413 protein-coding genes, 1 tRNA gene, 2 pseudogenes and 1 riboswitch (2 of these 417 only partly in view) are annotated in these 461,373 nt (G+C 36.4%); of the genes and pseudogenes, 176 read left to right on the top strand and 240 right to left on the bottom strand.

Annotated elements, in window-relative coordinates; genetic code table 11:
* The 3 genes in view from LF887_RS11345 to LF887_RS11335 are tightly spaced (at most 18 nt apart) and all read right to left on the bottom strand, a layout consistent with a single transcriptional unit that may run on beyond the window.
* A protein-coding gene (locus LF887_RS11345) for a helix-turn-helix domain-containing protein (protein ID WP_236859297.1) crosses the window boundary here: on the bottom strand, positions 1-16 show its start. The gene continues 788 nt to the left of window position 1, outside the view; the window shows 16 of its 804 coding nt (coding positions 1-16); the start codon lies at positions 14-16; its stop codon lies beyond the left edge, outside the window.
* An 18-nt stretch (positions 17-34) separates the two neighbouring features.
* Complete coding sequence (locus tag LF887_RS11340; protein WP_236859296.1) at positions 35-436, bottom strand: GlcG/HbpS family heme-binding protein; 402 nt, start codon at positions 434-436, stop codon at positions 35-37.
* A 4-nt stretch (positions 437-440) separates the two neighbouring features.
* The gene (locus LF887_RS11335) at positions 441-1,229 is read right to left on the bottom strand and encodes an SDR family oxidoreductase (RefSeq protein WP_236859295.1); all 789 of its coding nucleotides are present in this window, start codon (positions 1,227-1,229) and stop codon (positions 441-443) included.
* A gap of 182 nt (positions 1,230-1,411) precedes the next feature.
* Between LF887_RS11335 and LF887_RS11330 the strand changes: the two genes are divergently transcribed.
* The 6 genes from LF887_RS11330 to pdeM all read left to right on the top strand — a co-directional run bounded on the left by LF887_RS11330 (position 1,412) and on the right by pdeM (position 9,711).
* The gene (locus tag LF887_RS11330; RefSeq protein WP_236859294.1) at positions 1,412-2,860 is read left to right on the top strand and encodes a S41 family peptidase; all 1,449 of its coding nucleotides are present in this window, start codon (positions 1,412-1,414) and stop codon (positions 2,858-2,860) included.
* A 222-nt stretch (positions 2,861-3,082) separates the two neighbouring features.
* Entirely contained in the window at positions 3,083-4,105 is a 1,023-nt protein-coding gene (locus tag LF887_RS11325; RefSeq protein ID WP_236859293.1) for a ligase-associated DNA damage response exonuclease, read from the top strand.
* Positions 4,102-5,682: an ATP-dependent DNA ligase gene (locus tag LF887_RS11320; protein ID WP_236859292.1), complete on the top strand. Its 1,581-nt coding sequence runs from the start codon at positions 4,102-4,104 to the stop codon at positions 5,680-5,682. The genes LF887_RS11325 and LF887_RS11320 overlap by 4 nt, the downstream gene beginning before the upstream one ends.
* A gap of 1 nt (position 5,683) precedes the next feature.
* On the top strand, positions 5,684-8,116 hold the full coding sequence (locus LF887_RS11315) for a ligase-associated DNA damage response DEXH box helicase (protein WP_262912525.1): 2,433 nt from the start codon (positions 5,684-5,686) through the stop codon (positions 8,114-8,116).
* Between the two features lie 264 nt (positions 8,117-8,380).
* Positions 8,381-8,983 (top strand): 2,3-bisphosphoglycerate-dependent phosphoglycerate mutase, encoded by a 603-nt coding sequence (locus LF887_RS11310; RefSeq protein ID WP_236859291.1) that lies wholly within the window; start codon positions 8,381-8,383, stop codon positions 8,981-8,983.
* A gap of 83 nt (positions 8,984-9,066) precedes the next feature.
* Positions 9,067-9,711, top strand: coding sequence for a ligase-associated DNA damage response endonuclease PdeM (pdeM, locus tag LF887_RS11305; RefSeq protein WP_236859290.1), 645 nt, complete (start codon positions 9,067-9,069; stop codon positions 9,709-9,711).
* 154 nt (positions 9,712-9,865) lie between these two features.
* Here the strand turns inward: pdeM and LF887_RS11300 are convergent, their stop codons facing one another.
* The gene (locus tag LF887_RS11300) at positions 9,866-11,086 is read right to left on the bottom strand and encodes an MFS transporter (RefSeq protein ID WP_236859289.1); all 1,221 of its coding nucleotides are present in this window, start codon (positions 11,084-11,086) and stop codon (positions 9,866-9,868) included.
* Between the two features lie 152 nt (positions 11,087-11,238).
* Between LF887_RS11300 and LF887_RS11295 the strand changes: the two genes are divergently transcribed.
* The 4 genes from LF887_RS11295 (at position 11,239) to LF887_RS11280 (ending at position 13,012) form a co-directional block, all read left to right on the top strand.
* Positions 11,239-11,829 (top strand): TetR/AcrR family transcriptional regulator, encoded by a 591-nt coding sequence (locus tag LF887_RS11295; protein ID WP_236859288.1) that lies wholly within the window; start codon positions 11,239-11,241, stop codon positions 11,827-11,829.
* 69 nt (positions 11,830-11,898) lie between these two features.
* Positions 11,899-12,357 (top strand): hypothetical protein, encoded by a 459-nt coding sequence (locus LF887_RS11290; RefSeq protein WP_236859287.1) that lies wholly within the window; start codon positions 11,899-11,901, stop codon positions 12,355-12,357.
* Between the two features lie 2 nt (positions 12,358-12,359).
* Positions 12,360-12,662: a DUF3817 domain-containing protein gene (locus LF887_RS11285; RefSeq protein WP_236859286.1), complete on the top strand. Its 303-nt coding sequence runs from the start codon at positions 12,360-12,362 to the stop codon at positions 12,660-12,662.
* Positions 12,659-13,012: a rhodanese-like domain-containing protein gene (locus LF887_RS11280; RefSeq protein WP_236859285.1), complete on the top strand. Its 354-nt coding sequence runs from the start codon at positions 12,659-12,661 to the stop codon at positions 13,010-13,012. Before LF887_RS11285 ends, LF887_RS11280 begins: the two co-directional genes overlap by 4 nt.
* A 78-nt stretch (positions 13,013-13,090) precedes the next feature.
* Here the strand turns inward: LF887_RS11280 and LF887_RS11275 are convergent, their stop codons facing one another.
* From LF887_RS11275 to LF887_RS11265, 3 genes are read right to left on the bottom strand one after another with little or no spacing between them, the layout of a single operon-like run.
* A complete protein-coding gene (locus LF887_RS11275; RefSeq protein WP_236859284.1) occupies positions 13,091-14,047 on the bottom strand; it encodes a nitrilase family protein in 957 nt (318 codons plus the stop codon).
* Positions 14,048-14,107: 60 nt separating this feature from the next.
* Positions 14,108-14,908: a helix-turn-helix domain-containing protein gene (locus LF887_RS11270; protein WP_236859283.1), complete on the bottom strand. Its 801-nt coding sequence runs from the start codon at positions 14,906-14,908 to the stop codon at positions 14,108-14,110.
* A 2-nt stretch (positions 14,909-14,910) separates the two neighbouring features.
* Positions 14,911-16,149 carry a Na+/H+ antiporter gene (locus LF887_RS11265; protein ID WP_236859282.1) on the bottom strand — a complete coding sequence of 413 codons (1,239 nt, stop codon included), beginning with the start codon at positions 16,147-16,149 and terminating at the stop codon, positions 14,911-14,913.
* A gap of 273 nt (positions 16,150-16,422) precedes the next feature.
* Between LF887_RS11265 and LF887_RS11260 the strand changes: the two genes are divergently transcribed.
* Complete coding sequence (locus LF887_RS11260; RefSeq protein ID WP_236859281.1) at positions 16,423-16,929, top strand: pyridoxamine 5'-phosphate oxidase family protein; 507 nt, start codon at positions 16,423-16,425, stop codon at positions 16,927-16,929.
* Between the two features lie 108 nt (positions 16,930-17,037).
* Here LF887_RS11260 and LF887_RS11255 read toward each other — a convergent pair whose 3' ends face one another.
* From LF887_RS11255 to LF887_RS11245, 3 genes are all read right to left on the bottom strand, one after another.
* Positions 17,038-17,271, bottom strand: a complete 234-nt coding sequence (locus LF887_RS11255; protein ID WP_236859280.1) for a thioredoxin family protein — start codon at positions 17,269-17,271, stop codon at positions 17,038-17,040.
* Between the two features lie 10 nt (positions 17,272-17,281).
* Positions 17,282-18,166 carry a dihydrodipicolinate synthase family protein gene (locus LF887_RS11250; protein WP_236859279.1) on the bottom strand — a complete coding sequence of 295 codons (885 nt, stop codon included), beginning with the start codon at positions 18,164-18,166 and terminating at the stop codon, positions 17,282-17,284.
* A gap of 227 nt (positions 18,167-18,393) precedes the next feature.
* Positions 18,394-18,849: a cupin domain-containing protein gene (locus LF887_RS11245; protein ID WP_236859278.1), complete on the bottom strand. Its 456-nt coding sequence runs from the start codon at positions 18,847-18,849 to the stop codon at positions 18,394-18,396.
* 101 nt (positions 18,850-18,950) lie between these two features.
* Between LF887_RS11245 and LF887_RS11240 the strand changes: the two genes are divergently transcribed.
* A complete protein-coding gene (locus LF887_RS11240; protein ID WP_236859277.1) occupies positions 18,951-20,384 on the top strand; it encodes a PLP-dependent aminotransferase family protein in 1,434 nt (477 codons plus the stop codon).
* Positions 20,385-20,498: 114 nt separating this feature from the next.
* Here the strand turns inward: LF887_RS11240 and LF887_RS11235 are convergent, their stop codons facing one another.
* The 3 genes from LF887_RS11235 to LF887_RS11225 form a co-directional block, all read right to left on the bottom strand.
* Complete coding sequence (locus tag LF887_RS11235) at positions 20,499-21,437, bottom strand: hypothetical protein (protein ID WP_236859276.1); 939 nt, start codon at positions 21,435-21,437, stop codon at positions 20,499-20,501.
* A 276-nt stretch (positions 21,438-21,713) separates the two neighbouring features.
* Positions 21,714-23,591, bottom strand: coding sequence for a hypothetical protein (locus LF887_RS11230; RefSeq protein ID WP_236859275.1), 1,878 nt, complete (start codon positions 23,589-23,591; stop codon positions 21,714-21,716).
* Positions 23,592-24,114: 523 nt separating this feature from the next.
* Positions 24,115-25,257: an Atu1372/SO_1960 family protein gene (locus LF887_RS11225; RefSeq protein WP_236859274.1), complete on the bottom strand. Its 1,143-nt coding sequence runs from the start codon at positions 25,255-25,257 to the stop codon at positions 24,115-24,117.
* Between the two features lie 187 nt (positions 25,258-25,444).
* Here LF887_RS11225 and LF887_RS11220 point away from each other — a divergent pair, with 187 nt between their 5' ends.
* A complete protein-coding gene (locus LF887_RS11220; protein WP_236859273.1) occupies positions 25,445-26,245 on the top strand; it encodes a helix-turn-helix domain-containing protein in 801 nt (266 codons plus the stop codon).
* A 14-nt stretch (positions 26,246-26,259) separates the two neighbouring features.
* Here the strand turns inward: LF887_RS11220 and LF887_RS11215 are convergent, their stop codons facing one another.
* From LF887_RS11215 to LF887_RS11195, 5 genes are all read right to left on the bottom strand, one after another.
* Positions 26,260-26,760 carry a CinA family protein gene (locus LF887_RS11215; protein ID WP_236859272.1) on the bottom strand — a complete coding sequence of 167 codons (501 nt, stop codon included), beginning with the start codon at positions 26,758-26,760 and terminating at the stop codon, positions 26,260-26,262.
* 127 nt (positions 26,761-26,887) lie between these two features.
* Complete coding sequence (locus LF887_RS11210) at positions 26,888-27,271, bottom strand: hypothetical protein (protein WP_236859271.1); 384 nt, start codon at positions 27,269-27,271, stop codon at positions 26,888-26,890.
* Positions 27,272-27,285: 14 nt separating this feature from the next.
* Positions 27,286-27,588 carry a hypothetical protein gene (locus LF887_RS11205; RefSeq protein WP_236859270.1) on the bottom strand — a complete coding sequence of 101 codons (303 nt, stop codon included), beginning with the start codon at positions 27,586-27,588 and terminating at the stop codon, positions 27,286-27,288.
* Positions 27,589-27,776: 188 nt separating this feature from the next.
* The gene (locus LF887_RS11200) at positions 27,777-28,388 is read right to left on the bottom strand and encodes a Crp/Fnr family transcriptional regulator (protein ID WP_236859269.1); all 612 of its coding nucleotides are present in this window, start codon (positions 28,386-28,388) and stop codon (positions 27,777-27,779) included.
* Between the two features lie 320 nt (positions 28,389-28,708).
* The gene (locus LF887_RS11195; protein WP_236859268.1) at positions 28,709-29,593 is read right to left on the bottom strand and encodes a DMT family transporter; all 885 of its coding nucleotides are present in this window, start codon (positions 29,591-29,593) and stop codon (positions 28,709-28,711) included.
* A 95-nt stretch (positions 29,594-29,688) separates the two neighbouring features.
* On the opposite strand from LF887_RS11195, the gene LF887_RS11190 reads away from it, so the two are divergent.
* Positions 29,689-31,101 carry a PLP-dependent aminotransferase family protein gene (locus tag LF887_RS11190; protein ID WP_236859267.1) on the top strand — a complete coding sequence of 471 codons (1,413 nt, stop codon included), beginning with the start codon at positions 29,689-29,691 and terminating at the stop codon, positions 31,099-31,101.
* Between the two features lie 10 nt (positions 31,102-31,111).
* Here the strand turns inward: LF887_RS11190 and LF887_RS11185 are convergent, their stop codons facing one another.
* From LF887_RS11185 to LF887_RS11165, 5 genes are all read right to left on the bottom strand, one after another.
* Positions 31,112-31,708 (bottom strand): Crp/Fnr family transcriptional regulator, encoded by a 597-nt coding sequence (locus LF887_RS11185; RefSeq protein ID WP_236859266.1) that lies wholly within the window; start codon positions 31,706-31,708, stop codon positions 31,112-31,114.
* On the bottom strand, positions 31,705-32,085 hold the full coding sequence (gene ytxJ, locus LF887_RS11180; RefSeq protein ID WP_236859265.1) for a bacillithiol system redox-active protein YtxJ: 381 nt from the start codon (positions 32,083-32,085) through the stop codon (positions 31,705-31,707). Before ytxJ ends, LF887_RS11185 begins: the two co-directional genes overlap by 4 nt.
* Positions 32,082-32,543 (bottom strand): DUF1569 domain-containing protein, encoded by a 462-nt coding sequence (locus tag LF887_RS11175; protein WP_236859264.1) that lies wholly within the window; start codon positions 32,541-32,543, stop codon positions 32,082-32,084. The genes ytxJ and LF887_RS11175 overlap by 4 nt, the downstream gene beginning before the upstream one ends.
* On the bottom strand, positions 32,537-33,073 hold the full coding sequence (locus LF887_RS11170; protein ID WP_236859263.1) for a YfiT family bacillithiol transferase: 537 nt from the start codon (positions 33,071-33,073) through the stop codon (positions 32,537-32,539). Before LF887_RS11170 ends, LF887_RS11175 begins: the two co-directional genes overlap by 7 nt.
* 203 nt (positions 33,074-33,276) lie before the next feature.
* Positions 33,277-34,419 (bottom strand): DEAD/DEAH box helicase, encoded by a 1,143-nt coding sequence (locus LF887_RS11165; RefSeq protein WP_236859262.1) that lies wholly within the window; start codon positions 34,417-34,419, stop codon positions 33,277-33,279.
* Positions 34,420-34,632: 213 nt separating this feature from the next.
* On the opposite strand from LF887_RS11165, the gene pncA reads away from it, so the two are divergent.
* Positions 34,633-35,238 (top strand): bifunctional nicotinamidase/pyrazinamidase, encoded by a 606-nt coding sequence (gene pncA / locus LF887_RS11160; protein ID WP_236859261.1) that lies wholly within the window; start codon positions 34,633-34,635, stop codon positions 35,236-35,238.
* Positions 35,239-35,428: 190 nt separating this feature from the next.
* On the opposite strand, the gene LF887_RS11155 is transcribed toward pncA, so the two are convergent.
* Positions 35,429-36,610: a pseudouridine synthase gene (locus LF887_RS11155; RefSeq protein ID WP_236859260.1), complete on the bottom strand. Its 1,182-nt coding sequence runs from the start codon at positions 36,608-36,610 to the stop codon at positions 35,429-35,431.
* Positions 36,611-36,712: 102 nt separating this feature from the next.
* Here LF887_RS11155 and aroB point away from each other — a divergent pair, with 102 nt between their 5' ends.
* Positions 36,713-37,759, top strand: a complete 1,047-nt coding sequence (aroB, locus tag LF887_RS11150; protein WP_236859259.1) for a 3-dehydroquinate synthase — start codon at positions 36,713-36,715, stop codon at positions 37,757-37,759.
* A 98-nt stretch (positions 37,760-37,857) separates the two neighbouring features.
* Here aroB and LF887_RS11145 read toward each other — a convergent pair whose 3' ends face one another.
* Positions 37,858-39,714: a tail fiber domain-containing protein gene (locus LF887_RS11145; RefSeq protein WP_236859258.1), complete on the bottom strand. Its 1,857-nt coding sequence runs from the start codon at positions 39,712-39,714 to the stop codon at positions 37,858-37,860.
* A 585-nt stretch (positions 39,715-40,299) separates the two neighbouring features.
* On the opposite strand from LF887_RS11145, the gene LF887_RS11140 reads away from it, so the two are divergent.
* The 4 genes from LF887_RS11140 to LF887_RS11125 all read left to right on the top strand — a co-directional run bounded on the left by LF887_RS11140 (position 40,300) and on the right by LF887_RS11125 (position 44,331).
* Positions 40,300-40,941 carry a porin family protein gene (locus LF887_RS11140; protein WP_236859257.1) on the top strand — a complete coding sequence of 214 codons (642 nt, stop codon included), beginning with the start codon at positions 40,300-40,302 and terminating at the stop codon, positions 40,939-40,941.
* Between the two features lie 264 nt (positions 40,942-41,205).
* Entirely contained in the window at positions 41,206-41,802 is a 597-nt protein-coding gene (locus tag LF887_RS11135) for a porin family protein (RefSeq protein WP_236859256.1), read from the top strand.
* Positions 41,803-42,231: 429 nt separating this feature from the next.
* Positions 42,232-42,825 carry a porin family protein gene (locus LF887_RS11130; RefSeq protein WP_236859255.1) on the top strand — a complete coding sequence of 198 codons (594 nt, stop codon included), beginning with the start codon at positions 42,232-42,234 and terminating at the stop codon, positions 42,823-42,825.
* 789 nt (positions 42,826-43,614) lie between these two features.
* Positions 43,615-44,331, top strand: a complete 717-nt coding sequence (locus tag LF887_RS11125; protein WP_236859254.1) for a porin family protein — start codon at positions 43,615-43,617, stop codon at positions 44,329-44,331.
* Between the two features lie 113 nt (positions 44,332-44,444).
* On the opposite strand, the gene LF887_RS11120 is transcribed toward LF887_RS11125, so the two are convergent.
* The 6 genes from LF887_RS11120 to LF887_RS11095 all read right to left on the bottom strand — a co-directional run bounded on the left by LF887_RS11120 (position 44,445) and on the right by LF887_RS11095 (position 51,556).
* On the bottom strand, positions 44,445-45,392 hold the full coding sequence (locus tag LF887_RS11120; RefSeq protein WP_236859253.1) for a glycerophosphodiester phosphodiesterase family protein: 948 nt from the start codon (positions 45,390-45,392) through the stop codon (positions 44,445-44,447).
* Between the two features lie 142 nt (positions 45,393-45,534).
* Complete coding sequence (purF, locus tag LF887_RS11115) at positions 45,535-47,034, bottom strand: amidophosphoribosyltransferase (protein ID WP_236859252.1); 1,500 nt, start codon at positions 47,032-47,034, stop codon at positions 45,535-45,537.
* A gap of 143 nt (positions 47,035-47,177) precedes the next feature.
* Positions 47,178-47,900, bottom strand: a complete 723-nt coding sequence (purC, locus tag LF887_RS11110; RefSeq protein WP_236859251.1) for a phosphoribosylaminoimidazolesuccinocarboxamide synthase — start codon at positions 47,898-47,900, stop codon at positions 47,178-47,180.
* Between the two features lie 36 nt (positions 47,901-47,936).
* Entirely contained in the window at positions 47,937-48,632 is a 696-nt protein-coding gene (locus LF887_RS11105; protein WP_236859250.1) for a DUF3307 domain-containing protein, read from the bottom strand.
* A gap of 2 nt (positions 48,633-48,634) precedes the next feature.
* Positions 48,635-49,240: a SatD family protein gene (locus LF887_RS11100; protein WP_236859249.1), complete on the bottom strand. Its 606-nt coding sequence runs from the start codon at positions 49,238-49,240 to the stop codon at positions 48,635-48,637.
* 402 nt (positions 49,241-49,642) lie between these two features.
* Complete coding sequence (locus tag LF887_RS11095) at positions 49,643-51,556, bottom strand: endonuclease (protein WP_236859248.1); 1,914 nt, start codon at positions 51,554-51,556, stop codon at positions 49,643-49,645.
* A 190-nt stretch (positions 51,557-51,746) separates the two neighbouring features.
* On the opposite strand from LF887_RS11095, the gene LF887_RS11090 reads away from it, so the two are divergent.
* The 11 genes from LF887_RS11090 to LF887_RS11040 all read left to right on the top strand — a co-directional run bounded on the left by LF887_RS11090 (position 51,747) and on the right by LF887_RS11040 (position 60,993).
* Entirely contained in the window at positions 51,747-52,886 is a 1,140-nt protein-coding gene (locus tag LF887_RS11090; RefSeq protein WP_236859247.1) for an acyl-CoA dehydrogenase family protein, read from the top strand.
* 336 nt (positions 52,887-53,222) lie between these two features.
* Positions 53,223-56,156 carry a reprolysin-like metallopeptidase gene (locus LF887_RS11085; RefSeq protein ID WP_236859246.1) on the top strand — a complete coding sequence of 978 codons (2,934 nt, stop codon included), beginning with the start codon at positions 53,223-53,225 and terminating at the stop codon, positions 56,154-56,156.
* Positions 56,157-56,744: 588 nt separating this feature from the next.
* Positions 56,745-57,461, top strand: coding sequence for a glycohydrolase toxin TNT-related protein (locus LF887_RS11080; protein WP_236859245.1), 717 nt, complete (start codon positions 56,745-56,747; stop codon positions 57,459-57,461).
* A 10-nt stretch (positions 57,462-57,471) separates the two neighbouring features.
* Entirely contained in the window at positions 57,472-57,891 is a 420-nt protein-coding gene (locus tag LF887_RS11075; RefSeq protein ID WP_236859244.1) for a hypothetical protein, read from the top strand.
* Positions 57,892-58,221: 330 nt separating this feature from the next.
* Positions 58,222-58,626 (top strand): energy transducer TonB, encoded by a 405-nt coding sequence (locus tag LF887_RS11070; protein WP_236859243.1) that lies wholly within the window; start codon positions 58,222-58,224, stop codon positions 58,624-58,626.
* Positions 58,627-58,727: 101 nt separating this feature from the next.
* A complete protein-coding gene (locus LF887_RS11065) occupies positions 58,728-59,195 on the top strand; it encodes a nucleoside triphosphate pyrophosphohydrolase family protein (protein WP_236859242.1) in 468 nt (155 codons plus the stop codon).
* Positions 59,196-59,198: 3 nt separating this feature from the next.
* On the top strand, positions 59,199-59,762 hold the full coding sequence (locus tag LF887_RS11060) for a TlpA family protein disulfide reductase (protein WP_236859241.1): 564 nt from the start codon (positions 59,199-59,201) through the stop codon (positions 59,760-59,762).
* 2 nt (positions 59,763-59,764) lie between these two features.
* The gene (locus tag LF887_RS11055; RefSeq protein ID WP_236859240.1) at positions 59,765-60,370 is read left to right on the top strand and encodes a DUF4230 domain-containing protein; all 606 of its coding nucleotides are present in this window, start codon (positions 59,765-59,767) and stop codon (positions 60,368-60,370) included.
* 15 nt (positions 60,371-60,385) lie between these two features.
* Positions 60,386-60,526: a hypothetical protein gene (locus tag LF887_RS11050; RefSeq protein ID WP_236859239.1), complete on the top strand. Its 141-nt coding sequence runs from the start codon at positions 60,386-60,388 to the stop codon at positions 60,524-60,526.
* A 57-nt stretch (positions 60,527-60,583) separates the two neighbouring features.
* Complete coding sequence (locus tag LF887_RS11045; RefSeq protein ID WP_236859238.1) at positions 60,584-60,730, top strand: hypothetical protein; 147 nt, start codon at positions 60,584-60,586, stop codon at positions 60,728-60,730.
* Positions 60,731-60,804: 74 nt separating this feature from the next.
* Complete coding sequence (locus LF887_RS11040) at positions 60,805-60,993, top strand: hypothetical protein (RefSeq protein ID WP_236859237.1); 189 nt, start codon at positions 60,805-60,807, stop codon at positions 60,991-60,993.
* Positions 60,994-61,090: 97 nt separating this feature from the next.
* Here the strand turns inward: LF887_RS11040 and leuB are convergent, their stop codons facing one another.
* Genes leuB through LF887_RS11020 form a run of 4 tightly spaced genes read right to left on the bottom strand, consistent with a single transcriptional unit; the run spans position 61,091 to position 65,402 of the window.
* Complete coding sequence (leuB, locus tag LF887_RS11035; RefSeq protein WP_236859236.1) at positions 61,091-62,215, bottom strand: 3-isopropylmalate dehydrogenase; 1,125 nt, start codon at positions 62,213-62,215, stop codon at positions 61,091-61,093.
* On the bottom strand, positions 62,196-62,804 hold the full coding sequence (gene leuD, locus LF887_RS11030) for a 3-isopropylmalate dehydratase small subunit (RefSeq protein WP_236859235.1): 609 nt from the start codon (positions 62,802-62,804) through the stop codon (positions 62,196-62,198). The genes leuB and leuD overlap by 20 nt, the downstream gene beginning before the upstream one ends.
* A 16-nt stretch (positions 62,805-62,820) precedes the next feature.
* Positions 62,821-64,209 carry a 3-isopropylmalate dehydratase large subunit gene (gene leuC, locus LF887_RS11025; RefSeq protein ID WP_236859234.1) on the bottom strand — a complete coding sequence of 463 codons (1,389 nt, stop codon included), beginning with the start codon at positions 64,207-64,209 and terminating at the stop codon, positions 62,821-62,823.
* Positions 64,210-64,238: 29 nt separating this feature from the next.
* Positions 64,239-65,402 (bottom strand): 2-isopropylmalate synthase, encoded by a 1,164-nt coding sequence (locus tag LF887_RS11020; RefSeq protein ID WP_236859233.1) that lies wholly within the window; start codon positions 65,400-65,402, stop codon positions 64,239-64,241.
* A gap of 148 nt (positions 65,403-65,550) precedes the next feature.
* On the opposite strand from LF887_RS11020, the gene LF887_RS11015 reads away from it, so the two are divergent.
* Positions 65,551-67,095 (top strand): hypothetical protein, encoded by a 1,545-nt coding sequence (locus LF887_RS11015; protein ID WP_236859232.1) that lies wholly within the window; start codon positions 65,551-65,553, stop codon positions 67,093-67,095.
* Positions 67,096-67,276: 181 nt separating this feature from the next.
* Here the strand turns inward: LF887_RS11015 and LF887_RS11010 are convergent, their stop codons facing one another.
* Entirely contained in the window at positions 67,277-68,248 is a 972-nt protein-coding gene (locus tag LF887_RS11010) for a dipeptidase (protein ID WP_236859231.1), read from the bottom strand.
* Positions 68,249-68,867: 619 nt separating this feature from the next.
* Here LF887_RS11010 and thrS point away from each other — a divergent pair.
* Positions 68,868-70,787 (top strand): threonine--tRNA ligase, encoded by a 1,920-nt coding sequence (gene thrS / locus LF887_RS11005; RefSeq protein WP_236859230.1) that lies wholly within the window; start codon positions 68,868-68,870, stop codon positions 70,785-70,787.
* Positions 70,788-70,950: 163 nt separating this feature from the next.
* A complete protein-coding gene (gene infC / locus LF887_RS11000) occupies positions 70,951-71,451 on the top strand; it encodes a translation initiation factor IF-3 (protein ID WP_172625635.1) in 501 nt (166 codons plus the stop codon).
* Between the two features lie 410 nt (positions 71,452-71,861).
* Here the strand turns inward: infC and LF887_RS10995 are convergent, their stop codons facing one another.
* The gene (locus tag LF887_RS10995; RefSeq protein WP_236859229.1) at positions 71,862-72,422 is read right to left on the bottom strand and encodes a hypothetical protein; all 561 of its coding nucleotides are present in this window, start codon (positions 72,420-72,422) and stop codon (positions 71,862-71,864) included.
* A gap of 159 nt (positions 72,423-72,581) precedes the next feature.
* On the opposite strand from LF887_RS10995, the gene LF887_RS10990 reads away from it, so the two are divergent.
* On the top strand, positions 72,582-73,658 hold the full coding sequence (locus LF887_RS10990) for a resolvase (protein ID WP_236859228.1): 1,077 nt from the start codon (positions 72,582-72,584) through the stop codon (positions 73,656-73,658).
* 129 nt (positions 73,659-73,787) lie between these two features.
* Positions 73,788-74,354: a hypothetical protein gene (locus LF887_RS10985; protein WP_236859227.1), complete on the top strand. Its 567-nt coding sequence runs from the start codon at positions 73,788-73,790 to the stop codon at positions 74,352-74,354.
* 80 nt (positions 74,355-74,434) lie between these two features.
* Here the strand turns inward: LF887_RS10985 and LF887_RS10980 are convergent, their stop codons facing one another.
* The 6 genes from LF887_RS10980 to LF887_RS24230 all read right to left on the bottom strand — a co-directional run bounded on the left by LF887_RS10980 (position 74,435) and on the right by LF887_RS24230 (position 78,735).
* A complete protein-coding gene (locus LF887_RS10980; protein WP_236859226.1) occupies positions 74,435-75,064 on the bottom strand; it encodes a response regulator transcription factor in 630 nt (209 codons plus the stop codon).
* A 2-nt stretch (positions 75,065-75,066) separates the two neighbouring features.
* Entirely contained in the window at positions 75,067-77,274 is a 2,208-nt protein-coding gene (locus LF887_RS10975; protein ID WP_236859225.1) for an ATP-binding protein, read from the bottom strand.
* A gap of 26 nt (positions 77,275-77,300) precedes the next feature.
* Positions 77,301-77,483: a hypothetical protein gene (locus LF887_RS10970; protein WP_236859224.1), complete on the bottom strand. Its 183-nt coding sequence runs from the start codon at positions 77,481-77,483 to the stop codon at positions 77,301-77,303.
* A complete protein-coding gene (locus tag LF887_RS10965) occupies positions 77,484-77,936 on the bottom strand; it encodes a hypothetical protein (protein WP_236859223.1) in 453 nt (150 codons plus the stop codon).
* 71 nt (positions 77,937-78,007) lie between these two features.
* Positions 78,008-78,535, bottom strand: coding sequence for a hypothetical protein (locus LF887_RS10960; RefSeq protein WP_236859222.1), 528 nt, complete (start codon positions 78,533-78,535; stop codon positions 78,008-78,010).
* 74 nt (positions 78,536-78,609) lie between these two features.
* Positions 78,610-78,735, bottom strand: a complete 126-nt coding sequence (locus tag LF887_RS24230) for a hypothetical protein (protein ID WP_262912523.1) — start codon at positions 78,733-78,735, stop codon at positions 78,610-78,612.
* Between the two features lie 282 nt (positions 78,736-79,017).
* On the opposite strand from LF887_RS24230, the gene LF887_RS10955 reads away from it, so the two are divergent.
* The 7 genes from LF887_RS10955 (at position 79,018) to LF887_RS10925 (ending at position 86,609) form a co-directional block, all read left to right on the top strand.
* A complete protein-coding gene (locus tag LF887_RS10955) occupies positions 79,018-79,839 on the top strand; it encodes an alpha/beta fold hydrolase (RefSeq protein ID WP_236859221.1) in 822 nt (273 codons plus the stop codon).
* 124 nt (positions 79,840-79,963) lie between these two features.
* Positions 79,964-81,733 carry a hypothetical protein gene (locus LF887_RS10950; protein WP_236859220.1) on the top strand — a complete coding sequence of 590 codons (1,770 nt, stop codon included), beginning with the start codon at positions 79,964-79,966 and terminating at the stop codon, positions 81,731-81,733.
* Between the two features lie 94 nt (positions 81,734-81,827).
* The gene (gene rpmI / locus LF887_RS10945; RefSeq protein WP_236859219.1) at positions 81,828-82,025 is read left to right on the top strand and encodes a 50S ribosomal protein L35; all 198 of its coding nucleotides are present in this window, start codon (positions 81,828-81,830) and stop codon (positions 82,023-82,025) included.
* 118 nt (positions 82,026-82,143) lie between these two features.
* The gene (rplT, locus tag LF887_RS10940) at positions 82,144-82,488 is read left to right on the top strand and encodes a 50S ribosomal protein L20 (RefSeq protein WP_100375628.1); all 345 of its coding nucleotides are present in this window, start codon (positions 82,144-82,146) and stop codon (positions 82,486-82,488) included.
* A 339-nt stretch (positions 82,489-82,827) separates the two neighbouring features.
* Entirely contained in the window at positions 82,828-84,003 is a 1,176-nt protein-coding gene (locus LF887_RS10935; protein WP_236859218.1) for a M28 family peptidase, read from the top strand.
* Between the two features lie 68 nt (positions 84,004-84,071).
* Positions 84,072-85,247 (top strand): M28 family peptidase, encoded by a 1,176-nt coding sequence (locus tag LF887_RS10930; RefSeq protein WP_236859217.1) that lies wholly within the window; start codon positions 84,072-84,074, stop codon positions 85,245-85,247.
* 189 nt (positions 85,248-85,436) lie between these two features.
* Positions 85,437-86,609: a M28 family peptidase gene (locus LF887_RS10925; RefSeq protein WP_236859216.1), complete on the top strand. Its 1,173-nt coding sequence runs from the start codon at positions 85,437-85,439 to the stop codon at positions 86,607-86,609.
* A 164-nt stretch (positions 86,610-86,773) separates the two neighbouring features.
* Here LF887_RS10925 and LF887_RS10920 read toward each other — a convergent pair whose 3' ends face one another.
* The 5 genes from LF887_RS10920 to LF887_RS10900 form a co-directional block, all read right to left on the bottom strand.
* Complete coding sequence (locus LF887_RS10920) at positions 86,774-87,805, bottom strand: RNA ligase family protein (protein ID WP_236859215.1); 1,032 nt, start codon at positions 87,803-87,805, stop codon at positions 86,774-86,776.
* A 146-nt stretch (positions 87,806-87,951) separates the two neighbouring features.
* Complete coding sequence (locus tag LF887_RS10915; RefSeq protein ID WP_236859214.1) at positions 87,952-88,203, bottom strand: hypothetical protein; 252 nt, start codon at positions 88,201-88,203, stop codon at positions 87,952-87,954.
* A gap of 50 nt (positions 88,204-88,253) precedes the next feature.
* On the bottom strand, positions 88,254-88,730 hold the full coding sequence (locus LF887_RS10910) for a hypothetical protein (RefSeq protein ID WP_236859213.1): 477 nt from the start codon (positions 88,728-88,730) through the stop codon (positions 88,254-88,256).
* 16 nt (positions 88,731-88,746) lie between these two features.
* Positions 88,747-88,935 (bottom strand): hypothetical protein, encoded by a 189-nt coding sequence (locus LF887_RS10905; protein ID WP_236859212.1) that lies wholly within the window; start codon positions 88,933-88,935, stop codon positions 88,747-88,749.
* Positions 88,936-89,036: 101 nt separating this feature from the next.
* A complete protein-coding gene (locus LF887_RS10900; RefSeq protein WP_236859211.1) occupies positions 89,037-89,507 on the bottom strand; it encodes a hypothetical protein in 471 nt (156 codons plus the stop codon).
* Between the two features lie 419 nt (positions 89,508-89,926).
* On the opposite strand from LF887_RS10900, the gene LF887_RS10895 reads away from it, so the two are divergent.
* Positions 89,927-90,931: a transposase gene (locus tag LF887_RS10895; RefSeq protein WP_236855060.1), complete on the top strand. Its 1,005-nt coding sequence runs from the start codon at positions 89,927-89,929 to the stop codon at positions 90,929-90,931.
* Positions 90,932-91,081: 150 nt separating this feature from the next.
* Here LF887_RS10895 and LF887_RS10890 read toward each other — a convergent pair.
* From LF887_RS10890 to LF887_RS24415, 4 genes and pseudogenes are all read right to left on the bottom strand, one after another.
* Positions 91,082-91,327, bottom strand: a pseudogene (locus tag LF887_RS10890) (hypothetical protein); the annotation flags it as partial.
* 88 nt (positions 91,328-91,415) lie between these two features.
* Positions 91,416-91,877, bottom strand: a complete 462-nt coding sequence (locus LF887_RS10885) for a hypothetical protein (protein ID WP_236859209.1) — start codon at positions 91,875-91,877, stop codon at positions 91,416-91,418.
* Positions 91,878-92,160: 283 nt separating this feature from the next.
* Positions 92,161-92,394 (bottom strand): hypothetical protein, encoded by a 234-nt coding sequence (locus LF887_RS10880; protein WP_236859208.1) that lies wholly within the window; start codon positions 92,392-92,394, stop codon positions 92,161-92,163.
* Positions 92,395-92,524: 130 nt separating this feature from the next.
* Positions 92,525-93,370, bottom strand: a complete 846-nt coding sequence (locus LF887_RS24415) for an RHS repeat-associated core domain-containing protein (protein WP_410681123.1) — start codon at positions 93,368-93,370, stop codon at positions 92,525-92,527.
* Between the two features lie 590 nt (positions 93,371-93,960).
* On the opposite strand from LF887_RS24415, the gene LF887_RS10870 reads away from it, so the two are divergent.
* Complete coding sequence (locus LF887_RS10870) at positions 93,961-94,965, top strand: transposase (protein WP_236855060.1); 1,005 nt, start codon at positions 93,961-93,963, stop codon at positions 94,963-94,965.
* Between the two features lie 85 nt (positions 94,966-95,050).
* Here the strand turns inward: LF887_RS10870 and LF887_RS10865 are convergent, their stop codons facing one another.
* The 7 genes from LF887_RS10865 to LF887_RS10835 all read right to left on the bottom strand — a co-directional run bounded on the left by LF887_RS10865 (position 95,051) and on the right by LF887_RS10835 (position 101,025).
* Positions 95,051-95,827, bottom strand: a complete 777-nt coding sequence (locus LF887_RS10865; RefSeq protein ID WP_236859207.1) for a hypothetical protein — start codon at positions 95,825-95,827, stop codon at positions 95,051-95,053.
* A gap of 12 nt (positions 95,828-95,839) precedes the next feature.
* The gene (locus LF887_RS10860; protein WP_236859206.1) at positions 95,840-96,193 is read right to left on the bottom strand and encodes a hypothetical protein; all 354 of its coding nucleotides are present in this window, start codon (positions 96,191-96,193) and stop codon (positions 95,840-95,842) included.
* Between the two features lie 81 nt (positions 96,194-96,274).
* Positions 96,275-96,595, bottom strand: a complete 321-nt coding sequence (locus LF887_RS10855; protein ID WP_236859205.1) for an RHS repeat-associated core domain-containing protein — start codon at positions 96,593-96,595, stop codon at positions 96,275-96,277.
* A gap of 291 nt (positions 96,596-96,886) precedes the next feature.
* Positions 96,887-97,771 (bottom strand): hypothetical protein, encoded by an 885-nt coding sequence (locus tag LF887_RS10850; RefSeq protein ID WP_236859204.1) that lies wholly within the window; start codon positions 97,769-97,771, stop codon positions 96,887-96,889.
* A gap of 2 nt (positions 97,772-97,773) precedes the next feature.
* A complete protein-coding gene (locus LF887_RS10845) occupies positions 97,774-98,214 on the bottom strand; it encodes a hypothetical protein (RefSeq protein WP_236859203.1) in 441 nt (146 codons plus the stop codon).
* Between the two features lie 15 nt (positions 98,215-98,229).
* Positions 98,230-99,210: an RHS repeat-associated core domain-containing protein gene (locus LF887_RS10840; RefSeq protein WP_236859202.1), complete on the bottom strand. Its 981-nt coding sequence runs from the start codon at positions 99,208-99,210 to the stop codon at positions 98,230-98,232.
* Positions 99,211-99,567: 357 nt separating this feature from the next.
* Positions 99,568-101,025, bottom strand: a complete 1,458-nt coding sequence (locus LF887_RS10835; protein ID WP_236859201.1) for an RHS repeat domain-containing protein — start codon at positions 101,023-101,025, stop codon at positions 99,568-99,570.
* A gap of 193 nt (positions 101,026-101,218) precedes the next feature.
* Here LF887_RS10835 and LF887_RS10830 point away from each other — a divergent pair, with 193 nt between their 5' ends.
* Positions 101,219-101,410 (top strand): hypothetical protein, encoded by a 192-nt coding sequence (locus LF887_RS10830; RefSeq protein WP_077415264.1) that lies wholly within the window; start codon positions 101,219-101,221, stop codon positions 101,408-101,410.
* Between the two features lie 34 nt (positions 101,411-101,444).
* Here the strand turns inward: LF887_RS10830 and LF887_RS10825 are convergent, their stop codons facing one another.
* From LF887_RS10825 to LF887_RS10650, 36 genes are all read right to left on the bottom strand, one after another.
* Entirely contained in the window at positions 101,445-101,882 is a 438-nt protein-coding gene (locus tag LF887_RS10825) for a hypothetical protein (RefSeq protein WP_236859200.1), read from the bottom strand.
* The gene (locus tag LF887_RS24325; RefSeq protein ID WP_317207799.1) at positions 101,882-102,967 is read right to left on the bottom strand and encodes an RHS repeat-associated core domain-containing protein; all 1,086 of its coding nucleotides are present in this window, start codon (positions 102,965-102,967) and stop codon (positions 101,882-101,884) included. Before LF887_RS24325 ends, LF887_RS10825 begins: the two co-directional genes overlap by 1 nt.
* Positions 102,933-103,793, bottom strand: coding sequence for a hypothetical protein (locus LF887_RS10815; RefSeq protein ID WP_236859199.1), 861 nt, complete (start codon positions 103,791-103,793; stop codon positions 102,933-102,935). Before LF887_RS10815 ends, LF887_RS24325 begins: the two co-directional genes overlap by 35 nt.
* A gap of 98 nt (positions 103,794-103,891) precedes the next feature.
* Positions 103,892-104,410 (bottom strand): hypothetical protein, encoded by a 519-nt coding sequence (locus LF887_RS10810; protein ID WP_236859198.1) that lies wholly within the window; start codon positions 104,408-104,410, stop codon positions 103,892-103,894.
* Complete coding sequence (locus LF887_RS10805) at positions 104,407-107,847, bottom strand: DUF6443 domain-containing protein (RefSeq protein WP_236859197.1); 3,441 nt, start codon at positions 107,845-107,847, stop codon at positions 104,407-104,409. The genes LF887_RS10810 and LF887_RS10805 overlap by 4 nt, the downstream gene beginning before the upstream one ends.
* Before the next feature lie 6 nt (positions 107,848-107,853).
* Complete coding sequence (locus LF887_RS10800; protein ID WP_236859196.1) at positions 107,854-111,315, bottom strand: hypothetical protein; 3,462 nt, start codon at positions 111,313-111,315, stop codon at positions 107,854-107,856.
* A gap of 11 nt (positions 111,316-111,326) precedes the next feature.
* Positions 111,327-111,683, bottom strand: coding sequence for a T9SS type A sorting domain-containing protein (locus tag LF887_RS10795; RefSeq protein WP_236859195.1), 357 nt, complete (start codon positions 111,681-111,683; stop codon positions 111,327-111,329).
* Positions 111,684-111,799: 116 nt separating this feature from the next.
* On the bottom strand, positions 111,800-112,927 hold the full coding sequence (locus LF887_RS10790; protein WP_236859194.1) for a hypothetical protein: 1,128 nt from the start codon (positions 112,925-112,927) through the stop codon (positions 111,800-111,802).
* A 1,167-nt stretch (positions 112,928-114,094) separates the two neighbouring features.
* Positions 114,095-114,457 (bottom strand): hypothetical protein, encoded by a 363-nt coding sequence (locus LF887_RS10785; RefSeq protein ID WP_236859193.1) that lies wholly within the window; start codon positions 114,455-114,457, stop codon positions 114,095-114,097.
* A gap of 4 nt (positions 114,458-114,461) precedes the next feature.
* Positions 114,462-115,523, bottom strand: a complete 1,062-nt coding sequence (locus tag LF887_RS10780) for an RHS repeat-associated core domain-containing protein (RefSeq protein ID WP_236859192.1) — start codon at positions 115,521-115,523, stop codon at positions 114,462-114,464.
* Between the two features lie 8 nt (positions 115,524-115,531).
* Positions 115,532-116,020, bottom strand: coding sequence for a hypothetical protein (locus LF887_RS10775; RefSeq protein WP_236859191.1), 489 nt, complete (start codon positions 116,018-116,020; stop codon positions 115,532-115,534).
* Between the two features lie 232 nt (positions 116,021-116,252).
* Complete coding sequence (locus LF887_RS10770) at positions 116,253-116,867, bottom strand: hypothetical protein (protein ID WP_236859190.1); 615 nt, start codon at positions 116,865-116,867, stop codon at positions 116,253-116,255.
* Positions 116,842-117,972, bottom strand: coding sequence for an RHS repeat-associated core domain-containing protein (locus LF887_RS24320; RefSeq protein WP_317207798.1), 1,131 nt, complete (start codon positions 117,970-117,972; stop codon positions 116,842-116,844). The genes LF887_RS10770 and LF887_RS24320 overlap by 26 nt, the downstream gene beginning before the upstream one ends.
* A 64-nt stretch (positions 117,973-118,036) precedes the next feature.
* The gene (locus LF887_RS10760) at positions 118,037-118,591 is read right to left on the bottom strand and encodes a hypothetical protein (protein ID WP_236859189.1); all 555 of its coding nucleotides are present in this window, start codon (positions 118,589-118,591) and stop codon (positions 118,037-118,039) included.
* On the bottom strand, positions 118,554-118,760 hold the full coding sequence (locus tag LF887_RS10755; RefSeq protein ID WP_236859188.1) for a hypothetical protein: 207 nt from the start codon (positions 118,758-118,760) through the stop codon (positions 118,554-118,556). The genes LF887_RS10760 and LF887_RS10755 overlap by 38 nt, the downstream gene beginning before the upstream one ends.
* Positions 118,761-119,171: 411 nt before the next feature.
* Positions 119,172-119,744, bottom strand: a complete 573-nt coding sequence (locus LF887_RS10750; RefSeq protein WP_236859187.1) for a hypothetical protein — start codon at positions 119,742-119,744, stop codon at positions 119,172-119,174.
* Entirely contained in the window at positions 119,734-120,222 is a 489-nt protein-coding gene (locus tag LF887_RS10745; protein ID WP_236859186.1) for a M91 family zinc metallopeptidase, read from the bottom strand. The genes LF887_RS10750 and LF887_RS10745 overlap by 11 nt, the downstream gene beginning before the upstream one ends.
* 119 nt (positions 120,223-120,341) lie before the next feature.
* Positions 120,342-120,767 carry a hypothetical protein gene (locus tag LF887_RS10740; RefSeq protein ID WP_236859185.1) on the bottom strand — a complete coding sequence of 142 codons (426 nt, stop codon included), beginning with the start codon at positions 120,765-120,767 and terminating at the stop codon, positions 120,342-120,344.
* Positions 120,751-124,194: a DUF6443 domain-containing protein gene (locus LF887_RS10735; protein WP_236859184.1), complete on the bottom strand. Its 3,444-nt coding sequence runs from the start codon at positions 124,192-124,194 to the stop codon at positions 120,751-120,753. The genes LF887_RS10740 and LF887_RS10735 overlap by 17 nt, the downstream gene beginning before the upstream one ends.
* 6 nt (positions 124,195-124,200) lie before the next feature.
* The gene (locus LF887_RS10730; RefSeq protein ID WP_236859183.1) at positions 124,201-127,374 is read right to left on the bottom strand and encodes a hypothetical protein; all 3,174 of its coding nucleotides are present in this window, start codon (positions 127,372-127,374) and stop codon (positions 124,201-124,203) included.
* Positions 127,375-127,386: 12 nt separating this feature from the next.
* Complete coding sequence (locus LF887_RS10725; protein WP_236859182.1) at positions 127,387-129,006, bottom strand: T9SS type A sorting domain-containing protein; 1,620 nt, start codon at positions 129,004-129,006, stop codon at positions 127,387-127,389.
* A 475-nt stretch (positions 129,007-129,481) separates the two neighbouring features.
* Positions 129,482-130,069, bottom strand: a complete 588-nt coding sequence (gene hisIE / locus LF887_RS10720; protein ID WP_236859181.1) for a bifunctional phosphoribosyl-AMP cyclohydrolase/phosphoribosyl-ATP diphosphatase HisIE — start codon at positions 130,067-130,069, stop codon at positions 129,482-129,484.
* Positions 130,066-130,818 carry an imidazole glycerol phosphate synthase subunit HisF gene (hisF, locus tag LF887_RS10715; RefSeq protein ID WP_236859180.1) on the bottom strand — a complete coding sequence of 251 codons (753 nt, stop codon included), beginning with the start codon at positions 130,816-130,818 and terminating at the stop codon, positions 130,066-130,068. Before hisF ends, hisIE begins: the two co-directional genes overlap by 4 nt.
* Positions 130,811-131,533, bottom strand: a complete 723-nt coding sequence (gene hisA, locus LF887_RS10710) for a 1-(5-phosphoribosyl)-5-[(5-phosphoribosylamino)methylideneamino]imidazole-4-carboxamide isomerase (protein WP_236859499.1) — start codon at positions 131,531-131,533, stop codon at positions 130,811-130,813. Before hisA ends, hisF begins: the two co-directional genes overlap by 8 nt.
* On the bottom strand, positions 131,533-132,114 hold the full coding sequence (gene hisH / locus LF887_RS10705; protein ID WP_236859179.1) for an imidazole glycerol phosphate synthase subunit HisH: 582 nt from the start codon (positions 132,112-132,114) through the stop codon (positions 131,533-131,535). The genes hisA and hisH overlap by 1 nt, the downstream gene beginning before the upstream one ends.
* A 3-nt stretch (positions 132,115-132,117) precedes the next feature.
* Positions 132,118-133,212, bottom strand: a complete 1,095-nt coding sequence (hisB, locus tag LF887_RS10700) for a bifunctional histidinol-phosphatase/imidazoleglycerol-phosphate dehydratase HisB (protein WP_236859178.1) — start codon at positions 133,210-133,212, stop codon at positions 132,118-132,120.
* Positions 133,209-134,240 (bottom strand): histidinol-phosphate transaminase, encoded by a 1,032-nt coding sequence (gene hisC / locus LF887_RS10695; RefSeq protein WP_236859177.1) that lies wholly within the window; start codon positions 134,238-134,240, stop codon positions 133,209-133,211. Before hisC ends, hisB begins: the two co-directional genes overlap by 4 nt.
* A 231-nt stretch (positions 134,241-134,471) precedes the next feature.
* Entirely contained in the window at positions 134,472-135,749 is a 1,278-nt protein-coding gene (gene hisD, locus LF887_RS10690; RefSeq protein ID WP_236859176.1) for a histidinol dehydrogenase, read from the bottom strand.
* A gap of 10 nt (positions 135,750-135,759) precedes the next feature.
* On the bottom strand, positions 135,760-136,617 hold the full coding sequence (gene hisG / locus LF887_RS10685) for an ATP phosphoribosyltransferase (protein WP_236859175.1): 858 nt from the start codon (positions 136,615-136,617) through the stop codon (positions 135,760-135,762).
* Positions 136,618-136,868: 251 nt separating this feature from the next.
* Positions 136,869-137,966: a glycosyltransferase family 4 protein gene (locus LF887_RS10680; protein ID WP_236859174.1), complete on the bottom strand. Its 1,098-nt coding sequence runs from the start codon at positions 137,964-137,966 to the stop codon at positions 136,869-136,871.
* Positions 137,963-138,739 (bottom strand): polysaccharide deacetylase family protein, encoded by a 777-nt coding sequence (locus LF887_RS10675; RefSeq protein ID WP_236859173.1) that lies wholly within the window; start codon positions 138,737-138,739, stop codon positions 137,963-137,965. Before LF887_RS10675 ends, LF887_RS10680 begins: the two co-directional genes overlap by 4 nt.
* A 1-nt stretch (position 138,740) precedes the next feature.
* Positions 138,741-139,670, bottom strand: coding sequence for a glycosyltransferase family 2 protein (locus LF887_RS10670; protein WP_236859172.1), 930 nt, complete (start codon positions 139,668-139,670; stop codon positions 138,741-138,743).
* Between the two features lie 3 nt (positions 139,671-139,673).
* Positions 139,674-140,843 (bottom strand): glycosyltransferase family 87 protein, encoded by a 1,170-nt coding sequence (locus tag LF887_RS10665; RefSeq protein WP_236859171.1) that lies wholly within the window; start codon positions 140,841-140,843, stop codon positions 139,674-139,676.
* Positions 140,844-140,873: 30 nt separating this feature from the next.
* Positions 140,874-141,686 carry a 2,3,4,5-tetrahydropyridine-2,6-dicarboxylate N-succinyltransferase gene (locus tag LF887_RS10660; RefSeq protein WP_236859170.1) on the bottom strand — a complete coding sequence of 271 codons (813 nt, stop codon included), beginning with the start codon at positions 141,684-141,686 and terminating at the stop codon, positions 140,874-140,876.
* Between the two features lie 83 nt (positions 141,687-141,769).
* Entirely contained in the window at positions 141,770-142,381 is a 612-nt protein-coding gene (locus LF887_RS10655; protein ID WP_236859169.1) for a methyltransferase family protein, read from the bottom strand.
* A 183-nt stretch (positions 142,382-142,564) separates the two neighbouring features.
* The gene (locus tag LF887_RS10650; protein ID WP_236859168.1) at positions 142,565-143,137 is read right to left on the bottom strand and encodes a C40 family peptidase; all 573 of its coding nucleotides are present in this window, start codon (positions 143,135-143,137) and stop codon (positions 142,565-142,567) included.
* Between the two features lie 153 nt (positions 143,138-143,290).
* Here LF887_RS10650 and LF887_RS10645 point away from each other — a divergent pair, with 153 nt between their 5' ends.
* Positions 143,291-143,929 carry a hypothetical protein gene (locus tag LF887_RS10645; protein WP_236859167.1) on the top strand — a complete coding sequence of 213 codons (639 nt, stop codon included), beginning with the start codon at positions 143,291-143,293 and terminating at the stop codon, positions 143,927-143,929.
* A 36-nt stretch (positions 143,930-143,965) separates the two neighbouring features.
* On the opposite strand, the gene LF887_RS10640 is transcribed toward LF887_RS10645, so the two are convergent.
* Positions 143,966-144,334: a hypothetical protein gene (locus tag LF887_RS10640; protein WP_236859166.1), complete on the bottom strand. Its 369-nt coding sequence runs from the start codon at positions 144,332-144,334 to the stop codon at positions 143,966-143,968.
* A 393-nt stretch (positions 144,335-144,727) separates the two neighbouring features.
* On the opposite strand from LF887_RS10640, the gene LF887_RS10635 reads away from it, so the two are divergent.
* Positions 144,728-145,417, top strand: a complete 690-nt coding sequence (locus LF887_RS10635; protein WP_236859165.1) for a hypothetical protein — start codon at positions 144,728-144,730, stop codon at positions 145,415-145,417.
* A 213-nt stretch (positions 145,418-145,630) separates the two neighbouring features.
* On the top strand, positions 145,631-145,810 hold the full coding sequence (locus tag LF887_RS10630) for a YodC family protein (protein ID WP_236859164.1): 180 nt from the start codon (positions 145,631-145,633) through the stop codon (positions 145,808-145,810).
* A 31-nt stretch (positions 145,811-145,841) separates the two neighbouring features.
* On the opposite strand, the gene LF887_RS10625 is transcribed toward LF887_RS10630, so the two are convergent.
* The 3 genes from LF887_RS10625 to LF887_RS10615 all read right to left on the bottom strand — a co-directional run bounded on the left by LF887_RS10625 (position 145,842) and on the right by LF887_RS10615 (position 149,268).
* Positions 145,842-146,279, bottom strand: a complete 438-nt coding sequence (locus tag LF887_RS10625; RefSeq protein WP_236859163.1) for a phosphohydrolase — start codon at positions 146,277-146,279, stop codon at positions 145,842-145,844.
* 147 nt (positions 146,280-146,426) lie between these two features.
* Complete coding sequence (locus LF887_RS10620) at positions 146,427-148,541, bottom strand: catalase (protein WP_236859162.1); 2,115 nt, start codon at positions 148,539-148,541, stop codon at positions 146,427-146,429.
* 262 nt (positions 148,542-148,803) lie between these two features.
* A complete protein-coding gene (locus LF887_RS10615; protein WP_236859161.1) occupies positions 148,804-149,268 on the bottom strand; it encodes a hypothetical protein in 465 nt (154 codons plus the stop codon).
* Here LF887_RS10615 and LF887_RS10610 point away from each other — a divergent pair.
* Positions 149,213-150,568, top strand: a complete 1,356-nt coding sequence (locus LF887_RS10610; RefSeq protein ID WP_236859160.1) for a hypothetical protein — start codon at positions 149,213-149,215, stop codon at positions 150,566-150,568. The genes LF887_RS10615 and LF887_RS10610 overlap by 56 nt on opposite strands.
* Positions 150,569-150,825: 257 nt before the next feature.
* On the opposite strand, the gene LF887_RS10605 is transcribed toward LF887_RS10610, so the two are convergent.
* Positions 150,826-151,800: a 3-oxoacyl-ACP synthase III family protein gene (locus LF887_RS10605; protein ID WP_236859159.1), complete on the bottom strand. Its 975-nt coding sequence runs from the start codon at positions 151,798-151,800 to the stop codon at positions 150,826-150,828.
* Between the two features lie 323 nt (positions 151,801-152,123).
* On the opposite strand from LF887_RS10605, the gene glk reads away from it, so the two are divergent.
* A complete protein-coding gene (glk, locus tag LF887_RS10600; RefSeq protein WP_236859158.1) occupies positions 152,124-153,200 on the top strand; it encodes a glucokinase in 1,077 nt (358 codons plus the stop codon).
* Positions 153,201-153,205: 5 nt separating this feature from the next.
* Here the strand turns inward: glk and pgi are convergent, their stop codons facing one another.
* From pgi to tkt, 8 genes are all read right to left on the bottom strand, one after another.
* Positions 153,206-154,861, bottom strand: a complete 1,656-nt coding sequence (pgi, locus tag LF887_RS10595; RefSeq protein ID WP_236859157.1) for a glucose-6-phosphate isomerase — start codon at positions 154,859-154,861, stop codon at positions 153,206-153,208.
* A gap of 48 nt (positions 154,862-154,909) precedes the next feature.
* The gene (gene pgl, locus LF887_RS10590; protein ID WP_236859156.1) at positions 154,910-155,650 is read right to left on the bottom strand and encodes a 6-phosphogluconolactonase; all 741 of its coding nucleotides are present in this window, start codon (positions 155,648-155,650) and stop codon (positions 154,910-154,912) included.
* 9 nt (positions 155,651-155,659) lie between these two features.
* The gene (gene zwf / locus LF887_RS10585; RefSeq protein ID WP_236859155.1) at positions 155,660-157,174 is read right to left on the bottom strand and encodes a glucose-6-phosphate dehydrogenase; all 1,515 of its coding nucleotides are present in this window, start codon (positions 157,172-157,174) and stop codon (positions 155,660-155,662) included.
* 34 nt (positions 157,175-157,208) lie between these two features.
* Positions 157,209-158,645, bottom strand: a complete 1,437-nt coding sequence (gene gndA, locus LF887_RS10580; RefSeq protein ID WP_236859154.1) for an NADP-dependent phosphogluconate dehydrogenase — start codon at positions 158,643-158,645, stop codon at positions 157,209-157,211.
* Positions 158,646-158,652: 7 nt separating this feature from the next.
* On the bottom strand, positions 158,653-159,273 hold the full coding sequence (locus LF887_RS10575) for an HAD family hydrolase (RefSeq protein ID WP_236859153.1): 621 nt from the start codon (positions 159,271-159,273) through the stop codon (positions 158,653-158,655).
* A 2-nt stretch (positions 159,274-159,275) separates the two neighbouring features.
* Positions 159,276-160,367: a transaldolase gene (gene tal, locus LF887_RS10570; protein ID WP_236859152.1), complete on the bottom strand. Its 1,092-nt coding sequence runs from the start codon at positions 160,365-160,367 to the stop codon at positions 159,276-159,278.
* 40 nt (positions 160,368-160,407) lie between these two features.
* Entirely contained in the window at positions 160,408-160,872 is a 465-nt protein-coding gene (locus LF887_RS10565) for an RpiB/LacA/LacB family sugar-phosphate isomerase (protein WP_236859151.1), read from the bottom strand.
* A gap of 69 nt (positions 160,873-160,941) precedes the next feature.
* Positions 160,942-162,951 (bottom strand): transketolase, encoded by a 2,010-nt coding sequence (tkt, locus tag LF887_RS10560; protein WP_236859150.1) that lies wholly within the window; start codon positions 162,949-162,951, stop codon positions 160,942-160,944.
* Positions 162,952-164,049: 1,098 nt separating this feature from the next.
* Between tkt and LF887_RS10555 the strand changes: the two genes are divergently transcribed.
* Both LF887_RS10555 and LF887_RS10550 read left to right on the top strand, forming a co-directional pair.
* Positions 164,050-164,787, top strand: a complete 738-nt coding sequence (locus LF887_RS10555) for a hypothetical protein (RefSeq protein WP_236859149.1) — start codon at positions 164,050-164,052, stop codon at positions 164,785-164,787.
* A gap of 129 nt (positions 164,788-164,916) precedes the next feature.
* Positions 164,917-165,465 (top strand): GNAT family N-acetyltransferase, encoded by a 549-nt coding sequence (locus LF887_RS10550; RefSeq protein ID WP_236859148.1) that lies wholly within the window; start codon positions 164,917-164,919, stop codon positions 165,463-165,465.
* Positions 165,466-165,652: 187 nt separating this feature from the next.
* Here LF887_RS10550 and LF887_RS10545 read toward each other — a convergent pair whose 3' ends face one another.
* The 10 genes from LF887_RS10545 to LF887_RS10500 form a co-directional block, all read right to left on the bottom strand.
* The gene (locus LF887_RS10545) at positions 165,653-165,844 is read right to left on the bottom strand and encodes a cold-shock protein (RefSeq protein WP_236859147.1); all 192 of its coding nucleotides are present in this window, start codon (positions 165,842-165,844) and stop codon (positions 165,653-165,655) included.
* 401 nt (positions 165,845-166,245) lie between these two features.
* Entirely contained in the window at positions 166,246-168,321 is a 2,076-nt protein-coding gene (locus LF887_RS10540; protein ID WP_236859146.1) for a leucine-rich repeat domain-containing protein, read from the bottom strand.
* 45 nt (positions 168,322-168,366) lie between these two features.
* On the bottom strand, positions 168,367-168,678 hold the full coding sequence (locus LF887_RS10535) for a hypothetical protein (RefSeq protein ID WP_236859145.1): 312 nt from the start codon (positions 168,676-168,678) through the stop codon (positions 168,367-168,369).
* Positions 168,679-168,775: 97 nt separating this feature from the next.
* Entirely contained in the window at positions 168,776-169,237 is a 462-nt protein-coding gene (locus LF887_RS10530; RefSeq protein ID WP_236859144.1) for a hypothetical protein, read from the bottom strand.
* A gap of 214 nt (positions 169,238-169,451) precedes the next feature.
* Positions 169,452-170,021 (bottom strand): 3'-5' exonuclease, encoded by a 570-nt coding sequence (locus LF887_RS10525; RefSeq protein WP_236859143.1) that lies wholly within the window; start codon positions 170,019-170,021, stop codon positions 169,452-169,454.
* 450 nt (positions 170,022-170,471) lie between these two features.
* Positions 170,472-171,662, bottom strand: a complete 1,191-nt coding sequence (locus LF887_RS10520) for a DUF3570 domain-containing protein (protein ID WP_236859142.1) — start codon at positions 171,660-171,662, stop codon at positions 170,472-170,474.
* A 38-nt stretch (positions 171,663-171,700) separates the two neighbouring features.
* Positions 171,701-171,814, bottom strand: coding sequence for a DUF4266 domain-containing protein (locus LF887_RS24410; RefSeq protein WP_410681122.1), 114 nt, complete (start codon positions 171,812-171,814; stop codon positions 171,701-171,703).
* A gap of 112 nt (positions 171,815-171,926) precedes the next feature.
* A complete protein-coding gene (locus LF887_RS10510) occupies positions 171,927-172,853 on the bottom strand; it encodes an FAD:protein FMN transferase (protein WP_236859141.1) in 927 nt (308 codons plus the stop codon).
* A gap of 5 nt (positions 172,854-172,858) precedes the next feature.
* Entirely contained in the window at positions 172,859-173,032 is a 174-nt protein-coding gene (locus LF887_RS10505) for a hypothetical protein (protein ID WP_236859140.1), read from the bottom strand.
* 348 nt (positions 173,033-173,380) lie between these two features.
* On the bottom strand, positions 173,381-173,692 hold the full coding sequence (locus LF887_RS10500) for a hypothetical protein (RefSeq protein ID WP_236859139.1): 312 nt from the start codon (positions 173,690-173,692) through the stop codon (positions 173,381-173,383).
* A gap of 392 nt (positions 173,693-174,084) precedes the next feature.
* On the opposite strand from LF887_RS10500, the gene LF887_RS10495 reads away from it, so the two are divergent.
* The 5 genes from LF887_RS10495 to LF887_RS10475 all read left to right on the top strand — a co-directional run bounded on the left by LF887_RS10495 (position 174,085) and on the right by LF887_RS10475 (position 176,781).
* The gene (locus LF887_RS10495; RefSeq protein WP_236859138.1) at positions 174,085-174,747 is read left to right on the top strand and encodes a BON domain-containing protein; all 663 of its coding nucleotides are present in this window, start codon (positions 174,085-174,087) and stop codon (positions 174,745-174,747) included.
* A gap of 11 nt (positions 174,748-174,758) precedes the next feature.
* Positions 174,759-175,019, top strand: a complete 261-nt coding sequence (locus tag LF887_RS10490) for a hypothetical protein (protein WP_236859137.1) — start codon at positions 174,759-174,761, stop codon at positions 175,017-175,019.
* 313 nt (positions 175,020-175,332) lie between these two features.
* Positions 175,333-175,866, top strand: coding sequence for a hypothetical protein (locus LF887_RS10485; RefSeq protein WP_236859136.1), 534 nt, complete (start codon positions 175,333-175,335; stop codon positions 175,864-175,866).
* 81 nt (positions 175,867-175,947) lie between these two features.
* Positions 175,948-176,505, top strand: coding sequence for a hypothetical protein (locus LF887_RS10480; RefSeq protein ID WP_236859135.1), 558 nt, complete (start codon positions 175,948-175,950; stop codon positions 176,503-176,505).
* A 72-nt stretch (positions 176,506-176,577) separates the two neighbouring features.
* Positions 176,578-176,781 carry a hypothetical protein gene (locus tag LF887_RS10475; protein ID WP_236859134.1) on the top strand — a complete coding sequence of 68 codons (204 nt, stop codon included), beginning with the start codon at positions 176,578-176,580 and terminating at the stop codon, positions 176,779-176,781.
* A gap of 227 nt (positions 176,782-177,008) precedes the next feature.
* Here the strand turns inward: LF887_RS10475 and LF887_RS10470 are convergent, their stop codons facing one another.
* The 3 genes from LF887_RS10470 to dinB are packed head-to-tail and all read right to left on the bottom strand — an operon-like array spanning position 177,009 to position 181,883.
* Positions 177,009-177,605, bottom strand: a complete 597-nt coding sequence (locus tag LF887_RS10470; RefSeq protein WP_236859133.1) for an alpha-ketoglutarate-dependent dioxygenase AlkB family protein — start codon at positions 177,603-177,605, stop codon at positions 177,009-177,011.
* Positions 177,606-177,656: 51 nt separating this feature from the next.
* Entirely contained in the window at positions 177,657-180,710 is a 3,054-nt protein-coding gene (locus tag LF887_RS10465; RefSeq protein WP_236859132.1) for a DNA polymerase III subunit alpha, read from the bottom strand.
* Between the two features lie 24 nt (positions 180,711-180,734).
* Positions 180,735-181,883, bottom strand: a complete 1,149-nt coding sequence (gene dinB, locus LF887_RS10460) for a DNA polymerase IV (RefSeq protein ID WP_236859131.1) — start codon at positions 181,881-181,883, stop codon at positions 180,735-180,737.
* A gap of 60 nt (positions 181,884-181,943) precedes the next feature.
* On the opposite strand from dinB, the gene LF887_RS10455 reads away from it, so the two are divergent.
* Both LF887_RS10455 and LF887_RS10450 read left to right on the top strand, forming a co-directional pair.
* Positions 181,944-182,723: an XRE family transcriptional regulator gene (locus tag LF887_RS10455; RefSeq protein WP_236859130.1), complete on the top strand. Its 780-nt coding sequence runs from the start codon at positions 181,944-181,946 to the stop codon at positions 182,721-182,723.
* Entirely contained in the window at positions 182,713-182,979 is a 267-nt protein-coding gene (locus LF887_RS10450; RefSeq protein ID WP_236859129.1) for a hypothetical protein, read from the top strand. The genes LF887_RS10455 and LF887_RS10450 overlap by 11 nt, the downstream gene beginning before the upstream one ends.
* 666 nt (positions 182,980-183,645) lie before the next feature.
* On the opposite strand, the gene LF887_RS10445 is transcribed toward LF887_RS10450, so the two are convergent.
* Together LF887_RS10445 and LF887_RS10440 are read right to left on the bottom strand one after the other, a co-directional pair.
* The gene (locus tag LF887_RS10445; protein ID WP_236859128.1) at positions 183,646-184,788 is read right to left on the bottom strand and encodes a hypothetical protein; all 1,143 of its coding nucleotides are present in this window, start codon (positions 184,786-184,788) and stop codon (positions 183,646-183,648) included.
* 290 nt (positions 184,789-185,078) lie between these two features.
* Positions 185,079-186,230, bottom strand: a complete 1,152-nt coding sequence (locus LF887_RS10440; RefSeq protein ID WP_236859127.1) for a hypothetical protein — start codon at positions 186,228-186,230, stop codon at positions 185,079-185,081.
* 974 nt (positions 186,231-187,204) lie between these two features.
* On the opposite strand from LF887_RS10440, the gene LF887_RS10435 reads away from it, so the two are divergent.
* Complete coding sequence (locus LF887_RS10435) at positions 187,205-187,648, top strand: transposase (RefSeq protein ID WP_236859126.1); 444 nt, start codon at positions 187,205-187,207, stop codon at positions 187,646-187,648.
* Positions 187,649-187,668: 20 nt separating this feature from the next.
* Positions 187,669-188,025, top strand: a complete 357-nt coding sequence (locus LF887_RS10430) for a helix-turn-helix domain-containing protein (RefSeq protein WP_236859125.1) — start codon at positions 187,669-187,671, stop codon at positions 188,023-188,025.
* Between the two features lie 149 nt (positions 188,026-188,174).
* On the opposite strand, the gene LF887_RS10425 is transcribed toward LF887_RS10430, so the two are convergent.
* From LF887_RS10425 to LF887_RS10385, 9 genes are all read right to left on the bottom strand, one after another.
* Positions 188,175-189,230: a response regulator gene (locus LF887_RS10425; protein ID WP_236859124.1), complete on the bottom strand. Its 1,056-nt coding sequence runs from the start codon at positions 189,228-189,230 to the stop codon at positions 188,175-188,177.
* Positions 189,231-189,235: 5 nt separating this feature from the next.
* Positions 189,236-190,441: a PAS domain-containing sensor histidine kinase gene (locus LF887_RS10420; protein WP_236859123.1), complete on the bottom strand. Its 1,206-nt coding sequence runs from the start codon at positions 190,439-190,441 to the stop codon at positions 189,236-189,238.
* 1,000 nt (positions 190,442-191,441) lie between these two features.
* On the bottom strand, positions 191,442-192,140 hold the full coding sequence (locus tag LF887_RS10415) for a lycopene cyclase domain-containing protein (RefSeq protein WP_236859122.1): 699 nt from the start codon (positions 192,138-192,140) through the stop codon (positions 191,442-191,444).
* Entirely contained in the window at positions 192,137-192,589 is a 453-nt protein-coding gene (locus LF887_RS10410) for a sterol desaturase family protein (RefSeq protein WP_236859121.1), read from the bottom strand. Before LF887_RS10410 ends, LF887_RS10415 begins: the two co-directional genes overlap by 4 nt.
* A gap of 7 nt (positions 192,590-192,596) precedes the next feature.
* Positions 192,597-193,058: an SRPBCC family protein gene (locus LF887_RS10405; protein WP_236859120.1), complete on the bottom strand. Its 462-nt coding sequence runs from the start codon at positions 193,056-193,058 to the stop codon at positions 192,597-192,599.
* Between the two features lie 63 nt (positions 193,059-193,121).
* Positions 193,122-193,958, bottom strand: a complete 837-nt coding sequence (locus LF887_RS10400) for a phytoene/squalene synthase family protein (protein WP_236859119.1) — start codon at positions 193,956-193,958, stop codon at positions 193,122-193,124.
* The gene (locus tag LF887_RS10395) at positions 193,942-195,450 is read right to left on the bottom strand and encodes a phytoene desaturase family protein (RefSeq protein ID WP_236859118.1); all 1,509 of its coding nucleotides are present in this window, start codon (positions 195,448-195,450) and stop codon (positions 193,942-193,944) included. Before LF887_RS10395 ends, LF887_RS10400 begins: the two co-directional genes overlap by 17 nt.
* 56 nt (positions 195,451-195,506) lie before the next feature.
* Positions 195,507-195,845: a hypothetical protein gene (locus tag LF887_RS10390; RefSeq protein ID WP_236859117.1), complete on the bottom strand. Its 339-nt coding sequence runs from the start codon at positions 195,843-195,845 to the stop codon at positions 195,507-195,509.
* Complete coding sequence (locus tag LF887_RS10385; protein ID WP_236859116.1) at positions 195,817-196,170, bottom strand: hypothetical protein; 354 nt, start codon at positions 196,168-196,170, stop codon at positions 195,817-195,819. Before LF887_RS10385 ends, LF887_RS10390 begins: the two co-directional genes overlap by 29 nt.
* 353 nt (positions 196,171-196,523) lie before the next feature.
* Between LF887_RS10385 and LF887_RS10380 the strand changes: the two are divergent.
* Both LF887_RS10380 and LF887_RS10375 read left to right on the top strand, forming a co-directional pair.
* Positions 196,524-196,742: pseudogene (locus LF887_RS10380) on the top strand (transposase); the annotation flags it as partial.
* A gap of 197 nt (positions 196,743-196,939) precedes the next feature.
* Positions 196,940-197,013, top strand: a tRNA-Ala gene (locus tag LF887_RS10375).
* 202 nt (positions 197,014-197,215) lie between these two features.
* Here LF887_RS10375 and LF887_RS10370 read toward each other — a convergent pair.
* The 14 genes from LF887_RS10370 to LF887_RS10305 all read right to left on the bottom strand — a co-directional run bounded on the left by LF887_RS10370 (position 197,216) and on the right by LF887_RS10305 (position 228,854).
* Positions 197,216-197,755 carry a hypothetical protein gene (locus tag LF887_RS10370; RefSeq protein WP_236859115.1) on the bottom strand — a complete coding sequence of 180 codons (540 nt, stop codon included), beginning with the start codon at positions 197,753-197,755 and terminating at the stop codon, positions 197,216-197,218.
* Between the two features lie 66 nt (positions 197,756-197,821).
* Positions 197,822-199,975: a Hint domain-containing protein gene (locus tag LF887_RS10365; protein WP_236859114.1), complete on the bottom strand. Its 2,154-nt coding sequence runs from the start codon at positions 199,973-199,975 to the stop codon at positions 197,822-197,824.
* Positions 199,976-200,016: 41 nt separating this feature from the next.
* A complete protein-coding gene (locus LF887_RS10360) occupies positions 200,017-208,182 on the bottom strand; it encodes a neuraminidase-like domain-containing protein (protein ID WP_236859113.1) in 8,166 nt (2,721 codons plus the stop codon).
* Between the two features lie 30 nt (positions 208,183-208,212).
* The gene (locus LF887_RS10355) at positions 208,213-215,697 is read right to left on the bottom strand and encodes a SpvB/TcaC N-terminal domain-containing protein (RefSeq protein ID WP_236859112.1); all 7,485 of its coding nucleotides are present in this window, start codon (positions 215,695-215,697) and stop codon (positions 208,213-208,215) included.
* A gap of 1,103 nt (positions 215,698-216,800) precedes the next feature.
* Complete coding sequence (locus LF887_RS10350) at positions 216,801-218,216, bottom strand: efflux transporter outer membrane subunit (RefSeq protein ID WP_236859111.1); 1,416 nt, start codon at positions 218,214-218,216, stop codon at positions 216,801-216,803.
* A gap of 90 nt (positions 218,217-218,306) precedes the next feature.
* The gene (locus LF887_RS10345; protein ID WP_236859110.1) at positions 218,307-221,453 is read right to left on the bottom strand and encodes an efflux RND transporter permease subunit; all 3,147 of its coding nucleotides are present in this window, start codon (positions 221,451-221,453) and stop codon (positions 218,307-218,309) included.
* Complete coding sequence (locus tag LF887_RS10340) at positions 221,453-222,637, bottom strand: efflux RND transporter periplasmic adaptor subunit (RefSeq protein ID WP_236859109.1); 1,185 nt, start codon at positions 222,635-222,637, stop codon at positions 221,453-221,455. Before LF887_RS10340 ends, LF887_RS10345 begins: the two co-directional genes overlap by 1 nt.
* Before the next feature lies 1 nt (position 222,638).
* Positions 222,639-223,094: a transcriptional regulator gene (locus LF887_RS10335; protein WP_236859108.1), complete on the bottom strand. Its 456-nt coding sequence runs from the start codon at positions 223,092-223,094 to the stop codon at positions 222,639-222,641.
* A gap of 116 nt (positions 223,095-223,210) precedes the next feature.
* Entirely contained in the window at positions 223,211-223,723 is a 513-nt protein-coding gene (locus LF887_RS10330; protein WP_236859107.1) for a GNAT family N-acetyltransferase, read from the bottom strand.
* 233 nt (positions 223,724-223,956) lie between these two features.
* The gene (locus tag LF887_RS10325; protein WP_065394573.1) at positions 223,957-224,184 is read right to left on the bottom strand and encodes a DUF2007 domain-containing protein; all 228 of its coding nucleotides are present in this window, start codon (positions 224,182-224,184) and stop codon (positions 223,957-223,959) included.
* 62 nt (positions 224,185-224,246) lie between these two features.
* Positions 224,247-225,572 carry an L-lysine 6-transaminase gene (gene lat / locus LF887_RS10320; RefSeq protein ID WP_236859106.1) on the bottom strand — a complete coding sequence of 442 codons (1,326 nt, stop codon included), beginning with the start codon at positions 225,570-225,572 and terminating at the stop codon, positions 224,247-224,249.
* 116 nt (positions 225,573-225,688) lie between these two features.
* Positions 225,689-227,239, bottom strand: coding sequence for an aldehyde dehydrogenase family protein (locus LF887_RS10315; protein WP_236859105.1), 1,551 nt, complete (start codon positions 227,237-227,239; stop codon positions 225,689-225,691).
* Positions 227,240-227,710: 471 nt separating this feature from the next.
* Positions 227,711-227,902 carry an Arc family DNA binding domain-containing protein gene (locus tag LF887_RS10310; RefSeq protein WP_236859104.1) on the bottom strand — a complete coding sequence of 64 codons (192 nt, stop codon included), beginning with the start codon at positions 227,900-227,902 and terminating at the stop codon, positions 227,711-227,713.
* Between the two features lie 85 nt (positions 227,903-227,987).
* Positions 227,988-228,854: an SPFH domain-containing protein gene (locus LF887_RS10305; RefSeq protein ID WP_236859103.1), complete on the bottom strand. Its 867-nt coding sequence runs from the start codon at positions 228,852-228,854 to the stop codon at positions 227,988-227,990.
* Between the two features lie 263 nt (positions 228,855-229,117).
* On the opposite strand from LF887_RS10305, the gene LF887_RS10300 reads away from it, so the two are divergent.
* Entirely contained in the window at positions 229,118-229,891 is a 774-nt protein-coding gene (locus LF887_RS10300) for a T9SS type A sorting domain-containing protein (protein ID WP_236859102.1), read from the top strand.
* A gap of 79 nt (positions 229,892-229,970) precedes the next feature.
* Here LF887_RS10300 and ccsA read toward each other — a convergent pair whose 3' ends face one another.
* From ccsA to LF887_RS10275, 5 genes are all read right to left on the bottom strand, one after another.
* Complete coding sequence (gene ccsA, locus LF887_RS10295; RefSeq protein WP_236859101.1) at positions 229,971-233,231, bottom strand: cytochrome c biogenesis protein CcsA; 3,261 nt, start codon at positions 233,229-233,231, stop codon at positions 229,971-229,973.
* A 240-nt stretch (positions 233,232-233,471) separates the two neighbouring features.
* Positions 233,472-234,044 carry a Crp/Fnr family transcriptional regulator gene (locus tag LF887_RS10290; protein ID WP_236859100.1) on the bottom strand — a complete coding sequence of 191 codons (573 nt, stop codon included), beginning with the start codon at positions 234,042-234,044 and terminating at the stop codon, positions 233,472-233,474.
* A gap of 68 nt (positions 234,045-234,112) precedes the next feature.
* On the bottom strand, positions 234,113-234,757 hold the full coding sequence (locus LF887_RS10285; protein WP_236859099.1) for a cysteine hydrolase family protein: 645 nt from the start codon (positions 234,755-234,757) through the stop codon (positions 234,113-234,115).
* A 115-nt stretch (positions 234,758-234,872) separates the two neighbouring features.
* A complete protein-coding gene (locus LF887_RS10280) occupies positions 234,873-235,373 on the bottom strand; it encodes a hypothetical protein (protein WP_236859098.1) in 501 nt (166 codons plus the stop codon).
* An 11-nt stretch (positions 235,374-235,384) separates the two neighbouring features.
* Positions 235,385-237,073 (bottom strand): hypothetical protein, encoded by a 1,689-nt coding sequence (locus tag LF887_RS10275; RefSeq protein ID WP_236859097.1) that lies wholly within the window; start codon positions 237,071-237,073, stop codon positions 235,385-235,387.
* Positions 237,074-237,677: 604 nt separating this feature from the next.
* On the opposite strand from LF887_RS10275, the gene LF887_RS10270 reads away from it, so the two are divergent.
* From LF887_RS10270 to LF887_RS10255, 4 genes are all read left to right on the top strand, one after another.
* Positions 237,678-240,260 (top strand): FtsK/SpoIIIE family DNA translocase, encoded by a 2,583-nt coding sequence (locus tag LF887_RS10270; RefSeq protein WP_236859096.1) that lies wholly within the window; start codon positions 237,678-237,680, stop codon positions 240,258-240,260.
* A gap of 63 nt (positions 240,261-240,323) precedes the next feature.
* Positions 240,324-240,971: a LolA family protein gene (locus tag LF887_RS10265; protein ID WP_236859095.1), complete on the top strand. Its 648-nt coding sequence runs from the start codon at positions 240,324-240,326 to the stop codon at positions 240,969-240,971.
* Positions 240,972-241,080: 109 nt separating this feature from the next.
* The gene (locus LF887_RS10260) at positions 241,081-242,538 is read left to right on the top strand and encodes an LptF/LptG family permease (RefSeq protein ID WP_236859094.1); all 1,458 of its coding nucleotides are present in this window, start codon (positions 241,081-241,083) and stop codon (positions 242,536-242,538) included.
* A gap of 253 nt (positions 242,539-242,791) precedes the next feature.
* Positions 242,792-243,577 (top strand): hypothetical protein, encoded by a 786-nt coding sequence (locus LF887_RS10255; protein WP_236859093.1) that lies wholly within the window; start codon positions 242,792-242,794, stop codon positions 243,575-243,577.
* 65 nt (positions 243,578-243,642) lie between these two features.
* Here LF887_RS10255 and frr read toward each other — a convergent pair whose 3' ends face one another.
* Together frr and pyrH are read right to left on the bottom strand one after the other, a co-directional pair.
* Positions 243,643-244,197 (bottom strand): ribosome recycling factor, encoded by a 555-nt coding sequence (gene frr, locus LF887_RS10250; protein ID WP_236859092.1) that lies wholly within the window; start codon positions 244,195-244,197, stop codon positions 243,643-243,645.
* 471 nt (positions 244,198-244,668) lie between these two features.
* On the bottom strand, positions 244,669-245,376 hold the full coding sequence (gene pyrH / locus LF887_RS10245) for a UMP kinase (RefSeq protein WP_089734180.1): 708 nt from the start codon (positions 245,374-245,376) through the stop codon (positions 244,669-244,671).
* A 331-nt stretch (positions 245,377-245,707) separates the two neighbouring features.
* On the opposite strand from pyrH, the gene porQ reads away from it, so the two are divergent.
* The 5 genes from porQ to LF887_RS10220 all read left to right on the top strand — a co-directional run bounded on the left by porQ (position 245,708) and on the right by LF887_RS10220 (position 248,794).
* Entirely contained in the window at positions 245,708-246,700 is a 993-nt protein-coding gene (gene porQ, locus LF887_RS10240; RefSeq protein WP_236859091.1) for a type IX secretion system protein PorQ, read from the top strand.
* A gap of 82 nt (positions 246,701-246,782) precedes the next feature.
* A complete protein-coding gene (cmk, locus tag LF887_RS10235; protein WP_236859090.1) occupies positions 246,783-247,457 on the top strand; it encodes a (d)CMP kinase in 675 nt (224 codons plus the stop codon).
* 96 nt (positions 247,458-247,553) lie between these two features.
* On the top strand, positions 247,554-247,904 hold the full coding sequence (locus LF887_RS10230; protein ID WP_236859089.1) for a YtxH domain-containing protein: 351 nt from the start codon (positions 247,554-247,556) through the stop codon (positions 247,902-247,904).
* Between the two features lie 80 nt (positions 247,905-247,984).
* On the top strand, positions 247,985-248,293 hold the full coding sequence (locus tag LF887_RS10225) for a phage holin family protein (RefSeq protein WP_236859088.1): 309 nt from the start codon (positions 247,985-247,987) through the stop codon (positions 248,291-248,293).
* Positions 248,294-248,296: 3 nt separating this feature from the next.
* Positions 248,297-248,794, top strand: coding sequence for a phosphoribosyl-ATP pyrophosphatase (locus LF887_RS10220; RefSeq protein ID WP_236859087.1), 498 nt, complete (start codon positions 248,297-248,299; stop codon positions 248,792-248,794).
* Positions 248,795-248,868: 74 nt separating this feature from the next.
* Here LF887_RS10220 and LF887_RS10215 read toward each other — a convergent pair whose 3' ends face one another.
* Positions 248,869-249,594: a TrmH family RNA methyltransferase gene (locus tag LF887_RS10215; protein ID WP_236859086.1), complete on the bottom strand. Its 726-nt coding sequence runs from the start codon at positions 249,592-249,594 to the stop codon at positions 248,869-248,871.
* Here LF887_RS10215 and LF887_RS10210 point away from each other — a divergent pair.
* Complete coding sequence (locus LF887_RS10210; RefSeq protein WP_236859085.1) at positions 249,580-252,180, top strand: BamA/TamA family outer membrane protein; 2,601 nt, start codon at positions 249,580-249,582, stop codon at positions 252,178-252,180. The two genes, LF887_RS10215 and LF887_RS10210, sit on opposite strands and share 15 nt — an antisense overlap.
* On the opposite strand, the gene LF887_RS10205 is transcribed toward LF887_RS10210, so the two are convergent.
* Together LF887_RS10205 and LF887_RS10200 are read right to left on the bottom strand one after the other, a co-directional pair.
* Positions 252,177-252,734: a vancomycin high temperature exclusion protein gene (locus tag LF887_RS10205; RefSeq protein WP_300690058.1), complete on the bottom strand. Its 558-nt coding sequence runs from the start codon at positions 252,732-252,734 to the stop codon at positions 252,177-252,179. The two genes, LF887_RS10210 and LF887_RS10205, sit on opposite strands and share 4 nt — an antisense overlap.
* A gap of 56 nt (positions 252,735-252,790) precedes the next feature.
* Entirely contained in the window at positions 252,791-253,915 is a 1,125-nt protein-coding gene (locus LF887_RS10200; RefSeq protein ID WP_236859083.1) for a ferredoxin--NADP reductase, read from the bottom strand.
* Positions 253,916-253,948: 33 nt separating this feature from the next.
* On the opposite strand from LF887_RS10200, the gene LF887_RS10195 reads away from it, so the two are divergent.
* The 12 genes from LF887_RS10195 (at position 253,949) to LF887_RS10140 (ending at position 265,138) form a co-directional block, all read left to right on the top strand.
* A complete protein-coding gene (locus LF887_RS10195; RefSeq protein WP_236859082.1) occupies positions 253,949-254,518 on the top strand; it encodes a TlpA family protein disulfide reductase in 570 nt (189 codons plus the stop codon).
* A gap of 19 nt (positions 254,519-254,537) precedes the next feature.
* A complete protein-coding gene (locus tag LF887_RS10190) occupies positions 254,538-255,509 on the top strand; it encodes an iron ABC transporter permease (RefSeq protein ID WP_236859081.1) in 972 nt (323 codons plus the stop codon).
* Between the two features lie 190 nt (positions 255,510-255,699).
* The gene (locus tag LF887_RS10185; RefSeq protein WP_236859080.1) at positions 255,700-256,623 is read left to right on the top strand and encodes an ABC transporter ATP-binding protein; all 924 of its coding nucleotides are present in this window, start codon (positions 255,700-255,702) and stop codon (positions 256,621-256,623) included.
* A 165-nt stretch (positions 256,624-256,788) separates the two neighbouring features.
* Complete coding sequence (locus LF887_RS10180) at positions 256,789-257,241, top strand: MarR family winged helix-turn-helix transcriptional regulator (RefSeq protein WP_103233950.1); 453 nt, start codon at positions 256,789-256,791, stop codon at positions 257,239-257,241.
* A 54-nt stretch (positions 257,242-257,295) separates the two neighbouring features.
* Positions 257,296-259,701, top strand: a complete 2,406-nt coding sequence (locus tag LF887_RS10175) for a 3-hydroxyacyl-CoA dehydrogenase/enoyl-CoA hydratase family protein (RefSeq protein WP_236859079.1) — start codon at positions 257,296-257,298, stop codon at positions 259,699-259,701.
* 39 nt (positions 259,702-259,740) lie between these two features.
* A complete protein-coding gene (locus tag LF887_RS10170; RefSeq protein WP_236859078.1) occupies positions 259,741-260,094 on the top strand; it encodes a four helix bundle protein in 354 nt (117 codons plus the stop codon).
* Between the two features lie 76 nt (positions 260,095-260,170).
* Positions 260,171-261,349 carry a thiolase family protein gene (locus tag LF887_RS10165; protein WP_236859077.1) on the top strand — a complete coding sequence of 393 codons (1,179 nt, stop codon included), beginning with the start codon at positions 260,171-260,173 and terminating at the stop codon, positions 261,347-261,349.
* A gap of 117 nt (positions 261,350-261,466) precedes the next feature.
* Positions 261,467-263,242, top strand: coding sequence for an acyl-CoA dehydrogenase family protein (locus LF887_RS10160; RefSeq protein WP_236859076.1), 1,776 nt, complete (start codon positions 261,467-261,469; stop codon positions 263,240-263,242).
* Between the two features lie 78 nt (positions 263,243-263,320).
* Positions 263,321-263,857, top strand: a complete 537-nt coding sequence (locus tag LF887_RS10155; protein WP_236859075.1) for a hypothetical protein — start codon at positions 263,321-263,323, stop codon at positions 263,855-263,857.
* A gap of 78 nt (positions 263,858-263,935) precedes the next feature.
* On the top strand, positions 263,936-264,247 hold the full coding sequence (locus LF887_RS10150) for a hypothetical protein (protein WP_236859074.1): 312 nt from the start codon (positions 263,936-263,938) through the stop codon (positions 264,245-264,247).
* A gap of 28 nt (positions 264,248-264,275) precedes the next feature.
* Complete coding sequence (locus LF887_RS10145) at positions 264,276-264,611, top strand: YegP family protein (protein WP_236859073.1); 336 nt, start codon at positions 264,276-264,278, stop codon at positions 264,609-264,611.
* A gap of 80 nt (positions 264,612-264,691) precedes the next feature.
* Positions 264,692-265,138 carry a phosphohydrolase gene (locus LF887_RS10140; RefSeq protein WP_236859497.1) on the top strand — a complete coding sequence of 149 codons (447 nt, stop codon included), beginning with the start codon at positions 264,692-264,694 and terminating at the stop codon, positions 265,136-265,138.
* Here LF887_RS10140 and LF887_RS10135 read toward each other — a convergent pair.
* Complete coding sequence (locus LF887_RS10135) at positions 265,135-265,851, bottom strand: DUF2490 domain-containing protein (RefSeq protein WP_236859072.1); 717 nt, start codon at positions 265,849-265,851, stop codon at positions 265,135-265,137. The two genes, LF887_RS10140 and LF887_RS10135, sit on opposite strands and share 4 nt — an antisense overlap.
* Positions 265,852-265,923: 72 nt before the next feature.
* Complete coding sequence (locus tag LF887_RS10130) at positions 265,924-267,735, bottom strand: TonB-dependent receptor plug domain-containing protein (protein ID WP_236859071.1); 1,812 nt, start codon at positions 267,733-267,735, stop codon at positions 265,924-265,926.
* Between the two features lie 647 nt (positions 267,736-268,382).
* On the opposite strand from LF887_RS10130, the gene uvrA reads away from it, so the two are divergent.
* The 3 genes from uvrA (at position 268,383) to LF887_RS10115 (ending at position 272,941) form a co-directional block, all read left to right on the top strand.
* Positions 268,383-271,172, top strand: a complete 2,790-nt coding sequence (gene uvrA, locus LF887_RS10125; RefSeq protein WP_236859496.1) for an excinuclease ABC subunit UvrA — start codon at positions 268,383-268,385, stop codon at positions 271,170-271,172.
* A gap of 93 nt (positions 271,173-271,265) precedes the next feature.
* Positions 271,266-272,033: a methyltransferase domain-containing protein gene (locus LF887_RS10120; protein ID WP_236859070.1), complete on the top strand. Its 768-nt coding sequence runs from the start codon at positions 271,266-271,268 to the stop codon at positions 272,031-272,033.
* A gap of 134 nt (positions 272,034-272,167) precedes the next feature.
* Positions 272,168-272,941: an alpha/beta hydrolase gene (locus tag LF887_RS10115; RefSeq protein WP_236859069.1), complete on the top strand. Its 774-nt coding sequence runs from the start codon at positions 272,168-272,170 to the stop codon at positions 272,939-272,941.
* Between the two features lie 476 nt (positions 272,942-273,417).
* On the opposite strand, the gene LF887_RS10110 is transcribed toward LF887_RS10115, so the two are convergent.
* A complete protein-coding gene (locus LF887_RS10110; RefSeq protein ID WP_236859068.1) occupies positions 273,418-273,837 on the bottom strand; it encodes a low affinity iron permease family protein in 420 nt (139 codons plus the stop codon).
* A 204-nt stretch (positions 273,838-274,041) separates the two neighbouring features.
* Here LF887_RS10110 and LF887_RS10105 point away from each other — a divergent pair, with 204 nt between their 5' ends.
* Positions 274,042-274,614, top strand: coding sequence for a ferritin-like domain-containing protein (locus tag LF887_RS10105; RefSeq protein ID WP_236859067.1), 573 nt, complete (start codon positions 274,042-274,044; stop codon positions 274,612-274,614).
* Positions 274,615-274,877: 263 nt separating this feature from the next.
* Here the strand turns inward: LF887_RS10105 and ccoN are convergent, their stop codons facing one another.
* Both ccoN and LF887_RS10090 read right to left on the bottom strand, forming a co-directional pair.
* Positions 274,878-277,142 carry a cytochrome-c oxidase, cbb3-type subunit I gene (gene ccoN, locus LF887_RS10095; RefSeq protein WP_236859065.1) on the bottom strand — a complete coding sequence of 755 codons (2,265 nt, stop codon included), beginning with the start codon at positions 277,140-277,142 and terminating at the stop codon, positions 274,878-274,880.
* Positions 277,143-277,536: 394 nt separating this feature from the next.
* On the bottom strand, positions 277,537-278,418 hold the full coding sequence (locus LF887_RS10090) for an AraC family transcriptional regulator (protein ID WP_236859064.1): 882 nt from the start codon (positions 278,416-278,418) through the stop codon (positions 277,537-277,539).
* Between the two features lie 531 nt (positions 278,419-278,949).
* Between LF887_RS10090 and LF887_RS10085 the strand changes: the two genes are divergently transcribed.
* From LF887_RS10085 to LF887_RS10065, 5 genes are all read left to right on the top strand, one after another.
* A complete protein-coding gene (locus tag LF887_RS10085) occupies positions 278,950-279,408 on the top strand; it encodes a hypothetical protein (protein WP_236859063.1) in 459 nt (152 codons plus the stop codon).
* A 103-nt stretch (positions 279,409-279,511) separates the two neighbouring features.
* Positions 279,512-280,597: an efflux RND transporter periplasmic adaptor subunit gene (locus tag LF887_RS10080; protein ID WP_236859062.1), complete on the top strand. Its 1,086-nt coding sequence runs from the start codon at positions 279,512-279,514 to the stop codon at positions 280,595-280,597.
* Between the two features lie 15 nt (positions 280,598-280,612).
* On the top strand, positions 280,613-283,774 hold the full coding sequence (locus LF887_RS10075; protein WP_236859061.1) for an efflux RND transporter permease subunit: 3,162 nt from the start codon (positions 280,613-280,615) through the stop codon (positions 283,772-283,774).
* Complete coding sequence (locus LF887_RS10070) at positions 283,767-285,236, top strand: TolC family protein (RefSeq protein ID WP_236859060.1); 1,470 nt, start codon at positions 283,767-283,769, stop codon at positions 285,234-285,236. The genes LF887_RS10075 and LF887_RS10070 overlap by 8 nt, the downstream gene beginning before the upstream one ends.
* A gap of 233 nt (positions 285,237-285,469) precedes the next feature.
* The gene (locus LF887_RS10065) at positions 285,470-285,703 is read left to right on the top strand and encodes a hypothetical protein (RefSeq protein ID WP_236859059.1); all 234 of its coding nucleotides are present in this window, start codon (positions 285,470-285,472) and stop codon (positions 285,701-285,703) included.
* Positions 285,704-285,862: 159 nt separating this feature from the next.
* Here the strand turns inward: LF887_RS10065 and LF887_RS10060 are convergent, their stop codons facing one another.
* Positions 285,863-286,711, bottom strand: coding sequence for an AraC family transcriptional regulator (locus LF887_RS10060; protein WP_236859058.1), 849 nt, complete (start codon positions 286,709-286,711; stop codon positions 285,863-285,865).
* Between the two features lie 74 nt (positions 286,712-286,785).
* On the opposite strand from LF887_RS10060, the gene LF887_RS10055 reads away from it, so the two are divergent.
* Together LF887_RS10055 and LF887_RS10050 are read left to right on the top strand one after the other, a co-directional pair.
* Positions 286,786-288,168, top strand: a complete 1,383-nt coding sequence (locus LF887_RS10055) for an MFS transporter (RefSeq protein ID WP_236859057.1) — start codon at positions 286,786-286,788, stop codon at positions 288,166-288,168.
* Between the two features lie 53 nt (positions 288,169-288,221).
* The gene (locus tag LF887_RS10050; RefSeq protein ID WP_236859056.1) at positions 288,222-288,617 is read left to right on the top strand and encodes a hypothetical protein; all 396 of its coding nucleotides are present in this window, start codon (positions 288,222-288,224) and stop codon (positions 288,615-288,617) included.
* A gap of 117 nt (positions 288,618-288,734) precedes the next feature.
* Here LF887_RS10050 and LF887_RS10045 read toward each other — a convergent pair whose 3' ends face one another.
* From LF887_RS10045 to LF887_RS10035, 3 genes are all read right to left on the bottom strand, one after another.
* Entirely contained in the window at positions 288,735-289,385 is a 651-nt protein-coding gene (locus tag LF887_RS10045; RefSeq protein ID WP_236859055.1) for an HD domain-containing protein, read from the bottom strand.
* A gap of 85 nt (positions 289,386-289,470) precedes the next feature.
* On the bottom strand, positions 289,471-290,334 hold the full coding sequence (locus LF887_RS10040; protein WP_236859054.1) for a helix-turn-helix domain-containing protein: 864 nt from the start codon (positions 290,332-290,334) through the stop codon (positions 289,471-289,473).
* 124 nt (positions 290,335-290,458) lie between these two features.
* Complete coding sequence (locus LF887_RS10035) at positions 290,459-291,619, bottom strand: MFS transporter (protein WP_236859053.1); 1,161 nt, start codon at positions 291,617-291,619, stop codon at positions 290,459-290,461.
* Positions 291,620-291,812: 193 nt separating this feature from the next.
* Here LF887_RS10035 and LF887_RS10030 point away from each other — a divergent pair, with 193 nt between their 5' ends.
* The gene (locus LF887_RS10030; protein ID WP_236859052.1) at positions 291,813-292,658 is read left to right on the top strand and encodes a helix-turn-helix domain-containing protein; all 846 of its coding nucleotides are present in this window, start codon (positions 291,813-291,815) and stop codon (positions 292,656-292,658) included.
* A gap of 155 nt (positions 292,659-292,813) precedes the next feature.
* A complete protein-coding gene (locus tag LF887_RS10025) occupies positions 292,814-293,407 on the top strand; it encodes a hypothetical protein (protein WP_236859051.1) in 594 nt (197 codons plus the stop codon).
* A 133-nt stretch (positions 293,408-293,540) separates the two neighbouring features.
* Here LF887_RS10025 and LF887_RS10020 read toward each other — a convergent pair whose 3' ends face one another.
* The 3 genes from LF887_RS10020 to LF887_RS10010 form a co-directional block, all read right to left on the bottom strand.
* Positions 293,541-294,455 (bottom strand): helix-turn-helix domain-containing protein, encoded by a 915-nt coding sequence (locus LF887_RS10020; protein WP_236859050.1) that lies wholly within the window; start codon positions 294,453-294,455, stop codon positions 293,541-293,543.
* 146 nt (positions 294,456-294,601) lie between these two features.
* Positions 294,602-295,399 (bottom strand): SDR family oxidoreductase, encoded by a 798-nt coding sequence (locus tag LF887_RS10015; protein WP_236859049.1) that lies wholly within the window; start codon positions 295,397-295,399, stop codon positions 294,602-294,604.
* 287 nt (positions 295,400-295,686) lie between these two features.
* Positions 295,687-297,174, bottom strand: a complete 1,488-nt coding sequence (locus tag LF887_RS10010; protein ID WP_236859048.1) for a catalase — start codon at positions 297,172-297,174, stop codon at positions 295,687-295,689.
* A 140-nt stretch (positions 297,175-297,314) separates the two neighbouring features.
* On the opposite strand from LF887_RS10010, the gene LF887_RS10005 reads away from it, so the two are divergent.
* On the top strand, positions 297,315-300,662 hold the full coding sequence (locus tag LF887_RS10005; protein ID WP_236859047.1) for a DEAD/DEAH box helicase: 3,348 nt from the start codon (positions 297,315-297,317) through the stop codon (positions 300,660-300,662).
* Between the two features lie 72 nt (positions 300,663-300,734).
* Here LF887_RS10005 and LF887_RS10000 read toward each other — a convergent pair whose 3' ends face one another.
* The 7 genes from LF887_RS10000 to LF887_RS09970 all read right to left on the bottom strand — a co-directional run bounded on the left by LF887_RS10000 (position 300,735) and on the right by LF887_RS09970 (position 307,824).
* Positions 300,735-301,553, bottom strand: coding sequence for a GLPGLI family protein (locus LF887_RS10000; protein ID WP_236859046.1), 819 nt, complete (start codon positions 301,551-301,553; stop codon positions 300,735-300,737).
* Positions 301,554-301,881: 328 nt separating this feature from the next.
* Positions 301,882-303,192 (bottom strand): GEVED domain-containing protein, encoded by a 1,311-nt coding sequence (locus LF887_RS09995; RefSeq protein WP_236859045.1) that lies wholly within the window; start codon positions 303,190-303,192, stop codon positions 301,882-301,884.
* A 229-nt stretch (positions 303,193-303,421) separates the two neighbouring features.
* Positions 303,422-304,315: a leucine-rich repeat domain-containing protein gene (locus LF887_RS09990; protein WP_236859044.1), complete on the bottom strand. Its 894-nt coding sequence runs from the start codon at positions 304,313-304,315 to the stop codon at positions 303,422-303,424.
* 103 nt (positions 304,316-304,418) lie between these two features.
* On the bottom strand, positions 304,419-305,594 hold the full coding sequence (locus LF887_RS09985) for an acetyl-CoA C-acyltransferase (protein WP_236859043.1): 1,176 nt from the start codon (positions 305,592-305,594) through the stop codon (positions 304,419-304,421).
* Positions 305,595-305,748: 154 nt separating this feature from the next.
* Complete coding sequence (locus LF887_RS09980; RefSeq protein WP_236859042.1) at positions 305,749-306,249, bottom strand: endonuclease V; 501 nt, start codon at positions 306,247-306,249, stop codon at positions 305,749-305,751.
* The gene (locus tag LF887_RS09975; protein ID WP_236859041.1) at positions 306,246-306,620 is read right to left on the bottom strand and encodes a glyoxalase; all 375 of its coding nucleotides are present in this window, start codon (positions 306,618-306,620) and stop codon (positions 306,246-306,248) included. The genes LF887_RS09980 and LF887_RS09975 overlap by 4 nt, the downstream gene beginning before the upstream one ends.
* Positions 306,621-306,783: 163 nt before the next feature.
* Positions 306,784-307,824 carry a M28 family metallopeptidase gene (locus tag LF887_RS09970; RefSeq protein WP_236859040.1) on the bottom strand — a complete coding sequence of 347 codons (1,041 nt, stop codon included), beginning with the start codon at positions 307,822-307,824 and terminating at the stop codon, positions 306,784-306,786.
* Positions 307,825-307,985: 161 nt separating this feature from the next.
* Here LF887_RS09970 and LF887_RS09965 point away from each other — a divergent pair, with 161 nt between their 5' ends.
* Positions 307,986-309,125, top strand: coding sequence for an aminotransferase class I/II-fold pyridoxal phosphate-dependent enzyme (locus LF887_RS09965; RefSeq protein ID WP_236859039.1), 1,140 nt, complete (start codon positions 307,986-307,988; stop codon positions 309,123-309,125).
* A 72-nt stretch (positions 309,126-309,197) separates the two neighbouring features.
* On the opposite strand, the gene LF887_RS09960 is transcribed toward LF887_RS09965, so the two are convergent.
* Positions 309,198-311,933 (bottom strand): sodium-translocating pyrophosphatase, encoded by a 2,736-nt coding sequence (locus LF887_RS09960; protein WP_236859038.1) that lies wholly within the window; start codon positions 311,931-311,933, stop codon positions 309,198-309,200.
* 135 nt (positions 311,934-312,068) lie between these two features.
* Between LF887_RS09960 and LF887_RS09955 the strand changes: the two genes are divergently transcribed.
* Entirely contained in the window at positions 312,069-313,790 is a 1,722-nt protein-coding gene (locus LF887_RS09955; RefSeq protein WP_236859037.1) for an amidohydrolase, read from the top strand.
* Between the two features lie 26 nt (positions 313,791-313,816).
* The gene (locus LF887_RS09950) at positions 313,817-314,776 is read left to right on the top strand and encodes a transporter (RefSeq protein WP_236859036.1); all 960 of its coding nucleotides are present in this window, start codon (positions 313,817-313,819) and stop codon (positions 314,774-314,776) included.
* 92 nt (positions 314,777-314,868) lie between these two features.
* On the opposite strand, the gene LF887_RS09945 is transcribed toward LF887_RS09950, so the two are convergent.
* The 8 genes from LF887_RS09945 to LF887_RS09910 all read right to left on the bottom strand — a co-directional run bounded on the left by LF887_RS09945 (position 314,869) and on the right by LF887_RS09910 (position 321,181).
* Positions 314,869-315,480, bottom strand: coding sequence for an inorganic pyrophosphatase (locus tag LF887_RS09945; RefSeq protein ID WP_236859035.1), 612 nt, complete (start codon positions 315,478-315,480; stop codon positions 314,869-314,871).
* A gap of 17 nt (positions 315,481-315,497) precedes the next feature.
* Positions 315,498-316,010 carry a hypothetical protein gene (locus LF887_RS09940; RefSeq protein ID WP_236859034.1) on the bottom strand — a complete coding sequence of 171 codons (513 nt, stop codon included), beginning with the start codon at positions 316,008-316,010 and terminating at the stop codon, positions 315,498-315,500.
* Between the two features lie 24 nt (positions 316,011-316,034).
* Positions 316,035-317,210 carry a hypothetical protein gene (locus tag LF887_RS09935; RefSeq protein ID WP_236859033.1) on the bottom strand — a complete coding sequence of 392 codons (1,176 nt, stop codon included), beginning with the start codon at positions 317,208-317,210 and terminating at the stop codon, positions 316,035-316,037.
* Positions 317,211-317,299: 89 nt separating this feature from the next.
* The gene (locus LF887_RS09930; protein WP_236859032.1) at positions 317,300-318,196 is read right to left on the bottom strand and encodes a phytanoyl-CoA dioxygenase family protein; all 897 of its coding nucleotides are present in this window, start codon (positions 318,194-318,196) and stop codon (positions 317,300-317,302) included.
* A 109-nt stretch (positions 318,197-318,305) separates the two neighbouring features.
* A complete protein-coding gene (locus LF887_RS09925) occupies positions 318,306-319,220 on the bottom strand; it encodes a hypothetical protein (RefSeq protein WP_236859031.1) in 915 nt (304 codons plus the stop codon).
* Positions 319,217-319,894: a RadC family protein gene (radC, locus tag LF887_RS09920; protein ID WP_236859030.1), complete on the bottom strand. Its 678-nt coding sequence runs from the start codon at positions 319,892-319,894 to the stop codon at positions 319,217-319,219. The genes LF887_RS09925 and radC overlap by 4 nt, the downstream gene beginning before the upstream one ends.
* Positions 319,895-319,913: 19 nt before the next feature.
* Positions 319,914-320,492 (bottom strand): murein L,D-transpeptidase catalytic domain-containing protein, encoded by a 579-nt coding sequence (locus tag LF887_RS09915; protein ID WP_236859029.1) that lies wholly within the window; start codon positions 320,490-320,492, stop codon positions 319,914-319,916.
* Between the two features lie 20 nt (positions 320,493-320,512).
* The gene (locus tag LF887_RS09910) at positions 320,513-321,181 is read right to left on the bottom strand and encodes an ABC transporter ATP-binding protein (protein WP_236859028.1); all 669 of its coding nucleotides are present in this window, start codon (positions 321,179-321,181) and stop codon (positions 320,513-320,515) included.
* 457 nt (positions 321,182-321,638) lie between these two features.
* Between LF887_RS09910 and LF887_RS09905 the strand changes: the two genes are divergently transcribed.
* A complete protein-coding gene (locus tag LF887_RS09905; protein ID WP_236859027.1) occupies positions 321,639-321,785 on the top strand; it encodes a hypothetical protein in 147 nt (48 codons plus the stop codon).
* A 133-nt stretch (positions 321,786-321,918) separates the two neighbouring features.
* On the opposite strand, the gene LF887_RS09900 is transcribed toward LF887_RS09905, so the two are convergent.
* Complete coding sequence (locus LF887_RS09900; RefSeq protein ID WP_236859026.1) at positions 321,919-323,520, bottom strand: pyruvate dehydrogenase complex dihydrolipoamide acetyltransferase; 1,602 nt, start codon at positions 323,518-323,520, stop codon at positions 321,919-321,921.
* An 83-nt stretch (positions 323,521-323,603) separates the two neighbouring features.
* Positions 323,604-324,608, bottom strand: a complete 1,005-nt coding sequence (pdhA, locus tag LF887_RS09895; RefSeq protein WP_236859025.1) for a pyruvate dehydrogenase (acetyl-transferring) E1 component subunit alpha — start codon at positions 324,606-324,608, stop codon at positions 323,604-323,606.
* Positions 324,609-325,247: 639 nt separating this feature from the next.
* On the opposite strand from pdhA, the gene LF887_RS09890 reads away from it, so the two are divergent.
* Positions 325,248-325,850, top strand: a complete 603-nt coding sequence (locus LF887_RS09890) for a phosphatase PAP2 family protein (RefSeq protein ID WP_236859024.1) — start codon at positions 325,248-325,250, stop codon at positions 325,848-325,850.
* Between the two features lie 8 nt (positions 325,851-325,858).
* Positions 325,859-326,353: a BlaI/MecI/CopY family transcriptional regulator gene (locus LF887_RS09885; RefSeq protein ID WP_236859023.1), complete on the top strand. Its 495-nt coding sequence runs from the start codon at positions 325,859-325,861 to the stop codon at positions 326,351-326,353.
* Between the two features lie 127 nt (positions 326,354-326,480).
* Here LF887_RS09885 and LF887_RS09880 read toward each other — a convergent pair whose 3' ends face one another.
* Together LF887_RS09880 and LF887_RS09875 are read right to left on the bottom strand one after the other, a co-directional pair.
* Complete coding sequence (locus LF887_RS09880; protein ID WP_236859022.1) at positions 326,481-327,224, bottom strand: hypothetical protein; 744 nt, start codon at positions 327,222-327,224, stop codon at positions 326,481-326,483.
* Between the two features lie 140 nt (positions 327,225-327,364).
* Complete coding sequence (locus LF887_RS09875; protein WP_076355637.1) at positions 327,365-327,727, bottom strand: RNA recognition motif domain-containing protein; 363 nt, start codon at positions 327,725-327,727, stop codon at positions 327,365-327,367.
* 586 nt (positions 327,728-328,313) lie between these two features.
* Between LF887_RS09875 and LF887_RS09870 the strand changes: the two genes are divergently transcribed.
* From LF887_RS09870 to LF887_RS09825, 10 genes are all read left to right on the top strand, one after another.
* Positions 328,314-328,541 (top strand): DUF6157 family protein, encoded by a 228-nt coding sequence (locus LF887_RS09870; protein WP_317207806.1) that lies wholly within the window; start codon positions 328,314-328,316, stop codon positions 328,539-328,541.
* Positions 328,542-328,637: 96 nt separating this feature from the next.
* On the top strand, positions 328,638-329,033 hold the full coding sequence (locus LF887_RS09865; protein WP_236859021.1) for an acyl-CoA thioesterase: 396 nt from the start codon (positions 328,638-328,640) through the stop codon (positions 329,031-329,033).
* Positions 329,030-329,590, top strand: coding sequence for a helix-turn-helix domain-containing protein (locus LF887_RS09860; RefSeq protein WP_236859020.1), 561 nt, complete (start codon positions 329,030-329,032; stop codon positions 329,588-329,590). The genes LF887_RS09865 and LF887_RS09860 overlap by 4 nt, the downstream gene beginning before the upstream one ends.
* 224 nt (positions 329,591-329,814) lie before the next feature.
* Complete coding sequence (locus tag LF887_RS09855; RefSeq protein ID WP_236859019.1) at positions 329,815-332,661, top strand: heavy metal translocating P-type ATPase; 2,847 nt, start codon at positions 329,815-329,817, stop codon at positions 332,659-332,661.
* Between the two features lie 4 nt (positions 332,662-332,665).
* Complete coding sequence (locus LF887_RS09850; RefSeq protein ID WP_236859018.1) at positions 332,666-333,394, top strand: DUF72 domain-containing protein; 729 nt, start codon at positions 332,666-332,668, stop codon at positions 333,392-333,394.
* Positions 333,395-333,700: 306 nt separating this feature from the next.
* Entirely contained in the window at positions 333,701-334,561 is an 861-nt protein-coding gene (locus LF887_RS09845) for a polysaccharide deacetylase family protein (protein WP_236859017.1), read from the top strand.
* A gap of 63 nt (positions 334,562-334,624) precedes the next feature.
* Complete coding sequence (locus LF887_RS09840) at positions 334,625-335,293, top strand: YggS family pyridoxal phosphate-dependent enzyme (RefSeq protein ID WP_236859016.1); 669 nt, start codon at positions 334,625-334,627, stop codon at positions 335,291-335,293.
* 47 nt (positions 335,294-335,340) lie between these two features.
* Positions 335,341-336,525 carry a sigma-54-dependent transcriptional regulator gene (locus LF887_RS09835; RefSeq protein ID WP_236859015.1) on the top strand — a complete coding sequence of 395 codons (1,185 nt, stop codon included), beginning with the start codon at positions 335,341-335,343 and terminating at the stop codon, positions 336,523-336,525.
* A 98-nt stretch (positions 336,526-336,623) separates the two neighbouring features.
* Positions 336,624-337,985, top strand: a complete 1,362-nt coding sequence (locus tag LF887_RS09830; protein WP_236859014.1) for an MATE family efflux transporter — start codon at positions 336,624-336,626, stop codon at positions 337,983-337,985.
* 79 nt (positions 337,986-338,064) lie between these two features.
* Positions 338,065-338,889: a GLPGLI family protein gene (locus LF887_RS09825; protein ID WP_236859013.1), complete on the top strand. Its 825-nt coding sequence runs from the start codon at positions 338,065-338,067 to the stop codon at positions 338,887-338,889.
* 85 nt (positions 338,890-338,974) lie between these two features.
* Here LF887_RS09825 and LF887_RS09820 read toward each other — a convergent pair whose 3' ends face one another.
* Both LF887_RS09820 and LF887_RS09815 read right to left on the bottom strand, forming a co-directional pair.
* A complete protein-coding gene (locus LF887_RS09820) occupies positions 338,975-339,478 on the bottom strand; it encodes a GNAT family N-acetyltransferase (protein ID WP_236859012.1) in 504 nt (167 codons plus the stop codon).
* A 327-nt stretch (positions 339,479-339,805) separates the two neighbouring features.
* Positions 339,806-340,369 (bottom strand): Crp/Fnr family transcriptional regulator, encoded by a 564-nt coding sequence (locus LF887_RS09815; protein WP_236859011.1) that lies wholly within the window; start codon positions 340,367-340,369, stop codon positions 339,806-339,808.
* A 77-nt stretch (positions 340,370-340,446) separates the two neighbouring features.
* On the opposite strand from LF887_RS09815, the gene LF887_RS09810 reads away from it, so the two are divergent.
* Complete coding sequence (locus LF887_RS09810; RefSeq protein ID WP_236859010.1) at positions 340,447-341,136, top strand: HAD family hydrolase; 690 nt, start codon at positions 340,447-340,449, stop codon at positions 341,134-341,136.
* A 94-nt stretch (positions 341,137-341,230) separates the two neighbouring features.
* Here LF887_RS09810 and LF887_RS09805 read toward each other — a convergent pair whose 3' ends face one another.
* Complete coding sequence (locus LF887_RS09805; RefSeq protein ID WP_236859009.1) at positions 341,231-343,633, bottom strand: alpha/beta hydrolase family protein; 2,403 nt, start codon at positions 343,631-343,633, stop codon at positions 341,231-341,233.
* Positions 343,634-343,755: 122 nt separating this feature from the next.
* Between LF887_RS09805 and LF887_RS09800 the strand changes: the two genes are divergently transcribed.
* Complete coding sequence (locus LF887_RS09800) at positions 343,756-343,917, top strand: bacteriocin-like protein (protein ID WP_236859008.1); 162 nt, start codon at positions 343,756-343,758, stop codon at positions 343,915-343,917.
* A gap of 73 nt (positions 343,918-343,990) precedes the next feature.
* Here the strand turns inward: LF887_RS09800 and LF887_RS09795 are convergent, their stop codons facing one another.
* Positions 343,991-344,419 carry a DoxX family protein gene (locus LF887_RS09795; protein ID WP_236859007.1) on the bottom strand — a complete coding sequence of 143 codons (429 nt, stop codon included), beginning with the start codon at positions 344,417-344,419 and terminating at the stop codon, positions 343,991-343,993.
* 66 nt (positions 344,420-344,485) lie between these two features.
* The gene (era, locus tag LF887_RS09790) at positions 344,486-345,361 is read right to left on the bottom strand and encodes a GTPase Era (protein ID WP_236859006.1); all 876 of its coding nucleotides are present in this window, start codon (positions 345,359-345,361) and stop codon (positions 344,486-344,488) included.
* 330 nt (positions 345,362-345,691) lie between these two features.
* Between era and LF887_RS09785 the strand changes: the two genes are divergently transcribed.
* A complete protein-coding gene (locus tag LF887_RS09785) occupies positions 345,692-346,255 on the top strand; it encodes a Crp/Fnr family transcriptional regulator (protein ID WP_236859005.1) in 564 nt (187 codons plus the stop codon).
* A gap of 224 nt (positions 346,256-346,479) precedes the next feature.
* Positions 346,480-346,809, top strand: a complete 330-nt coding sequence (locus tag LF887_RS09780; protein WP_236859004.1) for a DMT family transporter — start codon at positions 346,480-346,482, stop codon at positions 346,807-346,809.
* Between the two features lie 66 nt (positions 346,810-346,875).
* Here the strand turns inward: LF887_RS09780 and LF887_RS09775 are convergent, their stop codons facing one another.
* From LF887_RS09775 to gpmI, 5 genes are all read right to left on the bottom strand, one after another.
* The gene (locus LF887_RS09775) at positions 346,876-347,643 is read right to left on the bottom strand and encodes a class I SAM-dependent methyltransferase (protein WP_236859003.1); all 768 of its coding nucleotides are present in this window, start codon (positions 347,641-347,643) and stop codon (positions 346,876-346,878) included.
* A complete protein-coding gene (gene map / locus LF887_RS09770) occupies positions 347,643-348,452 on the bottom strand; it encodes a type I methionyl aminopeptidase (protein ID WP_236859002.1) in 810 nt (269 codons plus the stop codon). The genes LF887_RS09775 and map overlap by 1 nt, the downstream gene beginning before the upstream one ends.
* 164 nt (positions 348,453-348,616) lie before the next feature.
* Positions 348,617-349,048 (bottom strand): BT0820 family HAD-type phosphatase, encoded by a 432-nt coding sequence (locus LF887_RS09765; protein WP_236859001.1) that lies wholly within the window; start codon positions 349,046-349,048, stop codon positions 348,617-348,619.
* Between the two features lie 98 nt (positions 349,049-349,146).
* A complete protein-coding gene (locus LF887_RS09760; protein ID WP_236859000.1) occupies positions 349,147-350,124 on the bottom strand; it encodes an acyl-ACP desaturase in 978 nt (325 codons plus the stop codon).
* 148 nt (positions 350,125-350,272) lie between these two features.
* Entirely contained in the window at positions 350,273-351,814 is a 1,542-nt protein-coding gene (gene gpmI / locus LF887_RS09755; RefSeq protein ID WP_236858999.1) for a 2,3-bisphosphoglycerate-independent phosphoglycerate mutase, read from the bottom strand.
* Positions 351,815-352,143: 329 nt separating this feature from the next.
* Between gpmI and LF887_RS09750 the strand changes: the two genes are divergently transcribed.
* On the top strand, positions 352,144-352,467 hold the full coding sequence (locus LF887_RS09750; RefSeq protein WP_236858998.1) for a translation initiation factor: 324 nt from the start codon (positions 352,144-352,146) through the stop codon (positions 352,465-352,467).
* 2 nt (positions 352,468-352,469) lie between these two features.
* Here LF887_RS09750 and LF887_RS09745 read toward each other — a convergent pair whose 3' ends face one another.
* Complete coding sequence (locus tag LF887_RS09745) at positions 352,470-353,369, bottom strand: leucine-rich repeat domain-containing protein (RefSeq protein ID WP_236858997.1); 900 nt, start codon at positions 353,367-353,369, stop codon at positions 352,470-352,472.
* 54 nt (positions 353,370-353,423) lie between these two features.
* Positions 353,424-355,577: an alkaline phosphatase PhoX gene (locus LF887_RS09740; protein WP_236858996.1), complete on the bottom strand. Its 2,154-nt coding sequence runs from the start codon at positions 355,575-355,577 to the stop codon at positions 353,424-353,426.
* A 272-nt stretch (positions 355,578-355,849) separates the two neighbouring features.
* On the opposite strand from LF887_RS09740, the gene LF887_RS09735 reads away from it, so the two are divergent.
* Together LF887_RS09735 and LF887_RS09730 are read left to right on the top strand one after the other, a co-directional pair.
* The gene (locus LF887_RS09735) at positions 355,850-356,269 is read left to right on the top strand and encodes a helix-turn-helix transcriptional regulator (RefSeq protein ID WP_236858995.1); all 420 of its coding nucleotides are present in this window, start codon (positions 355,850-355,852) and stop codon (positions 356,267-356,269) included.
* A 42-nt stretch (positions 356,270-356,311) separates the two neighbouring features.
* The gene (locus LF887_RS09730; protein WP_236858994.1) at positions 356,312-356,722 is read left to right on the top strand and encodes an XRE family transcriptional regulator; all 411 of its coding nucleotides are present in this window, start codon (positions 356,312-356,314) and stop codon (positions 356,720-356,722) included.
* 170 nt (positions 356,723-356,892) lie between these two features.
* Here the strand turns inward: LF887_RS09730 and LF887_RS09725 are convergent, their stop codons facing one another.
* On the bottom strand, positions 356,893-358,722 hold the full coding sequence (locus LF887_RS09725) for a cytochrome-c peroxidase (protein WP_236858993.1): 1,830 nt from the start codon (positions 358,720-358,722) through the stop codon (positions 356,893-356,895).
* A 229-nt stretch (positions 358,723-358,951) separates the two neighbouring features.
* On the opposite strand from LF887_RS09725, the gene LF887_RS09720 reads away from it, so the two are divergent.
* Both LF887_RS09720 and LF887_RS09715 read left to right on the top strand, forming a co-directional pair.
* Positions 358,952-359,440 (top strand): hypothetical protein, encoded by a 489-nt coding sequence (locus LF887_RS09720; protein WP_236858992.1) that lies wholly within the window; start codon positions 358,952-358,954, stop codon positions 359,438-359,440.
* Positions 359,441-359,462: 22 nt separating this feature from the next.
* The gene (locus LF887_RS09715; RefSeq protein ID WP_236858991.1) at positions 359,463-360,317 is read left to right on the top strand and encodes a nucleoside phosphorylase; all 855 of its coding nucleotides are present in this window, start codon (positions 359,463-359,465) and stop codon (positions 360,315-360,317) included.
* Between the two features lie 228 nt (positions 360,318-360,545).
* On the opposite strand, the gene LF887_RS09710 is transcribed toward LF887_RS09715, so the two are convergent.
* On the bottom strand, positions 360,546-361,820 hold the full coding sequence (locus LF887_RS09710; RefSeq protein WP_236858990.1) for a hypothetical protein: 1,275 nt from the start codon (positions 361,818-361,820) through the stop codon (positions 360,546-360,548).
* Between the two features lie 945 nt (positions 361,821-362,765).
* Between LF887_RS09710 and LF887_RS09705 the strand changes: the two genes are divergently transcribed.
* Complete coding sequence (locus tag LF887_RS09705; RefSeq protein ID WP_236858989.1) at positions 362,766-363,065, top strand: hypothetical protein; 300 nt, start codon at positions 362,766-362,768, stop codon at positions 363,063-363,065.
* A 119-nt stretch (positions 363,066-363,184) separates the two neighbouring features.
* Positions 363,185-363,994, top strand: a complete 810-nt coding sequence (locus LF887_RS09700) for an enoyl-ACP reductase (protein WP_236858988.1) — start codon at positions 363,185-363,187, stop codon at positions 363,992-363,994.
* Positions 363,995-364,081: 87 nt separating this feature from the next.
* Here the strand turns inward: LF887_RS09700 and LF887_RS09695 are convergent, their stop codons facing one another.
* The 6 genes from LF887_RS09695 to LF887_RS09670 form a co-directional block, all read right to left on the bottom strand.
* Complete coding sequence (locus tag LF887_RS09695) at positions 364,082-365,521, bottom strand: glycoside hydrolase family 30 protein (RefSeq protein WP_236858987.1); 1,440 nt, start codon at positions 365,519-365,521, stop codon at positions 364,082-364,084.
* Between the two features lie 39 nt (positions 365,522-365,560).
* The gene (locus tag LF887_RS09690; RefSeq protein WP_236858986.1) at positions 365,561-366,370 is read right to left on the bottom strand and encodes a family 16 glycosylhydrolase; all 810 of its coding nucleotides are present in this window, start codon (positions 366,368-366,370) and stop codon (positions 365,561-365,563) included.
* 80 nt (positions 366,371-366,450) lie between these two features.
* Positions 366,451-368,673 (bottom strand): glycoside hydrolase family 3 N-terminal domain-containing protein, encoded by a 2,223-nt coding sequence (locus tag LF887_RS09685; protein WP_236858985.1) that lies wholly within the window; start codon positions 368,671-368,673, stop codon positions 366,451-366,453.
* Positions 368,674-368,682: 9 nt separating this feature from the next.
* Complete coding sequence (locus LF887_RS09680) at positions 368,683-370,107, bottom strand: glycoside hydrolase family 30 protein (protein ID WP_236858984.1); 1,425 nt, start codon at positions 370,105-370,107, stop codon at positions 368,683-368,685.
* A 3-nt stretch (positions 370,108-370,110) separates the two neighbouring features.
* Complete coding sequence (locus tag LF887_RS09675) at positions 370,111-371,649, bottom strand: RagB/SusD family nutrient uptake outer membrane protein (protein WP_236858982.1); 1,539 nt, start codon at positions 371,647-371,649, stop codon at positions 370,111-370,113.
* A gap of 11 nt (positions 371,650-371,660) precedes the next feature.
* A complete protein-coding gene (locus LF887_RS09670) occupies positions 371,661-374,573 on the bottom strand; it encodes a SusC/RagA family TonB-linked outer membrane protein (protein WP_236858980.1) in 2,913 nt (970 codons plus the stop codon).
* Between the two features lie 176 nt (positions 374,574-374,749).
* Between LF887_RS09670 and LF887_RS09665 the strand changes: the two genes are divergently transcribed.
* From LF887_RS09665 to LF887_RS09630, 8 genes are all read left to right on the top strand, one after another.
* Positions 374,750-375,934, top strand: coding sequence for an MFS transporter (locus LF887_RS09665; protein WP_262912519.1), 1,185 nt, complete (start codon positions 374,750-374,752; stop codon positions 375,932-375,934).
* Positions 375,935-375,950: 16 nt separating this feature from the next.
* Positions 375,951-376,739 carry an NUDIX hydrolase gene (locus LF887_RS09660; RefSeq protein ID WP_236858976.1) on the top strand — a complete coding sequence of 263 codons (789 nt, stop codon included), beginning with the start codon at positions 375,951-375,953 and terminating at the stop codon, positions 376,737-376,739.
* A 128-nt stretch (positions 376,740-376,867) separates the two neighbouring features.
* Positions 376,868-378,046, top strand: a complete 1,179-nt coding sequence (locus LF887_RS09655) for an acyl-CoA dehydrogenase family protein (RefSeq protein ID WP_236858974.1) — start codon at positions 376,868-376,870, stop codon at positions 378,044-378,046.
* 163 nt (positions 378,047-378,209) lie between these two features.
* On the top strand, positions 378,210-380,162 hold the full coding sequence (locus tag LF887_RS09650) for a T9SS type A sorting domain-containing protein (RefSeq protein ID WP_236858971.1): 1,953 nt from the start codon (positions 378,210-378,212) through the stop codon (positions 380,160-380,162).
* 400 nt (positions 380,163-380,562) lie between these two features.
* A complete protein-coding gene (locus LF887_RS09645; protein WP_236858969.1) occupies positions 380,563-383,355 on the top strand; it encodes a TonB-dependent receptor plug domain-containing protein in 2,793 nt (930 codons plus the stop codon).
* A gap of 22 nt (positions 383,356-383,377) precedes the next feature.
* A complete protein-coding gene (locus tag LF887_RS09640; RefSeq protein ID WP_236858967.1) occupies positions 383,378-384,598 on the top strand; it encodes a DUF4876 domain-containing protein in 1,221 nt (406 codons plus the stop codon).
* A gap of 1 nt (position 384,599) precedes the next feature.
* On the top strand, positions 384,600-386,114 hold the full coding sequence (locus tag LF887_RS09635; protein WP_236858965.1) for a DUF6850 family outer membrane beta-barrel protein: 1,515 nt from the start codon (positions 384,600-384,602) through the stop codon (positions 386,112-386,114).
* Positions 386,115-386,127: 13 nt separating this feature from the next.
* A complete protein-coding gene (locus tag LF887_RS09630; protein WP_236858962.1) occupies positions 386,128-387,264 on the top strand; it encodes a cytochrome-c peroxidase in 1,137 nt (378 codons plus the stop codon).
* Positions 387,265-387,382: 118 nt separating this feature from the next.
* Here the strand turns inward: LF887_RS09630 and LF887_RS09625 are convergent, their stop codons facing one another.
* The 6 genes from LF887_RS09625 to LF887_RS09600 form a co-directional block, all read right to left on the bottom strand.
* The gene (locus LF887_RS09625) at positions 387,383-389,749 is read right to left on the bottom strand and encodes a patatin-like phospholipase family protein (RefSeq protein WP_236858960.1); all 2,367 of its coding nucleotides are present in this window, start codon (positions 389,747-389,749) and stop codon (positions 387,383-387,385) included.
* Positions 389,750-389,933: 184 nt separating this feature from the next.
* Complete coding sequence (locus tag LF887_RS09620; protein ID WP_236858958.1) at positions 389,934-392,621, bottom strand: PD-(D/E)XK nuclease family protein; 2,688 nt, start codon at positions 392,619-392,621, stop codon at positions 389,934-389,936.
* Positions 392,618-393,154, bottom strand: a complete 537-nt coding sequence (locus tag LF887_RS09615) for a DUF922 domain-containing Zn-dependent protease (protein ID WP_236858956.1) — start codon at positions 393,152-393,154, stop codon at positions 392,618-392,620. Before LF887_RS09615 ends, LF887_RS09620 begins: the two co-directional genes overlap by 4 nt.
* Positions 393,154-393,558, bottom strand: coding sequence for a hypothetical protein (locus tag LF887_RS09610; protein ID WP_236858953.1), 405 nt, complete (start codon positions 393,556-393,558; stop codon positions 393,154-393,156). The genes LF887_RS09615 and LF887_RS09610 overlap by 1 nt, the downstream gene beginning before the upstream one ends.
* Before the next feature lie 62 nt (positions 393,559-393,620).
* Positions 393,621-394,256, bottom strand: coding sequence for a 16S rRNA (guanine(527)-N(7))-methyltransferase RsmG (gene rsmG, locus LF887_RS09605; protein WP_236858951.1), 636 nt, complete (start codon positions 394,254-394,256; stop codon positions 393,621-393,623).
* 100 nt (positions 394,257-394,356) lie between these two features.
* Positions 394,357-395,193, bottom strand: a complete 837-nt coding sequence (locus LF887_RS09600; protein ID WP_236858949.1) for a GLPGLI family protein — start codon at positions 395,191-395,193, stop codon at positions 394,357-394,359.
* A 176-nt stretch (positions 395,194-395,369) separates the two neighbouring features.
* Between LF887_RS09600 and LF887_RS09595 the strand changes: the two genes are divergently transcribed.
* The 5 genes from LF887_RS09595 to LF887_RS09575 all read left to right on the top strand — a co-directional run bounded on the left by LF887_RS09595 (position 395,370) and on the right by LF887_RS09575 (position 400,997).
* Positions 395,370-396,563, top strand: a complete 1,194-nt coding sequence (locus LF887_RS09595) for a pyridoxal phosphate-dependent aminotransferase (protein WP_236858947.1) — start codon at positions 395,370-395,372, stop codon at positions 396,561-396,563.
* Positions 396,564-396,597: 34 nt separating this feature from the next.
* A complete protein-coding gene (locus LF887_RS09590) occupies positions 396,598-399,537 on the top strand; it encodes a M16 family metallopeptidase (RefSeq protein ID WP_236858945.1) in 2,940 nt (979 codons plus the stop codon).
* 145 nt (positions 399,538-399,682) lie between these two features.
* On the top strand, positions 399,683-400,315 hold the full coding sequence (locus tag LF887_RS09585; protein WP_047098363.1) for a peroxiredoxin: 633 nt from the start codon (positions 399,683-399,685) through the stop codon (positions 400,313-400,315).
* A 125-nt stretch (positions 400,316-400,440) separates the two neighbouring features.
* The gene (locus tag LF887_RS09580; protein ID WP_236858943.1) at positions 400,441-400,749 is read left to right on the top strand and encodes a thioredoxin family protein; all 309 of its coding nucleotides are present in this window, start codon (positions 400,441-400,443) and stop codon (positions 400,747-400,749) included.
* Positions 400,749-400,997, top strand: a complete 249-nt coding sequence (locus tag LF887_RS09575) for a DUF6952 family protein (RefSeq protein ID WP_027375263.1) — start codon at positions 400,749-400,751, stop codon at positions 400,995-400,997. The genes LF887_RS09580 and LF887_RS09575 overlap by 1 nt, the downstream gene beginning before the upstream one ends.
* 468 nt (positions 400,998-401,465) lie before the next feature.
* Here LF887_RS09575 and LF887_RS09570 read toward each other — a convergent pair whose 3' ends face one another.
* Genes LF887_RS09570 through LF887_RS09560 form a run of 3 tightly spaced genes read right to left on the bottom strand, consistent with a single transcriptional unit; the run spans position 401,466 to position 403,721 of the window.
* The gene (locus tag LF887_RS09570; RefSeq protein WP_236858940.1) at positions 401,466-402,155 is read right to left on the bottom strand and encodes a Bax inhibitor-1 family protein; all 690 of its coding nucleotides are present in this window, start codon (positions 402,153-402,155) and stop codon (positions 401,466-401,468) included.
* Between the two features lie 36 nt (positions 402,156-402,191).
* Positions 402,192-402,638 (bottom strand): peptidylprolyl isomerase, encoded by a 447-nt coding sequence (locus tag LF887_RS09565; RefSeq protein WP_236858938.1) that lies wholly within the window; start codon positions 402,636-402,638, stop codon positions 402,192-402,194.
* Between the two features lie 48 nt (positions 402,639-402,686).
* Positions 402,687-403,721 (bottom strand): acyl-CoA reductase, encoded by a 1,035-nt coding sequence (locus LF887_RS09560; protein ID WP_236858936.1) that lies wholly within the window; start codon positions 403,719-403,721, stop codon positions 402,687-402,689.
* A gap of 59 nt (positions 403,722-403,780) precedes the next feature.
* Between LF887_RS09560 and LF887_RS09555 the strand changes: the two genes are divergently transcribed.
* The 6 genes from LF887_RS09555 (at position 403,781) to LF887_RS09530 (ending at position 410,668) form a co-directional block, all read left to right on the top strand.
* Positions 403,781-404,131, top strand: coding sequence for a 4Fe-4S binding protein (locus tag LF887_RS09555; protein WP_167028743.1), 351 nt, complete (start codon positions 403,781-403,783; stop codon positions 404,129-404,131).
* Positions 404,132-404,254: 123 nt separating this feature from the next.
* Complete coding sequence (serC, locus tag LF887_RS09550) at positions 404,255-405,319, top strand: 3-phosphoserine/phosphohydroxythreonine transaminase (protein WP_236858934.1); 1,065 nt, start codon at positions 404,255-404,257, stop codon at positions 405,317-405,319.
* Positions 405,320-405,429: 110 nt separating this feature from the next.
* Positions 405,430-406,395, top strand: coding sequence for a D-2-hydroxyacid dehydrogenase (locus LF887_RS09545; protein ID WP_236858932.1), 966 nt, complete (start codon positions 405,430-405,432; stop codon positions 406,393-406,395).
* A 2-nt stretch (positions 406,396-406,397) separates the two neighbouring features.
* A complete protein-coding gene (locus LF887_RS09540; protein WP_236858930.1) occupies positions 406,398-407,642 on the top strand; it encodes a DUF1015 domain-containing protein in 1,245 nt (414 codons plus the stop codon).
* A gap of 51 nt (positions 407,643-407,693) precedes the next feature.
* Positions 407,694-409,100 carry a M28 family peptidase gene (locus tag LF887_RS09535; protein ID WP_236858928.1) on the top strand — a complete coding sequence of 469 codons (1,407 nt, stop codon included), beginning with the start codon at positions 407,694-407,696 and terminating at the stop codon, positions 409,098-409,100.
* A gap of 209 nt (positions 409,101-409,309) precedes the next feature.
* On the top strand, positions 409,310-410,668 hold the full coding sequence (locus tag LF887_RS09530; RefSeq protein WP_236858926.1) for a M20/M25/M40 family metallo-hydrolase: 1,359 nt from the start codon (positions 409,310-409,312) through the stop codon (positions 410,666-410,668).
* 83 nt (positions 410,669-410,751) lie between these two features.
* Here the strand turns inward: LF887_RS09530 and LF887_RS09525 are convergent, their stop codons facing one another.
* A complete protein-coding gene (locus LF887_RS09525) occupies positions 410,752-411,237 on the bottom strand; it encodes a hypothetical protein (protein WP_236858924.1) in 486 nt (161 codons plus the stop codon).
* Between the two features lie 606 nt (positions 411,238-411,843).
* Here LF887_RS09525 and LF887_RS09520 point away from each other — a divergent pair.
* Entirely contained in the window at positions 411,844-412,089 is a 246-nt protein-coding gene (locus tag LF887_RS09520) for a hypothetical protein (protein ID WP_236858922.1), read from the top strand.
* A 68-nt stretch (positions 412,090-412,157) separates the two neighbouring features.
* On the opposite strand, the gene LF887_RS09515 is transcribed toward LF887_RS09520, so the two are convergent.
* The 5 genes from LF887_RS09515 to LF887_RS09495 all read right to left on the bottom strand — a co-directional run bounded on the left by LF887_RS09515 (position 412,158) and on the right by LF887_RS09495 (position 416,148).
* Complete coding sequence (locus tag LF887_RS09515) at positions 412,158-412,379, bottom strand: hypothetical protein (RefSeq protein WP_236858920.1); 222 nt, start codon at positions 412,377-412,379, stop codon at positions 412,158-412,160.
* Positions 412,380-412,509: 130 nt separating this feature from the next.
* Entirely contained in the window at positions 412,510-413,073 is a 564-nt protein-coding gene (locus tag LF887_RS09510; RefSeq protein WP_236858918.1) for a hypothetical protein, read from the bottom strand.
* Positions 413,074-413,176: 103 nt separating this feature from the next.
* Positions 413,177-414,292: a peptidylprolyl isomerase gene (locus LF887_RS09505; RefSeq protein ID WP_410681121.1), complete on the bottom strand. Its 1,116-nt coding sequence runs from the start codon at positions 414,290-414,292 to the stop codon at positions 413,177-413,179.
* A gap of 3 nt (positions 414,293-414,295) precedes the next feature.
* Positions 414,296-414,808: an FKBP-type peptidyl-prolyl cis-trans isomerase gene (locus LF887_RS09500; RefSeq protein WP_236858916.1), complete on the bottom strand. Its 513-nt coding sequence runs from the start codon at positions 414,806-414,808 to the stop codon at positions 414,296-414,298.
* Positions 414,809-415,077: 269 nt separating this feature from the next.
* Positions 415,078-416,148 (bottom strand): branched-chain amino acid aminotransferase, encoded by a 1,071-nt coding sequence (locus LF887_RS09495; RefSeq protein ID WP_236858914.1) that lies wholly within the window; start codon positions 416,146-416,148, stop codon positions 415,078-415,080.
* Between the two features lie 85 nt (positions 416,149-416,233).
* On the opposite strand from LF887_RS09495, the gene mnmD reads away from it, so the two are divergent.
* The 13 genes from mnmD (at position 416,234) to LF887_RS09430 (ending at position 427,442) form a co-directional block, all read left to right on the top strand.
* Entirely contained in the window at positions 416,234-416,908 is a 675-nt protein-coding gene (gene mnmD / locus LF887_RS09490) for a tRNA (5-methylaminomethyl-2-thiouridine)(34)-methyltransferase MnmD (protein ID WP_236858913.1), read from the top strand.
* Between the two features lie 239 nt (positions 416,909-417,147).
* A complete protein-coding gene (locus tag LF887_RS09485) occupies positions 417,148-417,804 on the top strand; it encodes a GAD-like domain-containing protein (RefSeq protein WP_236858911.1) in 657 nt (218 codons plus the stop codon).
* A gap of 598 nt (positions 417,805-418,402) precedes the next feature.
* Positions 418,403-418,666: a hypothetical protein gene (locus LF887_RS09480; RefSeq protein WP_236858909.1), complete on the top strand. Its 264-nt coding sequence runs from the start codon at positions 418,403-418,405 to the stop codon at positions 418,664-418,666.
* 91 nt (positions 418,667-418,757) lie between these two features.
* On the top strand, positions 418,758-419,207 hold the full coding sequence (locus LF887_RS09475) for a hypothetical protein (protein ID WP_236858907.1): 450 nt from the start codon (positions 418,758-418,760) through the stop codon (positions 419,205-419,207).
* Positions 419,208-419,211: 4 nt separating this feature from the next.
* A complete protein-coding gene (locus LF887_RS09470) occupies positions 419,212-420,129 on the top strand; it encodes a hypothetical protein (protein ID WP_236858904.1) in 918 nt (305 codons plus the stop codon).
* A gap of 197 nt (positions 420,130-420,326) precedes the next feature.
* The gene (locus LF887_RS09465; RefSeq protein ID WP_236858902.1) at positions 420,327-420,845 is read left to right on the top strand and encodes a hypothetical protein; all 519 of its coding nucleotides are present in this window, start codon (positions 420,327-420,329) and stop codon (positions 420,843-420,845) included.
* 53 nt (positions 420,846-420,898) lie between these two features.
* On the top strand, positions 420,899-421,900 hold the full coding sequence (locus LF887_RS09460) for a hypothetical protein (protein WP_236858900.1): 1,002 nt from the start codon (positions 420,899-420,901) through the stop codon (positions 421,898-421,900).
* Between the two features lie 307 nt (positions 421,901-422,207).
* Complete coding sequence (locus LF887_RS09455) at positions 422,208-423,701, top strand: hypothetical protein (protein ID WP_236858898.1); 1,494 nt, start codon at positions 422,208-422,210, stop codon at positions 423,699-423,701.
* Between the two features lie 20 nt (positions 423,702-423,721).
* The gene (locus LF887_RS09450) at positions 423,722-424,243 is read left to right on the top strand and encodes a hypothetical protein (RefSeq protein ID WP_236858896.1); all 522 of its coding nucleotides are present in this window, start codon (positions 423,722-423,724) and stop codon (positions 424,241-424,243) included.
* Positions 424,244-424,368: 125 nt separating this feature from the next.
* Positions 424,369-424,773 carry a hypothetical protein gene (locus LF887_RS09445; RefSeq protein WP_236858895.1) on the top strand — a complete coding sequence of 135 codons (405 nt, stop codon included), beginning with the start codon at positions 424,369-424,371 and terminating at the stop codon, positions 424,771-424,773.
* Positions 424,774-424,953: 180 nt separating this feature from the next.
* Positions 424,954-425,412, top strand: coding sequence for a hypothetical protein (locus LF887_RS09440; protein ID WP_236858893.1), 459 nt, complete (start codon positions 424,954-424,956; stop codon positions 425,410-425,412).
* A gap of 411 nt (positions 425,413-425,823) precedes the next feature.
* Positions 425,824-426,876, top strand: a complete 1,053-nt coding sequence (locus LF887_RS09435; RefSeq protein WP_236858891.1) for a hypothetical protein — start codon at positions 425,824-425,826, stop codon at positions 426,874-426,876.
* A 149-nt stretch (positions 426,877-427,025) separates the two neighbouring features.
* Complete coding sequence (locus LF887_RS09430) at positions 427,026-427,442, top strand: NUDIX domain-containing protein (protein WP_236858889.1); 417 nt, start codon at positions 427,026-427,028, stop codon at positions 427,440-427,442.
* A gap of 23 nt (positions 427,443-427,465) precedes the next feature.
* On the opposite strand, the gene LF887_RS09425 is transcribed toward LF887_RS09430, so the two are convergent.
* Positions 427,466-428,170, bottom strand: coding sequence for a DUF4294 domain-containing protein (locus tag LF887_RS09425; RefSeq protein WP_236858887.1), 705 nt, complete (start codon positions 428,168-428,170; stop codon positions 427,466-427,468).
* Positions 428,171-428,221: 51 nt separating this feature from the next.
* Between LF887_RS09425 and LF887_RS09420 the strand changes: the two genes are divergently transcribed.
* Together LF887_RS09420 and rpe are read left to right on the top strand one after the other, a co-directional pair.
* Entirely contained in the window at positions 428,222-429,295 is a 1,074-nt protein-coding gene (locus LF887_RS09420) for a M28 family peptidase (protein ID WP_236858885.1), read from the top strand.
* A gap of 121 nt (positions 429,296-429,416) precedes the next feature.
* A complete protein-coding gene (rpe, locus tag LF887_RS09415) occupies positions 429,417-430,067 on the top strand; it encodes a ribulose-phosphate 3-epimerase (RefSeq protein ID WP_236858883.1) in 651 nt (216 codons plus the stop codon).
* Positions 430,068-430,279: 212 nt separating this feature from the next.
* Here rpe and LF887_RS09410 read toward each other — a convergent pair whose 3' ends face one another.
* The 3 genes from LF887_RS09410 to LF887_RS09400 are packed head-to-tail and all read right to left on the bottom strand — an operon-like array spanning position 430,280 to position 432,123.
* Positions 430,280-430,765, bottom strand: coding sequence for a DUF1772 domain-containing protein (locus tag LF887_RS09410; RefSeq protein WP_236858881.1), 486 nt, complete (start codon positions 430,763-430,765; stop codon positions 430,280-430,282).
* 36 nt (positions 430,766-430,801) lie between these two features.
* Positions 430,802-431,899, bottom strand: coding sequence for a DUF692 family multinuclear iron-containing protein (locus LF887_RS09405; protein WP_236858879.1), 1,098 nt, complete (start codon positions 431,897-431,899; stop codon positions 430,802-430,804).
* Between the two features lie 2 nt (positions 431,900-431,901).
* Positions 431,902-432,123 carry a hypothetical protein gene (locus tag LF887_RS09400; protein WP_236858878.1) on the bottom strand — a complete coding sequence of 74 codons (222 nt, stop codon included), beginning with the start codon at positions 432,121-432,123 and terminating at the stop codon, positions 431,902-431,904.
* A 361-nt stretch (positions 432,124-432,484) separates the two neighbouring features.
* Here LF887_RS09400 and LF887_RS09395 point away from each other — a divergent pair, with 361 nt between their 5' ends.
* Positions 432,485-434,332: an alpha-L-fucosidase gene (locus tag LF887_RS09395; RefSeq protein ID WP_236858876.1), complete on the top strand. Its 1,848-nt coding sequence runs from the start codon at positions 432,485-432,487 to the stop codon at positions 434,330-434,332.
* Positions 434,333-434,419: 87 nt separating this feature from the next.
* Here the strand turns inward: LF887_RS09395 and LF887_RS09390 are convergent, their stop codons facing one another.
* The 9 genes from LF887_RS09390 to LF887_RS09350 all read right to left on the bottom strand — a co-directional run bounded on the left by LF887_RS09390 (position 434,420) and on the right by LF887_RS09350 (position 443,016).
* Positions 434,420-434,836 (bottom strand): nucleoside-diphosphate kinase, encoded by a 417-nt coding sequence (locus LF887_RS09390; protein WP_034707297.1) that lies wholly within the window; start codon positions 434,834-434,836, stop codon positions 434,420-434,422.
* 692 nt (positions 434,837-435,528) lie between these two features.
* On the bottom strand, positions 435,529-436,455 hold the full coding sequence (gene rsgA, locus LF887_RS09385) for a ribosome small subunit-dependent GTPase A (RefSeq protein ID WP_236858875.1): 927 nt from the start codon (positions 436,453-436,455) through the stop codon (positions 435,529-435,531).
* 174 nt (positions 436,456-436,629) lie between these two features.
* Positions 436,630-437,712 (bottom strand): chorismate mutase, encoded by a 1,083-nt coding sequence (locus LF887_RS09380; protein ID WP_236858873.1) that lies wholly within the window; start codon positions 437,710-437,712, stop codon positions 436,630-436,632.
* Positions 437,713-438,108: 396 nt separating this feature from the next.
* Entirely contained in the window at positions 438,109-438,651 is a 543-nt protein-coding gene (locus LF887_RS09375; protein ID WP_236858871.1) for a hypothetical protein, read from the bottom strand.
* A gap of 68 nt (positions 438,652-438,719) precedes the next feature.
* Positions 438,720-439,805 carry a DNA polymerase III subunit gamma/tau gene (gene dnaX / locus LF887_RS09370; RefSeq protein WP_236858868.1) on the bottom strand — a complete coding sequence of 362 codons (1,086 nt, stop codon included), beginning with the start codon at positions 439,803-439,805 and terminating at the stop codon, positions 438,720-438,722.
* 101 nt (positions 439,806-439,906) lie between these two features.
* The gene (locus LF887_RS09365; RefSeq protein WP_236858866.1) at positions 439,907-440,539 is read right to left on the bottom strand and encodes a TetR/AcrR family transcriptional regulator; all 633 of its coding nucleotides are present in this window, start codon (positions 440,537-440,539) and stop codon (positions 439,907-439,909) included.
* Positions 440,532-441,806, bottom strand: coding sequence for an aminotransferase class I/II-fold pyridoxal phosphate-dependent enzyme (locus tag LF887_RS09360; RefSeq protein WP_236858864.1), 1,275 nt, complete (start codon positions 441,804-441,806; stop codon positions 440,532-440,534). The genes LF887_RS09365 and LF887_RS09360 overlap by 8 nt, the downstream gene beginning before the upstream one ends.
* 427 nt (positions 441,807-442,233) lie before the next feature.
* Complete coding sequence (locus tag LF887_RS09355; protein ID WP_236858862.1) at positions 442,234-442,587, bottom strand: helix-turn-helix domain-containing protein; 354 nt, start codon at positions 442,585-442,587, stop codon at positions 442,234-442,236.
* Positions 442,588-442,806: 219 nt separating this feature from the next.
* Positions 442,807-443,016: a hypothetical protein gene (locus tag LF887_RS09350; RefSeq protein ID WP_236858860.1), complete on the bottom strand. Its 210-nt coding sequence runs from the start codon at positions 443,014-443,016 to the stop codon at positions 442,807-442,809.
* Between the two features lie 10 nt (positions 443,017-443,026).
* Between LF887_RS09350 and LF887_RS09345 the strand changes: the two genes are divergently transcribed.
* The 5 genes from LF887_RS09345 (at position 443,027) to LF887_RS09325 (ending at position 449,472) form a co-directional block, all read left to right on the top strand.
* Complete coding sequence (locus LF887_RS09345) at positions 443,027-443,278, top strand: hypothetical protein (RefSeq protein ID WP_236858859.1); 252 nt, start codon at positions 443,027-443,029, stop codon at positions 443,276-443,278.
* A 560-nt stretch (positions 443,279-443,838) separates the two neighbouring features.
* Positions 443,839-446,832, top strand: coding sequence for an ATP-binding protein (locus tag LF887_RS09340; RefSeq protein ID WP_236858858.1), 2,994 nt, complete (start codon positions 443,839-443,841; stop codon positions 446,830-446,832).
* Positions 446,833-446,839: 7 nt separating this feature from the next.
* Positions 446,840-447,451 (top strand): response regulator transcription factor, encoded by a 612-nt coding sequence (locus LF887_RS09335; RefSeq protein WP_236858857.1) that lies wholly within the window; start codon positions 446,840-446,842, stop codon positions 447,449-447,451.
* A gap of 233 nt (positions 447,452-447,684) precedes the next feature.
* Positions 447,685-448,887 (top strand): MFS transporter, encoded by a 1,203-nt coding sequence (locus tag LF887_RS09330; RefSeq protein ID WP_236858856.1) that lies wholly within the window; start codon positions 447,685-447,687, stop codon positions 448,885-448,887.
* 171 nt (positions 448,888-449,058) lie between these two features.
* Positions 449,059-449,472, top strand: coding sequence for a hypothetical protein (locus LF887_RS09325; protein ID WP_236858855.1), 414 nt, complete (start codon positions 449,059-449,061; stop codon positions 449,470-449,472).
* A 201-nt stretch (positions 449,473-449,673) separates the two neighbouring features.
* Here LF887_RS09325 and LF887_RS09320 read toward each other — a convergent pair whose 3' ends face one another.
* The gene (locus tag LF887_RS09320; RefSeq protein WP_236858854.1) at positions 449,674-450,636 is read right to left on the bottom strand and encodes a helix-turn-helix domain-containing protein; all 963 of its coding nucleotides are present in this window, start codon (positions 450,634-450,636) and stop codon (positions 449,674-449,676) included.
* Between the two features lie 92 nt (positions 450,637-450,728).
* On the opposite strand from LF887_RS09320, the gene LF887_RS09315 reads away from it, so the two are divergent.
* Complete coding sequence (locus LF887_RS09315; RefSeq protein ID WP_236858853.1) at positions 450,729-451,847, top strand: FAD-dependent oxidoreductase; 1,119 nt, start codon at positions 450,729-450,731, stop codon at positions 451,845-451,847.
* An 89-nt stretch (positions 451,848-451,936) separates the two neighbouring features.
* A complete protein-coding gene (locus LF887_RS09310) occupies positions 451,937-452,848 on the top strand; it encodes a PhzF family isomerase (protein WP_236858852.1) in 912 nt (303 codons plus the stop codon).
* Positions 452,849-452,853: 5 nt separating this feature from the next.
* On the opposite strand, the gene LF887_RS09305 is transcribed toward LF887_RS09310, so the two are convergent.
* Entirely contained in the window at positions 452,854-453,771 is a 918-nt protein-coding gene (locus LF887_RS09305; protein WP_236858851.1) for a bestrophin family protein, read from the bottom strand.
* A 540-nt stretch (positions 453,772-454,311) separates the two neighbouring features.
* Here LF887_RS09305 and LF887_RS09300 point away from each other — a divergent pair.
* A complete protein-coding gene (locus LF887_RS09300) occupies positions 454,312-455,238 on the top strand; it encodes a Dyp-type peroxidase (RefSeq protein ID WP_236859493.1) in 927 nt (308 codons plus the stop codon).
* 151 nt (positions 455,239-455,389) lie between these two features.
* Complete coding sequence (locus LF887_RS09295) at positions 455,390-455,548, top strand: hypothetical protein (protein ID WP_236858850.1); 159 nt, start codon at positions 455,390-455,392, stop codon at positions 455,546-455,548.
* A 206-nt stretch (positions 455,549-455,754) separates the two neighbouring features.
* Here LF887_RS09295 and LF887_RS09290 read toward each other — a convergent pair whose 3' ends face one another.
* Entirely contained in the window at positions 455,755-456,021 is a 267-nt protein-coding gene (locus tag LF887_RS09290) for a transposase (RefSeq protein ID WP_236858849.1), read from the bottom strand.
* Positions 456,022-456,587: 566 nt separating this feature from the next.
* Here LF887_RS09290 and LF887_RS09285 point away from each other — a divergent pair.
* A complete protein-coding gene (locus tag LF887_RS09285; protein WP_236858848.1) occupies positions 456,588-457,154 on the top strand; it encodes a S41 family peptidase in 567 nt (188 codons plus the stop codon).
* A gap of 214 nt (positions 457,155-457,368) precedes the next feature.
* Entirely contained in the window at positions 457,369-457,785 is a 417-nt protein-coding gene (locus tag LF887_RS09280; protein ID WP_236858847.1) for an EamA family transporter, read from the top strand.
* A 275-nt stretch (positions 457,786-458,060) separates the two neighbouring features.
* Here LF887_RS09280 and metE read toward each other — a convergent pair whose 3' ends face one another.
* Positions 458,061-460,364, bottom strand: coding sequence for a 5-methyltetrahydropteroyltriglutamate--homocysteine S-methyltransferase (metE, locus tag LF887_RS09275; RefSeq protein WP_236858846.1), 2,304 nt, complete (start codon positions 460,362-460,364; stop codon positions 458,061-458,063).
* Between the two features lie 178 nt (positions 460,365-460,542).
* Positions 460,543-460,729: riboswitch (cobalamin riboswitch) on the bottom strand.
* Between the two features lie 193 nt (positions 460,730-460,922).
* Here metE and LF887_RS09270 point away from each other — a divergent pair.
* Positions 460,923-461,373, top strand: partial view of an Lrp/AsnC family transcriptional regulator gene (locus LF887_RS09270; RefSeq protein ID WP_236858845.1) — the 5' portion only. The gene runs 11 nt beyond the window's last position; the window shows 451 of its 462 coding nt (coding positions 1-451); the start codon lies at positions 460,923-460,925; its stop codon lies beyond the right edge, outside the window.

Below are 461,373 nucleotides of genomic sequence, written 5' to 3'. Positions count from 1 at the left end.
CAGACGTTTTTTCCATTATACAAATATCTGAAATTTAAGCTATAACAGATGCTCCTGTCACAGCAATTTCCTTATCCTGTTCAGGAGTTCCTCCGGATGAACCTATAGCGCCTATTACTTTTCCATTTTTATTCTTTATAACAACACCTCCGGCAATGGTGAGAAGTCCGTTATTCGAATTCAGCATTCCATAGCTTTGAGGGCCAGCACCTGAAATAATATCTCCCATTATCTCACTGTCAATTCCAAACATAACAGCAGTTTTCGCTTTTTTAACAGCAAAATCAACCACACCATAGACGCTATCCAGCCTTGCGAAGCTCATAAGATGTCCTCCCGTATCTACAATCGCAATACTTACAGGAATGTTGAACGCCTTAGCCTTTTCTTGAGCTGCAGAAAGTACTTTTTCAGCAAGTTTATAATTCATTTCCATTCTATTAGCTTTTTACTGTCCAGGCATCAGCCTGAAGCTGTTTTACAAAATCTTCAGTATCTTTGGGATGTACATTTCTGAAATTACTGTCATCATCCAAAGCTACATTCACAATAACCTGTGCCATTGACTGCGGATCCAGCTGATGCGCAAGAGATTCTGCTGCTGCATCAAAAGCTGATTCAGGCGTGAAATTTACCTTCGGATTATACCAACGGAATATGGAATCTACTCCCCTGTCATTGAAACCTGTTCCAAAAACACCCGGATTACAGGTCGCTATTTTGATATTAAATGGAGCGAGTTCTGTTTTTAATCCTTCAGCAATTGATTCCAAAGCGTGTTTTGAAGCGCAATAAGCGGCCACGTAAGGAACAGTCCATAAACCTCCCATTGATGAGGTGAAGACAATTTTACCACTCTTTTTTTCAACAAACTTTTTGATGAACCCCTGAGCAAGTTCCAATGCACCGAAAACATTCACTTCAAACATGGAACGGATAATGTCTACAGGCTGCTCGGCAACAGGGCCGCCTTCCATAATACCTGCATTGCTTATTAAAATATCAATATCATATTTGTTCAGTATATAAGCAATATCCCTTGGATTCATTACGTCAAGTTTATCAACTGTAAGGTCTATATCCAGCTCTTTCGCTTCACGGATCAAATCACTCATCTGAGGAAAAACCTGTGTGGTGGCAATTACTTTATGTCCTTTTTTGGCAAGATCAAATGCGGCAATTTTTCCGAATCCGCTTGCGGCGCCTGTGATCAGAATTGTTTTGTTCATTGTATTTTTTTTAAAATGATGATACAAATTTCAAAGAATTCCGGAGGATCAGTATTGGTAAGAAGTTCATTTTTTATTGCTCAAAAGCTCACTTATCTATCACTTTTTTTCATAGCGAAGATTAAACTTTATTTATTGTTAGATTTGTAACCTTCAAAATATTTATAAGTAAAAACTAAACCATGATTAAAATTAAAACCTTTTTTTTAGTTTTCATAGCGTCTTCTACTTTTGGCTTTGCCCAAAACTGTACATGTGAAAGTAATTTTCAATGGGTAAAACAAACCTTCGAGGAAAATGATGCAGGATTTCAATACGTCATTGATAAAAAAGGTAATTCAGCATACCAGGCGCATAATACCGATTTTCTGAATAGGATAAAAAATGTAAAATCAGATGCTGAATGTACACAGACTATCTATGACTGGATGAAGTTCTTCAGATCCGGACACCTTTCAATATCAAGAATTGACAATAAAACCCCGCAAACCCAACCCTCTCCTAGACAACAGCCTCAAACAGAGCTTGTAAAAATAGATCTTGAAAAGTTTAAAAAAGAAGTTCAGTCTAAAAAGAGTTCTGACATTCAAGGTATATGGGAAGCTAATCCTTATACCATAGGAGTTAAAAAGCTCGGTGATACTTACAAAGGTTTTATTATTAAATCCAGTGCTGACAATTGGAAGCCAGGCGAATTAAAATTCACGATAAATGCTGACAAAACAAAAGGTATTTATTATTTAAGAGACAAATCTGGTCAGAACATAAACCATATTGAATTGATCGGAAAAAATTATCTTGAAGTCGGAGATTTTACCTTAAAAAGAGTTTCCCCGGTATTTGAACGTGAAGAAGGAATTGAAACGTATTATGAAGCTATGCAGGCTCAGGGTCCGTTTTTAAAAGAACTTAATAAAAATACCCTTCTTTTAAGAATACCCTCATTCAATGGTGCCATAAAAAAGCAGATAGACAGTGTAATTACCACAAATAAAGCAAAAATAGAAAGCACAGAAAATCTTATAATAGATATCCGAAATAATGGCGGGGGAAGTGATAACAGTTTTGCCAAAATCATTCCTTATCTCTATACCAATCCTATTAGAAGTATAAGAACACAAATGTATTCTACCAAACTGAATAACCAGAGAATGCTTGATTTATATGAAAACTATGAGAAGTATGGAATTCCAATTGAAGAAAGAGAATATCTAAAAAAGGCTTATGATAAGCTAAATGCCAATCTGGGCAAGTTTATCACAATACAGGGTGACGGCAGTCCGGTAAGTATAAACAAATTAGATAAAGTTCTTCCTTTTCCAAAAAATATAGGAATTATCATCAATAACGGCAACGGAAGTACAGCTGAAGAATTTTTACTTGCAGCAAAGCAAAGTAAAAAAGTGAAACTTTTCGGGACTACTACAGCCGGAGTACTGGATATTTCAAATATGTACTTTGTCAATTCTCCCTGCAACGAATTTAAAATGGGATACAGTCTCTCCAAAAGCTTCCGAATCCCGGATATGGCGATAGACGAAAAAGGTATTCAGCCGGATTACTTTATAGACAAAACAATTCCTGTTTATCAATGGATTGATTTTGTAAGTGATGTACTTAATGAAAAATAATAGAGCAGGTTGTTTCCAGGAGAAGCAGCCTGTTTTTTTATGTCAGATATTTATATTCATGGTATTTGAACTTTCCTGCGCTTTAAACATAGAATAAAGAATGAAAACTTGGTGCTTCTGCCGTTTTTGAACCAAAAAAACACTAATTTTTAGTGAAAATTTCAACTCATTATTCTAATTTGGTTAAGTTTTTGAAGCTTATCCTACAAACCAATCACACCATTGAAATTAATCACATTTACCAAAAAAGGAATTTACTGTCCGCAGGGAAAATTCTATATAGATCCATGGAGGCCCGTTGATATGGCTGTCATTACCCACGGACATGCCGATCACGCGCGCTGGGGAATGAAAAAATACCTTTGTCATCATTTTACAAAACCTATTCTCTACCAAAGAATTGGGGCTGATATAGAATGTCAGAGTATTGGATATGGTGAAGCTTTGATGATCAATGGAGTCAAACTTTCCCTTCATCCTGCTGGGCATATTATTGGTTCAGCACAGGTAAGGCTGGAATATAAAGGGTATGTAACCGTGATTTCGGGGGATTATAAAATTCAGGACGATGGTCTGAGTACTCCTTTCGAGCTTATAAAATGTAATGAATTTGTAACTGAGAGTACCTTTGGGCTGCCTATTTACAATTGGCTGGAAGTTCCTGAACTCAATCAAAAGCTTCAGAACTGGGTACTGAAAAATCAGGAAAATAATAAAACTTCAGTGTTTATCGGATATTCTCTTGGTAAAGCTCAGCGTATTATGAAAGCAGTTGAAGGATTGGGGAAAATATATGTTCATTATTCCATAGGAAAACTAAATGAAGCTTTCGAAACCGTTGGGATCAACCTTCCGGAGTATACGATTGCTGATTTCAGAGAACGCCCTAAAGAAATGGAGCATGAAATTGTAATTGTTCCGCCAGCTCTGTTAGACAGTAACATCATTAAAAAGATTCCAGATCCCGCAACAGCCCTATGCTCCGGCTGGATGCAGGTTCGTGGCGCCAGACGGTGGCGGAGCGCAGATGCTGGATTTGCCATGAGCGACCATGCAGACTGGAAAGGCTTATTACAAACTGTAAAAGCTACTGAGGCAGAGATTGTACATGTTACCCATGGGCAGACGGAAGTATTTTCAAAATACCTTAATGAAATCGGAGTCCGGGCAGATGTTGTGGAAACCCTGTTTGGTGAAGATGACGAAGAGACAGAAAAGGAAACCATTGAAAACAAAGGGCTATGAGACATTTTGCAGACTTAATCAACGCCTTGGAAACCACCAATAAAACCAACGCAAAAATTGAGGCCATTATCGATTATCTGGAACGTGCTCCGGATGAAGATAAAGTATGGTTCATTGCTCTGTTTACAGGAAAAAGGCCCAAAAGAAATGTCAATACCAATTATATGAAAGAGTGGGCACTGGAAATCACCGGTATTCCGTTTTGGCTGTTTCAGGAGAGCTATTCTTCTGTAGGCGATCTTGGAGAAACCCTCTCATTGATTCTTCCGCCACCTCAAGAGAAAATTGAACGTACTTTATCACAATGGATGAATGATATTGTCAATTTAAAAGATAAAACAGAGACTGAAAAAAAAGAATTCGTACTCAATTCATGGAACGGCCTGGATTACACAGAACGATTGATTTTCAATAAATTAATTGGCGGAAGCTTCCGGATTGGTGTTTCCGATAAAACATTAATCAATGCCCTGACAAAATTTTCCGGACAGGAATCCAGCACACTCATGCACAGCCTGATGGGGAAATGGCAGCCGGCTGAAGCTTCTTTTCAGGAACTCATTTCAGCTGAAAATATAAACCCGGACAATTCCAAACCGTATCCTTTCTGCCTTGCCTATCCTCTGGAAAAAAAGACTGAAGAACTTGGAGAACCGGATGAATGGCTGGTAGAATATAAATGGGATGGAATACGCGGTCAGATTATCCGCAGAAATGATGAAGTCTTCATTTGGTCAAGAGGAGAAGAGCTTGTTACAGAACAGTTTCCTGAAATCGCTGACACCATTAAAGCAATGAAAGGGAATTTCGTTTTAGATGGAGAAATACTTGCGGTAAAGGAGGGTAAGGTTTTAAATTTTAACGAATTACAAAAAAGATTAAACAGGAAAACTTTAACTAAGAAAATGCTTTCCGAAATCCCGATCGAAGTATTTGCTTATGATCTGCTGGAACTTGAAAATAATGATCTCAGAGAAAAATCTATTTCAGGAAGAAGGGCCATGCTTGAAGAATTATTATTAAATCAGAACCCTGAGAACATCAGACTTTCCCAAAGTATAGGTTTTGAAAAATGGGAAGAGCTGAACCTCATCAGAGACCATTCAAGGGACGTCAACAGTGAAGGGCTGATGCTTAAACAAAAAAACTCCCCCTACCACTCCGGACGGAAGAAGGGAGACTGGTGGAAATGGAAAATCAATCCATTCACTATTGATGCTGTTTTGATCTATGCACAAAAAGGAAGCGGCCGAAGGAGTGCTTACTATACGGATTATACTTTTGCCGTTAAAAATGGGGATACGCTGGTAACTATTGCCAAAGCATACTCCGGATTAACAGATAAAGAGATTATGGAAGTAAGCAGATTTGTAAACAAAAATGCCATTGAGAAATTCGGGCCTGTGCGAACGGTAAAGGCAGAACTTGTTTTTGAAATAGCCTTTGAAGGAATAGGTTTCAGTAACCGGCATAAAAGTGGTGTAGCACTGCGTTTTCCAAGAATTGTACGATGGCGGAAAGACAAAACCGTGGATGAAATTGACCATTTAGAAGAAATCAAAAAATTAATACAATAATTTGGCAGCCTTTGAACATACCGACGGATTTAAGATCATTCAGCAATGGATGAAGGATAAAGGCATATCCCCTTTTAAATTCCAGATTGATACATGGTGGAAGTTTGGTAACGGCTATAGCGGAATGGTTGTAGCGCCTACGGGATTTGGGAAAACTTATTCTGTTTTTCTGGGTTTGATTTCAGATTTCCTGAACCATCCGGAAAACTATAAAAAGGGGCTGAAAATGATCTGGATCACTCCACTTCGGTCTTTGTCTAAAGATATTGCCAAAGCAATGCAGGAAGCCATTGACGCAATCGGGCTTGATTGGGCTGTGGGGGTAAGAAACGGAGATACTGATCCGAAAGTAAGACAACAGCAGATAAAAAAAATGCCGGAAATTCTTGTCGTCACCCCAGAAAGCCTACACCTTCTTTTGGCTCAGAAGAATAATGAAACTTTTTTCCGTGATATTAAATGTGTCGTTGTTGATGAATGGCACGAACTTTTAGGCTCAAAACGAGGGGTAATGGTAGAACTGGGAATATCACAACTCAGAAAATATATTCCGAAGATTAAAATCTGGGGTATTACCGCAACCATCGGTAATCTGGATGAGGCAATGGAAGTTCTGATTCCGTATGACATTAAAAAAGTAAAAATTACCGCCAAAGAACATAAAAAAATAGATATCATTCCTGTTTTCCCCAATGAAATTGAGATATTACCCTGGGCGGGACATCTGGGAAACAAACTGGCGGATAAAGTTGTTCCGATCATCCTTGATTCCAGATCTACAATTGTCTTCACCAATACCAGAAGCCAGAGTGAGATGTGGTATCAGCTATTACTGGATGCTTATCCTGATTTTGCGGGGCAAATTGCCATCCACCACAGTTCTATTGATGCCCATTTAAGAATCTGGATCGAAGAAAATTTGAGTTCGGGAAAATTAAAAGCCGTCGTCTCAACCTCATCACTGGATTTGGGAATCGATTTCAAACCTGTTGATACTGTTATTCAGATTGGTTCGGCAAAAGGAGTTGCCAGATTCCTTCAGCGGGCAGGACGTAGCGGGCACTCGCCTTTTGAAACATCCAAAATTTATTGTGTACCTACCCATTCCCTCGAACTTATAGAGGTTTCAGCTTTAAAAGAGGCTGTGAAACAAAATGTTGTAGAACCCAGAGAACCTCAGGTTTTATGTTTTGATGTACTGGTTCAGTTTCTGATGACGCTTGCTGTGGGTGATGGTTTCTACCCGGATGAGGTCTATGAGAGGATAAAAAAAGTATATGCTTTTCAGGAGATAATGGATGAAGAGTGGCGGGGAATTCTTGAGTTTCTCACCATCGGCGGAAGCGTTTTAAAAAACTATGAAGAATTCCATAAAATTGTCATTTTGGAAGACGGCTTGTACAAAGTAACCTCACGGAAAATTGCAATGCTCCACCGTATGAATATGGGAGTCATTGTAAGTGATGCAATGCTGAAAGTAAAATTCATTTCCGGTGGTTATGTCGGAATGATTGAAGAATATTTTATCTCAAAACTGAAAAAGGAAGAAAAGTTTATTCTTGCAGGACGCACGCTTGAAGTAGCAATTATCAAGGATATGACAGTTTATGTGAGGGCTGCAAAAGGAAAAGCTCTCGTACCAAGTTATCTCGGTGGCAGACTGCCCCTAAGCTCAAATCTAGGGCATTTTCTAAGAGAAAAACTGTCCCATGCATTAAATCCTAAAGCTTCAGAAAAAGAATTGAAATTCCTTCATCCGCTGTTGATCAATCAGGAAGAAAACTCCCATATTCCAAAAGAAGATGAATTTCTGGTAGAGATGATCAGAAACCGTGAAGGCTATCATTTGTTTATGTATCCTTTTGAAGGCCGTCTGGTGCATGAAGTAATGGCAGCATTGATTGCTTACCGGGTTTCAAAACTTGCTCCCATCTCTTTTTCTATGGCAATGAATGACTATGGATTTGAGCTCTTCAGCGATAAGGAAATTCCACTCAATGAAGACAATCTCCAGCAGATATTAAGCAGAGATAATCTTATGAATGACGTGATAGCAAGTATTAATTCTGCAGAAATGGCAAGAAGAAAATTCAGGGATATAGCTGTTATCTCAGGAATGGTAATCCAAAACTATGCAGGCAAACAAAGATCAAATAAATCTTTACAAAGCTCCGCAGGACTTATTTTTAAAGTGCTGGAAGACTATGATTCCAATCATTTCCTCATCAAGCAGGCCTATACTGAAGTTTTTAATATGCAGCTTCAGGAACAGAGACTCGTGGAAGCCTTTAAAAGAATTGAAAAATCTGAAATTATTTTAAAGCATTCCCGTTCTTTCACTCCGTTAAGCTTTCCTATAAAAGTAGACAGCTTACGTCAAACCCTTTCCAGTGAAGGGCTGGATGCGAGAATTAAAAGAATGCTGAAACTGTAGGTAAAAGGGGAAAATGCGAAGTTGAAGGTTGAAAATGATCTATCTGAAAGAGGTATTGTTTTTAGCTTAAAAATAAATCAGAAGAAGAATAATATTCATTTTAAAATAGCTTTATCCCAAACCTGTCATCAAAATAATAATTACTCATCCGATTGGCGGCAATCGTCTGGAATGTTTCCGTATTTTATAGTTAAAATCCTTTGAAAAGTTTAATAATCATCGTAACTTAGAGTATCTTCTCTGAAGGTTAAATACAATATACAAATGGCAAAATTATTCTTAGTCCGTCACGGACAGTCACTCTGGAATCTGGAAAACCGATTTACAGGATGGCAAGATATAGATATTACGGAAGTTGGGATTGAAGAGGCAAAAAAAGCAGGAATTGCACTGAAAGGAGAAATTATAGATATTGCTTTTACTTCTGCTCTGATCAGGGCACAGCATACTCTCACTATTATTCTTGATGAAATGGGAAAGAGAAACATTCCAATCATCATTGATAAAGCCCTGAATGAGCGCTCTTATGGAGATCTTGAAGGGCTCAACAAAGCTGAAACTGCCCTGAAATATGGTGATGAACAGGTTTATATCTGGCGTAGATCATATGATGTGGTCCCGCCGGGAGGAGAAAGCCTTAAAGACACCTACAACAGGGTTATTCCCTATTATGAAAGTCAAATTTTACCGGTTTTGAAAAAGGGAAAGAATGTATTAATCGTCGCGCACGGAAACAGTCTCCGGGCGCTGATTATGTATTTGGAACATCTTTCTCCGGATGAAATTCTAGAAAGGGAAATCGCTACCGGAGTTCCCCTGACCTATATCTTTGATGAAAAATTTCATTGCAGCAGAAAAGGAAACTGATTTTTTTTGAAAAATATTTAGTTTATTAGCATAAAAAACAAATTTCAATACCATTCATATTTTTTAACTTCATCTTATTATCAGTGTTTATAGCCACCAAAAAAATTACCGTCCAAAAGGAGACTTTCATTCTCACCAATCAGCGGGCTGCATTCCTTGAAAAAGAAAAAGCATTAGTCCTTTCTGATCTTCATATCGGAAAAACAGCGCATTTTCGGAAAAACGGGATCGCACTTGCCAATCACATCATGAAAAGTGATCTGGAAAGGTTGTCGGCATTGATTGAATACTTTCATCCCGACAAATTCATTGTGGTTGGAGATTTGCTGCATGCAGGCGACAATTCTGATGTGGATGAGTTCTGCAGGTGGAGAAATCAATATCCTGAAATAGAATTTTATCTGATAGAAGGAAATCATGACCGCATTTCAAAATCGCTGGAGAAAAAGCTTTGTTTAAATTTGAGAACAGCTTCCCTGGAAATGGATAAGTTTACTTTCATTCATGATTTTGAGAAAACAAAATCTGAGTTTCAGATTACCGGACATATTCATCCTGGAATAGTTTTAAACTCAGCTGTAAGTAAAATAAGACTCCCCTGCTTTGCTCTTACTGATCATCAATTATTATTACCTGCTTTTAGTGAATTTACAGGATTGGATACCAAAAATCTGCCGAAAAAGAGCACATTTTTTGTTTTTACGGATACTGATATCTATGAAATATAGAAGCACTTCCGAAAACAAATACTTAACCGGAGAATAAGATACTCTATCGACGTTTGCCTTAAAATTAAAGAAGTTATCCCCAAAAGTGAGATCACTTCTTTTTCTTTTTGAATTAGTGGCTGAAAGAATAAATCATTGCAAAAAAGAAAGGTCATTATTTCTTTCTGCTTAAACGGATGCTGTACAGCGTTATAAATACGGTAACAACCAGAAATAATGCGCCTATCCATGGTGTACTTTCCAGTCCCAAGGCTGAAGTCACAATAATCCCTCCTGCATAAGATCCGATAGCAATACCAATATTGAATGCGGCAATATTAATTCCTGATGCTACATCTTCGGTTCCCGGAAGTTCTTTCTCAGCGATCTGTACTACCAAAAGCTGCAGCCCCGGAACACTTGCAAAAGATAAAGCTCCCAGAAAGAAAAGAGTAATGATACTTAGTAACGGACTGCTTACCGTAAAATAGAACGCCAGTAATACTAATGCCTGAGCTGCAAACATCCACAAAAGTGCTCTTAATGGATTTTTATTGGCAACTTTACCCCCAATCAGATTTCCCAAAGCAATTGCCACTCCATAGATGAGCAGTATAAAAGTTACTGTAGTCTCCTGAAATCCTGTTATTTCCTGTAAAACAGGTGATAAGTAGGTGAATACCACAAATGTTCCCCCATATCCCATGGCAGTCATTAAGAAGGCGAAAATCAATCGTTTATTAGCCAATACTTTAAACTGGCTTTTTAAAGAAGCTGTTTTGCCATTCTTTAAATTATTTGGAACGAGCAGCAGGCTGGCGGCCAATCCGATTATACCAAGAATAGAAACACCTATGAAGGTTGCTCTCCATCCGAAATGCTGTCCTATAAAAGTTCCCAATGGCACTCCTGTTACAATCGCCAGGGTAAGTCCGGCAAACATAATAGAGATAGCAGTTGCTCTTTTTTCCTCAGGAACCAGTGATGCTGCAATGGTAGAACCTATCGAAAAGTAAACCCCATGTGCAAATCCTGTCAGTATTCTGGCCAGTATCAGGGTTATAAAACCGGGAGCAACAGAGGCAAGTCCATTTCCGATTACAAATAACAGCATGATTGAAACCAAAAGTTGTTTGCGGGGAATTTTACCTGTTAAGGCTGTTAAAATCGGTGCTCCAATCGCTACCCCTATTGCATAGAGACTTACCAATAAGCCTGCTGAAGGGATCGTGATACCCAGGTCTGCTGCAACTGTGGGAAGAAGTCCCACGATCACAAATTCCGTTGTTCCTATGGCAAATGCACTTATAGTAAGTGCCCATAATGCAGCAGGAAGACCTTTATTTTTGAGGCTTTTTGAGGCCGGGCTGATCTGTATTTCTTTTTGGAAATTCATTGTATTGTCATTTTATTGATGTTGACAGTGCAAATTTCCGACGAAATAATATATTATAAAAATTATTTAAATTGTAGCAATATATCATAATAATGATAGTTTGTCATTTTACATAAAAAATCCGTTCCTTTGCAAAAAGCCAAAGAATCCTAATGAAAAAATCAGAAGTAACCCGACTGAACATCCTTCAGAAAGCCTTTGAACTCATCTACGCAAAAGGTTATCAGACCACCAGTATAGATGAGATTATTGCCACTACGCAGGTTACAAAAGGTGCTTTCTATTATCATTTTAAAACCAAGGATGAGATGGGTCTGGCAATCATCAATGAACTTCTGAAAAATAACTTTAAAAGTACTTTTATTGAACCGCTTGAAAACAGTGATCATCCATTGGAAACTATTTACAAGATGGTATATGGTATTTTAATGGAAAATGATCTTTTGAAGGTTGAGTACGGCTGTCCGACTTCCAATTTTACACAGGAAATGGCTCCCTGGCATACAGATTTCACAAAAGCACTGAATGCACTCTCCTCACGCTGGGAAAATGCTATGATCAACTGCATTGAAAATGGTAAAAAAGAAGGTACCGTAAAACAGAATGTGAATGCCAAAGAAATTGCTGTATTTGTAATGTCCGGCTATTGGGGCGTACGTAATTTAGGAAAACTGGAGAATTCAAAATCAGTTTATCTTATTTATTTAAAAGGACTTAAGTCTTATTTTCAATCATTGGAATAATTTTTTGCACAAAAACATACTAATTAGTATGTTTTTTTATATATCTTTGGTGCATTCAAAAAATGAACAATGTACCAGACCCTTACATTTTTGCACTCCACATTCCGGTGGGTGGTTTTGTTAAGCATGATCTACGCTTTATGGAGAGCTTACAGAGGCTGCTTTTATCACAAAACATTTTCAAAAACGGATGATTCTGTGCGTCACTGGACTGCAACAGTTGCTCATATTCAATTGATCTTAGGGATCATTCTCTACATTAAAAGTCCTGTTGTTAAGTATTTTTGGAAGAATTTCAGTGAAGCGAAAGAATCTCCGGACCTACTGTTCTTTGGATTGATTCATATCGTACTTATGATCTCGGCTGTTGTTACACTAACCATTGGTTCCGCTTTGTCCAAAAGAAAAAGCACAGACCCTGAAAAATTCAAAACGATGCTTATCTGGTTCGCAGTCGCGCTGGCTGTTATCTTTATAGCAATTCCATGGCCTTTCTCTCCTTTTGTAAACAGACCTTATTTCAGATAATTATGACACATTTATTAAAAACAAAAATCGGACGCCTGAGAATTCTGGCTATTCTGGAAGGGATCTCTCTTCTTACTCTTGTATTGGTAGCTGTTCCAATGAAATACTGGCTGGGAAACCCTGCCATGGTAAAGATGATGGGCCCGGTTCACGGAACTTTATTTCTGCTTTTCCTGTTTAATACTTTAAGTGTGGGCGTTGAGCAGCAATGGAAATTTAAAGAAACTACCTGGAAAGTGATTTTAGCCTGTTTCATTCCTTTCGGAACATTTTATATTGATAAAAAAATTCTCAGCAGATTATGAAAAACGTATTGATCTTTTGCGGAATAGTTCTCAGCGTTTATGTTATTTACCGCCTATATAAATATCAGACATTAGATGATGGCTTGAACCAGCTTATTGAGAAAGGTGCCATCATTCTTGATGTAAGGACAGAAAAAGAATATAATATGGGCCATATCGAAGGTTCAGTTAATATTTCACTGGGAACTATAAGGGAAAGATATACGGAACTTGATCCTGATAAAACTTATATCACGGTCTGTTCGCACGGGTTACGCAGTGTAAAAGCTGAAAGTATTCTGAAAGACAGAGGTTTTAAACATGTATATAACGGAGGTGCATGGAGTGATCTTCAGGAAATTATAAAATAAGGAAGGCCGGATCTGGGAATTACTGAAAACAATTATCCCTTTTCCAGCCAGTGTCCTTACTCTTTAATGAAAATCAGGCTAAATCGTATTGTCTTTCATCCAGACTACCTTTTGCTCAGAATCATGATCCATACCAATGATATCTCTGTAGAGCTCCGGTCTTCTTGCTTTTACATACCTGCTTCCACCCGACTGAATAAGCTTTTCACCGGAAATAGTAACCGTTTCAAAACTGTCATCGAAAGAACGGCATTCTGCAATGACATCGCCAAACGGATCAATAATCATGGAACATCCGTTTTTCAGCTGATCATCATCCATTCCTACAGGATTTGAGAAAACCACATAAATTCCGTTATCGTAAGCTCTTGCCGGCAGCCACTTCATCAGCCAGTCCCGTCCTTTCATTCCGTTAAATTCCAGACGTAAGGAGGTAGGATCTTTTTCTCTGTTTTGCCAAAGCTCAGGATCTACAAAACCTGCTCCGGGTCTGGTTGAAGGAGTACACATTGTAACATGAGGCATGAAGATAATATCAGCACCAAGAAGTTTTGTAGCTCTTACATTTTCAACGATATTATTATCATAGCAGATAAGGATGCCGCATTTCCAGCCGTGAATATCAAAAACACAATATTGATTTCCTGGAGTCAGATGGGTATTGATAAATGGATGCAGCTTTCGGTACTTGGCTTTCAGACCGCTTTTATCAACACATACATAAGCTTTGAACAGATTATTATTTTCATCTTTTTCAAAAAGACCTGCCAGTATTGTGATATTATTGGTATCAGCAATCTGCTGCAGCTTCTGAATGCTTTTTCCTTCAGGGATAAGTTCAGCAATATCAAGCAGTTGTTCTCTGGAAAGTTTTCTGGCAAAAGTATATCCGGTAATGGAACATTCGTGAAAAGCAATAACCTGTGAACCTTTCGCCGCGGCTTCGGATGCCAGTTTCTCTATCACTGAAAGGTTGTATTCTTTGTCTCCGCTTTTATTTTCAAATTGTGCGGTTGAAATTTTGAGATTGTTCATCTTTTTTTCTGCAAAGCTATCCATCAGTTCTATTCAGAAATTGTATAAAACCGACATCTGCTATGTAAACGGAATCTCTATAAAATTGACAGCCAGCTTATTTTCTGTTTTAAGATACTGCCCCGGAGTGAGTCCGATGGTATTTTTAAATTCCCGGATCAGGTGGGACTGATCAGCATAACCTGCTTCATAGGAAAGACTGGTTATGTTTTTTTGATTTGGATTATTCTTCATCAGGCTTAAAAAATGATGAAGTCTGATGATGGTGCTATATTTCTTAGGAGACAGCCCGATATGGTCTTCAAACTTGCGTTCAATATGCCGTTCAGAATACCCTGTAAAATATTCCAGTTCTTTCAGAGACAAGACACCCCGTTTCAGGAGTATATACTGCTGAACTTTAATAAGCCACAATTCCGGATTGTTTCTGGCCGAAATAAGCTCCATGAAATAATAATTCAATGCCGATATGATGGATTGGGGATCTTCGTTATTATAAAGACCTTCCTGGAATGGAAGAAGCTCATCCTTTACAATATCTGAAGCTGAGATAATTTCATTTTTGATGTCTTTGGCTGCAACACCGAAAAGAAGATTAAAAAAATAAGGCTGAAATACAACTGCCAGTAAAGAAAACCGTCCTTTTGTACTCAGATCTTTATACTGTGTAGGCTGTCCATAGAAAAAAGATAATGGCAGGTTCTTATTCTGTCCGTTATACATACTTATATCCGGTGAAATGATAAGACCTGTATTACCATCAGCAAATAACCGCAGATTTTTGTTTATATCTTCTGGATTTTTTAAAAAGATATAATGTTTTATATAACTTGCCAGTGGCTTGGGAGGAGCGATCTGCATAACTACAATTTAAGCTTTTTTATGATCCACGGCAAAGTAAGTCCTTGCCCTAAAAGTGATATTAATACAACCGCTATCGATAAAAAAATAATTTCGCTTCGCAGAGGAAAAGATTCACCGCTATTTAACGTCACAGGGATCCCCAAAGCAATCGCTAATGAGACAATACCACGCATTCCCGACCAGGTAATAATAAAACTGGTTTTGGAGTCGAATAATGCTTCTTCACTGATTTTTCTTTTACCCTGAAATGCTTTCTGAAGATTAAACTGCTGCAGATACACTCTTGCCATCCTTATCAGTAAAGTGACCAGAACAATTACCAGAGCATATCCTGCATAAGTCCATACCTGAATATGAGGGATTTTTTTCAGGATAATCGGAAATTCAAGACCTATTAACAAAAAGATCAGGCCATTAAGCAGAAAAATAATAATATCCCAAAAATTTCTGGACTGTTCTTTCACATGATCCGGAAACTTATTTCTGCTGAGTCTGGACATTCCCAGCCCCAATACGACAACGGCAATAACTCCTGATACCTCAAAATGTTCTGCGATAAGGTAAGTAACGAAGGGCATTAAAAGAATTAAGCTGTTAACTACCATCGCATCTTTTCGAAAAAAACCGATGGTAAGGGATAAAGCTTTAAAAATAATCCAGCCAATCAAAAAACCACCTCCTAAAACCATAAAAAACTCAAGCGAAGCCTTCCAGGTTACAAAACTGATCCCTGTAACAGCTGCTATGGCAAAGCGATAGGCAACCAAAGCAGAAGCATCATTGATGAGGCTCTCCCCTTCCAGTATAGTTATTGTTCTGTGCGAAAGCCCAAGTCCTTTCGTAACCCCCACTGCGGCTACAGCATCAGTAGCGGAAAGAATAGAGCCAAGAACAAAGGCCAGAGGCCATGTCATCCCCGGAATTAAATAATAGGCAATGACCGCAATACCGGCTGTAGTCAGAAATACAAGTCCTATGGCTAATGTTCCAATGGTATTCAGATTGGTCTTAAACTGCTGAAAAGAAATATTAAAAGCCGCATCATACAGCAGCGGAGGCAGGAACAACAGCATAATAATTTCAGGATTGATTTCTATTTCAGGCATTGCAGGAACAAAACCTATCATAATACCTGCAATTAAAAGAAGCATAGGTACCGGAATTTTTATTTTTCCGGCTAGTCCTGATAATCCGATCATTAAGGCCATGATTACTAATATGACTGCATAGTTTTCCATCAGACTGTATTGAATCTTTTAAAGTTTGTAAACATAAATTCTTATCAGCAAAAGTAATTATTTCTAATGAGCGTCTGCCTTTTTTAAGCTTTAATTATAATTTACCTGCCTTTAAAATCATTTTACCAACAGTAAAAAATGATCTGGAAAAGCTTTATTTATGAATATAAATTGGTTTTTTTTTTTTGGTTAGATTTTTGAACTCTATCCTGTAAGTTGAAATAATTTATTTCTTCATTACTCTAAATTCCAAATCACTTAAAATAATATAATATGTCAACACAAAATCTCACCCATCTGGAAGCGATCAAAAAGATCAAGGAACTCTCTGAAAGTGCAAAAATATGTATGTTTTGTACAGAATTAGAAACAGTGCCTGTCAATTCCCGCCCTATGACCCTACAGGAAACTGATGACAGCGGCAATCTCTGGTTTATCAGCAGCGGAACCAGCAATAAAAATTTTGAAATAAAGGAAGACCGCAGAGTACAGTTGTTTTTTATGAACAATAGTGATGCCCAATATCTTTCAGTTTACGGTAAAGCCTCTGTCTATAAAGATAAAGCAACCATAGAAGAAAAATGGTCTCCTCTTGCAAAAGCATGGTTTGACGGAAAAGATGATCCCAACGTTACAATCATTCGTGTAGAGCCCAAAGAAACGTACTACTGGGATACTAAAGCAGGAAAACTGGTCAGTCTTTTCAACTTTGTAGCCTCTGCTATTGTAGGTCATAAAACAAATAACTCTGACGGCGTAGAAGGAAACGCAATTGTATAAAGCAAAAGATGGATCGGGAAACCCCGATCCATCTTTTTACAACATAAAATATTGGCAATAAAAAATGTAGGATTCAGAATCCTGATCACTGATTAAGTTAGAATCTTTTTATTTCTTCACGTCCGAAATTAACGCTCCGAAATTGATATGCAGAACATTTCCGTTTGGCATTACCAAGGCTGGTACAGATATTACACCGGCTTTTTCCGCATCCTGAATTCTGTTTCTGTCATTTCCCAAATGGACAACCTCTATATTTCCGGCCCCGATAAGGTTGATAATATCGTGTTCTGCACTTACACAGACTGAACATCCTGCGTGATAAAAAATTGGCTTTTTCATAAGATCTACTTTAACTGTTAAGCGTTTTAAGAATTGTTTTAAGTTCTTCTGTTTCCTTTTCAGTAAGAGGTTTTAACGGACTTCTTAAATTTCCGCCCTCTTCTCCTAAGATGTTTAAACCTGCCTTAACAGCTCTTGGCAGACCTTTATTGACAATAAATTTCAAAAGGTCAAACTGTCTGTAGAATACATCTTTTGCTTTCTCCAGATTCCCTTCTTCAATAGCCCTATACAGATCGATATTTAGTTCCGGAATCAAATTGGGAGCGGCTGTACACCATCCTCTTGCCCCTGCAGTAAATGCTGCCAGCGCCAGCGGATTGGAACCATTATAGAAAGCTGTTTCTTCACCCAGTTCTTTTCGTAAATAATGCATTCTCTGGATATCTCCCGTGCTTTCCTTGATCATAGTAACATTTGGAATCTCCAAAAGTCTTTTAAGAAGAGCTGGAGACATATCCACTCCACTGGTTGCCGGATTATTATAAGCCATAATAGGAATAGAAATTTTACCGGCAACAGCATCATAATGGGTAACAATTTCATCATCAGTGAGCTTCCAGTAACTCATAGGAATGATCATAACAGCATCAGCACCGGCTTTTTCAGCAAATTGAGCATGATGAATAGTCTTTTCAGTGGTAAGATTTGATACTCCCACCAGCGTAGGAACCCTTCCGCCCGTCTGTTGTACCGCTGCTTCCGTAATTGCTTCCTTTTCATCATCAGACAGATAAGGCATTACCCCTGTACTTCCCAATGGTGCAATCCCGTGGCTTCCGGAAACAATGAGTCTTTCTACCAATTTTTTAAAGAGAGGAATATCTACCTTTTCATTCCGGTCAAAAGGAGTGATAGGATAAGCGATTATTCCTTTAAATGGAACATTTTTCATGTTTTAAATGTTTTAAAATTAAAGATGTTTATTTCTTATTAATCATTAAGAAAAGTTTAAGCGTAAAGAAAACAATCAGTCTTTTTTAATTTTTTAAAAATCTTCATTATCTGTATTGTGTTTTTTTCAGAAGATTTTCACCATGATTAAATAGTATTTGATTCGCCTTTTATTTAAAATAAGCTTGGTTCTCTTTAATCTGCTTAAACTTTACCTATTCTTAATGATTACAGGTCTCTCCCTTCTTCTTCTCTTAAGGCTACGCCAAGATTCTGCAGCTGGGGTGCGTTTTCACATGCCAGATATTTGGCTGATTCTGTATCGCTGAGGTTTTGGTGCCTGTGCCATGCCCATGAAGGAATATAAACTGCATCACCCGCTTCCCAGTATACTCTTTCATCTTCTACTTCTGTCCATCCTTTTCCTTCAATCACATAAAGTACCGTCTCATACGTATGACGGTGTCTGTTGGTTTGCTGTCCCGGAAGCAATCCGCCAATCGTCATGCTTACATTTTTACTCGGAAGATCCACAAAGAAGACAGGATGCTTTCTTTCTGTAGAAAACTGATTATGCTCCCCTGCATTCTCTACATTCTTATGGATTAAGTGACTTGGCTTTACATACTTTGGTCTTGCAAATGTTTCGTGAAAATCTTTTGAACTGAAATCTTTTTTGTCCATGATGTTTTAAAATTAATTGTTTTGTGCTTTATTGCATGACAAAATTATCTTATATTTGGACTGTTTAAATGACTCAGTTTTTACATAAATAGATAGTCCAGATGCTTCGACCTTGGAAATTAGAATTGGAAATAGATAAAAATCTTGACAAAGCAGTTTATTTGCAGATTGCTGACAGTATTATAACAGATATACGCTCTGGCCGGCTAAAAGCAGGTGATGCACTTCCCGGCAGCCGAAATATGGCAGCAACACTAAAAATCAATAGAAATACGGTTGTGGAAGCATATCAGGTACTGATCAATGAAGAATGGGTGATTTCTAAGGAACGGAAAGGAATTTTTATCTCTGACAAGCTCCATGTTTTAAAGGAAAAAAGGAAAGAAAAACCCCCTGATTTCTCAGACCGGGGAGTCCAGCAACATGGAGCCATAATTAATTTTGATGATGGGCATCCGGACAGTAAAATTGCACCTGTAAACGAACTTGCCAGAGCTTACAGACAGATTTTCAGTATAAAAGCAAAGTGGCAGATGATGGGATATGGAAATGAACATGGAGAAACGGAATTCCGGAAAATGATTTCCAAAATGCTCAACCATCAAAGGGGAATGCAAATTGATGAAAATGAAATTTCTATCACCAGAGGAAGCCAGATGGCTATGTTTCTTACTGCTCAGAGTTTATTAGCCCCTGATGATTACATTATTGTAGAAGATCCCGGCTATAAACCGGCATGGCAGGCTTTCGAATATGCGGGGGCCCAACTTGTGCCTGCACCTGTAGATAAAGAAGGGATTTGTATTGAATCTGTCGAAAAACTTTTGAACCAAAATAAAAATATAAAAGCAATTTATATTACTCCCCACAGACAGTATCCTACAACAGTCACTCTCAGTTTGGCACGAAGACTTAGGCTGGTAGAGCTATCCAATCAGTATAATATCACCATTATTGAAGATGATTATGATAATGAATTTCATTTCGGATATCGTCCCATTCTTCCTCTCTCAAGTTTTCCTGAGCTGAATAATTATGTTTATATTGGGACGTTAAGTAAAGTGGTAGCACCTGCTTTAAGAATTGGCTATCTTGCGACCAAAGATCAAAAATTATTAGAAAAAATAGGAAATCTGAGAAAGATTATTGATGTACATGGGGACGTAATTATGGAGCATGCCGTTCTTCAGCTCATCAAGGAGGGGGCGGTAAAAAAACATATTAAAAAAGCAACCATTCACTACAAAAATAAGAGAGACTTTGTCTATGAGCTTTTAACCCAATATATGAAAGAAGTTGCTGATTTTGTATTACCCGAAGGAGGCCTTGCTTTTTGGATCGTACCAAAAGCAAAACTCGATTGGGATACAGTTACCGCATTATTACTGGAAAAAAATATTAAAATCATTCATCCTAAGCAATATAGCCATCATCCCGTTAATGGTTTCAGATTAAGCTACGGAGCACTTCCGGAAGAGCAGCTGGAACAAAGTATTAAAACTATTTCCATGGTCTTTACAAAGTTATCAAAATAGTTTTTCAGCCACTGAAAACAGATTTACAAAGTCAATCCTTATTACTCTTGTATTGAGACAGTTCTATTGAAAAAACTATGTAAATCTGTAAAAAGCGGGCGAATTATATATATCCTAATACAGCCTTTGTATGGAGAGATAGACCTCCCGCTTCATATTGGCCACGTTAGTATCATCTTTATTATCTACGATGATAAAGAAATAGACTCTATACCATTTTGCTTCCATGATGATATCCAGCACTTCTACTTCCTGAGAAGGGGTTGTAGGATTTATATTGGCTGTAGTTGTTCCTGTAAGAGTCTGGTTGTCGCCATATCCCTGATAAATTCCATTATCCAGATTTACCCAGCCTCCGTTGGCTGTTGTACTTGATAAGGAGCCATCATTTCCCGGTGCTCCACTGGAAGAACCTGCAGGATTTAGAACAATATTACTATAAGCAAACCGGTCAACATTGGACAAGGCAGAAACCCAGATTTTTACTTTTGCATTAGAAATATTCACTAATCTGGGATTGAAGGCAATAGAGGAAGATCCGGATACAGGACTTGAAAAATACCCGTCAAGTCTGATCTTGTCCCCTAAAATTGGAAGATCAAATAAATTGGAACTTAGCCAGTTTGAAGAAATCGTTCCATTGACTCCTCCTCCCCCTAAATTCGCACTTCCCCAGGTTCCGTGATAAAAAATTTGTTCACCTTTATCAATACTTCCATCATTTTCACTACTTCCAAATGCGTATTTCCATACACTGCCATCAAACATATAGTAGCCGGATTTTACAACATTAACCGTTTTAATAGAAGGACTTGTAACCGGAGAGGTGACGTAAACCAATGTTCCAGTCTGTTCAGATCCATATTTTGAATCCCCTAATTTTAACTGATCACCTGTCAGCCTGGGAGCAATTACTCCTTCAGCGCTTGTTCCGTCAACAGCTTTTGCTGTAACATCTAATGTGGCTTTTGGAAGAACATTATTAATCCCTACTTGTGCAAAATTTAGCGAAAAACAAAATAAAAATGCTGTGGTTAATAAACTTGTTTTCATTTAATATTTTTTATGATTGTTAATTTTCAGTAATGAATGGTATATAAATTTAAATCAAAAAAAACATATAACAAAATTATTTCACACAATATCTTATTATAAGTGAATAAAATCATATTGTTAAACATCAATATATAATGAATTGATTTATAAACGAAAAGCAGTAAGCATATCAACCAAAATCTACTATAGTGAAAGTACCATTGTTTGATATGCTGAACTACTCCGCTTAAGAATTTTCAGAATAAGATAATATGTATGTATTTTTTATAATCCTTAATTATTATTCAGTAACTGAATTTCAAAATAACTTCCTACACCCGCCCCTGAAAGTGTAGTAGGGTTAGATATAAGGGTAAGTCCTCCTGTAGCACCGAAATAATAGGTTTTACCAGCAGTTAACTGGCAAATTCCCAGGAAGGTGTTGGCTACGCCTACATTGTTAATCCCTGTTCCAAAATCCCCTTTTATATAAGAAGAAGGAACTGAAAAACACATCACCCAATTGTTACTTGTTCCATCTACAAAGCCAAACATAACATTAGAAATTGAAGATATATTTTGGTTAGGGTCCGTGAACTTAGAGGAAACCGTCATAGAAATCCGGTACATCCCCGTATCCGGTGCTGTAAAATAGCCACTGGCTGTATTGAAATAGCTTCCTAAATTATCAATAGCTGTAAAACCGGTTAATCTATTGATCGAATATAAACCTGGCCCCGTTAATTTGTTTTGAGCCAGATAAGCTCTGGTAATTCCCTGAACATCATTTCTCCTTTTTTTTATGGTACCGTCTGCATCTGCTACCAAAGCAACATCCGAAGTACTGGTACTCAGCGGGATACTTTCAATTTTAGCGCCGCCAGCCACATGAAGTTTTGTATCCGGAGTCGTTGTACCTATCCCTACATTACCGCTGGTATCTATCCCCAGACGTACAGAATTGCCGGTCATAAAATATAAGGAATGGCTGCTGTAATTGCCCAGCCAGGCAGCATCTGTACCTATATATGATCTTAACTTCACCGTTCCGTTACTATGCTGTATTCCGTAAGAATTATTGGAAGTAGTCACATCCAGTTTGGTTTGAGGGTTAGAAGTACCTATCCCTACTCGTTTATTCAAAGCATCTATAGAAAAAGTAGTTCCATCTACAGAAAACATATTGGTTGTGGTTCCGGTAAATGTTAGTGACTTATCTTCCTGGGTTACGGTTCTGTCTTCTTTGATCGTTCCATTTGAATTGTAGATGTTGATATTAGCAGCAGCTGTTGTCCATGAAGGGGCTATTCCGGCACCATTCGATGTAAGGACCTGCCCTGACGTCCCCGCTGTACCTGATACGGTTGCATTCCCTCCCACGTTCAGTTCATTGGTTAATTGCATTGATCCATTGATATGCAGTTTCTTTTGAGGAACAGAAGTTCCTATTCCAACATTTCCAGCGACACCATCAGCAGTTTGCATGATGATATTCCCTTTTCCTTTTGCGTTTAGTGTAAGATCAAGATTAGAAGTTGAACCTACCGTTTGTATCCCTGTAGAACCAATTCCCAAACCTCCCGTAAGATTCGCATTCATAAATGAAGCAATAACCTGATAAAGATTTGTGGTATCTCCGTCTACAACAGTAAGCCGCTGTACCGGATTAATACTGCCTATACCTACCCTGTGATTGGCGGCATCCACTGAAAAAGTATTTCTGTCTATAGAAAACGCATTCTCTGCCGACCCTATAAAAGCAAGTTGATAAGCAAGTTGATTTACCAGTCTGTTCTCTGTAAGAAATCCGTTACTGTTATAAATATTCAAATTGTTAGGGTCTATTAATTTTACCCATGCACTGCCATCATAAAAATAATATCCAGTAGATGTAATATTAGCCGCCTGCCCCACCCCAAAGCCTGTTGTCGCGTTATTGATATAGATTAATGTTGACGCAGGAACTCCAAGCATACTTTCTGCCCTCTGACGGTCGACTCTTGGAATGAGAAGTCCATCAACATTAGAGGTTGTTCCTGTTTCATTTTTAGCTTTGATATCTAAAGTAGCAGCAGAAGACGGAGTATTTATTCCTATTTGGGAATAGACAGATATAGAGAAAAGAATCATACCTGCTGACAGAAATGTTTGCCCGTTTTGTATTAGTTTCATATTGGTGATCTTTTTAAAATTAGTAATGATTATTGGTGATAAATTTTTAACATGATAAATTTTAAAAAACAAAACCGCAGAAGACAGATATCCTTTTTAAACCGTCAGCTAAAATGATTTCAGTTTACTGAGTGATTTGATCTGTAATGCTTATTTGCTTTTCTGCAGTTAACTTAGGATTCTCTAAACCGTTCTGCAATAAGATAGCTGTTAATATTCTGGAATATTAATACCTTACAGATCATTTGAATGAAATAGTAAAAAAGGGTAATCCATTCATATTGAATGGGTTTAAAACTGTTAAAAAGAAAAGCAAAACGTCTATTAATATTCTCGAATATTAACAGAAAAATGTTTTTTTTATCCAAAATTCACTGCTCTATGATTTTTTATTAACGCCAGTTTATACCTAAAAAAAAATAAAAGAGTGAATAACCAGCAAAAAAAACCGGATTTCAAAACCGGATAAAAAAAACCTTGCGCTTACAAGTAAGCGCAAGGTCTCAATATCTGTTTAATTTTTTTATTCGACTTCAAAAACAGCCTGAATTTCCACGGAAGAATTCACAGGAATAGATGAGGCGCCCAAAGTAGCCCGTGCATGTTTCCCTTTCTCTCCAAAAACCTCAACGGTAAGGTCTGAAGCTACATTCATAAGGTCAGCATGTTTTGTATAATCATCTTTTGTATTGAAAATCCCTGTAAGCTGAACACATTGCTTCACTTTGTCCAGGTCTCCCCCAACAGCTTCTTTTAACACTGCAATAACATTAAGCATTGTGGCTTTAGTGGCTTCTTTTACCTGCTGTTCATTAACATCCACACCCAATTTTCCGGGATTTAGAATCTTACCGTCTTTCAAAGCAACCTGATTAATGAACACCAGGTTTCCTGAACGTACAAAAGGTTTATAATTTCCTGCTGGCTGGGGAACCTTGGGTAATGTTATATTCTTCTGTTTTAAAACGGTATTGATACCTTCAGCCTGTACTGCAGGAGAAGCAGTTGTCATTTTTTTACTGAAAGTACCTTTCATTGCCAGGGCTACTTTTGCAAAGTTTTTCCCCTGAAGTTCTGCCAGCTGACGCTCATCTTTTGTAGGTCTTTCTACGTCCTTTAAGGAAGCCATACTGGTGATTCCCAATACTGTATTTCCTTGAGGTATCGATTTATTAAGCTCTTCGGTACCGCGGATTCCGTTCGAAACCAAAACCATTCCGTGGACAGCAAGGCTATTCCAGAATGCCTGAAGTGCCAGTTCTTTTCCTGCGCCGCTTCCCGCAGACATGAAAACTGTAGCCGGAACACCTTCCAATCCATGATTGGTCCAAAGCTGAACGGTTTTTGATAAAAATTCGCTCATCCCAGTACTGATATTTCCGAAATAAACAGGAGAACCAAAAGCAATTCCATCATAGCTGGTAAGTTCATCTACTGTTGCTACAGGCAGGTTTTTAAGAGTAGGATTTTGTGATGTTTTAACCAATTTGATATAAGAGACTGCATTATTTTCACTTTCAATGCCTTTGGCTATTTCTTTAGCCAGTTGGTAGGTTCCTCCATTATCAGAATGGATCAAAACCAATATTTTAGCTTTATTTTGTGCCATGATATGAATGGTGTTTAATAGTAAAATTAAGATAAAAAAAGAACATAGTTTTTTCATTATAAATAAGATATAAGTTTATATTTTTTTGTTTGACTCTCAATGTTATATTTTAATCCCTGAAAAGGCAGGTTATCATCACCCTCTGATTAAAAAAATGATGACTTAAAATATCTATTTCTTTGATGTTACAAAATTACTATTGGCGTTTTTATTAAATTTGCCAAAATATATATCCAAAACGACAATGAAATGCGGCCTGCTAGAGAAAACAGAGAGCCAGTTTGTAGATACCATTGATAAGGAAGCCTATGTATGGTGTGAAAAAAACTGGAAACATGATGATTACGAGCATATTCATCATCGCGCTCAGCTCACTTTTGTAGAAGAGGGTTATCAGTATTTCCATATTGATCACAAGATTTACCTTGTACCTCAGCATCATGTGATCTGGGTACCTTCCGGAAAAGCACACCAAATAACTTCTGAGGCGAAAACGGTCAATCTGATGGTATTTTTATTCAAATCAGTTTTTGAAGAAGAGTTTTATCAGAATATTCATGTCTTTGCCGTTCCCACTGTTCTCAAAGAGATGCTGCTTTATGCTTCAAAATGGAATAAATCTTTAATAGAAAATGATGAGCAGGATATTTTCTTCAAAGCGATTTTGAAAAGTCTGCCTAACTTCTGTAAAGAAAGTAACGGACTGGAAATTCCTGTGCCCACCGATGCGAGGCTGATCCCTGTTTGTAACGAGATTAACGCTAATTTTAAATATAATCTGGACATTGATTCTTTAGCTGAAAAAGCTAAGATGTCTGTAAGATCTCTTCAGAGGATCTTTAAAAATGAAACAGGTATCACTTTACAAAAATACCTTCAGCTTACAAGGATTTTAAAAAGTATAGAACTGATAGATTCCCAACAGTATACTTTAAGCGAGATTGCCTACAAAATAGGTTATCAGAGTCTCTCAGCTTTTACATCCTCTTATTTCACTGTGATGAAAGCAAAGCCGGGAAACAATAAAAATAAAAGAGAACACTGATAAAATGTGTGGTATTATTTTAAAATTAATAATCTGTTGAGCTGACTTTTAAAGCAGCCCAAAATAAATTCTGTATAATATAGCTGAGCGTTCAAAGCCTGCGTTTTAGGATGCAGTTCCAATTTCTTGGTGAAAATGATCTCTCCTTTATAAGAAAATGAAAAATACGCAAATACTTTATAGGATGAATTTTCGCTTGATGTAGAATAACCGGTAGTGGCAATAGACCAGTCAGATTCAAATAACTTTGCAATATGCAGTGCCATTGTTTCAACTATATTTTTTGAAACAGAATCGCAATCCTCTGCTTCTTCTCTGCTTACTTTTAATAACCTCACTTGTTCCGGCAAGGTATAGGCTGTCATTCCACCTTTGTAAAATAAAGAGGCACTGGGCATCTGTGAGAAAGCAAGCTGTAAACATCCGGAAGTAACACTTTCGGCCACTGCAATCGTTTCGTCTATCGACAGTAGAGATTGGCTGATATATTCCAGCAGATTTTTTTGAAAGTCCATAATATACTATTTTAAGGGATTGGTGATCATCTTATTCCGGAAAAAATAAGGAAGAAAAAGTTGCTGAATGGATAGGAACAGCGGCTTTTTAATTCTCTTATATACCAGATTGGGGTGAAGATTATATTTAATCTATTTTCTTGCTATTCTCAAGTATTTCAAGAAACCTGTTCATATACTCCTCCTCTTTTTTTACTTTATAATATGCTGTTTTGGCATATAAAGTAAAAGAATCGGTCTCTACTCTTATTTCATCATTAGCATCCGCTGTTTCCTTTGTGTTTTTACTATGAAACTCACGGATGTGAAGAAAATATTCTTCCACATAACCGTCAATTACTTTTTTAAGCACCTCACATTTCGCGTTGTTTTTAATTTTTTCCAAAGATTTGATGAGAAATGCGGTTACTCCATATGAATTGATAATAAGCGGAAATAAAGATTCATTTTCAATAGCATTATTTTTATCATTCAATCCGGAATGCAGTAAGGTCTCGTTTTCAAATATCATATTTTAAATGGTCATTAGTTGTTGGAAGTTTTTAAATATTGTTCAAAATAATGAAGATCATCCTTGTCTTTAATGTGCAGGTAGAACATGATCTGTTCAGGCTCTTTAATTCCAATACTGCTGAAACAGTCGAAGCAGGCTATCAAGGCTTTTATGTTTTCTATATCTATACCTTTTAAGATAATAAATAACAGAAATATATTCTCTTTTATTTCTTTGGCATAAATAGCAGATCCTTCTTCATACCATTTTCCTATATTGGGTACTTTTACAAAATCTTTATGCTTTAAATTTTTTATTATTTTCTGAGAATCCATACATCATATATTTGAGTTCGTGGTAACCATACATCTTAAGAAGAACCTGTTCCGAAAAATTGTGGGATAAAAGCTAAAAACTTTACTCCACTTTTCCTCTGAGCTTACCAGAATTTTGTTGAAAATTTATATTTGAAATTTACGTCAAAATAACTCACTTCATTATGACTTGGATCATATAAATAATATTAATAAAATATTTTTCTGTTTTCTAATCTTATACTCCCTTCTTTTTCCATTTTTTTTAAAGTACGGATTACGGTTTCTACGCGCAACCCTACCAGATTAGCAAGTTCTTGTCTTGTAAAAGAAACCTGAAAACTCCCACAGCCTTCATCATGAAAACTTTTGAGATAATTAAGAATTCCCTTTAACCGCTGAACCGGATTTTGTGAAGCCAGACTCTGCATCATAATTAGTTTATAGTACACCTGCTGAGAAAAGCAGGCATTCATTTCAAGCGAAAGCTCAGGATTTTCTCTAAGCATTTCCATGAAATTACTTTTGGGAAGTTTTATAATATCTGAGGATTCAATACATACTGCATTCATAGGATAAGGATGATCCAGAAAAAGCAGCGGATCACCAAAGCTTTGATTCTTCCCCAGAATATTATGAATAAACTCTTTTCCATCTTCATTATAGTTATTGAGTTTTACTCTTCCTTTAGCAATCTGAAAATAATAAAGGGTATGATCGCCTTCTTCAAAAATCATTTCTTTGGGCTTGTAAGTTTTATCTTCTGCACCCCATGAATACAGCAAATTCTCATCGATATTCATACAACTTATCGTTTTCATAATTTCGTGTTGGTTTTTATAATTGGTCTTTATATTATACAAATATTAAACCTTACAAATTAATAAAAATGTTAAATATCGTTAAATCAATTATCAAATTTATGATTTATCATCTTTATATAATTCAATTTACCATCAAAAAACGACTATTGGCTATTTATTAAAAATAAACCATTCCAATTCATTCAAAATATCAGATATAAAAAAGCCTGTTTTCATAAAATGAAAACAGGCTTTGACTTATTACTCAATTCGTCTTTTTATCCGGGGAATTATCTTTTGAGAATTCAGAATATCATCTCTTCTATCTATAAATTGTTCTATTTAGCAAACTTCTTAGTTCCTACCACACATAGAATAACCCCTACAGTTACTCCCAACATTCCCATACTGACTTGTTCATGGAGAAGATAAGCTGCCAGCGCCAGCCCAAAGAAAGGCTGCAAAAGCTGGAGCTGCCCTACAGAAGTAATACCACCTTGCGCAAGTCCTTTATACCAGAATATAAAACCAATGAACATACTGAATAGAGAAATATAGCCCAATCCAAACCACCCTTTAAAGCTTACCGTTTCAATATTTTCAGGAAAATAGACAAAAAACAGAGGAAGCATTATTGGCAGGGATATTACCAATGCCCATGAAATAACCTGCCATCCCCCTAATGTTTTTGAAAGCTTTGCTCCTTCGGCATACCCCATTCCACATACAATAACTGCCAGAAGCATCAGAATATCTCCTATTGGAGATACAGAAATACCCTGAGAGAAAGCATAACCAATGACCAGAAGGCTTCCGATAATAGAAAACAGCCAAAATATAGGATGAGGCCTCTCTCCCCCACGGATTACTCCGAAAATGGCAGTGGCCAATGGCAGCATTCCAAGAAATACAATAGAATGTGCTGAAGTAAGGTATTGCAGTGCCAATGCAGAAAGCAACGGAAACCCTATTACACATCCTATTGCTACTAAAACCAAAGAAAACAGCTGGTTTTTGGCAGGACGTTTTTCTTTATAGATCATCAATACTGAGAGAGCAAGAACACCTGCAATCACAGCCCGTGCAATAGTTACAAATATAGGATCCATTTCCATTACTGCAAACTTGGTGGCGGGCATAGACCCACTAAAAAGCAATACTCCTATGAACCCGTTGATCCAGCCGCTTAGAGCCTGGTCTTTTGAGATTGTATTGATCATCATTTCTTTAAGTTTTAATTATTGGGCCAAAATTAGAAAGGAAAAACAAATAAACACAGTATCAGTTTTGTATATTTGCACGAGCACAGTTTAAAATTATGAGCAAAGAATTTTTATATACAGAAATTGCAGACGGTATTGCCAATCAGATCAGAAACGGCGTTTTAAAAGCTGGGGACAAGCTTCCGTCAGTAAGAATGCTGTGCCAGGAGCATCAGGTAAGCATGAATACCGCAAAAAGAGTTTTTCTGGAGCTTGAATCACTATCAATGGTTGAATCCAAGCCTCAATCGGGCTATTTTGTAAGCCAGCTTCTATCTGTGAAACTTCCTCTGCCTGAGGTAAGCCGCCCTTCTTTAATTGCCAATAATGATGAACCTGATGAGCTGATCAGTAAGATCTATGAAAATATGGGCCGGAAAGATCTTACCTTTTTCTCTATTGGAATCCCTTCCGGAGATCTTCTCCCTCAGGCTAAACTGAAAAAGGAGATTGTAAACGCCATCCGTGAGCTTAAAGAAGGCGGAACGGAATATGAAGAACTTCAGGGGAATCTTAAACTCAGAAGAATGATTGCTGTGCGCTCCCTTCAATGGGGAGGCAATCTTAAAGAAGATGATCTGGTTACCACCAATGGAGGAATGAATGCATTGTCTTTCTGTCTGATGGCATTAGGAAAACCCGGTGATACCATTGCTATCGAAAGCCCTTGCTACCCCGGAATTTTGCAGCTCGCCAACGGTATGGGATTAAAAGTTCTGGAACTTCCTACCCATCCTACTACAGGAATAGAAATTGATGCCTTAAAAAAATTAATTCCTAAAATTGATCTGTGCCTGCTGATTCCCAATTTCAACTCACCTCTGGGAAGTTGTATGCCTGATGAAAATAAGAAGGAAATCGTAAAAATACTTTCAGAAAATAATATTCCGCTTATTGAAGATGATGTGTACGGAGACCTTTACTTCGGGTCGTCCCGTCCAAAATGCTGTAAATCTTTCGATAAAGACGGCAGTGTACTCTACTGCAGTTCTATCTCAAAAACACTGGCCCCCGGATATCGCGTAGGCTGGATTGCTCCCGGCAAATACAAAGAGAAAATACTAAAGCTTAAGTTGCTTCATTCTACCTCATCCATTTCAATTGTGAATGAAGCGGTTGCCAATTTTTTAAAATCTGGGAAATATGAAAAACACCTTCAACATCTTCGTAAAACGCTTCAAAGTAATTATCAGAATTATGTACAGACTATTGCAGAATCATTTCCTGAAGGCACCAGAACAAGCCGTCCGCAGGGAGGGCTTTCTCTCTGGGTAGAATTTGATAAAAAGATTCGTACTACTGAACTTTATGATCTTGCGATTAAACAGAATATAAGCATAGCTCCCGGAAGGATGTTTACCTTTCAGGAGCAGTTTGAAAACTGTATGAGGCTTTGTATTGGTCTTCCGTGGTCAGAAGATACCCAGGCAAAGCTCAGACAGATCGGAAATCTTGCAAAAAAGATTTAAAGACTTATCATTATTTGTTATCGGGAACGAAATTTTTCCTTGCCAGCTCTTTTCTCACACGGCTTAAGCTCTCCGGAGTAATTCCCAGATAAGAAGCAATCATCCATTGGGGAACACGAAGCAATAAATCCGGATACATTTTAATAAACTTCATGTATCTTTCTTCTGCAGTCTCCCCTAATAAAGAATTGATCCTGTTCTGAAGGCTTCTGATATGTTTCTGAAGAAGAAAATCACTTCTTTCAATACTGTTCGGAAATTGTTCTACCAGTTTATTGAAAAAATCAGGATGTAAAAATAACACTTCGGAATCTTCAACGGCTTCTATGTAATAATTTGATTTTTCATTAAAATAAAGACTGCTTCGGTCTGAGATCAGCCAGCTTTCCGGAGCAAACTGTATAATGTGCTCTTTCCCGTTTTTATCTATAGAATACATCTTTATCAGCCCTCTTTCTACAAAGAATATATGTCTGCATATTTCACCATACTGAAGAAGAAACTGATTTTTAGGAATCTTTTTTACTTCGTAATGCAGGCTGCAGGTGTTCACACTCTGAAGCGGAACATTCAAAACTTTGGCTAAATAATTATTGATATTCTTCATGATATAATCTGGCTTAAAGAAATACTTTGGTGGGAAGCATTGTTCACAGGTTTTCCATTTTCTATAACGATTAATTGCGGACTTTCATGTCTGATATCAAAGTCTTCAGCAATTTTATTAGAAATAGGTCTGTAAGCTAATAAATCCAGGTAATAGACTTCCACAGGCTGATCTGAGCTTTCAACTTCTTTTTCAAAATTTTTCAATACCGTCCTGCTGATAAAGCAACTTGTAGAATGCTTAAATATCGCTATTTTATGTTGGTAAGATTCCTCAATGGCTTTTGCCAGATCTTCCTCAGATTCTATCTTTTTCCAAAAAGATTTTTGATCAGGGGTTTCATTTTTTCCACCAAATATTTTATCAAAAAAACTCATACATTAAATTGTTTTAAATGATGATCAAGATGCTTATACTCTAAAAATTCCCAGTCTTTTTCAGTCATGTTCCCGAATAATCTGTGGTGGCCGGGAAGGCTTTTATTTTCACAGGCCGCCCGGAATCCCTCCAGTGTTTTCAGTAGATTGGTTTTTGATTCATCAAAATCACACTCAAAATTAACGATAAGTTTTTGAAAAGTGGGCATGTTTCTGGGAATTCCGTTATTGAAAACATACATTTCTATTTTAGTGATCACCCCTATTGTCTCAAAAAGGACGTTGATAGGAGGAAGTTCAATTTTCCCCAGAGCCACCTGCAGTACAAGGTCGCAATGCTTAAACATTTGAGACACATCCATTTTCCCCCATTTCCCAGAGGAGTTTTCAGATAATTTGGAAATTCTGTCCACAATTTCCTTATAATATATGGGGTTACCAAGTCTTTTCTTTACCAACCTTTTTCTTTCTTCAGATTTTCAATATGGGCAAAATGATGATTGCAGTGCCAGACATATAATGCAAGACTTTCCCTGAGATCATAGTTTTTATTGTGCTCAGGATGATGAAATGTTCTCTCAAACTGTTTATTAGTAAGACTTTTAAGTAATGTAACCCATCTCTGATGTGTTCCTTTCAATATTCTCATGGCCGGTTTTACAGGCATATGAAAACTATCCTGAAGTTCTGCCCACTTAGCTTCATCGTAGGGTTTAATGGTTGGGTTATCTTCCGTTAAAGCCAGTTTAAAACGGATAAAACTATTCATGTGGCTGTCTGAAAGATGATTTACCACCTGTCTTACAGTCCATCCCCCGTCGCGGTAAGGCGTATCTAACTGATCTTCTGTAAAATGTTCAATGAGATTTTTCAGCCTGCCCGGAAAATCTTTGATCACTTTGATATAGGTATCTAGTGTTGTGTCACAGATATTTTCAGGAGCTTCAAACGGCCCTATTGGAAATTTTTTATTCTCTAAATCACTCATTGTTCAAGGTTTTAATTTTTTAATATTGCCGATTTGTCCGATCATTCAGTGTTTGGACGTTATGTTTGTAAATTTATCAAAAATTCGAGAAATTCAAATGTAAAAAAAGTGTTAATTGTACTTATGAAAGGAAGATGCATTCACGGAATAAAAAAAGCTTCAATTTTATAGAATTGAAGCTTTTTTGTATTTTAATTGATCGGTTAATAACCATGCAGGTCAATACCCTCTGTTCTTTGTAAAGTTACTTTTTTACCCATTTTCTTTTGAATCACTCTGAAATGCTGCAGTTCATCATCCGTCAGAATACTGATAGCAGTTCCTTTTTCGTTGGCACGGCCTGTTCTACCAATACGGTGAATGTAGTCTAAAGGCGAACGCGGCAATTCATAATTGATCACACAAGGTAAAGACTCAATGTGAATACCACGGCCAATTAAGTCTGTAGCCACCAAAATCTGAGCTCCATTCACTTTGAATTCTTCCAAATTGTTTCTACGTGCCCCTTGTGACTTCTGACTGTGGATAGCCACTGCTTTAATTTTATTCTTTTTAAGTTTTTCAACCAAATTATCTGCAGATCTTGTAGAAGAAACGAAAATCAAAGCTTTTTCAACCTTCTTTTCTTTAATTAAATAACGTAAAAAAGGACCTTTGTTTTCCGGAGAAACATGATAGGCCAGTTGTTCGATATTATCAATTTCAACTTCTTCTTTTTTTATTTCAATAACGGTAGGATTAATGGATAACCGTTCTTTCATTTCAGAAACTTTATCATTTAAAGTCGCTGAGAACAAAGTTGTCTGCTTCACCACAGGCATTAGAGCAAAAAGCCTATTCATTTCTTCACCAAAGCCCAGCTGAAACATTTTATCCGCTTCGTCAATTACCAGATGCTGAATACCGGAAATGCTCAGTGCATTATGATCAATTAAGTCTAATAAACGTCCGGGAGTTGCAATAAGAACCTCTACCCCAAACATCCCTTTCATTTGCGGGTTGATGGATACACCGCCATACACTGCCATTGTACGGATTTCCCTTTTCAGGTTTTCTGTAAAAGCTCTAAAAACCTCATCAATCTGAATGGCTAATTCACGGGTAGGCACCAATATTAAAACCTGAACATTACGGTCTTTTTTAACTTCTGAATTCTGTAATTTTTCTAAAATCGGCATCACAAAACAAGCCGTTTTTCCGGAACCTGTCTGTGCAATTCCCATCAGATCTTTCCCTTGTAAAATAACAGGGACTGCCTGTTCCTGAATTGGAAACGGTTTTAAGTAACCTAACTTGTTAACAGAACGAATAATATTGTGTGATAATCCTAAAGACTCAAATGACATAAAAATACTTATTTTCTGCAAAGATAAGCTATTGATATTTGGTTTACACTTCGAAAGAGAATCGATACAAACAAAGTTTATGTTTTTTTACTTCCCCTGCTTTTTTTATAGTATTTTTTCAAATTATATTGCCGATTTGTCCGATAATTCAGTTTTGGACAAATTTTTGTCTGTTAGTTTTGTAAATTTATCAAAAATTCGAGAAATCAAAATATGAAAAAAGCGTTAATAATAGTCGATGTACAGAACGATTTTTGTGAAGGCGGAGCACTTGCAGTACCGGGAGCTAATGAAATTATTCCGTACATCAATCTTCTGATGGAGGAAAATCAATATGACCAGGTAGTTCTTACCCAGGACTGGCACCCTGCGGGACATAAAAGTTTTGCAAGCAGCAATGGAAGAAAAGTTGGAGAAAGCATTATTTTAAACGGCGTTCCACAATTTATGTGGCCGGATCATTGTGTTCAGGGGACTTTTGGTGCAGAATTTCACAAAGACCTGAATCAGGATAAAGTAACCCACATTATACAAAAAGGAAAAAATATTGAAATTGACAGCTACAGTGGCTTTCAGGATAACAATCACTTTATGAAAACCGGATTGGATGATTTCCTGAAATACCATGATATCCAGTTATTGGAAATCGTAGGATTGGCAATGGATTACTGCGTGAAGTTCACGGCTCAGGATGCAGTAGCTAATGGCTATGTTACCTGCCTTCATTTCAATGGAACGCGTGCGGTAAACGTAAAGCCTGATAACGGCAGAGATGCCATCTATGACATGATAGAGAAAGGAGTAACAGTATTAGGATAGATATTCTATGGTGAATGGTGACTTTACACCTATTAAAATTTCAGCATTCATACTTAATGAGATCATCCCAAAACAAAAGCGCAGAAGTAAATTCTGCGCTTTTTTATTCTTTAAACTTAAAATGATCGTTTTAAAAGAGTTTTGTCAATATGAAATTAAAAAAATCACATCCTCTTCATTTACAATGCTCTTACAACATTTTAAGATTATTCACTTCCAGGTCTGTAAGAATTCTCCAGTGTCCTCTCTTGATGTTCTTCTTCGTCATTCCGGCGAACATTACTCTGTCTAAAGCTTCCACTTCATATCCTAATCTTTGGAATATTCTTCTGATCACACGGTTCCATCCGATATGGATTTCAATTCCTATCTCATTCTTAGGTTTTCCTTCGATGAATGAAATCTGATCAACAACTGCTACTCCCTCATCAAGACGAATTCCTTCAGCAATAAGACGTAAATCTTCTACCGTAAGTTTCTTATCCAGTGTTACATGATAAATCTTTTTAGCATCAAAAGATGGATGCGTTAATTTTTTAGTCATGTGACCGTCATTCGTTAACAGAATAACCCCCGTTGTTGAACGATCCAGTCTTCCCACAGGGAAAAGTCTGTACGGAGAAGCATTAGCCACAAGATCCATTACTGTTTTTCTTGCTTTGTCATCCTTCGTGGTAGAAATGTAACCTTTGGGTTTGTTCAGAAGTACATAAACAGGTTTTTCAGGAGTAATGTTTTGTCCGTCAAAAACTACTCTGTCTGTTTTCTGTACCTGGTACCCCATTTCCTCAACTACTTTCCCGTTCACTTCCACAAGTCCCTGGGTAATCAGTTCATCAGCTTCTCTTCTGCTGCAGATTCCTGAATTGGCAATATACTTATTCAAACGGATCGTGTCTTTGTGGACATCCTTTTCGATTTTGTTAAGCCTTCTTTTCTGTACAAAAGATCTTGCTTTGTCTTCATTTCTGTCGTCCCCGCTAGATGGTCTTCTTCCATATTTCAGGCTGCCTCTTTCATACTTATCTCTAGTATCAAAGCTCTTTCCTCCTCTTTTAGGTTTTCCAAAAGATTTTCTCTCGTAGCTCTCACTTTTATTCGTAATGTAAGCTCTGCTCTCAGTTTTTGAACCGGAATCTTCGCTGGAGCTGTCAGAGCGTTCTGTATTTCTCTTAAAAGGTTTCTTTTCAAATTTTGAGTTGGATCCTTGATGTTCTGGGCCTTTTCTTCCTCCGTCTTTAGAAAAAGGTTTTTTAAAAGATCCTGATCCTGAAGAATTTCCAGATCTGGAAGCACGAGAATCATCAGAACTTTTCTTGGTTGAAATTCTTGGTCTCTTTGGTCTGTCTGAATTATTATTATCTCTGCTCATTCTAAAAATTTCTGCAAAGATAGTAATTTAGTTACGAGTTAAAAATTAAGAATCATAACTTTGCAGGATAGTTTACTTTTTTAACCTTACATATATTTGAAGATGATAACAATATTAAACGATAATTTCTCCCAGTTGAACGAGTTTCTTCATGAAAAAACTTTCAGTAAAATTTTTATTTTAGTGGACGAAAACACTCATGAATACTGCCTTCCTATTCTTTTAGGCAATATGGAAACAGATCTTGGATTTGAAATTCTGGAAATTGAGGCCGGTGAGGAAATGAAAAATATTCAGACCGCAAATCAGCTTTGGGAAATTCTTACAGAAATGCAGGCGGACAGAAAAGCACTGGTCATCAATCTTGGTGGCGGTGTGATCACAGATATGGGAGGGTTTGTTTCTTCTACTTATAAGAGAGGTATACAGTTCATCAACATCCCTACTACCCTTTTATCCATGTGTGACGCTTCTATAGGCGGTAAAACAGGTATTGACCTGATGCATTATAAAAATATGGTAGGCACTTTTGCTTTCCCGGAACAGATTTTTATTTTCCCTAAATTCTTAGAAACATTACCATTCAAAGAGTTGAGAAGCGGATTTGCAGAAATGCTGAAACACGGGCTGATTGCTGACAAAGCACATTGGGAGCAGCTTATTCAGATCCATAAACTGGATGTAGGATCAGTAACACCTCACATCCAGACCTCTATGGATATCAAACAGAATGTAGTGGAAAAAGATTTCCATGAAAAAGACATCAGAAAGACATTAAACTTTGGGCATACTATAGGACATGCCGTTGAAAGTTTATGCCTGCAGCAGGGAAACCCTATTCTTCATGGAGAGGCGGTTGCCATGGGAATGATTTCGGAAACATATCTTGCTTACCTTGAAAATCTTATTTCTGAAGAAGATTCGAAAATAATCATTGAAAATATCCAGAGATATTACCCTTATCTTGATATCAGCGATTTTAAAGATGAAGATATTACCGCATTGCTGATGAATGATAAAAAGAATATTGATAGTAAAATCAATTTTTCTCTGCTTTCCGGAATTGGTGCGTGTACTTATGATCATCAGTGCAGTCCAAAAAACATCCTGGAATCTATTCATTTTTATAGAAAACTTAATGACCTTTAAATCGAATTTTTATTTTTAAACAATATTATTGATTGTAAAAGAAAAAAGCCTGATTTTAAATAGTCAGGCTTTCTTATTAATACCGTTCAAAATTATTTTTATCTTGTAAAGGAAGATTCCAGTTTTTTTAACCTTTCTTCAAAACGGACCTGCTTATGCTGCATTTCTATATTCGATTTTTTTAAGGTTTCATTTTCACTTTCCAATGCTTCTATTTTTTTTACCAACGCCTGAGTTGCAGAGATATTCAGCATAGATAAAGCATCGTAATCTACAGTTCTTATGTCTGACACTTCAGTTCCGTAAACAAATAACTTTCCTTTCAGCTTTTTATCTGCAAGATCAACTGTTATACTGTTAGGTGTACTGCTTTTTATCTCCAAAATAATTTCCCCTGTTTCATCATATATTTTAAGGAATTTATCTGCTTTAGCAATATCAACAGCTTTTTCAAACATAAAAACTGCACCATTTTGTTTTGCCAACTGGTAGATGTTGGGGATAAAAGCCTTCACACCACTTTTACTGACTGCCTGTGGATATACTTTCTCAACCTCCTGAGCGATTACCTTTTTAAATTCCTGCGTGCCATATAAAGCTTTATCTTTCATCTGATAATCGGTAATACTCAGCTTTTTTAAGATGGCTAAGTCTTTTACGTTATCCGATTTACCAATGATATTTTTAATTCTTTGATCAGAAAAAAGAGAGGTCTGTGCTACACTTAGTTTTCCTACCGATATAATATTTCCGTCTGCATAAATAGAAGTGTTGGCATTGAAAGCACCAATATCATTCGTGTAATTGGAGTAAGTAGTTAACATTCCATCAAAAGAGCCTGAATCCGGGCTTATTCCGTAATAGGTAATACTTGATACCGGCAGAGGCCATGCGGAGGTCTTTAACCTGATATCCAGAGGAAATTTGGGAGTATTGGTCCCTATACCAATATTTCCGTTCTGGTCAATATTGATTCTTCTGTTTCCGTCACCATCCGCAATGATAACGTTATTTGAAAGTGAAGCAGGCAGACCGCTCACATTGGCGCCGATAATGGTATTGGATTTTCCGGAAACAAGTCCTGCAGCTGCCCGGAAGCCTATGAAAGTATTATAATTATTTACCGTATTTAAGCTATATCCGGCAGATCCTCCAATAGCCGTATTTCCCCTTCCACCGGGAAGCATTCGGTAAGTATCTCCTCCTACCCCTACATTTTCATCTCCGGAGATAAGCTCTCGAAGTGAACTCGCCCCGATACCAACGTTGCTTATTGTACTTTTAGCAGCATACAGTGAAAAATAGCCGTTGGCTACATTATTATTTCCATCAAGATTCGAATATAAAGCCCGGTACCCATATCCTGTATTCTGTATACCCGATTTGTTGCTGCTCAACACCTCTGATCCTATAGCTGTATTCATACTTCCTGTGGTATTCGAAATCAAATTATTCACTCCTACCGCAGTATTGTTCAATCCTATAGTATTAGCGGTTAAACTATTGACCCCAAAGATCGTATTAGTGGTATTTAATACACCGGAGACAATATTATTTCTTTTAAAAATAACATCTACATTATCTGAAGTTCCTATAAAATTAATTCCGTTTACCATTCCGGAGTTTCCAGTCAGGCTCCATCCTGTCATTATAATGGGGGTAAGATCATCAAGTACTTTTGCCCATCGTCCGGCATTTGTACTCCAATAATAATATCCAGGAACAACACCGTTTGCAGCAGCACTGTTGTAAATCATTAAAGAATTGGCAGGCGACGGAACTGTAGAAGTATCTGAGCTTCCTGTTAGGGCAATTCTGGGGATCAAAAGGCCTTTATTAGAGCCCACAAGGTCTAACACTGAGGACGCATTAGGAGTTGTTGTATTGATTCCCACCTGGGCTTGGAAATTATTTTCAAAAAAAAGAAATAAGAGCAGCAACGTGCATTTTTTCATGGTGTAGAAATTAATGAATTCTTACCAATACAATAAGCGATTTTGTAAGAATATCAGGTTATTATTTTATAAGAAACGCAAAATTAGCAAAGAAAATGAGATAGATAACGTTTAGCAGATGCTTTTGCAGAATTTGGATTAAAGGAATATCTCAAATCCTATATTGTCTGATAGTAATAAGTCATATCAGCCTCAAATATTATATACTAAAAAGCAAAAAAACCGTAAACCATTCAACATAGAGAATGAATTTGGAATAAAAAAATCCTTGAAATTATTGATTCTATAAAAAAATTGAATGATGAATGGAAGAATTATGATCAGCCGTTCAACTTTTTAACCCAATTTTTGACAAAATTGTCAATTTAGATCATTTCTAAACAAATGTTTATTTAAATTCATAAAAACCTGAAAAACAATATGTTAAATGCAATTACCTTCAATAAACAAACCTGTTTTTAGTTAATTTTAATTCTGAAATATATTTTTGGCAAGCAATTTGGAAGATACTCTGCGTTCAACTGAAAATGTTGACAGGTAGTAAAATTTAAAATTAGAAAGAGTAAAATTAAAAAATTAAAAGTTATGAAAAAGTTAATTTTAGGATTAGCATTAACTGCAGGAACCTTAGCATTCGCTCAACAAAAGACATCTACGAACCCTGTAACATTTGGGGTAAAAGGTGGTATGAACGTTTCTTCACTATCTAACGGAGCAGACTTAAGTGACTCTAAATCCAAAATCGGTTTTAACGCTGGTGTATTTGCCAACATTCCAGTAGCAAGTAATTTCAGTGTACAGCCAGAGGTTATTTATAACGACTTAGGTTCAAAAGTAACCAGAGAGTATTCAGCACTTGGTAATACTTACAGAAGTGAATACTCGAGAAACCTTGGATATGTTGCAGTACCTGTAATGTTCCAGTATAATGCAACTCCGGAATTTTTCCTTGAAGCAGGTCCTGAATTCGGATTCCTGGTAAGTGCTAAGGATAAATTCAAAAATTCTACAAACAATGACAGCAGTACCCAAATTGCGACTCTTAACAAAGATGATTTCCAAACATTCAACTTTGGTATAGGGATCGGAGCTGGTTATTACTTCCTTCCTAACTTAGGAATTACCGCCAGATATACAGCAGGTCTTACAGATATTTATAAAAACAATTCTGGTGACTCTGTAAAAAACAACGTATTCCAGGTAGGATTAGCTTATAAATTTAAATAAGCACACCATTCTTTAACAAATTTTTTTATATTCAATAAAAGATCAGATTAGTTTTAATCTGGTTTTTTTTTATAATAGCTTCTGATATCGGAAATGGCTTAAATCTTGATAGTCTAATCTCTGATCCGAAAACATTAATACTGTCTATCAGGTTGTTGATCATATTTGTAAACAAAAAGCATTAAACACAAGACAGAAAAACACTGTTGGTACATTATTTGCAAGTAAGCAGGAGATTAAACAACATTAAAATAAAACTAATCTATGAAAAAGATTCTTTTTGGTCTTGCACTGGTTGCAGGAACTTTCGCTTTTGCTCAAAGCACTGCTACTTCTAAATCAGCTGCCTCTTCATCTCCTATCAGATTTGGACTAAAAGCAGGTCTTAACGTGTCTACTCTTTCAGGGGATAATCTGAAAGCTAAAGCTGGATTTTATGCAGGTGCATTTGCAACAATTCCGGTAGCTCAGGATTTCTCTGTTCAGCCTGAAATACTATATAGCGGTATGGGAGCTAAAGACAAATATGACAGCAGTTCAAAACTTAATTTAGACTACCTGTCTATACCGGTAATGTTTCAATATAATGCACTTCCAAACCTTTATCTTGAAGCCGGGCCTCAATTTAACATTCTGTTAAGTTCTCAATTGAAGGATAACTCTACAAAGATTGATACTAAAGATTTGACAAAAGGATTTGATTTTGGTATTGGTATTGGTGCAGGATATTACTTTACTCAAAACATCGGAGTTAATGTAAGATATGTTGCGGGATTATCTGATATCGCAAAAAATAGAATTGATGGTTCTGATTCTGTGAAAAACGGAGCATTCCAGGTAGGTTTGGCTTACAAATTCTAAGTACTGAATTGTATTTTGACCTCAAATTTTTATAATTAATAAGAAGAAGTTGTTTCATTTTGAAGCAGCTTCTTTCCTTTTTAACCTTAATACACTCATAAGAAATAAGGAAAGTCTAAAGGAAAGACCTAAAAAATCCTCCTATTATTCAAGAATCTACTTATTGAATATTTTTTATCATAAACAATAAATAGGTGATTCAAAGGTTTTGCTTCAAAAAAGTAACGAGTATATAAAATAGGATTTATTCATTTTAAAATGTTAAATAATTATAAAAAAATATTTAGTGATAAAAGTATCATAATAAACAAAAGGCACCACCTCCAACTGATTTTCAATATTTTAAAATATGATTTCCAATTTTGGCATAGCATTTGATCACAGAGAAAGTGTTAAATAAAACTTAAATAATCATTAAATAAAATAGCTATGAAAAAGATTTTATTAGGCCTTGCACTTATGGCAGGTACTTTCACTTTTGCTCAGAAAACTGCTGCAGCTGCAACGTCTTCTTCTCCTGTTAGATTTGGTTTAAAAGCTGGTCTTAATATTTCCAGCCTTTCTAACAGTGATTCTAACTCAAAAGCAGGATTCTATGGCGGGCTGTTTGCAAATGTTCCTGTAGCACAGGACTTCTCTTTCCAACCAGAGGTTTTATACAGCGGAATGGGTGCAAAAGCTAAAGCCGACAGTAATGCAAAAGTAAACTTAGATTACATTTCTGTTCCGTTGATGATTCAATATAACGCACTTCCTAATTTATATTTGGAGGCAGGACCTCAATTTAGCTTTCTGATCAATTCAAAGCTAAAATATAAATCAAGCTCTACAGATGGTAAAGACATTTTCAGGACTTTTGATTTTGGCATTGGTCTTGGTGCGGGATACTATTTCACTCAAAACATTGGGCTTACGGCAAGATATGTTGCAGGTTTAAACGATGTTATAAAAAACCGACCTGACCTCTCCACTGATAAATCTAAAAATGGGGTATTTCAGGTAGGATTGGCCTATAAATTCTAAACATCACGTTTAGCTTTAACAATAAATTTTATATTTGATATAAACCGGCTATTAGATAGTCGGTTTTTTTATATACTTATTTATCAGTACAATATAAGAAAGTTCTTCATTTTTTCACCGTTTTCATCCTTCTTATTCTACTTTTGGCAAGAAATTTGCCTACAAATTTGTGACTGTATCCTATTCCGAAAATATTTCCAACTTATACTTTCTGTTGTAAAAAATGAGATGTATTGATTCTTTTAAAAATCAATCTGCATTTCAAAACGAAATATCTGTACAAAGAATTTTTTAAGTAGAAAACAGTGGAATATGGAATTACATTACTTTAACTATACAATACATTTTGATTTCAATAGAAAAAGTCAGGTTTATTCATTTAAGTCTGACTTTTTCGCTTATAATGAGATTTATCAAAAGGACACAAATGAGACCAAAAAAAGAAAGCCGCCTGTAAAAAAATGGTATCAAGATAAGATTTTTAACCATTGAAATTTTCTCCAATCCCAATTTTTATCTTTTCAGTCATTTGTATTTTTAAAAAATATTCGATTTAATTTATAAATAGTAAATCTTTTCTTGCTTTAAAATATTCTAAGAAAAGTGATATTATAGAAACATTATTTCATAAAAAAGTATTAAAAACATAAAATAAAACCAAATTAAAAAACCTCACAAAAGCCTTTAAAACAAGTGTTTTCATACTTTGGCAAGCAATTTGCAAAATAATTCAAGTGAGATTGATAAATCACATTAAAAAAGCAAATAGTAAAATTAAAAGATAAAATTATGAAGAAGTTATTCTTAGGATTAGCATTAACTGCTGGTACGCTAGCTTTTGCACAGGAAACGCAAAAAGTAGCAACTGCAACTGCATCACCACTAAAAAATGATGTTCAGCCTATCAGATTCGGAATTAAAGCCGGAGGTAACTCAGCTTACATCAGTGAGCAGAAGTTTGGTCTTAATGCTCAAAAAATAGGTTTTCATGCAGGAGTGTTTGTAAATATCCCAATCTCTAAGCAATTCAGCTTTCAACCGGAGGTAATGTACAACCAAATGGGAGCAAGAGATGTTATCTCTTCTACGGACGTTCCTACTTCAACAGGAAGAATTAAAACTGAGGTACAGGATAAATTAACAATGAATTATATCTCCGTTCCATTAATGGTTCAAATGAGACCTTTTGAAAAATTCTATATTGAAGCTGGACCTGAGTTCAGTTATTTCATCAATGGAAAAAACAAAGGTGATATTACAACTACTACCACTTCAGGTAATGTAACAAACACGACACAAGTTTCTCATTCTGAAGACATCAACAAAGATGATATCAACAAATTCAACTTTGGTTTGGGTCTGGGTCTGGGATATGATATTACTTCTAACATTGGTATTAATGCAAGATATGTAAATAGCTTGACTAACATTAATAAGGAAAGAGCTGCTGGTGAGAATTCATACAACAACAGAGTTTTCCAATTAGGTGTAAACTACAAGTTTTAATAAATAAAACCAATTTTTTAACCCCAAATGCAGATTTCTGCATTGATAAAATAGCCGGAAGAATTTCTTCCGGCTATTTACATGCTTTCATTAAAAGGAAAGTAATAGATAGACTATTCAAATATCCGTGGATCATCACTGATTACTCCGTCTATTCCCATATCTTTTAGTTCCTTTAACCTTTCTTTAGTATTTACAGTCCAGGGAATCACTTTCATTCCCAATGCGTGGCATTCCTTTACAAGCTGGGCAGTAACAATATTATGATCAGGACTGTAGATTGTTGGAGTAAAACTCAGGAATTTCATGTCCTCTGCTACTCCATTCATATGATCAGGATACATCTTAAACTTCTCTGAGGAGATATTTTTAAAATAAGCCTGCTGCTGAGCCCTTTTTTTATCATCTACCTTTTCTACCAGCAGTGCAGTCATTATTTTGGGATATTCTTTATGAATAATCTCCAGTGTTCTGGGATCAAAAGATTGAATAATCACCCGCTCCTTGATTCCTTTTTCAACAATAATCTTCATCATCAGATCTACGAATTCCTTTGGCTCTGGATGAAAGATATGATCAGAGAAAGGGCGCGTTTTGGTTTCTATATTATAAAAAGGCAAAGGTCTTTTAAGCTCACGTGAATATGCTTCACAAGCATCTATCACTTCTGAAAAAAGAGGCTTCCGAGCCTTCATTTTCTTTTGATCAGGATAATTATTGAGTTTCTTTAAGCCTACATCGAATGTCTGAATCTTGGCATAAGGCATATCATAAATTTTATAATAGAAACCGGAATCTTTCGGAATATAGGTTCCGTCCGGCTTTGTTACCAGCTCAGGAGAAAGGAAAGCATCATGGGAAAGAATTACTTTTTTATCTTTAGTGATCGCCAAATCCATTTCCAGTGTCGTAATATTCATCTTTAAAGCATTCTTCATTGCCGGGACTGTATTCTCCGGATATAAAGATTTTCCTCCACGATGGGCTTGTTTATCAAAAGTCTGAGAAGAATAAAATTGAGAAAATACAAGAAATATCCCTGTAAAAAAAATGCTTTTCATATCTTGAAATTTTAATCTGATAAAATTAAAACTTAGTTGTGTACTATGTAATACAGGAATATTAAGCTTTTGCTACATTTATAAAAGAAAAAGAGTCAGACCTAAGCCTGACTCTACTTTCTTTATATTCAAAAAAAATATATTAACTGAATAATTCTATTTCCTCTCCTTTTCCTACAGGATATTCTTCAGTGAAGCATCCGAAACAGTGATTGGAAGATCCTAAAATAGTTTTCAAATTGTCTATACTTAAAAACTCTAAGGAATCTACTCCTAAATAATTTTTAAGCTCTTCTGTAGACATATTTGCAGAAATCAAATCATCTTTTGACGGAGTATCAATTCCCAGGTAACATGGAGCAATAATTGGCGGAGAAACACTTCTGAAATGAATTTCCTTTACTCCTGCATCTTTTAGAATCTTAACCAGTCTTTTAGACGTTGTCCCACGAACAATAGAGTCATCAATGATTACAACTCTCTTGTCTTTCATTTCAGAAATAATAGGGTTCAGTTTCAGATTAACTACTCTTTCTCTCATTTCCTGAGTAGGAACGATAAAACTTCTTCCAATATATCTGTTTTTGATCAAAACAGGACGGAAAGGTATTCCTGAAGCTTTCGAGAAACCAATAGCAGCCGGAACCCCGGAATCCGGAACTCCGATTACAAGATCTGCTTCTACAGGAGACTGTTCCCAGATTTTCTCTCCGGATTTTTCTCTGATCTCATAAACATTAATGTTTTCTAAGGTAGAGTCGGGTCTTGCAAAATAGATGTATTCGAAAGAGCAGATTCTTTGTTTTCCTTTTGCCTCATCCATCATATAAGAATGAAGTTTCCCTGGTTCATTTTCACTGGTGTAAATGATCTCACCAGGAAGGATATCACGTACATACTGAGCGCCTACAGCATCTAATGCTACAGACTCAGATGCTACTACATAAGATCTCTCATCAATAGCTCCTAAAACCAAAGGACGGATTCCGTTGAAGTCTCTGAATGCAAAAAACTTGTTTCTTGTCATTCCCACTACAGAATAAGCCCCTTTTATTTTCTCCATGGTTGCTTTAATAGCACCACGAAGTCCTAAGTCAAGATTCTTTTGAATTAATCTTAAAATAACCTCTGAATCAGATGTTGCTCTGAAAACTACGCCCTCAGCTTCCAATTCAGTTTTTAATTCTTTCGCATTGGTAAGGTTACCATTGTGTGCTATAGAAAGTATAATCTGATCATATTCGTTTTTGGCGAAAAATGGCTGGAAATTATATTTCTTTTTATCTCCTGCAGTGGTATAACGGGTATGCCCGATTGCAGAATTTCCCATAAAAGTTTCAGGTTCCTGAATGTCTTTATAAACATCTAAAACCAGTCCTTCATCTTTCATATTGGTGATTCTTCCATCTTTTAAGACGGAAATACCACAAGCTTCCTGACCTCTGTGCTGCAAAGCAAAAAGTCCGAACTGCGAAAGAGAGAATGTATCCAGATCATTGTCCGAATACAATCCGAAAATCCCACATTCTTCGTTGGGAGCATCTAATCTTTCCTCTTCCTGAGTTCTGAAAAGATTCCTTCCGTAAATCTGATCTTCAAACTGTTTTAAATATTCACTTTTATGAATGTCTAAACTTTTCATTTCTATTTTTTCTAATTGTAGATCTTAGAAGTTAGATTTCAGATTTCAGACTAAAAACTAGCTTCAAATTTAACTTTGTCTTTTAACGAACAAATTGTTTTTTACCGTCAATATCTGACAGGTGATGCATGGCATCTGAAGTCTTATTTACCCAATAGGTTTTTAAGACGGTTGTAGATTTCAACATAAGCTTCAGTAACTTCTCCCAAGTCTCTTCTGAATCTGTCTTTATCTAATTTCTTCATGGTATCTTTATCCCAAAGTCTGCATGTATCAGGAGAAATTTCATCAGCTAAGATGATTTCACCATCTGAAGTTTTTCCTAATTCGATTTTGAAATCTACCAGAATAATATTGATTTTATCAAACAGGTCGATAAGGATTTCATTGATATCTGAAGTCAGTTCATACATTTCATCAAGCTCCTCATAAGTGGCAGCACCTAAGAAAACAGCGTGGTGATCATTGATAAGCGGATCTCCCAACTCATCTTTTTTGTAGCAGATATCAAAAATTGTTACCGGAGATTTAATTCCTTCTTCCACTCCTAATCTTTGCGCCATACTTCCTGCAGAATAGTTTCTTACCACCATTTCAAGAGGAATGATAGAAACTTTTTTTACCAACTGCTCCCTTTCATCCAATTGCTTGATAAAGTGAGTTTTGATTCCCTTTTCATTTAAATATTCAAAGATAAGAGTTGTAATAGCGTTATTCATCTCTCCTTTAAGATCAACCTGACCTTTCTTTTGAGCATTAAATGCTGTAGCATCGTCTTTGAAACGTACTACTACTTCATCAGGATTATCGGTAGCAAATACCTGTTTCGCTTTACCCTCGTACAACATTTCTTTCTTTTGACTCATAATTTTACTTTCTAAATTGTAGTTAGATTTATTGATTTATTTAATAATTATTCCTGTTAAGACAGCCAGTCCAAAACTCAGCAGAGTACCCACGAGCACATATTCTGTAAGTTTCCTCTGTTTTGCCTGTACAAGGTCACTGAATCTGAAAACAGATTTGGCAGCCACCATGAAACCTACGCCTTCCCAGTGATTCACCATGATAAATGTAAAAACCAGCAGGCGTTCTAAAATTCCAATATATTTTCCGGCACTTGTTAAAGATTCGGTTTGAATAGTATTTTGAGCATCAGGAACGGGAGTCCATGATGACAGTAGTATTTTAATAAAGACAGAAGCAGGCGTTGTCAGAAACAAAGCAGCCATCAGTATTTTTAAAAACTCCTGGTTATGTAAAAAGCTGCATGTAAATTCTCCGAAATAAAAGGAAACCCCTGCAATCACCATAATATGTAAAAACTGATCAATAAAAAACCAGCTTTTTTTTGTTTTTACATTTTGAAAACTCAGCTTTGCAGCATCTATAATGAAATGGGTAATCCCTACCAAAACGGCAACCCACCATAGTTGTATATCCCAAAGAAAAATAAAACTTAAACCCGTGTGAATCAGAATATGAAAATATAGAAACCTGCTTTTCAGTTTATAGTTTTCCTTATCAGCAACCCATGAATTTGGCTGAAGTATAAAATCTCCGAGTAGATGTGCCAATATGAGTTTGATAAAAATCATGCCTATAGTTCTGAGATTTTCTTTCTGAAATACTGATTGGTTTCCACGATGAGCTCATAGTTGGCTCGTTTCAGTCTCTGGCTGATAGAAGACTGTGAAATAGCAAATCTCTTGGCAAGATCTTCCTGAGTAATATCCTGATTCATGATCATTTCATGAATAATCTCTGCCGTAGCCATAGTCCAGTTGTCAAAATCTTTAGACGACCATTTCAGCAGGATGTTAAGATCCCTGTCTACAGCGTCGCTGGAAGTTTTGATGGCAACCGTATGGCCGTCGTTTTTAATATCGTTCAGCAATCTTCCTGAGTGTACATAGGCTGTACCATTAGATTCAGTGATCTTATCTGAAGAAAAACTTTCTTCCCCAATTCCTATGGCAATCCTTACATCAAGGTTTTCCTGACTTTTAATAAGAGATTTTATGGCTAGAAAATGCCAGAAGACAGAGTCTATACTGCATTTGAACTGGAACTCGTCTCCCCTGTAGATTTCCCATGTGCCGGGAGCGCTTCCCCAGGTGTCGAGAAGATTTTTAAGTCTGGTAATCCAAACTTCCGTGTCTGCATGCTGTGAATTTATAATATCACCAGTAATGACCGCTATCATCCTGCAAATATAAGCATAATTACTTATAAATAAAAAATATAAGCAGAAACACTTATAGATATTGATTATTAGTGAATATGCTTATATCAATTATATGATAAACAGAAGGTTTTTAAGGGTTTAGATAAAATTGAAAATTTACAAAAAGATAAAGATCAGATAAAAACCATGAATATTACAGCCACTTATGTTTCAATTTTTATCATTTTTTATACAAGAAGCCATTCCTGCTATCCGCTCATACTCCTCGCGCCACCCCTTTATCCCTTCTCTTGCTGTGGGGTAACCGCTCCTATCAGGGCTATGAACAATCTGATTTCCTATAAAAAAACCTCACAGATTTTAAAAACCTGTGAGGTCTGTACATTCATTTCATTATCTCCGGATTCGAAGGTCTGTCTTCTATTTCTTTATAAACTGATATACCTTATCATCAAGCTTTAAGATATACAGGCCTACTGAAAGCCCCTGTACAGAAATATTTTTCTTATTTCTGAACGGATCTTTCTCCGTATAAATTACCTTTCCAGAAAGATCTATAACCTGTGCGGTTTTCACTTTCTGAGTCTCTCCGCTCACAAAAAGGTTATCATAAACAGGGTTCGGATATATCCTAAACTCATTATTAGAAGTAATAAGTTCTGCCGTAGATAAAGTTTCTCCTAAATTCTGGCAGTAATTAGATGGATAAGAATCCCACTGACCGCTGGTAAAAGTGCTGGATGGCTGACTGACTGAGCTTTTCCTGTATAAAGATACATTTCCATTTGTATTATTCGTATACTTCACTCCAATAGCGTCCACTGTAACCGTTTTATTATAAGCAAGCTCTACATAATTTTCTCCTGAGAACATCAAAGCATCAGAGGCAGTCACAAATCTTGCCTGATCATTGGTATAGCACGATAAAGTTGCTCTTGGATTCAAAATAACAAAGGTTTCATTGTTTCCTACTTTCCCTTCCAGTTCATACGTATTAGCATTGTAGATAGCTCCGGTACTGTTATTTTTCATCTGAACATTAATTCTGTAATTATTCAAATTAACCTCATGTCCGGTTTTATTAACGATTTCTAACGCATTATTTTTGATCGCAGGAGTATTGGTTCCCGATATATATTTTGTAATAATAAGATCTTTAGCATAATAATCTGAATCTAAAGTAGTAGCCGTAACCGTATTACTGAATGGAGACTCCAGGTAACCTTTGTCAAAAGCCTTCACGGTAAAAGTGTAGGTTGTGGACGGGCTCAGGTGGTCTATACTTATTGAAGATCCTTTCGTAATTGCTACAGGTGTTGCAGAACCATTCATATAAACCCTGTACCCTAAAATGTCTGTATCCGGCGAAGGAACCCAGTTCAGGTTAACAAAATAAGCATTCTGCTGAGACGAAGTAAGTGAACCTGGTGCTGCCGGTGCTACTGCATCCGGAGTTTCAGACCAAATCATATCAATCCATTCCGGGTGGTCAATAAATGGATTCCTGTTTTTCTGTATACTATATATAGCATTATTCCTGTCAATTTCTCTTTGTGAAACAGGATCCAGAGCGTTCCACTGCTTCAGCATTGCTATATAAGGAAGATCAACGGCTCTTTCTTCTGTTCCGTCAAGCGGACATTGATCAGTAGCGGGTGTTATATTAGCTGACGTGCTGTAAGCTGTATTAAAAGAGCCTAATTTACCCTCATATCTTACCGCAAAATACAGTAATGTTCTTGCAATATCTCCTTTAAACTCATTAATAGGTTCGTAAACCCTTCCCGTATACGGATAATTGGGAATAGCTGCATTAGCAATTCTGGAGCCATTGGTAAAATTATAAAAGTTGGTATTCCCTCCCATTCCATAAGGGTAATTGTTTCTTCTCTGATTGATATAGGCATCAGCAGGGATAATGAAGTTCAGATCCGAATACATAGGATAATCACTGATAGATGAGCTTGTACTGAATGTACTTTGCGGCATCATGTGTTCTCTGTTATATCCTAACCCTTCAGAAGCGACACCGCCAACCAACTGATTAACCTTATATTCATAAGCATCTGGTCCGGTAGGTATTTCCGAATAAATATCCAGTAAATACTCAGTATTCGAAGCATTATGATCATAATATTTATCTAGATCTGTCTGACCATAAAACCCCTGAAGGTCGTCATAATGCCAGTTGATCACTTTCTCTGAAATAATGTCGTGAACTTTTGATTTCAGCGCGTAGCCTGTCAATCCTATAGTTCCGTTATAATATCCGGCAGGAGCCTGCGCAGAAATATAAGAGGAAATAAAAATAATAGGAAGTAGAATTTTTTTCATGCCTTAAAATTGGGGGACTAAAATAGTAAAATAAAACAGGTAGAAACCTTAATATTTTATTAACAAAACATTAATTTTTAAAATATAAAAAATTGGAAATTAAAACATTGAACCCTAAAATATTAGGAGTGAAATAATTTTTTTAGCATTCCGTCAATTTGGTTATCTTTGGGAACTAACTATTATCTATATGAATACAGAGACTATTGACAACATCAAAATGATAGCGGAGACAGCTAGAGAATTTGCAGAGAAGAATATCCGACCGAATATTATGGAATGGGATGAAAGCCAGACATTTCCAAAAGACTTATTTCACCAGTTAGGAGAAATGGGCTTTATGGGGGTTGTAGTTCCTGAACAATACGGAGGTTCTGGTCTGGGCTATCATGAGTATGTTACTATTCTGGACGAAATCTCTCAGGTAGACCCATCAATTGGTCTTTCTTTAGCAGCACACAACTCACTTTGCACCAATCATATCTATGAATTTGGAAATGAAGAACAAAGAAACAAATGGCTTCCTCAGCTGGCTTCCGGTAAAGTAATCGGAGCGTGGGGATTGACAGAACACAATACAGGATCTGACTCTGGGGGAATGTCCACTACTGCCGTTAAAGATGGTGATGAGTGGATCATCAACGGAGCAAAGAATTTCATCACTCATGCTATTTCCGGAGATATTGCCGTGGTAATGACAAGAACGGGAGAAAAGGGAGCTAAAAACAACTCTACAGCTTTCGTTTTAGAAAAAGGAATGCCTGGGTTCTCTTCCGGAAAAAAAGAAAATAAACTAGGAATGCGTGCTTCTGAAACTGCAGAATTGATCTTTGACAATGTACGTGTACCGGATTCTCACCGTCTTGGAGAAGTTGGAGAAGGATTCAAACAAGCTATGAAAATTTTGGATGGCGGAAGAATTTCTATTGCAGCTTTAAGTTTAGGAACTGCAAGAGGAGCTTATAAAGCAGCTTTGAAATATGCTAAAGAAAGACATCAGTTTGGAAAATCAATCTCTGAGTTCCAGGCAATCAACTTTATGCTTGCAGATATGGCAACAGAAATTGATGCTTCTGAGCTTCTTATCCAAAGAGCTGCCACGCTAAAAAATGCTAAACAGAAAATGACAAAAGAAGGAGCTATGGCAAAACTATATGCTTCTGAAGCTTGTGTAAGAATTTCAAATAATGCTGTTCAGATCTTCGGAGGTTATGGATATACAAAAGATTTCCCTGCTGAAAAATTCTATAGAGATTCTAAGCTTTGTACCATTGGTGAAGGTACTTCAGAAATCCAAAGACTTGTAATCGGAAGAGATATTACAAAATAATTGATCATTGATCACAGATGATAAGATCTCACTGAACGTTATCTTATTAACATATAAAACGAAGCTGCCTCACCTCTGAGGCAGCTTTTTTTAGCAACTTATCTATTTCAAATTTTCCCTCATTTTATTTACTCGTAATTTTTAACAGGATCAAAAATTATACTTTTTTCTCTTTGAAAAATTTCTGTTTTCGTCTATTTAAAGCTCATTTCAATTATATTCAATGTATCACATAATACATTAGATATATAATCAGAATTTTTCTTAAATATTTTTATTTTCTGTAACATATTTTTTATTAGCTTTGATATTCCACAATCAAAATTAATATTTAATATGAAAAAACAACTAACCCTGATCGGAATGCTGCTTATTAGTGGTATTTCTTTCGCTCAGACTGATCGTCTTTGGTCTGAAGGCTCCAGAAAAACACCATCAGAGATCTTTGAAAACAAAGCAGGCATTACTAATCCCAAGGTATACAGCTTGAATATCGACGGATTAAAGAATGTTCTGGCAAGAGCTCCAAAACGACTGGCAGCCGGCGAAAAATCAGAAATCATCATTTCTTTCCCTAATTCTGAAGGCAGAATGGAAAATTTCAAAGTAAGGGAAAATTCTAACTTCGCCCCGGAATTGGCGGCAAAATATCCGGATATCAAATCTTATGTAGGCCAGGGCCTTGAAGACCCTAATTCTACAGTATACTTCAGCATTTCCCCCCTTGGATTATCTTCCATGGAAATCTACGGAGATAAATCTGCAGTATTCATTGAACCTTATTCCAAAGACCTTTCTACTTACGTTGTATACAGAAAGTCCGACAAAAAGGATGATCTTAACAAATTCGAGTGTACTGTAGTAGATGCCGCAAAAAAAGGAGTTTCAAACTCAGCTCTTGCAGCAAGACCGAATGCTGACGATGCCAAGTTAAGAACATTCAGACTGGCTTTATCCTGTACAGGAGAGTACACCACGTATTTCGGAGGGACAAAAGCCCAGGCATTAGCCGCTATGAACAACACAATGACCCGTGTGAATGGTGTTTTTGAAAAAGATTTCGCCGCAAGAATGGTCCTTATTGCCAATAATGACGCCGTTATCTATACCAATGCATCTACAGACCCTTATGCAGCAGCCTCAGGAATGAGCAGCTGGAATTCTCAGTTACAGAGTACCCTTACTTCTGTAATTGGTGAAGCTAATTATGACATCGGCCACCTGTTCGGAGCAACCGGAGGCGGAGGAAATGCCGGATGTATTGGATGTATTTGTACCAACGGTTCAAAAGGAAGCGGATACACTTCTCCGGCAGATGCAATTCCTGCAGGTGACAATTTTGATATCGATTATGTAGCCCATGAAATGGGTCATCAGTTCGGTGGAAACCATACATTCTCCATGAATAATGAAGGAACCGGTGCTAATATGGAACCTGGATCCGGATCAACAATCATGGGATATGCCGGAATTACCAGCCAGGACGTCCAGCCACATTCTGATGCATTTTTCCATGCTATAAGCATTCAGCAAATCACCAATAACATTAAAGCAAAAACCTGTTCTGTAAATACAAGTACAGGGAATTCAATTCCAACCTCTAATGCAGGCCTGGATTATACGATCCCAAAAGGAACCCCATTTGTACTTACCGGATCCGGAACTGATGCAGACGGAGATTCTCTAACGTATATCTGGGAGCAGATGGACAATGCTTCTTCTTCCCAAACAGGTGCCAGCTCAGCAGCCAGTGCGACAAAAGCTTCAGGACCTAATTTCAGATCATGGGCACCTACCACCCAACCTGTAAGATATTTCCCAAGAATGGCTTCTATATTAACAGGAGCAACTACTACAGCAGGTTCGGAAATCACTGTTGAAGCTCTATCTTCAGTAGCAAGAACATTAAATTTCAGATTTACAGTTCGTGACAACAGAGCCGGAGGTTCCGGAAATAATTCTGACGATGCTGTGATCACAGTGAATGCAACAGCAGGACCATTTACAGTAACTTCTCAAAACTCTACAACTACTTACACCGGAGGCAGTTCACAGAACATCACCTGGGATGTAGCCGGAACGACTGCAAATGGTGTAAATGCTGCCAATGTAGACATCCTTTGGTCAACAGACAGCGGAAATACATGGACCACCCTGCTGGCGGGAACCCCAAATGACGGCTCGCAAGCCGTAACGATTCCTAATGCTACTACCACTACAGGAAGAATCATGGTAAAAGGGTCCAATCACATCTTCTTTGATGTAAACAACGCTAACATTTCCGTAAATGCAGGCTCAGGCTCTTCTGATACAGTTGCTCCTACAGCTCCTACCCTTGCAGCCTCAGGAACCACCGCTACCAGCACAAATCTTTCCTGGTCAGGCGCTACTGACAACGTAGGCGTTACAGGTTATGACGTTTATCAGGGAGCTTCACTAATTGGCTCTACAGCTTCTACTACTTACACGGTAACAGGCTTAACTTCATCAACCAATTATTCTTTCTCTGTTAAAGCTAAAGATGCCGCAGGAAATACTTCAGTTTCAAGCAATACCGTAAGCGTAACGACTCTTTCAGGAGGAGGAACGGTAACGTATTGTACTGCTTCTGCATCCAATACAGCTGATGAAAGAATCGGAAATGTAAAATTCGGAACAATCAACAATACATCAACAGGAACTGCAGGTTATGAAAACTTCACTTCAGTATCTACCAATGTTACTACAGGAAGTGTATATACAATTTCTATAACTCCGTCATGGACTTCTACTGTTTACAGTGAGGCTTATGCAGTTTATATTGATTATAACGGAAACGGAAGCTTTGCAGACAGCGGTGAACTGGTATGGTCTAAAGCTGGCTCTACCACAACTCCTGTTACAGGATCTGTTACAATTCCGTCAACAGCTGTTTTAGGTTCTACAAGAATGAGAGTAATGATGAAATACAGCACCATTCCTACTTCATCATGTGAAGCTTATACATATGGTCAGGTTGAAGATTATACCGTTAATATCGTTTCTTCTGGAAAAGGAGATCTGATCAACACAAAAGATCTGATCACTGACATTAAATTGTATCCTAATCCTGTAAGAGATGTACTGTATATTTCAAATACAACTTCTGAAGATTATAAAATCTTCGATATGGGTGGAAAACTAATCGATTCAGGAAAACTTCAGAGAGGATCTGTAAATGTAGGCAGTCTTATCAAAGGCGCTTATATGCTACAGGTTGGAGAAACAACGAAGAGATTCATTAAGGACTAATACCTTTAAAATTCAAACGATGTGAACGAGGCTGTCTCCAAAGTGAGACAGCCTCGTTTTTTTTTGTTTTATGCATAATTTTCAGCATCTTACTATTATTTTTTTTTAAAGCCTATCAATTTCGATGCACTGATCTGATAAAAACTAATTGGTAAATTATGAAGATATTTTTCTCTTTAGACCACTCACGTACTTTATTATAATTTCATATTCATATTCCATTTATTACTAATAATTCTCACTAATAAATTTTTATTTTAAATAAAAATACTAATATTTAATATTTTTAATTTACTTTTATCACTCAATAGAACCCTTTCTGTTGTACCGTTTACCCAGCTGGTATTAAGAGCACCGAAATCGTTTTTTTACGGTTGAATATTCTGTTTGCTTCTCTTAATTTTCTTTCTTTCGTAGTATCACAAAACCTATGGGTAAGACTTGTAATCAACATCTCTATCAATCCAATTTTGTAAAAATAACCCTGACAAGGTCTCCAAAAAGAAGATAATGTTTCAAAGAGGAGTATTCACAGCATATACCTTTATAATACCTCATTCATTTTCAAATAATTTTAAATTTTTTTATATGAAACATTTATTTAAGTACTTCTTTATTTTAACGATCGCTTCTTTTTCCATAGCCTGTAGCTCAGACAGAGAAGAGGAAATCAGTAATCCACCAGGTGACGTTACAACGGTATTCTACAAAAGCGCTGATGAACTTGCTGTAACCTACGACCCCAACAACAGCGTGAATGCCACGCTCAGAAGCCAGATATACGACCTCTATAAGCAAGGCAAATGGAGCGATCTTGAAACCCTTTTCAAAGCTAATAACTTGAATGGCGGATGGCCACCGGCTAATGGCGGCTATAATATCGTTGATGATGTTGCTTTACAGGCAGGACAAAAATTCGACAGATACAGCGGAGCTGTGGGCAGTTATAACGGAACCGGCACTCCTACACTGGGAGGAAGCTTTACAAGTCCTATCATCAATGGATATGTTTATACATTCACACAGAGAGCTTTAAATCAAACTGAAGATAAATATGATTTCTATTATGAGATTGATGTATTGAATAATGCAATGCAGTTTAAAACTCAGACTGCAGACATCATTCCTTGGTTTAATCAGGCTGGAAAAGGAAAACAAACGATGTGGAAAATCCCGATTGACATTAATACAGGTTTTCAAAAAACATGGAATAAGCTTGCAGAAGAAGGTTATATAAAAGTGACCATCAAGAAAAGTCCAAGCGGAAAATATCCTAACTTAGTAGGCACGGTAATTCAGCCATAAACAAACTCAGATGTATTCAATATCAAAAAAGATAAGCATTAGCAAAAGAGCTCTTATTATCAAAAATCATTTCAGCAATGATGAGATCATTCCTTCTGCAGCAACCCTATTCACCTGCTGTGACTGCGGTTCTGAAAATAGAATAGAAATAACCCCTTATGCATCCGGATTCCCGATTCTTCAAATTTACACTGAAGATAAAGTGCTCTCTAAAAATGAACTATTAAAAAACGGAATGGTTACTGAAACATCCGGCAGAATGCAGCATTTCGGAGAACTAACCGTTAATGAATTGCCAACTTTATATTTTGGAACCCATTGTGTTTCCTGCGATTCAAAATACATCTGTGTGTTCAGCTACGGAGAAAAACAACCCGGATTAACCGTATTGAATATCTCAGGAGTCTGGAAATACCAGGAATTGGAATAATTTATACAGAATAAAAGTTCCTAACTTCTCTAAGTTTTACAATTTTAAAAGTTCACAATTTCCAGATTGTGGACTTTTTATTTTAATAACATTCCTTATAGTGGAGGATCTGCACAAATGTTTTCAGAAATACAGGATTACTTTCTGAAAAGCGGTTCAAAGCCATGTGAAAAAACTGAAATATACTTTATCAATTTAAAGATTGACGAGGACGGAAAACCGGCTTTAATAAAAAAGTAGGGTGATGAAGATATTATAGCAAAAAACAAATGTGCTTTTGATCTTGCTGTAAAATCCCTTGGAAATTTAAAAAAGTGGCAGCCTGCAGAAGTGAAAGGAAAAAAAATTGCCGCTTATTTCAATTTTCCATTTGTACCAAAAGACTTTTTTGAAAATTACAAATCCGACTATGATATCAATAAAGCCTACCAGTCTGCGCCTCTCCCTGGCGGAATGGGAGCCTTCAGAAAAGAAATGAAAAAGAGCTTACAAGATTATCTGGATACGGATTCCTATCAACCAAAAGGAAGATTTCTTGTTTCTTTTGCGGTAGATATAGATGGAACTATCACCGATATAGATATTGAGCCTAAAGTGGAGAATTACGAAACTTTTCTTGAAGGTGTAAAGTTTGCCATGAAAAAGATAAAAGGAAAATGGACTCCCGCAAAAAGAAAAGGAGAACCTGTAAAATCATGGTACAGAATTCCTATTGATTTTAATTCAATCGATTAAATTCCCCTACCGGACGCAAGCTCCCTTTGTCAATACATTTTATCCTGTACATTTCACAATTTACAAATCGTTTTCTATCTTTGTAGTAAATAAAAAATTTCATGGATAAAATTGATAGTCTGAACCAAGTAGCAGAATTCCATACTACTTTCAAAGCCCCTATTTTAGATACCCCACAAATTCCTTCTCCGGAAAGATGCAGCCTTAGAGTAGAACTTCTACAGGAAGAATTAAATGAGCTGAAGCAAGCTATTGCAGATAATGATATTGTAGAAATTGCTGATGCACTTTGTGATTTGCAGTATGTTTTGAGTGGTGCAGTACTTGAATTCGGACTTGGCAGTAAATTTGTAGAGTTATTCAATGAGGTTCAGCGTTCCAATATGTCGAAAGCCTGTGATAATGAAGAACAGGCAAAGGAAACAGTTGAATTCTACAAGGAAAAAGAAGTAGAATCTTTTTATGAAAAGTCTGGTGAAAAATTTAATGTATACAGACAGGCTGATCATAAAGTATTAAAAAACAAATACTATTCTCCTGCTGATTTAAAATCGATTATTGAGAAATAAAATATGAAAAAATTTATTACAAATCTTGTTGCCTTTTCAAGCTTATTTTTGGCTGTTCAGCAGTTCAGCGCCCAGAAAGTAGTCGTTAATCGTGAGGTAGACACTGAGAAAGACGGTAAAATGCTTTTGGGACATCAGCTGAAAGAGCAATTCCTAAAAGCACCTTATGCTGACTGGTATGTAAAGGAACACGATGAATATGCTCTGGACGAGAAAGCTATCAAAGAGCTTAAAAGAGAAAAACTGGGCTCTTACGATGTCATTGTTTTTATGGGCTCATGGTGTGAAGACAGCCACAGAGATATTCCAAGGTTGATGAAGATTCTGGAAGCGGTAAGCTATCCGGACAGCAAATTAACCATTATTGCCGTAAATCGTAAAAAGGAATCTCCTACCGGAGATGAGAGTCTTTATAATATACAAAAAGTTCCGACCATCATATTGAAAAGATATGGAAAAGAGGTTGGAAGAATTGTAGAAATGCCTACTACAGGCTATATTGAAAGGGATTTAGCAGAAATTCTTAAAAAAAATGATTCATCCGTCATCAAAGAAATTTTTAAATAGATTTGAGAAATAATAAAATAATTCTATCGTTTGCCGCAGGTGCAGGAGTTATGATACTTCTGTTTTTCGGTCTGAAGTCATGCCTGAATCTTGGTGGAAAAACTGAGCATTCAGATTATTATATCCTGACCAACCAGATCTCCAGGATGAATAAAATGGTGGTGATGGAGCAAAATACATCCAGCATGCAAAAGACCAAAATGGGCTATGAAGTGTTTGGAAATGAGGTCTCCAGTAACAGTATTATTACCTATACCAAAACCAATGCTCAGGTATCTTATGATCTGAATAAAATGAAGATTGAAGTGGATTCCATCAACAAAAAACTGGTGATCACTGAACTTCCCGATGCAGATATCAGAATCACCCCAAGTGTTGAGATTCAGTCTCTGGACGATTCTTTTTTTAATAGAATTTCAGAAAAGGATATTAAAAATGTAACGGAAAAAGCGAAGGAATCTGCAATTAAATCCATTGATCAGAATCAGCTGAGAAGCGAAGGCCGTAAACAGTTAATGGAAAACCTTAACAATGTTTTCGTTTTAGCTAAGGCTTTAAATTACTCGATAGAGGATAAGACCGGGAAAATTGGTATATTAGGACTCTAAGTTAAATAACATACCATGGATCCTAAAGAAAACAAAAAAGCTACGGAAGAAGCGTTGCAGAACCAAGATTCGGAAACCAGCCCGGCACCGAAAAAAGTGGAAAAAGAAGATATTAAAAAATCTTCCACAAATAAATCAGGAAAGAACGGTGGCTAATGGGTCAGTGGCTGATTAAGAAAGAGAACAGTGATTTCAACTTAAAAACCTAAACCTATGAATCCTAAAGAAAATACAGGGAATAAGTCTGGAGAAATTCAGCAAAATCAGAATCCTGAAAACGATTCTCAACAGAAGTCCGGGTCTGACAAAGAAGAACTTCCAAAATCTTCAACAGCTAAATCTGGAACACGAGGAGGATAATTGCTTACTTTTCCCATTTTGGCAAACACTTTGAATGATACTATCAATATTCTTGACATTAAAAATTCAAAGTTATGGGCTCAAACGAAAACAGCAAAAAGAAAGAGTCTGCAAATACGGCAGAAAACAAAGAACAGAATCAGGATTTCCAGAATATTCCTGCTTCATCTAAAAAGACCAATCCACCTGATATTGATAAAGAAGACATTCAAAAAGCTTCCAAAAATAAATCAGGGAAAACAGACAATACAAAGGAAAAATAATCTCCGGTGTATTGAACCATAAAAAATCGAAAATTGCCATCTCTTACGAGGTGGCAATTTTCTTCTAACTATCTAATTAAGTGGACTTTTTTTACATCTATACGATGGTTGATTTGCCTATTTTCACATTTTCAAAATTGTAATAAGACTTTTCTGAATATTTAATGTGATCCGCAATAAAGCTTCCCACTTCACTGGTGCTGTAATATTGCTTCGTATTAAGGTCAATGGTCACATATGTATTCTCAATAGCATGTTCTACGGATTGTCTTAATTTACTTGCCGCAGGCTGTAAATTAAGATGATCAAGCATCATAGCAACACTCAAAATGGACGCTATAGGATTGGCAATTCCCTTTCCCTTTGCCTGCGGATACGATCCGTGAATAGGCTCAAATAAAGCATTCTCATTTCCTACAGATGCAGAAGGCAGCAATCCGATTGACCCCCCGATAACGCTTGCTTCATCAGAAATAATATCCCCAAACATATTTTCAGTCACAATAACATCAAACTGCTTAGGATTCAGGATCAGCTGCATGGCTGCATTATCTACAAACATATAATCAAGCTGTACTTCAGGATATTCCGGTGCAATTTCCTGGCAGATCTTTCGCCATAACCTTGAAGTATCAAGCACATTAGCCTTATCAATAAGAGTCAGTTTTCTTCTTCTCTTCTGAGCTTCCTTAAAAGCCATATGAACAATGGGAATAATGTCTTCTCTGCTGTAGCTGCATATGTCATACGCATATTCACCTTCCGGATCGGTAAATTTTTCTCCAAAATAAATACCGCTTACCAGCTCTCTGAAAATCTGAATATCAGCGCCTTCAATAATTTCTCTTTTGAGCGGGCTTTTTTCTATCAGAGAGTCATACGTTTTCAAGGGACGGATATTGGCAAACAATCCCAATTCTTTTCTAAGCTTCAACAATCCCTGTTCGGGTCTTACTTTTGCTTCCGGATTATTATCAAAAGCAGGATCACCAATTGCTCCAAAGAGAACCGCATCAGATTCTTTACAGATTTTCAGTGTTTCTTCAGGCAAAGGATTTCCCGTTTTAAAAATAGCTTCAGCACCTATCAGCCCGTATTCAAAATGAAACTTGCATTGGAAAACTTCGGTAATTGCATCCAATATTTTAATGCTTTCTTTAATGATCTCCGGACCAATTCCGTCTCCCGGAAGCACTGCGATTTTAAAATAATTGTCGCTCATTTGTTTTGTGTGTTTTTAGTTCAAATTCTTTGATCGCCTGTTTTTTGCTGATTAAAAAATCAATATCGTCATAGCCGTTTAAAAGGCATATTTTTTTATATGAATCAATCTCAAAGGTTTCGGTTGTATCTTTGAAGCTGATGGACTGTAATTCGACATCCACAGCAATTTCATTATCCGGATTTTCATTAATTCCTTCTAGAATTTCTTTTAAAAATTCTTCAGAAACTTTTACAGGAAGAAGTCCGTTATTCAAGGCATTTCCTTTAAAAATATCAGCAAAATAACTGGAAACGATAACTTTAAAACCGTAGTCTGTCAAAGACCAGGCTGCATGTTCACGACTGCTTCCACAGCCAAAGTTATTTCCGGCTACCAGAATTTCACCTTTGAATTTGAGATTATTGAGTACAAAATCAGGATTTGCCTCTCCTGTATGGATATTAAATCTCCAATCTCTGAACAGGTTTTCACCAAAACCTTCTCTGTTTATACTTTTTAAAAATCTTGCCGGAATAATCTGATCCGTATCTATATTTTCTGCAGGCAGTGGAACTGCAGTCGATTTTATAACAATTAATTTTTGCATGCGCTCTGTAATCTGTTTAGTTCAAGCTTTCAAAAGCTGAGATTCTACCTTCTATTGCTGCTTTTGCCGCGGTTAAAGGACTCGCAAGAATTGTTCTTGCACCCTGCCCCTGTCTTCCTTCAAAGTTTCTGTTGGAAGTTGAAACACAATACTCACCTTCCGGAATTTTATCATCATTCATCGCCAGACAAGCCGAACATCCCGGCTGGCGGATCTGGAAACCTGCTTCATTGAAAATTTTATCCAAACCTTCTTCATAAATCTGTTTTACTACCTGCTGGGAACCCGGTACAATAAGGGCTTTTACCGCTTCAGATTTACTCTTCCCTTTAATATATTGGGCAGCAGAACGAAAATCCTCTATTCTGGCGTTGGTACAACTTCCAATAAAAACATAGTTAACATTGATACTGGAAAGAGCCTGTCCTGCTTTCAATCCCATATACTTCAATGCCTTTTCTTCAGATTCATTTTGTGGAGCGGGAATTGTTTCATGAACAGAAATTCCCATTCCGGGATTCGTTCCGTAAGTGATCATTGGATAAATATCTGATGCTTCAAACGTAAGTTCTTCATCAAAGACAGCTCCTTCATCTGTTTTTAAAGTAGTCCAGTAGGCTATTTTCTCATTCCACTCCTCTCCTTTCGGAGCAAACTGCCTTCCTTTTACATATCTGAAAGTTGTTTCATCCGGAGCAATCATTCCTCCCCTGGCCCCCATTTCGATACTCATATTGCACACAGTCATTCTGCCTTCCATTGACATTTCTTCAAATACATTTCCGGCATATTCACAAAAATATCCTGTCCCGCCATCAGTTCCGATTTTTGAAATGATATACAGAATCACATCTTTAGGCTGAACATTTTCGTTCAATTGCCCATTAACAGTAATTCTCATAGATTTTGGCTTGTTGAGAAGCAAACATTGGCTTGCAAATACCTGAGCAACCTGACTGGTTCCAATTCCGAAAGCAATAGACCCAAAAGCTCCATGGGTAGAAGTATGGCTATCGCCGCACACAATACTCATTCCCGGCTGGGTAATGCCCAACTCAGGAGCAATAATATGAACAATCCCCTGATAATCATGTCCCAGTCCAAACAATTCAATATTATTTTTTGTGCAGTTTTCAGTCAGCTGCTGAACCTGATTTCTGGACAACTCATCACGGATTGGCTGTTCCTGATTCAAAGTGGGAACATTATGATCTGCTGTGGCCACAATCTGCTCAGGCCTGAATATTTCGAGATTTCTGGATTCAAGCTCTGCAAAAGCCTGAGGACTGGTTACTTCATGGATCAGGTGTTTGTCTATATAAATAATTTGAGGTCCATCCGGGATGGTTTCTACAACGTGAGCATCCCAAACTTTATCAAAAAGTGTCTTTTTATTGTTGTTCATTTTTACTTTATCTTGATTTTAAATCAACCCTATCCTATTTTTCTACTAAAACCGTCCATAATAAGACTCAGGTCATCATTTCCGATTTCTTTTTTAAGATCAGCAATTTTTAAAAACTCCTGATACAGATAATCGAGCTCGTTCTTTGTCACTTCGTAACCGATATTCTTAAACCTATAAGCTAATGCCGAACGCCCGCTTCTTGCCGTAAGAATGATAGAAGAGGCATTCACTCCCACTTCTGCAGGATCGATGATTTCATAAGTTTCTCTGTTTTTGATGACACCATCCTGATGAATTCCTGAACTGTGTGCAAAAGCGTTAGCACCTACAATTGCTTTATTGGGCTGTACAGACATCCCCATCAGGTCAGAAACCATCACACTCATTTCATTAAGCATTCTGGAATTAACATCAGTATACAGATTTAAATTTTTATGCTGCTTCAAAATCATTACCACTTCCTCTAAAGCTGTATTTCCTGCTCTTTCACCCAATCCGTTGATCGTGCATTCAATCTGGCGGGCTCCGTTGGCAGCTCCTGCAATAGAATTGGCGGTAGCCAGTCCTAAATCATTGTGGCAATGGCAGGACAGCACTGCTTTTTCAATTCCTTTTACATTTTCCTTCAGGTATTTTATTTTCTGTCCATACTCTTCCGGCAGACAATATCCTGTTGTATCAGGAATATTCAATACCGTGGCTCCTGCTTTAATGACAGCTTCACACACCTGCGCCAGATACTCATTATCCGTTCTTCCGGCATCTTCTGCATAGAATTCTACATCTTCCACATACCTTTTTGCATATCTTACGGCCTCAGCAGCGCGTTCCAAAATATCTTCCCTTGTAGAGTTGAATTTGTATCTGATGTGAGAATCAGAAGTGCCTATTCCTGTATGTATTCTTGGTTTTTTTGCATATTTCAGAGCTTCAGCTGCGGTGTCAATATCTTTTTTATGGGCTCTTGTCAGCCCGCAAACCTTTGCATTTCTTACCAGTTTTGAAATTTCCGAAACAGATTCAAAATCTCCCGGACTGGAAATAGGAAATCCTGCTTCAATGATATCAACTCCCAGTTCATCAAGTCTTTCGGCAATAATCAATTTCTGTCCCGTATTCAGTTTGCATCCCGGAACCTGTTCCCCATCTCTCAGTGTGGTATCAAAAATTTCAATTTTTTCGGAGTTCATAAATGAAGTTTTTTACTTAATTTTGGTTCAAAACTACAGCTTGCAATATTTTTTTGTTTTCGCTTTTCCTGAAAATTACAATATCCAACAGTTGAAGAATTCGATATATCTATTTATTAATCAGTATTTTAATATTTAAAAATTTACAATGGCAGAATTGCAGAAAGATTTTTTGTTTGTATTGGTAAAGTCATTGACTACTTCAGAAAAACGACAGTTTAAATTATATGTTAACCGTCTCGGAATTAACGTAGATGCCAAATTCCTGTTGTTATTTTCGGAAGTAGATAAGATGAAAGAGTATGATGAAAGTATTATTGTAGAGAAAAAAATATCTACAAAACAGCAGCTGTCTAATCTGAAAGCACATCTTTATAAACAAATTCTGGTAAGTCTCCGTATGAACCCGAGCCATCAGAATTATAGAATTCAGCTTCGGGAACAGCTTGATTTCGCCAATATTCTATATCAGAAAGGGCTTTATAAACAGGCTTTAAAAATATTAGACAAAACAAAACAATCTGCTTTGGAACTGGATGAAAAAAGCATTGCCTCAGAAATCATCGATCTCGAGAAAGTAATTGAGTCACAATTCATTACAAGAAGTATTAATGGACGCGCCGAAGAACTTATCCGCGAGTCTCAGGAAATAAGCAGGCAAAACCGTTATACAACCAAATTATCTAATCTTTCGCTGAAATTATACAGTGAAATGCTTACGCACGGATATGTAAAAAATGATACAGACCGTGAAGAAGTTCTTGAGGTTTTCAACTCCCAGATCAAAAATATTAAACTCGACAGGCTGAATTTCACTGAAAAGCTTTGGTATTTTAAAGCTCATGTCTGGAAAAACCAGCTTCTGCAGGACTATAAGTACACCTTGAAATATGCCTATCAATGGGTTGATCTTTTTCATAAAAAGCCGGAAATGATCTTCAGCCACCCTGTCTGGTACATTAAAGGAAATACTTATTTGCTCAAAATTCTTTTTCTGTATGGAAATATTGATATTCTGGAAGAGCATTTTGAAAATTTCAATGCAACTGTACATGCTGAAAGTTTTGCTCAGAATGAAAATCTTCAGTCTCTTATTTTTCTTACTTATTACAATACCCTAATGAATATTCATTTTGTAAAAGGAGAATTTTTCACAGGAACAAAGCTGATTCCGGAGATTGAACTGAAAATGGAAAAACTTAGAGAACGTATTGATGAACATCATTTTATGATTCTCTATCTTAAAATGGCCGCCATGTTTTTCGGAAGCAAGATGTTCGAAAAATCTATTGGATATTCTATGAGAGTCCTGGAGTCAAAAGGGAACGTACAGGAAGATTTACTGTTTCATACGAGAATCCTTATTTTAATGGCAAAATACGAGTCAGGAAATGATGAAGATTATGATGAATTTATTGCTTCTACTTTAAAATTTGCCAGAAAGATGAAAAAGCCGGAAGAGTTTCATTTTGAAAGCATTCAGTTTTTTAAGAATCTGAATAATCAGGTATGGGATCAAAGGCAAAAGGCTTTTGAAAGTTTTGATAAAAAGCTGGAAGAGTTTTCCAAAAATGAATATTACAGAAGATCCTTATTTTATATTGATATACACGGGTGGATAAAATCTAAGGTACAGAATGTAGATGTGATTGAAATTATCAAGCAGAAAGTGAAATATAAAAGGAAAAATTAAACTGTTTATTCCTTTTTAAACTACAAATCTTCGATTTACCCGAATCTCCAAATAAAGAAATCAGAAATTCCTTCATTCGGAGCGGTGGTAAATCGAAGATTTGGGGATGTTAAAGCAATGTTCTGCTGCTTACACACAATCCGTAATGATCTGAAAACAAATACATTAGTCGGTTTAATTTTCAATAAAGGCTTTCTATAAATTTCAAAGCATTTTTATGACTTATCTTTTCTACTAGTTCAGGTGAAAATCTTTCTTCAATTTCTTTATTGATTACCGGATATACAGAGGCATTGGAATGTTCCGGAAAGAAAAACGGATGACGGGATGTATCGGGATGGTCTTTCCAGTAGAAATAGTCTGCACCGTACGCAATACTGTCTTCCCCTCCAAGGTCTAATCCGTATTGAATATGCTCATAAAGCCTTTCCGGATGCTGAAGATCAACATAATCCTTGATAAAATTAAGCCCAATCAGTCCTTTTCTTTTAATGACTTCTTTAGCCAGTTCATCAGGAAGATTCCTGTTGTTTTTATACACTGTTCTGTAGTTCGAGTGGCTTGCCAGAATAGGGATTGAATAATTTCTCTGATCAATATAGCTGAATATATCAAAAGCCAACTGATCACTTGTATGGGCAAGGTCAATGGCAATTTTTTTGTCAGCGATGTAATCAATCAGAACTTTTCCGTCTTCTTTCAATCCTGCTGTGGCACTATTTCCTCCTCCGAAGCGGTTTTCGAGGTGATGGGTAATGCCAATATAAAGAATTTTCTGAGTGTTTTTGATAATGGCTTCAAGATTTTCAAAACCCTTTTCCAGACTTTGATTTTCATCACAAAAAGCGGATGCATTTTCAATGGAAGCAATGACTCCTACCCGATCTTTATATTCTATTTTTTTATAATTTTCATTATTAAAAAGGAAAAAACTCTCATTTTTTATAAGATTTGAAAACAATTTACTCTGTTCCAGTCCATATATTGTACTGTCTGCTCCTGTCCCGGCATATATGGCCATTACCTGAAGCTTTACATCCCCTTCCTGAAGGTAAGGCAGTGAGCATCCTATTTCTTTGTCATCAACAGCTGAGCCTGATCCTAAAAGATAGTACAGCAAATCACAGTGTAAATCAACATTTATCGTATTCATATTAAATTGTAATATTGGAAATTTTATTTTTAAATAGGTTAAGTTCTTTTTTGATACAATCGGCAGAACTTCTTATAAAAACTCTTTGCAACTGAGGATAAAACCTTCAGATGTTTTTATTTTTTTCTAATTAAATTATATTTTTTCAACTTTATTCAAGGTGAAACAGAAAAATCAAAATGATAGTTAAGTGGAATTTTTCAAATTTCCATTCTTATTTCCGATCGTCTGAACTGTATTTTTTTATTAGAAACATCATTAAGTCCATTAGAAAAAACAGTCAATATTTATATTCTCCAGATGATCACCTTATATAAAAAAAAACAATCAACAAGCTGACGAACAAAACATTACAGCACAATCCAATCTTCTACACCTTCATTGTTTTTTATATTCTACTCAAAACGGTCTCACCAAAAGGATAGATTCCCCTATTTTGTTTCCGGTTCCGGAAATCCTATGCATTTTTCTGTAAAAAACTACATACTAAACTCTGTGAGATAAAACGATCAGTATCTTTTTAATTTTTAATATTCATTCTCATTCTAAAAATATACGCTAATATAGTATTTTATCCAAAAAATGCGTATTTTTGCATCTTAAAATTTCTTAGTAAACAATGATAAAAATTACACTTCCAGACAATAGTGTCAAAGAATTCGAAGGAGCAGTTACTCCTCTAGATGTGGCAAAATCGATAAGCGAGGGATTGGCTAGAAATACCATTTCCGCAATTGTTAACGGTACACAAGTAGAGACAACCACGCCTATAACCACGGATTCTACGGTACAGCTTTTGACCTGGAATGATGATCTTGGAAAGAAAGCTTTCTGGCATTCTTCTGCCCACCTTTTGGCGCAGGCTATCCTTGAGTTTTATCCTAATGCTAAGTTGACCATTGGTCCGGCAATTGAAAGTGGATTCTACTATGATGTAGATTTCGGGGATGAAAGCTTATCTGAAAAAGATTTTGAAAAGATTGAAAAGAAGATCCTTGAAAATGCAAAGAAAGGGTCAACATTCTCATTATATCCGGTTTCTAAAGAAGACGCGTTAAAAACATATGCAGATAATCCTTATAAAGTAGAACTGATCTCTAATCTTAATGATGGGGAAATTACTTTTGTAACTCATGATAACTTCACGGATTTATGTCGTGGAGGGCACATTCCAAATACAGGAATTGTAAAGGCTGTTAAAATTTTAAATGCAGCAGGAGCTTATTGGAGAGGAAGTGAAAAGAATCCTCAGCTGACAAGAGTTTATGGTATTTCTTTCCCTAAGCAGAAAGATCTTACTGAATATCTTGAAAGATTAGAAGAAGCTAAAAGAAGAGATCACAGAAAATTAGGCAAAGAACTTGGAATTTTTGCATTCTCTGAAAAAGTAGGTGCCGGTTTACCACTTTGGTTACCAAAAGGTACTGCTTTGAGAAGAAAATTGGAAAATTTCCTTTCGGAGGCTCAGAAAAAAGGAGGTTATGAATTTGTAATGTCTCCCCATATCGGATCAAAAGAGTTATATGTAACATCCGGACACTGGGATAAATATGGAGCAGACAGCTTCCAGCCGATTAAAACTCCAAATGAAGGAGAAGAATTTTTGCTGAAGCCTATGAACTGTCCCCACCACTGTGAAATTTATAAAACTTCACAATGGAGCTATAGAGATTTACCAAAAAGATATGCCGAATTCGGAACTGTTTACAGATATGAGCAAAGCGGAGAGCTTCACGGACTAACAAGAGTCCGTGGATTTACTCAGGATGACGCTCACCTTTTCTGTACTCCGGATCAGCTTTCTGAAGAATTTGAAAAAGTAATTGATTTAACGCTTTATGTTTTCAAATCTTTAGGTTTTGAAGATTTTGTAACTCAGGTATCGTTAAGAGATCCTGAAAACAAAGAAAAATATATAGGTTCTGACGAAAACTGGGAGAAAGCAGAAAGTGCAATCATCAATGCCGCTCAAAAGAAAGGCTTAAAAACAGTTATTGAATACGGTGAAGCTGCATTCTACGGTCCTAAGCTTGACTTCATGGTGAAAGATGCTTTAGGAAGAAAATGGCAGTTGGGAACGATCCAGGTAGATTATAACTTACCGGAAAGATTTGATCTTCATTATATCGGGAATGACAATGAAAAGCACAGACCGGTAATGATCCACAGAGCTCCTTTCGGTTCTATGGAGCGTTTTATCGCGATCTTATTGGAGAATACTGCAGGTGATTTTCCTCTATGGTTAAGCCCTGATCAGTTTATAATTCTACCAATCAGTGAAAAATATGTAGATTATTCAAAAAAAGTTTCACAATTTTTGGAAAATCACGATATTAGCGGTCAGATTGATGACAGAAACGAGAAGACAGGTAAGAAGATCCGTGATGCGGAATTGAATAAAATTCCTTTCATGCTGGTAGTAGGAGAAAATGAAGAGAATGAAGGCACGATTTCTGTAAGAAGACGTGGTGAAGGAGATCTTGGCGTGATGAAACTGGAAGATTTCGTTGCTTACTTCAAAAAAGAAGCAGCAATATAAAAAATTAGAGCATTAAGGTATTGAGAGAGCCGGACATTATTGATTTCCGAATTTCCCGATACTTTAATATAAATAGAAAGTTAACCAATAAAATTATAATACAATAGCACAAAGATTTAACAACAGGGGCCCACAAAGACGTCCGGTACAAGAGGACTTACACTTGATCAACGATAAAATTCGTGTGAGAGAGCTTCGTTTGGTGGGCGATAACGTAGAGCCAGGAATTTATCCAATTGACAAGGCAAGACAAATTGCTGCGGAACAGGAATTGGATTTAGTAGTAATTTCTGACAAGGCTGAACCTTTTATTGCAAGAATATTGGAATATAAAAAATTCTTATATGAGCAAAAGAAAAAGCAGAAGGAACTTAAGGCTAAGCAAGTAAAAGTGGTTGTAAAAGAGATCCGTTTCGGACCTCAGACAGATGACCATGATTATGAATTCAAGAAGAAGCACGCTGAAAAATTCCTTGAAGAAGGTTCTAAGCTAAAGACCTACGTATTTTTTAAAGGACGTTCAATTATCTTTAAGGATCAGGGAGAAATTTTACTTTTAAAACTTGCTCAGGAACTGGAGCACGTAGGTAAAGTAGACCAGCTTCCTAAGCTTGAAGGAAAAAGGATGATCATGATGATGAGTCCTAAAAAGCCAGCAAAATAATTAAGTCATTATTTTACATATTAAACCTCAAAGAAATTTGAGGTTTTTTTATGGTGACATCTTCAGGGTAGAGTTTTATAAAACAGATAAAAAAAGACGATTGGTCCGGATCAATCGTCAAAGTTGGGGAAGCTGGCTCATGCAATTTAAATTTCACGTTATTGGATGCTCTGTTTTCAGAAATGCTTGATTGTTTCTAAGCATATCCATAAATGGTTATACAGCTTACTTACGAATAAAATAATTATATATTATTTTTGTGTTTTTTATACAGGTAAATCATTTTAAATGCAAGTTTTTTTTAAGTAATTAAAGATTCTCCCCCAACTTTTAAGACTGCCCGTTGCCCCATCATATTTTATGGTCCGGATCAACTTTTAATTTTCTAAAATAAGTTTTACAAGATTGTACTATCCTTCAAAGTCGCCGCAATCGTGCTCTTTGAACATAGCTAATGCTTTTTTGGTTGTAAAGTATCTGGATATTCTTTTATTATTTAAATCCAGTTTCTGACCTTCGATAACCAGTTCGTAAACAGGTGCTTTATCTATTTGAGTTAAAATATAAACTCTTTCTGAGGTTTTTAAAATAGTTTTGTTCCCTTCAGCAGAGATTGAGAAATCAACAATTTTAAAAGTATCCTTTTCATCACAGATATTGGTCCATATCATTTTATCCTTTGTGATGGATAGGCTTTCCAAATCACATGAATAACAGTTTCCAGAGAATTCTATACCATATTTTTCATATACATCGGTACTTTTGCTATTCAATATATCAATAGGAACTAATGCTGAAAAATCATCTGGTATATCAACTTTTGATATAGCATTTTTTACCGGCTCAGATCCAGAAATAGTGTCTTTTTTTATCTCTGTAGAAGTTCCTTTATCTACTTTTTTTTCTGTGGAAGGCGAACAGGAAATTAGTAAGGCGAGCGCAGCCGAGCAGCTGATTATTACATTTTTCATTTCTATTAAAATAATTTACAGTACTACGTTTATCTGTTACAAAATTGTTTAAAATTTATCATCCAAAATATCCCTGTTTTCAGCCATTTATTCCCTGTATAATACAGTTTTGTTGGTCACTGCTCGGAATACTGATACCTTTGGTCAAAAATTTAGAAAATGAAAACCTTATCTCAATTGTTTATGCCATCTATAATAGTTGCTTTTGTGGGATGTAATCAGCAAAATAAAGCACCGGAAACGAATAAACCCGAAGCTGCAGTTACACAGAGAAGCATCACGTTTGCTGATTTCAAAAAGATAAAAGGTGTAGACAATGTGCAGGATGTTCCCTTTCAATTATTTACAAAGCTTGATTCTGTAAGGTTCTTTATCGCTCCGGATAAAGATGCGCCCTACCTGAAAACGGCTTATCATAAACTTGATAATTATTATGGATTTGAAGAGTTTGATGACTTCTACTCTATTCATTACAGCATTAACAATAATATTTCGAACAGCATTGAAGCTTTTGTCCTGAAATCAGAATTCACCGCATCATTTGATATGACTTTGCAGGGTCTTGATCTTTACCAGATCAGAAGCAGTACGTTTAAAGGGACTGATGATTTTAAGAATAAATCATTCAAAAAGTTTGGCACAATCACAGAAGTTTCGGAACAGGAATTTAAAACAGTCTCTAAAAAACGAATCGACGAAGTTTTAGTAAAGAATCCACTTATACAATTGAAAGGTGGAAACTGGGTATACAATGAAAATGGAAAAGAGAAGGTAATTGCTCAACATGAGAATGTATCTACAGAAGATGGGCTTTTATCTAATGAATATGTAGGACAGTCACCCTATCTTCAGTTAGAGATTTTTAAAGAAGAATCTGTAGATACGCCGGATGTATACTTCTCTTTTTACAGTGTAAAATCTTCAGCCAATTTTGCCATATTTACGGGTGGTTATCCTCAGATTCTTCCTCATAAAAGTCTGATCTCCTATGCTTCTTCAAATCATGATACCGGAAGTGATTTTACAATCAGTAAATATCTGGAACAAAACCATAATCAGGAATATCTGTTGTATGTCAACTTTACCAACTTCAAAATAGCTGATGAGTCAAAAGCTTTCTGGGCAGAGAATGATACTTTTTATGCTGAAGTATATCCTACCAATTCAGCTCCGTCTAATGGTAAAAAACAGAAGGCCTCTTTCATAAAAATTCAGTTGAAAGCTAATCTGCTTTAGTAAATAGGATCATGCGAAAAAAACAGGAAGAGAAATCTGGGTTTTAAACAGAATAAAAACCCCTGAAATCAGCCAGTGTTTATAGAGGCAAAGTCCAATATCTTTGCTGCAATTATTTAAAAATATACAATGAAAAAAATAAGTTTAGCTGTTCTTTTTTCTTTACTAAGCTTAATGACTTTTGCACAATCGTTAAAAGTAATTATTAAGCAGGACGGAAAAGTAATTGAGCCTGTAAATGATGTTTATGATCTGAAAAGATCTCCTTTCCTATTTGAAATCACGTCTAACAATCTGGAAGGTTTTTTAATTGGAGCAACAACGAATAAGGATATTTATGCAGTAGCTCTGGGGATTTTCAACAGTGAGGCTGCATGGTTTCAGAATACGGGTATGGCGGAGGAGCTGTATAACAAGGATAAGGAATTGTTTTTAATGGATCAGGCTCCGTCCTACTGGTATTATACAGATGCAAAAGATCACAGATTCGATAAAAATCCTAAAGGAAACTCAAAACAATGGACGGCTACGCGTACTGTCACAAGGTTTTATGATATCATGGCAGATCAGCCTGTCAATTTAAAAGATTTTGACGGAAGCGTTTATCTATTAATGTACCAGCCAATATATAACGAGGAATATGATTTAACAGGAAAGAAAAATCTTTTTAAAGCAACATTGAAATTTCAAGATTAAGATTACACACCTGATTATTTGATTATATAAAAAAGGTCTGCTTTTACGATGTGAGCAGACCTTTTTGACTGATGAATGTTCTATTCAATAATCAAACCATATTCTATGGCCAGTTTAATGGCAGAGCTAAGATTAGAAGTTTGAAATTTTTCAATTAGATTTTTCCGGTGGCTTTCCACGGTATGCGGGCTGATAAAAAGCTTTTCAGCCATCTGATTGGTCGTAAGCCCTTTTGCTGCTTCGGCCAAAATTTCCTTTTCTCTTCGTGTTAATTTCGGAACCTGGTGCAACCCATCCGAAATTTTTTTCTCTAAAACAGACTTTGTCTGCGAACATAAAAACTGGTTCCCGGCATATACGGTAGTAATACCTTCCAGGATTTCGGAAACGGAAGCATTTTTCTGAATGTATCCTAAAGCGCCTTCGCACAATGTACTGTTGATCACCGGAAGTTCATTGTGAACGCTGAGCATAATAATATGGAGGCTCCCGTACTTTTTCTTTAAAGGTTTTATAAGTTCAATACTGTTGATATCTGCCAGATTGATGTCCAGCAGTAAGATATCGATCTCTTGTTTTGCCAGGCCTGCATTCATTTCCGAAGCGCTTTTGAAACAATCTACAACATCTATTGTATCGCTATTTCCTAAAATATTTTTCAACCCTTCTACTAGAAGTGGATGATCGTCTGTGATGGCTACTTTTATCATGTCTAATGAATAGGAATTTGAAGTTCTATACTGGTCCCAATATTCAGCTCGGATGTGATATTCATCGTTCCTTTTAAAAATTGGACCCGTGATTCTATATTATGAAAACCTGCTGTTTTTCTTACGTCTAAGGTTTTAGGGTCAAAGCCACTACCGTTATCCTCTACAGTAAGATTTAATACGTTTTTCTCTTCGCTTATCTGAACAATAATTTCGGACGTCTCGGCATGCTTAATAGCATTGTTGACTAATTCCTGGATGATTCTGTATAGAATCAACTGTTTTTCTTCTGATATGGAATTCGTATAACTGATAAATTCTGTGTGGATATCCAATGCAGTATTGGACATGCGGGAAGCAAACTCCTGAATGGCTGCTTCCAAACCGTATTTCATTAATAAATCAGGCATTAAATTATGCGCTACCCGCCTCAATTCTTCTACAGCACCATCAATCTGTGTAATCGATTTTGAAATTTCGGCTTCAATATTTTCGGATTGGTGAGGGTCTAAAGAAGACAACTGAAGTTTAGTGCCTGAAAGCAGTCCTCCTAATCCGTCATGAAGATCACGGGCTAAACGGCCCCGCTCCTGCTCCTGACCTTCCAGCAAAGCCGTAAGGGTAGACAATTCTGAATTCTGTTTCTCTTTTTCCAGAGCAAGGGCATGCAGTTCGTCTCTTTGCTTCATGGATTTTGCACGTTGCTTATAGGCATAAAGCAATAAGATAATCAAAATAATGAAAATGAAGATAAAAACAATGTAATAGGTATTGATCTTTTCCTTGAATGTCAACAGTTTTTTAAAGTTGCTAATATCGTTGTTCTTTTGTTCAGCTTCTAACTTTGCCAGACGAAGCTGCTGTTCTTTTTTCTCTGATTCCAATTCTGAAAATTTCAGACGTTCCCGTTGATTTTCTTCTACCAGCTTCAAGTTGTTGTAGACCTGCTCACGTTGTCCCCGCAATATGTTGATCAGCTTAATTTGTTGTGCTTTCTTATCGCTTTCCAGCTGCAGCTTTATGTACTTTTGCTCCTGTCTTTCTTTGTCAAACTGCGATTCTAATCTTTTGGTAATATCGAGTTTTTCCTGATCGTAAACACTTTTGTATTTATCCACATAACTTTTATAATAAGTCAGTGCCTCCTTGTAATTGCCCTGCTCTTCACTAATCCTGGATAAAGATTCAAGAATAGACAATTCTATATTATGATCTCTAACAGGGCTTTTCCCGATTTCCATAGAGGCTTTCAGAAAGTAAGACTTTGCCAGATCATAATTCTTATCCTGTATAGCCAATTCCGCCAAAATACCAAATGAAGAAGCGATATGAATAGCCTCGCCGGTTTCCAGGCTCACGGCATTGGCCAGCCGAGCATACTGCATGGACTTATCCCTGTCAAAATCAGTATACAAATTGGCCAGATTGATGGCAGCATAAGAAAGATTGGTCTTATTAAGCATAGCCTCCTTATTTTTATTGAAAGTCTTAACAGACTGCAAATAATACTGCTCTGCTTTATTTCTAAAATCTATATTCGAGGGATCCTGTGCATATTTTTGTTCATATACGTAGCCCATTCGCATATATGCATCAAAGATAAGATTAGGATCATTTTGTTTGGATGCCAACACTAAAAACTGCTTACTGTATTTTTCTTCCAGCTGATATTCATTGAGATTGGAATAAATAGTGGATAATTCTTTAACTACGGTAGCAAATCTTCCGTACAGCGTAGAAGTCGTTGGTGAATTTTCATAGTGTTCAATGGCTTTCAGGTAAGCGGCAACGGCATCTGTCGTTTTATTATTACGTATTAAAATCCAGCCCTTTGCGTATTGAAAGTACCCTTTAGCCTCGTTACTGTTGGTTTTTAAACTATACGCCTTTGCCAGATCAAGACTTTTTAAAGCCTCTGTTCCTTTATTATCTAGTCGATAATTCATGGCCTGAACAGCATACAAAATGGTTGCATATTTCCCATCCTTTTGTTTGGCTGCAATGGGAATACTGGCATCTAAAATCTGGTAGGATCTTGATTTTAAGTTATGTAAAAATAGCGCTTTTGCATACTTAGGAGCGAGATCTAACTGTTCTATCGCTTTGTTTGAAGCATTGTCATATTCCTTCTCTAATTTGCTTATAACATCTTGTGCCTGACCAAAAAAAGGACAAATACATAAAATAAATATAAATAACCACCTATACATCAAACCCTTATCTTTATTGAATTTTGTTATTGTAAAGAATGTAAATATAGGTAAAATACCGGCTGATCGGTTTCGGTTTCGAAACCATGTTGTTCACCGAAAGATTGGCCGGAATCTTTTACTGTCAAATGGAGCAATCTTTCTGATCTTCTTTTATCTTCTACCTTCAATCCCAGTCTGTTGAAATTATTATCATATAGTTTTTCCATCTATTTTCTTATGAGTTTTAGCCGTCCTCCTTCTTTTATAAGGTTAAAAGACATGTCTTCTGACGGCTTAAAAATCTTGGTAGGCCCTTCGCAGGTTCCCGACTGATTGATACTATCAACTTTCATATCTATCTGGTGGGTTTCTGTAAAATAATATCTCCCAAATACTTCTGTAAAACAATCATTGCCACATTCCCAGCTATCATAACTTTCAAATTTTTCTTCATCCAAAAAGTTGATTGCATGAAAATTGAAGATCAGTACAGTATCTATTTTTTTAGACAGGCTATAGGTTTTTTCGCCATCTGGGATCACCAGTCCTCCACTATCAACAATCCAGTTGGTATTTTTCAGATAATTCTGAAAATTTGTTTTTTTTCTTTCAGGATCTTTGCAGCTTAAGAGCATTACCAAAATGACGCTCAAAAATGAGAAAACAAAAATATTTTTCATTGTAGCTTAGTGTATAATTATATATTCAATTTTATACAAAGTCTGTATTCTGTGTTATCATTTTCAGACCTTTAAATTCTATCAAAGAAATTAAAGGTTTGTTGAGCGATAAATTTTGGTTTTGTAGCAGATGTATCATTAATCCGGTCTTCGTACAATTCAATATTTATTACTTTAACATCTTTAGGTATTGTATAGGTTTCGTCTTTTGAATAATTATAACCTTTTACATCAGCACTTTCTTTACCTGGGATTTTTTTGATCTCCACAAAATATCTAAGGGTAATGAAATTGCCATTTTGTTCTCCTTTTTCATACCGCATTTTTCTGACCTGACGAATGCTATGCCCACTGGAACTGATATTTCCTTGTAGTCGAAATTTAAGTGTTCCATCATTTTTGGAAAGCATAAAAATGAGGGGATTAAGGCGTTCTGTAACTTCCTGACGAGTTGTATATGTATGTGTTTTACCTGTTTCCGAAACTTCTTTTGCAACCTTTTTGGGTTCTCTAAAAATCGTAAAAACTTTTAATTTTTGAGCATCCGCTTTACAGCTAACCAACGCTAAAAATGAGGTTAAAATCATGAAGTTTTTCACCGCTTTATTTTTAATGAAAGATAATTAAAGGAAACGGATACAAATATCCCTGATAATAGTGGTTTTTAATAGATTTAGTGTATTCCTTTGCTGGCATCTTTCAATAGCTTTTCCGCTTTCAACCTTATTTCTTTAGGCAATAATCTGAAATTCTCATCCTTTACTTCACAATACAGATCTTCATCCTGGAATGGATCCACCGGGTAATTTTTGATTTCAAAATATTTTTTTCACCTAACTTTTATAGAAAAGGAGAATGGAAAAGTCAAACAATCCCAATTATCACCCACATTTTAATTTTACAAGTTCTAAAGTTCTTTAAATCTCCTGTTAAATTAACGTTAATGATATATTTTATTGCTTCGATATTTTAATCAAAACATTACCTTAGATCAATGTTTAGTGAAAATTTTCAATATAAATTTGTGAATATGAAAATCGAAAACAGATTTGTCATGTATTAATCTAACAAAAATAAACCTATGAGTACACTTACATTAAAAGACGGAACTGAAATTTACTACAAAGACTGGGGCAAAGGACCAACCATTTTCTTTCATCATGGATGGCCTTTATCAAGCGATGACTGGGACGCACAGATGTTTTTCTTCTTGGAACAGGGATACAGAGTAATTGCTCATGACAGAAGAGGCCACGGAAGATCTGAGCAGACTCCTTACGGACATGATATGGACACTTACGCTTCTGATGTTGCTGAAATTGTTCAGGCTTTGGATCTGAAAGATGTCATTCATGTGGGACACTCTACCGGAGGAGGTGAAGTGATCAGATATGTTTCAAAACATGGCAAAGGAAGAGTTTCGAAGGCTGTTTTAGTAAGTGCTGTTACTCCGATTATGGTTCAGAATGAGAACAACCCTAACGGAGTTCCGATTTCTGTTTTTGATGATATCCGAAATAATACGGCTCAACACAGACAGCAGTTTTTCATTGATCTTACCTTCCCTTTTTATGGTTATAACAGAGAAGGGGCCAAAGTTTCCGAAGGCATCCAGAGAAACTGGTGGAGACAGGGAATGAGCGGTTCTATAAAAGCTCACTATGACTGTGTTAAGGCATTTTCAGAAACTGATTTCACAGAGGATCTTAAGAGTGTTGATGTTCCTGTTTTGGTGATGCATGGGGAAGATGATCAGATTGTACCATTTGAGACAACAGGGAAAGTAGCTGCTACCCTTCTTAAAAATGGTAAACTGATCTCCTATCCCGGTTTCCCACACGGTATGCCTACTACAGAAGCTGAAACGATCAACAGAGATCTTTTAGCATTCTTTAAATCATAATTGAATTGAATATAAAAAGAGGAAAACTACAGGTATTTTATCTGTAGTTTTTTTATATTTTCGTTATTTTGCAGTCGTTATCCTAAAAAGCTTAGGAAACGTTTAGCATAAACATATAATAATCATGAGATTAGGATATTTATCCTTTTTTTTCATAGCAGTCATTATTTTTTCCCTTGGATGCTTCTATTATTATCCTTTTTTTTCTGATGACAGTTTGATTTCCTTACGGTATGTCCAACGATTTATTGAAGGAAAGGGATTAACATGGAATGATGGACAGCCAGTTGAAGGATACTCGAATCTGCTTTGGATTTTAGGCGTTTCAGTATTTGGAAAACTGGGAATGGATCTTATTCTTGCTGCCAGAGTTTTAGGTATTTTATGCTCATTGGGAACTCTGGGAAGTATCCTTTATTACTTTAAGAATCAGAATATAAAAAAAGAATATGTCTTTCTTGCTGTAATTTTATTGGTTACCACTCCCTGCTTTCCTGTATGGGCTGTTGGAGGTCTCGAACAGCCATTGTATGGGCTTCTTTTAACTTTAATTTTAATTGAGGTTTCAAAGATCATTAATGATAAGAATTTCAACACCATTTACCTTTTGTCATTTTGGTTAGGACTTTTAGCGATTACCAGGCCGGATGGTTTTTTATTCACTATTCTAACGGCCGGATTTTTATTGGCTTGTTATGGAAAGAACAAACATCAGTTCATTAGGATAGGTCTGGCTACAGCAATTATACCCACATTATTCTTATTGGGTCAACTGGCATTCCGTTATCGTTTTTATGGCGAAATAGTGCCCAACACAGCATTGGTTAAAGTAAAGGTTACTATGCATCATGTTTTGCGTGGTGGTTTTTATAATTTTAAAGCCTTTTCGGGCACTCTGCTATTATCCGGATTAGGATTAGCAGCTCTTTATTACCTTTTAAGAAAAAAACGCCTTTTCGGATACTATTTATTATTATTGACAGTTTCCTGGGTGGGTTATGTTACTTTGGTAGGCGGAGATATTTTCCCTGCTTTCAGGCATTATTATGTTGTTCTTATTCTGTTTGTTTTTTCTATTATCTGGGGATTAAATGATATCAGAAAAATCAATCTGGGATCTGGAAAATCAAGTTTTATCTTCATTTTTATATTATTCATTAATGGTTTAGGCCAAATTAAAATATCAGATAATGTACGTGCCATTGATGAAAGATGGGAGTTCAGAGGAATAAAGCTCGGGGAAACGTTAAAGAAGACATTCCCGGATCAGACTTTGGTTGCAGTCACTGCTGCTGGGAGTATTCCTTACTCGTCTGAATTACCCACAGTTGATATGTTAGGACTTAATGATTATTATATCCCCCGACATCCACCTAAAAATTTCGGAACCGGATCTTTAGCCCACGAATTGGGTGATGCTAATTATGTGATGAGCAGAAACCCTGATATTATAATCTTCCATACTGGTGGTGAGCTTAATTTCAATATTGGTGATCAGCTGACTAAGAATAAGGTTTTTAACAACAACTATATTAAAATAAAAGCAAAGGCAGAGGAACCGGAATATATCTTATTCTTTAATAAATATGGTAAGAATACAGGAATTAAGAAGAATAGAGATCAATTGATTATTCCAGGGTATCTGTTCGGTCATTCATCAGATAATGAAAGTGTATTTTCCGGAAATAAACTGGTAAAAAAAATTCATAAAGGAATTTTGTACAAGCTTACTATTGACTCTCTTCAGGCTGGAAATTGGAAAATAGCAGAATCAGAACAGAAAAATGCAGATCTAAATGCCGATATTTATACCAAAAACGGGCAATTAACTATTGAGATGACCCCGAAAAACAATATGTTTTTAGAAAGTCTGGTTCTGGAAAGGAAATATTGAGATTTTTTTTGTACTTTTGCACACTATTATTCCTAATGTCTTTAGGGGTAACCAAAACAGATATTGATAACAAAAACAATAAAAAAGCAAAGCAATGCCAAAATTAAAAACGAAATCAGGTGCTAAGAAACGTTTTAAACTTACCGGAACCGGGAAGATTAAAAGAAAAAATGCTTTCAAAAGCCACATTTTGACAAAAAAGGAAACTAAGCAGAAGAGAAATCTTACGCAAACTTCTTATGTTGCAAAAGTGGATGAAAAAAGCGTTCAACGTCAATTAGCAATTAAGTAGTTTTTATAAATCTATATTCGGTTTATAAGAATTCAAACAAATTCATCATTTTAACCCTGGAACGGTGCAAACAAGAGCAACTCTGTTGCCGCCCTTTTCAAAAAAAACAATTTAAATTATGCCAAGATCAGTAAATGCAGTAGCTTCAAGAGCTCGCAGAAAGAAAATTTTTAAGCAAGCTAAAGGTTTCTTCGGAAGAAGAAAGAACGTTTGGACTGTAGCTAAAAACGCGGTAGAAAAAGCAATGCAATATGCTTACCGTGGTAGAAAAGAGAAGAAGAGAAACTTCAGAGCACTTTGGATCACTCGTATCAACGCGGGAGCTAGAGAGCACGGAATGTCTTACTCTCAATTTATGGGAGCTCTTAAAAAGAACAACATCGAACTTAACAGAAAAGTTTTAGCAGATTTAGCAATGAATCACCCTGAAGCTTTCAAAGCTGTTGTAGATCAAGTAAAATAATGTAGAATAGTATTTTTGTTATCAATATAAGTCCCGGGATTTTCCCGGGATTTTTTTATGCCTTATGTTTATGTTCTCTGATCGTAAAGATCGCGTTCAAAATATTGAAGTTATATTACAGATAAATTCGGCTTTACATTTTTTGTTTAGTATACTAGCAAAAAACAGGTTTTCACGAAATTCTTCCTACGCAATGAGTACCAATCTCTTATAATAATACATTAAAGTACAAAACATCCTATTATTGAAAATTCAATTAAAATAGCTCAGACCGCCTTAATTATTAATCAGAAATAGTGATTTATTATTATATTAGCAATCTCTAAAGAAAGAAACAAAATGAAAAGAATTGCAGCTTTTTTGCTGGCTTCCGTAGCTATACAAAGTATTGGCGCACAAAGTTTTATTCAATCCTATAAAGATCGGGCTGACATTGTTTCCCAGGCTAATATTACTACAAATCTTCAGGAATTTGCGGGTCTTGGAGTAAAAAAAACAGGTACAGTGGCAAATACAAATGCTTCTGACTGGATCAGAAATAAATATCTGTCTTACGGATATACTGCCAGCAGTATTACAGAAGACACATTCCCCTATGGAAGTGCAAGTTCAAAAAATCTAATCATCACAAAAACGGGAACATTATATCCGGATAAATATGTTATTATCTGCGGACATTATGATACGATTGTAGGGCCAGGAGTAAGTGATAACGGCAGCGGAACTTCCATTATTCTGGAAGCTGCAAGAATATTAAAAGATGTTCCTACGGAATACTCTATTAAGTTTATTCATTTTTCCGGTGAAGAACAAGGCCTTGTGGGCAGTACCCATTACGTAAATAATGTAGCTTACGAAGGCAGCACCCGGAAACTGGATATAAAACTGGTCTTAAATATCGACCAGGTAGGCGGACTTATAGGAAATACCAACAATAAGATCACCTGTGAAAGGGATACAGGAGGTGTCTCTTCAAATAATGCAGCATCCAATACAGCTACTCAGGAGCTGATGACCTGCACCAGCCTGTACTCTCCTCTTCAGACCAATCTTTCTTATGCATACAGCTCCGATTATATGCCTTTTGAAGCCAAAGGATATACCATTACCGGATTTTATGAATATGAAAGAAGTGAGAATGAGCATACTGTAAATGATACTTTTGCTAACATTGACCCTGTATATGTTTTCAATGTAGGTAAAGCTGCGGTGGGGGCGTTACAGCATTTTGCCGTTGCATCTACAGTGAATGCCCTGCTGGGAACTAAGGTATCTTCCAAACCTGCAGAAAACATCAGAATTTATCCTAATCCTGCTAAAGATGTACTTAAAGTGGAATTTTCACAAAAAGTAAAACAGTTTAAGGTTGAGATTAGCGATATGGCGGGAAATCTGGTTCTGAATTCAGAGAATCAGGATACAATTAATACTTCAGGTCTTCAAAATGGAGTGTATACCGTTACTATAAAAACAGACAGGGAAAATACAACCAAGAAATTAATCATCGGGAAATAAATAATATCAGGCGAAGAGAATATTTTTGACAATAAACTTCAATAGAAATTCGCCATAAGAGATCATAAATGAAGAAAATCGCTACTTTTTTACTGGCCTCCATCGCTGCTCAGAATATTAGTGCTCAAACTTTTATTCAGGCTTACCAGGACAGGGCCAATATGGTTACCCAAACAAATATCACCACCTATCTTCAGGAATTTGCCGGTTTAGGAATAAAAACTACGGGCTCACAAGCCAACGCCAATGCATTAGCCTGGCTTAAAAGTAAGTATCTTTCCTACGGGTATACTGCAGGCCAGATAGAAGAAGATCCTTTTACCTTTGGGAATAAAAATTCTAAAAATTTAATTATTACTAAAACGGGAACATTATATCCCAATAAGTACGTGATCATCTGTGGGCATTTTGACAGCATCACAGGTCTAGGTGTCAATGATAACGGCAGCGGAACTTCTGTTATTTTAGAGGCAGCAAGGATTCTTAAAGATGTTCCGACAGAATATTCTATAAAATTCATTCATTTTTCCGGTGAGGAACAGGGACTTGTGGGGAGTAATCATTATGTAAATACTGTCGCTTATCAGGGAGGAAACCGTGTTTTAGATATCAAACTGGTTTTCAACCTCGATCAGGTTGGGGGTGTAATGGGTAACAACAATAATACAGTTTACTGTGATCAGGATTTGGGAGGACTTTCTTCAAATAACGCAGCCTCAGCAACAGTAACCCAGGAACTGAGAAACTGCACAGCTCTTTATTCTCCTCTTCAGACAGCCGTAGATCCGGCCGAAGATACAGATTATATTCCTTTTGAACAGAAAGGTGAAGTCATTACCGGTTTTTTTGAAAGGATAAGAAGTTCTTACCCGCACACAACTGATGACACTTTTGCGAATACAGATCCTGTATACATTTACAATATCGGAAAAGCTTCTGTAGGTGCATTACAACATTTTGCCGTTGCCACCGGTACTCTTGGAACCCATGAAACTGTTATAAAAAACTCACTGGAAAGCTTAAAGCTCTACCCTAACCCCATAAAAGATTTCATTACTATTGAACTACCGGATTCAAGTATAAAAAACTTCAGTTTTGAAATTACTGATTTCTCAGGACGCTCTGTTTTAAAGAAGCTTAATGAAAAGAAAATCAATATTTCCGGCTTGGAAAATGGTGCTTATATCGGGATTCTGAAGTCCGGAGATCAAACTGTTGTAAGAAAGGTTCTGATTGAAAAATAAGCGATTATCACTAAGAAAAACATCTTGTTTATAGACAGGATACTGATACAGCCTTTGAATTATTTTCAAAGGTTTTCTTATTAATTATTAATCAACGATATAGCATGAATTACAATATATTTTCAAACTATTAAACACTTAGATGTGATTTATTCACTACATTCGCGTTACCAAAACAAAATAAATAATATGAAAAAACTAACCACATTCTTATGTGCCACACTGATCGTGCCAAGTATCAGCGCCCAAACCTTTATTCAGGCTTATAAAGACAGAGCTGATATGGTGACTCAGTCTAATATTACTACCAATCTTCAGGACTTTGGTAATTTAGGCATAAAAACTACGGGGTCACAGGCAAACGCCAATGCTTTAACCTGGATCAAAAACAAGTACCTTTCTTATGGCTATACGGCCAGCCAGATTGAGGAAAGCCCCTTCAGTTTTGGCACAACCAGTTCTAAGAACCTTATTATCACCAAAACAGGAACGCTATATCCTAATAAATATATTATTATCTGCGGTCATTTTGATACAATCAACGGTCCAGGAGTCAATGACAACGGCAGTGGTACCTCTATTATTTTGGAGGCTGCAAGGATATTAAAGAATGTTCCTACAGAATATTCTATAAAGTTTATCCATTTTTCCGGTGAAGAACAGGGCCTCAGAGGAAGCAGCCACTATGTAAATAACGTTGTATATCAAGGCGGTGTACGTAAACTGGATATAAAACTTGTTTTTAATCTTGATCAGGTAGGCGGAGTAAAGGGAAATAACAACAATACCGTTTACTGTGATGAAGATCAGGGAGGGGTCTCCAGCAATAATGCAGCGTCCACTGCGGTAACACAGCAACTCAGAAACTGTACAGCACTTTACTCTCCTCTTCAGACTGCGGTAGATCCGGCCGAAGACACAGATTATATTCCTTTTGAGCAGAAAGGTGAAGTTATTACCGGTTTCTTTGAAAGGATAAGAAGTTCCTATCCTCATACAAGTAAGGACACTTTTGCCAATGTAGATCCCGTATATGTCTACAATATCGGAAAAGCAACCGTTGGTGCACTGCAGCATTTCGCCGCTGCCTCTACAACTTCCGGAACAGCTAAAACAGCTTTAAACTCTTTGGCAATGATGAAGATTTATCCTAATCCGGCAAGCAGTATTTTAAATATTGAACTACCGGATCCTAAAGCAGCCACCTTCAGTTTTGAAATTACCACTTCTACCGGAAGGTCTATGCTAAAGGTAAACAATGAAACAAAAATTAATGTTTCAGGTCTGGAAAACGGAGTTTATGTTGGAGTCTTAAAAGTCAATGATCAGACTTTTATAAAAAATATTTTGATCGCGAGATAAATCTATCCAAGCTATAAAAATGAAAAACAGAGCGCCTTTGCTCTGTTTTTTTATATATTAAAGTATAATCTATTTAAAACACAATAAAAAACTATATTACAACAATATACATAAATTATATAAAGTTAATTATATTGTATTATTCTATGATTCCAAACAGGTCATTAAGACTTTACTTCAACTGTTATTTTTTGTATTTCAGGTTTAATCCGCTCTATAATCCAGTCTTTATCTTCCTGTATTAAATCGTCTAAAAGATTTCCATTGTTTTCATTGAAGTCACTAATAACGTCCTGTAAAAATTCAACCTGTATTTCTGAAAGACGCTGAAAATTATTAATATCTATTGCTCCGATTTTAGAAATTACACTTTGCAGGCGGTTTTGAGATACATAGGTTCTCATTTCGGAAATAATAAAGGAAAGGTTTTCAGATTTAGAAGCAATATCAGGTATAAAGGACCATTTTTCTGCTTTATGAAACTTTTCTTCTTCTTCAAACTCCGGATTTTTAATTTTAATAATCGGACGTTTGGAGAATAACAGGGACTCCTTTTGGTAAGGCTTTACCACTATCCCTTCTATCAAATTATGCTCCAGCTCAGGAAATCCTAACTCTTTCGGAACCGGAGAATTCATCCTGATATTAAAGTTAACCGCTTCATTAAATTTACCAATAAATAATGGTCGCACATAAGGAACATTGAATTGCTGAGCATAAGATACTACTGTTTCATAATCCAGATAATATTTGGATCCATACTCATCTTCCACGGCTATATCGAATGCATAAAAATGAATATCAGGAGCATAGTAAACCCCTGTCTGTATAGCCCGCAGATTTTCATTTGGAATCTTTACCTCAGAATGAGGATATTCTCCGCCAAACAGCTCTCCATAAAGAATATATTTACTGCCGGCTATTTCACTACTCAGATGCTCAAATAATCTGAGGATTGAGTCTTCCAGTCTGCTTACAACAAGCTGGAAACCAAAAAAATCATCATTCCAGGATAGATATTCTCTTCTTTTGGAGTATCTAAGAAGGCCATCCTCATAAGAAAAACTAAAATTGGCCCCATGTATCTTTTCAGTTGCCACCCATTTTAATTTATCCATGTTTGATAAATCTTTTTCGGTAAGGCCAAGTTTTTTCAAAGAATCGGGCATCTTTTCATATCCTGAGAATTCGCTCATGAGAATGGTTATTTTAGTTATTAGCCAGTAAAGATAAATAATTTCAAAAAAGTAAATCGTAAATAACCGCAAGAAGGCCTATTAAATGCCATTATAAATAGATTATTTAGTACGATTATCTTACTTTTTTAGAGCAAAAGCATTTTTTATTCTGAGGATCTTAATTTTATAATTTCATCAACTAACACAGGAATTACATTTCTTGCCATTGCAATAAAATCCTGATCTTCGGGTTTTATTTTTACAAACTCTATATCATAATCTCTCTCCTCATTACTACCCGTCATTATAAAACCTGAACCTGATGCAAAATCCCGGCCCTCAATGTATGAAACCCATGGTGCTTTTGTAGCTTTATTACATATATCACTAATATTCTTTAACTCTCCCTCTGTCATAATTATAGCTTAAAGTTACAAACTTTCGCAGCGGGTACCCCATCCAAATGTTACATACAGAAGTAACTCGGAAAATTATGGCTATAAGTAATCCCCCGTTTGCTTTTTGCTACATCTCCAATATAAATATAATCATATTTATCACTAATAGGGAAAATAATATTTTCCTTTCCTTCAACTGATATATTTATTTTTTTCAATGATTTTGGAACCTTTTTAAATAAAATACCATAACATCCTGTGTGGTCTGGGTTTAAATCAAATGATAATCGGTCTTTTTTATTAATAATAATTGTTTTTCCTTTAAAAGCGGAACCGCTAAATACTAATAAAACATCTTTATCTGTTTTTTGTTGCTCTTTGGGAACATTATTAAAGTATAGTTCTTCTGCTATCTTTTCATGATCCGTTTTTTCAATTCTATTATCATAATAGAATTCTCTAACTGTACTTTTACAGTTATATAAAATCAGGCAAAGAATCAATAAATTCAACAAAAATAATTTGTGTCTATTTGATGGTTTCATCTATTTTTATTTTTGGTTATACTAATTCAATTGTCTGTTTCATTTGATCAATTTGTTGTGGTAAAAGCTCAGTTCCTGAATTTTTTTTCATATCTGGTATTACGTTATCATCAGAGTTTAGCAAATTATCGATCTTCTGCGGTATATTATTTATTTGTGGATCTTCCCATATATTTTGAATACCCATTTGAATGTGCAAGCTCATTCGCTGTTATTTTTAGTGAGCCATCAGAAGTGATAGTTTAATCTATTACATTATCAGGAATTGCTTCCCCAAGATCATAGACTTTGTATCATGAAAAATGGCTACATACAGAAATAACTTGGTAATATTTTACTATACCCTACCCCCCATTTATCGTTTTTTGCATCTCCAATATCTATATAATCATAAGCTTTGATAAATGGAATTACAATATCTTTCTTTCCATCAACTGATAATCTTATCTTTTTTACTGATTTATCTATCTTTTTATAAGTAACCCCATAACATCCTGATTCTGATATTGACTTAAATTTTATAGAATCTTTATTATTAATAATTACAGTTTTTCCTTTAAAGGCAGCTCCGTTGAACAATAATAAAACATCTTTATCAGTTTTTTGATATTCTTTAGGAATATCTTTAAAATACTCTTCTTCTGCAATTTTTTCATTCTTACTCTTTTCTGTTCGATCATCATAATAATATTCAACAGAAAGGTTTTTACAACTATATAGAAGTCCTAAAATTATAATGTAAAAAAAAAGAACATATTTATTATTGTGTAATTTCATTTTTATTAATTTTTGGTTGCACGAATTCAATTGTTTTTTTCATTTGATCAATTTGTTGTGGTAAAATATTCGTTCCTGTTCCATCTCTCATCGACTTATCGGGAGCTTATATCTTTAGGAAAGTATGCAAAAACAGAACGCTTTTATAACAAGAAACCACCACAATTGCGATGGTTTTTTTATTATTAGCTCAAAGTTACAAACTTTGCCTTTACTTTGAATTCTATAAAAATGACTAAATTTATTCAAAGGAAAGCAGAGGTGAACTTTAGACTTTGCTGGTAAAGAACCATGCTGCGCATTAGTCCTCTGCCTTCTCTTTGAACCCCGTTGAACAGCTTCAAATAGAATGATAGACATTAAGGTCTAATAAAGGCTCTAAAGAAGTTCAACATTTTGTTTATCCTAAATCCAAAGTTATGAAAAATTATTGCTTCCACATTGGGATTGATGTTTCAAAATTGAAATTGGATGTAAATGTATTAAACATTCAAACCCTTGTATCTGAACACTTTGTCTTGAAAAACGACGTAAAGTCCATCAAGCTTTTCATTAAGACTCTCATAAAACGAAAAATTGATATTTGCGATGTCTTATTCTGTTGCGAAAACACAGGTATTTATACTAATCATTTAATTACAATCTCTACAGATTTGAAACTTGATCTATGGGTAGTTCCCGCCATGGAAATTAAGCGGTCCAAAGGAATTTCCAGAGGTAAAAATGATAAGACCGATGCTAGAGATATTTCTTACTATAGTCTTAGAAATATTGATAAATTAGCATTATACACATTAGCGGAACTAGATATTTTAAAGTTGAAAATGCTTTACACTGAAAGAGAAAAGGTCTTAAAATCTTTATTGATAATGCAAACCTCTAAAGAGAATATTGATTTTGTAAATAAAGAAATTCTCACTCAGATTTCAAAGATCAATAGCAGCTTAGTTTGCGCTATCAAAAAATCTATTAAGATGATAGAGTGCAAAATAAAGCAGATTATTCAGTCTAATGAAGAATTACAGAAACAGGACAGACTCATTAAATCAGTACCTGGAATTGGTGATCAAACAAGCCTTTATTTTATAATTGCTACAAAAGGTTTTACAGCCTTCCCAAGTTGGAGGAAGTTTGCCTGCTATTCTGGCGTTGCACCTTTTGAGTATAGTTCCGGCTCAAGTATTAAGGGAAGAACCAAAGTAAATCATCTGGCTGACAAAAAAATGAAATCCCTGTTACAAATGTGCGCTATGACTTCGATGAAATATGATGCCCAGATAAAAGAATACTATTATAAGAAAAAGGCAGAAGGCAAAAATTCCATGCTAATTTTAAATAATATACGATGTAAACTTATAAGCAGGGTTTTTGCAGTGATTAATCGACAAACTCCGTATATAAACACTTACAAATTTGCGTCATAAATTTTAACGGTTTTTATTTGCTTGTTGTCATAGAATGCGCAGAGGGGAATATGATTTTCTTTGACCAAATGGCAATACAAAATTTCCAGATGCATCTAATTCAGTTCTGAGTCATCCATCCCCGGATATTGTATTTATAGTCCATTTGCTGAAGCGGTACGCCAGATTTCCTAATAAAGGAGTATATCCTTCATGTTTCAATCCAAATGGATAATAATTATTTTCTTCAAGAACTTCTATTCCGCTGCCATTATTGAAATAGCTCAATCTTACATTTCCTAAATGATCTGTGTAATTATAAATATACTTATTATTTTCAAAATTAAAACATCCCTCAGAGGCAGGAAAAAACTTTAAACTTCCTTCCGTATATTGAAAACCATCCAGATAATCTGTAAAGGCGGTTGTTTTGTTTTCACATACAAAATAGAACAATAAAACCACCGCTTTCGCAGTGGTTTTTGTGTTATCTTCTCAAAGTCTGTTACTTCGAGTTTATTTTACCAATATTTATAACATTCTTCATACCATCTGAATACTTAGTTTGCAGAATAATATTTAATATATCCTGAGGCAAATCATCTATAGTCAAAGGATTCATAGGACTTGTTACTAAATGATAATCATAGTCAAGAAAATTATTTAAATAAATTTTATCAAACGAATAAAACCCTTTTTTGGTCATAGAAACAAAATCGTATAAATATCTTTCATCAGCACCTGTTCCAAATATTTCGATCAATAAATCATTCAGTTTTGGATTTACTATTACCTCCGATATTTCTTGTAAATTTCTAAAATATGACACTAGCTTTTCATTGTTTTCCGATGATGTAGCTACTGATTCAGGTAATTTACCAGCTCCAGACGCTATAAACCCTATATACTTACCATCTGTAAAAAACCAATCTATATCTAAGGTCTGTTGTTCTATTTCTGTGTACATAAATAATAATATTTTTATTTTCCAAAAGTTGCTTTGCAGTTATCACACATTGGTACAATTTTTCTAGTTGTTGGCCTTATTGCTTCAGTAAAATTAACTTGTGATGCCGTAGCTGATTTTTGTTTATTGTTTTATCCATTCTTCTCCTGGTAAACTTCCCTGTTTTGGTAAACTTCCCTGTTCACACTAGAAAAAGATGACAATTCTATTAAAATAGTGGGTTATGATTTTCATTTAAGCAAATAAAAAAACGAGACTGTCCTTTTGAGACAACTTCGTTTTTTTATTTTAAAAGACCAATTTTTCGAGATTCTTCGAAAAGATTATTCTCTATAATACTATCTTTTCTGAAAATATATTCTATAGAGTCTCCTCTTTTCTTTGATATAGAATCTCCTAATTTATATGGATATTCTAAAATTTTCTCAGAACCATTAGAAAACTTAACATACAGAAAATTATGTTCATGCCTATTATTATAAATATCAATTACTCTTGTATATCTTTCGAGAGACAATAATTTTTGTTCTCTTTCAAAATTTGAATTAATTGTTAAATATATGAAAGTAAATAAAAAAATACATAAGAAAAAAACTAGAAATACTATAATAGTTCTTTTGCTAGATCTGTCAATTTGTATATTATAATTATTTTCCACGTACCCAAGTTTTAGATCCAGTCCACATTACAGGTGAAACCCCAACACTAGGGCCCATACTTGTGCTTATAGTAGAATAGCCATTTTTAACAGTTTGAGTGTTTCTGCCAAAATTTGTGGAATTAAACTGATCAGTAGTTTTGTAACCATCATAAGAACGAGTAAAAGTTCCACCAACAGTTGAAGAAAGAGGTCCCGCTCCACCAGAAATTGCACGACCTTCTCCTACAAAATCACTGTTGACAAATTTATGACTAGGATCAGTAGGTCTTATTAAACCTTTTTCAAATCCAGCATTTGCACTTAATCCTAAATCTCCATTAAGAGAGAAGAACCAATCCGTTTCATTACTACTATCAGTAACCTGTCCAAAAGTAATTCCTGTACCTCCACCAAATGCAAAATTTGCATCAAAACTCCCAAAAGAGCCTGTATTATTTGTGGCATTTACTTGGATATCATCAATATTAGAACTTCCATAAGTACTAATATTATCCGTTGTATTTGTTACGCTTCCATTAGCATTCAAAGTATGAGTTACATCTCCATTCCCATTTTTAATTTCTCCAGTAGCTCCTACACTATTAACATTTTTATAACCCGCATCTTCTGCCTGAGCTACTGTTTTTACATTTGCATCATATGTAATAGTGGTTTGATTAGTTTTGGGATCAATCATCTTTATCCATTCCTCATTTTCTCTACCATCTGGATCAATAAATCTCAAAGGATTATTAAAAGCATAGCTATAAAGGCTATGTCTTGTCATCTTTTCCGCCAACGGATCTACCACACCCCATCTTCCTATATCCGGCATATAGAATCTCGCATACATTCCCGTCTCTTGCAGCTCCTTCCCATTGTACTTATATTGATATACAGGATTTCCAGAATTTCCTCCGGAAGTATGTTAACCCAAATGGATAATAATTATTCTCTTCAATAGTCTGGGCTGTCCCTGATGTATTTTTCATATAACTTAAACGGATATTGCCTAAATGATCAGTATAATGGTAAATATACTTCTTTTCAACGAAATTATAATATCCTTCTACAGCAAGAACAAGGCTAAGTACATCATCTGTATACTGAAAGCCATCCAGATAATCGGTAACCTTGGTAGTAGTTTTTGTATAAAAAACAGAACGCTTTCACAACAAGAAACCACCGCAATTGCGATGGTTTTTTATTATTAGCTCAAAGTTACAACTTTGCCTTTACTTTGAATTCTATAAAAATGACTAAATTTATTCAAAGGAAAGCAGAGGTGAACTTTAGACTTTGCTGGTAAAGAACCATGCTGCGCATTAGTCCTCTGCCTTCTCTTTGAACCCCGTTGAACAGCTTCAAATAGAATGATAGACATTAAGGTCTAATAAAGGCTCTAAAGAAGTTCAACATTTTGTTTATCCTAAATCCAAAGTTATGAAAAATTATTGCTTCCACATTGGGATTGATGTTTCAAAATTGAAATTGGATGTAAATGTATTAAACATTCAAACCCTTGTATCTGAACACTTTGTCTTGAAAAACGACGTAAAGTCCATCAAGCTTTTCATTAAGACTCTCATAAAACGAAAAATTGATATTTGCGATGTCTTATTCTGTTGCGAAAACACAGGTATTTATACTAATCATTTAATTACAATCTCTACAGATTTGAAACTTGATCTATGGGTAGTTCCCGCCATGGAAATTAAGCGGTCCAAAGGAATTTCCAGAGGTAAAAATGATAAGACCGATGCTAGAGATATTTCTTACTATAGTCTTAGAAATATTGATAAATTAGCATTATACACATTAGCGGAACTAGATATTTTAAAGTTGAAAATGCTTTACACTGAAAGAGAAAAGGTCTTAAAATCTTTATTGATAATGCAAACCTCTAAAGAGAATATTGATTTTGTAAATAAAGAAATTCTCACTCAGATTTCAAAGATCAATAGCAGCTTAGTTTGCGCTATCAAAAAATCTATTAAGATGATAGAGTGCAAAATAAAGCAGATTATTCAGTCTAATGAAGAATTACAGAAACAGGACAGACTCATTAAATCAGTACCTGGAATTGGTGATCAAACAAGCCTTTATTTTATAATTGCTACAAAAGGTTTTACAGCCTTCCCAAGTTGGAGGAAGTTTGCCTGCTATTCTGGCGTTGCACCTTTTGAGTATAGTTCCGGCTCAAGTATTAAGGGAAGAACCAAAGTAAATCATCTGGCTGACAAAAAAATGAAATCCCTGTTACAAATGTGCGCTATGACTTCGATGAAATATGATGCCCAGATAAAAGAATACTATTATAAGAAAAAGGCAGAAGGCAAAAATTCCATGCTAATTTTAAATAATATACGATGTAAACTTATAAGCAGGGTTTTTGCAGTGATTAATCGACAAACTCCGTATATAAACACTTACAAATTTGCGTCATAAATTTTAACGGTTTTTATTTGCTTGTTGTCATAGAATGCGCAGCGGGATTCTATTTTTAAATGGAAATATTCTTTAAATTAAAAAATTAATATACAATTTTTCTTTCCTCTACAACATTTTCTTTTCCATTAAACAGTGTGTATAATTGTATGATATTTCCTTTAGCATCAAATTTCTTCAGCTTATTGCCAAAAGGAATATTTATCTCTTCTGTTTCGTCATTCAGAGTCATACTTCCCTTAAAGAAACTACGTTCTCCATATTGATTTAGTGTATAATCTCCAACTACTCTAGATTTAGGAGCATTAAAAGTAAGTTTCTCATAATGATAATTCTTATTATCAATCCAATTGTACCTCTCTATTTCTGTAACAACAATATCGTCAGCAATAGTAAAGAGTTTTATACTTTCATTTATATTATTGTTTTGATCAAGAATAATGAATTCTTTGCCCCAAAAAACACCGTTGCTATTATAATCCTTTATGTCAACTGTATTATTGCTATTGTAAAAATATTTTCTTATCATCGAAACTTGTTTATTTACTGATATATTTTCTTTTTCAGGAGTAAGCATTACTTCAAATACTCTCTCTTCTTCCTGAATATGATAATTCTTATCAAGCTTAATAATTGTCATCAACCATTGTTTTTCTTTCTCAGATATATTTTTAATAATGATTTGATTTTTACTTTGATCGTAACTATAATTTCTTTTAGGAATTAATTTCCCATTTTTATTTTCAAAAACTACCATGGATTTAAAGTTGCTCATAGCAAGAACTTTAAGGGAGTCTTTTACTTGATAATTTTGAGAATATAAAAAAGGGCTTAAAAATATGAAGAAAAATATATTTTTCATGAATTTTCTATTTTATGGTTTAAATGTATTATAAACACCTCCACTATATACTTTAAATGTAGGTATTGGAATATATGGATTTTCTGCTGTTTGCAAGTCATTACCGGAAGGTATAGGATTCCTTCCGTCTCCTGGGTGGGAATGTGAATAAATACTCTTCATATGCTGAATGCCTTTTGTTGTATTAAGAAAATTTTTATAGTAATTAAGTTGTAAAGAAGGCAAAAAACCTCCTATATCTCCTTTGGAATCTATTTTAGTTAAATGTTTAAACTGTAATGTTCTACCCACCATTCCTTTGTCTGTAATACCTTCAGTATATTGAAGTAGATCAAATTCATTTCCAGCTTTTGAATTTTTCTCCAAAAACTAAAAAAACACTCCGCATTCTACTGATTTTCAAACTTATATACTTAAAAAGGTATATCTTTTGAGATTTCTTTAATTTTACAATTCCCAAGTATCTAGGTTCATCCCATTAGGATCAATAAAATAGATAGGATTATTCCCACCGTAATTATAAACAGACATCATTTGATATTTCTCTGCCAATGGATCCACTACACCCCATCTCCCTATATCTGCCATATACATCCTCGCCCCATAATCATACATTCCCGTCTCCTGCAACTCCTTCCCATTGTACTTATAGTTCTTATAATTTCCCAATGAGCTTTTTATACCACCAATATGATTCATCCCAAACGCATAGTAATTATTTGTATCGAGGACCTCAAGATTTCCTCCTTCATCTTTTGCAAAATTCACTCTTGCATTTCCTAAGTGATCTCTATACTGGTAAATATAACAATTTTCTGTAAAGCTGTAAAAACCTTCTGAGTTGGGAATTTAGTCTAATACCAATCTAGAGACCATAGAGTTTGAATAAATAAAAGTGATAGAATACCATTTTCAGACTCGTGGAAAAAATTCTCACCACCAAAAAATTTAAAGACTTCTTTAATAAAAATGTAGCTGCACTATAAAAACACAAAAACCTCGTAAAATTACGAGGTTTTTTATTTATCTCCACACAATACAATCGTGCGGGAGCGAGGGTTACGGCAAATCTTTCGTAACTTTAGAAAGACAAGAGTCTTCCATATAATTTGAAAATAATTGTTCGATATACCAAATAATTTTTTCAGAACATATATTTTTATCTTCTCCAAATAAAATTATTTCTTGAATTGATTTAATGAATGATTCATCTGAATCCATTTTCAAAAACTTAATATCATTTCCATTTAGGATAAAATAACTATTATTAGAAACACTAGAATTTATATTAACATAACTATAAATTCCTTCTTCCAATTTTTCTTTCTCATTAATACCAAAATATATACTTAACTCACCAACTGCAATGTTTTCAATTTTTTCAAGTTGCAAATTTCCTTTTTTTAAATCCTCGTTCTGCGCAATTTCGGTAATAATTTTACTCTTAATTTCATTTAAATAAAATGTACTTGGTATTCTTTTTTCTGGAAATTCACAATTTTTATTAAACAGATCTCTTGGATTTCTATTAAAACTGTAATGTGTTCTAATCAATCTCTTTACATAATCAACAATAATTTCTCTACAATATCTTTGTTCAAATAAATAAATCATTTGTGTTCTCATTGATTCTAAAAAATTCTTGAAAGAATAAATATCTAAAAAAATAATTTTATTTCGCTCGTAAATAAATTTGAATTGAGGACTATGATTTCCTAAATAAAGATCATATATACCATTTCGTAACTTTTTTTCATCAACTTTTCTTTGATAAGTTCCATAAATAGTAAAACTGTTTTTTTGAGAATACGCATTTTGTGATATATAACCTTTTTGAAAAAGTATTTCTCTAATATTATTTTCTAATTGAGAAAACGTGGTAATATTTTGAGATTTACAACAAGTAGCTAAAAAGAGTAAGACAATAATAAAGTATTTATTCATAATTATTTATTTTTAATTTCATTATCTCTCAATTCTTTAAAAATCTGTTTTCCTATAGCTATTGGCATTGTTTCGCTGTTATTTTTAGGGTTAACAATACCAGTTTCTTCTTGTTTCTTAAGTAGTTGGTGATTTTTTTCATTTGCATGGGCAATCTCATGACCAAAAGTTGAAGTTGATATATCAAAAGCACTTAAATTTCCCTTCTTCACATTATCTGCTTCGTCAGAATTTAAAACTTTGTCTGGATTTTTAAAGGCAGCTTCACTAGATCCCTCATATATTATAATCTCAAAACCTACAAGTTTGCCATCTTTCTCAATTGGATGCGTTTCTCCCATTGAAAAAGGGTGGTCTTCTTTACTATATTCTACAGTAGTTGGTAACTTTGAAGTTACTAATTGATCAAATTGTGTGGCACCCGTATTACCTGAATTTTTCAAACCATCTCCATATGCTTAGTCTTTATCAGTAGCAAACTTTGTATAATCTCCTTTTCCATCGTTAGCTTTGCGGTCATAAACTAACTGTCCATTTTTGTTTCGCCAATCATCTGCTTGTCTTCCATCCGGATCAGTAAATCGTATAGGATTATTGAATGTATAATTATATGGACTATGACGACGCATTTTCTCCGCCAGCGGATCCACCACACCCCATCTTCCAATATCCGGCATATACATCCTTGCGCCATAATCATACATACCAGTCTCTTGCAACTCCTTCCCGTTGTACTTGTAATTCATATAACCTCCTAGCAAGCCTTTCACTCCTCCAATATGATTCATTCCAAATGCATAATAATTATTCGTATCCGTTATTTCAGGGGTGCCTGTGCTGTCTTTGGCAAAACTTACTCTGGCATTTCCAAGGTGATCTTTATACTGATAAATATAGCGGTTTTCTATGAAACTGTAAAATCCTTCTGCAGTGGGGACAAAATCAAGCAGCCATATAGGGGATATGATTCCGGGATCAAAAATATTCTTATCTCTGTAAGCTTCTGCTTCATAGGCAACACTGGTTTTGCACCATAAACAAGGACCTGAGGTTTCGATATAATTATATTGAAATCCATCCAGATAGTCTGTCATCTTTGTCGTTTTGTTTTGTCCTTTCCCGCCTCCGGAGGTATAAGTCTTACGTACTTTTGTGCCATCTGCCCTATAAAGATAGCTCAGTCCGAAACTGGTAAGCCCTCCTAAAGGATTATTCTGATTGATGGAGAACAGGTCCGGCAGGTTCAGATGATTATAAGCAATACTCTGTATCCCTTTATCCTTCATGGTGGTCATACTCCCGTTCAGGTCATAATCTATGATATTATTACCTCCTTCATAACCGGTATCGTTCATAGCATTTTCGATCACTTGGGTCAGGCGGTTGCCATTATAGATATAATCAAGATTATCAACCAAAGTAGCTGTGTTTCCTGGCATAGCTCCAGCTGTACGTTTGAGATTGCTGATATTTCCATTCAGGTCATAGGTCAGATATTCATCAAAATTACCGCTGTTCTGTTTTCATTTACAAAACAGAACAATTTTTACAACACAAACCCCACCGCAATGCGATGGGGTTGGCTATTTGTTAAAGAAAATTTTACTTCTTTTCTAAATAATATATTATTAACCCTATTACAATAGCTATAGGTATCAAAAGGAGTCCCACTAAATTGTTCTTTATTCCTTCTTGTGTCGTATCAGAGTTATAAGACTCTGCCATTTTTTTTGAATTGCATTTATAGACGAAAATCCATCTAATAAATGTTCCAACTAAACCAAATAATAGATCTATCATTCTTTATCTTTTTTAGGTCCTAATTGATATATTCCTTTCTTTACAGCAGTTTTAGCAGCTGTATTTACCCCCCAATTACCAACTGCATTCCCTACAGTACCAAGCTTTGTAACTGGATTAAAACCAAAACTGACTCCTGCTGTCATTGCTTCAACACCTGGCTTAGCAAATGCTTCGAACTGCTCAGCTTCAGTCATGGGATCACCATCTTTATAGGTTACTCTTTTAAGACTTCCATTTTTAAACTTAAGAACATTTACATCCATTTTTACATGAAGACCATAAACTTTTTCTTGCTCAATAGCTTGTTGTGGGAAAGCAACGAAGCTACCGTAAAGAATATGTCCAACAACGGAAACTCCTTCCATTGGAGGAGAAATTAAATTATCTGCAACAAAATTCCAAGTTTTTCTAGGCGTAGATGCTTCCTTTGTAATTGTGACTTCTCCAACATCGGTAACCCTACCATCAGCAATTGCTTTTCCTCCTCCTGCAGCTGAATCATCATAAACCACTCCGTTCGCAGCATAATTTAAATCTCCTTGCCGAGCAGTTTCACCCACATAGGTTCCTTTTATTCCTTTATCATTCAAATCCTGTTGGCTTTTAACATCATCTCTAAATTCCATTTGACCCATTGAATTATTAAACCAATCTTTTCCTGATCTGCCATCCGGGTCAATAAATCTGATTGGATTATTAAACGCATAATTATAAGGACTATGACGAGTCATCTTTTCCGCCAGCGGATCTACAACTCCCCATCTTCCAATATCAGGCATATAGAAACGTGCGCCGTAGTCGTACATTCCCGTCTCCTGCAGTTCCTTACCATTGTACTTGTAATTTAAATACCCACCTAAAAGACTTTTTCCCTGGCCTATATGATTTAAACCAAAAGGATAGTAATTGTTGGTGTCAATAATTTCAAGAGCACTTTGGCTGTCCTTAGCAAAACTTACCCTGGCATTTCCAAGGTGGTCTTTGTACTGATAAATATAGCGGTTTTCTTTGAAACTGTAAAATCCTTCTGCGGTAGGTACAAAATCCAGAGTCCATTGGGGAGTAGAAGGAATTACAGGAGCAATTATTTTTCTGTAGGCCTGTTCTTCATAGGCTGTTTCTGTTCTGCACACTAAACATACATTGCCATCACCTCTATAGCTATACTGGAAACCATCGAGGTAATCAGTAAGATGATCTATAGGCAGCCCCATATGAAATGACTGTATATATGTTTTGCGGAGTTTCACCCCATCTGCCCGGTAAAGATGGCTGATATCTGCCGTGTTTACTTTTCCTGCAAAATTAACATTCTGAATATTAACCTGGTAGGGAAGATTTAAATAGTTATACTGAATACTCTGTATTCCTTTATCCTTCATCGTGGTCATACTCCCGTTCAGGTCATAATCTATGATATTATTGCCGCCTTCATAACCGGTATCATTCATAGCATTTTCGATCACCTGAGTCAGGCGGTTGCCGGTGTATTTATATACAAGGTTATCTGTTAGAGCTACTCCGGCAAAATCCAGCTTAGGCTTTATAAGGCTGCATTGAAAAGTAATCTTATAATTAATTTAGGTACGAGCAAGATTCTCGCACCAACGGGGGGAGCGTGAGGAAGTAAAACCATCTATTGAGATGGCCACACAGCTGGCAGAAGCCCTGGAAGTGTCTCTGGATTATCTCGTAGGGTCTACGGATATTCTACTGGATAAAAATATTGTCGCTAAAATTTTAGATATACAAAAACTAAAAGAGAACGATAGACAACATGTCTTCGCTCTCCTGGATGCATTCCTTAAACAAACTAAGCTGCAAAGCATTTTATAACATAACAACCCCGCTCAATGAGCGGGGTTTGTATTTATTTTACTATCTCTCCATCGAGTTTAAATTTTATAAAAAATGTATTCTCCCGAATATTAATAGTCTTTTTAATTACTTCTTCTGTGCCTAACTTCTTTAGTACTGTTTCACCTTTCTCTGCAAATGAAAAGTATTCATCAGAATAAAAATAAAGAGGTATTAGTTTTCCTTGTATAAATACAGATCTATTGCTGTGTTTTACCCAAAAATTTTCCGAAGAATTAGAGAGCCTATTCAAGTATATGGTATAGGTATCTGTATTCTCTTTATCTAAAACTATATAGGTTTCATTATTCGGCCCTCTTTTTTGAAGCTCTTTAATAAGAATCTCATTAACGGAAGAAGGTAAAAAATATATTATATCTGAATTTGATTTTTGCGAGTAACAACTAAACAAGCAAAAATTCAATAATAATATTGATAGAATCTTTTTCATTATGGAGTTTTTTGTTTATCTATAAAATGTTTTAAAGCTGCCTGTCCTATATTGTTAGTATTAGTAGTTCCAATATTATTTGTTTGTGTACCATTTGGCATAACTCTATGTATTGCATTTCCAGTTGATTGAGTTCCCGTATAAGAATCAACTGCATACACAGGAATATTAAAACTCTTAGATGTTGATTTATCTTTAACAGATGTCCCTGGTGTATTTACTAGACTAGGATTTTGCGAAGTATTATGCGTATGCACTTGAGCAACAGGGATTAATTTTGTACCATCAAAAGTTTGTTTTACTGTAGCTCCTGAATTATCCATAAGAGATGCTATAGTTGTTGTTGTTTTTCCATCTATCCCATCTGGCCCTCTAACAGAGGTTACTTGCGCTGTAGGAGTGTCCCCTCTTGTAACCTCCATACCAACCCAAACTTGTCGTTCCTTTGTCTGGTCTTTAATAGTTTCATTATTGGCGTTATTTATATCAGAATTTATTTGAGTATTATTGACTGTAATTACAGAACTGCTTGCTTGTAAAGCTGATGTAGCATCTGCTGATGTAGAACCCCCTTTTTCAGAAGTAATACTATTCCAATCGCTTTTATATATTACCCTGGCATTAGTTGTTGCAGCCCCATCACTTCCCAAATACTTTCCAGTAGAAGCATCTATATAATCATCAGGAGGAATCGCAAATCTTCCATCCGGGTCTATATATCGAATAGGGTTATTATAGGCGTAAGTATAAGGAGACCATCTACGAGAAGTCTCAGCCAACGGATCAACAACTCCCCATCTCCCTATATCCGGCATATAAAATCTTGCCCCATAATCATACATCCCGGTCTCTTGTAATTCCTTTCCGTTGTACTTGTAGCCTTTATATCCTCCTAAACTGGATTTAGTTCCGCCTATGTGGTTTGCTCCAAAAGCGTAGTAGTTATTCGTATCTGTAATTTCAATGTTGCCTTCACTATTTTTAGCATAACTTACCCTGGCATTTCCTAAATGATCTTTATATTGGTAAATATAGCGATTTTCTGTAAAGCTATAAAAACCTTCTGAAGTTGGTACAAAATCCAATAGCCAGCCTAGGGAGCCCAAAATAGGGGGGGGCAAGAAGGATTGGATCCTTAAATGCCTCCTGTTCATAGGCTACACTTGTTCTACACCATAAGCAAGGCTGTACAGTTTCCAAAAAACTATATTGAAAACCGTCTAAATAATCAGTATATGAATATGAGGTAGATTGACCTCTTCCTCCTCCTGATTTATTTGTTTTTCGGAGTTTTGTTCCGTCAGCACGATATAAATAGCTTAAACTGAAATTTACATTTGTACCAAACGGATCTGTCTGGCTAATTGCAAAACCATCAGACAGGTTCAGATGATTATAAGCAATATTCTGAATTCCTTTATCCTTCATCGTGGTCATACTCCCGTTCAGGTCATAATCTATGATATTATTACCTCCTTCATAACCGGTATCATTCATGGCATTTTCGATCACTTGGGTCAGGCGGTTGCCATTATAGATATAATCAAGATTATCGACCAAAGTAGCCGTATTTCCTGGCATAGATGCCGCTGTACGCTTGAGATTACTGATGTTTCCATTCAGGTCATAGGTCAGGTATTCGTCAAAATTACCGCTGACTCCGGTTCCCGGTTCTTTATAAAAAGCATTGGTAAGCCTGTTTAGGGCATCATATTCATAAACATATCTTTTGAGATTGTTTTCAGAACTGTTATTCCAGTCTATTTCTGCGATATTTCCGTTGAATTTCCCAGTTGTCGATGGGTTTTCAGGATTGTTGTATTTGATCTTATATCCAAAAAGTTTCCCGTTTAGAGTAGCAGGCTCATTGATCTGGGTCATCCATCCGCGGATATTGTATTTATAGTCCATCTGCTGAAGCGGGATTTTAAAGCTAAACAAGCCTACTCGTAGAAAATTACTCTATTCTATAAAACACAAAACCCACCGTAATTGCGGTGGGTTTTGTGTTAGTTTAAGTATTCAAAATTTTGAATCAAATTTAAAAATTCATTGATTTTATCTTGCTTTATATTAAGTAATAATATTGAAACCCTGCCATCAGAATAAATTTTTGTAACCCTGTTTTTTTTAATTTCAAAACCAATTTGTTTTTGGTTTTCGGAATCTTTTATTACATTTAAAATATCTTCTTTATTGACATCTTTTATACTCCAATTATTAGAATTACCTATATTTTTATATCCAGAGTTTATGTAAATAGTTTGTCCGTGCTTGTAATTAAAGTAAAACTCATTACCTTTTACTTTCCAAGCCAAAACCCCTTTAGGTAGACGTTCACTAAAATTTGTGGTTATATAAGTTTGATTATCTGCAGAAGCATTTACTTTAGATTTATAAATAAATTCATTATAATCTTTTAAGTAAATAAAATCTAACTTATTAGAGTTAATGTTATTTCCCGTATCTATATGAGTTGCACAAGAATTAAGAATAAACAACATCAATGGTAATATAATCTTTCTCATTTCTCGTTTATTTTCTTAATTGTGGATTGTAATTTTGAAAATTCAACCGTTATAATAGGGTTTGTATTAGTATCATAAAAACCTACTGTCGGCGGATAATTTACTTTAGGCGTTCCATCAATCTGACCAGCACGCAATGACTCAATTTCTTCTTGATATCCAAGCACAGCGTTAGGTTCTGTAAATCCTCTGTTGTTTTTAGCTTCTGTGTCTGTGGGAGACCCTTTTGCTGCTCCATAACTAGTCATATTTCCATCCTTATCATATTCGTTAACGTGTAAATGAACATCAGAAGTAGCAGTGCTGCCTTTATCTTTTAAATCTTTTCTTGCATCTGCCCATTGTTTAGGTCCAACTTCTCCTGCTTTATCTCCTGTGACAACTTTTGATTCTCCTTTATCTCCCCTTATGAAACCTTGTTCTGTTTGGGTTTTGTCACCTTGTCCAAATTTATACATTCCTGCCATCTTATCACTTTCGGAGTTTGAAAATGCAGATACAACGTGTCCTTTGCCAATAGCAGAATTTACATCTTCCTCTTTTTTACTTGTAGTTAATACCATTTTTTTAACATCCGCTCCCTCTTGCTTTTCCCTTTTAACTTCTCGCCCACTTAAATTAAAATAAATTATATCCAAAGGACCACGTCCATCAGGGTCTATGAATCTAAGAGGATTATTGAAGCCATAATTATAAGGAGAATGCCTTCTCATCTTCTCCGCCAAAGGATCTACTACACCCCATCTTCCTATATCTGCCATATACATCCTCGCGCCATAATCATACATACCTGTTTCCTGCAATTCCTTCCCATTGTACTTGTAATTCATATAACCTCCTAGCAAGCCTTTCACTCCTCCAATATGATTCATGCCAAATGCGTAATAATTATTGGCATCCGTTATTTCAGGAGTGCCTGTGCTGTCTTTGGCAAAACTTACCCTGGCATTTCCAAGGTGGTCTTTGTACTGATAAATATAGCGGTTTTCTTTGAAACTGTAAAATCCTTCTGCGGTAGGTACAAAATCCAGAGTCCATTGGGGAGTAGAAGGAATTACAGGATCAATTATTTTTCTGTAGGCCTGTTCTTCATAGGCTGTTTCTGTTCTGCACACTAAACATACATTGCCATCACCTCTATAGCTATACTGAAAACCATCGAGGTAATCAGTAAGATGATCTATGGGCAGCCCCATATGAAATGACTGTATATATGTTTTGCGGAGTTTCACCCCATCTGCCCGGTAAAGATGGCTGATATCTGCCGTGTTTACTTTTCCTGCAAAATTAACATTCTGAATATTAATCTGGTAGGGAAGATTTAAATAGTTATACTGAATACTCTGTATCCCTTTATCCTTCATCGTGGTCATACTCCCATTCAGGTCATAATCTATGATATTATTACCTCCTTCATAACCGGTATCGTTCATGGCATTTTCGATCACTTGGGTCAGGCGGTTCCCATTATAGATATAATCAAGATTATCTACCAAAGTAGCTGTGTTTCCTGGCATAGCTGCCGCTGTACGTTTAAGATTACTGATGTTTCCATTCAGGTCATAGGTCAGGTATTCGTCAAAATTACCGCTGACTCCGGTTCCCGGTTCTTTATAAAAAGCATTGGTAAGCCTGTTTAGGGCATCATATTCATAAACATATCTTTTGAGATTGTTTTCAGAGCCATTATTCCAGTCAACTTCTGCGATATTGCCATTGAATTTCCCAGTTGTCGATGGGTTTTCAGGGGTATTATATTTGATCTTATACCCAAAGAGTTTTCCGTTCAGGGTGGCAGGATCATTGATCTGGGTCATCCATCCCCGGATATTGTATTTATAGTCCATCTGCTGAAGCGGAGATGCGGCAGCAATTCCTCCTACTTTCTTAGATTCCAGCTGGGAAAGTTCATTGTACTTATTCTGGGTAAGATATTCAACAGCATTATTATCTACCTGATGTTTATGTACCAATAGCCTGTTTTGGCTGTCATATTCGAACGTTTCGGTAATTACTCTTTCCTGGTCGGTATCTAAACGCTTATGTCTGGTAACAGTCATTTTAGGTGTGCCTGAAAAATCAAGCTGGCTCTCTGTTCCTGTATATCCTCCCAGATGGTTTACGGAATGAGTCCCTACTGCTCTTCCCCGGAAATCATAATAGAAATACGTTTTAGTCCAATTATCATCCTCTACATTCTTTACGTAAGAAGCCGTAGGCATTCCCTGAGTACTCACACTACTCGCTGCATTGATCACAGGCTGGTCTAAAATAACAGAAGGAGGAAACTTCTTAGTATCCCGAGGATAATTGTCATAATAATTAATGCTCAGAATAGTCTGGGAATCCGATAGAAAATTGTTCGTATAGTATACCATAATCCCAGGCCTGTTAAAACCGGAAGCAGTCTGCTCCTCTACAATATTCTGACTGCCGAGCTGGTTCTGCATCGTTTCACGGTCTCCACCAGATATAATCCCTGTGTAGGCCACGCGTCCAAATTTATCATATTTGGTAAAAAGCCACTGTCCTTTACCTTCCATAACCGTATCACGGGTAAGAATAAGCCGGTCTTGTTTGTCATAAACCATATATTCCCAGCCTTTACCTGGAAGCTTTTTTTGTACAGGCCTTCCTCTCCCATCATAACGGTACTGATAGCATAAACTATTCAGAAGATCATCCGTAATAGATTTATGGATAGCATTTGGGGGGAGAACAAAGGCAAGCTGATCATATTCATTATAAACATAATAGGTATCCACATGTACTGTACTGCTCATCACCTTTCTTACCAAGATAACCTGGCCTTTGGCATTCTTAAACTCCTGGGTTTCATTACCGTCTTCGTCTTTCACTGTATTCTTATACAACTGACCGGGAGGATATGTTTCTCCGGGAGCTAAACTAAGCTCACTCTTTGTGGCTCCGTTGTACCAGGTAGAAGATATAAGATAATGATAAACTTCACTCTGTCCATTAGTGCCATATTCATATTTTATGGGCTTTTGAGACCAGTCTGTACCCACCTGAACCTGCTGCTGAACACGGTTAAGCGGGGAACTTTCCAATCTTTTCTCAGAATAGATCTTCTCACTGCCATAAATCTGAGGATTGCTGGCATTGGAAAGCGGAGAACCATATATCGCTCCATTTTGGGTTCCGGACTGAGGGACAGGGAGATATTCATTCACCTGTCTTCCAAATAAATCGTATTCAAATGAGGTTACAACATCTTTCCCATCCGGAGAAGCCTTGATATTGATATTCTGTTTGGGTCTTGAAAGCCCATCCAAATACTGTACCGTCTCTGTTACTTTAGGAGTGGTATAATCAAGGTAGGTTTTGGTATAGACATAGTTTTCTGTTGGTGAAAGCTGGGCATGAAGAGCTCCTGTACTCAACAGAATTCCTATTGGAATTATAATTTTTTTCATCGGTCTTTAGTTTTTAAAATGGTACTGGTATTCTTTTAATGTCTTATAAGAAATATTTCCGCTTGCATCTCTTTCTTCCTGTTTTACTTCTTTCAGCCTGTTTTCTGTATCGTAAAAATACAGTTCTTTTACTCCTGAAGGCTGTATGATACTTCTTATTCCGATCAGAGGATCATGGGTGTACGTGGTAATTTGGGTATTGGCTGCAGTGGTTTTTCTAAAGGTATCCAGAACAGCCAGCAGCGCCGATTCATCATTGTTTACTCCGGCAGATGCATCGATATTGGACGCATTGACAATGGTTGTTATGGCCGATTGTGGAATATCAATCATCCTCGCTCCTTCTATTTTTGCAATAGGAAGAGTTTTGTTGTACCCCCAGATGATGGTTACAGGAGTTCCTTCTTTTAAGGTATATTGTTCCAGATTACCTTTGCTGTCATATCGGTCATACTGGATCTGGTTTTCCATGGTATTGCTCTGAATGTTAAGACCTATTATCTTATCAGGGAAAAGACTCGCAGTAGACGGGTCATAAATAAGCTCTGTCTTAGCCAAAGTTTTACTCTGACCCGAAGGGCTTGCTTTCTGAGCAACTTCTGTTTCTAAAGGAATACCAAGCATATTGGCAGTAATGAGCTTCTGATTATTCTTCTCAGTGGCATACAGGTAATTGGTAATAGTGGATGTACCGTCAGGAAAAAGCTGGGTAGATAAGGACAAATAGTCTAAAGCGTTATAAACGCTTGTGCTTGTACTGCTCACCGAGCTTTGAATACCATTCTTGTAGAAATAAGACGTTTCTGTTTTAGAGGTAGGTAAAGTGATCCCAAACTTTTCGAAGTTTTTATAAGGGGTCGTCAAACTTACATTTCCTACGTGGCTCAAAAGTTCCTGAAATGAGTTATAGCTAAAATATTCCGCAACCGAAACTCTGTAAAAATTATCAAGTAATTTGATCCCGTCATTTTTTTCAATTTCTATGGAGGAATAATTCGTTTGGGTTTCTGAAAGGATCTGCCCGGTTGAATTATACTTTTTCTCAGAAACCAGCTGTCCTCTCAGATAATCGAGATTAGGAATGGGTCTTACAGGAGGCTGAAGGGCTAAGCTACCCTGATTCGGGTACTCAAGCGGAGATCTGAAGGTATAAACGGTCTTCCCATTATCGGTAATATTATCATTATTATCTCTTACAATTTGTTTTACGGTAACATATTTGTACCCGACATCGGATCCCTGGGTTTTCTGAACAGGAAGGATATTAGAATCTGTTTGTACATCAAACTGAGCACTATACGTAATATCAGCATTGAACAATTTATTTCTGTAGGAATAACTGTCACCATAGGCCATAATAGGTTCTGGAAACACTAGTGACCCGCTACTTTTGCTGGAAGTATTGATATTCCTGTAATCGTATATAAACTCTTTAGCTACCGTTCCTGTAGTAATAGGGGTATCAAAATACTTAATACCATTAATTCTCAATCCTCCACCTTTTCTAATTGCATAATCATTAAATACACGTTCTTTTGTATCCGCAGAAAAAACATAAGAAACAGGTTTGTAGGTTGGTCCATGACTACCGCTTAAGGAAGCATAGTATGTCCCAGGTTCAAGCTCTACGGTTTCATTATTTAATTCATAAATAGGTTCTTGCCCTGTACCAGAACCAGGGCAGAATCCACCACCTACCTGTATGCATAATTGATAGGTTAACCCAGTGGTAAATACGGGCGGGGAAAAAGTATTATTACCCAGCTTTTTGTAGATTTCAAGTTTCCATTCAGAATACATTAAATTTCCTAACAAGAGATACAGTTTAACTTTTTGCGCTGAGTTTATAGTAAAAAACTCAGCTTTTGCTGTAGGGCTAAATGAGTTTAAACCGGTAAGGCCAAAAGAATTATATAGATCAACCCAGCTTCCTGTAATATCTTCCATTCCCATCCCATTATAATAATGGCTATAATCGTTGGTGCCAAATTCAAAGACACTTTTTCCTTTTGTAGGATAGGTAATAGATTTAATGACATCATTCGTTATAGCGTTAGGATCCTCCCCTTTGTAGTATCCCCAACCATCTCTACTTAGCATTTCTGTCGTTTTATTATACTCTAAAGTATATTCCTGATTTTGATTATTAGGCGAAATTTTAGTCACCTTATTCAAAAGCATCTTTCTTAATACTATAGGTGTAATTGTTCCTTGCTGATAATTTGTATCTGCATAGTCATAATCAAAAATATATTTCTCAGTATATTGAGTAGGGCTTTGCCCGGGATAATTAGACTGAATGGATTTTAATTTATAGAGATTAATGGGTTCAATATAATTAGAATCCTGCCTGCCTTTTTCGTAATTTAAATAAATTGTTCCCTTATCTACTATTTCTATACTTGTTAACAAGCTTGTACCTGTACTGTTATTGATTGTTTGGGATTCAATTGCTCCCGGCATATTCCAATCTGGGTTCTGCAACGTTCCCCCAACGGTATTGCTTGTATTGGTATAATTAATATTGCTTGCATATCTAAAAGTACGGGTGGTTGGCTCTTCATATTTCACTAATGAGGAAAGCTCATATTTGAATAATGCTAAAGCTACGTTATTTTGATCCGTAATTTTTGTAAGATGAAATGAAGACCAATAATCATTAATTTCCTCGTTCGCATCAATGTTCGACATTCCTGTTGTAAGCCCTGTTTTTATATTGGTAATGGACTTCTGTGAATTTTCCATCGGGCTGAAAATATATTTAATCCCTTTATCATCTACAATTGTAAAGGAAGTAACTTCTCCAGTAGAATTATTATTAAAAGTAATCCTAAGATTATTTCTATCCAGTTTCTCAGCCTTATAATTTCCGGCAGCATCCTTTACAATATAAAATCTTCCGGATTGTCCCATAAAGTTATATTGAAAGAGGTCATATTCTGTGTCATACCGCCCCTGCCCTGCAAAGAATTTATAGTCATCCATATTTACAGGCTCATCATTCATGACTTTGAAAGTAGGGTTGTAAGTATGATTATAGATACCAAATTTTGTTTTGGGAGGGCTGGAAAAGGCAATTGTTCTGTTCTTTTCATCTGCTCCACCACCTCTTATCGTTCTGGATATGGTTCCTCCTGCGATCAAACTCCAGCCGAGACCTGTTTCTCCTGCTTTATCATCCGGTTTTGCATTGAGAGGATGATATTTCAGCTGAACACTCACCGGTACTTTTGAATTACTGGTCGGAATATTGAACAGAGGAATATTTATATCAGGAATTCCTGTATAGTAACTGACAGGGACTTCTTCAAATTTCATCAGGTTATTCGAAGTAGGAGCTGCGGGAAACATTTGATTTATCTCTCCAACATAGCTTTTAGCAACATCTCCTCCAATAGAGGCCTGTCCCTTAAGCGCATGCCCCAAAAGGGCTGTTAATAAAATAACAGCTATTGTACTTTTTTTCATGATTCTTAGTTTTATTTCTTAATCAGCTTTGCATTGGCTGTTTTATTATTATCCGTTTTTATCGTCACCAGATAAGCGCCCTGAACAAGAGCCTGGGTGTTAATCTTGGTTACTTTATTCTTTGTCTTCAAGCTCTGAAGCTGTCTTCCGCTCATATCATACAGCATAATATCAGCCTCTTTAAAATCAAAGCCAATTTCTATGTAAGCATAATCTGATACCGGATTCGGATAGATCTTGATATCAAATTTCTCCATTAGCTGATCAACCTGTTTGTCTCCCAGTTTTACAATTTTCCAGTTTTCTTTGCCCAGTTCCTCAGCACTGGTTCCGGCTAAAACAATAGAACCATCCCTGTCAATTGCCACGGCTGCCAGCCGCTCTTCTTTTTGTCTGGATTCTCCGGTTACATATTTTCTCCACTGTTCATTTCCATTTTGGTCTAAATATAGTATCCAAAAAGTCTCGTCATTTTCTTCTATTCTTACTTCAGACTGAGTATATCCCCCAGAAGCAATCCTTTGGAGGACTTGTCGTCTGCCGAATGAATCACACTCATTCCCATTAAGAGATCACGGTTCCCAAAATTGTAAGATTTCTGTGACTGTTCTTCTCCTCTCTCGTTTAAAAAAATCAACCACAGGTCAGTACCCTCTTCAATGCCTACCGTTTTGTTTCCTGATATTTCCGATCTTGATTCACCTCCGATAATGTATCCTGTGGAAGTTAAAGCAAGTGTTCTGATGTGATCATCACCTTTGCCACCGAAGTTTTTTTCCCACTCAATTTTTCCGTTCCTGTCGATTTTAAGAACCGTATAATCTCCTTCACCGAAATTGTCGCTTTGTTTTTGTACAATAGTCAGGTGTCGGGTGTCGGATGTATTTTGGGCATCTTTTATGGGAGATGTCTTACCTTGTACCGCTGAACTTCTGGAATAAATCCCGAGTAAAGCTCCGCCGTCTTTTGTTGGGATCATTTTTTCAACTTCATCAAGTCCTTTTCCGCCCCAGATTAATTGGGACAGTTCTTTTCCGTCTTTGTCCAGCCTGATGATCAGCACATCTTTAGAACCGTAGCCTTTTGAAGAATTCTGAACATTTCCGGCCACAAAAAATCCTAAATCTGTGGTTTGGATAACCGCTCTGGCTTCCTCATCAGCAGCAGTGTCCAGTGTTTTCTGCCAAATCTCGTCTCCAAATTCATTGATCCTGATCAGCCAAATTGAAGAACCTCCTTTGGAATCGTCTTTCTTGTCAAGCCCTTTCGTGGAAAATGAGGTTCCAGAAAGTAAAAATCCACCTTCCTGGGTAGCGACTGTTGCAGACAGATAATCATGATTGTTTCCTGAAAAATATTTTTCAAAAACCTGTTTTCCCTGCTGGTTCAATTTTATCAAATGATAATCGTAGCCATTATTCTGTTTACTACCTTGTTTAAGCTTCTCTGCTTGAATGGAACTTCCGGTAATCAGATATTGTCCGTCAATGGTAGTAGTCACCTGGCTCAGAAAATCCTGCGTTGAGGATTTTATATTTTTTTGCCATAAAATTTCCTGGGCTGATCCCAGAATGGTGCATAAGGTAAATACACCCAAATAGATTTTTTTCATATGTATTTGATTTTTTTCAAATATAGTAGTAAACATTTCAAATAACAGGGATATAATGTGCATTTATATATACAATATTGTACACATTGTATATATTTCTATAGATTCCGGAAACTCCGGAAAATTATTCAGTGTCAAAAAATTGTAATGATAAGATTGATCTAAGTATTAGACTGTAGTACATCAAGTGGATGTACACCAAAAAGTATTTTCGTTCTCATATTATTTTTAAGTTGGTATTAGTTTATTTTTATACAAATTTAATAATTTTTAACAGAACTCAAATAAGCAAATGCAATTTATTATACCGTTTCAATATATTTTTTCGCCTATTTTGATAGTATTCTAAAGCAAAAGTAAACCAGCAAAGCGACAGAACATGTCGTATAATACCAGTGTTCATCCATAAAATGAAAAATAATTTTGATTTCTGAAGAAGATTGTATGATCCGTATGAAATATTTTTATATTCAGAAATACAGGTTTAAATAATTCTTAGAATGCATAAATAAACAGTATTGATCTGGTGCTTTTGTAGCTTTGTTACATATATCAGTAATATTCTTTAACTCTCCCTCTGTCATAATTATTTATAAGATTTTTAGTCTTCCAAATTTAAAAACTCTATGTCTTATGTACTAATATTCTTGGAAGAATGCAAAACACAACGTTTTTTACAATACAAAACGATCTCTAAAATCGTTGTAGATTTGTTATTGTTACTTTACCCACACTCTGCAGGTACGGTAGAGAGGATTCCTTTTGTTATTCTTACCATTTTAATGTATTTTTTGAGTTCCCTGAACGAATTTACAAAGGAATTTTCAATAGGCAGTCACTCCTGAAAATCATCACCGGTTTTGACATCTTTTGACAGGTTTCACATCTGTTTTCTTCGATAGCTCTTCGAGTGTTCTTCGGATGAGCTTCGGAAAAAGAATCATTTTACCGAAGAACACTCGAAGAAACCCCGAACAATACCAAACTCATTTTAATATAAATCTGTAACCTAAGTAGTTCTATTTCATATATAAAAAACACAACATTCTTTACAACAAGAAACCACCGCAATTGCGATGGTTTTTTTATTATTAGCTTAAAGTTACAAACTTTGCCAGCGGACGACTCACTGTAATTTGCAAAAATTGAATCTTTGTTAAAAGAATTTTATTTGATACAAATATTCTGATCCTCTTCCGCAGTATAATAATGGTTATACTTTATTATAATCGAATCATTTAAAATGTATATTTTAGGTGAGTCACCACCTTGTTGGATTAAACCACTTACAGATGTTACTTTAAAGGAATATTTTTTCCCTAATTCAATTTTAGTACAAGTATTATTGTTAGTCGGTTTAAATATTTCTATAATATCCATGTTATCTGCTATTAGTATACTAACCATTTTATCTTGTTTAAAAGAAATTATTTTCCTTGTAATATCAATTGGCTCTGAACTAATCTTAATATTATTTGTTTGGCAACTGCACAGAATGGCAGGAAAAAATAAAAAAAGAATATTTTTCATAATGTTATTTTCTTAATCTTTTATCATCTTTATAAACTTTATATAAAGGTGTAGTTTGAACTTGATTACTAGGATCTATTTTCCCAGCAAAACCTTCATAGTACTTTCTTAAGCCTGTCGCGGTATTTTCAGCTCTTGTTCTCGCTGATATAATAATGTTATCATATGGCATCATTTTTCTTGTCAGATCATGCATTTCGTTAAAAATAGGATTGGAATTAGCTGAAGTACTAATAGAAACATCGCTTTTAGTTTCCAAGGATTTTTGAGCGATCAATACATTCTCTACAATTTCATGAGTTATACCAGTCCCTTTAGGAGCATCAGAGAAACTTTCAGCTGCTCCCAATACTTCAGGGTTTGTATATTGGGTAGCTGTACTCGTTTTTGTTACAGCATCATACTTTGCTCCCCCAAAGGAGCCTCCTGGTATTAATCCTCCGTCTGGTGTAACATTATTATTATCTGCATAAATTACAGATTTAGTATTAGGATTTCTAATACCATTATATAAAACTTTATCTGTATCAGATAATTTATTAAAATCTTTTTGGCTTAACTTGCCTGTGCTTAATTTACCATCAACTTCATTCCTTTCCATTTTAAGACTACTATTGGATTTTAGCTGATCAAATCCTTCTCTTGCCATACTACCTATTATATTAATATCCTGATTTTGCATTCCATCCGGATCTATGAAACGTAAAGGATTATTAAAACCATATGCATATGGAGTCCATCTCCTTGTTGTTTCTGCCAATCCATCTACCACACCCCATCTTCCTAAGTCAGCCATATACATCCTCGCTCCATAATCATACATACCAGTCTCCTGCAATTCCTTTCCGTTGTACTTGTAGCCTTTATATCCTCCTAAACTGGATTTAGTTCCGCCTATGTGGTTTGCTCCAAAAGCGTAGTAGTTATTCGTATCTGTAATTTCAATGTTGCCTTCACTATTTTTAGCATAACTTACCCTGGCATTTCCTAAATGATCTTTATATTGGTAAATATAGCGATTTTCTGTAAAGCTATAAAAACCTTCTGAAGTTGGTACAAAATCCAATAGCCAGCCTAGGGAGCCCAAAATAGGGGGGGGGCAAGAAGGATTGGATCCTTAAATGCCTCCTGTTCATAGGCTACACTTGTTCTACACCATAAGCAAGGCTGTACAGTTTCCAAAAAACTATATTGAAAACCGTCTAAATAATCAGTATATGAATATGAGGTAGATTGACCTCTTCCTCCTCCTGATTTATTTGTTTTTCGGAGTTTTGTTCCGTCAGCACGATATAAATAGCTTAAACTGAAATTTACATTTGTACCAAACGGATCTGTCTGGCTAATTGCAAAACCATCAGGCAGGTTCAGATGATTATAAGCAATATTCTGAATTCCTTTATCCTTCATCGTGGTCATACTCCCGTTCAGGTCATAATCTATGATATTATTACCTCCTTCATAACCGGTATCATTCATAGCATTTTCGATCACTTGGGTCAGGCGGTTGCCATTATAGATATAATCAAGATTATCGACCAAAGTAGCCGTATTTCCTGGCATAGATGCCGCTGTACGCTTGAGATTACTGATGTTTCCATTCAGGTCATAGGTCAGGTATTCGTCAAAATTACCGCTGACTTCGGTGATGGGTTTAAAGACTTTTTGCTAAAAACGCTGCTGCTTTGTAAAACCATAAACCCTCGCAAAAGCGAGGATTTATGGTTATCAGCGCAAAGTCATAGAATGCGCAGCAGTTCTTTATTTATCTACAGGGCATAGATTGCAAATCAGACTATCTAATTTCTAACTTTCCATTAAGTATGGTATAATAAAAATATTTTCCCTTAATCCTTTTGATAACGTAATAATCATTTCGTTGGTATCGAGATATATTATCATCCATTTTCTCCCCTTTTAATGTAGTTTGAATAAACTCAAGTTCATTTTTAAATTTTCCTTCTTTTTCTTCATAAACCTTTCTTCTCAAAGTGCTGTCATCTCTATTATTTACTTCATCATAGTATGTAAATTCCACAACATTAGCCTTATCTGTTTTAAGCACTGTAACACTAGGGGCGGGAATATAATGAGAGTAGTTCTTCCAATTATAAATAATAAAATCGTCTTCTTTGCGTGGTAATAAAGCAATAGTTCCGTCTATAAAATTATCAAAGATTTTTGATGCATCTTTACAGCCACTAATCATTAATTCTATAACCTCCTTATTTTCATCTGTCATTTTCATTTTATCAACTTCTAATTCCTTAATACAACCTTCGTAGGAGCTTTTCTTTTTATCCTCAAAGAAAACTTTAATCTGTTGATTTTGTGCAGAGCAAGACTGCAAGAAGAGCAGAGAAATAAAAACTATAAAACGGATATTATTTCTTTTTTGTTCGTTTAGCATTGTCATAATAATTATATCTTCCTTTTAAAACTGATGAAGCGGCTGTTCCATATACTGATCTTGCTGCGTTTAATCTATCATCTCCCGATGTATTATCTAACGGTTTTCCATAGTGATTATAGTAAAGACTATTTCCAGTACAGTCAATTAAAACAGTTTGTAAATCTAAACCTCCAAAAATTTTCGGATTTGTTGAGTATGAAGACCTTAAAGGCAAACCATTTTCAGCACGAATCATATTCTCCCAATGTGAAGCAAAAATTTCTCCTCTACTTACCCCAAACCAACTTCCATTAAACAAATAATTACTTTCATCTCTTTTATGACCTAACTCGTGCCCAAGGCTCACAAAGAATGGAGACTCTGTAAGACCATTGGTCGTTGGAGTTTGTGTTGATTTTTTTGGATCTATTTTGATAGGATCTGATGAACTAATCCCTGCATCTCCAGCATTTCCTTTATCATACATAATATTCACATCATGTTTATCATTATCAAAATATGATACCAAATCTTTTCCTGTATCTCCACCATTTTCTAATGCTGATAAACCTGAAACAATTCCTATTACATTATCTGATAATTTTACATTTTTGTCAATTGTTACCCATTTTCCGTCTACTTGGTGTTGGGTTTGTCCATTAGAATAACGGTAAGTATTTTGTCCATCTGTAATACTAATCCACATTCCGTCTGGATCAATAAAACGTACCGGATTATTTATAGCATAATTGTACGGAGAAAAATTATGTCCCTTTTCACTTAGCGGATCAACAACTCCCCATCTACCGATATCCGGCATATACATCCTTGCGCCATAATCATACATTCCCGTTTCCTGCAGCTCTTTACCATTATACTTGTAATTCATATAACCTCCTAACAAGCCTTTCACTCCTCCAATATGATTCATTCCAAATGCGTAATAATTATTGATATCCGTTATTTCAAGAACGCTTGTTTTGTCTTTTGCAAAACTTACCCTGGCATTTCCAAGGTGGTCTTTATACTGATAAATATATTTATTGTTTTCAGAATGAATATATAGTTTTTCATATACAAAACCACCACTCAATAGTAGTGGTTTTGTTATTATAACAACCATCCGATGCAGTCTCGTGACAGCAAGATGAAAGGTTATGTGTGATAGCAGGTACCTAAATTATCTATTATTGATCTGAGGAATATTTAAAATCTTTTAGAACTAAAATCCCAAAATAACCCCATTCAAATTCGTCTTGAAAACTAATCTTTAATATTAGATTTTCTTTTGTTTTTTCAAGAATTTCGATAGACTTTATAAATCTATGATGTGAAGGATAGCTTCCATCTGGAGATTTTGCAATAAAGACATCTTCCCCTTTTCTTTGTAAATTAAACTCATCAAATATTCCAAACTTAATATTTTTTTGAACTTCAAAGTTATTCGGTTGCAAAGAGATTATTTTTTGAAATGATTTAAGTTTATCATCATATCTATACAAAGCTTCTTTATCAGAATCATACTTCAAATATTCATATCTCATTTTTGATGTATCCTCCCGAAACCGATCAAAGATTCCAATATTAACTTTCTCATTATTTAGTATTGCCGATTTATATGTTACAACAATTGGTTTGTATATCTCTATAATCTGCCCTTCAACTATATTTGCTAAAAATAATATTGCTAAAAAAATTATATTTTTAATTACTGCCAATCTTATTGTCTTGTCTTTTTTCATCTTGTCTTAATTTTATAAGTTGGTTTTTGATTACTTCCGCAGGAGACCCAGGAGTCCGTTTGGCTTCAAGCCTAAAATAAGTTGATCCATAATTTATATGATCTTGTTCAGCTCCGCCAGCTTCACCTTCTATATGAGCTTTTACTTCATGATAAACAGCTTCAGCCAAATCATAATTATCATATTTAATAGAATGAGAATCTCCTTCTGCTTCAATTGTTGCTGAATAACCTTTCTCGTTACTATCTTTCTTGAAAAAACGGATATTGCCTAAATGATCAGTATAATGGTAAATATACTTCTTTTCAACGAAATTATAATATCCTTCTACAGCAAGAACAAGGCTAAGTACATCATCTGTATACTGAAAGCCATCCAGATAATCGGTAACCTTGGTAGTAGTTTTTGTATAAAAAACAGAACGCTTTTACAATAAGAAACCACCGCAATTGCGATGGTTTTTTTATTATTAGCTCAAAGTTACAAACTTTGCAGCGGGGCCTACTCCAGCAAGATTACAATTGTCTAAAATTTTATATCCGTTATTAGTTTCAATCATGCAATACCTTTACTTTTGTTATCATTTTATTCTTACAAGTTCGTTAGAATATACACGGTATATATCTTTTATTTTTTGGTCTATAATTAGAGTAATAAATGTAATATCTTTTAAAGCATCATCAGAAAATTCAGAAATTTTTCTTTTTGAAAAATCCCCTTTTTTTAATTTAATAATATATTGATAATGACTATTATTAAAAATATAATCATTGTCAATTTTTATCTTTTTAAATCCTTTACTAAAATTATTAAAAGATAATAATTCATCATCCTTATAAATTCCTGTTAAATTAATATTTGTACCTGCATAATCATCATGTCTAATTCTATCTAAAACAATAACTGTATCCTTAGGAAAAGTGAATAAAATATATTTTCTTTTACAGCTATTAAAATTTGTGTAATTTTCTAAGGGATCAATATATGTATTTTCTTTTAAAAATAATTCATGGTTTGTCTTTAAGTTTTGATGATATTCTAGTTCAATAGACTTATTAATGCTATTGACATATTGGTCACATTGATTTTTTGTTTTACAGCCAACTAATATCTCCAAGATAACTAGTATATATATGTATTTTTTAATATTCATAATTCTCTTTAACTTTTTCTTTAGTGGGATAATTTTCTTTTTTATCAATGTACAAACTCTTTTTATTATCTTTTGTCAACAACGAAGTATCATTCCTGTATGGGTTATAGAGTGTTCTTAAAGGAAGACCTGCTGCTTTTCTAATTTTATTCTCTATATGTGTGGCATTTATTTCATCAATAGTTATTGATTTTCCGCTATTAGTTTTATACCAGTCATCCATTGCATTCTTTTCCTTTTTCAAGTCTGACTTAGCATGTCCCATTTCGTGCCCCAATACAATATAAGTTTCAGCATCTTGCATCCCTTCAGTTGTAGGTAGGGGAACTTTTTCACCATTTACCACAATTCCTCCAGTCCCGTAGCCATAATGATTTTCACTATCAACATTTGATCTGATCGTTACATCATTTCCTTCTTGAGAAAAGAAATCGATAAGATCGGATAAATATAATTTTTTTTGATGATGAAAGAGCAAAATAGGCTGTCTCTTTTGAGACAGCCTATTATTATATCAACTCAAAGTCATAGACTTTACGCAGTTGCGGATTTTATTGTATGAATTCAAAGTTACAGACTTTTTCCTTAGATTTTTGATTAATCTGTATAAATTGGCTCTCTATTAGTATATAAAGCATCAATAATACCTTCTCTTAGTTCAAGGAAAAGAATACTATACTTTTCATTAATATTTAATTTATACCTTTTCCCACTATATTTTATCTCAATATCCTTTATATTTTTATTTAATGTAAATTCTAAAACTTTTGAATTTCCACTTGTTCTTGTAGTAATGCCCTTATTGACTTTAGAACCTTGAAAAATCAATATATTATCATCAGTTTTAATTGATATTTTTTCATTATAAATATCATCATTGTACAATTGGATCATCAACCTGTCTTTTCTAATTGCTTTCTCGTTATTATCCATTGATTCTGTGTAATGGATTTCAGGCACAGAAAAGCAACTATAAAAAACGAGCATTACATATACTAACAAAATATTATTTACTTTTTTCATTCGGAATATTTTGGATTATTATATCTCTTTGTTTTGCATTTATAACATTCCCCATTCTTGGATCATGCATAAGATTTGATACTTTTACTTCTTTTTGAATTGGATTATCACTATCCGTATTGTGCCTTAAACCAAAACTATGTCCAACTTCATGAGCAGCTGCTTCACCTGTCATGTTTTTTCCATTTGGAACAACCTGCATATTATTTTGCTGACTATTACCAATATATCCATTAACAGGATCACTAAATTTACCATCCAATTGTATCATACCCCCAATTTTCATCCCATCTTTACCTAAAACCTCTTTACCTTCATTATCTACAACATGATCAACTATGGATATTGAATAATCTCCATCTTCTACGTTATCTACCATTTCAAAATTTATTTTCCCAATCTCAACTTTATCTCCATTACTTGAAGTTCCATTATATGTCTTCATGTTATTGATATAACTTGTTTGAAAATCTTTTATATCTTGCGAGGTAAAAGATTGAGATTTATTAGCCAGTTTTATATTTGCACTCAATGTATAAGTTTTAGTATTATCTTGATTTATAGTGATAGACTTTACCCATTCCAATCCTTCTAATTCTCTTCCGTCAATTACTCGATTCTCTGAAAATGCATAGGGACTATTATAGACATATTTTTCTGCTAGAGGATCCACATTAAAGAATCTTCCTACATCTGGCATGTAGTTTCTCCATTTAAACGAGTAAAAACCCGTTTCCTCAAGCTCTTGTTCCTGAAACTTATAATTTAAATACCCACCTAAAAGACTTTTTCCCTGGCCTATATGATTTAAACCAAAAGGATAGTAATTGTTGGTATCAATAATTTCAAGAGCATTTTGGCTGTCCTTAGCAAAACTTACCCTGGCATTTCCAAGGTGGTCTTTGTACTGATAAATATAGCGGTTTTCTATGAAACTGTAAAATCCTTCTGCAGTGGGGACAAAATCAAGCAGCCATATAGGGGATATGATTCCGGGATCAAAAATATTCTTATCTCTGTAAGCTTCTGCTTCAAAGGCAACACTGGTTTTGCACCATAAACAAGGACCTGAGGTTTCGATATAATTATATTGAAATCCATCCAGATAGTCTGTCATCTTTGTCGTTTTGTTTTGGCCTTTCCCGCCTCCGGAGGTGTAAGTCTTACGTACTTTTGTGCCATCTGCCCTATAAAGATAGCTCAGTCCGAAACTGGTAAGCCCTCCTAAAGGATTATTCTGATTGATGGAGAACAGGTCCGGCAGGTTCAGATGATTATAAGCAATATTCTGTATCCCTTTATCCTTCATGGTGGTCATACTCCCGTTCAGGTCATAATCTATGATATTATTACCTCCTTCATAACCGGTATCATTCATCGCATTTTCGATCACCTGAGTCAGGCGGTTGCCATTATAGATATAATCAAGATCATCTACCAAAGTAGCTGTGTTCCCTGGCATAGATGCCGCTGTACGTTTGAGATTACTGATGTTTCCATTCAGGTCATAGGTCAGGTATTCGTCAAAATTACCGCTGACTCCGGTTGTGGGTTCTTTATAAAAAGCATTGGTAAGCCTGTTTAGGGCATCATATTCATAAACATATCTTTTGAGATTGTTTTCAGAACTGTTATTCCAGTCTATTTCTGCGATATTTCCGTTGAACTTTCCAACTGCTGGGGAGTTTTCAGGATTGTTATATTTGATCTTATACCCAAAGAGTTTTCCGTTCAGAGCAGCAGGATCATTGATCTGGGTCATCCATCCCCGGATATTGTATTTATAGTCCATCTGCTGAAGCGGGGATGCCGCAGCAATTCCGCCCACTTTCTTAGATTCCAGCTGGGATAGTTCATTGTACTTATTCTGGGTAAGATATTCAACAGGATTATTGTCTACCTGATGTTTATGTACCAATAGCCTGTTTTGTTGATCGTACTCAAACGTTTCTGTTAGCACTCTTTCTGAATCTGAGTTTAGGCGCTTGTGTTTAGTAATAATCTGTTGGGGAGTGCCTGTAAAATCCAGCTTGGATTCGGTATGGGTATAGCCTCCCAAATGGTTGATAGAATGAATGCCAATCACTCTTCCTTTGGTATCATAGTAGGTGTAAGTTTTTGTCCAGCTGTCATCCTCAATATTTTTCACAAGACTAAGAACAGGAAGTCCTTTGGTACTTCTTCCATCAGCGGTTGGGTTTTCGGTTAAGACAGGTTCTCCCAGAATACTTGAAGGGAAAGGAGGATTAAAACTATACTGCTGAGGATAAGAATCGTAATAGGTAACAGACAGCAGAGTGTCCAGGCCCCAATGCATATTGGTATAATAATAAGGCATTCCGTTTGCCGTCAGGGGGGTATTGTCCCTGCCTTCAATAATAGCCCCGCCACTGATCTGGTTCTGCATTCCGATTCTGGTATTATCAGCCTTTAGTATTCCTGTATAGATAGGTCTTCCCAATAGATCATATTTAGAGATGATCCAGCTGGATGAAGCTCTCTGGTTAGCATCCTGAGAAAGGATCAGTCTGTCGGCTTTATCATACACCATATATTCCCAGCCTTTACCTGGAAGCTTTTTTTCTACCAGCCTGCCTCTTCCGTCATAACGGTACTGATAGGCCAAAGCATCATGTTCCGCCATACCCCAGGTCTCTAACTGAGAGAGAAGTGGAGGAATTACAAAAGCTAACTGATTATATTCATTGTAAACATAATAAGTATCTGCATTTTTGGTTACACTGAGCTCTTTTCTGACTAATATAATCTGGCCCTGACCGTTTTTAAATTCAATAGTTTTATTACCATCTTCATCGGTGGCTGTATTTTTGTACAATTGGGCTTCGCCATACATCCCGTTATTACTGATTGATGAGAACGTAGCTCCGTTCACCCAGCTGGAAGAGGTGGCAAATTTCCTTACTTTATCTGTCGTGATATTGGCTTCATAGCCAAATTTCACAGGTTTAACAGCCCAGTCTGTACCCACCTGAATCTGCTGCTGAATCCGGTCTAAAGGAGAATTTTCCAGTATTTTCTCTGAATAGATCTTCTCATTACCATACACTGATGGAGCGTTACCTAATGGATTGGGAACAATAGCTCCGTTTAAAGTGTTTCCCTGGGGAATGGGAAGGTAGTCTTTTACCTGTCTCCCAAACTGATCATATTCAATATGGGTAACAATATCTTTTCCTAACGGTGATGCTTTTACGTTCACAATCTGCTTGGGTCTTCCTAAACCGTCAAAATACTGAACGGCCTGAACCTGTCTGGCATTGGCATCACTCTGGGTTTTAGGTTCAAGGTAAGTCCTTGTGTAGATATAATTTTCATTGGTACTGCTCAAACCGGAGGGCAGCTGTACCTGTGCTTTTACAGTGCCCATTACAAGAAGTACACCTGTAGGAATTATTAATTTTTTCATCAGTTCTTAGTTTTTATAGTTGTACTTTATTTCCTTCAGGATCTTGCCGTCCATATCGGTTACTTTTTCCAGTCGATTGGCTGAATCATAGATATAGTTTTCTCTGATTCCGGAAGGAGATGTAATGGTTCTTACTCCTACTAATGGATCATAGGTATAAGTAGTGATCTGATAAGCAGGCAGATTATCCCTAAATGTCTTTAATGCATTTAATAGTGGAGTCTCATCGTTATTTGCAGTAGCTGAAGCATCTATATTGGAAGCTGTAACAATAGCATCGATTAATGACTGCTGAATGTCTAATAGTTTCGCGCCTTCTATTCTCGCAATAGGTTGGGTCTGATTATAGCCCCAGATTATTGTTGTGGAAACTCCGTTCTTGGTGGTGTACTGCTGTAGATTGCCCTTTAGGTCATATTTATCGTAAGCCACTTCTTCCTTGGTAATGTTTTGTAAGTCGGTAGATAATACGGAATACGGCAGGGGTAAACCGGAGGTTTTTGTATTGGCTTCTGTTTGATTGGCAGGATAAATTTGCTGGGTAAAAGAAACCACCTTACCCTGATCGCCCGAATCATTCTTCTTAATTAGCTTATTTTCCAATGGAATACCTACGATATTTTTATCTTTTAAGTATAAATTGCCAAGTTCGGGAGAATATTTGAATATACTTTCTTCAATAGTGTTGTCAGGTTGTTTAACTGTTGACTTGACAAGCATATTGTGAAGGTTATAATCATAGAAAAAGTTATTCTCCGTTGTTACAATATTTCCTCCGAAATATTTCTTTGTCGTAGACTTGGAAACAAAATTATTATAGTAATAGGTCTTTAATTTTTGGGCCCATGCATTAGAAATATTGATGGAAAGATGAAATTTATCGTACCTATTGGGATCCTCATTATATACAATATTAGTTTCTTCTAACAAATTATTGTTTTCATCTCTAATAAGTTTTTTCGAAAGCTTTCCTCTTTCAATATTGGTGTCATCAGGCATTATAAAAATATTACTAACTGAAGGAGAAGGTGTATATGTACCATCTGTTAATTTTATGGTAAAATTATTGTAATTGATATATCGGTCCGGCCTGTCAATATATGATGTATAATAATCTGTAATACTTCCTTTATTGGTTAGCTTTTCAGTCACCTGAGAATAATTAATTACAGAACTTTCAAATAGATTTTTTGAAAACCCAGATGACACTTGGTAACCTACTGTTTCATCTATGGCTATCGGATATATTTGTGAGTTATTAATTTGCTTCCGTATTTTGAAGTAATACCGAGGCCAATCCATTAATATCCCGGAGCTTTGGTTTGAATCATTGCTATAAAAAAATTCACGGATATTTTGATTAGTATTGGAATCAAAATCATAGACCTTTTTAATTCTTGTCCCACCGGATATCCCAATGATAGAATATAGTTTAGGAATAAACAGATTGTCAAAACGTCTTTCTAATCTTTGGCTGTATTGATGAGGCTCGTATTCAAAAAAAGATTTGCCACCCGTAGGATAGGTAACTCCTGTTAGGGCATACATTTTTGCATAATCAAAATTTGGATCTCTTTCATCACTCGTATACTGAAAATCACCATTATTATAATAAGTAACCCCAGGTATTAATTTGGGCGTTGAAAAATAGGGGTCATTAGTTAACTTACCATTATAATATCCCCAATAATCCAGCGCACAAGTATGGGGAATGGGAGTATTGGCAGCATTTGTAGAATCATAAGAAAAAATAAACGGACTCTTCCCTCTTTCTTGTATCTTTTTCAGGAAAATGCGGGGATACTGAGTATTGTAAACATCATAGGTAAAGCTGATGTCATTGACCAGATTATTTTGAGAATATACTTCAATCTTATCTAATTTTTTTTGATTAGGCTTGGCCATGGGAGTAGTTGAACCACCACTGCCAAAAACATCAATATTCTTGTATAAATTATTCTGATCAGAGTACACAAAATTTATTTTTGTACCTTTATATATTATGCTAGAAAGCAATGCTTTCTTTATTATTGAATAGACATTTCCGTATCCGGTTGCATATTCGGCAGTATAATGTGTATATTCCATTCCCCAACCTTGTTGGTCAGTTGAGACGATTCTACGATAATCATTAGCATGCACATTAAAATCTAATAGTTTTTTTGTTTCTGCATATTGAGTAAGTGGTTTCCAAAACATCAATGGGGAAGTATGGCAAAAACCACTTCCACTACTATTAATGGGTAAATTATCTTCTAAATAGTTATAATTAATTGTCTCTCCATTAGTAAACTCCATTTTGTATAAATACCAACTGTTAATGACAGGTGTTGAATTGGAGTTATCACCATTTGCATCCGGTCCTAGAAAAACAGAATATTCTAGATTTTTGCCTTGTTTTCCAAAGTAATATTTATTACCGAGTTCATCAGTGATTTTGATTTCCGATTCATATCGAGGAGTGCAGTAGCCGATATAGGGTTGAGAATTTACTCCTGACAAATCCACTGATAATTTGTGGGGATCTGAAGTCGTAACTTCTACATTGCCATTTGGAGCTATGAAAAATTTACCGTAAATTCCATTGAAATTAAAGGAAAACATATCAGGTGTTGTTTCGTAACGGGTAGTATTATCGTCAGGATATCCTTTCAACCTTAGCTCATAAAAATCATCACTAGCATTATCCAGAGCCGGTGTCATTTTTGTGCTGGAAAAATTATTAAGATCATTATCAGTAGGTAATAAATTTGTATTAGATCCAAATTGCCGTATTCCTGCCAAATATCCATGCTCATGATGCCCATTGATTCCGTTCAATGTCTGAGGAGAGCCCAATTGATCATCGGCTTCCCCCCGGACTTCTCTTGTAATAACTCCGCCAGCCATTAAACTCCAGTTAAAACCAACTATTCCTGATTTTTTGCTTGGTATAAATCCCGATGCATTATAAGCCAATGAAATATCAATATTATTCCCGTCTTGAGTTGGTATTGATAATAATGGAATATTTAAGTCTAGCTCTCCAACATTTTTCTTAATTGGAATATTTCCGTACCTTATAAAATCGGTAACTTGGGGGCTTTTTATATTATTTATAAATCCTTCTTTTAAAGTATTATTTTGAGCACTTATATAAATATTGCCCAGTACAAAAACTGGTATTAAGTATTTCTTCATGGAAATTTGTGTTTATTTCTTAATCAATTTAGCATTCGCCGTTTTATTATTATCCGTTTTTATCGTCACCAGATAAGCACCCTGAACAAGAGCCTGCGTATTAATCTTGGTTACTTTATTCTTTGTCTTCAAACTCTGAAGCTGCCTTCCGCTCATATCATACAGCATAATATCAGCCTCTTTAAAATCAAAGCCAATTTCTATGTAAGCATAATCTGATACCGGATTCGGATAGATCTTGATATCAAATTTCTCCATTAACTGATCAACCTGTTTGTCTCCCAGCTTCACAATCTTCCAGTTTTCTTTGCCCAGTTCTGTGGCACTGGTACCTGCCAGAATAATAGAGCCGTCTCTGTTCAGTTTCAGATCTGAAAGTCTCTCTTCTTTCTGTCTGGATTCTCCTTTTACATACTTTCTCCATTGTTCATTCCCATTATGATCAAGGTATAAAATCCAGAAAGTCTCGTCATTTTCTTCTATTCTTCCTTCAGACTGAGTATACCCCCCTATAAGCAAACCTTTGGTTAGGTCCTGGTTCCTGGCTCTTGAATCTTGACTCTGAATGACACTCATTCCCATTAAGAGATCACGGTTCCCAAAATTGTAAGATTTCTGTGACTGTTCTTCTCCTCTCTCGTTTAAAAAAATCAACCACAGGTCAGTACCCTCTTCAATGCCTACCGTTTTATTTCCTGATATTTCCGATCTGGATTCACCTCCGATAATGTATCCTGTGGAAGTTAAAGCAAGCGTTCTGATGTGATCATCACCTTTGCCACCGAAGTTTTTTTCCCACTCAATTTTTCCGTTCCTGTCGATTTTAAGAACCGTATAATCTCCTTCACCGAAATTGTCGCTTTGTTTTTGTACAATAGTCAGGTGTCGGGTGTCGGATGTATTTTGGGCATCTTTTATGGGAGATGTCTTACCTTGTACCGCTGAACTTCTGGAATAAATTCCGAGTAAGGCTCCGCCGTCTTTCGTTGGAATCATTTTTTCAACTTCATCAAGTCCTTTTCCGCCCCAGATTAACTGGGACAGTTCTTTTCCGTCTTTGTCCAGCCTGATGATCAGGACATCTTTAGAACCGTAGCCTTTGGAAGAATTCTGAACATTTCCGGCGACTACGAATCCTAAGTCCGTGGTTTGAATAACCGCTCTGGCTTCTTCGTCAGCAGCAGTACCTAATGTTTTTTGCCAAATCTCGTCTCCAAATTCATTGATTCTGATTAACCAAATGTCTGAATTTCCTTTAGAATCTTCTTTTTTGTCAAGACCTTTTCCTGAATGCGAAGTCCCTGTGACAACGAATCCTCCTTCCTGCGTAGCGACTGTTGCAGACAGATAATCATGATTGGTTCCGGAGAAATATTTCTCCCACACCTCTTCTCCATTCTGATTTAATTTGACTAATCTAAAATCGTAACCGTTATTGTGTTTGCTGCCTGAAGCCTGAAGCTTATTGCTTTGAATAGAACTTCCGCTGATCAGATACTGACCATCAATGGTAGTAGTCACCTGGCTCAGAAAGTCCTGTGTTGAAGATTTCAGATCCTTCTGCCATAAAATTTCCTGGGCTGATCCCAGAATGGTACATAAGGTAAATGCACCAAGATAGATTTTTTTCATATGTATTTGATTTTTTTCAAATATAGTAGTAAACATTTCAAATAACAGGGATATAATGTGCATTTAATTATACAATATTGTACACATTGTATAAATTCCTGTCCCTTCCGGAAATCCCGGAAAATTATTCAACGTCGAAAAGTTTTAATGATAAGATTGACCTAAGTATAAGATCGCAGTATATCCTGCATGGATATTCCAAAAAGTATTCTCATTTCTGTGCTGTTTTCAAGTTGGTGTTAGTTTATTATTTTTACAAATTTAACCATTTTTAACATATATTAAAATAGGTAAACAAAGTTTATTATGCCATATTAATCTATTGTTATGCACATTTTTGCATTATTCTGAAGCAAATGTAGGCCAGTAAAGCGACAGAACGTGACGTATAAGAATAAAATTAGCCTCAGAATAATAGAATAAAAAAAATTCTGGTTAATAAAAAAGACCTTTGAAAAATTTCAAAGGTCTTTTTTTACTTATTCCTATCCTGAAGCACGCTCTCTATGTCTTCGAGTGCAAATCCCTTAGCTTTTAATAAAATTAAAAAATGATACATCAGATCTGCTGCTTCATTTTTAAAGAGGACTTCATTATTATCTTTAGCTTCAATTACCAGTTCCACAGCTTCCTCTCCCACTTTTTGAGCCACTTTATTAATGCCCCGCTGGTACAGTGAATAGGTATAAGAGCCTTCTGCCCTGTGGTCTATTCTCTGCGAGATTTTGTCTTCCAGCTCATATAGAAAGCCCTTAGATTTTTTTCCCCCAAAGCAGCTGAAACTTCCGGTATGGCATACCACGTTTTCAGGAATTGCTTTGATCAAAACCGTATCCTGATCACAGTCTATATCAATACTTTTTACCGTTAAAAAATTACCGGACTCTTCTCCTTTCGTCCACAGTCTTTTTTTTGAACGGCTGAAGAAAGTAACAATTCCTTCCTTTTTCGTTTTTTCAAAAGCTTCTTCATTCATATAGCCCAGCATCAGGACCTGCAAAGTTCTGTTATCCTGAATAATAACAGGAACGAGGCCATTATCTTTATTAAAATCGATATTCATCGTATTTCTATTTTTTGAGTTTTCAATTCTTGTTTCAATTCCGGTATCCTTATTTCATTAAAATGGAATATACTTGCAGCCAGCGCACCTGTGGCCTGTGTTTCACTGAATACTTTAAAGAAATCATCAACGGCTCCGGCTCCTCCTGAGGCAATTACAGGAATACTGATATTTTCTGAAACCAGTTTTGTAATCCTCAGATCAAATCCTTTTTTTGTTCCGTCACCATCCATAGACGTTAAGAGAATCTCACCTGCGCCCAGAGAAGCTGCTTTTTTCGCCCATTCCACGGTAGTCAGATTCGCAGCCTCCCTTCCGCCTTTAATGTGGACAAGATCCAACATATCAACCTGTTTGGTATCAATGGCCACTACCACACACTGGCTTCCGAATTCTTTTGCTAATTCAGAAATCAACTGAGGGTTTCTTACGGCAGAAGAATTAATGCTGATTTTATCGGCTCCTGCTTCCAAAAGCTTTCTTACATCCTCCACAGAAGAAATTCCTCCGCCTACGGTAAACGGAATACTCAGTTCTTCCGCAATATCTTTCACCAGCTCTACAAATGTCTTTCTGTTCTCAATGGTTGCCGTAATATCCAGAAAGACCAGTTCATCGGCTCCCTCCTGTTCATATTTCTTTGCCAGTTCTACGGGATCTCCTGCATTTTTAAGATCTTCAAAATTGATTCCCTTTACCGTACATCCGTCTTTAATATCCAGGCAGGGAATGATTCTTTTTTTAAGCATTTTCAATAAAGTTTTGGAGTTGTTGTAAGCTTATTTTACCTTCATAAATAGCTTTTCCTATAATAGCCCCGGAACACCCGATATCTTTCATTTTATAGACATCTTTGATCCCGGAAATCCCGCCGCTCGCCACAAGCTGAACAGCCGTTTTATATAAAATCTCAATATAAAGGCCCGTTGAAGGACCTTCTAACATTCCATCCTTTGAAATATCCGTAGCGATAACAGTCTGAATACCTTTTCCCTTATATTGAAGAATAAAATCCACAACATCTTCATCACTGTCTTCCAGCCATCCGGAAGTTTTAATTTTTCTGCTTTCAAAATCTGCTCCCAAAATAATTTTTTCGGTTCCATATTTCTTTATGGCTTCATAGCAGAACTCCGGGTTTTGTACCGCTATACTTCCCAGGGTAATCTGCTTCGCTCCGCAATTGAAAGCGGTTTCTATATCCTCCTGAGTTTTTAATCCGCCTCCAAAATCAATACGAAGCGAAGTGGAACGGGCAATATCTTCCAAAACATTCTGATTGACAATGTGTTTTGATTTTGCTCCGTCAAGATCTACCAGATGAAGAAACCGGATTCCGAAGTTTTCAAATTCTTTGGCCACTTCCACCGGGTTCTCATTGTATATTTTCTTGGTGTTATAATCTCCTTTTGACAGACGGACGCATTTCCCGTCGATAATATCAATAGCTGGAATAATTTTCATCATGATAAGTGTATAAAATTACGGATGATCTGACTGCCTGTATTTCCCGATTTTTCAGGGTGAAACTGTACTGCATAGAAATTATCTTTCTGAAGAGAAGCACTGAATGGCAAAATATAATCACAGACTGAAGTTGTAAAATCCGACAGTTCACAATAGTAACTGTGAACGAAATACAGATCACTCTCCTTTTCAATTCCTGAAAACAGTGAAAAATCATTACCAGAGACGGTATTCCAGCCCATATGAGGTACAATATCTCTGGATGGGAACTTTCTGACCTCAATATCAAAAATTCCCATTCCCTGCGTATTTCCTTCTTCATTTCCTTTACACATCAGCTGCATCCCCAGACATATTCCCAGAACCGGCTGTTTTAGATTTGGAATAAGCAGATCAAGCTTTTTTTCCTTCAATAGTTTCATTGTTGAAGAGGCCTCTCCTACACCGGGAAAAATAACCTTATCGGCTTTTAAAATCTGCTCAGGATCATCTGTAATTACAGAATCCACATTCAGCCTGTTCAGCGCATTCTGAACAGAGTTTACATTTCCGCCGTTATATTTTATTATTGCGATCATTCTTTATAAACTTCCTTTTGTAGAAGGTAAACTGTAGTTAATATCAGATTGGTTCACTGCCATTTTCACGGCTTTTGCAAATGCTTTGAAGACAGATTCTATTTTGTGGTGCTCATTATCCCCTTCTGCTTTTATATTCAGATTGCATTTTGAAGAGTCTGCAAAAGACTTAAAAAAGTGGAAAAACATTTCTGTAGGCATATCTCCAATTTTTTCTCTTTTAAAAGGAGCATCCCAAACCAGCCATGGTCTTCCTCCAAAATCAATCGCGACCTGAGCCAGGCAGTCATCCATCGGAAGTAAGAAACCATATCTCTCGATTCCTTTTTTCTTACCTAATGCCTTTATAACAGCCTCTCCCAGGACAATTCCCGTATCTTCTATGGTATGGTGCTCATCTACAGACAAATCTCCGTTTACTTTAATTCGAAGATCCATATTTCCGTGTCTGGCAATCTGATCCAGCATATGGTCAAAGAAATGCAGCCCTGTTGAAATTTCAGATTTCCCTTTGCCATCGAGATTTACTTCAATTTCTATTTCAGTTTCATTGGTCTTTCTGAATACGCTGGCTTTTCTCATTCCGCTCTTCAAAAACCAGTAAATCTCCGCCCATGAGGTTGTGGTAAGATCAGCTTTGGCATTAAAGTTTTCATTTAGAAAAATAGCTTTAGATCCTAAATTTTCAGCGAGTTGAACATCCGTACTTCGATCTCCGATTACATACGAATTTTCAAGATCATAGTTCCCATATATATATTTCCCAAGCAGTCCTGTTCCGGGTTTTCTGGTAGGAAGATTTTCATATTCAAAGCTTTTATCAATCAAAATATCACTAAAAATAATACCTTCATTTCCGAGTGCTTCCAGCATTTTCTGATGAGGTTTGTTAAAATCTTCAAAGGGAAAACTTTCAGTTCCTAAACCATCCTGATTGGTGACCATAACCAGTTCATAGTCCAGTTCATTGGCAATTTTTGCAAGGTTTTGAAATACTCCGGGATAAAACTCAAGCTTTTCTAATGAATCTACCTGAAAATCTGTGGGAGGCTCCATTATCAATGTTCCGTCCCGGTCTATAAAGAGTACTTTTTTCATAGCTGAATATTTTTTAAAAGATCAATTAGCCTTTCATTTTCCTGTCGGTTCCCCACGTTGATTCTGATACATCCCGGAATCGCCGGATCTCTTCTGCTTGTCAGAATCTCTTTATCGAGCATTTCCGCGTATACCTGCTCTATATTTTTCATCGCAATCAAAAAGAAGTTGGCATCTGTAGGAAATACTTTTTCAATGCATTCAATTCCTTTAAACTGCTCCTGAAGCCACGTTCTTTCTTCCAGAATTTTATTTACATTTTCTGTAAGCCTACCTTCCTCGCTGAGTGATTTTAAAATCAGCTCCTGACTTAATACATTAACGTTATAAGGAGCTTTTACGGTATTGATTAAAGTAATAATCTCTTCAGAGGCATACGCCATCCCTACTCTTGCTCCTGCAATTCCCCACGCTTTTGAGAAAGTTTGCAAAACGATCAGATTCGGGTATTTATCAAGAAGCTCCAGACTTGATTTTTTCCCGGAAAACTCAATATAAGCTTCATCTACCACTACTATTCCGTTAAAATTCTGAAGGTAAAATTCTATATCTTCTACGCTGTTTCCCGTGGGATTATTGGGAGAGCACAGGAAGAAAACCTTGATAGACTCTTCCTTTATACTACTTAAAAAGTCTTCTTTTATTATTTCAAAATCCTCATTCAGATCAAGCTTTAAAACTCTGTTTTCATTAATGGTGGCATAAAAACCATACATCGCAAAAGAGGGATTCATCATTAAAATAGAGTCCTTTTTAGGCTCACAGAAAATTTTTATAATCAAATCGATCAATTCATCGCTTCCGTTTCCTATAGCCATCTGTGACGGAGATAACTTTTTAAGTTCTGCTAAACGGTTTTTAAGTTTTTTCTGGGTAGAATCCGGATAGCGGTTACATTCCCCAAAAGGACTCTCATTGGCATCCAGAAATACGGGTGAGCCGAATTCATTATGATCCCTGAAGCTGATATAAGGCTGTAATTGTAATATATTTTGGCGTACTAAAGTTTTGATACTGTTATTTTTCATTGTATTGCTTTTCATTTTAAATCTTTTCTTAACCATTACAGATCAATCTGAATCTTCGTTCTTCCTGGAAACTTTCTTTTCTTAATGGTTTTTTTAAATAAGCACAAGGGCGTAATTTCTTTTTATCTTATGTTATATAGGCGCAGAATTTTCAGCAAAGGATTAATTACCGTTTTACATTTTTCAATTTTATCGGGAATAAAATCCTTGTGAATTTGCATTACCCAACATTTATTCTTTTAATCTTATTGATACTGCATTTTTATGGGCAAACAGGCCTTCTGCTTCCGCCATAAGCTCTATTGTTTTTCCTAAATTTTGAAGTCCCTCTTTGGAAAGATGCTGGAAGGTTATTTTCTTAACAAAGCTATCCAGAGATACCCCGCTGTAATTTTTTGCGTATGCATTAGTCGGAAGCGTGTGATTGGTTCCGCTGGCATAGTCCCCGGCACTTTCACAGGAATAATTCCCAAGGAAAACAGAACCTGCATTCTGAATCACAGGAATATAATTTTCGAAGTTTTTCAGTGCCAGAATGAGATGTTCCGGAGCATAAAGATTACTGAACTCAAGAGCTTCTTCCAGGGAATTAACTAAAATAAAAGAACTGTTTTCTAATGCAACTTTTGCCATTTCACTTCTGGGTAAACCACTGATCTGATGATCAACAGCATTAATTGTCTCATCAAAAACTTTAATGTCAGTTGTAATGAATACAACCTGGCTGTCACTTCCGTGTTCTGCCTGTGAAAGAAGATCTGCTGCGCAGAATTCAGGAACCGCCTGCTCATCTGCTATAACAAGGACTTCACTTGGACCTGCCGGCATATCAATGGCTACTCCATACCGCTGGGCATATTCTTTGGCAGCCACTACAAACTGGTTTCCGGGACCAAAAATTTTATATACTTCCGGAATGCTTTCCGTTCCTAAAGTCATTGCTGCTACTGCCTGAGCCCCACCCGTTTTAAAAATTCGGGAAACCCCGCAAAGCTTCGCGGCATATAAAATAGCAGGATTGACATCTCCGTTTTTATCAGGTGGGGTACAGAGAATAATTTCTTTACATCCCGCCAGGTTAGCCGGTACAGCCAACATTAAAACCGTAGAAAATAAAGGAGCTGTTCCACCCGGAATATAAATTCCTACTTTCTCTACAGCTCTGTTCTCTCTCCAGCAAACAACTCCTTTTGTGGTTTCAATTTTCCGGATTTCTACTCTTTGTGATTCGTGGAACTTTGCGATATTCTCCTTTGCCTGTTGAATAGCTTCTTTCAAATCAGCTGTTATCTGATTCTCAGCATTGTCAATTTCAGCCGCGGTTACTATAATGCCTGGTGTTTCGGCTTTATCAAACTGCCTGTTGAAATCAATCAAAGCCTGATCTCCATTTTTTCCAACTTCTGTAAAGATTTCCTGGATAAGGGCAGAAATTTCTTCCTGTTTGAGAACCGGACGTTTCACAAGATCGTTCCAAATCTCTTTTTTCGGATATTTATAGATATTCATATTTTAGTTTTTAAATGACCATTTTATCGATGGGAATGATTAAAATATCCTGCGCACCATTGTCTTTAAGTTCATCAATAACATCCCAAAATCGTTCTTCATCAATCACAGAATGAATACTGCTCCAGCCTTCTTCCGCCAGCGGAATGACGGTAGGACTTTTCAGAACCGGAAGAACTTCAGCTATTTTCTGAATTTTATCATTGGGAACATTCATTAGAATATATTTTGAATTTTTAGCTCTTAAAACGGCTTTAATCCGGAATAAAAACTTGTCAAGAATAGCTGCTTTTTCTGGGGACAGTTCAGGGTTTTTTGCCAGTACTGCCTCCGATTTCAGTAAGGTAACAGTTTCTCTAAGTCCATTTTTGAACAGCGTACTTCCTGAACTTACAATATCACAGATACCATCAGCCAGGCCAATATTGGGAGCAATTTCCACCGAGCCAGAAATAATATGAATGTCTGATACGATTTCTTTTTTTTCTAAAAAATTTTTAAGAGTATTCGGGTAAGAAGTGGCAATCTTTTTCCCCTGGAAAAAACTGAGATCATCGGTTTCAATTTCTTTGGGAACGGCAATAGATACCCGGCATTTTGAGAAGCCAAGTTTCTGAACAACCTGAATCTTTTTTTGTTTCTCAATCAAAAGATTTTCACCTACAATGGCAATATCTACCACTCCGTCTTCAAGGTATTGCGGAATGTCTGAATTCCGGAGATACATAATCTCCATGGGAAAGTTATCTACTGAAACTTTAAGCTGGTCTTTTCCGTTGTTGACCAATATTCCACAATCTTTGAGAAGCTGTAGTGATTCTTCGTAAAGCCGTCCGCTTTTTTGTATCGCAATTTTTAATTTACTCATTTCGCCTTTTTTGAGGTCTGAGTAAATAAAAGATGATCTGTTGAAAATTTCTGAGGAGGATTCAGGAAACAAAAAAACCGTCTATTTACTCAGACGGTTTTTAATTATTTTTGATTTTAGTATACACATAATATCAATCAATTCCGTCTAACAGAGATGATGATAATAATGATGTAATGCTAAAAAAGTTGGTTTCATTGTATTGAATTCTGATGCAAATGTAGGATTTATTTTTAAATGGCAAAGTTTTTTCAGAATATTTTTTGATAAAAATTCATCAGTTCTTTGGCAATTCGTTCGTCATTAAATTTCTGAACAAACTCGAAACCCTTTTCCTCACGGCGTTTTCTCTCGGATTCATTTTCCCAGAGAAATTTTATTTTAGCCCTGATATCTACATCATTATCGGGATCAATATAAACGGAATCTTTTCCTCCTGCCTCGGGCAGACAGCTTGTATTGCTGGTTACGGTTACCGTCTTTGAGAAAAGAGCCTCAATTACAGGAATTCCAAAGCCTTCAAAGAAGCTGGGGTATACGAAAATATCAGCCAGTTTGTAGATCACAGCCAGTTCATCCATAGAAACACCTTCCAGGAACAGCACCTGCTTTTCCATCTTATTCTTTTTGATAAAACGGTCTATTTTCTGATAATATTTTGTCTTTCTGCCTACCACCACCAATGGAATTTCGGTTCCGTTAACTGCTTTTACTACATTCAACAGGTTCTTACGTTCTTCAATGGTTCCTACGTTCAGAATAAACCTTTCCGGCAGTTTATATTTTTCTTTTGCAGCCTGCATCAATTCCGGAGACTGCTGTTCTTTAAATGCTTTGTGGCAGCCCTGATAGATCACTTCAATCTTGCTTTCAGGAACTTTCAAATACTGGATAATATCCCTTTTGGTCTGTTCAGAAATGGCAATGATCTTATCAGCTGTATCAGCGGCTTTTTTAAATTTCCAGAAGTGTATTTTCCTGTCAAAAAAAGAATAATACTGTGGGTATCTCATAAAGATAAGATCATGAATGGTAACGATCTTTTTAATCGGTTTCTGATCCCATTTTAAAGGGAGTTCACCGGATAAGCCATGAAAAATATCTGCTCCCAGTTTTTGGGCATCTTTTCCCATAGCAAGCTGACGGGAAAATTTCCCCTTTGAAGTAGCCGCAAACTGAACATTGGGGCGTTCCAGAATGTCTTTTCCCCGCTCTGATCTGTTTTTATTCAGCAGCAGGTAGTCGTTGTCCGGCTCATACTGAGAGAGTATTCTTACAAGATCTCTTGAGTAATTGCCCAGCCCGGACGTATTATGGAAAAAACGTTTTGCGTCAAAGGCAATTTTCATCGTTGTATCTGTTTTTGAAATTCCTGAAATGTTCCGAATGTATGTCCTTTCTCTTTAAGCCACCCTACAAACGAATCAAATCTTTCCACCATATCTTTTCCGGAGTTTTTTACGGTAAATCCTGGAAGTTTAAAGGCTTCATCTTTAATTTCTGCAAATTCCCACGGATGGAAATAAATATTAAGATATTGGTCTTTTTTCAAGGTATCTGAAGCCAGTTTTTTATAGACTGACAGCGGAAAATTATGAAAACTAAGCCAGAATAAAGGGATTCTGAAATTCGGAGATACGGATGCAGGAACCTGGGTTACCTTTCCTTCTTTATAGTAGGTTCTCGATACTTTTAAGTTGTTATATCTTCCGGGTAAGAACGTAGGATTGATAGACGAATTGTAAGAATATCCTGCCTTCTCAACCTCTTTATCATCTACCGGCATCATTCTTGGCATTCGTAAGCCAGTTACTTTCGTTGAAAACAGATCCTCCAGTTTTTCCCGTGACTCTTTAAGGTGTTTGTTTTCAAATTCTGAATGAAACCAGGTATGGGAAGCCAATTCATGACCTTCCTTTAATAATCTTTCGATGAGATACCTGCTGTTTTCGGCAAAAACTACTGTAGAAAAAAAAGTAGCTTTGGCATTATGTTTTTGAAGGATATCCAATATCCTTTCCAGCCCGGTCTGCGAAATTGAAATTTGCTTTTCAAAGGGAATTTCACCCTTATACTCTAATGGCATATCAAATTCTTCAATGTCAAAACTTAATAAAACCATTTTAAAAATTTTTGTTTTTAATAATATAATTAGGTCTGTCTTTCACCTGTTTAAATATTTTACCCAGATAGATTCCCATGATTCCCATGATGATTAACTGTAACCCTCCAAAGAAAACAATGGTCATAATCAATGATGCCCATCCTGAGATTTCAGTACCGGCAATAAAAGAATGGAGAACATATCCTCCATATCCTAACACTGAAACTGCAGAAAACAGAAATCCAAGGTATGCAGCCAGGTAAAGAGGTTTTACACTGAAAGCTGTAATTCCCGTGAAAGCAAAAGTAAACATCTTCTTAAGGTTATAGCTGCTTTCTCCCGACACTCTTTCATTGGCTTTAAAGTCGATTCCGATCTGTTTGAAACCCATCCAGCTGGTTAATCCTCTAAGGAACAAGTCATCTTCATTGAAATTACGCATTACCTGAACGGCATTAGCATCCATTAATCTAAAATCAGACCCTCCTCCTTTTGTCAGATTGACATCGGAAAGACTTGATAATAGTTTATAAAAAAGATCAGATGTTTTTCTTTTAAAATAGGATATTTCTTTAGGGTAAGTTCTCACCGTAAAAACAACATCATAGCCTTCTTCCCATTTTTGGATCATTTCAGGAATCAGCTCAGGCGGATGCTGGAGATCACCATCCATAGAGATGACTGCGTTACCATTCGCATGATCCATTCCTGCTTTTACGGCAGGCTGATGTCCAAAATTTCTTGAAAATTCAATATACTTTACTTCTTCAAATTTTTGAGATAATTCTTCCAGCTTTTGCTGTGTATGGTCTCTGCTTCCGTCATTGACAAAGATAATTTCAAAATCATAATCTTTTAATCCTGAAAAAACCTGTTTTATTTTTTCATGTACTAAGGCAACGTTACCTTCTTCATTATGAGCAGGAATGACAATTGAGATCTTCTTCATATATTAATTTAAAGTGTAATCTTTTTCAAAGTCCTTTGTCAGGAGCTCATAGGTTACGCGCAGCCAAACGAGGATACAAGGTACGGCTTTCAAAGAATATTTAATAATATAATTTTGCTTAATAAATTTTGGAAACAAATCAGATGGAGAGAAACAGGTAAGAATAATTACAAAAACCAGCAATCCTATAATAATAGGTGTTTTTTCCTTTTGAAGGGTAAACCAGATCATTACTCCCGCTACCGCAATAATATAAGTCGGCGATTCTGATCCTGAGCTGAACAAAACCAGAAATAGTAATGTAGAAGCCAGAATCATCAATTGAAAAGCATAGTTTTTATACTGTTTTATTCTGATGTAGGGCAGAGCAAATAAAGGAACTCCAAAGGCTAAAAAGGTAAGATTAGAGATAGAAGCATCTCCTAAAATTCTTCTTACAAATCCCATTAATGATATATCCTGCATATTTCCCAATACCTGATTATCATTATTTTTTGAGATCAGAGAATGCGCCCAGTCAGCATAACTTTGAATCACAAACTGAGGTGTGGAATAAATCATTGGAATCACTAAACACAATATGGCAATGACAATTCCCGAGAGAATAAATTTCACTTTATTTTTAATAAAGAAAAACTGAGATAATCCTACAATTCCGTATAGTTTCACGAAAATCCCTACCACAATCGCTGTTGCAGACTGTACTTCTTTTCTTTCATAAACAAATATCGCAGATAACATTAGAAGTCCTACCAAAGCGACATTAAACTGTAAGCTTACCGCAGCAGTAATGTATTCCTGCAGACATAATAATGCGAAAAGGGCTTTTTTAGGATCTGAAAACGGAAGTTTATGAATCGCGTAGAGAAAAATGGCTGTATTGGCTACATTCCACAGAGAGATTCCCAACCAGTCCGGCATAACTGCAAACGGAGCGATCAGCAAGCTAAAAAAGACACCATAATGATTCATATCAGAATAGTGTTCAGGATATTGTAAATACAGATTTTTCTCATCAAGGGTATTGAAAAACACGCCCTTAAAAATCAGATAATTATTAATTGCCTGATTTCCTCTCGAAAATTTAGAAAGTGCAGTCGCAATGGCTACAATAAGATAAACCCCAAATATATATTTAGGGTTTAAGAGTATTTTTAGAAATTTTTCTTTCAAAATTGTGGTATTAGCTTAGAATATTAAATCTTAAACAGCTACATTATTATCTCTCAATGCATCATTCAGAGATGTTTTCTTATCTGTAGATTCTTTTCTCTGACCAATGATCAATGCGCAAGGAACCTGAAATTCTCCTGCAGGAAACTGCTTTGTATAGCTTCCAGGGATCACTACTGAACGGGCAGGTACTCTACCTTTGATTTCAACAGGCTCATCTCCTGTAACATCAATGATTTTTGTAGAGGCTGTTAATACAACATTAGCTCCCAACACGGCTTCTTTTTCTACATGAACTCCTTCTACTACGATACATCTTGAACCGATGAAACAGTCATCTTCAATGATTACCGGAGCAGCCTGTAATGGCTCCAATACGCCACCGATACCAACACCACCACTCAGGTGAACGTTTTTACCGATCTGCGCACAGCTTCCTACTGTAGCCCAAGTATCTACCATTGTTCCTGAATCTACATAAGCACCGATATTAATATAAGACGGCATCATGATCACCCCTGAAGCAACGAAAGAACCCTCTCTTGCAATAGCGTGAGGTACAACTCTTACTCCTTTTTCCGCATAATTTTTCTTTAAAGGAATTTTGTCATGAAATTCAAACGGACCTACTTCAATAGTTTCCATCTTCTGGATTGGGAAGTACATTACTACTGCTTTCTTTACCCATTCATTTACCTGCCATCCGTTTTCTGTAGGTTCAGCTACACGAAGTTCTCCGGAATCTAATAAAGATACCACCTCTCTGATCGCTTTCTTGCTGTCTTCATTTTGTAATAAATCTCTATTATCCCAAATGTTTTCAATAGTTTGTTGTAACGACATGTTTCTTATTTAAATTAGTTTGAAAAATTATACGGGCCAAAGATACAAAAAAGTTCAGCAAAATTATTTTTAACGTTATGCTTTTAATAGGGGCTTAACATCCGCCCAACCCTCTTTTTATAGGTCAGATAAGTCTGGCCGTGCTTCAGATTCAGATCTTCCTCTTCAAGCCTTATCTGAATTTGCATCAGAATACTTCCCACCAACAGAAACAGAAATACGGTTAAAGTGGGAAAAAGCAGAAAGAAACCAAGAAGACTTACCGTCATTCCTAAAAATATTGGATTTCTAGATATTCCAAACAGTCCATGGGTCACAAGCCTGGTTTTCATCTCAGTATCAATTCCTATACGCCACGAATCTTTCATCTGCAGCTGTGCCACAACCACCCAAATAAATGCAGAAATCATCAAAATAAGTCCGATATATTTCAGAAGATTAACATCCATGAAATGGATTATAAAAGTACCCGAGATAACTTCAGGAAATAGAGAAAGCGCAATAGAGTACGTAAACAGAGCCAGTAAGATCAGTTTAAAATAACGTCCGACAAGAGCATAAGCAGAACCGTCTTTTGGAAGAACATTGGGGTTCTTATTGATTTGTCTGGCCACTCTAAAACTGATTCCTAAAAACGAAACCGTAAAAAAAAGAATAAAATATAAGGGAATGAAAAATCGTGTAAAATCTGCCATGGTAATTATTTTTGACAAATTTCACAGATTTTGAAATGCAATACTATTGCAATATTAAGAAAAGGAATTTTTCTTATTAAGTGGCAAAGCCAATTTCGAATGATTACATTAAAAATAGAATGCGTCCCTTTGTTCTGGTTTGAAAAAGAAAATGCTTTATATTTTCAGAGTAATAAGAATATTTTATAAAACCCTTTGGGCATGAAGATAAGCTTTATTCCAGTATTTTTCGTTCAGAGAAGAGATAATGACTCCTTTGGAAGTGGAAGCATGAATGAATTTCACCTCTCCGTCTGCGCCAATATCATGCACGATACCTACGTGAGATACTCTGCTACCTCCTGCTGTGGCAAAAAACAGCAAATCTCCTGGTTTTACGTCCCTGATGTCAATATTTTTTCCGGATTCAGCCTGATCTGTAGATCTCCTTGGAAGGCTAAAATCATTTTCTTCAAATACTTTTACCGTAAATCCTGAACAGTCGAACCCGGACGATGTATTTCCTCCGAACCGGTAAGGTGTTCCAAGATATTTCTCGGCATCTTTCAGAATTTCATTGATCGATCTTGATATTTTACCATCAAATTTAGAATCCAGTTTTCTAAGGTTCTCAGATTTCGCTACCGTTTTGGTATTCGATTTCTTACTGGAAGAAGCATTTTTTGATGCTCCGCAAGACACTACAAAAGCAGACATAATCAGTAAGACAGACAGCTGCTTTATTCTCATTCCCGATTCAAATAATCCCGATCCCATATTCATCTGATTTATACTCGATTAAGCAATTATTTATCAAATATACATTTTATATTTTAATTATACTATAACTATACTACAACACTATTATAAATATATGTTAAAATATTGTCATTCATTATTTAATGGTATATTTGAGTTCAATTTAGAGATATGGCAACATATGAAAGTATAATCAAGATTACAGGAGCTGTAGGAGACCTGGTTTTTTATGATCTGAATGGTAAAAACGTCGTTCGGAAGAAAAGTGGGTTTAATAAAACTGCTTTTAAGAAAAATCCGTCCTATGAAAAAGTACGTCAAAACAGTTCTGAGTTCGGACATTGCTCTAAGACTGGAAAAGCTATAAGAAACAGCCTGAATGTGTACATCAAGACAGCGGGAGACCCTCTCCTTTATCAGAAATTTGCTAAACTGATGACGGAAGTAAAAGATCTGGATATGACTTCTGAAAGAGGTAAAAGAACCGTCGAAAACGGATTGAAAACTGAGGAAGGCCAAAAACTCCTCAGGGAATTTCAGTTTGGTGGAATAAAAAAAACCGCAGACCGTATTAGAATTGAGAATCAGACCCTGCATTTGAAACACAGCAGTCTTATGTATAAAATGATCATTTTGACTATCAAACTGGATTCTGAGCACTGCAATACAGAGTATGCTGAAGAAATTCTGCCTTTGGACAAGCAGCAGGAAATTGTTTTTCAGCAACATTTTTCAGAAAAGAGTGTACTCCTCTATTTTGCAGCATTACAAAATGAAGATAACGAAATAACCCACATGGGATTTGTATAAAATAAAAAAGTCTGCAATTACGTGCAGACTTTTTGTTTATTTCTTATCTCCTTTCCAGGATCCTGATCTCGCAGGAGTAGGAATTGAGTTGGACCAGCTTCCGTTTCCTTTTTTATCTGTATTCAGTGTTCCTTTAAAATTTCCTTGTGAAGGAAGTCCTACTGATGCATTAAGATCTCCTGTCTCACTTAAATTTCCGGAAATATTATAGTTTTCATTATTAACATCGGAATGCATGGTTCCCACCACTTTACCATTGGTATCTACCACGATGTTCCAGATTCCTTTATCATTACCGTCATAGGTACCAGACCATGTTCCTACATAATCATAAATGGTATCATCATTGGAGCTGCAGCCGATAAATAAAAACGCCATTAAAAAAAGTAAAAAAAGTTTCTTCATAGTTTCAGTAGTTTTATAACCTAAAAAATTCCTCTATTCTCTGTTATTTTCCATTCCTAAAAATTCTGTTTCAAAGAATAGTGCTTAATATTTATTATTTTTTGTTCCGTGCAAATCTACTAATTTTTTCATTCAAATTATCTGAATTTTAATTAGTGCGTAATATGTTTATTAAAAAACAGCATATTTCAGCTAAAATACAACTATTTTTCAAACAAATTCATGATACATAAACTTTGAGTTATCTTCAAAAGACAATACTTTAAAATTTACTATACATTCATCATTTTAATTTTAAAATTACTTGATTTTACTTTTAAATAAATTTTCATTTCTATATTAATAGATATTTCTTACCTTAGTGAAAAAATATAAACCCATTCAAATTATAACATGAAAACAAAGACATTTGTATTGTCCGTACTCGCATTTTGTGGCAGTTTAAACGCTCAGGTAGGTATTAACACAACCACTCCTACCCAAACTTTAGATATTAATGGCCTGGTAAGGGTAAGAGGACTTTCAAATCCTGATAAAAAAATTGTTGCTGCTGATCCTCAAGGTGTTCTGACATTGATTTCTCCTGAAGAAATTTTTGCTCCTAAGGCCCTATTGAATACCTCTATGTCATCTACTGAACAAAGATTTACCATATATGAAGGAAAATGCTTTCAGCCTATTGACAACGCTTCTTCCTGTACTGTTTCCTTAAATCACTATACTTCTTGTGCAGGATTTACCAACCCAGTAGATACTCAGGTAGTGGTAGGACAAGGAATTAATACTGGTAACGGGCAGTTTTTAGGTACATGGACAGCCCGATATGTTGATAATAAAGGCTTTGCCGGTGCTGCTCCTGTTGCCAACCAGACCGCCCCGGATTATCCCAGAATTTCTTATCCGGCTGCCAGTACGGTAAACTATTTGGGAAGTGGTAATTTTCCCAGTGCCGGACAGTGTAACGCAGATATCGTAACTACCATTAACCAGACAACCGGGGATATAAAAGTAGAATCTGTAAAAAGAAATATGTATGCACATCTTGTGTACCTTATTAATATCGCCCGTTCCAGAACCCAATAATATACAGATATTTGATTTCATAAAACCGGCTGCAGTCTTTGATTGCGGCTGGTTTATTTTTTAAACACTCTATTCTGAAATCAAAAAAAGAGCAGATCGTAAAATTGAGAGATGATGATCCACCGGAATAAGAGCCTCCTACAAACTAAAGAACCAGCCATGGGGTAACAGTCTATTTTGCTATATTTGAACTTAATTTTAAAATCAAATCACATGGAATTAAAAGTAGGAGACACAGTCTATCTGAAATCAGATGCCAGGACAATCATGACTATTAATGATGTTTCAGCAAAAGGGCATGGCTATTACGAATGTATCTGGTTTTCACAGGAACTTTTACAAACGGGGCACTTTCATAAAGACACCTTAGTAAAATATGACCGGGAAAAATAGAATAAAGCCCCTGTTGAAGGGGGCTGTTTCATTATTTCTGCATATAGCTTTTTAAATATCTGTGAGCATTGATATATTTAGAGAGTCTCTCTGCATCTTTTTCTGTCACTTTATTCAATCTGCTTACATCCATATTATCTTCAAGATCATTCAATTTCACCGCGATGGCTAAATCATTCTGAATAATCCTCTCTATGAAATCTGAATAATCTTCATTGCCTTTCTTTGTCACAAGCTCCAGTGCCCGAATGATCTGCTGCGGAAACCCCTCTTCTGCCAGCTGTTCAAAAGTCCAGGCAGTATCTTCTACCAGATCGTGCAATACACCACAGATCATCTCATTTTCATTTTTTCCTTTCATCATCACTCTCAGGATATGTAAAATGTAAGGTTTACCGGATTTATCTGTTTGGCCTGCGTGCGCCTGTGTTGCAATAGAAACTGCTTTTTCAAGTAAATTTAAATTCATTGTATCGTTTTATCAAATATAACAAAAGCCCTCTTAAAAAGAAGGCTTTTATTGAGATTTCAAAATAGTGAATACCCAGAAGGTGATACCTGCATTAATACGTTATATCAGAATCCTGTATAGTACTGCTTCACGCAAGATACGAGGTTATGAAGGAACCTTTCTGGATTTTTCTCTTTCCCAGATACGATGCTCTTTCATAATTTTGATAAAATCTTCGGTTAAATGGTCTGTACTTTCAAAAATAACACCTTTATCTTTATTAACAAAAGAATGTTTCGATAATTCTTCCGCGCCTTTGGCAAATGCCAGTGCTTTGCAATGGCGATATCCTTCATTGATGAATTGCAGATAATCCGCATTGCCTTCAAGAGTCTTTACAGAATCTCCATCAGGGGTATAAAATGCATCATAACATACGGATGCTTCTGTAAGGTAAGAATACTTAATATCTTCTTCCCCTCCCTCTTTGAATTTTATTTTACCAACCTGGCTTGCAATTAAAACAGCCTGTGCACCTTCTTTTTCCAGTGCCTTTTTCATTATATCTACCGAAGTTTTGCTTACCCCGTTGTCAATTAAAAAAGCCACCTTTCTCGTTTTGATATTCCCCTTTCCGGGTTCTACTTTCATGCTCAGCTCTGATGATTTTTCTACTTCAGGTTTTTTAGGTTTAATGGGATAGTTCGGATGATTCTGGCGGGCGAATTTCAAAGTTAGCGGATCAAGTTCTTTCGAAACAGTCAATCCCAGATTATCAGCGACATTTTTAGCCAGTTTTTTATCGATCTGATTCAGTATAGCTAATTCGCGTTGGCGTATATTAACATCATTTACCTTAGACAGTTCAAAGCTCAGTGCATTGATAATATGTTCTTGTTCTTCAGGACTTTGCGAATTAAAGAACAATGTGGCCTGAGTAAAATGGTCTGCAAAAGAATCCGAACGGGCCCTTACTTTGGGGCCGTTCACAGGCTGCTGGTGCGACTGAAATCCAACCTCTCCCTTAAGCATTGCCTGGTAAGGGCATCCTTCAGCTTTACTGTTTGGAAAATAACTGACAGGCCCTTTCAGAATATCCATCCTTCCAAAACCGTCTTTTTGATTATTATGCTTCCCATTTACCGGACGGTTTATAGGCAACTCATGAAAATTAGGACCTCCCAGGCGATAATTCTGAGTATCCATGTACGAAAATACTCTTCCCTGGAGAAGAGGATCATCAGAAACATCTATACCCGGAACAAGCCTTCCCGGATCAAAAGCCACCTGCTCAGTCTCTGCAAAAAAATTCTCTGGATTACGGTTGAGTGTCATAGTTCCTATAATCTGTACAGGAACAAGCTCTTCAGGAATAATTTTAGTAGGATCAAGAATATCAAATGAGTATTTCATCTCATCTTCTTCAGGAATAAGCTGAACTCCCAAATCCCATTGCGGAAAATCACCGTTTTCAATAGCTTCCCATAAATCCTTGCGATGAAAATCAGCATTAAAACCAGAAATTTTCTGAGCTTCATTCCATGCTACTGAATGTACCCCCAATCTCGGCTTCCAGTGAAATTTCACAAACGTTGCCTTACCTTTGTTATTCACAAATTTGAAAGTATGTACTCCAAAACCTTCCATCATTCTTAAACTTCTTGGAATTGCCCTATCAGACATCACCCACATGGTCATATGGGCCGCTTCAGGCATTAGTGAAATGAAATCCCAAAATGTATCGTGTGCTGATGCAGCTTGTGGCATTTCATTATTAGGTTCCGGTTTCACCGCATGAATTAAATCCGGAAAATTCATGGCATCCTGAATAAAGAAGACCGGTATATTATTACCTACAAGATCGTAATTGCCCTCTGTGGTGTAAAACTTGACTGAAAATCCCCTTACATCGCGGGCCAGGTCGGTAGACCCCTTAAATCCTGCTACTGTAGAAAACCTTGTAAATAAAGGGGTGATCGTTCCTTTTTGCAAAAATGCAGCAGTTGTGTATTTTGAAAGGTCTGCGGTAGCTTCAAAAATACCATGTGCACCGGATCCTCTTGCATGAACGACTCTTTCAGGAATCCGCTCACGGTCAAAATGCATGAGCTTGTCAAAAAAAATATGATCCTGCTGTAAAGACGGCCCTCTTTCTCCGGCTTTAAGTGTATTGTTATTGTCAAACACTGGTACGCCGTCATTGGTCGTCATTACTCTATTGTTATTATCAACTAACTGCTGATCAATCTGGGCCGATTTTACGTTCTTTACCTTTTTCATATCAATAATTTTGTGGGTTAGATTAACTGAAGAAATATCACACTTCTTTGACTAAATATACAATATTTCAATAAAATACCATCTATCATTATTTTGTTTTAACATAACAAATCCCCTTTATTGCTTAATACAAAGCTAAATCGCGTATCCAATAAAAAATTATGCTAAAAAGTCTGTCAGATCAGGCATTATGTATAGGAGATCAACTGGTTAATGCTTACAAATGTTCATAAATACGGGATTCTCCCCTGAGGGGTAGTAATTAGTTTAATGGTATTGCATAAAAATAGTTTTCATAAGCTCCGGTACCGAATGTCCAGCTGCCTGTAGCTTTATTTTCAATCAGTAAATATATTCTGATGGATGGTGAGGAAAGCATACTTAGTGCTCCATCATTTAGTAGGACCTGTATATGGAAAAATAACTGAAGCGTACGAGGTAGATACAGCAGCAGGGCCAAGTGAGTAAAATATGCCCGCTGAACGGAAGATTGAGAAGTAGAAAGATAAGCATGAAACCAGAATCTGTTTGTATTCCCCGGGTTACTGATTGTTAAACCTGTATTCACAGACCACTTCCCTTCTCTAAGATCAATATAAACATTTGAATAAACAGTCCCCGATCTGTTAGAACTTGCTGTTATAGATGATCCTGGAAAAACTCCAGTTGCAGTGGCCCGTATAGATGCAGGGATTTTCCATGTTCCTACTCCGTTTGCATCACTCATCAAAACTTTATCCGATCCCTGGGGACCATCTGTGATTTTTATAGCTCCCGGGGAAGTGCTTATTATTTCCAGCTTTGTAACCGGAGAAGCATTTCCCATACCTGTATTACCTTCAGTTGTAACTATAAAATCATTACTTTACTGGGATATGGTAGGGTTTCTTCCCCAGGAAATGAAAGAAAATAAAGAAGCTCTGCAACTTGTAAATCCCCATACGAATCCTGAATCAAAACTTTTTGTTTCCCGCATCTATATGTGGATAGCGGATTATTATACAGAAACTCACAAATATGATTCTGCACAAATCTATATTGACAGATCAATTAAGCTGGCAGAAGAGATTCCTGAACAACAATATCTTTCTTTCAGGCGGATGTTCAGAAGAAAAGCATATGTCTATTTCTATCAGGCCCAGATTTACATTAAACAAAAAAATACAAAATCTGCACTTCAATTTATTGACAAAGCCTATAAACAGGCAGTAAGTGAAGACCATGTGTACTTACATTCTATTTTGGAAGCGTATGGCGATTATTATTTTCTCTCGGAAGAATATCAGAATGCAATCAATTATTATAAAAAAGCAATTCAGAATAAAAAAGCATTCTTAAAAATGTCAGCTGATATCAATCTAAAATTATCATATTGTTATAAAGCAATGAATGATCCTTCCAATGAAAAAAAATACCTTACCATTTCCTCAGAACAAAGACGATATAATGAGAGAATAAGCAGAATAAATGTTATCCAGATAGCAGAAAATATTTTAAAAGTAGAAAATGAAAAAAAACAGGCTAACAGGAATAAAAACATTCTTGCTGTATTATTAGTAAGCATTGTATTACTACTAATAATTGCATGTGTTCTGTATAAACAAAGAAAGGAAAATAGAAAAAGAAATGAAATCATTGAAAACAAAAATCATCAATTGCAAAAAACAACAGATTCTTTAATGGAAAAAGAAAAAACAATAAATATTTTGCAGCAAAAGGTGTCGGAACTAATCCATATGGTGAAAGCCAATTCTCCCCATTTCTGGAGCCATTTTCAGATAATTTTCCCTGATTTCACTGGAAAAATGCTTAAACTCAATCCAAATTTAAGGACTTCTGAACTTACTTTTTCTGCCTACCTTTATCTGGGGCTGGCCACTAAAGAAATATCACAATATACATTCAAATCTGTAAAAACAATAGAAAATAATAGGTACAACTTAAGAAAAAAGATCAATGTTCCATCAGAAAAAGATCTCTCCATCTGGATAAATGAATATATCAAAAATACTGAAACAGAAGCTTAAAGTGGCTCCAACTATATAGAGCTGAATTTAAGAAACAGTCTTTATTTGCATAATAACTCAGGTGAGCTAAAGTATTTTAAAGGAAAATATTGTATCAATTTTATTGTGTTTAAAGAATTGGAAACTTTAAATAATGACTGAGTTCTAATCTTATAAATAGCCAAAAAACACCTCTTTCTTGTCCATCAGACTGAGGCGTTTCCAGGCTAAATTTTGAATATTTTTTTAAAGATATTTTAAAACTAAATGAACTGTAATCAATATTTCCATAGCATTAATCCTGCCTGATAACCAGCTCCTAGAGTCCATATCAGAATATTATTTCCTTTTTGTAATTTCTTTACATTCTTTTGGTATTGATCTAGAGCTAAGAAAATACTTGAAGATCCAGTATACCCTAATTCTCTGGAATAAAATGGAATCTTATCTTCCGTAATTTCATAATATTCACGAATAATATTAATATTTTTTATTGATAACTGTGAAAATAAAAACAGATCAATTTGTTCAATGGTCAAATTATTTTGATGTAAAAATGGATGGATATAATCCAATGCAAAATTTACACTCCCACTTCCATCAAAATTTGTATCCCAAAAAGTAACATCGGTAGAACTGTGACAAGAATATCCATTTGGAGGAAATAAAACAGTATTGGAAAAGCTGCTGTCGGTATGATACAAAACATCAACTAATCCCGAATCTGAATCCTCTTTCTCAACAATAAAGGCGAAAGCAGAATCTGAAAAACAAAAAGCAGTAAACGGATTTTCCCGGTCCAGTATTTTAGATAGTTTCTCAGCGCATACAATTAAAGCTTTCCCAGCAGAATGAGAGCCTGATAAATATTTTGATACCTGATCTAATGCAATAAAACCTCCAATACAGTTTGCGTTGATATCATAGCACATTGTATTCAGCTTTCCATTCAGAGCATGGTGTATTTTAATAGCGTCGCAAGGCACATTGTGTTCGGGTGTACTTGATACAAAAACAATGATATCAATATCCTTAGCAGAAATATTACTCTCATGCAGTCCCCCTATGGCTGCCTGTATTCCCATCGAAAGTGCAGTTTCTTCAGAATCTTCAGTCAGAATAAATCTATTATTCCTACCTAATGCATTCTGAATTTTTTGCATTGAAATTTGCTGTTTCTCAAAATCTTGAATAACTGTTTCGTTATTTTCGATATTAGATGGATGATAAAAGTAAGTGTGATGAATTTTCATATTTAAAATTGTATTCAATTTGATATAAAGTATATATTTTCAAAGTGTAAAGATTACAACTCATAAAACACTAATGAAAAATATCTTACAAAGATAATTAACTCACCAGCAAGTTAATTATAATAAAGATCTTAATGAAAACTTCTCAATGACGTAGAAGAAACCAAAACGCAATTGGAAGCAGCATAGGATTTTTAAATTCCGATAAAAAGATTCACAAATTGAGAATTATATTATCAAATCTCTATGATAATCAATTTGGAAAAATTGAAAGTAAAACCAAAAATTCTTTTTAAATTAACCTATTATAAATATTTCCAATTATGAATAATTTTCAGGATACTTCCCTACCCGATATTTCAGATGCCGGTTTACCAATGGCTTATCCTTCAGGGCAAAAAAAATTACCAGGTTCCGGAATTGTTTTAGCAGCAGATGTTGGCGGAACTAAAACAGAGTTTGCGCTTTTTCAGGTGAAGGGAGGAAAACTGATTCCCATTAAAAATCAACGATATGCCACTACAGACCACCAGTCATTTGTGGAGGCGATCCGTCATTTTCATGATGATAAATCTTCGGTTATCGACTGTGCCTGTCTGGGCGTTGCCGGTACGGTAGATGGAGATAAAGTACGGGGCGTTAACTTTGCCTGGGAAATAGACGCCAAAAAACTGGAATCTGATCTTAATATAAAAACAGTGCTTCTTATTAATGATCTTCAGGCCAATGCCTACGGCCTGTGCGCACTTGAAGATTCAGACTTTGAAATTATTGCTGAGGGTGAAAAAAGTGCAGGTAACGCGGTAGTGATCTCACCGGGAACAGGTCTTGGTGAAGCAGGAATGTACTGGGATGGGTTATATTACACGCCTTATGCAACTGAAGGCGGTCATTGCAATTTTGCCCCCTTTGATGAACTGGATGCAGAACTATGGAAGTTTCTAAAAAATAAATTCGACCATGTAAGCTGGGAAAGAGTGGTTTCCGGACAGGGTATACAAAATATTTATGAATTTTTACTCCATTACAGGGAATATACAGAACCGGAATGGCTGACTGAAAATTTAAAAAAAGATAACTCGGCGAAAACAATTTCCTCAGCAGCCATAGAGGAAAAGGAACCTTTGTGTATTGAGACAATGCAGCTTTTTTTAAAATACCTTGCCATAGAATCAAGCCAGCTGGCTTTAAAAGCAAAAGCCACGGGTGGAATCTATATCGGTGGTGGAATTACCCCAAAAATTCTCAGCTTGATTGACAAAAAAGAATTTTACAGGAATTTTATTAATGTCGGCCGAATGGAACATTTGTTAAAAGCCATCCCCATAAAAGTAGTTCTAAATGATAAAACAGCTTTGATGGGGGCAGCATATTATGCAGCAATGGGAATTATCCGTTGATAAGACTATTTATTCCGCCATTTTTTATAAGTATTGATCAGCCCGTTGGTAGAGCCGTCATGGGAATCTATTGTATCATTATTTTCAAGCTCCGGAAGCACATTTGAAGCTAATTGTTTACCCAGCTCCACTCCCCATTGGTCAAAACTGAAAATATTCCAGATGACCCCCTGCACAAAGATTTTATGTTCATACAGTGCGGTAAGCGCACCTAACGAAAAGGGGGTAATCTTTTTAAGCAGGAAAGAATTGGTGGGTTTATTCCCGGTAAAAACTCTAAACGGAATCAGCTTTTCCATGCTTGATTTTTCCATTCCTGTACGTGCCAGCTCTTCGGCAACCTGCCCGGCATTTTTTCCGTTCATTAAAGCTTCGGTCTGAGCGAAAAAATTTGAAACCAAGATCTGATGATGATCACCAACAGGATTATGACTGATCGCAGGTGCTATAAAATCACAGGGGATAAGATGGGTTCCCTGATGGATCAATTGATAAAATGCATGTTGTCCGTTGGTTCCTGGTTCGCCCCAGACTACCGGGCCTGTGCTATAGGTTACATCATTCCCATTCCGGTCTGTATGTTTTCCGTTGCTTTCCATATTTCCCTGCTGAAAATAGGCCGGAAAGCGGTGCATATATTGATCATAAGGAAATATAGCCTCCGTTTCTGAACCAAAAAAATTGGTGTACCACAATCCTATTAAGGCCATCATCACAGGAATATTGTCTCCGAGATCTGTTGTTTTAAAATGATGATCGCTTGACTCAGCCCCTTTAAGTAATTGTTCAAAATGATCATATCCTATCGTGAGGGCTATGGAAAGTCCGATACTGCTCCAAAGGCTGTAACGGCCGCCAACCCAATCCCAGAAAACAAACATATTATCAGGATCAATTCCAAATTTCCTTACCCCATCTTCATTGGTTGAAAGTGCCACAAAATGTTTTGCTACCCATTTTTCGTCTTTTGCCGACTTTAGAAACCATTCACGTGCGGTTTGTGCATTGGTCATTGTTTCCTGCGTAGTGAAGGTTTTTGAGGCAATGGTAAAAAGCGTTTCTTCGGGGTCTAATTTTTTTAAAGTTTCCACAATCTGTGTTCCGTCCACATTTGAAACAAAATAAGCCTGAATTCCTTCAATCCAATAGGGTTTTAAGGCTTCTGTAACCATTACCGGCCCCAGATCACTTCCTCCAATACCGATATTGACAATATTCTTAATTTTTTTCCCGGAATAGCCCTTCCATTCACCACTATGAATTTTTTCACAAAAAGCCTTCATCTTCTGGCGTGTTTCGCGGATTTTAAGCATAATATCTTCTCCATCAATCATCACTGGCTCATCAGAAAAATTTCTCAGAGCCGTGTGCATTACAGCACGATTTTCTGTTCCATTGATCTTTTCTCCGTCAAAAATGGCTTCCATTGCATTTTTAACTTTGCAGTCTTCTGCCAATTGCAGCAGTTTTTCAAGAGTTTCATCAGTGGCAATATTTTTAGAATAATCGAAAAGGATATCATTAAATTCAATGGACATTTTTTCAAACCTTTTGGAGTCTTTTTTAAAAAGGTCTTTCATCTGAACGGATTCCATTTCCGAGTGATGAGCAATTAATGCTGCCCATGCTGGTGTTTGTATAGGATTTATTGTAGGAAACATTTTTTTATTTTTAAATATTTAATAATTTATTTTCAGAAATAATGATGATCAGTCCTGATTTTCTACAATTTTTGAGGCTGCAGAAGAATCTAGAAACCACTGTACTTTATTTTTATCTGACTTAATAAGGCGGGCAGGATATTCATCTATTGAGCCCGAACGGTCTTCCAGTATATGAACTACAGCTTCAGATTTTCCTTCTCCGAAAACTAAAAATGCGATCTGCTCCGCCTGGTTGATCAGAGGAGCGGTCATAGTTATACGAAACATGTCAACCTCATCTACAAAAATTGATTTTACAGTAGCTTCAGTTTCTTTCAATACTGACGTATAGGGGAATAGTGATGCTGTATGTGAATTGTCACCAAGACCTAAAAGAATGAAATCAAATACAATCGGTTTTTTATCAAAATGTACTTTTATGGATTCCATATACCTTTCTGCTGCTGCCTCAGGCCCATGTGATGTATCTACTTTGAAAATATGAGATGTATTGATTCCTAAAGGATCAAATAAAGCTTCCTGAACCATTCTGGAGTTTCTGTCGGGGTCATTTTCAGGGAGGAAACGTTCATCCCCAAAAAAGAAAAAGGTCTTCTCCCAATCAATCTTATCTTTAAACTTTTCGGATGCCAGCAGCTCATATAATTTCTTAGGTGAACTTCCGCCGGAAAGCACAAAGTTAAACTGTCCATGGCTCCTCACTGCTTTTTGTGAGGCCTCACAAATGGTTTCTGCCAAAGCGTTTATTAATTCTTCAGCATCCCCGAATATTTTTAAATCATTCATCAGCTATTCTTATTTTTTTTGAGGTAAATTGATCCAGTGAAAGCCATCTTTAGCAATGAGTGCTTCTGCATTTTCAGGGCCCCAGGAATTTGCAGGATAATTCGGGAAGTTTGTCATTTTATTGCTTTCCCAATAATCGAGAATGGGCATTACTACTTTCCATGCTTCTTCTACCTGGTCTGCACGCATAAACAGAGTCTGATCTCCTGAAATAACATCCAGTAAAAGCGTTTCATAAGCCTCCGGTGAATCTATTTTTGTTTTTCCTGAATAATCAAATATCATATCCACGGTATTCAAGGTCATTTCAAGACCGGGAGTTTTGCTTTCGAGCTGAAATCTGATCGCCATATCGGGCTGAATGCTGATGATAAGTCTGTTTGGTTTAGGAAGGTTCCTTTCACCATTATTAAATATATTATGAGGAACTTCCCTGAATTGTATGATAATATGCGAAGCCGATTTAAAAAGTCTTTTCCCTGTGCGCAAATAAAACGGTACTCCCTGCCAGCGCCAGTTATCTACATAAAACTTCATTGCTGCGTAGGTTTCAGTATTGGAATCTGCATCTACATCCACTTCTTCACGGTAACCCGAAACTTCTTTCCCTTCTACCCAGCCAGGACCATACTGCCCTCTGACTGCAATGGTATCAATCATTCCGGGAACAACTTTCCTCATGGCCTTCAATACCTCAACTTTGCGGTCCCGTACAAGGTCGGCATCAAAACTCACAGGCGGTTCCATGGCAATGATACACAGTAACTGAAGTAAATGGTTCTGAATCATATCCCTCAAAATTCCGGCATTATCAAAATAGCTTCCTCTATCTTCCACACCTATCTGTTCGGTAACCGAAATCTGAACGTGTTCGATATGGGTACGGTTCCACAGAGGCTCCATAATTGTATTGGCAAAACGAAAAGCCATAACATTCTGAACGACTTCTTTTCCTAAATAATGGTCTATTCTGTAGATCTGTTTTTCGTCAAAAATTGTCAGTAATTTCGTGTTTAAAGCTTTTGCAGATTCCAGATCCCTGCCAAATGGCTTCTCAATGATAATGCGTGTGGTTTCTTTATTATTCTCCAGTTTACTTTTTGAGATATTCTCTGCGATAGTACAGAACAGGTCCGGTGAAACTGCACAATAATAGAGGATCGAAGGATCCTGATTCCATTCTTCTTTCAGCTTATTTATTTTTGAGTCGAATTCATCGTAAGAAGCGACATCTTTTATATTGGCTGCCTGATAAGAGATATTGGAGGAAAATTTAACCCAATCTTCTTTTTTGGCTTTGCCGGTTCTGGAAAATTCATTGATTCCTGTTAATAGGGAATCCCTGTACTGCTCATCACTGAATTCCGTTCTTGAAGTGCCTATGATGGCAAACTTTTCAGGAAGCCTTTTCTCAAGGAACAGGTTGTACAATGCCGGAATGATTTTCCGTTTGGTTAAATCTCCGTTCCCCCCAAAAATAATTAAAACTGTGGGATTTACTTTTGTATCTGATGTATTTGGCATTATTTATTTTTTTAAGCTTAGATTAAAAAACAGATTAATTTTTAACATTCTCTTTCATCCATTGGGTATGAAATACACCTTCTTTGGCTTTAAGTTCATAGGTATGTGAACCAAAATAATCCCGCTGTGCCTGAATAAGGTTTGTCGGCATATTTTCATTGCGGAAATCATCGAAATACGTTAATGCTGCCGAAAATGCAGGTGTTGAAATACCATGAATTGCCGCATCTGAAACCACAGTACGGATATCTTTAATACTCTTAGTAAGGTTTGCTGCAATATTCTCATCTAAAAGTAAATGCTGCAGCTTAGGATTTTTGTTAAAAGCAGCGTAAATATCTTCTAAAAATTCTGATCGGATGATACATCCTCCACGCCATATTTTTGCAATAAGATCTAAGTTCAGATTATATTTGAATTCTTCATTCGCCTGATAGAGCATATGCATTCCCTGAGCATAGGCAGAAACCATTGCAAAATAGAAAGCCTCTTCAAGTTGATCACAATATTCACTCTCATTTTTTGCATAATGCATTTCAGTCAGGTCAGGATATATTTTCGAAGCCTGAACCCTCAGATTCTTCAAAGAAGAAAGATCACGCATGGAAACAGCAATGTCAATAACCGGGGTTGGCAAATGTAAATCCATTGCGGCCTGTGAAGTCCATTTACCCGTTCCTTTTGCTTTAGCCTCATCTCTGATGTCATCCAGCAAAAGATGGTCTTCACCTTCATTTTTATACGTGAAAATATCCCGGGTAATCTCTAATAAATAAGACTTCAATTTCCCTTCATTCCACTTTTTGTATACTTCATAGATTTTATCATTATCCATGTTAAGACCTTTTTTCATGATCTCATAGGACTCAGAAATCAGTTGCATGATGGCATACTCAATACCATTATGCACCATTTTTACAAAATGACCAGCAGAGCGTTCTCCCATAAAACCAACGGTAGGCTCACCGTCCACATGTGCTGCAATTTTCTCCAGAACAGGTTTCAGAACCTCATAGGCTTCTTTATCACCACCAGGCATCATACTGGGACCTCTTCGTGCGCCTTCTTCACCACCGGAAACACCCATTCCCACAAAATGCAGTCCCTTGCCTTCCAGTTCTTTATATCTTCGTTCGGTATCTGTATAGTGTGAGTTTCCGCCATCTATAATAATATCTCCTTTGTCCAAAACAGTTAATAGCTCCGCTATCACACTGTCTACAATTTCACCGGCAGGAACCAGCATCATTACAACTTTGGGACTTTTAAGACTGTCTGTAAAGTCCTTCAGATCTGAAAATCCATGAATATTATCACGATTCAACTGATTAAGAGCATTTACTTTTTCGGCACTGTTATCGTATCCGGCACAGTCATAACCTTGGTCTGCAATATTTTGTAATAGATTGGAACCCATTGTTCCCAAACCTATCATTCCGAATGCGGATTGATTTTTATTTTCTTGTTTCATGTTATTATTATCTTATAAAATTTTCTAGAATATTTTTAGTTGTTTCAAAATTTTCGTGCAATATACTTGTCATTCCGAGGTTTTTTGCGGCATTAACCAACATAGGCCTGTCATCAAAATAAATACATTCATCAGGTTTAACCTGTGTGATGTCCATTGCCATTTTAAAAATTCGCGGATCAGGTTTGCGTGCCCCTACATAACAGGAGGAGAAAAAACCATCAAACACCTCATGCAGTTGAAAGGTCTTAATCCGGTATTCATTAAGATCGAGATTTTCATTACTCACTGCAAACACAGGAAGATCTGTTTGTGTTTTCCATTTTTTCAGCCATTCTAACATTTGCGGCAGCTCTGTTGACTGAGCAAACATAAATTCTATGAATTCCTCTTTGGTAAAATCACGCGGTGAATAAAACAAAATGGTGTTCAGGTACTGATCCAGTGAAACGCTTCCTATCTCAAAAACATTATAGATGAAGTTGTGCAGGATATTCATTTCCTGAAAATCAAAATTAAAAACCTTCGCTGCCTTTTCACGGGATTGATAATCCCAGCCATTGGTAAGCAATACTCCTCCGATATCCATGAAGACTGCTTTTACTTTCGAAACATTCAATTCACTCATTTTTAGCCTTTTTTACGTTTTTGATCACTAATACTTTTAAGTAATTTTTCGTAGGCCTGGTTAAATTTTTCTATGCCTTCATCTTCAAGCTTCCTGGTTATTTTATCAATATCAATCCCTTTAGCTTTAAGTTCTTCCATTGTTTTCACAGCGTCATCCACATGAGCAGTCAAAGTTTCAGCTGCTATTCCATGATCGCGAAAGGCATCAATGGTTTCTATAGGAAGTGTATTGACCGTATCTTTTCCAATAATACTTTCTACATAAATGACATCACTGTATGCAGGATCCTTCGTTCCGGTACTTGCATAGAGCACCCTTTGTTTCTGCGCACCCTTTTCTTCCAGTTTTTTAAAACGTTCTCCGGAAATCATTTCGAGATAGATCTGATATGCTTTTTTTGCCGAAGCGATGGCTACTTTTCCTTTCAGGTCTGATGCTCCTTTTTCTTCAAGCATAGGGTCGACCATCACATCAATACGGCTGAGAAAGAAACTGGCCACGGAAGAAACATTCTCTATGGAGTGTCCTTCTTTAAGCCTGTCTTCAAGCCCGCCCATGAAAGCTTCTGTTACTTCCTTATAACGGGGAAGCCCGAAAAGCAGTGTTATATTAATATTAATACCTTCACGCAGACATTCACGGATGGCAATAAGGCCTTCTGCAGTTCCTGGAATTTTAATCATTACATTTTTACGGTCTACCCTTTTCCACAGTTCCCTTGCCTGCTCGATGGTTCCGTCCGTATCACGGGCCAGAAAAGGAGAAACTTCCAGGCTTACAAAACCGTCCGTACCATTGGTTCTGTCATATACCGGTTTAAAGATATCTGCAGCTCTCTGAATATCGGCAATTGCCAGATCAAAAAAAATAGCGGCATTATCTTCTTCTGTCTCTGAAAACTTTATGATATCTTCATCATAGTCTGAACTTCCGCTGATGGCCTTCTCAAAGATGGAAGGATTAGATGTCAGACCACGCAGGTCATCGTTATCAATCAGGTTTTGCAGTTTGCCTGAGTTCATCATTTCACGATCAAGCAGATCGAGCCATATACTCTGACCTAATTCACGTATTTTATTTAATGGATTCATTTTTTTTGTTTTAAAGATTAATAGATTAAAAAACCTTTCCTTATGGATGGTTTTCCAAATTCTGAATTTTTTTCAGGCGCCGAAGATGTCTTTCTGCACCAATAAATTTGGCATTCAAAAATGCCAAGACTAACTCTTCTGCACTGGCATAACCTGTTACACGTCCGCCAAGACAGATTAAATTCATATCATCATCTTCAACTCCCTGGTGTGCCGAGAAATAATCTGTAATTAAGGCAGCCCGGATACCTGAAATTTTATTGGCCGCAACACAGGCTCCCACGCCACTGCCGCAAATAGCAATACCGCGAAAAACTTCTCCGGCAGCCACTGCTTTTGCAAGGGGAATCACATAATCCGGAAAATCATCGGTATTATTTAGCTCTGTGGCTCCGAAATCTACCGGTTCGAACTTGTTTTCAGTTAAAAAAGATTTTAAGCTTTCTTTCAGTTCAAAACCGCCGTGATCGGCGCAGATTCCTATTTTTCTTATTACTGTTGACATTCCTTTTTCTATTTAATTGAGAAATGATTTTTTTAACTGGAAAGGGAGTGTACCAGGTTCGACAAAAACTTATCTGTCTTTCGAATACAAAGAGGTCGCCCTCTTCACGACATTTTCAACGGTAAATCCGTATTCTTTCATTACTTCTTCTGCTGGTGCTGATTCTCCGAATTTATCAATTCCGATCACCTCGCCATCATCAGTTGTGTATTTCATCCAGCCGACTGGTGAACCTGCTTCTACGGCTAATCTCCTGCGAATATTTTTTGGAAAAACCTCTTCTTTATAAGCTGCAGACTGTTTATCAAATAAATTCCAGCATGGCATACTTACCACACGGGCTTTTATATTATTTTTCTTCAGCTCCTCCTGTGCTTCCAAAATTAAATGAACTTCTGACCCGGTAGCCATAAGAATAATATCCGGTTCACCCTCTGAATCTGAAAGAATGTAAGCTCCTTTTTCAAGGTTTTTTGCACTGGTATATTTTTTTTGGTCAATAACCGGAATTTCCTGTCGTGTCAGGGCAAGTGCAACAGGACCGTCTTTATGTTCGATAGCAACTCTCCAGGCCTGTGCCGTTTCATTGGCATCAGCCGGCCTGATTACGGTCATATTGGGTACTGTACGCAATCCGATCAGCTGTTCTACAGGCTGATGGGTTGTTCCGTCTTCACCTAGCGCGATACTGTCATGGGTGAAAACCATAATCTGACGTATTTTCATGATGGCTGCCAACCTTAGCGGCGGGCGCATATAATCTGAAAATATTAAAAATGTTGCTCCATATGGAATTAAGTAATTACTGAGAGCCATTCCGTTGAGTACAGAGCCCATGGCATGCTCACGGATTCCAAAATGGAAATTACGCCCATCCCTCTGCTTTGCTGAAAAGGACTGATAAGCCTTTAGAACGGTATCGGTAGAAGGCGAAAGATCCGCTGAACCGCCAATCAGCTGAGGTAAATATTCTGAAATGGCATTCAGTGTATGACCTGAAGCCTTGCGGGTCGCGACGGCCGCACCAGATTCAAATACAGGAAGTTTATCTTCCCAGCCTTCGGGCAGTTTTCCTGAAATGACAGACTCGTATTCTCTGGCAAGATCCGGATGTCTGTTCTTATAGCGCTCATACAGTTCATTCCATTCAGCTTCATGTTTAGCGGATTTTTTCGCTGCTTTATGATAAAAATCTAAAACATCATCCGGAACAACGAAATTTTTATCAGGATCAAATCCGAAATTTTCTTTAACCAAACGCACTTCATCTTTTCCTAAAGGTGACCCGTGTGCAGCAGCAGAATCATGTTTGTTAGGACTTCCATAGCCAATATGGCTGCGGACTTTTATCAGTGACGGGCGGCCGGTTTCCATCTGAGCATTCTTAACCGCATTGGACAATGCCTCAAGGTCATTGATATCCGGTAAATTTTGCACATGCCATCCATAAGCTTCAAATCTTTTGGATACGTCTTCATCAAAAGCAAGATCAGTATCTCCCTCAATAGTAATATGGTTGCTGTCATAAAAATAAATAATATTTCCCAGTCCAAGATGGCCTGCAAGCGATGCTGCTTCAGCAGACACACCTTCCATAAGATCACCATCACTGCAAATTGCATAAATCCTATAGTCGAAAATATTAAAATCCGCACGGTTATAACGTTCTGCCATATATTGCTGGGCGATGGCCATTCCTACTCCATTGGCAAACCCCTGTCCCAGCGGGCCTGTAGTCACTTCGATTCCGGGAGTAAGCCTATATTCAGGATGACCAGCCGTGATGCTGTGTAACTGTCTGAAGTTTTCAATATCATTAAGGGTGATTTTATAGCCCGTTAAATACAAATAGCTATACTGAAGCATACATGCATGGCCGCAGGAAAGAATAAACCTGTCACGATTCGCCCATTCCGGGTTTTGAGGATTGTAACGCATAACTTCCGACCACAGTACATGGCCTAATGGCGCTAAGGCCATAGGAGTTCCCGGGTGTCCGGAATTTGCTTTTTGTACAGCATCGGCCGATAAAACTCTTACCGTATCAATACTTTTTTGAATTAAATTTTTAATTTCCATTGTTCTATTTTATGATTTAGCTGTTTCTGTAACTGACTCTTTTCTACTTACGAAGTCCAAGATTGAACCATTAGATCCGCCATAACTTACCTCATTAAAAGTCCATCTGATAAATGTTTTTAACTTGTTTAGAAAAGTTGTTTTAGTAATTTTAATGCTATTTCATTCTACATCAAAACTGTGACCATTTTAAAAATAAGAACCGTTATTGAATTAGAAATTAACAGAATTATTATACAATTTACCTAAAATAAATTTAACCCGCATTCAAAATATGATTAGCTTTCTGAATTATACGGAACAATAGACTGACTAATGGGCCAGGATTTAAGAATATTTAATTAAAAAAGAAAATATCCTGAGCAAAAGCGGCTTAAATAACCTTTAATAAAAATTAACACCTGGTAATCAAAATGTTATATACAATTTTATTATTTTTTATTTTTTTTTTAATAGCGGTGATTTTGCAGCACACTTTATGGAATATGCACATTTAAGACCTGTACCGATGGAATACAATTATTAAATCGTATATTTTGTCATGCTCTAAAGATCAGAAAGGTGGGTTAACTTAATTGTTTCTCAGCTTAGAAGAATACAATCACTATTTCCTATTCTTTGAATCATTTCCTAATTAGAAACGGGTGTATTGTTAAATATAGAGAGGGAATATTTCGATAATTCTGATATTCTCTGTACAATAGACTCCTGAATTCCACAATCGTCTATAATTGTAATTTGGTTAAACTTCATTCGTGAAATATAACGAAATAATAGGCCAATCAAATCTTACCTTGCCAGGGAAATGCTCTTCTCCCGCTGGCGAAAGCTCCGTGCTCGTGACTTCTCTGATTCATAAAATTAAATCTATTTCTATTAATTTCAGACAATGATTATTTGGGGATGATTTGCGTAAATTATTCTCTTTCTATTGCTGCAAATCTTTGATAATATAAGTATACCACAAAAACATAATAGTGGGTTCGTGCATTGGTAGTATTGCAACCTCTTCCCGCCATACAGTTTATTTTAATATCTTAGTACAAAATTTGAAAACTTCTTGAAGCATCAATATTCCATCATTAAAATCCAGTTAATATGAGCTATTTAAAAAGAATAATATTAATTATATGCTTTGCTGCAGGTTTCTGCCATGCCCAGCAGAAGAATAGTGATGGGAATTATAGTTTTAGCGGTTTTATTAACAAGAAAATCCCTGTAGAGCTCACAATAAGCATTTCAAAGAATGTTGTTTTAGGGAATATCAGATACTTAAACACTAAAGAAAAAAAGGCCATTAAAATCATTGGAGTACTGCGTTCTGAAAATCAATATCTTCTGAATGAATTTGAAAACAATGGGAATATTAGCGGAAATATTGATGCAGTATTAAAAAATGGTAAATTAGAAGGAACCTGGGCTTCCACAAAGTCCAACGCTGTTTATGCTATGGCGCTTAACATCCAGGCTAAAGCTAATCCGAAGCCGGAAATATTTTCACCCGGTCCTTCTTATAATTTTGCAGGAACCTATACTTATCAATATGGAGAGAAAGGATATCAGGGAAGTATCGATATTAAAAAGATAAAAGACCATACGTATTCATATAATATTGGTTCTGTGACCTCTGCTCCCGGCAGAAATATTGCAGATGCATCAGGAAAGGGGATCATAAAAAATAATCAGTTTGTTATTGAGGTCACTAAATCCTGTTCATTTCCTGTTACATTTTATAATGGATTTTTAATGATTACAAAAGCCGGATCCGGAGATTTGGGTGACTGTGAATTTGGATTTAATGCAAGTTTAGATGGTACTTACCTCAAAGTGAAATAGCTATAAATTTGTTTAGCTTATTTGGATAGAAGTATGCCGTTTACGCAAACATAAATAATGGAATGCAAATATTGATTTGCTTGTAGTTCGATGAATAATCCTATTTTTGTATGAAATTACATTAAAATCATGCAGCTTCATACGGAAAGATTAGTTTTACGTGATATTACCTCCAGTGATAAGCAGGCTCTATTTGACTATCGTTCGGATGGCCAGGCCAATAAATTCCAAAGCTGGATTCCTGAAACTTTGGAAGATGTGGAACGATTTATTGAAAAAAGCACAAAGGAATTTAATCAGCCGGAAAGCTGGTATCAGCTTTTGATCACCCATAAAGATACCAAAGCAGTGATCGGAGATATCGGGATTCACTTTTTTGGAATTGAAAATTTACAGGTAGAATTGGGCATTACATTAAATAAATCCTTTCAGGGTAAAGGGTATGCTTCTGAAGCTTTAGCAGGTATTATTGATTTTCTTTTTAATGATTTAGAGAAACACAGAATTATGACTTCCATTGATCCTGACAATACTGATTCTATTAAGTTAATGGAAAGAATCGGTTTAAGAAAGGAAGGCCACTTTGTGAAAAGCCTGTTCTGGAAAAACAATTGGGTAGATGATGTTATTTATGCAGTTCTTCAGGAAGAATGGAATACAAATAAGAAAACTGATTGATTAGCACTTTTTTAATACGATCACGATCTCCTATTCTTTGAATCATTTCTTTACTACCTATTTTTTCAATACAATTCCCGGTTGCGGAGTCAGCTTTATTCGTTGATAATCGATCAAAAAAAGCAGATAACATAGATGCCATCTGCTTTTTTTAACATTGAGAAAGTTCTGAGGCTTTCTACTTAATTTATGCTAGTCGCACATTAACTGCGTTAATGCCTTTTTTACCGTTTTCTAAATCAAATGTTACAGTGTCGTTTTCACGAATCTCATTAATTAAACCTGATGTATGTACGAAAACATCCTGACCTCCGTTTGATGGTGTAATAAAACCAAAACCTTTGGCGTCATTAAAGAATTTTACTGTTCCTTGTTGCATTGTATTATATTATAAAATTATGTATTTATTAAAACTTGTAGGCACTTGCCATTGCTTCATGATACTGATATCATTAAGCAATTAATCGATCTGTAAACAAAAAATGAAGTTGGTATTTTAGCGTCTTGAAAATATTCAATTTGAAAAAAAGGAACTTTACCTTATATATTGATGACAAAAATAGCGGCTGAAAAAGCGAAGACTGAGAAGAAAGAGTAAACTCAAAAGTTTCAGAAGAAGCATCGGCAGGAGCCTGATTATTTTACAAATGTAAGTATAATTTATTGAAAAACAAAATCTTTCGCAAATTTTATTTCTTGTTACCAGATATATTAACGATGCAGCAGTTCAATTTAATAAATTTTAAAGAACTATAGATCATATTGTAAGCTTCCGTTTTTCTAATCAATACTTATTCGAAAAGGGGCATAAGGTCTGGCATACCAAGTTGCCGTCTCTGGTTTGTCCAGCTGTTTTTCGGCAGCTTCTTTTTTTATTCTGTTCCCTGCAAGGTTAACTTCACGAAGCTTTGGGAGTTTGTTCAATATACTGATATCAGAGATTTGGTTGTAATATAGATTCAGGCGTTCCAGATTCTTTAGATTTTCCAAACCGTCTATGTTTTTGATTTGGTTTTCCTCCAGATTTAAGATTTTTAAACTGATAAGATTATCCAGCTTAGATACAATGGAAAGTTCACAATTACTTAGATCTAATTCTTCAAGACGGGAAAGGTTTTCTAAAGATACAATACTGTCAAAATCGCTTCCTGAAAGCACAAGTATTTTTAATTTTTCAAGGCCGGTGATTTCTATTTTCTGCTTTTCTGACGTCCTTAGGGCAAGTTTTTTAAGATTGGGAAATTTATCATGTATATTTATTTCACAGTATTCTCCCCTGCTATATAAGTCAAGTACTTTCAGCTGCTCTAACTGCGGAAGCTTATCAATTGTATTTACCTCTATGATTAACTTTTTAAGTAATGGCAAAACTGCTAAATTTTCGAGATCACCATCATCATGTAGAACAAGCATTTTTAAAGATTTTAAATGACCGGTTCCTTTAAAATAAAAATCACCATTGGTATATAGCTGTAATTTTTCCACATTTTTCAGATGTTGCAAATCCAGAATAATGGGCTCGGCAATTTTCGACTCCTGTTCTTCAATATAAATCTTCAGTTCCAGATCTTTAAGGGATCTCATAGATAGGATCTCTTGTGCAAATTCTACAGATTCTGCCTTGATAACAAGTTTTTCTAATGCTGTAAAATATTTTATCTGATCAATTTTCAGAATAGCTTCAGTATCCAGAAGAATGATTTTTTTAAGACTCCCTTTCAGAGACAAAAGTTTTTCAATATCCAGGTAATCTCGACCTTCAAAACGATCAACTGAAAAACTTATATAGTCCAATTTTGTAAAATATCTGAAAAACTCCTGATTTTTGATCTCAGTTGCGTTAAAATCAATTCTTTGAATTTTGGGTGCAATTAATGAATAATCATCCAGATCTATGGAACATTTCTTAAAACATAGTTCATTTAATCTCGAAAAATACTTTATCAGGGGTGTATTGATAAGTGTACAGCCTTCTACTGTTAAACATCGAACGTATGGAGCGATTGACAGGAGAAGTTCTGTATTAAAATTAGGTATTATCGAATCTTTATCCCAATCATAAGAAGATATTCCTGATTCAATGATACATTCCTGTAATTCAAATGGTTTTACATTACTATCCGGAATACTCAGATCATTAATTTTTATACCAGGATATAAGTAAAGGCTTTTTAAATCTGGAAAATGGTAAATACTTTTTAAACTCTCTATTTCACAATCGTATAACTTTAAAGCACTTACGCCATTCGAAATTGACGTAAATAAATCGAAGTCCTTCAATTTCATATTCCCAAATGTTAAAAAAGTGAATATTTCGTGGGACTCTCGTTCGTATTTAATGTCGTTTGCTGACTCAATGAAATTGGTATCATCTATGGTCAGGCTATATAATGTAGGGAAAAGATTTAACTCATAAATATTGCATACCGTGCATTTAGTGAATGTAACATCATGAAGATGATTAGAAACAGGTAAGAAAAAACCCGGGTGTGGAACCTTCATGTCTTCCAAATCTATACTTCGAAAATTACCGGGAGTTGTCTCGGTTTTAGGTATGTCCGGATCAAAAGTTCCTTCAATGGAAATTGAACATTTCTTCAGAATGAGAGTTTGCAGCTTCTTCATGAGATGCAAGCCGTTGGCATCAGTAATTGAGCATTCTATTAATGTTAATCTTTCAAGTGTTTCGAAAACAGGTTCAAGAGCAGAGAAATTTTCAAAATGTATGTTTGAAAGAGATAGATAACTTGACCTGCCAGAAATATAAAAAGAGTTTTCACTTTTTTTATCTTCTTTTTCTAATTTGATATTGAGAGCATTCTCCAGTCTGTTGATAATGGTATTAGTATCACTCATATTTTTTAAAATAAAACTAACAATAGATGAGTTTAAAATAATTTTTCAGTTGTCTTTCGGAATATACCTGCTATAAAATTCTCCAGTCCCTCTTGCATCAAGTCTTCCAACAATTACTTCAATTGAACTTTTTGACAATTCAATATTCGGTCTTAATTCATAATGCTCTCTTGATCCACTTGGTAAAAAATTGTTATCTATCTTTTCCTGATCCAGTTCTGCTAATTTCATTAATAATTGAGCAAGCGATTTTAATCCTTCAGAATTTCCGTGTATTAATATTTGATCCTTATCATCAGAAAAGAATACATCCAAATGACCTTCTATTTCTTTTCCTTTTATCTGTTTACAGTCCATTGTCATCAATTTTGTAGTTCTAAAAAATCATACATAAACCCAAGATGTACACATTGTGCCGGTATGAACTATTTATAAAGACTCTAATAGGATTTTTTTATTTCACTTCATCTTCAAATTCTAAAAAATCTTCATGAAGCCCCTGGATCATCTGTCCTGTAGCTTCATAATTTTCATCGGTCTTCATCAGTGTCCAGCTTATTTTATCCCGCTCAGCTTCCTGGTTTCCTTCATCTAAGAGCCCAATGACATTGTAAATAATACCTTTAGAGTAAGAGGTTAGAAGGCTCAATAATTTTTCCTCTCCAACGATGTCTTTTATAGCGTTATACTTTTCCTCTACGTCATCATCAAAGTCAGAGGCCATAGCGATATTGTCGTCTGTAGATTTTGCGATGTCGAACAGAGACTTAAGGATGAGAAACCTGGCAAACTGTGGTATTCCTTCTGTAACTTCGCTGGAAGCCCAACTGGACGGATTTTTGGCACCCGCATTGCTCAGTCTCATGACTAAGCTTTCATATTCTTCTTTTTGCAGGTCTGTGAATGTAGATCTCATAGGTTCTTTATATTTTTTGTCAGCAGCATCATGCCGGCTGCATTTTATTCTTTAATTAAGTACAACCAAAATGGGTATAACGTTTTGACACTTAGAGAGGGCAGCCATTCCGAATCCTAAACGTTCTACTAAAATACAAATATCTGCCGAAGCACAAACAGAGAATTATATACTTTCTTTCTGCTGTTGCCAACCCCTTGTTAGTAGTAGGTAATTATTTTTCATTAAGAATTTGTTGTAATATTAATGCTGTTGCTTTGGCATCATCTAATGCCCTATGAAATTTAAAGTCCTCTTTCACATTCATTTTTTCTAAAACTCGTTCTAATGAAATTCCGGATGTAGAGATGTTTTTTTTGGCCAGCCAATAAACACCCAGTGCTCTGATGTCAAAACCTCCTCCAACAAAATATTTATTGTAATCAAATCCAAATTCCGTAAATTCTTTCCTCAAAAGCGGTAAGTCGTAGTACAATCCCCAACCCGCTAAAGTTGATTTATTTTTTTCTCCGTACCAATCTAAAAACAGAAGAATAGCTTCATCGAAATACTTTTCATTTTCAACCATTTCATTTGTAATGTTTGTAATGTCCGTGATCTCAGGTAAAATTGGAAAATGTTTTGGTTTTATTAAAATTGACAATTCACTTTTTATTTCAAAAGTTTTCCTGTCTAATTTTACAGCCCCTATTTCTATTATATTAGTTTCATTTATTTCATTTTTTCCAAAAGTTTTGCAACTTCCTTCTAAATCATAAATGACTAAATCACTTGAAAATTTCATATAAATTTTTTTAATAAATCTACCTTAGTGGCCTATGACATTTTATGCAGTACAATTCATCCTGTTGAATCGGATCTGTCACAAATATTTCACTTACATGCTATCTAAGGATTTCTCAAAGATATGTTCTTAGTACGCAATCTATTGGCGTACTTTTTAAATAATCTTCATTCAGGTCCTCTTCGTTCAAATTGGTTGAAAATAACTGAAATAGGAAATAAGAAGCGTTCCATAACCATTGCCACAAAAATCAAAGTATAGCATGAATTCGGTATTTATTCTATGAAGTCATTTAAACTTATATATAAAAAAGGTTTAACTATTTTTTACAATCTGATATTCAGAAAATTAAGATCACTGCAATAATTGATGATTGACATACCAAAAAACCTGCTTTAATCTTATCATAAACTGAACAGGTTAAATTTTAGAAATTATATTGAGCTATCGCTATCTAAATCTCAGATTTAGAGAAATAATATCGGAACTCATTCCTACAGATTTGGTGTAATGTCCGTATCTTATCTCCAGCATATTCATGCGTTCTATTCCAGACAACCCATTTTTAGGACTGAGACGGATACCTGCTCCGTAAAAATTACGGTTAAAGGTCGACAGATCGTAATTACTTGTATAATAATCATCAAAAGCAGTATGTTGCTCATAAGGAGCAAAATATTTAGTTCCTTTCTGAGAATAATATCTATAGAACGGACTTATTGAAACAAAAGGAGATATTTTTACAGGAGCTTCAATACTGAGGGTATTTGATCTTATCCCCCAACTGTCTGTATAAAACCTGTAATAAGTTCTCAGGATAAATTTATCTCCCAAAAAGTAATTAGCCCTCACTCCCAAAGGAAGTTTAAATCTTTTATCAGGTAAAGCCTCCTGATGCACGAAACCATCTGTAAAATAAACTCTGTGGAACGGCAAACTCAAAAATCCTGTCTGCTGAACAGCATCGGTCATAAATTCAACCTGAAAATTCTGATTGATAATCTGAGAATAGGCTAAGGACAAAGCAAAGGTATTTCTTCCGCTTGTTCCATAGTTTTCATGTCCCCCACCTGTTGAATTTCCGGTACGCAGTTCTATGGGGGGTATCAGTTTTACCTGGTCAAGATAGGTCTGAAACTTTGCTGTAAACTCTCCCATCCTGTTGCCTGTTTTCTGTGCAAAACCAATATTCGCCCCGTAAGACTGATAATCAAATTCAGTAGAAAATGATATTCCACCAAAAAGTGGACTTCCTTTATTTTCATTCTCACGGCTCCATTGAAGCGCAGGATATATTCTGGTATCTGCATGAGAGGCTGAAGAATTCGCTTTTAGATCAATCATATCAGAAGAAGCTGAGGTATAATGATCGACTCCTACACTCAGATTTAATTTATTTTTTCTCTGCTTGCTATCATATTTTACCATCGTAACATCGATCATATTGGAAAGATCTGTAAGCTTTTCCGATCCTACTCCTCCGGTAACAGCAGAATTATTCCCATCCTGATGGTAATAACTTGATACCAGATTGGCTTCTTCAAAACTTAACTTTTTGGAGTGTGCTGTGTTTGAGTTTTCCTGAGCTTTTAAGCTTATGAACCCCAAAAGAGCCCATATACTCATTACAATTTTTTTCATGTCTGATTCTTTTAAATTTTAAAAATTGCAACGATTCTCTAATTACAACCACAGCCACCTCCTACTTTTCCGGAGTTAGCTCCCGAGGAGCCTTCTCTATAGGATTGGAAATTAAGCTCAGTCTTCTCTATAGTTCTGTTTCCTAATGCCATTTCCGCATCATTAAGCTTTGCCTTATCATACTCTTTTAAAGCAGTACAGGAGTGGATAAGGATAATGGTAATGACAGCCAGTAAGTATGTCCATTTTTTTTTATTTTATTATTCATTGTAAATTAATGTTTTGAGATGAATAGACTGTATTGTCATCATCTATAATAATACATTCCAGATGGTGAATCTGATTCACCAGATTCAAAGCTGCTTTTACTCCCATAATGCCCACGGGAGTTGTCATAGCATCCGCAATTTCTGCATTTGGGCAGAAGATGGTTACACTTTTAATTCCTGATACAGGCATTCCGGTTTTAGGATTAATGGTATGAGAATATTTTTTACCGTTGATAACGACAAATTTTTCATCATTTCCTGAGGTTGCCACTGCCATATCCGTGATATTCATATATGAAAATGGCTGTTTTGCGTAGTCCGGATCTGCAATGCCTACGGTCCATGGCTTTCCGTTACTCTGCATTCCCCAGGTGGCGAGATCTCCCGAAGCATTTACAATTCCTGATTTAACGCCTCTTTTGATAAGTAATCTTTTAGCCATTTCAGCAGCATATACTTTTCCGATTCCACCGAAGCTAATCCTCATCCCTTTTTTCCTGAGAAAAACAGTACATTCTTCAGGGTTTAGAAGAATATTCTGATAATTGACAAGCTTTAAATGATTTTCTATAAGTTGTAGATCTGGAAGCCGTCTCATATTCCGGTCAAAATTCCAGAAAATTTTATCAATCCCACTATAGGAAATATCAAAATATCCATCAGTAATCCGGCTGATGCGAAGGCTTCTTTCAATGAGCTCAAACACTTCCTGATCCACTTTTACAGGATTTATTCCTGCATGATCATTGATCTGGCTGGTCTGACTATTTTCACTAAAAGTAGTTAGTAATTTTTCAATTCTCTGAATTTCTGTAACTGCAGCATCAATATGCTTATAAGCCCTGTCTTCATTTTCATCAACTACTGTTATTTCAAAAGCATTTCCCATCAGTCTTTGAGGCTTTTTGAACTCTCTTAACATCTTTTTTATTTTCTTTGCTGTTGCACATCCCTTATTTCTTTGCTGAAAGCGAGGGCATTTTCCGAAAGAAGACCTTCCCAGCTTTTCAGTATTTTTCCATTTTGATCAAGTAGTAAAGTATAAGGAAATAATCCTTTTGAATTATACTGATCGGCAAGGGCACTATTTTCCTTTTTCATTTCGGAAGAAAACTGTTTTTTTTTATTTCTGGGAAAATCAGCATTGATATAAACAATAATATTCACTGCTTTTTTCTTCAAAATAAATATGAAGTTCAGCAGAATGTTCTTCTGCTTTGAGGATATCAAAGTGTTCAACTAGAAATTCTGGAAGTAAAAATTTAAGAAGGTCGTAATCGCTTAGCATAAAGCAAAGATAATGCAACTAAACACCCCCCCAGCTTTTGAGACTGATCCATAAGTTCTGGTATTCTGAATCACAGATCTATCTTCATCAACATCTTATATTGATAGTTTTAGAAGGAAACAGAATACCTGCCCAATCAAAAAATGATTGAGAAAAAAAGTTTAAGATTGATAAAACTTTGGGGGTTCCCAGATAGAATTTAAAATTTCGTTGTTATAAAGAACACTTTTGTAAAAGGTTTTCTTTATTTCTTTTAAGCTATAAGCCCTTTCCGTAAAATAAAGATCCAAAGATGGATTGATAGTAAAAGCCACTGAAAGAAGGCCTACCTGTGAAACAAAAGGCAATTTCTGATCTTTATCATAATCACTGTCTTTAACAGGATTATCATAATGTGTTTTCAGAAATGCAGTGAGAGACATTTCAGGGTTGAGTTCTTTATGTTCAATATAATGCTCAATCAGCAATGGCATTTTCAAAAGCTAATACAATTCGGTTGTAGAAACCAAATATAACGATAACAATAATATGGGAATCAGCTTTTTCACTGTATCAAAATTATGAAATCTTTCGTTAAGAATGATTTTAAATAACCTCTTTAAACATCTCATTCAATATTTTATTATGCTTGAGACTAACAAACCTGTATGTGTTTTCTTCTGATTACTTCTTATTCAGAACTAAGGCCCTTACCCTATTTTAGTTTATTTAGTTGCTTAATCTTTCCATTGAGTATCTGACACTTAATCTCAATAAAAAGTGTGATATGTGCAACAATTAATCAATCTTATGTAAAGCACTGATTAACAAATAAATGTAAATTTACATCATTGAAATAAAGAAATTTCAATGAGATGCCGTACTCATGAAAACTAATTCAGAATTACAGAAAGATGTTCAAAATGCCATTAGATGGGAACCTCTATTACGTTCAGCCGAAATTCGGGTTACCGCAAAAGATGGAGTTGTTTCTCTGACGGGTGTAGTTGACAGTTTTACAAAAAAGGCAGAAGCAGAAGCAGCTGCCAGGAAAATTACCGGCGTAAAAGCACTGGTAGAAAATATTGAGGTAAATCTTCCAAACTCCTGGACAAAAAGTGATGCAGATATTGCCAATGAAGTATTGGCAGCACTAAAATCTAACTATAAAGTCCCTGATGACCAAGTAAGTGTAAAAGTAGAAGACGGGTGCGTCATTTTAGGAGGAGAGCTCAACTGGAATTATGAGAAAGAGGCTGCAAAAAATGCAATCACTTTTCTTCCCGGTATCAAGGTAATCACCAATAATATTACAATCAAATCAGAAATGCATGAGGAGATTGATAAAAAAGATATTGAAAACGCATTAAAAAGCAGCGTAATTGATGATCGTGATATCAGAGTATCTGTGTCAGGCAAGATAGTAACCTTAGAAGGAACTGTCAACTCCTGGTATGCCAAAGAAGAAGTCGGTCATATTGTATGGAAAGCTCCAGGAATCCTTGAAGTTAAAAACAATCTGGAAGTTGACTATGGATATGACTATTAAATAAAATTACAATGAAAAATACAGAATCAAACAGTAAAACAGAACAGGAAAGTATTCCTAAAGCTGAAAACAACAGAGGTATTGAAAACCACAAAAAAGCAGCCACTCATTTTGAAGCTGCAGCCAAAAGCCACCGTGAGGCAGCAAGACACCATGAAGATGGTAACCATGAAAAAGCAGCAAAAAGTACCGTTGAAGCGCACGGCCATGCCTCTCTTGGTAGAGATGCACAAAAAGAAGATGCTAAATACCACGCTTCCAATCTAAAATAATCAGCTATTCCTTAAAAGCACTTACTAAAAGGTGCTTTTAAGTTTATTCTTCACAATTTACAAAGCAATTTCTTATGAGCTAAATGATAGATCAGTATATAACACCTTAATTCATCGATTTTTACAACAGGGTTAAGAAAAATACATACTATCCAATAAGGTTTAAACATACAGAAATAAACTGTAAATACACATGGTGTAGGCCGTATATCAATATTTACAGTCCGAAAAAAATCTAATTTCACTTTACAGAACAAAAAAATCCGGACACAGAAAGTCAACGGCTATTTCTCTATAAAACGGATCTGAATAAGTGAATGGTCCTATTCTTTTAATAACACTTAAATTTAAAATAATGAAAAATATAACAATTTTAACTGTTGCTGCAATAACGGCAATAATGTTTGGCTGTAACCAGACTTCCCAAAAAAAGGAGACCAATTCAAAGGCAGATTTTACAGAAGCAAAAAAAGAATCAAATGACGCAAGTGCTAATGAAAATAACATTTTAAAAGCAAAAACAACTGCAGAATGGAAGCAATTCAAAACTGAAGCTGATAATGAGATCGCAAAACTGGATCAGGATCTTACAAAATTAGATATGGGTTTAAAAAAGATGAACACCAATGATAAGCAAAAATTTGATGGTGACTATAACCAGGCAAAGAAAGATATCATGGTACTTAAAGATAAACTCAACAAGAAGAATAGAGCTTTTGACAGCGATATGAAAAATTTTGGTAATAAAACATACGAAGAAAACAAAATATTTCAAAAAGATTTTAAAACCGAATTGACAAAAGTAGATCTATCCCTCAAAAAACTAATCCAAGATGATAAGAAATAGAAACTTTCTATTGATAAGCCAGTATCATAAAATAAAAATACCTTGTTGGGACAATTATGTTTCAACTTAAAATCAGAAAAAATGAAAAATAAAATTTTAAAATTATTTGCAATTACCGTCATGTCCATTGTATTTACAACATCCATGTATGGTCAGAGAAATACAGAGACTGAAGATCAGGCAGTAACTCAGTCACGGATTCCTAATTTAGTAAGCCAAAACTTTGTTAATGAATATCCTACAGTGGTCAACGTTGAGTGGCGTGGTTATCCGAAACAGGTTTTTAATACTGAATGGTATGATTATAACCCGTCTAAGCAGTCGTTTAAACCTTCTGAATATTATGTTGCTGACTTTACAAATGCTGAAACTCACCTGAAAGCAATATATTCAAAGGACGGAAAGAAAATTTCGGTTCGGGAAATAATCAGTTCGGAGCTTCCTTATTCTATTTCATATGCTCTAAGAAATGGAGATTACAGTGACTGGAAAATTTCCAGAGAAAAAGAAATTATATATGGAGACTCTGCAATGAAGCCCATGAAAATATATAAAGTCAAGATAAAAAACGGAACTTCAGAACGGGACCTGTTCTATTCTGTAGACGGCGAACTGTTAAAAGACAAAGTGATTAAATAACCAAATCAATAAAATCTACTGATCAGCAATGCTTTTTAGTTGAATTTTGAAGCCAACTTCAATTTTAAAAATATGGAAAAGAAAAACATAAAAAAGAAACCCGCAGTCACCAAATTACTGAAAGACAAACTTTTGGAATCGGTAAACAGGGTACTTACCAATAATCAGTCTGAACTGACCGATAAAATGGAAAAGATTGTAAGAAAATCGCTTAAACCTATTTCAAGAAAGGTAAAAAAACAATTAAAACGAGCCAGGAAACAAGCTGCTAAATAGCACTAAAACCTTATCTTTCTGAGAAGATCCAGGAGGGGCTATATTACTTAAAATCATTAAAATCCCAACATCCCAAAATTTTAATTACAACAATTATCAGTTCCAGAGAATGCACCTGGACGATCATTGGATGATTCTACTTTTTGGGATCTTTATTTTTTCATCGTTAGTATACTTTTTAAAATTTGTCCACGCAATAGTAAATAGAAATACTGAGCCCTTCAATATTAAATACTTTCTTTTAACAATCGGAATGTTAAATTAATTCTCTCTTTCATCGGTACACCGGATTTTGCTATCCTATGCTCCCAATGTTCCTGCAGATCTCCTTTCATAATGAGTAAAGTCCCATGCGGTAACGGCAGACTGTACTTACTTTGATGATGATCTTTTTTCCTGAAATCAAAATTTCTGGTTTGCCCCAGGCTGATAGAAGCAATTACCGGCCGTTTCCCATATCGGCTTTCTTTATCCCTATGCCAGGCTACAGAGTCATTCTGGTTACGATAAAGGTTTAATAAAACACCATTAAACCGGCAGTCAAATTCTTTTTCAATTCTTTCTTTTATAGAAAACAGTTCCGGAGTCCAGGGATTTGTTGTTTTTTTTCTTTCCCGGACATCCCCGTACCAGGCTGTAAGGCGGGGAGTCAGTACGGTCTTATCATACATTTTCTGAGTGCTCTGCTCCCAAAGAGCGGTATTGAGCAATTTATCTTTTAGCAGATCAGCCTCTTCCATGCTCAGGAAGTTCTCTCTGTATTCCAAAAGGTCTTTTGGAAATTCATAAAATTCTTCTGTATTAAATAAACTTAACTGGTTCATTATCAATAATACTTTTTATTAATTAGTTATTCTAAGATTGGAATTCTCTGATCATTTCATTTTATGTCTGGGCAGACCAATTTCATGAGCCTGCGGATATGGTTTTCTGGATGTCATACTTACATCTTCTTTGATTTGCCGGTGAATATCATATTGTTTTTCTTTATCATAGGCATAACGCGGATCGGGAATCATCGGCATTTTGGCCATCTTATGAATGGTAATGGTTGGAAAATGAAAATCGACTTCCACCGTTCCTAATAGTAAATAGCACCCTCCTCCCTGAAAATCATATTGCTTCAAACTATCGGGAAAATGGGCTGTATCAAAATAATCACCATTGACGTCTATCCAGGTTCCAAAATACATCGTTCCCTTTTTGGTGGGAACGTGCTTCCTCGAAATAAGATATGCTAACATTTTCACCTGTCTTTTATGAAATTTCAACAAGTCTTTCACCAATACAGAACCTCTGTATCTGGTTTGTAATAAATCAAACGGACTGTATGAAACCGGAAATCCTATGAGTTCAATCTCATCAAAAGCGTCTTCAAAACGGTCTCTTTTCAGCTCAGGAAGTTTAAACTCCTGAACAGGTTCTTCAATCAGCATAAGTCCTCTGTTCTCCGGTTTAAAATTCACTAACAATAATCTCGCTTCAACAAGTAATTCATTCTTAGGCTTACCCGTAAACCGGAAGGCTCCGATAAAAATTAAAATCTGCATGGTTTCAATACCTATAGGAATACGTCTGATAAAATCTTCCAAGGATTTATATTTTCCGTTTCTTTCACGCTCCTGAACAATTCCATAGGCTATTCTTGTTTCCAGCCCATCCAAAAGCATTAAACCCAAATAAACATCTGTTCCTTTCAGTGTGGTTTGATATTCACTTGTATTGACACATGGAGTCTGAATATTCCCCCCGGACATTTTTGCTTCATGGATATACACTTCGGTACGGTAAAAGCCTCCCTGATTATTAATTACTGAAACCATAAACTCTAATGGATAGTAGACTTTAAGATATAAACTCTGATAGCTCTCCACAGCATAGGAAGCTGAATGTGCTTTACAAAAAGAATATCCGGCGAAAGATTCAATTTGCCGGTAAGCTTCGGCGGTCAATGCCTCAGAATGCCCCTTTATTTTACACGATTCAAAGAAATTAGCTCTTACCTCCTGCAGCTTTTGAATAGAGCGGCCTTTCCCACTCATGGCTCTTCGTAGAATATCTCCATCTGCTAAAGACAGTCCCCCGAAGTATTGGGCAATCTTGATCACATCCTCCTGATACACCATAATGCCATAGGTCTCCTTCAAATGCTCTTCAAATACTGAATGAAAATATTCAAACTGATCGGGATGATTATGCCTGAAAATGTATTCCCTCATCATTCCACTTTGTGCTACTCCCGGTCTGATAATGGAAGAAGCTGCAACGAGGGTTCTGTAATTGTCACATTTCAATCTTCTTAAAAGCCCACGCATTGCTGGGGATTCTATATAAAAACATCCGATTGTCTTTCCTACCGCTAAGTATTCATTTGCTTTTTCTTCATCTTTTGACAAGGTCGTATCCCGGATATCAATGGTGATTCCTCTTGTTTTTTTAACCAGATTTACAGTATCATTAATGGTCCCAAGACCTCTTTGTGAAAGGATGTCAAATTTTTCAAGTCCAATATCTTCTGCCACATTCATATCAAACTGAACAATCGGGAATCCTTTGGGCGGCATTTCTAATGCTGTATAATGGGTAATAGGTTCTTCTGAAATCAAAATTCCGCATGCGTGCATACTTCTTTGATTAGGGAACTTTTCCAGTAATTTACCGTATTTCTGAACCTGTCGTACAACTAAATTCCGGTCATGGCTCTCCATCGGTTTTTTCGACAAATCATCCAACTCTTCTTTGGGTAAACCGAATACCTTACCTACTTCTCTGAAAATAGACCTGTATTTAAATTCTATATTGGTTCCACAAAAAGCAACATGGTTCTTTCCATATCGATCAAAAATATATTCCAGGATTGTATCTCTATTTTGCCAGCTCCAGTCGAGGTCAAAATCCGGTGGTGTCTTTCGGTTCAGGTTCAGGAATCGTTCAAAATACAGATCCAGCTCCAGCGGACAGATATCGGTAATTCCCAGGCAGTAACTGACTATTGAATTGGCTCCGCTACCCCGCCCTACATGCATAAACCCCATCTTATTGCTGTAACGGATAATATCCCAGGTAATCAGAAAGTAAGAACAGAAATTGAGTTCATCAATAACTCCCAGCTCTTTCTCAACTCTTGTTTGAGCCACTTCATGACCGAGTCCATATCTTTTTTCCAAACCTAAATATGCCAGCCTGCGGAGAAGTTGTACATCAGATTCTTTAGATTTTGTATAGAATTGTTTGTTCTTAACTTTTTTAAAATCAAATTCAAAATCACACTGTTCAAGAATGTTCCTTGTGTTTTCAATAATTTGGGGGTATCTCTCAAATGCCTTTGTAATATGCTGTTCGGAAATGAAATATTCAGATTGACGACAAACCTCTCTTTTGGTTAATTTTGACAGCAATATATTATTGTCAATGGCCCTGAGAATTTTATGAAGTTCATATTCTTCATTCGTCTTAAAGGTGACAGGATGCAGAACAAGCATTTTAGAGATGAGGATCTGATACTCCGGTCTGATCAGAAAATTCAGCTCTTCTATTCTGACTCCCACAAACTCATTTTCTTTTAACTCAACAGGAATATTACTCATAGGATAGACTACAAATACATTTTTAAATTCCGGTGCTCTTTCTGAGAGTTCCCCGCCCCCACAGTTATATTCCGTAATGACGGTATTGACCTCTCCTATCCCTGAAAATTCTTTAGCAATAGCAATATAAAGCAGCTTACCTTCTTTTCGTACTTCTATTCCCGCAATAGGTTTAATACCGATGGCCTCACATTCTTTTTTAAAATCGTAAATTCCGGTAACGGTATTGATATCCGTCAGCACCAGTTCTTTAAGACCTGAAGCATGGGCCTGTTTCACCAATTCTCCAATGGATAGGGTTCCATAACGAAGGCTATGAAAAGAATGACAATTCAAAAACATTGTTGAAAATTTTAAAATCTTATCTTATTTCTCAAAATCAAAACCTGAAGCTCTGCCTAGCGCTCCTGTACCGAAGCGGTTCTTCAAATAATCTATAGTCTGATATAAGTTCATCTGTTCTTCGGTATCTTCAAAAAGGTTCATCTGATGATTCCCATGTACCAATCCTGTAAAACGTAATCCTACCAAACGGAGTCTCATTCTTCTTGTATACAACTTATTAAATAGTTCCAAAGCCACTTTTGACAGCGTGTGATCCGCAGAAGTGTAAGAAATTTTGCATTGTCTGGTTTCTGTATCGAAATTGGCGTAACGGATTTTAACTACTACCGTTGAAGTCAGCCATTTTTCCTGTCTTAGCTGATAGGCTAACTGTTCGGTCATTCCTGATATCAGTCTTTTCAACTCCAGAATGTCCATTGTATCATTAATAAAGGTTCTTTCTGTAGAAATCGATTTTCTTTCGGAATAAGGAACTACAGGATTTTCATCAATCCCGTTTGCTTTTTTCCAAAGCTCCTTTCCGTTCACTCCAATCATCTGCTGTAAGACTAAAACAGGCATCTCAGATAAAGTATGAATAGTACGGATTCCAATTCTTGACAGAAGCTGAAAGGTCTTATCCCCCACCATCGGAATCTTTTTAATGGACAATGGATTTAAAAAGGGTTTGACTTCCAAATCTTTAATTTCCAATCTGCCAACAGGTTTCGCCTCCCCTGTTCCTATTTTAGAAACCGTTTTATTGGTTGATAATGCAAAGCTGATGGGCAATCCTGTATTTTTGGTCACATAACTGGCTATTTCGGTAGTCCACTTATAGCATCCAAAGAATTTATCCATTCCTGATAAATCAAGATAAAATTCATCAATACTGGCTTTCTCCAATAAGGGGACTTTTTCCTGAATGATATCAGTAACCATATGTGACATATTAGAATACATTTCCATATCTCCTTTAATCACTTTAGCCTCAGGACAAAGCCTTAAAGCCATGCGTATTGGCATTGCACTTCTTACTCCAAAATATCTTGCTTCATATGAACAGGAAGCAACAACTCCCCTGTCTCCGCCTCCTATGATGACCGGCCTTCCCTCTAGCTCTGAATTTTTCAGTCTTTCACAGGAAACAAAGAAAGTATCTAAGTCCATATGTACAATATTCCGTTTCATGCTACAAAATTAGTACGATTTGTATCAAAATTTGTAAATTTGTTGCTACAATTTATAGCAATGTCAATTTTTTCAGAAAACATAAGGTATTTAAGAGGTAAGCTTGGGGCCTCCCAGCAAAGTGTTGCAGACAGCATCCATATTACCAGGGGCAGATATGCAAAATATGAAGATGACGTTAATAGTCCCTCTCCTGAAATGCTTGTTAAGATCTCAAGATATTATAAAGTGAGTATTGATCTGCTACTGACTATTAATCTTAATAAATATTCAATAGATCATATTTTAAATCTTCCGGATAACAGGATTGTTCTGCCAATAAAAGTAAGCAATGAGGGAGAAAATAAAATTGAGATCATTCCCCATACGGGCCAAATGGGATATCTTTCGGGATATAGCGATCCGGAATACATAGAAAGTCTCCAGTATATGTCTTTACCGTTTTTAAGAAATGGAAAATACAGAGCTTTTCCTGTTGAGGGTGATTCAATGCCTCCCTATAATGACGGAACTTATATCATTGGAAAGTATATTGAAAGCAAAGACCATCTCAAAAAAGGCAAAAGCTATATGTTCATTACCCGAGAAGGGATTGTATATAAAAGGTTTGGAAAACAAAACAGCTCAGGAATGTCTGTCAGTTCAGATAATACATTTTATGAGCCTTATGAAATTGAGTGGAATGAAATAATTGAAATATGGGAATTTGCCGGAAGTGTTAATACAAAAGAACTGGAAATACCTAATAATGATTTTCAGGTATTAAAAAATATGTTCGGAATCTTACAGAATGAATTAGAAATTATAAAAACTGATCTATCTTTGAAAAATGGAAAATGAAGATTTTGAAATACTACAGCAAATAAGCAATTTACAAAATAAAATCGCAGAAGATTTATCCAACCTGTATGAAAGCTGTAATAAAGAAGAGATCGTTAAAATATTAACAGATTCAAATCCTCCTTTAGAATATTTAAAAGAAATATGTGAGATCTCTCTGATAAAAGAAAATTATAAAGCTTACGACGTTATACATTCTTATCTCATGGAAAAACAGACTGGACCAACAAACATTATTGACTACCATTCATTGTGATAAGCCTAGTAAAATAAATTAGACTGCAGGCATATGATTTGTTACAACTAATAAAAATCTTATTTGAAAATTTACCTGCAGTCTTATTCATATCAGAAACTCTTTTTAAAGAAAAAAATGGTAGTGTAAGTTAAAAAGTTATTCTGGAAAATTTTGAGCCCTTACCGCTGAAAAAAAATTACGAAAATAACTTTTATCCCATAAGTTCTTAAAAACAATGCTGGATCTTATGACGATATTGTCATCAAAAAGAAGGTATTGATATTTTCTTTGCCAAGGATAGCTTTTACCCAGATATAAAACCATTCATCAGAATGAATCTCACAATTCAAATTTTCTTTTATTATTTCTAGAATCTCCTTCTTCGTTTTACCGGAAAGACCGTTATATATTTTTTTCATAATATAAAAACTTCAGCCAAAGCAGATCTGAGAATAGGTACTTACAAACTATTAAACAAATTCTCTAACTGAAGATTATAATTAATTAGATTAAAAAAAAAAGATAATACAATCTCATTCTACACCTATATCTCATATGCTCGAACTTATATTCTGGTCTTAACGTGGTATGCTTCAAAGCCAAAAAAATAGCTCAAAAGTTAAATTAGAAACTTTTATTGGTTCTTTTTTGATAAGAAACAGAAAGAAAAACATCAATATAGGATTAATCCTTTGCTTGAGAAACCCTTGTTATACTATTAATTGTAACATCCATTGGGGTATCAGACTTTATTTTAATAATATATCCGCTGCCAATAGATAAAGAATCAGCTATAGTAATTAAATAAAAAACAAGATTTCCCGTAGTTACACCGTTTGGTGCAACAGCCGTTTGGTCTATAGAAAATGTTGAAGGAGGAAGTGGATTTGATAAATTAACTGTTACATATCCTATGGCTCCATTATTTTTACCACTGTAGTTTGCAATAATACGCCATATATGGACTTGTCCCGGAATGGGATTTTCTAAAAACGTACCATTCGTCTGATTATACATATCCCCTACAACATGAATCCCAATATTCTCCGGCCAGCTTGTTGTAGGCGAAGGAGAAAAGTCTGTCAGAACATTTATAGGGGTCTCATAGGAAATATCTTGATAAATGCTCAAAGGAATTCCTCCGGAAGCTTTAAATGAAAATGTAGGTTTTATTCCATCCCCACTATTCATCTGAACGACTCCCTCATTAGCCGTTGTTAAAGTTGGTGAAGAAATAACAGTACTCCATTGAATACCATTAAAGTATCGTAATGTTTTATAGGTAGAATCATAAATAATCATTCCATTAACTGGTGAATTTACATTAGTCGGGGGACTTATATTCCGGGGTAATACCAATGCTGAGTTCGCAGAAGAAATGTCAACAACACCTTGCGGGTTCGGTGTGCCGATTCCAAATTTACCATCTGATCCCATTCTTGCTGCTTCATTAGTATTGGTTTTAAAAATTATAGACTGAAGATTATTAGTTCCCACAAAGTTTGTTGAAGTACCAGAATTCCCAGTTGTTCTCCAAGAGGCAGCATTCAATGTTTGTGAATCAGTAATCCGGCTCCAGACTGTACCATTACTGATATAGGTACCTGGAGTTACGTCATTAATGGTTGCGGTATTATAGACTATCATACCGGCATTAAATACTCCGGTAGTTGTAGAATTCAATGCTATTCTATTCAGCAGAAGTCCCTTATTAACAGATGCCAATTCAAGATCTGAGTTAGCGTTAGGTGTAACTGTATTTATTCCGACTTGAGAAAAGCACCAAGTAGAGGACATGATACAGATCAATAAATTGAAAATTTTCATGGTAGAATTTTTTATGGTTAAAGTATAACTAGTTAAATAATCGATTAGTAAAATTAAGAATGGGTATTGGTTGCTCTATTGTTAATCTCAGGGGTTCAAGTTTAGGTTGAACTTATATTCAGTCCTGTTTTCGGTAAACAATTCACGATATTTACAATTCATTCTTTGTTTTGTATTTTTAATAAAAATAGATCTATATTACTTTTAGAAAAATAATCTCGAAACGGTGCATCATGTTGTCACTTCTTACCAAAGGTTGCATATTCTATCAAGTAAGCGCATATAAATGATTAATCCTTTGCCTGAGAAATCCTTGTTACGCTGGTAATCGTAACATCCATTGCGGTATCAGATTTTATTTTAAGGGAATATCCGTTGGCAAGAGACATAGAATCAGGGACGGTAACTAAATAAAAAACAAGATCTCCTGTAGTTACACCATTGGGAGCAACAACTGTTTGGTCTATAGAAAATGTTGAAGGAGCAACCAGATTGGATAAATTAGCTGTTACATATGCTACGGATCCGTTATTTTTACCGCTGTAACTTGCTATAATACGCCATGTATGGGTTTGCCCCGGAATAGAATTTTCAAAAAAATTACCATTTGTCTGACTGTAGATATCGGCTACAGTAGGAGTGCCAATATTCTCCGGCCAGCTGGTTGTAGGAAAAGGTGCAAAATCTGTCACAATATTTACAGGAGCTTGGTAGGTAACATTTACATATGTACTCAAAGGAACCCCTCCAGAAGGTTTAAATAAGAATGTCGGTTGTATTCCTGCTCCGCTTCTCATTTGAACAACTCCCTCATTGGCCGTTGTTAAAGTTTGTGAAGAAATAACAGTACTCCACTGAACACCATTAAAGTATCGTAAAGTTTTATAAGTAGTGTCATAAATAATCATTCCGCTCACCGCGGAATTTACGTTAGTCGGAGGATTAATGTTTCGCGGTAATACTAATGTGGAGTTCGCAGAAGAAATGTCAACAATACCTTGAGGAGTTACAGTTCCGATTCCAATAGTACCATCTGATGCGATCCTCGCTCTTTCAATACTATTTGTTTTAAAAATAAAAGGCTGTAAATTAGTAGTACCGATAAAGTCTGTAACTGTACTAGCATTTCCGGTTGTTTTCCAAACAGTAGATAAAGATGAGCTCAATGTTTGTGCATCAGTAAGCCGGGTCCAGACTGTACCATTACTGATATAGGTGCCCGGAGTTACATCATTAATCGTTTCAGTGTTATAAACAACCATACCGGCACTAAATACTCCGGTAGTTGTAGCGCTCAATGCAACTCTATTCAAAAGAAGCCCCTTATTAGTAGATGCTAATTCAAGATCAGCGTTAACATTTGGTGTTGCTGTATTTATTCCGACTTGAGAAAAACACCAAGCAGAGGACATGATACAGATAAATAAATTAAAAATTTTCATGGTAGAATTTTTTATGGTTAAAGAATAAGCATTAATTAAATCATTAATCAGTGAAATTGATGACAGATATTTTCATCTTTATTTTAATAGGAAGTGTCTACTTAAACATATATTCTTTTTATCTATATGAGTACAAATGTTGTTTGTCTCTTTATAATTTTAAATATTTACAAATCTAAGAGTAGGCTGAATTCTGGAAAATGCTACAGATCATCTAGAAATATGATTCTGATTACTATTTTTCTGAAAAATATTTCTTGAAGCACTAAAAATCACCAATAAGGGAATATTTAGACAATAGTTTTACTATAAATTTTATCTTTTTCAACGACTAACTACTGTAAGTTGTTTTTTTCAGAACAGATCTATAGGCCATAACAACAGATACTTATTAGCGTTTATAGCATTTTGTTGTATTTTTTCGCTTTACGGCAAAATCAATTTTACCAATTCCCCTGCTGGTACCATCCTGTATACTTTCCCTTTAAACCTTTTTTATGAACATAGGAAGATAGATCCGAATGAACATAATTAATTTAAAATAGTCACTTTCTGAATCATTGATATCTTGATACTTGGGAAAAAGTGATGAAGATCATTCTAAAATAGAATTGTAGTCACTTTGTAAAAACGTTTTCTTCCATACATTTGACTTATTAATCTAAAAATAATTTATTTTGAAAACGATAGAAAGCTCATCGAGCTCCATAAGAAATAGAATATTTTTATAATCTAATTTTTAATAAGCCCCTCAGTTTTATTTCATAAATGATGAGAGAGAATGTGTTCCCAAACATTAAGAGGGGCTTAATAATAATTTAAAATATAAACCCCATCAATCCTTCCTTCATTTAAAGGTTCTTAATAAAGAAAAAACTAATAGATTCTCTCTTGCTATTGTTCTAAGTTTTTTGACAGTAAAACTTCAATTATCTTGTTACATGAGAATATTAAAAATCATTTACCATGATCTTATGGAAAATATAAAAACCATTCATATAGGCTCATTCATTCAAAAAAGAGTCAGCGAAAGTAATATAAGAATAACCCGAATATGCAATTTTTTTGATTGTGGTGAAAAAGAAATTAACCAAATGTATATGAGTCCTGCCTTAAACAGTGATTATTTATTAAAATGGTGTAAACTTCTTGACTATGATTTTTTTCGTTTATATTCTCAGCATCTTATTCTCTATTCACCACCAGCCCCATTTAAGCATCCTTACGTTTCTAAAGTTAAAAAATCAGCTCTGCCCCAGTTTAGAAAAAGTATATACACTAAAGAAATAATCTATTTTATCCTCAAGCTTATTGAGACTAACAAAAAAACTAAAAGTCAAATTATAGATGATTATAAAATTCCAAAAACAACACTTTATAAATGGATCGCCAAATATAAAAATTCAGAAGACTCATAAAAATAGTAAAATACATTATAATGAAAAGAAGCCGACTCACTAAAAAACAACATTTTATAGTTCCGGATTATAAGAGAATTTTCAAAGATATTATACTCTTCAACTACCCTGAAAAAGAAGAAGAATGTAAAAATATGCTTAATAAGGAGGAATTATCCACTCTTGATATTATCTATCTTAATCAAAAAATATTTGGTAATGAAAATAAAAACACACAAAAACTTAATCAATCCCTCCGTTCATACAACAAAAAAGATATTATAGAAATTTTAGAATATCAGAAAAAAAATAAGTTAAATAACTCTGAACTGGCAAGTCATTTTAAAATGAGCAAAAATACCATCTCTAAGTGGAAAACACTTCACTTTATGATTTAATTTACAATTAAAAAAACTTCAAATCACATCTGATTTTGTCTCTTTTTAATAGAATATTATGGAATTTTTTGCTACACTAAAATTGAACATTATCCTTCCTCAACAACTTCACTGCTCCTTTCATGATTCCCCTTATAATATGAGAGATGCTAGTTCTTAAGTTTTTGAAGACGTAAAATATCAAGTATTTTAATCGTTCCAGCATTTCTATCAATAAGCATTTCTGCTTTAAAATCACTGAGAATTCTGCTAACCGTTTCACTGGCCATGCCAGACATAGAAGCAAGATTTTCCCGGGAAATCTCAAACCCTACCTGTGTATCAGATTGAACAGTATGTAGTTTAAGCAGCACTTCTGCCATTCTTTTTCTTACAGAATAGTAGGCCATCTGCAATAACTGTTCGTTATGATCAACAACATTCTTTGCTAAAATTGCAATAAATTTTTCTGCGATGTCCGGATATTTATAAACCAACGTATCTAAAACGTCCTTTGGAACAGAACATAATGTTGTATCTTCTAATGCTTCCGCAGTTTCCTTATATTCTTTTCCAGAGAAAATAGAGGTAATTCCAAAATAATCTTCTGGATTATAAACTCCTGTCATAAGCTCTTTACCGTCATCTGTATTTTTTACAGTTTTTACTGAACCTGATAGAATTAAATAAATAGCATTTGCTGTATCACCTTCAAAATAAACGACTTGTTTTTTTTTAAGTAATTTAATTTTCCGATGATTAAACGATTTTTTTAATTCATCGAGACCATGTGAATCTTGAAACAAATTTGTTATCTTACTGAGATTAGAGCTGTAGAGACTTTTCTGACGATTCTTCTTTTTTATTCTGCTTTCTATAGCGCTCAGAAGTTCAATATCATCAAACGGTTTTGTAAGATAATCGTCTGCCCCCATTTCTATACCTTTTCTGATGTCTGTTCTGGTGGTTTTTGCGGTAATAAATATAAAAGGTATTAATGCCGTGTCTTCTCTTTTACTCAAAAGATACAATACTCCATATCCATCAAGTTCCGGCATCATAATATCGCATAAAATAACATCAGGCATATGTTTAATAGCCATTTCTATTCCTTGTTTTCCATTAGCAGCCTGAAATACTTCATAATCGGCAAGCTCAAGAATTTCCAAAGTATTCTCACGAAAATCTTCGTTATCTTCAATGATTAATATGCAGTTTTTTTTCATTAGAATTATAAAGTATTATTGCTATTATTATTTTTAAATAACAGTGTAAACCTGGTCCCAACTCCTGGTTCACTTTCAAAGTGAATCTCACCTTTCAGTAGATCTACATACCTGAGTACGATGTTAAGTCCCAAGCCTGTTCCTGAAATATCACCTATATTATGCGCCCTAAAAAATGGCTGAAAGATAAAAGAATGATCCTCTAGAGGTATTCCCAATCCATTATCTTTTATGGTGAAACTATATTCCTCTTCATTTATTTCCGTAGAAAAATCTATCAGCGTATGTTCTCCCGAATATTTTATAGCATTAGTAACTAAGTTCAGCAAACAATTTCTTAACAGGTTTTTGTCTATATGTATTTTGCTGTATGCCCCTGTATGCTGGTAAATAATGATTTGATTTTCTTTAGTAGTAAGCTGCATTTCTTCAGTGAGTTCCTTAGAAAACTGAACAATATCAAATGATTCATTATAAGGTTTTAGAATTCCTATATCTAGTTTTTCTAAAGAAAGAAAATCATTAAGTATAGCATTGAGACAGGTAATTGTATTTCTTATTTTATGAAGATGTTTTAATATCTGATCACTATCTGAAATTTGGAGATATTTTTCTATTAATACAACTGATAATTGCATGGAGCTTAAGGGAGTCCGAAACTCATGTGATGCCATTGATACAAAACGGCTTTTCATTCGATTGAGGTCTTTTTCTTTTTCAAGAGATATGCTGGTTTCTTCTTTTGACTTTTCTAATGTAAAAAGCATTTGCTCTAGATGTTGTGTTCGGCTTTCGACTATCTCCTCAAGCTCACTGGTATATTTTTTAAGATATTCTTCCGCTTCTTTTTCTTTTGAAAGATCATGGATAAAACTGGTATAAATAATTCTGCTCTGCAACTGTATTTCGGTCACTGCAAATCTGAAGTAAAACCGACTGCCATCTTTTTTTAATCCCCTGACCTCTCTTTCCTTCTCTAAACATATTCGTTTTTCTGTATGTTGGCAATAAATTAAATGATTCTCATACCTGCTTTTATCAGGTTCCGACATCAAGATCGAAATATTTTCACCTAAGAGATCTTCCTCTACATAACCGAATATTTTCAAAACAGAAGGATTCAGGCTTTCTATCCTACCCCTTCGGTCAATAATAATGATGCCATCAATAGCCGTTTCTATAGTATTATATAAAATTTTTATGCTTTCCATGATTATTAGATATCTCAATTATATACTCTATTGATCGTAATAGTCTCTCCTCTTTGTTTTAAATAGAATTGACAAAAGTTTATAGTTATTTTAAAGCTTTTCTAAGTTCAAGTAGTGATTAGGTTATTATTGCCAGCCTAACAAACAAATACAGATTTAACGTCGGAAATTTTTATTCTAAATAGAAATAAAATGGAAAATATGGCCGAGGAAATTTCAGTTACCTTATGGATATAAAGAGGTTACAAAAAAAGTCCTTATGTATAAAATGAATTAGTTGCACAAAGAAAATTGTATATATAATTCTTAATAAAATCATCGTCAATTAAAATTATTCTCCACTTGGTGAAGGTATGTATATAATATTAAGTTAACAACAAATAAAACAAAATATTTAATTAAAAACTTAATAATAAAAAATAAATTGAAAAAATATTAAAAAAATCAATATAAAATTAACGATTTTAAAAAAATACCTCCACAAAAGTAGGATAAAGACAAGCTTATAAAAAAGAGCAGATTTGCAGAAAGTCAGATTGTATTTGTAAAGTCAGAGACAGGAATTAAAGTTGAACAAGCTGTCCATAAAATGGGCATAATTGAGACCGCTTTTTATAATTGGAAGATGAAATTCGGAGATTTAGGGATTAAGGGGCTTTACTGGTTATGCCAACTGGAAGAAGTCAACACAAAAAGTTGCTAATAGACTTAAGTCTGAATAAGCAGATACTACAGGAGGTTCAGAAGTGGGAACTGTCGAAATTTGCCGTATTGATACCGGTTTTCGGGAATCATAAAGACCTGGTAATATTGAAAAGCATTTTGAAAAACTCACAGATTTTTTGTGCAAGCTATATATTTCATTACATAGACTTTTTCTGAATTTTGATGTCGGCTTTGGTGCTTAAAAAGCATCAAAATCCTAACATCCCAAAATTTTAAATACAACAATTATCAGGTCCAGAGCATGCACTTGGATGATCATTGGATGATTTTGCTTTTATTTCTCATCGTTAATATACTTTTTTAAAATTTTAAAGAAGTAAATATTTAATAAGAATTGGCTGTATCCATAAACGGAATCTTCTACCGGAATAGTGAACATTCTTACCCCAATAAAATCTTCAGGGTTATAATTCACTACCGGTGACGGGATTACTGAACCTGTAAGTATTCCATTTACGGCAAAAAATCCGGGTATCAAAATCAAATAAATAAAAGTAGCCTGACCTATCCATTCACTTTTAACAATAAAATGTAAATAACAAAGTGTAAAAACAGTAACAATAACAGTCAGTAAAGTATAAATCCTATCATAATACAAAAGGCCCGCAACCCCCAGAAAAATAACCCATGTGAATATAATAAGATTATTGAATGCATGAGCCCATTTCATAGTATAAAATTTGTCCACGCAATAATAAGTAAAAACACAGGCAAATGGAATACAATAAAAGAACAGCCATTCTTCAACAGGAAGCCCTATTACTTTAAAGCCCAACGTATATTTAACATCAAACCACCACACTCCCATTTTGGTAAACCAAATATCCCAAATAATAAATGGTATAGCCACAATGGTGCTGGACAACAAAAAAGTGCCAAAATATTGGTTAAACCGGATTCTCCTGTCAAAAGAAGCTATAAAACAGATGATAACAGTAAAAAAATTAATGAGAAGATAGGTGTAAGGTATCATTTTTTATTAAAATACATTTTAAAATATTGAACAGGAACCCAAAGAAATCCAAAACATTCTCCATCTTTTTTTCCGAGATGCTTATGATGTTGTTTGTGGGCACGTCTTATTGCAAGAAGGTATGGATTTCGAGTTTTTTTGAAAATTTCAGCTCTTTGATGAATGAAGATATCATGTACAAAGAAATAAGCCATTCCATAGAGACTGATTCCAAGACCTATAAAAAACAGAGAACTGAATTCCTGCCTTACTCCTACATACAATAGGGCTATAGCAGGGGTAGCAAAGATTATAAAAAACCAATCATTTCTTTCAAGCGGACCATCATTACTATGATCATGATGATCCCGGTGTAATATCCACAGAAAACCATGCATAACATACCGGTGAATAATCCAGGTAGCCCCTTCCATTAAAATAAAGACTGATAAAACGATTAAAAAATTCATCCTAACTCTATTTTTCATTAAAAAAATTCTCCAGAAATTGATATCTGAAATCAAATATGTCATTCAGTTTTTTTCTCACAAACAGATTATGGGCAATTCTTCCTAAAATTCCCAGAGGCAATTCGTAATCTATGGTATCTTTCATCAGAATACCTTCTTCATTTGGAACAAATTCATGATGATGATTCCAATATTTATAGGGCCCCGCTTCCTGAAAATCGGTAAAGCTCTTATGATCGTCCACCTGAATAATTTTTGTTTTCCAATGTATGGGAATACCCAATAAAGGAGAGACCTTATAATTGATTTCCATTCCTTCATAAATAGCCTTACTCCCGAAGTCCGACATCACAATAAAATTCATCGTTTCAGGTGTTATTTTTGATAAATTATGAGGGGAGGAAAAGAATTTCCATGCAGTTTCTTTATCACAATTTAACTGCTGTTCTCTATGTAATTGATAAGCCATTATTTTTCTGTTTAAAAGTAGTTATAGTTATTAACCCGGTGTTCCTTTATACTCATATTTCCTTTATAGATAGGCTGACTTATACCGGATGTAGCTTTTTAATGCCAGAAATATTTTTTGAGAATTTGCTATTCTTATTCTATCCTGCAAAATTTTCTGAGAGCTCGTTTTCTTTATCTTTTCAAATAATGACAAGTAATACCTATATGCTAAATATACCCCAAACATTGAAGAATTGGGTAATTTTTTGATTCCTGTCAATGCTTCTTTAAATTCGTATTCAATTTCTTTTTCAATTTCATTTTTCACAGAGTTATCAAAGACATACATATCTACTGAGGGAAAATAGCTGCGTCCTAATATCTGATAATCATCTTTCAGATCTCGTAAAAAATTTACTTTTTGAAATGCTGATCCCAGCTTCATAGCAAAAGGTTTCAGCTCTTCAAATTTTTCTTTACTTCCTTCTGTAAATACCTGTAAGCACATCAGTCCAACGACCTCAGCAGACCCGTAAATGTATTGGCTGTATAATTCCGAATCATAATTAATTTTATGCAGATCCATCTCCATGCTGTATAAAAACTGATCAATAAGAGTTCTTTCAATCCGGTAATTCCTCACCGTTTCCTGAAAAGACTGCAAAATAGGATTAAGGGATATTCCCTCGTCAATCGCATGGTTTGTTTCCGATTTCAATCTCAAAAGCAGTTTCTCCTTGTCATACTCATGAAAACTGTCAACAATTTCATCAGCAAGACGTACATATCCGTAAATAGCATAAATAGCTGATCTTATAGAGGGTTTTAAAGCCAATATTCCTAATGAAAAACTGGTACTGTATTTTTGGGTAGTCTTTTTGCTCACTTCGTAAGACAATTCATCAAACAATTTTTTCATATTCTTTTAATTTCAGGTTATTGACTTCTTTAGCTACTATTTTTCCGGAAATAATTGAAGGTGGAACTCCGGGTCCGGGAACGGTTAACTGTCCTGTATAAAATAAATTCTTAATCTTGTTATTTCTGATCTTGGGTTTCAATACCGCTGTTTGTCCCAATGTATTGGCAAGCCCATAAGCATTACCTTTATAAGCATTGTAATCAGCAATAAAATCACTTACACAGTAACTCCTTTTATATTCTAATTTTGAACAGAGGTTTTTTGCCCCCGTATGTTTTTCAACCCTGAGGAGCATTTCATCAAGATACTGTTCCCTGATCTCTTCATTATCATGTATTCCTGGAGCGAGTGGCATCAATAGAAATAAATTTTCACCATTTTCAGGAGCAACATGGGGATCTGTTTTAGAAGGACAGCAGCAGTAAAAAAGAGGTTTATCAGGCCATTTCTTATTTTTGTAGATACAGTCTATATGATCTTCCAATTCATTTTCAAAAAATAAGGTGTGATGCTTTAAGTTGGGAATCTTTTCTTTTATTCCTAAATAATAAATCAGGCAGGAAGGCGCCAATACTCTGGTATCCCAGTATTTACTGTTATAATTTCTGACGGATTCCGGAAGCAGGGTTTCAGTATGATGATAGTCTGACGAAGCAATGACAGCATCAAATTTATAATTTTCACCATTAATATTCAGTGATGTTACTTTTCCATTCTCTGTATTGATTTTCTGAACTGCCTGATTGAAATGAAACGTTACCCCTTGTTTTTCGGCAACCTTTTGCATTGCCAATACCAACTGATGGAAGCCTCCCATTGGATATTTGGTCCCTAATACATACCCCCCATAGTTCATCAGACTATAAAGCGCCGGAATATTTTCAGGAGAAGCACCAAGAAATATGACCGGAAATTCCATAAGACATTTCAATTTAGGATTAGAGAAATAGCCGGAAACATATTTTCTGAAATTACTCAACAGATCAAGTTTAAATGCACTTCCTGCAATTTTTAAAGAAAAAAACTCAAACCAGCTGTCACAAGGTTTGGTAACAAATTCTTTCATTCCTATTTCATATTTAAATTGGGCAGACTGCATAAACTTATCATATTGTATGGATGCTCCTTTTTCTATTTGTTCAAATAAATTACGTATATCTTCATTTTTTTCAGGAATTGATATTTTCTCATCAGAAAAGATCATTTCGAATTGGGGATTTAACGAAATAAGTTCGAAAAAATCACTTGTCTGAAATCCAAAATCTTTAAAAAAGTCATCAATAATATCCGGCATCCAATACCAGCTTGGTCCCATATCAAAAATATAACCTTGTTCAGTTCTAAACTGCCGTGCCCGCCCGCCGGGTTCAGAATGCTGTTCAAAAACATGCACCTCATTACCCGCCTTTGCTGCATAAGCCGCTGCTGACATGCCGGAGAATCCTGAACCTATCACTGCAATTCTCTTCGTTGATTTTTTTGCTTTCATGATTTGCTTCTTTATTCTTTTTTACTTGATTGTTTGGTAAGCAACTTTACCAGCCTTTAATTTTTATTTATCTGATGATAAGCAGCATCAAGAAGATCTTTATGATCTGGATTTTTACAATAAACAGAATAATGAAATTCATTCAGTTTAGTAAGCAGACGGAGAAGCTCCATTTTTTCCGTATAGCACTGATTTCCTGATACGATATGAGAAGCGTTACGGATCTTGTCCATCAGGCCTTTAAGTATCTCAAATCCCTTTCCTGATATCCTGATGACTTTTGTACGCTTATCTATATCAGAGTCGGTCTGCTCAACCCAGCCATGATGGATTAATCTGTTTATTACCTGTATCCCTGCTGGTTTATCATGTACATTTTTCTTGATTAGATCCATCTTTTGACATTGCCCCAAATGACTTCAGGGTAATCAGATAAATGAAATCTTCCTGAGTTGAAAACATGGAATCTCTGATAGCAGATTTTGAATATAATTTTGCATATCTGCTCATATGAGTTAAAAAAGTACAAATGACACTATCAGCACCTCTCCCATTCTCTTTTCCTTCCCAATGAGTTTCATTTTCTGAATGATGATCAAAACAGTCTGACATCCATTCTTTAAAACCACTTAGGTCATTCCTGTAACTGATATTATTATCATTTTCAGTTTCGAATTGCTGCACCAATTCTATAACTTCCTGAATGAGGTTGTAATTCATAAAAGCTAATTTAGTTTACAAATATACTAATACAAAATAATAAAAGAGTATTAATGTACTATAAATTAATATTACTTATTTATATGAATACTTTGGCTTAATTTATTTGGAAATTAGACCTAGCTAAGCAAAATTTAATGAAAATGTACAATCTATTTTGGAAGATCGCATTCAATCTTTAGGTTCAGCTCTGGAAACAAGGTTGAACGAATTAATCAGTGGTGAGATAAAAGATTCTGTGACAGAAGTTCCACTGAATCGGAGGTTTGATAAATGGTTTAAAGAGGTTCAGGCCACTGAAAAATACATAACCACTGGTACTGAAAGAAATTCTTTATAAATCGAAAAGCAAGCGAAAAATCATTTATACCACAAATTTAATTGAAAATCTCAACGGAAAAATCAGAAAATACACCAAAAACAAAATGTCTTTTCCTACAGATGATGCCGTAATGAAATCAGTGTATCTCGCTTTAAAAGAATCTACTAAAAAATGGACCATGCCAATTCAAAATTGGGGTATTGTTCTTAACCAGTTTATGCTTATTTTTGAACAAAGGCTCAGATTATAAAATCCAAGCCCTAAATTTTTAACTTACACACTTCGTGGGATAGTGTCGAATATTTTAAAAGTCAGTTAGCCTATTATTCTTTATAGAGTATTTTATAAAGCTTCTATTTTTAGAAATGCTAATTAATTCTGATAAAAAAACTAATAAAATAGTTGTGTATATCATATAAATACTTACTTTTGTACCGCTTTAGAATTGGGGGATTGGCGCAGTTGGCTAGCGCGTTTGACTGGCAGTCAAAAGGTCACGGGTTCGAATCCCGTATTCTCCACATACCTATAAAAAATAACTGTAATAATTGATTTACAGTTATTTTTTTGTTTACAGGAAAATATGTTTTTTTAATGCATCGTTTTTTGTTTTAGTTTCCCAACTGGCGGAGAGAAAAATACTTTTTATTAAATAATCTGTATTTTTCGATTTATATCGATTAAAAACACCATCCCTGCAAAGAATCTTTGCAGGGATGGTGTTTACTCACCCCAACGATTAAATCCGGGGTTTCCGGTATCTTCCCGGGGACAGGTATCGTTTGTTAACCTTGCTTTCCGGGCCACAACACAACCACAGGTTTTGCAGGTGCGTTTATCTTCATTTTTCTTTAAGCTGATTTTATACACCAATTGATCGGGGGCTTCTTCTAATTGATCACACGAAGCACAAGCCGCCAGTCGTTTGTTATACACCTCTTCCGTTACGGTAGAAAAACCAACCAAACCCCATTTCCACATCGATTTTCCTAGCTTTTCAATCAATTGCAGGTTGGTATAGCCGCTTTGCTTTTTTTCTTGCGGTACAACTGTTTTCGGACGGTAATAGGCCCGTTGGGCTAATAGCATATTTATCAATTCAGGACTTCTACGAGCCAGTAATAAATTCCGTGCATAATCTTCATCTTCAAGTGCGGCATATAACACCCCTTCCGGAACAGGTTTCGACGATCCTAAAATTTCGCTAAAACGCATACAAGCCTCATTAATATCAGTCATTTCTTTTAGTTCATTCAGTTCCATAGATTCAATTTTTTAGTTAAAAATCGCGGTCGGCGAGATTACCGGCCGCGATAGTAATCGTCTCTTTTAGATTTTAAAAGAAATAGATCGTTGTTGTAGATCAATTGTTGATCCGTTATACGAACGAACATTCGTCGATGTGGTCAACGTATATTCAACACCACGTTTAATTTCGGCGGCAATTTCCACCACAGGAATATTGGTTTTGGCCACAACACTATCGATACGGGCATCCGGATCGAGTGTAAAATCGTGGTAGCTGGAAGCCGAAGCCGGATTGACAAGATCGTTAAATTCCAACTGAATAAGTCCCATCGCGTGAATCAGACTACTGCGAACCTGTTCGGTCATCATGTCTCGTTGATTTTTATCCGAAACATCAGGGAATAAAAAGTTCAGGTCGGTATTCACGGTAAAGTCCGGAGAAACCTCGCCATCAACAGTCACCTCTTTGTTTTGTATCAACAAACGGAATGCGTTTTCCGATGCTGCTTCGTCAATATCCTGACTCACAAAGCTAAATGCCCCTACCATTGGCGGGAATGCTTTAACATCTACAACTTTCAATCCACCGGCTGTTGGACCTCCTATTCCATCAGGTGGGAAATCCATTGCTTTACCCGCATCCAGTGCGTCGAAACGTGTATCTACTGTAGGCTTATACGGATCGTTTGTATACTCCTGATTTTCGGGCGAAATATATTTAAACAACGAAGTATCCAATTGTTTAATTCCAGGATTGTACATGGTTCCGAAATTTTTCCCGAAATAAATATCCATTAGGAAACCGATACTGTAATAATCAGCCATAGCCACTGAAGTCCAGCCATTAGCCCCGGTCGGATTCGATTTTTGAAGCGTCGAAATCATATGCGCCAATATAAACGATAATCCTTCCTGATCCATTCCTTTTAAACGCGTTAAACCACCCGTTAATACCACATACTGCATGTCCATCAGTACAAAAGCATATGCATTAGGCGTTACGTTTGACTGATCGTAATAGAAATTGATTTCCGGGAAAAACCCTTTAAACAGACGCAATACATATTTTATTAGCGAGCTGTTCATTCCAATATCTTCAAAACTCCAACGCGGTGCATTATTGTACACATCCGCTGCCTGAGCAACGTCCAGATATGCTGCGGCTGTATTCGGAACAGTGATCGAACGTTCGCCATGCAGATAGAATTTTTGCGGACGCTGTACTTTTTCTCTTCTTCCGTCGCTTAATGCCGTAATATGCATTACACCATAGTATTCTTTCGATAATTGCGAATACTTTTTCTCGTATTCTTCCGAACCGATTTTAGGCAATTCTTTATGGTCTTCCATTACCCCCATATCGATAAGTTGACCCGAATTGGCCTGTAAGGTAAAATCGCCCGAGACAACCCCTTCCGACAATAACAAGTGTCCGTCTATAACGCCATCGAAAGCAGCAGCAGTAGAAATATGGTGTACCCCACCGATATATTCTCCGATACTGATTTCGTGAATCGGCACCGCATCGCCCCACTCATTTACCAATTCGTCCACACCCGGAACCAAACGATCACTACGTTTTAATTTTCCGGTACTCATTAAAAACAACTGATCCGGAGTTACAATAATCTGACGATCGTCGTCACCATAGTGCATATATACCATGGCCGACTGATGTCCGTCTGGCCCGGTACCCATACTATACGCCACTTTTCCGGTATTCCATTTCAATGATCCTGTTGCCAGTGATGCCGTTAATACCTCATCTCCCGTTTGAAAATACTCAATCGTTTTGAATCCCGTCGGAATAGCAATTTTGGTACCGTTCGCATAACACGAACAACAACAGAAACACGTTAATGCATAATAGCTATCACCTTGTTTAGTACAAGCCCGTCCCCGTTTGGTACTATAATCCGATGGATTGTCGATGTTCAAACAAACACCACTCGGATAAGGGTATAATACATTTTTAGGAACACAATCCGGAATTGGGTTTCCGTTCACGTCTTTACAGTTACATAAAGCGTGTGCCTGAGGCGAAAAATCGCCGTAATCCTGACAGTGACGGTCCGGACAAATCAAGGCAAACGGCTTACTCGCCGAAAAACTATCGGTTTCCAGATTGTCTTCTGTAACCTGTTTGTTTGGCCCTGTCCAGATTACCTGATTTACTTCTTTTGCGTTAGGGTCAAGGTTCGCCCTAATTGATGTTACGCATTCTTCCCATGCCATAATTTAAAGTTTAAAGGTTAATATTTATTTGATGATGAATTTTATTGTTTTGCAAATACGTTGGACGTATAGTTAATAATAATGAGCAGTCCGCTTAATCTGTTCGGATCCAGTTGTTTCTTATCAGCCGTAAGCAATTCATCCGGTGTATTGGCGATCGTAAATAGAAGTTCTGCCGTTTCTGCCTCAAAGGGCCCGCTAAGAGCAACCGTTCCTACATTATTCATTATCGGAATACTCAGATCGCTTTTACCCGTTTGTTTTAAAGTTAAGAAGCTACCCGCTTGTTTATCGGAAACCGTTGTGTTATTTTGAGTTTGCACCACCACTGTTACCGATTGTAATGCTACCTTTTTAAGGTTTGGCAGCACAATAGCATCGGTTAAACTAAACACCATCGATTGCGTTACCGGATTCGGCTGCGGATGCATAAACTGATACCAGTTACCACTAAAAGCCTGTTGCAATACAATTTGTTTGGCTACCTGATACGGATACGGTGGATTCTGGGATTGCAACTGATTTTTTACATCGGTGGCAAACTGTCCCATATCTTCGTAAGCCGTATAGCTGATTTTTACGATAATGTCGGATATTGAATTAAAATCGAAATGATTGGTTTCCGGCGGCAGGTTTAATTCCCATTCCGAAACAGCACCGGTTCCTTCAAACGGCAGGTACATGCTATCGTTAAAGTTGAGCACAAACAAACCATTATCGTCCATACCTTTGGAAAGTGCAATTTTCTGGTTGGGAATCCAGTCTACGCGTACATTACCCGGATCGGGATTATTAACCGGATCCATAACATATTTAACCGCATTGATTTTAGGTTCCATCACGGTATAATTTTTGGTTTGCCGCAATACCGCATTAATATTCTGGTAAGGCCCTACCACGGCAGGAATCGACACCGAAATCGTTTTGATTTTACGCAGATACTGTCCCGGGAAATCAAAATCGAATAACTGTTCCGAAAGTTTAAAACGAAGCGTTCCTTTTACTCCCGAATGAAGTCCTGTTTTAAATTCCATAAACTGTAACGGATCCAGTTGCAGCAAGGAAATTGTCTTTTCAATTTCGAAAGTACGCGTGTTTTTCAACACATAACTGCGTTCCATTTGTTGTAACGATAATAATAAAGCTTCTCCCGACAACAATCCTTTGTGAAGCGTATCCCAGTAATCGAACTGAATAAACTGTTCGGTACTGTTCATCTCATTCTGATAAGCTGATTGTGCTGCCAGCGCCATTCCCAGCGTAAGCTGATACGATTGGAAATAAATGGTCGATAATCGGCTGATCATCCACGAATAGAAATCCATATTCGTAAAACGGGTGGTCAGGAATTGTTCGTAGGCATTCTCCTGATCAATTGTTTTTTTATGAATCACCAGGTTTTGCTGGTTGATCAGTAATTGCGCATTAGCCGAATTAATCTGATCCTGAATTTGAGCCGCATCATAAGCCGCCGTTTGCTGTTGCAACTTCCAGTCGTCACGTCGTCTGTTATACTGAGCAGTTGTCGCAATAATTCCGGCACTCTGGTTTAAAATAGACGAAGTCGTTTGTGCCATCTGAGCGCCCGCAGTAATGGCATCTCCAAACTTCATCCCTCCATCGGCAAAACCAAAGATATTCGGCGCCAGATAACCGGCAACTGAAATTCCGTTAATTCCAATTGAAACTGATTCCGGATAAATGGCCGCGCCTTGTAACGACAGGCTGGCGATTTCCAGAGCACTCAGGTTTTCGTCGTACTGCTTTTGGTAAAACTGTTCACGATTTTGAGCACTTAACAGATTTTGTTGCAAACCGGCAATGTTTTGTTTGGCCTCTTCGATCTCCTGTTCTTTAATCATTGTGTTAAGATTAAGCAGCACATTTTGCTGTGTGGCCTGTAATTTGGCCAGTGCCGAATCGTCTTTACGTTCCAGTGCGTTTAATAAACCGGATCCCAACTGACTTAATGTAGCAGCGATATTTTTTACCCGATCGATAAGATACTCAAAGCGATAAGCCGGAATAGCCGCATTCTGCGTCATAATACTTAACGGATTACCACCGCTCGCCGCAGCACGTGCCAATAAACCAGGATCGATAGGCGGTTCGAATAATTGCAATGGTTGCGGTATCCCATTAATATTTAAGCTATTGTTTATTTTATAAAGTCGATCGATAACCGTGTCCCAGTATTGTTCGAGTTTGTCGTTTTCGGGTACACAGAAATAGGCATCAATATCGTTATACGGTTGGAAATTTAATCCGCTGGAACCACTTCCAACATGATCTTCGAGGGTAATTTTAAACTGCGGTATATTGTCACCATATTGAGCTACAATGTCGTTAAAATTCGCAGGATCCTCGGCCTGACACGGTCCAAGGTCCTCCGGTTTTGGCCCCAGTAAACTATAAGCGTAGATGTACAACATATTCGCCGTGGTATTACTCTCCCAGGTGTACTGCGAAAAATACCAGTCGCCCCATTTAATCAGGTTATCGATAAATTGCATTACCATCGCTTTTTCGTAGGCGCCAATACGCAAACGGGCAATAGCATGCGGATCGAACGGATACTGATTGTAAGCTGCAATTTGTTTGGCGTTCGTAATGTTTTCGAGCAACGAAGCTACCGTATGGTTCCGGAAAGGATTAAACTGCCATACGCGGCAAATATCACGCGCTACCTGATGGTTGAGCAATACATTTTTTACCGATTGAATTTGTACCGGCTGAAGGAAAGAAAGAATCGAATTCAGATTTGTTTTGGCTGTAAATTTACTGCTCACATAGCCTTCGCTATCAATCCATTTGTTGTCCAGTAAAACGCGGTAAATACGGCTCGAATCGGTAACTCCTATCGTGGCACACACAAAAGAATCTGCCTCTACCAGATACGGAGCCGCCGTTGGATCGTACATATATTTGTACCATTTTTCGGCCTGATCAAATACCTGATTTGTCTTTAGTAGATTGGCAATATACATGGGCGCATGGAAAAACAATTCCCAATAATACAATTCATACGCCCCGTTAAAATCGACCTGTCCGCCATCGGGAGCTTCAGGAGCGATAACATACGGTTCTTCAAAACCAAATCTGTTAAAAGGCAATTCCGGATCCACCGGGATCAATTGACTTTCGAGCGACAACAGTTTGTCGACACCACCGGAAAAGATACGGGCACTAAGGTTATGAATTGCTCCTGTGGTAAGACGTATCGCTTTAAAATTATATTCGCACGCATAAGGAGTGGTGTTCAAACTTCGGAAGAATCCGATAGACGACGGGTATTCTGCCTGATACAACACCTGTACCACAAAACGTACTTTTTTATCAATATCCGGTTGCCCTTCCAGAATATCGTAAAGCACACCGGTTAACTCATTAAAATCAATATCCGTCATTAAACGGCCGTTTTTATCCAGATACCCGGCCTGCATAAGCTGATCAAAAATATTTTTAGAACCATTGGCATTAATCCCGGCACTGTCAGAGATAAAATCAGTATTATAAAACAGTGGTTGATTGGTTAATACATCCATAACCGAATCGACCTTATCGGTTTTATCCGGCTGTCCTTCCAGCATCTCATTGAGCGCCTTAGTCAGATCGTCAATTGTTGTACCGCGTTCCAGTTGTCCGTCGGCTGTAAAATACCCGTAATCAATCAAATTATTGTAAATCTGGCTGGATCCGCTGGCATCGATACCTGCGCCCGACGAAAGGAACGACGATTCCAAAAACATGGTGTCGGCATTAAACAACAAATCGGAAATAAATACCGGATCTTTATCCGGATCTTCCATTAAAAACGCTTCTTTGTCGCCATAAAAAACAAAGGTTCCTACAGCGTTTTTAATCGTAAACAATCCATAATTTTTATTCCGAACGTTTTGGGATAACCAGCGGGAACCACTGGCTCTGTTTACGACTCCCATTACAAACTGTGTCTTTTTAAGCTGACCAGGATCGCCTTCAAAAATGCTCATCACGTCGGTACGCATTTCCGCATAATCAGAACGTCCCAGCATACCGCTGCTATCGATATAACCATAGTCTACCAACGTATTATAAACCGTTTTAGAACCTGTCGCATTAATACCGGCATCGGTCGAAATAAAAGAACTGTCCTTTAAGGAAGTTTGTGGCGTTGGAATGGCCGGGGTAATAATCTGCCCCGCAATATCATTATCGTAAATCGTACGGGAAGTACTAATCAGATTCATTTGTCCCGATGTCGCGTCGATTTGCGGAGTAAACAGATCGTTACTCTTATCACTGTCTTTTTCGAAAAACAGGATTTCGTCGGGATTTACCAAATAACTGCTATCCAGACTATCGTTTAAAACAATCGGCTTAAACAACGGTAACTGCCCTTTATAACCCAGATTATAGACATAATTATAGTTTTGCCCCGTTTCAAACAACTGATTTTCAAAAATCTGAACCGCCGGATTGGAGGCATTCGGTGGATTATTGGCAGGTTGCGGATATTGCACCGTAGTATCAATCATTGGGCCGAAGGCAATCACTAATTGTTCAAATCGATTGCCGCCATTGGTAATTTCCCAGAAACTATCCTGTTGTATTTTGAGCGGATATACTTTATTCCACCAAAGACTATTGGGGTCGAAGAAATTGTCTGGAAAAAGTTTATTATTTGCAGTTCTATAGGCACTTGGACTAACATCGATAATATAGTCTTTTACCAGTGATTGCGCCGGTACCCATTGATTCTGGAAATTATAAAACGTATAGTTTATCGAGGCCTTCACAATGTTTTCGGTAGTGGTATTCGGTGTTTTATCGATCGCAACACTTTGTTCTACCCAAAACAGGAACAACTTATTAAAGGCATAAACCGGTGTAATTTGTACGGCATTAATGGCCAGATCAATTTTAATCCATTGCGACCAGGTACCTTCGCTCTCCCTTGTGATATAATAATAGGTATACGGGTTGGTAGCGGTGCGTGCAAACAGAAACAAGGTCGGCTGATTATCGCGGGTATCGTCGGAAACTCTACAATAATAGGCATCTACATACACCAGTTTTGCCAGTTCTGCAAAGCCTTCCAGGTATTTCATATAGGCCGATGTTACATTGCCTTCGGTAATGTCGTTTTGTTTCAGGTCGTTTTCCAGTTGTTTAAACAAATCGGTTTTGGAGCTACGGAAAGCCGGATCGAGATAATTTTCAGGATAGAGGAAAATTTCGCGGTTGGCTTCCCATACCCGATAATTCATCATCCATTCCCACCAAACTTCAGGGATCGGTAAAAGTACCACACCGGCTTCCAGTTTCGAACGACAGCGGTTCATATACAACTGAATCGCATTAAGCGCTTCTTTGATATAGGAAATTTGTGCTACATCCGACATATCCACATCAATAAGCAAATAGTCGTGTAAATCGCGTGTATTCTGGATGTAGGCAGTGGCATCGGCCGAGCGCAGGGCAAAGATAGTCGCTCCAATCAGAGCGTCTCTTTGGGCCGATGCGGTTTTACCGCCAATTTGTACGGCCAGCTGATTCCAGTCGCTTCCTACATTATATCGTGCCTGAATTGCGGTTAATAATTTGTTTTCCTCTGCTACCAATGTATCCCAGTCGGCAACACCTTTTCCGGCCAGGCTAAGTAACTCCTGAAAAGCATCCAGATTTAAACCTGTTTTATTAAGCAACGTAATAACGGCCTGCATGCTGTACAGGCGATCGACCTGATTGGTATATTTTAAGGCATACAATGCTGTGATTATCGATTCATCCCATCCGGTTGCTTCCGACAAAATGGCTGCGGCAACATCATTTTTATTACCGGCAATCGCCGTCATGTAGTCTGAAAACCGATTGTTTACATCATTATAAATACCGGTAAAAAACTGGAACTGAAGTAATACAATGCTATTTGCAAACGTTAGTTTTGTGGTATCGGTAATGCCATAAGCCGCTTTACTGACAGCAATGTTATCGAGTAAATCCTGACTGACTCCCGTTTTTTGTACCCATACCAACCAACGTGAAATGAGACTTAATGCTTTTATCGCATTGGTCGTATCGGGATTCAGGAATACCGAAAGTGGATTGGTAACAGTAAGTGCCAAAACCGATTGCGCCAATGAGGATGGAATACCGAAGAACGCACCAACCTGTTCGTAAAGTTTGATCAATTGATCGTCTTCAGAATCGGATGCCGGAATAAGTATCGGCAGTGTTTTAAGCCATGCTTCACTTTTATCGGGATAGTATAAAATGTTAACGGTTGGCGATACAACCGCATTTACCGTATAATTGAGATCTTCTAACGTTAATCGGGTCACTGTAGCCAGTGCTTCTTTGTTGTCAATGAGTGCCGTCAGCTCATCAATTGTAAAAACCAGTTGTACTTTTCCGGATACACTCAAAAAGCTCAGATAATCTTTGATGCTTAATTTAAAATATCCTGCCAGGCGTACATGGCGCGACAAGGCCGAAATGGCAGGTACATTTAACACAATGGTTGGTGTACTCTTATATAAAGCCGAAACCAGCAATTGCAAATCGTTTTGCGAAACGCCCAAAGCCGAAGCGACACGAACCGCATTGGCCGGGTTGTTTCCGCTATTGGAAGCATATTCCCAACTTAGCGGCGTATCCAGATAGGTTTTATTAAGCGGATAGGCTACCGTTGCGCTATTTTTAGGGTGGTATAAAGTGGTTTGTCCGGTATTAAATACAACATCAAACGGTGCTGCCGACTGTGCCGGATCGTTCCCCATTCCGTAAGTTTTCAAATCAAACAAATAGGTACTTACCGTAGCGACATCACTATTCATTCGGGTAACCAGTTGTTGTAATTTTGGTACCAGTTGTAATATGCTTTCATTAATTTCCGGTGTTCCGTTATTCAAAGCATGTAAAGCCCAGTCCAGATCATCAAACGACCATTCGCTAAGTAACGTAAGGCGTAAAAAGCGATTTATCTGATCCAGAGCCGCCGGCGTCAGGTTATCGATGGTATTTACCGAATCGGTATTCCCCACTACAACCGGTTTGGTTAATCCCTTATTGATAAAGAACTGGGCATTCAGCCCGGCTGTAATTTCGGTCCCGGATAAATTTTGGTAGAGTAAATCCTGGACTTGCGTTACCAGTAAATCGGTTTGTTTAGAAAAGACTTTAAAACTATTCAGATCGTCCAGTTTCGCCACCCCAAAATAGGTTTGTAATTTCGCGGTATCTACCGTTGCCGTTTTAAGTAAATTCCAACCTTCGAGGGTTGTTTGCAATTGTTCGGCAGCCAATTGCGGGCCGGTTAGCTGTTGGCAGGCAAATACCCCGGCCAGTGTTGTTTTTAGTTCCTCAAGATAAATCCGTATGCTGCTTAACGGTTGCAGGAATGGTAAGTTAAACGGATAATACGTTGCGGCAAGTTGCTTGTACAAATCGGTCGTACTCGCAATTTTCCAACTGGTCGACAGACTTTGTTCCAAACGCTCAATGATGATTTGTAAATACGGGACGATGGTATTTGTTTTTTCGCAGGTTAGCGGTATCGTTCCCAAATCGGGACGTCTTACAGCCAATGCACTTGCATGTGGTATGGTAGCGGTATTGGGCTCGGTAATATATTTTTGTACAATACGCATCAGATCAACAAAATAGGCTGCTGGTCCCAGTACCGATTTACATTCCGGGCAATCGCAATAATTGAGACTTCCAAACAGTTCCTGATAGCCTACCAATCCAGTAAAATACTCGGTTACCTCTTCACTGACAGATGAAGTCGATATCGCTTTAGAAAGCGGTGTCGACATATTTAAAATTGCATTGGTAAGATTCGCCACATTATTGGTTACTTCAGCTGCTCTCTTGTATACCTCCGATGCTACTTTGGGGCCACCAAAAGCATCGGTATATTGTTTTACAAACACTTCTCCGCTTTGTCGGGCAATGTCGTGAGCCGAGTTTAATCCATCGAATTTTTCGTATAGAGTAACAATCACATCAGCCGTTAATTTTTTGTTCGTTTGCGCTTCCGGATGTAAGCGTACCACCCGAGCCACTTGTTTGAGCTGTTCTACCATGTCGGTTGCGGTGGCACGCGATTTGGTTTTGGGTAGCTTTATGGAGGCTAAGGTCTCTTCCTTATGAAGATTGGCCTTTAGCAAATCTACGTCCGGATTTACTTCATAAAATTTATGAATCAGTTGTTTTACTTCCATGAGTAGTGGGTTTACTGTTTTTTAATATCATTATTCACTATCGGTATCGTAATCGTGTACCTGACTGGCAGATAACCCGAAATTTTTATAATATATTCCTGCATAGGTAGTCATACTCAGGTGTTCCTGATAAGGGCTCAACGAAAGAAGTGCCGCTACAGAATCCCAATAAGCACCAGGGTGCTGACCATAGGATGTGGTAGCAATACTATGAATTTGGAAAAACAAGCTGCAAGCCAGACAAGGTCGACGTGTACCGCCGATATAATTGAATTGTTTTCCGGCTTCCACAATTTTGGTTTCGGCATGTTGTTCTTCGTGTCCTTTAACAAATTCCAGTTTATAATCTTGATACGCTCCGTTGATCTCGGTTTCCAGTTTACCCAGATGTCGGGCTACACGTCCTGAATAGTTTTTTTTATCCGGAACGGTAAAATTTTTAAGGGTGTCTGACAATAATGTACTGAGTTCATTTTGCTTTTTGTTACTGGCTACATAAATCGTTTTTTCAGTATGATTGATTGCTGCCTGCACTTCGGTAAACGCCTCGTTCTGAGCCAAAAGAGCCGTCGATAAATGACGAACCAGTAACCGTTCGGGGCTCATCCCTTTATTAGGAGCGACAATCTCCTCGGTTACTCCGGTAAATAAATTGGACTGATGGACACGTTTGGCTAATTTCATTTTGCTACCATGCCGAGAAGATATTTTCTCTTTCAGCCCTTGACTTTTTTCTTTACGAATCTTTTTGGAGGCACTCAGTAATCTGGCTTTTTTAGGTGACGTTCCACCATCAGATTCATCATCTGCATCGGTTCCCGAGCTGTCGCTTAATACGGAAACCTTTTTTCTCTTTGTTTTTTTTGCGTCTCCTCCCTTACTACCTGCACTTAGTCCATCGGCATCTTTCATGCTAACCGGATTACCGATACAAAAAGCATATAAATTGAGACCATCGACGCCACCGGCCGGATCGGGTTTATTCCAGCGCATCAGCCAGGGAACATAGTAGCGATGTCCGTAGTAATATAATCCGGTAGTATCGTCCCGTTCTTTTCCTGAATACCGATAATTTTTAAGACTCACTTCCTGCTGATTCGGACCTGCAATAATAGACGTTCCGCCATACGGGAAATATTCTTCGTAACTAATCAGCAGTGCCTGATCGTCGACTTCAACTGCTACGGAATCCAGTTTGGTACAAAGCTGCCATCGGAATGAGCGGTCGCCGGTTTGTTTTTCCTTTTTATTGTCGTCAAGCTTCCAGTAGTGCATAATCAATAAACAGGTTTCGCCATCCATAATGCGTAAGGTTTCGCGTTCTAAAGTGGTGGTAGTATTATTATTGGTAACCGTTTGCTGTTGTTTTAAGACGTAGTTGCCAAAGTATACCGTACTTTCTATCATGTTTACAGTACCGCCGTTTGCCATTCTTTCGCTCACTTTTCTGGTGCGTTGTTCTGCACTGTCGTATACATAATAATCGGCATCATCTTCTTCTTCCGGACGGGTAATAATAGCGGCGCGCACCAGATTTTCGCAACAGTTATAATCCAGCGCCACGGGTTTATTGATCATAACCTGACGCAAATTCCCGGAGTCATCGTACGTAATACCGGTTAAACGATTGGAATTCACCTCAACCGGTAAATCGCGGGTCCAGGAGGCCGATTTGGCAATATGTTTTAACTGAGTCAGGTTTCCGGAATTATCGTAGGTATAGCTTTCACTATAGTTTTCCAGTTTGTCATAATCAGAGGGTGCAACCGAAAATTTACTTTGTTTAAAATCGTTGTTCACCACATTATTCTGATAGGTGTTGGCTAATATTCCGGGATGCTGATAGCCGTTTGCCGCCAACAAGCGGTATAAAATATCGTAGGTATAATCCGATAGCGGCACCACCTTCTGATTGTTATAAAAAATAGTATCCCTACTTAAATCCCGTAATCTTATGATATTACCCACCGGATCGTATACATAGGTTATGTTTTGCAACAGCGGATTTTCACCCAAAGTTACCAATCGGGTATTTTTAAGGGTGCTCAATCGCTGTGTGGTCGCTTCGTAAGTACAAACCGTCGATGAATTGTTGGCAAAAACAATCCGGTTTCTTTGGTTTGAAGCGTTATATTCAATTCGGAGGATAACCGGTTTTGATTTTCCGTCCGGTAATTTCAGATCGATCGTTGCCAGTAAGCCCGATTTTGAATAACTGCGTTGTGTTACAGTACCGTCGGCAGTTGTTTCGGTTAGTAAATCGCCTACAGCATTATAGATTTGTTCAAGTGATAAAGTGTTTGGATCTAACGGAACCTTTGCCGGATCGTTCCAATCGATGGCATCTTTGTAAACGGTAGTCATCTGGCGGCTTTTCGAAATCGATTGCCCGGTAAGTGCATACCTGTTAAATGTTACAATTCCCGATAAATCTTTTTGTTCGTACAATTTTCCGCGGAGGTTTAACGAGGCGGCATCCTGAATTTCTTCGCCATAAGTACACACTTCTACTAAAGGATATTGATCGACCGGAACAATCGGATCGCCATCAACATATCGCTTAACCCGTAGCGTTTTCTGACGTTGTAAACGATCGTAAGTAATGCGTTGGTTATACATTCTTGGTGTCCACGACCAACATAACAACCCCATGATATTGTTAAAATGAAACTCCATTCCGGCATCTGCACTTTCTGTGATCAGCGCACTTGTTTCGTTCATCTGATAGGTGTTGCGCTGATTAATATAATTGGCACCCGTAGTCGCATTCGTGTAATACAAACGTGGATCTATTTGCAGCAACACCCGGCTTTGTATATCGGTTTCGGAATAAGATGTTAATACGCCTTGCAACAAGATTAGGGTTATCTGTTCCTTTATACTATCGAATTTCGGAGCCAGCTGCAATTCAAATCCGGGTTGATACGGCGTAAAAATCAGGGTAAGCCATCCTTCGGCAGTAATATAACCGGCGGTCACCAAAGCCTGTAAAATTTCGGCACCCGTACTGCCGGAGCCGTTAACAATAGCGTCGAATGTAGCCGCAGTAACTTTTCCCAGATTGTTTGTTTGAAGCAAAAACTGCGTTCCGGTATTGTCGAAAACCTCGGTTGTGGGGGTATTATAACATTTGGCCGCCTTATCTAAAGCATTTTTTTCATCCTGCTGTTCCTGATTCGGATTGGCAGGATAATTAGCCATAAACGTTTTATAGTAATCCGAATCCAATACCGTATCGTTTGCATCGTAGGTTTTTTGTTCCCAGGCGGTAAAAGTGATTTGTGAAAAAAAGCCTTTCGGGTCGTCGGTACGAATTAACCGACCGAGAGGGTCATAATGCATTACCGAAGGGGGCGGCATATTCCCTTCATTAATCAATGTCTGTTGATTTTCGTAATCGGATGTTGCACTAAAAAAAGGCAGGTATTGTTGTGCTACTAGTCCTTTATTATTGTATACGGTTCTGCCGGACGTATTCCAGCGTTCTTCGACCTCAACCAGTTTATTGTCGACATAAGCCAATCCCGGATCCACTAATTCTTTTTGTTCGATAATCCGGCCAAAACCATCTGAAAACTCAATCCGGATGCGACACTCTGAATTTTCTGCACCTTTATGAATAAAATTGGTTGCCGATAGAGATATAGCCGCCAACGGTTGTTTACGATCGGGCCAGTTATGCTCGTCGTAGAAAAAGTAAGTCAAAGCACCTTGTATATAGTAGTCCTGTTGGTCTAAAACCGATTGTATTGTGATTGGTGTTCCATCCGGTGCTGTGGTTCGTGTCTGATATTCTGCCGGAAAACCGCCGTACGGATACAGGAGCATGCTGCCTTCCAAATCGCCATTTTTAATTCCGAATAGAGACGAAACACGCACTTGTCCTAACGGGTCGTAAAGTACCTGCGATACATTACCATTAATATCCACCAACTGTTTGGGTGTACAGGTATGATAATCTAGTGTGAGTAGTTGTGTGTTTTTGATGTCGGTATCAGTATCAATATATTCTATTAATTCCACCACCTGAATATTATATGGTGAATCGTAGCCCATCTTCCCGCAAACCGACAATTCTGAATCGGCTGCAACAAAAGGGTTGATCACTTCATTAGGCAAGAAAAACAACTCCGGAGTATCGACTTTAAAATAAGTTTGTACTGTTCCGTTGTTCCACCAATAGCCCGTTTCTTTATCGAAAACAAATCCGGCATTGGTAACAACATCATTCGTTAATTTTCCCTTATAGGCCGAATCGATATAATTTTGGGTAAACTGTGCTGTGGCAGTATACGCCTGTAATCCCCGTGAGGAGATTGTGAGTAATGGTAAAAAATTATCTTGTGTTTCATTCCAGAAATAATTGCGGGTCCAGGAAAACTGTAAAGCCGCAACCGCTTCTGCGGGTGATACTCCATAAGGAATGATATTTTGTAGCGCCTCTTCTATGAGGTGATTACAGTAATCGAAATCTATGTATTCTTTACCCGTTTCCAGAGCAAAGCCCGACAATTGAAACGCCTGCTCCTGGCCTACGATTCCCATCCAATACATTTCGTTTTCGTCGGTATTGATCACATCAGTCGTTGTAAAAGTCGCCAAGAGTTGTTGTTGTTCCGGATATAATGAAACACCATTAGTTGATGGTGTACGGCGCGGCAGATAAACAGCACAGGCGCGTTTTACTGTACCACTTTGAGGATCTACTTCAAGTGTAAATTGCTGTTCTACCCGCGGATCGTTTGCGTTACGTTCATAATGATAAGCAATATGTTCCCGTGGATCGACACGGAAAACAGCATGCTCTTCATCGGATGCCGGCTGAACCAAAGCCACGCCATAATTAGCTTGTTCGACTGCATAAGGCACACTCGATTCGGGTTGATTATCTAATCCGTAAACTTCCGTCCGGATACGGCTTCCGTTTAAGGCTACAAAAGCTTCCCGAAACGTTTTGCCATTGGCGGCATAAATATCGGCAGCGAACACATTGTCCGGAAAATCGTAGGCATTAGCATCTCCCTTAAAGAAATCGGCCCGGTATTGCTCCTGTAATGCGTCATAACTTTCAAACACTCCGGTGTTAAACCATTTTTTGGTGTATACCGGAGGGACAAATAATTCTTTATTGATCTCGTTTACTGGGAATTCCTGATTTTGGATGGTCGCGGTAAACGTTTCGTAGGTTTGTGTATCCCATGTTTCTACAAAACCAAATCCGCGGAAACTTCTTTCCACAGGATCATAATATCCGTCGTGATAACCAAACTCCTGAACGTAGCACGATTGCGAAGCAGCATCCGTCTGCGTAATGCGGTCGATAACCTGAACCGGGAAAAACAACCGTGTTTTCCAAGGTTCTCCGGCTTGTTCATCTTCCAGATAAAAGCGTACCGAACTGGAATAATGCAAAGCCATTCGGCTACCGGTATTGTTATTGGTTTCGGTAAGCAAATAGGGTTTTAGTGTTACCATAGCGATATCCTGCGGATCGACTCCCGAAAAATTCAGGTAATAATGCCTTGGCGTATCGGTTAGTTTCGAAAAAATAAGGCAACTCGTTCCTGTTCCCAGGATATCGGCAAAATGAAGGCTATCTAACGGATCGAACGATTCCGGTAAAGTAATAGTAATTGCGTCCGAAAAACTATTTCCGCTTTTATTGAGAAATACCTGAACCGTATTGCCTAATGCATATACAATATCCATAGTACCAGTGCCATTCAGATCGGCAAAATAGAATCGGGAAGCATCAAAACCGGCTTCAAAATATGGTGCATTTATTAATTGGATACGTTGCCCAAACCGGCCGTATCCTAAGTTAGGCCAACAATAAACCGTTCCGTTTGCCACGGCAACCCGATGCTGTAATCCGTCACCAAACAAATCAGCAAAAGAGACCGATGTTTTTCCGGAATTCTGACTTTGTAACGGGAACCCTTTCGGCGCCGGTACTTGTTGCGGTTCGCCATATCCAAAGTTTCCCAACCCGGGATAAACTGTCAGATAATCGTCCGAAGCCACTAAAAAATCCGATTTACCATTCCCACTCAAATCCACAGATTCCGTTCCGGCCAATGCACTTGGATATTGTTCAAAAGGTTGGAACGGTTCCCATCCTTGTCCTGTATTGGGATAATATCCGGGTGGACTGCTTACCATCAGGTCTTTAATTCCATTACCCTGTAAATCGGTAATGACACCCGAATCACCTACAGCAAAATCCGGTACGAGTTCCGGTTCTGAATAATGGCCGCTTCCTTTCGGATTGTAATAAAACGATCCGCTATCGCAGGTATATAAAATGCCGGGTAATCCGGCGCCATTTAAATCAACCGGAAGGAAATCGCCTGTATCGAGTTTTCCGGGAATAGTCCCATTATCTGCAACAGTTAATGTACTAAACGTTGCAGTTGGTGCCACATCAAATACCGAAAAAGTAAGCTCCAGATCAGGTTTTGCTAATAATTCGTAACTGCCGTCACTTTGAATTCTGCATCCGGTAATGGTTACCTTTTTCAGGCAGGAAATTACTGCGGTCTGATCCGGTACCTTACTATAATCCGTTGTATCATAATAGGTAAGTTGCAAACGGTTTACCAGAAAAGGATTTCCGTTGTTTTCGTTTTCAAAATGATGAAACAACAATATATTTTGGCACCTTCGATAAGTACGCAATTCGAAGCCACTTCTAAACGAAGAAAACGGATCCGGTCGGCATGCCCACGGACGTACCTCAGCATAAGGGTCGGCCGCAGCTGTTGTTAAATTATCCAGTTCATGCGATCCATAGTCAAAAATAACTTCGAAGGCAAATTTTTCTTCTTTGGTAGTATTGTAATAATTGCCGTAAAAAATACGGTCAATATAATTTCGTGTAAAGGCACCTCGATTTAAAATTCCGGTTTCCAGATCGTTTTCCCGTTGATATCGAAACTGAACTTTATTTCCTTTGGGATCGGTTATCGAAACGATTTGCCAACTAAAGATCCGGGCCGCATCATCGGGATCGGCAACACGCGCCTCGGGAACCGATCCATATTCCGATACCGTATTATTGGTTGCAAATGTACGCCAGAAGCTCTCACCGGTGGTTTGGTTTTTATGGTATTCGATACGGGAATAATCATCTTCCACACGTGGAAAATAAATACAAATACTCCATATATCACCTTGTTGATCGGTTTCAGTGCGGGTCGCATTTTCTCTAGGTACCAGTTCTTTTCCGGAAAAGAGAAAAATATCGGTTCCGTCATATTTGGGGATTCCCTTTTCGGTTCGAATTGTAAATTCGGGGATTTCGACATCCCACCCTACACCAAAGATACTGTTACCCGATCCGGAATTGTAGGCCAACGAAAGGGACGGCGCTAACCCGCGACCAGCCGTTATGGGAACCGGGATTGTATAGGCTGCGGTTCCTGAAAATGAATTGGGTTGAAATGTTTCACCTATTCCTTTTATTGCTCCTCCTCCACCAGGCAGAGAAGTACCAGAGATCGATACTTTTTCCATAGCTATCATTTTGACTGATTGCAATTAAAAAATGTTTAAATGCAGAATGACTTAAAACAAATAGAACCCAAACAAAAAGTTTACATTTTCTTCCTTGTGATCAAGTAAGTTAGACCTGTATATTGGGTTGCAAACAAAATAATTTCATAAACAATTATATACCTTAAAGATATGCACAAACAAAAGCATTAAATAGCGTATATATACCTAATTTACAATTATGTATAAATACCTATTTGCGAAGAAATATCTGTAACAACTCATACTAATTGAAATAGAAAAACAGTAGATACTTTCTGCAATAAAGGAACATTAATATCTGAATTGGTTTTCTGGCGTTAGGCTATAATCCACGGTTCACCATCTCTGAACAGTTTTCAGCTTCCCTGTTTTTTATGGTGTAGTTTTATTGTTTTCTCTATTTAGCAATATATAAGCTCCATGGGTTCCGGAACGGGGAGAGTGATCAGGGTGGTTAACTGGAGGTAGTTTTTATGATCGTTTTATGAGATTATTTGTGTTTATACTCTTTTTGGATATTATCAAATCTCGTTATGACTTCATTAATTTCATCCTCATTTAAATTTCCATCAATAAAATCATCAAGTATATTCGATAGAGGTTTTATGCAGTAACTTTTTAGTGGCTCTGAAGACTTCCCCTTTTTGAAGACTTAAAAAAACGTTAGTGACAACGGTATGTCAGGGCATAAAAAAAGACTGTCCTTTTGAGACAGTCCTATTATTATAAATCCGGACATTCAAGCGTATTAGTATCTCAATAAAACTGAGGAACCGGACTACCTGGATAATGATAGGAATGCATTCCCGGAGGACAAGTTTTCACACCTCCCTGCACACTTTTAATTTCTCTCTGGAAATCTTCTTTGAATTTTTCATGGTATTTAGTTTTAGTTATGAGTTAAATATAGAGACAAATCTTCATATTATAATTTAACAAAAAATAGTTACCATAAATATGAGAATCAATAAAAAGGTCTACCTATTATAATTTTCATCAATATTTTAACAATCTTACAATTCAGAAATAAAAAAACGTATGCCATTCCTGACATACGTTTATATGATTTTATAAGATTACTTTTACTTCCAGCCACCGCCTAAAGCCTGATAAAGCTCTACAGCAGCTTTCATTTTGCTGTATCGGGCATTGGAGATATTAAGTTCTGCATTCAATGAGTTAACACTTGCATTTAATACTTCAAGATAGTTTGCCATTCCATAGTTTACCAATTCCTGAGAATAGTCAACGGATTTTTTATAGGCATCCAGTTCATTTTCTTTTAATTCAATAAAAGAATCCTGTACCGAGAATACTCTGATGGCATCAGAAACTTCTTTTCCAGCAGTAAGAACGGTTTTTCTAAAGTTTAAATAAGCTGTTTCCTGATTAGCAAGACTTACATCATAGTTCGTCTTAATCTGTCTTTTGTTTAAAATAGGCTGTGCTAATCCGGCCACTACATTGGCAAATAATGAATTCACACTGAAAAGGTGATCAATATCTACAGACTGTAATCCTCCACTTCCAGTAAGTTTCAGGGTCGGATAAAACTGGGCCTTGGCAGCATTCGTTAATTCAAAAGTATTCATCAGATTATATTCTGCTCTCATTACATCCGGACGGTTAGCTAATAACTGCGCAGGGTAACCAAGTTTCAAATCAATTGGAAGTTTTTGACTTTCTAATGTAGATCTTTCAATAGCATGAGACGGCTCCCCCATCAAAAGACTCATTGTATTTTCAAGCAATTGAATCTGGGTATCAATGTCAATCAGCAGAGATTTTGCATTGAAAACAAGTGCTGCACTCTGCTGTACTGCTACTTCTGTAACGGTACCTGAAATTTTTAAAGCTTTGGTAGTTTCCAGATTCTTCTCGCGTACGGCAATGGTTTCTGAAATAATCTTCTTCTGTGAGTCAAATGTCAACAGCTGATAATAAGCCGAAGCAATAGAAGAAACAAGGCTGCTTTTTACTGCTTTGTGTGCTGCAACTGTCCCTAAATAAGTGGCTAGCTGTGCTTTTTCCTGTGCTTTCAGTTTACCCCAGATATCTGCTTCCCATCCAATACTCGCCGTAATGTCGTACTGGTTCACATAACGTCTCGATCCGATAATCTGCCCAAACTGGGTGTTAATAGACTGAGTCTGGAATGTATAATTAGGTCCTATAGAAAGTGTAGGCTGATAGGCTGCTTTACTTTGCTTAAGATAAGCTTCTGCGGAACCGATACTTTGCAGAGCAATTCTGATATCTAAGTTGTTGTCTAAAGCTTTAGAAATATGTCCCTGCAGTATTGGATCGGTAAAAATCTCTTTCCATGAGATATCAGCCATATTGGTACTGTCAGAAGGAAGCATATCTGTGCGGAAAAGCTTTTCGTCCACAACGTCTTTCGGTCTTTCATATTCTTTTCTCGCCATACAGGACGAGATAGCTCCGAGTATGAAAACTGAAAAAGTGATTCCTTTTATGATGTTTAATAAACTCTTCATTATTTAAAATTAGAAGTTAGAATCCAGAAATTAGAAGTTAGTTTTAGTTTGGTAACTAAGCCTAACTTCTAAGATGTGAATCATTATTTTTTATTCAGCTAAATTGATTTCTTCTTTTTTGATAGGTTTAATTTTTTCCTGTAGTGTTTCAAAGATCACATACAGAACAGGAATTACAAATAACCCTAAAATAGTTCCTATCAATAGCCCGATTGCGGCACCCGTAGCAATAGATCTGTTACCTACTGCCCCGATTCCACTTGCCAGAACTAACGGCAGTAAACCGAAGATAAAGGCGAAAGATGTCATTAGAATAGGTCTTACTCTGGCTTTAGCGGCATTGATGGCTGACATTACAATCGTTTCACCATGATGTCTTCTCTGAACAGCAAATTCGACAATAAGAATTGCATTTTTCGCCAGTAGTCCCACAAGCATGATCAGGGCGATCTGGAAATAAATATTATTTTCCAATCCCATAATTTTCTGTCCGAAGTAAGCTCCCATTACCCCAAGAGGAAGAGAGATAATAACGATCAACGGAAGAATATAACTTTCATACTGTGCAGAAAGGATAAAATAAACGAAGATCAAACTAAGCCCAAAAATAAGAAGCGTCTGAGATCCTGAATTTAATTCTTCTCTGGTTAACCCGGTAAATTCTACTGCGTAGTTTTGATTAAGGGTTTCATTGGCTACCTGCTGCACAGCGGTAATGGCATCCCCGGAACTGTACCCTTCAGAGTTTGCTCCCGTTACCTTCACTGAGGTAAACAGGTTATAACGGCTTACAGATTGTGGTCCGTATGCTTTGGTAAGGGTTACAAACTGCGAGATCGGCGACATTACTCCTGAACCCGTTCTTACATAAAGCTCGTTCAGGTTATCAATACTTTTTCTATTATCCGGAAGAGCCTGAACCATTACTCTGAACTGCTTTCCGTATTTCGTAAAGTCAGCAGTATAGATTCCTCCTATATACCCCTGCATCGTAGCAAGGATATCACTTACGGAAACTCCAAGCTGCTTTGCTAACGGAACATTGATGTCCATTTGATACTGGGGATATTTTGTATTGAATGAAGTCTGAGCAAACTGAATCTCCGGTCTCTGCATCAGCTTACCGATGAACTCATTGGTTTTATTATCCAGATCAGCATATTCTCCACCTGATTTGTCCAGCAATACCATTTCAAAACCAGCACTGTTACCAAATCCCGGTACACTTGGCGGCTGAAAGAATACAACTTTGGCATCAGGAACGGCCCCTACAATTCCAAATAATCTTTTGGTAATATCATCAGAAGTCTGTCCATCTTTTTTCCTTTCTTCGAATGGTTTTAGTTTAATAAAGGCAAGACCATTATTACTCCCATTTCCGGATAAGAATCCTCTACCTGTAGAAATCGTTACGTTCTGTACTCCCGGAACTTTCAATGCTTTGGCCTGAAGTGTTTTCAAGGTGTTGTAAGTTCTTTCCATAGAAGCTCCCGGAGGAAGCTGAACATCTGTAAAGATAATCCCTCTGTCTTCTGTAGGTACAAACCCTTTCTTCATACTGCTGCTTGCCCAGAATAAGATCCCTCCGGTAACAGCGAAAATAATCAGGGTTACCCATTTATGTCTTAACAGGAATACAAATCCTCTTCCGTAACGTTCAGTAGTTGTTTTAAAAGCGATATTAAATTTATAGAAAAACTTCTGTAGCAGGTTTAAGTTCTTATATTCTGTATGATGCTCTTCGTGAGGTTTTAAGAATAATGAACATAAAACAGGGCTCAACGTTAATGCATTAATAGCAGAAATGATAATCGCTATAATCAGCGTAATACCAAACTGTTGGTAGAACACCCCTGTAGGACCCGTAATAAACGTCACCGGGATAAATACCGCAGCCATTACCAAAGTAATAGAAATAATAGCCCCTGTAATCTCATCCATCGCTTCTACAGTTGCTTTTTTGGCATCTGAAATACCATGCTCCATCTTAGCGTGAACGGCCTCGACGACGACGATGGCATCATCCACCACAATCCCGATGGCAAGTACCAATGCAAATAAAGTAAGTAAGTTTAATGAATATCCAAAAAGATTCAGGAAGAAAAACGCTCCTACAATAGATACAGGAACCGCAATGGCCGGAATCAGTGTAGATCTGAAATCCTGAAGGAATATATATACTACAATGAATACCAGGATAAATGCTTCAATAAGGGTATGTACCACTTTTTCAATGGAAGCATCAAGGAATTCATTGGTATCAAAGTTGAATGTATATTTGATTCCCTTAGGGAAAGTACTTTCTGCTGATTTCAGATAAGTTTTGATATTTTTAATAATTTCCTGGGCATTGGAACCTGGCGTCTGGAAGATCCCCATACTGATGGAGGGTGAATTTCCGTTCTCCCCGATTCCTGTATATGACTGACCTGCCAGCTCCACTTTGGCTACATCTTTCAGCATCAGGTTTTGTCCGTTTGCAAGAGATTTGATGATGATATTATCATACTGCTCTTTGTCGTTGAATTTACCTACATACTTAATGATATATTCAAAAGAACTTCCGCTGTTCTGGCCAATAGAACCTGCAGCGGCTTCTCTACTCTGCTCATTGATCGCATTGGTAACATCGGTAGGTGTTACTCCGTAAGCGGCCATTTTTGCGGGATCCAGCCAGATTCTCATCGAGTAGTTTTTACCTCCGAAAACGTTGGCATCTCCTACTCCATTTACCCTTTTCAGGTTTGGAATAATGTTGATATTTAAGAAGTTCTGAAGATACACATCGTCAAGGTCCTTATTTTCGGAATAGAACGACATATACATCAGGGCACTGGTCTGTTGTTTTTGAGTTACAACACCGGAACGTGTTACTTCAGAAGGTAACAGAGGCGTTGCTCTGGCAACACGGTTCTGTACGTTTACTGCTGCAATATCCGGGTCAATTCCCTGTTTGAAGAAAACCTGGATTTGGGCAGAACCGTCATTTCCTGCAGAAGAAGTGATATAATCCATTCCTTCCACCCCGTTGATCTGCTCTTCCAGAGGAACTACCACACTTTTCATTACAGTTTCCGCATTGGCCCCTGTATAGTTCGCTGTAACACTTACTGTGGGAGGTGCAATGTCCGGATACTGCGTAACCGGTAACGAGATCAGTCCCAGCACACCGAGAATCACAATCAAAATTGAGATTACCGTGGATAAAACCGGTCTGTTAATAAAGTTTTTTATCATTAGAATTTCGGTTTTATTGATTGAACAAGACTATCCATTTTGATTGGCTTCGGCTTCACTGCTGTTCCCGGTTTCAGTCCTCCGATACCAGCTGCAATGATGACTTCACCTTTGTTAACTCCAGATTTTACAAGAGCCATATTATCAATTCTGTCAATCACATTAATCACAACATTCTTGGCCGTATCTTTTTCTACTTTGTATACGTAAACAATACCTTGCTGCTCATAAGTAGCGCTTTCAGGAACTACCAATACATTATCATAATGCTGAGGGAATCTGATGGTTCCACTGTTACCATTGCTTAATAATTTCTGAGCGTTGGAGAAGGCAACTCTGAACTGAATGGTCCCTGTGGTAGGGTCGATCTGCCCGGTAATAGCTTCAATTCTGCCCTTTTCTGGATACATGCTTCCATTGGCCAGCTGAAGCTCCACCATTGGTAAGTTTTTGATCTTCTCAGGCATAGAAGCTCCCGGAGATTTTTCAAGGAAATTAAAATACTCTTTTTCATTCATCGCGAAGTACGCAAAGATCTGAGAGGTATCAGAAATGGTTGTCAAAGGAGTCTGATCCGACGGCCCAACCAAACTTCCTACTTTTAACGGAAGTCTTCCGATCACTCCTGAAATAGGGGCACGGATAATAGAATATTCGATGTTGGCTTCTACCCCTTTATAATTGGCTTCTGCCTGTCTTTTAGCTGCATTGGCCTGTTGAAGCTGAGCCTGAGCCTGAGCAAGATTAGCCTGAGCAGTCTGCAGCTGTACGTTACTGATAATATTTTTCTGAACCAGAGGTTTGAGTTTGTTTACTTCAACCTGAGCAGCATTTACAGAAGCCTGAGCAGCGGCAATTGTAGACTCGGCGGCACCAATACCTGCCTTGGAAGCGGCTGCATTTTCATTCAGAATATTGGTTTCCAGACGGAACAGGGGCTGTCCTTTTGATACATATTGTCCTTCATCTACCAATACCTGAGTAATATACCCCTGTATTTTTGCACGTACATCATTGTTTACCCTGCCCTGGATGGTAGCCGGAAACGTCTGATAACCTACTATATTTTTTGACTCCACAGAAACCACAGGAAATGGCTTTGCACCATCCTGTTTCGGAGCTTCTTTTTTGCAGGCAGTCAGTGAAAACGCTGCAATAGAAAGTATAACTAGCTTATTATTCATTTTATAGTTTATTAAGAGATTCCTGAATATTTTCTATGTTTTTGTTTAAGAGTGTTTTGTAATGTTCTATTCTTTCGTTGTATCCATCGTCTTTACTTTTTTTAAAGTTGTCTAAATCATCTAGTAGTTTTAATTCGTCCTGCATTTTTTGAACTATTTTCTCGAATCGTATTTTCTTGTATTCATCATTGAGGAAAAAATACCGTTTCCGCTCATCCATTTTGTTGTGATCTATAATAAGTTCCGCATTAAGTAACAGCGAAATACTTGTAGAAACAGAGCTTTTACTTGCTGAAAGCACTTCCACAAACTCATCAAAAGTAATTCCTACTTTCTCATAATCAAAAAGAAGGTAGGAATAGATTTTCGAGGCTAATGGGGGTAGGTTGAAAATGGTGCCATAGAATTTTACAGCATCCTGAAATATTTTTTCATCAACTTCTATACTTTGGTGCATAATATAAAAATTTCAGCAAATGTAAATATTAGTTCGGAACCAAACGAACAAACTTGATAGAGATTATAAATACAGGGTGTTTTAAAAATTCAATGAGAATAGATTTAACTTTTTGCTCAAATTATAATCTTCTCAAAAGCTTTCCTCATTCCCCCGGCCAGAAGAACTTCTCCACAATAGGAATATCCTTTACCTTCAAGGATTTTGAGCATAGCCATATTATCATGATTAGTATCTACTTTTACACTCTGGATTCCATGGGATCTGGTAAAGTCTTCAATATGGTCAAAAAGTTTTTTCACCATTCCCTGCCCTGCAAATTTCTCATCTACAGCCACTCTGTGAACCACCACAAATTCTCCGTTGCTCAGCCAGGTTCCTTCAATTTTGCTGTAAGCCGGCTCGTCATTTAAAATCAGTGCTGCATACACTGCAATTTCGTCATCTACACAAAGAACATATCCGAATCCTTTAGCGATATCACTTTCTACTGTCTCAAGGTTAGGATAGCCATTCTGCCATTGTGTACTTCCATCCTGTCTTCTTCTTTCAATAGACTGCTGGATAATTCCCCAAATAATGTCTCTGTCTTCAATTTCCGTTTTTCTCAGTTTGATTTCTGAATTCATTTTATTATTATGTGCTAAAAAGTTGATCAAGAGTTTAAAAGATTGATAAATTCACAAAGCCAGAAACCTGCTAAAGACCAGAATCATTAAAAGCAAGTGCTGCCCCTTCTATTTATTTAATCTTTTTAATCTCTTAATTGTTAAGATTATATGATTAATTAAAAAAACCGAAAACTAATTAAAATTAATTTTCGGTTCGAAGTAGTAAAATTTAAAATTATGAAATTGTTTTATTAATTTTCATTTTGTTGAAGATAAGCATCTATAATTTCAAATGCTTTTTTTTCATCTTCCAGATCTACCATTACTTTCAGCGATGTCGCTGTAGGTGTGGTAGTGAATGTAAGATAATTGTTCTCAACGGTGTTTGTAATTTGTGCATCATCCAATTTAGACTTAACCAACTGAATTTCTGAAGGGTTATCACTTTCATAAACCGATACTCTCGTGCTTCTTTCCATATTCTAATTGTTTGAATATCTAAAAATACAATATTTCGTTGAGAATTACAAATCTTTTCGGGTTAAATTTTATTAATATTGTCTTCAATCTTATCTAATGCCAATTGAATTTCTTCTTTGGTAACGTTCAGGTGGGGTCTGAAACGCAGGGTCTGATCTCCACATGGAAGAATGATCAAACCATCCTTGAAAAGCTCATTCATCAGAAGGTTTCTCTGTGCTCCTGATGGAAGGTCAATAGCACACATTAAACCTCTTCCTCTTGCATTGGAAATTTTTTCAGGATATTTTTCAGCTAAAGCTTTAAGGCTTTCCAACAGATAATTACCTACTACTCTTGCATTTTCTACAAGATTTTCTTTTTCAATGACTTCCATTACCAACTGGAAACGAAGCATATCTATAAAGTTCCCTCCAAATGTAGAGTTGATCCTGGAGCTTTCTCTGAACACGTTATTCGGAACTTCGTCAAACTTTTCTTTGTTGGCCAACACTCCGCAAACCTGCGCTTTTTTACCGAACGAAATAATGTCCGGCTTTGCAGTGAAATGCTGGAAGGCCCACATTTTTCCTGTAATGGCAATCCCTGTCTGCACTTCGTCGAAGATTAATAAGATTTCATTATCATCACAGATTTTTCTTAGGCCCACTAAAAATTCATCTCTGAAATGGTTGTCTCCTCCTTCTGCCTGAATAGGTTCTATGATGATACACGCTACCTTGTCCGGGTTCATCAAAATAGCTTCCTCAATCTGTAATAGAGCAAGGTTTTCATTCTTGATGGTTTCTTCAAGATTTTCTTCTGTGATAGGGAATGTCAGTTTTGGATTTAAAATTCTTGGCCATTCAAACATGGGAAAATACTGGTATTTTCTTGGATCTGAAGTATTGGTAAGGCTTAAAGTATATCCACTTCTTCCATGGAAAGCCTGTTTGAAGTGAATACAAATTCCGGCTTCTGTCTGAAGTCCTTTTTCAAAATTTTTGCGGGTTTTCCAGTCGAAGCATGCTTTCATTGCATTTTCAACGCCCAGAGCTCCACCTTCGATAAAGAAAGCATATTGTAATTCTTCAGGGATAACTACTCTTTCAAATACCTCTAAAAAATGAGCATATTCTTCTGAGTAAACGTCTGCCAAAGTGGGTTTGTTAACTGCCATTCTTCCCAGCCATTCTGATCTTTCTAGAAGATAAGGGTGATTGTATCCAATGGAAGCAGATGCGAACATAGAGAACATATCCAGATATTCTCTATCAGTAAGTTTGTCGTAAAGCCATGATCCGTGAGATTTTTCAATATCCATCACGAAATCAAAACCGTCTGCCAAAACGTGTTTTCCTACTGTTTCTTTTACTTTATTTACTTTTATATCTAATGTTTGTTCCATAATAAATTGTTGTGTGATTTAATAAGCGAATGATTAAACGGCCTGGTGAATGAGCCATTTAATCATTCAGGTTATTAATTTTTATTGTTTTTTTTTGAATGCTTAAACCAATTTTTTTACAAATCAAACTTAATCCCTTGTGCTAAAGGAAGTTGAGCTGTATAATTTATAGTATTGGTTTGTCTTCTCATATAGTATTTCCAGGCGTCTGATCCAGATTCTCTTCCTCCTCCGGTTTCTTTTTCTCCACCGAAAGCACCACCGATTTCAGCACCGGAAGTTCCGATATTGACGTTGGCAATACCGCAGTCTGAACCTGCATGAGATAAGAACAGTTCGGCTTCTCTTAAATTCTGGGTCATGATTGCAGAAGAAAGTCCTTGCGGAACATCATTCTGAATAGCAATAGCTTCTTCCAGCGTTTTGTATTTGATCAGATATAAAATGGGTGCAAAAGTTTCGTGTTGTACGATTTCGTAAGAGTTTTTCACCTCTGCAACGCAAGGTTTTACATAGCAGCCTGATTCATATTCTTTTCCGCTTAAAACACCACCTTCAACAGCGAACTTTCCGCCTTCTTTTTTACATTTTTTAATAGCTTCTGCATATTGGTTTACAGCATCTACATCGATCAAAGGACCTACATGGTTCGTTTCGTCCAATGGATTACCTATTTTCAGCTGTCCGTAAGCTTTTACCAATCTTGTTTTTATTTCTTCATAAACGCTTTCATGGATGATCAGCCTTCTGGTTGAGGTACATCTCTGTCCGGCAGTTCCCACGGCCCCGAATACGGCTCCGATGATAGACATGTCGATATCAGCTTCTTTTGTAATGATAATCGCATTGTTTCCTCCCAACTCAAGAATAGATTTTCCGAATCTTTCTGCAACTTTAGAAGAAACCATTCTTCCTACTCTTGTAGAACCGGTGAATGATACCAGCGCTACTCTTTTATCATCAACCAGCTTTTGTCCTATTTCATGGTCAGATACCAATACACTGGAAATTCCTTCAGGAAGATTATTTTCCTTTAAAACTTCAGTCATAATATTTTGACATGCAATGGCACAAAGTGGTGTTTTTTCTGATGGCTTCCAGATGGTAACGTTACCACAGATCCATGCTAAAGCGGTGTTCCATGACCAAACTGCTACCGGAAAGTTGAATGCAGTAATGATTCCCACTACGCCAAGCGGATGATACTGCTCGTACATTCTGTGGCCCGGTCTTTCTGAATGCATAGTGTACCCCTGAAGCTGCCTGGAAAGTCCCACTGCAAAATCACAGATATCAATCATCTCCTGAACTTCACCCAGCCCCTCCTGTAATGATTTACCCATTTCATAAGAAACAAGTTTTCCAAGGTCATCCTTATATTCTCTTAGTTTTAACCCAAGCTGTCTTACGATCTCACCTCTTTTGGGAGCCGGAATCAGCCTGAATTCCTGAAATGCTTTTTGAGCCGTTTCAATTACTTTGTCATAATCACTTTCTCCGGAAGTTTTTACTTTAGCGATCAGCTTTCCATCCACAGGAGAGATGCTTTCTATCATCTTTCCCGAAGCGAAATATTTCCCGCCTGCTGAGGTACCTTTGTTTTCTTCTTTAATACCTAAGTTTTTCAGTGTTTTCTCAATTCCGAAATCCTTTACTTTTTTTGACATAAAATCTTACTTTTCGTTCTCTCTAAAGATAAAAATATTATGCGAACCTCAAAACTTTAATTTTTAACGTGCTTTTTATTTGGACTAATTATAAACATGCTTATCTTTGCAGTGTAATCTTTTTGATATTGACCAATGGAAAATTCACAAGAAAATAACTCAAAGTTTAAAAAGTGGTTTAAGCGAGTGGGATGGGCAGGATTAGCTTTCTTTACGATTAAAGGCTTAATATGGCTCGTAATATTCTACTTTGGAGCAGACACCCTTCAGAGTTGTATAAAATAAAAAAGCAGAGAAAAATTTCTCTGCTTTCTTTTGTACTAAAGTTGACTGAATTGTTATTTTTTCATTAAGACGTTTAAAAAACACCTGTTTTTTATCTTTTCTGTAATCTGAAAACCGGCAAGAACTGAATGTTTTCATTTGTTTATTGACCAAAAAGCGGTTTTTCAAGCCTTAAAATTTGTTTTCCTAATTCTCTTTTTTCTTTCTCCCTGAATTGATGAGGCTCTCATGCAGCAGATATTCAATCTGTCCATTCACACTTCTGAATTCATCACCTGCCCATTTTTCAAGTAGTTTGTACGTCGACTCATCTATTCTTATTACAAAGGATTTTTTGCCTTTGCTTTCTGAAGAGCTTTGAGCTTTTTCTGATTTCATTCTCTCAATTTCTTTAAAATGATTATCCGTTTATTTTAAAGTAGAGAAAGTCTACCATAAAATTTTAATTATTAATTTTCCACTTTTAGTTATAAAGTGTTCCTGCATTTAATATTGGAGTTGCCGCTTTTTCACCACACAAAACAACCATTAAATTGCTTACCATTGCTGCTTTTCTTTCATCATCAAGCTCAACGATATTATCTTCGGAAAGTTTTTTCAAGGCAAGGTCTACCATTCCCACGGCTCCTTCTACGATCTTTGTTCTTGCTGCAACAATGGCTGTCGCCTGCTGTCTCTGAAGCATAGCTCCTGCAATTTCTGATGCATAGGCCAAATGAGAAATTCGGGCTTCCTGAATCACAATTCCGGCTTTTGAAAGACGGTCTGTAAGCTCCTGCTCCAAAATAGAGTTGATTTTATCTCCTCCTTCTCTCAGAGTGATCGGAGCATGGTCATCTTCTAGGTTATCATAAGGAAAGCTCATAGCCAGATGACGCACTGCTGCTTCACTCTGCATTTTCACAAAGTCAGAATAACGTTCCACATCAAAAGCGGCCTTATACGTATCTCCTACTTTCCATACAATGACCACTGCAATTTCAATAGGATTTCCCATTTTGTCATTTACTTTCAAAGTCTGGCCCTGCAGGTTCTCGGAACGTAAAGATATTTTCTGTGATGAATACAAAGGGTTGATAAAGAACAAACCGTTCTCTTTTACACTTCCTACATATTTCCCAAAGAAGTTCAGTACTCTGGAGTGGTTAGGCTGAATAATCATTAATCCCTTCAGGAAAAAACATGAGGTAAGAAAGCAAAGCATTGCTAAAACGACGAAAGTAATACTTTGATCTACTCCGCTTATGAAGAAATAAACAGCAGCTACAAACAAGATGAGACAAATCACTAATGTCACATAACCGGACATAGGTTTTAAGATTTTTTCCATATAAATTTAGTTTTTAATTTGATATTATTTTGATATCATAAAGATGACAATAAATTTTGAATTATAAGGGATTAATTATGATTTTTTTTGATGCGTCCTGGAATGTAGGTTTAATGGTGTGAAATACGGATAAGCAGTATGGAAATAAAAATTGTTTTGAACTTTCCCGTCAAAAAAAGACAACCCAATCATTAAAGTACGGAAAGCCATAAGGAAGTTATCAGATGACAAGATACTTTTGGGAAATTTTAAATTTAAAGACTATGAAAAAATTAACGTTATCAGCGGCAATGACGATTACAGGATTGATGTTTGGGCAAATCACACTAGACAAAAATTTTGTTTCTGAAAATCTGCAAGTTTACACCAATGCTGATGAAACATTTTATTATTCGGTAGGATACGGTATGAATGAGGTAAAAATTTATAAAGCAGATTACTCTATTTACAAACAGTTTACTCCAACTGTGCCAAGTGGGTATAACATGTTTATAGATCAGTACAATAATAATTTTATATTATCTAAAAGTATTTTTAATACTGATAGTAAATTGGAAATCATTATCACATTTGAAAAATATAATCCTGCCACATCAGAAAGAGAATACATTATAAAAATTTACAATGAAGACGGAAATATAATACATGAGTTTGGTCCAAATTATAAATTCAGTGATGAATATGATATTAACATTTATCATGACAACATCAGCAATATCAATAAACTAAGATTATTCAACCAAAATACAAATTCAACTGAAATTTATGTTTTGCCAACAACTTTGCTTTCCGCAAAAGAAATTCAGTCAAAAGCCAAACTTTCCGCTTTTCCAAACCCTGCGAATAAGATTTTAAATATAATAAATCCCGGAAAAGGGTCCAATACAATAGAAATTTATGACGGTGCTGGAAAAATTATTTTAACTCAACATTTTAATATGTCAGACAGCAGAATTTCAATTAATGTTGAAAACCTTCCTGTCGGAACTTACTTTTATCAGATAGGTGTAATGCGGTCTAAATTTATTAAGAACTAGCCTATTATTGCTTTTTGTATTTACAAAAAAATCCCGGAAAATGAATTTCCGGGATTTTGCTTTTTATATGCTGGATGTTTTATTTCTTCGTTAATGCCTTAAACTTGAAATAAGAAACGGCTGACAAGGCAATCATGGTGCCTATTCCTATGTATACCCATGCTGGTACCGGTACCGGATCTCCTGCTGCATAAGAGTGAAGTCCGCTCAGGTAGTAGTTTACTCCAAAGTAAGTCATTACCATTGAGCAGAAAGCAAACATTGTTGCTACATGGAATGCCCACCTGCTTCTAAGTCCCGGAACTAATCTCATGTGAAGTACAAAAGCATATACCATGATCGAGATGAAAGCCCAGGTTTCTTTCGGGTCCCAGCTCCAGTATCTACCCCATGATTCATTGGCCCAGATACCTCCTAAGAAGTTCCCTACCGTTAAAGCAAAAAGACCGATTGTTAATGACATTTCAGAAACGATTACCAATTCTTTCAAAGTCGTATCGTGGTGTATCTTGTAAGTTCCTTTATTTGAAATAATATAGAATACCAGAGAGATGACCGCAATAATCATGGACAAGGCAAAGAATCCGTAACTGGACGTAATGATCGCCACGTGTACAATCAGCCAATAAGACTTCAATACAGGTACAAGCGGTGTAATCTGCGGATCAAGAGCTGAACCTCCATGTGCAAATCCCATCATAATTACCGCCACCATAAATCCGGCTGCAGGAATTAATGCATTGGCATTTCTGTAAAGGATCAGACCTGCTGTAATACCTACCCATGAGATAAATATAATAGCTTCATAACCATTACTCCAAGGAGCGTGCCCTGAAATATACCATCTTGCTACAAGTCCTAAGAAATGACATAAATATCCAATTAAACCAATGGCAATAATTACTTTAATTGCTTTAGTTAATACTTTATTTGATTTAAATAATTCAACAAATCCTAAGACAAGAAGAAGTCCACCAATAATCGTGTAGAAAATCAACAATTTGAAGTTGATATCTGCTTTATTCATGAATACTTCAAGATCTACTTTAGATTTTGCAGGAACTACTGCTTTCCCCCATTTCTGCTGATAGTCTGAAAGTTTTGCCAATTCTGCATCTGCTTTGCTCCAGTCTCCTGTTTTCTGAGCGGCAAGTGCTTCTGCAAAATAAGGTCCCATTACCTGCTGAGACTCCATATCCGGTTCAAATTTCTGATCCAGCCATGAATGCCAAGTGTGGTTAGCATCATTCTTCACAGGAACGATTCTCATAAACTGGCCACTGAAAAACTCGTTAAAGATCTGTACTCTTTCGTTCACAGCAATTACTTCTTTATCATAGTTAGTCTGTTCAGCCGGTTTTTTACGGAATGCGGTGTTATAATCATGCTCTAAAATATACGCAAGATTACCGTTTGCATCTGCAGGGAAAAGGTTCATCAGAGAAGTATATCCGTCTTCGTCAGCCTTGGTTTTATTTTTCAGTTCATCACCTCCTTTAGGACCAACTTTGATCATTGGAACCATTGTCCAGCTTGGTGTATCTGTATTGATTGAAAGGAACCATTGGTTGGCAGTAAGATATTTTCCGTCTGTCCCTTTGAATTTGTCTTTCTTGTATAGTTTTCTTAAAACATCCAATGCTTCGGTATTGATAGGAACAATTCTTCCTTCAAAACTTTGTACTAAAAGATACCCGAATTTATCTGCATGTTCTTCGCTGATTTTATTTCTCGCAATGATTTCATCCGGAGAAATAGATCTCATTTTACCCATCGGAGTTGCCAATGAGTTCTGCTTTGGAGCACCACCATCAAGAGGCTGAGCGTGAGTATGTGCGTCACCTTCTACATGAACGTGTTCTCTGCTTCCGTCTGTTGTACCGTGTGTCTCAATTTTCTGCGCATTCAAACCTAAACTTAAGAATAGCAGTAGAATAGCAGCAGCTTTTCCTTTTTTCTTGTTAACATCACTCAACATTTTATTTAATTTCCAGAAATGAGTTCCTTTCCAGAAGAAGATCACAAACATTCCTAAGAACAGAAGTCCATACCCGATATAGGAAATTAAAGTTCCCCAGTAGTCGTGGTTTACAGAAAGTACTGTTCCCATTCTGTCCGGATCAAAGCTTGACTGGAAGAAACGGTACCCTTTATGGTTTAGAACGTGGTTCATATAAATTTTATAAGGAGTTTCTTTACCTTCGTCAATGATTTTCACATGACTTTCATAAGCACTTGGAGATGAACTTCCCGGATACGTTTCCATTACAAAGTCATCAAGTTTTAAAGCAAATGGAGTATTATAGACTTTAGGTCCGTATCCTACCATGATGTTCAGTCCATCCATCGTAACCTGCTTGTAAGCATTTGGATTTCCTTTTTCAACAGAAAGATCAACCAGTTGCTTTGTTTTTGGCCCCTGAAGCTCAATCTGAAGCATATCCGGAACATTAGCATCTTTCTTTCTGTCTCCTTCAATAGCCATCAGTCTTCCTTTTTTAAGACCTTCAGGTACTACCAGCTTCAGTTCGTTAATGCTATATAAACTTCTCAATGCCAACGGTTGGAATTCATCCTTCGTTGTATTTCCCGTTGCCTGCGTTGCCATAGTCATATAGCTTGCGTCTACCGGAGTTTTGATGAATAATTTTCCACCTTCATTTTTGAATTCAACCGCACCTTCAATGGCTCTGTTGAATGTCACCAATGTTCCGTTGATGGATTTTGTTTCGCCCGGTTTGATATAAATGTTCTGTCTTCCTGTATTTCCTGTAGAAACAAGGTGAAGATACTCCGCTCCATTCGGTTCAGCAACCAAGCTGTCTTTTTTTCTTTGAATGTATTCTTTAGCGGTTACTTTCACTTCTTTCCCGTGAAAGTCATAGGTTGCCTTAAAATCTTTATGCAGTGGAGACATCATATAAGAAACATCCTGATAGTTAAGAACATCTCCTTTTTCTTCGACCTGAATCTTAAAAAAGTTTTTATCCGTCACAATTTCATTGGAGGTTTCTCCTTCTCTGATGTGCATGGTACCTTCGAAACTGATGTATCTGGTAATGGCACCACCAATAAAGATAAAAATAAAGGCAAGGTGAAAAACCAGGACCGGCCATTTGTCTTTTTTCCATAGTCTGTATCTGCCGATATTTCCTATGAAGTTAAGAATAAGCAGGACCATGATCAGTTCGAACCATTTGGCCTCATAAATTAACGCTTTTGCTGTAGGAGTTCCGTAGTCGTTTTCTAAGAACGTTGCATAAGCCATTGCAAATGCATAAACCAGTAACAATACAGCCATTGTTCTGGTTGAGATAAGAATATCTTGGAGCTTCTTCATGTTTTATTGTACTTGACATGCAAAAATAAGCATGATAAACCATAAAGAGCTTAAAAAAAGCTGTTTTTTGTCATTTTGGCCCCGGTTTTGCTTATTTTGAAACATTCTTAATAAGCTCAGGAACATTAGGAAAAATTCAATTTTTAAAATTGAAAAAATAGAGATTTATAATACCTATATCCGTAATTGAAGGCTTCTATTTCATTAGTTAAAAAACAACAATATAAACAAGCCCCCTGGTTAAATAAGTTTTTTTCTTATTTTACTTAAAAACTCATGAGTGATCCCTAAATAAGAGGCAACCTGCTGCTGTGTAAGCCTTTGTTCCAGACCAGGATATTTTTCTAAAAATTCCAGATAACGTTTATCAGCTGTTTTGCCCGTCAGAGAAAGAATTCTTCTTTGGAGAGCGACTGATGACTGCTGATTCATAATTCTGAAAAGCTTTTCTACCTGGGGCATAGTTTCATACAGAATATCTTTATCTTTTTTTGAAATCATCATTACCTCACTGTCCTTGAGTGCTTCAATATTCAATGTGGAAGGAACGTTATTGATCAGGCTGTCTATATCTGTAATCCACCACCCTTCTACTGCAAAATACAAGGTCTGCTCAAATCCCTTTTCGTTAAGGTAAAAAATTTTAAAACAGCCACTCAGAACAAATCCTTCAAAAAGGCAGTGACTGCCTTCTCTTAGAACTATATCTTTCTTTTTAAATCGCACATGCTTAAATGGTGCTTCAAACCTTTTGAAATCTTCTTCAGAAAGATCAATGTACCTGCTGATATTTTTATAAAGTAAACTAGACATGATTCTGTTTAAACAAAATAAAGATACCAATATTATTGATATCCTTATGCTTCTGTGTCACGTTAAAGCTATTTTCCACTAATGAAGTCATTGGTACTGACGATATGGGCGTAAAGATTTCCTAAGGCAGAAATTCCCGCTAAAAAGGATCGCTGAACTTCCTGTGCTCTCACTATCTGGCCATCGAGTTCCCTGTCTATTGTTGCTGTGGCATCCCCGATAATTGTATTACTGAAACCATAGTCAAAAGCAGCTCTTGTGGTAGATTCTACACAAACATCCGTCATCATGCCGGCGATCACCAGATTTTTAACATTTTTTGAATAAAGGTATTCCAGAAGATCTGTTTCTCTGAAACTATTAGGAAAGTGCTTTGTTATAATTTTTTCATCTTTTTGCGGAGACACCAAAGCACTGATTTTCACTCCGGAGGTATCAGGAAGAAAAAATGTGGCTCCCTCATTGGTTGAAACATGCATTATATGAATCACCTGAAGATTATTTTTTCTAAAATATTCTAAAATCCGTTTTGTATTTTGTCCGGCCTTTTCAGCTCCGTGAAGTTCCATTTTCCCTCCCGGGAAGTAGTCATTTTGTACGTCGATAATTAATAATGCGGTGTTTTCCATTTTTCCTTTTTGTTGTGCGTTAATTGATAATAATGAAATTGAGGTTAGCATTACAGCCAGAATGTTTTTTAATTTATTTCTCATTTCTAAAATTTTACAGAACAAAATTACTGACCCTCAATTTCCTGACCTTTGAACTAGTTCAAAAAAACCAGAAGATTTTCTTCCGGTTTTTATTATGTTGCTGACGGTCGGTCTCTTATTTCCAATAGCTCCATTTCAATCCATCAAATACAGCCATAGATTTACTTATGGTATCATAACAGATCATTCCCGGATATGGACTTTTAACGTTAATGTGCGGATTTGCTATTTTAGGTAAAACAAGTGCTTTGCTGAATGATTCAAGCACCAAAATTCCGGGAGCTGCTGTTGTTGAAGCCCCCATAATAATTCTGTTCTGCCCGGGAATCTCCCCATTTGTATTGAAAAAAGCACCAGCCAAAGCCCCCGGATCACTCAGCGGAACCCACACGGATTCTACGTTCATTTTCACTACTTTATCATTTTTATCCATCAGCAGCGTTCCTGCCGAAGCATTGATAGGAAGTGTTTCTACAATCGGCAATAAAATCCCTTTTGTACCATTGGACGGAAAATCCAAAAGTCCATCTCCCTCAGCCTGGCTTTTTTCAATAGCAACCTGAGCAGATAGTGCCACTACAGAAAACAATGTTATGGTTGTAATTATCTTTTTCATATTTTGTATTTTTAATCATTACAGGATCTGACGATGCAGTTCCAGGCTGTTCCATTATATAGTTTAAAGCATTTATCTGCCGTATCATAGATCAACATCCCTTCAACAGGCAGAGCAATACTTCCCGAAGTGGTTCTGGTAATAACCATTCCTTTGTCCTTTGATTCTAAAGCTAAAAATCCATTAGGAATATTTCCCGGCCAACCGTTTTGCAGATTGGTATATCCTGAGATCCCTACTTTTGTAAAGCCATCTGGAGTTCCCGCTGCCGGATCTTTAGTACAATATGCCTGAAGATTAGTCCCGAATGTGAAATATTGGCTGTTTGGAAATGAATAATTAAATACCGCCTTACCATTTACAAAACTTGCTTCTGAAATCATTTGTACATTCTGCGTAAATGCAGCATCATCCGCTGTCATCATAAAGACCTTATCCGTAGGTGCTATTTCAGTATAGCCTGAAAGATCAGCCTGCAACCAGACAGATCCGGTATCATTTGTTTTTTGCGCCAGCCAGGTCCTTTGAATAATCTTTCCCGAAGCCACCCCAAAATTGACCAGGGGAAGTGCCTGAATATTATTATCTCCTATCAACAAGAATGTTTTATCCTGAAGAAAAGCGGCTCTGCCGGCATCAGCATTTGCTGAGACAAAATCATTAGTTGTAGCCAGTGTAAGCATGATATTATTTTCGCTATTAATACTGTTACTCACTTTTTGGTTCAATACCGACATATCGTCTTTTGCGATTCCAAAAATATTATTGTTAAAAATGGCATTAAGACTGGAATCCCAGGTAATGCTTTGATCAGACCCAAGGTAGTTTTGTGGCTGCCGTAAAGTAACCCCATACTTAACGGCAAGATAAGAATTGACCCTCTGTCTTTCTACAGCTGTCTGGGTCTCTGAATATAAAATAAACTCTCCAATTCTGTCTCCTGCCAAAGAAGTAGAACCGGAACCGCCGTCATTGTCCATTAAAAGAACCATTCCCGGATAATTATTAACAGAAGAGACATTATTTGATGGTCCACCATAGGTAAAACCATTATTATCAAAAAAATATTTTATGTCTCCGCTTACGTTGCTGTTATAGTAAGATTGTATACTTGGAGTCTCAGTTTCTACCGTATTGATCACATCTGTGCCGAAAAATACGTCACCTGATTCTTTTTCATTATAAAATTCCGGGCGGTTTGTTTTTGTTCCAAAGAAAGGGGACTGCCACACTCCTGCAACTGCGGTAGGGTTTGAACTTTGAGCCGTACCATTCATTACAAAAACGGTTCTGTAGGTTGCTGATGCTATTCTGGAAAGATGCGTATACGAAGTCAGGGACTTTGTTGAATTATCAGGAAAACCAGATGGGAATTTATATCCGGACCTATAGCCGTTGGTACTTACAATTTGTATGGCGGGATTAAAGTTAAAACCTGGAATAGATCCTGCTGAGCGATAAACCGGCCTGTCTGCTATCCCCGGATCAGCATAATAACCTGGCATTCCCTGATTGGCAATTCCATTTACGCCACCGGTTTTTTGATTCTCCCATATAGGGACTTGTGTATTGTCTGTTGTTGTGCCAGTACCCGCATCGGCTTTTACCCATATCTGCAAATTGGCGGAAACACCACCGGGAGATTGCGCCCACAGAGTACAATTACACAACAAGAATACAAAGAATAACTGCTTTCTCATTGATGTATTTTTAATGTTGTTGTCTATTTTTAAATTGCCGGATCAAGTAAAGATCTATCAATTTGTCAGAAAAGAAGGAATATGGAAAGTGATAAAATAAGATTGAATGGTATTTTTGTTTTAAGCATGAATGAATATTCATTAAAATATTACAACCATCCGCCTAAAAAAAAATCTTTTTTTAACACCTATTGTAAAGGTATAACATATTTTCCTAAAAAACCGACACATAATCAACACTATATCTTTATATTTTTCATCATTAAATTACGATACACTTCATTAAACACCATAAAAACAGATAGCTATTTTATAAAATCAATAATTTCTTTTTAAATTATTATTTTTTTTCATTTCAGTATTTTTTTAATTAGAAATTTTACTATCTTTTTTCAAGAGATATAAATAGCTCGCCATTATAATAATTTAACAGAATCAGATTTGGATAAACAAAAAAAATAGCCTTATTTTATTTTGTGATAATGGAAAATATTTTTCAATTAAGTTTTAAATAATCGTTGTAAAGCGGGATTACCAAAATGTTTTTTGGACAAAAAAGATTCATTTAGTGTTGAAAAAACATTAAATTTGCGACATTGATATTATGGATAAAAAGACACAAAAAAAACCGACTGAATCGCCTGATAAAGGCAGAATTTTATCTAAGCCACGCATTTTTTTCGGGCTTACTTTTATACTTTTGTCTGCTGTTCTGGCCTTCTCATTCATTTCTTATTTAATGAACTGGAAAGCGGATCAAAGCCAGGCAGGAACAATGCTGGACAAAACTATACAATCTTCAAATATTTTTGGCAAGGTAGGTGATTGGCTGGGAAATATTTTCATCTTTGAAAGTATTGGTATCGCCTCATTTATTATTGCATTTTTATTTCTTGTAGTAGGAACAATGATCCTTAAGAAGAAAATTTTCAAACCATGGAAAACCATCGGTCACTCTTTATTTTTTATCTGCTGGCTTCCTATTTTTATGGGAGCACTTACCAAAGGACAGGGTGTTTTAGGAGGGGTATACGGATACCAGATCATGGATTATCTTAATTCCATCATCGGAACTGTAGGTTTATGGACAGTTTTGGCTGCAAGCATTCTTTTGTATTTTATACTTGAATTCAATCTTCGCCCAAGTTCTATTAAAGCGAAACTCAGTAAGATCAATGAAAATACCATTGGAAAGGTAAAGTCTATGATTCCTGATTCTGAGGATGATTTTGAAGCTGATGAAGAACTGAAAGAAGAAGCTTACCAATCTGAAGAGGAGCCTGCTCCCAATGTAAGAGTAAGTGAAATCAACAGTCCGGCCGGAAACAATCCTATCAATAAAATCAAAGAGCAACCAGCGGCAATTACAACCAACGGATTCTCGGAAATTTCAACTTCTGCGGAAATAGATACTATTGTTACTCCCAACCATACTTCTTTTGATGCGGAACCTAAAGAGGTGACTCAACCAGTTAGCTTAAACCTTTCTACAAAACCAGTTGTTCCTGTTTCTACACCGGAAGAAGCATTTGACATCAGACCTTCTGTTCCATCTCCTGCTGTAACACCGCCACCTGCACATGAAAATATTAAATTCAATATCGAAGTTGCTCCTGTTATAGATATTCTGGATGACTCGGACAGGAAATCCCAGGAACTTGTAGAAAAACACGGTTTGTATGATCATAAATTGGATTTGCCTAATTTCCATATGCCTCCGGTAGATCTATTGAGGGACTACGGCAATGAAGAGATCGCTATCAATAAGGAAGAATTAGAAGAAAATAAAAATAAAATTGTTGGACTTCTTAAGAATTTCAACGTAGGAATTGCTGAAATCAAAGCAACCATAGGGCCCACTGTTACTTTATACGAAATCGTACCAGAGGCAGGAATCCGTGTTGCGGCTATCAAAAAACTGCAGGATGATATTGCCCTGAACCTTTCTGCTTTGGGAATCAGAATTATTGCTCCAATGCCTGGAAAAGGAACAATTGGTATTGAAGTACCAAGAAAAAATCCTACAATGGTTTCTATGCGTTCGGTAATTGCTTCTCAAAAATTCCAGAATACGGATATGGATCTTCCGGTAGTTTTCGGAAAAACGATTTCCAACGAAGTTTTCATGGCCGACCTTTCAAAGATGCCTCACTTATTGATGGCAGGAGCGACAGGTCAGGGTAAATCTGTGGGAATTAACGCGATCCTTACTTCCCTTCTTTATAAAAAACACCCAAGCGAACTCAAGTTTGTCATGGTGGATCCTAAAAAAGTGGAACTTTCATTGTACTCAAAAATTGAAAGACATTATCTGGCTAAGCTTCCGGATGCAGAAGAAGCGATCATTACAGACACCAATAAAGTAATCAATACCCTGAACTCTCTGTGTATTGAAATGGACACCCGATATGATCTCCTGAAAAATGCATTCTGTAAAAACTTAAAGGAATACAATAAGAAATTCACAGAAAGAAAACTAAATCCTGAGAATGGACACCGATACCTTCCTTATATTGTATTGGTAGTGGATGAGTTTGCAGATTTGATCATGACTGCCGGAAAAGAGGTTGAATTACCAATTGCCAGACTGGCACAGCTTGCAAGAGCCGTAGGTATTCACCTTATTGTAGCTACTCAAAGACCTTCTGTAAATGTAATTACGGGTATGATTAAAGCCAACTTCCCTGCAAGAGCTGCCTTCAGAGTAATCTCCAGTGTAGACTCAAGAACGATTCTTGATTCTCCGGGAGCAGATCAGCTGATTGGTAAAGGAGATATGCTTTATTTCAATGGGAATGAGATTCTAAGACTTCAATGTGCTTTTGTAGATACCCCAGAGGTTGAAAGAATAGCAGAATTCATTGGTGAACAGAAAGGATACGCATCAGCATTCCTACTTCCCGAATATGTTTCTGAAGACTCTTCTTCAAGCTCAGCCGGTACTTTTGACCCGAACGAAAAAGATGCTCTGTTTGAAGACGCAGCAAGAATCATTGTTTCTACACAGCAGGGGTCTACCTCAATGCTTCAGAGACAGCTTAAACTGGGATACAACAGAGCAGGAAGAATTATGGACCAGCTAGAAGCGAGCGGTATTGTGGGAGGATTTAATGGAGCTAAGGCCAGAGAGGTTATCATTAGTGATCTTCATTCTTTGGAACAGTTTTTGGAAGATCTGCGTAGTTAAAGGGAAACCATCAGGTTTTGACCTTTACAGTTTTAAAATGTCTAAAGATTATTAAATAGAAAAATGAAAAATATTATTTCAAAAGTTATATTAGGAAGTTTTGTTGTAGGTGCAGTGGGAATGGCAAATGCTCAAAAGATCGATGCCAAAGCAAAAAAAATTCTGGATGATGTTACAGCCAACTACAATTCTAAAAAGAACTCTTACTTCAAATTTTCTTTTGGAAGCGGTCTTAACGGTCAGGTTGGAAAAACAGAGCCTGGTATTTATTACGTTGCCGGAGAGAAATACAAACTGAAGATCATGGATACTGAACAGATCTTCGATGGTAATAAAATCTATAACATCAACGCCGATGATATGGAAGTTACCATTGCCAAGCCTAACGGAACCAGCACCATGTTCTCCCCTATTAACTATCTTACTACCTATAGAAACGACTATAATGTAACCTATAATGGTAAAAAGATGGTGAACGGAGTGAATGCTGACTTTATTAAGCTGACTCCTGTAAAATCAAACGGAATACAGTTCGTTTATCTTTTCATTGATTCTGCTAAAAAGCAAATGGTAAAACTTGAACAGCACGGAAATAATCAGGATGTAGCAGTAATTGCCATTAAAGAGTACAAAGAAAACCAGCAGCTGGATCCCAATATGTTTGTTTTTGACAAGAATAAATTTAAAAATTACATCATTACAGAACTTTAAAAGAAGAAAAACGTATTCGTGAATACGCAAATTTCCTTTTTAAGTAAAAAAAATAACAAAATATAAAAGCCACAAGTAAACTTTGTGGCTTTTTGATTAATTTTGGCGCATGTTAAAAATACTAGACCGATATATCATAAAAACCTTCTTTGGACCGTTTTTCTTTATATTCAGCGTATTGTTTTTCATTTTCATTGTAAACATTATCTGGGTTCAATTAGGGCAATTTATGGGAAAGGGATTAAGCTACTGGCAAATCCTTAAACTTCTATTCTATCTTGGGGTGAATGTAATCAGTATGGTTCTTCCCCTTACGATCCTTCTCGCGAGTATCATGTCATTCGGTGAATTTGGAGAGCGTTATGAGCTTGCAGCTATGAAAGCAGCAGGAATTCCTCTTACCAGAGTAATGATGCCTCTGTTTGGAATTGCAACCATACTTGCTGTGATGCTCTTCTTTTTTTCCAATAATATTATTCCGGATTTCCAGAAGAAGGCTAAAAATATGCTTTTCAATATTGCACAAACGAAACCGGCCATCAACTTTACCCCCGGGCAGTTTATTGATCAGATTCCCGGATATATGGTAAAGTTTGACAAAATATATGGAGAAAACGGGGAAAATATTGAAGGTGTTTTTGTTCACAAAAAAGCAAACACTTACGAAAACCAACAGTCTGTAGTGGCAGAGAAAGGTAAATTTGTACCTGCAGCCAATAAGAATTTTTTAAAACTGGTTCTTTATAACGGTTATGTATTTGAAGATGCATTTGCCGGAAAAGGTGACAACGTAAGACAAAAGCAACCGGACCAGGCTATTAAATTTGATACATTAGTGTCACATTTTGACATCAGTGAAATCATCAATAAAGCCATCGAAAAAGAGCAGATTACAGACGACTACCGTTTCCAGACTTATAACCAGCTAAACGAAACTGTTGCAAGAAGCAAAAAAGAGAATAAAAAGTTCTTTGACAATATAGGATATGAGGTGCTGAACCAGACTAATTCTGCTATTAACTATATGGATAAAGGCAACAAACACAAAGTTGCTCCGAAAGTTCAGATCAAATTGGATACCGTAAAAGGAGATAAGAAACTGGATATGATCTATTACTCTTATAATAGGTTGGATAACCTGAAAACTACTCTGGAATCCAAGAAAAATGAATTCAGTACCAATGTGAAGTATTTCAGTAAGGTCGTTATTTATCAGCAGAGGATTATCTCCTATTCTGTAACCTGTATTATCTTCTTCCTGATTGGAGCAAGTCTGGGGTCTATCATCAGAAAAGGAGGGATGGGACTTCCTGTAATTATAGCGATTGTTATCTTCATTATCTTCTATATCATGAATGTGGGAGTAGAAAATATGTCATGGAGCGGAAAAATGAATCCTTACCTTGCGGCATGGCTACCCAATATAATCCTATTCCCTTTTGGGGTATGGATGACATATAAAGCCCTTACAGATTCTCAGCTTTTTGATGCAGAAAAATACAAAGTATTATTTAAACCTATTACAAAACTGTTTGTCAAGAATAAAGAACATCAGAGATATCAATAGGCAAAGTCTAACGATAAAAAAGATTCAGAACATTTCTGGATCTTTTTTATTTTACCATAGTCAGAGACATTACTTTTTTATTTTTATATTCTTTTTAAGGTACAATCAAATCTCATTGAAGATAAAAGCATTGCACGCTGAAACAGTTTATCAGGATAATTTGTACTTCCGGCTATTCGCAGATATTAAAAATCTCAGCTATTATTTATTTGAGGATAAAAAATTATCTTTGCTGAAGTTTTTAAATATAACCATGAAAAAATTACTACTTATTGGCCTGTTCGGGCTGACTTCTTTAAATATCTATGCCCAGGAGGAAACAGCATCTTACAATGGCGAAAAATATGGATACATCATTGATAAAGCCGGAAAGAAGATGGAAGGTGTTATCAAACTTCACGGAAGTTATTACAGCCCGTGGCAAAATCAGCTGAAAGTAAAATTTGCGGCCCCTGCTGACATTGACAAAGTAAAAAACAAAATCAAATATAAAAGCTACGATGCTGATGACATCAAAGAATATATGCTGTATGAAGGAGATACACCCAGGATCTTCCAATCTATAAAATATTCGAATGCCAGAGAAGCAATGAATACTTCTGACAATATAACCGGACTAAGTGCGGGTTTAAAAGCAATTAACAATCTTTCCAGAACCTCTCAGTTTGCAGAAGTTATAGCAGATGGCAAAATTACAGTGTATAAACTATACGGTTATCCATCATCTGTTACGGCCAATAGTGCCAATGGAGTATCTCAGGCAGAAACTCAGAGATTACAGGATAATCCCAACTATATTTATTCAAAAAAAGGAGGAAAAGTGGAAGAACTTACTCCGGCAAAAGCAAAAATCATCATTACAGACTGTCCGTACGCAAAAGCAAAAATGACAAAAGGGGAATATGGCTCACTGAAAAATGAAGAGAAAAAAAGAACCGGTCTTGGGAAGTTCATCAGAGAAGAAGTCAGCAATTCTATGACAGATAAGCTCTCACTGATTAATGAAGTGATCTATGATTACAACGAAAATTGCAAATAATCACCTCTATAAAAACAAAAGCGGTTTCGAACTGAAACCGCTTTTTTATTTTCAAAAACTGAAAATTATACTTTCATAATTTCAGCTTCTTTTGTCTTAAGATGCTCATCGCAAAGCTTTACATATTTATCAGTATAAGTCTGAATTTCATCTTCCACCCCTTTAACGACATCTTCAGAAACTCCGTCCAGTTTTTTAAGTTCTTTCAAACCATCCTGTCTTGCGTTTCTTACTGTTATTTTAGTGTTCTCAGCTTCAGATTTAGCCTGTTTTGCAAGCTCTTTTCTTCTTTCCTCTGTTAAAGGCGGAACGTTAAGAATGATATTTTCACCATTATTAGAAGGTGCAAAACCTAAGTTTGAGTTAATAATAGCTTTTTCAATGGCGTTGATCGCTGTTCTGTCCCAAGGTTGAATAGAGATGGTCATTGCATCCGGAATAGAAACATTGGCAACCTGGTTAAGAGGAGTCGGTGCTCCGTAATATTCCACCATTACATCCTGAACCATAGCTGAAGAAGCACGTCCTGCTCTAATTCTTTGAAATGCGTGATCCAAGTGCTTTACAGCTGCATCCATGTCCTGTTTTACAGATTCTAATATAAGATCTAATTCTTCCATTATATAATTAAAATTTGATAAATTACACATCAATAATACCTACTGAATATCAATCGGTTAAAATATCTGAAATCCTGTTTTTTCAATGTTTTTCTTACTGTTTCTTAGGATTTTCAGTATTCAGTGGTGCAAAAATAATGATTGTTTTTGAATAATAGGTATTACTATACACGGATTTTATGTACTTACCACTCCTGTTTTTTATTTATCCCGTATACTAGTATAAATTCAGGTACAAATACCTATAAAGTATTTTACCTATTAAACAGGGATCGTTTACAATGACAAAAATGGGATATCCTCACCAGGGATCATTCCAGAGAAAATCTGACTATAAATTCATGACAACCTGTTAAAGTTCCCTATGATGTACAGAATTCTCTATATTTAAAAAGCACCTGCTACAGCAATAACGCTATAACAGGTGCTCTTAAATATGATTATACTTACCTTGTTTATTGTAATAAATGATTACAAATCAACTAAAGTACCCACGTTTTCTCCGTCTACAATTTTCACTAAATTCCCATCCTTATTCATATCGAATACAATGATAGGCAATTTATTTTCATGACTTAAAGTAAATGCTGTCATGTCCATTACTTTAAGGTTTTTTTCAAATACTTCATCGAATGATAATGAGTTGTATTTTACTGCATCAGCATTCTTTTCCGGGTCACTGTCATAGATTCCGTCTACTCTTGTTCCTTTTAAGATAACATCTGCTCCTATTTCAATTGCTCTCAGAGTAGCTGCTGTATCTGTTGTAAAATAAGGATTTCCGGTTCCTGCTCCGAAGATCACTACTCTGCCTTTTTCAAGGTGTCTTACTGCTCTTCTTTTGATGAAAGGTTCAGCTACTTTATCCATTTCGATAGCAGACTGTAATCTTGTTTTGATTCCTGCATCTTCCAATGCCCCCTGCAAAGCCATCCCATTGATTACTGTTGCCAGCATTCCCATATAATCACCCTGCACTCTGTCCATTCCTTTTGCAGCTCCTGCTACTCCACGGAAAATGTTTCCTCCTCCAATGACGATCGCTACTTCACAGCCTCTCTCAACTACTTTCTTGATCTCAGCAGCATATTCCTGCAGTCTTTCATTGTCAATACCATACTGTCTGTTCCCCATTAAGGCCTCACCACTTAGTTTCAGAAGGATTCTTTTATATTTCATCTTTTATTTTTAATAACTTTTTATTAACGTTGGTTTCCCCAAAATTTGATTCTGCAAATATAATCATTAATAATGTTGATTTTAAATTATCAATTATAAAATTTAAGTCTAATGCTTTATGCAATTAATAAAGAGATAATTGACTGTTAACATAATATTATATAAGAATCAAAATAAAATCTGAAGGATTATAGTTTTCTTACAATTCTGACACCTTACAATGCTCTGTAAACAACATTTTCACAAAACTTAAGTATTTATAAATAAATAATGTCCGAAATATTTTGAAAAGTACGAAAAAGGATTATTTTTGCATTAATTATAAATTGAGTTGAAGAAAATTATCATTTTTTCATTATTTCTATCAGGAATTGTTTCTTATGCACAAACAGGAACAAATGTTTATCCGTTCTTAAATGTACCTGTATCTGCAAGACAGGCTGCTTTGGGTGGAGATGCAATTTCGATAAGAGATTATGATGTTTCCTTTGCTATTGCAAACCCTGCCGTGTTAAATAAAGATTCAGACAAACAGCTTTCTGTAAACGCTACGGCATACCTTGCCGATTCGAAATACGGAACGATAGCCTATGCCAAGGATTTTGAAAATGGCCATATGGCCACCATCAATGCCCGGTATATGAGCTACGGAAGTATTCCGAGAACAGATGAAAGCGGTTTTGAAAACGGTGAATTTAAAGCCTCTGATGTTGCCATCGGTGGAGGATACGCCTACCAGTTTGAAGAAGACTGGACAATAGGTGGAGGAATCAACTTTATTACATCAAAAATAGATAACTACACTTCTTCCGCTATCTCGGGAACTGCAGGAATTACCTATCATAATAAAAAGAATAAAGAAGTTCTTTCCCTTGTATTGAGAAATTTCGGTTTTCAGCTGAAATCATTTAATGGAGAAAGAGAGAATCTTCCATTCCGAATTGATATGGGATATACCAAAATCTTAAAGAACTTCCCTCTTGCCATTACCATTACCGCTCATGACCTGCAGGAATTTAATATTTCTTCGGAATACAATAAAGACGGACAAAAGGTAAATGCCGGCAGAAAGATTGCAGATCACTTCTCCTTGGGAGCAGAACTTTTCCCGGAAAAGAATTTTAATATCCGATTGGGCTATAATGTAAGAAGAGGAAACGAACTTGCCGTAGCCGACCAAAGAAACTTCTCAGGACTTTCTGCGGGATTCGGGGTTAAGGTTTCAAAATTCAGGATAGATTATGCTCACATCAGATACCACAACTCTTCCAATGTCAACCAGATAGGAATCTCTATGGATCTTTCCAGCCACAGAGGAGAATAATTCTGACCCGGAAAATATTAAAATAAGTAAGAAATTTCTCAGCTTCTCTTGATTTTTAAGAAAAAATCAAGAAATTTGCAATATGAAAAAACCTGTAATAGCTATCGATGGGTACTCGTCTACCGGAAAAAGTTCTATCTCTAAAATCATCGCTGATCAGTTGGGACTTATTCATATGGATACAGGGGCGCTTTACAGAGGTGTTACCTGGTACGCAATGCAGCATTGTCTGAATGAAAATGGCGGGATTGATCTGAATATACTGTTCTCTTCACTGGACCAGATTAATCTTGAATTTAAAAACAACGATGGGACACTTACTCTTTTTCTTAATCATACCGATATCTCCAAAGAAATCCGTACCAACATCGTTTCCGACAATGTCAGCCTTGTTGCCAAGCAGAAAGAAGTAAGAGACTTTTTATTACAGTCGCAACGTTCTTTGGCAGAAAAAGGCGGAGTTATTATGGATGGACGTGACATAGGGACAGTAGTTCTGCCAAATGCGGACTATAAATTTTTCCTTACTGCCAGTATTGATGAAAGGACCAACAGAAGATTTCTGGAATTAAAAAGCCTGGGACTGGAAGCCGATAAAGAGCATGTAAAACAAAACCTCATTGAGCGAGACAAAATCGATAGTGAGCGTGAAATAGCCCCACTGAAGAAGGCTGACGATGCTATCGTTATTGATAATTCCAATCTGACCAAAGAAGAAACCATAGCTCTTATTTTATCTCACATCGAAAAGATTTAACACTTTTTAATAGGCTTAAAACCTCCTTTGGTATACAAATTGCAAGTTTTATTACTGTAAAAAACTAATCTATTATTAATTATTAAAAAACTTAAAATGTCTAGAAAAGGAAATAATACAGCAGGTATATTGGCAGGACTTTTAGCGGGTGCTGCAGCAGGTGTCATATTGGGAATGCTTTATGCTCCTGAAGAAGGAAAAGAAACCAGAAAAAAAATCAAAACCAAAGCCAATGATATTAAGGATCAGGCTAAAAATAAATACGGTGAGGTTTCTGAAAAAATGAAAGACCAATACAGCAATATTTCTTCTACATTCAAAGAAACAGCAAATACAGTGGCGCATACTGTAAAAGATGGATATGATAAATATAAAGATCAGATTGTTTCTAAAACTGCAGATGTAGTAAAAGATGTAGAAGCAGAGCTTAATGATCTTAAAAAATAAGTAATTTATCTTTTTTAAGTAAATTACAGAAAGGAACTTTTGTGCAAAAGTTCCTTTTTTTGTAACTTTAAAAAAAAACAATGATAGAAACTATTAAAGAATACGCCTCCAAGAGAATCGATCTTCTGAAAATTGAAGCCACCGAAAAGTCTTCTCTTTCTGCCGGGCTCATTACCTACTTTGTAGTACTGCTTGTTGCTTTTGCTTTTTTTATTATCCTTTTCAACTTTGGAATAGCTTTTCTCATTGGTAAGGCATTGGATAATTACTCCTATGGATTCTTAATTGTTGCTGCATTTTATGCTTTGATAATGGCTTTTGTGATTGCTTTCAAAAATAAAATCGTCAACGCAGTGGCAGATCAGGTTATTAAATTTTTAAACCATTAATCTATGAGCAGAAAATACGAGAGCATAGAAGAATTAAAAAGAAAGAAAAAACTGCTTCAAAGTGAAATAAGCGATCTGGAAAATCTTCTTACCTTCAAAAACACGAAAGAAAGCCTCAGTGCTTTTACCAACGGACTGAGTGATCAGTATCTGCAGGAAAAGGTAGATGAAGATGGTGATGAAAAAGTAGTTCTGCGAAAAGATATCATTGCCAGGCAGCTCACTTCTGAAGTAAAAGATCTTCTGATCAGTAAAAATACCGCTGTAGGGCTTGCAAGTTCAGCCTTCAAAGGAAATATTACAGACAGTCTTATCAAACTGGGCGTTACTGCCATGGTTGGAAACTATGCCAAAAATAATATGAAAAGCTCCAACTGGAAGAAAAAGCTTATTGGTGCAGCGTTAATCTATCTCGCTCCTATCGCTCTGAAATATGTCAGAAAAAAGATGGAAGTGTATCAGAAAAATAAAAGTGTTTCCAGTATGGAACAACTTATATAAATGTAAGAGAGTTAGAAACCAGAGATTAAAAACCAGTCCACTTTTGGATGTTTTCTAACCTCTGGTTTCCGGCTTTATTCTGAAAACAACTGCCCCAGAATAATCCCTGCAGCCATGGATACATTCAGGCTTTCTGTTGACTGGGATTTCCCAAATCTCGGAATACTAATACTTTTCTGCAGAAGCTTTTCAGTCTCCGGTCTCATTCCGTTACCTTCATTTCCTAAGATCAGATTGATCTTTTCGGGTTTTTTAAAAGTATAAATACTCTCCCCTTCCATATCTGTTCCGATGTTTACATTTTCTGTTGCAGAAAGATATTCTATAAGATCGGTATACACTACATTAACCCTGGTAAAAGATCCCATTGTGGCCTGAATCACTTTCGGATTGTAAATATCTACTGTATCTTCACTACAGATAATCTGTTCGATCCCAAACCAATCTGCGAGCCGTATGATAGTCCCTAAATTTCCCGGATCCTGAATACCATCCAAAACAAGCTGTATATTCTTATCGGCCATCTTTTCTTCTTCGGCCAGATAGCAAACGGCAACAGAATCTTTGGGGGTTTTTAGAAAGCTGATTTTTTTCAGCTCATTTTCAGAGATATGAGTAACAGGGATATCACTACGGTCCAATTTTTGTGGATCGGTTGAGAATATTTCTTTAACTTTAAAATTAGAATTAGAAAGTTCACAAATGATTTTATTACCTTCAACCAAAAACAAATTGTATTTTTGTCTGAACTTCTTTTTATCTAAAGATTGTAAAACTTTTATTGTATGAGCTGTAAGCATTATAAGAATTCTCCTCAAAAATATTATAAAATTATCTCATTTGCAACATTTGTTGGTCTCCTTTATGCTTGTAGTACAACAAAAAAAGTTCCCGATGGTGAATATCTGCTTACTAAGAACACTTTAGAGTTCGAGGATAAGAAAGAATTTTTCGATGAGGAACTTAAAGATTATATTCAGCAGAAGCCTAATAAAAAGCAATTCCTTTTCATGCCATTAAGCCTTACTTTGTACAATATGGCCAATCCAAAGTATGATACTATCCTTAATGAGTACATGACCTATCCCAGTGAAATGAGAAATCAGAAACTAAGGGATTCTTTATTCATTAAATATGATATGAAAAAGGAGGTAGGTAAAAGTTTATTTTTCGATCGTCTTCTGCATAGCTGGGGAACACCTCCTGTGATTCTCGATCAGACAAGAAGCGAAAAAAGTGCTGAATCTATTAAAAAGCGACTTGTATACCGAGGTTTTTGGGAAGCTGATGCAAGTTTTAAACAAAAGCTGGATTCAACATCTAAAAAAGCAACAGTAGATTATTTCGTAAAGCACAACACTCCTACTTATATTAAAGGTTATTATTTTAATATTCCGGATCCGGGAATTAAACAAATCTATAACAGTCATCTGGATAAGACCTTAATAAGATCAGGACAGGTGCTTGATCAGACCGTTCTTGAAAGAGAAGTGACGAGAATCACGGACCTGATGAAAGAATCAGGATATTATAGATTCAACAATACAAATGACGAAATTTATTTTGTAGCCGATTCTCTGAAAAGTAAGAAACAGGTTCCACTTACCCTGGAAATTCATAAAGACTCTCTGGATCGTCCTTATAAAAAAGCAACTTTTGGAAATATCGATGTAGCAATTGTAGATAAAGCCAGTGATTATCCTAAAAACACCGTTAAAGACAGCCTTAGAAGAGTGAGATTCCACAAAATGAATGATCAATATAAGATATCATCATTGTGGAGAGCGATTATTGTAGATAGTAAACAACTATATGATCAGCAGAAATTGGATGTGACCAAAAGAAACTTTTTGTCTATGAATAACTTTAGTATTGTCAAGGCAAGAGACTCTTTAAGACAAGGGGGTATAACCTCTCCTAACGATAGTATTATTGATGTTTTATATGTGCTTAAACCTCTTCCAAAGTATGAGCTCAAGGTGGGAACAGACATTAATTATTCTCAGGTTTTAAATCTGGGGATCTCTCCTTCTATAGATCTTACGACCCGAAATGTTTTCAGAGGTGCAGAAAACCTGTCTACCAGCCTTTCCGGGACATTTGGTTCTATCATCAGTACAAAGGATATCAACAAGAGGGTGGCAGCCTATGAAATATCAGCGCAAACGTCTCTGAATTTCCCAAGATTACTTCTTCCTTTTAATTATTATAAATTCATTCCCAAACGATATACCCCTACTTCCTCCATTCTGTTGGGAGCATCTATACAGAACAATATCGGATTGGGTAGAATCATCTTTAATACGGGATTGAATTACCAGGCGAATGTTAACGATCAGGTATACCATAAGCTAACCCTGTTTAACACTCAGGTCAGTTTAACTAAAAATAAGGATGCTTATTATGACTATTTCGTGAATGACAGAAGAGTTAAAGATGAAATATTCACTGATTATTTCGCCTACAACCCTACTGAAGGTCAAAAGTATCAGTCCGGACAGCTTAGCATAGATCAGGTATCCAAAGATATTGTGAATGACGGAGGTTACCGGGCAAATCTTGACCAAAAAGGAGCTGATCTTTTAACTGCATTCAGGGGAACATTGGTTAATAAAGACAGACAGACACAGGATGTTCTTATCTCTTCCATGATTTACAACTTTGTGTACAGTGAAATTGGAAAAAAAGAATATCCCAATGCTTTCTATTTTAACGGAAAAGTAGAATTAGCAGGTAATATTTTAAGCTTATTCAACAAAAAAGACAATGACGGAGGAGTTGTCACCGCTCCCCAAAGAACTATTTTCGGAATACCTTATGCGCAGTATATAAAATTCGATATAGACACCAGAAAGTATTTCAAATTCAACGGGAACCAAACCCTGGTACTTCGTCAGTTCATTGGAGTTGGAATTCCTTTTGGAAATTCACAGGACATGCCTATTATTAAATCTTATTTTAATGGTGGATCCAATGATATCAGAGCCTGGGTTGCGTTTGGAGGATTAGGTCCCGCAGACTCTCAGGTAGATGAAAGAGTACGTACCTATATGACCGATAATGTAAAGCTTACTACGAATGTTGAATACAGAATTCCTTTTAATAAAACCTATGAAGGGGCTCTATTCACTGATATTGGTAATACCTGGAGTCTTCGTAATTATAATGATGGATATGGAGATGAATTTAAATTCAATAAATTCATAAAACAGGTAGGTATCGGCAGTGGATTTGGACTGAGAGTGAATATCGCGTATGTAACCGCAAGAATAGACCTTGCCTATAAAATTTATGATCCGAATAAACCAGATGGTGACCGATGGAGATTCAAATATTTCCAGCCTTTCAAGCCTACTCTTAACATCGCGTTCGGATATCCTTTTTAATCCGGAGAAACGCCTAAAATAAAATATACTACAGCTATCACACGGGCGAGGATTTCCCTCGCCTGATTTCTGTAAAAACTTTCAGGTTTTGTAACATCCTGTGCATCAAAACCTAATGCGTTCATATCATTATTTCTTGCAAAAAACAATGCCCGAAGGTTATGATACCCCTGTGACACAATGATTACATTTTTCTTTTTATATACATCCTTACAGCGAAGGATACTTTTATAGGTGTTAAACCCTTTCGGATCTTCTATAATAATATCTTCCGGAACGCCTTCCTGATAAATCAGATAATTTTTCATAGCACCCGGTTCATTATACCCTTTGCTTTTCTCTCCGCTTACAATGATCTTTTTGATTTTGCCATGGTGATAAAGAAGAGCCGCCGCATCCATCCTTTTGGTAAAATATGGGTTAGAAAGCCCCGATCTCATTTTAGGAGAAGTTCCCAAAACCAAAGCGATTTCCCTAGGTGGTATTTTTGATATTTTAGTGTATGTACGCCCGTTAGTAAGCCCGAAAACCCAGACATTACAGAAACATATCATTAAAATTCCCAATTCTAATGATATAAAACCTAAGTTAAATATGTTCCTAATAACTCTCAACTAAGATCAAAGTTAAGCTTTATTTTTTTACTTTTCACAATAGACATACAAGCCAATATATGTCCCTGTTCTTCTTCTTTTTCTGTAAGGTACTCATTTTCTAACAGTTCCACCTCTCCTTCTTCTAAAAAACATTCGCAACTTCCACAAATTCCCGACTTGCAGGAGTAAGGAGCCGGAAATCCCTGAATCAGAAGCTCTTGCAAAATTCTATTCCTGTTATCAGGCAAATGAGTACTGTATTTTTTTCCTAACATTGTAAATTCTACCTCTATATTTTCGATAAGAGGAAACTCTTTTTCTACAGGATAAATATCGTCATTATATTCTTCAAATAGTTCAAAGTGAATATTTTTTTTCGGAATCCCATGGTGATAGCAGGCATTAGCCAAGGTCTTGATCATTTCTCCTTTCCCACAGATTAAAACTTCATCTACAGCATCCCATATTGTAGATTCTTCATCAGTATCATCCAGGTGCAGAATCTGATTAATGATAAGATTTAGTTTCTTTTCATCCAGTCTTCCATAAAAAAACTGGTCAGCTGTTTTCTCCTGTGAGAAAAAGTAAAAAATCTGAAGCCTGTCTCCGAATTTTCTGGCAAGATGATCCAGCTGATCAAGATAAATAAGGTCCTCCGAGCTTTTGTTTCCAAAGAATAAAAACAGTCTTGTTCTGGGTTCATTATGAAGAATATTCTTAAAATGACTCAGGATTGGAGTAATCCCGATACCGGCGGCAAAAGCAACAATCGTCCTGAACTCACTGGGCTTAGATCCTATTGTAAATCTTCCGGCGGGTTCGCTTACCCACAGTTCATCACCTTCATTATAATTCTCAAATAGCTGAGCGGTATCGCCTTCAGAAGAAGTCACTTTTATCCCCAAACATATTTTCCCCTCATAAGGAGCCGAGGTCATTGAATAATCATTAATAACCTTTTTACCATGTGATTCAAATTTAACACTTACAAACTGCCCGGCTTCAAACCTGAAATTTTCTTTCAAATCCTCCGGAATATTAAACTCCAGAGAAAAAGTATTTTTGGTCAGCTCTACCTTTTTCGCTATTTTTAACGGATGAAACTGTATCAGTTTCCCTTTATAGATTTGTTGTTCCATAACTTCAATTCAAAAATAGATAAAAAATAATTTATGAAGAAAATAATTTTATCCACGTTATTCGTAGCGGCACTTTACAGCTGCAAAAAAGAAGGACAGAAAACTGAAGGTACTGCAACTACAGACTCACTTTCAGTAACTCAACCTGCAACTCCTGAAGAGGCAGGCACTTATATCCCAAAAGAACTTTCTCCTGAGAAAGTCACTGAACATTTAGCTAAAAATAATGACACTTTATATGTAACTAATTTTTTTGCCACCTGGTGTGGCCCGTGTGTAAAAGAGATTCCAAGTTTTAAAAGTAAAATGGATGAATTGAAAGGTAAGCCTGTAAAATTCACTTTTGTAAACCTTGATGACAAAGCAGAATGGAATACCGCCGTTAAAGATTTTGTTATAAAAAATAACCTGGGAGGAAGTGTGATTTTACTGGATGGACAAAAGCTTGATAAGAATTTCTTCACGACTAATTTTAAAGAATGGACCGGAGGATCTATTCCTTTTACGTTCATGAGAAGAGGTGATAAAACTGATGAATCTCTGGGAATGTTGACAGACGAAGCGTTGAATTCAAAAATAGATTCTTTCTTAAAACAAAAATAGACTGAGCTCTTTCTGAATCATGTCAAAAAGATTTAAAATCCTGTGTTTATTATTGATGATTGCAATTGTTATAAGTGCAGCCATTAATCTGAACACAGGATTTTTAAGTTTAGTATTTCAGGACTTCTTTCAGGATTCTGCCCACAATCAAATTGCTGAGATACGCATCAACCGTGTTTTGGTAATGCTGCTGGCCGGAATTTCAATTCCTACTTCAGGTTTTCTGATGCAGGAATACTTTCAGAACCCATTGGCAGGGCCTGATATATTGGGAATAACTTCCGTAGCCAGTTTATCCGTTGCTTTCTATATTTTCTTTTCACACAGCATTTTGCTGCCGGAGTTTTTACAGAACAGCTTTCTGAGCTTATCAGCAATTGGAGGAAGTTTAGGCCTGATGCTGGTATTATTATCAATGTCTAATAAATTTCAGGACAAATCTTATCTTATTATTTTCGGATTTCTTGTGTCCGCTTTTGCAGGAGCCATAGTTTCCCTTCTTCAGTTTTATGCAGAGAACCAAAGCCTGAAAAACTATATTTTATGGTCTTTCGGAGCTAATAATATGGTAACAAGAAATCAGATTTATGTTTTACTAACCTTAGTACTGGCGGGAATATTCATCTGTTTCAAAGCGATAAAGCCTCTTATCGGAAACTCTCTTGGAAATTCTTATGCCCAGAGTTTAGGAGTAAATCTTAAACACTTAAAGCTTTTAATAATAATAGCTTCGTCCCTCCTATCGGCTTCTATTACTGCATTTCTGGGACCTATTTTATTTATAGGAATTATTGTTCCGCATTTCTGCAGGCTCATCTATAATCCATCCAGATTGTGGCAGCAATGGATTCTCAATATGCTTTTGGGAATGATGATCATGCTGTTTTTCTCTGTCATCGCAGAAAAATCACAGATCCCTTTGAATGTGATAAGCTCCGTATTTGGTATCCCTGTGATTCTGATGATGCTTTTGAGACAGAATAAAGTGTAATAGTTGGAAAACCCTAGGCTATAAAGGATTGCTTAATTTTCAATCTGGCGTTTTCAAAAATGGAGTGACTAGAGTTGTAGATGGTTTATAAAATAAAAACATGATAAAAATTTAATAAATTCAATTTCTTTGAGTCTCAAAAACATTATTTTTGTAAAAGATAGCTCCTTTACGTTCAACCCGGCTCTATATGCACTTACAAATCAAACACGCCAATATCGGCTACAATACAACATTAATTTCCAATGCCCATGCGAATTTGAAGCTTGGCGATGTATGTTTGCTAATTGGTAATAATGGGGTTGGGAAAACTACTCTGATCAAATCTATTCTGCATCAGCTTCCTTTGCTTAGCGGCGAAATATTAATTAATGGAAAAAATGTAAATAATCTTTCTGTAAAAGAAATTGCGGAAAATATAGCTATTGTTTTTTCAAAGTCGCTAATTCCACAGCATTATACAGTTGAGGACCTTATTTCATTGGGAAAATATATCTACTACCCTTTTTACTTTGAACTAAAAAAAGAAGACCGGGAAGAAGTTGCCCATATTATTGAAGAACTTGACTTAAACCAATACCGATATACGCTTCTCAAAAATCTTTCCGACGGAAACCTTCAAAAAGCCTTTATAGGACGGGCTATCACCCAAAACTCTCCTATTATCATTTTGGATGAACCTACTACTCATCTGGATGAAAAGAATAAAATCATCATTCTTAAGACCCTTAGAAAACTCGCCAAAGAGCAAAATAAGCTTATTCTGTTTTCATCCCATGACTGGCGGCTGGCCAAAGAATTTGCAGACAAAATATGGTATGTAAAAGATAACCAGCTTTATTCAGGGGTTGTTGAAGATGTCCTTCTTCTGCATAATGAGCTTACCAACGCTTCATTATTTCAGATGAATGAAACTTTCAATCCGCCTTTTATCATAGCCCCTCCATTTTACAAGGAAATGTTGTATTCTCTGCTTCAAAAAAACTTCTCAAAAGACCTGTCTTCCCTTAATTTTGAGTTTCAGAGCCCTTTTTGGGTAATTACTAAAGATTCAACGAAATACCAATGTGAATCTTTTGAAGAAATCATTAATTTGATTACAAACATTCATTAATACTGGTTTTTTCTTAATTAATTCACATACTATGCATGCATAGTATTATGCTAATCATACAATTTAATCTATTTACTGTCAGGTTATTAACAAAATTTAACGTTAATAAATACTATGCATGCATAATATTTACTAAATTTGGGTAAAACCATTGGCGCAAAAATGATGGATAATAATAAGGAAAAAATAGAAAACGTAGATTTAATTTTAAAACAGACCTGGCTGGCTGTTTCTAAAATGTACACAGAACTAGCCCAGGAGCACGATTCGACAGCGGTACAAGCCCTCACCCTTCTTAAAATTGATCCCAAAGAAGGAACCCGCAGCACGAATCTTGGCCCAAAGATGGCTATAGAACCCACCTCTTTAACGAGAATCATCAAACTTCTGGAAGATAACGGATATATCTATAAGGAAAAGACAACCACTGATAAAAGAGAGGTTATCATAAAGCTTACAGATAAAGGATTAAACTCCAGAAATATGTCAAAGGAAGTCGTTGTCAACTTTAATAAGAAGGTAATGGAAAAAATTGCCCCGGAAAAGATGGACGCTTTCAAAGATGTGATGACCGAAATCATGAAAATAGCAAACGAATTATTAAATAACAGAAAATAAATTATAAGGAAACCTCAGGGTTGCCTGTAATCTTATAAAAATAAAAATTTACATATGAAAAGAAGAATCAAACATGTAACGGTTCTTGGTTCAGGAATTATGGGAAGCGGTATCGCTGCTCACTTCGCCAACATTGGTGTTGAAGTATCACTATTGGATATTGTTCCTTTTGAACTTACTGAAGCTGAACAAAAAAAAGGTTTGACCAAAGATGACAAAGCAGTAAGAAACAGAATTGCTTCCGAAAACTTTGAAAAACTTAAAAAAGCAAGCCCTGCACTTCTTTATTCACCAAAGTTTGCAGACAGAATTAAGGTTGGAAACTTCGACGATGATCTACAGAAAATAAAAAACACAGACTGGATCATTGAAGTAGTAGTAGAAAGACTTGATATCAAAAAGTCAGTATACGAGAAGATTGAACAGTTCAGAAAACCGGGAACATTGATTTCTTCCAATACATCAGGTATTCCTATTCACTTCCTGACAGAAGGCAGAAGTGACGATTTCAAAAAATACTTCGCAGGAACCCACTTCTTCAACCCAGTGAGATATCTTCCTCTTTTAGAAATTATTCCTACCAACGATACGGATCCTGAGATTATAGACTTCTACATGAGCTATGGGGCAAAGTTCTTAGGTAAAACAACAGTTTTAGCCAAAGACACTCCGGCTTTCATTGCCAACAGAATCGGAGTATTCTCCATGATGGATCTTCTTCATAATGTACAGAAACTGGGACTTACGGTTTCTGATGTTGATAAACTAACCGGTCCTGTTATCGGACGTCCGAAATCGGCAACGTTCAGAACAGCTGATGTTGTAGGTCTTGATACCTTGGTAATGGTCGCCAATGGTGTCCGTCAAAGCGGTGCCGAGGCTAATAATTTTAATGATGTCTTCGCTCTTCCAGCCTATATCCAGACAATGATGGATAATAAATGGTTAGGATCAAAAACTGAGCAGGGATTCTATAAAAAAGTGAAAAATGCAGATGGAAAATCTGAAATTCACGGATTAAATCTTGATACCCTGGAGTATGAGCTTCAAGGAAAATCATCATTCCCTACTCTGGAATTAACAAAAGCTATTGATAAACCAATTGACAGGTTCAAGGTACTAATTGGTGGTAAAGATAAAGCTGGTGAATTGTACAGAAAATCTTTCGGAGCTCTATTCGCTTATGTTTCGCATAAAGTACCTGAAATTTCTGACGAAGTTTATAAAATTGACGATGCCATGAGAGCCGGTTTCGGATGGGAAAACGGACCATTTGAAATCTGGGATGCAGTAGGTGTAGCCAAAGGTATTGAGCTTGCAAAAGATGCAGGATACGAAGTTTCAGACTGGGTAAAATCTTTAGCGGAAAAAGGAGAAACTTTCTACAAAGTAAACGATGAAGGGCAAAGCATCTACTACGATAAAAACTCAGGAAGCTATAATAATATTCCGGGTCAGGATGCTTTCATCATCTTAGATAATATCAGAAAAAACAAAACTCTTTGGAGCAACTCCGGAGCGTCTATTGAAGATTTGGGAGATGGAATTATCAACTTCGAGATCCGTTCAAAAATGAACTCTCTTGGAGGTGAGGTTCTTGATGGGCTGAACAGAGCTATTGATTTAGCTGAAAAAGAATATGACGGACTGGTAGTAGGAAATCAGGGAACGAACTTCTCTGTAGGAGCTAACCTTGCCATGATCCTTATGATGGCTATTGAGCAGGATTGGGATGATTTGAATATGGCAATCGCTTATTTCCAGAAATCAATGATGAGAGTACGCTACTCCTCTATTCCTGTAGTTGTTGCTCCACACGGAATGACCTTAGGAGGCGGATGTGAAATGACAATGCACGCTGACAGAGTTGTTGCTGCTGCAGAAACATATATCGGTCTTGTGGAAACCGGAGTAGGTGTAATTCCTGGCGGAGGCGGTACCAAAGAACTTACTTTGAGAACTTCCAGAGAATTTCATAATGATGATGTTAAAAACAACAGACTTCGTGAGGCTTTCATGAATATCGCAATGGGTAAAGTAGCTACTTCTGCCTATGAAGCTTATGACATGGGTATTCTTGAAAAAGGAAAAGACATTGTTTCTGTAAGCAAAAACAGACAGATTGCAGAAGCCAAAAAAGTGGCTAAGTTATTAGCAGAACAAGGCTATACACAACCTATCGAACAAAAAGTTAAAGTTCTTGGGAAAGATGCATTAGGTATGTTCTATGTAGGAACAGATCAGATGTTAACAGGAAACTTTATTTCTGCCCACGATAAGAAAATTGCAGATAAACTGGCTAACGTAATGGTAGGTGGAAATCTTTCTGAACCAACTGTAGTGACCGAGCAATATTTACTTAATCTTGAAAGAGAAACATTCCTTCAACTTTGTGGAGAAAGAAAAACTTTGGAGAGAATTCAGTATATGTTACAGAATGGTAAACCGTTAAGAAATTAATTTGTACAATGTCGGATGTAAAATGTAAAAAGTATTGACATGCATAATTTCAGGGAATTAGAGGTTTGGAAGAAATCAATATCGCTTTGTAAGCATTACTATATTATTTCTAAGAATTTTCCTAAAGAAGAATTATTTGGATTGACCTCACAGTCAAGAAGAAGTCTTTATTCAATTCCATCAAATATTGCTGAAGGAGCAGGAAGAGATACCAATCCTCAATTTTGTCAATTCTTAAACATTGCATTAGGTTCTTCTTTTGAATTTGAAACCCAAATTATAATTGCCAATGATTTGGAGTTCATTAAAAAAGATGATTTTGATTTGCTAATATCCGAAATCAAACATGTTCAAAACATGATAATCAAGTTAAAACAAAATTATTCAAAATAGAATTGTACAATGTAGTCTGTACGTAAAACAATACAACTGACATTTTACATTATACATTTTACATAAAATTTACATAATGAAAACAGCATACATAGTAAAAGGATTCAGAACAGCAGTAGGAAAAGCACCAAAAGGATCACTGCGTTTTACTCGTCCTGATGTAATGGCGGCTACCGTTATTGAAAAATTAATGGCTGAGCTACCACAATTAGATAAAAATAGAATTGATGACCTTATCGTAGGAAATGCAATGCCTGAAGCTGAACAAGGGCTTAACGTTGCACGTCTGATCTCTTTGATGGGTTTAAATACTGATAAAGTTCCGGGAGTTACTGTAAACAGATACTGTGCTTCAGGAAGTGAGGCTATTGCTATTGCGTCAGCAAAAATTCAGGCTGGTATGGCAGACTGCATCATCGCTGGTGGTACAGAATCTATGTCTTACATTCCGATGGGTGGGTACAAGCCGGTTCCGGAAACGGATATAGCAAAAACAAATCCTGATTATTATTGGGGAATGGGCTATACTGCAGAAGAAGTAGCCAAGCAATACAATATAACAAGAGAAGAACAGGATCAGTTTGCTTTTGAGTCTCATATGAAGGCTTTAAAAGCAAATCAGGAAGGAAGATTTGCCAAGCAGATTGTTCCTATCCCTGTAGAATATAATTTCCTGGACGAAAACCAGAAAATGCAGACTAAGAAGTTTGATTTCTCGGTAGATGAAGGACCAAGAGCAGATACTTCATTACAAGGTTTAGCAAAATTAAGACCTGTATTCGCTAACGGAGGAAGCGTAACTGCCGGAAACTCTTCTCAGATGAGTGACGGAGCAGCTTTCGTAATGGTAATGAGCGAAGAAATGGTAAAAGAATTAGGATTGGAACCGGAAGCAAGATTAGTTGCTTATGCAGCTGCCGGACTGGAGCCAAGAATTATGGGTATGGGACCTATCTATGCTATTCCAAAAGCTTTAAAACAGGCAGGTTTAGAATTAAAAGACATCGAACTTATTGAACTTAATGAAGCTTTCGCCTCTCAATCAGTTGCTATTAAAAAAGAATTAGGCTTAAACCCGGATATCTTAAACGTAAACGGAGGAGCAATTGCTTTAGGTCACCCGCTTGGATGTACAGGAACAAAGCTTACCGTTCAACTTCTTGATGAAATGAGAAAACGTGGTAACAAATACGGAATGGTTTCTATGTGCGTTGGAACAGGTCAAGGAGCAGCTTCAATTTTTGAACTTTTGTAAAAGTACAATGTCAGTTGTACAATATATAAAGTATTAAAGGCTTATAAAATAATATCCAAATAAAAGTACAGTGTACATTTTACATTATACTTTTTACAAAAAATAAATAAAAAAAATATGGCTACATTAAAAGGCGGGGAATTCCTGATCAAACAAATTCCTGCAAATGAAATTTTCAGTATTGAAGAACTGAACGAAGAGCAAAAGATGCTTCGTGATTCTGCAAAAGAATTTATTGACAGAGAGGTAGTTCCTCAAAGAGAACGTTTTGAAAAGAAAGATTATGCATTCACAGAAGAGACTATGCGTAAACTAGGTGATATGGGTATGCTGGGAATCTCTGTTCCTGAGGAATACGGAGGTCTTGGAATGGGCTTTGTTACCACAATGCTTGCCTGTGACTACATTTCCGGAACTACAGGTTCATTGGCAACAGCCTATGGAGCACATACCGGAATTGGTACTCTGCCTATCGTTCTTTACGGAACTGAGGAACAAAAGAAAAAATACCTTCCGGATTTAGCAACAGGAACAAAATTCGGAGCTTATTGTCTTACAGAGCCGGATGCAGGTTCTGATGCCAACTCAGGAAAAACAAGGGCAAAGCTTTCCGAAGACGGAAAACACTATATCATCAATGGACAAAAAATGTGGATCTCTAATGCAGGATTTGCTGATACGTTCACATTGTTTGCTAAAATAGATGATGATAAAAATATTACAGGGTTCGTTATCAACAGATCAGAACTTGAAAATCCTGAAAGCTTAACTTTCGGAGAAGAAGAACACAAATTAGGTATTCGTGCTTCTTCTACCCGTCAGGTATTCTTCAATGATATGAAGGTTCCTGTGGAAAATCTTTTAGGAGAAAGAAATAATGGTTTTAAAATCGCTTTAAATGCATTAAACGTTGGCCGTATCAAATTGGCTGCAGCTTGTCTTGATGCACAAAGAAGAATTTTAAACCATTCCATTCAATATTCTAACGAAAGAAAACAGTTTGGTGTTTCTATCGCTACTTTTGGGGCCATCAGAAAAAAAATTGCTGAAATGGCAACCGGCGTTTTCGTAAGTGAGGCTGGTTCTTACAGAGCTGCTAAAAATGTTCAGGATAAAATTGACGAATTGGTTGCAGGCGGAATGGATCATCAGGCTGCAGAACTAAAAGGAGTAGAAGAATTTGCTGTAGAATGTTCAATCCTTAAAGTATTCGTTTCAGATCTTGCACAACACACTGCAGATGAAGGAATACAGGTGTACGGAGGAATGGGATTCTCTGAAGATACTCCAATGGAAGCAGCATGGAGAGATTCAAGAATTTCAAGAATCTATGAAGGAACTAACGAAATCAACAGATTATTAGCGGTGGGAATGCTTATTAAGAGAGCTATGAAAGGTGAGTTAGACCTTTTATCTCCTGCAATGGCAATCAGTAAAGAATTGATGGGAATCCCTTCATTTGAAGTTCCTGATTATTCAGAATTTATGAGTGAGGAAAAATCAATCATTGCTAATCTTAAGAAAGTATTCTTAATGGTTTCAGGGGCTGCTCTTCAGAAATTCATGATGGATATTGAAAAACAACAGCATTTATTACTGAATGCTTCTGAAATTCTTAACCAGATCTATATGGCAGAATCTGCAGTATTAAGAGCTGAGAAACACTTCTCTCCTGATTCTGTACAAGCTGCTATGGCTCAGCTGAACCTTTATAAGGCTGTTGAGAAAATCATCGTTGCTGCTAAAGAAGGAATTGTTTCTTTCGCTGAAGGAGATGAGCAGAGAATGATGCTTTCAGGATTAAGAAGATTTACAAAATATACCAACCATCCAAATGTAGTGGCTCTTACTGAGAAAGTAGCAGCTCATTATATTGAGAAAGGAACTTATTAGTATTTACATACCATAAATTTGATTTAAAACGCCTCGAAAATGAGGCGTTTTTTATATATTTAATGGATAAAACTAAACATGAAATTTAAATTATTTTTTCTTTTCACAATTCTCATATACAATATTTCACTTTCACAAACCCGGCCTAATGATACCCTAAGATGTCACGGTATTTTGGAAGATCGGGTTTTAGGCAAAATGCTGAATGCCTATGAAAACAAACCCCAAAAACCCAAACCTGTCCTTAAGAAAGGTCAGGCCATCTTCTGTGGCTCGGAGTTGATGCAGGAATGGGAAAGAAAACTTTGTGAGAATGCAGAAATGATTCTTAAAAAATATCCTTTTATAATTGATGAAATTAAAAATCAGACAAAAAACAATCCTAATTATTTAAAAGCTGATATATTCTGGATGGATAAGAAAAAAGAGAAGAATGATAAAAGTTTACAGCTTTACAGAGATCTTCAACTTGAGCAGTTCATAACTAAAGGAAACCATTCCTACTTCTCTATTGTCATTATTTCTGATAAGACTAAAGAAAACACTGAGAAAGTAAAACTCATGATGAGATTTCCCGGAGAAGTCATCACAAGAAAGTATAAAATTATCGTTTAAAAAAGAATGGACGTCTGAGTTTCAATAATTTTTGCTATTTTTATTATTACTAAAATCATGAACTAAAATCAAAAACACTTGAAGATATTATTATTTCCCCTTTTGCTGTTTCCGGCAGTCTTTTTTGCTCAGAAAAAAGAAAAAACCTTCCCAATTCCTAAAATGGATACCTCAAAAATTCAAAATCAGGAACTGCCAGGAAAAGTAAGTATAAATCCTTCTGCTAAGAAGAAAGATTTTTATACAATGATGGTTTCCCAACCAAAAGATACAGTGGTTTATATAGCCTTAAAAGAGTCTCCGAAAGATGATTCAAGGTATAAAATCTTAAACGCTGTTAAGCCTGAGAAATACAATACGAATATAGAAAAGGCAATGCCTTCCAAATAATTATCAAACAAATCCAAAACTATTTATTATGGGAAAATTTATTATTTCAAAAAGAACAAATGGTGATTTCCAGTTCAATCTTAAAGCGGCTAACGGACAGGTTATATTAACCAGCCAGGGATACAGCACCAAACCATCCTGTGAAAACGGAATAGAATCTGTAAAAACCAATTCACCTGATGATGCAAAATTTGAAAGAAATACAGCTAAAGATGGCAGATGTTATTTCAACCTTAAAGCCGGAAACGGGCAAATTATTGGTACCAGCCAGATGTATGAGTCTGATAACGGTATGGAAAACGGTATAGAATCCGTAAAAAACAATGCTCCAGCGGCTTCTGTGGAAGATGAAACCCATTTATAAAATCATCTGAAATAATCTTGATAAAAATGTCTTATTTTTTTAAGGCATTTTTTATTTTTGTACTTTACTTTTCATTCGAAATGACAAAAGAAGAATTACTCAATAAAGCAATAAAAATTGCCGATAAGGCTCACAAAGGACAAACTGATAAATACCATGCACCTTACATCGCTCACGTAATGCGGGTGATGAATTATGGTAAAACACTGGATGAAAAAATAGTGGGTGTACTACATGATGTGGTAGAAGATCACCCTGTGGAATTCAGCCTCGATTATTTACGCTCTGAGGGCTTTCCGGAATACATTATTTTCGCGATCAGCTGTCTTACCAAATTTGATCCGGAAGAAGATTACGACGATTTTGTCAAAAGAACAGAAAGATCGCTCCTTGCTGTTGCTGTAAAACTGAATGACCTTCGGGATAATATGGATCTCAGAAGAGTAAACAGGGAGCTTACTCCCAAAGACATCAAAAGATTTAATAAGTATCTGAAATCTTACCGTTACCTGATAGAAAAATATTAATCCGCACCCGGGAAATCATAAGTTTTCGTTTGGTGGTTCGTTCCGTCAATATTAATATTCAGAGCAAGATAGATAAAATGTAAGTTTTTATTTCCTTTGGCTTCAAATTCACGCTGCCAGAGATATCCGCTTACAATTCCGAAATACTCATCGATTTGATAGCCGAAACCGCCATATACTCTGTTTCTGGCAAAAGTAGGCTTCATCGGAGTAACCAGGAAAATTTCGTCATAGGCATTTGCAAAAACAGTCCCTTTCTTGATTGTTTTGGCATTCAGGGGGACACTTACATTCAGACGGTATCGGTAGCGCATCCTTTGGGAACTGAGATCAGTCTTAGGTTCGTAAAACCAGCTTTTTTCAACACGAAAACGGTTTTCAAATTTTACAATTCCCTTTTTCACGTCTATAACATCCTGAAGCCATACCCTGAATTCTTCTCTGCTTAAGCTGTGGTCTTTATAATTGACATATCTCCCAAGCCCTACAAAAGGTTTATGATTGGGGGTCAGATTATACCCTAACCCTCCTTTTATTTCATAATAATCGGGATAGGTATAATCTTCGTTACCACGCAGCTGTCCTTCTCCATAGAGGAAAAATTTTGGATGAAACTTGTAGGTCAGGGTCACTGCATTGAAGCTGGAAACATGTTCCTGTGCTTTAAAAAAAGAAAAACCAAGCAGTAAACCTAAGCCTATAAGACGTTTCATAAAAAAATTTTTGCAAATGTATATTTTTTAACAATTTGTTAATATTAACTTTCATTCACACATAATTAACATCTACTTAATATTAATTGTGTAAGAAAAACCAATATGGAACCACCTTTGAGGCATTCCCACACCAAATGCTTCCGTGTATTTTGTATTAGTAATATTATTAATCAAAACATACACTGAATAATCTTTTCCGGCAAAACTCAATTTCTCATCAAGAAGGTTATACGTTCCCAGATTCACTCTTTCGTTATATCGGTAAACCAATTCATTGGTGAAGTTTTTCAGGAATTTCGTCTCTAGCTTTGAAATAAACTGATGCTTCAGATTATCAAGGATATATCTGGAAACCAATCCGTTTGATTCCGTAAATTTACTATCAATGTATGTATATCCTACCGTATATTTCAACCAGTCTGCAGCCTTGTGACTCCATTCAAATTCAATTCCTTTGGTTTTGATGTCTCCTACATTTTGAGCGTACCAAACCGGATCTTTCAGATCTTTTTTTACCCAATCAATAGAATTGCTTGAATTCCTCATAAATCCACTTATTTTGGCTAAAATTCTACTGTTTTGGTATTGGTATCCCACTTCTGATGAAATCGCATTTTCAGAAAGCAGATCAGGATTTCCCTGTTCCGTTTTACTTACATAGTACAGATCGGTAAAAGTCGGAATGCGGTGTACTTTTGCAATGTTTCCGTAGATTTTATTGTTTGGATTAAAGTTATATCCCACATCAAGCCCCGGATAGAAGAAGTTTCCTTCTTTAGAATAATTAGCCCATGAAATTCCCGGACTGATATTTAATTTTTTATCCAGCAAGGAGAAATGATGTTCAAAGAATACCTGGGAAACGAAACGGTTTCTGTCTCCCAGATTACTGCTTGCCAGAAATTCCTTTCTCAGCTCAATCCCTACTCCGGTAGTTCCCAGGCCCCATTGGTAACTGGAATTCACTTCACCTCCTATATTATTCCCAATGTGCATATTTCTGTAAACTCCCGGGTTCCATCTGTCATAAAGATACATATCCTGTCCCCTTCTCCAGTAAACATTTGAACTGAGCTTCAGCTTTCCAAAAGTCTGCTGGTGGGCCAGGCTTACAATAGATGCCTGTGTCTCTTCATATTGTTTGGTAGCGTCTTTAGAAGCATAAAATCCGTTTGCGCCAAATTTCTTTTCAGAAAAACCAGCCTGAAGTTTCAGATCCCCGTTTTTAATATTCAGTTTTCCCTGATAGAAGACATTTCTGATCTCATAGTCTGTATTGTACATATAGCCTTCAGAGGACGCTGAGTTGGCCTGAAGTGAATTTGAAAATTTTTCATTACCTATCTGAGCATTGAATCCGAGACCATAAGAGCCATAATCTCCGCCTTCCCCGCTTATTTTAACCCTTTTTCCAGGAGTCGTTTTAGTAATGATATTGATAACACCTGCATACGCATTCTGCCCGAAACGTCTGGCAGCAGGGCCTTTTATGATCTCTATTTTCTCTACATCTTCCAGATCTACCGGAATATTCATATTATTATGTCCGGTCTGGGAATCATTCATTCTGATCCCATTCAAAAGCAATAATACCTGTTCGAAAGAACTGCCGCGAAAACCGATATCACTCTGAACTCCATTGGCTCCTCTCCTTCTGATATCCATGCCCGGAACCTGCTGCAGAATCTCATCAATACTTTTTGCTGGAGAATTGGTAATTTCTTCTTTGGTAATAACCGTAATGTTCTGGTTGGCGCTTTTATAAGGTGTAGAGATAAATTTTCCCTGAAATTCAATGCTTTCAATATCCGTTGCCTTTTCCTGTGCATTTACCCAAAGCAAACATCCCAGAAAAAAAGCACTTCCTATCTTTTTGATCATAATCGTTTCCGTAGTTTTTTAATAGAAGCGTCAAAAGTAAGGGAGTTCGCCAAGACAGGCAAATGATACTTGTCATAAAAAAAGACGCAGGAAGGAAGCTGCATCTTGTGTGTGAGGGAGTAATTATTATCTTTTTCTCATTAAATGTGTAACCAGATCTCTGAATAATTTTACCATTTCTATATTACAAATTTATGAATGCAATTTTAAAAAAAATTAAAATATAAAACAATACCCATATAAAAATTAACATTAGAAATCACAAAACCATCTATACGACAGTAAAAATAAGTGTAAGAAACAGAATAAGTCTACAAAGTTGAACTTTTTTTTATTTTGATCCAGCTTATATTTCTTCATCACCTATCTATATTATGTTTATATCTATATCATTTTAGTCTTGATAGAAGCGTATAATTTTCATCAAAAATTCGTAATTTTGTGGGTCTTAATTTTACGATGAAAAGATTATTTTTCGAACGATTTTTTTATGCAGTATTCTGAAAAACAGATTACGGGATATCAAATAAACGAGAAAGATATTTAAAAGTTCAATTAACGACCAAAGCATGGAGTATTCTATGGCATAACACCATTACTGACAGATAGATTATAAACTGCTCAGTAACTTTATGAATAAACAAAATATGGCTAACACGACAGAAATAGATATAAAAAAACAGATTTTCGTTAAGAATGCACATCTTAACAATCTGAAACATATAGACGTCCTGATTCCTAAAAATAAACTGATCGTTATTACAGGAGTTTCAGGAAGCGGTAAATCATCACTTGCCTTTGATACCATCTATGCCGAAGGACAGAGAAGGTATGTTGAAAGTTTGAGCTCTTATGCCCGTCAGTTCCTGGGTAAACTTGAAAAACCAAAAGTGGATGATATTAAAGGGCTTGCTCCTTCTATTGCCATCCAGCAGAAAGTTATTTCTTCCAACCCAAGATCTACCGTAGGAACTTCTACAGAGATCTATGATTATATGAAGCTTTTATTTGCCAGGATCGGGAAAACATTTTCTCCGGTTTCCGGTGAAGAGGTGAAAAAAGATTCGGTTTCTGATGTAGTGGATTTCATTAAAGCTTCAAAAAAAGACACTTCTTTTCTGCTTACCGCTCCTTTGGAGTATGATGCTGACAATTTTAAAGAAACGCTGAATATTTTAAAGCTGGCAGGTTTCACAAGACTTGAAATCAACGGAAATCTGGCAGGAATTGAAGATCTGGAAAGTTTTGGTTTTGTTCCTGAAAAAGGGATGCTGATTAATCTTGTGATCGACCGTTTTGCTTATGAAGAGGATGAAAGTTTCTTACAGAGGCTTGCAGATTCTATTCAGATGGCATTTTATGAAGGGCGTGGTCACTGTTCATTAAAAAATACAGATACCGGAAAAGTAAAGGAGTTTTCCAATAAATTTGAACTGGACGGAATGGAATTCCTTGAACCGAATGTTCATTTTTTCAGTTTTAATAATCCGTATGGCGCATGCCCTGCCTGTGAAGGGTACGGAAAAGTAATAGGAATTGATGAAGACCTTGTGGTGCCGAATAAGACACTATCAGTCTATGAAGATGCCATTGCCTGCTGGAAAGGAGAAACAATGAGTGAATGGAAGAAAGACTTTATTAAAAAAGCCGGAGATTTCCCTATTCATAAACCTTACCACCAGCTTACCAAAGAACAGAAAAATTTCCTTTGGAAAGGTGACGGAAAAAGCACTTTCCCGTGCATTAATAATTTCTTCAAAATGCTTGAAGAAAATCTGTATAAAATTCAATACCGGGTTATGCTCTCCCGTTACCGGGGAAAAACCCTTTGCCCTACCTGCGAAGGATTGAGACTTCGTGAAGAAACAAGCTGGGTAAAAATAGACGGCCACAATATCCAATCCATGATTGAGCTTCCACTGGATGAGCTGGAACCATTAATCAATGGTTTAAAACTGTCTGCACACGATAAAGAAGTAGCCAAAAGATTATTATACGAAATAACAACCCGTCTGGAATTCTTATTGAAAGTAGGATTAGGATATTTAACATTAAACAGAACCTCCAACACCTTATCCGGTGGAGAAAGCCAGAGAATTAACCTGGCAACAAGTTTGGGAAGCTCGCTGGTAGGCTCTATTTATATTCTGGATGAACCTTCCATTGGTCTTCACTCCAAAGATACTGAGAACCTTATCGAGGTACTGAAAAACCTCCGTGATCTGGGCAATACCGTAATTGTTGTAGAACATGATGAAGATGTAATGCGTGCCGCTGATTATATCATTGACATCGGGCCGGAGGCAGGTTACCTTGGCGGAGAATTGGTATTTGCAGGAGATTATAAAGATTTAAAGAAAGCCAATACCCTTACTTCAGAATACCTTACCGGAAGGCTGGAAATAAAAGTTCCTGAAAAACGCAGAAAAGCGAAAGAATGGATTCACATCAAAGGAGCCCGTCAGAATAATCTTAAAAATATAGATGTAGACGTTCCTCTTGAAAGCCTGGTAGTCATCTCCGGAGTTTCAGGAAGTGGAAAATCTACCCTGATGAAAGAGATTCTTACCAATGATATTCAGATTCAGCTGGGAATGGGAGGTAAAAAGGGGGATTACGATTCAGTAGAGTTTCCAAAAAAACTGATTAAAAATATCGAGCTGATCGACCAGAATCCTATCGGAAAATCATCACGTTCCAATCCGGTTACTTATCTAAAAGCTTATGATGACATCCGTGATCTTTTTGCCAAGCAGAAAGTGGCCAAAATGATGGGTTATAAGCCAAAACATTTCTCTTTCAACGTAGATGGCGGAAGATGTGATGAATGTAAAGGTGAAGGAGTAATCAATGTTTCCATGCAGTTCATGGCAGATATTGAGCTTGAATGTGAAGTATGTAAAGGAACGCGATTCAAAAATGAGATCCTTGAAGTGAGATTTGATGAAAAAAATATCTCCGATATTCTTCATATGACTGTAGATGAAGCATTGGAATTCTTTAAGGATAATAATGAAGAAAAGATCGTAACGAAGCTGAGACCGCTACAGGAAGTGGGCTTAGGTTACCTACAGCTTGGACAAAGCTCTTCTACCCTTTCCGGTGGTGAAGCGCAGCGTGTAAAGCTCGCTTCATTCCTTGTAAAAGGAGTAACTACAGATAAGACCCTTTTTATCTTTGATGAGCCTTCCACAGGTCTTCACTTCCATGATATTCAGAAATTACTGAAGTCACTGCAGGCATTAATTGATCTCGGACATTCCGTGATTGTGATTGAGCACCAGCCGGATATCATCAAATGTGCTGATTATATCATAGATATAGGCCCGGAAGCAGGAAAACATGGTGGAGAAGTAGTCTTTACCGGAACTCCTGAAGATCTGGTAAAAAATAAAAAGTCTTATACCGCTAAATATATTAAAGAAAAGCTTGAGTAATAAATTGAAAGCGACTGTTTCAAAAACAGTCGCTTTTTAATGAGCTGAATAATGGATGGCAGACTTTTTGAACATTTATTTTAAAATTATTTTATGCCTTGGAATCCGGAATTATATGACCAGTACAAAGATGTACGCTACAAACCATTTTATGATTTGGCAGCACTTATCAAACCTGAAAGCAATATAAAAGCTATTGATTTAGGGTGTGGAACAGGAGAGCAGGCGTCTATCTTAACAGAAAAACTGCCGGGATCTTCATTTTTAGGAATAGATTCGTCTGTACAGATGCTTGAAAAATCTAAAAAGTATGAAAATGAAAATCTACGCTTTAAGCTTCAGTCCATTGAAGAAACTGTGAAATCAGAAGAAAAATGGGATTTAGTTTTTAGCAATGCTGCTTTACAATGGGCAGATGATCACGAAACTTTATTTCCTAAAGTAATAGAACTCTTATCCCCTGCAGGCCAGCTAGCCATTCAGATGCCTGTTCAGAATGAAAATATACTGAATCAGATTCTCATGGAAATGGTAGATGAAGAACCTTATATATCCTATTTAAAACATTTTAAGCGAGACTCTCCCGTCCTTTCAATGGATGAATATGCACAGATTCTGTTTGACAACGGAATTGAGGACATAGAAATCTCCCAGAAAGTTTATCCTATCATTGCAGAAGACGGTGAAGCTCTATATGAATTTATTTCAGGAACTGCATTATTACCTTATCTTGAGCGGCTGGAGCATGAGCAAAAAGAAACTTTCATTACGGAATTCAAAGCACGTATTGCCAAAAGGTTTACAAAATATCCGGCCATTTATGCATTTAAACGTATTCTGATCTACGGACGTAAAAAATAAAAGGACCGTTTTAAAAATTAAAAAAAGCTATCATGATATTGTGATAGCTTTTTTGTTAAACATTCCCAGCTCCTTTACTATTACAACATAGTTTTTTTATCTTCGGAAAAAATTAATATAACAGAATTCCTCCAATGAAATATAAAAAAATATTTTCATGGTTTCCTCTCCTTTTGTTTTTTACGAATTGTTCGGTAAAGAAAAACACAACTTCTTATAATGATTATGAAGTAAAGCGGGATACTTTAACCTTATTGGACGAAAGCAGGAATAGAAAAGTTCCTGTAGCTTTTTACGTCCCAAAAACCAATACAGCAGTTCCGAATCAGAAAATTGTTATTTTCAGTCACGGATATGGATTTAATAAGGGCGGGGATTATTTTGCATATTCTTATTTAACTGAAAAACTGGCTTCAAAAGGATACTTTACGGTAAGTATTCAACACGAGCTTCCCACGGATCATCTTCTTCCGGTAGAAGGTAATCTGCAAATCGTAAGACGTCCCTTCTGGCAAAATGGTTCAGATAATATCCTGTTTGTTTTGAATGAGCTTAAAAAATTGAAACCTCATCTCGATTATCAGCACCTCACCCTTATAGGACATTCCAATGGTGGTGATATGGCAGCTCTATTCGGTAATCAGCATCCCAACCTCGTTTATAAAATCATTACGATGGACAACCGGAGAATGTTTCTTCCCAGAACTTCAATTCCCAAAATGTATACCCTCCGTTCCAATGATTATCCTGCTGATGAAGGCGTACTGCCTAATGCTGAAGAGCAAAAAAGATATCATATAACAGTACAGCCGACCTCAATTAACCATGGCCATATGGATAATAAAGGCAGTGATGACGAAAAAAAGATGCTTAATGATTTCATATTAAAATATCTGGATGAACAATAATTTCTTCAATGTCTGCAGGGAATTGTCTTAGCTTCGGCAGACTTATCCACAAAAAAATGTGGATAACTTGTGAATTTTAACATTAAATTCATGTTTCATATTAAAAATATTCCTACATTTACTATGTAATAATAATCGAAGTGGAAACTTTATTTGCTTTTCTTACTACTATTGAAATTGCAATTAAATTTGAAATAAAAATTTAAGCACAGCATTGTCGGCTGTGCTTTTTATTGTTGTCTAATTAAAAAAATGAGATGTTTTATCTACTGAATCCGCCCCTAAAGGGCGGGTTCTTTTATGATACCATTCAATAGAAACAGGGTATAGCCCACTTCTGTACGACATTGAACAGTTGATCCTGTGTAATACTGGTGCGGTTACTACTCAGAAATAATTCATTTTTTTGAAGATATATTATTGCCCTAGACATCTATTGTAGGTCAATACGGAAATATAAATTTTAATATATGCCGCTATTTATAACGATCCTGCATTTGCGGAGCATTATTTTTTCCAGCTGATTTATTTTTATTTCCGGGATATTTTCCCAGTTTTTCGTAAAGTTGATGAAGCTGATCAAGTTCATCTTCTGTCAGATCTTCGATAGCAACCATCTGATTACTTGCGGCCTTATGGCTGGCAATAAGTTCGTTAAGTTTGATCTGGATTGCTTTTGAGTCTTTATTTTGTGCTTTCTGAATAAGGAATACCATAAGAAAGGTAATAATAGTCGTTCCGGTATTGATTACCATCTGCCAGACTTCTGAAAATTTAAATACGGGCCCGGTAGCAGCCCAGATAAGCACCATTAAACTTGCTCCAGCAAATGCTCCGGCGCTTCCTGTAAAACATACTGCACGGTCCGAAAACCGGTCAAAAAAATTATTTTTCATAATTAGGGGGATTCTACAAAACAATATTTCAAACCTGAAACTGTAAAAGAAATGCAATGTTGTCTGGTAATATTTCACTAATGTATGTAAAATCCTGTTGTATTTTTATGAGCCAGATCATAAAGATATAATCTATAACATCATCCATTAAAGCAGATGGCCTTAAAATTGCACCTGTTAACATTCACCACTAAATTTATTATTATGGCAACAAGAACAACCGGAAAAAAAACAAGCACTGGGAAATCAACCCCTGCAAAGAAATCAGCTAAAACACCAGCTAAAAAGAATGCAGCCAAAGAGCTGAAAGACTTATTTGAAGATTCACTGAAAGATATTTACTGGGCTGAAAAAGCACTTGTGAAAGCATTGCCTAAAATGCATAAAAATGCTACCGATAAAAAACTTAAAGCTGCCATTGAAAGCCACTTAATGGAAACAGAAGTTCATGTAAAAAGGCTTCAGGAATGTTTTAAATCCCTGAAAAAAAGACCGCAAGCCAAGAAATGTGATGCCATGCAGGGGCTGCTGGATGAGGGTAAAAGCATTATGGAAGAAACAAAACCAGGCTCTGTAAGAGATGCAGGTATCATAGCAGCAGCACAAAAAGTAGAGCATTATGAAATTGCCACATACGGAACACTGGCAGCTTATGCCAAAGTTTTAAAAGAAGATTTCTGCCTTAAAAACTTCCTCGCCACCCTGAATGAAGAAAAGAAATGTGATGCTCTTTTAACAAAAGTAGCAGATGTAAGACTGAATAGTAAAGCTCTGTAAACAGATGCTAAAAATATAAAAAGAGATATAGATGTATCTCTTTTTATATTTAACAAAAGTTTTAAATCCAATCAGTCATTACCGTCAAGAGGTAATTCTGAAACCGCTTTATAATATTTTTTTGGCTTGCTAAACACCAGCAGGATAAGTGAGGTAAAAAAAATAAAAAAGAATATAAGAGCGATCATCTGGTATAAACCTGTATTTTCTGTATTGGCTAAAAAGTCCTTAAAATTCTGAGGTATCATATGGAATTTATTTAGTTATTGGTTGTTGCTTGCTGTTTTTATTTCAGTAGTTCTGATATCAGTGCCAAGCCTTTGTAAATAAGAGATCAGAGCAATGATTTCTTTCTTCTCCAGTTCACCCGCAGGTCTTTTTGCATAAGCTTCTTTCAGGTCATTGGCCTCTGAGAAAATTTCCTTAACAATTTTTTTTGCCTGATTATCTGCCCATGAGTTGGCTGAATCTATCTGAGCTTTACTATAAGGAACATCATATTCTTTTTTCATCAATACAATTTTATCCACCATTTTTGATCTGTCAAGGTCATTGCTTATCAGCCACGGATATCTGGGCATAATAGAACCGGCAGAAGTAGATCTCGGATTGTACATATGTTTATAATGCCATGAACTTGGATTCTTCCCTCCTTCTCTGTGAAGATCCGGCCCTGTTCTTTTCGAACCCCACAGAAACGGTCTGTCATAAACAAATTCTCCTGCTTTAGAATATTCCCCGTTTTTACCATTGAATCTCACGATTTCATCTCTGAATGGTCTTATCATCTGGGAATGACATGCATTACAGCCTTCCCTGATATAGAGATCTCTTCCCTCCAGTTCCAGAGGAGAATACGGTTTTACTGCTGAAATAGTAGGTACGCTTTGCTTCAATGATAAAGTTGGAATGATCTCCACCCCGCTTCCTATAGATAATACAAGGAATGATAGTATACTCAGTACATAAGGTTTTCTTTCAATCCAAAGGTGAGTGCCTTCTCCTTTCCTTCTTTTATTGCTGATAACAGCCAGTGCAGGAGCCTCTGCTGAAACTTCTTTTTGGAATGAACCTTGTCTGATGGTTGCTATTACATTAACGGCCATCATTATAGCACCCAAAATATACAACGCTCCGCCCATAAATCTCATTTTGTAATAAGGAATGATTGCAGTGACCGTATCCAGCCAGTTCTTCCACATTAATGTTCCGTCCGGATTGAACTGCTTCCACATTAAACCCTGGGTAAACCCTGAGATATACATGGGTACTGCATAAAAAACGATCCCGAGTGTACCAAGCCAAAAATGCCAGTTGGCCATTTTAACAGACCATATTTTTGTTCTCCACATGATGGGTACAAGATAATAGACCATTCCGAAGGCAATGAACCCATTCCATCCTAAAGCTCCCAGGTGAACATGGCCAATAACCCAATCTGTATAATGTCCGATCTTATTGATGTTTTTTGTTGCTAGAAGCGGTCCTTCAAAAGTTACCATTCCATAACAAGTTACAGCAACAACAAAAAATTTCAGTATTGGGTTGTCTCTTACTTTATCCCATGCACCTCTCAGTGTTAGAAGTCCATTCAGCATTCCTCCCCAGGAAGGAGCAATAAGCATAATTGAGAATCCTGTACCTACGGCCTGTGCCCATGCAGGAAGGGCTGTATATTGAAGATGGTGGGGCCCTGCCCAGATATAGACAAATATCAGTGACCAGAAGTGAATGATGGAAAGTTTATATGAAAAAACAGGTCTCTCAGCTGCTTTTGGAAGAAAATAATACATCAGTCCAAGAATCGGGGTTGTCAGGATAAATGCAACTGCATTATGACCATACCACCATTGTACAAGTGCATCTTTAACTCCTGCATACATGGAATATGACTTCCAGCCTGTAAAAGACAATGGTATTTCCAGATTGTTCAAAATATGCAGCATCGCCAGTCCTATCCATGTGCCTATATAAAACCATATTGCTACATAAAGGTGTCTTACTCTCCTTCTCGCAATAGTCATGAACATATTAATTCCAAAAACTACCCAGGAAAAAGTTATTAAAATATCAATTGGCCATTCATGTTCTGCATATTCTTTGGATGTATTAATCCCCATAAAGAAACTGATAAATGTAGCTATGATCATGATCTGCCATGTCCAGAAATTAATCCAGGATAAGATTGGGCTTGCCATCGGTGTTTTTAACAACCTTGGTAATGAATAATAAACACCGGTATAAACACTGTTGCATACAAAAGCAAAAATGACTGTACTGGTATGCAGCATCCTGATTCTTCCAAATCCAAAAGCACCATGGGTATTAATCAGGGACTGGATACCTCCATTTCTTAAACTTTGAATGGTTGCATCATCGGTACCGAATAAAAATTCAGGAAGTTCAGGATAAAACAACATCAATGCTGCCGTTATTCCGAATGTAAAGCCTATTAATCCGAATATTATTGTAGCGTATAGAAACGCCCTGACAATCTCATTATCATAACTGAATTTCTCTAACTCCATTTTATTATTTATTTTTTCTTATTGATCTTCGCTCTGTTTTTTATAGTTTTCATTATAGGGCAGTATGAATTGGCTATTCTCCATTGAATAATGATTTATCCCATACGTTTGCCGTCTTCAAATAATTTTCAAATTTAGAGAGAGAACAAAGACCATCTACGGTACTATTCATAGAAAATATTGTCTTTAAATAAGATGTATAAGCGAATTGGTTCTCCAGGATTCTAAAAACTAAAAAATTGTAAATCCAGTTTCCGCTGCATGCACTCAACTATTCTGTGCATCTTCATATAGAAAGAATATCATCATTAACCCCTTTGAAAGGCAGCAAAAGTCCTTCTCTATAGGCAATGCCTGCAGATATTATGATGACAGCCGTACTTAAAAAATCGGATTAGCTATAATATTGTTTCCTGAAGGCCTCAGGGGTGAACCGGGTATATTTTTTAAAAAACTTGATAAAATAAGAAGTGTCAAAAAAATTCAGTTCCATAGCAATGTTAGCAATGGAAAGCTCGTAATTGACCAACATACGTTTGGCCTCAAGCAAAACCCTGTTCCGGATGATTTCTCCTGCAGACATATTCAACTGCTCTTTGCACAAAAAATTAAGATGATTGGAGGTAATATATAGTAAAGCTGCATAATCTTTAGGGAGCCGCATATCTTTAAAATGATCCTGTATAAGATCAAAAAACTGTTTCAGAAGAACAGAGTTGTAACTTGTCCTGGTCAGAACAGGAACGTCCGGTCCCATCTCTCTGCTCGCTATCACAAACAGCCTGAGCATTTCAGCCGCTATCATCATAGGGCTCTGATAAGTTTCGTTCTTTAATTCTTTAAGAATAACCTCAAAAATGTTGATCATTTGCGGCCTTGTCACTTCTTTGATCTTCATCATCTGCTCACTTGAAAAAACATTAAAGAACGGAAACTGATCTACAGCAAAAGAACTTAAAAAAAGTTTATCAAAAAATGTGGCAGAAAAGTTAACAACATAGCCATCAACATCACTTTCAAATTCCCAGTTATGCACCTGCCCGGGCGACATAAAATAAATACAGCCCGGCTCTATGGGATAGCTCTTAAAATCAATAACATGCTGTCCCTTTCCAGAGGTAAAATAGACCAAATGATAAAAAGAATGTTTATGAATATGCTTAATAGGAGGATTGTTCATCAGATATCCCTGAAACCTATCTGCATTAAAAAGGTCGTTTGAAATCTTGCTGGCCACAAGATTACAGATATCAAATGTTGGATATGCTTTTTTCATTTTTACAATCGGTTATAGGTCAATTTACATCCGAAAAGATTGGTTTATTCAATGTTAACCGATCTTCAAAGTTAGCTCAAAATTGGTTGCATATATGGTATTAAACAACGTAAAAATAGTATAATTTACAGGTTTTGCTCCCTCAATGCAGATCCGTCTTACGATGAGACATTGGTGTAACACCTCCGTTCACCAATAAGTGCTGCCCATTCACAAATCAATTTACTCCCGTCATATACGGCATACGGCCATACCCGGAACAGGAAAAGCGGCGGTGCTTGAAACTACATAGATAATACGTCCACCATCTTCCACATGCAAAGCTGCCTGCTGCATAGTAAAATAGGCTCCTTTTGTATTAATTGAAAACAGTCTGTCAAATTGTTCTTCTGTACCGAAACAAGTTTTTTAAAAAATTAAAATTATTGTAGTAAATGTAATTAATCGTTGGAATATCCATGTGTTTTTTAACACTTTTTTAATCTTTATCGGTTGCAATGATTTTAAAGATTAAGTACCTTTGCTACTGGGATGCGAAAAAGGTTTTATCAATATTTATACAGCTTACTGTTTGCTTTACTCACCGTTTTAGGTTGGTATTACGGACAGCTTCAGCAGTATATTTCCACCGACATTCCCTCTGATTTCCATTTTACCTCTGATATTTTAGTTCATCAAAAGAAAAATATTGAAAATTCTTTTGCCTTTCTCAAAGATCACGAAGCAAGTGATTCTTACAATGTCAGCCACCCCCGCTATAACAAGATCAGAGCTAATCTTTCTGAAAACGATACAGAAAATGATGACAATGTAGAAACCTCGGCGTCTTCAGAGCTTCTTGCGCTGTTCAGAGATGGTTTCTGGCATTTGATATCAGACTTCGTCACTACATTTCACAACAGACAAATTGCTGTTTCACTGGCTCAATCTGAGCAGCTAAAGCCTTTATATGATGATCTGTACATCCAGTACAGGGTCATCAGACTGTGATTTCATAATATTTCTTCTGAAAATTCCATATGTTCTCCTGTTTTATTTTGAGAGCATAGAACTCTATTTTTTCAATTATAAATTATTATAAAATATTATTATCATGGTCAAGAAAAGTCTCATGTATATAAACGTGTGCTTTATTTTCTTCTTTATTGGCTGCCAGTCTGAAAAGAAAGAAAAAACAGAAACAGCATCATTCAACATTACAAGCCCTCTTATAAAAGATACTTTGGTTAATAAAGATTATGTTGCACAAATCCGTTCCATTAACCACATTGAGCTTCGTGCTCAGGAAAAAGGATACATTCAGTCTATTTATGTAGATGAAGGACAATATGTAAAGAAAGGACAGTTGATGTTCAAAATCATGCCCAACCTCTATGAATCTGATGTGAATAGTGCCAAAGCGGAAGCCAGATATTCAGAAATAGAATATCAGAATACCAAAAACCTTTCTGATAAAGATATTGTCGCTCCTCAGGAAATGGCAATGGCAAAAGCAAAATATGAAAAGGCCAAAGCCGAGCTTTCTACAATGAATACACATTTGAAATTTACAGAAATCCGGGCACCTTTTACAGGGATTGTAGGAAAACTGCACGTTCGAAAAGGAAGCCTGGTGGATGACGGAGAACTTGTTACTGAACTTTCTGACAACAGTAAAATGTGGGTTTACTTTAACGTTCCTGAAGCAGAATATCTTAATCAGATGGATGTAAAAAAGGACAACAGTCCAATGCATGTCCGTTTAAGAATGGCTAATGGGAAAGAATTTACGCAAGACGGAATTGTACAGACCATTGAATCTGATTTTAACAACGAAACAGGAAATATTGCCTACAGAGCTACTTTCCCAAATCCAAAAGGGCTTCTGAGATACGGAGAAACCGGAAATATCGTCATCACATCACCGTATGCCAATGCTATGATGATTCCTCAGAAAGCTACGTTTGAAGAGCTTGAAAAGAAATATGTCTATGTCATTACAAAAGACAACAAGGTAAAAGCAAGAGAGATAAAAATTGCTGCTGAACTACCACACATTTATGTTGTAGCATCAGGTCTCGGAAAGGACGAAAGAATCCTTCTGGATGGTCTTCGAATGGTTCAGGAGAACCAGAAGATCAGTTCAAAGTATCAGAAACCTCAGAAAGTAATGTCGAACCTGGATCTGTATGCAGAGTAATTAAAAAGCAGCATTATGTTTAAAAAAGTAATACACCGGCCGGTTTTCGCCATTGTGATATCGGTTGTCATCCTGTTTATGGGAGGTATAGCCATGAAGCAGCTTCCTACAGAACAGTTTCCAAAAATTGCGCCCACCACTGTAGCGGTTTCCATTGCCTATCCGGGAGCAAGCGCAGATGTACTGGTAAAATCTTCTTTGATTACCATTGAAAATGCCATTAATGGGGTTCAGGGAATGCGTTACATCACTACAGATGCTACCAGTGCAGGGGAAGCAACGGTAAATGTTGTCTTTGATCCCGGAACGGATCCCAATGAAGCCGTTGTTCTTGTGAAAACGAGAGTTGACCAGGTAATGCCTTTATTACCGGAACTTGTACAGAAAGAAGGAGTTGTGGTAAACCCTATTCAGCCAAGTATGCTGATGTATGTGAACCTTTACAGCACCAATAAAAGTATGGATGAAAAGTTCCTGTACAACTACTCTATGGTGAATATTATCCCGGAAATCAACCGTATTCACGGGATTGCAAAATCTCAGATTCTTGGTAGCCGAAGATATGCTATGCGTATATGGCTGAATCCTGATCGTATGCGTGCCTATAATATTTCTGTAGATGAGGTAATGAAATCCATTGGTGAGCAAAGTATCATCGGACGTCCCGGAAGAATCGGACAGAGTTCCGGTATCGCAGCACAATCTCTGGAATATGTACTTACTTATAAAGGGCAGTACAACAAACCGGAAGAATATGAGAATATTATCGTACGTTCCAATGCAGAGGGAGAAAATGTAAAACTGAAAGATATTGCCAAAGTAGAACTGGGCAGTGAATTCTTTGATATTTATTCCAATCTTGACGGGCATCCTTCCGCTTCTATTGTATTAAAACAAAACTATGGAAGTAATGCCAATGATGTAATCAGAGATGTAAAAGCGAAACTGGCAGAAATGAAAGGTAATTTCCCTCCAGGGGTGGATTATAAAATCAGTTATGATGTATCACAATTCCTGGATGCTTCTATTGAACAGGTAATGCACACCCTTAGAGATGCCTTCATCCTTGTTGCCGTTGTAGTTTTCATTTTCCTTGGTGACTGGCGCTCTACCCTGATTCCGATTATTGCTGTACCGGTTTCATTAATAGGAACTTTTTTTGTGATCCAGTTCTTCGGATTAACCATCAATCTGGTCACACTTTTTGCCCTTGTACTGGCCATTGGAATTGTGGTTGATAATGCGATTGTGGTGATTGAGGCTGTACATGCTAAAATGGAAGAAAGTAATATTTCTCCTTATAAAGCAGTGAAAGAAGTAATGGGTGAAATCGCAGGAGCTATTATCGCGATTACAGCAGTGATGGTGGCCGTATTTATCCCGATTTCGTTTATGACGGGACCGGTAGGTACTTTCTACCGTCAGTTTTCAATCACCATGGCAAGCTCTATTGTAATCTCAGCAGTAGTTGCTCTTACCTTAACTCCGGTATTGGCAGCCATGTTATTAAAAAACAACCACGGAAAGCCTAAGAAAGTCAATATTTTCACCAGAGCTTTAGATGCTTTTAACAGCGGTTTTGATAAAGTAACGGGAAAATATGCATCATTCCTCAGAAAGATCGTAAACCGAAAGATGGTAACCTGGGGAATCCTTATTGCTTTCTGTGCCGGAATTTTCGTAATCAATAAAGTTCTTCCGGGCGGTTTTATCCCTAATGAAGATCAGGGAACAGTGTATGCTGTGATTCAGACTCCTCCGGGATCTACTTTAGAGCAGACCAATAAAATTTCCCGAACATTACAGAAAATCGCAATGGGTGTGGATGGTGTAGAATCTGTATCATCACTGGCAGGTTATGAAATCATGACAGAAGGCCGTGGTTCCAATGCCGGAACCTGTTTGATTAACCTGAAAAACTGGAACGACCGTGAACATTCTGTAAAGGAAATCATGAAGGAGCTTGAAGAGAAATCAAAAGATCTGGGAGCAACCATTGAATTCTTTGAACCACCCGCAGTTCCGGGATTCGGATCTTCAGGAGGGTTTTCTATGAGACTTCTTGATCTTAACAGAACCACCAATTATCAGGATTTTGATAAAGTAAACAAAGACTTTATTGCACAGCTTAAAAAACGTAAAGAGCTTTCCGGCGTCTTCACTTTCTTTGCGGCCAACTATCCTCAATATGAACTGGTATTTGACAATAATGCGGCGATGCAGAAAGGAGTTTCCATTGGAAAAGCGATGGACAACCTCAACATCCTTATTGGTAGTACCTACGAACAGGGATTTATCCGTTTCGGACAATTCTTCAAAGTGTATGTACAGTCGTCTCCGGAATTCAGAAGATTACCTACCGATATTATGAATCTGTATGTAAAAAATGACCGGGATGAAATGGTTCCCTACTCTGCTTTCATGACGATGAAAAAAACTCAGGGACCTAATGAAATTACCCGTTATAATATGTACAATTCTGCCGCAATCCGTGGACTTCCGGCGGCTGGCTATACCACTGCAGATGCTATACAGGCCATTAATGAGACCGCTGCCAAAGCTCTCCCTCACGGATACAAAGTAGCCTGGGAAGGACTGTCTTTTGATGAAGCACAGCGTGGTAATGAAGCCATCTACGTGTTCCTGGTGGTTCTGGTATTTGTTTACCTTGTTCTAGCAGCACAATATGAAAGCTTCCTTATTCCGTTTGCTGTTCTTTGTTCGTTGCCTGTGGGAGTATTCGGATCCTTCCTGCTGTTAAAAGCAATGGGACTTGAAAATGATATCTATGCACAGGTAGGACTGATCATGATCATCGGATTGCTGGGTAAAAATGCAGTGCTTATTGTAGAATTTGCAGTGAAAAGGCGTCAGGCCGGAGATTCTATTCTGGAAGCGGCTGTAGAGGGTTCAAAAGCCCGTTTCAGACCTATTCTGATGACCTCATTTGCCTTCATCGCAGGTCTGGTTCCGCTTGTTTTTGCAAGAGGTGCAGGCGCCATCGGAAACCATACAATTGGTGCTTCTTCACTGGGAGGAATGCTTATAGGTACCTTATTTGGAGTGATTGTTATTCCGGGACTCTATTACATATTTGCCAAATGGTCCGACGGTAAAAAAATGATTAAAGACGAAGATGAATCTCCACTAAGCGAAGACATGATCCATTATGAATAAAAGAAAAATATACCAATATGCAGGTCTGGCAGTCGTCTTGTTAAGCCTTACTGCCTGCAAACCTATAGCTATAGAACAACGTGCCGAAAATAAAACCGTTCCCGAGAAATACGGTTCGGCAGAAAACGATACAACCAATACCGGAAAACTGAAGTGGAATGAATATTTCAGTGATCCGAATCTTCAGGCATTAATCAATCAGGCGCTCCAGAACAATCAGGAACTGAACATTGTGCTTCAGGAAATTGAAATGTCTAAAAATGAAATCAATGCCCGCAAAGGGGAATACCTTCCTTCCGTGGGTCTGAAAGCCGGAGCAGGTGTGGATAAAGTAAGCCGCTATACCAATATTGGGGCAATGGAGGCTAATACTGAGATAGAACCCGGAAAAGAGATGCCAGATCCCATGTTTGATTTTGGAGTCGGACTACAGGCCAAATGGGAAACGGATATCTGGGGAAAGCTTCATAATGCTACAAGGGCTCAGGTACAGAGATACCTTGCGGGTATTGAAGGAAAGAATTTTATGGTTACCCATCTTATCTCGGAAATCGCAGATTCCTATTATGAATTGCTGGCACTGGATAATGAACTGGTTATTTTAAATCAGAATATCAAAATTCAGAAGGATGCCCTGGAAATCATAAAAGAATTAAAAAAGAATGCCCGTTCCAACGAACTTGCTGTACAAAGATTTGAAGCCCAGGTACTGAAAACACAGGGAATGCAGTACGATATTCAGCAGAAAATTGTAGAGGCAGAAAATAGGATCAATTATCTTGTCGGAAGATTTCCCCAGCCTATAGAGCGGTCTAAAGATTCTTTTGATTCTGTAATCCCTCAGACCGTATATGGCGGAATTCCATCCGAGCTTTTAGAAAACCGACCGGACATCAAGCAGGCAGAATATGAACTCGCAGCCACAAAACTGGATATTAAAGCTGCAAAGGCAAGGTTCTATCCTTCTCTTGATCTTGCTGCGGGAGTGGGTTTACAGGCATTTAATCCTACTTATATTATTAAACCGGAGTCTTTCCTGTTCTCTCTTGCAGGAGAGCTTACCGCTCCTTTGATTAACAGAAGAGCTATAAAAGCAGCGTATTACAATGCCAACGCCAAACAGATCCAGGCGGTTTACCATTATGAACAGACGGTTTTGGGAGCTTATATCGAAGTTGCCAATCAGTTGTCTAAAATTCATAATCTTGAAAACAGCGTAGACATCAAAACCAAAGAGGTAAATGCTTTGACAAAGTCTATTGACATTTCCAATGATTTGTTCAAATATGCGCGTGCCGATTATATGGAAGTTCTGCTGACACAAAGGGATGCCCTGGAGTCTAAGTTTGAACTGGTAGAGAAAAAAGTAAATCAGCTTAAGGCTAGTGTTGCTGTATACAGAGCACTGGGTGGCGGCTGGGATCAGAATCCTCTTACCGTTCCCGATATTAATAAAAGATAATAAGCCCCATATTTTTTTTCAAACGAAGCTTGTCATTTATTTGATGAGCTTCGTTATTTTTATCAGCTTGCGGCAATACTCATCGTTAATTAAACGATTTCAAAATTCTATTCACATGGAAAAGAACACAATACATTATATTTCAGTTTTACCGTTACCTAACAATGTATAATATCAGCTAAATTTTTCCGATCTTTATCCCTAATTTTAAATGAATAGCAACTAAAAGCGCAATGGAAGAATTTGAATTACCCGTAACTTATAAAGGAAAGGACCTGATTTTCAATGTACGACTGGCAACATTCTCTCACGGTTACAAATTTTATGTTGATATTAATGGCTGTGAAGTAGTTTTCGAACGAGATGATGAGGGTAATCTAAGGGCAATTGTACCCGACGCATCTTCTAATCATCCTGTAGAAAAAGAACTCATTGCAGCTATCATTCAGGTGTTTAGTGATTTTTAGACTAAAAAAAACATTAATAATCAACAACTTGCTGCCATCCTATAAGTTTTAAGGCTTTTCCCTTTATGGCTTTTAAAAAATTTACTGATATGGCTTTCATCAGCAAACCTAAACTCATCAGCAATTTTATGTACCCTTTTATCACTGAAGGGCATTCTGCTATTTAAACTTTTTCCTGTATTGTCCGGGAGTTACCCCTCTGTACTTTTTAAAAATTTTGGAGAGATGACTTTCATCACTGAACTGGAGCTCATAGGCAATCTCACTCAGTCTTACACTGCTGTATTTTAAATAGGTTTCAACCAGCTTTAACCGGTAATCCAGCAAGTAATCCTGATAAGAAACTCCGGTTTGCTGTTTAAAATACTCTCCGAAATAATTCCCGGAAATTCCAAAATGATCTGCAATGGTCTGAATTCCGGTCTTCTCTCTGTCTTTTATGTGCTTCTGAATATAAGTAATGATCTTCATAATAGAGAATGCTTTTCTGTTCTCCTGTAATTCTGAAGTTTCGCTTTTTATAATATTGCGGGCAATAAGATTCAGGAGAATTGAAATACAGTTCCGAATAATAAGATAATCTTCCTCTTTGTTACTGAATTCTCTGGCAATCTGTATTATCAGAGTCCCTGCAAAGCTTTCATCATCTGCATTCCGAAATACACAGCCTGCTCTGGCGTGATAATTATTGCTTATGTACTGCAGTTTGTAGAGATTTTCACAACTTTCAATACGGTCTGCCTCCAGACGGATTCTGTCAATAAATTCTATCGGACATTGTATAGCGATGAGAACAGCATTTTCACTTTCAAAACGGTATGACTCATGTTGGGGAATAATAAAAAACTTTCCTTCGGCAAAATCAATATTCCGTTCATCATAGGTAAGGCTGCCCTGCCCTTTTGCTACATAGATAAATGAAAGAAAAGCCTTTGTTTTAAAAACCATCTCCCTGCCTTTCATCTTTATTTCTTTCACTTCAATCTCTTCCAGATGTAATCCTTCCATTGATGCACACTTATTTTTCCTCCAAAAGTACAATTTTAACAGAACTCAAAGAGGTTAATTTTGCATAAAAAATTATGAACGTATATCCCAGCCGGTGGCAGGCACTCCATTTTCTGGTAGCAGGGGCATTTCTTTCCCCACTGGATTATTTTATCGTCAATATGGCACTGCCTTCTATAAAAAATGCTTTTAAAGCCAGTGATCATCAACTGCAGTTGGTGGTAGCTATCTATGGTCTTACCTATGCAGCGCTGGTAGTTTGCGGAGGTAGACTGGGAGATCTCTACGGACGAAAGAAAATTTTCATGTTCGGATTATATACTTTTCTGCTGGCTTCACTTGCCTGTGCTTTTTCACCGGATATAACGTGGCTTATTGCCTCAAGGCTCTTTCAGGGTGTTGGCGCATCATTACTGGCCCCTCAGGTATTGGCGTCTATAAAAGTTCTTTTCAGCAGTCAGGAGCAGCCAAAAGCAGTAAGTATTTTCAGTTCGGTTTTTGGGCTGGCTTCAGTTGTGGGACAGCTGTTTGGCGGATTGCTGCTCAGTATACATTGGGGAAGTATTTCATGGGAACTCATATTTCTTGTTAATGTTCCTGTAACGATCATTTGTCTTTTGGGAATCCACTTCACTATGGATAATAATGACCGGGAAGAAAAGTCAGGAATAGATTTCAGTGGTGCTTTATTATTAATTATTGCTCTCCTTATGGTGATATGTCCTTTGATTTTTGCACAAAAATATCAATGGGCGTGGTGGATATTCGGGATCATCTTTGCAGGATTGTTTTTACTAATTATTTTTTTGAAATACGAAACCTATCTGCTGAAAAAAAAGCGTCCGGTACTCATTGATCCAAGCCTCTCAAGATATCCTCCTTTTTCACTAAGCCTGCTGATCATCTTTTTTTACAATTTTACAGCCGGACTGTTTATCTGTTATCCCTATTACCTTCAGCAGTTCCTTCACAAGACTTCCATGGAAGCAGGACTGGCGATCATTCCGTATGGAATCGCGTTTTTTATGGGACCATTGATCATGCCGAAGCTAAAGCTATCTCCATATAAATTGATATGTACAGGGCTGGGCTTACTGATGACTGGCTTTATCCTTAGTGCAATGGTTTTCTATTTTCAGCAAAAACCTTCTTTTTTAACGGCTGCTACACTATTTACGGCAGGATTAGGCCACGGGACCATTATGCCCGTTATGATGAGAACAGCAATTGCATTGGTTTCCAAAGATAAAGCAGGACAGGCTTCCGGTGTGATCAGTATTGGTATACAGATCGGCAGTGTAACAGGAGGAGCTGTAATTGGTACTCTATTTTTTAATATGATCGAACTACTAGGGTTTCCTGAATCATTTGCCATTGCCATTGCATGCATTGGGGGATTTCAGATTATAGGAATAGCCGCTACAGTCAGATTAAAAAAATACATTCAGCAAGATTGAAGAAACAATATATTAAACAATTTTAAAATCTAAAATAATATAAATTTAATTCTATGAATAACACAGAAAAAATAATCAAAGAGATCAAAGAATTTCATAAGAACATTGAAAAATGGTTCCAGGGGAAATCTGAAAACCAAGACGGTCTTTATACAAAACTAATCTCCGGATTTTCTCCGGATTTCAGAATGATCAATGGAAATGGAGATACCGTCACTTTACCTATTCTTTCTGAATGGTTACCAACAGTATTTGGAAAATTTCAGGACCGAAGTGTGCAGGTTGAAAACATAGAGATTAATACTTCTGAATACCACGGACTGGCAGCTTACACAGAGATTCAGATCACTGATGGCATAATCAATAAGAGAAAGTCATCAGCCGTGTTTCTTTTGGATGAGGAAAGAGCATTGTGGTTTCACCTTATAGAAAAATGGATATCCCTGTAATTTATTTAGTTTCTGCGGGGCAAATATTCAGCACGGCACTCAGAGGTAAAAACAAGAGACTGTCTCAGAATCGGGACTGTCTCTTGTGTTATAAAGTAGATAACCTTTGATTACATTTTATTCAGACCACGGGGAATGCAGTATACAGTCGCAAAAGTTTTTTCTTTCAAAATTCGGGATCATAAAGGCACATACATCTGCTTTTATGTTTCCAAATGTTGTTTCGGTTTTATGTTCAAAACCACCAAAAAAGGTCGGAATGATCTTATTTTTAAAATCATTTCTTGGAAAAGCCTGTACTATTTCTTCTCTGTGTACGGTACTCAGATGTTCATATCCCTCTCCCATTACGTCCAATCCTACACCAGAATACATCAATGCCACTTCATTCTCTTTATGCTCGGCAATCCCTATGGTGGTATGCAGCGCAATAGTATCCCATACCAGCTGAAGTTTATCCTGTGCAATACCATGCCCTTTTAAAAAGTCACGGGCGGCATTCGCTCCATCCACTTCAAATCTCAGATCAGGACTGCTGTAATGAGAAACAAGCCCAAGATCATGGAATACCGAAGCCACATACAGAAGTTCAGAATCATGTTTCATATTTTTACGTTGTGCATTTAAAGATGAAAACAGGAAAACACGCAGGGAATGGTTGTAGATAAATTCGGTTCCGTGTTCCAGCAGAAGTTCCGTAGCTTCTGTGGCAATTTTACTGTCGGGAATCAGGATGCCGGCTACTTCTTTCATACGATTTACTGACATAGCTCAAAATTATTTTATTCAAAGGTATTCTGATTATATACCCCGGAGAATATCAATACATACGGATGAGATGTCAAAATTTCACTCAGGCTCCAGTACCTATATTCATAAAATGACTACGATAGCTTACAGGAGATGCCTTTGTATTCTTCTTAAAAAAGTGGCTGAACTGTTCTGAAGTATTAAAATTAAGCTTATAAGCAATTTCTTTTACAGAATAAGAACTGAACTGAAGCAGTCTTTTAGCTTCTGCTGTAATTTGTCCGTTAATAATTTCTTTTGCACTTTTATTGCTGCAGCGTTTACACAATTCACTGAGTCTTCTGGGGGTAATATTCAGCATCTCTGCATAATCATTCACAGCGTGGAACAGATGATACTGATTGCCCAGAATTTCCATAAACTTACGATAAATAAGGTAATCCTGATTGTCGAATAGATCTTCCTGCACCAGTTTAATGTTGGCCAGTTTAATCATAATAATTTTCAGATAAGCTGCCATTACATCAATCTGATTGGTATACTGATCGGATTCAAAATCTGCAACTAAAGCTTTACATAAGAATGAAAATTCATTCAATTCCAAATCATTAGGATTCAAACGCTGATTAGCCGATGCATTGTTAAAAAGGACCGCTTTACAGTTGCTGGCACTGGAAGGTGTCTTTTCCCAGAAGCAGTCTCCAAAAGAAATACAATATCCATTGATTTCAGATTGTTGTTCGAACTGATAAATCTGCCCTTTCGCCAATAAAAAAACTTCATGTCCGGATATTTCAAAGGAATGTCCGTCTACAATCAGCAATCCGCATCCACTTTCTACAATGAGAATCCGGTTATAACTCAGCCTTATAAAATGTTCCGTACACAGGCAGTCTCCTTTCACTTGCTTTACAAAAAAGGAATGCTCTACAGCGGGTTCAGTTACAATTTTTGATAACGGCTTCATTGAAGAAAAGTTTTAATAAAGATAAAGATTTTCAGGAGTAAAGAAAACAATATTAAGCCTCTGTGTCGAACAAAAAAATGTCAAACTTGATGAAGTGAATGTCAAAATTGCTCTAAAACAAGAATTAACCCTTATTTCTAAATATTTTCATCTGTCCGGCAATTACCGTTAGCAGGATTCCAAAGCAGGCAAAAAGTCCATACGAATATCTAAGATCAAAACCTTCAGCAATATATCCAATGAGAGGAGGTCCCATCAAAAATCCTAAAAAGGAAATACTGGACACAAATGACAGCGCAATACTGGGTGCTACCGTGCTCACCTGTCCTACAGCACTGTAAACAGACGGCACGCTCAGAGAACCGCCAAGCCCGATAATCATGAAAGCGATGACACACACCCATAATTCCGGAAAGAAAATGCTTAGAAACAGACCGCTGCTCATCAGAATACCACAGCCCTGCAATACCGTCTTCTTACCATATTTCTCAATCACACGATTTCCTACAAAGCGTCCTAAAGTCATCATTAAAATAAAACTTGTATATCCCAGTATAACAAGCTTTTCTGGGGCTTTTACAATGGTTTGAAAATACACTCCACTCCAGTCAAACATCGCACCTTCAATGGCCATACTCAGAAATCCTATAATTCCAAGCCCTACCAAAGTAGAATTCACTGATTTAAAAATAGATTGTGTCTGGGGCTCAACTTTGTGAATGATATTGGTTAAATGCTGCCTGCAATAGAGCCATAAACCTGCAACAAGAATAAAAATAAAGATAAAATGATAGAAGGTATCCACATTGATATTGATCATCAGGAGCCCCACAAGAGCTCCGGCCAGACCGGCAAAACACCAGGCTCCATGATAAGATGACAAAAGCGTTCTTTTGGTCATCGTTTCAATTTCAATTGCCTGTGTATTCATCGCTATATTGCATAAATTTCCGGAAACTCCAAAGAAAAACAATACAGCACCCAGCACCCAATAAGAAGGAGAAATTCCGATCAGTAAAAGGGAAACAGGATAGAACAGAAAACAGCTTTTAATGACCTGGCTGCTTCCATACCTGCTGATTAGTTTTCCGGCAAGTACCATGGTAGAAAGCTGACCTACCGGCATCAGAAGTAAAAGAGTTCCCAGCTCTGCCTCATTGATCGAAAGGGCGTTTTTAATGACAGGGATTCTGCTGGCCCATGAAGAAAAAACAAGACCGTGAGCAAAGAACAGTAAAAAGCAGGCTGCAGGCATTTTCGCATTATATAATTCTCTATCGTGCATTTTAACAGTGTTTTGATTTAAATTTCTGTTTGCGAAGTTAGGCACAGTCTTCCAAAAAAAGATATTCCATTTTTGATATTTTATATTCCATTTTAAACAACACATGAAAAAAGAAAAATTAACTGCTTACATTTGAACTCAGGAATCCGGCCCATAAAACCCTAAGCATTCCGACAAGTAATCTACCTGCATCATGATAGATATTAAGCCTAAATTTGAAGGATTATATATAGAAAAATATAAAGCAAATGACATCACTAAATTTCAAAAAAGTGCCAGCAGGGTCAATAAACTATTGCTTTGCTTTGTATCAAATGGAGAACTGAACATTCAGGTTAATTCTTTTACTTTTCATATCCAGAGTACATCTGTGGTAATGCTTTTACCAGATACAGATTTAGGCACTATTTCCTGCAGTAATGATGTTGAGTTGTCCGTATTTTTTATCTCACTGGATTTTATCAGTACTTACAGCTTTCTGACTGCTCTTCTCGCCAGTGACGAAATCAAATTCAACCCCGGAATACAGGTAGAAAATACCGCTGCAAAGCTTATCTGGTCTACAGTAAAGCTCATAAAGGAATACCACAGCAAAACAAAGGAAGAAAGTACGGCAGAGTCTGTACAATATCTTCTCTATGCCCTGCTTGAGCTGGTTTCAAAGCTTTATCTCCCGGTTATAAAAAACAACAGCCTTTTACAAACCCGAAGCCAGGATATCATAGAGCATTTCTTTGAACTGCTCAATAAACATGGTCATCTGCAAAGAGGTGTTCTCTTCTATTCGGATCAGCTTCATCTTTCCCCTCAGTATCTCAGCAGCCTGATAAAAAAGGAAACCGGAAAGCCTATTAAGCAATGGATAAGCTATATGGTAATAAAACATGCCAAAGAGCTTCTCAAAACCACTTCCCTTTCTATTAAAGAGATCAGCAATCAGCTTCAGTTTGTAGATTCCTCACTTTTCTGCAGGTATTTCAGGCGATGCACAGGAATTACAGCCAATACTTACAGGGAAAATTATAAGATCAAAAAGTAAAATACAGTCATTAAATCTCTCATATTCAATAATAAATAATTCTTTAACTGATCTATTTCCAAAAAAAAATCATATTACCAATCTCTATTTATTTTTTTGTAAGTTAGTCTCCTGAAAGAAAATTATTTATGCTAAAAAAAATGGTAGTGCCATTCATGGTATTCGCCACACTAATCAACTGCAAAAAGGAAGATACTTCAAAGAGCCTTCCATTGTCAACTTCCGTTAAGCAAGATATTACAGAGAGTCCGGAACAGAAAAAACAGGACAAATCCCCCATTGAAACGGTAAAGAAATTTCTATTCTGGTATGAGGCTAATGAAGAAAAAATAGACCGCTTTAATACTATAGAAGGCGGAGGTATGGGCAAAACAGAAGATACAGACAATTATTATGTAGATTTTGATGAGGTGGAAAAAGAGCTTAAATTACTGAAAGAAACCAACCTTTTCTCGTCAAAATTTCTTAAAGTCTACAAAAACCGATATGCAGATGGAAATGAATATTTCAAACAAAATCCTGCAAACGATGGCCCACCTGTCAATTTTGATTATAATTATTTCTTCCTTACTCAGGAAGATTTCCAGTCTGATCTGAAAAACATTGATCATATAAAGTTTACCGTAAAACCGCTCAGTGATCAGTTATGCTACGTAGAATTTCATTTGGAACGTTGCGGCATGATGCTTAGATATGTTCTGACTAAGAAGGATCAGTGGATGATAGATTCTATTGAAAATATAAGCTAAACCAATATTGAACAAGCCATTAAAAAACTGATGGCGCATTTGAAGGGATTTAGAAAAAGCATATTGATCATTATTTTACTCAATATTGCTTCAAAATATATACCCGGCAAAAATGCCGGGTATGTTTATTAATTTAATTAAATGACTGCCTGTAACTTAAAGGAGTTTCATCAGTTTTCTTTTTAAAAAGCTTATTAAATGACTGTGGATGCTCAAATCCCAGAGCATATGCGACCTCTGATACTGAAAAATTGGTAGTGGCAAGGTATTCTTTAGCCTTTTCAATCAGTTTTTCATGGATGTGCTGCTGAGCATTCTGTCCGGTAAGGTTTCTTAGCATATCGCTCAGATAATGTGGAGAAAGATTAAGTTTAGAGGCCAGAAAATCAACGGTAGGAAGCCCTTTATTTAATGTTTCCTGATGGTTGAAATACTCTTCCAGTATGCTATCCATATTGGTCAGCAGATCGCTATTCACAGCCTTTCTTGTGATAAACTGTCTCTTGTAGAAACGGTTGCTGTAATTGAGCAGAACTTCTATATAGGAAACAATAACATCCTGGCTTACCTCGTCTATTGTCGTATTCAGTTCATTTGTAATGCTGTCCAGAAGTCCTGTTATTCTTGTTTTTTCCTGATCGGATAAATGCAGAGCCTCATTGGTATCATAAGAAAAGAAACCAAAGTTTTTAATGTTCTTTGCCAGCGGATAGCTTCTGATAAAATCCGGATGTACCAATAAAGTGTATCCGCTGTATTCAGCATTTTCATCAGTAGAAAGAACCTGGCCTGGAGCAGTGAACATCATCCCTCCTTCATTAAAATCATAATACCCTTGTCCATACCCCATTTTTCCAACAGTGGAATATTTGTAAGAGATTTTATAAAAATTCAAAATAAAACTTCTTCCGAGCATCCCTTTTTCAACAGACATTTTTGTATTATCCACAAGACTTACCAGTGGGTGAAGAGGCTTAGGAAGCTTCAACAGGTCATGCAGCTGTGATATGGACGAAATTTTCATCGGACTATTATCTTTCTTTTCCATGATATAAAAATAAACTATTTAGCAGACAAAAACAGTATAATTGCATTCTCTTTTATACTGTTTTTGAATCACTTATCTTTTGTTAGGAATACAAACTTATTCTGTTTCTATTTTTTCAAAGCAAAACAGATGAAATGGTCTATTGACTAAATGAATTGTTTGCCTAATTGATCTCTGAACGCTTCATCACCCAGTTCCAGACGCTGAGCATACAATGCTATTGCATCTTCACCAGCCACATATCTCAATTTCTGTTTCCCATCTGTAGCAGCTTCATATACTACTTCAGCAATCTGCTCCGGAGAAGACGCTGCCTGCATCATACCTTCCATTTTTGAAAAAAGAGAATTTGTCATTTCTTCATATGCGGGACTTGTTGCAGAATCCAGAGAACGGCTTACAAAATCTGTTTTGATCCCGCCCGGAGAAACTGTTTTGACATCCACGCCAAATTGGTTTAGCTCAAAAGCAAGGCTTTCACTCCAGCCTTCCAATGCCCATTTAGTAGCATGATAAATAGAATTCAAAGGAAAGGCAATCAATCCGCCGATGGATGTGGTAGAAATAAACATCCCATTCTTTTTTTCTCTGAAATAAGGTATAAATGCCTGTGTTACCCGGATCACCCCCAATAGATTAGTATCCAGCTGTCTTACAATCTGTTCGTCAGTTAAGGCTTCCACTGGACCTAAAAGCCCATATCCGGCATTATTAAAAACAACATCTATATCACCAGCTTCAAGTACCTGATTTACCGTTGATTTTATTTGTTCAGGATTGGTAACATCCAGTGGTAATACTGTTACATTTTCTAAAACAGAAAGTTCTGCACCCGCTTCGGGGTTTCTCATTGTAGCTATCACTTTCCATCCTTTGTTTTGAAATAATTGAGCAGTTGCTTTTCCTAATCCTGTAGAAGCACCTGTTATAAAAATTGTTTTCATTTTTTCTTTGTTTAAAAATTACATGACAAAGGTCTGTATTCAAAAAAAAGACTGAGTTGCCAAAACGGATTATCCTGTAGCCAAAATGGACTTGTCTGAAAAATTCATGCAGATTATCCGATAATGACTAAAAATCCTTCCGCTGATTGTTCAACAGAAGGATTATACTCTAAAAAAAGCTGTTCCCGCTGAAACTGAGGTCATCTCTGCCACCAATTAAGGCCTATAGCTTTGTTTAATCCTAACCTCTTTTCAGAAAATGTCCAAATGCAGCAATCCTCTTTCAGCTACTTCAAAATTCTCTTCATTTCATATCCCTCATAATCAAATACTGACTGCATGGATAACCCAAGTGCTTCAGCTACTCCTTCACCGTACGCTGGATCAGCCTGATAACAATTTCTTATATGGCGGATCTGAATAAACTGCTGTGCCTCACCTACTGCTTCTGCTGTATTCTGAAATAAGATCTCTTTTTGCACATCCGACATAAGTCTGAAAAGATTCCCTGGTTGAGAAAAATAATCATCATCTTCACGGTGGTCCCAATGGCCGGCATCTCCATTTATTTTTAAAGGTGGCTCACTAAAATCAGGCTGCTCTTCCCATTGTTTAAAACTGTTAGGTTCATATCCCTGGGTGCTTTCAAAATTACCGTCTGTACGCATTGCTCCATCACGGTGATAAGAATGATAAGGGCATTTAGGCGCATTAACAGGTATCTGATGATGATTTACCCCTAATCTGTATCGTTGGGTATCTCCATAGGAAAACAGCCGTCCCTGAAGCATTTTATCAGGTGAAAAACCAATACCCGGAACAATAGATGCAGGATTGAATGCTGCCTGTTCAACTTCTGCAAAATAATTGGAAGGATTTCTGTTAAGGGTAAATTCTCCTACCTGAATTAAGGGATAATCTCCATGCGGCCAAACTTTTGTTAAATCAAATGGATTAACAGAATAGCGGTCTGCTTCTTCTTCTTTCATAATCTGAACATACATCGTCCATTTCGGAAAATTACCTGCCTTAATACTTTCATACAAATCTTTTTGATGACTTTCCCTGTCTTCTCCAATGATTGATTTTGCTTCTGCATTACTGATATTCTGAATACCCTGCTGTGTTTTAAAATGGAATTTAACCCAAAAACGTTTATTTTCATCATTGATAAAACTGAATGTATGGCTTCCAAAACCATCCATATGTCTATATGACTTCGGAATTCCACGGTCACTCATGGTAATCGTTACCTGATGTAGCGATTCCGGTAACAATGTCCAGAAATCCCAGTTATTATCTGCACTTCTCATATTGGTTCGGGGATCTCTTTTTACGGCATGATTTAAATCCGGAAATTTTAAAGGATCACGCAGAAAAAAAACAGGGGTATTATTTCCCACCAAATCCCAATTCCCTTCTTCGGTATAAAATTTTAATGCGAAGCCTCGTATATCTCTTTCAGCATCTGCTGCACCTCTTTCTCCTGCTACTGTAGAAAAACGAATAAATAATGGCGTTTCTTTTCCTACTGTGGAAAACAGTTTGGCCCTGGTATATTTTGTAATATCATGTGTTACTTTAAAAACACCAAAAGCTCCGGATCCCTTAGCATGCATCCTTCGTTCAGGAATAACTTCCCTGTCAAAATGGGCCATTTTCTCTAAAAACCAGATATCCTGCAGTAAAGCCGGACCTCGTCTGCCTGCTGTTAAAATACTCTGGTTATCTGATACCGGTGCACCGGTTCGATTGGTTAGTTTATCTTGCTTCATAATGAATAATTATTAACCAAAGCTACCCTCTTTATTTGGGAATAAACTCATCCAGTTTCTGCATAAAACAACGGTCCAAAAATAGATTTATCCCCTTATTATTTACTTTGTTTTTTGTAAGTTTGTCAGGATCAATTTTTATGGCAGAATATATTCTTGAAGATGTCAATATCAGCACCCTATCCGTGTATGATCTGTTGAAACATACCACAGACAGTGCGTTTATTGGTATCAAAGATTTTTACGGAATTTACCCTGTAACCATTGAAAATAATACAGGAACATTTACAAAAAGAACATCTCTTCAGGATTTTCCTATCGTTACTGTGAGCAGGATTGGCCATTCTGTTCTTTGCTCCTGTACCTGTGATAATGCGCAGAATCAGCTCTGTTCCCATCAGACAGAAATTATCCATGCTATTCTGGAAGAAAAAAATTTCCGGGCGTTTTTTGATGATACGCTTCGTAAGAATATGTTTATCCCAAAAGCAAAGGCATATGGTCTGGAACATGAACCAGATCTCGATCTTTATTTTCAGTTGAACTATACAGAAGGCAAAATTGAAATTCTTCCCAAAATCAAAGAGATATTACCTCTGGATGGCCTGATATTAGAAAGAGATTTTATTCCGCAGCAGCCTTCTCTTCTGGATCAACTTTCATTACTGGCAAACGGCAAAAAGCAGATATTAGTGATGGGAAAACACCGTTACTATAATCATCTGGTTTTTTCTTTAATGGAGTCAGAAATTACCCAAAACGGAAAAATTAAAAACCCGGTTACTTCTGTAGATACCATGCAGCTGATATGGAAAGCGGAAAAACCACAGGATATTAAATTCTACACGGCCGTTACCTCTTTCCAAAATAATTATAACGAAGATTATAATCACTCAGAACTTGAAGCTTTAAAACTGATTGTACAGAATCCTCTGGAGCTGGAGGTATATTATCATGACCGCGAAATTGCAGAAACCATCTCTGCAAAGTCGCTTACCCCTATTGAACTTAAAACTTTAGATGCAGAGGTACAACTATCTGTATTTAAGAAAGATCCTTTTTATGAAATAACAGGAGAATTACAGTTCAATGATCTCTCCATACCTTTTAAAAATATTGTTCTTAAAAATGAATATTTTATATATAACAAAAACGTATTCAGCTTCATAGACCATCCGGACCTCCTCAGAATCATTAGATTTTTTAAAGCTAATAACGAGATTCTGCTTATTCATTCTTCAAAATATGATGATTTTATGCAAAACATCCTGTCTACTCTTGAAGAACGTATACACATCAATTATAACTACATACAAACAGCAACGAAAGCACAGCTTGAAGATAAAAATTATCAGATAGAAAAGGTTGTTTATCTTCGTCAGCAGGAAAATTATATCGGAATTACGCCTGTAATGAAGTATGGCCAGGTAGAAGTTCCGGTATACTCCAGGAAGCAGATTTTTGATATGGATCAAAATGGAAATCCATTTAAGATAGAAAGAAATGATGCTGCAGAAGCCCGCTTCACTTCTCTGATTATGCAGCAGCATCCTGATTTTGAAGAGCAGATGGACGGCTATCAGTATTTTTATCTGCACAGAGATAAGTTCCTGGATAACAACTGGTTTCTTGAAGCATTTGATGTATGGCGCAATGAAGGAATTACCATACTCGGTTTCAATGAATTAAAAAACAATAAACTTAATGCTCACCGGGCGAAGATCAACATTCAGATTACCAGCGGACTGGATTGGTTTAATGCCAAGCTAAAAGTAGGATTCGGACAAAAAGAAGCAACACTGAAGCAGCTTCACAGAAGTATCCGCAATAAAAGCAAATTTGTACAGCTGGATGATGGTACTTTGGGCATCCTTCCGGAAGAATGGGTAGAAAAAATATCCGCTTATTTTCAGGCCGGCGAAATTGATGAGGAATTACTAAAAATTCCAAAGATTAATTTTACTGAAATTTCCTCACTTTTTGAAAAAGAAGTACTTAATAAAGAAGTTCAGAATGAAATTACAACCTACTCATCACAATTTTCAAAGGCTAAAAAAATACCTGTAGTGAGTATTCCAGCTACGCTAAATGCTGAATTGAGAGATTATCAGCATGATGGACTGAACTGGCTGAACTTTCTTGATGGATTTAATTTTGGAGGATGTCTGGCTGATGATATGGGACTTGGAAAAACCATTCAGATTATTGCATTTATTTTGTCACAGCGGGAAAAGCGGGGGCATACCACCAATCTCATTGTAGTACCTACTTCCCTGCTTTTCAACTGGCAGGAAGAAATCAGCAGGTTTGCACCTTCTATAAAAGTTTTACTGCATTACGGAGCAGACAGATCCAAAACAATTATTCATATGCCTGAATATGAAGTAGTCCTCACCACTTATGGAATGCTGCTTTCCGATATTCGGTTTCTTAAAACACTCCATTTCAATTATATTTTTCTTGATGAATCACAAACCATTAAGAATCCAAATTCAGAGAGATATAAGGCTGCCCGTCTGCTTCAGTCGAGAAATAGAATTGTATTGACAGGAACGCCTGTAGAAAACAGTACTTTTGACCTTTACAGCCAGCTTTCTTTTGCCTGTCCCGGGTTGTTGGGAAGCAAGCAGTCTTTTAAAGATATTTATGCTATTCCTATTGATAAATTTGAATACAGTAAACGTGCTGTAGAACTTCAGCAGAAGATAAAACCATTTATCCTCAGAAGAACCAAAAAACAGGTAGCCAAAGAACTTCCTGAGAAGACGGAAACGGTGATTTACTGTGAAATGAATTCAGAACAGCGCCGGATCTATGATGCTTATGAAAAAGAACTCCGGGAATTCATTGCCAGCAATGACGATGACGAACTCAATAAAAACAGTATGCATGTTCTTACAGGGCTTACAAGGCTTCGGCAAATCTGCAACTCTCCTGCACTGATTAAAGAAGGATATTCCGGGGAAAATGCCGTAAAAATCGAGATTCTGACAGAACAGATTCTCGGAAAATCAAAAGACCATAAGATCCTGGTATTTTCACAATTTGTGGGGATGCTGGATCTGGTTAAAGCTGAATTGGAAAAACACGGTATTTCATTCGAATACCTTACAGGGCAAACAAAAAACCGAGGAGAAAAAGTCTCTAATTTTCAGAAAAATAAAAATGTCAGAGTATTCCTTATCAGCTTAAAGGCGGGAGGTGTTGGGCTTAACCTTACCCAGGCTGATTATATTTATCTGATAGATCCTTGGTGGAATCCTGCTATTGAAAACCAGGCAATTGACCGAAGCTACCGTATTGGACAAACTAAAAATGTAATTGCCGTCCGAATGATCTGTTCCAATACCGTGGAAGAGAAAATACTGATCCTTCAAAAGAAAAAAAAGCTGCTGGCCCAAAATCTGCTCCAGACGGATGGAAAAAAACTACAGGGATTATCAAAGCGTGACCTGATGGACTTGCTGGAAACCGATTCTCAGAAATAACGGTTCTGGCTTTAGCGTCAATATAAAGCTTAAAAAGTCTGCTTCATATTTGAAGCAGACTTTTTTATGAGGTTATTTATAATTGATTTTCTTATCCAGATCAATTGGATTATTATACTTTTTAATGGTTTCTTTTAATCTTTCATTTACTTCACGTCTATTGGCAGCATTCACCTGCGTTCCGTCATTCAGGAAAAACTGATCGCCCTGTATTCCATTCCTGATGAAATTAATAGGAGATTCATAAAAGGCCAGTTTTGTACTTTTATACTTTTCCCATGGGGTGGCGACACCGTTTTGCTTTGCCATATCTATAAACATATTTTTCACCGGCTTATCGAGCTTTGTAGATTTCACCAGTTCAAATTTATAGTTACTTTTATCATCATAAAGCTCTATGATCAGCCCCGGCAGGCCATGAAATTTGTACGGACCTTCCTGAAAAGGGATTTCTTTAGCAAACCATGCAGTCCATTCTCTGCCTCCATAATGAGTGGTTGCTTTCTGTAAGGTAAAATTCTTAACTTTTTTACTTTCGTTTGTCAGTTTCCAGTTTTGAGTATCATTAGTCTGCAGTTTTAAGATCGTGTTTTCCAGCAAATCATATTCGTTATACATCTCTTCTCCCGGTTTATGCGAAACGATAGTGGAAGTATTGAGTTTAGCATCTTTTGGAAACTCAATATTATTACTGATCAGTGAATCGGCAATAAAAAAATCTCTCTGATAATAATCTGTTCTGTCCGGATGTATGTCCAGGTGAAAATTTTCTTTTGTAAGAATTTCTGATGCAGGATCTTTTTTATAAACAACATCATAGATAAAGCGGTGGGTTTGAGCTTGTGCCCAGAACCCTGCAGAAAGAACTGCAATAAGTACTGTTTTTTTCATGGTATTAGATTTCTATATCATACTCAAAGAGGTTTCAACAGTTTTTGAAAGGGTCCTTTTGATATGAAATAGCAGGTTTAAATGTTTCTGTAAAAATAAGTTCAATTTCTCAGCCCGGAAACACCTGTACTTTATAAAGTTTTGATAATTTTTAAGGTTAAAAGTTAAAGATTCCTGTTTGAAATTTAACAATTACCACCCATAGAATTATTTTAGTTAAAATCCTCTTAAAGACGGTCTTTTCGGGGATAAAAAACAAAATCGACAGGATAATAGGACCTGTCGATTAAAAAAACAAAAATTGATATGGATATGATTAGATATGTGTTTATTTTTTAATGATTTTTTCGGTGATTACTTTTTTATCTTTTGTAAGGATTCTGATCATATATGTTCCCGGAATAAGGTTTTCCATATTTATGGCCAGAGAAGTTCCTTCCTCTATTTTCTGCCCTGACAGCGTATAAATCTCATATTTATCGAGACCTTCTTTCATTTTGATCGTTGCGGAACCTGTTGCTGGATTAGGATATATCTTCACCAGAGCTGTTGAATTTTTAGAAACCTCAGCTGTAGAGAGGCTTTCAAGCTGTACATTGATTGTATAATCTTCCACCTGTCCTATAAACCAGGCCTTAGGACATGGAAGATTTTCCAATACTCCCATCCACGAGTTTGATTCATATGCTTTTACCAGTCTGAAACGGGTCTCTCCCAACAAAGCATTCATAGGTATTGTAATATTCCCTAAAACCACGCCGGATTGGTCACCAGCAACAGGATTGGAGTTATCCAGATACCCTAAATTGAATACTTCATCGCTATCAAAAAGGTTATTGTGATTGAAATCTATATAAGCATAGGCTGATACCGTAGATTGTCCGTGAGTGCCTCCTATTACTTTAATCGGGTAATTATTTCCACGGTTAACATTGAAAACAACACTTGTAAAATTCTCAAGAACATCCGAATTACCATTGATAACACTGTTATTGACCATTCCTGCAAATTCTACTCCACCAATTTCACTTACTGTAAGACTCGTTACATTTTCAGTACCACAGTACGGGAAAGGAAAATTCGCGGTGCTTCCCAAAATATTCACCGTATATTCTTCTGTCTGCCCTGCCCTTAAGCTTGAGTCACAGGCTGAATTGATAGAATTGGGAGCATTAGGATCTGAATAGGCTGAAACATTTGTATTTTTAAGAACTCTCATTCTTGTACTTCCATTCGCAGCAGTAGCCGGGATAACGATGGAACTGTTGATTGTGAAAGCATTAGCAGGATTAGCAGCCGCAATTCTTCCGATATAAAAACTTTCACCTGCATCATCAAAATTCCCATTCTGATTAAAATCGATAAATACTACCACATCACTTGGGAAAGTACTGGATGGGCCTTTCACTGAAATCGGATACGAGTTTCCTGCCTGCAGATCTGTGGATATAGAAGTGAAGTTTTCATAGATCTGTGCATTTGAAGACTGAACGGATGAGGAATTATTAATATTCCCAAAGGTAACATTGCTAATCATATTGCTGTCAGCTCCATACTGAAAGGCAGGCATACAGTACTGTACCTGAGCATTCATCAGTGAACAGAGAGCAACAGCAGAAAGGGTAGTTATTTTTTTCATTTATTCTTAAATTTCTTGAGACAAATTTATATTTATTTAGAATCAATAAAAATAAGAACGTAATGACATTTGTCAGTTTATTCATATTTGCTGATAATTAACTCAACAAATAACATCAAATCACCGGATTAATTAAAAATAATGAACAATGGATGCTTGAAAAAATCGGCTATTCTTAAATTATAGTAAGGAATAGCCGATTATTTAACAGAAAAATCAACTTCTGCTGTTAATCTTTATGATAGTTTGAAATGATTTCAATAGCAGCCTGTTTATATTCCTCATACTGTTTGACAAATGCTTCAAGTTTAGCTGATGCGCCCGGCTTGTTCACTTTTACTCTTCCCTGCCCTTTTCCAAGTAATGTTACATAACCTTGGTCCGTATAATCTATGTTAGTATAAAGCGGCCATGAGAACCCTTTATGAAATCCCTTCTTCACTGAGGGTAAGGCAGTTTCCAGAAAGGCAAATTCCGGGGTTTCCAGTGTTGCCATTCCTATTCTTATATATTGGAGTTTTCTCAATTCCAATACAGGAAGAAAAGCCGGAAAATCAGACTTACAATTAATTAACCCAAGGCTGAAAAATTCTAAATCAGGAAGCCCTGCCAAAAATGAAAAGTTATTGATAGGCTGTTTCCAGTCTAATGTACCCTCAATATGAAGAAACTTTAATTTTTTTATCCCGCTAAGCCCTTCAAAATCTGAAATACTGCGCAAATTTTCCAGATGAAGGCACTTCAGCTTTGCAAGGTGCTGTAACGGTGAAAGATCTGTAAATCCTGAAACATATTCCAATGCGAGTTCTTCTAAGTTCACAAAGTTTTTCATAAATTCAATATCTTTAATCCGGAAAGAGGTAATTCTTAATCTTTTAATACTATTCAGTTCGCTGATCAGCTGAATCTGTTCCTGACTGGGCTGATCGAGATTAAGTTCTTCAATATTAGGGTATTCAAAAATCTGCTTCCAGTTTTTATGGTGTTTACTAACTGTTATAATTTTAACGTCTTCTTTATCCGAAATTTCTTTATCAACAGAATATACCAGTCTTTCATTAGTCGGAATCATTTTCCAATAATCCCCCTTTCTATCCAATAAATCCTCAAAATGTTCTCGCATTAGTATTATATTATTCTACAGAATTTTTCAAAAGATCTCTCAAAATATATTGAAATTTATGAATTTTATTTTAAAAGCTTCAATTTAGTCTTTTCCCTGGCTTTCAGCTTATATTTTCTATAAGAATTGCTGATGCTCCTCCGCCTCCGTTACAGATTGCTGCGATCCCGTATCTGCCCTTTTCCTGACGTAATACATTCACCAGTGTTGTTATAATACGTGCTCCGGAAGCCCCGATAGGATGCCCTAACGCAACAGCTCCGCCATAAACATTTACTTTATCTAAATCATAGCCCAGAATCTGCTGATTGGATAAAATAACAGATGAATAGGCTTCATTAATTTCAAAATAATCAATATCAGAAAGGCTTAGACCTGCCTGCTTCAATACTTTATTAATAGCTATTGAGGGTGTGGTGGTAAACCATTCCGGTGATTGGGCTGCATCAGCATAGGCTATAATTTTAGCCAATGGAGTAAGATTATGCTCCTTAACAGCTTCTGAAGATGCCAGGATTATGGCTGCTGCACCATCATTTAAATTGCTTGAGTTAGCTGCAGTGAGTGAGCCATCATTTTCAAAAGCAGGTTTTAGCAGGGAAATTTTTTCCGGGATAAGTTTATCAATATCTTCATCTCTATCTATCACTGTCGTTCCTTTTCTTCCTTCAACTGAAATACTGATCAGTTCATTACTGAATTTACTGTTTAAAACAGCATCCTGAGCTCTCTTATAAGAAAGCAAAGCATAATCATCAAGCTGCTGTCTTGTAAGCCCGTATTTCTTCACACCAAGTTCTGCTGCACTTCCCATATGGAAATCATTATAGACATCCCACAAGCCATCTTTAATCAATCCGTCTGTAAGCGTTGTATCTCCTAATTTTTTACCGTGACGGAGATGTGTATAATGCGGAACATTACTCATACTTTCCATACCTCCTGTCATTACAATATTTTCCAGTCCAAGCTGAATTTGCTGTGCCCCTATCATTGCTGATTTCATTCCGGAAGCACAAACTTTATTGATCGTTGTAGCATCTTTATTTACCGGAATTTTAGAAAAAACAGCTGACTGTCTGGCTGGTGACTGCCCTACGCCTGCACTTAGTACATTTCCCATATACACGCTGTCTATAGACTCCGGGGTGAGCTGTACACTTTCATAGGCATTCTGTATGGCCAGAGCCCCTAGCTGAGGAGCTGAAAATCCGGAAAGACTTCCCATAAATCCACCGATAGGTGTACGCTTAGCTGCAATTATAAATACTTCTTTCATAGTAATATGTTATTTAAAAATACCAATCGGTATATTTTTAGTTAAAAAATTCTCTCCTTGCTGATGGGATCTATACAAATATAAACAATTTATACCGATTGGTATTATTTATATTAAAAAAAAGTCTTACAACTTATGGTAAGACCCCAGATTTTTATTTCCGACTCAGTTGATCAAGTTTTTTCAGTAAGGTTGGAATCCTGAAAGTACCGTGCATCAGCTCTATTTTGGATTTTATTTCATCTACATCAACCCCTTTTGCAGTAAGAAAAAGAGGTGTTTTACTTTCTCCCCGCAATACATTTCTCCTTTGGGAATCAGGACTTGTAAATCCGTTTTTTGCAATTCCAACAATGGGATATTTTTCTTCTAAAGCTTCGTACAAATGTCCACCTAATCCGATTTTACCTTCATTATCAAGGGTTACATAACCGTCAACAAGGATAATATCCCCAGGACGTAATAGTATTTTCTTTAACAGGCTCAAGATGCATGGCAACTCTCTTTTATAAAATGCTCCGCTTTCATATTCAGAGTTGATATCTGTTTCTTCAATAAAGACCTCAACTTCATCTTCTGAATCCCAGTTTTCAAATGCAAGACATACCGTATTGGCATAGTCTTCATAATAATAGGTGTCAAATGCGTATATCATATTTTATTCTTAAAAAACTCTCCAAAATGCCATAAAATTCCTGACGGATCATGTACAAAGCATTCTTTTCCCCATTCCATTATTCTTACGGGAGTAAGTTTTACATTTTCATATTTACTGGCAAGGCTGAGTGACAAAAGCTCCTGCCAAAATTCATCTGTATTGTCAACTTCCATAAAAATCATTGTATTTTCTATCCAGTCTTTGGCATAATAGTCCTGAAGGTAAAAGGCTGTTTCCTGTTTTCTGAACAAAGAAAGCTTAGATTCAAGAACTATTTCTTCAAAACCCAGATCTTTATAGAAACTTCTGCTTATCTCAAAGTTTTGAGCTCCAATAAAAGGGCGGATTGATTTTACCTGCTGTTTCATGGCTGCTTTTTATTTTTATGAATCCTTTTAAATCGGATGTTAATCGTATTATTGGCAAGCACAAGGTTTCATCTTTTATAAATTTCAAACGGCATTTAAAAAAATTCTTTATTTTAATGGCTTTTATTTATCATTTCTTTGTCCTTGCCAACAAACAACATTATTACTTCTTATCTACAACAATTCTTTCTGCTCTGTTGGCAATGTCCCAGGCAGTAGTGAAAATAAGCTGAGTTCTCTTTTCCAGCAAATTATAATCAATTTTGTCCGGATCATCAGTGGGTTTGTGGTAATCTTCGTGAATTCCGTCAAAGAAAAATGCTACAGGAATATTATGTTTTGCAAAATTATAATGGTCTGAACGGTAATACAATTGCTCAGGATCATTCAGATCATCATATTTATAATTAAGTTCCAGGTTATTGGTTCTTTTATTGGCAGCTTCGTTGATGACTTTAAGCTCTGAGCTCAACATTTCTGAACCAATTACATAGACATATTGCTTTCCTCTGTTGGCGGGATCATCACGTCCAATCATATCTATATTAAGGTCAACTACTGTATTCGCTAACGGGAAAACAGGGTTCTGGGAATAGTATTCTGACCCAAATAAACCATGCTCTTCTCCTGTAACGTGCAAGAACAACATAGATCTTTTAGGTCCTTTTCCTGCTTTTTTAGCTTCCTGGAAAGCTTCGGCAATTTCCATTACAGCAACGGTTCCGCTTCCGTCATCATCAGCACCATTGTATACCACTCCGTTTTTCACTCCAACGTGGTCATAATGAGCAGAAACAACCACAATTTCTTCAGGCTTTTCGCTTCCTTCGATAAAGGCCAGAATATTTTCAGAATCCGGAAGGTTACCTCCTCCTCTTTTTTTCATAAAATCTGCAGGAACTTTCTGGTAATAAGAACCTAATGCTTTGGGCCCCGAAATTCCTAAATTTTTATAATAGTTAATGATATACTCTCCCGCTTTTTTCTGTCCTTTACTTCCGGTATCTCTCCCTTCCATCTCATCGGATGCAATTACATAAAGGTTCTTCTTAAGGTCCTCAGCTTTGATCATCTTATATGCATCAGAAAAAGCCCTATCATACTTTGTAGATACAGGATGGGATGATTTACCATCAGACATTTTTGCCGTTCCGCAACTGCTAAGTACAGCTACAGAAAATAACGGAATAAGTAGTTTTTTCATAAAGAATAAATTTCTTAAAAATAACATTTTTTATTGAATTTAAGCAACGAACGACAAAGATCTTAAAACAAGGGCAGAATCATTCATTTATTAATATATCACAAAAATTAAAATCAATACTGCATTAATTTTTTATTACATTTGAGAAAATTACAAAATAGATGAAGGAAATACAGAATTATACTCATTATTCCTTTTTTACAGCAATGTCCGAATTGGCATCAAAGCATGGAAGCTATGATCTTTCGTTAGGTCTTCCTGATTTTGATATTGATGAAAGGCTCAAATTCTTTTTAAAAGAATCGGCTGAACTCGCCACTCATAATTATGAACCTCTTGCCGGTAACCCTCTCCTGATTAAAAATATTGTTAATTTTAATGCAAAAAGAAAAAACAGCATTGCTGTTACCACCCGGGAAGTAACTATTATCCCATGTGCAACTTTTGCTTTATATACTGCACTCAAATCTATTCTGAATCAAAATGATGAAGTTATCATTATTCAACCTTCCTATTATACTTATGGGCCTTCTGTGGTAATGAATGGAGGGGTTCCGGTGTACTATGATCTAGAAGATGATTTTACTGTAGACTGGGACGGATTCAAAGATTGCATTTCTGAAAAAACAAAAGCTATTATTGTCAATTCCCCACAAAATCCAACCGGAAAAATTTGGAAAAAAGAAGACTGGAACCAGTTGTATGACCTCATCAAAAACCGTGAGATCTATTTGATTTCGGAAGAGATTTATGATACCTACTGTTATGATGAGACTGATCATTACAGCTCATTTATTCATCCTGAGCTTAGAAAACGGACATTTTGTATTTTTTCCTTTGGAAAAATGTTTCATACCTCAGGGTGGAAAGTCAGTTATATGCTCGCTTCCGAAGAGTTAACGGCAGGATTCAGGTGCCACCAGCAATATATTTCTTACAGTGCCAATGTTCCGGCTCAGTATGCTTTGGCAAAATATATGGAAGTATTTGATCCGAAAATGAATACCGTCATAATGCAGAGGAAAAGAGATATTTTTAACGATCTTCTTAAAGAAACATCCCTGATCATTGAACAAAAGGCAGAAGGAAGTGTTTTCCAGATCGTCAATTTCAGAAATATTTCCCGTACCATGACTGATGTAGAGTTTTCAAAATGGCTGACTGTAGAGAAGAAAGTGGCCTGCCTTCCTCTTTCAGCGTTTTATCATTCAAGACATGATTCAGATTATATAAGGTTCAGCTTTGCTAAAAAAGATGAAGTAATCATTCAGGCTTTGGAACATCTGAGAAAAAATCTTTAATTCTTAAATTCAATCCGGCACCTATAAAAAAGCACCGCAAAAACGGTGCTTTAATAGTATTTTCAATTGATTTTAAAAAGCCAGAACTCTTACATCAATTCTTCTGTTTTTTGCCTTACATTCATCGGTATCATTAGCTTCGCAAACAGGATGTTGTATTCCGTAGCCTTCAGCTTCTATTCTGTCCGCAGGAACACCCAGTTCCAAAAGCTTAAGCTTTGCTGTTTGTACCCGTAAACTGGAAAGCTGCTGGTTGCTTTCTTCACTTCCGCTGTTATCAGTATAACCGCCTAGCTTTATTTTCATATCAGGATAAGCATTTAAGATTTCAGCCAGGATATTCAGCTGCATTTCATAACCAGCTTTCAGATCACTTGATCCTGTTTGAAAATAAAGGTTTTCAATGGTATACCATTTATTAGAATCCAATATAGACTTATCTCTTTGCTTAACAGCCTGATAAAGCTGATAAAGCTGGCTACCATCTCCTAAGGCAATAGTTTGACCTCCGTTCAGTTTTATTTTCTGGATATTACCTGTTTCATACACAAAATCTCCGTTTTCGTTAAGATGACCTTTCACTTCACTAGGTGAAGACGGCACTCCGGTAAGATCTGTATTCAATGCAGTTGAATTCATATTGGAAATTCTCATAAGGCTTTCCAGCTTAGCCTTTCTGTTGGCTTCAATTTTATCTTTATGCAGCACAGCAAGAGTAGGTGCTATCACTAATGAGACAATCGACATCAGCTTAATAAGGATATTCATAGAAGGGCCGGAAGTATCTTTAAACGGATCTCCCACAGTATCTCCTGTTACAGAAGCTTTATGAGGTTCAGATCCTTTATAATAAGTCTGTCCGTTGATATCTACTCCTTTTTCAAATGATTTTTTTGCATTATCCCAGGCTCCTCCTGCGTTATTCTGAAACATTCCCATCAGAACTCCAGTTACTGTAGCACCAGCTAAAAATCCTCCCAACACTTCAGGACCAAAGATAAAGCCCATTAGTAATGGAGAAATAATTGCAATAGCTCCAGGCAGCATCATTTTTCTAATGGAAGCATCCGTAGAAATGGCAACACATTTTTCATATTCCGGCTGTGCTTTTCCTTCTAAAATTCCGGGAATTTCGCGAAACTGTCTTCTGACCTCTTCCACCATGGCCATTGCAGCCTGCCCCACTGCCGTGATGGCTAATGAAGAAAATATAAATGGTATCATCCCGCCTACAAACAGCCCAGCTAAAACATCGGCCCTGTAAATATCTATTCCATCGATGCCGGCAATTCCTACAAAAGCAGCAAACAAAGCTAATGCAGTTAATGCAGCTGAAGCGATAGCAAATCCTTTTCCTGTAGCCGCTGTTGTATTTCCTACCGCGTCGAGAATATCTGTTTTTTCACGGACTTCTTTCGGCAGTTCACTCATTTCGGCAATACCTCCTGCATTATCGGCAATTGGTCCAAAAGCGTCAATGGCCAGCTGCATTGCTGTGGTAGCCATCATCCCTGCCGCTGCAATAGCTACTCCATACAGCCCTGCACATAAGTAAGAACCATAAATTCCGCCTGCCAACACAATAATCGGCAGCAAAGTAGACTCCATTCCAACGGAAAGTCCTCCGATAATATTGGTTGCATGGCCTGTGGAAGACTGTCTGACAATACTGGAGACGGGTCTTTTTCCCATGGCTGTATAATATTCTGTAATGATACTCATTAAGGTTCCTACAACCAATCCTACCATAATAGCTCCAAACACGCCCATTTTTGTGAACTCATGCCCTCTTAGAACCATTTTTTCAGGAAGAATATAGGTTACCAGAAAATAGGATGCGACGGCAGTAATAACAATACTTCCCCAGTTCCCTAAGTTCAGTGCATTCTGTACACTGGATGTAGATGAACCTTCATTATCATTGATTCTTACAAACAGGGTTCCTATCATCGAAAATATAATCCCGGTTCCTGCAATCAGCATCGGCAAAAGAATGGGTGCAAAACCTCCAAAAGAATCATTAGAGATTGTTTCTCTTCCCAATACCATAGTGGCAAGAACAGTAGCCACATAAGACCCAAAAAGATCCGCTCCCATGCCCGCAACATCTCCTACATTATCTCCTACATTATCTGCAATAGTTGCCGGATTTCGGGGATCATCTTCAGGAATTCCCGCTTCTACCTTTCCTACCAGATCTGCGCCAACGTCTGCTGCTTTTGTATAAATTCCGCCTCCAACTCTTGCAAAAAGAGCTATAGATTCGGCACCCAGAGAGAATCCGGTAAGAATTTCAATTGTTCTTTCCATTTCGTGAGAATCTACCGTGGCTTCGGGTGCAAAAATCTGTTTAATGATCAAAAACAGAGCTCCCAAACCCAAAACAGCCAGCCCTGCAACTCCCATACCCATCACAGAACCTCCTGCAAAAGATACCTTAAGCGCTTTGGAAAGTGATGTTCTTGCTGCTTCAGCAGTTCTTACATTTGCCTTTGTAGCGATCTTCATCCCAATAAATCCTGCTGAGGCAGAAAATATGGCCCCTGCTACGAAGGCAAGCCCTATACTCCAGTGTGAATTGGCATTACTAGCTCCCATTATAGCCAGTAAAATAGCAACCACTACTACGAAGTACATTAAAATTTTGTATTCGGCTTTTAGAAAGGCCATTGCACCATCAGCAATGTGTCCGCTGATTATTTTCATTTTTTCGTTTCCAGCATTCTGCCTACTTACCCAATTGCTTTGAATATAAGTATAGACTAAAGCCACCACACCAAAAACAGGAATTAAATAGAACAAATCCATAGTTTATTATTTTTATATTAAAAAAATGTAATTAGTCTTATAAATATACTCAATTTATAAACACTTAATAAAAACCATCCATAATAATATATTATTTTGTAAATTTACTATTCACACCTATTTGAATTAATTATTATGAAGAAAACACTCTACACTCTTTTTTTAGCAGCTGTAATAAGCAGTTGTCAAAACAGAGCTCCCAGGGAAAAAGCGGAAATACTCTATTTTGGAGGACCTATTCTGACGATGGAAAACACTCCTGCTCGCGTGGAGGCCGTAGCAGTAAAAGATGGGAAAATACTTTTTGCGGGAACGAAGTCAGACGCAGACCGCTACTTGGAGCCAACGACTAAGATGATTAATCTGAATGGGAAAACCTTACTTCCCGGCTTTATTGATGTTCATGGGCACCTTACTTCAAGAGCGGGAACAATGGACGCGGTAGATCTGTCTCCTGACCCTTATGGTACTGTGAATTCAATTAAAGATCTGCAGATTGCAATCAAAAACTACATTAAAAGCAATAAGATCGCCGATAAGCAACCTGTTATCGGAAATGGTTATGATGATGCTATTATGGTAGAACACCGCCATCCTACAAAGACAGAACTGGATGCAATCAGTAAGACTAATCCTATCATTGTTATTCATGCTTCAGGTCATGCCAGCGTAGCCAACAGTGCGATGCTGAAACTTGTGGGAATAACAGAATCATCAAAAGATCCTGCGGGAGGCCATATTGGAAGAGATAAGAAAACTGGAAAATTAAATGGAAAATTAGAGGAAAATGCAAGCTTTACAGCCTTACTTACAATAACTGAAATGATGAGTAAAGGTAAGGATACTCAGGCCCATGCTATGGAAAATCTGATGAAAGCCCAGAACGAATGGCTCAGCTACGGACAGACAACCATTTGTGACGGAAGGACAATGGGAGAAAATGTAGCACTATTAGAAAAAGCTGCTTCTCAAAATCTCCTTAAAGCGGATGTTGTTTATTTTCCGGATTATGAATATTTCAAAAAAGATTTCGAGGCTTTTAGGCCAAAGTATATGAAGTATGACAATCATTTGAAGTTGGCAGGGTTTAAATTTTCCGATGACGGCTCTCCACAGGGTAAAACGGCATGGCTTACTCAGCCTTATTTAGTTCCCCCGGAAGGACAGTCTAAAGATTATAAGGGGTTTCCGATCTTCTCCGATGACACATTGTATGAAGATCTGAAAACACTTTTTCAAAATCACATAACGGCACAGCTTCACGTAAATGGAGATGCTGCAATAGATCAGGCAATACGTGTCATTAAAAGGTTAAAAGATGAAAATATTTATAAGCCAGAACTGCGTGCTACATTAATCCATGTACAGAACAGCCGCCCTGATCATATTCAAAAAATAAAAGAATTAGGAGTAATTCCGTCTTATTTTTCCACCCATGCCTATTTGTGGGGAGATTGGCATTATTCAAGTGTTTTTGGTCCTGAAAGAGCCTCTTTTATAAGTCCGGCCAATTCAGCATTAAAAGCAGGAATTACTTTTACAATCCATCATGATTCTCCAGTTACACCACCCGATTTGATTACAGCAGTATATGCAGCAGTGAATAGAAAAACCAGATCAGGAATGATTTTAGGTCCCAATGAAAGAATTACCCCTCTTGAAGCCTTAAAAGCAATTACTATTAACGGAGCTTATCAATTACAGGAAGAAGATAGAAAAGGTTCTATCAAGGCTGGTAAACTAGCTGACTTTGTCATCCTTGATCAGAATCCTTTAACAATAGATCCTGAAAATCTTAGAGACATTAAAGTTCTCGAAACCATAAAAGAAGGTAATACCCTATACAAAAGAGACTAGATACATTTACTGATTACCCATTTATCATGAAAAAAATTATTATACTTTTTTTTGGTCTTATATCAGGAGCTTCTGCTTTTGGACAGGGCCACTATACAGGATCTTCTTTTAATCCCAATGATTATTTTGCTCCACATCCGGGATGGATTATTCCTGTCTGGTATGGCTATGCCAATATGGATTATCATAACGCTTCAGGCCAAAAGTCTGACCAGCTTATTAATCCGGCTCCCGGAAATCCCACCGAATTACATATTAAACAGAATGTAAAGACCAATTCTTTTATTCTGATGGCAATTTATGGAGGAAAAGGAAAAGTTTTGGGAGCCAACTGGGGAATGATGATTATCCCTACCCTGAATAGTCCTACCGCTAATATTGCACTGGATTATTACTCCAGCCAGACAGGATCAGGAAATTATGTTTTCACCAATAAAAGTATTGGGTTTGGAGATATGTATATTCAGCCAATATGGTTATCCTGGACCAAAGGAAAGTTCAGCTATGCTGTAAATTATGGGGTTTGGGCCCCTACAGGAAAATATAAACCTCATGATCTGGATAATGGCGGACATGGATATTGGTCTCACAACATCCGTGTAGCCGGAAAAGTGAAACCAACTTCTAAAACGAATCTTAGTATCGCCACTACTTTAGAAGTCAATCACTGGCAAAAAGATACTGATTTTAAAGAAGCGAGTCATTTTACCATAGATGCCGGAGGATCATTTGTTTTGGATTCAAGAGGTGATGAAATAGGTCTTTTTGGCCACTACACAACTCAGGTTGGTAATGACAAAGGAACTAACGGAGGTTTTGCATCTGATCAGATCGCAGGAATTGGTGCATTTGCATCTTATTGGATTGTTCCAATGAAAATTGGACTAATGGGAAGAATCACTCAAAATTTCGCAGTGGAAAACAGATTTGGAGGAACCGCCATTCAGGTTGGGCTTAATTTCTTAATCCCAAGCACCAACCACTGATATTTCAAAAAGGCTTAAATACTATCAAAAATATATAAAGCAAAAAGCAGATGAAAATTCATCTGCTTTTTTGTTATGCCTGGAAAGGAATATTATCCTCCGAATTTTTCAGCGTAGTCTTTCTGAGAAGCTACGATTACTTTTCTTGCATGTTCTGCTCCGTATACCTCCTGGATTCTGCATTTTGCAGGCTCATCAGGAAGGTTTTTATAAGTTAGGAAGTAATGCATTAATCTTTTAACTTCTGCTTCAGGTAATTCAGTAATATCTCTGAAGTGTCCGAAAGCATGGTCATTGATCATTACTGCAACAATTTTATCATCAGCTTCTCCTCCATCGATCATTTTGAAACCACCGATTGGAATAGCTTCCATCAATAAACCTCCTGCATGAATATTGTGAGAACTCAAAACACAGATATCAAGAGGGTCATGATCACCCATCGTTACATCAGTAGCACCAGCTTCAACCGCAAGCTTCATTACTTCAGTATGACAGTATGTTCTTGGCACAAAACCATATAAAGCCGGAATGATATTGGAAAACTTCTGAGGCCTGTCTACCTTTAAATATCCTGTTTCTTTATCTACTTCATATTTAATAGTATCTGAAGGTACAATTTCCACAAATACGTTTACAACATTTGGCGCATCTTCTCCTGCAGAAACTCCGTGCCATGGATGTGCTTTAAAATTTGGAATCATTATTTATCTGTTATTTTTTAAGTTATTATTAAAATTTCTCTTTTTAAATCCTCTATCGTTGCCGCAATATAATCGTTGTCTTCCATATAGTTCATGATAAAGATAGTCTTGAACTCTTCCAGTTCGGCATTTCCTTTCAATCCGTCATATGTTTTATGAAGCAGATCTATAATAGCATTTTTAGAGTCTGCGATATTCTTCCAGGAATTTTTTGTGATATAAAGCTGTTGTGAAGAGTTATATTCAAACTCATCATTAATAGTCTTCTCTGTAAGAAAAATAAATTCATGAACTGCGAGCTGTTTATCAAATTTCTGGACCAGGTTTGATGGCTTGATCCTGTCCAGAAACAGGGTCATTCTTTCATAGGAGTGTGCCTTATTTTCAGAATTTGATTTCACAGTAAGCAGTTTAATCTCCTGATTTTTAAGGGTGATATATGAATGTACAAATTGTCTGAGCAAAACCAGAAAAGGAATTGCAATAATCAATGCAAATGCATAAGGTAGATATCCTGAAAGACTCATCATAATTTTAGACTGCAAAACTACTAATTATTTTCCGTCTTGTAAAGAGTTTTTAAAGATATCCACTTTAGAATTCTGTATATAAATTATAGATAGTATAATTAAAAGGTAATAGCCCAGCATCATCCTGTTGACTAATGACGGAAAAACCAGAAATCTTAAAAAGACTGTGCAGTAAATAATACCAAAAAACAAAACCTGAGCCTGATTTTTTTTGTTCTGCAAATAAAAATGATTAGCCAGAATAATGACTATGAAAAGCAATAACACCGGAAAATATGAAGCATTGAACTCCAGCATTATATTACTTTTAATAAACTGCAGATAATCAGCAAAATGGAATGAATCAGGATGCGATACAGGATAAATCTGCACTTTTGTAAACTGGTTCATAAATAAAACAGACCACGAAACCTGATTAAAAACCTGTATCAAAAAGAAGGACAGGAAAAGATATCCATAAGATACCAGCAACGTTCTTGTTGTGATCTGGAGACTGGTTCTGTAAAGGTATATAAATCCGTAGAGGAATGAGTAAAAAATAAAATACTCTGGTCTGGTAAGAATACACAGCATTGCAAAAATACTTGCTGCAAGGAAATTCTTTTTGATACTGAATACATAAAAGCTTAAAAGCAGCAATAAACAGGATAAAGAATCCGCAGAGGCATGTCTGCTTGACTCTAGCAAGGGTTTAAACAATGAAAATAAGAACGTTATAATAAAAGCAAGGGTATAATTTTTCAGAATTTTTATCAAAAAAGAAAAAATCAGAATCAGAATCAGTGCATATGAAATAATTGAGATTAAAAATGTAGAAGTAGAAGCGCTAGCCCCAATTTTAAAGAAACACCAGTTGATGAAATTATAAAACGGTTTTACTGCAAAAAGCTGTAATTCTTCTTCGTATGCTTTGGGATTTTCTGATATGATCTTATAATACGTGCTTTCACCTTCTGCTATCTCTTCCACCATAGAGTTTATGGGATCTAAACCGGCAAAATGAGGATTTTTTTCTTTCAATTCATCATATACTTTCTGATGAATTTCTTCGATCTTCATATCAGGATATTCTGTTTTATAAATCAATCCCATATAGGCCTCCATATCCGTATTGTAATACTGATGGGTATAAAGATAGTATGACATGATACATACATAGACTGAAAATATAAAAACAAAAATATTTTCCTTTTTTTTCATACGTTCTGTTATAAGAATACAAAAGTAAAAAACTATCTTTCTAAAAATGCATTCTTACAAAAGTTACCTTAAAATAAATGCCTGAAAAATTAAAGTTCAAACAAAGCCGGTCTCTGGGTTACCTCATGATAGCATACGCTGTTTTGATCAAAAAAGTGATAGACTAAACTTTTTCTGGTTTTATTTTTATCAGTATGCGGCTCTCCACCGTGTAGAATATTAGCATGCCATATCAGTAGATCACCTTTTTTCGCCCGAAAAACTTCTTTTTTCAAACCTAGTTCTTTTACCTTTCCTTCAAGAAATTCTTCATATGCTTTATAACTTTTCTTCCCAATTTTCAAGGCTGAGCCTTCATTTTCATAATCAGAATTCAGGAAATAAGGAAGTTTATGACTTCCAGGAATATAGTGCAGAGCTCCGTTGGTTTCATCTACATCTTCAAGAGCAATCCAAACTCCCAAAAGTCCTCCCAACGGGTAGGTAGTCATGTGAATACTGTCAGAATGTGTCTTCTGCTGGCTGCCATTAATGAAATTAATACTTTGAAATAATTTTGCTTTCCCATCTATCAAAACAGATAAAAACTCCAAAAAATTTTTATCATTTCCAATATTCCTGATTATTTCCGAATGATGAATGGCAAACATAAGTTTTCCGCCATAACGAAACTTCAGAGTGCCATTTTCCATCAAATTATCGATTTCTGCATTGATCTTATCGGCATCTTCGGGGCTTAAAAAATTTCTGAGAATCATATAGCCATTATCATCATACTGAAGGGCACTTTCTCTGTTTTCTTCTGATAATGTTTTGTAAAAAGGAGTTTCAGTCAGCTTACGATCATCTGCCATTCTTTCTTTAGCAGGAAGGTGAGCAAAATCTTTACTGGAAATACTGGAAAAATAGCTCTTATTGATTCCGTATTTTTTATATAATGGAATATTATGCTTTAACTTGCTTTTTTTGAATAAGTTATATAGCATATATGAAAATTTGTACTGACGAATCTGTTGTAGCATAACTGTTTTAATAAGTATTGTATAAAGTTACGGAATCCTGCTTAATTAGAACCAATCTAAACAACTCTTTTCATTATAAAAAAGCTTTTCCTGCCATAATAAGGCTACCTAGTTTCTTAAGAAGGTCCTTTTTTGAATTTTCAATAATTCCATACGGTCTTAATTCTGGACGAAAACCCCTGAAAAACTCTTCAATATTTGGCAATTCTCCTCCTTCAAAATCAAAAATATGAGTTTCAATTACTTCCTTAAGTATATGATCAATTAAGACTGATGCTCCGGATAATTTTACATAATCTTTATCATTAAAATTTCCTAAAAGAGCGACCATAGAGTGATCTCCATAAGTAGCAATTGCATTGACAATTTTATTCTGATAATAAAAAGCTGTGAATTTCAGAGTGTTTAAATTATAAAAGCTTTCAAAAATCCTCATAAAATCAAACAAGTCACTGTCTTTATCCGTTCCTATTGTATTGGCTTCTATAAAGGTTCTGGCCTTATCATAGGAAATAGTCCTGATCTCCGAGTCTTTTAGAATTTCCTCATCCAGGCGGAGCTTTCTCTTCCTTTTTGGAGAGTACTTCGCATATATAGCCTCATAAGAATCAGGATAAAGTAAAAAATTTTTTTTAATCCGGATTTTTGTACGGAAATGATTATCATCATTAAAACAATAGATTCTTATCAGGTAATTTTTTTTTAGATATTCTAAAAACGCTTCATTAAGATCAGCATCATCTTTAGCTGAAAAAACCCCCAATTGCTGGCAAAGCTTTGGATTGTGTACAATTTTAACTCCATATTTTCTCAGGTAAGGCACAGGCATTACAGCTTCGTAATTTCCATACACCAAAACTTCCCACTGCCTTTCTGAAGTAACATCTAAAAAGTCTTTCGAGGCACTGTATTTTCTCTGTTCAGAACGGTCTAAACAATGAGCATATTTTACAAAATCAATTTCATGGTATTTCAATCTTCTAATCATAACAATCCTGCGTCCGAGAAACTATAATATGAATTCTGAGTAATAATAATGTGGTCTAAAAGCTGAATATTTAACGAATTTCCTGCTTCTTTTATTTTTTGTGTGATACTAATATCTTCCCTGCTTGGTTTCAGACTCCCTGAAGGATGATTGTGAGCAATAATAATTCCTGTAGAAAAATGCTCCAGAGCTGTTTTAAACAAAATTCTTACATCTACAATAGATTGACTAATCCCTCCTTGTGTAAGCTGTGAAACATGAATTACTTTATTACTATTATTAAGTAAAATAGCCCAAAATTCTTCAGTTCTTAAATCGGAAAGCTGATTTTTGAGAACTAAATAAGCACTTTTGCTATTTTCAATAATAGATTTTTCGGGAATTTCCTGCCCTGCTCTTCTTCGTCCTATTTCTAATGCTGAAATAATAGAGATGGCTTTTGCTTCGCCAATTCCTTTAAATTTCATCAGATCCTTAGCTGAAAGCAAACTCAATTGATGCCAGCTGTTGTTAACTGAAGTCAGGATCTTTCTTGCCAGCTCTATTACGCTATCCTCTTTATTTCCACTTCCCATAATGATGGCCAGCAGTTCTGAATCAGAAAGTGAATCTTTGCCTTTCTGCAAAAATTTTTCTCTTGGTCTGTCATCTTTGGCAAGAAATTTTATAGTCATGGAAATAAATTATTGGTGATTAATAAAACGCGTACAAAATGATCGGCTGTTTTGACTTATCAATATATTTTGCAGACTCTTTCAAAGCATTTACTGAAAGCATTGGACATCCTAAACTCAGGCATACGGGAGACTGAGATTCTTTATCGGGAATACATCCAAACGAATGAAGAACAATGGCTCTTTGCATTGCATTGCTGTTGGAAGATTCTAATCCTTTTAAGCGATATGCTTTTCCAAATTTTCCGATATAACTTTCCCCAACTGAGTATTTCCCCAGGGAAGACTGATAAGAACCATCTGTATTACTGAATTTCAGCACATCAGAGCCTGGAAGTACAGAGCCTGAGCCATGAGATACAACAGCTTTCTGTACTATTTTATCATTCTTCAGGTCGTAAATGCAATACCTGTATTTTCCGGAAGGTACTTTAAAGTTAATAAAAATCGCCAATCCCTGATTATATTCTTTTCCCTTAATGTAGTTTTTAACTTCCGCCACCCTTGTCTGGGGCAAATCGAAAGTTTTCAACTGCTGAGAATTAGCTTTTGAAAAGGAAATTAAAGATATAAAAAGGAAAATAAAGTGTTTCATCATTTGGTTAAGCTGGGATGCTGTTATTCTATGATCATTCCGTCTTTCATCACAAGCTTCCGGTCTGTGATCTCCGCAAGGTTTGGGTTATGTGTCACAATTACAAAAGTCTGGTTGTATTTGTCCCTCAGATCGAAAAACAACCTGTGAAGATCGTCTGCATTTTTAGAATCCAGGTTACCCGTGGGTTCATCTGCAAAAATAATTTTCGGGGAATTGATTAAAGCCCTTGCTACAGCCACCCTTTGAGCTTCTCCACCTGAAAGCTGATTGGGCTTATGCTGCAATCTCTGTTCTATCTTCAGATCTTCAAACAGAGCATAAGCTTTCTCAAGTGCTTCTTTCTCATTGGCTCCGGCAATTCTTGTCGGAAGCAATACGTTTTCCAGTGCTGTAAACTCCGGAAGAAGCTGATGAAACTGAAATACAAAACCAATATTCTGATTTCTGAATTTAGACAGCTGTTTATCATTCATATTGATAAATGATTCTCCGGCTATTGCAATTTCAGTATCGTATTTATTGGACTGGCTGGGATGATCAAGAGTTCCAAGAATCTGCAGCAATGTAGATTTACCTGCTCCAGATTCTCCAACAATAGAAACAACTTCCCCCATTTTGATATGAATATCAACTCCTTTCAGTACTTCTAAATTACCATATGATTTATGGATATTTCTTGCTTTAATCATGATTCAAAAATAGTGAATTGCCTGCAAATAAAAAACCGCTTTTTCAAACGGCTTATATTTTATTAGTATTTTAATACTATCATATTCTTCTAATCCATTTGAAAAAGTCTTTTCATTAATATTTTCAACTATTTTGGTTCGTCTTTCCAGTCTCCAAATGCTAGAATTCGTACAAAAACAAAATTGATAAGCAAAATATCAAGATTTTCTTCATTATTGTTTCGTGAAAATCAAACCTTCTGTTTCCGTAAGATATATAGTTCTGTCAGGATTTCCAGGACAATTCTGCTCAGTGATTACCATTGACTGTGCTCTTTAGGTCCGGGAGATTTGTGTACTATTTTTTTTTCAAATAAATATCTCCCCAGCCAACTCTACAATTAGTTCAACTATATAAACAAATTATCGTATTTTTTGTTGGATGAATCCTGTAGCTATATATAAACCTGTTGTTAATATGGAAGAGATTATGAAACCTGAAGAAGGATATGTACTGATTAACAATGACTCTTCAAATTTGCCAAGTGATCATGGAAACGGTCTGGTCCAAAACAAAACCATCAATTATAATATTTCAGAAAAACTGACAGAGCAATATGAATAAAGAATAGTAGAATTGAAAGCGTAGTTAAAAGAACTGAAAGAAGAAATAAAAATTCTGAAAAAGTAGTTTTATAAGGGTATAAAAAACAAAAACCTCCCAAATTGGGAGGTTTTAATATTTTCAATCTGGAAAATTACAGTAACAGCGTTAATGGATTTTCTAAATATGTTCTTAATGTCTGTAAGAATTGAGCACCGGTAGCACCGTCTACTACTCTGTGGTCACATGCCAATGAAAGCTTCATTGTGTTTCCTACTACGATCTGTCCGTTCTTCACGATTGGTTTTTCGATAATAGCTCCTACTGAAAGGATTGCAGAGTTAGGCTGGTTGATAATACTGGTGAACGTCTCGATTCCGAACATTCCTAAGTTGGAAATAGAGAATGTAGATCCTTCCATTTCGTTTGCTTTAAGGCCTTTGTTCTTAGCTCTTGAAGCCATATCTTTCACAGAAGCAGAAATCTGAGTATAGCTCATCTGATCTGTATTCTTCAATACAGGAACCACAAGCCCGTCAGGAATAGCTACCGCTACACCCACATTAATGTTTCCTCTGTGAATAATCTTATCTCCTGCCCAGCTTGAATTAACCTGAGGGTGTTTTCTTAAAGCAATTGCAGTAGCTTTAATGATCATGTCATTGAATGAAATTTTTGTATCTGGTATAGAATTGATTTCTTTTCTGGCCTCAATTGCTTTATCCATATTGATCTCAACCATCAGATAGTAGTGAGGTGCAGAGAATTTACTTTCAGCAAGACGTTTTGCAATCACGTTTCTTACCTGAGAGTTTGGAGTCTCCGTATCTTCACCCTGTACAAAGCTTACAGCAACCTGAGCAGCAGCAGCACTTGCAGCCGGAGCTGAAGCAGCTGGTTTAGCAGCAGGCTGATAGTTTTCAATATCTTTTTTAACGATTCTTCCGTTTTCACCAGAACCCTGAACACTGTTGATATCAACTCCTTTATCCTGAGCCATTTTCTTAGCCAATGGAGAAATTGCAACTCTGTCAGAAGATGAAGAGCTTACAGCCGGAGCCTCTTTCTCTTCAGTTTTAGCTTCTGCTTTTTGTTCAGCAGGCTTATCTGATGCCGGAGCAGCTTGTGGAGCAGCACCTACTGCTGAAACATCTGTTCCTGCAGGGCCAATGATAGCCAGTACGGAATCCACCGGGGCAGCACCTCCTTCTTCTACTCCCTGCTTCAATAGTACTCCATTGAATTCGGATTCGAAATCCTGTACTGCTTTATCTGTTTCGATTTCAGCAAGAAGGTCTCCTTCTTTTACTGTATCGCCTACATTTTTATGCCATTTAGCCACTTTCCCCTCTGTCATGGTATCAGAAAGTCTTGGCATTGTAATAAGTTCTACACCTGCCGGAGTTTCTGCAGCAACAGTTTGAGCAGCTTCTGCTTTAGGCTGTTCTTCTGATTTTTTTTCTTCAGAACCTGCACTGGGAGCAGCAGCTCCGCCTGTCAAGCCTGAAATATCTTCTCCTTCATTACCGATAATTGCCAAAACTGAGTCTACAGCAGCAGCAGCACCTTCTTCTACACCTACGTATAAAAGAGTACCGTTTATTTCAGATTCGAAATCCTGAACTGCTTTATCAGTTTCAATTTCAGCTAAAATATCTCCTTCTTTTACTTTGTCCCCTACTTTTTTATGCCATTTTGCCACTTTACCTTCCGTCATAGTGTCGGACAGGCGGGGCATCGTAATTACTTCTGCCATAATCTATATTGATTTGAGATTCGAGATTTGAGATTTGAGATTTTTCGGAAATTTCAAATTTCAAATTTCAAATTAATTTTTATTTATTGATTTTCTAATTTGTCTAAGAATGGATAATTTTCCTGAGAATACACATATTCATAGATCTTCTCAGCATCTGGATATGGAGAATTTTCCATGAATTCGATACATTCTTCAACAAAGTCTCTTGATTTGTTATCGATAACTTCCAATTCTTGTTCTGTAGCCCATCCATTTTCAAGAAGTCTGTGTTTTACCAATTCAATTGGGTCATCATTCTTGTGAATAGCTACTTCTTCTTTAGATCTGTAAGGTTCAGCATCAGACATAGAGTGTCCTCTGTAACGATATGTTCTAGCCTCGATGAATGTTGGCCCGTCACCTCTTCTTGCTCTTTCAATTGCCTCATAAGCAGCTTCTGCTACTTTTACAGGGTCCATTGCATCTACAGCAAGACAAGGCATTTCATATCCTAATCCTAATTTATAGATATCTTCGTGGTTGGCAGTTCTTTTCACAGAAGTTCCCATTGCATACTGGTTGTTTTCTACCACAAATACTACAGGAAGTTTCCAGTTCATTGCCATGTTGAAAGTTTCATGTAAAGAACCTTGTCTCGCAGCACCATCTCCGAAGAAACAGATATTAACAGCTTTTCTGTCAAAATATTTATCTGCGAAAGCAATACCAGCACCCAAAGGAATCTGTCCTCCAACGATACCGTGTCCACCGTAGAAACGATGTTCTTTACTGAAAATGTGCATAGATCCACCCATACCTCCGGATGTTCCAGTTGCTTTACCGCAAAGTTCAGCCATAATTCTTTTAGGATCTACTCCCATCGCCATTGGATGGATGTGACATCTGTAAGCAGTAATCATACTGTCTTTAGACAAATCCATTGCATGTGTGAATCCGGCAGGGATTGCTTCCTGACCATTATACAAATGTAAAAATCCTCTGATCTTTTGTTTTAGGTAAAGAGAACGGCATTTGTCTTCAAACCTTCTCCACATTGTCATATCTTCATACCACTTCAGGTATACCTCTTTAGAAAATTCTTTCATGTGTTAGCTCTTGCTTTTATATGATGAAATAGTTGAGCAAAATTAGGAAAAAAACTTTGTTTTTATTCTATACATAGATAACTTTTCACTTTTTCTCTGAAATCTATTTGCAGGCGGAGTGTATTATTCTTAATTTTCGACCCGCAGAAATCTCCGTAAAGTAACATCTGATCTGTTGTATTCCTACTTACGGTTTATAAAAAACCACCCTGTTCATAAGGTTTTGCTGAAATAACATCCAAGATATAAAGCACAGAAATCCTTTATATTTTATCTCTTGTTTTTTTCAGCTTTAATTATTATTAACATACCTTTTGGTAATTTCAACAGCTTATTTTTGGGGAAAAAATCTGTAGATTGTGGGGTAATTCTTCAATTCTCCCTGATAAGACACTCCATTTCGTTGGTGTCCGGGCTTTAATGTCTCTTCATTTAGTGGCCAGTCATAAACCGGTTCCGGGCTGTTTGTTTGTGGCGCTGCGACCTATCCATTCAGACGGGTAAAGAGGCGCTGTTCCAACGAAAATAATAAGTGTTGATTATTGCTTCTGTTCATCTTCCCTCTCTATACATTACATTATATTCACTTGTTATTCGATGTTATAGTCTTATATTTGTATTTAATGTTTAAACTTGAATATGGAAGAAATCCCATCCTCAGTACCACACAAAATTTCGAAAGTTATTTCTGATTTTTTCAATCCTTTGGTTTCTCTGGTCATTTTCTTTATTTATATGAGTATCAGGGAATACACTTTTCAGGAATCTCTTCTTTATTTCGTTCCTGTATTATTAATAATTATTGCCCCCATTATTATCTGGCTGGTCTGGAATGTAAAAACAGGAAGGTATACCAATATGGATGTATCCAACAGAGTTCAGCGGAAAACACTGTATATTTTTATTGCAGCCTGCGTGATCGGTTATCTTATTTTTAATTATATAAAAAACGGATATGTAGATCTCGTGATGCTGTTTGTTTTAATATTGCTTTTCGCTCTTCAGATCAGCAATCTTTTTATTAAAAGTTCAATGCATACGGCATTCAATGTATTTGTAGCAGCATTATTTTTCACCTTAGATCAGAAGATGGGAATACTATGGTTGGGAGTAGCTGTTTTAGTAGGAGTTACCCGGATTATTCTGAAAAGGCACACCGTAAAAGAAGTATTTATGGGGGCTGGGATAGCTTTTGTGGTATCTTTTATCTATCTTTATTGCCATATTCAATTTCAACATTAGAATGCCCTATGAAAATTAATCATCTTACTGCCGCAGAGGAAAACTTTATGAAGCTGTTTTGGAAAATGGAATCTTTCTATCTGAAGGATATTATGGAGCAGCACCCTGAACCGAAACCACATCAGAACACGGTATCTACTTATTTAAAAATATTGGTTGAAAAAGGATATCTGTCTACTGTTAAAGAAGGGAGAATATTCAAATATACTGTACTTGTTCCTTTGGAAGAATACAAAAAATTCCTACTGAAAGAACTGTCTCATAATTTCTTCAATGACTCCGGAAAAGAGATTCTGGACTTCCTCTTTATTGAAAAACTAATATCACAAAACGATCTGAAAGGATATTTTGATCTTAAAATCGAAATAAAACCGGCAAAAGTGGAAGAACCAAAATTTGAGTATGCAGATGAAATCCTAAGTCCTAAAAAGGAGAAGAAAACAAAAGGAAAGGAAAAAGAGAAAGAGAAAGAAAAAAAGAAAAAGAAGAAAAAAGATCAGTAATCATCTTTCCTCTTTTAATACGTTCTGTATTATATAATAGAACTAGAGAATTATATGATCCTATAAAATAGAATTGGCTGCTCCTAAAAGGGCAGCCAATTCTATTTTCACAAGTATCTTAATATTATTATCTCTGAGTTTTTGAATCCCAGATTGGATAATTATTTCCATAGATCACCAGGTTTCCGTCATTCTGTACCATAAGTTTCGTAGCACCTTTATTGTAAGTATTTGAAATCCATATTGCTTTATTATAAGAATCATATACAACTAGGTTACCATCATTCTGAAACTCAGCTCTTGCTCCTCTATTCCCTGTTCCTGTTGTCCAGATTGGAGAACCATTTCTATTGGATAAAACAAGGTTACCATCATCCTGAAACATTAAATAATAATTACGGTCAGAAGAGTAAAGTTTTACGTCTCTACGGAATCTGTGCCCGGTATTTACATAGTCTCCACCGCGGTTATTATTATTATCATTTTTAATATTCCCCTGTGAAGCCCATAAAGGAGTAGATCTATTGTAGATAACTAGGTTACCATCATCCTGAATTGTTAATCTATCTGCTCTTTTCCCATAAGTATTAGATGTGAAAGCAACTTGGTTTCCCGGCGAATACACTACCAGATTACCATCTTCCTGAAAAACAGCTTTAACTCCCCTGTTGGTTGTTTTTGAATCCCAAACTGAGCCTCCGCCTCTGTTGTACATAACCAGATTACCGTCATTCTGAAAAATAAGATAATATCTATTGTTACTTGCCCAGTATTTCCTGTTCTGCTCAATGTTCTGACCGGAATAAATGTTTTGTGCATTGATTAATAATCCGCCAAACATCATCATGAATGCTAATAAATGTTTTTTCATTATAATTACTATTTTGATTGATTGTGAATTTTCTAAAATTATGCCAAAATACGTTCAAATTCAATACAAATAACTAATTGAATGATTTACTGCCAATTAAAATTCATAAAAAAAGCGGCTAAAAAGCCGCTTCATATTTTTTACCAACGATTTCCACCGCCGTTACCTCCACGGCTGTTTCCACCGTATCCACCACCGTTACCTCCACGGTTGTTTCCGTAACCTCCACCTCTATTGTTGTCGAAGCTTCTTCTTGGTTTTTCTTCTCTTGGCTTAGCCTCAGATACGTTTAAAGTTTTTCCATTGAATTCTTTTTGGTTAAGAGCTTCAATAGCTTGCTTTCCTTCTTCATCACCCATCTCTACAAAACCGAAACCTCTAGAACGACCAGTTTCTCTGTCTGTAACGATTTTAGCTGATGATACATCACCAAATTCTGCGAATAGATCGTGCAACTCATACTCTTTAGTTGCGTAATTGATGTTTGAAACAAAAATGTTCATTTTGAATAAATTATAAAAATTAATAAAAATTTGGTATATAAAAGAAAAACAACATAAATTAATGAACAAATATTGATTCCAAATATAAACGTATGCAAGATACAATTAAATATTTCAAATCAAAGCTTTTTTTTAATATTTCTCACATTATGTTGAATCTCATCATAAAAGCACCCTTCAAAAACAAATAAAAAACTAAGAACCAACGCCTTAAACTCCTATTTATCTAAAATCAAAATTACGTTAAATAATTAAAAAAAGAAAATTTTACATTAAATATTATCATATAAATTGTAATTATTTAATTTATTCTTTAAAAACAATGATAGAAATACATTGATTCACTTTCAATATTATCAATTATGGCTGATCGAATTAAAATGGCCCTTCCGTATAAAATGAATTTTATCATATAAATAAGGAATAAAAGTTTTACAAAGTTTCATAGATCGACAGAGGGTTTCTTTTATAATCTATAAGAATAGCATTATATTTACAAAGTGTTTTAACTGTTCAGATTTTCATAAATTTTACACTCACATACCACAAATCATATCCCCCCTCACTGTAGTAGCAGAAGACTCCCCTGTTTCTCATTCTCAAACACCTCCTGAAAAGAAAGAAAAGACATATATTCTTTTCCAAAGGTCAGCCATGCCCGCGCACTTCCCCTTTAGCCAAAAGATACGGATTTGGAATTCATTATAATGAAGGGAAAGCAGCCTCATTTCCTATAGAGCGTGAAGATTATCAAAAGTTCTTAAAGGATCTGTCAATCACAAAGACTATAACCATGCGCTCCAAAAGAAAATGATTGAGAAAATGAATAATTCTGTTCAGATCAATAAATACGATTCTTTTGACAACATCAGCTTTTAACACTAAATTTGTATTAATAAATTATTACAACATGAACTACCATACCAGAAAATGGGTAAAACCCGAAGATTTGAATCCTAACCACTCTCTTTTTGGAGGGAGACTATTACAATGGATTGATGAAGAAGCAGCATTATATGCTATTATCCAGCTGGAAAACACAAAAGTGGTTACCAAATTCATTTCCGAAATCAATTTCGTAAGCTCTGCCAAACAGGGGGATATTATTGAAATAGGTATTGAAGCCATGAGCTTCGGTTCCACCTCTATTACTTTAAGATGTGATGTCCGAAACAAAATGACCCACCAGACTATTATTACAGTTGAAAAGATTGTTATGGTTAACCTTGATGCTGATGGAAATCCTGCTCCTCATGGTAAAACTCAGATCGAATTTGTAAAAGACAGGCTAAACAACGGATTATGAAATTTTTCATAAAGAATATGGTCTGTAACAGATGTATTGCTGCTGTAGAAAACATCTTCAATTCTTCGGATATAAAAATAAAATCCATTATACTGGGTGAAGTAGAAACAGATAGTGAAGTTTCCGCAGAAAAGATGCAGATTATCGAACAGCAGCTCCTTGATACCGGCTTTGAAAGAATTATGGATTCTGCACATCAGCTTGCCGAAAAAATAAAAAATATGATCATTCTGAAAGTCAGTGAGCTGGATATTGATGAAGATTTTCTTCTTTCTGAATTTTTAAGTTCAAGGCTTCATAAAGACTATAGTTCTCTTTCCAAAACGTTCTCACAAAATGAAAATATTACTTTAGAACAATTTTTCATTCTTCAAAAAATAGAAAAAGTAAAGGAGCTCCTTCTATATAATGAATTCAATCTTACTGAAATCGCAGGAAAACTCGGCTATAAAAGTGTTCAGCATCTGTCTTCACAATTCAGAAATATCACAGGCTTCACTCCTACTGCATTTAAAAAACTGAAGGAGCACAACAGGAAATCACTTGATAATGTTTAGTACATCCGGAAATAAAGAAACTTTACAAACGTAGGAATTAGTACGAGAAATGTGTATGGTTTCAATATCCGGATTTCGCTCTTAATTATGCGTATTTCTGACAAGAATTACACTTTTCCTCCGAACTCCAATTTACGCCGTTCTTAATTTTATAACTATTATCCTTAAATTTATAACAGCCTTACCATTCCATTTTGGAAATTTGTAATATAAATTTAAGAATCATGGAACGACAGTATAAAATACTTGGAATGACCTGTTCAGGTTGCCAGAAAAAGATTTCGAATCAACTGAACAGTGTTCAGGGGGTAAAAGCTGATGTCAATCTGGAGAGCGGTATAGCAACAATCACTTCCGATCCTGAGATCGGACTTTCGGTTTTAAACGATGCTTTGGCAGAAATTGGAAAATACAGACTTGAAGACCCTAATAATCCGGAAAAAGCTTTTGTAAAACCTCAGGACCGCGTATCGCCATCGTCAGTATATTACTGCCCAATGGAGTGCGAAGGTGAAAAACTTTACTTTAAGCAAGGCGAAAGATGCCCTATATGTAATATGTACCTTGTTCCCATTGAAGAGAAACTGGCAAAAGACCCTGGCTATAAACCCACTTATTCATCTACACATCTTCCGGAAAACTTTAAAGATAATATTGGAAAATATTATTGCCCGATGTTCTGTGAAAAAGACAAAGTATATGATGAAAAAGGAGACTGCCCCGTTTGTCATATGCACTTAGAGCCTATTACTGAAGACCTTGCTCAAAAAGCAGACATACACCAGCATTCTCATTCTCATGAACACAGTCATCATCAGGAAGCTCCAAAAGTTACTGATGAAATGGCTGGCAGATATTACTGTCCAATGTACTGTGAAGGTGATCAAACCTATGACTCTAATGTAGGATGCCCGGTATGTGGAATGGATCTTGTAAAATATCCTGAAAAGAAAACCGCAAAATACACCTGCCCCATGCATCCTGAGATTATTCGTGATGAACCTGGTGACTGCCCTATCTGCGGAATGGATCTCGTAAGAATGCCTGACAGTGGAGATGATGATGAAGATGAAACCTATAACATATTAAAAAGGAAATTTATTATCTCATTGGCCTTTACCATCCCTGTTTTTATTCTCTCTATGGGTGGAATGTTTATCAATTTCCCTTTTTCTCACCAGATTCAAGCGGTTATTGAGCTTGCCCTCACCCTTCCTGTTATGTTTTATTCCGGATGGTTTCTGCTGAAAAGAGGATGGGTTTCTTTTACAACCTGGAACCTTAATATGTTCAGCCTTATCGCTCTCGGAGTGGCAGCTGCCTTTATCTTCAGTATTACAGCACTAATCTTTCCGGATATTATTCCTCACGAAATTCGCAGCCACAATCATGAGATCCCGCTGTATTTCGAAGCAGTCTGTGTTATTTTGACTCTTGTCATTTTAGGCCAGCTGATGGAAGCAGCAGCCCATAAGAAAACAGGTAATGCCATTAAAGAATTAATGAATCTCTCACCGGACGAGGCTAATCTGATGATCAACGGGGAGGAAAAAAAAGTTTTACTTTCTCAGGTTAAAATAGGAGACCTGCTAAAAGTAAAACCTGGTGAAAAAATTCCGGTGGACGGAAAAATCGTTGAAGGAAATTCAATTGTTGATGAAAGCATGATTACAGGAGAACCCGTTCCTGTTGAAAAGAATATAGATGATAGAGTTTCTTCGGGAACAATCAATGGGAATCAGGTGTTTATTATGAAGGCTGAAAAAGTAGGTGACGAAACTCTCCTTTCCCAGATTATCAAAATGGTGAATGAAGCCAGCCGAAGCAAAGCTCCTATTCAGAAACTCACTGATAAGGTGGCTAAAGTCTTCGTTCCTACAGTAATCCTTATTGCTGTTCTTACATTTATTGTATGGCAGTTTTTCGGACCTGAAGGGAAAAGAAGTTTATTTGCTTTTGTAAATGCCGTTGCTGTTCTGATTGTTGCATGTCCGTGCGCTCTTGGCCTTGCCACACCAATGTCCTTAATGGTAGGAATTGGGAAAGGTGCTAAAAATGGTATTCTGATCAAGAACGCTGAAGCGCTTGAACAGATGAATAAAATAAATGTTTTAATCACTGATAAAACAGGAACTCTGACAGAGGGAAAACCATCTGTAGAATATATTGAAACCGTAAACAACGGTGATAAAAACGAGATTTTAAAATTAGCATTTTCATTAAATCAAAACTCTGAACACCCGCTTTCCAATGCAGTCATTAAAAAAGCTAAAGAGGAAAAGGTATCTGCGGAAAAAGTAAATCAGTTTGAAAACATTTCCGGAAAGGGTGTCAAAGGAAATATCAATGGTAAAACAGCTTATCTGGGGAATGAAAACCTACTGACCTCTCATCAGATTCAGATTCCGAATGCTTTAAAACAAAAAGCTGTAGAAGTACAGTCAAAGGCGCATACCATCTCTTATATTGCGCAAGACCAAAACGTACTGGGCTTCATCAGTTTTACAGATAAGATCAAAGAAAGCTCTAAAAAAGCCGTAAAACAACTGATGGACGAAGGAATTGACGTTATCATGATGACAGGAGATAATGAACATACCGCTAAAGCTGTAGCTGATGAGCTTGGAATAAAACACTTTAAAGCAAACTGTCTTCCGGAAGATAAACTGAACGAGGTAAAAAGACTACAGCAGCAAGGCAAAATAGTAGCCATGACCGGTGACGGAATCAATGACTCTCCTGCCCTGGCCCAATCTGATGTGGGAATTGCAATGGGAACCGGAACTGACGTAGCCATTGAAAGCGCAGAAATCACTTTACTGAAAGGAGATATTCTGGGAGTTGCCAAAGCAAAGTTATTAAGTGAAAAGCTTATTAAAAATATCAAAGAGAATTTATTTTTCGCATTCATCTATAATGTCCTGGGAGTTCCGGTAGCGGCAGGATTATTGTATCCATTCTTTGGAATTCTCTTATCACCAATGATTGCTGCAGCTGCAATGAGCTTCAGTTCACTGTCTGTGATTTTGAATTCATTAAGATTAAACTCAGTGGATCTGGATATAAAATAATAGTATGAAAAAAGGAAGTCTTTACATAGGGTGCTCAGGATTTTATAATAACGACTGGAAAGGGTCATTATATCCTGAAAATGCTCCCAGTAAAGACTTTCTTTCTTTATATTCACAAACTTTCAATGCCGTAGAAATCAATTCAACATTCTATAGAAAACCAACAGCAAAAACACTTTTAAAATGGTATGATGAAACTCCGGATTTGTTTAGATTTTTCATTAAAATACCTAAAACCATCACCCATGAAAATCGGCTTGAAAATTCTAAGGAAGAAATTACAGCATTCTGTAATCACATACAAAGCAATCTGAAAGATAAGCTTTCCGGGTTTCTATACCAATTTCCTCCTTCTTTTAAAAACACATCAGAAAACATAAACCGTATTATTACGAATATAGACCACTCCTTTCTGAATGTGATTGAGTTCCGCCACAGCTCATGGTGGGAAAAAGACATATTTGACCTTTTAAAAGATCATAATATTGTTTTTTCCGGTGTAAGTTTTCCGGGCGACCTTCCCGGGGATGTGATCCTCAATCATCCGAAAGCACTTTATTATAGGCTTCACGGAAAACCCGTTCTTTACAAATCTGAATACAGTGAAACCTTCATGAATGAGCTTGCTAAAAAAGTCAGGAACACCCCACAAACCCTCTTTATATTTTTCAACAATACCTGGGGGATTGCTGCCATTAGAAATGCATTGTATCTAAAAAGCATTTTAGAATAGGACTGTTCATCCTCTTTTCAATTTTTCTAATTTTTGTTAAAATAAAAATAATTCTCCAACACATGAAGAATATTGAAACATCAACAAATATAGAAAAAGACTATTGCTTTAACAATTATAAATGTTAAAACAGAAACGAAACAAAACATAATTTCACAATCAGTACATTAGCACGAATTGCCTTTATCATCAAGTTCTTAAAATAAGCTTAAAAAGGTAAAATAAAGCTCAAATTGGCATATAATTTGTTAACATTCTGTCGTTATTTTTAACGATTTTTAACAACTTAAATCTCCCTTACCCTAAATGAGAAAAAAATTTGCGGGAAAGTCAAAAAACACGACTTTTCTCGGGATGCTTGCATTGATGAGTGCAACTTCAGTTTTATTGAACAGCTGTAATTTCAAGAATGATGTGAACCCCTCCATCAATTCACAGGAACATCCTGCCGCAGAAACCGTCCCCAAAATGGACGAAGAAAACGTGGATCCTGATAAAAGAGTGATCTACCTTACTTTTGATGATGGCCCAAATCAGGGTACAGAAAACCTTCTTAAAATCCTGGACAAAAGAAATGTTTGTGCGACTGCCTTTCTGGTCGGAAAACATGCCTATGGAAGTAAAAAACAAAAAGACGATTTGGAACTGTTAAAGCAAAATCCTTTAATAGAACTGGCTAATCACAGCTTTTCTCATGCTCACAACAAATACACTGATTTTTACAAAAATGCTGATGCTGTTGTGAATGATTTCGATATTGCCAAAGACAGTTTAAAACTTACTGATAAAATAGCAAGAACTCCCGGCAGAAATATCTGGAGACTCAATAATATAAATATTACTGATATCAAAAGCAGTACTGCTGCGGCAAATGGCCTTAAAAAAGCAGGTTATAAAGTAATCGGATGGGATCTGGAGTGGAGACCTTCCCAAAAAATGACATTGAAAGGAAGCCATGAAGCCATGCTTAAAAAAGTAGACAGTATCTTCTTTAACGATCTTGAAAAGACTTCAAGACACCTTGTTTTTCTTACTCATGACCAATACCTCAGAGATACAGATTCTATCAACGAATTGGATCTGTTTATTGAAAAACTTCAGAAGAGTAATAAATTCGTTTTCAGAAAGATTTCTCAGTATCCGAAAATCAACGAGGTTCTGAATTAATTCCTGTATAAAACCTGAGATATAAACTAGCAACTGTCAAGTAAATTTCGGAAATTTGCCTACATGAGTATTAAAGAAAATTATAAAGCCATCCAAGATCAGCTTCCATCCGGGGTTCAACTGGTTGCCGTTTCAAAGACGCATCCGGTTTCTGCGATACAAGAAGTGTATGACCTGGGACAGAGAATTTTTGGAGAAAATAAAGTTCAGGAGCTGATGGAAAAACAGCCTCTTCTTCCTTCAGATATTCAATGGCATCTGATCGGGCACTTACAGACCAACAAAGTCAAATATATAGCTCCTTTTGTAGATACTATACAGAGTGTAGATTCTCAAAAACTATTGTCAGAGATCAATAAAGAGGCAGGGAAGCACAATAGAATCATTAAAGTTCTTCTTCAGGTGAAAATTGCGGCGGAAGAAACCAAGTTCGGACTTGAGATTTCTGAGGCAAAAGATCTTTTTCAACAATATATTGAAGGTAGTTTTCCTAATATTGAAATTACCGGGCTGATGGGGATGGCAACATTCACGGAAGATGAACAGCAGGTCAGAAAAGAGTTTTTAATTTTAAAAAGTCTTTTTGATGAACTCAACGAACTAAAAACACTGGATACTTTATCAATGGGAATGAGTGATGATTTTCCATTGGCCATTGAGTCTGGGGCCAATTCTGTGCGGGTTGGATCTGCTATTTTCGGCAGAAGAGACTATTCAAAGCAGAATTTTTAGGTACGGTTTTTGCTAATAATTGAAACAAAAAATTTAAATTTGCAACTATGCAAAAAATCCTTATAGTAGAAGACGAAAAAGCAATCTCAGGAGTACTTCACAGTATTCTTTCGGATGAACTCACCGATTATGAATTTGTTATCGCTGAAGACGGCCTTGAAGGCTACAAACAGGTAGAAAAAGAAGATTTCGCTTTGGTGATTTCTGATATCAAAATGCCTAAACTTTCAGGAACCGAACTTTTAAAGCAAAGTCTTTCCCTAAAACCTGAAACTACTTTTATCATGATCTCGGGACACGCAGATATCGATTCTGCTGTTTCTTGCTTAAAAGAGGGTGCATATGATTTTATTTCCAAGCCAATTGACATCAACAGGCTGATCACAAGCGTGAAAAATGCGCTGGTAAAAGAAACACTGAAGAAAGAAAACAAAAATCTTCAGACTGAAAATAAAACATTAAAGAGAAAAGTAAATAAAAAATACCAGATGATCGGTGATTCTCCTGCTTTAAAGAAGATTCAGGATATGATCGAGAAGGTAGCCGTTTCTGATGCGAGAGTTTTAATTACAGGTCCTAACGGTGCCGGTAAAGAACTGGTAGCCCACGCTATTCACAATCAAAGCGACCGCGCAAGAGGACCAATGATTGAAGTAAACTGTGCTGCAATCCCATCTGAGCTTATTGAATCTGAACTTTTCGGACACGTAAAAGGTTCTTTTACGGGTGCTATCAAAGATAAACAGGGAAAGTTTGAACAGGCTAACGGAGGTACTATTTTTCTTGATGAGATTGGTGATATGAGCCTTATCGCTCAGGCTAAAGTATTGAGAGCCCTTCAGGAAAGCAAAGTTTCTCCGGTAGGAAGTGATAAAGAAATAAAAGTTGATGTAAGAGTAATTGCAGCAACAAATAAAAATATGCAGAAAGAAATTGAGGAAGGAAAATTCAGAGAAGACCTTTACCACAGACTTTCTGTAATTGAAATTTATGTTCCGCCATTGGACGAAAGAAAAGAGGATATCAAATTATTGGTCGACCACTTCTCCGGCATGATTGCTGACGAGCACGGTACTGCAGTGAAAAAGTTTGATGATAAAGCTATTGATGCTTTAAAAGCTCTTTCGTGGACTGGAAATATCAGAGAGCTAAGAAATGTTGTGGAAAGATTGATCATTCTTGGTGGAAATTCTGTTTCTGAAGGTGACGTTGCAAGTTTTGTAAGGAAATAATTTATCGATTATTCACTATATTATAAAAATTTGCAGTAACTACTGCAAATTTTTTTTTGCCCTGTTTTAATTATAAACTATATGAATCTTAAAATATTATGAACTTTTTAAACAAAAACTATACAAAAGAGTGCCTGACTTTGGCTCTGCCTGTGATGCTTACTCAGGTGGGGCAGGTTTCAGTAAACTTATTCGACAATATTATTGTCGGTAAGCTGCTGGGTGCTGATGCATTGGCATCTGTTTCATTAGGAAACGCTGTATTTTTCTCCATATTTGTATTGGCACTTGGGTTTTCATTTGCAATACCGCCATTGGTTTCGGAAGCGCATTCCAAAGAAGATCACGCCACCATCAATTCTGTTTTCAGCCACGGATTTATCATCAATATGTCTGTCGGAATTATCCTGACAGTTGTTTTACTTCTTGGGATGCCTCTACTCTACCACTCGGGGCAGCCTGCCAAGATCATTCCGGATACCGTGAGTTTCTTAAGTATTATGGTGATCAGTATGATTCCGTTTATGGCATTTCAAACCCTTCGTGAGGTTTCTGAAGGACTGTCTTACACGATAGGAGTTACCAAAGCCACCATTATTGCCAATATTATCAACATTGTACTGAACTATGTATTTATCAAAGGTCTTTGGGGAATACCTGCGATGGGAGTGAAAGGATCTGCCCTGGCTACTCTTATTTCAAGAATTTTCATGGTTGTTTTCCTTTATTTTGTTTTGCTTAAAGAAGAGCGTACAAGACGTTATATTAAAGATTTTTCATTGAAAATTCAGGTTTTTTCTAAGAAAATGTTTGATAAAATGGTAAAACTGGGACTGCCAACTGCTTTACAGATGTTCTTTGAAGTAACTGCTTTTGCGGGAGCTGCCTTTATTTGCGGGCTGATCTCTGCTCATGATATTGCTTCTCACCAAATCGCTTTAAGTATGGCTTCCTTCACATTCAATTTATGTGTAGGCTTCAGTGTTGCTTCCACAGTAATGATCGGAAGAAAAGTGGGTGAACAAAATTTTGTTGAGCTTAGAAAAGCAGGCATTAACAACCTTAAGATTGCCTTTATTTTTATGTGTATCTGCGGATTAATTTTCATTCTGGGTAGAAATATACTTCCTACTTTCTTTACGAAAAAAGAAGAAATTGAAGTAATCACTCTTGCCTCAAAACTGATGATTATTGCTGCTTTATTCCAGCTTTCTGATGGAATTCAGGTAACAGCTTTGGGAATGCTCAGAGGGCTGCAGGATGTGAAAATCCCGTCTATTTATACCTTTATCGCTTATTGGGTAATTACGATTCCTTTAGGTTATTTCTTCTGTGTCACCTTAAAAATGGGAGCTTTCGGAATGTGGATTGCCCTGGGACTGGGATTAACGATATCAGCGGTCTTTCTGGTAAAAAGATTTTTGAATATGTCTGCGAAAAGAATAAAGCAGAATTTGTAAAAATAAAATACGATACGTGAAAAACGCAGAGCTATAGCTCTGCGTTTTTTATTATTTTTGCCTCTTCAAAATAATAAACATGAAAAAAACACTAATCATCTTTGCTTTATACACAGCTTCACTATATCAATCTCAAACCAACAGATTTACCTATGAACTTCAGTACCGAAAAGAAACAACTGATGAATATAGAAAAAGTCTGATGAATCTGGATATCAGTCCTAAGTCTGTTAAATTTTACGATAAGGACTTTGCTGATTATGATTTAAAAAATAAGGAAGCTAATCAGTCAGTTTCCCATTACAGTACAAAAACCGACCAGGTTGTTGAAAGAGAGCCTGAATCTTTCAATAACAGATGGTACAGAGATTTCTTTGAGTATTTTGTGGTAAAAACACATGACGAGATGAATTGGCAGGTACTTAATGAAACCAAAGAATACAATGGTTATAAACTTCAAAAAGCCACCACAGATTTTGGAGGCAGAAGCTGGAGTGCATGGTTTTCCAACGAGGTCAATATCAAAGAGGGTCCTTATAAATTCGGAGGCCTTCCCGGGCTGATCTTTATTCTTGAAGATACGGATAAAAATTTCATCTATAAGCTCATTAACAACGAAAAGCTTGTTGCAGATTACGACACTAAAGATTTTGTAGAAACCCACTATGGGAAGCCGGCACTTCCTATCACCAATGAAAAATTCAATACATATATTGAAGATATTTACCAAAACCCTACAAGGTTATTTTCAGAAAAGATAAAGAATGGAGGAAATTTAACCTTTAAAAATGAAAGTGTAGAATCTGTTGAAGAACTTAACAGGAAAAAAGAAATGCTGCAGAAAGGTATTAAAGGACGGTATATTTATATTGAAAAGGATAAAGAACCTTTATTTAAAGGCTGAATAGAATATAAATAAAACGGCAGTCTCAAAAATAACGCTCCTTGTGGCAGGTTTACGATACTTTTGAGACTGCTATTTTTATATGCTAATCAATCCTTTTACCCAATATGACAAGGCTTCTTTCTACTCCATCCAGAATAGCTACATTAGGAAGGTTTCCCCAATCTTCAAAACCAAAGTAACGGAAGAGTTTTAAGCTCGGCTCATTATGAAGAAATATAAGAGCCACCAGGTTATTTACCCCAAATTTTCCGGCATTGTCTATGCAATATTGAAGAATAGTCTTCCCATAGCCTTTTCCTCTGCTGCTTTCATCCAGATAAATACTTACTTCCACTGTTCCGCTATAGGCCGCTCTTTCATGAAAAGAACTAAAGCTCACCCAACCTACTATCTGATCTTCCTGATCTTCAACCACCCAAAGAGGTCTTGTTTCAGGGTTATGATCATCAAACCATTTCTGCTTGCTTTCTACGGAAACTTCTTCTACATCTGCGGTCACCATCCTTGATGCGATTGTTGAATTGTATATCTCTACAATTTTCTCTAAATCGGATAACTCGGCATTTCTGAACTTTAATTGTCCCATGGATTAAATTCAACTTATTTAAATACAAAAATAGTAAATTTTAAAAACACCCCTATCAATTTACAATTGAATTATTCTTTTTTTATATTTAAACAAACACACCCCTAAATTAAATAACAAAAAAATCAATATAAATTATTTTTACATGAATGTTTTATTTTGAAAAATCGCTAAAATGTAATAGGTTTTATTATTCGAATACTTTAAAGACATAAGGATTCTATCTCCGATAAAATTGAATATTTATTATTTTTAACCGCCAGGATATTTTACCAATCAAGCAGATTAAAAGAAAAATTCTTTATGTTTTGTGTTTTATCAACTGCTTTATTTCACATCTTTTAAAATTCTATTTAAACTTCTCACCGTAATCCCCAGATAGGCCGCCATATCTTCTTTTGAGATCTGAATTCCTTGTTTGGACTGCATATCCAGCAACTGCATTACAGTATGTTCTACCGTATATAGCTGTTGATAGGATGCCCTGCTGGAAGTATTGATAATTCTTTCTGCGAAAGAATCCAGTAGTAAGTGATTCAGAGCAAGATCGTTTTTGATTAAAGATTTAAAATGGGAAATATTTGTTTCATATACGGTTACTTCAGATACGGCTTTTACACCACATAAACAGCTGATATTTTTAATCATCTCCACTTCTCCCAGTATTTCACCTTTTCCCAGAAATTCGACAATATATTCTTTGCCGTTTTCTTCAGTAAAATAACATTTAACGATTCCCTCTTTTAGAAGCATCAGCCTTGACAGCGGTTGATCCTGCCTTAAAATATTTTCATCCCTGGAAAAGGATTTCAGTACAATATCATCTTTATGATTCTGATCATTATAAAGATTCTCAAAATAGCTTAAAAACGCCTGATTTGTTCGTAACATATCTGATCCGGGACAAATGTCCTTTTCTTATTTATTTTTTATACTGAATTTTGTGAGTAGAAAATTACAAAACAAAAATGAATAATCATATTACCACTATTGCCTTTGATGCAGATGATACACTTTGGATCAATGAACCTTATTTTCAGGAGGCAGAGAAAGAATTCTGTATCTTACTGGAAGATTATCTTCCACTTCATTCGGTATCACAAGCGTTATTTGAAACCGAAATGAAGAATCTTCATTTATATGGTTACGGAGTAAAAGGGTTTATGTTGTGTATGATTGAAACTATTGGCAGAGTTTCCAATAATACGGCATCATTAGAGCTTGTAAATAAAGCTATCCGGCTCGGTCAGGATCTTCTTCAAAAACCCATTGAGCTTCTGGATGGAGTCACGGAAACCCTTGAAAGCCTGAAAGGGAAATACCGATTAGTGGTTGCTACAAAAGGGGATCTTCTGGATCAGGAACGTAAACTGAAAAACTCGGGATTACAGGATTATTTTCATCACATTGAGATCATGAGTGACAAAAAAGAAAATGATTACAGAAAACTGTTGAAACATCTGGACTGCCAGCCTGAAAATTTTCTAATGTTGGGAAATTCCATTAAATCAGATATTTTGCCCGTACTGGAAATCGGGGGATCAGCGGCTCATATTCCTTATCATGTCACCTGGAACCACGAACAGCATGATCGCAATCTGGAACATCCAAATTTTATGGAACTGGAAAGTATTAATGGAATCCTGAAGCATCTGTAAAAATGATTAATCATTAGGTTTAAAAGTACATTCTGCTGTAGGATAAGACCAAAATAAAAAAGAGGCTGCTTGTCATAAACAGCCTCTCTCAATATTATTTTTTCAAACACTTTTCAAGGAATTGATCCTGTTCCCATAAAAGATGTAAAATATTCTCCTTAGCCTGGTATCCATGGGCCTCTTTTGGAAGAAGAACCATTTTTACCGGAGCGCCAAGGTTTTTCAGTGCCTGGAAATACCTTTCTGTCTGTAAGGTAAATGTACCGGGATTGTTGTCTGCATCACCATGTATCAGAAGAAGTGGTGTTTTCATTTGATCAGCATGCATGAATGGAGACATCGTATTGTAGATCTCCGGAACGTCCCAATAATTTCTCTGCTCACTCTGAAATCCGAAAGGAGTTAAGGTTCTGTTATAAGCACCACTTCGTGCAATACCACATGCAAAAAGGTTAGAATGGGTCAACAGATTCGCTGTCATAAAGGCACCATAAGAATGTCCTCCTACAGCCACTTTCTTTCTGTCGATATATCCTAACTGGTCTACAGCATCAATTGCCGCTGCTGCATTAGCTACCAGCTGAGGGATGAAAGTATCATTTGGCTCTGTTTTTCCTTCACCAATGATTGGGAAAGCGGCATTATCTAAAACAGCATACCCTTTGGCGGTCCAATATACAAAAGAACCGTAAGTAGGGAATGTAAAGTCATTGTCATTCTGAGTACTCTGTCCTGCGGTATCCTTATCTTTAAATTCTCTGGGATATGCCCAGATTAATAACGGCAGTTTTTCCTTCTTAGCCTTTCTGTCATAGTTTGCAGGTAAGTAAAGCGTTCCTGTAAGGGTTACACCATCATTCCTTTTATAAGTAATAACTTCTTTATAAACATTCTTTAATCCTTCAAATGGATTTTCAAAATTAGTTACTGCAAAGGCTTTATTAGACTTAATATTCTTTTTAAAATAATTAGGATACTGGCTTGAAGACTGTTGGGTTGTCAATATCTCTCCTTTTGAAGGGTCGAGAATATCAACAATCACTTCTTTCGTATTCTTAAGGTTTGAAGTATAAAGTCTCTTCTTTTTGAGAGATTTAACATCCATCTCATCAATGAACGGATGCTGACCATCTTTAGTAAACCCATCTCCTATCAGATAAGCCTTATCTCCTTTCATATCAACAACAGTTCTTCCATACTGATTTTTCACAGTATTAAAATTTCCCGGATCACTGTATACATCCTGAGAATTTCTGTCATCGATCACTTTTGCCTCCCCGTTATTAAGGTCGATCAGGTAAGATTTTGTATTTCTGGTATCATACCATTCTTCAGAAACAATGGCAAAGTGGTTATTGGTCCAGCTTACCCCATCATATCTCTGTTTTGTTTTGAAAAAAGATTTCGGAGATGCTGTAAATGGTGCTTCCCATGTGAAGATCTCGTCTCTGTATTCGGAAGATCTAGACTGGTCACCTCCATCCAGTGCTTCAGCGAAAACCAGTGTTGCAGGCGCATCACTTCTCCACATCATATTTCTTTTCCCTGTTCTTACAGATGAAAAGCCTTTAGGCATGATTTCATTCAGAGGAACTTCATTCACTGCTTTTACAAGATTTCCATTCAAATCATAAACAGTAGTTACTGATGGAAATCTGCTTAACGGCACAATATAAGAGAATGGCTTTTTAATCACGGTTGTCATTAAATAGTTTCCGTCAGGAGAAAAGCTAAGTCCGGAATACATATCCTGATCTTTCACTTTTTTAAGAATTCCGTTAAGGTCTACTTTATAGATTTCTGAAGCAGTAAGAGTCTCAAAGTTTTTTTCATCCTGAGGATTCTTTAAGAGATCCTGGTACGTTCTGTTTTGTGATACCTTTCCATCCGAGGTAGAAACAATTGGCCCTGTTGGAAGATCTTTATCAGAATCTATCAAAGCAGGTCTGTTCTGAGGAAGTGTCTTGATCAGTAAACTCTGTGAATCATTATACCAGCTATAAGGCGTTCCTAAATTCGCATTCAGGTTATCTGCTGTCACTTTTTTTGCAGAAACCGTTTCCATATCGACGATCCAGAGCTCTACCCCTTTGGTTGTCGTATTGGTAAAAGCAAGTTTCTTTTCATCAGGAGAAAATGAAATATAAGTAATTCTAGCCTCTGCTGGTAAGTTTTTTACCTGAATTTCATTTTTATCGCTAATTTTTCTGATCTTCAAATTATTGAAGTAGGTAGCTGTACTTGAAATATTCGTCACGGGATTAATTCTCAATCCTCCCAATTTCATTTCCTGCTGACTAAGATCCTGAAGTGTTTTATAAGTTGCGCGGTAAGTAAAAACCACCCAATCTTTTTTATTATTCATCAAAACGCTTGGCGGCCTTTGATAATCTGCCAGCTTAAGAATCTCAGCAGAAGGCTTTTGATAAGTAATATTTTCCTGTGCATCATAAAAATTGAGAAATGCCAAAAGGCAAATTGTCAGTTTTATCTTCATATAAATTCATTTTCTACGAAAGTAGTGAATTTTAACACATTTATAAAATCAAAAAATAACACACTTATAAGTGTCATATTGTGTATGTTTTCATTACATTTATCAAACCAAATTAAAACAATATGAAAAATTTAAGAAAATTATCAAAAAGAAGTCTGAAAACAATTATCGGAGGGAATGCCCCTTTATGCGATTCGGGCTATAGAGCATGCGTGGTAGGAAGAACTGATACAGGATCACCAATCTGGGATTGTATACCAACTTCATATCCTTGCAGACCTTAAATAAAACAAAGAGGCATCTCACTTTATGAGATGCCTCTTCTATTTTGTATTTTTTATCTTAGTTAGTATAGGTTTACCAATCTGAAGCTCTTTTTCTTCTTTCTATCATATGGTCTACAGAAACCTTTCCAGCCCCCATGACTATTAACAGTAGATAAACTGAAAGGTAAATAAGACTCATTTCTCTCTTCTCAAAAGGATCTGCTCCATGAACCACAAATGCAGCAATCACCATGGTAAAAATCAAAAATCCTAATGAAACTCTTGTAAAGAGCCCTAATATCAGTAATATTGAACATACAAACTCTGCAAAGACCGTAAGAATCAAAGATATCTGAGGGCCTAATCCCATAAAATCAAAAAAATCGATTTTACCTCCTGCTAACAGCATCTGAAGTTTTGGGAATCCATGAGACAGCATTGCAAAACCTACAAATACCCTCACTGCCAATAAAACAATATCTTTAAGTATCGATCCTGAATTTGAATTGTTATAGTTCATTTACTAAAAAATTTAGACTAAGGTAATAAAAATCTTTTAATACAAAGGGGTTACAACGTTTTTAGTTTATCTGTAACCGAAATTTTTAAGGTCTCTGTCATTCTTTCTCCAGTCCTTTTTCACTTTTACAAATAAGTTTAAGTGAATTTTCTTAGAGAAAAATTTCTCAAGATCCAATCTTGCTTCAGTTCCTACCTTTTTGATTGCTTCTCCTTTGTGACCTATAATGATTCCTTTCTGGGTATCTCTTTCTACATAGATAATAGAATCTATAAAGATAATTCCCTCTTTTTCCTTAAACTGCTCAGTTACCACTTCTACAGAATATGGAATTTCTTTATCATAGTTCAAAAGAATTTTCTCACGTATTGCCTCATTAACAAAGAATCTCTCGGGTTTATCCGTATATTGATCCTTATCATAGTATGGAGGGTTCTCAGGGAGTAATGATTTTATTTTAGGTAAGATAACCTCTGTATTGAAAGCATTCAGTGCAGAGATAGGAAGAATTTCCGCTTTTGGAATTCTATTGTGCCATTCTTCTACCAGTTTTTCAAGACCTGCCTGATCGGTTTGGTCTACTTTATTCAATAACAGAAGTACAGGAACAGGGATTTTATTTAACTTATCAATCAAAAACTCTGAAGGTTCCGCTTTATCGGTAACGTCTACAATAAACAGAAATACATCTGCATCCTGTAAAGAGTCTTTTACAAAATCCATCATTTTTTCCTGCAGGCCGTATTTAGGATCTAATACTCCGGGAGTATCAGAAAATACAATCTGAAGGTCTTCTTCATTATAAATACCAAAAATTCTGTGACGGGTTGTCTGAGCTTTCTGCGTTACAATCGCCAGCTTCTCCCCCATTAATTGGTTGAGCAGTGTAGATTTTCCGGCATTAGGCTTTCCAACTATATTTACAAATCCAGCTTTGTGCATAAAAATAATATTACGAACTGCAAAGTTAGTAAAACAAAATTGGTCTTTACAGTTAATCTCAATATTTAAAAGAAAAAAGAGAGTTATGTAGCATTAAATATGTTTAACAAAGGAAACTCTGAAGGGCAATTTTTATTTATTTTTTATAAAATCATCGTCAATCGGGTTATTTCAAAATAAATAAGAATCAACAGAAATCAAAGGGTATTAAGATAAGCTTTGATTTAAGAAATATTACCTTCAATTTAGAATGTTTCTTATAAAAATTATCACATAATTTTGTATTGCATTACTTAAAACTGATACTTTTGAATATTAGAATTCATTTTTATGAATATAGACCAGATTCTTGACTCCATTTACATTCTCCCTGAAGCTTCTAAAAACAGCTTAAAAGAGCATATTACAGAAGTTTCCCATCCTAAGGGATTCTGCCTGATGGAAGCTGATAAAGTAATTCCGTATGTTTATTTTATCCGTAAGGGTATTGCACGTGCTTATTCTTCCACGTCAGAAAATGATATTACATTCTGGTTTGGAAGTGAAGGCCAATGTGTGCTTTCCATGAAAAGCTATGTGGAAGACAAACCGGGTTATGAAAGCATTGAATTACTTGAAGACTGTGATCTGTATGTACTGGAAACGGAAAATCTCAGAAAACTTTTTAATGAAGATATTCATATGGCCAACTGGGGAAGAAAATTAGCCGAAGCGGAGATGATAAAGTCTGAGGAACTCATTATTTCAAGACAGTTCAAAACTTCTTTGGAGCGATATAAAGATATCATTTCCTATCAGCCTGATTTACTTAAGAGAGTTCAGCTCGGCTATATTGCATCGTATCTTGGAATTACCCAGGTAAGCTTAAGCAGAATCCGTGCGGAGATTAAATAATAGAAAATGAGAGATACATTCTTTTTTATAAATTATATTCAAACCTTAATTGCTGTTTCAATTGATAACGATTGAATGGAATTTCTTATTGAAACTACATTAGCTTTCTTCTCCCGGGCTTTCTATTTTATTTCATAAAACATATTTTTATGGATCATTTTTTAACAATTGTAAAATTTTTTCTCCTTTCAAATACTGAAATTTGCAGAAGAAAAATTTAAAAAATGAATTGGATTATCTTAGTTATTGCCGGGTTATTTGAAGTTGCATTCGCATCTTGTCTAGGAAAGGCAAAGGAAACCTCCGGAACGGAATCTTATTACTGGTTTGCAGGCTTCCTGGTGACAATGACAATAAGTATGGTGCTACTTATTAAAGCCACTCAGGCATTACCTATCGGTACGGCCTATGCGGTATGGACAGGAATTGGAGCAGTGGGAACTGCCTTAATGGGAATTTTCTTTTTTAAGGATCCTGTAAGCTTCTGGAGAATATTTTTCATTATCACCTTAATTGGTTCTGTGATTGGCTTAAAGGCTGTTTCTTCGCACTAAAAGAAGAGATGTAATATAAACAACTATCTAAAAAAACGTCTTCAGGATATGAAGACGTTTTTATTTTTATTTCTTGTAAACTATAGGTAAGATCTCATTATGCCTTAACCCATATTTTTTAATTTCTTCTTCGGAGAATTTCTGCGAATAGAAGTTGGGTTCTATTTCAAAACCTGCCTTCTTTAAACGGTCAAAATAATCCATTCCGTACCAGCGAACATGATCGTACTGTCCGAAGTGTTTCTGGCGTTCTTTCGGGTCTGTGATTGTAAAATCTTCGTAAGTTTTCTCCAAAGAATTTTTCATCGGTACCTGAAGGATTCCCCATCCACCTGGTTTCATTACTCTATACAGTTCACTCATTGCTTTTGCATCATCTTCAATATGTTCCAAAACATGATTACAGAAAACAATATCGAAGGTTTCACTCTCAAAAGGCAAGTCCAGAATATCCGCCTTTACATCTACTATCGGAGAGTAAAGATCTGCTGAAATATAGTTCAGATTGCTCATCCTTTTGAATTTCCTTAAAAATTCCTGTTCGGGAGCAATGTGAAGTACTTTATAATTTTTAATGAAGAAATCAGTTTCATTCTGAAGATAAAGCCACATCTGACGATGTCTTTCCAGGCTTAAAGTTCCCGGGGAAAGCGCATTTTCTCTTTGCTTTCCGTATCCATAAGGAAGAAATTTCCTGTAGGATCTTCCATCTATAGGATCGTAAAACTCATCTCCTTTGAAAAACTGATAAATAAGAGGTCTTGCCCAGATGCTCATTTTAATCAGCATGGGGCGTGGAATTTTATTCAGTAAAAGTTTAGTTACCTTTTTCATTAAAAATCCAGTTGGAACTGCTTTTCTTCATCACTTACAATCCCTAAAGCTTCATACACATAGTCAAATGTTGAAAGCAATACCGGCTTACCGTTGATTACTGCTACATCATGTTCGAAGTGAGCAGATGGCAGATTATCTAAAGTAGTTACTGTCCAGCCGTCATTATGGAATTTTACTTTTTCGGTACCAAGGTTGATCATTGGTTCAATAGCAATAGCCAAACCGTCTTTGATCACTTTTCCACTTCCCTGTCTGCCATAGTTAGGTACTTGTGGATCTTCGTGCATCTTTCTTCCTAAACCATGTCCTACAAGTTCTTTTACTACTCCATACCCTTCTTTTTCACAATGTGCCTGGATAGCGTGGGAAATATCCCCTATTCTTTTTCCTCTTACACACTGCGCAATCCCTTTGTAAAGAGATTCTTTGGTAACCTGCAGTAATTTTTTAACCTCCGGTGCTACTTCACCGATTTCAAAAGTATAGGCATGATCTCCTACGAAACCATTAAGGATAACTCCACAGTCTACAGAAAGAACATCTCCTTCTTTTACGACTTCATTATTAGGAAAACCATGAACTACCTGGTCATTCGGAGAAATACACAGAGAGTTCGGGAAACCTCCATATCCCAAGAATGCAGGTTCAGCACCATGATCTTTGATAAAGTCATGAGCCAGTTTATCTAAATATAAGGTAGTAATCCCCGGTTTAATTTCCTTTGCCAACATTCCCAATGTTTTAGAAACCAGTCGGGCACTCTCCTTCATAAGACGCAATTCGTCTATCGTTTTTAATTGAATCATTGTTGTATAGATGTTAGATATTAGATACAAGAAGTTAATATCACAGCATTGTGTGCATTTAACTTTTAATGATCTATCAACTTTTCTAATAATACTCAAGAAGCTCAATAATGAATATGACACTAAAAAAACTACTGTTTAATGTCTGGCTTCTATGCTTGGTCTTACCAGAAAAGTCCTTTTTTCTTTTCTTTTTTTAATTTTGAATAGGCAAGAACTTCTTTTCCTTCTACACGGAATTCTATTCTCTCCTGAATAATATTGTAGATTTCGCCCCATCCCGGGAATCCACCTAAGTTTCTGTCGTCAATGAACCAATCTGCATCCAGTTTTCTGGATTGATTTTCAGAGTCAAAGACCTCTCCTTCAAAGCTTGAGTTTACTGCATAGAATTCGATTCCGTTTTTTTTGCAGAATTCTACTGCTTCATCTAACGTTTTTCCGTGTCTATAGGTCCAAAGAATAAGTCTGTATCCTTCTGCCTGCAGTCTTTTTAAAGTTTCGAAAGCAAAGGTTTTCGGTTTTCCAATTGCCGGATAAGCATCATCCACAACGGTCCCGTCAAAGTCAACAGCAATCTTTTTATTATTTAACATTTTGTTCTTTTTTAGCTTTGCAAAGATAAGAAATAAAAAAGAGTGCCAAAAAGAAAGGCACTCAATACTTTTATAAATTAAATAATAATATGGAACTTTTAGCTCTTTACCCAGTTGAACTGGAACTGAAGATCCGGAGTAGAAACTCTGTCTGTGATCTTCTGTAGTCTTGCAGGAAGCTTCATCAGGTATTCCTGAGCTTTTTCCGCTTTCTCTGTAAGACCTTTTACGTGCTCTATTTTCCACTCATCTAATAAGTCTTTCATAATATTGATATAATCATTCCCTGTATATACCATACATCTCTGTGCAGCATCTGAGAAATGCCCCCAAAGTTCTCCTGCTTTCTGTCCGGATTGTCTCATCAGGTGAGCAGGCATAACGATTTTCTTACGCATCATATCTTCGAACGCAAGAATCATTTCTGAAGGGTCTATTTCAAGGATTTTAGCTACGAAATGTTTATAAGCTTTAGCGTGCCTTGCTTCATCTGCAGCAATTACGCCACACATTTTGGCTAATTTACCGTTTCCTGACTGCTTTGCCAATGTTCCTACTCTTCTGTGAGAAATATTGGTAGCTGTTTCCTGAAAACTTGTATAAATAAAGTTTCTGTATGGATCCATACTGGTTCCAAGATCGAAACCGTCATTGATCAAATACTGAGTAGTGATCTCTACTTCTCTCATATTTACTCTACCACACAGATAAAGGTATTTGTTCAGCAGATCACCATGTCTGTTCTCTTCAGCAGTCCATGCTCTCACCCAGTTTGCCCAGCCTAGTTTTTCTTCCTGATTGATTCCATCTACTCCCATCAACCAGGACTCGTAAGATGGAAGAGCTTCTTCCGTGATACAGTCTCCAATTAATGTTACAAATAAATCATAAGGCATTTCACGGGCAAAAGTCTGAATTTCTTCTAAATCATGCTTAAAATCATCGCTTGAAGGATCTGGTAAATAATCGGAAGGCTGCCATATTTTTTCAATCGGCGTTAAAAATTTATCAAGAAAAGAACCTACTTCCTTTTCCAATATTCCCATTACTTCTTTCCTAACAAGCTTTTGATACATTTTACTATTCAGTTTTAATTGACAAAGATATGATTTATTTATTATTTAACGCATAATAAAGTATGCATCTCATACCTTATCTGACATATATCATAAAAAATGCCATTATATCATTATAACGGCATTTTTTTAATATTATTATTGAATTTTAACTAACTAAAACATCTCCTGTCATTGCTTCCGGTATTTCAACACCCATTACTTTCAGAATTGTGGGCGCTACATCGCCCAGCTTTCCGGGTTTCAAATTCCAGGTATGATCTTTATCCATTACAATAAAAGGAACCAGATTTGTTGAGTGCTGGGTGTTTGGAGTTCCATCAGGATTCATCATTACATCAGAATTTCCGTGATCTGCAAGAATGAAAACGGTGTATCCGTTTTCGTAAGCAGCAGCAGCTACCTTTTCAATGCACTGATCTACGACTTCTGCAGCTTTTACAGCGGCTTCAAATACTCCTGTATGCCCTACCATATCGGTATTGGCAAAATTCAGACAAACAAAATCGGCATTTCCCTGTTCCAGTTCCGGTACGATAGCGCTGGTGATATCATAGGCTGACATTTCCGGCTTTAAATCATAAGTAGGAACATCCTTCGGACTTGGGCACAGTAATCTTCTTTCTCCGTTGAACTCCTCTTCTCTTCCTCCTGAGAAGAAAAAGGTAACGTGAGGATATTTTTCTGTTTCAGCAATTCTGATCTGAGATTTGTTATTTTTTTCAAGAATTTCCCCCATTGTTTCTGTCAAAACATTTTCGTCAAAGACTACATTAACATTCTGGAATGTTTTGTCATAGTTCGTCAACGTAATATAATAAAGGTTCAATTTCTTCATAGAATATTCCGGGAAGTCTTTCTGTGAAAGAACTTCTGTAATTTCTCTTCCTCTGTCTGTACGGAAGTTGAAGCAGATTACCACATCATTATCAATGATTCTTGCTACCGGCACGATATTACCTGTTTCAGTAGTGTTTACTAAAATAATAGGTTTCAGGAATTCATCGGTTACCTTATTATCATAGGAAGCCTTAATAACTGCCAAAGCATCTGTGGTCTGCTCGCCTACTCCTTCTACAAGGGCATCATAAGCCAGTTTTACACGCTCCCATCTTTTATCTCTGTCCATCGCATAATATCTTCCGACAACGGTAGCCAGCTTTCCTGTGGTAGCTTCCATATGTTGTTGAAGTTCATCAATGAATCCAAATCCGGAATGCGGATCACAGTCTCTGCCATCGGTAAATGCGTGAACAAAAACATTTTCATCCAATCCGAATTCTTTTGCAGCAGTCAGTAATCCTTTTAAATGGTTGATATGTGAGTGAACTCCTCCATTGGAAACCAATCCGATGAAGTGTACTTTTTTATTTTCTTTTTTGGCATATTCAAAAGCATCCTGAATCACTTTTTCCTGTCCTAAAGTCCCGTTCTCAACAGCCATATTGAGTTTTACCAGATTTTGGTAAACTACTCTTCCGGCTCCAAGGTTCATATGTCCTACTTCGGAATTCCCCATCTGTCCTTCCGGAAGACCTACTGCCAGTCCACTTGCTTCAAGTGTTGTATGTGGGAATTTTTTGAAACAGCTGTCTATAAATGGTGTATTTGCTTTATCTATTGCGGAAACATCCGGGTTTGTTCCTAATCCCCATCCGTCAAGGATAGCCAGTATTGCTTTTTTCGACATTTTCTAAAACTTTTATATACAAATTTACCTAATTTCCGATGAATAGAAGAATTTGAGGTCCTGAATTTTGGGCATTCTTTTAAAATAAGGACCTTATATCTTTTTAATAATAATTCTGTGACTCTTCCTGTTTTATTCTGCATAGATTAAAGAGATTTATCAGAAACCCAACCAGCTTATCATCAGTATACAAGTATACAGCCAGCTAGATTCTTTAGCAATGACAATGACACTTTAAAAAAGCCGGATAAAGATCTGTTTTATCAAAATTCATGAAATTTCGTGATCATTTGCATTCATAAATCAGTAAATCTTTTTAATTTTGCTTTATGGATTTACGAGATCAATTGAAGAATCTTTTTCCTGATCATGATGAGCAGGATTTTGAAATGCCTGAGGAACAATTCAAGCAAAAGGAACCTTTAGTATGCAAATTTGAAAAAAAAGGGAGAAATGGTAAGCCGGTAACGGTTGTTGAAGGCTGGGAAGGCAGTGAGGAAGACCTGAAAAAAATCTCAAAGAAAATAAAAACCACCTTAGGAATAGGCGGTTCTGAGAAGGATGGAACGATTATCATTCAGGGGGATAACCGTGATAAAATCATGAATATCCTTAAAGAAATGGGATATAAAACCAAACGTGTTGGCGGATAAATCTAGAAATAGATCTGGGTTTCCGGCAGTGAGGTTTTTAAATTTTCAATTTTATTTTTCTCTATAGGATTTCCTGTAAGAATCAATGTTTTCAGATTTTTCAGCTGTTTGATTTCTACAGGAATATCTTTCAAATTATTGTTAGCCAGGTTCATGCTGACGATATTCTTTAATCCTTTTATTCGGGATGAAATTTCTGTGATATTGTTGCCGCTTACATTCAGAAATTCAAGATTTCTTGATTTAAAGAGGTTCTCCGGCAATTTTACAATGGCATTCTGCTGTAATTCAAGATATTTTAAGTTTTTAGGAAAGGATAAATTTCCCAAATCATTGATCTGATTATCTGAAAGGTTTAAAAATTTCAGATTTTTAATCTGATGCAGTCTGTCTGCAATAAAGCTGATCTGGTTCCCCTGCAGGTTGATTTCTTCCAGCGTTGGAATCTGCATTAATGCTTCCGGAAAAACGTTCAGATTATTGGCATCAAAATGAACTACTTTTAAGTTCTGAAGCTTTGCAATATTAGGATTGATGCTGGTCAGGCTATTAAGGTTCATCGAGAATGTGGTCAGTTTTTTAAGCTGGCTTATTTCATCAGGGATGTATTTAATACTGTTTTCATTAACGTTCAGTATTTCAAGTTCTTTTAGTGCAAATAATTCCTGATCCATCTTTTCAAGCTTATTGGCCATAATATTCAGAAAAAATACTGAGTCCAGCTTTACAGTCTTTGGAGGAAGATTGAACATTCCTTTTTCCCGAAAACTGATACTGTAAACTGTTTTTTTACTGGCTAAAGCATCCTCAATATTGGTAAAAGTAGGATATTTAACAGGATCAATCTGAGCCTTGAGCTGAGAAAGTGATACGATGGAAACAAGTAAGATAAGCTTTTTCATAAATATAAAAGACTGGCAGCAAAAAGTTGCTGCCAGACTGGAATTATTAATAATTTACTTCTTTAAAAGTTTTACGGTCTTCTGGAAACCTCCTTCTGCTTCAATATTTAAAATTAAAACACGAGATCCTTCCAACTGCTGCGTAAAGTCCAGGTCCAAAGCTTTGCTTGTACCATTGAATTTCTTCGTGTAAACAATTTTGCCATCCATACTGTAAGCTGTTACTGAAATATCTTTCAGTCCTTTTCCTGAATTGATTTTCACGATCCCTGAAGTAGGGTTTGGAGCGACAGTTACTGTATTTTCTGCTGTATTGTTTTCGATTGTTCCTAAAGATCCTTCGATACCTAAGTTATTCTTAAGAGCAATAACAACAGTTGCTGATTTTCCTTTATAGTTGATTGTATTCCCCGTTGCATCTACGTCTGTAGAAATGGTTGAATCCGGGTGCTGAACTGAGAAGAAACCAAATTTATGATCCGGAGTAAATGTAAGACCTGTAGGCTCTGCTCCTGCCGGCATAGAAGCAAATAGTCTTACTTTCGGATCAGCCTGAGTATGATCCGGTGCAATTACCCAAATATAGTTCTTACCACCATCCTGAAGAACCCAAAGGTTTCCAAGCTCGTCAAAAGTAAGGTTATCATTACCATCTGCCCATACTTCGGATTTCATTCCCTGAGCTGTATTGAAAGAATATACTGTAGAACTTCCTCCTACGAAAGTCTCTACCTGTGAAGCCGTCATTCCGTTATCCTGTAAACGGTACACTCTGTCTAATCCTTTTGCTGTAAAATAAATTCTGCCATCCAATGGGCTGATGTCTACATCTTCTACTCCATTAAATTTAGTACCTCCTAATGACAAAGCTAATGATGCTGTATTATTTTGATCTGCCTTTGTTTTATTCGGCACCTGAATCCATGTTGCTGTAGTTCCTGCCGGATCTCCTGCTGCCGTTAATCCCTGGTCTAATTTTAATACATATAGATTTCCTGAAGAAAGATCGTTTGGAGTATCCATAATATATTTATACACCATGTGAGTTCCTCCGTCTTCTCCATAATATGCAATAGTTCCTGCATTGTTGATCACTACATTCTCATGGTTCATAATTCCCATCTGCCAAAGTTTTCCTTTGGAACCGTTCGGGTTTTTAGAGATGACCTGAGCTGTGGCGGGATCAATCTCTACCAACCAGCCGTAATCTTTGTATCCATCTGCATTCAGATCATTGGAAGTAACAGATTCTTCTGCGGTAACCACTGTTCCCCAAGGTGTAATTCCTCCTGAACAGTTTCTGATCGTCTGTACCAGACTGGGATCTGAGAAGCTTACAGCTCTGGATTTGGTTAGCTGCCAAAGTTTGGTAGAAGCATTGTAATTGATCTCTGCCATTGTAACTCCTCCAGGATTTGTTTCATGGTTTACGGAAAGATATCCGTTTGTACTGCTTCCTGTTTTTGGTACATAGGCTGTAAAGTCATTCTGACCTCCTACTAATCCTCCACCTTCGGTATAGCTGTCGCCCTCTTTTAAGATAAGCTGATATTTATGCTCCGAAGGAATGATCAGTTTATCCGTTTGTGCTGTAGGAACGATAGACGTAAAACAGCTGATATGTGTTCCGTTACAAGCTACAGGGTTTGTAGTATTTGCAGTTGTCTTAAGATAAGCATCAATTCTAAGGTCTGAACTGGTTGCACTTCTGTTATGTAATTCAACAGAGATTCTGTTGACACCGTTTACAAATTTTGATTTTGGAATAGAAAAAATATTGTATACATTTTCTGCAGCCCCATCAATGGTTGTACTAGAGAAAGTATTGAATGTAACAATACCCGCCGGCATATTGTCTCTTACCACTTCTTCACCGTTAAGGTATACAATAATACCATCATCTCTCATCACACCAAGTTCCATAGTATCAGAAAGCGCAGAAAGGTCAACGGTAAAATCCTTAGCAAAATAAGCAGTAGTAAGCCCGGAGTTAATTGTTGTTGTTACAGGATCCCCGTAACCTAGCGGGCCATTGCCAACTGTCCATGTTGAAACATCATAGGTCTTAGCATTCCATCCTGTGGGCTGAGCCTGATTATTGTCTTTGTAGCTCCATAATGCTCCCTTATCAAATAATAAGGTCTGAGCCTGAATACCCGAGCAGGCAAGCAGAGCCAACGTTCCAATTGTTAGTAGTTTTTTCTTCATTTTTAATTTGATTTATTAGACGTTGCAAAACTATTTTTTTAGAGCCTTCCGTCTGTTAATAGGACTTTAAATATAAATCAGGGAATATTAAATTATTAAAAACCTAATGTTAAGGGGATTAATTTTCTGTTAATTGTTTCAAAACAAATTATATTCATAAGCTTAATCATTCACAAATGAGAAATTTTATTCAAAAACATGAATATTTTAGAAGATAATTTATTTTGAAATCAAGCTTTATTCTTATCTCTTAAAACTTTATATTTGTTATTATGATTGACACAGCTATGCAAAATAAAAAAATACATCAGGGTAGAAATATCAAACGTTTCCGGGAAATGCTGGGCATCAAGCAAGAAGCCTTAGCTTTCGAATTAGGTGAAGACTGGAATCAGAAGAAAGTCTCTCTTTTGGAACAAAAAGAAACGGTAGAATCTGATATTCTGGCACAGGTAGCTCAGGTTCTTAAAGTACCGGCTGAAGCAATTGAGAACTTTGATGAAGAAGCAGCAATCAATATAATCGCTAATACTTTCAATAATCACGATCATTCTTCCCCCCAATTTGCGAATGTTATTAATAATTCACCCAATTTTCATCCTCTTGATAAAATGGTTGAACTTTATGAGCGTATGCTGAAACAACAACAGGAAATGATTGATAAACTTGAAAAGCTGATTCAAAGCAAATAGAACAAGTTTATTCTTATCTCTTAAAACTTTATATTTGTTATTATGATTGACACAGCTATGCAAAATAAAAAAATACATCAGGGTAGAAATATCAAACGTTTCCGGGAAATACTGGGCATCAAGAAAGAAGCCCTAGCTTTCGAATTAGGCGAGGACTGGAATCAGAAGAAAGTCTCTCTTTTGGAACAAAAAGAAACAGTAGAATCTGATATTCTGGCACAGGTAGCTCAGATTCTTAAAGTACCGGCTGAAGCAATTGAGAGCTTTGATGAAGAACAAGCCATCAACATTATTTCTAATACAGCCTCATTTGATAATTGTCAACAACCAGCCTTTTTTAATAACCAACCCACTTTCAATCCTCTTGACAAAATGGTTGAACTTTATGAGCGTATGCTGAAACAACAACAGGAAATGATTGATAAACTTGAAAAACTGATTCAAACAAAATAAACAGACAGACTGATCCGGTCTATAAAATAATTTTAGGCTAAATTCTGAAACTGTGTAAACATAATCTACACCAATTTCAGAATTTAGCCTATTTTTTATAAAAACTATATTGTTTCTGTCCGAATTTCCAGTGCGCAAATAAAAACCATATCACGCTACCAGAATTCTACCTACTTCGCTTTACTCACATCCGTAAGAGCATTCAGGAAAGCAATAATCTGTCTGATTTCCGTTTGGGTAAGGTTTAATTTATCAGGTGCCAGAGTTTGATTTTTCATTTTTAATCCTAATCCTTCTCCTCCTCCTTCGTTATAGAAATCCATAACCTCTTCCAATGTATTAAAAGCTCCGTTATGAAAATAAGGTTTCGTAAGGGCAATATTTCTCACGGTAACTGTTTTGAACGAATAATCATAGATCCATGATTTTTCTTTTTTTACAGGGCTGTTTGCTCTTCCCATGTCATGATCCAATTCTATCGGCTGCTGATTGATTGGCTTTGTTGTTATTCCGAGAACTTCAGATTCATTTTCATTAAAAAACGGAGGTACAAGCCCGGAGAAATGGGGAGCAAAATGACAGGTGGCACAATTCGCTTTTCCCATAAAGAGGTTGAATCCTTTCTTTACATCCTCGGAAACATTCTTTTCATCTCTCATAAAGCGGTCAAAGTCGCTGTCAAAAGAATATAATGAAGCTACATAAGAACTTAAAGCTTTTGAAAAGTTTTCCTTATTGATATTTCCGTCTTTGAAAGCACTGCGGAATGCTTTTTTATATTCAGGTTTTGTTTTCAGTTTCTCAATAATGGTTTCGTAGCTTGTATTAAACTCATTTTCATTGTATATCACATGCTCTGCCTGCTGTTCAAGGTAAAAAGCACGAAGATCATAAAAGAATCTTTTAGCAAATACGGCATTATAAAGTGACGGAGAATTCCTTAAAACCGTTTTCCCTTCCACATTACTTTGGGATTTTGCTTTAAGATCTGTAAAAGCATTTTCCTGAAGATGGCAGGTTGCACAGCTCATTTTCCCATTACCGCTTAAATTTTGATCATAGAAAATTGACTTTCCGAGATTGCGTAAGTGAGGACTGTCTTCTGAAGATTTCAGTAAAGTATAAAAATAAGGGTCTAAAAAGTCACTGCTGAAAAAGTTTTTATTTCCTACATTCCAGCCTGAGAATTCTTTGAGGTCATCGGCTCTGCCATCCCATTTCCCGAATTCTTCATACAGCGGATGTATGTATTTTTTATAAAATTCAATTCTGTCAAAAGTTTCAAAATCGGTATTTTTTGAAAGGTAACCTACAGCTTCTGTTAAGATTTGATTTGCTTTCTGCGTAGTATAATTTTTAAAATAAGGATCATCATTGATGTATTTTTGTATTCCTGAAAGTGCGTGTGCCGTTTCTTCTGAAATATTTAAGGAACCAGGTGTATCAAAACCTGTCACTCCCAGTGAATATATCCTGATCAGTTCTATCCGCAAAGGCAAGGTCTTATTATTTCCTTTACTTAATCCATTTTTCACTGCACTCAGGTAGAAACCGGAATAGCTATTGTATAAAAAGTCTGTAATAGTCTTTATTTTCTCTTTTTCATCCCCTGCCTCTTCTGAAAAAATAAGTTCATCCAAAACCTGTAATCCTTCCGGAGGTAAAGTATATGCCGTTGTTCCCGCTGCTTCTATATGAAATAAAGGGGCAGCATTAAGGTGGGTTTTGGTAAATTCAGGATAATGATAAGCTACGTAGAATTCTATTTCTTTAAATGAATTTCTGGTACTGCTTAATGATTTTTGCAGTTCATCAATTGAAATCTGGTCTTCTGAGAACTTGCGAACATCTGATTTTAGCTTTTCAAGCTTCATTTTAAAATCAGACAAACCTTTATTGACAAATGTATTTTCACTTTCTTTTCCTTTATAAACAGGATTGAAAGACATAACTGCAAATCCTATCAAAAGGACGACAACAAGCAGTGGATAAGATCTCATTAATTTTTAACGGCAAAGCTACCAATCTGATGTTATCTCAGTTTTAATAGCAGATTAAATAATGTTTATATTTCTGATACAATATTTTTTACTAATTTTAAACCCCGAAATCAAATTCATTATTCTAGAGAAAACCGGTTATTCTAAAATACCGGAAAATAATGGCGTGAGATTATGGGGAGAGGATTTTTTTAATTAAATTCAATACATCAAAAACTAAAATAATATTATGAAAACAAAACTGTTGTTTGCAGTAGCAATAAGTTTCCTTTCTATTACTGTATTTTCGCAAAAGAAAAAGCTCGCAGAAAAGCCAGCCGGGAAGAAACAGGAAACAGCAGTCTATGCAGAGAAGAAAGGAAGTGATTATTATCTCGTTCGTCTGGAAAAAGATAAAGACATTCCCAATGTGTATGTGTATTCTAACGGAAGTACAAAGCCTTATAAAAACTACACTGATCTGAAGGATGTCATCATGGAATTCCCCGGAATAATGACTTCTAACAACTCTACCAAAGAAGAGCTGGTTTCTATTCTTAAAAAGGATGATCATTTTTATGAGATTACCTCTCAAAGGAAAGATCCTAAAAATATTGAAAAGACTATTGTTACCGTATATGAAGTAATGAATGGGCAAAGAAGAATTGTAGAAGAATACGGATCCATCTATGAGCTGATGGCCTCACCTTATAAAGAAGCAATTCTAATTAATTATTAAAAAAACAAAAAATATACATATTATGCTAAATAAACTAGCTGCCTCAGAACTTGTTCTGAATGAAGATGGAAGTGTATACCACCTGAATCTTTTACCTGAAGATATTGCTGATAAAATCATCCTTGTGGGTGACCCTGACAGAGTGGCAAAAGTTTCAAAATATTTTGACACCGTAGAAATCAAAAAAAATAAAAGAGAATTCTATACCCATACAGGGACTCTGCGTGGTGAAAGAATCACCGTAATGTCAACAGGTATCGGAACTGAAAACATTGATATCGTAATGAACGAGCTTGATGCTTTGGTGAACATCGATCTTAAAAATAAAGAATTCAAAACTGAACATAAAGCTCTTGAGCTTTTCCGTATGGGAACATGTGGAAGTGTAAACCCTGATGTACAGGTAGACAATATGCTTGTTACTCAAAACGTAGTAGGACTGGATGGTCTTATGCATTTCTACCAGGATTACAGTTTCGAGAATGAGTTCTCTAAAAATTTCGTGGAGAAATTCCCATATGAAAAAATTAAGCCTATGCTTTACTTCTCAGACTGGGCGGAAGAAATGGGTGAATATTATAAAGATGCCAAATATCACGGTAATACGGCAACGTTCCCCGGGTTTTATGCTCCACAAGGGAGACAGCTTCGTCTAAAAGCGGTAGATGATCAATTCCTTGAAACATTGAATGACCTTGGAATCACCAACTTCGAAATGGAAACTTCTGCTATCTATGCACTTTCAAAATTATTAGGCCACAAAGCAATTACAGTAAATAATGTAATTGCAAACAGAAGACGTGGAGAATTCTCTGCGGATCACCATGCTTCTGAAAAAAACCTGATTACATGGGTACTGGACAGAATTATTAAATAAATATTGTACACATATTACATATAAAGAGCTATTCTCGTTGAGGATAGCTCTTATTTTTGATAGGCTTCGGCTAATTTGTATTATTTAAAAACGTGCTAAAGCCCGTCCCTCTTGAATATACATCTATTCAATTTTTAAAAACCATCAATATTCAGGTGATATAAAAAGGACTTCCTTTTTGGAAGCCCTTAACACCATATCAACTATAATAAAAATTTATTATCTAAATTAAAACTCATTGATCATCACATAGAAATGTCCTGAGTACAAACTTCCTGCGCTTCCTGAAATATTAGTAAGGTTAACCGTAATACTGGAAGTTGAAGTCAATCTCGGATTAGAAATCGAGAAGGTTGAATTACCTGCAAAATCTCCGGCTGGAGAAACAATCACCACAGCTCTGGAAGAACCCGGTTGAAATCCTGCAGGAACTGGGATATCAAGCGTCGCAAATTTCCCCGGAGGAATATTGCTGATAGAGACTCCCGGCCATACTTCAAAACTGATCTGGCTTTTCTGTATGCTTCCTTTCTCTCCCAGTTTAAATTGTCCGTTTACGTCAAGTTTTGCGGAAACATTAGGAGCTTCAGTACCAATCCCTACACTTGCATTATTATTCCCCAATACAATTGCATTGGCCTGTGAGGTCGTTGCTCCATATCCTACTGCAGTTGAATACTGTCCCAACGCATTTGCTCCCGAGCCTAAAGCAGTTGAATTCTGACTATTGGTGACAGCATTATATCCTAAAGCTGTTTCACTATTCGTATTTGTTTTTGCATTATATCCCAACGCTATGGACTGAAATCCTCCGGCAGAAGATTCATTTCCAATAGCAACAGATTCATTTTTACTGGTCTGGGCATGATAACCAATTGCTGTAGATCTGAAACTGGCAGCAGCAGCTTTATTTCCTATTGCTAAAGCTTCATTAAAAGAAGAAGCGGCACTTCCAATTGATATCCCCTGAAAAGCTGAGTTTGAACTCCCGATAGCAATACCGTTCTGGGCTGCATCGGCCCCTAATCCCAGACTTACAGAATTATCAACCCCCAGTCTGCCTGCAATTTTTGAATTTACCTTAAAGATCAGATCATCATATGTTTTTGTTCCCAATGCAAGATTGGTATTTGCCCCCCCAAAATTTCCAACATTTGTTCCTGTAAGATCCCAGCTTGTTCCATTATCAACTTTGGTGGTCCCTCCTATATTAATTAGAATATTATTCCATTTCGCTTCAAACCAGTAATAAAATCCAGCTTCTTTCAGATTTCCATTCCCATTATTCCATACAACAAGTCCATCAGCCGGAGATGGTACCGTTACATTGTCTGTAGATGAATTCAGTGCAATACTTGGAAGAAGTACTCCTTTATTTTTTGAGTTTACCTGAAGCATTGCTGAACTGTCTGGTTGAGGAGTACCAATCCCAACCTGAGCATATATAAAACAGCTAATTAGAAAAAAAAGAAGACTTACTTGAAATTTGTATTTTCCTGGCATTACACACATTTTTTGCGGTTGCAAATATACAATATTTTAATAAAATCGCAATTAAATTACAAATATCACAATTAAAAACACCACGGTGTGAATAAAGTGCAATTTAGTCACCAAACAATGAAAAATATTTAAATATCAGCAAGTTATATATTAAGCATTCATGAACATTTTACGTACCATCATTTCCAAACGCTTATTTAACCGTTACATTATTAATAAAAAACATCACTTATTATTGAATAAAACAAAACATTTTATTTTATGATAAATCAGTCTTTTATATGATAATTCGGGATTTTCCTATCCTTCATATTTGTAAAAATCTTTACAAAACCAACCAATTTAGAGCCTCTCTTTTTTTTTTGCTAAAATATAATCAGAAATCTCCGCAGCAGCGATGTTTACAGTATATTATCAATAGGTTTTATATTGAACCTGTTTCAACTTTTACAGATCTCCAATTCTTTATTCATAATGAAATTCATACAACCTGACGTTCTAAAAACGCTTCAGATCAATTGAGTTATTATGAAATAATATTCTGGAATAAGTCCACAGGAATGTTCAATAGTAACCTCGTTGCATATATAATAATTGAAATAATTTAAAAACAGCTTTATCACTAAATCCCGTACTATACCAGGATCATTAATGAGATAATATATTTATAACTGCAATTTTTAGTCCCACCGGAAACATTTAACGTTAAGGAATTTAAATGCTGTTTTGTCATCACAAAAAGCATTTCCTCAATCTTCATTATAATATATTCTGTAAGGCGATTATTTCTTATCAACCGAAGCGATTTTTTTTCTTAGTTATGGTACTATATACTTATAATGAATTAGTATTTAGGAAAAAATTATGAAAATTTTAACAGAAACGCCTGATTTTAGGAATGGTTATTGTTTAATTACTGGTATACCAAACTTAAATTTATATATTATGAACAATTCGGATTATAACAAAGCGGAAAATGCAGTAAACAATGTAGAAAATTCTTTACAGAATGCAACGGATAAAACCAAATGGAAAATCAATGAATTGGCAGATAAAGCCAAGGATTATATCAATGAAAAGCGAAGCAATGATGAGGAAGCTAATCAGGAAGACTGGCTAGACAGGGTAAAAGCTAATGTATCGGATGCCTGGGAAGACATTAAGGATAAAGCAGATGAAGCGTGGGAAAAAACTAAAGATGCTGCAGAGGATGTAAAAGCAGAATGGAACAAGAAAACCAATTAAAAATTCAGTCATATAAATATTTTCAAGAAAATGGAGTCTTAAATTGATAAGGCTCCATTTTTATTATGTCATAACCACAATTATTGCTACATTTGTATTTCAATAAACATTAAAAAATTATGTCATACGGTTTACTTAAAGGCAAAAAGGGGATTATATTTGGAGCCCTTAATGAACAATCTATCGCATGGAAAGTTGCTGAAAGATGTCATGAGGAAGGTGCAGAGTTCATCTTATCTAATGCACCTATCGCTTTGAGAATGGGAGAACTTAATGGTTTAGCAGAAAAAACCGGTTCTGAAGTGATCGCTGCAGATGCTACATCTATAGAAGATCTTGAAAAACTTTTTGATGCTGCAACAGCAAAATTCGGCAAAATAGATTTTATCCTTCATTCTATAGGCATGTCCGTAAATGTAAGAAAAGGAAAACATTATACAGAAATGAATTATGACTGGTTGGAAAAAGGCTGGGATATTTCAGCGGTTTCTTTCCATAAGGTAATGCGTGTGGCTTGGGAAAAAGACTGCATGAATGAGTGGGGAAGTATTTTGGCTCTTAGCTATATTGCCGCTCAGAGAACTTTCCCGGACTATAATGATATGTCTGATAACAAAGCTTATCTGGAAAGTATCGCAAGAACTTTCGGAAATTATTGGGGAGAAAGAAAAGTACGTGTAAATACGGTTTCTCAGTCTCCTACAATGACTACTGCCGGTAGCGGTGTAAAAGGTTTCGGAGGATTCCTGGGTTATGCAGAGGATATGTCTCCACTTGGAAATGCCACTGCTCTTGAGTGCGCAGATTACTGTGTTACTCTTTTCTCTGATCTGACTAAAAAAGTAACGATGCAGAATCTTTTCCACGATGGAGGTTTCAGCAGTTCAGGAGTTACTCAGAAAGTAATCAGCAAATATGATCTTGAGTAATCTCTCAAAAGATCATTCTCAATACAACAACATCGGCGGGCTCTTAGAGCCCGCCGATGATCGTTAAAATAATATATTAATATGAAGTTATAAAATTACGGTCTGTATAGAATGTGCAGGCGCTGTTAATTTAGCTGCCATCCCTTCTATCCAGAGATTTGTTTCGATATCATTTTCTGAATCATTCATAATGACCGTTACCAGTTGCCCGTTTTCATTCATAAAAGCAGAAGATGTTAAAGCAGCTCTGTTGGAAGAACTTCCAATTCTCTGAGCATTGGGTTTAATGTACTTTGAAACATGGCCTATATAATAATATTCATAGGTATAAAAGACTTCTCCTGTTTTGGTATCGGCAATAATCGGTGCAAAGCAGAAATTTCCTTTATGATTGGGACCACCCGTTTCATCCAGCAGGATATTCCAGTCTGTCCATAATGCATTTCCTTTATTGAAGTCATTCAACATATTTTTGCTGTACAGTTCTCCCAGGCTTACATCATAAATCCTGTCCATGCTAAACTGTTCTTTGCATCCTTCAGTAAAAGCCAGAAATTTATCCGGAAAAGCTCTGTGTGTTTCTGCTAAATTGTCAAAAAGCTGAGTTTTATTATTCCAGGTTTCATACCAGTGATAACCAATTCCGTGGGCGTATTTTGACGTTTCAGGATCGCTTAAAGTTGTAGTCGCTCTTTGATAGATCAGGTCTCTGTTGTGATCCCAGATCATTACCTGTTTATCTTTATATCCGTTTTTCCAAAGTGTAGGCCCGAGATTCTTTTTTAAGAACTCACCTTCTTCCTCAGCGGTATAAATACATGATTCCCAGCTCTGAGTTGCCATTGGCTCATTCTGAACGGTTAATCCCCAGACATTGATTCCTCTTTTTTCATATTCTTTAATGAATTTTATATAATAATCTGCCCAGGTCTGGTAATACTGATTTTCCAGTCTTCCACCTTTGTATAAGCTTTTGTTAGACTTCATCCAGGCTGGCGGACTCCACGGAGAGAAATAAAATGTAAAATTATTTCCTATCGCTTTCTGTGCTTCCTTGATCATTGGGATCTTATATTTCTCATCATGTGCAACGTTGAAAGTTTTCAGAGCGGTGTCATTATCTTCCACATAAGTATAGGAATCACTAGAGAAATCACATGAATTCATATTGGTACGGACAACAGTATAACCCAATCCGTTTTTACCAAAGTAAGCGTCCAGGATTTCTTTCTGTTTGTTCTTTGGCATCTTATAAAAGGTTTCTGCAGAAGCATCTGTAATAGCACCTCCAATACCTATCAGTTTCTGATATTTAAAATTAGGAGCTACAAAAATACAGGCTTCTGTTTCTTTGGGCTGTCCAAACTGCTCAAACTTTACTGCGCCTTTGTCCACCATCTTTTCATTTACTTTGGAGTTGGTAAGGATTACCTTAGCTGTTTTTCCTGCATTTTTCTTCCAGTAATTCTGGCCACTGACATTGACGACAACGCCTACTACAAAACAACTTACAATTAGTTTTCTCATAATTTCTTTCTATTTCCGGACTCATTGTCCTCTATTTCATTATTTATTTTGATAGACTCTTACGTAGTCTATATAATACTTTTGTGGAAAAATCTGATCATCAATTCCCTCTTTTCCGCCCCAGAAACCACCAACTGCAAGGTTCAAAATGATAAAATAAGGCTGATCAAATGGCCATGCCTCGTAGGTTTTTTCTTTATTCTCATAGGTAAAAAATTTCTGATCGTCTATATAAACCTCTATTTTTTCCGGCGTCCAGTCTGCTTTATACACATGAAACTTCTCGCTTACATCTTTTACAAAAAGAGTATCTGTTTTCTGTGTTCCCTTGATATGATTATATTTTTTGGTATGCACTGATGCATGAATATAACCCTGATTAAAACCCACATGTTCCATGATATCCAGTTCACCATCATCCGGCCATTTCTTCATCTTTTCGCTCATCATCCATATCGCCGGCCATGTTCCACGGCCTTTCGGAAGCTTTGCCCTGACTTCTATGGTTCCATACTGAAAAGAAAATTTACCCTTGGTTAAAAGCCTTGCTGAAGTATATTTATTATTGTCCCAGTTTTCTTTTCTGGCCTCAATAACAAGATTACCGTTTTCCATTCTGGCATTTTCAAGCCTGTCTTTTGTGTAAAACTGAGCTTCACTGTTTCCATAACCGCTGCCCCCTACGTCATAATTCCATTTTAATGAATCCGGAAGCCCTTTTCCATTAAACTCATCACTCCATATCAGTTTTCTTGCAGAATCTGCCTTGTTTGAAGCACAGTTTACAGCTGACAGTACTACTATTGCAGCTGCACAAAACTGGATGGTATTCCGGAGTTTATTTTTCATGTTATTATGATTATCAGATTTTAACTAAAGCATTTTATCTTTTTTATATATGGCGGCCCAAAACCAGCCCTTTCGACTATTTACTTCACCCAATTAATTCTTTTAGTCTGCACATTCTGGGAGTTGGTTCCGACCATAATATCGAATTCTCCCCCTTCCCAGTCAAAATTCAGATCCTCATCAAAGAATTTGAGGTCTTCTGGGGTTAATGTAAAATCAATTTTTTTACTTTCTCCTTTTTTGATAAATATTTTTTCAAACCCTTTCAGTTCTTTTACCGGTCTTACTACTTTTCCAAAAAGATCTCTGATGTAAAGCTGTACTACCTCATCACCGTCATATTGACCCGTGTTGGAAACTGTAACACTGATGTTAAGCTTCTGATTTCCTTTAAGATTTGTTGAGTTTAAAATCATATCGGAATATTTAAAATCTGTATAGCTTAAACCGTAACCGAAGGGAAATTTCGGATCGTTATCAAGATCTATATAGGCTGAAACATAATTCCTGTCCGTATTATTTTTCGCAGGTCTTCCTGTATTATAATGATTGTAATAAACCGGAATCTGCCCTTCAGTTCTTGGAAAACTCATGGGAAGTTTTCCTCCCGGATTCACGGTTCCAAAGAGAACATCGGCAATAGAATTTCCCGCTTCAGTTCCCAGCCACCATGTATAAATGATAGCCGGAGTATGATCCGCTGCCCAATTGAAAATCAAAGGTCTTCCTGCATTGATCATCAGGACAATAGGTTTTCCTGTTTTTGCAATTTCTACCAACAGGTCTTCCTGAACCCCGGAAAAGCCAATATTACTTCTGCTTTTGGCTTCACCACTCATCGCATGGCCTTCTCCTAAAGTCATAATTACCACATCTGCTTTTTTTGCAGTTTCTACGGCTTCCGCAAATAAAGTTTTATCCTGATCATCAACGTTACAACCCTTTGCATATAATAAAGTGGAGTTTTTATCAAGCTGGTTTTTAATTCCATCAAACTGTGATACAATTCTTTGGTTATCATCTTTAAAAGCTATCGACCAGAATCCGTGATTAGCCACTGTTTCTTTTCCAAAAGGGCCTATCAAAGCAACAGTTTTTACTGTTTTTGAAAGCGGCAGTATATTTCCCTGATTTTTAAGAAGAACAATGCTTTTTGAGCCAAATTCTCTTCCGAATTTCCTGTTTTCCAGATTATCGGTCTGTTCTTTCTGTCTTTTCTCATTACTGAATCTGTAAGGATCATCAAAAAGTCCCATTTCGAATTTTTTGGTTAAAATTCTTCCTGCTGCATCATCTATCAGTTTAAGATCTACTTTTCCTTCTTTGGCCAGTTTTGGAAGTTCTGCAATATATACACGGCTTTCCATATCCATATCACTTCCGCCAAAAATTGCCCTTTCAGCGGCTTCACCTGCATCTTTAGCATAGCCGTGAGGAATCATTTCCCCTATGCTTCCCCAGTCTGAAACAACAAATCCTTTATAATTCCATTTTCCTTTCAAAAGATCTCTCTGGAGATACTTACTGGCCGTAGCCGGAATTCCGTTGATATCATTGAAAGAGTTCATAAAAGTAGCGACACCTGCTTCTGCTGCGGCTTTGAAAGGAGGAAGATAGGTTTCATTCAGCTGCCTGAGGCTCATATCAACCGAATTGTAGTCTCTTCCGCCCACTGCTGCTCCATAGGCTGCGAAATGTTTTGCACAGGCCATCACAGCATCAATGTTTCCTAAGCCCTTCCCTTGAAATCCTTTGATTCTTGCCAAACCTATTTTAGTACCCAGATAGGTATCTTCTCCGGAACCTTCCATTACTCTACCCCATCTCGGGTCTCTGGCAATGTCTACCATAGGAGCAAAAGTCCAGTGAATACCGTAAGCAGAAGCCTCTGTAGCAGCTATTCTCTCTGATTTCTCTATCATTCTCAAATCCCAGCTCGCTGCCTGCCCCAGGTTTACCGGAAATGTTGTCCGGTAGCCATGGATAACATCCTGTCCAAACAACAAAGGAATTTTAAGCCTTGACTGAGCAGCTAATTTCTGGAAAGCTTTGGTTTCTTCAGCTCCGGCAACGTTCAGCATAGAGCCTACTTTTCCTTTTTTTATTTCTTCCAGAACTGCGGCCGAATTGGAATGCTGAGGTCCGGTAGCATATTCAAATCCGCTGTACTGCACCATCTGCCCTACTTTTTCTTCCAGTGTCATTTGAGAAAGCAGTTCTGCCACTTTCTGATCTACTGTTTTTTGTCCGTAGGCATTCATACCAAATGTTGAAAATGCGAGTAAAAAATATGCTCTTTTCATATCAAAAGTTTAAAAAATATAAGTTGCTGCCGAATGTCCTGAAATTCTTACTACAGCGGTTTTTCCGGCAAATTTAATATTAAAATTCTCATCTGCTTTATTATCGTTCTGAACAATTACTATTATTTTCCCAGATTGAGTCTTAAAAGCAGCTGTTGAAAGATTTCCAGTTTGTGAAGAGGCAATACGCTGGGAGCCGGCAGGTACAAACTTAGAAGCGTGGGCAATAATATAATAAGCAACATTTCTTGTGAAGTTTTCACTGTCTGAAATGGTGACAGCCCCTTTACATTCAGTACAACCACCGTCTGTGTGAGGTCCGTATTTTGAATCATTGGCCAGATTCCATTCTAAAGCAGTTTTACTCCAGTTCCTCATTGAACCAATGATTACGTTTTTGGTATGCCAGTTCAGATCTTCCTGAAAGGTTCCTTTTGAGCCTGTCCATTGTTCTGTGAAATATAAGTTCTTATCCGGGAAAGCATTATGAACAGTACTTAATGCTGATATTTCCCCTTCATATAAATGAAATGCAGATCCGTCTATATACTGATTGGCTTTGGCATCTTTCAAAATATCAATCGCGTATTCAGGCTTGTTGCAGTTGTGATCGTATACAACAATCTTTGTTCTGATATTATTTGTTTTAAAAACAGGTCCTAAGTGATTTTTAATAAAATCTCCCTGTTGCGCAGAAGGCATATAAAGACTAGGATTATTACCCGGATGTAAAGGTTCATTCTGAGGAGTGACTGCATCGATGATAATGCCTTCTTTTTTCATTCCCTGAATATACTTTACAAAATAATTGGCGTATGTTCCGTAGAACTCAGGTTTTAAGCTTCCGCCTTTGGATTTACCATTGTCTTTCATCCAGACAGGTGCTGACCAAGGCGCTGCAATGATTTTGATATCTGGATTGATCGCTAAAATCTCTTTCAGCATCGAAATCAGAGCTTTATCTTTTTCTAAACTGAATTTTGATAGTGAGGCATCAGTTTGTCCTTCAGGCAGGTCATCATATGAAAACACTTCACCGTCAAGATCAGAAGCTCCAATGCTTAATCTTAAATAGCTGATAGAGATTGAGTTTTTATCATTCCCAAAAAGTTCTCTAAGTAACGCTTTTCTTTTGGCTGGTGACAATGTGTTGATCACTTCTACACTTCCTCCTGTTAATGTATATCCGAAGCCATCAACATATTGAAACTTCTGATGATCATCTATTTCAATATTCTGAAGGTTGTTGGAAATATTTGTAAATTTAACCGGAGCCTGCAATTGTAATTTTACGCTTTCATCGCCTTTTGTAAGCCAATACTGGACTTCATTTCCCTTATCAGAAGCAACTGATGTGCATGATAAAGGAAAAAGGGCCACACCACTAAGTAGTGCGGCACCTCTAAAGAAACTATATAAGTTGTGAAACTTCATGTGTTAGTAACCTGGGTTTTGGATTAAAGCTGTATTTTGCATTTCATTGAAAGGAATAGGCAGAATTTCGTTCTTACCAGTTATAAATCCTCTTGATCCCAATTTTGCTGATGCATCACCCCATCGAACCAAATCAAACCATCTGTGACCTTCTCCCGCCAATTCTCTTCTTCTTTCATCTTTGATCGCCTGGATAGAAACAGGAACTGATGCAAGGCCTACTCTAGCTCTTACCGCATCCAATAATGCCTGAGCTCTTCCTCCGGCGCCTCCTAGTGCTTCTGCTTCCATCAGGTAGGTATCTGCCAGTCTTATCGCAATATAATTTTGACGAAAGTTTAGCTCTGTAGGTCCCGGAAGATTAGATTTGTCTGCATTTCTTGGTAAATATTTGTTTAAGAAATATCCTGTGTCTTTATACCCCGGAGAATAGGTAATTTTACCTTCGGTCTTGAATTTTTTACCATTAAATATGGTAGCATCCAGACGGGGATCTCCCTGCATAAAGTTAAACAGATCATCCGTAACAGGGTTGAACCCCCAACTTGCATAAAGATCCGGAGCATCATTATTAGGAACATTGGCTACACGTCCATAAGACTTAATGCCTAACATCACATTGATAGAATTTCCCTCGTCCTTTCCGGTCCCCCAGAAAGGCCAATCTGCATTACTTACATTGGTATGCATCACTTCAAGGACAGATTCTGTAGTGAATTTATTATCTACTTTCCATAAATCTGCAAAATTGCTTACCAGTTTATAACCATACTGGCTTGTCTGGCCCGGTACGCCGTTTACCATTTCAAACTGAGCAGCGGCTTCAGTATTTTTTTTATCGTATAAATAAATTTTCCCCAAAATAGCTCTTGCTGTCCCCTGGGTAATTCTTCCTTTCTCTGAAGGGACTGTTGTTGTTACAGGAAGATCATTGATAGCAGCCAAGATATCTTCTTCTATCTGAGCATAAACAGCTTCAGGTTTTGCCTGAGGAATATTGTAATAATCGTCGTCGTACTTAAAAGTCTTCAGAATTAGAGGGATATTTTTGAACATTCTTAGCAATTCAAAATAATATAATGATCTTAAAACTTTTGCCTCTGCTGTAAATCTTTTTTTGTTCTGATCATTCATATTTATAGCGGGAAGCCTTTCCAAAAGAAGGTTTGCCTTTGTAATACCCTGATAATAGTCTTTCCAATAACTGAGTGGCATAATAATGGGATTGATTGAATAATTGGAAAACCCCTGAATTCCTGCACCATCTGAAGAATTGCCTCCGCCTGAGTAGAAATCATCAGATGCCCCATTAAAGAAGGTGACCATATTTTCAAATCCACCGGAATATTTTCTAAGCATATCATAAGTTGCCACTAATCCTCCAAATGCCTGCTCTTCATTCTGAAAATAGTTACTAGTATCGAAAGTTCCTGTATTTTTTACATCTTCCAGATTACCTCTATCGCAGGATACAGCCCCAAAACTAATACCTGCAAGGAATAAAACTGATAAACTTTTATATATAAATCTTTTATTTTTCATTTTTTTAACAATTAAAATTGAACATTAGCTCCAAAAAGAAAAGTTCTTGCCTGTGGATAAAAAGCTCTGTCTATACCAAATGTATCCGCGCCTGCAATTTCAGGATCATAACCAGTGTATTTTGTGAAAGTAACAAGGTTTTCCCCAGTCACATATAATCTAATTTTTGAAGCACCAATAGTTTTCGCAGCATCTTTAGATAAAGTATATCCTATCTGAACTAATTTCAGACGTAAATAATCTCCTTTTTGAAGATAATAGTCAGACATTCTAGTATAATTATGATTATCATCATTCACTGTTACTCTGGCTATATTATTGGATGTTCCTTCACCTGTCCAACGGCCCAAAATAGCTGTTTGGTAGTTTGCTTCCTGAATATCCAGTCTTCTCAAGCCCTGGAAAATTTTATTTCCTGCCTGTCCCTGAGCAAAAATCATCAAATCGAAATTTTTATAATTCATATTTAATGTTAACCCAAAGGTATATTTTGGTACAGAATTACCAAGATTGACCGCATCTTGTTCATCAATCACTCCATCTCCGTTTGCATCAAGTCTTTTAAAATCTCCTGGTTTTGCATTAGGTTGAATTAATCCGCCATTAGCATTTCTATACGCATCAATTTCTGCCTGATTCTGAAAAACTCCCAGATTCTTATATCCATAGAAAGAACCATAGGATTCACCAACCTGTAATCTGGAAACAGCTCCCAGCGTTTGGTAAGAAGCGAAGTTAACATAAGGTCTGTCATCTTCAAGTCTGGTAATCTGATTTTTCAGATAAGCAACATTCCCATTAACAGAAAAACCAAAGTCACCCCAGTTTTTTTTGTATCCCATGCTAACCTCTATACCATCATTGTTCATGTCTCCGATATTTCTATAAGGATTATTAATTAACCCTAAGTAACCCGGAAGTTCAACTTTTCTTAAGATATCTGTACTTTTCTTTCTGTAAACATCTACACTTAAATCAAAATTTCTGAAAATCTTAAGGTCTGCTGCAATGTTGAACTGTGAGGTTCTCTCCCATTTCAAATTGGGATTTTCAAGAGTGCTTGGTGCATATCCCACGCGGATAATATTATCCCCGAACGTATAATTACTGCCGGCAATCAGAAAATTGGCAAACTGGAAATCATCAATAGCATCATTACCTAGTACACCGTATCCTCCTCTTAGTTTAAAGCTGGTTACCACTTTATTTTGCGGCCAGAAGCTCTCGTTAGATGCATTCCAGCCTAAAGACATTGCCGGGAAGTTCCCCCAGTGATTATTGCTTCCAAACTTTGAAGAACCATCTCTACGAATTGTTCCGGTGAAAAGGTATCTGTTGTCATAGTCATAAACTACTCTGGCAAAATAGGAAGCCTTGTGCGTTTGTTTTCCGTCCCAGGCATTTCCCTTTTTATTTTCTGGAGAAATATCAAAATTGAAAGAGGCATCCTGCCAGTTATTTACAGGCAGATTGGTAAATGTCGTACTTTGCCCAGAAGAAATATTATACTCGTAATACCCTTGACCTAATAATACATTTAAATTATGTAATCCAAATTTATTCTGATAGGTAGCTGTATTTTCAGTACTCCACTCAAACTTTTTATCAATCTGTCTGAATAGACTGTTAAAATCATTTTTATTAGCTGTACTCAAGTAATTAATCGGAGTGAAAGCCTGATTCCCCCAGTAAGAAAGTTTTCCGTTCATACTGGATTTAAAGCTAATATGCTTGCTCAGTTTTAGCTCAGCAAAGACATTGGCTATAATATCATCAGACCAGTTGTATCTGCCTAACTGAGTTTGTCTGAAAGCCAGCGGGTTTGTCATTTCTTTACTTACATATGGTGAAATTCCATAGGCATTTCCATAGGGATCTCTCACATAATTAGGATTATTAACATAATCACTAAAATTAGGTTCATTATAAATTTCGTTCTTTACAACCACCGGAGTCAACGGATCAAGATTAATCGCAGAACTCAACGGTCCCCCAAATTCACCATTATCGGTAACTCCCTGAGATCTTGTATGGGTATAAGCAAAAGTTTGCCCTATTGTCAGAAAATCGAATACTTTATGAGTTGAGTTTAATCTGGCATTCACTCTTTTATAATTTGAAATATCTCTTAATACAATACCTTCCTGATCGTAATATCCAAAAGATGAATAAAATGTAGATTTATCATTTCCACCACTGATACTAAACTCATGAGATTGACGCTGTGCGCTGTTGAATATTTGTTTTTGCCAATCTGTTCCGGCTCCATAAGTGGAAGGATTACCTAGAATCGGGGTCAGTTTATCATTGATATAGGCCTCGTTCATAATAGTTGCATATTGTGAACCATTTAGCAGATCCAGTTTTTTGGCAGCGCTTCCAACACCAAAGAAACCATTATAGGAAAGATTCAATCTTCCTTTACCTCCCTTCTTTGTCGTAATTAAAATCACACCCTTTGCAGCAGATACTCCATAAATTGCAGCAGAAGCTCCATCTTTAAGGATTTCCATTCCTTCAATATCAGACTGATTCAGCCAGCCAATATTATCCACTACAATTCCGTCTACCACCCATAAAGGATTATTACTTCCGGCTCCAAAACTGGTAATACCACGAACACGCACTGTAGCAGCGGTTCCCGGCTGTCCGGAATTTGATATTACCGAAACTCCGGCAGCTCTTCCCTGAAGAACCTGCTCAGGACGCCCTGCGGTGGGAGCGTTTTCAATGTCTGAAGCTTTAATACTTGATATAGCCCCTGTAACATTGCTTTTTTTCTGGCTGCCGTAACCAATCATTACGACCTCTTCTATTTTATTTTCTTTTGGGATAGTGTCTTTTACACTGGTCTGAGCATTGAAGTTAGCTGTAAAATACAGCACAGCAACCACTCCCAGACTTCTTGATATTCTTACATTCATATATAGTTATTGTTTAATTCTCAAATTGAGACAATAAAAATATATTTTTTTTTAATTAATTAACATTCCATTCACAAATATTTTAATTTTTCTTTTATTTTTCAGGGTTAGAAGCCATATCTTCGCATCAATATTTCATAAAAAGTTTTAAAAAACCAATAAAGTAATCTCCCAAAATGACCTCCAAGCTTTCAAATATTTCTCTTCCGCTAAAACTTACCTTTCTTATTTTTTCAATGGTTTTAAACTGTATGGGACTTATCATCCTGCAGCTTGCAGATGCTAATATTACCTATGGAGAACTTGGCTTTCTTGAATCTTTTAAAGACCTGCCTGTTGCCTTCATTTCTCTTTTTGCCGTGGGTTTCATTAATAAAACCGGAGCAAAAAAAGCACTAATTCTTGCTTTAGCGATTGTTGGGCTATGTTCATGTCTTCTTCCCTTCGTTGAAGTCTTCTGGTTTTATAAGCTGTGGTTTGCCATCATCGGGGCCTGTTTTGCCATAGGCAAAATCTGTGTCTTCGGGATTATCAGGAATAATATTTCTGATGAGAAATCGCTGGCAAAGGCAATGAACAGTGTGGAAGCTTCTTTTATGGTAGGAATTTTTGTAGTCAATACAGGATTCGGATGGTTGATTTCCAGTCAGTATTCTGAATTCTGGAAGTTTGGATTTTTACTCATTGCTGCTTTATCTGCTGTCACCATATTTTTACTTTCGAAAGCGAAAATATCTGAAGCGAAAACGTTGGAAAATAAAAGCATTTTGTCTGAACTTTCCGGGTTTACGACTCCTGTTGTGGCTTTATTTCTGGGGGTTATCTTCTTTATTGTTTTTGTAGAACAGGGATTCAACTCGTGGCTTCCCTCTTTTTATAAAAACCACCTGAAGGTCAATTCTTTTTTTGCACTTCAGGCTACTTCTTTCCTGTCACTTTTTTCATATGCAGGAAGAACTTTAACGGCCAATATCATCAGAAGATTTTCTTTGCCTGGATATTATATGGCATGTATGTCGTTAATTGTCATCATACTGCTAACTATAGTTGGTATACAGTACTCTGATTCTGAAAATTCAAAAGTTCTTCTCTTTTTGTTTCCGGTAATAGGTCTTTTTCTTTCGCCGCTCTACCCTGTTATCAATTCAAGAATGATTGCCCAGGTGGATAAAGACAAGATCAATCTTTTCACTTCTCTGATCGTTATTTTCTCTTCATTAGGCAGCTCCGTAAGCTCTATTATTATGGCTTTATTATTTGAAAATCAGCTATTAAACTTCTACCCATTATATATATTATTCTCTGTAATTCTTCTTTTTGTGATTAGTTTAATATATTTTAACGTCTCAAATAGAAAATAGTTTTATTTTTACTGCCATGAAAATCAAAGACACGAAAAGTAAAGAAACGCTTCGGGAACTTATCGACACCAAGGACTTCGTAGCTCATATTTCTGTTGACTGCACTATATTCGGCTTTCATAATAATATTCTGAAAGTTCTGCTTTTAAAATATCACGATCTGAATCTGTGGTCACTTCCGGGTGGCTTTGTTTTCAATGATGAAGATTTGAGGGAAGCTGCTGAAAGGGTTTTATTTGAAAGGACGCATCTTAAAGGTTTGTTTTTAAAACAGTTTCACACTTTTGGAAGAATAGACCGTACAGAAAACAATGTTCACCAGATCCTTCTTAAAAATAAAGGAATAGAAGTCCCGCAAGACCACTGGATCTTTCAGCGATTTATTACTGTAGGCTATTGCAGCCTTATTGATTTTTCCCTGACTAATACCTTTCCGGATGCTTTCAATGAAAGCTGTGAATGGTTTGAAGTGAATAAACTGCCTCAAATGGCTTTCGATCATGACAGGATCATAGAAACCGGGCTGGAATATCTTAGAATGAACATCAATACTGAAGTAGCTGCCAGTAATCTGCTTCCTGAGAAGTTCACAATGAAAGACCTACAGGCTCTTTATGAGACTATTCTGGGTCAGAAATTTAGAAGAAATAACTTCCAGCGAAAGATTTTAAGCTTAAATATTCTTGACAGAATGGAAAAACTTTATGATGGTTCAGCCAATAAAGCACCCTATCTGTATAAATTTAAAACTGAAGTTCACAATTCTACCAATCAATACCCTATATCCAATGATGAGGAGTCTTAAAATGCAGAATTTATTACCTAAACAAAGAAAAAGAGCATTATCTGTCTGAAAACCAATATCAATATAAGTTTTCAAAAAAACTTTCAAGACACCACGAAAAATGTTACTTTTAACAAAATCAAAAAATCATGTCATATTATCCTCTTACAAGCATTCCCGACTATTATGGAATTGATGCTTTACTTACCGAAGAACACAAACTGATCCGCCAATCTGTAAGAGACTGGGTGGAAAGTTTTGTAATGCCGCAGATTGATCAGGCCGCTCAAAATCATACAGATCTACCTGGCCTTATGAGAGAACTAGGGAAAATCGGAGCATTAGGTCCGTATATCCCTGTTGAGTATGGAGGTTCAGGATTAGACCAGATTTCTTATGGTTTGATCATGCAGGAACTGGAAAGAGGAGATTCTGCAGTACGTTCTGCAGCTTCAGTACAAAGCTCTCTGGTTATGTTTCCAATTAATGAGTTCGGTTCTGAAGAACAAAAAAAGAAATATCTGCCGAAGCTTGCTGCCGGAGAAATGATTGGGTCTTTTGGATTAACTGAGCCTAATCATGGTTCTGATCCAAGTTCTATGGAAACTTATTTTAAAGATATGGGAGATCATTATCTTTTAAATGGGGCTAAAATGTGGATCACCAACTCTCCTCTTTGCGACATCGCAGTAGTGTGGGCAAAGAATGAGGAAGGAAAAGTACAGGGGCTGATTGTTGAAAGAGGAATGGAAGGTTTTACGACTCCGGAGACTCACAATAAATGGAGCTTAAGAGCTTCGAAAACAGGAGAATTGGTATTCAATGATGTAAAAGTACCGAAGGAAAACCTGCTTCCGGGCGTAACAGGATTGAAAGGGCCTTTGTCTTGTCTGAATTCTGCAAGATATGGAATTTCGTGGGGAGTAATTGGCGCAGCTATCGACTGCCACTGTACGGCTGTTCAGTATGCTAAAGAAAGAAAACAGTTTGGTAAGCCAATTGGTTCTTATCAGCTTCAACAGAAGAAACTGGCTGAGTTCCTGACAGAGATCACAAAAGCCCAGTTATTATGTCTTCAGCTAGGAAACCTTAAAAATGCACACAAAGCAACGCCTGCTCAAATTTCTATGGCAAAGCGTAACAATGTGAATATGGCTATTGAAATTGCAAGAGAATCAAGACAGATTTTAGGAGGCATGGGAATCATGGGAGAATTTCCAATGATGAGACATGCAGCCAACCTGGAATCCGTAATTACATATGAAGGGACTCACGATGTTCATTTGTTAATTACCGGTTTAGATATTACGGGAATCAACGCTTTTTAAATAAAAGCAAACCATATACTGAAAGAGTCTGAGCCATTGGTTCAGACTCTTTTATTTTACTCACATTAAAGAGAATTGATATTCGCTGAATAATTATTGATGTATTAATGTTTTCATTAATTCATTAAAGTTATTACCTTAATACCGCCAAAAAGATATCAATATGAAAAAAATCGCTACTTTCTTATTAGGGATTTCAGCTCCATTCTGTTTTGCCCAGCAGGCTGGAGATTTGGTAAGCGCTGAAGAGAAGCTGGATTTAACTCCACAGGGAGTTGTCAATTTCATAGCTAATAATCTTGGTGAACAGAATGCTCCGGATTTTGTGAGCTATCTCAACAGTTTCAATGTTGGATTAAAAGGCTATAAAATCACCTATTACACTAAAAACGAGAAAAATGTTCTTGTAAAAGCAACCGGGCTTTTGATGTATCCTAGTGTAGGTTTCAAACTCTCAACAGTAGTATCGGACCACGGAACTACTGATAGCAGACACAACGTTCCCTCCAATTTCAAAGGAGCTTTAACTGCCGGATTTGTAGTTGAACTTTCTTATGTACTCAATGGCTATATTTTAATGGCACCTGATTATGTAGGAATGGGAACCGGAGAGGGAGTTCATCCTTATGTGGATTATCCTACGGAAGCGGGAGCCACTGTAGATTTCATCACAGCAGCCAATAAAGTATTGGCCCAACTGAATGTAAAGCGTTATGATGAGTATTTTCTAGCAGGATATTCTCAGGGAGCCCATGCTGCAATGTCTACATTAAAGAGATTAAGTATTTCAAATCCGGATAATCTCAAGTTCAAATATGCTTATATGGGGGATGGACCTTATGATTTCTCAGGAGTAACTCTACAAAAAGGAGTACTGGAAAAAGACGTCTATCCGTTCACTGCATTTCTGGCCAATGTTCTGCACAGCTGCAACAATACGGGTTTTAAAACCTATAACAATGATATTTCGGAGGTAATTTCTGCAGAATATCTTGACCGGTACAATTATCACGTGGTTCAGGATAACGGAGGTTTACTGTGGGGACCTGTTGTATGGAGAAAACTCTTTACCAACAGCTTTATCCATGATGTCACCAACAATCCGAACAATAAGCTCAGACAGTGTATGAAGCCTAAAGATGTGTATGACTGGTATAATAAAACTCCTATGACTTTGGGGCACTCTACAGTAGATTTAGCCATCCCTCCGGAAAACACATCCAAAACTATTGATGTGCAGCGTGGATATTATCCGTGGTGGGATCTTAATAAATATAAACTGGATTCTTTTTACTGGGGCCCTATAGGACATGTAGGAGGAATTCTTCCATTCACATTAGCTTCCAATGCAAAGTTTAATGCGCTGAGAAGTGGCGGATTGCTCAATCAATGGGCAATAGCAGGATCAGTTTTTGGCAAACAATCAGATGTTCCATCAGAAAAAACTTCTTTATTCTCATCCCAGATAAAACCTGAGCTGGGAAATATGCAGCTGGTAGAAATTACAGATTTCAATCAGGAAAAAACAATGAAAAGATCTGCTGATGAGCGAAGTTTATCTTCTTTAAAAGATGGGGTTTATCTTTTAAAAGTGACGGAAAATAATGAAGATAAAATGCTTCCCTACATTAAAACCACTCCAAAAGAGATTCCGGAAAATGAAATCGTACAGGCTGAGAATAATGCTGTCTTAAAATTGAAAATAGATCAGGATGAACTTGCTGCTGTATATATTTTTGATGAAAGCAAAACACTGGTAAAAACTATTTCTAAAGAAGAATATCGGAACACAGGAGGAATCAGTTTAGAAAATCTGGGTAAACAGAAATATACTTTTGAAGTAGCCACTCCATTTTATAACCTTCAATTCAGTAAAGCCATATATATCAACACCTTAAAAGAAAGAACAGATATCTTTACGCAAAATAGACAGATCAAAATAAAATCAGGCAATAGTATTAAAAATATCAGCATATATACCATTTCAGGAGCTTTAGCTGTACATCAGGAAGTTAATACCTCTCTTTATGAATCCAAAGGTTTAGAATCCGGAGTTTATGTGGTACATGTTACTCTTCTTAACGGAGAATCCATTCAGCAGAAAATTAAATTATAACACTTATTCACTTTCTATAATATCATTTCATTTTAAGTTAATTTTTGCACTTCAGTAATGGAGTGCTTTTTTTGTCAATAAACATTGATGAGTCATAAAATGGGTACTTCGAGAAATGCTCATCTCCTGCCGGTTACAAAAAAATGCTCTTTTTAATAAAATCTGTATTTATAATTATAAAATAACTCTAAAAAAAAGATTTGAATATAAATCTAAAAAACACTTTAACTAAAGCATTTTAAAACACAATAAAACAGATATTTTAAATACGGCAAATATTCTTAAATGATAATTTTTAAAATTTGTTGTAAATGATTTTTATCAATTATTTTAAATTATTCTAAATAAAATTAGCAAACTTATACTGAGCCTCCTAATTTTGCCGAAAGATTAATGCCAGATGGTTCACAACGATTCCCAATTCCTTTTCAAATCCCGATTTTTAACTTTCCTCTTCGTCTTCATTACCGCTGCAGCCAGCGCACAAGACCATTCCTTTACGATTATCATTGAGGTAAAAGATGCCGAACTGAAACCTGTAAAAGAAGCTGAAATCAACATCTTCTCAGCAGAGGCTAAATACACCACCTCCAGCAATGACAAAGGAATTGCTGCTATAGATATTACACCCGGAAAATACAAAATTGAAATCCATAAAAACGGAAGCCTTGGTTATACCCATACTCTGTCAGTTAAAAAGGCTGAAACATTCTCTGTCTCCCTTAAAGAAAGAATAAATACTATTGAAGAAGTTGTCATCACGGCAAAAGAAGGAAAAGGACTCACCTCTTCATCCATTATCAGCCAACGTGCTATGCAGCATTTGCAGCCATCGAGCTTTTCAGATCTTCTCGAACTTCTTCCCGGAGGAAGATCAAGTGACCCTGTTCTGAATCAGGTCAATAGAATAAGTCTTCGTGAAACAGGCAGGCCCGGCAGTGATTATAATACTTCTTCTATGGGAACGACATTTCTGGTTGATGGTGCCCCGCTAAACTCTGGTGCCAATCTCCAGTATACCTACGATTTCTTGGACAAATCCAACAATGGGCTCAAGAGAAGACTTAACATCACAAGTGGTGTCGATATGAGAAGTATAGCTACAGATCAAATCGAACGTGTGGAAGTTTTGCGGGGAATACCTTCTGTACAATACGGAAATTTAACCTCCGGTATTGTAAAAATCACGAATAAATCAGGATACACAAGATGGAAAGCAAGATTTAAAGCAGATGGTTACAGTAAACTTTTTGCAGTAAGTAAAGGCTTTGAAAACAAAGAAAAGGATCTGAAAATCAATGCAGGACTGGATTACCTGAATGCAAAAGCTGATCCCAGAGACAGACTTGAAAATTATAAGAGAATTACAGCTAATCTAGCTATTGTAAAAGAGAAAAAGCATAATAAAGGAACTTCAAGATGGCAGACCAGTCTTAGCTATACCGGCTCGCTGGACGGATCCAAATCTGATCCTGATGTCGATTTATCTGAGCTGAACTCTTATGAGGTCAACAATCATCTTGTAAGCCTCTCCAATCTGTTTACTTATACTAAAAATGAGCCTTCGTTTTTTAGATCAACAGAGATTCAGGCTACTGTTAACCAAAGATTTGACAAAATAAAACAGACCAAATTCATTCAGTTAGAGAATGCTACAGCTTTTCCACTATCCAAAACAGAGGGTGAGTATGATGGTTATTATCCTGAGCCGAGATATATTTCAAATTATAAAGTAGACGGAAAACCTCTTGATGTATTTGTAAAAATGGTAAATAACTTTCAGGCTGATTTTAAATCAGTTAGAAATGAATTCAATGTAGGGTTAGACTGGCAGCTGAGCAAAAACTGGGGCAAAGGGCAGCAATTTGACATTTATAAACCTATAGATCCTAAAGCGACTTTCAGGCCCCGCGCCTATCGCGATGTTCCGGCTTATATTACCTCTGCATTGTTTCTGGAATCTATCAGTACGGTAAAGACAGGGAATCATCAGTTGATATTAGCCCTTGGAATAAGAGGAAATTCAATGATGAATCTGCCTTTTCAGTTTAAAATGCACGGAAAAATGTATTTTGATCCCAGAGCAAATCTTCAGTGGGAGCTTCCTTCATTCGAGTGGATGAATAAAAAAGCACAATTGGCTGTAACACTGGGATATGGTAAACAAAGCCTGTTCCCGGATCTTAATCTCCTGTATCCGGAACTTATTTATAAAGATATTCAGCAGCTGAATTATTTCCACAACACTCCGGAATACAGGAAAATTAATTATAAAACGTTGATTTACAATCCGCAGAATCCGCAAATAGAGCCAGCTGTGAATGAAAAGTTTGAAGCAAGGATAGATTTCAGCTTAGGAGCCCATCAACTTTCTGTGACTGCTTTTAAGGAAAATATGCATAATGCTTTCCGTTCTATGAATGAATATGCTGTGTATCAATACAAAAAGTATGACACCTCAGGAATTGATCACAATACAATCACCTCTCCACCGGACGTAAACTCACTTCCCTATCAGACTGTAAGTGAAAACTTTATTTACGCCACCCAGCGAAATGGCAGTAAGGTAGACAAAGAAGGAATAGAGTTTCAATATTCATCAAACAGAATTCCAAAGATCAATACAAGATTTACCGTCAGCGGAGCCTGGTTCCGGACTCAATATGGCAATAGCCTGCCTGTTTACAGAGGAAGAGATTTAGTCATCAATGGAAGACCCTATCCCTATTTAGGATTATATGAAGGTATGGAGCCAAGCTCAGTGAATGAAGTTTTGAATACCAACCTTATGATGGATACTTATATTCCTGGTCTGGACCTTGTCTTTTCTTCATCTTTCCAGTTTTCATGGTATTCTATGAGAAAATTACTTCCCATGAACGGTGTACCCAGCTATTATGTGGATCAGAATGGCAGCATCTTCCCTTTTAATCCGGATACAACCAAAGGTACCCTGCTTGAAAATCTGATTATTGCTCAGAATCAAGATCTGTACAATGCGTCCAGAAGACCGATGGAAATGAACCTCAACCTGAAAGTCACCAAAAGCTTCAGAAATAAAGCCATCGTAGTCGCTATGTTTGCCAACAGACTTTTCAGTTACTACGCTCCTTACCATCTCAATGGTTTCACAATCAACAGAAAAGGAGCTTATGATCCATATTTCGGGATGGAAATCAATTTCAATTTATAGACAATTTCAATTTTATACAATTATGTTAAAACAATTATTTAGAACACTATTACTATTGTGTGCTGTAATCACTTTTACAGCATGTTCTTCCGACTCCAACGAGGCTCCGGAAGCACAAACGTCATTAAAACTGGAGGTTAAAGTAGTCCCTGAGAACATCCAGGTAAAAGAATATAAACACCTTACCATAAGTTTCAAAGAACTGAACACCGGTTTTACCACTACTAAAGAACTTAAAAATACGAATACACTACAGGTTTCTCTTCCTTCAGGAACGTATCATATCATTGCGGAAGGCAGTATTCTTTATACTGATAATTCAGGATCTATTGAAGCTAAAGTAGCGGGAGTACAGACAGCAATGGTGATCAATGGCAAAGAAATCAGCAAAACAATAGCTCTTTCTCTAAAGGCAGGAAGCAACACTGATCTGATTCTTGAAGAGGTGTTCTTTACCGGAACAAAAACACCACAGGGAGCGATGTATTTTGGAGATCAGTATTTTAAAATCACCAACAATACAGACCAGACTTTATATGCTGACGGAATGCTATTGATCCAATCCAGCTTTATGACCAGCGAAAAACAGGAATACAGCCCCAATATTATAGGAACCACCCTATCTGCCGGAGCCATTATCAGAATCCCTGGTACGGGAAACACTTATCCTGTAAAACCGGGTGAGTCTATTGTCATCGCAGAAGATGCTATTAACCATAAAGCATTTAACTCGTTATCTGTTGATCTTTCCCATGCTAACTTCCAGATTTTCAAAGAAGATTCCGAAGATATCGACAACCCTGCTGTTCCGAAAATGGTCAACGTTTTTGAAAAAATGGTGATTCACACCCAAGGATATTATGCGTATGCTTTAGCACGTATGCCTCAGGGAATGACTAATGAAGCATTGATCGCTCAGAACACCTATACTTATAATTACAATCTGAGTTTCGGAGGTGATGTATATCCTATGGACGGAACCGCTGTGAAAATTCCTAACGAATGGATTGTAGATGCTGTGAATCTAAGTGTACAGGATTCTTTCCAATGGCTGGTAACATCTCCTTCTCTGGATATGGGATGGACTTCTGTGACCTCATTTGACGGAGATAAAAACCGTTTCGGAAAAGCAGTACGCAGAAAAGTGACAGGACAGAACATGGAGGGCAGGAATATCTTTAAAGATACCAACAACTCCACAGTAGATTTTGATCATGGGGTAAAACCATCTTTATTTAACTAAAATGAAACATTTCCTTTCCATATCCACCCTGCTCATCTCATTATCAGGTATAAAACTTCAGGCTCAGGTGAATGACTCCATCATAGGGAAAATACGTGAGGAATACAGCTATGAAAGGCTTATTAAAAACAGTATAACTGCAAATCCAGCCAGCCGGCCGGGGGCAAGAAAATACAGCATTACCACTTTCAACGTTCTGACTGAAAACAGCAATACTCCCCAGCAAATACAGCAAAAAGGCAAAGGAAAAAACCTATGGGGAGCCGAAGCCCAAACTTTACAGATTATTGATGATAAAACTACGGTCTGGGGCGATGCTTCTTATACACAGGGAAAGAACAAGCGGATGGTATGGAACGAAAATGCTGATTATGATCTCATCTACCCTTATGTAGCAGCCGACAGTGTAGGTGGTGATATGAAGTTTGAAAGCTACCGTTTTTCAGGAGGTTATTCCAAAAAGATCAATGTATACACTATAGGAATAATGGGAAGTTATCATGCCACCCTCAGTTACAGGGATATAGATCCCCGCCCAAAGAATACGGCAGCAGATTTCTCTTTAGCACTGGGAGCTAATAAGCTGATGTTCAAAAAATTTAAAATAGGGATTTATCTGGATGCTGAAAAATACACTCAAAAGCATTATCTGAGCTTTGTCAGCAATCAGGGCTACCCTATGATCTATAATATGAGCGGACTTGGGAATTATAACGAACTGCTTTCAGGAAAACTTCGCCAGGCTTACTATGAAGGCTGGTCATATGGCGGAGGTCTACAGATCTTTGAAGCAGATCACAGAAACTGGTATCTCAATATTGGACTGAAAAAGTTTAATCTTGATAAACTGTTGACGGAATATTCGGATCTCAATGCCTCAAAAATTGATGAGCAGCAATTTACTTTCTCAGCAGGAAAGTTTTTTGATTCGGGTAAAATATTCTGGGGCATTTCAGCTGAAGGAAACAGCATAGAAAGAAAAGGAACAGAGAATCTGTTTCTAAATGAGAATTCCAGAAATTACATTCAGATAGGTAGTGCAGAAAAATACAATCACAAAATAAATAATATCACTTTCAGAGGGCTTGTACAGACAGGTAATGAAGCGTCAAAATTTTCTTTCGTTCCGTTCTTCGGCTGGATTCAGGAAAAAGAGAAATACAGCAGCCCAATATCAAGAATTGAATTAAGTAAGCTTATTTACGGTGCGGATTATCAATGGTTAAAAACTTTTTCATCCAGTCAGGCATTGTCTTTCTTATTAGGGGTTTCAGCAAATAAAGTATATCAGAAAGACCGTCAGTTCAATATATCCGCAAAACCATCTATCAATGATATGCTGCAGGAAAATTATGCTTTTCAGTCTTCAGATTTCTGGCGGGCAAAGCTTGATATTCATTTTCATTTCAGCTTCCCTGTTGTAAAGAACGCTTTTGCAGGAGGTAAAATAATGTACACTAATTTCAATAATGGCAGCAATGTTTTATTTGCAGCAACAATAGGAAGTATTTTTTAAATTTAAAAGCATCATGAAATTTTCAGATCTTAAATTGGTTGTCCTCCTCGGAGGCATTTGTGCCTTCTTTATGCAGCATACAATCCAAAAGTATAGTGTGGATTATGGAGAGGTAGCAGAACAGTATAAAAAACCAGTGAAATATTGGCCAGGGCCTTCAGTGGATGCAGATGTTGACTGGAAAGAATTTGAAGCCATAGAATGGGATTCCAATTATTATGATACACAGGAAATCCCAGAGGTAATATTAGGGAAAAAGCTTTTTTTTGACCCAAAACTTTCATCATCCAGCCAGGTTTCCTGCAGCAGTTGTCACAATCCTGAACTGGGTTGGGCAGACGGCCAGGAACTTGCTTTGGGTAATGATCATTTACAGGGAAAAAGAAATACACAATCTCTTTTCAATATTGCGGACAGAACATCCTATTTCTGGGACGGAAGAGCCAAAAGTCTCGAAGAACAGCTTGTAGGACCCATTTCTGCCCATAATGAAATGAATATGAAACCGGAAAAACTTGCCGGAAAGCTATCAAAGTACAAGGAGTACAGAGAGCTTTTCAAAGAGGTTTATCAGAAAGACAAAATTACATTCGATCAAATAGCCAGTGCATTAGCTGCTTTTCAAAAGACGATAAGGAGCCAGCCAAGTAAACTGGATAAGTTTATCAAAGGAGACTATAAAGCCATGAGCGATAAGGAAATTTACGGTATGCACTTATTCCGGACCAAAGCAAGATGTATGAACTGCCATTATGGAAAAAACCTGACGGATGAATCTTTCCACAATATAGGACTCACCTACTATAAACGCGAGTATGAAGATCTTGGTCTTTATCATATTACCGGAAAAGCAGATGATGTAGGAAAGTTCAAAACCCCATCTTTGAGAGATCTCACTTATACCGCTCCATGGATGCATAACGGACTGATGGATGATATGCATGGAATTGTAAGCCTTTATAATAGCGGGATGCAGATGATTAACCCTACTGCTGAAGAAAAGATGGCAGATCCCAATTTCCCGGTTACAGATCAGCGGATGAAACCGCTAAAGCTCAACGAACAGGAAATAGATGCTGTAGTTGCTTTTTTAAAGAGTATATCCGGAAGTTATTACAAAATGCCGCGTCCGGAAATTCCGCGGAAATAGCTTTATATTTCAAATTAATAAATAGTTGATATCATTAATTATAAAACCCCTTATTTAAACTGACAATTTAAATAAGGGGTTTTATTGTAAGGTCATTTAAATTGGTATAAAGATGATCTTAAAATTTAAAGCCAATACTTAGATATATCCTTGAAAAATCAAGTTGGTTATTTCTGGAAACATTAATACTGATAGGGCCTATGAGTGATTCATATCCGAGGTTCACTCCGTAGCCAAACATCTCAAAACTATCATTAAAAGGAGAAAACTCCTCACTCACTTTACCATAGCTGAAGGAAGGTGTAAGGTATAATCTTTTCATAATTCTATACTGAAGAGCCAGAGATGCCTTCGCCACAGAAGTCATAGGCAGCTCTTTCTGGCGGAGCCCGTTGAATTCAGGACTCAATAGGTCATAGTTATATTCGCTTCCTCCCAGATTATATTTCTGATTCAGAAAGAAATAAGGAATTTGATCTTCCCTTTTTGCACCAAAACTTGCTCCTATGAAAAGATTTGCTTTTGCCGCTAATCTTCTTGTAATTGGGTAGGCAAAATTTTCATTCAAAGTAAAAGAAACCAGATTTTTAGGCTGATAGTAATAAGGTTCCTTCGGATTCAGTATAGGATATAAAAGAGGCTGTACAGTTTCCAGATCATACAATTGATATTCATCCCCGTAATAGAACCTTGTGCTTAGCTGAAGATGATTCCCTTTGGTAAAGAAGTATCTTTTGTTGAGGTTATTCTGTTCAAACTTCAGAAAGGTATTAAAATTGCTGTGATTGTAAAGCTTTTTACTGTAATTATCTATCCTGGACTGATCTACTTTATCCAGCAAAGTATACATTCTTTCAGTACTGAATTCCGTTCCCACAGAGATAAAAGCGTTAGAGCTCACATTGTAGTTAAGAGCAATCTTCGCAGTAACATTTCTGTAAATATGGTTAGGAAATCGGTCACCACTATCTTCATTACCTACATCATAAAGTCGGAAATTCAAATCATTACTCTTAAGACTAACCATTTTAGCCTCCACATCAAACCATAAGCGCTCTCCACTGTTTAAAAACTGCTGGTAAGCTAATTTAGCTTTAAAACGCTCTGAAATATCCAATGTTGCCAGGAATCTCGACCTGTTTAAAAGAATATTCCGGTATGTATAGTTTACAATAATACCAACAGACTGTTCTGTATCATAATGCATCGCCAGTTTAAAAGCTCCTTTTTTAGCCCTTTTCACAAAAATATTCATGGCAAGAGCGTCACCTATATTGGTATACGTGTAATATACTTTTACATATTGGCGCATTCCAAATATTCTGTCTATTGCTTCATTAACGGTTTTCACATCATAATATCTGCCTTCTACCAGCCCCATTTGCCTTTTAAGGACTTCAATTTCTCCTTCATCTTTAATTGGAGTACCATCTTCTTCATTAAAAGTGAATTTCGTGGTAGGAAGCTTTACTTCTTCAATCATCTGATGGTCATATTTAATCCCCAGTTTCCGTTGGGCTTCTGCCAGTGCTACGAACTCCGGAAGATGCTTTCTGGCCTCTAATTCTCCAATTTTAATGATCTTCCTGTATTTGGCAAAATCCTTTGTGGTGATATCTCCCAGCGGGTCTACAAAGTCAACCAGAATATTGGACAGTCCTTTCTGATGTTTAAAATCTTCCACAGAACGTATAGCATGGGTCTGATAAATCATTTTCATCGGATTCTCAATTTCCTTTTTGGTGAAAAGACGAAAACCGGTATATCCTCCAATTACAAAATCTGCCCCCATCTCACGAACTTCATTGGCTGGATAATTTCTGTCCAATCCTCCATCTACAAGGAGCTTTCCATCAATATAAACAGGAGCAAAAGCTGCCGGAATTGCTAATGTAGAACGAATAGCCAACGGTAAAGATCCTTTTTTCTGCATGATTAATCCACCATTTTCAATATCGGAAGAAGTAAGCTGTATAGGAATCCTCAACTTACTGAAATCATTAATATGTTTGGTATTGAACGTAAGAGTATTAAGAACCTCTCCCATATACTGCCCTTCAATATACGAGCTGGGAAGAGTGGGAATTCCTTTTACTACAGGAAATTCAAGAATGTATTTGTCATACTCATCCTTTTCACTGATATTAACTTTGCTGTAAGGTATTTTGTTACTCAAAATCCTGTTCCAATCTACTTTATAGACCGTATGTTTCAGCTGGTCTGCATTGTAGCCCATCGCATACAGCCCGCCAAGAATACCTCCCATACTGGTTCCTGTAATGTAATCTACCCGAATCCCAAGAGAATCTATCATCTTCAAAATACCGATATGGGCAAAGCCCTTTGCTCCACCACCGCTGAGTGCAAGACCAAATTTAGTATCTTTAGTTACATTTTGAAGCGCAAGATCCAGAGAATCATTCCTTTGTTGAGACTTGCTGATAAAAGAAAAAATTATAGCTAAAAATAATAGGCTTTTTTTCATGTGTACTCCTTAGTTTGTTCCCTCCGAACTTTAAAATTTTACCGAGGGATAAAGATACATAAAAAATATACTGCTCTATTGACCATTTTCATGAACAAAATTCATAGGTTTTCACAGGAGAAAAAAGACAATCAAGACACTGGTTATCAGCATTAAAAACCACACCTTGTCATATTAAATATGTTTAATATGCTTTCACCGTTTCTACAAAATTAACATCCGGATTCAGGATCTCAAGAATAAGACTTTTGACCGATTTCATGGCATCATCAATATTTCCCTTATCAAACTGTAGAGAAACCATTCCTTTTTTAGCATCAGCAAAACTCCAGATCCCTGTTTCTATCGGAAATCCCCAAAATTCGGGAAGATGCTGCACTACATAATGATAAATACACAGCTGAAGCGCTTGCTTTCTCTCGCTGTTATGGAAGTATCCTTCTACATTTTCACTATCAATTTTTACAATAAGATTTTTAATTTTAGCAGTTTTATAATCAATAATTCTTAAAGTTCCATTCAGTTTATCAATTCTGTCGATAAATCCGAAGAAGGAAATTTTATCATTTCCCTCCAGATAAAATTCTACATCTTCAAACTTTCTTTCGATATCCACAATCTCCAGTTTATTACCGCCTCTTATCAGTTCAAGATCATGATTGAGAACATTTTCGATAACCTTCTTTGCAATGGCCTTATGGATATAATTCATCCCTTTTTCATAGAACTCAGGCTGATGCTTAAGCTTTTCTATAGCAATATTTATATACTGATCTATTGCTTTAACTGAATTTAATAAATCGCTTTCTTTTAAAACTTTACCCTTTAATACCTCATAAACTTCTTGAAGCGTATAATGGACCAGATTTCCATAATTTTTTACAGATAGCTCCTCTTCTATTTCATCCGTTTCTGAAGTTTTTAAAATTTTGGACAAATAAAAATCTATCGGATTATAGAGGTAACTTGTAAGGTGAGAAGCAGAGACCTTTTCCTTCCATTTCTGAAGACGTTCCTGTACAATCGGAGTTTTTGAAATTTCTACAGGCTTTGTAGCAATTGGCTCTGAGGAATTCTCAATAATCAGATGCTCTATCCGATGCGAGCTCTCCATTTCCAGCTGGGTAAGGAAACGGCTTTTCTCTCCGGTATTTACTCCTGAGCTTAATGCATTGTATAGCAAATGGACATTCTTTGCATCCTGAATCAGCCTGTAAAAATGGTACGCATAAATACTGTCATTTTCTAGGAATGTATGAAGGTCAAAGAACCTTCGGATATCGAATGGAATATAGGTATTCTGAGAGTTTCCAAGAGGCAGTTTACCCTCGTTCACAGAAAGCAGAATAACATTTTCAAAATTCAGAAGACGCGTTTCCAGCAATCCCATTATCTGTAGTCCGCGTAAAGGCTCTCCCTGGAAATCTATACTTTCAGAATTAATATGCTGATTGATCAGAATTTCAAGAGTTTCCATTCTGATTTCGATATTATACGGCGTCAGCTGATTTTTAATGATCCTGAATGCGTTTTCAAAGTGGGATACGTTCTCGTACTGAATATCATCTATTTCCAGCCATTTCACCTCCTGACAAAACTCAATAAGCCTATCCAGATAAGCCTGAGTACCCGCTGCTTTTTGAAGGAGCCCAAAGTAAGAAAGTCCGCTTAAAAGTTCTTCTAAAAGCTTTTTAGAGATGTAAACAATATTCCTCTCTTCTACTTTTGTTTTAAAATCATCAATAATCTTCTCATCTTCCACAGATTTGGGAAGCTCTTCCAAAATAGGGAAAATATCCCTGTAGTAGTACGATGATTTGTTTTTTTCCAGCTGTTTCTGCAGATAGAAAAGTCTTTTTACCGCATTGGAGAAAGAAAGGTTCTTCAGCGGAAACCCCATTGTAATATTAAGATTTTCCACCTCATGCATCACATCCAGACTCGCAGGAAGAAGATTTTCATCCAGCAGTACTACCGCTGTATTGGAATAGGTCTTATTAGTAATTTCTTTGAATATCTCAGGGAGAACCTTCGTTTGGGTCACATTTCCGGAGACTTCATATACTTTGATGTTCTTTGGCTGGCTAAAATCATCTTCAATCCATTGAAAAGCTCTGTTGTCATCAAATTCTTTCCATGTTTTATGGTTTCTGAGAAACTTTCCGGCTTCCTGTCTTTCATCATCAAAATAATAACGGTCTGCCTGAAAAAAGCACTGTGCTTTATTCCATTGCAAAAGACTTCTTACCAGTTTTTCCTCCACCGGAGTAAAGGCGTTAAAACCACAAAAAACAAAATGATCGGAAGTGTTCTTCGCAAAATCTCCAATTTGAATTTTAGCCGTCTCATGGATCATTCCTGAGGTTGCCCAGTTCTTCTCCTGTAATCTATGTTTTAATTCCGGAAGAAAAACATTCATATTCTGCCAGAAATTAAGGAATTTCTTTCTTGGAACATCATCATCCTCACCCAGGTCCTGAGCCCATTCTTTGATCCTTTCTTCATCAAACATATACTGCAGAACAGCCTGGTCGCTGTCTGAGAATTTCAGGATATCATCCCAGTCCTTCTGCAAAGTCGGAAACCACTTCAGGAAATCCGAAAAATTATCTCTGGGGATAAGATTCAGACTCCGGTATACATCAAACGAAAAAAGCCAGAGCGGAATTCCCTGTATGACCTGTTTATCTGCAATGGTATTGATAAGCTCCTCAATCGTAAAAAAATTGGGAAGAAGTCCGGAGTAGTTATTTTCCTCAAGGATTTGTCTTATAAACACAATAGGACGTTTACCCGGCAGGATAATGTTAAACACAGAAAGATCCGTATTTTGTGCCAGCAGTTCGTGAATGATCTTATTAAGGAATTTCAAAGGGATTGATAGCTTTTTAAGTTTTCTAATTCTTCAGAAATAGAGGCATTATACTCTGCCTGCTTTTCTTTATCTATGCCATGACGCGTATCTCTGTCATATGCAATCTGAAATTTTTTATACTCAATGGAGAATTCATCATAAATAGTTTTAAAATATTTATGATAATCTGCTGAATTTCTGATTTTCTCTGCAACAGTTTTTCTGAATTTTCTTACAAACAGCTCAGCAATATCAAAATGCTTCTGCTCATGCAGCAAAACATAGTCATTGATTTTGGTGGTATCTTTCCAGGATTTTTCTTCATTGAAGACTGTTTTCAGCTCTATGGTAACTGGTAACTTCGGATTGCCGGATTTAACGACGGATAATTCCCAGCCACAGTTGGTATGGGCCACAACATTTGCGTTAGTTTTCCTGCTGACAGGACTTTTAAAATTATCCCACATTAGCTTTTTGCCTTCTTTCCAGATAATTGTCTGTCCAAATGCAACAGGGGCAGCAAGTAAACACAATATAAAAGTCAATTTCATTATTCTACCACAATAGTTTTGCTGATCCAGTTTTTACCACCGTTCCAGAATCTGAAAGTATAACTTCCTTTTTTTTGCGGGCTGAAGTTGATCTGGCTGGCACCTGTGTAGCTTTCTTTTTTACATGGTCCGCTTGTTGTATATTTATAAGCCGTAACGGTTCTTTCAAGATTATTATTGTAAATATAATCATATCCGTAAAAGCCCTCACAGTGCGTTGGATAGGTGGAATAGGTTTTTATGCTTTGTATTGCAAAAACAGACATAGTATCGTTAACAATTTTCACGCTGTCTATTTTGATTTTACCAATAGTTTCAACCGTTTCATAATCATCATCATTACACGATACGAGAAACAGGCCGAACAATAATGCTGAAAATCCAAGATTTAAAAAATTCTTCATAACCTTCAATTTTTTGATTATTAACAAATATTTAGCAAAAATTATTCCCCAATCATAAAAAATCAGGAACTAAAATTACCTTTTGATACGTAAACTACTTTTTTAGTATCAAAAAATTCTCCATCAAAATAGTGTTTAAGGCTGAAAATCTCACATTTAAGTCCTGCAAGTTCTTCCGCGAGATCACCACCTTTTAAATATAAAATCCCGTTATGTTTAGGATTAAACTGTTCTTTTTCAAATTTCCCTTTCAGCCATCTCAAAAATTCCGGCATCTGGGTAACTGCTCTGCTTACTACAAAGTGGAACTTATCTTTTAATTTCTCTGCTCTTCCATGGACGGCAGTAACGTTTTTTAATCCCACTCCTTCTGCAACAGCATTTACCACGTTGATTTTCTTGCCAATAGAATCGATCAGGGTGAATTCTGAATCAGGAAACAAAATGGCTAAAGGAATTCCGGGAAAACCTCCTCCGGTTCCAATATCCAGTACTTTAGTTCCCGGAGCAAATTCCATCACTTTGGCAATTCCCAAAGAATGCAGTATATGCTTTTCATACAGCGATTCCATATCTTTTCTGGAAATTACGTTGATCTTCTCATTCCATTCATTGTACAAAGTCTCAAGCTGTTCAAACTGTTTCAACTGTGTTTCTGTAAGATCCGGAAAGTATTTTAATAGTAACGATGTAGACATGTGAATTATTATAGTCTGCAAAAATAAGTTTTTATTGGCTTTATTCAAATTTTAACCGTAGTTATATTCAAAAATAAAGCTGTCCCAGGCTTTTCTATGTTTAATTTTGCTCAATAGGATTATTACTCTTCATAAGGCGTTTTGCCATTTCCGCGTCTATATTTCCTTTGCCTGACTTTTTAAGCTCATTCATATTAAACCGGGTGATGTAGCCATCTTTCAACTGTATTCCCATTGTTCCTGCTTTTGAGTCCATATTAAGGCTTTCAATATCATCAGGACCAAAAGTATAACCAGCGATAAGCTTTTTGTACTCGCCATCTTTCATTTTCTTGCTGCTTTTCGGTAAAAGATCAAACATTGACTTTATTTTTTTAACCTGAATCAAACTGAATGAATGGTTATTTTCAATATCATTCACCTTTACAACAAGCCCCGGAAGACCGCTGAATTTATATGGGCCATCACTGATCGGATAATCTTTACTGAACCACGCCTGCCACTTTCTGCCTCTATAATCTGCTATTGCTTTCTGGCAGTTCATACCATTTATCTCTATAAATTCTTTTTGTACTTTCCACTTGGGAATATCATGATCTTCAATCACAAGATTGATGCCTTTAAAATTATCATACAGATTCAGTTTTTTACCGGAATATTCTTTTTCAATGGTATAATTCAGATTCCTATCGTAGCTTTTATTTTTAAGCAGAGCTGAATAGTTTCTGTCCAGACGATATACAGAATCTCTTTCATACTTCACTGCATTATAAAAATAGGATTTTTTCCCGTCAGAATCAAGATTCATATAGTCGGTAACTACAGAATCCTTTTTTGTGATATCCGGTTTCATTTTATATTCATAGACAAAACGGTAATTCTGGGCTGAAAAAAGGGATATAGATAATAAAAAAATGGTTTTGAGTACTTTCTTCATGGATTAAGTTTTTGCTAAAATAGAATTAAATTAATTAAAACAATCAAAAGAAATCATTATTATTCCAAATACGGTGATTTGATAGAAACCTGATAAATATCTTCAAAGTAGCTTTCTTTTTATTCCTCCCGCAAAACGTTTTTATTATATATTTGTTAAAAATCAAAAAAGCATACATGGATAAACTTTCAGATAGAGTAAAAAGATTAGGATACTCACAGACTTTTGTAATGTCTAACAAGGCCAGAGAAATGAAAGCCAGCGGAATAGACGTGATCAGCCTTACTCTCGGTGAGCCGGATTTCGATGTTCCAGACAATATCAAACAGGCCGCTTTTGATGCCATCAACGAAAATTACAGCCACTACTCTCCTGTTCCCGGATTTTTGGAACTGCGTGAGGCTATTGCCCATAAACTAAAAAGAGACAATCAATTAGAATATAAACCTACTCAGATCTGCGTTTCCAATGGTGCTAAGCAGGCCATTATCAATGTTCTGGCAGCCATTATCAATGACGGGGATGAAGTTTTGCTTCCAGCTCCTTATTGGGTAAGCTATGACGAAATGGTAAAAATGATGGGCGGAAATTCTGTAATACTTCCTACATCTTATGTAACAGATTTTAAAGTTACGGCAGAACAACTGGAAGAAGCCATCACAGATAAGACCAAAGCCATACTTTTCAGTTCCCCATGTAATCCTTCAGGAGGATATTATACTTATGAAGAGTTGAAGTCTATTGCAAAAGTGGTTGCTAAATACCCCAATATCACGATCATCTCGGATGAGATCTATGAATATATCAATTACGAAACAAAGACAACTTCTATAGCACAGTTTCCTGAAGTATACGAGCAGACTGCCGTGATCAACGGAATGTCAAAAGCTTTTGCAATGACAGGATGGAGAATCGGGTATTCAGCATGCCCTGAATGGCTGGCAAAAGCATGTGAAAAAGTACAGGGGCAAATGACGAGCGGAGCCAACACTGTAGCACAGAGAGCCTCCATCACTGCATTAAAAACAGATCCATCTGAATACAAATACATGATTGACGCTTTCAAAAAGAGAAGAGATCTGGTTTATGAACTGATTAAAGAGATTCCCGGATTCAAAGTATTACTTCCCAAAGCGGCTTTCTACTTCTTCCCGGATATTTCACATTATATCGGTAAAAATTTAAACGGAACTCAAATCAATAATTCAGATGACTTTGCGATGTTCATTTTAGAAAATGCCCACGTAGGTTGTGTAGGAGGATTTTCTTTCGGAAGCCCGGAATGTATCAGATTTTCATACGCTGCTTCTGAAGAAGATTTAAGAGAAGCAATGAAAAGAATAAAAGAATTATTAGAACAATTCAACTAAGAATTAAATAAAAATAAAACACAGCACCACAACAATGAATTTGTTTAAAAAACTAACAATCGCTACAAGCATCGCCGCTGCAAGTTTTGCAGGGTATGCTTTTGGACAGGATTTCCAATGGAAAGAAGCTACTTCTAATGGTTACAAATACAAGTATGTAACCAATGACCCAACGTCCGCAAGATATTATACTTTAAAGAACGGACTGACTGTCATTTTAAGCCCTACCAATAAGGATCCGAGAATTCAAACTTATATTGCCACAAAAGCGGGGAGCAAAACAGATCCTGCAGATCATACCGGCCTTGCCCATTATCTGGAACACATGCTTTTCAAAGGTACCAATCAGTTTGGTTCTAAAGACTGGGCTAAAGAAAAGCCGCTTTTGGATAAGATTGATGCTCTTTATGAAAAATACAATCAGACCAAAGACGAGGCTAAAAGGAAAGAAATCTATAAAGAAATTGACAAAGTTTCCGGAGAAGCTGCCCAATATGCGATTGCTAATGAATATGACAAAATGATGGCAGGCATGGGTGCAGACGGAACCAATGCTTTCACTTCTTTTGAGCAGACCGTCTACACAGAAGATGTCCCTGCCAATGTTATAGACAAATTCCTTGCTGTACAGGCAGAAAGATTCAGAGAGCCTGTTCTCAGGCTTTTTCACACAGAGCTGGAAGCAGTATATGAAGAGAAAAACAGAACTCTGGACGATGATGGAGACAAAGTATACGACACAATGTTTGCCAGTCTTTTCCCTAATAACAATTATGGAAAGCAAACAACCATAGGAACGATAGAGCATCTGAAGAACCCTTCTCTTCATGCTATAAGAGATTACTACAACAACTATTATGTTCCCAACAATATGGGAATCATCATGTCAGGAGATTTCAACCCGGATGAAGTGATTGCAAAAATCGACAAATCTTTCTCTTACATGAAATCCAAACCTGTTCCTGAATATAAGGTGGGTCAGGAAAAACCTATCACATCGCCTGTTGTAAAAGAGGTTGTAGGTCCAAATCCTGAAAGCGTAATGCTTGGCTTCAGATTTCCGGGAGCCTCTACAAAAGATGCCAGGTTATTGAATCTTGTAGGAAATATGCTTACTAACGGTCAGGCAGGGCTAATTGACCTTGATCTTGTAAAAAAACAAAAACTATTAGGCGCCTATGCTTTCCCCTATACTTTAAAAGACTATTCTGTGTTACTTCTACAAGGGAAGCCCACAGAAGGGCAGTCTTTGGATGAAGTAAAAAACCTTCTCCTTCAGGAAATAGACAAACTGAGAAAAGGAGAATTTTCTGATGATCTGATCCAGTCTATTGTCAACAACGAAAAGAAAAGCATTATCCAGAAAGATGAAAAGTATTCATCAAGAGCAAGCATTCTGATGGATGAGTTCACTTCTGATGTTGATCATAAAGCAATGTTGGAATATGTAGACGAAATTTCCAAGCTTACTAAAAAGGACATCATGGATTTTGCGTCCAAATATCTTCAGAATAATAATTACGTAGCTGTCTACAAAAGAAAAGGAGAAGATAAAAGCATCGTAAAAGTAGACAAACCTACCATTACTCCCGTTTCTGTAAACAGAGAAGACCAATCACCTTTCCTAAAAAAGATCGATGAAATGCCTGAAAATGCTATTTCTCCGGCATGGTTAAACTATGACAAAGATATTGCGAAAAATAAACTGGGAGAAGTAGATGTTCTTTCTGTGAAAAACACAGACAATGCGCTTTTCAGAATGTATTATTATTTTGATTCAGGAAAATGGAATAACAAAATGCTTCCACTGGCCGCAGAATACCTTCAGTATTTAGGTACTAAGGACAAATCTTCTGAAGCAATAAGTAAAGAATTCTACAAACTGGCTTCCAGCTTCAATGTAAGTGCTGGAAATGAAGAAACTTATGTGACCTTAGAAGGGCTAAATGAAAACTTTGACCAGACCATTGCTTTATTTGAACATCTGATTAAAAACTGCCAGATAGATCAGAAAGCCCTGGATGCTTACAAAGCAAGACTAAAGAAAGCCAGAGCCAATGCAAAACAAAACAAGGCAGCTATTATGGCAGGGCTTAGAAGTTATGCACAATATGGCGCACAGAATCCATTCAACAATGTATTAAGTGATGCGGAACTGGATGCTTTGAAAGCGGAAGACCTGGTAAATGTTCTTCATGACTTATTTAATTTTAAGCATAAAATACTTTATTACGGACCAAAATCAGGAAATGAAACGGTAGCATCTTTAAAACCTATCCACCAGCTTCCTGCAACATTGAAAGACCTTCCTAAAACAAAGACTTTTACTCAGATCTCTACAGATAAAAACAAAGTACTATTTGCTCATTATGACATGGTGCAGGCTGAAATCTTCTGGGTAAGAAACTCTGACCAGTATAATCCTACCATAACGCCTACTGTAAGCCTGTTCAACAATTACTTTGGAGGCGGAATGGGTTCTATTGTTTTCCAGACAATCAGAGAGTCTAAAGCATTAGCCTACTCTACTTATTCTTATTTTGCACTTCCCAATAAGAAGACAGATAAAGATATGATCATGGCCTATGTAGGAACTCAGGCTGATAAATTCAACGAGTCAACCGCAGCGATGAATGAGCTTTTGAACACACTCCCAAAATCTGAGCAATTATTTGAAACAGCAAAGAGTGGATTGAAAAAAACAATCGCTTCCGAAAGAATTACTCAGGATGGTATTATTTTCTCTTATTTAAAAGCCCAAAAGCTTGGTAATAATTTTGATATGAGAAAGAATGTATATGAGCAGGCTCCTAAACTATCTTTTGCAGACATCAATGCCTTCCATGATAAAGAGATGAAAAGCAAAAATTACACCTATTGTCTTGTTGCCGCTCAAGACAAAGTAAATGAAGCTGATATGCAAAAATTAGGTGAGGTAAAAAAACTCAATCTAACTGAAGTATTTGGTTATTAAAATAAACAAAAGCCCTGATTTCAGGGCTTTTTTATATAACAACACATCAAAAACAATTATAGATTTTATTTATCAATATTCATTTGTTTGATAGATAAATCTTTCTATCTTTGCCTAAGAAAATTAAATATAAAAACAGAAAATTATGTCTTTAGTAGGAAAAAAATTCCCGAATTTAACAATTGATGCTATGTCTGAAATGGGTGATGATCTGAGAATCAACATCCTTGATGAAGCAGTAAACAACCAACAAAAAGTTCTTTTATTCTGGTACCCGAAAGATTTCACTTTCGTTTGCCCGACTGAACTTCACGCTTTCCAGGAAGCTTTAGGTGAATTCGAAAAAAGAAACACTAAAGTAATTGGAGCTTCTTGTGATACAAACGAAGTACACTTCGCATGGTTAAACACACCGAAAGACAACGGAGGTATTGAAGGAGTTACTTATCCACTTTTAGCTGATACCCACAGACAATTGGCTAATACATTAGGAATCGTAGATCAGGATTTTGAATACAATGAAGAAGGAGAAGAAGTTTTCACTGGTTCTAATGTAACTTACAGAGCGACTTACCTTATTGACGAAACTGGAAAAATTTTCCACGAAGCGGTAAACGATATGCCTCTTGGAAGAAACGTAAAAGAATTCTTAAGATTAATTGACGCTTACACGCACGTTCAAAAGCACGGTGAAGTTTGCCCGGCAAACTGGGAAGAAGGAAAAGACGCTATGAAAGCTGACAGAACTTCTACAGCAGAATATCTAGCTAAGAACTAATATAATGTGTTAATTTGAAAATGAGATAATTTGAACATACATCATCTGATTATCTAAGATTATCTCATTTTCTTCTCTATAAAACATCAGCACATTTCCGAATTAATAATTTTTAAATAACGATTATGTATACAGAATTAACCGAAGATACATTACAAAATATAGTAAACGACAACGAAAAAGTAGTTGTTCAGTATGGTGCAACATGGTGCGGAAACTGCAGAATCATGAAGCCTAAATTCAAAAAGCTGGCCGCAGAAAATGAAGCAATTCCATTCCTGTATGTAGATGCTGAAAAGCTTCCTGAAAGCAGAAAACTTGCAAAAGTAGATAACTTACCTACTTTCGCCATATTTAAAAACGGTGAATTGGTAAACCAGGTTCAGTCTAACCAGGCAGAAAGTTTAATTAACCTTTTTAACGAGTTATCATAATGAAATTACCAGTAATCAGACAATTCTATCAGAATCAGACTCCTGAGAATCTAGAGAAAACTTTAGAAGTTCTGGAAAGCTTCTCTGAATTCAGAGGAACAAGTGAAGAAGACCTAAATGTTGCAGGAGAATTAATCACCAATATTTGCGGAGCTTTAGAAGTTCATGCCAACGTACAAAACGGAATGAGTGAAAAGGATGCTTTAAATTCTTTTGCACAAAAGGTTTTGGGGTCTATTGACAAATAATATTTTCTTTGATTAATTACTATTTTCAAAGATCATAAAAACACAAAATACCTGAGGTTTCCCTCATAATTATACTTATTTTATTCTTTAACTAATTCATTCAATTTCTACTGAAATAGAACTTCAAAAAGCGCATCAACGCCTATATGAAGCAGTGATTGCATTGCATTTATCAAAGAATATCCAATTAAAATCCCGATGAGATCTCATCAGGATTTTTTGGGTTCTGCAATTCTATTCGGTAATTCTCTCCTAACTTAAAACAGAACTCTGTGTTTATAACCAACCCGCAATTCGAAACATCTGTTTTTAAACCTATCGTCAGACGTTAATAAAATAAGGATTCAGGTCTCATTTAAAATATTATTTTCAGATTTTTATTCTGAAAACAGGGATTAAAGCATTGATGATGTAAACAAAAATCCCGATGAAAGTTTCACCGGGACTATATTAATTAAAGAACTGAAATTAGTTTCTTCTGCTCATTAAAATGCTTAAAATATACCAGAACAAAAGCATAATAGATGCAAAAAGCTGCAGCGCTGCTCCTACATACTGTTCTGTACCAAAGGAATCCTTTAATTTACTTGTTTGGTATAAAATGGTTGCCGAAGCAAGGATCACCATTCCAACAGAGAACCATAATCCCAGATTGAAACCAAAAATCATCCCTCCTACAATCAGTCCGATTGAAATAAATCCTCCAATCACAATAATATTTCTTAAAAAAGAAAAATCTCTCTTAGAAGTAAAAGCAACTGCAGAAATTCCCGCAAACATAGCAACCGTTAAAGTTGCAGCCTGGAAGATCACATTAGTACCTCCCGTCATATTCGTGGCAATAAAAAGAAGAGGCATAAAGATCACAGCCTCTAAAAGGATGTAAAACCCTAAACCAAGATATTGAGTTGATTTGCTTTGTGAAAGCGACCATTTGGAAGCCAAAATAGAAGCCAGCCAGAAAACACCAATGATTAATAACCATATGTATCTCTGTCCAAACATCATGGCAATAATTTCCACCGGAACAGTTTTCAGCAAAATAGCCTCAACTCCAATAAATGCAAGAATCGATAAAGCAACGTGCAAATACGTCTTCTTGTAAAAATTCGCTTTTTCTACTTCCGAAGAATGAGCGACTAAAACATCTGTCATCATAGTTAATATTTTTTTGTTAAAAATCGAAATTCAATTTTACTGATCCTTTTTAGCGGGCATTACCCCAAGGATTTTCCCATCATCTTCAAAAACAGCACTTACGACTTCTTTTGGCGATGGATCTCCGGCATATTTATATTTGATATCAGGATAACTGGAGCCATCCATTGTCATATAATATCCAACTTTCAAAACTTCGAGTTTTTTATCAGGATCAATACCGTTTTTTACTTTTTTAAGAACATCATCCGTGACCACTTCTTTTACTTTCTCGGAAAGTAATTTATCTACAGTTTTACGGTCAGAAGACTGCACTGCATTCATAAATTTAAAGAAATTATCACTATAAATGTTGACCTTTTCTTTACTTATAACAGCAGGCTGCTCTTTTGATTGATTGTTCTCAACCTTCAGGTCAACTACTTTCTGTGCAAACACAATCTGTCCGCCCATGATAGCAAGGCCCAGAAATAATCTTTTCATATGATCCATTTTGTTATTCGGTGAAATAATGGATGGAAGATACGAAAATCAGACCAATTCTAAAAACTTCATCGTATCCACATTATCCGCATAGGTATCAAGACCCGGATTTTGAGCTTCACCAAATGAAATAGAGTCAAGTCCCAGATCGTTTTTCGCCACCACACACTGAATACCCTCTTCATTTTCAGCAATAAAGTTTTTAACGTCATCCAGAGATTCATATCTGCTGAAATTGATCACAGAAAGAGGACTGAAAAGTTTATCATCTTCTTTAAGCATCACAAAGTTATTATCCCAGAATTTATCCTGATTCAGAAGATATACAGCTCTGTTATAATCATAATTGTTAGCATATTTATTATGATTAATAATATCCTGGAATCCTATGAAACTTTCAAACAGCCTGTCAATAACAAAATCTTTTGGAATAAAAATTCTCGTCACATTCCTGCATCCTAATCCGAAATACTGGAAAATATCGTTAGCCAAAAGCTCTAATTCTTCGGGCGTTTCATCACCTTTCAAAACCGCAACTGAAGTTCTGTTTTTACGGATAACACTTAAGTGATTTTTAAAATAATACTCCAGATATCTGGCTGTATTATTACTTCCTGTTGCTATAACAGCATCAAAATTCTCCAATTTTTCTACAAATTCAAACTGAACCTGTCCATCAGAAAATTCTTTCCATTTATTTAACAGAAAAGGAATCAACAGTTTATCCTTAGAAGACAGTTTAATCACAGGAATATGATTGCTTAAAACTACAGACAGCACATCGTGAAATCCTACCAAAGGAATATTTCCAGCCAAAATCAGCCCTACTCTCTTTGAAATTTTAGAGATGGAATAATTTTCAAGCCAGTTTTTAATATTCTCTTCAGTAAGAAGATCAGCCCACTGCTGTAAGGCAAATTTCTGATTATCAATCGTAAACCATTGATTCTCAATTTTAGATCTGTTCAACAATAATTCAATATTGAGATCATCTTCATTGTAGTTCTCCGTTTTTTTCGCTAAAAACGCTTTTATATAATCACTTAATTTAATAAGTCCTAAAACTTGATTTTCGATATTCATAATTACTTTAAAATTGGGGAATATTTTGTAATTTTGTGCAAATTTAAAAAAAATTAGCGATGGCTATTAAAATAACTGATGAATGCATTAATTGTGGAGCCTGTGAACCGGAATGCCCAAACAATGCAATATATGAAGGAGCCGTAGACTGGAAAGCTTCGGAAGGTACCACTCTTCAAGGTACAATAACAATGCCTTCAGGACTTACTGTAGATGCTGATGCACCGCAGGAACCTGTAAGTGATGATGTTTATTTCATTGTAACAGATAAATGTACGGAATGTAAAGGATTCCATGAGGAGCCTCAATGTGCTGCTGTATGTCCGGTAGACTGCTGCGTACCTGATGAGGATCATGTAGAATCTGAAGAAGCACTGCTTAACAAAAAAGCATTCTTACACGGCGAATAAAAGACTCCGTCTCATCTTTTTGAGACGGCTTTTTTTAACCAAAAACTAGGTAAACCCAATAGGAAACCACAAATAAAGCTAAAGGAATAAAAAAAATTCTGACAGCAACCAAAAAATAAAAATATGAACAAAAAGCACAACTTCAGCGCAGGACCATGTATTTTACCACAAGAAGTATTTGAAAAATCAGCTCAGGCTATTTTAGATTTTAATGGTATCGGACTATCTCTTCTTGAAATTTCTCACAGAAGTAAGGATTTCGTCGCAGTAATGGACGAAGCGCGTGCAATTGTCAAAAGATTGATGAATCTTGGTGATGATTATGAGGTACTTTATTTAGGAAGCGGGGCGAGCATGCAGTTTGCTATGGTTCCTTACAACCTGATGAAAGTAGGTGGAAAAGCAGCTTATCTGGATACAGGCACCTGGGCTGCAGGGGCTATCAAAGAAGCCAAAAAACTAGGCACAGTAGATGTAGTAGGCTCTTCCAAGGAAGAAAATTATTCTTTTATTCCTAAAGGATATACAGTTGGTTCAGAATACGATTATTTTCACTGTACATCTAACAATACTATTTATGGAACTCAGATAAAAACTTTTCCTGAAGTAAATACACTGATGGTATGTGACATGAGTTCCGATATCTTCTCCAGACAGCTTGATTTTTCTAAATTTGATCTTATCTACGCGGGAGCTCAGAAAAACATGGGACCTGCAGGAGTTACTTTAGTGGTGATCAAAAAAGAAATTCTTGGGAAAACAGGAAGAGAAAATATGCTGTCTATGCTGGACTATTCTCAGCATATCTCTAAAGAATCTATGTACAATACGCCGCCGGTATTCCCGATATATGCATCACTACTGACGCTTCAATATCTTGAAAACAATGGTGGAATTGCTGCAGCAGAACAAAGAAACGAAGCAAAAGCAAAACTTCTATATGATGAAATTGACACTAACCCTCTGTTCGAGACATTCTGCGTAAAAGAAGATCGTTCATTAATGAATGTTTCTTTCAAAATAACAGATGACAGCAAAAAAGAAGAATTTGACAACGCATGGAAAGCAGCTGGTATCAGCGGATTAAACGGACACAGAAGCTTAGGCGGATACAGAGCCAGCTTATACAATGCCCTGCCAATTGAAAGCGTGCAAGTGTTGGTGGATGTAATGAAGTCAATAAAATAGCTTATATTAGGCGACTGAAAAAAAAGATCTCAGACAAACAGATAGCAGAGAACAGACCTAAAAGTCTGACTTCTGACATCTTAAATCTAACATCTATAATAAAATAACACATGAAAGTTTTAGCAAACGATGGAATCTCAAAAGCAGGACAGCTCGCTTTAAAAGAAGCAGGAATTGAAATTCTGGACAATAGAGTGGCCCAAGATCACGTTATTAATTTTATCAACGATAATGAGGTGGACGTTCTTTTGGTAAGAAGCGCAACGAAAGTGAGACAAGATCTGATAGATGCATGCCCAAACCTTAAAATAATAGGAAGAGGAGGCATCGGGATGGATAACATTGATGTTGAATATGCAAAAAGCAAAGGAATCAAAATAATCAATACCCCTACTGCATCATCAAAATCGGTAGCAGAGTTGGTATTCGGGCATTTCATTTCACTGGCAAGATTCCTTCATGAATCGAACAGACTGATGCCTCTGGAAGGAGAAACACACTTCAATGCCATGAAAAAGTCATTCAGTAATGCGTATGAACTTTCAGGAAAAACATTAGGAGTAATAGGCTTTGGAAGCATTGGCCAGGAAGTTGTAAAAATAGGAATTGCTCTTGGAATGAAAATACAGGTCCTGACAAGAAAACCTAAAACAGAAATTCTTAGTCTGAATTTCTTTGACGGTCAGTCAGTAGACTTCGAAATTACTTCCACCAATGATATGGATGCATTCCTTAAAAATGCAGACTTCATCACGATCAACACGCCAAAAACGAATGAGTATATTATAGACACTCCTCAGTTTGAAAAAATGAAAGATGGCGTTTATATTGTAAACACGGCAAGAGGCGGAGTGATCAACGAAGTGACACTGATTGATTTTATCGAATCAGGAAAAGTAGCAGGAGCCGCGTTGGATGTTTTTGAAAATGAACCCAGCCCGGAACTGCCTTTATTAATGAACCCTGCATTATCACTTTCCCCTCACATAGGTGGAAATACGGTAGATGCGCAAGAGAAAATCGGTGTCGAACTTGCAGAACAAATTATTAAGCTACAAAAAGAAACTATAAGATAAATATGCCTGTTTTTAAACCTTTCCGTGGAATAAGACCTCATAGAGACATCGAGAGTACTTTCCCTACCCATCCTCTGGATAATTTCACCCAGGAAGAGATTGCAGAGAAAGCTCAAGTTGAAAATACTTACATCAATATGATTAAACCCTATGTTGTAAGTAAGTCTAAAGATATTGACCGGAACCTTAGAAAGATCCGTTCTACATTTGAAGAGCTTCTGGACGAAAAGAAATTGGTCCAGGACAATTCTGCCTACTATCTTTATGAACAGATCTATCCCAACAAACAGGTTTTCAGAGGGCTTCTCGGATTAGCAAGTATCGAAGATTTCTGGAGTGGAAAAATCAAAAGACATGAGAGTACCATTCCTCAGAAAAAAGAAAAACTGGCTCATTACCTTGAAAAAGTAAACCTGCAGGCAGAACCTGTATTGCTTACCTACCCTGCCAACTCAAAAATTGAGTTGCTGATGAACCATGAAGAAAAAAATGTCCCTATCTTTAATCATGTAGATTCTATTGGAATCCGACATAAAATCTGGCGAATAGACAACCGCCTGAAGCTTCAGCAGTTCAAAGAAGTGATTGATCAGATTGATTCTTTTTATATTGCTGACGGACACCATAGAATTGGTTCTACCGCACTGAATGCAAAACGCCATAAAGAAAAAAACAAAAGACATAACGGTACAGAACTTTACAACTTTGTCTACAGCTTCATTGTTTCCAACCAGTCTATTAAAATCCATGATTACAACAGGATTTTACATGATCTGAATGGTGTCTCCAAAGAAGATTTCCTGAAGGAACTGGATAAGTATTTCCTGATCCACGAAAAAGGAGAAACCCCATACTACCCTTCTCAGAAATTCCATATGTCTATGTATATGGATGGTAAGTTCTACTCTCTTCACGTAAAACACGACCTTCGTTCTAAAGAAATGTCTCTGGACAATCTGGACCATCATCTTTTAGACAAATACATTTTCAAAAATATTTTAAAAATTGAAGATCCGGACAGCTCTGATCAAATCTCTTATGTAAAGGGAACGTCCAACATCAATGGAATCAATATTTTAAAGGAAAAAATTGACAGTGGGGAAGGAAAGGTAGGATTTGGAGTATATCCGGTGAGTTTTAATGATATGATTAAAATTTCAGATTTAAAACTGAGTATGCCTCCAAAATGTACATTTATCGAACCCAAATTAATTACGGCTCTGTTAATGTATGATATGAAACCTTAATAAATTCACGTTTTTTCCTTACTTTTAACATCGGAAAAAAGTAAATAAAAAATGAAAAAAATATTCATTATACTTCCACTCTTTTTGAGTGGATTTTTATTTTCTCAAAAAAAGCCTCAGAAAAAGCCTGTCAGCAAAACAGCTATTCCTGTAAAATTAAATTATCACGATGAATTCAAAAAGATCTCAGACGAGATCATGACCAATGGTAAAGCTTACGATAATCTTGGAGAACTTACGAAAGGTATCGGGTCGCGTTTCAGCGCAACTTCCGGTTATACAAAGGCAGCAGAATGGGCAGAAAAAAAATTCAAGGAAATTGGGATTAATATGATCTGGAGACAGGAAGCCAAAGCTCCTGTATGGATAAGAGGAAGAGAATCTCTTCAGATAAAAGCAGAAAATGGCGACTGGAAAAACATCAGAATGCTTTCTTTCGGCAACTCTCAAGGAACAGGCGGAAAAGACCTCCTGGGTGAAATTGTTTTAATTAATTCCACATCAGAGCTTAATGCAATGTCATTAGGCCAGTTAAAAGACAAAATAGTCTTCGTAAACGTTCCTATAGATCCAAAAATCATCAATACAAGTGATTCTTATTTACTGACTGCAAAATCAAAATTAATTTCCGCCTCCGTTATTGCTAAAACAGGTGCAAAAGCATTAATTATAAGATCATTGACAACAGCTTCTGACGATACTCCTCATGCCAAAATGATTTACTATGAACCGGATGATAAAATTAAAATTCCTGCTTTATCAATTGGTGTAAGATCTGCAGATGAATTGGAAAAAACAATAAAAAAACAAAAGGTCATGGCTAAAATCAACATGACTGCTGAGTCTAAAGGTGATACTACCAATCCAAATATTATTGCTGAAATTCAGGGTAAAAAAGACTCTAAAGTGATTGTCCTGGGAGCCCAGCTTGATTCATGGGATTTTGGTGAAGGAGCTATTGATGACGGAACGGGTGTTGCTCAATGTATCGAAGTTTTAAGAACATTAAAGGCGCTTGGCTATGAAAATAATCACACGATCAGGGTGGTCTTGTACGCAAACAGCGAAAATGGAGGGCAAGGCCGTGAAATGTACGCTGCTTATGTGAAGAAGAAAGAAGAAAAACATGTATTTGCCTTAGGGACAGATGCGGGAGGCTATTCTCCGCGCGGATTTTCTTTGGATATGTCTTCTCAGAGAAGAAGGTTAATCTATCCCTGGAAAGAATACTTTCTTCCTTATGGGGTTTATGATTTCGACCAGACAGAAGCAATTCAGGATATTTCACCTTTAAAAAAACTGGATATTCCTTTAGCAGAGCTTGTTGTAGATACCCAAAGATATTTTGACTACCATCACTCCGAACAGGATACTTTTGATAAAGTAAACAAGAGAGAGCTTCTTCTCGGGGCAGTTGCCATGACACAAATGATTCTTATGGTTGATAAAAACTGGTAACCAAAAACTCCGTGATGCCGGATCAGACACAGTTCGCTTCTAAAGATGGGCATGAATTTACATCGAATACTGGACTCCATCCTGAACGTTATTTTGATATCTACCGGACAGGAGAAGAATTACTTTCGAAAAAGTCGACAAAAAAGGACTGTCAACTAGTTCTATAATTAGAACACAATTTATTTAATAATTGCTAAAAATTGATAACAATGAAAAAGATACTAGGAACTTCACTATTACTTTTTGGAATGGCTGCTTTTGGGCAGACCAAAGAAGACTCTATACAGTTTAACAAAATCTCCACAGAGATTTTAAATAACGGTAAAGGTTATAACGAACTCAGAGAGCTTACCAAAAATATAGGACACCGCCTAAGTGGATCGGAAGCGTACGAAAAATCCGTAAAATGGGCAGAACAGAAGCTCCGTGATGCAGGAGCCGATAAAGTATGGCTACAGGAAGTCATGATTCCGGTTTGGGTAAGGGGTAAAGAGTCCTTACTTATCAAAACCTCAAATGGCAGGTGGAAAAGCCTTAAAATGCTGTCACTGGGAAATTCTGAGGGAACGGGCGGAAAAGATGTTTCCGGAGAGATGATCATGGTGAAGTCTATGGAAGAGTATGACAAACTTCCTGCTGAAAAGGTAAAAGACAAAATTGTATTTTTCAACTACCCTTTCAGTCAGTCTTTTATAGAAACATTCAAAGGATATAGTGATGCTGCCAAATACAGAACTACAGCAGCCTCTTTAACTGCAAAAAAAGGAGGGAAATTTGCCATCGTAAGATCTCTTTCTTCAGCTTTTGATGATGTTCCTCACACCGGAGCCATGCGTTATGATGAGAAAGTTTCTAAAATACCTGCTGTTGCTATAGGAAGTACCACAGCAGATGAGCTCGAAGTTTTATTAAAAAGCCAGAAAATCACGGCCAAGCTTAATTCCAACTGTGGAATGCAAGGTGAGAAACTCTCCCACTCCGTTATCGGTGAAATTACCGGTAAGAAGGATCAGAGTGTCATTGTAGTCGGAGGACATCTTGATTCATGGGATGTAGGTGAAGGAGCTCATGATGACGGCGCCGGAATTGTGCAGAGCATCGAAGTTCTGAGAACCTTTAAAAAGTTGGGAATACAAAATAACCATACTATAAGAGTCGTTTGCTTTGCCAATGAAGAAAATGGAGTAAAAGGCGGAATACAATATGGTAAAACAGTAAAAGAAAATAACGAAAAACATCTTTTTGCCATAGAAACCGATGCAGGAGGTTTTGCCCCAAGAGGAATAGCACTCGATATGGATGATACCAGAAGAAACCAGATCAAAAGTTGGTCAAAATTGTTCCTGCCATATGGGGTTTATAACTTTGAAGAAAGGTTCTCCGGAACAGACCTTTACCCACTTCACGATATGGGAATTCCCGCAGCAGAATTAATGCCGGACTCACAGCGTTATTTTGATATTCATCATACAGAAGAAGATACTTTTGAAAAAGTGAACAGGAGAGAACTTTTACTAGGAGCTACTGCCCTCACACAGATTATTTATATGATTGACAAGAATTGGTAACAGATTATCAGTTATATTTACAAGAGTTCATAAATGTTTTATGGACTCTTTTTTTGACGCAGATTCTTACTTAATTGTTCTTTTCAGCCATATCGTTGCAACAAGCTTTTCCACAAATGATCTATTCCTCCACCAGATTCCCAGTTGATATCAAATTTTCCTCCTTTCGGTGCATAAGGCGGCAATGAAATTTTAGAATGAAACATGGGAGGATTATCTTTTACCAAAGCAAAATAATCATCATCAAAATTTGATGTTCTATAATATTGTATTTCAACTATAGTTTCTTTTTTACTTGTCCGGAAAATATAAAGATTTACATCATACAGATCATTTACTTCTTTATGTAAAATTTCTAATGCTTTATCCAATGTAAAACCCGTTTTGGAATTGTTTACCCTATTTCTGGACCATGTCATTTCAAAAGAATTTGTTCCTTCAAATTCATTAAAATCAGACAGAATAAAAAGTAAATTGGGTGAAATTGTATTCCAGCAATTAATTTCAGCAAGGTAAAGAAGATTGGCAATACAATCCTGTATACTATTCCTTAAGCTTTCGAGATTCATTTTAAAAAAGGTCCTATAAAGTATTTTAAATTACAAAAAAAACTGCCGTAATATTTTCTTCGTTTCAGATTATTAGCCCTTAAAATTAGAGAATTTTTCTTTGTTTAAGGAAATAAAACGAAATTGACACTAAAAACAAGACCCTACAAGTCTTAAAAACAAAGTGTTAACCGAAGAAATATCACTTTGGCATGATATTGGCATCTACTTTTTTGAGAAAAAATTAAAAAAACACTAAGGATGAGAAAAAAGGTTTTCTGTGGATTTTCAGTTTTCCACTGATTCAAATTCATATTGATGTATATGAATCCTTTTTTTTCTACGATGCCGTAAAAGATACGGGAACGTGAAAAATTAACCCTCCCGTTGATTTTTCACAGCAGTTTTATGCCCCGTATCTGACTGGTGTCATCACCCTCGAATCACGCAGCAGTGATTCTAAAAATTGATTATCTATTCCGGATTTTTGATCCGGTGTAATAATATTTGTATAAATGGCAAAGCCATCGCGAACCTTAGCCCAGTAAGAGAATATATCATTCTTTTTACCGTAATGACTGCGTTGCTTTATACTATTAATTAATGTATAACCCTTAAAATGTTGTAATGATGAGAGACTTTTTTGAAATGATTTTTAAGAGAAATGAAGACGCTGCAAAAATGCATATCTGGAGCCTGTTATTGGTGTTGAGTTTTGCTGCCTTTTCAGTGTTAGTATACACCTCAAAACCAAGCTTTAACAGCTTAATAATATATCTGACGGCTTTTGCCGCTTATATTGGCTTTGGCCTTGTATTCATCAGTTCCTTAGCCGGAACAAGTATGAAGAAGAGATCGAGCAGAAACATATAACTTTTAATCTTTCTTTTACTGAAAAACCGCCCTTTTGGGGCGGTTTTTTTAGTTTTAATCAGACTATCTTACTCATTAAATATATCTTTCATCATTTTATCAAGGAATTTTTTCGTTTCTTCCTCAACCATTTTTTCAGACTTTTCTACTAATTCTACCCTGAATGGATCACAACAGGCTTTTATTCCAAATCCTTCATCTGTTTTTACAAATTCAGGATGCAGCCCATGTTCTTTACAGGTTTGAGATTCAATTTCCTGTTTTATCAAATCATAATTTAGATCGAACATATTTTTTTTTTTGTTTTTAGGTGATTCATAAAGATAGAAATAAATTCCATTTACAGAAATCCGTATTTCCACGATACTTCAATACAAAATAAAAAGGCTGAATTTTCAGAATATTTTCCAATAGTGATCTCTAAAATTTGTCAAGAATTTTTTGTGGTAAAATCCCTTTAAGCACAGGTTTATAATTTTCTTCAAGAATCAGAAATTTCCATTTTTTTTCGTCCTTTGAAACAGCGCAGGCTTTCATATGGGCATCTACCATATAATAATCTCCATTATTGAAATTCGCAACATTTTCTTTTCCATATTTGGATACTAATGTGCCATTTATTTTTTCCTTTACGAGTTCCGGATTATGAATAACTTTCCAATCCACTTTAAACTGCATTTTAAAAGAATAATTTGTTATTGAAAAATATTCTCCTTCAATTAACTGAGGAGCTTCAATATTATCTATTTTAAAATCCTGAATATCAATTATAAAAGCGGGATTATTATAACTCAGGGTTAAAACTTTAATCATTTGATCTCTACCTATCAGATTCAAATATTTGGAATAAATGAAATTGACAGCATTTTCAATATTCTTGTCTTTTATACTTTCAAAAAAAGAGGTAAACTCTTTTTTTATTCCCGATTCATAATCTATTTCCTTAGTCTGACCAAAAGATAAAACTGAAAAAAGTGAAATCACTAATACCATTAATTTTATTCTCATCTCTATATCCTTAGCATTAAAATTATCTACAAAAAAACCACCCCTTGCGGGGCGGTTATATATCTTAAAAAAGATTCAATTATTTTACTTTTACAAGCTCAACATCGAAAACTAACCAAGAGTTTGGCGGGATCACTCCTCCTGCTCCTCTTTCTCCGTAACCCATTGCTGGCGGGATCAATAATGTAGCAGTTTCACCTTCTTTTAACAACAGGATACCTTCATCCCATCCCTTGATTACTCTCCCCATTCCGATTGGAATATCGATTGGCTCATTTCTCTTGAATGAAGAATCGAACTCAGTTCCGTCTACTAACTTACCTGCATAGTGTACAGATACGTTATCACCAGCTTTTGGAGCTTTACCCTCAGCTGTTTTTGTAATTTTATAGTAAAGACCTGATTCGGTTTTCTGCATACCAGCTTTTAGATTTTCAACTAATTTCTCCTGGTTTGCTTTGAATTCTTCTTCTTTTTTCTTTTTTTCAGCTTCTTCTTTAGCGATGAAAGCTTTATTGTTTTCTGCAATTTTAGATTTTCCTTCGTTGAAAGTCTTTGCTGCATCATAATGCTTGTACTCATCACCTTTTCCGAACACAGAAACTTTCTCCAAAACGATATCAGTTTTAGGCTTATCCTGAGCTCCTTTTTCTACATTGGCAATAGTGTCAATCACTTCAGTTCCTTTTACTACTTTTCCAAAGATTGTGTGTCTTCCGTCTAACCATGGAGTAGCTACTTCTGTGATGAAAAACTGAGAACCGTTAGTATTAGGTCCGGAGTTCGCCATAGAAAGAATTCCTTTTCCTGTATGTTTAAGGTCATTTCTTTCATCCTCGAATTTATATCCTGGGTCTCCCATTCCAGTTCCCTGAGGGTCACCTCCCTGAATCATGAAATCTTTGATTACTCTGTGGAAAATAGTTCCGTCATAGTAAGGAACTCCTTTAGCCTTAGCTTTGTTATCGATTTTTCCTTCTGCAAGACCGATAAAGTTGGCTACAGTTACTGGTGCTTTCTTGTCTTCAAGCTTCACAATCATGTTCCCTTTTGTGGTTTGAAGATTAGCATAAAGTCCGTCATTAAGACCTTCGTAAGTTTCTTTGTCTACGTTCATTTTTTTATAAATTGGGGTACAACTCATCAGCGAAATACTTGCCGCTGCCAGAATTATATTCTTGTTAAACAAATTCATGTATTATAAAGCTTTTAATTTTATGATTAATGGGATGTCGTTATCTATTTTCTTTTCGTCTCCGAAAGTTCCGTAAGCCAAAGAAGACGGCACCAAAAGCGTTACTTCCTCTCCATCATGTATAAAACGCAAAGCATTTTCCACCGCTTTCAGTTCATCAAAATGGCCAAACTTGGCTTCTCTTCTTTCAATAGGCTGGTCGTAGATTTTGGTTTCATCAAAATCATAAATATCATATGAGTAAGAAATCAGACTGTTATCTGCTCTCCTTTCTCTCTGATCATAACCTTGTACTGTCACCCAGTAATTAAGCTGTGTAGGATAATACTTCACAGACTGACCACCAATCCAATCCTGAATCTGGCCTCTTTCTATGCTGTTCAGATTTTTCATCCTGTTTTTAGAAACATCCAGATCTTTTTGGCTTAAAACACCTCCTACCGGAGGATGGGCCGTCTGGGTATTTCTGTTACAGCTCAACAGACTTATGGCTGATATGAAGAGTAATTTTTTCATAAACTTTTGCGAAAATACACATTTCATGAATCAATTACAAAACTTGAAGAAGAAATATATAAATCGGTCAATTTCAATATAACGATCACTGCAAGTTAGTTTAAAAATTTCAGTCTTGAATATACATCGCAGCTTTTTTATACTGTAATTACTGAAACGTTTGGTCAATTCCGTTTTCCGGGAAAAACCGCGCTGGCTTATGATCATTGAGTTTTTATAAAAAAGGCCGGAAAAACTCCGGCTTCTATATGATTTTGTTCAGTTAATGATTAAACTGTTTCCAAAACGTGGTTTACTACAACTCTCCATCCGAATGGATCTTCAGAAAGATTGTTCTGTAAATCTACCAAGTCTTTCTTAAGGGTCGCTGCATAGCTCTCTTCATCAGAAAGTCTTGGAAGCTCAAGTTTCTCACCTTGGTATCCTAACGCCTGAAACTGCGTGGTTACTACTGCAGTACCTACTCCCCATACTTCTTTAAGAGCACCTTCTTTCAAAGCTTCAATTACTGTTTTTACAGCAATAGGTTCCACTTTTACTTCAATCCCTCTCTTCTTAGCCAGTTGGATGAAACTGTCTCTTGTAACTCCGTCAAGGATCTTCTCAGAAGTTGGCGGCGTATAGATGGTATCATTGATTCTTACAAACACGTTCATAGTACCACTCTCTTCGAAATACTCGTGTGTAGCATCATCAGTCCAGATGATTTGCTCGTAACCTTCTTCAATAGCCAACTGTGTTGGGTAGAAAGAAGCGGCATAGTTTCCTGCTGCTTTAGCAGAACCTACTCCACCGTTTGCTGCTCTTGAGTAGTGGTCAGAAATTTTAACAGAAACTGGTTCTGAGTAGTAGCTTTTCGCTGGTGTTGCTACAATAGCAAACATATATTTATTAGAAACTCTTGCTTTCAAAGCTTCCTCTGTAGCAAAAATCAATGGTCTGATATATAAAGACATTCCTTCTCCCTGAGGAATCCACGCTCTATCAATATCTACTAATGCTTTTAATCCGTCTAAAAACATTTCTTCTGTCACTTCAGGCATAGCAAGACGCTTTGCTGATTTATTGATACGTTCAAAATTCTTTTCAGGCCTGAAAAGTAAAACCTGCCCGTCTTTGTCTTTATAAGCTTTCATGCCTTCAAAACAAGCTTGTCCATAGTTTACCCCCATCATGGCAGGTGTAAATGGAATGGGACCGTAAGGAACTAATTTCACATCTCCCCATTTCCCATCTTCATACTCGCATATAATCATATGATCAATAAAAGTACCACCAAATGAAAAATTGTTTGGGTCAAATGTAGAAATTCTGGAGTTTTCAGTTTTTTGAATTATCATTTTTTAAAATTTTTACGATGTTCTACAAATTTAACATAATTTTCTAAATATAAAAATTTTAGAGTAAATTTGACAAAAAAATAGCTTGAAAAGAGAGATTAAGACCACAAACGACGGAAGTAAAACATTGTTTATCAATGATTTAAACGAAAACTACCATTCTCACCACGGAGCGCTTCAGGAAGCAGAACACGTGTTTATCAAAAATGGATTAAACTTAATAAATGATTGCGAAATTAATATTTTAGAACTCGGTTTTGGAACAGGTTTGAATGTTTTAGTAACAATTAATGAATATTTAAAAACTGACAAAAATCATGTCATCAATTATTTTTCGCTTGAAAAACACCCCATAAATGAATCCGAAATAAACGATTTGGCTTATTTTGAACATTTTGATAACCCAGAGTTTAAGAATATTTATCAGAAAATTCATCTGGCAGATTGGGAAAAACCAGTGGAAATCATTAGTGGATTCAATCTAAAAAAGATAGAATGTGATTTTTTCGACCTAAAGAACATTGATCTGCCTAAAATCAACCTTGTTTACTTCGACTGTTTTGGCGCAAGAGTACAGCCTGATCTTTGGGAAAAACCATTATTTGAACTCGTATCGGACAAAATGGCCATTAACGGATTATTAACAACCTACTCTTCCAAAGGGAGTGTAAGAAGAATTCTTCAGGAACTCAACTTTGAGGTGGAAAAGAAGCAGGGACCTCCGGGAAAAAGGGAGATGATTAATGCAGTGAAACTGTAAAAGCTCCTTTATATATGATACTGCTTTCTCCATTCTTGCCATGATCATCATCCGGAAGATCGGAGAAAGCAAATTTGCTAAAAACAGCAGCCCCCCACTAACAGAGCCCCCACTTAGCCACTTATTCTTCCAATTAGTCTGTCATTATTCGGAATACAGCCAGCCTTTCTCTTGCCTCTCATGACATTTAATGATAGATTTGAATCGTCATTACTACCAAACATTATAACAAAATACAAATGAGAGATGCAGATTTTGCTTTATTCATAGAATGTAATGGAGAAGCTACCCACCGAATTCAAGTTCCAGAATCAAGCTTTATTAAATGGGAAGGAATACTTCCTCCCATTCTAATGACCTATTGGCGTGAAGAAGGATGGGCCGGATATGGCAATGGTAGATTATGGACTGTTAACCCTGATGACTATGAACACATTAAGGACGTATGGTTGGAGGGGACACCTTTTGAAAATTTTGATAACTTTCATGTCATTGCCAGATCCGCATTTGGAAATCTTTATTTATGCGGTGAAAAAACGGGACGGAGTGTTACTCTGACTTGCATTCATAACGAAATACAAGCTCTAAAGAATAGGCTAAAAACGAAAGCATTGGAAAAACAAGATATAACTATTCAATCCTTATTCGGACCTAGCGAGCCTGAAGATTTTGATTACCATGATATCAACAGGAAACTCCTCTTTGACCGTGCTGTAAAAAAATATGGACCATTGGCATCGGATGAGATGTATGGTTTTGAACCTGCCCTTGTACTTGGCGGGAGCCCATCAATTAAAAATCTCCGGCGGGTAAAGATTGATCCCCACCTCCTGATCCTACGTGAACTGGACACCCCTACATTTCCTTTTGCAGGAGTAGACCTTGGAAAACTATAGGAAAGCATAAAAAGATAATATTTTCAGCAATTTCAGTAAGAAAAGCTTGGGAAGCAGAACATAACTTCCTGCCTCTTGGGATACGATTCCCGAACCTAAACTTGGGTATGATTTTTCACAGTCAGATTCGTATGGATAACAGTTTTATGCAGATCGGCTGGACAGATTGAAAAAGCAAAACATCTGCACAAAGTAATGATAAAAAGAAAAGAATTTTTTCTAAATAATCTTATGAAAAATATTAATTTCCCAGACATTGAAGAATTCTCTTCTGCAATCGGTCAGGAATCAGATTCCGCCTGAACTATGGGAAAAACCACTTTTTGAATGGTTTCCAACAACATCTTTTCTTTTCATACTGTATATAATATATTCTGTCATTTTCTTCATTTCTTGCCTTGATCATCAATAAGAAAGCAAATCTGCTAAAAAATACAGAATAAACACCTAAAAACCCATATAACAAATACTTAAAGCTATAAATTATCTGTCATTATTCGGAATACAGACAGTCTTTCTCTTGTTCTCCCTTATATTTAATGATAGATTTGAAACCTCATAATTGACAAACCATAGAACCCACAACAAAGAGCACATCATGAATACTCCCCTATCACCGATTGCTGAAACAGCTCGCTTGGAGACCGCGACGGAAACGCTGGCTGAGTACATCGGCTATCTGACTAGCGAGATTTTTGCCGAGGAAGACAAGGCCGAACCGAACACTGGTCGCATCGAGGCGCTAGAGCATGAGCGGGAAATCGTGGTCGATGAGCGGCATGCCATCACGCCCGATAATATCGCCCTGATTAATCGCGCGCTCTATGTCTATGCGCCCCGTCTCAAGCTTATGCACGGTTGATGCGACATGGAATTATTGATAAATAACTCTCCACAAATCATAATCAAAAACACAAAGCTCCAATATATCCTTTTTGACAAAATAGATACTGATGAATAATAGAAAAATTAACAAAGCAAAAGAAGTATTTGATGAATTTCTGATCGCTATGGATGACCAGCTGGAATGGCTGGAAGACAAGGCCATAGAGAATGGAATTACATTAAAATATTCTTCAGATATACCAGAAAAACTCGAAAAACTCTTTGATCTAATTTCAGTAAATATGAGCGAAGACGACGTATCGCACTTGCTCGTTGTTTTTGGGCGATACTTGGGCGAATTTGTTCGTACTAACTATGGAGGAAAATGGGTACTTCCACTCGACGATCAGAAGAACATAAATTTCAATGTTCCTGTCATTACAGGCCATTCTAAGGTACAAGGCTTAGAGTTTGCCCCAATAAGAATAATGCGAGCCTATTTAATTCGCAGAAATGCAGGCTCAATACGTCGGGCAATTGAGAATCATATTAATCCTGAAATATTAATACTGGATTAAGATAATGAATAAAAAAACTTTTGACAAAATACAGAAACATGTAGGTACTTGGCTGCGACAGGACTCGGAAGATGCGGTTACGCAACAGCTATTCCACGACGATCCCTTAGCATTTTTCGACTCTCTTGACTCGACTAACGACAAGAACTCCATCGCATTGATTAGCATGAATTTTGAGCATTTGAGTCATTGGCACCTTGTCCACTATGAAAGCGCCCTGCTAAATCAAAATTTGATGCATGGAATTCACCTTGGACTCTCCGCGAAATACGCGAAGGCAATGCTCGAAACAAATGCGGCGCTCATAAGTAGTGGCCTTGACAGAAGCATTAATTGTGGTGTGCTACTTACAAATGCTGCATTAACTCTTTCACTTTCCATCATCGCCGGATGGAAAAAAGATGTATACTCTATATTGGAAACATTAATTGCCGGTCTCGATACTCCACTTCTTGATCTCCGCAGAAATCCTTATCATCGATGTGGAGAATTATATCGTCATTTTTGGTTTGTAATGTTTCTCTGTGCGGATGCCTTTTCAAAAAAAATAGTACTGGATTCTTATTCACATCCAAAGAATATGAGCCCATACACAGACGTACTGAAAAACTGGAAAACAGATGACCTTAATATGGTACAGCATTTTGTATCATCCATGGCTGATTTTCATCTCGAACAAACACGGAATACAGAACATAGTAAGGTAAATGAATTCGATGTAGAAAGTCGAGCTCTCTTTCCTTATGAGATTCTTTCTTTTTTACGAATCCGCGAATGGATGGGACTTAAGAATCCTGAATCATACGTTCATCCCCTCATGAATATTGCTTTGGCAAGACTACCTGCTGAACCAATATTTTTGCCATGTTCAGATTTTGCTGAAAAAGTAAACATTGCGGTTGGCATACATATCATCGACTGACAAGCAGCTTAGATAAATACCATTCTGCCCGTGAATAATGTATGGCTTAAAGAAAAATCTGTGCAAGATGAAGATAAATTCGCATCTCCTGATCCTAGGCAAGCTGGATACTCCGACATGTTTTTACAAGGGCTGATCTTGCTAAATTATAGAATAAGTACAAAAAAAATATAAAAATTATCAAAATAAATCATGTGATGAAAAATATGATGAAAAATATGAATTTCCCAAGCATTGAAGAATTTATTTCCGCAATAGGCAGGGACTCGGACTCTTCGGAGCTTCAACTTATTTTCTCCAAGATCGGGATCAAAATTAAGAACCTTGACGATTATCGGTTGGATGTCAAGGGGCAGCGGCTATGGTCAGACGACTCCGCAGGCTTACAACTTGAATTCAAGGATATCGGGATATTGAGAGAAATTCCATATCACGATATTGATGAAGGTCCGTGGGTACTAACCGATGTTATTTTTTGGGGCTGGCGAGAAAAAACAAATAGCTGTTACACAGGAGCCTTGCCATACGGGCTGGATTTCTCCATGAGTCGAGCTTCCGTAAGAGAAAAAATCTCTCGAGAACTAGGGCAACCAGAGATATTAGGATTCTCAGACAATATAGACATGTGGGTTCTGGGAACAATGAAAATAGCCATCGATTACGCCGGGAAAAAGGGGATTCGTTGCATCAGTTTAGGCATGCCTGTAGAAGAATAAAATGACGGAACCGAATGTTTTCTGAATAGGAATAAGTGTAGAGCACAATACGCATGGATATTCAAGACATAACAACTCTCTTTGGCAAAAGAGTCACCGACCCAGTCGTCGAAGCCATGTTTCAATCGCTGGGTATCAAGCGCAGGCCCGAACTGGCACGCCCCGCAAAAAGCCCCTATGAAGCAATTTTGCGAGTGAACGCGCAGGGGATGCTGTTTTCCTTCAGCGAGCGCAACTATTGGGAGGGCCTGCAAGGCTCCTCACATGGCAAGAGCAATACGCTGATTTTCACCAACGTGGCTGTCACGTCAGGCATCCCGGATGTCATGCGCCGGTATGTCGGCAGTGAATTGCCCTTCAGTTTGCAGTGGGAAGATGATCGGGCCACGGCCCGCGAAAAGCTGGCGGCGGCGGGCTGGGGTGATCGTCTGCACGCTTACAAGCGAGACGCCTGGTGGCTGCCCGACTACCACATCCGTCTGACTTATCAGCCGGGGAGTATTGATCAGCCAGAACAGCCAGGCATCTTCGATATCAGTCTGGGAATTCCGATGCCGGCATCGGCTGAGCCATTTCCACCATGGCACTATCCCATGCCGGACCAGATGTACGACCTCTTTGGGGAGTCGCCCGCAAGCCCCGCATTCCAGAGTCTGTTCCGCGACTTCGATTCCGTCAGGCTTGTGGCAGAGGCAGAACAGGAGATCGTCGATAGAAAACATGAATTCGGCTTCGCGTTGTATTTCGATAGGGCACGACGGGCTCCCGATGGACGCCCCTCCTTCGCAGGCATCAACATGTGCCGTGATCGCCTGGGGACTTCAACAGCTTGGAGAGGCCCGTTGCCATTCGGCCTGAGCTTCGATGATTCACCATCCATTTTCGAGGAGCGCATCGGTCGCAAGGCCGATCATTGGGACGACAATAAGACTTTCGGAGTCGCCCGCTGGTTTCTCCCCGACCTGTTGATGTGGGTGAATTTCGACAATCTGGATAATTGCATTGAGTCGGTTCGCGTACTGCGCACTGGATATAGAGATGATCTGCGCGATTGAATTGCAACGCCATCATGACCGACCACGCGCATACACCTAATGGGTAACCCGCCACCCATCCCCTAGCCGGGCACCGCGCAACTCGATATACATGGTCGGCAGCAGACAAGATAGCCAGCCGCTGAAGGCTTGCGGGTTGTGCGAATGGATGTATGGCTTAAAGAAAAATCTATGCAAAATGAAGATAAGTTTACATCTCCTGATCCTAGGCGGGCTGGATATTCCAACATCTTTTTACAAGGGCTGATCTTGTTAAATCATAGAATAAGTACAAAAAAATATAAAAATTATCAAAATAAATCATCTGATGAAAAATATAAACTTCCCAAGCATTGAAGAATTCACTTCTGCAATTGGCAAATACTCAGAATCACCAGAGCTTAAAATAATTTTCTCGAACCTGGAGATTACTGAAAAAGATTTAACGAAATTCTCGGAGATCGCAGGCTATCAAGTTTGGGACAATGACGAGGCAGGGTTACAATTAAATTTCGAAAGAATTGACTTTATGAATTTAGTTTACAATAAAAGACCATGGATTTTAACGGATATTATTTTCTGGGGTCATGAAAAAAAGCCAAAGAAAAAAGAGACAATACTTTGTTACAAGGAACCTTTGCCCTATAGACTGGATTTCTCCATGAGCAGGGAAAAAGTAAGGGAGATACTCTCTACCCCATTGGGACAGCCAAAGATCTTTGGACTTTCAGATAACATAGACCTATGGGTTTCCGAAACGTTCGAATTAACAGTAGATTACGCAGGAGAAAAAGGAATCCGCTGTATCAGTCTCGGAATAATCGTTGATGATCGCAAAATATTTACACCACCTGATATGAAAAAAAAAGAATGGATTTCCCAGATGGAATACTTATTAACAGGTCCCAAAAATGAAAATAGCGCATTTACCTTTCAAGATCTTGTTTACAAAGCTCCGATTAACAAGGGGAATGAAGTGGTAGAATTACTTATGAAAAGCTTTCTCGGACCTTTCGACTCTTCCGTAATGCAAGCATGCATCACTGTTTTGGGTCAGGCAGACTTCAAAACCTATTATGACTCTTACTTTAAGATACTCCCCGACCTGCTGGCCTTATCAGATTCCAGCATTGCAATGGATTTGTTAGATCACCCAGGCTTTAAGCTGAAAAAAAAGCATATTAAAAATATTCTGAAAAGAATTTGGAAAACTTCCCCTGATGGCAAACTTCAGATGGAAATCGATAAGCATATTGAAAAATGGAATCTTGAGGATGAAAGACCTTATTCTAAGATTTATCTGCAGCCTGGACCAGGCATAGCATATGATCATCTCATTGAAGAATTGGATCTTAAAAATATTCTCAAAGACTTCCTGGAAGAAGGAGAAAGGCTATTGCAGATTATGCCCGTAGATTTTTTCCCTGATCATCCGGATTCCCTTGTTGACAACGAAGGAATTTTAGCAGTCTATTATACCAAGTGGGCGTACTTCAGAAATTTTCTAAACATCAAAAACACCCAATTGGATACCTGCTTAAGCAAGAGCGGGAATTTCAAGGAAAAATTAGACATGTTAAGGGCATCACTAGGACCGGAACTGCTTCCCAGTCATTTTACAAAAGAAAGTTTCAGTTTTACAAGAGCTTATTATAAGCCGGGATGGAAACATTTCTACCTTAAAGACTTTGGAGAAATATTTCCCAATGTTGAAAAGGCTGAATATATCGATGACACGGATGACAGTTATCAAATGATTGAGAGCATTTTGAACATGAGATACGTTGAATGGAAAAGTGAAATCAATGTATGCGGCACTTAATTATCAAAATAAATTATCAGATGAAAAATATAAACTTCCCAAGCATTGAAGAATTCACTTCCGCAATTGGCAAAGACTCAGAATCACCAGAGCTCAAAATGATTTTCTCAAAACTGGAGATTACTGAAAAAGATTTAAATCGGCTTACAGTCAAAGGATACCGAGTGTGGAGCAATGGCGAAGCAGGGTTACAATTAAATTTAGAAAACATTGATTTTATGAACAGACTTTCTCCTCCTCGTAATAAAGGGCCGTGGATACTGACGAACATAATCTTCTGGAATCATCTAATAAAAACAAAGAAAAAAGAGACAATGCTTTGCTACAAGGAACCTTTGCCCTATAGACTGGATTTCTTGATGAGCAGGGAAAAAGTAAGAGAGACACTCTCTGCCCCATTAGGGAATCCAAAGATCTTTGGGCTTTCAGATAACGTAGACCTATGGGTTTCCGAAACGTTCGAATTACGAGTAAATTACGCAGGAGAAAAAGGAATCCGCTGTATCAGTCTTGGAATAATCGTTGATCGTAGCGTCATGTAAATAGGTTTGTACCGCAGAAAGAACTAAAGCTAAGAACAGGGAATGATAGAGAAGCATGTAATGCAAAAACAGAAATTTCAGTAGAGTAATATGGAAAAAAAAGCACTAAAAAAAACCAGGAAAAAATGATAATATCTTTGGCAACTTCAGGAAGGAAAGCCTGGGAGTCTGGAGATATAAAAAAAGCGGAGAATGACTTTCTTCCCTCTTGGGATGCAATCCCCGAACCCAAAGCCGAATACGATTTATCACAGTCAGCCTCACATGGTATTACCATCTTCTACAGGTCAATTGGAAACACTGAAAAAGCAAAACAATGGCTCAACATAATGAGAAAAATATATGGACCAGGAGAAGCATCTGAAGAATATGTAAACTTTCTTGAGGGAACCATTTGCTACGACTTTGGAGAACTGGATGAAGCATTTCTTCTTTTCCACCCGCAGTATAAAAAATATGGCAATCGTGCTTTTGAAGGAGAAGACAAAAAGTATCTGGATTTCGTTAAAAACAAAATAAAAGACAAGTAAAATAAGGTTCTTAGTTAAATTAAACAACATACTTTTCTATGCTAAAAGATAGAAACCTACAAGCGATGAAGATTAACTCCCCTTTACTTTCAAAACTCAAACTAACTTTCCAAAAGCTAAAGAATATCAAGAAACTATAAGTAAGCAATTTTGAATCTCAACATTAAAACGACTCACATTATGAAGCACTTTAAATTTTTGACACAATACTACGGAGAAAAAAGTCTGAAAAAATTTCTGAATAAACTCAATATTTATAAAACTCCCAATCCACTCAGCAATGCTTGCGACGACACCTATCTTAAAAACAAAAAAGCCGGAATTGAATTAACCTTTTCTCATCCAGAATCAATTAAGGAAGGAAAACGGAAATACCCAGCCGGAGCCCTTGTATTATCTAACATACGATATTATGGAGCCAGAATTGGCAAATTCCATGTATATAAAGAAAAATTACCATACGGAATCAAATTCGAACAAATGAAATCTGACCTTTTCCCGTTACTTGGTGAACCAGAATGGAAAAACCCTGAAGAAAGCCGATTACGCTGGATTCTCAACAACCATACACTACACATCACGTTGAATAATGAAAATAGAGTCATCATTGTTTCAATGGGAATACCATTCAATCCATAACAGCAGAAGCTTTTCTTCTTTCTACCCACAGTATAAAAAATATGGCATTCGTGCATTTTAGGGAAAAGACAAATTAAATAAAGCTTCTTAGTTAAATTAAACAAGCTACTTTTCTACGCTAGAAAACAGCAGCCCCCCTAACAGAATCCCCACTTAGCCACTTGTTCTTCCAATTAGTCTGTAATTATTCGGAATACAGACAGCCTTTCTCTTTCCCTCCCTTATATTTAATGATAGATCTGGACCCTCATAACAGGAATTATTGATAAATAACTCCCCACAAATCACAATCAAAATACAAAGGATGGGAGACCCTGATTTTGCTTTATTTATAGAATGCAATGATGTGAGGCTACCGACCGAATTGAAATTCCTGAATCAAGTTTTATTAAAGTATAAAAAAATAATTTGATGAAATATTTTAATTTAATGAATAAAATAATGAACAAAAAAAACAAACCAGTACCTATTTCATTTGGGGATGGATGCGCAGTCAGTGATGACATTTTTTGCGTTACATCAGTTCCCGATAATCTTAATTATGAAATTGAGTTTACCCGGATATTCATCCTCAACCTTTCACCTAAAATAGAGTGGACACATCATGATATTCCCAACCGCACCATTATTTCAATAGTACTCAGGCCTAAATCAGATAGTCTTCCAAGAGCATGCTATGCATTAAGTGACTACGGACAACTGCAGATATTCAATTCTACAGAGATTATAGAAGAGGAAATCCCAGCAATGAGTTCAGAAACAAACAGAGATAATGGACTAACTTTCTCTGCGATAAGATATATAGGCCAAAAAGCATATGCTTGTGGTGCAATTGGTCGTATTTATCGGAGAGATGATAAAGGCTGGGTTCAAATCGCAGCAGCTATTGCTGATGAGGCCTCTCGGAATTTGGAATTACTCACAAATATGGAAGATGATATTAATAATATTGTTGAACTCACAGAAAAAGCAATGACCATTCCTAACTTTGAATACATTGCCGGCCTATCAGATAATGAAATCTATGCTTGCGGAAATAATGGAATAATTATCTATTGGAATGGCATATCATGGAATTATTTAAAAAGCTCAACTAAGGAGTATCTTCATTATATCCATTGCGTCTCTGCAGATCAGGTATATATATGCGGAGACAATGGAACATTGCTGTCAGGAAATGCAACAGATGGATTCTGCCAAATCAAACTTGACCGAAAAGATCTAAATTTTTGGGTAGTTCAAAATTTTAAGGGAATCATCTATGTTGGAACTACTTCTGGACTATTTCAATTAGAGGGGGTAAAATTGATACCTGTTAATTTTGGATTGAATAAAACTTTCACAAATATCACAATTCAAGCACTCGAAGCTACCGAATCTGTACTTTGGGCAGTCACCGATAAATTTTTGCTCAGACTTGAAAACAGTATATGGAAACAAATATTACATCCGGATAATGTATAGTCCTAAAATATTACAGTAAGTATTTATTCAAAATAAATGATCTTACATATCTTAATACAATTTCTCCTCAAGCATTACAGATACTTTAACCTTTGCTCTTTGCACTTATTTCCTTACATTAGCTATACAAAATATTATACATTATATATATGATAAATAAGATCAACATTAGAGTGTACGGCTGTGTGGTAAAAGATAAAAAAGTACTGACTTTATTTGAGGAATATGCCGGTGAACCTTTAATGAAATTTCCGGGAGGAGGTTTGGAGTATGGCGAAGGAGTCTTAGAGTGCCTGCACCGCGAATTTGATGAGGAGCTTAATGTGAAGGTAGATATTGCTGAACATCTTTATACTCAGGAAAACTTTCTGGTTTCCAGATTCAAAAAAAATGAGCAGCTTCTTACCCTATATTATATAGTAGATATTGTCAATGAAGAAGATTTCCTGATTCTGGATCCATGCATCGAAAAAACGGAATGGATTGAAATAGACAGACCGGATAATCCTTTTCCTCTTCCTGTGGATCAGATTGTATTTGATAAATTAAAAGAAAAATACCTGTAAGCATTCTTACAGGTATTCTTATATTATTTTTTCACTTTAAAATCGTTAGATCCCGGATAAGGCTGCAGATAGCCCGAATTCCAGTTGGACTGAAGCAATGATTCTACGAATTCATCACTTCTGTTATTGTGTGGATCATAGCGGTCTTTCAAATCAATATCCGCCATTTTACCTTTTACATTCCACCAGAAAGCGCTCCACCCACCTCTCAGTTCTTTAATGATTTCGTAAACGTTTTTACCGGTAGCCCTGTTCATCAGTTTTGCAAAAACCTGTCCTTCCGTTGTTGTAAGATCTCTCAGCTGTTTTTCATATTGATCAGCCAGCATATTCTGTCTTTCTCTTACGAACTTTCTTTTCGCTTTGCTGTCCATATCATTCATATCCTTTTGAATGTCTCTGTATTGCTGTAAAGCAGTTACAAATAACGGATATACTCTATATAGCTTTTTGTTGAGAAAGTAATAATAATTTTTATCCAGCTGATTATTAAATCTCGGTTTATTCACCAAAACCAATTCATCCAACACGACTACAGGCTCTCCGTTGATCTCATAGATCTTCACTTTCTGCAGTTCGTCGTAATAATATTTATTACCAAATTCATCTACTTTCAGGGATTCAGCGGGATATTGATTGAGGGGTTTTGCGACCACTCCATCTTTCTGACCAAAAACACTGACTCCAAAAAAGAAAATAAAAAGACAGATAATCTTACTAAAATTCATTATTTTTACACTTATAATAACAAAAATTAAACGCAAAAATCATTCCTTTTTATGAAATTTGAAAAGAAATCTTTGAAATTTTTAGAGAAATATCTAAATACGTCCTCTCCAACAGGTTATGAACATGAAGGGCAGAAGGTATGGATGGATTACATCGAACCTTATGTAGACAAAATTGAAGTAGACCATTATGGAACGTGTTATGGGATTATCAATCCTGAGGCTGAATTCAAAGTAGTCATTGAGGCCCATGCAGATGAAATTTCCTGGTATGTTAATTATATTACAGATGACGGATTAATCTATGTAATTAGAAACGGAGGTTCTGATCAGACGATTGCCCCTTCGAAAGTGGTACACATCCATGGGGAAAAAGGAATTATAAAAGGAGTTTTCGGATGGCCGGCTATCCATACCAGAGGTAACCAGAATGAACCGATTCCAAAAATTGAAAATATTTTTATCGACTGCGGGGCTACCTCTAAAAAAGAAGTGGAAGAATTGGGAATTTTTGTAGGATGTATGATCACCTACCCTGATGAGTTCTTTGAGATGAATGACAGATACTTTGTGTGCAGAGCTCTGGATAACAGAATCGGCGGATTTATGATTGCAGAAGTAGCAAGACTCTTAAAGGAAAATAAAAAATCCATTCCTTTCGGGCTTTATATTACCAATTCTGTACAGGAAGAGGTAGGTTTATACGGAGCAGATATGATTGCTGACACCATCAAACCCAATATCGCAATTGTAACTGATGTTACTCATGATACTACCACTCCGATGATTGAGAAGAAGAAAGAAGGTGATCAAAAATGTGGTGATGGTCCTGTGGTATTCTTTGCTCCAAGTGTTCATCATACGATCAGGGAATTGATCATTGATACCGCAAAGGCAAAAAAAATCCCATATCAGAGAGCTGCAGCTAGCAGAGCTACGGGAACAGACACTGATGCTTTCGCTCATTCTAACGGCGGGGTACCAAGTGCTTTAATTTCCTTACCTTTGCGTTATATGCATACCACAGTAGAAATGGTATCTAAAGAAGACGTAGGAAATGTCATCAAACTTATCTACGAAACTGTTCTGAAGATCAAGCCGGAAATGAAACTGAAGTATCATTAATAGAATCAAGATTCAAGACACAAGATTCAAGACCCCAAATAGGTATACAGATAAACTCTAAGTTTACAACTCATATCTTGGTTCCTGGCTCTTGCCTCTAAATATCTAATAAAAAGTAAAAATGAAAACGAAGCTTATTGCTCCATCCCTTTTATCGGCAGACTTTGGGAATCTGCAAAGAGATATTGAAATGCTGAACAGATCTCAGGCTGACTGGTTCCATATTGATGTAATGGACGGGAGATTTGTACCCAATATTTCATTTGGTTTTCCGGTAATGAAAACGGTACAGCAGCATGCCAAAAAATTCGTAGATGTTCACCTTATGATCGTGGAACCTGAAAAATATGTTGATGAATTCATCAATCATGGTGCAGATCTTGTGTCGGTACACTACGAGGCTTGTACACACCTTCACAGAACGATTCATCATATTCAGAGCAGAGGCGCTAAAGCAGGTGTAGTTCTTAACCCTTCTACTCCCGTTTTAATGCTTGAAGACATTATTGCAGATGTAGACCTTGTATTACTAATGAGTGTGAATCCAGGATTTGGGGGGCAGAAATTCATTGAAAATACGTACAAGAAAATTGCTGAAACGAAAGATTTGATTTTAAGCAACAATTCTACAGCTCTTATTCAGGTTGACGGAGGAGTTAATCTTGATAATGCTTCAAAATTATTTGAAGCCGGAGCTGATGTTTTAGTAGCGGGAAATGCTGTATTTTCTACAGAAAACCCGGAAAGAACGATTGAACTTTTGAAGATCTAAAAAAGATATTTATACAAAGAAGAAAGGCAGCCATTGGCTGCCTTTCTTCTTTGTGGAATTTAAGTCGTCCTGGTTATTATTTTTTTTCAACATTTAAAAAATGTTATTCTTTGTCTTGTTATAACCCAAAGGTCCGAATAAAACAGAACCTGCGCATCCGTAGAAATACTGAATTTGTTTTTAAGTATTTCCACTTATATGATTCTTCTTTTTTAAAATTCTCTATTCCAGATACAGGAACAGACCACCAGAATTATACTGATCACGGAAAAAGACGTTCTTATATTATTCAGGAAATTCCATCGGCTTTCAAAGTTGTCACGCATCTGTTTAATAGCCTCTGCCGTTGAAGTGGATATATCAAACTTATCCAAAGTATCATTCATCGGAACATTTCCGGCTACTGTAACTCCAAAGACGCCTATCAGATAAGCTAATGCCGCTATCAAAAGAAAGATAAAAACAGGCTGCTGGCCACGAAACAGAAAAACCGATATCGGAAGAAGAATGGCCGTTCCTATAAAACTCATAAAGAATACGGGATTTAAAATTTCACGATTTATACTTTGCATAGCCTTCAGATATTCAGCATCTGACAGCTTTCCAAGCCCCAGGACTACAGAGCAAGAATATGCATAAAAAAGCCCTCCTATTAAAGCAGTAAGGACAGCAGTAATGAGTAATACTAATGTTGTCATTTTCATATCATTTAATTTGTGGTGATCAGAGCGAAATTAATAAGGATTCCAATTTTTAATAATATTACTGGCAGTGCGTATCATTTCAGGATCCCAATTTTCAGTTTTGAAATAATGAAAAGACTCTTCTTTGATGATGCCAGATCCTTTACTGTCAAAAAGAAGCTTTGTAAGTCTGGTCTGTTCTTCATATAAAATCAAATCCTCTATTGGCTTTTCTGGAAATTCAACAGTTTTTTTCAACCAGTTATCTTTCTTACAGATCTGATGATCTGAAGCTTCAGTTATTTTTTCAACCTTCTTAAAATCATTAAAAAAGTCTTTCTTTTGACTGTCTGTTTTTATTGTACTCCCCAGCCTTTCTATGATTATATATTCCAAATCAGGACACTGAGCCAGTACAGAAGGCAGAATAGATACAATTTCTTCGGGAATAAGATCATCATGGGTATCTCTCCTGATCTGCTTTTTTCCATAGGCACTTTCCTGCCAGCTTCCCCCGGAAAGATGAATTTCCTTAACTTTATGCAAAGGGTACAAACTGATAATCTCCTGCATACCAACATCAAAATTACAAGCCTGACAATAGATATTATGAAGATCTAGAATAAGAAAACCATTTGTATCCTCTACAAGCTGATCCAGAAAAACTCCCTGTTCCTTCACATCATCTATGCAAAAGGAAAATGCCAGATTTTCTATGCCTACAGGGATATTAACGGTATCCTGAAGCCTGTAGAGTCTGTCTTTTCCAATCTGTAATGTTTTAGGGTGTAAGGATATGGGCAGAGGTACGCCCTGATGAAAATTTTCAGTATTCATAAAACCGAAATGTTCGGTGATATGATTATAATTTCTTTTATGAACTTCTTCTTTTAATTTTTTAAGCCAAATCTCCTGCCTTTCGGTCCATATGGCATCAAATAATGAGTAATAAACACCATGTCCGATCAGGCGGTTATTTTCTGAATAAAAATTCAGTAATTCATTCAGCCAGGCAGGCTCTTTTGCATCATAAAAAGTATCAAATGACCACTCCAGTACATCCACAGAACTGGACTCTAACAGTGGCAAAACAGCAGAAACAAAATCTGTTTCCGGCATCATTGATAATCCCAATAGTGGCTTTGTCATTTTTATCCCATTCCGCAGGCCGGACAGCCATGCCCGCGAAGAACAAGGGTATCTTTTTTTACAACCGTTTTAGGAATCCCCGGTTTTGGTTTCTCAGGAGTATCGGGACTGGTTGCTTTTTTTACTTTCTTTACAGGCTTTTTAGTCTTACCCGCAGGTTTTGTCGTCTGTGCAGACACTCCTGCTGCTAATAATCCAGCCATTAATATTGTTGGAATTTTCATAATTTCTTTTAGATAAATTTACAATAAGTGTTCCATTTATAATCATCCCCCTGCTTTTCTACTTTCTGCACTATCTTCTGAACAGTCTTTATGTTACAGTTTTCTCCATTTCTGAGATCGATGTATGTTCATATCGATAGCAGCAGAACCATTGGTAAACCCTTACATTAACGACAATCTGTCAGCGGACAACCTCGGAAATATCGCTTCTAATTTGACAGAGAACATTTAAAAAAATAGGCTCAGAATAAAGATACAACAAAAAAAGGAACGTTCTGTGATGAATTATCAGTAAATAAGAGCAAACTATTCTATACTCTAATATTCTTTATTTATATTTAATATTAAAATAAATATATACATGAAAAATGGTCTGATTAAAGCTGTTTTCCTTGGATTGATCGTATCAGCAAAAAGTATCGATGCGCAGGTTCAGTCAGTTGAAAACAGCAATAAAATGGAATGGTTCAAAAATGCCAAACTGGGAATTTTTATTCATTGGGGAATTTACTCCGTGAACGGAATCTCTGAATCCTGGTCATTCTTCAACAATTATATTAATCATGATAATTATATGAAACAGCTGAATGGTTTTTCAGCTTCAAAATATCAGCCTGAACAATGGGTAAACCTGATTAAAGAATCGGGGGCCAAATACGCAGTCATTACGACAAAACATCATGACGGTATTTCCCTTTGGAACTCTAAAGCAGAAAATGCGACTACTATTCCTCATAATTCTTTAGCAAAAAAAGATGTTTTAAGTCCTTTCATTTCTTCTCTTAAAAATTCAGGATTGAAGACGGGGCTTTACTTTTCACTTCCGGACTGGAGTCATCCTTATTACGACATCAACACGCGGACAAAAAAACGTTATGAAATAAAAAATGACCCAAAACGATGGCAGAATTTTATTCAATATTATCAAACTCAGCTTACAGAGCTTTCAACTCAATACAAGCCCGATCTGTTATGGTTTGACGGAGATTGGGAACATACTTCTGAAGAATGGGAATCTTCCCAGACCCTGAATCTTCTTAAAAAATACAATTCCAATATTATTATCAATTCCAGGCTCAATAATCATGGAGACTATGATACTCCTGAACAGGGTATTCCGGTTACTGCTCCTCTGCATCCGTACTGGGAGCTTTGCTATACCATGAATGACTCCTGGGGATATCAACCTTACGACACTCATTACAAAACGCCTAATATGATCATCCGCACACTGGCAGATGTCATCAGTATGGGAGGCAATCTTCTTCTTGATATCGGGCCAAAATCTGATGGAACCTTACCTGAAAAACAGGTCGAAATATTAAAAAACCTAGGCAGATGGACTTCTAAGAACAAAAAAGCGGTCTATGAAACAGACCACGGAATTCCGTTTGAAAATTATAAAGGAAAATCAGGTTTATCAGCCTCAAAAAAATCGCTGTTCCTTTATCTGGAAGAAGTTAAAAGTTTTACAAAGATCTATGGATTGGCAACGAAACCCAGCTCAGCAAGTATCATTGGAGATGATCAGGCTGTAATTGACATGGATTATAATCATGAAAAAACGCTGACGCTGAACTTCTCAAAAGTTAAGTTTGACAAAGATGTCACTGTTGTAGAATTGGTTTTTGATATTCCATCCATTTTCCTCACAGATTTTAAAAATGAAGCAATACCACTCCATCAGCTTCTGGAAAATAAAAACACTAAATTGGCTGTATATGATTTAATCAATAGCTTTCAGAATACAGATAATCTTCTTAGTTTTTCCGGACTTACCAGTGGCGGCCTTGATATAAAGATTAAGAAAACAGCTAAAACCAATCCTGAAATAATAAACTGGATCAGTAAAAATGCGGAGGCTATTTTTGAAACGGAAAAAGGGTTACCTGGAGGTCATTATTCAGGAATGAGTGCTCTTTCAAAAGATAAACAGACGCTCTATCTTTTCGTTGAAGGAATTCCTTCTGGGCCCATTGCTGTAAAAGGAATAAAAAACGAAATTTCAAGAATTAGAATTGTAGGTGAAGGAACATTACTGTCTCACGATATCTACAATAAACTTTACTGGAGTGACAGGCCTGGTATTATTTATATTGATATTCCGAAAGAAAAGATTGATAAAAATATGACTGTGATTGCCGTCTTGCTAAATAAACCTCTTGAACTTTACAGAGAAAAGGTAGGCGCTATTGAAAACAATCTTTAGAAATGGCTCTGGCGCTGAGATTTGATATAAAAAACAAAATCCGGAGAAAAATGATTCTCCGGATTTTTATTTTGTAAGATGATCTGCTTAGAAAATCTCTCTTCCTGAAAAATGGAACTGAGCTTCGATCAATGCATTCTCGTCAGAATCTGAACCGTGAACTGCATTTTCCCCGATGCTTCTTGCAAACATTTTTCTGATTGTACCTTCTGCTGCATCAGCAGGGTTCGTAGAACCAATTAATGTTCTGAAGTCCTCCACTGCATTATCTTTTTCAAGAACAGCAGCAACGATAGGACCAGAGCTCATAAATTCTACTAATTCACCATAAAATGGTCTTTCAGCGTGTACTTCATAGAATTTTTTTGCATCAGCAACTGTAAGCTGAGTTAATTTTAAAGCTTTGATTTTAAAACCTCCTTCAGCAATCTTACCCAATATTGCACCGATATGTCCGTCAGCAACTGCATCAGGCTTAATCATAGTGAATGTAATGTTAGACATAAATGTATATTTTTTTAATGGCGCAAAATTACAAAAAATATCTTTGATTTTTATTTTAATTTTTTTTAACACAAAAATAACTTTTATTAAGAAATCATGTACTAAAGTTTGGCACAGTAATTGTTTATTTTATTTCGATTCTCATGTTTAATTTGAGTTTTCATGGTTATTAGTTTTTACCCAGCTTCGGCTGGGTTTTTTATTGGCAAAAAACACACCACTTCTTTAATGATATTACAGCCTGAAAAACCATATAGAATCATATCTTCATGACATTGCTTCAATAGTAGTCAATGACATAAACAACTTTTTTATTGTCTTTACAAATTCAGAAATTATAGGATAGAATAAAATCAAAAAAAGTAGAGTTAATATCAAAAAAACTCTTCCGAAAAAGTGGACTTATTCCAAAAGCTAAAAAAAATTAATGGAAAAAGTAAAAAAAAATCATTTTTTATTTCAAACCGGTGTTTAACCATATTTATAAGCATGACCTTTTTTAACCGCAAACGGCAAATTTTTCAAAAAATAAAAAAAAGGCTAATTTAAATCTCTTTTTGAGTCTGACAGAAATGACATAAAGTCACAAATAACAGCATTATGTGCCATCATTTCATTTTATGTGACATACAGCTAACTGACAGGTTGATCTATGCCAATCTGTTACAACTCCTATTTATGAGATATTCTGATTATTTCTGAGAAGCTTCTTCTGCTTCGTCCATTAGCTTAATGTAAGTGGCATATCGGGAATGCTGAATTTCTTCAGTTTCAAGTGCATCAATAACCGCGCACTTTGGCTCGTTCACGTGGAGGCAATTGTGAAATTTGCATTCTTCCCTTTTTTTGAAAATTTCAGGGAAATAATGCTGAACTTCTTCTTTCTGAATATCGATCATCGCAAATTCACGAACACCAGGAGTATCAATAACATTTCCTCCAAAATGCCAGAAATGCATCTGAGCAAATGTTGTTGTATGTTTTCCTTTTAGGTGAGTATCGGAAATCTCCGAAGTTTTCAGGTTTAATCCTGGTTGCAATGCATTTACTAATGTTGATTTTCCACAGCCTGAATGGCCGAAGAATACGGAAGTTTTATCTTTAAGAAGCTCCTGAAGCTGATCAAGGTTCAATTGAGAATACGAAGAAATTTCCAGTGTATTGTACCCTATTTCCTGATAAATAAATTCCACATCTTTTACGATTTCAATTTCTTCTTCATGAAGAACGTCGATTTTATTAAAGAGAATCAGCGGTTTTATGTTATAAGCCTCACAGCAGGCAAGAAATCTATCCAGAAATCCCAGAGAGGTTTCAGGGTGTTTCAGTGTAAAAATAAAACAGGCCAAATCAATATTGGAAGCAATAATATGAGCCTCTTTTGAAAGGTTTACAGATTTTCTGATCAGATAATTATGCCGTGGTTCTATTTTAGTAATCCATGCAATATCATCCTGTTCCAGTTGAAACTCAACAAAATCTCCTACAGCAAGCGGATTGGTAAGCCTAGTTTTAATTAATTTAAATTTCCCCCTGATTCTGGCTTCGAAAATTCTGTTTGTATCCAATTCCAAAACCTGATACCAACTTCCTGTAGATTTAATGATTTTTCCTTTCATAGATAATACTAGATGCAAATATAAGAAATTAGGGCTTAGGGTTTAGAAAATAGGGTAAAACAAATATTTTAATTCTCCCCTAGATCCTGATACCCTAAGCCCTGATATTATTTTTAAGCACTTAATCAATAGAACAGGAGCAAATTCTCTTATCCTATATCATAATTCTTATGCCTATTTCTTGTCGATCATAATATTATTCTGAACTTCAATAGACTCTTCGTGAATCGCTTTGAAAACTTTTTCAATAAACTCATGAGACATTCCTGTTTCTTTAGCTTTTTGATTTGCGTATTCTGTAATTACTTTCCAACGTTCCGGCTGGAAGATCGCAATATCATTTTCCTTTTTAAGTTTTCCGATTTTTTCAGAAATCTTCATTCTCTGAGAAAGAAGTTCAATCAATTGGAAGTCAAGATCAGAAATCAATGTTCTGTGCCTTCCCATTTCACCTTCAAAACCTGCAAGATCAGTACTTCTTACTTTCAGATTACTGATAAGCTCTGCCAATACTTCAGGAGTAATCTGCTGAGAAGCATCACTCCATGCTTCGTCAGGATTGCAGTGTGTCTCGATAATTGCCCCCTGGTACCCTACGTTAAGAGCTTCCTGGGTAATGTCTGCCAATCCTGTCCTATTTCCACAAATGTGAGATGGATCTATCAGCATTGGAATATTAGGGAACTGGCTTTTGAAATCAAGAGCAATCTGCCAGTTAGGATTGTTTCTGTATTTTGTTTTTTGGTAAGTAGAAAATCCTCTGTGGATAACTCCCAAGTTTTTAATATCCTGTCCTAAAAGTCTTTCCAGAGCTCCAATCCACAATGCAAGGTCCGGATTTACAGGGTTTTTAATGAATACCGGCTTATCTGTTCCTCTTAAAGCCATTGCGATTTCCTGTACTGTAAAAGGGTTTACTGTAGAACGTGCTCCTATCCAAAGAACATCTACATCCGCCTCTAAAGCAGCAAATACATGGTGAGCATTAGCAACTTCGGTAGCGGTTTTAAATCCGTATTCTTCTTTTACTTTTTTTAGCCAGTTCAGACCAATTACACCAACTCCCTCGAAACCATTAGGTTTAGTACGAGGCTTCCAGATTCCTGCACGAAAAACGGATACCTGAGCATTGGATTCTTTAATCCTTCTAGCTGTTTCAAGCATCTGAGCTTCACTTTCTGCACTACATGGTCCTGCGATCATTAGAGGTTGTGTAAGCTCATTGATCCACTCGTTTTTTAAATCTTTTAAATTCATATTCTAAATTTTATTGTTTTTTTATATTTTTTTGAAGTTCACAGCAATAGCCCTTTGATTATAAAATTTACTTTATAATTCTTTTCAAAAAATGCCGTTCAAAATTGTTTAAAGGAATCAGGAAAATAAAAGGGCTCTACTTCTCCTGTATTTTTTGGAAAGAAATTTAATTAGCAATACCAATAAAATCGGTAATACGTTCTAAAATTTCTATAATAAGAAGCAGAAAAGCTAAAATAACCGCTAAAAAAATTAGCGGGTGCAAAAAAAGACTGGTATGTATGTACTAATTTTTCCATTTTTCTCTGGAAATGTCTTTGTTTTAGCGTTTCTAGTTACAATTTGTTTTTGTCAAAAACTTATTTTGAACAAAAATCTTTGACAAATATATAAAAATTATGTCAAATCAAACTTCATTAAATCATCAAGATCTTTTAAAAGTGGATTTTTTTCGATGAATTTCTCGAATATTTTTCTTTTGGTGACTACCTCAATCTTCAGATTTTCAACGTCTCTCACGTATTCTACCTCAATAATATGGTTGTGAACTTTTTTTCTGAAATGATTAAAAAATTCTCCACTTATTTTATCAAATTCCACTTTGGCAGAATCAGATGGGAATAAAACTTTGATTTTATTCTCTTCAGCTTTTACCAGTTTGAAGGTTTTTACTGCATTAAAGACAAAGTTATTTTTTATCTGCAGCTGTTTAAGCATTATTTTCCACTCCATCTGCAGGTCTGTATCTGTAAAATGATGTGCAGAAAGGTTTTCAGTTTTTACAGTAGTATCTTCTACGGTCTTTACTTTTTCTTCTTTGTTTATAAAAGAATTGATACTGAAGCCAGAAGAAATTCCAGGTCTGGATAGTGGTTTTGTTGTTTTCGTAATAACAGCTTCATCAAGAGTTTCAGATGGCAGGGGTTGTTCTGCCTTCATTTCTTTTTTCTCCGGAGCTTTTTCAAGAATTTTGACTTCCTGCTTCTCACTGAGAAACGGAGCCAGTATCAGGAATTTTTTTTTTTAGTGACGTCTGAGTTGGCAGTCAGCGAAGCCAATTGCATTAATGCAATTTCAACTGTAAGTCTGGGATTTTTGGAGTTCTTATAATTGATATCCGCATGATTGCAAATTTCTATACCGTCTATCAGTTGCTGAGGGTTCCATTTCTGTCCCTGTTCTATAAATTTGGATTTTGTCTTCTCTCCTACTTCAATAAGATCCATAGTGGAAGTATTCTGTGCCATCATCAGGTCTCTGAAATGATTGCCTAGTCCTGCAATGAAAATATGAGGATCAAAACCTTGTTTTACAATACCATTAAAAGCGGAAAGAACTTCAGGAATCTTATTTTCCTTGGCAAGATCTACAATATTCAGATATTGGTCATAATCCAGGATGTTTAGAACCTCTGCAGCTTTCGCCAGGGTGATATTTTTTTGAGAAAATGTAGAGAGCCTGTCAAAAATGGACAGTGCATCTCTAAGTGCTCCATCAGCCTTCTGGGCAATCAGATACAAAGCATCATCTTCGTACTGAATATTTTCTTTTTGGGCAATCGTTCTTAAGTGTTCCTGGATGCCTTCAATCGTAATTCTCTTGAAGTCATAGATCTGGCAGCGGGATAAAATGGTTGGAATAATTTTATGCTTTTCGGTGGTTGCCAAAATGAAAATAGCATGAGCAGGCGGTTCCTCAAGAGTCTTAAGGAAAGCGTTGAAGGCAGCAGAAGATAACATATGCACCTCATCGATGATATATACTTTATACTGACCTACCTGTGGTGCAAAACGTACCTGATCTATCAGTTCCCTGATATCATCTACCGAGTTATTGGATGCAGCATCCAGCTCATAGATATTGTACGCAAAACCGTCTTCTGAAACAGAACCGTCTTTTTCATTGATCTTTCTTGCCAGAATTCTGGCACAAGTAGTCTTACCTACTCCACGCGGACCACAAAAAAGCAACGCCTGAGCCAGTTGGTTTTCTTCAATTGCATGTTCTAAAGTATCCGTAATATGGGACTGTCCTACCACCGTATTGAACTCCTGGGGACGATATTTTCTTGCAGATACTATAAAATTTTCCATTGGTCAAAAATAAGAAATATAGTTTTAATTTGAAAATTAAAAGGTTTCCAATTTTAAACAAAAATAAATTTTTGCTTAAAATTGGAATGTTTTAATCCACCTTACTTCTGATAAGCAAAATCTATTATTTCTACAATAGCTTTCTCTATTTCCGATCTACCTTCTTCGTTTTTCATATCAAGTCCGCAGAAAGTACTTCCGTTCGCAGCGGTATGAATATTCAGATAGTAAGCTCCTGAAATAAGCAAAGCCATGATGGCCCTGAATCTTTTGGCTTTGTCTTCTCCAAAATAAGGGTCTGTAATATTTTTAAACATTACATCTCCCATTTCTTCGCGCTCATCCGCCAATTTTCTGAGGATAGGTTTGTGTTCTGAAAGCTCCCAAAGAATAATCTTCTGAAGTTCTTTATTCTTTTTCAAGCTTTCAAATTGATTAATTAAAGCAATTTTAGACAGTTCTTTCCCTCCATCCGAAAGATCGATTTCTCCATTACTGCCTGCAAGATTATTACTCCAGTAATCCTGAGATTTGATATACTCATCAATCAACTTATCTGTACTTCCGAAGTACTCGTAGATTAACTTTTTATCAAAACCAGCTACTGCTGCAATTTTGCTTACTTTTAGGCCAGAGTAACCCTTTACTCTTAAAATTTTACCAACTGCGGCCAACAGTTTCTGTTTGGTCTTCTCCTTATCTCTGATAGGACCCTGTACAACTTTCCTAGGCATGGTTGTTATTAAATTTTTTTGCAATATGCAATTTATTATTGATATCTTCAAATGCATTTAGCGTTTTATCCAAATGTTTTCTCTCATGAGTGGCCATTACCGCCATTCTGATTCTTGCATCTTTCCTCGCTACTGCAGGATATAATATCGGGTTGGTATAGACTCCGTGTTGTATAAGAAGCTTTCCAACATCACCGGTCACATTAGGATCCCCTATTTTTACCGGAACGATGGCGGAACACGTATTTCCTGTATCCAATCCTATATCATTTAATCCTTTTTTAAAGTAATTTATATTTTCCCAAAGTTTCAGACGCCACATCGGCTCTTCATCTATTAGTTCTATAGCTTTTATAATTCCCATTGTAGATGGCGGTGCTGTAGCAGAAAATATCTGCTGGCGCGACTGGAACCTTATAAAAGCCGCCATTTTTTTATCACAGATTACATATCCTCCAATATTACCAAAAGTTTTACTGAATGTACCTGTAATAAAATCTACTTTATCTATCAGTCCTGCTTCTTCAAGCGCCCCTCTTCCCGTCTCTCCCAAAATTCCCACTCCATGAGCATCATCTACCATTAAATAAGCATTATATTTTTTCACCAGGTTGTAAATCTCTTTCAGAGGTGAAACATCACCATCCTGTGAATAAATACCGTCAATAATAACCAATTTTGTACGGAACTTATCTTCTGAGGTCTTCAAAATGTGTTCCAAAGCATCCAGATTATTATGAGGAAATGTTTTTGAATTCGTAAATACACATCCTTCATGTACGCTGGCATGCACAGCCATATCTATAATAGCAATATCTTCTTTTTGCATAAGAATCTGAAGGGTTGCACTATTTGCGGTATAACCGGTAGTAAATATTACAGCTTCTTCCTGCTTCTTTCCAAAGAAAGATGAAATCTTTTTTTCAAGGTCATCATGAAAAACAAAATGGCCCCCGATCAATGGTGAAGCACCTGCTCCGGTTCCGTATTTCTGAATTCCATCAATGGCAGCCTGTTTCACTTTTGGATGCTGGGTAAAGCCCAGATAATCATTAGAAACAAAACTTACATAATCATTCTGTGTATTCTCTATATCTACATTCATTACAGAACTACATCCTGAGTTATTCTTCAGTCTGTAGTTCATATGACCATTGGATTTCATATAATCCAAAAAGTCATAAAAAATATCAGCTCTTTTAACTATATCAAAGTCTGGGATATTCTCGAAATCCCTAAATGTTGCTGTTGTGAAATTGATGCTCATCCTTAATCTTGTTTGTTGTGGTTTGAAGACGCAAATATATGGTTATTTAAAGGCCCTTAGCTCCAGTAAAAGATTAAATATTATTAATGGCACAATATTTTTTATCTTAATCTCTGGAAACCAAACTTCTTCGTATATCTATAAATTGAAAGAAATTAGTTTTACTGAATTATTTAGTTTTTTTCTTATCTAAATGTAATGAAAAAAAACAAATAATAAAAGAATATAAATAAATAATATATAAAAACTTGTTTATTTATCACAACAATCTCATTTATAAAACGTTATTTTTTATTATTTTCTCACAATCGTACAATAGAAAATATTAAAGGTTGGCACTCTCTTCTATTCTACCTCTTCAAAATGAAAAAATGCGGCTTTCTGCTTTATAATAAAGTTTGAGATAATTCTAATTTAAAGATGCTGTTTATATTTTAGTTGAAATTCTAAATTCTCCGGGAGTAATCCCCGTCATTTTTTTAAAGAATTTTGAAAAATTGGAAGGGTCATACGTGAAAATACGGGCAATTTCTGCTACCGACAGATCTGAAGCAGTAAGCATCTTCTTTGCCTCCTTAATAATGTTCTCATCATAAAAATGACAAGGATGCTGCCCTGTTTCTTTTTTTATGGTATCCGTAAGATGTTTATGAGAGACAGCCAGCTCTCCTGCAATTTCATTTACCTCCATGAACTCTGCCACAGTTCCGGAGATAACATCCTGAATGTGCTGATTCAGAAACGTAAAATATTGATGGGTAATTTCTTTGCCTCTTTTCATTTGTATTTTTCTTATGAAATAAATTTAATCACTAGGAATAAAAAAAATAGGGTGAACTTTTCGGGTATTCAATATCTTGTTTGGTAAAAGCTTTTGAAAACCTTCCAACGTTTGTTTAGCAAAGGTATGTGATCGTTTTAAGAATAAAGCATAAATGCCAACCTGTGATTGAGTTCTGTAGGAGATATGATGGATATAATAGGATCGGCTGTGTTTTTATCAGGTCCGGTTAAAAGTCTTATACAAATGTATCCTGCTGACCTGATCATCTTTAAAATCTAAAGATAAGATTGTATTTCTTCCCAACCAGGTTCTGCTTAACTCGTAGGTCCAGGTTTCATCTGTAAAGAAATTAAAACCATCACCCAATTCTTTTTTAACCTCTTGACGGGTCTTCCCCATCAGATGAGTAAAATCTTCTTCTTTCATAATCCTGTGTATGCTTTTATCCAACAAAATTGAGGCCACAGTATTGAATGTCAATTTCTACCTATACACCAAGGACAGGATAGGCACAACTGATGGAGAGATAAATTCTATACCGACAGAGAATCTGTTATTTGAACTTATGTATGTTGAGATTAAGGAAATGATCTCACCATGGAAGAACAAAAAAGCAAAAGATCTCGTGAGGAGCTCCTTTGCCGTTGAAGGGAAAATCGTTTATGTTCTTAGAATCATTATTTTTTAAAATAAGCTTCTTATTTGTACGTGTGAAACGTTTTGCAAAAGTATAAATACTAATTGGCCCTGTCAAAGGCTTTCTGTAGAAGTAACACCTCGTGTTTATCGAACTTTTACTACAAAAATGAGATCAGTAAATATCCTGCACTTTAAAAGTATCTTGTGACAACTTATAGAATTTGTTCTTTTTATAAATAAAAAAACTATAAATCAGAAAATTATAGAATGTATTTCTCCTGATGGTTATTGAAAAGTAGTCAATTAAATTTCCAATAAAATATCACCATATGTTGAAATAATGATATCTGCAAAATATTATTATCGTGTTCATTATCAGTGGTTATATAAAAAACTCATGCTAAAACACTTTAGGATGTATCAATTTATGTATATAATTTCACTATTTTTACGCAATCAAACAATCTAAAAACACAAAAGACCAGAAAACTTAATGACAAAAATTTATTTTCAATCGTTCCTACCTATTAAAAAGACTTTGACTTGTACACAAACTATTATTAACCGTTTTTTGCACTAATGCAGAAAGCATAGATCAGTTTTGCACATATGAGAGTTTGGGCATTGTTTTTTGCTTGCTTATATTTAAACATTTATGGACAACGCCATACTTCGACATGGTATAATATAGACAATGGACTTCCGCAAAGCAGCGCTAAGGCCATTGTTAAAGACCTATATGGATTTATCTGGATTTCTACCGAAAACGGACTTGTAAGATATGATGGCAGCTCCTTCATTACTTTCAACAATTTTAAAATAAATAACCTCCATTTTGGAGAATTCATTGGTGATCCGCTTCTTGATAATATAGCTGTACTCAATAGTTTTCAGGAAAATAAAATCGTCATTAAAAACAGGTTTCCCACATTAGCCAAACTTTCCGACAGCGATAAAACAATTCTTTTAAAAGGCAATAACCCTATATACAGAGTATCCAACAATGGTATATCATCTAATTTCTATAATGATATTCAATATTTTATACAGCTTAAGAATTCGGCCTATTATTTTACGGAAAGAGATGCCGTCATTTATAAAAATGAAAAAGGAAGTGACATCAAAATAAAACTGCCATTTTCCAACAAAAACCTGAGCAGCACTTTTGTTTGCAATGAAACTCTTTTTGTCAATGACCCGAAATCCAGAAAAACGTACTCTATATATAAAGGGAAATTTTCTGTTTCAGCAAAACACAGTCTCTTTAATGATCCTGACAGCAGAATCTATTGGCAGCAGATTACCAATCAGACTTTTATTATCAATCACAATAATATTTATATTGCAGAATACAAAGGAGGTGCGCTTACATTGAAACTTCTTGTAAAGTATGACGAAATAGGAAGGCATTCTTATTACTCCATGTTTTATGATAAAGATTTTGACAAACTTTATCTGGGTACTCTTAATAACGGGCTTAATATTCTCAGTCTTTCGAATTTCTATGTAGCTAAAAAGGAGGCCGACTTTGCGAACAATATTTACTTTGCCTCTCTCCCATTCAGTAAAAGTACAATTATTACTGAGGACGGAACAGAATTTGGAAAAAATGGTATTGTGCATCAATATCCGTTCGGAAGCAGTGATAATTATCTGATGATGTATGACAGTTCCGGAAATATTCTGATCCAGAAAAGAAAAGGCGTTTTTCGGTTTTATAAAGATTCAGGGTACAGGAAAAAAGATTCTTCTGTGATGAAAAAAGGATTCGAGATCTTTATGAAAAGTGGAAATATGTATGCTTCTTCATTTTCAGATCTTTCTAACTACCGGCTGCAGATTTCAAGAAAAGATGTAGCCGCGCAGCCTGATTTTACTTATCATTTTAAAAATTTTATCAACACTTTTTTTCAATACAGTGAAAATGAAGTACTGGCAGCCAGTAGTGACGGCCTTTATTCTATAGTTTTGGGAACTGATATCATTACTCCTGTCCAGAGAAATATTGAGGTCAAAAGTATCATCAGAACTAAAGATAATCAGGTCTGGGTTATGACCAGCAAAAACGGTTTTTATCTTTTTAAAAACCATAAACTGATCAAAATACCAAATGACAGGAATAATTCTCTGCAATCTGCGCATTATATCCTTGAAGACCAAAAGGGTTATTATTGGATATCTTCCAACAACGGATTATTTAAAGTTCCAAAAAAACAGTTATTAAAATATGCTGTAGACAAAAAAACGCCCGTATACTACTATCGTTTTACCAAAAAGGATGGCTTTCTGACTAATGAGTTTAATGGCAGTTCAGAACCTAATGCTTATGCTTTGGAAAATGGAGAATTTGTATTTCCTTCTATGGACGGCTTTGTATTTTTCAATCCTGACAGCATCAAAACTTATTATCCTGAAAAGAAAAATCTATACCTGGAACGGATAAAGATCGGGAATGCCGAAACTCAGCATTTTTATGGTTCCATTGATTTAAAGAACAATTATAAAACTGCTGATGTATTTATTGATATTCCTTATTTTTCTAATCTGGAAAATCTCTACCTGGAAGCTAAAATATCGGGACAGGAAAATTCGGAATGGGAGCAGGTCAGTACAGGAAGAGAACTGAAATATACGATCAGTAATCTGAGCCCGGGAAATTATAGTCTGAGGGTGAGAATGCTTGTATCTCCGGATGGGGCGTACGAAGAAAAGACAGTCCGTTTCAGCATTGAGCCTCTTTTTTATCAGACCTTATTGTTCAGGGTATCTGCCACAGTGATTATTTTGGTAATTATTATGATCATCGTTCAGCTGACGACCAATTTCTTAAGAATCAAAAATAAAGCGCTGAAACAGCTTGTACACAATAAAAACTCAGAACTTAAGGAAACATCGCTCACTCTTGAAGTGGTAAAAAGCGAATTACAAAAAGAAACTGAATACCAGAAGAAGCTTGTAGAAACTATCAGTCATGATATTACAACACCCATAAGATTTATAGCAATGCTTTCTCAGAAGCTTTATGCATCGGATGATGTTGAACTTCAGAAGAAGTATTTTGACAGTATTTACAAGTCCTCTGAGCAGCTTTATCAATTTACACTGAACTTAAAGGAATATACTGAACTTTATAAAGCGGAAAATATTTTTGAGGAAAAGGAATATCCTATCAACAGGATTCTGGAAATCAAGAGGAAATTATTCTTCGAAATCGCAAAGGAAAAAAACACCGTTATTATCAATACAACGGGAGCGACAGTTTATTCCAAAGTGAATGAAAGTATTCTGACGGCTATTATTCATAACATCCTGGATAATGCGGTAAAAAATACACTTGAAGGAGAAATCATCCTGAATATCAAAGAAAATAACCAACACTCCATAATAATCATCACTGATACGGGATCAGGAATGTCTGCAGATCAGATCATCAATTATGTGAACCTGTTCAACAATCCTAAACTGGAAACCCCAAGTTTCAAAGGAAAAGGACTGGGTCTGCATATGGTCATCCATCTTGTCAAAAAAATAAAGGCCGGAATTCATTTCAGGCAAAATGATCCTAAAGGCACGATTGTGGAGATAATACTCAATAAAAACTAATTTATATATGAATGACAGAATCTTAATCGCTGATGATCATTATGTAGTAAGAGCGGGAACTGCTCTGGTACTGGAATCTGCCTATCCAGGTCTGAAAATAGACTTTGCAGAAAACTATGAGCAGGTAAAAAAAATGCTGGGAATACAATATTACAATCTTCTTATTCTGGATATTGATATGCCCGGAACTCAATATAAAAAAATGATTTCTGAGCTTAAAGATATTCAGGATACCATAAAGATTCTTGTATTTTCCGGCTATGATAAAGATGTTGCTATACAATACATCAGAGAAGGAGCTGAAGGCTACCTGAATAAACAAAGCAGCGAAGAGGAAATTAAAAATGCGGTGAAAACAGTAATTGAGAAAGGCTATTTTTATCCAACCGAACTCATCGGACTTATTATTCAGAATAAAAGGGACAATCCGGCAGAAAAGCTATCTTCCAGGGAGTATGAGATTTTTAAACTTCTGGCGGATGGCAACGGAAATCTCGAAATTGCCAATAAACTCAATATCCAGATGTCTACTGTGAGTACTTATAAAAAGAGAATTTTTCAGAAGCTTGATGTAGGGAATATCGCGGAGCTCATTAAAGTATACGAGATGATGCATTAGTAAGCCCTTTATATTTTCGCCGATTCATTCTTTTATTAAAATCAGGGCCGGATTTAAACAGTCATCCGGCCCTGGGAAAAAGTCAACCCTATTATTTATCATGATAACAGATCTATTAATCTGTTTTACCAATAAACATCATTGAAATAATGATTTTTAAATTCGAAAAATAATCTGGAACTTTGTATGATTAAATTTTCTGTGAAATCAGTGCATTTTAACTGCAAAAAAACATGAATTTATCTGAAAAAGCTGATCAGGGAAGCCAACGTTTCCGATATATAAAACTTTGTATTTTCTTTTCCGGGCTCTCCGTATTTGCACAACTTTATCTTTTTCAGCCGATGCTGCCCATGGCTGCGGAACATTTTAATGTATCTGTAGGTGATACTTCATTGCTTGTATCATCATCTACCATTGGAATGGCATTGGGATTATTGTTTTTTGCTTTTAAAGCTGACAGTTATTCAAGAAAGAAACTGATGGTATTTTCTTTGGTTTCATCTGCTCTGCTTACGATTATTTCAACCTGGATTCCCAGTCTGAGCATTCTGATTGCAATCGGTGTACTGAAAGGTTTTGTTGTATCGGGAGTATCAGCCGTTGCCCTCGCCTATCTTACGGAAGAAGTAAGTTCCTTAGCTGTACCGATGGCTATCAGCATGTATCTCAGCGGCAATACAATTGGCGGAATGAGCGGGAGAATACTGGCAACTCTTATTGCGGGAGAGCTGGGATGGCGAAATGCTGTTCTGATCATTGGAATTGAAAGTTTAATTCTGGGTGTTGTATTCTGGAAACTTTTTCCTGAATCAAGATTCTTCAATCCACAGAAAACAGACTATCATTTAAAGGTTAAGCAAATGAAGTTTTTCCTGACGAATCCATATATGCTTCGTTTATATTTCATTGCAGCTCTGCTTATGGGAACCTTTGTGAGTGTATATAATTACCTTACTTTCAGACTTGAGGCTAAACCATTTTCTCTAAGCCACTTTATCATTGCTTTTATATTTTTAATGTATATTTTCGGGGTATTCGGGACTATGATTGTGGGGAAGCTTTCCAAAAGGTTCCGGATGAATGATATTTTAAAAGGTTCTATTCTTTTTATGCTGGCGGGAGCTTTATTACTCTTATCAGAAAATATTTATCTCCTTATTTTTGGACTTGGCCTTTTTACTCTTTCATTTTTTTCAGCACATACTATGGCCAGCCAGATGACAGCACTTTATGCTAAACGCGGAAAATCCTCTGCAACTTCTATTTACTGGCTGTTTTATTATTTTGGTTCAAGTATTCTGGGAAGTGGTACCGGATATCTTCTTCATGCCTACTCATGGAATATATTTATCGCTATTCTTACAGTGGCTGTCATCATTGCGCTTTTCCTTGCAACGGCTAATACGTCTAAAGAAGGAAAAAGAATCCAATAATTATATTTTTTTAAGTAAAAATTAACAATAAGCTTATATTTTAACACATTATTAATTAATTATACTGAAAATTTAACTTAAGCTTCATCAAACCTGGGAGCAATATTTAGATGCCGGGCATAGTATTTGCTAACTTTATAGAATCACATCATCTCTAAAAATCAAAATATTATGAACGTAGCGGATCTTAAAATCAAAAACTTAGTCGAGTACAAAAATCAGATTTATACGATCACTGAAATTTTTCAGAGTATCAAGCAGGCATATTTTGTTAAAATTGAAAATGATATTGAAAGTATCTCGGTCCCGGCAGATTCTATTAAGCCTATCAAAATAACCGAGGAATGGCTTGAAAAATTCGGTTTTTCAAGAACATACACCTCAGATCAGAGAATCCGGTATGAAAGACCGGAAGCATTTATAAAATACGATATTGACCTAAGCTCCAGAAAGATCCTTGAAGGGCTGAAAATATATGGTAATGCTATACGATGCAAATATATTCATGAGTTTCAGAATATTTTTTCCTGTTTATTCGGAAAAGAGCCAGCCTTGCATTTTGGCTATCTGAAAACAGAATCCTAGTTAAATAATTCTTATTGCGAGAAACCACAGTTTACTAAAATAGACTGTGGTTTTTTGTAATAGAAAAGCAGATCACAGCCCTATTATCGGTTTATAATAATGAAATATCAATTGTTTTTACCAAGAATTCTGACAATATAAATGTAAGGAAGGGAGTATCTGATCTTTTTATGAAGCAGGGATGCTGGCAGAATTTCCCTTTCAGTTTATCATAGAATACTGCTTAGGCTTCATTCCGGTATGTTCCAGAAATATTTTTGAAAAATGGCTCAGATTGGTGAATCCCAGCTTATAGCCAACTTCAGAGACCGTATATTTTTTTTCACGCAACATAAAAGCGGCTTCTTTCATTCTAAACTCCTGATAATAACTGAAAATACTGTTTCCAAAAACCTGTTTGAATAACCGTTTCAGCTTGGTAGGACTCATGCCTGCCCGTGATGAAAGTTCGTTGATAACCGGCGGAATTTCCAAACGTTCAAGAATCTCTTTTTTGACTTTATAAATGGTTTGTATGTCGTGGGAATTCAAATCATAAAGACGTTTTTCATCTCTTTTTTCAAGTTCCATAAGCAATCTGCAAATTAATTCTTCGGCTTTTACCCTTAAGAAAAAAAGTGTAAAAGTTTCATTGGACTGCCCGGAAACAATCTCATCTACAACCCATTGCAAAGAAGGACAGATCATCTGTTCAAAGAGCAAAGGCTGAGAATTCTGCAAAAGACTCTGTAAAACCGGCGACTGTTCTGATAAAGTAAAGAGCCCACTCAGGTAAGCTGCATCTATTTCGATATTAATGGTAGCGGTATTGCTATGAATTGAAATCACCTCATCGGTATTGATACGGCTTGTACCTATTAAAACGGAGGGTACATCTGATGGATGCAATCCTTTCCCTGATGCTTCAATTCCGGGAAATACATTCTGAAATTTAAAAAATATCATTTTCTTTGCCCCATTAATATCTTTGTTTTCAATAGGAATATCTTTTTTAAGTTCATAATTACTGATCAGCATCCGGATATGTTCATTAAAAATAAATCCGGTACAATATCCGCTTCCAAACTGAGGCGGAATTTCCAGCTTTCTGTCTATTAATTCTGTTCCTAATAAATCAGCGAGCTTTTTCAGAACATCCGGAACTGTGCGATCATTATTTTCCATAAAAGTCTTTTACAGCTATTTTGAGGTCTAATATAGTTATTTTATTCTTAAAACATTGCTCAATTTTGTACTACACTATAACAATATAAACGATGTTATTAAAAGATAAAAAGGTAGCCATTATCGGAGCAGGTCCGGTTGGTCTCACAATGGCAAGATTACTTCAACAGCAAAACGCTGATGTTACCGTCTATGAAAGAGATAAAGATCCCTACGCCAGAATTTTCGGCGGGACACTCGATCTGCACAAGGACTCGGGCCAGAGAGCCATGAAAAAAGCAGGATTGCTGGACGATTATTACAAATTGGCAATACCAATGGGTATAAGTATTACTGATGAAAATCTTCATGTACTGTTTACAAAAAATATCACCCCTGAAAATCAATTTGACAATCCTGAAATCAACAGGAACAATTTAAGAACAATGTTGCTGAACAGTCTGGCAGACAATACTGTTATCTGGGACAGAAGGTGTACTGATCTTGAAATCCGGAACGGAAAATGGATACTGCTTTTTGAAAACGGAACACAGTCTGAGGCTGATCTCATTATAGCTGCCAATGGCGGAATGTCCGGAATAAGAAAATTTGTTACGGATACATCAGTTGAAGATACCGGAACCCTTATTGTTCAGGGTGATATTCCTGATCCTCAAAAAGATTGCAAAGAATTTTATCAGTTATGTAATGGTAAAAGATTGATGGCGGCTTATCAAGGTAATCTAATTGTAATTAATCCCAATAACAATGGGGCATTGAGCTATGGCGTGATTTTTAAAAATCCTTATGATAAGGAATTTCAATCAAAAGATTCAGACACTGTCCGTAAACTGCTTGTAGAAAGGTTTTCTCCCTGGGATTATCGTTATAAAGATTTATTTCAGTCAACTTCAACTTTCTGGAGTTTTCCAACAAGAAAATTACCTTTGAACACTGCCTGGAAAAATAACCGCCCCTTACCTATTACCCTGATAGGAGATGCCGCCCACCTTATGCCTCCTTTTGCCGGCCAGGGTGTCAATACAGGATTAATGGATGCATTGATATTATCCAACAACCTTACCAGCGGAGATTATAATTCTTTACAAGAAGCCATTGAAGATTATGAACAGCAAATGTTTATCTATGCTGCAGAAGCACAGCTTTCATCATCCAGAAACGAAATGGAAATGCGCGATCCTGATTTTTCCTTCCGGCAGTTGATTCAATAACCGGTTATTGTAAAAATAGGGTCTGAACAGATGACGGATACCGTGTTTACATTAGTTTTATTCCTATCTTTACTTGTATACAACAATTTATGACGAAGGAAGTAATTGTGTATCAGATTGATTCATTTACGAAAGAAAAATTTAAAGGAAATCCTGCAGGTGTAGTATTAAATGCTGAAAATCTTACAGCTGAAGAAATGCAGTTAATCGCCAGGGAACTGAATAATTCAGAAACAGCATTCGTGTTCAGACCAGCCTCTGAAAATAACGATTTTGATTACCATGTGCGCTATTTTACTCCAACAACAGAAGTTCCGGTCTGTGGGCATGCTACTATTGGAGCGCTTTATGCAAAAGCCATTGAGGATCGACTGGAATCCTGTACCATTAAAATCAATACTCAGGTTGGAGTTTTACCTGTCTGTATCGAAAGAACAACAGATGATTATCAAATTACAATGACCCAGGGAGGGTTTCATCTAAGTCCGGCTTTTGATACCGCAACCATCCGGAAAATTGCTAAGGCTCTGGGATTAAAAATGGAAGATCTTGATGAAAAATGCCCTCTACAAATTGCCTCTACAGGTCATTCAAAAGTAATGATCGGGATTAAAAACAGAAATACATTAAATAGTCTTAAACCTGATTTTACAGCTTTGATACAACTAAGCAAAATAATAAACTGTAATGGCTATTTTGTATTTACTTTTGATTCTGACGATCAGAATATCCTTACTTATGGAAGAATGTTTGCTCCCGCAATCGGTATTTCGGAAGATCCTGTGACGGGTAATGCCAATGGACCGCTGGGTGGATATCTCATTCAAAACAAAATTATAGAAATTACTGACGGAACTTTTGAGTTTAAAGGAAGACAGGGAGAAACCATCAACCGAATCGGCGAAATAAAGGTAGAGGTCACTGTCACTGACAGCATACCCGAAACGATTAAAATTACCGGAAATGCAGTAAGTGTATTCCGCACAGTGATGCAGATTTAGTAGTATCAATCAATGATATGCTGTGCCACTTTTTGAGATACATCCAGCTTTTTTCCGCCCATCTCATGAATGGTTTCATCAATCATCACACTCATACTGTTCAATGCCAGATCATTGGCCTCTGTACCGAATGGCTCTTCAATTTCATCAGCAATGGCTTCAAATGCCACAAATGTATAGGCTACAAACACAACAATAAGTGGAGTAAACCATCCAAGAGAGTCTACGAGTCCGAAAGGTAGAAGAAAGCAGTATATGTATACCGTACGGTGCAACAATACCCTGTAGCTATACGGAATAGGAGTAGAAACAATTCTTTCACACCCTCCTACAATATCAGAAAGTTTATCAAAGTTTTCATCGAAACGTGACTGCTGAATAGAGTCTATACTCTCCTCTTCTTTTGCTTTCTGTACCCATTCTGCCAGTAAACGCATAATAACGGCTGGTTTATATTTAGATTGTACAACTATTTCCAGCTGGTCATTAGAAAGTCTGTGTTTTAAATCTTCATAGGCATCTGTTCCTCTCAGCTGATGTTTCAAAGCAAAGATAAAAGCTCCCAGTAAGTTGATGAAATCAGGTACAGAAAGACTTGTTTCTTTATTATTTTTCAGGGTCAAAGCCTGACGGGTTAATGACCGTGCCGTATTCAATAAGGCTCCCCATAATTTTCGTCCTTCCCAGAACCTGTCATAGCTTGCATTATTTCTGAATCCTAAAAATAAAGCAAGTACAAAACCAAACAAAGTTAGCGGAGCCGGATTAAGGGGTATCTTAAAAGAGAAAATAATACCACGCAGATAGACTATACCCAGTGATAAAATAAAGAGTAAAAAAAGCCTTGGCAGCAATGCCGGCAATACAGAACCATGCCACACAAAAAGCATTTTGAACCAATGTTCCTTCTTCCTTATAATCATACTATTTTTTTGTTAAGTATCAATCTGAAAATTATTTTTTGAACTGCCCTATTATCAACAATTCCGACTGCGAAAAGCTGCTTTTAAAAACAGTGTTGTTTCATCATACAATATTAATAATAATTATGCTCTTTGAATGCCTTCTCGTTAAAGCATTTCATTTACTTTTTTACAGACTTCGGGATCATGCTTTTTTCATTAGATTTTAAAGAGCTAATCATCAAAAAAACATTTATTTCTTTCATTATTAACCGCTGGAAAATAAGTAGCCTCAGCATCATAAAATTTTTTCAAAATTCTATTTCTTATGATAGGATGCAAGAGTCCCCAAGATTCCTGACCCCACAAATTAACTCTGTTACAATAATACTCATTTTTTGGCTTGCTTAATAAGTAAAAATCTAAATACAGAAATCATGATTTGTGAAAAAAATGTAATAAATTGTTTATTGTAAAAATAAAGTAATGTCATAATTTTATTCTTCATTACATTAATTATTAGAAAAGTTAGAAATGCCAACAAACGAAACACAAAAAAACATGAATTCTCAAAATGTCACGGATTATCCTAACAACAATACCTATTTTCTGGTGTGGAATTTTAAGCAGGATGCCGATCCTTCTAAAATTAAATCCGTATTTCAGAGAATGTGTGCTCTGATCATTAATCTGAACAACTCGGCCCTGGACCGTTTTCCGGATGCCAAAGCAAGTTGTGTAATGGGAATTGGTTATGAAGCGTGGATGGAGCTGGGACTTTCTACCCCATTGCCAAAGGAGTTTAAAAAGTTTGAAGAAATAAAAGGCAGCAAGCATACAGCAGTAAGCACCCGCGGAGATCTCCATTTCCATATTCGTGCGGATGAGAAAAGCTTTGCTTATGATATGGCTTCTACCATTTCCGATTTTATGCGAGAAATTGCGGACTGTGTGACAGAGGTTCAGGGATTCCGCTACTGGGACAGCCGGTCTATTTTAGGTTTTGTGGACGGAACTGAAAATCCGCATGGAAAAGACCGTGATTACTTTGCCGTTATCGGAGATTCGGATCCTCAATACAAAGGGGGAAGTTATCTTTTTGTGCAAAAGTATATCCATAATATGAATGCGTGGAAGTCGCTTTCTGTGGAGGATCAGGAAAAGGTAATCGGAAGATCAAAGGAACAGGATATTGAGATGGATGATGATGTAAAACCCAAAAACTCTCATATCGCACTGGCCAATGTAGGAGATGATTTTAAAGTGGTAAGAGACAATATGCCGTTCGGAAATGTTTCCACCAATGAAATGGGAACCTATTTTATCTGCTATGCGAGTACTTTCAGTACAGTGGAAAAAATGCTGACGAATATGTTTATTGGTGACCCACCGGGAAACTACGACAGGATTCTGGATTTCAGTACTGCAAAGACGGGGACTTTGTTTTTTGTTCCTTCAGCAGATATGCTGGATGAGTTTTCTTCATAGTCCGAACATGAAAATTTTTTAGGAGATAAGCATTGTTTCTATTTTTACCTTGTTATGATAGAAGCAGGAAAATCTATATAAAACAACCTTAGTTTTTATTATAATAATTAAAAAATTGTCTTATACATTAGACAAAAATATAATAACCCTGATGAATATTAAAAAACTGCTGCAGTTCCTACTGCTGACGGCATTCTTATCTTTTGGAAATTTAAGTTTTGCCCAGAATCTTTATCAAAAATATTTCTTTGAATTCTGGTCAGATATTAACGAAAATTACGCTTACCTTGATCAGCAGCAGATTGACTGAAAAAGGTAAAGGATATATAATATGCTTCAAATCCCCTTGCAGGATACCTGGCTGCTAAATCCAGTATTTTGAAATAACAGGGTCATCCCTTTTATGCCCATAATAATACATACTACGAATCATACAAACGATTTTACAAGCGCTATGAACACTGATTCCTGTTTCACTAATTATCCCTTCAGCCAACTCTTTTCGTTCGCAGAGCTTTAAAGCTTTTTTTCTATGATATCCTTTAAAATACGATGATCCAGGCTCAGATCCGCGAACATACGCTTAAGACGAGCATTTTCTTCTTGTAAAGCTTTAAGCTCCTTAAGATGCTGTGCATCCATTCCTCCATACTTCCGTTTCCACTGGTAGAAAGTAGGTGCGAAAATACCATGTTCACGACAAATATCTTTTGTCGATTTCCCAGATTCATATTCTTTCAGAAAATTGATAATCTGATGTTCTGAAAATTTGCTCTTTTTCATATGGTTTAACAAACTAAATTTAATAATTTTAATTTGTTTGAAAAACAGGGAAGTTTACCAAAACGGGAAGTCTTCACCAGCACAAACGGTAACGCTCCTCAAACTAAAAGAAATTGTAAATAATGGCTATAAAAATTCTTAAGATTATCGCAATAGTTACCTTTTTGTTCACACAAGGTATAGGTCAACATGACACACTAAATATAGGAATTATACTTATGTCATTATATCAATTTATCTCTGATATTTTAAATCCCGAATATGGTATTTTATGGGAAGGATTGGGTATGGTATTTCTTATAGGATCTTTTATAGTATTTTTATCATGTAAGGGATATAAAGAAAGATATCTTTTAATATTTTGTTTTATAAGTTTATTTATCGCATTAATTCTTATAACTGGAGTTTATGATTCAAATAATTATAAAAGGATAAATAATTGGTTTATTTATCCTTCACTATTATTTATTGTTAGCTCAATACTGTCAATAGTATTAGTTTTTAGAAATAAGATTGAATAATATTATAAAAATATATTTTTTGAAATAAATAAAACACCTTAATTGGTGCTTTTTTACATAAACACAGCGTATATCAAGATTAATAATTCTCTTGGAAATAATCAGCTTATTGCTGAGTTTGACAAAGTACTTGATGTTTTTTTCAGCTACAAAAACCTGATCATTGACCTTACTGAAACACCCGGCGGCGGAAATTCAACAGTGGCTAGAGCTATTATGGGAAGATTTACAGATCAACAGCATCCTTATCAAACCCATGAATTTAATGAAAAGAAATATGAGACTTTAAGGCACTGGACCGAGTATGTAAGTCCACGAAAGGAAATTTATAAGGGAAATGTCTATATTCTTGTTGGCCGCTGGACAGGAAGTATGGGAGAAGGAATTGCAATCGGCTTTGACGGTATGAAAAAAGCCCGGATTATCGGCACCCGGATGGCTGGGCTTCTGGGAGCAATTTCCAATTTTCAGATGGCAGAGACTAAAATCGGTTTTCAGTTTCCCACTGAAAGATTATATCATATTGACGGTACTCCATGGGAATCCTTCACCCCAGGAATATTGACACAGAATATGGAGGAAACGTTTCAGAGAGCCAGAGAAATAAAATAACAGCTGAAAACATTTAACTTTCTCGCTCCTTCAATTAATATATAAAGAATGAGAGCCTTGCGCCCATGCGGTTATCCAACAAAGAACACCACAAGTTATTTGATCGCAAAGGCACAAAAATACATTTTGTTTCCATCATCATTTTTTGTAGCTTAGATTTGAACTTCAAAGGATTTTTCATTGCTTCAGACCAATAATTTTAAAATCATAAAATATGTGGTGGATATACGCAATTCTTTCAGCATTTTTTGCTTCACTTACGGCTATTTTTGCCAAGATCGGAATTACGGGAGTTAATTCAAATCTGGCCACGGCAATCAGAAGTGTTATTATATTACTGGTAGCCTGGGGAATTGTTTTCGCAAGAAGTGAATATAGAGGAATTCCTGCTCTTTCAAAACATAATCTTATGTATATTGTCATTTCGGGAATAACAACAGGGCTTTCCTGGATCTTCTATTTTAAAGCCCTTCAGGTAGGTAAAGTTACACAGGTTGCACCTGTAGATAAGCTGAGTATTGCTTTAACCATCGTTTTATCTGTTGTTTTTCTGGGTGAATCTCTGAGTTTAAAAACGGCAATAGGGGCCTTACTGATTATTATCGGAACTGTGGTATTGATTTTTGAATAGTAAAAATTCTGGTTCAGGTTACACAGTATCAATCCAATTGTACTGATCTACTTCAGCATCAATTCCGAATGATTTTCTCAATCGCTTTTTCTGGTCTGAATGGTACGTACAGAAAGATGATTGTATTCTGCAATATCATCATTCATTGCTGCCTTTTTAAAATACATATTAACTGTTCAAGATGTATTCCTTTCAAAGGAAGGTTTTTAAAATAACAGATCGTGCTATGAATATCATAACACGATCTGAGCAAGAATCTAATTATCTAAGGTTTTTTAAAGTGCATATTCTACTGAAGCTTCTTTAGCTGCGGCCACCATTGCTATTAAGGCTTTTTCTGTTTCTTCCCAGTGTCTAGTTTTCAATCCGCAGTCCGGATTTACCCAAAGCTGATTGGCAGGAATTACATTCTGAGCTTTTCTCAGGAGTTCAATCATTTCTTCTTTGGAAGGAATTCTTGGTGAATGGATATCATAAACTCCGGGTCCAATTTCGTTTGGATACTTAAAGTCTGCAAAAGCATTTAAAAGCTCCATCTGAGAACGGGAACATTCTATGGTAATCACATCAGCATCCATATCTGCAATATTTTCAATAATATCATTGAACTCAGAATAGCACATATGGGTATGAATCTGGGTAGCATCTTCTACTCCACTTGCCGAAATTCTGAAGGCTTCTACCGCCCATTTAAGATAATTTCGCCAATCTGTTTTCCTTAAAGGAAGCCCTTCCCGGATTGCAGGTTCATCAATCTGAATAATTCTTATTCCTGCTCTTTCAAGATCCACTACTTCATCACGGATCGCCAGAGCAATCTGTTTGCAAGTCTCAGAGCGAGGCTGATCATCACGTACAAAAGACCATTGCAGAATCGTAACCGGACCTGTCAACATTCCTTTTACCCATTTCTCAGTCTGCGACTGTGCATACTGAGACCAATATACAGTCATCGGATCTGGTCTTGAAACGTCACCAAAGATCACTGGCGGTTTTACACAACGGCTTCCGTAGCTCTGTACCCAGCCGTTTTTAGTGAATGTAAATCCTTCAAGCTGTTCTCCAAAATATTCCACCATATCGTTTCGCTCAAATTCTCCATGTACCAGTACATCTATTCCTATTTCTTCCTGCCAGCGGATGGTTCTTTGGGTTTCTTCTTTCAGTAAAGTATCATATTGTTCAGCTGTAAGTTCTCCTTTTTTAAATTTAGCTCTCCAGCTTCTTACTTCTGTGGTCTGGGGAAATGAGCCGATGGTTGTTGTCGGAAATAAAGGAAGCTGTAATGCCTTCTGCTGTTTTTCTTTACGGATTTTGAATATATTTTTTCTTTGAGCATCTTCTTCAGTCACCGCATTAGTTCTCTGTTTCACCTCATTATTATGAATAAGAGAAGATGTTTTTCTGTTTTCAATGGCTTTTTTGTTTTCTTCAAACTCAGCAAGGATATTTTCATTTTCTGTTCCGGATGCAATTTCCTTCAGACTTACTACTTCTTTCACCTTTTGTTTTGAAAAAGCCAGCCAGTTTTTAATTTCGGGATTAAGATTCGTTTCAAAATCCAAGTCACATGGTGAATGAAGTAATGAGCATGATGGTGCTATAAAAACTCTTTCGGAACCAAGCTTTTCAACAGCTTTCCTGATGAAAGACAACGATTTTTCATAGTCATTTTTCCAGATATTTCTTCCGTCAACAAGTCCTAATGACAGGCTTAAACTTTCCGGAATTACGTTGAGAATATCTTCCAGCTGCTCAGGATTTCTTACAAGATCTGTGTGTAATACATTTACAGGAAGTGAGACGGCAAGAGACAAATTATTCTTCAATCCTTCGAAATAAGTAGCCACAATAAATTTCAGTTTCGGGAAACGTTTTCTTATTTCAGAATAAATATATTGATAGGTTTCTTTTGCCTTATCCGTTAAGTCCAAAGCCAGAAAAGGTTCATCAAACTGAATCCATTCAGCACCCTGCTCCTGAAGTTTGGTTAAAATCTCTGTATAAACCGAAAGTAGATTTCCTGCCAGATCCAGCTTATCAAATCCTTCTTCTTTTTCTTTTCCTAAAAGAAGGTAAGAAACAAGTCCTATAATGACTGGCTTTGCACTTATTCCTGCCTGCTTTGCTCCTGCAAATTCATTGAAAATCTTATCTGAGCTCAGCTTAAACTGCTGGTTTTTGTAAAATTCAGGTACGATATAATGATAATTGGTATCAAACCATTTGGTCATCTCCATCGCGGTGATATCCAATCCGTCTTTCTGATATCCTCTTGCCATTGCAAAGTAAAGGTCCAGTTCAGAATTGTTTTTTTTAAGCACCACTTCATGATAACGTCTCGGAATTGCCCCTACAACAAGGCTCATATCCAATACCTGATCATAGTATGAAAAATCATTACAAGGAATTAAATCTATTCCTGCGTCTTTCTGGATATTCCAGTTTTGGGTACAGATATTCCTTCCTGTAGTAAGAAGTTCTTCTAAAAGGATCTTACCTGACCAATATTGCTCGCAGGCTTTTTTGAGTTCTCTTTTACCACCAATACGCGGGTAGCCCAGAATGTGTGTTTGCATTTTTTAAACTTTTTAATTAGACTTAATGTAAAGCTCTCTGAAATGCTTCGCAACACTTTAACGGATAAATAAGATTTTGGAAAACAATGACATACAGAATAACACACCTCCTCTTTCATAAGAAAATGCATAGTCCGATATATCATCTGTATGACCCAAAAGCTTCAGACCGCGAAAGCATTGTCAATTCAGTAAAGGCAGGTCTCCTGACTTGTAACAGTTTCCGTCATCCTTCCCGCTTTTGGCAGTGGATATGCAAGGACAGAAACTTTTGATATGTTACTTACAGTTGCGCGACAGCTCGTGATTTCCACACGATTCCCTATTAATCTACCTTAAGTAAAACCTTTCCTGTTTGATGAAGTATCTATAAAGAACTGATTTTTACCAGTAACAACCGTCACCAGTAAAGTTTTTAATTTTGTGTAAAATTAGCAATACAGAATAAAACAACAATAAACAATGAATAATTAAGCAAATTAAACTTTTAAAACAATTTATAAAAGCATAAAATTCCTTATCTTTAACTGTTTTTATAATTTAAAAGAATAATATTCTGTGGAAGAACTTGATGATAAAGATGTACAGTTACTCAGACTGCTTCAAAAAAACGCAAAACTGACAGTTAAAGAACTGGCCAAAGAAGTTAACCTGTCTACTTCTCCTGTTTTTGAAAGAGTAAAAAGGCTCGAACAGGAAGGATATGTTAAAAGATATGCCGCAGTTCTGGATGCTGAAAAGCTCAATCGGGGGTTTACAGTTTTTTGCCAGATCAAATTAAAAATCCATGACAGGTCTGTGGGTTATGATTTTGTAAAAGAAATTCTGGAGATTGAGGAAGTGGCTGAATGCTACAACATTTCCGGAGACTTTGATTTCCTGCTGAAAGTTCAGGTCCGTGATATGAAACATTACCAGGATTTTGTATTTAATAAACTGGGATCTGTAGATTCCATTGGAAGTACCCACAGCACTTTTGTAATGGCTGAAGTTAAGAACAACCATGGAA

Origin of the sequence: Chryseobacterium sp. MEBOG06 (genome assembly GCF_021869765.1) — a bacterium.
Taxonomy (GTDB): Bacteria; Bacteroidota; Bacteroidia; order Flavobacteriales; family Weeksellaceae; genus Chryseobacterium.
Note: the sequence above shows the minus strand (reverse complement) of the source record. Positions and strands in the feature narration are given on the sequence as shown.

Bases quoted from the DNA above. Each gene is read 5' to 3' on its own strand.
- LF887_RS11340 (WP_236859296.1), bottom strand. From the start codon at position 436: ATGGAAATGAATTATAAACTTGCTGAAAAAGTACTTTCTGCAGCTCAA.
- LF887_RS11335 (WP_236859295.1), bottom strand. From the start codon at position 1,229: ATGAACAAAACAATTCTGATCACAGGCGCCGCAAGCGGATTCGGAAAA.
- LF887_RS11330 (WP_236859294.1), top strand. From the start codon at position 1,412: ATGATTAAAATTAAAACCTTTTTTTTAGTTTTCATAGCGTCTTCTACT.
- LF887_RS11320 (WP_236859292.1), top strand. From the start codon at position 4,102: ATGAGACATTTTGCAGACTTAATCAACGCCTTGGAAACCACCAATAAA.
- LF887_RS11310 (WP_236859291.1), top strand. From the start codon at position 8,381: ATGGCAAAATTATTCTTAGTCCGTCACGGACAGTCACTCTGGAATCTG.
- LF887_RS11300 (WP_236859289.1), bottom strand. From the start codon at position 11,086: ATGAATTTCCAAAAAGAAATACAGATCAGCCCGGCCTCAAAAAGCCTC.
- LF887_RS11295 (WP_236859288.1), top strand. From the start codon at position 11,239: ATGAAAAAATCAGAAGTAACCCGACTGAACATCCTTCAGAAAGCCTTT.
- LF887_RS11290 (WP_236859287.1), top strand. From the start codon at position 11,899: ATGTACCAGACCCTTACATTTTTGCACTCCACATTCCGGTGGGTGGTT.
- LF887_RS11285 (WP_236859286.1), top strand. From the start codon at position 12,360: ATGACACATTTATTAAAAACAAAAATCGGACGCCTGAGAATTCTGGCT.
- LF887_RS11280 (WP_236859285.1), top strand. From the start codon at position 12,659: ATGAAAAACGTATTGATCTTTTGCGGAATAGTTCTCAGCGTTTATGTT.
- LF887_RS11275 (WP_236859284.1), bottom strand. From the start codon at position 14,047: ATGAACAATCTCAAAATTTCAACCGCACAATTTGAAAATAAAAGCGGA.
- LF887_RS11270 (WP_236859283.1), bottom strand. From the start codon at position 14,908: ATGCAGATCGCTCCTCCCAAGCCACTGGCAAGTTATATAAAACATTAT.
- LF887_RS11265 (WP_236859282.1), bottom strand. From the start codon at position 16,149: ATGGAAAACTATGCAGTCATATTAGTAATCATGGCCTTAATGATCGGA.
- LF887_RS11260 (WP_236859281.1), top strand. From the start codon at position 16,423: ATGTCAACACAAAATCTCACCCATCTGGAAGCGATCAAAAAGATCAAG.
- LF887_RS11255 (WP_236859280.1), bottom strand. From the start codon at position 17,271: ATGAAAAAGCCAATTTTTTATCACGCAGGATGTTCAGTCTGTGTAAGT.
- LF887_RS11250 (WP_236859279.1), bottom strand. From the start codon at position 18,166: ATGAAAAATGTTCCATTTAAAGGAATAATCGCTTATCCTATCACTCCT.
- LF887_RS11245 (WP_236859278.1), bottom strand. From the start codon at position 18,849: ATGGACAAAAAAGATTTCAGTTCAAAAGATTTTCACGAAACATTTGCA.
- LF887_RS11240 (WP_236859277.1), top strand. From the start codon at position 18,951: ATGCTTCGACCTTGGAAATTAGAATTGGAAATAGATAAAAATCTTGAC.
- LF887_RS11235 (WP_236859276.1), bottom strand. From the start codon at position 21,437: ATGAAAACAAGTTTATTAACCACAGCATTTTTATTTTGTTTTTCGCTA.
- LF887_RS11230 (WP_236859275.1), bottom strand. From the start codon at position 23,591: ATGAAACTAATACAAAACGGGCAAACATTTCTGTCAGCAGGTATGATT.
- LF887_RS11225 (WP_236859274.1), bottom strand. From the start codon at position 25,257: ATGAAAAAACTATGTTCTTTTTTTATCTTAATTTTACTATTAAACACC.
- LF887_RS11220 (WP_236859273.1), top strand. From the start codon at position 25,445: ATGAAATGCGGCCTGCTAGAGAAAACAGAGAGCCAGTTTGTAGATACC.
- LF887_RS11215 (WP_236859272.1), bottom strand. From the start codon at position 26,760: ATGGACTTTCAAAAAAATCTGCTGGAATATATCAGCCAATCTCTACTG.
- LF887_RS11210 (WP_236859271.1), bottom strand. From the start codon at position 27,271: ATGATATTTGAAAACGAGACCTTACTGCATTCCGGATTGAATGATAAA.
- LF887_RS11205 (WP_236859270.1), bottom strand. From the start codon at position 27,588: ATGGATTCTCAGAAAATAATAAAAAATTTAAAGCATAAAGATTTTGTA.
- LF887_RS11200 (WP_236859269.1), bottom strand. From the start codon at position 28,388: ATGAAAACGATAAGTTGTATGAATATCGATGAGAATTTGCTGTATTCA.
- LF887_RS11195 (WP_236859268.1), bottom strand. From the start codon at position 29,593: ATGATGATCAATACAATCTCAAAAGACCAGGCTCTAAGCGGCTGGATC.
- LF887_RS11190 (WP_236859267.1), top strand. From the start codon at position 29,689: ATGAGCAAAGAATTTTTATATACAGAAATTGCAGACGGTATTGCCAAT.
- LF887_RS11185 (WP_236859266.1), bottom strand. From the start codon at position 31,708: ATGAAGAATATCAATAATTATTTAGCCAAAGTTTTGAATGTTCCGCTT.
- ytxJ (WP_236859265.1), bottom strand. From the start codon at position 32,085: ATGAGTTTTTTTGATAAAATATTTGGTGGAAAAAATGAAACCCCTGAT.
- LF887_RS11170 (WP_236859263.1), bottom strand. From the start codon at position 33,073: ATGAGTGATTTAGAGAATAAAAAATTTCCAATAGGGCCGTTTGAAGCT.
- LF887_RS11165 (WP_236859262.1), bottom strand. From the start codon at position 34,419: ATGTCATTTGAGTCTTTAGGATTATCACACAATATTATTCGTTCTGTT.
- pncA (WP_236859261.1), top strand. From the start codon at position 34,633: ATGAAAAAAGCGTTAATAATAGTCGATGTACAGAACGATTTTTGTGAA.
- LF887_RS11155 (WP_236859260.1), bottom strand. From the start codon at position 36,610: ATGAGCAGAGATAATAATAATTCAGACAGACCAAAGAGACCAAGAATT.
- aroB (WP_236859259.1), top strand. From the start codon at position 36,713: ATGATAACAATATTAAACGATAATTTCTCCCAGTTGAACGAGTTTCTT.
- LF887_RS11145 (WP_236859258.1), bottom strand. From the start codon at position 39,714: ATGAAAAAATGCACGTTGCTGCTCTTATTTCTTTTTTTTGAAAATAAT.
- LF887_RS11140 (WP_236859257.1), top strand. From the start codon at position 40,300: ATGAAAAAGTTAATTTTAGGATTAGCATTAACTGCAGGAACCTTAGCA.
- LF887_RS11135 (WP_236859256.1), top strand. From the start codon at position 41,206: ATGAAAAAGATTCTTTTTGGTCTTGCACTGGTTGCAGGAACTTTCGCT.
- LF887_RS11130 (WP_236859255.1), top strand. From the start codon at position 42,232: ATGAAAAAGATTTTATTAGGCCTTGCACTTATGGCAGGTACTTTCACT.
- LF887_RS11125 (WP_236859254.1), top strand. From the start codon at position 43,615: ATGAAGAAGTTATTCTTAGGATTAGCATTAACTGCTGGTACGCTAGCT.
- LF887_RS11120 (WP_236859253.1), bottom strand. From the start codon at position 45,392: ATGAAAAGCATTTTTTTTACAGGGATATTTCTTGTATTTTCTCAATTT.
- purF (WP_236859252.1), bottom strand. From the start codon at position 47,034: ATGAAAAGTTTAGACATTCATAAAAGTGAATATTTAAAACAGTTTGAA.
- purC (WP_236859251.1), bottom strand. From the start codon at position 47,900: ATGAGTCAAAAGAAAGAAATGTTGTACGAGGGTAAAGCGAAACAGGTA.
- LF887_RS11105 (WP_236859250.1), bottom strand. From the start codon at position 48,632: ATGATTTTTATCAAACTCATATTGGCACATCTACTCGGAGATTTTATA.
- LF887_RS11100 (WP_236859249.1), bottom strand. From the start codon at position 49,240: ATGATAGCGGTCATTACTGGTGATATTATAAATTCACAGCATGCAGAC.
- LF887_RS11095 (WP_236859248.1), bottom strand. From the start codon at position 51,556: ATGAAAAAAATTCTACTTCCTATTATTTTTATTTCCTCTTATATTTCT.
- LF887_RS11090 (WP_236859247.1), top strand. From the start codon at position 51,747: ATGAATACAGAGACTATTGACAACATCAAAATGATAGCGGAGACAGCT.
- LF887_RS11085 (WP_236859246.1), top strand. From the start codon at position 53,223: ATGAAAAAACAACTAACCCTGATCGGAATGCTGCTTATTAGTGGTATT.
- LF887_RS11080 (WP_236859245.1), top strand. From the start codon at position 56,745: ATGAAACATTTATTTAAGTACTTCTTTATTTTAACGATCGCTTCTTTT.
- LF887_RS11075 (WP_236859244.1), top strand. From the start codon at position 57,472: ATGTATTCAATATCAAAAAAGATAAGCATTAGCAAAAGAGCTCTTATT.
- LF887_RS11065 (WP_236859242.1), top strand. From the start codon at position 58,728: ATGGATAAAATTGATAGTCTGAACCAAGTAGCAGAATTCCATACTACT.
- LF887_RS11060 (WP_236859241.1), top strand. From the start codon at position 59,199: ATGAAAAAATTTATTACAAATCTTGTTGCCTTTTCAAGCTTATTTTTG.
- LF887_RS11050 (WP_236859239.1), top strand. From the start codon at position 60,386: ATGGATCCTAAAGAAAACAAAAAAGCTACGGAAGAAGCGTTGCAGAAC.
- LF887_RS11045 (WP_236859238.1), top strand. From the start codon at position 60,584: ATGAATCCTAAAGAAAATACAGGGAATAAGTCTGGAGAAATTCAGCAA.
- LF887_RS11040 (WP_236859237.1), top strand. From the start codon at position 60,805: ATGGGCTCAAACGAAAACAGCAAAAAGAAAGAGTCTGCAAATACGGCA.
- leuB (WP_236859236.1), bottom strand. From the start codon at position 62,215: ATGAGCGACAATTATTTTAAAATCGCAGTGCTTCCGGGAGACGGAATT.
- leuD (WP_236859235.1), bottom strand. From the start codon at position 62,804: ATGCAAAAATTAATTGTTATAAAATCGACTGCAGTTCCACTGCCTGCA.
- leuC (WP_236859234.1), bottom strand. From the start codon at position 64,209: ATGAACAACAATAAAAAGACACTTTTTGATAAAGTTTGGGATGCTCAC.
- LF887_RS11020 (WP_236859233.1), bottom strand. From the start codon at position 65,402: ATGAACTCCGAAAAAATTGAAATTTTTGATACCACACTGAGAGATGGG.
- LF887_RS11015 (WP_236859232.1), top strand. From the start codon at position 65,551: ATGGCAGAATTGCAGAAAGATTTTTTGTTTGTATTGGTAAAGTCATTG.
- LF887_RS11010 (WP_236859231.1), bottom strand. From the start codon at position 68,248: ATGAATACGATAAATGTTGATTTACACTGTGATTTGCTGTACTATCTT.
- thrS (WP_236859230.1), top strand. From the start codon at position 68,868: ATGATAAAAATTACACTTCCAGACAATAGTGTCAAAGAATTCGAAGGA.
- LF887_RS10995 (WP_236859229.1), bottom strand. From the start codon at position 72,422: ATGAAAAATGTAATAATCAGCTGCTCGGCTGCGCTCGCCTTACTAATT.
- LF887_RS10990 (WP_236859228.1), top strand. From the start codon at position 72,582: ATGAAAACCTTATCTCAATTGTTTATGCCATCTATAATAGTTGCTTTT.
- LF887_RS10985 (WP_236859227.1), top strand. From the start codon at position 73,788: ATGAAAAAAATAAGTTTAGCTGTTCTTTTTTCTTTACTAAGCTTAATG.
- LF887_RS10980 (WP_236859226.1), bottom strand. From the start codon at position 75,064: ATGATAAAAGTAGCCATCACAGACGATCATCCACTTCTAGTAGAAGGG.
- LF887_RS10975 (WP_236859225.1), bottom strand. From the start codon at position 77,274: ATGTATAGGTGGTTATTTATATTTATTTTATGTATTTGTCCTTTTTTT.
- LF887_RS10970 (WP_236859224.1), bottom strand. From the start codon at position 77,483: ATGGAAAAACTATATGATAATAATTTCAACAGACTGGGATTGAAGGTA.
- LF887_RS10965 (WP_236859223.1), bottom strand. From the start codon at position 77,936: ATGAAAAATATTTTTGTTTTCTCATTTTTGAGCGTCATTTTGGTAATG.
- LF887_RS10955 (WP_236859221.1), top strand. From the start codon at position 79,018: ATGAGTACACTTACATTAAAAGACGGAACTGAAATTTACTACAAAGAC.
- LF887_RS10950 (WP_236859220.1), top strand. From the start codon at position 79,964: ATGAGATTAGGATATTTATCCTTTTTTTTCATAGCAGTCATTATTTTT.
- rpmI (WP_236859219.1), top strand. From the start codon at position 81,828: ATGCCAAAATTAAAAACGAAATCAGGTGCTAAGAAACGTTTTAAACTT.
- rplT (WP_100375628.1), top strand. From the start codon at position 82,144: ATGCCAAGATCAGTAAATGCAGTAGCTTCAAGAGCTCGCAGAAAGAAA.
- LF887_RS10935 (WP_236859218.1), top strand. From the start codon at position 82,828: ATGAAAAGAATTGCAGCTTTTTTGCTGGCTTCCGTAGCTATACAAAGT.
- LF887_RS10930 (WP_236859217.1), top strand. From the start codon at position 84,072: ATGAAGAAAATCGCTACTTTTTTACTGGCCTCCATCGCTGCTCAGAAT.
- LF887_RS10925 (WP_236859216.1), top strand. From the start codon at position 85,437: ATGAAAAAACTAACCACATTCTTATGTGCCACACTGATCGTGCCAAGT.
- LF887_RS10920 (WP_236859215.1), bottom strand. From the start codon at position 87,805: ATGAGCGAATTCTCAGGATATGAAAAGATGCCCGATTCTTTGAAAAAA.
- LF887_RS10915 (WP_236859214.1), bottom strand. From the start codon at position 88,203: ATGACAGAGGGAGAGTTAAAGAATATTAGTGATATATGTAATAAAGCT.
- LF887_RS10910 (WP_236859213.1), bottom strand. From the start codon at position 88,730: ATGAAACCATCAAATAGACACAAATTATTTTTGTTGAATTTATTGATT.
- LF887_RS10905 (WP_236859212.1), bottom strand. From the start codon at position 88,935: ATGAGCTTGCACATTCAAATGGGTATTCAAAATATATGGGAAGATCCA.
- LF887_RS10900 (WP_236859211.1), bottom strand. From the start codon at position 89,507: ATGAAATTACACAATAATAAATATGTTCTTTTTTTTTACATTATAATT.
- LF887_RS10895 (WP_236855060.1), top strand. From the start codon at position 89,927: ATGAAAAATTATTGCTTCCACATTGGGATTGATGTTTCAAAATTGAAA.
- LF887_RS10885 (WP_236859209.1), bottom strand. From the start codon at position 91,877: ATGTACACAGAAATAGAACAACAGACCTTAGATATAGATTGGTTTTTT.
- LF887_RS24415 (WP_410681123.1), bottom strand. From the start codon at position 93,370: ATGTATGCGAGATTCTATATGCCGGATATAGGAAGATGGGGTGTGGTA.
- LF887_RS10870 (WP_236855060.1), top strand. From the start codon at position 93,961: ATGAAAAATTATTGCTTCCACATTGGGATTGATGTTTCAAAATTGAAA.
- LF887_RS10865 (WP_236859207.1), bottom strand. From the start codon at position 95,827: ATGAAAAATATATTTTTCTTCATATTTTTAAGCCCTTTTTTATATTCT.
- LF887_RS10850 (WP_236859204.1), bottom strand. From the start codon at position 97,771: ATGAATAAATACTTTATTATTGTCTTACTCTTTTTAGCTACTTGTTGT.
- LF887_RS10840 (WP_236859202.1), bottom strand. From the start codon at position 99,210: ATGCCAGGAAACACAGCTACTTTGGTTGATAATCTTGATTATATCTAT.
- LF887_RS10835 (WP_236859201.1), bottom strand. From the start codon at position 101,025: ATGAATGATACCGGTTATGAAGGCGGCAATAATATCATAGATTATGAC.
- LF887_RS10830 (WP_077415264.1), top strand. From the start codon at position 101,219: ATGGCCACACAGCTGGCAGAAGCCCTGGAAGTGTCTCTGGATTATCTC.
- LF887_RS10825 (WP_236859200.1), bottom strand. From the start codon at position 101,882: ATGAAAAAGATTCTATCAATATTATTATTGAATTTTTGCTTGTTTAGT.
- LF887_RS10815 (WP_236859199.1), bottom strand. From the start codon at position 103,793: ATGGACTATAAATACAATATCCGCGGATGGATGACCCAGATCAATGAG.
- LF887_RS10810 (WP_236859198.1), bottom strand. From the start codon at position 104,410: ATGAGAAAGATTATATTACCATTGATGTTGTTTATTCTTAATTCTTGT.
- LF887_RS10805 (WP_236859197.1), bottom strand. From the start codon at position 107,847: ATGAAAAAAATTATAATTCCAATAGGAATTCTGTTGAGTACAGGAGCT.
- LF887_RS10800 (WP_236859196.1), bottom strand. From the start codon at position 111,315: ATGAAAAAAAGTACAATAGCTGTTATTTTATTAACAGCCCTTTTGGGG.
- LF887_RS10790 (WP_236859194.1), bottom strand. From the start codon at position 112,927: ATGAAAAAAATCTATTTGGGTGTATTTACCTTATGCACCATTCTGGGA.
- LF887_RS10785 (WP_236859193.1), bottom strand. From the start codon at position 114,457: ATGAAAAATATTCTTTTTTTATTTTTTCCTGCCATTCTGTGCAGTTGC.
- LF887_RS10775 (WP_236859191.1), bottom strand. From the start codon at position 116,020: ATGCCAGGAAATACGGCTACTTTGGTCGATAATCTTGATTATATCTAT.
- LF887_RS10770 (WP_236859190.1), bottom strand. From the start codon at position 116,867: ATGCTAAACGAACAAAAAAGAAATAATATCCGTTTTATAGTTTTTATT.
- LF887_RS24320 (WP_317207798.1), bottom strand. From the start codon at position 117,972: ATGGTTGTTATAATAACAAAACCACTACTATTGAGTGGTGGTTTTGTA.
- LF887_RS10760 (WP_236859189.1), bottom strand. From the start codon at position 118,591: ATGAAAAAAGACAAGACAATAAGATTGGCAGTAATTAAAAATATAATT.
- LF887_RS10750 (WP_236859187.1), bottom strand. From the start codon at position 119,744: ATGAATATTAAAAAATACATATATATACTAGTTATCTTGGAGATATTA.
- LF887_RS10740 (WP_236859185.1), bottom strand. From the start codon at position 120,767: ATGAAAAAAGTAAATAATATTTTGTTAGTATATGTAATGCTCGTTTTT.
- LF887_RS10735 (WP_236859184.1), bottom strand. From the start codon at position 124,194: ATGAAAAAATTAATAATTCCTACAGGTGTACTTCTTGTAATGGGCACT.
- LF887_RS10730 (WP_236859183.1), bottom strand. From the start codon at position 127,374: ATGAAGAAATACTTAATACCAGTTTTTGTACTGGGCAATATTTATATA.
- LF887_RS10725 (WP_236859182.1), bottom strand. From the start codon at position 129,006: ATGAAAAAAATCTATCTTGGTGCATTTACCTTATGTACCATTCTGGGA.
- hisIE (WP_236859181.1), bottom strand. From the start codon at position 130,069: ATGAATATCGATTTTAATAAAGATAATGGCCTCGTTCCTGTTATTATT.
- hisF (WP_236859180.1), bottom strand. From the start codon at position 130,818: ATGCTTAAAAAAAGAATCATTCCCTGCCTGGATATTAAAGACGGATGT.
- hisA (WP_236859499.1), bottom strand. From the start codon at position 131,533: ATGAAAATTATTCCAGCTATTGATATTATCGACGGGAAATGCGTCCGT.
- hisH (WP_236859179.1), bottom strand. From the start codon at position 132,114: ATGATCGCAATAATAAAATATAACGGCGGAAATGTAAACTCTGTTCAG.
- hisB (WP_236859178.1), bottom strand. From the start codon at position 133,212: ATGAAAAAAGTACTCTTTATAGACCGGGACGGAACATTGATAATGGAG.
- hisC (WP_236859177.1), bottom strand. From the start codon at position 134,240: ATGAAAAATAACAGTATCAAAACTTTAGTACGCCAAAATATATTACAA.
- hisD (WP_236859176.1), bottom strand. From the start codon at position 135,749: ATGAATATCTATAAATATCCGAAAAAAGAGATTTGGAACGATCTTGTG.
- hisG (WP_236859175.1), bottom strand. From the start codon at position 136,617: ATGAGTAAATTAAAAATTGCGATACAAAAAAGCGGACGGCTTTACGAA.
- LF887_RS10680 (WP_236859174.1), bottom strand. From the start codon at position 137,966: ATGAAAATTGCCTTTGACGCAAAACGTTTTTTCCATAATACGTCCGGG.
- LF887_RS10675 (WP_236859173.1), bottom strand. From the start codon at position 138,739: ATGGTTTTATTAAGTTTTGACATTGAAGAATTTGATATGCCATTAGAG.
- LF887_RS10670 (WP_236859172.1), bottom strand. From the start codon at position 139,670: ATGAAGAAGATCTCAATTGTCATTCCTGCTCATAATGAAGAAGGTAAC.
- LF887_RS10660 (WP_236859170.1), bottom strand. From the start codon at position 141,686: ATGTCGTTACAACAAACTATTGAAAACATTTGGGATAATAGAGATTTA.
- LF887_RS10655 (WP_236859169.1), bottom strand. From the start codon at position 142,381: ATGGCAGATTTTACACGATTTTTCATTCCCTTATATTTTATTCTTTTT.
- LF887_RS10650 (WP_236859168.1), bottom strand. From the start codon at position 143,137: ATGGGATCGGGATTATTTGAATCGGGAATGAGAATAAAGCAGCTGTCT.
- LF887_RS10645 (WP_236859167.1), top strand. From the start codon at position 143,291: ATGGCAACATATGAAAGTATAATCAAGATTACAGGAGCTGTAGGAGAC.
- LF887_RS10640 (WP_236859166.1), bottom strand. From the start codon at position 144,334: ATGAAGAAACTTTTTTTACTTTTTTTAATGGCGTTTTTATTTATCGGC.
- LF887_RS10635 (WP_236859165.1), top strand. From the start codon at position 144,728: ATGAAAACAAAGACATTTGTATTGTCCGTACTCGCATTTTGTGGCAGT.
- LF887_RS10630 (WP_236859164.1), top strand. From the start codon at position 145,631: ATGGAATTAAAAGTAGGAGACACAGTCTATCTGAAATCAGATGCCAGG.
- LF887_RS10625 (WP_236859163.1), bottom strand. From the start codon at position 146,279: ATGAATTTAAATTTACTTGAAAAAGCAGTTTCTATTGCAACACAGGCG.
- LF887_RS10620 (WP_236859162.1), bottom strand. From the start codon at position 148,541: ATGAAAAAGGTAAAGAACGTAAAATCGGCCCAGATTGATCAGCAGTTA.
- LF887_RS10615 (WP_236859161.1), bottom strand. From the start codon at position 149,268: ATGAGTGATGCAAACGGAGTAGGAACATGGAAAATCCCTGCATCTATA.
- LF887_RS10605 (WP_236859159.1), bottom strand. From the start codon at position 151,800: ATGAAAATTCATCACACTTACTTTTATCATCCATCTAATATCGAAAAT.
- glk (WP_236859158.1), top strand. From the start codon at position 152,124: ATGAATAATTTTCAGGATACTTCCCTACCCGATATTTCAGATGCCGGT.
- pgi (WP_236859157.1), bottom strand. From the start codon at position 154,861: ATGTTTCCTACAATAAATCCTATACAAACACCAGCATGGGCAGCATTA.
- pgl (WP_236859156.1), bottom strand. From the start codon at position 155,650: ATGAATGATTTAAAAATATTCGGGGATGCTGAAGAATTAATAAACGCT.
- zwf (WP_236859155.1), bottom strand. From the start codon at position 157,174: ATGCCAAATACATCAGATACAAAAGTAAATCCCACAGTTTTAATTATT.
- gndA (WP_236859154.1), bottom strand. From the start codon at position 158,645: ATGAAACAAGAAAATAAAAATCAATCCGCATTCGGAATGATAGGTTTG.
- LF887_RS10575 (WP_236859153.1), bottom strand. From the start codon at position 159,273: ATGAGTGAATTGAATGTTTCGAAAGTAAAAGCAGTCTTCATGGATATC.
- tal (WP_236859152.1), bottom strand. From the start codon at position 160,367: ATGAATCCATTAAATAAAATACGTGAATTAGGTCAGAGTATATGGCTC.
- LF887_RS10565 (WP_236859151.1), bottom strand. From the start codon at position 160,872: ATGTCAACAGTAATAAGAAAAATAGGAATCTGCGCCGATCACGGCGGT.
- tkt (WP_236859150.1), bottom strand. From the start codon at position 162,951: ATGGAAATTAAAAATTTAATTCAAAAAAGTATTGATACGGTAAGAGTT.
- LF887_RS10555 (WP_236859149.1), top strand. From the start codon at position 164,050: ATGAGCTATTTAAAAAGAATAATATTAATTATATGCTTTGCTGCAGGT.
- LF887_RS10550 (WP_236859148.1), top strand. From the start codon at position 164,917: ATGCAGCTTCATACGGAAAGATTAGTTTTACGTGATATTACCTCCAGT.
- LF887_RS10545 (WP_236859147.1), bottom strand. From the start codon at position 165,844: ATGCAACAAGGAACAGTAAAATTCTTTAATGACGCCAAAGGTTTTGGT.
- LF887_RS10540 (WP_236859146.1), bottom strand. From the start codon at position 168,321: ATGAGTGATACTAATACCATTATCAACAGACTGGAGAATGCTCTCAAT.
- LF887_RS10535 (WP_236859145.1), bottom strand. From the start codon at position 168,678: ATGGACTGTAAACAGATAAAAGGAAAAGAAATAGAAGGTCATTTGGAT.
- LF887_RS10530 (WP_236859144.1), bottom strand. From the start codon at position 169,237: ATGAGATCTACATTCACAGACCTGCAAAAAGAAGAATATGAAAGCTTA.
- LF887_RS10525 (WP_236859143.1), bottom strand. From the start codon at position 170,021: ATGAAATTTTCAAGTGATTTAGTCATTTATGATTTAGAAGGAAGTTGC.
- LF887_RS10520 (WP_236859142.1), bottom strand. From the start codon at position 171,662: ATGAAAAAAATTGTAATGAGTATATGGGCTCTTTTGGGGTTCATAAGC.
- LF887_RS24410 (WP_410681122.1), bottom strand. From the start codon at position 171,814: ATGGCATTAGGAAACAGAACTATAGAGAAGACTGAGCTTAATTTCCAA.
- LF887_RS10510 (WP_236859141.1), bottom strand. From the start codon at position 172,853: ATGTTAAGAGAGTTCAAAAAGCCTCAAAGACTGATGGGAAATGCTTTT.
- LF887_RS10505 (WP_236859140.1), bottom strand. From the start codon at position 173,032: ATGAAAAAGGAAAATAGTGCCCTTGCCGATCAGTATAATTCAAAAGGA.
- LF887_RS10500 (WP_236859139.1), bottom strand. From the start codon at position 173,692: ATGCCATTGCTGATTGAGCATTATATTGAACATAAAGAACTCAACCCT.
- LF887_RS10495 (WP_236859138.1), top strand. From the start codon at position 174,085: ATGAAAACTAATTCAGAATTACAGAAAGATGTTCAAAATGCCATTAGA.
- LF887_RS10490 (WP_236859137.1), top strand. From the start codon at position 174,759: ATGAAAAATACAGAATCAAACAGTAAAACAGAACAGGAAAGTATTCCT.
- LF887_RS10480 (WP_236859135.1), top strand. From the start codon at position 175,948: ATGAAAAATAAAATTTTAAAATTATTTGCAATTACCGTCATGTCCATT.
- LF887_RS10475 (WP_236859134.1), top strand. From the start codon at position 176,578: ATGGAAAAGAAAAACATAAAAAAGAAACCCGCAGTCACCAAATTACTG.
- LF887_RS10470 (WP_236859133.1), bottom strand. From the start codon at position 177,605: ATGAACCAGTTAAGTTTATTTAATACAGAAGAATTTTATGAATTTCCA.
- LF887_RS10465 (WP_236859132.1), bottom strand. From the start codon at position 180,710: ATGTTTTTGAATTGTCATTCTTTTCATAGCCTTCGTTATGGAACCCTA.
- dinB (WP_236859131.1), bottom strand. From the start codon at position 181,883: ATGAAACGGAATATTGTACATATGGACTTAGATACTTTCTTTGTTTCC.
- LF887_RS10455 (WP_236859130.1), top strand. From the start codon at position 181,944: ATGTCAATTTTTTCAGAAAACATAAGGTATTTAAGAGGTAAGCTTGGG.
- LF887_RS10450 (WP_236859129.1), top strand. From the start codon at position 182,713: ATGGAAAATGAAGATTTTGAAATACTACAGCAAATAAGCAATTTACAA.
- LF887_RS10445 (WP_236859128.1), bottom strand. From the start codon at position 184,788: ATGAAAATTTTCAATTTATTGATCTGTATCATGTCCTCTACTTGGTGC.
- LF887_RS10440 (WP_236859127.1), bottom strand. From the start codon at position 186,230: ATGAAAATTTTTAATTTATTTATCTGTATCATGTCCTCTGCTTGGTGT.
- LF887_RS10435 (WP_236859126.1), top strand. From the start codon at position 187,205: ATGGAAAATATAAAAACCATTCATATAGGCTCATTCATTCAAAAAAGA.
- LF887_RS10430 (WP_236859125.1), top strand. From the start codon at position 187,669: ATGAAAAGAAGCCGACTCACTAAAAAACAACATTTTATAGTTCCGGAT.
- LF887_RS10425 (WP_236859124.1), bottom strand. From the start codon at position 189,230: ATGAAAAAAAACTGCATATTAATCATTGAAGATAACGAAGATTTTCGT.
- LF887_RS10420 (WP_236859123.1), bottom strand. From the start codon at position 190,441: ATGGAAAGCATAAAAATTTTATATAATACTATAGAAACGGCTATTGAT.
- LF887_RS10415 (WP_236859122.1), bottom strand. From the start codon at position 192,140: ATGATACCTTACACCTATCTTCTCATTAATTTTTTTACTGTTATCATC.
- LF887_RS10410 (WP_236859121.1), bottom strand. From the start codon at position 192,589: ATGAATTTTTTAATCGTTTTATCAGTCTTTATTTTAATGGAAGGGGCT.
- LF887_RS10405 (WP_236859120.1), bottom strand. From the start codon at position 193,058: ATGGCTTATCAATTACATAGAGAACAGCAGTTAAATTGTGATAAAGAA.
- LF887_RS10400 (WP_236859119.1), bottom strand. From the start codon at position 193,958: ATGAAAAAATTGTTTGATGAATTGTCTTACGAAGTGAGCAAAAAGACT.
- LF887_RS10395 (WP_236859118.1), bottom strand. From the start codon at position 195,450: ATGAAAGCAAAAAAATCAACGAAGAGAATTGCAGTGATAGGTTCAGGA.
- LF887_RS10390 (WP_236859117.1), bottom strand. From the start codon at position 195,845: ATGGATCTAATCAAGAAAAATGTACATGATAAACCAGCAGGGATACAG.
- LF887_RS10385 (WP_236859116.1), bottom strand. From the start codon at position 196,170: ATGAATTACAACCTCATTCAGGAAGTTATAGAATTGGTGCAGCAATTC.
- LF887_RS10370 (WP_236859115.1), bottom strand. From the start codon at position 197,755: ATGGAACTGAATGAACTAAAAGAAATGACTGATATTAATGAGGCTTGT.
- LF887_RS10365 (WP_236859114.1), bottom strand. From the start codon at position 199,975: ATGGCATGGGAAGAATGCGTAACATCAATTAGGGCGAACCTTGACCCT.
- LF887_RS10360 (WP_236859113.1), bottom strand. From the start codon at position 208,182: ATGGAAGTAAAACAACTGATTCATAAATTTTATGAAGTAAATCCGGAC.
- LF887_RS10355 (WP_236859112.1), bottom strand. From the start codon at position 215,697: ATGGAAAAAGTATCGATCTCTGGTACTTCTCTGCCTGGTGGAGGAGGA.
- LF887_RS10350 (WP_236859111.1), bottom strand. From the start codon at position 218,216: ATGAAGAGTTTATTAAACATCATAAAAGGAATCACTTTTTCAGTTTTC.
- LF887_RS10345 (WP_236859110.1), bottom strand. From the start codon at position 221,453: ATGATAAAAAACTTTATTAACAGACCGGTTTTATCCACGGTAATCTCA.
- LF887_RS10340 (WP_236859109.1), bottom strand. From the start codon at position 222,637: ATGAATAATAAGCTAGTTATACTTTCTATTGCAGCGTTTTCACTGACT.
- LF887_RS10335 (WP_236859108.1), bottom strand. From the start codon at position 223,094: ATGCACCAAAGTATAGAAGTTGATGAAAAAATATTTCAGGATGCTGTA.
- LF887_RS10330 (WP_236859107.1), bottom strand. From the start codon at position 223,723: ATGAATTCAGAAATCAAACTGAGAAAAACGGAAATTGAAGACAGAGAC.
- LF887_RS10325 (WP_065394573.1), bottom strand. From the start codon at position 224,184: ATGGAAAGAAGCACGAGAGTATCGGTTTATGAAAGTGATAACCCTTCA.
- lat (WP_236859106.1), bottom strand. From the start codon at position 225,572: ATGGAACAAACATTAGATATAAAAGTAAATAAAGTAAAAGAAACAGTA.
- LF887_RS10315 (WP_236859105.1), bottom strand. From the start codon at position 227,239: ATGTCAAAAAAAGTAAAGGATTTCGGAATTGAGAAAACACTGAAAAAC.
- LF887_RS10310 (WP_236859104.1), bottom strand. From the start codon at position 227,902: ATGAAATCAGAAAAAGCTCAAAGCTCTTCAGAAAGCAAAGGCAAAAAA.
- LF887_RS10305 (WP_236859103.1), bottom strand. From the start codon at position 228,854: ATGGAAAAAATCTTAAAACCTATGTCCGGTTATGTGACATTAGTGATT.
- LF887_RS10300 (WP_236859102.1), top strand. From the start codon at position 229,118: ATGAAAAAATTAACGTTATCAGCGGCAATGACGATTACAGGATTGATG.
- ccsA (WP_236859101.1), bottom strand. From the start codon at position 233,231: ATGAAGAAGCTCCAAGATATTCTTATCTCAACCAGAACAATGGCTGTA.
- LF887_RS10290 (WP_236859100.1), bottom strand. From the start codon at position 234,044: ATGTCTAGTTTACTTTATAAAAATATCAGCAGGTACATTGATCTTTCT.
- LF887_RS10285 (WP_236859099.1), bottom strand. From the start codon at position 234,757: ATGAGAAATAAATTAAAAAACATTCTGGCTGTAATGCTAACCTCAATT.
- LF887_RS10280 (WP_236859098.1), bottom strand. From the start codon at position 235,373: ATGAAAAAGATAATTACAACCATAACATTGTTTTCTGTAGTGGCACTA.
- LF887_RS10275 (WP_236859097.1), bottom strand. From the start codon at position 237,073: ATGAGAAAGCAGTTATTCTTTGTATTCTTGTTGTGTAATTGTACTCTG.
- LF887_RS10270 (WP_236859096.1), top strand. From the start codon at position 237,678: ATGGATAAAAAGACACAAAAAAAACCGACTGAATCGCCTGATAAAGGC.
- LF887_RS10265 (WP_236859095.1), top strand. From the start codon at position 240,324: ATGAAAAATATTATTTCAAAAGTTATATTAGGAAGTTTTGTTGTAGGT.
- LF887_RS10260 (WP_236859094.1), top strand. From the start codon at position 241,081: ATGTTAAAAATACTAGACCGATATATCATAAAAACCTTCTTTGGACCG.
- LF887_RS10255 (WP_236859093.1), top strand. From the start codon at position 242,792: ATGAAAAAATTACTACTTATTGGCCTGTTCGGGCTGACTTCTTTAAAT.
- frr (WP_236859092.1), bottom strand. From the start codon at position 244,197: ATGGAAGAATTAGATCTTATATTAGAATCTGTAAAACAGGACATGGAT.
- pyrH (WP_089734180.1), bottom strand. From the start codon at position 245,376: ATGAAATATAAAAGAATCCTTCTGAAACTAAGTGGTGAGGCCTTAATG.
- cmk (WP_236859090.1), top strand. From the start codon at position 246,783: ATGAAAAAACCTGTAATAGCTATCGATGGGTACTCGTCTACCGGAAAA.
- LF887_RS10230 (WP_236859089.1), top strand. From the start codon at position 247,554: ATGTCTAGAAAAGGAAATAATACAGCAGGTATATTGGCAGGACTTTTA.
- LF887_RS10225 (WP_236859088.1), top strand. From the start codon at position 247,985: ATGATAGAAACTATTAAAGAATACGCCTCCAAGAGAATCGATCTTCTG.
- LF887_RS10220 (WP_236859087.1), top strand. From the start codon at position 248,297: ATGAGCAGAAAATACGAGAGCATAGAAGAATTAAAAAGAAAGAAAAAA.
- LF887_RS10210 (WP_236859085.1), top strand. From the start codon at position 249,580: ATGAGCTGTAAGCATTATAAGAATTCTCCTCAAAAATATTATAAAATT.
- LF887_RS10215 (WP_236859086.1), bottom strand. From the start codon at position 249,594: ATGCTTACAGCTCATACAATAAAAGTTTTACAATCTTTAGATAAAAAG.
- LF887_RS10205 (WP_300690058.1), bottom strand. From the start codon at position 252,734: ATGATATGTTTCTGTAATGTCTGGGTTTTCGGGCTTACTAACGGGCGT.
- LF887_RS10200 (WP_236859083.1), bottom strand. From the start codon at position 253,915: ATGGAACAACAAATCTATAAAGGGAAACTGATACAGTTTCATCCGTTA.
- LF887_RS10195 (WP_236859082.1), top strand. From the start codon at position 253,949: ATGAAGAAAATAATTTTATCCACGTTATTCGTAGCGGCACTTTACAGC.
- LF887_RS10190 (WP_236859081.1), top strand. From the start codon at position 254,538: ATGTCAAAAAGATTTAAAATCCTGTGTTTATTATTGATGATTGCAATT.
- LF887_RS10185 (WP_236859080.1), top strand. From the start codon at position 255,700: ATGCACTTACAAATCAAACACGCCAATATCGGCTACAATACAACATTA.
- LF887_RS10180 (WP_103233950.1), top strand. From the start codon at position 256,789: ATGGATAATAATAAGGAAAAAATAGAAAACGTAGATTTAATTTTAAAA.
- LF887_RS10175 (WP_236859079.1), top strand. From the start codon at position 257,296: ATGAAAAGAAGAATCAAACATGTAACGGTTCTTGGTTCAGGAATTATG.
- LF887_RS10170 (WP_236859078.1), top strand. From the start codon at position 259,741: ATGCATAATTTCAGGGAATTAGAGGTTTGGAAGAAATCAATATCGCTT.
- LF887_RS10165 (WP_236859077.1), top strand. From the start codon at position 260,171: ATGAAAACAGCATACATAGTAAAAGGATTCAGAACAGCAGTAGGAAAA.
- LF887_RS10160 (WP_236859076.1), top strand. From the start codon at position 261,467: ATGGCTACATTAAAAGGCGGGGAATTCCTGATCAAACAAATTCCTGCA.
- LF887_RS10155 (WP_236859075.1), top strand. From the start codon at position 263,321: ATGAAATTTAAATTATTTTTTCTTTTCACAATTCTCATATACAATATT.
- LF887_RS10145 (WP_236859073.1), top strand. From the start codon at position 264,276: ATGGGAAAATTTATTATTTCAAAAAGAACAAATGGTGATTTCCAGTTC.
- LF887_RS10140 (WP_236859497.1), top strand. From the start codon at position 264,692: ATGACAAAAGAAGAATTACTCAATAAAGCAATAAAAATTGCCGATAAG.
- LF887_RS10135 (WP_236859072.1), bottom strand. From the start codon at position 265,851: ATGAAACGTCTTATAGGCTTAGGTTTACTGCTTGGTTTTTCTTTTTTT.
- LF887_RS10130 (WP_236859071.1), bottom strand. From the start codon at position 267,735: ATGATCAAAAAGATAGGAAGTGCTTTTTTTCTGGGATGTTTGCTTTGG.
- uvrA (WP_236859496.1), top strand. From the start codon at position 268,383: ATGGCTAACACGACAGAAATAGATATAAAAAAACAGATTTTCGTTAAG.
- LF887_RS10120 (WP_236859070.1), top strand. From the start codon at position 271,266: ATGCCTTGGAATCCGGAATTATATGACCAGTACAAAGATGTACGCTAC.
- LF887_RS10115 (WP_236859069.1), top strand. From the start codon at position 272,168: ATGAAATATAAAAAAATATTTTCATGGTTTCCTCTCCTTTTGTTTTTT.
- LF887_RS10110 (WP_236859068.1), bottom strand. From the start codon at position 273,837: ATGAAAAATAATTTTTTTGACCGGTTTTCGGACCGTGCAGTATGTTTT.
- LF887_RS10105 (WP_236859067.1), top strand. From the start codon at position 274,042: ATGGCAACAAGAACAACCGGAAAAAAAACAAGCACTGGGAAATCAACC.
- ccoN (WP_236859065.1), bottom strand. From the start codon at position 277,142: ATGGAGTTAGAGAAATTCAGTTATGATAATGAGATTGTCAGGGCGTTT.
- LF887_RS10090 (WP_236859064.1), bottom strand. From the start codon at position 278,418: ATGAAAAAAGCATATCCAACATTTGATATCTGTAATCTTGTGGCCAGC.
- LF887_RS10085 (WP_236859063.1), top strand. From the start codon at position 278,950: ATGCGAAAAAGGTTTTATCAATATTTATACAGCTTACTGTTTGCTTTA.
- LF887_RS10080 (WP_236859062.1), top strand. From the start codon at position 279,512: ATGGTCAAGAAAAGTCTCATGTATATAAACGTGTGCTTTATTTTCTTC.
- LF887_RS10075 (WP_236859061.1), top strand. From the start codon at position 280,613: ATGTTTAAAAAAGTAATACACCGGCCGGTTTTCGCCATTGTGATATCG.
- LF887_RS10070 (WP_236859060.1), top strand. From the start codon at position 283,767: ATGAATAAAAGAAAAATATACCAATATGCAGGTCTGGCAGTCGTCTTG.
- LF887_RS10065 (WP_236859059.1), top strand. From the start codon at position 285,470: ATGGAAGAATTTGAATTACCCGTAACTTATAAAGGAAAGGACCTGATT.
- LF887_RS10060 (WP_236859058.1), bottom strand. From the start codon at position 286,711: ATGGAAGGATTACATCTGGAAGAGATTGAAGTGAAAGAAATAAAGATG.
- LF887_RS10055 (WP_236859057.1), top strand. From the start codon at position 286,786: ATGAACGTATATCCCAGCCGGTGGCAGGCACTCCATTTTCTGGTAGCA.
- LF887_RS10050 (WP_236859056.1), top strand. From the start codon at position 288,222: ATGAATAACACAGAAAAAATAATCAAAGAGATCAAAGAATTTCATAAG.
- LF887_RS10045 (WP_236859055.1), bottom strand. From the start codon at position 289,385: ATGTCAGTAAATCGTATGAAAGAAGTAGCCGGCATCCTGATTCCCGAC.
- LF887_RS10040 (WP_236859054.1), bottom strand. From the start codon at position 290,334: ATGAAGCCGTTATCAAAAATTGTAACTGAACCCGCTGTAGAGCATTCC.
- LF887_RS10035 (WP_236859053.1), bottom strand. From the start codon at position 291,619: ATGCACGATAGAGAATTATATAATGCGAAAATGCCTGCAGCCTGCTTT.
- LF887_RS10030 (WP_236859052.1), top strand. From the start codon at position 291,813: ATGATAGATATTAAGCCTAAATTTGAAGGATTATATATAGAAAAATAT.
- LF887_RS10025 (WP_236859051.1), top strand. From the start codon at position 292,814: ATGGTATTCGCCACACTAATCAACTGCAAAAAGGAAGATACTTCAAAG.
- LF887_RS10020 (WP_236859050.1), bottom strand. From the start codon at position 294,455: ATGGAAAAGAAAGATAATAGTCCGATGAAAATTTCGTCCATATCACAG.
- LF887_RS10015 (WP_236859049.1), bottom strand. From the start codon at position 295,399: ATGAAAACAATTTTTATAACAGGTGCTTCTACAGGATTAGGAAAAGCA.
- LF887_RS10010 (WP_236859048.1), bottom strand. From the start codon at position 297,174: ATGAAGCAAGATAAACTAACCAATCGAACCGGTGCACCGGTATCAGAT.
- LF887_RS10005 (WP_236859047.1), top strand. From the start codon at position 297,315: ATGGCAGAATATATTCTTGAAGATGTCAATATCAGCACCCTATCCGTG.
- LF887_RS10000 (WP_236859046.1), bottom strand. From the start codon at position 301,553: ATGAAAAAAACAGTACTTATTGCAGTTCTTTCTGCAGGGTTCTGGGCA.
- LF887_RS09995 (WP_236859045.1), bottom strand. From the start codon at position 303,192: ATGAAAAAAATAACTACCCTTTCTGCTGTTGCTCTCTGTTCACTGATG.
- LF887_RS09990 (WP_236859044.1), bottom strand. From the start codon at position 304,315: ATGCGAGAACATTTTGAGGATTTATTGGATAGAAAGGGGGATTATTGG.
- LF887_RS09985 (WP_236859043.1), bottom strand. From the start codon at position 305,594: ATGAAAGAAGTATTTATAATTGCAGCTAAGCGTACACCTATCGGTGGA.
- LF887_RS09980 (WP_236859042.1), bottom strand. From the start codon at position 306,249: ATGATATACGCATTTGACACCTATTATTATGAAGACTATGCCAATACG.
- LF887_RS09975 (WP_236859041.1), bottom strand. From the start codon at position 306,620: ATGAAACAGCAGGTAAAATCAATCCGCCCTTTTATTGGAGCTCAAAAC.
- LF887_RS09970 (WP_236859040.1), bottom strand. From the start codon at position 307,824: ATGAAAAAACTACTTATTCCGTTATTTTCTGTAGCTGTACTTAGCAGT.
- LF887_RS09965 (WP_236859039.1), top strand. From the start codon at position 307,986: ATGAAGGAAATACAGAATTATACTCATTATTCCTTTTTTACAGCAATG.
- LF887_RS09960 (WP_236859038.1), bottom strand. From the start codon at position 311,933: ATGGATTTGTTCTATTTAATTCCTGTTTTTGGTGTGGTGGCTTTAGTC.
- LF887_RS09955 (WP_236859037.1), top strand. From the start codon at position 312,069: ATGAAGAAAACACTCTACACTCTTTTTTTAGCAGCTGTAATAAGCAGT.
- LF887_RS09950 (WP_236859036.1), top strand. From the start codon at position 313,817: ATGAAAAAAATTATTATACTTTTTTTTGGTCTTATATCAGGAGCTTCT.
- LF887_RS09945 (WP_236859035.1), bottom strand. From the start codon at position 315,480: ATGATTCCAAATTTTAAAGCACATCCATGGCACGGAGTTTCTGCAGGA.
- LF887_RS09940 (WP_236859034.1), bottom strand. From the start codon at position 316,010: ATGATGAGTCTTTCAGGATATCTACCTTATGCATTTGCATTGATTATT.
- LF887_RS09935 (WP_236859033.1), bottom strand. From the start codon at position 317,210: ATGAAAAAAAAGGAAAATATTTTTGTTTTTATATTTTCAGTCTATGTA.
- LF887_RS09930 (WP_236859032.1), bottom strand. From the start codon at position 318,196: ATGCTATATAACTTATTCAAAAAAAGCAAGTTAAAGCATAATATTCCA.
- LF887_RS09925 (WP_236859031.1), bottom strand. From the start codon at position 319,220: ATGATTAGAAGATTGAAATACCATGAAATTGATTTTGTAAAATATGCT.
- radC (WP_236859030.1), bottom strand. From the start codon at position 319,894: ATGACTATAAAATTTCTTGCCAAAGATGACAGACCAAGAGAAAAATTT.
- LF887_RS09915 (WP_236859029.1), bottom strand. From the start codon at position 320,492: ATGATGAAACACTTTATTTTCCTTTTTATATCTTTAATTTCCTTTTCA.
- LF887_RS09910 (WP_236859028.1), bottom strand. From the start codon at position 321,181: ATGATTAAAGCAAGAAATATCCATAAATCATATGGTAATTTAGAAGTA.
- LF887_RS09905 (WP_236859027.1), top strand. From the start codon at position 321,639: ATGGAAGAGATTATGAAACCTGAAGAAGGATATGTACTGATTAACAAT.
- LF887_RS09900 (WP_236859026.1), bottom strand. From the start codon at position 323,520: ATGGCAGAAGTAATTACGATGCCCCGCCTGTCCGACACTATGACGGAA.
- pdhA (WP_236859025.1), bottom strand. From the start codon at position 324,608: ATGAAAGAATTTTCTAAAGAGGTATACCTGAAGTGGTATGAAGATATG.
- LF887_RS09890 (WP_236859024.1), top strand. From the start codon at position 325,248: ATGGAAGAAATCCCATCCTCAGTACCACACAAAATTTCGAAAGTTATT.
- LF887_RS09885 (WP_236859023.1), top strand. From the start codon at position 325,859: ATGAAAATTAATCATCTTACTGCCGCAGAGGAAAACTTTATGAAGCTG.
- LF887_RS09880 (WP_236859022.1), bottom strand. From the start codon at position 327,224: ATGAAAAAACATTTATTAGCATTCATGATGATGTTTGGCGGATTATTA.
- LF887_RS09875 (WP_076355637.1), bottom strand. From the start codon at position 327,727: ATGAACATTTTTGTTTCAAACATCAATTACGCAACTAAAGAGTATGAG.
- LF887_RS09865 (WP_236859021.1), top strand. From the start codon at position 328,638: ATGAACTACCATACCAGAAAATGGGTAAAACCCGAAGATTTGAATCCT.
- LF887_RS09860 (WP_236859020.1), top strand. From the start codon at position 329,030: ATGAAATTTTTCATAAAGAATATGGTCTGTAACAGATGTATTGCTGCT.
- LF887_RS09855 (WP_236859019.1), top strand. From the start codon at position 329,815: ATGGAACGACAGTATAAAATACTTGGAATGACCTGTTCAGGTTGCCAG.
- LF887_RS09850 (WP_236859018.1), top strand. From the start codon at position 332,666: ATGAAAAAAGGAAGTCTTTACATAGGGTGCTCAGGATTTTATAATAAC.
- LF887_RS09845 (WP_236859017.1), top strand. From the start codon at position 333,701: ATGAGAAAAAAATTTGCGGGAAAGTCAAAAAACACGACTTTTCTCGGG.
- LF887_RS09840 (WP_236859016.1), top strand. From the start codon at position 334,625: ATGAGTATTAAAGAAAATTATAAAGCCATCCAAGATCAGCTTCCATCC.
- LF887_RS09835 (WP_236859015.1), top strand. From the start codon at position 335,341: ATGCAAAAAATCCTTATAGTAGAAGACGAAAAAGCAATCTCAGGAGTA.
- LF887_RS09830 (WP_236859014.1), top strand. From the start codon at position 336,624: ATGAACTTTTTAAACAAAAACTATACAAAAGAGTGCCTGACTTTGGCT.
- LF887_RS09825 (WP_236859013.1), top strand. From the start codon at position 338,065: ATGAAAAAAACACTAATCATCTTTGCTTTATACACAGCTTCACTATAT.
- LF887_RS09820 (WP_236859012.1), bottom strand. From the start codon at position 339,478: ATGGGACAATTAAAGTTCAGAAATGCCGAGTTATCCGATTTAGAGAAA.
- LF887_RS09815 (WP_236859011.1), bottom strand. From the start codon at position 340,369: ATGTTACGAACAAATCAGGCGTTTTTAAGCTATTTTGAGAATCTTTAT.
- LF887_RS09810 (WP_236859010.1), top strand. From the start codon at position 340,447: ATGAATAATCATATTACCACTATTGCCTTTGATGCAGATGATACACTT.
- LF887_RS09805 (WP_236859009.1), bottom strand. From the start codon at position 343,633: ATGAAGATAAAACTGACAATTTGCCTTTTGGCATTTCTCAATTTTTAT.
- LF887_RS09800 (WP_236859008.1), top strand. From the start codon at position 343,756: ATGAAAAATTTAAGAAAATTATCAAAAAGAAGTCTGAAAACAATTATC.
- LF887_RS09795 (WP_236859007.1), bottom strand. From the start codon at position 344,419: ATGAACTATAACAATTCAAATTCAGGATCGATACTTAAAGATATTGTT.
- era (WP_236859006.1), bottom strand. From the start codon at position 345,361: ATGCACAAAGCTGGATTTGTAAATATAGTTGGAAAGCCTAATGCCGGA.
- LF887_RS09785 (WP_236859005.1), top strand. From the start codon at position 345,692: ATGAATATAGACCAGATTCTTGACTCCATTTACATTCTCCCTGAAGCT.
- LF887_RS09780 (WP_236859004.1), top strand. From the start codon at position 346,480: ATGAATTGGATTATCTTAGTTATTGCCGGGTTATTTGAAGTTGCATTC.
- LF887_RS09775 (WP_236859003.1), bottom strand. From the start codon at position 347,643: ATGAAAAAGGTAACTAAACTTTTACTGAATAAAATTCCACGCCCCATG.
- map (WP_236859002.1), bottom strand. From the start codon at position 348,452: ATGATTCAATTAAAAACGATAGACGAATTGCGTCTTATGAAGGAGAGT.
- LF887_RS09765 (WP_236859001.1), bottom strand. From the start codon at position 349,048: ATGTTAAATAATAAAAAGATTGCTGTTGACTTTGACGGGACCGTTGTG.
- LF887_RS09760 (WP_236859000.1), bottom strand. From the start codon at position 350,124: ATGTATCAAAAGCTTGTTAGGAAAGAAGTAATGGGAATATTGGAAAAG.
- gpmI (WP_236858999.1), bottom strand. From the start codon at position 351,814: ATGTCGAAAAAAGCAATACTGGCTATCCTTGACGGATGGGGATTAGGA.
- LF887_RS09750 (WP_236858998.1), top strand. From the start codon at position 352,144: ATGGATTTACGAGATCAATTGAAGAATCTTTTTCCTGATCATGATGAG.
- LF887_RS09745 (WP_236858997.1), bottom strand. From the start codon at position 353,369: ATGAAAAAGCTTATCTTACTTGTTTCCATCGTATCACTTTCTCAGCTC.
- LF887_RS09740 (WP_236858996.1), bottom strand. From the start codon at position 355,577: ATGAAGAAAAAACTACTAACAATTGGAACGTTGGCTCTGCTTGCCTGC.
- LF887_RS09735 (WP_236858995.1), top strand. From the start codon at position 355,850: ATGATTGACACAGCTATGCAAAATAAAAAAATACATCAGGGTAGAAAT.
- LF887_RS09730 (WP_236858994.1), top strand. From the start codon at position 356,312: ATGATTGACACAGCTATGCAAAATAAAAAAATACATCAGGGTAGAAAT.
- LF887_RS09725 (WP_236858993.1), bottom strand. From the start codon at position 358,722: ATGAGATCTTATCCACTGCTTGTTGTCGTCCTTTTGATAGGATTTGCA.
- LF887_RS09720 (WP_236858992.1), top strand. From the start codon at position 358,952: ATGAAAACAAAACTGTTGTTTGCAGTAGCAATAAGTTTCCTTTCTATT.
- LF887_RS09715 (WP_236858991.1), top strand. From the start codon at position 359,463: ATGCTAAATAAACTAGCTGCCTCAGAACTTGTTCTGAATGAAGATGGA.
- LF887_RS09710 (WP_236858990.1), bottom strand. From the start codon at position 361,820: ATGCCAGGAAAATACAAATTTCAAGTAAGTCTTCTTTTTTTTCTAATT.
- LF887_RS09705 (WP_236858989.1), top strand. From the start codon at position 362,766: ATGAACAATTCGGATTATAACAAAGCGGAAAATGCAGTAAACAATGTA.
- LF887_RS09700 (WP_236858988.1), top strand. From the start codon at position 363,185: ATGTCATACGGTTTACTTAAAGGCAAAAAGGGGATTATATTTGGAGCC.
- LF887_RS09695 (WP_236858987.1), bottom strand. From the start codon at position 365,521: ATGAGAAAACTAATTGTAAGTTGTTTTGTAGTAGGCGTTGTCGTCAAT.
- LF887_RS09690 (WP_236858986.1), bottom strand. From the start codon at position 366,370: ATGAAAAATAAACTCCGGAATACCATCCAGTTTTGTGCAGCTGCAATA.
- LF887_RS09685 (WP_236858985.1), bottom strand. From the start codon at position 368,673: ATGAAAAGAGCATATTTTTTACTCGCATTTTCAACATTTGGTATGAAT.
- LF887_RS09680 (WP_236858984.1), bottom strand. From the start codon at position 370,107: ATGAAGTTTCACAACTTATATAGTTTCTTTAGAGGTGCCGCACTACTT.
- LF887_RS09675 (WP_236858982.1), bottom strand. From the start codon at position 371,649: ATGAAAAATAAAAGATTTATATATAAAAGTTTATCAGTTTTATTCCTT.
- LF887_RS09670 (WP_236858980.1), bottom strand. From the start codon at position 374,573: ATGAATGTAAGAATATCAAGAAGTCTGGGAGTGGTTGCTGTGCTGTAT.
- LF887_RS09665 (WP_262912519.1), top strand. From the start codon at position 374,750: ATGACCTCCAAGCTTTCAAATATTTCTCTTCCGCTAAAACTTACCTTT.
- LF887_RS09660 (WP_236858976.1), top strand. From the start codon at position 375,951: ATGAAAATCAAAGACACGAAAAGTAAAGAAACGCTTCGGGAACTTATC.
- LF887_RS09655 (WP_236858974.1), top strand. From the start codon at position 376,868: ATGTCATATTATCCTCTTACAAGCATTCCCGACTATTATGGAATTGAT.
- LF887_RS09650 (WP_236858971.1), top strand. From the start codon at position 378,210: ATGAAAAAAATCGCTACTTTCTTATTAGGGATTTCAGCTCCATTCTGT.
- LF887_RS09645 (WP_236858969.1), top strand. From the start codon at position 380,563: ATGGTTCACAACGATTCCCAATTCCTTTTCAAATCCCGATTTTTAACT.
- LF887_RS09640 (WP_236858967.1), top strand. From the start codon at position 383,378: ATGTTAAAACAATTATTTAGAACACTATTACTATTGTGTGCTGTAATC.
- LF887_RS09635 (WP_236858965.1), top strand. From the start codon at position 384,600: ATGAAACATTTCCTTTCCATATCCACCCTGCTCATCTCATTATCAGGT.
- LF887_RS09630 (WP_236858962.1), top strand. From the start codon at position 386,128: ATGAAATTTTCAGATCTTAAATTGGTTGTCCTCCTCGGAGGCATTTGT.
- LF887_RS09625 (WP_236858960.1), bottom strand. From the start codon at position 389,749: ATGAAAAAAAGCCTATTATTTTTAGCTATAATTTTTTCTTTTATCAGC.
- LF887_RS09615 (WP_236858956.1), bottom strand. From the start codon at position 393,154: ATGAAATTGACTTTTATATTGTGTTTACTTGCTGCCCCTGTTGCATTT.
- LF887_RS09610 (WP_236858953.1), bottom strand. From the start codon at position 393,558: ATGAAGAATTTTTTAAATCTTGGATTTTCAGCATTATTGTTCGGCCTG.
- rsmG (WP_236858951.1), bottom strand. From the start codon at position 394,256: ATGTCTACATCGTTACTATTAAAATACTTTCCGGATCTTACAGAAACA.
- LF887_RS09600 (WP_236858949.1), bottom strand. From the start codon at position 395,193: ATGAAGAAAGTACTCAAAACCATTTTTTTATTATCTATATCCCTTTTT.
- LF887_RS09595 (WP_236858947.1), top strand. From the start codon at position 395,370: ATGGATAAACTTTCAGATAGAGTAAAAAGATTAGGATACTCACAGACT.
- LF887_RS09590 (WP_236858945.1), top strand. From the start codon at position 396,598: ATGAATTTGTTTAAAAAACTAACAATCGCTACAAGCATCGCCGCTGCA.
- LF887_RS09585 (WP_047098363.1), top strand. From the start codon at position 399,683: ATGTCTTTAGTAGGAAAAAAATTCCCGAATTTAACAATTGATGCTATG.
- LF887_RS09580 (WP_236858943.1), top strand. From the start codon at position 400,441: ATGTATACAGAATTAACCGAAGATACATTACAAAATATAGTAAACGAC.
- LF887_RS09575 (WP_027375263.1), top strand. From the start codon at position 400,749: ATGAAATTACCAGTAATCAGACAATTCTATCAGAATCAGACTCCTGAG.
- LF887_RS09570 (WP_236858940.1), bottom strand. From the start codon at position 402,155: ATGATGACAGATGTTTTAGTCGCTCATTCTTCGGAAGTAGAAAAAGCG.
- LF887_RS09565 (WP_236858938.1), bottom strand. From the start codon at position 402,638: ATGAAAAGATTATTTCTGGGCCTTGCTATCATGGGCGGACAGATTGTG.
- LF887_RS09560 (WP_236858936.1), bottom strand. From the start codon at position 403,721: ATGAATATCGAAAATCAAGTTTTAGGACTTATTAAATTAAGTGATTAT.
- LF887_RS09555 (WP_167028743.1), top strand. From the start codon at position 403,781: ATGGCTATTAAAATAACTGATGAATGCATTAATTGTGGAGCCTGTGAA.
- serC (WP_236858934.1), top strand. From the start codon at position 404,255: ATGAACAAAAAGCACAACTTCAGCGCAGGACCATGTATTTTACCACAA.
- LF887_RS09545 (WP_236858932.1), top strand. From the start codon at position 405,430: ATGAAAGTTTTAGCAAACGATGGAATCTCAAAAGCAGGACAGCTCGCT.
- LF887_RS09540 (WP_236858930.1), top strand. From the start codon at position 406,398: ATGCCTGTTTTTAAACCTTTCCGTGGAATAAGACCTCATAGAGACATC.
- LF887_RS09535 (WP_236858928.1), top strand. From the start codon at position 407,694: ATGAAAAAAATATTCATTATACTTCCACTCTTTTTGAGTGGATTTTTA.
- LF887_RS09530 (WP_236858926.1), top strand. From the start codon at position 409,310: ATGAAAAAGATACTAGGAACTTCACTATTACTTTTTGGAATGGCTGCT.
- LF887_RS09525 (WP_236858924.1), bottom strand. From the start codon at position 411,237: ATGAATCTCGAAAGCTTAAGGAATAGTATACAGGATTGTATTGCCAAT.
- LF887_RS09520 (WP_236858922.1), top strand. From the start codon at position 411,844: ATGATGAGAGACTTTTTTGAAATGATTTTTAAGAGAAATGAAGACGCT.
- LF887_RS09515 (WP_236858920.1), bottom strand. From the start codon at position 412,379: ATGTTCGATCTAAATTATGATTTGATAAAACAGGAAATTGAATCTCAA.
- LF887_RS09505 (WP_410681121.1), bottom strand. From the start codon at position 414,292: ATGAATTTGTTTAACAAGAATATAATTCTGGCAGCGGCAAGTATTTCG.
- LF887_RS09500 (WP_236858916.1), bottom strand. From the start codon at position 414,808: ATGAAAAAATTACTCTTCATATCAGCCATAAGTCTGTTGAGCTGTAAC.
- LF887_RS09495 (WP_236858914.1), bottom strand. From the start codon at position 416,148: ATGATAATTCAAAAAACTGAAAACTCCAGAATTTCTACATTTGACCCA.
- LF887_RS09485 (WP_236858911.1), top strand. From the start codon at position 417,148: ATGAGAGATGCAGATTTTGCTTTATTCATAGAATGTAATGGAGAAGCT.
- LF887_RS09480 (WP_236858909.1), top strand. From the start codon at position 418,403: ATGAATACTCCCCTATCACCGATTGCTGAAACAGCTCGCTTGGAGACC.
- LF887_RS09475 (WP_236858907.1), top strand. From the start codon at position 418,758: ATGAATAATAGAAAAATTAACAAAGCAAAAGAAGTATTTGATGAATTT.
- LF887_RS09470 (WP_236858904.1), top strand. From the start codon at position 419,212: ATGAATAAAAAAACTTTTGACAAAATACAGAAACATGTAGGTACTTGG.
- LF887_RS09465 (WP_236858902.1), top strand. From the start codon at position 420,327: ATGAAAAATATGATGAAAAATATGAATTTCCCAAGCATTGAAGAATTT.
- LF887_RS09460 (WP_236858900.1), top strand. From the start codon at position 420,899: ATGGATATTCAAGACATAACAACTCTCTTTGGCAAAAGAGTCACCGAC.
- LF887_RS09455 (WP_236858898.1), top strand. From the start codon at position 422,208: ATGAAAAATATAAACTTCCCAAGCATTGAAGAATTCACTTCTGCAATT.
- LF887_RS09450 (WP_236858896.1), top strand. From the start codon at position 423,722: ATGAAAAATATAAACTTCCCAAGCATTGAAGAATTCACTTCCGCAATT.
- LF887_RS09445 (WP_236858895.1), top strand. From the start codon at position 424,369: ATGATAATATCTTTGGCAACTTCAGGAAGGAAAGCCTGGGAGTCTGGA.
- LF887_RS09440 (WP_236858893.1), top strand. From the start codon at position 424,954: ATGAAGCACTTTAAATTTTTGACACAATACTACGGAGAAAAAAGTCTG.
- LF887_RS09435 (WP_236858891.1), top strand. From the start codon at position 425,824: ATGAAATATTTTAATTTAATGAATAAAATAATGAACAAAAAAAACAAA.
- LF887_RS09430 (WP_236858889.1), top strand. From the start codon at position 427,026: ATGATAAATAAGATCAACATTAGAGTGTACGGCTGTGTGGTAAAAGAT.
- LF887_RS09425 (WP_236858887.1), bottom strand. From the start codon at position 428,170: ATGAATTTTAGTAAGATTATCTGTCTTTTTATTTTCTTTTTTGGAGTC.
- LF887_RS09420 (WP_236858885.1), top strand. From the start codon at position 428,222: ATGAAATTTGAAAAGAAATCTTTGAAATTTTTAGAGAAATATCTAAAT.
- rpe (WP_236858883.1), top strand. From the start codon at position 429,417: ATGAAAACGAAGCTTATTGCTCCATCCCTTTTATCGGCAGACTTTGGG.
- LF887_RS09410 (WP_236858881.1), bottom strand. From the start codon at position 430,765: ATGACAACATTAGTATTACTCATTACTGCTGTCCTTACTGCTTTAATA.
- LF887_RS09405 (WP_236858879.1), bottom strand. From the start codon at position 431,899: ATGACAAAGCCACTATTGGGATTATCAATGATGCCGGAAACAGATTTT.
- LF887_RS09400 (WP_236858878.1), bottom strand. From the start codon at position 432,123: ATGAAAATTCCAACAATATTAATGGCTGGATTATTAGCAGCAGGAGTG.
- LF887_RS09395 (WP_236858876.1), top strand. From the start codon at position 432,485: ATGAAAAATGGTCTGATTAAAGCTGTTTTCCTTGGATTGATCGTATCA.
- LF887_RS09390 (WP_034707297.1), bottom strand. From the start codon at position 434,836: ATGTCTAACATTACATTCACTATGATTAAGCCTGATGCAGTTGCTGAC.
- rsgA (WP_236858875.1), bottom strand. From the start codon at position 436,455: ATGAAAGGAAAAATCATTAAATCTACAGGAAGTTGGTATCAGGTTTTG.
- LF887_RS09380 (WP_236858873.1), bottom strand. From the start codon at position 437,712: ATGAATTTAAAAGATTTAAAAAACGAGTGGATCAATGAGCTTACACAA.
- LF887_RS09375 (WP_236858871.1), bottom strand. From the start codon at position 438,651: ATGAAGGCAGAACAACCCCTGCCATCTGAAACTCTTGATGAAGCTGTT.
- dnaX (WP_236858868.1), bottom strand. From the start codon at position 439,805: ATGGAAAATTTTATAGTATCTGCAAGAAAATATCGTCCCCAGGAGTTC.
- LF887_RS09365 (WP_236858866.1), bottom strand. From the start codon at position 440,539: ATGCCTAGGAAAGTTGTACAGGGTCCTATCAGAGATAAGGAGAAGACC.
- LF887_RS09360 (WP_236858864.1), bottom strand. From the start codon at position 441,806: ATGAGCATCAATTTCACAACAGCAACATTTAGGGATTTCGAGAATATC.
- LF887_RS09355 (WP_236858862.1), bottom strand. From the start codon at position 442,587: ATGAAAAGAGGCAAAGAAATTACCCATCAATATTTTACGTTTCTGAAT.
- LF887_RS09350 (WP_236858860.1), bottom strand. From the start codon at position 443,016: ATGAAAGAAGAAGATTTTACTCATCTGATGGGGAAGACCCGTCAAGAG.
- LF887_RS09345 (WP_236858859.1), top strand. From the start codon at position 443,027: ATGCTTTTATCCAACAAAATTGAGGCCACAGTATTGAATGTCAATTTC.
- LF887_RS09340 (WP_236858858.1), top strand. From the start codon at position 443,839: ATGAGAGTTTGGGCATTGTTTTTTGCTTGCTTATATTTAAACATTTAT.
- LF887_RS09335 (WP_236858857.1), top strand. From the start codon at position 446,840: ATGAATGACAGAATCTTAATCGCTGATGATCATTATGTAGTAAGAGCG.
- LF887_RS09330 (WP_236858856.1), top strand. From the start codon at position 447,685: ATGAATTTATCTGAAAAAGCTGATCAGGGAAGCCAACGTTTCCGATAT.
- LF887_RS09325 (WP_236858855.1), top strand. From the start codon at position 449,059: ATGAACGTAGCGGATCTTAAAATCAAAAACTTAGTCGAGTACAAAAAT.
- LF887_RS09320 (WP_236858854.1), bottom strand. From the start codon at position 450,636: ATGGAAAATAATGATCGCACAGTTCCGGATGTTCTGAAAAAGCTCGCT.
- LF887_RS09315 (WP_236858853.1), top strand. From the start codon at position 450,729: ATGTTATTAAAAGATAAAAAGGTAGCCATTATCGGAGCAGGTCCGGTT.
- LF887_RS09310 (WP_236858852.1), top strand. From the start codon at position 451,937: ATGACGAAGGAAGTAATTGTGTATCAGATTGATTCATTTACGAAAGAA.
- LF887_RS09305 (WP_236858851.1), bottom strand. From the start codon at position 453,771: ATGATTATAAGGAAGAAGGAACATTGGTTCAAAATGCTTTTTGTGTGG.
- LF887_RS09300 (WP_236859493.1), top strand. From the start codon at position 454,312: ATGAATTCTCAAAATGTCACGGATTATCCTAACAACAATACCTATTTT.
- LF887_RS09295 (WP_236858850.1), top strand. From the start codon at position 455,390: ATGAATATTAAAAAACTGCTGCAGTTCCTACTGCTGACGGCATTCTTA.
- LF887_RS09290 (WP_236858849.1), bottom strand. From the start codon at position 456,021: ATGAAAAAGAGCAAATTTTCAGAACATCAGATTATCAATTTTCTGAAA.
- LF887_RS09280 (WP_236858847.1), top strand. From the start codon at position 457,369: ATGTGGTGGATATACGCAATTCTTTCAGCATTTTTTGCTTCACTTACG.
- metE (WP_236858846.1), bottom strand. From the start codon at position 460,364: ATGCAAACACACATTCTGGGCTACCCGCGTATTGGTGGTAAAAGAGAA.